We start from the raw sequence: 461373 nt of genomic DNA, 5'->3' as shown, positions 1-461373 counted from the left end.
TACTCTGTTTTTTGATAAATTTGACACAGTAACCACCACATCATCCTTGGTAGTTTTGATTTTATCATATTCAGCTTTGGTAAAATGTTTTTTTATATGGCGCCTTAACGCTTTACTTTCTCCAAAAGTGCGCTTCATTCTTATAAATTGCCATATGGTATTTAGAAAATCTATAGATACAAACTCTCTTTTTCCTTTCTTTCTTATGGTAAAAGGGTTCACACTAAAAATATCCCGTTGGGTAACATTGGTGTAAACATGGTAAATTTTATCTATTTCTCCCGCTGCAAGATGTGGCACAAGCAAACTCCCTGTAGACGTCCCTAAAAACATATCATAATCTTTACCCTCAACTTCCATTAAGTATTGGGCAACACCACCTGCATAGGCACCTTTGCTTCCTCCTCCTGATATCACTAGGGCTTTCATAAATATTATTTACGTATAAATATAACGAATAAGAGTTCATATGGAAATCAATGTAAAATAAATATTAATTCACATACCCAATACTTGGTATTTTATAGAAAAAAAACACTTTATCACGAGATTTTCAGCTCAAGCTAAAAAAGAATCTATATTTTAGGCAGTAGCTATTAACCTAACTTTTACTATGCTAAAGAAAACTTTTCTTGTTGCATTATTTCCAATAGTAATAATTGCATCTTTATTTGCTCTAAAAGAAACTCATCCTACAATTCAATTTACAACTAGTGGTATTTCAATTTTGCCACCTGATGCCACAATTTCTGGAACAACTGAAGTATGTTTAAATAGTAGTCCAGATCCTGAAATCACCTTTACAGGTTCTGGAGGCAATGCTCCTTATACCTTCACCTACACAATAAATGGAGGAGGGAATTTAACTATTTCAACAGCAGGGTCTAACAACTCGGTGGATTTATCGGTAAATACAGGAACTGCTGGCACATTTATCTACAGGCTAGTTTCTGTTGAAGATAATACAGGAGATACGGAATCTGCTACTGGAACAGCTACGATTACTGTTAATGAGCTTCCAACAGTAGATTTTACGTTTGATAATAATTCGGCTTGTTCAGGTGCGCCAGTAAACTTTACACCTTCTGCAATTGGCAATGGTCCTTTTACATACAGCTGGAGTTTTGGCGATGGCGATACATCCTCAAACGATAGTCCGTCGCATGAGTTTGAAGCACTTGGTTGTGGCAATCAAATTTTTAATGTGACGCTTACTGTAACTGATGACAACGGTTGTACCGCTTCAGTTACCAAACCCATTACAGTTCAACAAAAACCATTGTTAGAATTTAGAGATGTCGATAGTCCTTTTGACCCTTTTAATAATTGTGGTAACAACACAACCGACCCCTCATATACTATAAATGTTGGTGTGGATAATGTTTCGCCATGTATTAGTTCTTATAATGTGGATTGGGGAGATGGTAGTCCTGTAGAAACTGGTGTTACATTTCCTGCTACGCATACTTATACACAACTTGGGTCGTTCAATATGGAAATTACTGGTATTGGCACTAATTGTGATAATACGGTAACATACTTAATTAAAAATTCAAGTAATCCAACAGGAGCAATTGTTAACCCTGGAAATACAGTAAATTTATGTACACCTGTAGACCCTATTGAATTTGCAATAGGATCATGGGCTTCAAACCCACCTGACACCAATTATCAAGTTGATTTTGGAGATGGCACTGTTGAAAACTACACCCAGGCACAATTGGAAGCGTCTCCATTTTTTAATGCTGCCGATCCTATAAACTCTCAAGATTTCCCAATCCCCCATACATATACCGAAACAAGCTGTCCTCTTACTTATACTGTATTTTTATTTATTACAACATCTTGTGGACAAACCAATTTAACCGCTGGCCCTATAATTATTTTGAGAAGACCAGAAGTGGATTTTGAAGACCCTCCAACAAGTTGTGTCAACACCCCTGTTCTATTCGAAAATACCTCATTGGATGGTTATAGTAATAATTGTAGTATCAACGACGGGTATTTCTGGGATTTTGGAGATGGCACAATGTCAACTGACCGGAACCCATCACATATTTATACTACTCCTGGTACTTACACGGTTTCATTATATGCTGAAAACTCCTGTGGTGTAACGGACACCGTTACCAAAGATATTTGTATTGAGTCTGATTTAACTGCGGCTTTTACTTTAGACAATAATAATGGATGTTCTCCATTAGATGTACAAACCACCAATACTACAGATTTAAGTGAAAGTTGCGGTGGAGATTCGTTTTTATGGGAAGTATCTTATGCCTCTGGTTTTTGCAGTACTGGAGTTGCACAATGGAACTTTACAAATGGAACAGATGAAAATTCTGCATCTCCTTCTTTTGAATTTATAAGCTCAGGCACATACACATTAACTCTTACTGCTACAAATACTTGTGGAAGCGATATGGTTTCACAAACCATTGAAGTAAAACGTCCGCCAACAGTTGGTGTTGATGCCATAGCAGACTTTTGCGGGAATGCATCTATTACGCCGTCGGCAATAGTAAACAATTGTGCGCCTATTTCTGAAACCGTTACATATAGTTGGAGTTTTCCAGGAGGAACACCAACTACTGCTACAACCTTAGACCCAGGGACTATAGTTTATACTACTCCCGGGAATTATCAAGTAACTTTTAGTGTAACGTCTAGTTGTGGTACTACTACCGATACTGAAGATTTTGTTATAAATGAAATACCAACTATTACTAATACTGATTTAACCCAAACGATATGCTCTGGGACAGAAACTACCGAAGTCGTTTTAACATCTGATATTTCTGGAACAACATATACCTGGTCCGCTACTGCACCTGCCGGAGTAACAGGTTTTATTGCCAATGGAACGACAAATACTATTCCAATTCAAACGATTTTCAACTCTAATACTACTTCAGAAGATGTTACCTATACTATAACGCCATCCAACGGTAGTTGTGATGGTGCACCTGTAAACCTTGTGATTACCGTTGATCCTGCACCAGAGTTTACAAGTCAACCTCAAGATGAAACCATTTGTTTAAACGGGCCTGTGTCACCGCTCACAGTAAATGTTAACGGTCCAGGCACACCAACGTATCAATGGTATAGCAATACGGTTGATAATACTACAACAGGAACTGCCATCGCTGGAGAAACGAATGCTTCCTACACACCGCCAAATAGCCCCATAGGCATTACATATTATTATGTTATTGCTTCTTTTACATCTGGTGCCGGGTGTAATGAAATTATATCAAATACTGCAAGAATTGAAATTGTGCCTAATGTTCAGATTGATACAAATCCTATCACAACACAAAGTCTGTGTGTAGATGGCGTGGTAAACACCGATTTATCTGTAACGCATTCTGGTGGAACAGGAACTATCACTTACCAATGGTATAGCAATACCGTAAATGCTAATACTGGAGGCACCGCAATTGTTGGCGCTACAAATGCAACTTACACGCCACCAGCATTTACAATTGCGGGCAACTATTATTTTTATGTAGAGATTTCTTCTAGTGGTAGCGGTTGTTCTCCTATAACCAGTGAAGTTTCTGAAGTTGTTGTTGCAGATGATCCCACTATTACTACACAACCTCTGTCAACCCAAACCCTTTGTCAAAGTACTATTCCACAAGATTTAGAAGTAGTTGCTTCTGGAGGTATCGGTTCTGGTTATACATACCAATGGTACAGCAACACTGTAAACACCAATACTGTTGGTACCGTAATTACAGGAGCAACAAATTCAACGTTTACACCGCCTACAGGAACAGTTGGTACCTTGTACTACTATGCCATCATTACAGAAAATGAACCAGGTTGTAGTGTTACCAGCGCAATTTCAGAAGTAAATATAAACCCTGCACCAAGTTTTACCAATCAGCCATTGTCTCAAACCATTTGTTTTGGTGAAACTTTTTTTACACTTTCGGTTACTTTTGCCAATGGTGTTGGCACACCAACATACCAATGGTACAGCAATACAATTAATGATACGTCAACAGGAACAGCAATAGCAGGAGAAACTTCAAATAGTTATACCCCGCCCTCGGGAACAGTTGGCACAGTGTATTACTATGCAATCATTACGTTTTCATCGGGTGGCTGTACAGAAATTATCTCTCAAGTTTCAGAGCAAACCGTGAATGAAACTCCCGATATTAGCAATAAAACGGCTATAATATGTAGCGGTACTGCTTTTTCAATAGCACCAGATAATTCTGGTGGGGACATTGCTCCTATTGGAACCACTTATACTTGGACTAATCCAGTAATTAATCCCGCAGGAACTATTACTGGCGCATCACAGGAAACCACTCCACAAAATGCTATTAGTCAGACCTTAACCAACACAACTACAAATCCGTCAACCGTAACTTATACGGTTACACCTAGTTTGGGGGCATGTGTTGGAAATGATTTTGAAATAGAAGTTACAGTAAATCCATCCATAAGCATAACAACGATACAAAATAATAGTTTGTGTTATTTAGATAATGGCGGATCATTAGAAATAGACATTTCAGGCGGTGTCCCATTTTCAACTGGTGTACCTTATCAAATAAATTGGACAGGACCAAACGGCTACACAAGTACCGATGAAGATATTTTCAATTTAGCTCCTGGCGATTATACCGTTTCTATTTTAGACGATGGCGGTTGTCCCTTTACAGAAACTTTTACCATCACAGAACCAGATGAGTTAATTTTTAGTGCCATTGATTTTGATCCTGAGACCATTTCATGTTTTCAAGAAGATGATGGCACCATAGGGATTGATGTTGCAGGCGGTACCGCCCCTTACACATACAACTGGACTAGAAACGGTGCGCCTTTCAGCAATGATGAAGATTTAATCAATTTGGCACCAGGCGTCTATGAAATCACTGTAACAGACGCCAATAATTGTGCGCCTATTGTTCAAAGTTTTGATGTGGTTGAACCACCTGAACTCATTGCAAGTTTAGTAAACCAAGTGGATGTTGTCTGTTTTGGGGAAGCTACAGGCGAAATAAATGTAAACATCGCTGGCGGAAGACCTTTTGAAACTTCCCCGGGCGTTTTTGATTACACCTATAGTTGGACGGGACCAAATGGGTTCGCAAGTACGAGTCAAAATTTGACAGGTTTATTGGCAGGAGCATATAACTTAATAGTTACAGACAGATCGGGTTGTACCGATGATTTGGAAGTCATCATCAATCAAACAGATGAAATTATTATCGATTACACAGCTACTGAAATTGAGTGCTATGGTGATAATGACGCCTCCATCACAATAAATAATATTTCTGGTGGAAATGCACCATACAACATAACTTGGAGCAATTTAGGTTCAGGACTTGTGCAAAGCAATTTATCTCCAGGGACTTATGTCATTACTGTTACGGATGATACCAACTGCATTAAGGAAGCTACGGTAATTATTGCAGAACCTCCAATTTTTAGAATTACACCGCAGGTTACTAATGTCTCCTGTTTTGGCGCAAACGATGCCAGAATCATTCTCAATTTAGAGGGTGGCATAGATCCGGTGAGTTTGAGTTGGGATGACGATCCAACAGCAGGTGTAGAACGTAACAATATTGGACCAGGAACCTATACCGTTACCATCACTGATGGAAAACCTTGTGATATTACCGAAACATTTGTGATTACAGAACCAGATGCTTTAACCATTTCGGGCACAAAAACCGATGCTTTGGATTGTGATGATGCCAATAGCGGCGCCATAAATGCAATTGTTACGGGCGGAACCTTACCCCTTACCTATCAATGGTCTAATGGTGCGACTACAGAAGATTTAGATAATATACCTCCAGGCGAATATACGATTACTGTTACAGATGCTAATAATTGTGAAATCTCAGATACATTCGTAATCAATAGATTTGATCCTTTAGAGGTTGATGTTGAAACGGCCACTAATTTTGATTGTGATGCTAAAACTGTAGACCAATCCTTTATAGCAGTGCCTAAGGGCGGTGTGCCTCCTTATCAAATTTCATGGTCTAGCGGAACAGTAAGTGGTACAAATAACGAAATTATGCAGACCGATGTTAATGGTTTAGTCATTATTGATGTCACCGATAGCGTTGGATGTTCCATTTCGTTCTCATACAATGTTGAAATTCCCGAATTGGGAGATCCAAATTTCACCATAAGTTCAGAGGCATTTAACAATTTTGGTTTTTATTCCATAGAAGATCCTATTCAATTTACAAATACATCAACAGGAGATTATGTAGGTATGTCTTGGGATTTTGGTGATGGTAATTTTTCAACTGAAGAAAATCCAACACACACATACAGCACCGTTGGTACTTATGTGGTAACTCAAACCGTAGTATATCCTTTTGATTGCACTTATGTAAGAACCATTACGTTAAACATTCAAAAAGGCTATACTTTAATTGTTCCTAATGCCTTTACACCAAACAATGATGCACTCAATGATAATTTCCTACCGTCTCAAATTGCGCTATCCAATATGAAACTGAATATTTATGATACTTGGGGCAGCATGATTTATTCTGAAGAAAATAATGAAAGTATAGAAGGATGGGACGGCACTATAAAAGGTGATGCCGCCGAAAATGGTAACTATTATTATACATTTTCTGGGGAAACATTTTATGGCAAGAAAATAGAACGTAAAGGTGTTGTGGTTTTAATAAAATAAGAAATGAAGACAAAATTATATATAACGCTAGTGATGGTTTGTCTTTGTTTTAAGGCAAACGCACAGGACCCAATTTTTTCACAATATATGATGGTGCCAGAAAGTTTAAATCCTGCATTTTCTGGTTTTGAACAGGCCACTTATTTTGGTGTGATTCACCGTACGCAATGGCCTTATCTGGATTTACAGGTAGATACAGATTATGCCTTTTTAAATACTTGGGTTGAAAATGCTAAAGACGGCATTGGAGTGGGATTTAGCTTTTTAAATCAGCGAGAAAACAGCACAAATTATAACCATTTTCAATTCAATGGGAACTTCGCCTATATAATCGGTTTAAGTAATGACTGGTATTTTAGACCTGCAGTAGAAGTTGGTTACGGCATGAAATCGTTTAACTTTAGAAACCTGTTACTTTCAGACCAAATCAATATTAATGCGGGAACCGTAAATCCTTCGAGCTCAGATCCGTTTGCTATGAATGCCAATAACCGTATTGGTTTCGTAGATTTTACTGCAGGCTTCGTATTTGACAAAAAGAATAGGCGTAATGATACAGACTTATGGTTAGGTGCCGCCATTAAACACCTAAACCAACCAAATATTTCATTTTTTGACGAGGGAAATGTGCCTTTAGATATTTTTTATACCGTGCACGGTAGTTACCGATTTCCGTATTATGACCATAACGATATGATACTATCTGCAAATTATATGCAACAAGGGCGCTATAACCGTTTGGATTTGTCGGGAACTATTAAATTGAACAAATTATTTCTTGGAGCCATGGCAGTAACCAATCCTGCAAAAAATAGTGGCAATAGCCATTTGTTAACTTCAGTGAATGCTTTGGTTGGTGTAGAATTGGAGCGTTTTAGATTTGGCTTTTCATATGATTTCAACACCTCAAATATTGGCAGAACCGATGGTGTGTATGAACTTTCCATCACATATCTAGCTGATTGCTTGATTTGTAGAAGCCCTGTTAACAACGAACGTAGAAAATAATCTTGTCATTCAGAGGGATGAACGACCCAAGAATCTACATAATTTTTATGAAACAAAATTCATGGCTTACTTCGACAGGCTAAGCACTGGTCGCTCTGAATGACAAGACAAATACTATTTCTTATCCAAAAGCGAATTCGCAAATTTCTTGAACCTCCAATTATGATGCGTAGTAGCTTTCTTTAAATTTTCTTTGCAAGTATCATTGCAAGCCTGTATTTGATGCAAATACTGAAAAGCATTTTGACGTACTTCAAAACCAAAGGTATCACTTGTATAACCTGTTAACTCTTGAAAATATTCAGGTTTGTTCTGTGGCTCATAATCTTCTGTGATTAGCGCCAACGTTAGCCAAAGCATTCTCACATTTTTATCATTAAAGCCAATGATGTTTTTAGTTTTATTTAGGTATTTGCTTCTATCCTCTGGAAAGCTTTTCCATAGGTTGAATAAGGCCGTTTCAATGGTGATATAGGATTCATCGTTCAGAAGTGATTCGTAATCTTCTTTAAGTTCCAAAGGGGTATTTGAAAGGCTTTGTGCAATAGCTTGACGTAATTTCAAATCTTTTGAATTATCAAGAAGTTCTTTCGATACATTATCACCAAGTGTTTTAATGACTTCGGCTTGTAGAAAAGTGTTATCATTATTAGAAACATACTTGTAACAGTTTTCAAGATCATTTTTACAGTCTAACTGAAAATATCCTTTGTAATCAATAGAGGTTAAATAGAAGAATTCTTCCATTTCATCATAATTAAGTTCAGAAGATTTTAACCATGTATTTACAAACTCAGTCATATCTTGTTCACTACTCTTTTCAACCTCACTTATAAAATCAGAAGTCTCCACATTTTTAAACTGATATTTTTCCAAATAATTCTTAACCGCTTGTTTAAAAGCTGCACTACCAACTTTTTCGCGAAGCATATGCAACACCCAACATCCTTTTTTGTAAAACGTTGTGCTACTCGATTTTGGGTCTAGTAGCGATGTACTTTGTCCCGCTTTATCTTGTGCTAATAATTCCTCGGCATATTCATAAAGTCGCCAGTAATAGTAATCCTCACCAAAAACTTCCTTTTCTGCTAACAACGCATAATACGTTGCAAAACCTTCCTGTAACCAATGGTGCGTTCCAGAAGTAGCTGTCACCAAGTTACCAAACCATTGGTGAGCCAATTCATGCGCATTGATATTTACAAAATTCTTGTCCACAAAAGCAATGGAATCTACCACAAAACTATCCGAGTAAATATTCAAACTCGTATTCTCCATCCCAGCATACAAAAAGTCTTTTACTGGTACCATTTTGTAGTTTTGCCAAGGATATGGCACGCCTATTTCTTCTTCTAAATAATCGAATATTTCTTTGGTGTAACGATATGTAGGTTCAAACTTCAAAGAATCTTCAGGGTAATAATGCATTTCTAAAGGGACTCCACTTTTGGAGTGTTCCACTTTTTTGTTGTATTTGCCTATGGCTAAGGCTACTAGATAACTAGGCATTGGTTGTTTCATGTCGTAATGCCAAGTAATTGTGGAATCGTTGATTTGTTTATCTGTTAAATTTCCATTGGCTACAACTTCATAAGCTGCATCAAACGTTATGGATAAATCAAACTCAATCTTCTCATTCATGTTGTCAATGGAAGGCAACCAATTACTTGTGTATTTCCCTTGACCTTGGGTCCAAATTTGTGGCTTCTCGATACGATTCCGATTGCTATCAGAATCACTCGAAGTGACATCATGTTTTAAATTCCAATCGATGAAGTATAACGCTCTATTAGGATTAGAAAAATACCTAATCATTACTTTATATTCTTTATTCTTTTTGAATTTATGGTATAGCCATAGCTTTTTGCCATCATATTCGGTTTTTATTTTCCCAAAATGCTCACCGCTGCCTTTCATTCCTTTGTAAAAAAGACGCACACGTTCAGGCATAAATCGCATTGTGTTTGCGTCAACATAAATGGAGTCTACAGCCTTTAAAATTTTAATTGTATAAAGTACATTGCCTTGTACTTTTTTTTGTGAAATATCAAAATTAATATTAGCCTTACACTTTAGAAAATCAACATATTCTGTTTGTTGTCCATAACAGATATTGACTACCAAACACAATACAACGGTTTGCAATAATTTCATAAAGTGAATATAGCAAACTTTAGACCAACTTTGCTTAATAAAGAAAGGAAGTAATCCTGCTTCTCAGCGATCTTTACCTCCTTGTCTTTTCCCACGAATTGATTAATAGCGCATATAGCTTATTTTACATTATGTCTATCTACAATTAAAAGTACTGATATAGGATTCAAAAGCTTCGGTAGATTCGAAATCTTCTGGGCATGTTAAAATATAATCTACTCCAAATTGACACTCTATGCATTCTTCATCTTGCTTAGAACAACTTAATATAAAGATAGAAATCATAATTATTGAAATAGCTGACCTCATAGCTTTAGTCTTTAGTAAGGTTAAATCTTTGACTTGTATGTAAAGTTAAATTGCCACTCCCATCTTTAATCCAATATTTAGAAGTACCATTGATTTCATTACCTGTTCTATTTAGTACAATCTCATGCTTATTAGAACCGTTAAATGAAGCTATTATGCGGTTATTTCCGCAATTCCCCTCCCCATAGACACTTTCTTCCCCATCGCATACAAAATGTGCATAATCACTTGTTCTAACAACTACTTTATTACTTTCTGAATCATAAGTTATACTAACATTAACGGAAATTGAACAATTTTCCCCATTTAAATGACTAGTAATATCACTTATTCCATTCCACTTTCCCGTCCATGAAGTATAACATGTATTCTCAGCTCCAATTTCATTATTTATTTCATCCAAAGCTTCCTCTAACTCTTCACATGAGTTAAATGCCATAATTGAGCATAAAATTAAAACTAGATTCACTATAATATTTAGCGTTCTTTTCATTTTTTTAAATATTTGAGTTTGTTGTTATTAATACCAAAAATAATTCAAGTGGTAAACCATAATATGCTCATGAATAACCAATTAAACAGTCATTTTTGAGAGTTAAGACCAACCGCTAAAAAATCAAGCTAAAAGGAAAGATAAAATGCAACCTTTTTGGGGTGAAGTGAAAAAGCACTTCTCAGGGTTAGAAAAGCATTTTTTTGAATAGATAAATAGATTCTGAAACAAGTTCAGAATAGCAAATAAGAGATTGCACAATTCTTGTTACTTCACAATAACAGTTAAATCAAATTATTCCGCGTAGCATAACTAATCAACTCCGCAGAGTTTTTACAACTCGTTTTTTCTAAAATGGCACGCCTATAAGTATCTACTGTATGGCGGCTAATAAAAAGACGTTCTCCAATTGCCTTACTGTTTAAACCTTTGCCTATTAAACGAATAATTTCAAACTCGCGTTTACTTAAATTAGAGAGTAATTTGGTTTTATAACGTTCTAAAGTTGCTTTAAGCTCGTCAATATTAACAGGTTTTAATAAATAATCAAACGCATAAGTTTTAATTGCTTTTATGGCATAGTGGTCGTGCGCAGAAATGTAGACTATTTTAGTATCCAAGTTATTCTTATTAATATCATCTGCCAATTCTAAACCTGACCGCCCGGGCATTTCAATATCCATAAACACCATATTTGGTTCATGCCGCAAGATATAATCAAAAGCAGTGTCTGCTTGTTCAATAAAAGCCAAAACTTCAACTTCAATAAAGTTTTGTAATAACAATTTCATTCGGTTTAATGCGCGTTGTTCATCATCAATTACTATTACTTTTATTTTATCTACCATAATGAAATTATTTATTGGATATTTTTATTTCTACTTTTACACCTTGTTTATTTCCTTTGTCATCTTTTAACTCAATTAAGCGGTGGGTAATTTGCTTTTTATTCAATTTAGAATAGAGCTTAAAAATATCCTCCATAATCCGCAAACCGTTTCCTGTAGAATGTTTTTTTGAGATTTGAGATGTGCGAATACCTATTCCGTTATCTTCAATATACAATTGTAAAATACCTGAGCCATATAAAGCCGAAATACTTAGTAAACCATTATCCTTTAATGCCAGACCATGCTTAATAGCATTTTCCACATAAGTAAATAAAACGTGTTTTGGGATTTTTGCATCTAAGTTTACATTATTATCAACATCAATACTGTATTGAAACTTGTTATTAAATCGAATCTGTTGTAATTTAATGAAGTTCTCAGTATACTCCAATTCCGCTTTTAGAGTAGTGGTTATTTTATCTGAATGCTGTAAAGTATCACGCATAAAATGCGAAAACTGACCAATAAACTTATCAGCCTCTAATTTGTTATCCATCAGGGTCATTTCGCTAATAGTATTTATGGCATTAAATACAAAATGTGGATCTACCTGATTTTTTATAGTTTTAATTTGTAACTCAGATATTTGTTTTTCTATAGCACGTCTTTTATTATCTCTAATACGTTGCCCTTTAAGTACTAATAGTACCAAGCCCAAGACTCCAACATAAATTACCAAATAGATGCCGTATTGGAAATAGTATAAAGGATTTTTTGTAAAGGTTACATAATCCACATAAATACCTTTTTGGATAAAGATTTGTTTTCGATTATTACTTAACAATTTTAACCCAACATTTATACTTTCATCCTGAGCAGCATTACTTGAAGTTGAAAATGAGATAGGGTTCTCAAAATTGCTATCATAGATAAAGAATTTTGAAGTAGCTTGTGGTAAAATCACCCATTCTGGTGCTTCATCATTCAAAATATCAAATTGATAAACAACATTAGATAATGGGATTTTAAAATTCCTTATTTCATGTAATTCTGAATCAAAAAAAATCACGGAGTTCTCTGTTTTTCTAAAAAGGGCGAATCTATTATTGTCAACTTTTCTAAACTCTCCCTTTTCCATAAAGGGCAACTCCATTTCTTTTTCAATATGTCCATTGATATTTATGGACATTAATTTGGGTTTTAGCTTTTTTTTCTGATTAGATCTGAAATATGACATCAGCTTAGTTTCTCCATTTTTTTTATAAGCGTATATATATATACCTCCAATGGCATTAAATTCAATGGGTTCAAATAGAAACCTAAGATCATCATCTAAAACTTGTAACCAAGTGCTTTTATCCAATCTATGAGTATAGATACTATCTATATTATTGGCACTAGCATGATTTCGAAATAAAATTTCATTTCTACCATCATTATCAATATCAATCGCCTGTTCAAAACACCCAGAATTAACCAAATGTGGGGATTTTAAAACCTGCTTTTTATTAAAATCGTACTTATAGATATGTCTCGGGTTTCCCGCAAAACCGGTGTGAATATTAAATATAACTTCATTATTGTTAAGATTTGTTCCATGACGTTGTTGAGAGGGCGTTACATCAAAATTGTAAGTATCATTAAATTCACTTATAGAATCCACAAATATATCTCGAAGGACTATTCCATTTTTAGAAAAAGGATCTATAATATGCAAAAATGCTGAGTCCATACGTTGCGTAACCAAAAACAGTTCCTTTTTGCCATTATTATCTATATCGCTAAACCACAGGTCCATATTTTTATGAGGCCATTTGGAACTAAAATTAATTTGATCGCCATAATCACCATTGGAATGGTAATATAAGAAGCTAGCATTTCCTAGAGTATTAGTTTGGGCCTCTATACGTTCGCTTATCCCATCACCATCAAAATCATGATGATATAATTTACTATCCTCAAGCTTTGAATGGACCTGAGTTTCGACACTTACCTCGTATTTCGAAAAAGAGTCTGGAAGACATAAAAGTATCGCAAGCGTAATATAAAATGCGATAACATAAGGGTGTAAAATAAAAGAAACAAAACGTTGTTTCACTTAAACGAATTTGGTCAGGTTTATTTGTAGTAGAAAAATAGTGAATTTGATGATAAAAACTCACAAAAACCGACCTAATGTCCTATTTAATATTTATTTACACTAAAAATGAGTATTAGGAGTACTCATTTAAAAACTATGAAACTCAATCAAATTAGCTTCGTAATACTGATCTCCCAACTTGTTCAGTAAGTTTCTAATAACATTACTATCGCCATTTACGGCAATTGCTGAATACCCAACAGCGTTTAAATGCCCTAAACGTAAATCTTTGATATTTATATTTTTGGAAGCCAAAGCCGATAGCAAAATCAATAACACACCGGGCGCATTTTCGTGCTTTGTTAAAATCACTTTTTCACTCAGTGCTAAATTTAACTTTACACCATCCATTTCAAGTAAATACACGCCCTCGCTATAGTAATTTGGAAGAACTTCGTTTTCCTTATACGTTAAGCTTTTAAATAGGCCGCCATCAGTTCCCTCAATAAAATCTATAGCCGTAGCTACACTCCCATTAGCATCATCAACAGATAAAAAGGCAACAGCTGTACCATCGTTATTGGATTTTAAACGTGCTGTTTGCACATTAATACCCTCAGATGCCAACGTGTTAAACAAAGATGAAATAACTCCCGGTTCATCCAGATGTTCAGAAAACAGACCATTAACAATGCGTTTTGTGTTTTTCGGAATTTCATTGGTAACAGTTATAGATTTACCCCATTTTCTAATTCTAATGGCATTGTAATCCCCCATGCTGGTGGCACTTCTGTATAAATCTACAAATTCTGAAAACGAACCTCCAAAAGAAAAATCTGGAATAATACGGCGTTGGGCGTCATCCAATCTTTGGTTGAGCAATTCAATACCCTTATTCAGTACCGTGTACTTTACCTTTAAATCATGGTCGTCATAAATAGTTCTGTTTTCAGGAATTAATTTGGAATAGCTTACATAACTTTCATAGCCAGCCTTTTGAATGTACTCTAAACTCTCCTTATAATTTAATCCGTAATATTTCACATGATGCGTATCTGTACCTACGCAAACAGGGATTTGTAATTCATTGGCATACCGCAATATACTCTGGGTTGGGTACACACCAACACCTTTAAATTCACCTGCCATATTCACATCAAGCGACAAATTTCTATCGGCTATTAATTCTAAAAGCGTTCTGAATTTATTAGCTAAAGGATGCGCGCTTGTTTCAAAATTCACTAAAGCTTCTGGCATATCCACATTTAGTTTTGGCAAATCAATATGACCGATAATCTGTATCATATCACCAAAACTCTCAATCATCTGAACCATTTCATCAAAATAACCGCCCCAATACGCCTCTAAACTCCCCCTTAGCTTTAACAATTGTTCGGCTTCCTCTTTAGAGCCATCGTAAGGCAATCCTTCTGGTGCAAAATGTACCGATCCAATCACATAATCCGCATCCTCCGCTTGAAAGATTTTAGAACGGCTCCATTGTAATCCTAAATCCGGACCCATCCATTCTAGCTCTACACCATATTTTATATTAATTTGCCCCTCGTACTTTGCGCGTAAATTTGCGATGCGCTTTGGGTAATTTAAATACGATTGATTACCTCGAATAAACTTTACATTCGTTTCCCGCTCAGCGATATACCTAAAGCTTGTTAATCTAGGAGAGTGAATAATAAACGTAATACTTGGGTTGCCAGCTTCAATAGCCTTATCAATAATATCCTCCAATTTGTCAATCCCATGTTTTACGTGGTCTTGCTCCGTACCAGCGTGTATTCCATGTGTTTCCCAAATAAAATCGTTAAGCTTTCTCATCAAATAATTCCGTTTGCGCATTAAAGAAGGCCAAATTTAACCATTCTAAAGAAAAACAGATAATAAAGTTTAATTTTTTGGGCGTTCCCTCCGCTTAGGCTTCGGTCGGGCTTTACGTTCCAAGTCCTCGCTCCCACCTGCGGGGTCGCTGTGGGCTTTCCTCTGCAATCCCTAACGCGGGCTTATCCGCCAAAGCCAATTTTAAACTTCCAACTTACAGCACATTTGCTTAAATTCGCTCTATGTCTGTTAACCTGCAAACACCCCTAGATTATTTAAAAGGCGTTGGTCCCAATCGTGCCGATTTATTACGTAAGGAACTGAATATCCATACGTATCAGGACGTTCTAAATCTATTCCCTAATCGGTACATTGATAAAACACGATTTTATAAGATCAATCAACTTCAGGACAATAGTGCCGAAATTCAGGTTATTGGAAAAATCACAGGATTTAAAGAAGTAGCCCAAAAACGAGGCAAACGCTTAGTAGCCACATTTCAAGATGATACGGGTATAATGGAACTAGTTTGGTTTCGCGGACAAAAATGGATAAGGGAAAGCTTAAAACTCAATACACCGTATGTCATTTTTGGTAAGGCAAATAGGTTTGGCAGAACTTTTAGCATGCCCCACCCTGATATTGAAACCATTGCCGAACATAAAAAGAGCTTAAGTTCGGGCATTCAACCTATTTATCCTTCCACAGAAAAGTTGAGCAATAAAGGCATTAGCAATCGTGTGGTAAGCAAAATAGTGCAACAACTATTTTTAGAAACTAAAGGGCGATTTATCGAAACGTTATCAGAACCGATACGCTCAGAGTTAAAACTGATACCTAAAGCAGAGGCCTTATTAAACATACATTTTCCAAAATCACAAGAACTACTTGCTAAAGCGCAGTTTCGTTTAAAGTTTGAAGAGCTGTTTTATATTCAGCTGCAACTTATTTTGAAAAATTTAATTCATAAATCAAAAATCAAAGGCTTTCAGTTTGAAAAAGTGGGCGACTATTTTAATGCATTTTTTAAAAACCATTTACCATTCAATTTAACTAATGCCCAAAAACGCGTACTTAAGGAAATAAGAGCGGACTTAGGAAGCAATGCTCAAATGAACCGTTTGTTACAAGGCGATGTAGGTTCTGGTAAAACCATTGTGGCGTTTATGAGCATGCTCATCGCGCTAGATAATGGTTATCAAGCCTGTTTAATGGCACCAACAGAAATATTGGCAATACAACATTTTGTCGGACTTGAAGAATGGTGTAGATTATTGAATATAAGCATTAAACTATTAACAGGCTCAACTAAAACTTCAATACGAAAAGAGATTCATGCAAACCTTGAAAACGGACAATTACAGATTTTAGTGGGTACTCATGCCCTACTTGAAGATAAGGTGAAATTTGCCAATTTAGGGCTCGCCATAATTGATGAACAACACCGCTTCGGAGTAAAACAAAGAAGTAAGCTTTGGCAAAAAGGAGGCTCTCCTCAGTCCTCCCGAAGGGAGGAAGCCAAAGCAGTACGTAAAAAATATATGACGGCGCGTCCTTCTGCTTACAAGTTATTGAAAGAACTACAACAAGAGAATAAAAAGCATGCTACGGAAGCGGAGCGCGCATTATGGGAGTCTTTGCGAGGTAAAAAATTAGACCATAAGTTTCGCAGACAACATATTATTGATGAGTTTATTGTTGATTTCGTTTGCCTCGACAAAAATCTAGCTATCGAGGTAGACGGTGGCTATCACACTACTATAGAGCAAAAAGAAGCCGATGAACTGCGAACAAAAATTTTAAATGAAATAGGTTTTAAAGTTATAAGATTCACCAACGAACAAGTTTTAGGAGATATTGATAACGTTTTAAGTTATATAGAGCAAGAGTTGAAAAGCCTCCCCTCTGGGGAGGTTGGTGGGGCTGTTCCACCACATATACTTGTTATGACCGCAACCCCTATTCCTAGGACATTGGCTATGTCGGTTTATGGTGATTTAGATATTTCTGTAATTGACGAATTACCTCCGGGACGAAAATCGATTAAAACCGTACATCGTTATGACGCTAACCGCTTAAATGTGTTCAGGTTTATGCGCGATGAAATTGCAAAAGGCAGACAGGTTTATATTGTGTATCCACTAATCCAAGAAAGCGAAGCAATGGATTATAAAGATTTAATGGACGGTTATGCCAGTATAGAGCGTGATTTCCCAAAGCCAGAATACCAGATATCCATCGTGCATGGAAAAATGAAACCAGCGGACAAAGATTATGAAATGCAACGTTTTATAAAGGGTGAAACGCAGATTATGGTGGCTACCACCGTTATTGAAGTTGGTGTAAACGTACCCAACGCCTCCGTAATGATTATTGAAAGTGCGGAGCGTTTTGGCTTATCGCAATTACACCAATTACGCGGACGTGTGGGGCGCGGTGCAGAACAGAGTTACTGTATTTTAATGACGAGCCACAAATTAAGTAACGATAGCAAAACCCGTTTAGAAACCATGGTACGCACCAATGACGGTTTTGAAATTGCCGAAGTAGATTTAAAACTCCGTGGCCCTGGCGATATTATGGGCACACAACAAAGTGGTGTATTAAATTTACGTATTGCAGATATTGTAAAAGACAAAGCTATTTTGCAACAAGCACGGTATTTTGCTAAAAAAGTATTGCACGCAGACCCGTCTTTAAAAGCTTCTGAAAACCAAGTGATTTTGAATACTTACGTGCAATTGGCTAAGTATAAGAATATTTGGAATTATATTAGTTAAGACAAGTATTTTAAGATTTATCACCTTGACTTTGTCAGAAAAAAACCGAACTTCGTTTAACGTCAGATATAAGTCATTAAAACGACGCATATCTGGAAAAGTTAAACGAACCTCTCCAAAAAGTCTAAAATTTCGTATTAGCCATAAGCCAGCAAACACACCCGCGTTAGGGATTGAACGGCATGTTTGAAATCCCCGACGCAGGAGGGATTGAGTAGTGAAAGCCCGACCCCTTGTGGGTAACGCCCAAATATGAAAACATAAAAAAAGCGACCAAATTGGTCGCTTTTTAAATATCTAAATCAACAGAAAATTATTTTTTCCCGTCCATTTTATCTTTAAGAGCTTGTAAAGCATCGTTAGCATCACCTAAAGTTGGTTTTGCTTCGGCAGCAGCACTAGCAGCTTTTTTAGCAGCGGCTTTTATGTTTGCAGCTTCTTCAGCTTTGTGGATTGCAGCGTGAGACGCTACAACACGTTTAAACTCTTTGTTAAATTCAATAATCTTGAATTCTGCTTCTTCACCTTTCTTAAGCTTAGAACCATCTTCTTTCTCTAAGTGACGTTGCGGTACAAAAGCAACGATATCATCATTAAATGCTATTGTAGCACCTTTGTCAACTATTTCAGAAATTGCAGCGGTATGCGTAGTGTTTAAAGCAAATTCAGTTTCGTACTTATCCCAAGGGTTATCTGTAGTTTGTTTGTGTCCTAAACTTAGTTTACGACCTTCTACATCCAACTCCAGAACAATAACGTCCAACTTATCACCTACAGCACAAAACTCTGATGGGTGCTTGATTTTCTTAGTCCAAGATAAATCTGAGATGTAAATTAATCCGTCGATACCTTCTTCTAATTCAACAAATACACCAAAGTTTGTAAAGTTACGCACAATACCTGTATGCTTAGAGCCTAATGGATATTTCGCAGTAATGTCTGTCCATGGATCTGGCGTTAATTGCTTGATACCAAGAGACATTTTACGGTCTTCTCTATCCAAAGTTAAAATTTGAGCTTCAACCTCGTCTCCAACAGAAACAAAATCTTGAGCCGAACGTAAGTGTGTTGACCAAGACATTTCAGAAACGTGGATTAAACCTTCAACACCTTCGGCAACTTCGATAAACGCACCGTAATCTGCAATTACAACTACTTTACCTTTTACTTTGTCACCAACTTTCACTTCTTCTCCAAGTGCTTCCCATGGGTGCTTGCTCAATTGCTTAAGACCTAATTGGATTCTAGACTTGTCTTCATCAAAATCAAGGATTACCACATTTAATTTCTGATCTAACTCTACAATCTCATTTGGATGATTGATTCTAGACCAAGATAAATCTGTAATATGTACTAATCCGTCAACACCACCAAGATCAATAAATACACCGTAAGATGTGATGTTCTTCACAACACCTTCTAATACTTGACCTTTTTCTAATTGACCAATGATTTCTTTCTTTTGCTCTTCAATGTCAGCCTCAATAAGTGCTTTATGAGACACTACTACGTTTTTAAATTCATGGTTGATTTTTACAACTTTGAATTCCATAGTTTTATTTACGTACTGATCGTAATCTCTAATTGGTTTTACGTCAATTTGAGAACCTGGTAAGAATGCTTCAATTCCGAAAACATCTACAATCATACCACCTTTAGTTCTACACTTCACAAAACCGTTAACGATTTCACCAGTTTCGTGAGCTTTATTAACTCTGTCCCAAGCCTTAATTACACGAGCTTTACGGTGAGATAATACTAACTGTCCTGTGGCATCTTCGCGCACATCAATTAATACTTCTACCTTATCTCCTACTTTTAAATCTGGGTTGTAGCGGAATTCGTTTAAAGAAATAACACCTTCAGACTTTGCATTGATGTCGATAATTGCATCTCTGTCTGTAATGTGAATTACAGTACCTTCAACAACCTCGTCGTCTAAAGTATCAACAAAATTCTCTGCTACTAATTTTTCAAATTCTTCAAGTTGTTTGTCATCTACCTCATCAATACCTTCTTGGTAATTGTGCCAGTTGAACTCTTTTAAGAATTTTTCAGGATTTGCTTGCGCTTCTGATACTACAGGAGCTTCAGCGGTTTGTGCTTCAGTTGCTTCAACCTCAGCTTGTTTTGCTTTTTCAGCCATTTAATAAAATCTGCGAATCGTTGCTAAGATTTCCACTTTTGCGGAAACGCCATCTCATCGCGTTTGTATTCTGTATGTTTCGAAAAGTTAACCGCTTAACACACAGAAGTGTTATAAAATTGTTTTTCTAGTTCCCTTTTATCTTTTCGATACTGCGCTAAAAAGGAGTGCAAAAATATACATTTTCAGATAATTAGCCTAATTCAGACTAAAAAAAATAAATGTGACTTCTCAGTAGTTTTGGCGTCTTAAATTTAGATGGAGATATCGAAGTATAATTCGCGCATTAGAAAGAATTATTTATTATATTGTTCATCCGAAAAAATTAACTATTAAAACAAATAAATCATGGTAAAAGCTAAATATCAAGCGGTTTTAGACTTAGGAGAATCGCTCAACATCCAAAATGGAGATGTAAAAGAAGAAAACGGACAATTAAAAGTTTGGGGTACCGCAAATACGCCTTATGAAAAAGATTTAATTTGGGATAAAATTAAAGAAGTTGGTGGTGAAAATCCATCAGATATTATGGCCGACATAAAAGTGGCGGACTCTAGTGTGTATCATAGACATACTGTAAAAAGTGGTGAAACACTTGGTAAAATAGCCATCCAATATTATGGTAAGGCTTCTAAATATCAAGATATCTTTAAGGCGAATTCTGATATTTTAAAGAATCCAGATTTGATTCATCCAGACCAGGAATTGATTATTCCGAATTTGTAAGATTCTCAGCAATAAAATGTAAAAGGCACTTTTTAAAAAGTGCCTTTTTTTATTCCATCCCTTCTATTGTGATTTTAGCTAGTTGTAATACTTTTTCAAATTGCTCATCTAGCGATAAATCTGAATTATCAATTTCGATAGCGTCTTCAGCCTTTATCAAAGGGGAATCTTTTCGGTTGGTATCAATATGATCGCGTTCTGTAACATTTTTCAAAACGTCCTCATAGGTTATTTTATCACCACGTTCCAAAAGTTCTTTATATCTCCGTTTCGCTCGTTTTTCGGCAGAAGCAGTCATAAAAATTTTAAGCGCTGCATTAGGAAACACCACGGTTCCAATATCGCGTCCATCCATCACAACACCTTTGTCCTCCCCTAGCTTTTTTTGAATAGCCACTAGCTTTTGTCTTACTTCAGGGACTGCCGCTACATTACTTACAAAACCAGACACTTCCAGAGTGCGGATTTTAGATTCTACATTTTCTCCATTTAAATATACCTCAGCATACCCTAAGTCTTTATTAAACTGAAACGTCAATTCAATTTTATCTAATTGATAGATTAATGCTTCTTTATTAAAATCATCGTCCGAGATTAATCCATTTTGAATGGCATAAAGCGTAACTGCTCTATACATTGCTCCTGAGTCAACATAAACATAACCTAGTTCTTTTGCAATCTGTTTCGCCACAGTGCTCTTCCCCGTTGAGGAGTAACCGTCTATTGCAATGGTGATTTTATTCATTATACGTGTTTCAGGTGGCTAAAGTACTTAAAGTGCATTAAAGTTAAAAGCACTATAAGCTTAAATAGGTTAACATAAAATTTAAGACACCTATACTATTGTAAGTCAATTTGTAATCCGAAAAAATTAGAGTTGGCCGCACTGGTGTATTTTGCATGCGTATAACTAAAGCGCATTTTATTGAGTTTGATGGAAAATCCTGCCGAAAGCCCCGAAAAATTACGCTGATCGACTATGCGTAGTTCTTCTGAACGACGGAAATTATAGCCCAATCTGATATTAAAACCACCTTCGGGGAACAATTCAGCCCCAAGTATGGTATGCCTTATCAATTGCCCAACAAAACCTATTTTTTCTTGCGTTTGATTTCCTGATAAATCACTCGTAACTCTTGCAGGGTTTGGTCGTGCAATAGGCCAATCTTGAAGGTTTTCTAAAGTAACGTGCCATCTTATGGGAACGTGCTCCAGACGTTGGGATAACCCCAAGCCCACTTCAAAAGGTAATGGTTCGTTTAATCCTGCATAGGTTGTGATTTGGGAACCTAAATTTCTAACCACTAAAGCAGCATGAAAATCAAGATCTTCATCAATGTATAACAATCCTAAATCTACTGCAGCCCCAAAAGAGTTGTATTGTTCTAATTTTGATGTGATTAATTTTAAACTTGCTCCGAAATAAAAATCTGAATAACCGATTTGCAACGCATAACCCACTGATAAAGCGGTTTCACTCCCTGTAAATGTTCCTGTAGACACGCCGTTTTCATCATAACCATCAAACGAACCGTAATTAATATAGGTAATGCCGCCATGTATGGTTTGGGTTCGTCTATCTATGGTATATGCATATGATGCCGTACCATAACCTATATCTCCCAAATAGCTGGTATAATTTAACGCTAACTGGTTATCCATTTCAACATTTATGGTAGCAGGATTGAATAAGCCTTGGGTTACATCATAATCTACGTTAGTAAATACCTTTCCGCCCAAAGCAGCTTGTCGTGGAGATGATACTAAGTTTAAAAACTGATAAGTGCTTTCGCCTCCTACCTGGGAAAAACCAAGCGAAGCGCTCAACAAACAAAAAAAAGCGATAATTTTCCTTAGCATATTTACGGCACAAAGTAAAGGAATCTATCTTAAAACGATAGTATGTATCATTTATTTTTTAGGGGAAACTATTTCTACTTTAGGCGAAGTTTTTGTCCGATAGAAATAAGATTATTTTTTAAATTATTTAGCCGCTTAAGTGCTGTAACGGTGGTATTGTTTTTTTTCGCAATACTGTATAAGGTATCTCCTTTTGAAACGATCCAAGTATCAGCTATATCGCTTTGCTCATCTAGAGCATCTAAATTACTGACCCGGAGTTTTTGACCAACATGTATTAATGTAGTTTCTAGGTTGTTGGCTTTCTGCAATGCAACCAAAGACACATTGTATTTCTTAGACAAGCCAAAGAGCGTCTCCCCTGCTTTTACGGTATGAACTATTGACTTGTCTTTTGGAACCTCCAAACTATCACTAGCTTTCGGTTTTACGTCAGGTGATTTATCTGTATTTTCCTTGGTTTGTTCAAACGTTTTGTCATTTATCTCAAGTGGCTTAATAGTATCTATTTTATTACCATCTACAAGAATAAATTCACCAGTAGCTAAATTCAATTTTGCTGGTTTACCGTTTAGTAATACATCTTTATATGTAGGTTTACTTTGGGCAAACGCAATTGTAGCTCCCATAAAAAGCAGACCAACAAATAAAATGTACCTAAAGTTTTTTAGCATGTTTTACTTTTTGATTTGTTACGGCAATATCAATTACCTCGCTCATATCTGTAACATAATGAAAGGTTAAACCTTTTAGGTATTCAGGTTTTATTTCCTCAATGTCGCGTCTGTTTTCTTCACAAAGCAAAATTTCTTTTATTCTAGCACGCTTAGCCGCAAGGATTTTTTCTTTGATACCTCCTACTGGCAAAACTTTTCCACGTAGCGTAATTTCCCCAGTCATAGCTAAACTCTTTTTCACTTTCTTTTGGGTAAATAAAGATACTAACGATGTTAACATGGTAACCCCTGCACTTGGTCCGTCCTTTGGTGTAGCACCTTCTGGTACATGGATATGCACATTGTATTTATCAAACACTTCAGGATTTATTCCAAAACTATCAGCATTGGATTTTATGTACTCCATAGCTATAGTAGCCGATTCCTTCATCACTTTACCTAAATTCCCCGTAATGCTTAAGTTGCCTTTTCCTTTAGATAAAATAGATTCAATAAATAAAATATCACCACCAACACTTGTCCATGCTAAACCAGTAACGACACCCGCAACATTATTGTTTTCGTATTTATCACGCTCTAATTTAGGACCGCCCAATACTTCAATAATATCGGCATTGGTTACTTTAATGTTATAATCCTCCTCCATGGCAATATTTTTGGCAGCAAAACGCACCATTTTTGCAATTTGCTTTTCTAGACCGCGCACTCCAGATTCCCTTGTATAACCTTCAACAATCTTTTCTAACTGAGGTTTTCCTATCTTTAAATGTGATGCATCTAAACCATGCTCTTTTAATTGCTTTAGCAATAAATGACGCTTTGCAATCTCAACCTTTTCTTCAATGGTATATCCCGTTACATTTATGATTTCCATACGATCTCTTAGTGCAGGTTGAATAGTAGCTAAACTATTGGAAGTAGCTATAAACATCACTTTAGAAAGGTCGTATCCCATTTCTAAGAAATTATCATAAAAAGCATTATTTTGTTCAGGATCTAACACTTCCAGCATCGCAGAAGATGGATCACCTTGATGGGAGTTTGATAGTTTATCAATTTCATCCAAGACAAAAACAGGATTAGATGTTCCAGCTTTTTTCAAACTTTGAATGATACGCCCTGGCATAGCACCAATATACGTTTTACGATGTCCTCTTATTTCAGCCTCATCCCTTAAACCACCTAAAGACATACGCACATATTCTCTACCCAAAGCCTCAGCAATAGATTTTCCTAGCGACGTTTTACCAACTCCAGGAGGACCGTAAAAACAAAGAATAGGCGATTTCATATCATTGCGCAGCTTTAAAACTGCTAAATATTCAATAATTCTGCGCTTTACATCATCCAAACCATAATGGTCTCTATCTAGTATTTTTTTAGCTCTTTTTAAATCGAATTTATCTTTACTAAATTCGTTCCAAGGCAAATCTAAGAACAGTTCTAGGTAGTTGCGTTGTATCGAGTATTCAGAAACCTGAGGATTCATGCGTTGTAACTTCCCAACTTCCTTTTCAAAATGTTTGGCAACTTTTTCGTCCCACAGCTTTTCCTTGGCCTTGGCTTTCATTTCATCAATCTCTTCGTCATGGCTTACACCTCCCAATTCTTCCTGAATGGTCTTCATTTGCTGATGCAGAAAATACTCGCGCTGCTGCTGGCTCATATCCATTTGTACTTTAGACTGAATATCGTTTTTCAATGCCAGCTTTTGGAACTCCACATTCATATACTTTAAAGTAGCCAATGCGCGACTCTTCAAATCATTATTTTCTAAAAGTTCTTGTTTTTCGGAAACCGAAAGGTTCATGTTGGAAGACACGAAATTAACCAAGAACGAATTGCTCTCTATATTTTTAATTGCGAATGAAGCTTCCGTTGGGATATTGGGGCTTTCCTTAATAATTTCCAGAGCCAGATCTTTAATGGAATCAATTATGGCTGAAAACTCCTTGTTTTGTAGAGCAGGTTTGGCTTCAGGTAAATCTTTGATGGTTGCTGTGATGTATGGCTGCTCTGAAACCACGTGTTCTACTTGAAAACGCTTCTTACCCTGAATAATAACCGTAACATTCCCATCAGGCATTTTCAACACCCTTAAAATACGGGCGACCGTCCCCGTGTTATAAATATCTTTTCCTTTAGGATTTTCGACAGTTTCATCTTTTTGTGCCACAACCCCAATAACCTTACTGCCTTTATTGGCATCGTTAATTAGTTTAATAGATTTATCCCTGCCCGCTGTAATCGGTATAACAACACCAGGAAATAACACGGTATTTCTCAACGATAAAATGGGAAGAGATGCGGGGAGTTCTTCATTATTTATGGCCTCTTCATCTTCAGGCGTCATTAACGGAATTAATTCTGAGTTTTCATCAAATTCCTGTAATGACAAACTGTCAAAAGTTATAAAATTAGATTTCTTCATATAGTTATTTAGGTCATTCTGTCATTAATACAGATATACCTGTTTTTCAAATTCATTACACATCATTGAAAACAACTGTAAATCAAACACTTAATATGAAAACAATTGTTGCATCATACTACTAAATTCAATAGTTGTGCCAATTAAGACAGATGAGCAACTAGATTTTCCCCATTTTCTGTAAAACAAAAAGTACAACGATAGGAATTGCCAATAAGCCTACCATCAGTGGATTGCTCTGTAGTAGCGAGGGCATTAAAATTAAGGTAATAAAGTAGCCACCTATGGCACCACCAAAATGTGCATCGTGACCAATGTTTCCAATGCGCTTCTTCATGCCATAAATTGAATATAACAAATAAGCAATGCCTAAAACAAATCCAGGAATTCCCAAATCCACATCACCTATTCGCGAAGGCAGAAACAAAAAGTAATAATCACGCTCTGGTCTTAATAATATTGCAGAATACAAAACACCCGTAACTGCACCACTAGCGCCAACTGCACTGTAATGGTATTCATTTTTATGAAAGTATAGCGACAGGAGATTACCTGCAATTAGGCTGCCAATGTAAACTACAAAAAAGTAAAACTTACCAATATCAAAAATCACCAAATCAGAGAATAGATACAACGCAAACATGTTAAAGAACAAATGTGTGGTATCAGCATGCAAAAATCCTGAACTAAACATTCTAATCTGCTCACCACGGCGAATGGCACCAACGTTAAACTTGTACTTTTCAAAAAAACTAAAGTCATTAAACCCTTTATAGGATACTATAACATTTGCAGCAATAAGTGCTATTGTAATAACCTCTAAATTCCCCATGTGATAGAAACGTTTAAAATCAAATTAACATATCTTTGCGCCTACAAAGCTAAAACTTATAAATGCATTTTCTAGCCTATATTCTGGTTTATCCTCTTTTATATGTTATATCCATCCTTCCTTTTAGAATGTTATATGCGGTATCTGACGGTTTATACATCCTAATATATCGGGTGTTTGGATATCGCAAAAAAGTTGTGAAAAGTAATTTAAACTTGGTGTTTCCAGAAAAGTCGGACGCCGAAATAAAACGTATAACTAAGGTGTTTTATCATCATTTATGTGATATGATACTTGAATCCATCAAATCGTTAACTATCAGCGAAAACGAAATGCGAAAGAGATTTACTTTCACTAATGTTGAACTCATACAAAACATCGAGTCACAAGGTAAAAGTATCATTTTAATGTGTGCCCATTATGGAAGCTGGGAATGGATTTTCATACTTCAAACCTACATAAAATCCAGAGGGAATGCGGTTTACAAGCCATTGGCCAATAAATATTTTGACAGATTAGTTAAACGTATTAGAGCGAAGTATAACAGCTATTTAATTGCTACTAAAGAAATTATCCCAACACTAATTCAAGAAAAAAGAGAAGGAGTTATTTCAATTAATGGGTTTGTGTCAGACCAGTCGCCTAAGCTTAACAAAGCTTTCCATTGGAATGAATTTATGGGCGTAAACGTGCCCGTGCATACAGGCGCAGAAATGTTGGCAAAAAAACTAGATATGGCGGTTGTTTTCTTTGGTGTAAAGAAAGTAAAACGCGGGTATTATGAAACCACATTTAAAACGATAACACTAACCCCCAAAGACTACGAAGATTATCAAATAACAGATATTTTCCTGAAGTTGGTAGAAGAGCAAATTCGTGAGGCACCCGAATACTATTTATGGACGCATAAGCGTTGGAAGCATAAAGATAAAGCACCTAAACAAGATGTTTAGATGCTTTTCAAATTGTATAGACTTAAGGTTTAAGCGTTTGCTATCGCCTCAATCTCTTCAATAAATTTATCTGCTAAATCATCTGCTTCTTCCTGAGATTTTGCTTCAGTATAAATTCTAATAATTGGTTCGGTATTACTTTTTCGTAGATGCACCCAGCTCTCAGAAAAGTCAATTTTCACACCATCAATCGTGGTTAGTTGTTCGTTTTGATACCGCTCTTCCATAGCTTTCAAAATACCATCAACATCCAAATCTGGAGTTAACTGTATTTTCTTTTTACTCATAAAATAGTTCGGATAGGTTTTCCGTAATTCGCTCACTTTCATACCTTTTTCCGCTAGTAAACTTAAAAACAACGCAATGCCAACTAAAGCATCACGACCGTAATGTAATTCTGGATAAATAATACCTCCGTTACCTTCTCCGCCAATAACTACTTTATTCTTCTTCATTAATTTTACAACATTTACCTCACCAACAGCAGATGCCTCATAGGTGCCTCCGTGCTTTTCAGTAACATCACGTAAAGCGCGGGTAGAACTCATATTACTTACCGTATTCCCAGAATTATGACTTAGCACATAATCTGCACAAGCCACCAATGTATATTCCTCACCAAACATCTCTCCGTTTTCATCCATAAAAGCTAAACGGTCTACATCTGGATCTACCACAATACCAAAATCTGCCTTGTGTTTTTTAACAGCATCCGATAAATCGGTTAAATGCTCCTTTAAAGGTTCTGGGTTATGAGGAAAATGCCCATTTGGTTCACAATATAATTTCACTACATCAACACCTAAACGCTCAAGCAATAATGGGATTACAATACCACCAGTGGAGTTCACACCGTCTACAACAACTTTAAAACGTTCTGCCTCAATGGCTTTAACGTTTACCAATGGCAAATCCAAAACTTCAATAATATGTAAGTCAAAATAAGCCTTGTTCTTAGTTATTTTGCCCAAACTATCGACATCTGCAAACTCTATCGTATTTCCTTCTGCCAGTTCTAAAATTTTTTCGCCCTCAACGGCATCTAAAAACTCTCCTTTTTCGTTTAGAAGCTTCAAAGCGTTCCACTGTTTTGGATTATGGCTAGCGGTTAAAATAATACCACCATCAGCATGCTCCATAGGTACAGCAACTTCAACCGTGGGTGTAGTAGATAAACCCAAATCTACAACATGAATTCCCTGACCAACCAAAGTCTGCATCACCAAACTTTGAATCATTTTACCAGAAATCCTCGCATCCCGTCCTACCACAACCTTGTAGTTTTCCTTTTTACGGTTTTGTTTTAACCAAGCACCATAGGCAGCTGCAAATTTTACCGCATCAATGGGTGTAAGGTTTTCGCCAACTTTACCGCCAATGGTTCCGCGGATTCCTGAAATAGATTTTATTAGAGTCATATCGTTATTTTCAATTTTGGCACAAATATACAGTTTCAAAATCGTATTTGTAAAACTGGAATTTGTAAATTTCACGAATGAACTACTTAGCGCATATTTATTTGTCTGGAGAAAATGATTTAGTAACCATTGGAAATTTTATGGCCGATGGCATTAAAGGGAATCGCTATAAAACATATGATAGAGACATCCAAATAGGTATTTTGCTGCATCGTCATATTGACACATTTACCGATGCTCATGAAACTGTTAGAAAAAGCACAAAGCGATTACATGAAAAGTATAGCCACTACTCTGGAGTGATTGTGGATATTTTATACGATCATTTTTTGGCAAAAAACTGGAGCCAATATAGCAATGTTCCGTTAAAAGATTATGTAGAGCGTTTTTATGGGTCCTTAAAAGACAACTTTGAAATTTTACCGATGCGAATCCAAAAAATGATACCATACATGATTTCTGGTAATTGGCTTTTAAGCTATGCCAGTATTGAAGGTATAGCAAAGGTTTTAGCTGGTATGAACAAACGAACCAAACATAGATCTGGAATGAATGAGGCTGTAAACGAACTTGAGGAATTCTATAAGGAGTTTGAGGAAGAATTCACTAGTTTTTTTGAAGAGCTTATTGTATTCTCCAATGAGAAAATTATTGAATTGAACGAAGCCTTATGAGTTTTATTTAGTTTAAGTGAATGTAAAGCAGTCGATAGAATACCTGTTTCAAAGGATAACATGTTATGCGCTATTGCAGGTTATCGAAAGGATATTACAAGCGTCGTTTTTTAGATATTATATTTCTCTAACTAAATGATATTTGATACTTTAGGCACGTAGAGCCTCAATCTACACATCATAATGAAACTGAAAAAACCAATAAAACTCATCCTAGGAGTTGTTATCTTTTTAACACTTCCAAGTCTTCTTTTTTTCGGTTTTATCTATTTTAAAAATCATCAGGACTTACCTTATGGCACCGAGGGGAAACCTGCTGACGATTTGGCCACCAAAATGCTAGTGGCATTAAATTACGAAGCCTACACTAGTACGGATTATATTGAATGGACCTTTAAAAACAGGCGCCATTATGAATGGGAAAAAACCAAGGGGATTTGTGATGTGTTTTGGAAAGAGTATAAAATTAGGCTTGACTTAAAAGATCATTCTGAAAGTAAGGCCTACGTGCATGGATTTACCATTGAAGGTGAAATGGGAGAAGAATTGGTTGAAAAAGCACTTAACTATTTTAACAATGATGTTTTCTGGTTAATCGCCCCATTTCAGGTCTTTGACGAAGGTGTCACCAGAAAACTCGTTACACTTCCTGACAATAAAAATGGGCTTTTGGTTACTTATAACAGCAATGCCTCCTACTTATGGCACTTTGATACTTATGGAAAACCTAATAGTTTTAATATGTGGGACTCAAAAACACCTATTGATGGTCTTTTGGCTACATGGAGCGATTGGCAAATTGCGGAAACTGGTGTAAAACTCCCCACCTTTCATAAAATACTATATTTTGGCATGGAGATATCCGATATAAAAACGGACTAATTCAGCTAAATCAAATTGCACATCCTAAATCATAGTTTTAACGCTTTTATAACATCAACTCTCTTTTATTTTTAAACTCAAAAAACGTAACTTCGCAAATCTGTCTCATAAAAGGCAGAATTTAGTTGCTATGACTGAGTTTGAAGAAAAAATTGAGGTAAAAGGTGCACGTGTTCACAATCTGAAAAATATAGATGTTTCCATCCCTAGAGAAAAGCTAGTGGTGATTACTGGGTTATCAGGAAGTGGAAAATCATCATTGGCCTTTGACACCATTTATGCCGAAGGACAACGACGATACATTGAAACATTTTCTGCCTATGCAAGACAATTTTTAGGAGGTCTTGAACGCCCTGATGTTGATAAAATTGATGGCTTATCACCGGTAATTGCCATAGAACAAAAAACCACTAATAAATCACCACGCTCTACCGTAGGCACTATTACAGAGATTTACGATTTTATGCGCTTGTTGTTTGCTCGTGCCAGTGATGCATACAGCTACAACACTGGCGATAAAATGGTAAGTTATAGCGATGAGCAAATCAAAGCTCTTATTTTAAAAGATTTTGAAAATAAGCGCATCAATATTCTTGCGCCTGTGGTGCGTTCTAGAAAAGGGCATTACCGAGAGCTTTTCGAGCAAATTGCAAAACAAGGATTTGTTAAGGTAAGAACCGATGGTGAGATTAGAGACCTTGTAAAGGGCATGAAGCTAGACCGCTATAAAACCCATGATATTGAAATAGTAATTGACAGATTGGTTGTTAATAAAGACGTTGATAACGACAAAAGGCTCTCTGAAAGTATCAATACAGCCATGTACCATGGTGATGATGTTTTGGTGGTGATTGATCAAGACACAGATAAAGCACGCTATTTTAGTAGAAATTTAATGTGTCCGTCCTCAGGAATATCATACCCAAACCCTGAGCCTAACAACTTTTCATTCAATTCTCCAAAAGGTGCTTGCCCAAATTGCAATGGTATCGGAGAGTTATATCAGGTAAATGAGAAAAAGATTATTCCTGATGATTCTTTATCTATTAAAAATGGAGCATTAGCGCCACACGGGCCAGAAAAGAAAAGTTGGATTTTTAAACAGTTTGAAACTATTGCACGACGTTTCAATTTTAAGCTTACCGATGCATTCAAGGATATTCCTAAAGAGGCGAAACAAGTGATACTTTATGGTGGTAATGAAAAATTTTCTGTTGAAAGTAAAACTTTAGGAGTTACCCGTGATTATAAAATAGACTTTGAAGGTGTTGCCAACTTCATTGAAAATCAATACAAAACAGCAGATTCTACGTCTTTAAAACGTTGGGCAAAAGCTTACATGGACAAAATAAAGTGTCCTGTTTGTGAAGGTTCAAGATTAAAGAAGGAGTCCTTATACTTTAAAATAAATGGCAAAAACATAGCAGAACTTGCTAATACTGACATTATTGAGCTCACAGAATGGTTTAACGATTTACATAATCACCTGTCAAACACACAACTTAAAATAGCCGAAGAAGTCCTTAAGGAAATAAAAGCGCGCTTACAATTTTTACTGGATGTTGGTTTGGATTATTTGTCCTTAAACAGAAGTTCAAAATCACTCTCTGGTGGAGAGGCACAACGTATTAGGCTTGCCACACAAATAGGATCACAACTGGTTGGTGTACTCTATATCTTAGACGAGCCTAGTATTGGCCTGCATCAAAGGGATAATCAAAAACTTATTAATTCATTGGTGTCACTCAGAGATATAGGCAATTCAGTCATTGTTGTTGAACATGACAAAGACATGATTGAACGTGCAGATTATGTGGTTGATATCGGCCCTAAAGCTGGTAAGCACGGTGGCGAAATTATCAGTATTGGGAATCCAGCTGAATTAAAGTCTCATGATACAGTTACCGCTGATTATTTGAATGGCACTAAGGAAATTGAAGTACCAAAAACCAGACGTAAAGGCAATGGTAAATTTCTGGAGCTAAACGGGTGCTCTGGCAATAATTTAAAAAATGTATCGGTTAAATTTCCCCTAGCAAAAATGATTGGGGTAACTGGTGTTTCAGGCAGCGGAAAATCTACATTAATCAATGAAACCCTATACCCTATTTTAAATGCGCATTATTTTAATGGCGTAAAAAAGCCAATGTCCTATAAAAGCATTAAAGGCTTAAAACATATCGATAAGGTTATTGACATTAACCAATCGCCAATTGGCAGAACTCCAAGAAGTAATCCTGCTACCTATACCAAAACGTTTGATGAAATAAGAAGTCTATTCGCTAAAGTTCCAGAGGCAATGATAAGGGGCTACAAACCTGGTAGATTTAGTTTTAATGTTGCTGGTGGTCGTTGTGAAACCTGTAAAGGTGGAGGTTTAAGGGTTATAGAAATGAATTTTCTTCCCGATGTATATGTAGAATGCGAAACTTGCCAAGGTAAGCGCTTCAATAGAGAAACCTTAGAAATTCGTTACAAGGGCAAAAATATTAGTGATGTTTTAAATATGACCATTAATGAAGCGGTTTCGTTCTTTGAGCATGTTCCTAAAATATTCAAAAAACTAAAAACCATACAAGATGTTGGCTTGGGCTATATAACATTAGGCCAACAAAGTACCACGCTTTCTGGTGGTGAAGCTCAACGCATTAAACTTGCAACAGAATTGAGCAAAAGGGATACAGGAAACACATTCTATATTTTAGACGAACCTACTACCGGACTGCACTTTGAAGACATCAGAGTATTAATGGTCGTTTTAAATAAATTGGTCGATAAGGGCAATACCGTACTCATCATTGAACATAATCTCGATGTTATAAAAACAGTAGACCATATTATTGATATTGGATATGAGGGTGGTAAAGGCGGTGGACAAATAGTAGCTGAAGGTACTCCAGAGGAAATCATAAAAGACAAAAAAAGCTATACTGCCAAATTTTTAAAGAAAGAATTGAATTAAAAGATTTTAAAATAAAACACGATACTTTTTAAAGTATAAACTATCACAGTAATGAGAAAAGAACAGAGACACAAAAGCTGGAATGAAATAAAAACTAACGATTCTTGGGCCATTTTTAAAATTATGGGCGAATTTGTAAGTGGATTTGAGAAAATGAGTAAAATTGGGCCTTGTGTATCCATTTTTGGATCCGCAAGAACGAAACCAGAAGACGAATACTATCAATTAACCGTCAGAGTTGCTGAAAAAATAGTAGAATCTGGCTACGGTGTTATCACTGGTGGAGGTCCAGGCATTATGGAGGCTGGTAATAAAGGTGCGCATTTAGGAGGTGGAACTTCTGTTGGATTGAATATTGATTTACCATTTGAACAGCACGATAACCCATATATCGACTCCGATAAGGTATTAGATTTCGATTACTTTTTTGTGCGCAAAGTGATGTTTGTTAAGTATTCTCAAGGCTTTGTGGTTATGCCAGGTGGTTTTGGGACATTAGACGAATTGTTTGAAGCCATGACTTTGATTCAAACACATAAAAGTGAAAAATTTCCAATTATACTTGTAGGGAAAAGCTTTTGGCAAGGACTAATAGATTGGATTAAATCTACCCTTCTGGAGAAAAATGGCAACATTAGCCCAAAAGACATGGATTTAATTCATTTGGTTGACACTGAAGATGAGGTTATAGATATCTTGGATACATTCTATCAAAAATCAAGGTTAACACCTAACTTCTAAAATCAGCACCATATCTAAAAACTAAGGCTGGCAACGTATAATTTATTATATTACCGCGCCTTATCACAAATCTTGTAAACTATAATAACAATTTGAAGTTCAGTTTTTTAACTTACTTATTCCTGTTAACCTGCTGCATAATAGGTTATGGTCAAAATAGCATCGACATTGAAGCTGATTTCGATGTTGACGAAAGACTAATTACCATTTCGCAGGCTATTACCTATAAAAACACTTCAAAAGATACGCTTCATTCTATCTATCTACATGATTGGAATCACAGCTATTCCAGTAAAAAAACAGATTTGGCCATAAGGTTAGCAGATGAATACATCAATAGGTTTCATTTAGCTAATGACGAACAGCGTGGATATACAGAGATTATTGCTATTCTTCAAGACAATGATACGTTAGTTTATTCCAGATTGAAAAATCAGCTTGACATTATCAAAGTTAAGCTGCCTAAGCCTTTAGCTTCAAATGAATCCTACAACATTAATTTATACTATGTTTTAAAAATTCCAAGTGATGAATTTACCAGTTATGGTTACACCAAGGAAAATGATTTCAACTTAAGATACTGGTATATTACACCAGCAATATATAACTCTGAATGGCAGTACTATAGCAATAAAAATCTAAATGATTTATTTAAACCAAAATCTGATATAAAATTAGAACTTACCTATCCTAATAATTATAAGTTAACTTCAGAATTAAATGTTATTGAATCTTCCCAAAATTCAGAAAATACAACTACAGTATTACGCGGAAAAGATAGAATCAATAGCAAACTATACCTTGGTAAAAACTCAAAATTTAAATCCATAAAGAATAATGAAATTGAACTAGTTTCAGATTTATATGACAACGATTTGCAGGTAGTTGAAAAGGTGCTCGTAAACGATAAGATTATAAATTATATCACCGATAACCTCGGCCCTTATCCACACGAAAAACTATTGTTAACAGAAATTGATAATGCAAACGATCCCGTTTACGGGTTATCTGCCCTACCAAAATTTCTGCAGCCCTTCCCTGATACATTCGAGTATGAAATGCGGCTACTAAAGGTAGCATTACATAACTATTTGGAAAACACCTTAATGGTAAACCCCAGAAAAGATCATTGGCTCTTAGATGGTATTCAAATTTACTTCTTGATAAAATACGTTGAAGACCACTATCCCGATATGAAGTTTTTAGGAAAATTAGCTAGTGTTTGGGGGATTAGATCGTTTCATGCTGCAGATTTACACTACAATGACAAGTATACGCTTGGTTTTATGAGTATGGCAAGAACCAATAGAGACCAACCTTTAACCATGCAAAAGGATTCACTTTTAAAATTCAATAGTAATATTGCAAATAAGTATAAAGCAGGTATTGGATTAAAATATTTAGACGACTTTATCAATCATGATGTTTTTGAAGATGCTATAAAACCATTTTTAACCGAAAACAAACTCGAACCAACATCGTCGAAAGACTTTGAAATTTTCTTAAAATCAAGAACAGACAAAAATATTGATTGGTTTTTTGAGGACTATTTAAACACTAGAAAAAAGATTGACTTCAAAATAAAAAAGGTTGAGAAAACTGAAGACTCCATAACCCTGACCATAAAGAATAAGCGCAACAACAATATGCCAATAGCATTATACACTTTGAATAATGATAGCGTGATTTCAAAATACTGGGTTGAAGATATTCAAAAACAAAAAACAATTACCTTACCTAGAAATGATGCCAACAAACTAGTACTAAACTACAACAACGCCGCTCCAGAGTTTAATTTAAGAGACAATTGGAAATCATTAAAAGGCTTCTTTTTTAATAATAAACCATTACAATTTAGGCTATTTCAGGATGTAGAGGACCCCAACTATAATCAGGTGTTTTTTATGCCAATCGTTGAGTTCAATAACATTTATGATGGCTTGAATTTAGGTGCAAAAGTGTATAACGGTACCTTACTTCGCAGAAACTTTAAATACAAAATACAACCGCAATATTCATTAGGTTCGAAAACAATAACGGGAGGTGCATTTGCATCGATGACACATTATCTCGAAAATCGTAATTTATTTGCCATTACTTATGGCGCAAGTTACTCATACAGGTCTTATGCAGAAGATTTATTTGTAAGTCGCATTACCCCTTCCATTTCCTTTTCCTTTAGGGAAGATGACGATTTTAGATCTAATAAAAGACAATTACTACGTTTTAGGTTTTTAGATTTTAATCGTGATAAGGATCCTCTAAACCCAGATAGTAGTGACGAACCTAACTATTCCGTTTTCAATGCACGCTACATCCATTCCAATGACAATCTAATTAATTTTAGCAAGTGGTATGCTGATTTTCAACTGGCACGAACGTTTAGTAAAGTATCTTTTAATTATGAATTTAGAAAACTATTCGAAAGCAATAGGCAATTAAACCTAAGGTTTTTTACAGGTTTTTTCCTTGAAAACAATAACAATATTGATTCGGATTATTTTAGTTTTGCTTTGGACAGACCAACCGATTATCTTTTTGAATACAACTACCTAGGGCGCTCTGAGGCTTCGGGTATTTTTAGCCAGCAATTTATTGAAGCCGAAGGAGGTTTTAAATCTCAGTTAGACGAGTTAGATGTAGCCTTTGCCAACCAGTGGATAAGTACAGCAAATATAAGCACTAGTATTTGGCGCTATATTTTGGCCTATGGCGATTTTGGATTGGTAAAAAATAGATTTAGTACACCAAAGTTTGTTTATGATTCAGGTATTCGTATCAATTTGGTAACAGATTATTTCGAAGTTTACTTTCCCGTTTACTCCAACCTAGGTTGGGAAATTGCACAACCCAACTACGACCAGAAAATTCGTTTCAAATTTACAGTTGATCCAGAATCGCTTTTAGGTCTTTTCAGAAGACGGTGGTATTAACATATTGTTATTATTTATTCGTTTTTACTGAGAATAATAAAAAATAAAGTCTTTATTTTAAGTAAAACTGTATTTTTCACATAATTTTAAAAGATGTTTTAATTGCAAAACTCTTTGAAATTTCGTAATTTTGCATACGCTTATTAACCTAACTTACATGCAATCACTCACTGACTTGAAAAACAATATATCCTTTGATGATTTTAAAGCTGAAGTCTTAAAGGACTATAAAGTTGCGGTTACAAGTAGAGAATGTAGTTTACTTGGAAGGCGTGAAGTACTTACCGGTAAAGCGAAGTTTGGTATTTTTGGAGACGGCAAGGAAGTTCCGCAATTAGCCATGGCTAAAGCCTTTAAAAAAGGCGATTGGCGTTCTGGTTATTACAGAGACCAAACGTTTATGATGGCACTTGGAGAGTTAACGGTTGAGCAGTTTTTCGCTGGTTTATATGCAAACACAAATTTAGAGTTAGAGCCCATGTCTGCCGGACGCCAAATGGGAGGTCATTTTGTAACGCATAGTCTTGATGAAAATGGTAATTGGAAAGACCTCACTAAGCAATACAACTCTAGTGCCGATATCTCCCCTACTGCTGGACAAATGCCACGACTATTAGGTTTGGCGCAAGCATCAAAAGTCTTCAAGGAATTTAAAAGCTTGAATGCTTCTAGGTTTTCAGTTGATGGAAATGAAGTGGCATGGGGCACCATTGGAAACGCCAGCACAAGCGAAGGTCTGTTTTTTGAAACCATTAATGCTGCTGGAGTGCTACAAGTACCAATGGTTACTAGCATTTGGGATGACGAATATGGTATTTCCGTTCATGCCAAATATCAAACTACAAAGGAAAACATCTCTGAAATTCTTAAAGGGTTTCAAAGAGATAAAGACAATAAAGGATTTGAAATCTTAAGGGTTAAAGGATGGGACTATGCTAATTTAATTGAAACCTATCTTGAAGCTGGAACAATTGCCAGAGAAGAACATGTACCCGTTATGATTCATGTCACTGAACTCACGCAACCACAAGGACACTCTACTTCTGGCTCCCATGAACGTTACAAGAGTGGAGAACGTTTAAAATGGGAATCAGAGCATGATTGTAATAAAAAAATGCGCGAGTGGATCATTGAGAGCGGTATTGCAACCAATGAAACGCTTACAAATATCGAACGCACCATAAAACGTGAGGTGAAACAATTAAGAACAAAAGCGTGGAACACTTTTTTAGCACCAATAAAAAAGGAACGTAACGAACTTGTAGGGCTATTGCACGGGCTTTCGAAGTCAAGTAATAATGGTGTTTTTATTTCAAAACTTAAAGACACGTTAGAAGCGATAAACGAACCCACGAGAAAAGATATTTTATCACATGGCCGGAAAGCACTACGTTTTGCTATTGGTGAAACTACTGCGGAAAGTACAAGATTAAAGAATTGGATTAATGAGAGGTTTGAAGTTGTTCAACCAGAATTTAGTTCCCATTTATATTGTGAAACTGATAAGTCCGCATTGCACGTCACTGAGGTAAAACCAATTTACAACGATAATTCGGAGCTGGTAGACGGAAGAATCATCATCCGTGATAATTTTGATGCCATTTTTAGTAAATACCCTGAAACACTGATTTTTGGAGAGGATACTGGTAATATTGGGGATGTAAACCAAGGTTTGGAAGGTCTGCAAGCTAAATATGGTGAGCAAAGAATTGCCGATGCAGGTATTAGAGAAGCCACCATTATTGGACAAGGTATCGGATTAGCGCTAAGAGGTTTACGACCAATTGCCGAAATTCAATATTTAGACTATATCTTATATGCACTAAACGTAATAAGTGACGATTTGGCCACAACCCATTATCGCACTAAAGGAAGGCAAAAAGCGCCATTAATAATAAGAACTCGTGGACACCGACTGGAGGGTATTTGGCATTCTGGTTCTCAAATGGGTGGACTATTAAATCTTATAAGAGGCGTTTTAGTGTTAGTGCCAAGAAATATGACAAAAGCAGCTGGATTTTATAATACGCTTTTAGAAAGTGACGATCCCGCTTTGGTTGTAGAATGTTTGAATGGCTATAGGTTAAAAGAGCGCCAGCCAACAAATATGGGTAATTTTAAGACACCTGTTGGTGTAGTTGAAACCATTAGAGAGGGTACTGATATTACTTTAGTCTCTTATGGGTCAACACTCCGTTTAGTAGAAGAGGCTGCAAAACAACTGATGACCGTTGGTATTGATGCAGAGGTTATTGATATCCAATCCTTAATACCATTTGATATTCATCATGACATTGTTAAAAGTATAGCGAAAACGAATCGTATAATGGTGATTGATGAGGATGTTCCTGGTGGTGCTTCTGCTTACATTATGGATAAAATTCTTAATGAACAAAACGCTTTTCAATTTCTGGACAGCGCTCCCAAAACCCTGGCAGCAAAAGCACACAGACCAGCTTATGGTAATGATGGCGATTACTTCTCAAAACCATCAACAGAGGATATTTTTGAGGCCGTTTATGACGTTATGAACGAATTGAGTCCTACTGATTTTCCAAAACTCCGATAATAGTATTATTTTAGAATCCTAAAATTAGGGTTTTTTGTTTCCAGATTTCAATATTCGCAGCACACCGCTTTTAATCCTAGCACTTCAAGGTTTAATATTTGCTATTTTATTGCTTACAAAATATAAACGCAAAGGCAATATCTCTGATTTGTTCTTAGGATTAATTTTGTTGTTGACCTGCTATAGTCAAACCTGCTATACCGTTGGCTTCATGGGTTGGTATGACGAATATAGAACTACGAAAATCAATTACTTTCTCTATAATATCGCCATAGCATTAGGACCTTTAATCTATCTTTATGTAAAGTCAGTAACAACATCAAACTTTTCATTTAAAAAACAGTATTGGTGGCATTTTGCTCTGGCCTTTACCTTTATTGGGTATCGTATATTTATTTTTGTTTATGATGCTTCGCAACCCGGTTTTAATGCAACCCAAAATGGCATTCTAAAAATTAAAGTTGATGAAGCTATAGTTCAGCCAGCAATGGGATTTATTGAGTTTCCATTTATGCTACTTTATTTGGCTTTTACACTTCAACTGTTTTACAATTACCGCAAAAGAATAAAACAATATTTTTCGAACACATATAAGCTGGAGCTAAATTGGATACTAAGCTTTTTACTGCTCTTCACTGTAATGTTTTTTTATGATACCATACAAACTATTGTAGGTTCTTTTGTAACCGATTTAAGCTACGCTCAGCGCTGGTGGCTAAATTTACTGTCAGCTCTTGTTACACTGTACATTGGCATTAAAGGATATTTTACAGACACCACTAAACTGAACAAACTTAATTTTAGGTTTTCCCCAAGCTTAGAAGCCATTCCCCAAAACACGGATCAAGAGTCTTCAAAATCAATTTCAAAGAAGGATATTGCCACCGTTAAGGCCCTGATGGAAGATGACAAAGTCTATCTTAACCCAGAACTAAACTTGGCAGATATGGCACAACAAGCTAATATGTCCCGCGGTCAACTTTCAGAAATCATAAATTCTGGGTTCAATCAAAATTTTAACGATTTTGTTAATGGCTACCGTGTAAATGCTTTTAAAAAGATGATACAAAATGATAAACATAGACAGCTTTCGCTTCTGGGTATCGCACAAGATTGTGGTTTTAATAGTAAAGCTACATTTAACCGTGTTTTTAAAAAATTAACAAACACGTCTCCCACCGAATATGTAAAATCGGTAACAACTTAAGACGTCTCAAATCGTATTTTAAGTCTTCCAAGTACGGTTTAAGTCGTTCACTCCCCTGCAAAGTTTCAATTTTGTCTTGTCGAACAAAAAATTGAAACATTATGAAAATTGTTAAACTATTCATTACACCAACATTGCAAAAACATTGGTTTGCAGATTTAGTATTTGCCATCATCAGGTTTGTATGCGGGATGTTATTAGCTTTAGATTTTGGCGCTTCAAAATTTGGAATGCCATGGACTCCAGATGATAGAAATTTAAACCTCTTTGAAGTATCCGCTTGGTTTCCTGAAGATGTTGCATCATACGGCGGTATTTTCGCTATGGCCCCAACATTTTTTGCTTGGATGGGTGCGTTCAGTGAAGCGGTCGGCGGTCTTTTGTTGGCCTTTGGGCTAAAAACCAGAATCGCTTCATTCTTAATTATGTGCACGATGCTAGTTGCAATCTTCATGCAAAAATGGAATCAAGGTACATGGGGTATGCTTCCAGCTATGGGCTTTTTATGGGTGTCTACCTATAACTTTTACTTGGGCTCGGGACGTTTTGGGCTCGATCATTTGGTATCAAAGCTACTACTTAAAAATAAATAAACTTAAAATAAAAACACATGAAAACGTTAGTCACAATTTTATTAATGTTGGTTACCTCACAAACAAACAGCCAAGAAAAGAAAATAGCACTTTCAGATTTCGAATTAATTAATAACTCTTCTTGGGAAGGTACGTTAACATATATTGATTATCAAACGGGCAAACCAACCCAAGTTGAAACCACAATGCAAATTAAAATAGAAGAAGATGCTATCATTACAAATTTACAATACACTTACGAACCGAATAAGAATGTGGTTGATAAAATCCACATTAGAAAAAATGGGACTTTTTTTGGCAAACAAAAAGTAGTAAAAAAAACCATATTTCAAGATGGCTCCATGGAAATGGTAACGACTTATAAAGGTAAAGACGACGGTAAAAAAGCCACTATGTTTTTAACCTATAAAATAAGTAGGGAAAACTACACGGTTGTAAAAGAAGTACTTTATAACAATACCAAACAACGGATGATCCGCAACACATATGTTTATCAAAGAATTTAAGAATATGAAACTATTAAAGGCACTATTCGCACTATCAATATTAGCTAGCTGCGTACAAGACAAACATACCAAAACTATAACTTTTAAAGTTAATATGAGTAAAGAAAACAACATTGAAAAAGTTGGTATAAGAAGCGGATTAACCTCACCACCTTGGAGCAAAACAATTTATTTAACGGATGATGATAACGATAGTGTTTTTGAGGGTACTTTCATATATGAAAATGCGCAATCTACGTTTGGATTTAAATTTGTAAACCAAGATTCTATCTACGAACTAAAAGATCAAAATAATAGGTTATTAAAGTTTGAATACAAACCAGAAAGTATCTTGTATATGGCAGAATTTAATAATCCAAAAGGGGTTCAAACATTAAAAAATAATTAAAATGAAAAACATCATCATACTTCTTATTTGTATAATTTCATTCACCGTTCAGGCTCAAATTAAAGGAAATAAGCAAATTGAAACTAGAACATTTAATTTTGACGGTGTAACCGATATAAAAATTGACTTATATGCCAAAATAACGATAGATCTTTCTGCTAAAGCAGGGCTTTCGATAACTACAGATAGCAACCTATTTGATTACATTGATAAAGACATTAATAATGGCAAGATTCACTTCAATCAAATTAAATGGATACAGCCATCACAGGATATTATTATTACAATAGGAGCACCACGATTAAAAAAGGTCTTTCATGACACCCATGATATTACGAGAATAATAAACGTAAACAACGAGGCACTAAATGTAACCGCTCCCATAGGTGAAATTTCTATTGAAGGGAAAACTAAAGAATTGCGATTAGGAAGCGAGCAGTCTAAAATTGACGCCATTAAGATCGTGGCCGAAAAAGTGTTTGTAAACCTCTGGAGCCGAGGTACCGTAAAAGTATTCCCAACAAAATATCTATGGGCTAAAGTTTCTGAAAATGGCAACTTGGAGTATGTTAATGAACCTGATTCTAAAACGATAAAATCATATAAAAATCATACTGCACCTAGCGACTTTACCAATTTAGAAAACCCTAAATTCATTAACTTTAAGATTAAGAATAACTCCATGAACAAAAATCAATTTTTTGTTGTTGGTCCAAAACCAGATGGAACCAGCTTTAGTTACGGCTTCCCTATGATGCCACAGGCAACCAGAAAGGAATACTGGACAACTGGTACGAAAGTATATAAAGTTAATAAACTTGGTTTTAGAAAACTGTTAGTAACCATTACAGGTGATGATGAAAACAAAACTGTAAAGCTATTCTAGCCAATACCAAATATAAAAGTGTATAGCCATTTCGAATTTAAGCTAAGTTCAGAATGGCAATACTTTGTTGAATGGATTGGTCTGTTTATCTTTAGCACAAACCAAAAATTGACATGAAAGCCGTAAATCTTCCTGATATAAAAAAAGAACTCAACCTGCTTTCTAGTGCAGAATTGCAACATTTGTGTTTGCGATTGGCTCGCTTTAAAAAGGAAAACAAAGAGCTTCTAACCTATCTTCTATTTGAATCGCACAGCGAAACAGGTTATATACAGACGGTTAAGGGGTTTATGGATATTGAGTTTGAGTTAATAAATACCAATAATTTCTACTATATAAAAAAGAGTATTCGTAAGATACTACGAAACGTTAAAAAATTTATACGCTATTCCCAAAAGAAGGAAACAGAGGTTGAGCTTCTCATTTATTTTTGCGAAAAACTGAGAGATTTTAAACCCAGTATTAAAAGAAGTACACAATTACAAAACATGTATTATCGCCAAATACTTTTGGCTAAAAAAACAATATCCAAATTGCATGAAGATTTGCAGTATGATTATAATTTAATGCTGGAGGATTTAGAATAAAATTCGACTGTGAATTGTATAAAAATCACCATTAACTATCTATAACACTAAACATTTTGATAGTGTGTCCTCATAAATGGCCTCATACTGCGGTACGATAGCATGCAAATCAAATTTTTCTGCCTGGGTTCTCGCATTGGCTTTAAAGGTTTTTAGTCTTTGCTCATCATTTAAAATGTGTAATGCATTTTTAATCATGCTGTCAACATCCCCTACATCGCTTAAAAAACCAGAATAGCCATTTATATTAACTTCTGGAATACCACCAGTGTTACTTGAGATCACGGCAACTCCTGATGCCATAGCTTCCAGTGCTGCCAAACCAAAACTTTCAGTTTCAGAGGGTAACAAAAACAGATCGCTAAAACATAATATTTTGTCTATTTCATTACTTCTTCCAAAGAAAATCACTTTATCCAAAATACCTAAATCATTACATTGTTGCTCTACGTTTTCCTTCTCTGGACCTTCTCCAATAAACATCAATTTTGCGGGCATTTCTTTTTGTATACCATAAAACACCTTAATCACATCCTGAACGCGCTTTACGGGACGTAAATTACTAATATGTGTAATAATTTTTTCATTATCAGCAGCCATCATCCCACGTTGGCAATCCGTAAAACGGTGGTTGTACTTATCTAAATCAATAAAATTTGGCACCACATGAATATTGTTCTTAATATCAAATAAACGCATGGTGTCATCCTTCAAGCTTTTAGAAACCGCTGTAACTGCGTCAGATTTATTAATGCTAAACGTGACCGCCGGTTTGTAAAATGGGTGACTACCCACTAGGGTGATATCAGTCCCATGAAGTGTAGTTACAATTGGAACATGAATACCTTCTTCTTGCAACATTTTTTTTGCCATATAAGCTGCATAGGCATGTGGTATCGCGTAATGTACATGTAGTATTTCAATGTTATGCAGCTTTACCATATCTACCAATTTGCTGGACAGTGCCAGTTCATAGGGCTGATAATGGAATAAAGGGTATTCTGGAACATTAACCTCATGGTAATGTACATTATTGCTCACCAATTCCAAACGTACAGGTTGGTTATAAGTAATAAAATGAATCTCATGTCCGCGCTTAGATAATTCTAAACCTAACTCCGTAGCAACAACACCACTTCCACCAAATGTTGGATAACATACAATACCTATTGTCATATCTAAATTCTGTTAATCTAAAATCGCCTCGTATATGAAGCGTTGGATTTCTGTTCTTATATTTTCTTTCAGCAACCGATTTCTTCCCGCTCTCGGATACGTTCTGTTTGCCAAAAATATATACACTATTTCTTCCTCGGGATCTGCCCAAGCATAAGTTCCCGTAAAACCTGAGTGACCAAAACTTGTCATCGAAATACAACCACAAGTGGGCCCTTCTTCGTCTAACTGAGGTTTATCAAATCCAACCCCCCTCCTATTATCATCACCACAATAATAACACGTATTAAACTTATCTATTGTAGCAGGACTTAAATAGCGCTTACCACCATAAAATCCTTTTTGCAAATACATCTGCATAATTTTAGCCACGTCATTAGCATTACTGAATACACCTGCATGACCTCCAACGCCATTTTGCATTGCGGCTCCCATATCGTGCACATAACCTTGAATTTTTTGATGACGGTAATAATCGTCAACTTCAGTTGGAATAATATGTTGGTTACTTATTTTACGATAAGGATTATACATAGTGTAATTTGCTCCAAGTGATTGATAAAAATGAGTTTGCGCTATCTCATCTAATCCTTTGTCGTAATGCTTTTCAATAAATTTCTTTAAAATATAATATGGGAAGTCACTATACCTGTAACGCAACCGATCTAATAATTCTGATTCTTTTATTATTTTCTGAATAGAGTCTTGGTAATCGGTTCTTAAGTATAAATTTTTTGCGACTTCAATATTAAATTTTTTACTTTTTTCAGTACGATAGTATTTTCCACTAGGGCGTTTAGTAATAGAATCTAAAGTATGATAATAAAAAGGTTCCCAAGGACGTAATCTTGCATAATGGGATAACATTTGCTTTATGGTAATTCCTTCTTTATTTGACCCTTTATACTCTGGCAAAAGTTGAGATAACGAACTATTAAGTGATAAAATGCCCTTTTCCTCCAGTTCCATAACTATCGGTAAGGTTGCTAAAATTTTGGTTAAAGATGCTACATCATAAATATCTTCAAAAGTTACTTTTTCTTTACCTGAATACGTGTGTTTACCAAAATTTTTGTTGTAAATAACTTTTCCTTTTCTTGCTATCAATAATTGAATGCCAGGAGTCATCATAGAGTCTACGGCGACATTAGCAATTGAATCCACTTTCTTTAATTTTTCTGAGCTCATCCCCACCCGCTCTGGAACAGTGTAGCCTAATCGTTTTATAGGATTATTTACGATGCCTGCACCTGCTTTAAAAAATTGACCAATAGACACCGGTAATTTTCCTTTTGAAGGAATAGCCCCAAAAATTAATTGTGCTGATTTCTGCTGTGCAATCTCACTATTTTGATAGTTTACCATGACACTTTCAATATTCTCAAAAGTCTTTATGTCATCTAAAGCATAAGGTTTCACAAATACGCTCAATATCACATCATGTGTTCTTGAAATTTCGTATAGCCAAACTAGTTCCTCGTTGGTAAACTTATGACCTTTCCAAGGGTTTTCATCAGAGCGATGAAATCCTACCACCACAGTGTTGTATGACTGTAATTTGTTCATTAATTCGTCAAGCTTATCAGCCTCAATATTGTGAACTTTAGTATACTTTTTTAGCTCGTTAAAAAATGGCATGCCATCATCATCTCCCAGACCTACATAAGCTATAGTTTTTGTTTCCAATCGGGTTAATGGCACTAAGTCCATTTCATTTTTAACAAGTGTAATGGCGTTTTCATAAAGCTCTTCGGATAATATATCATCCTCTAAACGATTCAAATCTTTACCTAAACCATACAAGCCTACAGGTTCATAATTGTGAAGACCAGCCTTATATTTTGCCATTAATATCTTTTTTACCGAATGTGCTAAACGTTCTTCAGTAATTTCCCCATTGTCATAAGCTTCAATTATTTTGGATACACCAATACCCACATCTTCAGACATGAGCATTACATCATTACCCGCCTTAAAAGCAGCCAAATCAATATCTCCAGTATCATCAAAATCCGCAGCACCTTTCATTGTTAGTGCATCAGTAAAAATGAGTCCATTAAATCCCAAGGAGTCTTTTAAAATATCAGTAACAATATGCTTTGATAATGAAGATGGGTAGCCGTCCCTTGATTCTAAACTAGGTACATTCAAATGCGCTACCATAACGCTTGACAAACCTTCTTTAATCAATTTCTTGTAAGGATATAGCTCAACAGAATCAATGCGTTTTGCGTTAAAATTAATTGTTGGTAAGGTATGGTGAGAATCCGCTTCAGTATCTCCGTGTCCAGGAAAATGTTTTGCGTTTGCCAGAACTCCTGCACTTTGCATCCCTTTCATAAATGCAAGCGCCTTTTGGGTAACATTATCTCTATCCTCTCCAAAAGAGCGATTTCCTATAATTGGGTTTTTAGGGTTGGTATTGATGTCTACCACTGGGGCAAAATTAAAATGCACACCTAAACGCTTACAATGTTCACCTATTTGCCTGCCTGTTTGTTCAATAAGAGTATTGTTTTTAACAGCTCCCAGAGCCATATTGTATGGAAAGGCATACGTAGAATCCAAACGCATACTCAAACCCCATTCAGCATCCATACCTATTAGCATTGGAATCTTTGACGCAGCTTGCAATTCATTATTCAATTTGGCCTGTCTGTATGGACCACCATTAGAGTAAATAATACCACCGATATGATGTTTATGAATAAGGTTTACAATCTTGTTTTTAGTAGCTCCATTTTGATTAGACATGACTTGAACCATATAAAGCTGACCAACTTTCTCCTTAAGAGACATGGCGTTGTAAATACTATCTACCCATTTTTGTTGGGCTTCGGCATCAGGTGTTTTAAGTGGGTGAATAGTTTCTTGCGCATTTATGACGCATGAGAGACAAAATAGGATTAAAAAGATATGGCGCATAGGGGATTAATTAAGCACGATTGTTACATATGTGTAATTAATAATCATGCCAAAATACTACTTTTAAAAAAAAGAGGAAAATACTTTATGATAGTTTTATATAGAAAGCTATAACTACCTATCGATAATACTTGTTATATAAACACCTTAACTGACGAATCGTTTTTTGAGGTATTTTTTTTGATTGTTTAAAAATTGATCTACCAAAATAAGGCATACAAAACCGTAAGGATAAGCATCACTGCAAACGACCCTATATTGAACAATGGTGATGTTTTAAATAATTGTCTTGTAATAGGAATACCTTTTTCATCATCAGCACCTTTGTGCTGTACGTAACTACAGATGGCTATTACTGCCATTGTTAAAAGTAAAGTATAACCCATTTGATCCATAAATGGCACATCCACAAATATTGGTGAATCTGACCATCCTTTTGGTGCAACTTTAAAATACATAGCAATTGGGATAGATGCTAGTGCCCCTATTATAGCTGCTTTGTTTGTTGTTTTTTTCCAGAACAACCCTAAAAGAAATACCGCTAAAATTCCTGGACTCACAATACCTGTATATTCCTGAATGAATTGAAAAGCTTGATCAATGCCACCTAGAAGAGGCGCCATAATACATGCTATAATTAAGGCAGCAGCAGCAGATAATCTACCTATATTTACAGTCTTTTTGTCATTAGCATTTTTGTTTATGTATTGCTTATAAATATCCATTGTAAAAATGGTAGAAGTAGAGTTTAGCATAGAGGCTAAAGACGACACAATAGCAGCAGCAAGTGCTGCGAAAGCAACACCTTTCAATCCAGTTGGCAAAAACTGCAACAACCAAGGGTATGCATTATCTTTCTTTTCGAGTGGAGAATTTTGCAAAGCAATATCTCCTAAACTAGAAAGTAGTTCAGGATCATTAATAATAACATAAGCGGCAATACCAGGTATTACAACAATTAATGGAATCAACAATTTTAAAAATGCTGCAAACAAAATACCCTTCTGTGCTTCTTTTAAAGATTTTGCTGCAAGTGTTCTTTGGATAATATATTGGTTAAAACCCCAGTAATATAAGTTAGCAACCCACATACCACCAACAAGAACAGCTAAACCTGGCAAATTTTTATATTCTGGATTAGATTTATCTAAAATCATCTCAAAACGTTCTGGAACAGTATCATAGATGGTAGTTAAACCAGCAACAAAACCCTCACCACCTGAAACTGTATTTAGTGCAAGATATGTGGTAACTAAACCACCAAGTACCAAGAACACTACTTGTATTACGTCTGTCCATGCTACTGCAGACAATCCTCCATATAGTGAGTATGCTGCAGCAAACAGAGCCAAACCAGTAATACCATACATTAAAGGTATTCCCATGATAGTTTGCAATGCCAAAGCCCCTAAATACAAAACTGTGGTAAGATTAACGAAAACATATAGTGCAATCCAAAATACAGCAAGTATAGTTTTTAAATTAGTAGAATAACGTTTTTCCACAAACTCTGGAATTGTGTAAAGTCCTTTTTCTATAAAAATTGGTAAAAAGTACTTACCAACAATTATTAAAGTTAAAGCTGCCATCCATTCGTAAGAGGCGATAGCTAAACCAGAAGCAAAACCTGAACCAGACATTCCTATAAATTGTTCTGCTGATATATTAGCTGCAATAAGAGAAGCCCCTATAGCCCACCATGGCAATGATTTGCTAGCTAAGAAATAATCTTCAGCATTCTTTTGATGTCCTTTTTTATCCCTAGAGACCCATAAGCCTACACCCAAAATTAAAACGGCATAAGCAATAAAAACTACGTAATCCCAAGTATCGAATCCTGAATTCATAATTATTTAGTTTGGTTAATCAAAGCATCAAATATATATATTTAAAGTTAAACCTATTAAGGTTTAAATCTGACAAAAAATAAAAAAACCCAACTAGTAGGGTGTGGTAGGGTTTTATCAAAATTTATTCGTATTTTTACACCAACAATGATTAAAATCAATAATAAAATAAGCACTCCAAAGTATCAGCAGATAGTTTTTTCAATTGAAAGAGCTATTTCTCAAGGTGAATTAAAAAAAGGGGATCAAATACCTTCTATAAATAGCATAAAAGAAGCACAAAGTTTATCTCGAGATACGGTTTTAATGGCTTTTAACGACCTAAAAAGCAGAGGTGTAATTCAATCTGTAGTTGGAAAAGGATATTATGTATCGAGTGAAAATATCCGCGTAAAACAAAAAGTGTTTTTATTATTTGATGAATTAAATTCTTTTAAAGAAGACTTGTATAATGCCTTTATCAAGAATTTAAACGATAGTATTGAAGTAGATATTTATTTTCATCATTTTAATTATCGTGTGTTTAATAATATTATAGAAAATAACATAGGGAATTATAATCATTATATCATAATGCCAGCTAACCTTAAGGGTACTGAAAAAACGCTAAAGAGATTACCAAATGATAGGGTTTATATACTAGACCAAATGCCAGCAGCATTAAAGCATTACTCCGGTATTTATCAAAATTTTGAAAAAGACATATGTACAAATCTAGAGAAGGCAATTTCGTATATAAGAAAATATCAAAAGTTGCTATTAATTTTCTCGTCTGAAAAACAGCCTTTGGGAATGAGAGAAGGTTTTATTAAGTTTTGTGAAAAACATATCATACCATATGAAGTTTTAGATTCTATTAAAGATAAAACTATTGAAAAAGGCGATCTATATATTGTTCCGGATGATAAGCAACTACTTCAATTAATTAAGAAGATGAAGTCAATGAAATTTTTCTTAGCTGATGATATCGGGATAATTTCATATAATGACACCTTACTAAAGGAAATTGTAGAAGGAGGCATCACTACTATTTCTACTAATTTTACAGCTATGGGTAAACGTTTAGCCGAAATGATTCAAAACAACCAGCATACTAATATTGAAAATGAAAACCGACTTATAATTAGAAATTCACTTTAAAGTTTAAAATAGTGTACACAATCAAACTAGTAAATAAAGATAACATTCTAGAAGTAACGAACACTGACGCTTCTGTTTATGGTAAAATATATTTAGATAAAGGTGCAAGTCTTCAAGAATTGACTTTAAATAATCATAATATTATTCAAGATTTAAGTCCTTTGGATTACGCAACTACTTACGCCTCCTCTATTTTGTTTCCTTTTGCGAATAGAATAAAAGACGGCATCTATTCATTCAATGACAGTCAGTACGAATTTCCTATAAATGTAAGAGATGAGCAAAACGCACTTCACGGTCTAGTTTTTAATAAAACCTTTGAAGTTGTAGAAGAAAATACCACAGAAAAAAATGCCATGGTGGCTTTACAATATATTCAGACTGAACTTATAGATGGATTTCCTTACACCTTTAAAATCAAATTAGTCTACATCTTTAGCAAAACTGCTTTAGACTTAAAAATGTATGTAGAAAATACAGACACAAAACCCTTTCCATTTACTGTGGGTTGGCATCCTTATTTTACAAGCAACAACTTGTTTGAAAGCACTCTTAATATGAATTGCAAAGAAAAAATAATTTTAGGAGACCGTAATATAACTACTGGTACAACTCCAATACATGAGAATATTTCCATAAAAATTCGAGATGAGTTTTTTGATGATTGCTGGATGCTAAATTCTGATGAAGTGGTATTCAAAACGCCCAAATATAACCTGAAATTTAATGCAACTGGTAATAACAACTTTATCCAAGCGTACACACCGCCCCGAAAAAACACTATAGCCATAGAACCCACAACAGGTGTTTCCGATAGTTTTAATAATAAGATTGGTTTACAAACATTACCCCCAAATGAATCTTATGAAATTACCTGGAATGTAAAAATATCAAACAACTAAATTAAAACTGAACTGATTATGAATGCATCATTAGTTAAAGATGTTAAAAAGACTTTTATCGATAAATTCAACAGTCAACCATTGATGGTTTTCTCACCAGGAAGAATAAATATTATTGGTGAACATACGGATTATAACGACGGATTTGTGTTTCCAGCTGCTGTTGATAAAGGTATCGCTGCTGCTATAGGGAAAAGTGATTCTGGGCATTGCACTGCAATTGCTCTAGACTTGGACAGTACTATTGAATTTGAATTAGATAAACTCCAGCCTTCAAAAGAAGGGAGCTGGGAAAATTATGTTTTCGGTGTGGTTGCCGAAATTCAAAATAAAAACATAATTGTAGGTGATTTTAATATTGTCTTTAGAGGTGATATTCCAGGAGGCGCTGGCATGTCTTCTTCGGCTGCCCTAGAAAACAGTGTTGTTTTTGGTTTAAATGAATTATTTGACTTAGGGCTTTCAAAACATGAAATGATTTTGATTTCACAAAAGGCAGAGCATAATTATGTGGGCGTAAAATGCGGGATTATGGACCAATATGCAAGTATGTTTGGCATTGAAAACAACGCATTACACTTGGACTGTCGCACTATCGAATCCAAACCTTACGAAATCAACTTCAAGGATCATCAATTAATGCTCATCAACACAAATGTAAAGCACAGTTTATCGGACAGTGCTTATAATGACAGACGTTCAGCATGTGAAAGTATTTCAGAGTTGTTAGGTGTGAAAGCATTAAGAGACGCTACCGAAGCAGATTTGGAAACTGTAATGGGTAAAGTAACACCATCAAATTACCAAAAAGCGCTTTATGTAATTCAAGAAAATGAAAGAACGCTAAAAGCTGCAAAAGCTATAGAGGATGGTAATTTAGAAAAATTAGGAAAGCTAATTTACCAATCGCACGACGGTTTATCAAATCAGTTTAAAGTGAGCTGCGAAGAGCTAGATTTTCTTGTGGCGCAAGCCAGAAAAAACAAGCATGTATTAGGTGCGAGAATGATGGGTGGTGGTTTTGGTGGTTGTACTATAAACCTTGTAGCCAAGAGTGAAGCTAAGGCTTTTGCTGAAACAGCCTCAAAAGCATATAAGAAAAAATTTGACAAAGACTGTTCAGTATATTTCGTCCAACTTTCAGATGGAACGCACTTAGTAGAATAAAAAACCTAACGGAGTAAAACAAAAATGGAAAATACAGACTTACAAGACTATTCGCATAAACGCTTTAATATCCTAACGGGCGAATGGGTTTTGGTGTCGCCGCATCGCGCAAAGCGCCCTTGGCAAGGTCAAAATGAAGAAGTGAATAATGAAAAGCGACCAACATATGATAAAAGTTGTTATTTGTGCGCAGGAAATACACGTATTAATGGAGAGGTAAATCCTGACTATAAAGATGTGTTCATTTTTACCAACGACTTTGCAGCATTACAGAGCGATTCTCCAACATTTTCACTTAATGACGGATTACTTATTGCAGAGAGCGAAACAGGAATCTGTAAAGTGATATGTTTTAGTCCAGACCATTCTAAAAGTTTGGCAGATATGTCGCCAAACGAAATTCAAAAAGTGGTTTATGCATGGCAAGAACAGTATAAAGAATTGGGAGATAACCCTAAAATCAATTATGTTCAAATCTTTGAAAACAAAGGTGCTGTTATGGGTTGCAGTAATCCGCACCCACACGGGCAAATATGGAGTCAGTCTACACTACCAAACGAAGTTGATAAAAAAAACACACAACAATTAAACTACTTTAGTAAAAACAAAAGCAGTCTTTTGGGAGATTATCTAGCTCAAGAACTGGAAAAGCAAGAGCGAGTTATTTTTGAAAACGATAAGTTTGTAGTATTGGTGCCTTTTTGGGCAGTATGGCCTTTTGAGACAATGATTGCCCCCAAGAGACATATCTCCAGTATTTCTGACATGACAGATGAGGAAACTTTACAATATGCCGAAGCTATCGCAGTGTTAACAAAAGCATACGATAAACTATTCAATACATCGTTCCCATATTCCGCAGGAATACACCAGTGCCCTACTAATGGAAATGATAATAAGCATTGGCATTGGCACATGAGTTTTTACCCACCATTGTTGAGAAGCGCTACAGTTAAAAAATTCATGGTAGGCTATGAAATGTTTGGTACGCCACAACGCGATATTACAGCCGAAAGTGCAGTGAAAATGATTAAAGCATTATTGTAAAATAAACTCAGACAACACTCATGTAATTAAAGCCTAACAGAATAATAAATGTTAGGCTTTTTTTAATGGAAAAAGTTAAAGTTGGCTAAATATGGGTGTTAAAATATCTTAATTGCACAAAGTCAATACCTTAAAATACTTTAATTTGAAATGCATAAAATACAACCAAACTTTGCGTTATCTAATTTTGTTTTTATTTCCCTTAAGTCTTCTTTCTCAAAATATAAAGGGGATAGTTTACGATAATGCATCTACCGTTAAGGGAATAAAAGTGTATAACATTAGCAAAAAACTTAAAACCTATACAAGTAATGAAGGTGATTTTGAAATTTCAGCATCCATCAATGACACGCTCTTCTTCGAATCGCTTTTCCATCATCCTAAACACATAAAATTAAAGGAAATTCATTTTGAAGATATTGCAGTCTTTGAATTGAAAAAAGTAGTCAATGAGCTTGGAGAAGTCTTACTAGTGGATCAAAAGGCAAAGGAATTTAACGAAGTGGAATATACAGATGCAATAGGTTTTTCTATCGCTAACGATAGAAAAAATAATCCTCATTTATATGGTAGTGTATCAAAATATGGGGTTGACTTCATATATCTAGCTCGTAAAATTGCAAAACTTTTTAAAAGAAAAAATAAATCTTTGCCCATTACTTATATCTCCTATAAACATCTGGATTCTCTCTTTAAAAATGATGATTTGTTCGATTTAAAATTGCTAAAACAAGATTTGAATATCCCTGAAGAGTATGCGCATCTTTTTTTAGATTATTGCGAAACCAAAAACTTAAATAAAATCTTAATTACTGAGCAAAGGAAGGTAGTACTGCTAGATTCTTTCGTGAATTTCAGTAAAGAATTTTTGAAAATTATAGAAGATTTTGAGACATCAAAAGATACTTTGGGCTTAAAAAATTAAAGTCAGTACTAATTTCCCCATCTAAAAGCTATTACTATTCTAAATGTTAAATACTGCTAATTCTGATGATTTCATTTATTAAATCTTTTAATTTGAAGTAGATAATACTATTATATTGAAACATCTTCTTTTATTACTGTTTCCATTAACCTTGATATCTCAAAATATCAAAGGAAAAGTCTATGACAGCGAATCTACAGTTAAGGGCATAAAAGTTTATAATGTAAGTCAAAAAAGAATGACTTATACTAATAATGACGGTGATTTCTCAATTTCGGCAGTCGTAAACGATACTCTTTTATTTGAATCGCTCTTCCATCATAACAAAATGATACAACTAAAGCAATCTGATTTTGATGATGTTGTAGTTTTCGAATTAAGAAAGTCGGTTAATGCATTAGGTGAAGTTTTAATTAGTAATGATGACGAAGAGTTCAACCCCCTTGAATATACACAGGAAGCTGAAAGAGCATTTGAAAGAGATATGAAAAACAACTTACAATTGTACATGAACGAATCTGAATATGATAAAGGTGTAAATTTTAAAAAACTCTTTAAAAGTATACGTAAGTTGCTGAAAAAGAAGAATAAGCCTAAACCTATTGAGTTCGTCACTTATGACGATTTAGACTCCCTTTTAAAACATGACAACCTATTTAGTTTAAAACTATTGAATCAAGATTTAAATATCCCAGAAGAACATGCGCATTTATTCTTAGATTATTGTGAGGCTCAATATTGGAATAAAAATCTCAGTTCTGAAGCCAATAAGGTCATTCTATTGGATTCAATGGTTAATTTGAGCAAAGAGTTTTTAAAAATTACCGAAGAATTCAAGGCTTCCAAGGATACTTTGGACTTAAAAAACTAAAATCAATAATAATTGTTCCTTTCAAAAGTTATATTTTTAGCCATATTTATTTTTAGCTGAATGAAGAGATATATCTATGTTTTAGTTGCCGTTTGTTTTATTACACTTTGGAGTTCCTGTAGAAAAGATTTTGAGTTTTCTGCAAGTACTGGTAACCTAGAATTTTCGAGGGATACCGTGTACTTAGATACCGTTTTTACCAACATAAGTTCTAGTACCTATAATTTAAAGGTATATAACAGGAGCGACGAAGATATTTTAATCCCGACGGTTAAGTTAGGTTTAGCAGATGCATCGCAATACCGCTTGAGTGTGGATGGCCTTACAGGAAAAACATTTGAAAATATTGAGTTATTAGCAAAAGACAGTCTCTTTATTTTTGTTGAAACCACTGTAGATATTAACAACTTCCCAAATCCTAATGGGGAGTATTTATATACTGACCAAATTGAATTCGATTCTGGAGGAAATATGCAAAAAGTTGAATTGGTTACGCTAATTAAAGACGCTATTTTTATTTTTCCCGATAGAGACAATACCACAAAAATTGTTGAAACTTTAGCACTTAACATTGATGGTGAGCAAGTAGAAACTGATTTACAAGGGCGGGAACTTTTACCTGAAGAATTAATATTTACTAACGAAAAGCCCTATGTGATTTATGGTTTTGCAGCGGTTCCTACTGGAGAAACACTCACTGTTGAAGCTGGTGCACGTCTACACTTTCATGATAATTCTGGTATTATCGTACAATCTGGAGCATCTATAAATGTAAATGGTGCTTTTAGTCCAGACCAAGAAACGCTCGATAATGAAGTGATTTTTGAAGGCGACCGACTAGAACCAAGTTTTGCGAACAGACCTGGACAATGGGGCACTATTTGGCTATTGGACGGAAGTTTGGATAATACTTTTAATTACACAACCATCAAAAATGCATTGGTTGGTATTTTATGCGATGGCGATGCCACTGCAACAAACGATAAGCTCACCATTACCAATTCTCAAATATACAATTCTGGTAGTTTTGGTATTTTAGGAAGAGGCACGTCAATAGCTGGAGAAAACCTTGTGGTACATAATGCAGGACAAGCTGCCGTGGCTGCTACATTTGGAGGTAAATATAATTTTACGCATTGTACGCTAACCAATTATTGGGAAAATGGCCCTCGCCCACTACCATCAGTATTGTTAAACAATTTTCTAGTTGATGACGATAACAATGCCATAGTAACGGACTTAATTGAAGCCAATTTTAATAACTGTATTATTTATGGTAATGATAATCCAGAGTTTCTTTTAGATGAAATAGAAGATGATGCCGTGAGCTTTAATTTTAAATTGAGCAATTGCTTGGTGCGTTTTGATGACAGAAACGATAATTTTACAGGTCCAAATTTTGATTTTGACGATGCATCAAAATATGAAAATGTAATTTTTAATCAAGACCCAGATTTCAAAGACCCCAGTTTAAATATGCTCATTATAGGTGATGACTCTGCAGCAAACGGTCAGGGCAATTTGACATTTGCTTCTCAAGTGCCTACCGATATTTTAAATATTGATAGAACTTCTAGCCCAGATATAGGGGCTTATCAGCATATTACGTTTCCTGAGGACGACTAGACCCGAAAGAAAATTACAAACAAGTACCAGGTATTGGTTTTTCAACACAATTACCTTCACCAAAACAAACAGTTTCAAATTCACATCCCTCCTCATCCGCTTCACATGATAACATTATTAGAGATGAGAATAATACTAGAATACATGCTAATTTTTTAACTAACTTCATTCTTGTTGTTTTTTTAATCTATTCACTTTCCAATTGTGCCCTGTACAAATGTAAATTCGCCTTGGTATCTTCATCCAACTCAGGCTCCTTAATATCAGTATATTGGCTCAATACATCATACATGATTTTAGCTACTAGATAGCGTGCAGTTGGTTTATCGTCAGCAGGAATATTGTACCAAGGTGCATGATCTTTTGATGTTCTATTTATGGCATCCTCATAACACTCTTGGTATTCATCCCATAGTTTACGCTCTTTTAAATCACCTGCCGAAAACTTCCAGTTTTTCTCTTGTTTACGCAAGCGTCGCAACAAACGGTATTTCTGTTCGTCCTTTGATAAATTCAAAAAGAACTTAAAGATAATGGTACCATTTTCCGCGATATGCTTCTCAAAATTATTAATCTGCTCAAAACGCTTATCCCAAAAGGCATCATTTATATCTTCAACTGAGTTTACATCTGGCAAGCTTTCGCTCAAAATATAATTGGGATGCACTCTTGTGACCAAAACATTTTCATAGTGCGTACGGTTAAACACGCCAAACTTACCTCGCTGCGGTAAAGCGATGTAGTGTCTCCACAGATAATCATGACTCAACTCTAAATCCGTTGGCACCTTAAAACTATGTACTTCAACACCTCTTACGTTAAAGCTTTTAAATACCTCACGTATCATACTGTCTTTTCCAGCAGTATCCATGCCTTGTATGCCTATTAAAACTGCATATTTGTCGTGGGCATACATGGTGTTTTGAATTTCAGCCAGTTTTTTTCTGGTTTTCTTTAGTGCATCCTTTACCTCATCTTCAGTTGCACTTAAATCGAAAGAAGTGGGTAAGTTTTTAATATCAATTTTCGAAGTAACCTTAAAATCACTCTCAGTAATCTGTTTCATCCTTAATTATTTTGAAGCGAATAGTTTTACATCTTGTTCGCTAACTTCTGCGCCACCTAAGATAATCAATCGTTCTACAACGTTGCGCAATTCTCTAATATTTCCTGTCCAGTCATAATTCTGCAACAGCTTAATCGCCTTATCAGAAAAACTTTTTTGAGCAGTACCTTGTTCATCTGCGATTTTATTTGCAAAATGATTCACCAACAACGGAATATCGTCGCGTCTTTCATTTAGTGCTGGTACCTTAATCAAAATAACTGCTAAACGATGGTATAAATCCTCTCGGAACTTTCCCTCCTCAATCTCCTTCTTTAAGTTTTTGTTTGTTGCAGCGACTACGCGTACATCTACTTTTATGTCTTTATCGCTACCTACACGTTGTATTCTACTTTCTTGGAGCGCACGTAAAACTTTTGCCTGTGCAGAAAGACTCATATCCCCTATTTCGTCTAAGAAAATAGTACCACCATTGGCCGCTTCAAACTTACCGGCTCTATCCTTATTGGCACTTGTAAACGCACCTTTTACATGACCAAACAATTCACTTTCAATTAATTCACTAGGTATAGCGGCACAATTCACTTCAATCATCGGCCCTTTTACACGATCGCTTTTTTCATGTAACCAATGTGCCACCAGTTCTTTTCCCGTACCGTTAGGCCCAGTTATCAAAACCCTAGCGTCCGTTAGCGCTACTTTATCAATCATATCCTTGATTTGGGAAATCGAGTCGCTCTCCCCTATCATCTCATATTTCTTACTAACCTTTTTCTTCAGGATTTTGTTTTCAACAACAAGCTCCTTTCTATCTAAAGCATTTCTAACAGTATTTAATAATCTGTTTAAATCTGGTGGTTTTGAAATATAATCATAGGCCCCTAAACGCATTGTGTTTACTGCCGTATCCAGGTCACCATGACCAGAAATCATCACAATAGGCGTTTCGGGCTTTATCTTTTTTGTGGCCTCTAGCACTTCAACACCATCCATTTTTGGCATTTTAATATCGCAAAGCACTAAATCAAAATCGTCTTTCTTTAGTTTATCCATTCCAGCCAACCCATCCTCAGCTTCTTCAACTGTGTAAGTATCACTTTCTTCAGAAAGAATTTTAACTAATACGCGCCTTATGGCCGCTTCATCTTCAATAATTAATATTTTAGGCATATACTAAATTTTAAATTTTATTCCGGTTCTTAAATAAAACGCATTTATTTCGTCTAATTTAAAAACTTCATCTCTATTTTCATTACGTAAAACGTTATTTAATCTAAACGTATATCCAGTATACAAATATCCTACCAAATGTTTAGAAAATAAATATTCATACCCTAATCCTCCTACTACAACGGATAACGAAATATGGTCGATACTTTGTCCATTAATAACTGAAGGCTCTTGCAAATGTGCCAAATATCCATCTAAACCAATGAAGGCCTGTATATCATTTCTATCGTCAACGGCATACTTAATATTTGATTTTGGCACACCAGCGTTAAAACTCCATTTATCATTAATCTGCCTAAAATAACTCACAAAGGGTAATGGGAAAGGAATTCCTGTTGTAGCATTATAAGTAAGCCCTAATATTAGTCTATAAGGACGTTTAAGAGAGGTATCATCTCTTCTATCGTTAATAACAAATAATCCACCATTTAAAAAGATATCGTCTGACACAATACTTTTGGTAAGTGTAGAGGCAATTCGTGGGTTAAACTTCATACCTATTCTCAAATTCTCGTTCCACTTAAACGTATAACCCAAGTTTAAGTCTATTATATGAATCCGTCGTAAGCCAGCAGTATTAAAAGGATAGTTTTCTTCTAAATTTAGTATAACCCTATTATATTCAGCACCTACAACTAGATATGCATCTTTTTTTATTTCAATAGGGTAATTAATTAAAGCGCGTAGTCGGTTATAATCATCTTCAGATTTGCTTTGTGGAATGAATGAATATTCAAGTCTTGCCAGGTCAGTTAATTGGGTGTGACCTAGTTGGATTATACATAAGAAAACAAAAAAACACAATAACCTTGTTAAACGATATGACATAAATGTTTTCTTATGGATTTTCTGAGGGTTTTGAAATAATATGAATATCGCGTTGTGGAAATGGAATTTTAATGTTGTTATCTCTAAATAGACGGTTTATTTCAAATCTTATATCACTTTTGGGAATAACACCTATAAAACTATCATTAAGGGTAAAGATTAGCCTGAATTCTAAGGCGCTATCTCCAAAGTTTTCAAACAAAACCAATGGTGCCGGATGGCGCAACACCATTTCATGAGAGTTTGCTGCTTTAAGTAATAGTTTTTTTACCAACTGCACATCACTGCCATAGGCTACACCAACTGATACACTTTCCCTAGTGACCTTACCGTTTTGTGTCCAGTTATATAAACTATTTGTAAGGTACTGATGATTTGGGATAATGAGCACTTTGTTATCAATTGTAACTGCCCTTGTGGTTCGGAGTTTTATTTCTTCTACACGACCTACTTTTCCCTCCAACTCAACAATATCCCCGACCTGTACAGAGCGGTCAATCAAAATAAAAATTCCAGAAATGATATCTTGAAAAAGCGTTTGTAGAGCTAAACCAACACCTATTAATAATACAGCAGAAGCTGCAAAAATAGCGGTTACATTAAAACCGATGGCATCTAGCACCACCAATATAACGATAAGATATATTATCCATCTTGTAAAGGAAAACACGGTATTGAACTTCACTTTGTCCTCATCGGGCAATCTTTTGGTAACTAACTTTTTTATCCATCTTAATAAAAAAGTGGTTAAAATCATTACCAAAACTACAAGAAGTAAATACTTTACTCTTAGCACAATTTGATGAGCATCTGCTCCAGTACCATAGGTAAAATCTACGATTTTGAAATCAAGAAACTCCTGAATAGCCTGTCCAAAGGAAGTGCCTTGCAGAACCTCCTCGATTGGGCCAACCTCATTCTGTATGTTATCTTTTGATGTCTCCTGCATCTTAATATTTAATCCACTTTAAAAGTTCTTTGTATGTAGGCTTTTTACCATACATCAAAATTCCAACCCTGTAAATTTTAGCGGCAATCCAAACCGTAAACACAAAAGTTCCAATCAATAATGCTAAAGATAGCAATTGTTGCCAAATGGGTACTCCAAAAGGTATGCGCATAAGCATTACAACAGGAGAGGTAAATGGTATAAACGAAAATACGGTGGAAACTGTACCGTGAGGATCTTCAATTACCGTGAAAATTCCGATGTAAACGGCCAAAATTAAAGGCATAATGATGGGCAGCATAAACTGTTGTGTGTCTGTCTCATTATCAACAGCAGCACCAATAGCAGCATAGAGTGAACTATACAGCAAATAACCACTTATAAAAAAGAAGATAAAGGCAATAATCAAATTGGTTAGAGGCAAATTAAAAAATCCCTGCATAGCTTCTTGAATTTTGGTATTAACTTCTGGGTTTTCCATGGCTTGCTGAATAGCGGCTTGCTGCGGCGTTTGCATTTGTGCCATATCAATACCAAAAATAGCTGAAACCACAAATAGTAATATGCTACCTAAAATTAGCCAAATCGCAAATTGAGTTAATCCGGCTAAAGAAGTACCAATAATTTTACCCAACATTAATTGTACTGGCTTCACAGAAGACACAATAACTTCTATAATCCTGCTAGTTTTCTCTTCTATAACGCTTCGCATTATCATATTTCCATAGATAATGATGAACATGAATAATAAATATCCAGCAGCCCCACCAAAAATTAGCTTTATGATACTATCTGTTTTAGAGGAGGTTTCGCCAACAAAATTCTCCTGAAAAATATCTACGGTTACTTTTGAATCTTTAATCTTATCAATATCAATACCTACATTTTCGTAGTTGATTAGGGTTAAGTGCCTTTCTAGTTTATTTTCCAATTTAGAAATCACAGTTAATGAGGGTGATTCCTCTGAGTAGAACTTTATATTTTCTGAAAGTTCCTTAACATTTTCAATATCTTTTATATGAAGTAAACCATAGCCAGAGGTCTCCGTTACCAATGTTTTTGCATCTTCAAGGGACATCCCATCAAGTTTGTTATAAGTAGTATTATCTGTGCTTTCGAATATATCCTTAACCTTACCTGATTCATCCAAAATCGAAATGGTTCGCACCTTGTCATTATTTAATTGAGACAAATACGCCACAACACTTATAAGCGCTATCATGATGATAGGGCTTAAAATTGTCATTACAATAAATGACTTGTTTTTTACCTTAGATAGGTACTCGCGTTTTATAATAAGAGGAAGATGATTCATGCTACTATTGCAAATTATTTTCAGTTACCGTTTGAATAAAAATATCGTTTACACTTGGAATTAACTCTACAAAATGAGAGACCTCTCCTTTTGAGGTTAAATAGTTCAATAAATCATTAGAACTTTGATTTCCATTGAGTTGAATATTCAATTTTAACTCATTACTTAAAGTTTTAAAATTCGCTGGCTCAGTTTTAAACTTGTCTGAAAGTTCTTTTTCCAAGGCACTATTATTAGCTGTATTTACACCAATCTCAAATGTATTAGACTTGTAAGCACGCTTTACATCCAAAATCTTACCATCTAAGATTTTATTGGATTTATGAATCAATGCAATATCGTCGCAAAGCTCTTCAACGGATTCCATACGATGTGTCGAAAAAATAACTGTTGCACCATTTTCCCTTAGTCGTAAAATCTCATCCTTAATTAAATTGGCATTAATGGGGTCAAAACCAGAAAATGGCTCATCAAAAATTAGAAGTTTAGGTTCATGCAATACAGTAACCACAAACTGTATTTTTTGAGCCATTCCTTTTGATAGTTCTTGGATTTTCTTATTCCACCAATCCCCAATATCCAATCTATCAAACCAATATTTAAGGCGTTCTTTTGCAACCGATTTGCTTAAACCTTTTAATTGCGCCAAATACAACGCCTGCTCACCTACTTTCATAGATTTGTACAACCCGCGTTCTTCAGGGAGATAACCAATATCTTTTATATGAGATTCGTTTAGCGGCTCGCCGTCAAGAACCACGGTGCCCGAATCTGGTAAAGTAATTTGGTTTATAATTCGGATTAAAGTGGTTTTTCCTGCCCCATTAGGCCCTAAAAGTCCGTAAATACTACCTTTTGGCACTGAAATAGAAACATTGTTTAATGCTATAAAATCTCCAAATTTCTTACTAGCACCATTAACTTCCAATAGCTTATCCATTCACAATTTTTAATTAAAAGAAATGTAAAGATATTAAATGTATATGAGTCCGTTAAATTGAAAACAAGTAAATTATTTAGGGAAAAATTGACAAGCAATAGCATTTGTTTCGGTTTTTCTAATTTAAAATTTTGAACTGCAGAAAAACACTTAAAAGTACCATAATCACTAGCTTTTGTTACAAAAACAAAACCCACCCTTAATTAAAATTAAGGATGGGAAAAAAATTGCTATGAAAAAGAAAAATTATCACTAATGTTAATTAGCGATAATCAAAGATAGTTTTTTTTTCTTAACTAATAGCAAAACTATTAAGATAAGTTGCACCTTACATAAAAAAATTCCATTTTACTACAGAATTTTTTAATCCATTACATTATCTTCAATCTTCTTATTAATTTTCAATAAAAAACGAAGTTAATTGCCTTAATGTTTACATGTTCAAGCGCATGTGCTAAATCTAAAAAGTGCTTAGAACCTTTGTTTCGCAAAAGTTTTTTTAAGAAAACATATCCTTCACTTTTTCGAAGAACGATTTATCTGAACTTGCGGGCTTTGGGGAAAAATGGTCATCTTCAAGCATCTCCTCAAAAAACTCTTTTTGCTGTTTATTTAATGTTTTAGGTGTCCAAACATTTACATGCACTAACAAGTCACCCTTTCCATAACCATTCAAACTAGGAATGCCTTTTCCGCGCAAGCGTAAAATTTTACCAGATTGTACACCAGCTTCAACCTTTATACGCACTTTACCCGTTACGGTATCAATTTCTTTTGAAGTTCCTAAAACTGCTTCGGGAATACTTACGTACAAATCATAATGCAAATTATCACCTTCACGTTGCAAACTGGGATGGTCTGCTTCTTCTATTGCCACCAATAAATCTCCTGAAATACCATTTCCAGGAGCTTCATTACCTTTTCCTGAAACTTTTAGTTGCATACCATCAACCACGCCTGCAGGAATCTTTATTGAAACCGTTTCTTCTGCAACTTTTAAACCTTGCGCATCAGCATCCGATGGCCTATTGTTAATTGTTTGTCCAGCCCCACCACAAGTGTTACATGGTGCAGAGGTTTGCATTCTACCTAAAATAGTGTTAGTAATTCTAGTTACCTGCCCTGTACCTTGGCATGTAGAACATGTTTTGTAAGTTGTTCCAGGGGCTTGAACTTTTCTTTTTACTTTTATTTTCTTTTCAACACCATTGGCTATTTCTTCTAAAGTCAACTTTACACGGATACGAAGATTGCTCCCCTTTACACGACGTTGACCACCGCCGCCGCCAAAGCCAGAGAAACCGCCACCACCAAAAGCACCACCAAAAATATCTCCAAACTGACTGAAGATATCATCCATATTCATACCGCCGCCGCCAAAGCCACCGCCGCCCTCAAAGGCTTGGTGTCCGAACTGATCGTAACGCGCTTTTTTATCAGGATCGCTTAATACTTCATAAGCCTCAGCTGCTTCTTTAAATTTAGCCTCGGCCTCTTTATCGTCTGGGTTTTTATCAGGATGAAACTCAATTGCTTTTTTTCTGTAAGCCTTTTTTATTTCACTGGCACTTGCCCCTTTACTAACCCCTAAAACTTCGTAATAATCTCTCTTTGCCATAATTTTGTTTTATTGCCCAACTACCACCTTTGGAAAACGAATAATGGTATCTCCCAATTTATAGCCTTTCTCAACTACATCAATGATTTTTCCTTTTAAATCATCGCTTGGTGCAGGGATTTGGGTTATTGCTGTGTGCACTTCTGCGTCAAACGTATCCCCTTGTGATACTTCACAAACTGATAATCCTTTTTTCTCTAAGGTAGACAACAATTTTTGATAAATTAAGAGCACACCTTTGCGTAATTCTTCTGCCTCTTTATCTTCTTCTATATGTAAAAGTGCCCGTTCAAAATCATCAAGTACCGGTAATAACTCAAGCATTATTTCCTTCCCTGCGGTTTTAAATAGTTCTATACGCTCTCTTGAAGTTCGTTTCTTATAGTTTTCAAACTCAGCAAACAAACGCAAAAACTTATCCTTTTCACTTTGAAGCTCTTCTTTTAGCTTGTCTTCCGCAGATAATTCTTCACTTACATCTTGGTCTTGTTGTTCTTCAACTGCCACAGCTTCGTCCTTCAATCCGTTGGCTTGTTCTTCTTTTATATCTTTTGCTTTATTCTTTTTACTCATCGCGCATGTAATTAATACTACTCATTTTTGAGTTGGCAAAAGTACTGCCATTATTATTAAAATGCCATATTGTCATTAAAAAAAATAACAAATATTTTGTTTAACTTTTAATTTATAAAATAAAACAAATTTGCTATTTTTGTCGCTTAACACTAAAACTGATTATAAAATGAAAAAGAATTTTAAAACAATATTGTTTATGAGTGCTTTAGCCATCGCACTTGTAGGATGTAAGGATAAAGCTAAAGAAGCGGAAACCTCTGATGCTAAGGCAGCTGCAGAAGCTGAAGCAACTGCTACAAAATATGTTGCTGATGCTGAGGCCTCTACCATTGAATGGAAAGGATTCAAACCAACTGGTACCCACAACGGTACAATCAAATTAGATTCTGGTACTTTTAAAATCAGTAATGGTAAAGTGGAGAGCGGTTCTTTTCTAATTAACATGGGCTCTATTGCTGTTTTAGATATTCCAGCTGATGATGAAAAGAATGGGAAGCTGAAAGGACACTTAACTAGCGCTGACTTTTTTGATGTTGAAAAATTTCCAAACGCAGCTTTTGAAGTAACTGGTATAAGTGAGGCTGAAGGAAAGACGATGCTTTCTGGTAATTTAACTTTGAAAGGTGTAAAAAACAACATTACGTTTCCTGTTTCGGTTTCTGAAAACGAAAACGGCGTAGCGTTGACCAGTGAATCATTTACAATTGACCGCTCTAAGTGGAATGTACAATATGGTTCAAAGTCGTTTTTTGATGATTTAGGTGATAAGTTTATTAATGATGATATTGAATTAAAAATAAATCTCGTTGCAAAAAAAGCTTAAATACGAGTAGTGACTAACTCAAATTAATTGTAAAAACCATCTTGCGAAAACAGGATGGTTTTTTTAATTCTTATAAACAGTAATAGGTCTTTTTAATACATTGTTTTGATATTTCAACCCATTTGACGCAACTAATTACTTAATCCTGTATCTATCGTAAAAATATTTGTTATGAAAAAAATCTATTTTCTTGTAATTGGGCTTTTCTTTTTAAATGTAGCTATCGCACAAAAGCAAGCCATAAAAATCACCAACTTAAAAACCGCCAAAGAAAAAATAATCCAAGAAAATAAAAGAATAAAAGTAAAAACATTACACGGCAGTGAAATTAAAGGTCGATTCATGATAGAAGACGATACCATCATTTCTATAGATGGTGTTCGAGTGGATTTGATCGATATAGAGGAATTAAAACGAAACCCGCTTCTAACCTCTATTCTTACCTCTGGATTCCTTATTTATGGTGGTATATTAGTTGCTGGTAGTGCAACTATCGCTGGAATATTTGTTGACTCTACCGCTTTCTTATTAACATTGCCAGCCGCTGGAATGATCTATGCTGGAATAAAATCGCCAAATTTCAATAAAAATCATAAAAAAGATAAAGGCTGGAGATTTGAAATAGTCATAAAACCGGATTAAATCAAGCTAAAAAAGACCAGTACAATTATTGATATAAAAAAAGCGCCCTATATAGAGCGCTTTCTTTTTCATAGCAGTTTCTTCCCAATTACTTAGGCATCACTACGCTATTAATCACATGAATAACACCATTACTCCCCATCACATCTGTCATTATTATTTCACTGTAATTTCCGTTTTGGTCTTTCAACCATATTTTACCATCTTTTTGCTTTACTGTTAATTTTTGGCCATTTAGCGCCTCAAGGGTTACCATGCCTTTATTTTTATCCAATGCTGCAACTACTGCTTCTGCATCTAATTTTCCAGCCACAACGTGATATGTTAAGATGTTTGTTAACGCTTTTTTGTTTTCAGGCTTCAATAAAGAGTTTAAAGTGTTGGAATCAATTTTCCCAAAAGCGTCATTGTTTGGTGCAAATACTGTAATGGACCGTCGCCTTGCAACGCTCCAACCAAATCTGCCGCTTTTAATGCCGCCACTAAGGTTGAGAAATCTTCGTTTCCAACGGCAACATCCACAATTGTTTTTTGAGCTGAAGCAAATTGACTCACTGTTAACGCTACTACTGTTGTTAAAATAAAAACTAACTTTTTCATAATAATTATATTTTTTGGTTAAACTAAAATGCACTTTCTTTTTTTTTGAAGCGCTTTCAGTTATATTTACACAGGTTTATTTCCTCCGGATGAACCTTATCCTTTTTTTGGGAAATCTTTAACATTTATGCAGAACGATACCGCACTTATTTCTAATCTTAAAAACAAAGATGAAGCTGCGTTATCTCAACTTTATGATGCTTATGCGCCGGCTATATATGGTGTCATTATACGGATGTGCAAAGATGAGCAGCACGCCCAAAATATATTACAGGACACCTTCTTAACTATTTGGGAGAAATCGCACCAGTACAACCCTGATAAAGGAAAATTTTATACTTGGGCTTACCGAATTGCAAAAAATAAAACCTTAAATTTTTTACGAAAGGATAAAAAGCTCATCCAAACTGAGGATTTGAGTGTATATAAGGATAAAGAGGAATCAATTACAGATAATGGCGACTATTTACAACTTAAAGGCTGTTTAAAACAATTGGAACCACATCATCAAAGAGCTCTCGAGTTAGTTTACTTTAACGGTTTAACGCACCGAGAAGCGCATGAAGAAATGGATGTGCCACTAGGAAGCTTTAAGTCTTACATAAAACAAGCTTTAAAAAAGCTCAAGTTGAGTTATGACAAAGCGATTGTATGGTTCTTGATTTTAATTGAAGTGATACGATGATGGACAAAGCCTACATACTAGAAAACGGCATTATAGAGCAGTACCTATTGGGTGAGTTGTCTGCTGAAGATGAGTTGTCCTTAGAACGTCTATTAGCTGAAGATGAGGAGTTGATGGCAAGATTTAAAACCATTGAAGCGAGTTTTGAGTCCTTGGCTTTTGAAAATGCCGTTAATCCACCAAAACAAGTTAAGGAACGCTTGATGAACTCTGTAAAAGGTTCTGAAACCAAGGTTGTATCATTACCAAAGCAAAATCCATTTAAAAATTATTTAGCAATGGCTGCTAGTGTAGCTGCAGTTTTATTGATTGGAAGCATTTGGATGTACTCGCAATTAAATAAAACCAATAAGCAATTACAAATTGTTGAAGAACAAAACTCTCAACTTTTAGAAGACCTCAATGGTTTAAAAGGCAACTTAGAAACTACTACTGCATATTTGGATATATTAAACTCAGCTGAAACCAAACAGTATATATTAAAGGGTAACGCGCTTTCGCCTGAAGCTAAAGTGGTTAGTTATGTTAACCATAAACAAAAATCCGTTATTGTAAATACAGTAGACTTACCAAAACTAGATAATGCACATAATTACCAAATGTGGGCAGATGTTGATGGAGAAATGATAAACATGGGCGTTATTAAAAAAGACGGACCGCTTTTAGCTATGAATTATATTGAAGATGCAGCGTCTTTAAATATTACTATTGAGCCCGCTGGTGGAAGTGACCATCCAACTGTTTCTAGATTGATTACTAATGTTTATTTGTAATATTTTCTATCCTAGTAAATCTTTAAGAGCGCGCTGGAGTTGGTGAAACTCAAATTGAAACCCTTTGCTCTCAATTTTTTTAGAACTTACACGCTGACTTTCAAACAAGATAATGTGCATTTCTCCCAAAACTAATTTCATGAAAAACTTTGGGATATTTGGCAGAAACAAAGGTCTCCGTAATACCTTGGCCGCTGTTTTTGTAAGCTCGTTATTTGTTACTGGGTTTGGCGCAACACCGTTGTAAACACCCTCCAGTTGTTGCTCTAAAACGAATAAAAATATATGTGCTAAATCTTCAATATGAATCCAAGATTGCCACTGCTTGCCACTTCCAAAAGCAGCACCAACGCCAAACTTTATAGGCTTTACTATTTCCTTTAGCGCACCACCTTTATCGGATAGCACCAGACCAATTCTAACTTTAGATACTTTAATTCCTAATTCAGAAAAACCATCAACAGCTTTTTCCCAGGCCTTAACTACTTTACCCAAAAATGAATCGCTTAATTCTTTATGCGTTTGATCGTAATAATTGGTTAAAGAATCAGGATATACGCCAATAGCACTTGCAGAAACAATCTGTTTAATGCCATGAGTTTCTCCTTTTAAGGAATCTATCAATAGCTGGGTAGTTTCTACCCTACTATCAATCACCTCTTTTTTATAGCTATCTGTCCATCGCTTTGAAATGGAAGCACCAGCCAAATGGATGATAGCATCTACGTTTTTAAAACAACCTGAATCGATGTCACGAGTTTCAGGATTCCAATAAAAGCCTTGATAATTTTCGTCTTGAGAGATTTTAGATTTGCGAGTCGTCAAGTAATTAACCTGTATGCCTTTTGCATGACACAGCTTTACTATTTCCTGTCCAACCAATCCCGTTGCTCCTGTTATTAAAACACGCATTTCCTTTTTTTATAAAATTACAAAAAGGTAAAGCCTAAGTATTAAAGTTTAAGTTAGGTTTAACAGAAATATAGATGATAGGATATTGATGAAGGTTAATCTGTAACATAAACACCATGAATCAAGTTGGCCATTAAAACTATTTAGTTGCACGAAGCATCTCACGTTTCCCTGGCGGCCCTGGTAATCTTTCAACTGTAAACTCCACTGCTTCCATTGCACGACGCACACTTCCTTTTGCTGCGTAAGTTACTAATACACCGTTTTGTTTTAAGGCTGTATACATTATTTTAAAAATAGCTTCTGTCCACAACTCTGGTTGTACTCTCGCCCCAAATGCATCAAAATAGATAAGATTGAATGCGTTAACGTCATCAATTTTATCAAACATTTTTTGCTGTTTGGCTAATGTAAAGTGCCTACTGATGCGGTGCTTATCTTCCCATGAACAATTATGTAGCATTTTGAATATTTGATCTTTACCCTCTTGTTTTAATTCTGAAGTGTAATTGAGTAGTTCAATTTCCTTATTTGAAACAGGATAACCCTCCACACCAACATAATCGATTTTGATATTTGAATTCTCAGTTTCCAGATAGGTTATAAAGGCATTTAACCCTGTACCGAAGCCTATTTCTAGGATGGCAATTTCTTGAGATTCTTCGCTTCGCTCTGAATGACAAAAATGATGCAGGCCATGTTTTATAAATACGTGATACGCCTCTTGAATGGCACCGTGCTTGGAATGGTATTGTTCATTCCAATCTGGTAGATGAATGGTTGAAGATCCATCCGCAGTAGTAATGATTTCTCGTTTCATTTATTGGTTTGATTTTGAAGCCAATTAGTCTGCAAGTACTCTTGTAGTTATTGCTGGCCAATGCATTGGCAAATAGGTGCGCTAGAGATTGAATACTTCGATTGCGCTCAGCACAGGCTACATTTGGAGCTCCTCGCAGAGAGCGACTTGTGAAAGCCCGACCCCGCTTAAAGCGGAGTAGCGTCTAAAAAAATAAACCTTTATTGCGCTACTAAAACGCCATCGGCCTCAAAAGAGTATGTTTTTTTGGGCTCGGTAATGGCTGCAATTTCTTCGGCTGATTTTCCCGCATCCTCAGCATAGTGGCGTTGCTCGTCTACCGACACTTCTTTTACATAAGCTTTACCGTTGATAACTACTTCTTTTCCAGCGATATCCTTGGGTACAAAAAAGCCATAATCCTTAAATTTTACCATAACTTCTTTGTTGTTGCCTATGTCCAAGGTCATCCAACAGCCCTTAGCTTGACATACCTTGGTAACTTTTGCCTTCATTTTAGAGTCTATACTATCGCCTTGTTGCATGGTTTCGTAATGTGCCGCCATAGATTTTGCAATTACAGCATCATTTGCAACTATTTCTTTACCAAATGAAGCGTAGGCTATCTCTTCTTTTTGAATGGTTTCAGTATTTGTTTCCTTAGATTTATTCTTGCAAGAACTAAGTGTTAAAGTGCAGATTATCAATAGTATTACTAATCTCATGACGTGAAAATTTTAATTTTAAAGCATTTGTGTAAATATACCGCTTTTTTGAAAATGAATTTTATAAATTTGTAGGCTAAACTGATGCAATATGAGTACTATAATCAAGGATATTGAGATTATAAAAACAAAAGCTACCAAAATTAATGAAGTAGATTTTGACAATTTAAAGTTTGGAAGCGTGTTTTCTGACCATATGCTTGTATGTGATTATAAAGATGGTAAATGGCATGCACCTAAAATTATGCCTTATCAACCTTTAACTTTAGATCCTTCTTCAAAGATTTTCCACTATGGGCAATCGATTTTTGAAGGTATGAAGGCATACAAGGATGAGGATAGCAACGTTTGGTTGTTTAGACCTGAAGACAACTGCAAGCGTTTAAATATTTCGGCTAAACGTATGGCGATTCCAGAATTGCCAGAAGACTATTTTATGGATGGCTTGGTCGCTCTGTTGCAATTAGATAAGGCTTGGATTCCAACAAACGAGGGCAGCTCGCTATATATTCGCCCATTTATTTTTGCATCTGGAAATGGTTTTCATGCCTCACCTGCTGACGAATATAAATTTATTATATGTACGGCGCCTTCAGGCTCATATTTCTCTGGCGAAGTAAAGGTGTTAATTGAAGAAAAATATTCCCGTTCTGCAGATGGTGGAGTTGGTTTTGCAAAAGCTGGTGGTAATTATGCTGGTCAGTTCTACCCTACTCAATTAGCTAAAGCTAAAGGGTATCAGCAAGTTATTTGGACAGATGACCATAAGCATGAATATATTGAAGAGGCTGGAGCAATGAATATTTTTGTTCGTATTGGTGACACCTTAATTACTGGACCAACAAGTGATAGAATTTTGGACGGAATAACCCGTAAAAGTATCATTCAATTAGCGGAAAGCGAAAATATTCCTGTTGAAGTTAGAAAACTTACGGTTACCAAAGTTGTTGAAGCTGCTAAGAATGGCAACTTAAAAGAAATGTTTGGCGCAGGTACTGCTGCAGTAATATCACCAATAGCTGGCTTTGGCTATAAAGGTGTAGATTATGATTTACCGAAACTTGATAAGCCTTACGCTGATTATTTAAAGAAAAGAATAACGGATATTCAAACCAATAAATCTGAAGATCCTTTTGGTTGGCGATATAAGGTGTAGATCCTATACTATCTTTTCCAAAGGGAAAACGATACTCAAACATGTGAAAAAAGAGAAGCCAAAATTGCTTCTCTTTTTTTATCATCTTAATGCCTAATTCTGTAGGTTTTAGAATTTACTTCTCTAAAATAGCTTCTATATTGGGCTTAAAGTAATTTGGCCCTTTAAGGACTTTACCGTCTTCACGATAAATAGGTTGTCCGTTCTCACCTAGTTTACTCATATTACTCCGTTGTATTTCATCAAACACTTCTTCTATTTTATATTGAAGTCCGTGTTCTATAATTGTTCCGCATAAAATATATAGCATATCTCCTAATGCGTCTGCCACCTCGACCAAGTCGTTGTTGTTGGCCGCATCTAAATATTCCTCATTCTCCTCGCGCATTAATTTATAGCGCAACATATTTTTTGCTAATCCTAAATCTGCTTTAGGTGTTTCTCTATGTCCAATTTTAAATGCGGTGTGAAATGCTTTTACAGCTTCAATTTTATTTTTCATAAACTAGTTTTTGTCATTTCCACATTCGTGGAAATCTCGTCATTATTCTTAAATTTGCATAAAAATAGCCATATGTTTAGTAAAGGTCAAATCATTTTTGGAATTATCTTTTTTATCGTCTTTGCAATTATTATTGGCTACACCTATCGCAAGGATTTAAAGTTACATAAACGTTTTTATGCTGGTAGTATTTGGATACTTATCGCTTTTATAAGTTTTATACTTTTTATTAGTGCTATAAAGTTTTTGTTGTAGAGTAAACCTTTTATGCCGAAGTTAATCTTTACCCTTATTTATTCAGACAAAACTCATTAAAACAAAATATTACGTATAAAAAAAGAGGCCAATAGAGCCTCTTTTTTAATCAAATCCTAATTTTCTACTAATTACGAAATCTTAATAGTTCTTGCTGGCTTTTGTTTAGCCTCTTCTCTTTTTGGAAGTTGGATACTCAAAATACCATCTTCGTACTTCGCTTTAATTTTACTGTCCTCAATTGAATCTGGTAAAGTAAATGTTCTTCTAAAAGAAGCGTAACCGAATTCTTTTCGAGTAAAGCTATCCTCAGTATTTTCATTCTCTACTTTCTTTTCTGATGAAATTGATAGGACATCATTATCTAAATCAATATTGAAATCCTCTTTCTTCATTCCAGGAACTGCCATGTCTACAAAGTAATCATCTTTAGTTTCGCGAATATTTACTTTGGGTAAAGATATTCCAGTATTGAAATTATTGGATAACACCGTTGGGAAGGTGTCAACATTAAATAAATCGTCAATCCAATTTGACCAACCTCTGTGACTTAAACCAGTGTTTTTGTGATCTCCATTTTTAGAAACATTCATTAGTGAGCTCATAATATTATAATTTTTAAGTTAAACTTTAAATTTTCTTTTAATTATGAAGTTTTATACTTCAGCATCCAAGAAGCAAATGGAGTACCAAAAACAAATACTAACGGAAATGACAGTTTATAAAGGAAATTATTAATAAAAATATGCCATAATGACATTTAATATAGTTAAAATAATGACATATTGACATTAAAGTGAAAGTAAATGAAAATGAAATGTATCCAGTTATCTAAGACTGATCGTCTTTTGTTTTGGTAATAGGGCCGAAATTTCCCGTATATCTTATAAAAAATCGAGATGGACTTCTTAGGTAAATCTCACTGTTCAAATTAGGAAATAGGGTTATAATAACATTAAAGTTTTCAGCATTGCTTTTTGCCGAAAAGGAAATTATTTTTCTATTATTCTTTCCTTCTTCAACTTTAAAATCTTCCATTACCCCATTAAACTCTATAGCACTATCAGTACCGCCATAACCAACTTGCATTTGTCGTTCCCCAAAATAAGGTAAGTACGATGTTACACTATCTCCTTTAATAGTCAAAAAATTAGCATTACCAATTAAATTTATAGCGCCACCATTATTATTAGGCCACATTAACATAGAGTTTAAAACCTGTGTCATGGCATTGGTAAGCTGCGGATAAGCCCAATCCGATTCTACTGTGAATTCTTGTGAAGCAACCAAATCTCTAAATTGTTTTTCTTCTTCAGGAGATAATTGGACTTTCGAAGATTTGCAGGAAATAATCAACCCAACCAAAATAAATATAACTAAACCGTACCTTTTCATCTTTCTCAAATTACCGAAAATTACAAAAAAATAGAAATGAATACTTATAATAAATAGTTAAAACCTGCATTTACAATGAACTATACACTTACTGCGGATTCTTAACTTTAGCAGATGCCAAAATTAAGAATAGCAAAAAACCTCCTGTGAGATAACCAATGTTGGCATATGTGCCAAGTGTTGTATAACAGTAACTAAATAAACTTGGGGCAATAGCACTTGCGATAACCAAGAAGCTCATAGCCTTTCCTGTAATTGCACCTAAATGTTTTCTCCCAAAATATCTTGGCCATGTTACCGCATTAACCACCGCAAACAATCCACCATATACACCTAAACCTAGAATTAATGCATAAACACCAATAGTATAACTTAAAAAATATAGACCTACGGACGCCAGAACACCCGAAAAAAGCATAATATATAAATATACTTTATGTTGAATGTAATCACTTAAAACATTGCCTAAGGTTGATATAATCACAGCAATTACTGAAATTGGCAAAAACACAGCTATAGCTTGAGTTCTAGAATAATCTTGACTTTCAAAAATTGAAACAACATGAAACGTAAAACCTGTAACAAAAAAACTATTGAAAGCTAAAGCTAGAGCAATCATCCAAAAAGCACGGGTTTGTTTAGCTTCTTTTAAAGTGAAGTGTATTTCAACACTATTCGTTTTAGAAATTTTACGCTTTTTGGATGTTCCATCTGGGATAAAGCCAAAATCCTCTGGATTATTTCTATAAAATTGAATGACACAAACGCTAAAAATGATAAGGCAGAGTGCCAATATTTGCCACGACACTTCCCAACCATAACCATCAATAAGGTAGTTTATGAACAGTGGCGCACTTGAAAAACCTAATGACACCGTAATGCTGCTTATAGCATTTATCTTACCTCTATTTTTATCAAACCACATCATAATCATGTTACGGGATGACATGGTGAGTACGCCTTGACCAAAAAAGCGTATTAGAAAAAATAAAAAAGTGATGAGGACAAAAGGTATCATCCAAGAGTTACTGTTGCATATATTACTTATGCTTTCACTTATAATAACAGATTTTGAACATAACAATAACGAAACCCCTAAAAAGAATGCCGAAAAAAAAGCCACGTAGCGTGCCCCAAACCTATCAAATAGTACACCTGCCCTAGCCACAAAAAAAGCGCTTAATAGCGTGCCAAACATATAGGCATTACTAAACTGGTTTCTGGACAGACCCAAGGCATCTTTTACGGGGTCGGTGAATAGAGATACCCCTACTGTTTGCCCAGGAATACTAGCCAATACACCAATGCTTCCAAAAAACAGCACGACATAACCATAAAAAAACGGTACTTTTTTAGGGTTAATAAAAGAGAATCTATTTGGGTTTTTCACAGGACTTTATCTTTTATCTTGAAAGAATCTTGCTAATTTCCTCAATACAGTCCTCCTGAGACTTTACCCCTGTATGTAGCGCCACACTACCATTACCGTAAGGCCCATATATAGCCTGATTATCTCTTGAAAACAAACCTACTGTTGGCGTTAAAGCGGCGCTTGCCAAATGCATAACACCGTTATCAGCAGCTATAAAAATGGAAGTGTTAGCAATAATGCCACCCATTTCACGAATATCTTTGCTATAAAAATTGGGTGCTTTAAAATTTATTTTTGAAATGTTCTCAATAGGCAACATCTCTATAATATTATATGTTTCAGCAAAGTTTTCTTTTAATTTTGAATAAAACAATTCCCACCATTCTTCAGAATAGCATTTATTCCCAGTAGCATTGGTGTAAATACAAATGGTAGGTTTTCCATTCTTATTCAAATCATTCAAAATATGTTTACCACCCTGAATCTCTTCTTTTGAGAGTTTCAAGTTCAAAACTGGAAGTGAACTATTATTTCTGGGATACCCTAATTTTGAAAGATAGCGTCTCAGATTGTAAACTGGGTATTTAGAAATATGTAAATAGTCGTCATATGTGTTTTGAATTTCCTTATGCACGTCACCAAAAACCTTTAGAGGCGCTTTTGCTAAATTAGTCAGCAATCTGCCCGAAGAAGAGTCTTTATCACCATTAATCACCATATCGTATCGCTTGCGCTTGATAGAAATCCAACACATAGCATAACTAAACAGATTACTGAATGGTTTTCGTGGTAATTTGTATATTTTATCAATACTATCATATTTTTCAAAAACCGGAAAAGCCACACCTCCTTTGGCAAATAAGTCTATTCTGCAATCGGGAAAGGTGTTCTCAACCTCTTGAACCAATGGTGTAGTTAGTAACTGATTTCCCAAACGATGATTTGGCCTAATAATCAGCACTTTTTTAATATCAATAGTCTTCCCTAACTCTGCAGTAGGCTCCAAATACGAGCTCCCTACCCTTTTGGTAAGGGCATTCATTACCAGTCGTCGCTTTTGGTTAATCCAGCTTTTAAAGCTCATTACATGTTTTTAAGTTCACTGACTAATTCAGTTAGTGCAGCTTTGGCGTCACCAAACAACATTGAAGTTTTAGAATTAAAAAACAATTCGTTTTGAATACCTGCATAACCTGCATTCATACTACGTTTGTTAACCACAATATGCTTAGCGTTTTCAACATCTAAGATAGGCATTCCGTAAATAGGACTGGAAGGATCGTTATGCGCTGCGGGATTCACAACATCATTTGCACCTACTACCAACACAACGTCTGCATTTGTAAATTGCGGGTTAATATCTTCCATTTCCACCAACAAATCATAATCTACATTAGATTCGGCCAATAACACATTCATGTGCCCCGGCATTCTCCCCGCAACAGGATGTACGGCATATTTTACATTGACGCCTTTATCCGTTAAGATTTCCTCTAACTCATGAATCACATGTTGTGCTTGAGCCACAGCTAATCCATAACCCGGAACAATGATAACATTTGTTGCATAGTTCATCATTATTGCAGCATCACTAGCTGTTGTCTTTTTAATGGTGCCTTGAGTTTTACTTCCGCCTTCAACAGCATCTTCTCCTCCAAAAGCACCAAATATTACCGAAGCTAACGTTCTATTCATCGCTTTGCACATTGCCACTGTTAATATTATTCCGGCAGACCCTACCAAAATACCGCCAACAAGCATCACCATATTATCGTATAAAATTCCAGTAATAGCAGCAGCTATACCGGTGAGCGAGTTTAATAACGAAATCACAACGGGCATATCTGCACCTCCGATTGGCAGCACAAATAAGATACCGTAAACCAAACCTCCAGCTAAAACACCATAAGTGAATAGCTGACTATGATTTCCTGAAACTATCATAAATACAGCTAAAGCAATAATACCTAAAAAGAAAATATTGTTTACAAGATTGTACTGTGGAATTTTTACAACACTTTTTAGAGAACCATTAAGTTTTCCCCAAGCTATTAAACTCCCAGAAAACGTAATGGCACCAATAATGATACCCGAAACTATAGTTATGGCTTGAAGTGAATCTTCAACATTTTTACTAAACTCTACCAAACCAATTAGCGCAGCACTTGCACCACCAAAACCATTAAATAAGGATACAAGTTCTGGCATTTTCGTCATTTCAACTTTTATGGCAATTAAATAACCTATAATTGAACCTAAGGCTATGGCTACACCAATAAGAATATAAATGATTGGAGCTACCTTCAAATCATGAATAAATATGGTTCCTAAAATAGCCAATACCATTCCCACAGCAGCTATCATATTACCGCTTTTGGCTGTATCAGGATGTCCAAGTCGTTTTAAACCTACTACAAACGTTACCGTTGCTATCAAATAAATTACGCTTAATAAAACACTCATTACTTTCTCTTTTTAAACATTTGTAACATTCTATTGGTAACAGCAAAACCACCAACAACATTTATTATTCCAAGCACAACAGCTATAAAACCTAAGGTTAATGCCAAATAATTCTCCGGATCGGAGTGTAGCATCACTAAAATGGCCCCCACGATTACAACACCACTTAAGGCATTGGCTCCAGACATTAAAGGTGTATGCAACACCGCAGGAATACTTTTTATAACTTCAACACCAACAAAAATGGCTAAAATGAGTATGTAAACAATCTGTAGATTGTCACTAATAAATTGAATGAATGCGTTCATAATTTTATGTGTTTCGGATAACTCCGTCTTTTACAATTAAAGTATCATTTGTTATTTCTTCATCTACATCCCACTTGAATTTTGCATCTTCGGTTAGGTGCACAAGAAAATTGTAGATGTTTTTGGCATAGAGCTCACTAGCGTTTGTAGACACACTTTCTGGCGCGATAGTCGTCCCTATAATCTTAACACCATTTACTAGGACTTTTTCATTTAGCTTACTCAATTCGCAATTGCCTCCTTGAGCGGCAGCCAAATCAATAATTACTGCACCATTTTTCATCTGCTCTACCTGCTCTTTTGTAATTAATGTAGGTGCCTTTCTTCCTGGGATATTGGCGGTTGTAATTACCAAATCCGCCTGAAATAAAGATTTATTTACTGCTTCTTTTTGTTTATTCATATAATCCTCTGAGGCTTCCTTCGCATACCCGCCTTCGGAAGTTTCGCCCTCATTATCTACGGAAATAAATTTGGCCCCAAGAGACTCTGCTTGTTCCTTAGTTTCACTTCTTATATCAGTGGCCTCAACAACTGCTCCAAGTCGTTTCGCAGTGGCAATGGCTTGCAATCCAGCAACACCAACACCAAATATTAACACTTTTGATGGGGTAATGGTTCCTGCAGCCGTCATCATCAATGGAAAAATCTTGGTCATTTCATAGGCGCCTAAAATCACGGCCTTATAGCCTGCTAAGTTATTTTGCGAACTGAGGACATCCATATCTTGGGCTCTCGATATCCGCGGCATTGCATCCATAGAAAATGCTGTCGCCCCTTTTTTTTCTATAGATTCTATTAATTCTGGATTTGATTTGTGATACAACTGGCTAATTAGAATATGCCTTTCATCAACCAATTTTAAATCCTCTTCATCAAACGGATTAATCTTAATAAGTACATTAGCCTCTTTAAAAACGACGCCACGCTTCTCTATGGAAGCTCCTGCTTCTTTAAAATCTGAATCTTTGTATGATGAATTTGCTCCAGCAGATTCTTCAATAATGACTTCGAAACCTTTCTCAATTAATTGTTTAGCAATATTGGGAGATAGCGAAACCCGGTTCTCACCTTTTTGAGTTTCCTTTAGAATACCAATTTTCATTTTGGTGGTTAGTTTGTTTGTGGTTTTTTTAACAAAAAATTAAGAAACAAATATAGCCAAAAGTGATTAGTATTCATCTTGATGTGACTTGGAAAAAAAACTTTTTACGAAAAGTTTAATATTAGCTATTTTTAGTTGAAAAGCTTTTAACGATATATGAAAAGTAACGCATTTTAGCCATCTCAAAAAATAGAACTCAGATTGAAATATAGATAAAAACAACTCACCCTATTTATTCAAGTGTTTTTGATTTGTACGTTACATTAAGCACAAGCCCAGTAATTATCAAAGCTATCCCCAACAAACTCCAGAACGAGTATACTTCACTAAATAAAGTAACACCTAGCAACAATGTAAAGATTACCTCCAAATATTTAAAAGGTGCGATTTGATTTGTTTTTACAATTTGAAATGCTTTCGTCATATAAACTTGCCCAAAGTATCCAAAACAACCTAAACCAAATACCAAAAACCAATCCTCTCCTTGAGGCATTACCCAATCATTGATTGACAAAACGCCACCAACAATAGTTGCTATTACCATAAAATAATTAACAATAATAACGGGATGTTCACTCTTGCCTATTTTGCTAATAACAACATAAACTAAACCACTAAAAATCGCAGAAATAAAAATGAGCATCAAACCATAAGCACTTAGTGAGGTATCAAGTCCTTTTAAAACAATAACACCTGAAAACGCAATTGCAAAAAACAACCACTGTATAGGTTTAATACTTTCTTTTAATAAAAGAACAGCAAAAATACCTGCAAATATAGGAGCCATATAGCGTAAAGAAACTGCGGTGCCAATAGGCAAATACTTTGTAGACATAAAAAACAGCGCCATAGAAGTAACGCCAACGATGCCTCTTAGCACCAGTAACCCTCGTTTTTTCCCTAATAGCGGTATCTTATTTTTGAATAGAAATGTAAATGTAAAAAACAAGCAACTAAAGGCTCTAAAAAAAACAATTTGAAAGGCATTCATGTTTTCTAGGTGCTTTACTATCCCATTCATACACGCAAAAGATAGCGTGCTAATAATCATGAATGTTATCGCTTTTTTAAGCTCCAATAAATTATGATAAAATATTATTCTTTAGGTGCGTAACCATGAATTTCTTCAAACACCTCGTCAAAATTTACTCTTAGATAAGAATTTAGTTTTTTTCGGTAATCACCTCGAAGCCATTCCACAAAATTATGGGTACTCTTACTAATGCATTTAGTGTAGCGCTTAATCCTGAAATCAATGTCATCACCCAATTTTTTTGCTAATGCAATAGCATCGTACACATCCTCGCTATTTTCAATGCAAATCTTAGCGTGTTGTGCTATGGAACGTTCAAGTACCACTTTTGTAGATTCGCCAGATCTCACAGCATCCACATAAGTTTTTTGAATATCAAAATACACATCTTCAGAATTGCCAAATTCCGCCCGTAAGTCATCTGGCATTTCATACCTAAAATTACTTTCTAGCTCCTCATCACTTAATAAGGAATCCAAATAATAATTAGGAGACTTAAAAATACGTTGCCAATCAAGATTATCGCCCCAAGGGCCAAATCTGTGGAAGTTGTTACCTAAATCAATAACTTGAAAGGTGTCTTTATTTTCTAAAACACGAGAACCACGACCAATCATTTGATAGTATAACGTTAATGATTTTGTTGCTCTGTTTAGGATGATACTTTCTACTGTTGGTTCATCAAATCCCGTGGTTAGTATACTTACCGAAGTTAAGATAGCGTCAGGCGTTTTTTTAAACCACTTTAAAATCATAGCACGCTCTTTCTTCGTATTTGTATTATCCAAGTGCGCTATAGGATATCCTGCTCTTCTAAACGTATCGTATACATGCAATGATGTATTGATCCCATTATTAAAAATCAAGGTTTTTTTACCTTTTGAACGTTCTTCATACGCCCTTAATAATTTGGAAAGCATATTGTCGTCGGTATACAAATCCTCTGAAGATTTTACCGTGTAATCCCCATTTGCTCCAACGACCAAACTGGTTAAACCAACGTTGTAACTAAACATTTCTGCTCGAGCTAAAAACCCGCGCTTTATAAGAGATTCAATCGATTCTCCAACAATAAGTTCGTCATAGTTATCCGTCATCGGTAATTCCATACTAGAACTTAATGGCGTAGCTGTAACACCAAGAACAAAAGATTGACTGAAGAATTTAAATAATTTGGTAAACGAATTGTAGTGGGCTTCATCAATAATTACCAAACCAATATCAGAAATATCTAATTTATCATCATTTAAGCGGTTATTTAAGGTTTCAACCATAGCCACGAAACAACTATATTCTGCCTGATCGCTTAAATCTGCTTTACTATCTACCACTTTATTTACCACACCAAATTCGGTAAGCATATTAGAGGTTTGCTTACATAACTCAATACGGTGTGTCATCACCAACACCTTTTTCTTTTTGGTGTTTAAATATTGACGCACAATTTCAGAGAAAATAACTGTTTTCCCGCCTCCCGTGGGCAATTGATATAGTAAATGATAATCCGACGGAGATTCTTCAAATGCCGTAAAAATCTTGTCTATGGCACCTTTTTGATAGCTGTATAACTCTTTTCCGGTTTTCCTTTCTAGCAGTTCAGTTTTCGAAATTGACATACGTGTAGTTTGGTAAAATGCAAAAGTAACATCTTTATTGGGTTTATTAAAGCGGTTTTTTTTAAAGTTATTCAACCAATTGTTGATAATAATTTCAGTTTCAAATGTTAAAAAAAAATCAAAACTGAAAAAAAGTGTAACAAATGAACTTACTTTTATTCTAATGACGTATCACAAAGAATTATTGGTTAACTATTTAAAAACTTATCATTAATAATGAAAACTTCTATTTTAAAATTAAGTGGTGCTCTTTTTTTATTTTTGGGTATGACAATTCAAGCAAATGCCCAAGATATTGAAGGGTCTTGGAAAGGCACGCTATCTGTTCAAGGTATGGAGATGCCTTTAATTTTTGACATTAAAACTGAGGAAGGGAACCTCTCTTCAACTATGGATAGTCCGTCTCAAGGCGCAACGGGTATCCCAATGGATGTAACAACATTTGTAGACAATACCTTAACAATTAAATTTAATCAGGCAGGTATAAAATACGTTGCTACGCTTAAAGACAATTCCTTAAATGGCACATTCCATCAAGGCGGTATGGAATTTCCTTTAAATTTGGAAAAGACGGAAAAGACACTTCCAGGAAATACAGATTTACCAACTTCTGAAGCTGACTTAAAAAAATTGGCCAACTGGAATCCGACCAATTACAAATATTCTGTGGCGGACTATTTTGCGAGACCAAAGGCCAGATCTTTCCAGTTTTCACCAGATGGCACGTATCTATCCTACAGAGAAAAAGATGAGAATGCTAAAAACCATGTGTATGTAAAAAACACTGAAAATGATGAAATAACACGAGTTATAGAGGAAAAAGAAGAACTAATAAGAGGTTACGGTTGGGCAAACGACAACAGACTAATCTATGTAATGGATAAAGGTGGAAACGAAGATTACCACTTATTTGCTGTAGATATTGATGGCAATAATCAAAAGGAATTAACCCCATTTGATGGCGTAAAAGTGAATATTTTAAATGGCTTAAAAGAAGATAAAGACCATATGATTATTTCTATGAATAAAAATAATCCTCAAATATTTGAACCTTATAAAATTAATATTGTAACAGGGGAATTAATGCAACTGTATAAAAATGAAGATGCCGCAAACCCAATAAATAGTTATGATTTTGATAAAGATGGAAATTTGAGAGGTTTTGCTAAACTTCGTGATGGCGTTCATATTGATATGTATTATACAGAAGATGGCGAAAATTATGAATTGAAAAAAGAGTTAAGTTGGAAAGACACCTTTAGCATATCATCTTTTAACTATGCTACAGATTATCCTCATGATGCCTATGTAATTTCTAATCTAGAAAGTGATAAAGCACAAGTGTATTTATACGATTTGAAGGAAGATAAAGTCATTGAAAAGTTATTTTCAAATGATAATTATGATGTTTCTGGTTTAGGTTTGTCGAGAAAAAGAGGCTATGAATTAGATTATTTTTACTACGAAGGGGAAAAGCAAGTTATTGTGCCAGTTAGCAAATACTACAAGAAGCTACATAAAAAAATTACAGATAAGTTCCCTGGCTACAACTACTCTATTCCTGATGCAACGGATGATGAAAGTAAGTATCTTGTTTTTATTCAAAGCGATAAACTATACGGAACATATTATTCATATGATGCCAAAACTGAAGAATTCAAGTTACTTTATAATCTAATGCCAAATCTTGTTGAAAAGGACATGGCTGAAATGAGACCAATTACATTTAAAAGTAGAGATGGAAAAACTATCCATGGTTATATTACATTGCCCGAAGCTGCTTTAAAGGGCGAAAAAGTACCTGTTATTGTAAATGTACATGGTGGGCCACAAGGTATAAGGGATTCTTGGGGTTTTAATCCAGAAGCTCAATTGTTTGCTAGCCGTGGATATGCTACATTACAGGTAAACTTTAGCATATCTGGAGGGTACGGAAGAGAGTTTTTAGAATCTGGCTTTAAGCAAATTGGCAGAAAAGCCATGGATGATGTTGAAGATGGATTACAATATGCAATAGACCAAGGTTGGGTTGATAAAGACAACGCTGCTATTTATGGTGGAAGCCATGGTGGTTATGCTGTACTAAGAGGTCTAACCAAAACACCAGATTTATATGCTTGCGGTGTTGATTATGTTGGTGTATCAAACTTATTTACCTTTATGGATAGCATGCCAGAATACTGGAAACCATACTTAAAAATTGTAAAAGAAATTTGGTACGACCCGGATGTGCCTGAGGAAAAAGCTATTATGGAAGAGGTATCGCCTGTAAACCATATTGATAAGATTAAAAAACCATTATTTGTAGTACAAGGGGCAAATGATCCTAGAGTAAACATTGATGAGTCTGATCAGATTGTCTCTGGTTTAAGGGCCAAGGGGGTTGATGTGCCTTACATGGTAAAATACGATGAAGGTCATGGTTTTGCCAAAGAAGAAAACAGAATTGAATTATACGAAGCAATGATGGGCTTTTATGCGAAGCACCTAAAACCAAAAATTAAGCAACCTATTAAAGGGTAATTTTTATAACTAATAGATATAAAAGCCATTTGTAATTCAAATGGCTTTTTTTTATGCTATAATAAGTGCTAAATTTGAACTCTTCAAAAAATATTGAAATATGCAAATCAACGATAAATCTGGTGCTACAGAATATTTAGCTTCTGCCAACCGATATGATACAATGACCTATAAAAGAACTGGCGATAGCGGTGTGCTTTTACCAGCCATTTCACTGGGTTTATGGCATAATTTCGGTTTTGTGGACAACCTCCAAAACGCTAGAGAGGTATTGAGATGCGCATTCGATTTAGGCATTACACATTTTGATCTAGCAAATAATTATGGACCACCATACGGTTCTGCCGAAGAAAATTTTGGAACCATTCTTAAAAGGGATTTTAAATCTTACAGAGATGAACTGTTTATTGCTACCAAAGCTGGTTTTGATATGTGGCCAGGACCATACGGAAATTGGGGATCTAGAAAATATCTGATGGCTAGCTTAGACCAAAGTTTAAAACGTATGGGCTTGGATTATGTGGACGTGTTTTACCATCATAGGCCAGACCCAGATACGCCACTAGAGGAAACCATGGGAGCTTTAACTGATATTGTGCGTCAAGGAAAAGCCTTGTATGTGGCTATTTCAAATTACAATCCAGAAGACACACAAAAAGCAGCAGAACTTTTAAAGGCTTCTAACACCCCCTTTATTTTACATCAAGCACGGTATTCTATGTTCGACCGCTGGATTGAAGATGGCCTCTTAGAAACATTAGAACATCATGGCGTAGGTTGTATTACCTTTTCCCCGCTGGCACAAGGCATGCTAACCGATAAATATTTGAACGGTATTCCTAAAGATTCCCGTGCAGCAAAAAACATGACCTATTTGAATTCTGAAACTGTTCAGAGTAATTTGAAGAAGATTAAGAAATTAAATGAGATTGCACAAAATCGTGGACAAAAATTATCACAAATGGCAATTGCTTGGATTTTAAGACATAGACAGGTAGCTTCAGTCTTAATTGGGGCAAGTTCTACAAGTCAGTTAAAAGAAAATGTGAAAGCTTTAGATAATTTAAGTTTTAGTGATGCTGAATTAAAAGCGATTACTAATGCGCTTTAAATTTTTACAAACTTTTTAGTTATTACAGTAGTATTATCTGTAGTTATTTTTATGAAGTACATCCCTTTTTCTAGGGCGCTTACATTAATGGTATTTTCATTTAAGCCATTGTAAGATTTTATTATCTTACCACTAATATTTAAGATAGTACAGTGTGCATTTTCTATACTTACTTTTGAAGTAATAGTTATGTTGTCTTGTACTGGGTTTGGGTGAATTGAGAAAGAAGAAACAGATGTGTTGCCAGATAAAGACAATACGTCAATAAAATATGTAGCAGAATCGTTATTGCTATTAATTAGTACTAAAGTTTTTGGAGCATTCTCATTTTCTTCTAGTATCTGATACCTAAAACTTGTACCAGAGTTGTAAAAATTATAAAAGTCGTTATGCTTAGTCACTATTTCTTGAAGCAATTGCGATTTGTCTCCGCTTTCCTCATTGCAACCTCCTAATGTTGTTCCAATGATTAAAAAAGTAAATGTTGCGTTTTCTTTATCTAGAATGATTTCTCCACTAGATGTATCACAAGGACTAGTACTAAAAAAGTATTTGTCTGAATTAGTTTGAAAATTAGCCTTTATAGGTGTAGCAAAATCACTAATAAGAGATGCATGACTTTCAGAATTAATATTAAAATCGGATAAAATCCACGAACTGTTATCTATATCTTGACCGTTTAATAGGTTAAGCATAAAACACAAAAAAAAGAGATGTATGAATTTCATATTAACAAAAAAGTAATACCATACTACAAGATATATATAAAATTACTCTTTTACAATAACAACAGTAACCTTTATACCAGCTTCAAGCGCCCAAACTTTACTGGTAATTCTTTTATCATTCTCGTCCACAATGCGATATTCGGCAGTATTGGGTCCAGACGAACCTGTATTTATGGCTTGAAATACAACTTCATTAAAACCATCCTTTAAGTCTAATTTAAACCCACCAAAACCCTGAGTTAAATAAGCTCTAGGCTGTATAATGTCGCCATTTACATACACGCGAAGCAAATCGCCGTCAATAGCAGAATAATCCCTGTAAAGCACACGAATAGATTTTGAGGTAGTTTTATAATCGCCCCAATAGGCATCTTTTTTTAAGCCAGCTGTTTCGCCATGACCTTCAGGCAATAAGGTTTTTTCAATCTTATCAAGTTTTTTAGTGTATAATTCTCCAGGGTTACCGAATTCCTCTTGCGGAAACATTGAAAACTCTTTTTTAGGTAATTCTAGTTTTCCTACTATTTTTGGAGACTTCACACCACTAAACTGATCATTCTTATCCAACTTTTTAGGAGCAATTTTTTTGCTATCCGTTGAATCTTTAGGTGCTTCTATAGCAGGAATAATAGCTCCAGATTTTTTTCTAGAATCAATCTGGGCTTCTGCTGATGTAGCAAAAACAAAAACTAAAATACAAGTAACTAAAAATCTCATTTGGGCTCAATTAGCTTTAATACAATGTAATACAGCTTAGAAATATGCTTCAAAGATATTTAATATCTCATTACATTGCCATATTACTTCACATTTTATAACTATTTAACAATAACTATACCTAAATAGTCTTTACAAACCCTCTTCCCTTTCATTTAAGCTCAAAATCTGTTAAAATTTGTTAATTTATTACTTTGTTATACATAGTACTGTAACAAAAATAGTTCTGCGTCGTCTATTCAGTATAATCAATTAAAAAACAAAAACATGAGAACTTTAAATAGTAACCAATTAACAGAAACTTTAAACAGTACTAAGTCTAATGCATGGAATAGCAAAAGACGCTATAGATAGTTATATCTATAATTTCATCAATTCAATCATTAATCAAAAAACGAAAAACATGAGAACTTTAAACACAAACCAAGTATCAGAAACCTTAAGTGGCACAAAAACTAACACATGGAACAGCAAGAGACGTTATAGATAATAACGTCTCTGTTTTCTAACTATCAATCAAAAATCATGCGAACAGTAATCAACATATCAAAGCACATTAAAGGCATTACAGAAGAAAATTTGCATTCAAACAAGCGAATTTTAAGTTTTCCTTCTGAACAAATCTCTTGGAAACGCCTACACCACAACATGCGTTAAAAGCTTTTGAATTTTTATGGTATTGTTTTTGTGCTAAAAAGGCATTAACAATAATAGAAAAATCATGAGACGAACATCATCAAGACCAGAAGTAAATGCGGGATCTATGGCAGATATCGCATTTTTATTATTAATCTTTTTCCTAGTAACTGCGGTAATCCCGAAAGATCAAGGTATAAACAGAAAGTTACCTAGACCATGTCCACCAGGAGAAATTTGTAATGTCCCAATTCCGGAGAGAAATATTTTGAAAATCGCTATTAATTCAAAAAACGAAATAATGTTAGATGATGAAATCGTTACAATTTCTGAAGTTAAAGACCTTACTAAGAACTTTATTGACAATAACGGAGACGGAAGCTGTACCTATTGCAACGGTGATAAATCCGAGACATTATCAGACAATCCATCAAAAGCGGTAATTTCTTTGCAATCGGATAGAAATGCCAATTACAATCGGTTCATTGAAGTTCAAGACGAACTCACACAAGCATATTTCGAGCTAAGAAAAACTTATTGTGAAAGTGTTTTAAAACGTCCAATAGATAAATTATCCAAAGAAGAATTGCAACACGTTAAAGGAGCCTACCCTTTCATTCTTTCTGAAGCTGAGACGAGATAATTATTCATCAATCGGTATACCATAATCTATACAAACGCGCTTTCTGCCCCATTTTTTAGCGCGTTTTATATCTTCGCCCATGTAAACATCAATACGGTTTCTCCAGCGCGAATGCATTTTATCCTTTACCAAGTAAATCCCTTCCAAACCCTCAATAATTACAGGTGTATTGTGCTTTAAACCTAGTGCCAGCAAATCTCTAGACACCGCAATGTATTTTAATCCTGGTTGCAAGCTATCGCCAAAGGCTGTGATATTTGGATTGGCATCTGTTTGATTCGCCAGGGAGTTATATGCCGTAGCCGTTACCGTTCTAGAATGCCAGTTATAGCCATCAGGAACAGTCTCAACTGTATTTTTACAGCTAAATATCCATAAAATCATTAAAAAGTAAAAACGTTTCAAAGTAACCTGTTTTATTTTTGGGCGTTACCCCACCCTTCGAGAACCTCAGGGCAAGTGGGGTCGGGCTTTCACTAGTCGCTCCTCCTGCGTCGGGAGCTCCAACATACCGTTCAATCCCTAACGCAACCATCCGCCTAAACCTGTGCCACACTAAACTTATGGCTAGTATGCCAACAAAGCTATTAATTCACTTTCAAACCTTTCTTTGGGTAAATATTGCTCTTCTAAAGTTTTAGCAAACGGAATTGGTGTTTCCAAACTCGCCACACGCCTTACAGGAGCATCTAAAAACTCAAAACAATGTTCCATTATCAACGCCGAAATATCACTCGCAATACCACCAAATAAGGAATCTTCTTGGAGTATTATTGCTCTTCCAGTCTTCTTTACCGATGTAAAAATAGTATCCGTATCCAAAGGTTGAAGCGATCTTAAATCAATAACATCTGCCGAAATATCGGGGTGCTTATCAAGAGTTTCTATAGCCCAATGTACACCAGCACCATAACTAATAATTGTAATTTCATTACCCGATGTTATAAAGCTGGCTTTTCCAAATGGCAGTGTGTAATAGTCTGTTGGTACATCCTGTCGAATACTTCTGTATAAGCCCTTATGTTCAAAAAATAGGACTGGATTGGGGTCGTTAATTGCTGTATTCAATAAGCCCTTTGCATCATAAGGAAAAGCGGGATAAATCACTTTCAGTCCTGGCGTTTTAGTAAACCAAGCCTCGTTGGTTTGTGAATGAAACGGACCAGCACCTACGCCACCACCACAAGGCATTCTGATAACTACATCAGCAGCTTGTCCCCATCGATAATGCGATTTTGCTAGGTAATTCACAATCGGATTAAATCCAGAGGCTACAAAATCTGCAAACTGCATTTCCATAACGCTTTTCATTCCTGCAATGGATAAACCCATTGCAGCTTCTACAATAGCGGATTCACAAATAGGTGTATTTCTAACGCGGTTTTTGCCAAATTTTTCAACAAAACCTTCCGTGATTTTAAAAACACCACCATATTCTGCGATGTCCTGCCCCATAATGACGAGCTCTTCATGTCGATCCATACTTTGATAAAGGCCTTCTGAAATAGCATCAATTAACCGTATTTCTTTTTTATTAGATTTCGATTTAAACTCTTGATAATCAAAATTTTTAAAGACATCATCTAATTCGTCGGTTAAACTTGAATGTACAGCCTCCTCATTAAAAGCAACCTCCAAATGTTCATTGATTTCATGAACTATTTTTGTTTTAATTTCAACCTCTAAAGGCTCATCTATAATACCTTCTTCTTTTAAAAAATTCTGATAATTTTCAATAGGGTCTTTTTTTGCCCAAGCATCCATTAACTCTTGCGGAACATATTTGGTGCCACTAGCCTCTTCATGTCCGCGCATCCTAAAGGTTTTAAACTCTATCAACACAGGACGTGGATTTTCTCGTATACTCTTTACGATTTCAGTAACTTTCGTATAAACCTCTAAAACATTATTTCCTTCAACAATATGGGATTCTATGCCATAACCTAAGCCTCTATCAGCTAAATCCTTGCAATGATATTGTTCTGACGTTGGTGTAGACAACCCGTAACCATTGTTTTCAATACAAAATAAAATCGGCAATTGCCATACGGACGCTACGTTTAGGGCTTCATGAAAATCACCTTCGCTAGTACCGCCTTCGCCTGTAAAAACAGCAGTTACTTTTTTTTCTTGTCGCAATTTTGAAGCCAATGCAATACCATCTGCAACTCCCAGTTGAGGCCCTAAATGCGAAATCATACCAACGATATGGTACTGTTGTGTACCAAAATGAAACGAACGATCTCTACCCTTTGTAAATCCAGAAGCTTTTCCCTGCCACTGTGCAAAAAGTCTGTATAACGGAATTTTTCTTGTAGTAAACACGCCTAAATTGCGATGCATTGGCAAGATATATTCATCTAAATTAAGTGCTGAAGTAACCCCAACTGCGATAGCTTCTTGCCCTATTCCCGAAAACCATTTACTAATTTTCCCCTGTCTCAACAGCACCAGCATTTTTTCCTCAATAAGTCTGGGCTTGAGCATACTTTTATAAAGCTCCAGTAAAACTTCAGAGTCTAAGCCCTCAGTATTAAAGTCTATCTGAGGCTGCATTTTTGAGGTTTTCATAAAATAACTCTTAATCTACTATCAAATATACTGTAATTTCAATATATGAATAGATAAATTGCATATAATTCAATAGAATGTTTTTGTACATTTGTTGACATCACATTATTGTACTTAAGTCATGAATAGTATCCCAAGCGTAGATTTGAATGATTTTATTTCTGAAAATCCTGAAAGAAAACAGCATTTTGTAAAATCTATAGGAAAAGCTTACGAAGACATCGGGTTTGTAGCTTTAAAAGGTCATTTTTTAGATGACACCTTAGTGAATAACCTTTACAGCGAAGTAAAAAACTTTTTTGATTTACCTCTTGAAGTAAAACAGAAATACGAAATTCCTGAAATTGCAGGACAACGTGGTTATGTATCGTTCGGAAAGGAAAGTGCAAAAGGTAAAAAAGAAGGAGATTTAAAGGAATTTTGGCATTTTGGACAATACATTGATGAAAATGAAAAGGAAAAGTACGGATACCCTGATAATGTGATTGTTGACGAATTACCGGAATTCAATAAAATAGGAAAACAAACATATCAAATGCTTGAGAAAACTGCAAAGTATGTTTTACGAGCACTAGCATTGCATCTTGGTTTGGAAGAAACATATTTTGACGATTATATTAAAAATGGAAATTCTATTTTGCGTCCAATTCATTACCCACCTATAAAGGAAGAGCCTAAGGAAGCTGTTCGTGCCGCGGCACATGGCGATATCAATTTAATTACATTATTAATGGGTGCACAAGGCCGTGGTTTACAAGTTCAAAATCATAAAGGTGAATGGCTAGATGCCATCGCCCAACCAGATGAATTGATGGTTAATGTTGGAGATATGCTCTCAAGACATACCAACAACAAATTAAAATCAACCATACACCGCGTGGTAAACCCTCCTAAAGAACTTTGGGGGACTTCAAGATATTCTATTCCATTTTTTATGCATCCAGTAAGCGACATGAAACTTGATGTACTCGAGGATTGTATCGATGAAAATAACCCTAAACAATTTGAGGATATTACTGCAGGGGAATTTCTAACCGAACGTTTAATTGAATTAGGACTTATAAAAAAGTAAACAGTTAATAAGTCTTCAGTTAGCAGTATTTTATGCTACTGAACACTGCAAACGGCGAACTGAAAACATGGATTTACAAGATCAATTAAAAAACCTTTTTCCAGACCATAAACCAGAAGAAACTAAAACAGATGCTTCAGAAACCTCAGATATTTGGATGCAAGATGATCCGATAATCTGTAAATATGAAAAACGAAAAGGCAAGCCCATAACAATTTTGGAAGGCTATACAGGTGCCACTGAAGATTTTAAAATTCTAGCTAAAGAGTTAAAAAAGAAGTTAAGCGTAGGTGGTAGTTTTAAGGATGATAAAATTATAATTCAAGGCGACTACAGAGATAAAATCATGCAGCTATTAAAAGAAAAAGGGTTTAGTGTAAAACGTGTAGGTGGATAATTTATGGGCAAACAAATTTTACATATTACCAACGGTGGTAGCTTAACATCTTACCTAAACGAATTACAAATTGAAGGAGAAATTGTAACATGGCAAGAAATGCTGTGTGAAGGCCCAACGAAAATAATGGTGCATTCGGATGAATTGATTCAAGCAAGAAGAGATTTCCTTGGTGAATTTTATAACATCGACTTGGACATGGACAAAGTAGGCTTTGCACTTACACAACTAAACAACGCCAATGAACGCTACTCTGAGGTTGTGCTTTGGTTTGAGTACGACCTTTTCTGCCATATAAACATGCTCGCTGTAATTAATTTATTGCTGCAAAAAAAAATAGATCTTCCTACATATCTGGTTTGTAGCGGTAGAATTCCAGGGAGTAAAGAACTTAAAGGCTTATCAGAGCTCAGTGTTAGCCAACTAATGAAACATTATAAAGAAAAAGTCAAACTAACTGACAATGACTTAGAGTTGGCCAGTACGCTTTGGCAAATATATTGTGGCGTTGACCATAACCTGTTGAAACCGTACATCGTACAGTCCTCTTCATTTAAATATTTGAACAGTTGTTTAAAAGCGCATTTAAAACGTTTTCCAGATACCATAACAGGACTCAACACTTTGGAGACCAATATTTTAAAACTTATTAAAGAAAACAATATAAAATCGAAACACCATTTGTTGGGATATGCACTTAATTATCAAGGGTATTATGGTTATGGTGATTTACAACTGCAACGTATTATAGATTATTTACATCCATTTTATACAGTAGTAGATGATAAAGTCGAATTAAATAGGAAAGGGCATGAAACACTTTACGGTCAGTATAACGCTTCCAAGGAATTTAAAAACGATATGGTATTTGGTGGTGTAAAAAAACTAGATTTCCAATTTAGTATATCAGAAAACAAACTCGTTAAGTCCCCGTAAAATGCCTATTAAAAATTCCGAACTTATTCTAAATCCGGACGGTAGCATATACCATCTAAATTTAAAACCAGAACATATTGCGGACACCATCATTTTGGTTGGCGATCAAGATAGAGTTGCTTTGGTATCCAAGCATTTTGATAAGATAATCTTTGAAACTCAAAAACGCGAGTTTAAAACTCATACTGGAACAATCAACGGTAAAAAAATCTCTGTAATATCAACAGGTATCGGTCCAGATAACATTGATATTGTACTGAATGAATTGGATGCTTTAGCCAATATCGATTTTGAAACCAGAACTATTAAACAACACCTTAAAAGTTTAAACATAATAAGGATTGGCACTTCTGGAGGATTACAACCCGATATTCCAATTGATTCATTTGTAGTTAGCGAAAGTGGCTTAGATTTAACAGGAATGCTACACGCCTACCAAACAGAGCCTATTTCTAACCAAAAAATTGAAAAAGCCTTTATAAAGCATACCAACTGGAATGCTAATAAGGCCAGACCCATTATAGTTGATGGCTCCAAGACACTTTTATCTAAATTTGATAGTGTTTCTACAATAAAAGGGTTAACAGCGACAGCAAACGGATTTTATGGTCCACAAGGGCGTATATTACGATTACCACTAATGGATGCTGGCCTAAACAAAAAGATAGATAGTTTTAATTTTGAGGGCGTAAAAGTTACAAACTTTGAAATGGAAACCTCTGCCATTTACGGGCTTTCAAAACTTTTAGGACATCACGCAATGTCACTTAATGCCATAATTGCCAACAGAGCAAATGGCACGTTTAGTAATAATCCGCGGAAAACAGTAGAAAATTTAATCACTTATACTTTAGATAGAATTTAAAAATGAAGGAAGTAAAGATTGGCGGTGTACCAGAACATTTCAATTTAGCTTGGTATCTAACACTTAAAAATGGTGAATATAAAAATGAAGGTATAAATCTTCGCTGGCACGATTATCATGGTGGTACAGGAGCGATGTGTAAAGCGCTTCGTGAGGGCGACATAGATATTGCGGTAATTTTAACTGAAGGCATTATAAAAGATATAATCGCTGGAAATCCTAGTAAGATTGTTCAAACCTTTGTTGAAACGCCTCTTATTTGGGGCGTTCATGTAGCACATCATTCAAAATATAAATCTGTTGAGGATTTAAAGGGCACTAAAGCAGCGATAAGCAGATATGGTTCTGGTTCGCACTTGATGGCCTACATAAATGCACAAAATAATGATTGGGATTTAGATAAAGATTTAAATTTTGAAGTGATAAAAAATCTTAATGGTGCTGTTGAAGGCTTAACCAACAGAGCTGCCGATTACTTTTTATGGGAAAAATATACTACAAAACCAATAGTTGACGACGGTGTTTTTAGACGTATCGGTGAATGCCCTTCCCCTTGGCCTTGTTTTGTGATTGCGGTTCGCGAAGAGTTTATCGAAAACGACCAAAACGACCTGCGAACCATTTTAAATATAATCAATGCAACCACTTCAGAATTCAAACATATACCGAGTATTGATCGTATGATTGCAAACAGGTATGAACAACAACTTGAAGATGTACAAGATTGGTTGACAATTACTGAATGGTCTCAAGAAATTATTGATGAGCCTACTATTATGAATGTTCAGAAAGAACTTAGGGCTTTAGATATTATCCCTGAAATTGTTCCTTACGAAAGACTCATACACAAATTAAACCCCTAAACAATTGTTAAAGTTTTAGCTTTCTTTAGCGGTTTATTTATTTTCGAAACTTAACCAAATATTACAATTATGAAAAAGCTACTTAGTTTAATGGTGATACTTAGCATTTTTGGCTGTAAAACAGAACCAAAAGACTATGTTTCGTTATCTGGTAAAATAGCAAATAAAAATAGTGATTCCCTTACCATACGTTCCCGTTCTTATTCTAAAACAATCCCTCTCTCAGAAGATGGAAGTTTTAGCGATACTTTAAAAACAGAAACAGGAATGTATAATTTATATGACGGCAAAGAAATAACATCTGTTTTCTTAAAAAATGGATTTGATATCAATTTAACTTTTGATGCTGCTGAATTTGATGAAACCATTTCATATAGTGGCAATGGTGCCGAACATAGTAATTATTTAGCAAAGAGTAATTTGCTTCATGAAAAACTCTTAAACCCAAGTGCTTTCGACAATCTCGATATGGAAGGGTTAAAGACAAAGTTAAGTAGTATAGAAAATGAGCTTACAACATTTTATAATTCTAATCCTAAAATTGACACTTCGATAACTAACAGTTTCAAGAATCAATTAAAGCCTATGCTGAGGTCTTATGAAAGATATTTTAGCCAAAGTATTGGCTTGAAATCAGTACTTCCAAAAGGGTCGCCTTCTCCTTCATTTACAAATTATGAAAATTATAAAGGTGGAAAAACGTCTTTATCAGACCTAAAAGGAAAATATGTGTATATTGATATCTGGGCAACATGGTGCGGACCATGTAAAGCTGAAATACCATCCTTAAAAAAATTAGAGAAAGAATATCATGATAAGAATATTCAATTTGTAAGTCTTTCAGTAGATGATGGCAGAGGCTACAGAGGTAAGACAAAAGAGGAATCATCTAAATTAGCTAAAGAAGGGTGGAAAAATATGATTGCAGAAAAAGAGCTAGGAGGCATCCAAATCATAGCGCCAAAGGGATGGCAATCTCAATTTATTCAGGAATATAAAATCAACGGCATCCCAAGGTTTATTTTACTCGACCCAAATGGAAGCATAGTAAGCCCTGATGCTCCTAGGCCTTCAAACCCAAAGTTACGGGATGTTTTCAAATCGTTAAACATCTAAAAATTTTGATAAAAAAAAGCCGCAGATAGCGGCTTTTTTTTTACTGTTTTTCTTCCCTATGTTCTTCCTGGTCTTGCTGCGGTGGTTGCTCTGGCTGCTTAAATAGGTCTATAAAGGCCTCTCCTAAATAGTCAATTACATGACCAGCAATCAAACTTTGATAACCGAAGTCCTCCACCGCAATATCTGCTGATTTACCATGTAAATACACTCCAAAAATAGCAGCAACCGATGGATGGTAACCCTGTGCAAGTAATCCAGTTATAATCCCCGTTAAAACATCCCCACTGCCTGCTGTAGCCAATCCTGGATTGCCGGTAGTATTTACAAAAAGTTTATCGTTAAAAACGGTGATAGTATTTGCTCCTTTAATAACTACAATTACCTTGTGCTTTTTAGCAAATGCTTTCACTTTTGCAAGTTTATCAAAATCATCAGTCCATGCCCCCACAAGTCGCTCCAATTCTTTGGGGTGTGGTGTTAAAACTGTTAGTTCTGGCAATAGTTTTAATAGTGTCTTTTTCTTTGCAAGCATATTTAAACCATCTGCGTCGATTACTAGACGGCTTTTGTTTGTCTTCAAAAATGCTTCAAAAGCGGATATGGTTTTCGCATCAGTTCCTGCCCCTACGCCAAAACCTATAACAGTCGGTTCGATGTCAAAATTTATGGAAGTAATTTTATCGTTATCAGTATCAGTAATCACCATAGCTTCAGGAAAAGAGGATTGTATTGGCACATAACCACATTTTGGTATATACGTAGTTATCAAACCTGCTCCTGCTGATAAAGCTGCTCTACCGGCGAGAGTTACAGCGCCAATCTTGCCATAGCTTCCACCAATGATGAGGGCGTGTCCAAATTGTCCTTTATGGGAAAACTTGTCTCTGGGGATATAGTTGGGTAATACTTCATGTTTCCCTATAAGTTGAGCTTCGGTTTCTGTGGTATATAAATATTCAGGATCCAAACCAATATCTAAAATCTCCCATTGCACGGTGTATTTAGCAGTTTCGGGCAAGAAGAATACCAATTTAGGAGACGCAAAACTTAACGTAAACCCTGCATAAACTGCAGCATCCGTATCTTCCAATGCTTTATCCGGATATAACCCTGAAGGAATATCAATAGATAGTGTAAACGCTTTTGAAGCCCTAAAATGTTGAAATAATTGCTTTACCCAATCATCTACTGGCCGATTTAAACCAATACCAAAAACAGCATCAACAATAATATCATCTGGATGCATTTCTGGAAAATCCTCTGCACATTTTAAAAGCGTTGGCCATTTTTTAGTAACGTTTTTTATACGATCATAATTAACTAAAAAATCCTTGGAGCGCTTATCGCTATAGTTTACAACATAAGTATGCACGTTATAGCCGTGCGTTACCAAATGTCGTGCTAAAACCAGACCATCACCACCATTATTACCTATACCACAAAAAACATGTACAGGTACTTGAGCACCTTGCATACGCATATGCATCCAATTAAAAATTTGGGTACCAGCGCGCTCCATAAGCTCTGTGGATGTAATGTTTTGGCGTTCTGCAGTTAGTTTATCGCCAGCGTATATCTGTTCCTTAGAAAAAATCTTCATAAAACTATTTTATTGAATTTTCAATTCTAATCATAATTAGTCATTTTTTTTAAACGAAAAATTCATGATTATAAGAATATTGTAAAAAACTGTGTTTTGTTTTTTTATTAGGCTAAAAGTAATACTTTTGAGGTGTTTTATATAACGAAAATGATTCATTTAAGCCAAAATAATTATCCAACTGTGTTTTCAATATCTGCAAGCACTGTTTCTATTTTAGCTACAACTACAAATACAACAACCCTTTGGGGTTATTAGTTATATATTATTCCGGCTTTTCATGTAATTTTACAATTACATCCCTTTCAAATTTTACATTTAAATATCAATTCATTACATAATGAAGGTTTTAAAATTCGGTGGAACTTCAGTAGGTTCCTCAAAAAACATAAATAAAGTCATAAGTATTCTCGATACTTATTCAAAAGAAGGTAAAGTAGCATGCGTAGTTTCGGCTGTTGGTGGTATCACTGACAAACTGCTGCTTGCAGGAAGACAAGCACAGGCAAAAGATGCAAGTTTTAATGATACTTTTGAGACTATCAAGTCTACCCATTTTTCAATAATTAAAGAATTAAACCCCGAAAACAATGAGGGGATTTTAGCTTACGCTGAAGAAAAATTAGGTGCGCTTCATAGTTTATTGGAGGGTATCTTTCTTATAAACGAAGTATCCCCAAAAACATCAGATAAATTGGTGAGCTTTGGAGAGTTATTGTCATCTTACATTATTGCTGAAACAATGAAAAACAGAGGTTTGTCAGCAACTAGAAAGAATTCGCAAGAGCTAGTCGTTACCAATTCAAATTTCACAAAAGCCGAAGTAGATTATAAAGTAACCAATAGCAATATTAAGCGTTATTTTGAATCAGCTGAAGAAAGTATAACGATTCTTCCAGGATTCATTGCAAATTCTGCCCTTGGGGAGCAAACCACTTTAGGCAGAGGCGGTTCAGATTTTACTGCGGCAATTGTGGCTGCTGCTCTAAAGGTAGAACAGTTAGAGATTTGGACGGATGTTAGCGGTATGTTTACAACAAACCCAAAAATGGTAAAACAAGCATATCCAATCAAGACTATTTCGTATCAAGAAGCTATGGAACTGTCTCATTTTGGGGCTAAGGTATTATATCCTCCAACGGTACAACCTGTGTTGGATTTAGAGATTCCTATTCACATTAAAAATACTATGGCACCTGAAGCTGTGGGTACAATAATTTCCAAAGATGCAAACGGCACCAGTTCACCAGTGAAAGGCATTAGTAATATCTCAAATATAGCTTTACTGACGCTTGAAGGTAGCGGTATGGTTGGAATTCCTGGGTTTTCAAAACGTTTATTTGAAACACTTTCCAATGAAAAAATAAATGTGATTTTAATTACTCAAGCCTCTTCAGAACATTCCATTTGTTTGGGTATTGAAGAAAAAGATGTTGAAATTGCAAAAACCGCCATCGATATTACTTTTGAAAATGAAATCGCTTTGCACAAAATAGAACCTCTAACCGTTGAAACCGGTTTGTCCATTGTAGCACTTGTTGGCGATAATATGAAGAACCATCAAGGTATTAGTGGTAAAATGTTCTCTTCTTTAGGAAAAAATAATATCAATATTAGAGCTATTGCCCAAGGTGCTTCAGAGCGAAATATATCTATAGTTATTGAAGATAGCGACGTGAAAAAAGCATTAAACACCTTGCATGAAGTGTTTTTTGAAAGCATCACAAAGCAACTCAACGTCTTCATTACAGGTGTTGGAAATGTTGGAGAACGCTTGGTCGAACAAATAAGACAACAAAAAAAATACCTCAAGGAAAACCTTAAAATCAATCTCCGTGTTACGGGACTATCTAACTCTAGAACGATGGTTTTTGATGAAAGTGGTATTCCTTTAAAACATTGGAAATCTTTGTTGGCAGATGGAGAAAAAGCATCATTGCAAGGGTTTTTCGAAAAATCAAAAGCATTAAATCTGCGCAATAGTATTTTTGTAGATGTTACTGCAAACGCAGATGTGGCTAGTTTATATGCCAATTACTTAAGAGAAAGTATCGCTGTAGTGGCATGTAACAAAATTGCATGTTCTAGTGATTTTGCTAATTATAAAGAGTTGAAACGTTTGTCATTAAAATACAATGCGCCATTTTTATTTGAAACCAATGTTGGCGCAGGTTTACCTATTATTGACACATTGAATAATTTGGTGGCCTCAGGAGATAAAGTTACTTCAATTCAAGCCGTATTGTCTGGTAGTTTAAACTTTGTTTTCAATAATTTTAATGATTCCACTAAGTTTTACGACGTAGTAAAGCAAGCTGGTGCTGAAGGTTATACAGAACCAGACCCAAGAATTGATTTAAGTGGTGTTGATGTAGCACGTAAGATCCTAATTCTTGCCAGGGAAAGTGGGGTTGAAATGAATTTAGAGGACATAGAAAACACATCATTTTTATCGCCTTCTGGTCAAGAAAGTGGCACAGTTGAAGAGTTTTACAAAACACTCATTGCCGACGAAACCCATTACCAAGCGTTATATGCATCCGCAAAAACGAAAAATGCGCAGTTAAAATATGTAGCCAAATTTGATAATGGGAAAGCAAGTGTAGGTTTACAGGAAATTCCTGAAGGACATCCGTTTTATAATCTTGAAGGCAGTGATAACATTGTGATGTTCTATACAGAACGCTACTCACAACAACCCATGATTGTTAAAGGTGCTGGCGCTGGTGCTGATGTTACAGCCTCTGGACTATTTGCGGACATTATAAGATTGGGCAACGATTAATTGAAATGGAGTTACACAAAGAAAGTTCTATTTCCTGCTCTAGTGCAGCAGAAAACTATTTAATAGAAAAAATGAACGAAATAAAAATATTCTCTCCAGCCACTGTAGCCAATGTATCCTGTGGTTTCGACGTTATGGGATTTTGTTTGGATACAGTTGGCGATGAAATGGTAATAAGAAAAGTTGATAAGAAAGGGATTGTCATTACCAAAGTAGAAGGCTTTGATTTACCACTTGAAACCGAACTGAACGTTGCTGGAGTTTCTGCTATAGCCATGTACAATGCTATAGAAGTTGATTTTGGTTTTGAAATTGAAATCTACAAGAACATAAAACCTGGAAGCGGTATTGGCAGTAGCGCAGCTAGTGCAGTTGGTAGTGTTTTTGGTATGAATGAGCTATTGGGGAGACCTTTCAACAAAACACAATTGACCGAGTTTGCCATAAAAGGGGAAGCGTTAGCAAGTAAATGCGAACATGCAGATAACCTAGCTCCTGCCCTTTTTGGAGGATTCACTTTAGTGAAAAGTGTCTCACCCTTACAAGTGTTAGAAATCCCCACACCAGAGGACTTGTATGCGACAATTATTCATCCACAAATAGAAATTAAAACATCAGAATCTAGAGCAGTGCTTCCAAAAGAAGTTAAGCTAAGCAACGCCATTGAACAATGGGCAAACCTAGGCAGTCTAGTCCATGCGCTGCATACCAGTGATTACGATTTGATAAAAAGTGCTTTAAAAGATGTGATTATTGAACCACACAGAAGCAAACTGATACCGCTTTTTAATGAAGCCAAAAGTTCTGCTATTGATGCTGGTGCCTTGGGGTGCGGTATTTCAGGTTCTGGTCCTTCAATTTTTTCATTAAGCAAAGGTTTGGATGTAGCTAATAATGTAAAAGCAAATTTCGAAAATGTATATGCGGATCTTGTAATTGATTACGATATCCATATCTCAAAGATTAATACCAAAGGTGTAAAAATCATAGGTTAAAATGAATTACTACTCTCTAAATAAAAAAGCACCAAGTTCAACCTTCAAAAATGCCGTAATTAAAGGTTTAGCGCCCGACAAGGGTTTGTATTTTCCTGAAAACATTACGCCTTTACCTCAATCATTTTGGGATAGTTTTGATAGTTTGTCTTATCCCGAAATGGCGTACGAAGCTATAAAACAGTTTGTGCTTCCAGAAATTCCCGAGGAGATTTTAAAAAAAATAGTTAGCGACACTCTATCCTTTGATTTTCCTGTAGTCAAGTTAAACGATAGCATTTCCAGTTTAGAATTATTTCATGGTCCTACAATGGCATTTAAAGATGTTGGCGCACGGTTTATGGCAAGATGTTTGGGCCATTTCAACCGAGATAACGACAAAGAAGTGACCGTTTTAGTAGCGACTTCTGGAGATACTGGAGGTGCCGTAGCCAACGGGTTCTTAGGTGTAAAAGGTGTGAATGTGGTAATTTTATATCCTAGAGGAAAAGTAAGTGATATCCAAGAAAAACAGTTGACGACGCTTGGACAAAACATTAAGGCGCTTGAAGTTAATGGCACATTTGACGATTGTCAAGCCATGGTAAAAACTGCATTTCTTGATGAAGAATTGACAAGTAAAATGCAATTGACTTCTGCCAACTCCATAAATGTAGCACGTTGGCTACCACAATTATTTTATTTTCTGTTTGCCTACAAGCAGTTACATAAACAATATGATAATATTGTGTTTTCTGTTCCAAGCGGAAATTTTGGAAATATTTGTGCTGGTATGATGGCCCAACAATTAGGCCTGCCGATAAAGCACTTTATAGCATCTAACAACTTAAACAATGTAGTAACCCGTTATTTAATATCTCAGCTATACGAACCAAAACCATCCATACAAACCATAAGCAATGCTATGGATGTTGGTGCACCCAGTAATTTTATTCGTATTCAGGAGATTTATAAAAACCGGTTTGAGGATTTAAAGAACAACTTGTCTTCTTACAGTTTTACAGACGAAGAAACCAAAGAAGCCATGTTAGAAATATATAATAATTTCAATTATGTGGCAGATCCTCATGGTGCAGTGGGCTATTTAGGCTCCAAATCTTACTTAAAGGACAACCCTAATGCGCATTGTGTGTTTTTAGAAACTGCTCATCCAACGAAGTTCTTAGATGTAGTTGAAGATGTTATTAAAGAGAAACAACCTTTACCAAAACAAATTCAATCGGTAATGGGTAAAGCTAAAGAAGCTAGTAGTATTTCCATTTATGAGGATTTGAAAAGCTTTTTGTTATCAAAATAATAATTCCTTAGTAACAAAACTTTTTCTAAGTAAATGTAGAATACAATCAACAGGATAGTTCATGATGGTTTAATGTTTATTTTTTTAGAAATTGCAACTATAAAAAATAGCAATGATAAAAATTACTCTCAAAGCACTAGTAGCCATATCCTTATTTTCATTAGTTAATTTTCAATTATTTTCACAAACTTCAACTTGCGATGGTGTATTTGAAGAGCAAAATGGATTGCTGACCATTGAAATGGAATCAGGCATTTTGCCAGCTGGTTCCAATTGGAAAACCGGAAGTGAAGCAGACCCTAATTTATCTGGTGAAATGGTAGACTATATATATTGGGATGGTCCACAATCCTTCAATGCGCTCTCAAACGCTCAAATAACATATAATATAAAAATTAATAACCCTGGAACCTATCGCTTTGCTTGGAGAGGCAGAATTGGCACCGGTACCTCTAGAGGAGAGCACAATGACGCCTGGTTAAGAATTATTGCAGACGATTGGTTTATGACACAAAATGGCAATCCTAATAATGCTGCTATAGAGCCCATACCTAGCTGTAACTCAAATCCGGATAGGGGCTGTCCTGACGATGCCAAAGTTAACAATTGGATCAAAGCATTTATGAATAGGGACCCTACAGGCACAATTGAAAGTCGCTGGGGATTTGTTACCAATTCGAGGTTTAACCTTGTTTCACAAAGATTTATATGGGCTACTTTTAATACCTCTGGCAACTACTCTATAATCGTAGATGCAAGGTCGAGCTTCTTTTTTATGGATAAAATGGTACTTCGTAGAACAGATGTTAGCGATTCTGTAGCGTTCAATTTAAATAATAGCGAATCGTCTTGTGCTGTTTTGTCATTGAGCGAAGCAACAAAGAGAAATGATATACAACTGTATCCCAACCCTACCGCAGGTAATATCAAAATTAGCAACTTGCCAAACACTGGAACATTTTTATTAAAAAACATTCACGGTATCACTGTAAAGAAGGTTAATTATAAATCTACAAATAAGACGATTGACATAAGTGATTTGCAGGCTGGCGTTTATTTTATCTCTAATTCTGATACTAGCAACTACTTTGTGAAAAAGATTATTAAAATCTAAATTTTAGTTTGCGACACATCGATTTTAAAGGTTAAATAATCCCTAATTAACATTAATAATTTCTTGCTTTAATGACTGGTAATTATATTTGCTAGCCTCTAATTGTTATCATGAAATCAAAACCAAAAGAAAAAAGCGGTAAATCACGTATTCGACTTCTTCACCAGTATTACAGTTATACTGGTTTTTATACGTTTGTATGGCAAGCAGTAAAAAAGGCCCTACCTTATATTTTGGGTGCCATAGCTGTAATTTATGTCGCAAACCATTTTTTCAATATTAATGATGCCTTGATAAAATTAACCGAGATATTGCCATCTCATGGTGTACTAAGTTTCTTTTTTGTATCCGAAACACTTTTAGGGTTGATTCCTCCAGAAATATTTATTGCGTGGTCTGGTAAAATGCCAAATCCTTGGGGGTACTTAAGCATTTTAGCCATTTTGTCTTATTCGGCAGGGTTATTGGCGTATCACTTGGGCCGTATGATTACCAAAATTCCATCTGTCCACACCTATTTAGAGGTGAAAATGCAAAAACAGCTAAAAAACTCCAGAAAATGGGGAGGGTTTTTAATCATCGTAGGTGCTTTACTACCACTTCCATTTTCAATTTCATGTATAGCGGCCGGCATTATTAAATTTCCTTTCAAAATTGTTGTGCTATTCGGAGCATTACGTTTATTACGTTTTGTAATTTATGGCCTCGTTATTTTTAACGCGTTATAAAAAAAACTTAAATCGTAGTGCTATGTTGTTCTTCTGTTCTACTTTTGCAGAAAATTAACAACGATGGTTTCTTTTATTAATATTTTTAGAGTTGTAGCCTTTTTAGAAGGTGTGTCATATATACTTTTATTGTTTATTGCAACACCTATTAAATATCTAGCTAACGATCCACAATACGTAAAATTATTGGGCATGCCCCATGGCTTATTATTTGTAGCGTACATTGCTATGGCGTTTGTTATTAAAAACGACTTTAAGTGGAATAATAAGACATTTGCAACCGTGTTACTGGCAGCAATTATTCCTTTTGGAACATTTTATATCGATAGAAAATATTTAAAGACAGCTAAATGATTCAAACTGAAAACAATACTGAAGTTATAGTGAAAGGCACATCAACCTTAAAACACTGGGTTTTTGATAAGCTGATAGATTATGGTGTTTCAGAACAAGTAGCGCAATATCTAAATATGCTAATTCTTTTGGTTGGGTTACTGATTATAATCTTTATAGTTGACATTGTAATAAGAAAAGTACTCATTGGTGCATTTACCCAATTTGCCAAACGTTCTAAAACCAATTTTGACGACCTTTTAATTTCAAATAAAGTCCCTAGAAATATAGCTCACATCATTCCGCTTTTAATTGCGCTTGAATTTGTACCCGATGTATTTTCAGATTTCGGAAACTTTGAAATCATCATAGAAAAGGGTTTGAAAGTATTCGCTATTATTTTGACTTTGTGGATTGCGAGAAGCTTATTAAACACCGTTAGAGACTTCTTAAAAACGTTGCCTAGGTTAAAGGACAAGCCTATTGATAGCTATATTCAGGTATTTATGATTTTTGCTTGGTTGGCTGGAATTATGTCCGCCATTGCAATCATTACAAACATTCCATTTCTCCAATTCCTTACAGGATTAGGTGCTATATCTGCCGTAATTATTCTGGTGTTTAAGGATACAATTCTTGGTTTTGTAGCTAGTATACAAGTATCGATAAATGATATGGTGCGCATCGGAGATTGGATTACATTTGAAAAATACGGAGCCGATGGAGATGTTATTGAAATAACCTTAGCTACTGTAAAAGTGCAAAACTGGGATAAAACGATTACCACCATTCCTACTTATGCATTAATATCAGATTCTTTTAAAAACTGGCGAGGTATGATGACTGCTGGTGGCAGACGTATAAAACGGGCACTGAATATTAAGCAGGATAGTATTAAGTGTTTAACAACATCTGATATTGAAAAATTGAAGAAGATTCAACTTATAAAACCTTACTTAGAAGATAAACAAAAAGATGTTGAAGCCTACAATGTAGAAAACACTATAGATAAGGAGTTACTTTTAAATGGTAGAAATCTGACCAATATTGGTGTATTTAGAAAATATGTGCAAACGTATATTGAAAACCATTCAGCCATAAATAAGGACATGACCATTATGGTGCGTCAATTGGCTCCAACTGCTCAAGGGCTACCTATTGAAATTTATGCGTTCAGTAGCGATAAGCGTTGGGTAAACTACGAATACATCATGGCTGATATTTTTGACCATGTTTTGGCTGCGGTACCCTATTTTGATTTAGAGATTTTTGAATATCCTTCAAATCTTAGTTTGAAAGCATAAAAAAAACCTGTCAGGTTTTTAAAACCTGACAGGTCTATTATTATTATCTTATTAAAACTAGATATTAGCAGCTAACCAATCTCCAACTTCAGAAGTACCATAAGAAGCACCTCCATCTGCTAAGTCTTCAGTTACCATACCTTCATTTAAAGCTTTATTTACAACATCTCTTATTGCTTTTCCTTCGTCCTGTAAGCCAAAGTTTTCAAACATCATAGCTGCGGATAATACGGTAGCCATAGGATTAGCGATATTTTTACCTGCTGCTTGTGGATATGACCCATGAATAGGCTCAAATAAACCAATATCTGATCCTAAAGAAGCAGAAGGCATTAATCCCATAGACCCTGAAATTACAGAAGCCTCATCTGTTAAAATATCTCCAAACAGGTTTTCAGTGATTAGCACATCATAACTATTAGGCCATTGTACCAAACGCATCGCTACAGCATCCACAAACTCATAGGATACCTCAACTTCTGGATAATCCTTTTCCATAGCTTGTACAGTCTCTCTCCAAAGTCTAGACGTTTCTAAAACATTAGCTTTGTCTACACAGCATAATTTCTTACCGCGCGTCATAGCCAATTCAAAACCTTTTTTAGCTAATCGCTGCACTTCAGCTCTAGTGTATACACAATTATCATAAGCCGTCTCACCTTCTTCTCTTCTACCTTTTTCACCAAAGTAAATACCTCCGGTCAATTCTCTTAGAAATACCAAATCAGTACCTTCAATGCGTTCTTTCTTCAATGGTGATTTATCCAATAACGATGGAAACGTAAATGTAGGCCTAACATTAGCAAATAATCCTAAAGCCTTTCTCATTTTTAATAAGCCTTGCTCTGGTCTTACCTTCGCAGACGGATCATTGTCAAATTTTGGATGCCCAATAGCACCAAATAGTACGGCATCACTACTTTTACAAATATCATGTGTTTCATCTGGATATGGCTCCCCTACTGCATCAATGGCCGCAGCACCTGTTAATGCTGGTTTCCAATTAATCTCGTGTCCAAATTTTGCTGCAACCGCATCACTTACTTTTACAGCTTGGTCAATAACTTCAGGTCCAATACCATCTCCCGCTAAAAGGGCTATATTTAATTTCATTTGTTTCGTTTGTATTCTTAATTAACAATAATATTTAACATTTTTTCGGTGGCTTTAATTGCCGAAACCGTCTGGTCACTATCTAAACCCCGAGTTTTGAACTCCTTATCAGTACTCTTCCAAGTAATGATAGTTTCACACAAAGCATCAGAGTTACTTCCTGGAGGAATTCTCACAGCGTAATCAATTAAATTTGGTAGCTCTATTTTTTTTCTTTTAAAAATCGTTTTAACAGCATTCATAAACGCATCATACTGTCCGTCTCCTTGCGCATTTTCTTCAAACGTTTCATCTTCTATAGTAATAGATACCGTTGTAGAAGGTTTTAATCCTTTAGAGTGCGTTAAAACATAGGAGTTTACCTTTACCTTTTCTTCGTATGTTCTATCCAAAACATCCGAAATAATATATGGTAAATCTTCTCTGGTAACCACTTGTTTTTTATCGCCTAACTCAATAATGCGTTGGGTAACTTTTTTTAAATCTTCATCATCAAGTTGTAAACCTAATTGCTGTAAATTCTTTTGGATATTTGCTTTACCAGAAGCCTTACCCAGAGCATATTGTCGTTTTCTTCCAAAACGCTCAGGCATCAAATCACTGAAATAAAGATTCTTTTTATTATCACCATCTGCATGTATTCCAGCAGTCTGTGTAAAAACATTTGCACCAACAATTGGTTTGTTTGCTGGAATCATAACACCAGAAAAGTTCTCTACCAATTTGCTTACTGTGTACAATACTTTTTCATTCACACCCATTTCAATATCGGGCATAAAATCATTAATAACCGCAATGGTACTGCTCATTGGTGCATTACCAGCACGCTCACCCATACCATTTACCGTTAAGTGTAAACCATCAGCACCCGCTTTTAAACCTTCCATGGCATTTGAAACGCCCAAGTCATAGTCGTTATGTGCATGAAAATCTATATGTAAATCAGGATATTTATCTTTTATCTCTTTTACAAAACCGTAAGATTCTTCAGGAGTTAAAATACCTAAAGTGTCGGGAAGCATTATTCTCGCAACGTTTTGCGTGCTTAAAAACTCCAAAAAATCGTAAACGTAGTCTTTAGAACTGCGCATCCCATTACTCCAATCCTCAAGATATACATTAGTAATGATATCTTTTCCGTAAGCTAAATCAATAGCTTGCTTAACTTCTTCAAAATGCTGTTTTGGTGTCTTTTTCAGTTGGTGGGTAAGATGATTTAATGATCCTTTGGTGAGTAAATTTTGAACCTTAGCGCCAGCTTCAACCATCCAGTCAATGGATACACCCTTATCCACAAAAGTCAACACCTCAACTTTCTCTAAATACCCATTTTCTGAAGCCCAATCCGTTACATTTTTAACGGCTTCAAACTCGCCTTCTGAAACTCTTGCTGAGGCAATTTCAATGCGATCAACCTTTAATTCTTCTAGTAAAAGTTTTGCAATGGTTAATTTTTCCGAAGCAGAAAACGACACTGTGGAGGTTTGTTCACCATCTCTCAGGGTCGTATCCATTATTTCTATTCTTCTCTTAGGCATCGAGGGTTTTATATTCACAAAAAGCATTTCATTAAATTAATGGAATGCTTTCTAATTTTTAGTTTGATGATCTATAGTGCTAATATAATTAAAATGGTCTTGTTTCAGCAAACGCCTTTACTTCATCTTTCATGTTTTGAAGATAATCTATATCATCAAAACCGTTTAGCATATTTCCCTTTTTGTATCCATTGATATCAAAAGATTCTGATTCTCCAGTTGACAATAAAGTAACTGTTTGGTTTGGTAAATCTACTTTTATCTCTGTTTTTGGATCCGCTTCAATTGCATCAAATAGTTTTTGAGCAAAATCTGTAGACACTTGCACTGGCAATACTCCGATATTCAAACAGTTGTTTCTAAAAATATCTGCAAAGAACGAAGAAATTACACAACGTAACCCAAAATCGTAAACAGACCAAGCGGCATGTTCTCTAGAAGATCCAGAACCAAAGTTCTTACCTCCTACCAAAATTTTAGAACCTTCGTATTTCTTGTCATTTAGTGGGAAATCCGCAATAGGGTTTCCTTCAGAATCATATCTCCAATCACGGAAAAAATTATCTCCAAACCCTTTACGCTCCGTCGCTTTTAAGAAACGAGCTGGTATAATTTGATCTGTATCCACATTCTCGATTGGTAATGGATATGCTGAACTTGTTAATACTTCAAATTTATCGTAAGCCATAATATTTTTGCTTTTAGCCTCTAGCTTTTAGCTGTTGGCAAAATCTTTAATTTATTTTTATGCTGTTACTGTTTCTAGTAACGTTCTTGGGTCTGTAACTACACCTGTAACTGCTGTAGCCGCCGCCACAAGTGGAGACGCTAGTAAGGTTCTTGAACCTGGGCCTTGACGTCCTTCAAAGTTTCTATTAGATGTAGATACTGCCAATTTTCCTGCAGGTACTTTATCATCATTCATTGCCAAACATGCAGAACATCCTGGTTCCCTTAACACAAAACCAGCTTCATCTAATATTCTATCTAAACCTTCTTCTTTGATCTGATCTACAACTTTATGAGATCCTGGCACTAACCAAGCGGTGATATTATCCGCTTTTTTACGACCTTCAATTATAGAACAAAATGCTCTAAAATCTTCAATACGTCCATTTGTACAAGATCCTAGGAATACGTAATCCACTTGTTTTCCAATCATATCATCACCTTCATTAAACTTCATATAGCCTAATGATTTCTTATATGTTGCAACGCCACCCTGAACCTCTTCTGCTAGTGGAATAGATTGTGTTACTCCCATTCCCATTCCAGGATTGGTACCATAAGTAATCATAGGCTCAATATCTGCGGCATTGTAGTTAAATTCTATATCAAATTCTGCATCATCATCGGTTTTAAGCGTTTTCCAATAGTCCATCGCTTTATCCCAATCAGCTCCCTTTGGTGTATGTTTTCTGCCTTTGATATACTCGAATGTTTTTTCATCTGGAGCAATCATACCTCCACGAGCACCCATTTCAATAGAAAGGTTACAAACTGTCATACGGCCCTCCATAGACATGTTTTCAAACACATCACCTGCATACTCAACGAAATATCCAGTAGCACCAGAAGTAGTTTGTTGGGAAATAATATATAATGCTACATCTTTAGGCGTTACTCCAAAACCAAGTTCACCGTTCACATTAATACGCATTTTTTTTGGCTTAGGCTGCATAATACACTGTGTAGACAATACCATTTCTACCTCCGAAGTACCAATACCAAATGCAATAGCGCCAAAAGCACCGTGTGTAGATGTATGTGAGTCTCCACAAACGATAGTTGAACCTGGAAGTGTTATTCCGTTTTCCGGCCCTACAATGTGAACAATACCATTGTTTCTATGTCCTAAGCCCCAGTGCGAAATACCATATTCAGCAGCATTATTCGCCAAAGCCTCTAACTGATTTGCAGACAGAGGATCGGCAACCGGTAAATGTTGGTTCCACGTTGGCGTGTTGTGGTCGGCAGTAGCGAATGTTCGTTCTGGATACATCACACCAATTCCACGTTGTTTTAACCCAACAAAAGCCACAGGGCTTGTTACTTCGTGTATAAAATGACGGTCTATAAAAAACACGTCTGGTCCATCTTCTATTTTTCTAACAACATGTGAATCCCACACCTTGTCAAATAATGTCTTACTCATAAATAATAAAGGTTTATTTTGAAATAACTTCAATACTTAGCAAATTCCACATACTGAAATTATAACTGCATACAAAGTTATATTTAATTACATTTAATCGAAAGTTTAGACCCTATTGTTATTTTATTTTTACAAAAAACATAATGGAGCGTACTTTATTTGCATTTTATGCAACGAAAACAAAAAATTGGTTATAATTTTTAAAGTGATATTTTTTGCTTTTAGAAAAGCGATTGCTGTTCGTCATCCTCATTAGGCACTTTAAGTGAATACCCTAGTTCTAAGTTTAGCTTTTTGATAAAATAAGCTGACAATAAAGGTGATTCCTTTTCAATATTTTGATGAATAAAAAAATCTATTTCCTTAATACCTTGTGCTTTCCATAATTTTAAGCGCTCAACCCAATCATCTAAACGAGTATAATCGCTTTCATGATTGGCACCAACGTAACGCACAAAAGCTGTAGCATTGGTTAAGCGCATGTGCATTAAATCACGTCTTCCAGCAGTATCAACAATAACGTTTGATATATTATTAGCTTCCAAAAGCTGATATAAATCTGTTGCGATTGCTTTGTCGTTGTACCAATTGGTATGCCTAAATTCAATAGCTAACGGAATTTCCTTGGGCCATTCTTCAACAAAAGTTATTACCCTGTCAAAATCTTTTGGAGCAAAATTACTGTGCATTTGCAAAAAAATGGTGCCTAATTTTTCCTTTAAGTTTGATGCATTGTATAAATAACTGTCAACCACTTCCCTTGTGCCATTAAGTCGTTTCCAATGGCTAATTTCTTGATTCAGTTTTGGGAAAAACTTGAAGCCTTCTGGCGTTTTATCATACCACCTCGAGAATTGTTCAGCTGGAAAAATTCTGTAAAAGGTCGCATTTAACTCGATAGAGTTGAATTGAGAGGCGTAATATCCCAATTCATCTTTTGTGCCTCTAGGGTAGAACCCTTTAAGGTCTGCCCTATTCCATTTGGCACAACCCACGTAAATTTCGGGCATGTTATCATCCTTTACGGCGTTTAGAACACGCTTTGTATCAGGATGATCTTTTGGTAAAGTAAAATCTACATTTTGAGGGTTGTCAACACTTCCGAATTTCATAAGTTAATTTTTAATAAAGATAAAAAAAAGAGTGATGTTAATAAACTCGTTAACAACTATAAAACCGCATATTAAATTCAATTATCATATTTCAATATTTTTAGTCCAAATCTACTTCTCATGGACTCCAGACAATTCAACCTAAAAAGTATTAGACCTGAAATTACAACAGCTACAATTAATGATAGTATGAGTGCTGATGAGCGTTTTCAGAATTTAGTATTGCGCCCTATCATCAAATTTCAGAATGATTTACTGATTGCTGTTTTTAGAAATTACATAGCAAAACATAAATCGGTTTTTTATGATTTATCTGTAGAAAAACGCATTGATTACATTGAAAATGCTATTCAAAAGGATATGAAATTGCGCAACTCAATGAAAGGCATGCTAATAGGTTTGTTTACAGTTGAAGAATACGAGATATACATTCAAAATTCATCGGCTTTAAATAAACGCATGATGAATATTGTAAAGCAACGTTTAATTAGTAATATGCAGTTGTTTGAGAAGCCTGAGGTTTTGGTGGCGGTGTAATTCCCTAACTAAGGATTTAGTAATTTCTCATAAAACTCAATAAAGCTCTTAGAATACATATCTTCTATTGAATTATACTTGACCGGTTGAACAGTTAATATAAAATGTGCCGTCGATATCATTAGAGAAAAACTCCAAAAAACCTCTTGAAATATGAGGATTATCTTTATTCATCCAATGTAAACCATTGCATGGAATTAAGTCAGGAACTTCATAAATAGAGTATATTTCATCTCCAAATATCTCTGCATATCCAACTTCAAGTAAATACACCCTAAATTGATCAGGTATCTTAATATCTAAAACGGCTTCAAGTTGAAGAATCAAATTTTCATCAGTCCCTTGTCCTAAATTGTCTGCAGAATGTTGTTTTAGTTCATCAAACATATCTAATAAATTATAATATCAATCAATCAATCAAAGACACCCCATTCAAATCCGTGGTCAGCACATCGCTCATATAATCAAAAAATGGGCGGATGGCTTTAAAGGACCTATCTACTTCTTCTAAAAAGTTAGCGTCCAACACTTCTTTATCAGTATACTTTTTTGTAAAGATATATTGTTTCTTCTTTATTAAGTCTATGGCTTTATGCTCTTTACTAAACCCTTTTGGTGCCGTTTTTACTTCATCGCCTACAAAGGCATCTCCCCAAACCGAGTTGAATTTTTTATCCGCCAAAATCTCACGAATTTCAGAATCATCCATTTCAAATTCCTTTCTGATGCGCAATAAATCTGCTGGTGCTGGCTCCCAAAACCCTGTGGCGATAAAACTTTCATTATTGGGTTGAATATGCAAATAATACCCACCTCTTAATCGTGGTTTAGTTCTGTGAAATGAGCCACCAAAATGCGTTTTGTAAGGTAGCTTATTTTTAGAAAAACGCACATCCCGATAAATTCTAAAGATTTTTAATTTATCGATCTCGTCATGTTTGTTAAGGTTTTCAAAAATGGCGTTGTAAAACTGTTTTACTTGGGCTTCGATAGCTTTAAATTCTGGCTTTCGCTCATTAAACCAATCTCGATTGTTATTTTTTTCTAATTTTTTAAAAAATGTAAAAACGGATTTTGGTACAGTTACGCTCATGATTGCTATCTGAATTAATATTGTTCTAAAATACAAAAAGTAGGTTATTGTTTTAGTGATTTGTATTTGTAGATTTAAACCTAATTTAAAGTTTGAGCTATGACCTAAGCAAACTTGCCCGCGTGAGGGATTGCAGCGGCATCCTTTTTTGAGCCACGAGAAAAAGATATAGCGGAAAGCCCGACCCCGACCTAAGAAGGGGGCACGCCCAAAAAAACCTCTAATGAAATAAAATGCAAAAAGCCCCGAGTTGCCTCGAGACTTTTTAATTATCTTAACACGAAGAATTATAAATTATTCCGCGTATTAGTGTGTGGCGTCATCAACTTCATCTTTCACTTCTTCAACAGCATCTTTTGTTTCATCTTTCACCTCTTTTACTGCTTCTTCAATTTTGTCTTCGGTTTTCTTTTCCCTACAACTTGTAAATACTGTTGATACCGTAAATAACAAGGCTAAGGCTAATATGATTTTTTTCATGATTTTTAAATTTTATGGTTAATTATAATTTTTATTTCTTGAGTAATCCCTTTAATAACGATAATACAAAGAGTATAATGAATATATAGAAACATATTTTAGCTATTCCAGCTGATGCTCCTGCAATACCACCAAAACCTAGTACTCCAGCAATTAAAGCGATTATTACAAACGTTATTGTCCAACGTAGCATAATTTATTTTTTTAAAGATTCGACTAAATAATTTATCTGGCTAGATAAATCTACTCTAGTTATTAGAGAATTGATTTTCCATAACAGCATCATCAAACGCTAGTTTGTTGTTAAATTCCAAAGTGCGGATAGGGAACGGAATATTAATTCCTGCTTTGTCGTAGGCTTTCTTTATTTCAATAATAGCCTTAGTTTTAGCATTTAACTTTTCCAACATACTTTCGGCGTCAATCCAAAATCTACATAGATAGTTGATGGAACTATCGCCAAATTCGGTATAATAGAACTCAACATCATCTGAATCTTCTACTTGGTCAAAAGTATTAGCAATCACTTCTTTAGTAAGACGCTTTACTTCTTCTAGATCAGATTCGTACCCAACACCGCATTCTAAAAACACACGCATTCTGGTGGTCAGTGAATAATTTTTTAAAGGATTTTCAAGAATCATTTTATTTGGAATCACAACAATATTGTTGTCAGCTTCCTTCAAAACAAATTCTTTTAAATTCACGTCAATAACTTCACCTGAATACCCATTGGTTTCTACCCAATTTCCAAGCTGTATACGCTTTCTAAACGATATTACTACACCTGCAAACGTGTTTGACAATGTACCTTGAAGTGCCAAACCAACAGCTAAACCAGCAACACCGGCACCTGCTAGCAATGAGGTAAGCATTTTACTCAGGTTCATAATTCCTAATGCTAGAAATAATCCTGCGACTACCACTACAACTGCTGAAATTTTAGCAATAATAGTAGCAATAGATTTTTGAGGCACTCTGCTCTCAACAAGTTTTAATATTAGTTTTCTGGTATATCTGGCTACAAAATAAGAGGCTGTCATTACCAAAATGGCCAGAATTAAATTTGGTATGTTTTCTATTACGGCACTTACCCAGCCTTGAAGTTTATCTATTAAGTTATCAAATGCCGTAGACATTGTACTTTCCATAGTCTTTAAATTTTAAAGGTTACTATTGTTTCGAGTTCAGAATTAGCATAAATTGTTATGCCTCAACAACACTTTCCTTTAAATTCTCTGAAGTCTTTTTGGTCCATGCATTTAGCATCCAACTTGTTTTTTCAAGTTCTCTAATGTATGCCCCCATCAAGTCAATGGTTCCCTCATCAGAAATAGTTTCTGCTTTTTCGATTACTTTACTCATCTGAGCCAGTAATAATTTGTGGTCGTTCAAGGTATCTTCAACCATATCTTGATCTTCTTTTAACGGTGCTTCTTCTATAATAGCAGACGTTTTTAGGTAATCTTCCAATTTACTCATCGGATGAAAACGTAATGTTAAAATACGTTCTGCAATTTCATCAATTTTAACTTTTGCATCGTTGTACATCTCCTCAAACTTTTCGTGCAAATCGAAAAAATTCTTCCCGATTATATTCCAATGCTTACTTCTTAATTTTTGATAATACACGTGGTAGTCAGCTAATAAAACATTTAATTCAACCACCACTGGCATTAATTCATCATCATTCATGTTCAAATAGCTCATAATATTTTTTTGTGTTTTAAATTAAACTCATTAATAAACTATAGGAAAAACACGTTTTGTCAAGCGCTTTAACAGGGTTTAACAGCATTAAGATTTATTTAACTTAAATTATGTTAAATAAAATTATAGATGTTAAAGGATTTTAAGAGAATTAGGTGTTAATTAATTTGGGCGCTACCCACAAGGGGTCAGGCTATCCGCTAATAGTTTTGGCTCGATGCACGCCTCGCCAAAAGCTGCCGCTACTATCCCTAGCGCAACTCACTCAATTGGAGCCCCTACCTTTACTCCCAAAAGGGAAGGAACCTAACTCTAAATTATTTTTCAAGGAAAGTGTTTCTCCTTTTTTGGGGAGATTAAGAGGCGCTTTCAAACTCCACAGAATTCAATATCAACCCCGAAGCAGGCGCAATATAATCCATCTTAATTCTGCTCTCAGGAACCAAACTATCCTTAATATCTTGAAGCGTTAATTTCCCTTTCCCTAAATCAATCAAAGTTCCCATCATCAATCGAATCTGATTTCGCATAAAGCCCTTACCTTTAATACGCAGTAAATACGAGTGTTTCGGAAAATAATTGGCGGTATAAATATCATTTTCTACTAGTTCGCATTGCAAAATTTCCCTAGTGTAAACACCATTTTCGGTAGGCTTATAGCAATAGGACCATAAATAATGTTCACCTTCAAACAGTTTTGCTCCTTGCTTCATGATGTTAACATCCAAATCGTCCAAAATAGTTGTCATAATAGGTGCGCAAAACGGGTGACATTTTTCACCAAAAGTGAATAGATACAAATATTCTTTAATCTTGGAGTGCTGGATAATATTAAAATCAGCCGCTACCTCTCTGATGCTTAAAGCGCGAATATCCTGTGGTAAATTATAGTTAAACAAGGCTAAAAACGCTTTCTCATCCACTAGTGGTTCTTGCAGGAATAGCTCAAAAGCAGCTTGTTCTGCCGAAACCATAGCGTCTGTTCTTCCAGAAGTTAAGGTTTTAAAATATTTGCCTTCCAAGATGTAATTAAGGGTACGATCTATCATTAAATGCAGCGTTTTTAAATTTGGTTGCTTTTGCCAACCATGAAAACGATACCCTAAATACTGAATATTTATAACGTAAAAATATTTTTTCATTTAGTGTAAAAAGAAATTGGAAAGTAATCTATTTATCTATAGTGTCAAAAAATTTATAACTTGTATACCTATTTACTAACTAAATACTTTAAAATATGTCGAATTCTACATCAAACAAAGCCCCAATATGGTTTTGGATAGTGAGCGTTATTGCTTTAGTATGGAACGGTATAGGTGTTAACCAATATCTACAACAAGCATACGATACCGAAAGTTACCGCGCCATGTACAGTCCAGAGCAATTGGAAATTGCTGCGAATATGCCAGCTTGGGTCACCGCTGCATTTGCTATTGCCGTTTTTGCTGGTACACTAGCTGCCATTGGATTATTACTCAGAAAATCATGGTCGGTTAAACTATGGTTATTATCTCTATTAGCCGTAATTGTGCAAATGGGATACATTTTAATAAATGGTTACGCGTCTAGCATTGGTATGACTATCATGATTCTTGTTCTGGCCTTTTTCTTTGTGTGGTTTGCTAGAAAATCTGAGGCAAATGGCTGGTTATCGTAGATACAGTTAAACCCAATTAAAAAGGCTTTAGAAAATCCTAAAGCCTTTTTTGATTATTTGTGTCGTCCTTTAAGTTCTTTTTCAATATCCTTTAATGTAAAACCTTTAGCTTGTAGTAGCATTAAGTAGTGAAATAGTAAATCTGCCGACTCATACAAGAACAGCTCATCATTATTGTCCATAGCCTCAATAACTGTTTCAACTGCCTCCTCACCTACTTTTTGCGCAATTTTATTAATACCTTTTGAAAACAAACTTGCTACATATGATTTTGTAGTATCTTTATTGGCTACACGCTCTGCAATCACATCTTCTAAGGTTGAAAAGAATCCGTAAGACGAGTTATTTTCCTCCTTCCAACAAGTATCTGTACCAGTATGACAAGTGGGGCCAACTGGATTTACTTGAATTAACAATGAATCATTATCACAATCATTTTTAATATCTAATAGGTTTAAAAAATTACCGCTTTCTTCTCCCTTTGTCCACAAACGCTGCTTGCTTCTGCTAAAAAACGTTACTTTTTTGGTATCTAATGTTTTCTGATAGGCTTCTTCATTCATATAGCCCAACATCAATACATTTTTTGTTGTGGCATCTTGAATGATAGCTGGGACTAATCCGTTATCGTCGTATTTTATAGTCATCTTATTTTTTATTAAGATAGTTCATATAGTTATTTAAAAGCCCTTTTATTTGTTCAGCTGCTACTGGGTTTGCAGAATGTACTTTAAACTTAAGGTTAGTCAAATCCAGACCTGATTCATATACTAACCATTTCGCAGCGGCATATCCATCTGGGGCTAAATTATTAGCACGATCAAGACCTAAATCATTATCAAAACTTATAAAATCAGGCAAACCATTTTTTTTAATGTATTCAACAAAAGCCTCATAAGTTCTGACAATATCAAATTCACTCTCCATAGATTTATCGTAAACCATCTCTATTTCTCTGACATCATCTAGAAATAATTTTTTCATAGTCGTACCACTATATCTTGTTTCTTTAATTCTTTTTTCAACTCAGGTATTGGAATTTCACCAAAGTGAAAAACACTAGCCGCCAATGCTGCATCTGATTTACCTTCTTTAAAGGTATCTACAAAATGTTGCACATTTCCTGCGCCTCCAGATGCAATAATTGGAATATTTAATATGTCTGATAATTTAGCTAAAGCTTCATTAGCAAAACCATTTTTGGTACCGTCATGATTCATGGATGTGAATAATATTTCGCCAGCACCTCGTTTCTCAACTTCTTTAGCCCATTCAAACAGTTTAATATCTGTAGGGATTGTGCCTCCAGCAAGATGTACAAACCAATCATTATCTATTTTTTTTGCGTCAATAGCAACAACTACACATTGACTTCCAAATTTATCCGCCAATTCATTTACAAGTTCTGGCCTTTTTACCGCTGAAGAGTTAACAGATACTTTATCAGCGCCATTTTTTAGTAGAGCGTCTACGTGTTCTACCGAAGAAATACCACCGCCTACTGTAAAGGGTATGTTTACCTGTTCTGCCACATGCAATACCATTTCTAAAGTCGTGGCACGCGCTTCAAGAGTAGCAGTAATATCTAAGAACACTAATTCGTCAGCGCCTTGATCGGCATATTGTTTGGCTAATTCTACTGGATCTCCAGCGTCTCTTAAGTCAACAAAGTTAACCCCTTTTACGGTGCGTCCATTTTTGATATCTAAACAAGGTATAATTCGCTTAGTTAGCATCTACTATATAATTTTCAAGTTGTTTCAAACTAATTTTATTCTCATAAATGGCCTTCCCGATTATTGTTCCTTCGCAACCTAATTCAGCTAGCTTTGGAAGTTCACTAAATTGAGAAATTCCTCCAGAAGCTATGAGTTTTACGCCATCCAATTCCCCTAACATCTTCTTGTATAAGTCAAATGAAGGCCCCTCGAGCATACCGTCCTTTGCTATATCAGTACAAATCACATATTGCACACCTTCTTTCATATAATTCTGAACGAACGGAATCAATTCTTCATCAGATTCTTCCAACCAACCGCTTATCGCTATTTTTTCATTATTAGCATCTGCCCCCAGAATGATTTTGTCTGCTCCAAATTTTGACAACCAACTTTTAAATACTTCAGGCTTTTTGACAGCAATACTTCCTCCTGTAATTTGACCTGCACCAGATTCGAAAGCAATATGCAAATCTTCATCTGTTTTTAAACCACCGCCAAAATCAATCTTTAAATTGGTTTTAGTAGCTATGGTTTCCAAAACCTTATGATTCACGATATGACTCGCCTTTGCGCCATCCAAATCCACTAAATGTAAATACTCTATACCATGAGCTTCATATTGTTTTGCAATTTCCAGTGGATTCTCGTTGTATATTTTCTTTGTGCTATAATCGCCTTTCGACAATCTTACACATTTTCCATCTATGATATCTATTGCTGGTATTATTCTCATTTTATAACTTTTGGCTTTTAGCCTTTGGCCATTAGCTTAATGCTAAAGGCTTCATATTTATAAAGTTTCTTAATATTTTAGCCCCTTCGTTTCCACTTTTTTCTGGATGAAATTGGGTGCCGTAAAAATTATTATGTTGTAATGCCGAAGCGTAATTAATTTCATAATCCGTTGCTGCTATGGTTTCATTACAATGTTCAGCATAATAACTATGCACTAAATACATGTATTCGTTTTCTTTTATGCCTTTAAACAAATCAGATTTCAATTCCTTTATAATATTCCACCCCATTTGCGGCACTTTTACATCATTTGAAAAGCGTTTTACTTTGGTTTGAAATATTCCTAAACCTTCGGTATCGCCTTCTTCGGTATGTAAACACATGAGTTGCATCCCCAAACAAATACCTAATACTGGTTGTTTAAGTGTTGGAATTAACGTATCCAACCCACTTTCCTTAAGCATTTTCATTGCTGAACTTGCTTCGCCTACTCCAGGAAATATTACTTTATCGGCCGCTTTTATTTCCTCTGGATCATTTGATAAAATAGCCTCATATCCTAGACGATTAAAAGCAAACTGAATACTCTTTATGTTTCCAGCTCCGTAATTTATTATAACTAATTTCATTTTTAAAAGCTTTTAGCTTTTTGCCTTTAGCCTATAGCAAGCAGCGAAAGGCCAATAGCAATTTTATAGCATTCCTTTTGTTGATGGCAAAATCATTTTTTCAATATCTCGCTTCACAGCCATTTTAATCGCTTTTGCAAACACTTTAAAAATCGCTTCAATTTTATGATGTTCGTTTGTACCCTCAGCTTTTATGTTAAGATTACATTTTGCACCATCTGTAAAAGACTTAAAAAAGTGATAAAACATTTCTGTTGGCATTTTACCAATCATTTCACGTTTAAAATCAGCCTCCCACACTAACCAGTTTCTACCTCCAAAATCTATTGCAGCTTGCGCATAACAATCATCCATTGGCAAACAAAAACCGTAACGTTCTATTCCTAATTTATTTCCTAAAGTTTTATTGAATAATTCTCCTAGTGCAATAGCAGTGTCTTCTATAGTATGGTGTTCATCAACTTCTAAATCACCATCTACCTTAATAGTTAAATCTAATTGTCCGTGACGCGCAATTTGATCTAACATATGGTCAAAAAAAGCGAGTCCAGTATCAATATTACTTTTACCAGTACCATCAAGGTTTAATTGAATAGCAATTTTAGTTTCATTCGTGTTTCTAATTAGACCTCCTGAGCGTTCATCTGCTTTTAAAAATGCATATATCTCAGACCAATCCGTGCTTGTTAGAGCTATACAATCAAATATTTCTTGTTGTGAAGATTCAATCTCATCAGCTCCTAAATTTGGATCTTCAGATAAATAAATACCTTTAGCTCCTAGGTTTTTTGCTAATTCCATATCGGTAATTCTATCACCTAAAACAAATGAGTTTTGTAAATCGTAGTCTTCTGAAAAATACTGAGTCAAAAGCCCTGTTCTTGGTTTACGCGTATCTGCATTTTCATGCGGAAACGTTTTATCAATATGAATAGCCGAAAACTCAACACCTTCTTTTTTAAAAGCATCAATAATTTTGTTTTGAGCTGGCCAAAACGTGTCTTCAGGAAAACTATCTGTTCCTAAACCGTCTTGATTGGTTACCATTACCAACTCATAATCCAATTCGCTGGCTATTTTAGCCATGTATTGAAATACTTTTGGGTAGAACTCTAATTTTTCTAAACTATCTAATTGATAATCTACAGGTGGCTCTAGCACCAATGTTCCGTCTCTATCGATAAAAAGTACTTTCTTCATTTCTATAGCTTTTGGCTATTGGCTTTTAGCTACTAGCAAAGGGCTAACGGCTAATGGCTAACAGCTATAATGTTTTCATCACTTTAATTAATTTCTCATTTTCGTCTTTTGTTCCAACTGTAAATCGCAAGCAATTTTCACATCCTGGTTGCGTGGTTCTATTTCTTACTACTATACCTTTTTCTATCAATTGATTATAACGCTTTGTAGCATCATCAACCTTTACTAATATAAAATTAGCATCTGAAGGGTATATTTTTGAAACAAAATCAATAGCATCTAATTGTTTTACTAAAACATCACGCTCACTTAATATTGCTGCTACTTGCTGTTGTGTTAACTCGTTTTGTTCTAGTTGCGTAATTGCTTTTTGTTGCGTTAACTCGTTAACATTATACGGTGGTTTTATCCGATTTAAAACAGAAATAATTTCCTCTGAAGCATAACAAATACCTAAACGAATTCCAGCCATCCCATAAGCCTTTGAAAGCGTTTGGGTGACTATTAGGTTTGGGAATTCTTTTAATCTTCTCACCCAACTTTCTTCTTTTGAAAAATCAATGTAAGCTTCATCAATAACAACAACACCTTTAAATTCTTTTATTAAACGCTCAATTGATTTAGCTTCAAAACTATTCCCTGTTGGATTATTTGGTGAACATAAAAACAATAATTTTGAGTTAGCATCTGATATTTCTAGAATTTCATCAACTTTAGGCTGAAAGCTATTATTCAGCTGCACACTTTTTATTGTTATAGCGTTGATATTTGCTAGTACACTGTACATACCATAAGTTGGCGGTAAAGTGATGATGTTATCTTGATTAGGCTCACAAAATGCTCTGTAAATTAAATCTAAAACCTCATCACTACCATTTCCTAAAAGAATATTTTTTTGAGGAATAGATTTAATTTTAGATAATAATGATTTTACAGTGCGCTGTTGCGGGTCTGGATACCTATTCACGCCATTCTCAAAAGGATTTTCATTCGCATCCAAAAACACCATAGCATCACTATTACCTTGATATTCATCTCTTGCGGATGAATACGGTTTTAGTGCCTTAACGATTGGTCTTATCAAATCTTGAATGTTCATTACTTTAAATCCTTTAATCTAATACTTACTGCATTTTTGTGTGCTTGTAAGCCCTCTGCTTCCGCCATAAGCTCGATGGTTTCTCCAATATTTAAAAGTCCTTCTTTAGATATTTTTTGAAACGTCATTTGCTTCATAAAACTATCCAAATTCACACCAGAATAGGCTTTAGAAAATCCGTTAGTTGGTAAGGTATGATTAGTTCCAGAAGCGTAATCTCCTGCGCTTTCAGGCGTGTAATCGCCAATAAAAACTGAGCCTGCATTGTTGATGTTATCAACATATAGGTCTTCGTTTTTACAGCAAATAATATAATGCTCTGGCCCATATTCATCAATCATTTCTAACGCTGTAGCATCATCTTCAACATAAATTAATTTTGAATTCGCTATCGCCTTTTCTGCAATAGCTTTACGCGGTAACACTTCTAATTGTTTTTCTACTTCTTTATAAACGTCATAGATTAAACGTTTTGAGGTTGACACCAGAATTACCTGACTATCGGTACCATGTTCTGCTTGACTTAATAAATCTGAAGCCACATACGCAGCATTAGCAGTATCATCTGCCATAACCAATAGCTCGCTTGGGCCAGCAGGCATATCTATAGCGACGCCGTATTTAGTAGCAATTTGTTTTGCAACCGTTACATATTGATTTCCTGGACCGAAAATTTTATAGACTTTTGGGATGCTCTTTGTTCCAAAAGTTAATCCTGCAATAGCTTGTATCCCTCCTACTTTTATAATCTTAGTTACACCACACAACTGTGCTGCAAACAAAATCTCAGGTGCCAACTTTCCTTCCTTATTTGGTGGGGAACACAACACAATGTCGCTACAACCCGCGATTTGAGCTGGAACCGCTAACATCAGCACTGTTGAGAATAAAGGCGCTGTTCCTCCAGGAATGTATAGTCCAACCTTCTGTATTGGCCGTTTCTCTTGCCAGCAATCCACACCGCCAGTGGTTTCTACAGATACTTTTGATGTTTTTTGTGCTTTGTGAAACGCTTCAATATTAGCTTTTGCTTGTTTTATTGCATTTTTAAGTTTTTCCGGTACTAGTTGTAAAGATTCTTCAATCTCATTTATTGTCGCGATGTTTGACTCCAACGCAACGCCATCAAATTTATTGGTGTACTTAGCAATTGCAGCATCGCCATTTTGGGATACATCCTCAAAAATACCGTTCACCGTACCTTCAATATCATCCACAGTTTGTGTAGGACGCATTAAAATATCATTCCATTCACTTCTATTTGGATTTATTACAATTTGCATATTACAGTACCATTTTTTCGATTGGACAAACTAAAATACCTTGAGCACCATTAGCCTTTAATTCATCAATTACGCTCCAAAATTCATTTTTACTTATTACCGAATGTATCGAACTCCACCCTTTTTCTGCCAATGGCAATACTGTTGGGCTTTTCATCCCTGGTAAAATATCTATGATATCCTGTACCTTATCATTTGGTGCATTTAACAACACGTATTTTGACTGTCTCCCTTTTAAAACGGACTGAATTCTAAATTGGATGATTTCTAAAATAGCCTTCCTTTCTTCATTTAACTTTGGAGACACCGCCAAAACTGCTTCAGATTTTAAAATGGTATCCACCTCTTTTAAATTGTTTTTAAATAAGGTGCTTCCGCTGGAAACAATGTCGCAAATGGCATCTGCTAAACCTATGTTTGGCGCTATTTCAACTGAACCGTTTATTATATGCAAATTAGCATTCACCCCATTTTCATCTAAGTACGTTTTAACTGTATTTGGATAGGAAGTGGCAATACGCTTCCCTTCGAGATCCTTTATACTATTATAGTTATAAGCTTTTGGTACAGCAATACACACGCGGCAGGAAGAAAAGCCTAGTTTTTCAACAACACCAATACCCTCTCCTTTTTCGATTAATACATTCTCTCCGATAATGGCCGCATCCACAACGCCATCCTTTAAATATTGAGGAATATCTCCATTTCTCAGGTAGAACACTTCAACCGGAAAACCTTTAGCCGAAGCTTTTAGTTGGTCTTTTCCGTTATCAATAGAAATACCAATATCTTTTAACAACCGCATTGAATCTTCATTCAATCTGCCTGATTTCTGTACTGCAATTCTTAATTTACTCATGTTATCTTTTTTATGAGTTTGAAACTATTAAGCGTTTTTATTTCAATTAAAAAACCCGCTTGAAAGTCTCAAACGGGTTTAAATATATGTTGATTTTACTCAATACATCTTTACTTCGCTTGAGAGCAAATGTAAAAATGATGATGTGTTTGAGTAAAAGTCATGTCTTTTATTTGATACAAATATCAAAAAATTCTAATTAAAACTCCAAATTATCTGTTTAAATTTTGAAACAATTTAGGTTTCATCAATAATAGCAAGGTATTCTTGCTTAAAATTCAAGATTAGTCTTTAAATCCTAAAATTATTGGGTTACTGATTTCCTAAGATAATAGGTAAACCACTGTCTCCAGAACCAATTACGATTACTTTACTATTTGGAGATTCTGATAGTTTCATTGTAGCCTCAATACCTTTATCTTGTAATATTTTATCTGTTAGCGATGCACTTAAAATTTTATTGGACTTAGCCTTACCTTCAGCTTCAATAATTTGTTTTTGCGCTTCTTTTTCGGCAGTAACTAGTCTAAACTCATATTCCAAAGACTCTTGTTCTTGACGTAATTTACGTTCAATAGCTTCCTTAATTGTATTTGGTAAAGTTACATCACGTACTAAAACCTCATTTAGTTGCACATATTGCTTATCCAAAATCTTTTTTGTTTCGGCGAAAATCTCATCTTGAATCGCATCTCTCTTTGTAGAATACAATTGTTCTGGCGTATAACGACCAACCACACTCCTAGCTGCACTTCTAATTGCAGGTTGTATTACCCGTTGCAAATAATTCTCACCTAAAGTTTGGTGCAATTTCCCTAAGTCTTTATAAACAGGCTGGTACCATGCAGAACCATCAATTTGAATTTCCAAACCATTTGATGATAATACTCTCATCTTCTCAAATAATTCCTGCTGACGCACTTCGTAAATGTATACCTTATTCCAAGGTGCAACGATATGAAATCCCTCTCCCATTGGGGCTTCATCTGTAACAACACCGCCACCAAATGTTTTGTATAAAACACCTGCTTCACCAGAGCCAATCGTTACTGCAGATTTAGCAAGTAAAACAAATAATATAATTGCCACCACTATTATTGGGAATGCAATTTTTGGTAATCTTTCCATAGTTATGTATTTAAATTAATCCGTTATATTTTCTTAAAAACCACTCTGCTGAAAGTGATAAAAGTATGATCCCAAGCAGAAATTTCCAGTCTATCAAAGGTATGGTATTTTTATTGCTTTTTTGAATTGTTTTATAGCTTTCATTAGATAATAAATCTGAAATTAAAGCATCAACAGCATTTGAAAAGTAAGCCTTACCATTTGTATTAGTAGCCAGTTGTTGTAGTTTAGTTACATCCGCATTTAAAAATTGTTGCTCAATGTTGTATTCCAATACTTCAAAACTACCCGATTTTGAAATATTTTCTCCTTTTGAACGTACTGTGAAATTATATTTGGAAGGGTTTAATCCGCTCAAATCAACTTGATAGTTATTGTTTTTGAGTACAAAAGGAAGTACTTGTTTTTCTTTTGAAACTATATTTTCAAGAATAAGGTCTAAAGATTGACGTGCATCAAATTCGTAGTTTTTATCAAAAATTTGGGCTTTCAAAATAATATTAGAGCTACCTGTATAAAACGATTCATACTCAACCGTTAGCCTCGATTTTCTTTTATTTGAAGCTAAATACTGCACCAGTTTCCCCATGAAGTTATCAAAGTCTGAAAAAGATTTTTCGTTCATAAAACTCTGGGCACGCCATCTCCAAATATTCTCTCCAAATAAGACTGCTTCTCTTCTAGAATTATGTTCTAATGTTGCCAACAACGGCTCATTTTTATCAATCCCCAAAACTGTTTTTTCTAGCAAAGTTTCATAGGGCACAGAAAATTTAGAAGCACCAAATGGTCCTAACAAAGGCGGAAAAGTTTCAAAGCTAATGTCTTCCACTAAAAACGGTGAAAAGTTTAGATTGACCTTAGGTTGAAAATCTTCTGTTTGTCCTGTGGACTCTTGACTAAAAACTTCAACTGTATTATTTAAAAAACCTAATGCGGTTTTAGTTCCAATTATAGTAAATGTGTTTACCGATTCTTTTTCTAAATTTTGATATAACCTTTTAAATTTATTGTTAGGCTGATAAAGTATAATTAATTGAAAATCATTTATTTGATTTAAAATTTCATATGGGTTTAAAATTGAAACAGAACGCTGCTCATTACTTTCTATACTTTTTTTAAGGGCTCCAATATCTGGATGGATCATATCGCTTACCAAAGCAATTTTTGTTTTCTGATCAATCGCTTCAACAGCAAACTTCTTTGAATTATTTATGGTGTTTTTCTCTGTTTGAATCGGTTCTAATCTTGCAGTATAACTTCTAACACCGACCTTATTAGCTGGCAACGTAAACTGGATTATCTCAGAATTATTTTCCTTTGAAAAATTTATAGTTTTATTAAATACACTTTTACCATTTGCAATTACGGTTAACCTCGAAGTAACATCTACATTACCTTGATATAATAAAATAGCTTCAACGGGGAACCTGTTTTTTAAAAACGCGTATTTATTAACATTAAGTTGTTTTACTTGTAGATCGGTATATGTTATCGTATCTCCTAAAATTATGGGGTAAACAGGTTGAGAATATGTATTAGAAACCGCATAATCATTACCAAATGTTTGATTTCCATCTGAAATTAAAACAACTGGCGCAATATCATTTTTGTAAATATCAGAAATCTGATTTAACGCTTTATCGATATCTGTTCCCCTAGATTCAAAATCTAAAATTGTAGAGTTTTCAATATCCTCATTAAATCTGAAGTACTCAATATCAAATTTTTTAGTAAGCTCAACATTATTCTTAATTGACTCGAGAGTTTTATTGACATTTTCAACTTGACTTAAATGTTTAATTGAGTTGGAATTGTCAACAGCAACAATAAGATTTGGTTTTTCGGTAAAGACCTTGATTTGATCAAACTTGGGGTTCACCAATAGTAATAACATTGCAAAAACAGATAAAAACCTTAAAAAAGAAAATGCAATGGATAGTGTTCGTCGATGTTTCGTTTTATACTTGTACTGAAAAAGCGCTACAAGTAGCGCTATAATTCCAGATAGTATTATGTATAAAACAGTTTCTGTTTGCATTAAATAAAAACCCTAGGTAAGCATTCCTCCATCCACATTCAGCGTTTGTCCGGTAACGTATGCACTCATGTCGCTAGCTAAAAACACACATGCATTGGCAACATCTTCAGGCGTACCACCGCGTTTTAAAGGAATACCTGCCCTCCATCCTTTTACAACTTCTTCATCTAACTTTGCTGTCATTTCAGTTTCAATAAAACCAGGAGCTATCACGTTACTTCGTATGTTTCTAGAACCTAATTCTAGTGCGACAGATTTAGAAAAACCTATAATTCCAGCCTTTGAAGCTGCATAATTAGTCTGTCCAGCGTTACCCTTGACACCAACAACAGAACTCATATTGATAATTGAGCCTTTACGTTGTTTAAGCATTGTGCGTTGAACCGCTTTAGTCATATTGAAAACCGATTTAAGGTTTACTTCAATAACTTTATCAAAATCCTCCTCGCTAATTCTCATTAGCAGATTATCCTTTGTAATGCCCGCATTATTGATTAATACATCAATGCTTCCAAAATCGTTTACAACATCAGCAGCCAGTTTTTGAGCCTCCTCAAAACTTGCAGCATTACTTTGATATCCTTTTGCATTTACACCTGAAGCCTTCAATTCCTTTTCCAGCTCATTTGCAGCTTCAACAGAAGAACTGTAAGTGAACGCTACATTTGCACCATGTTCTGCGAAAACTTTTGCTATTCCTCTTCCTATTCCTCGACTGGCACCTGTAATTATGACTGTTTTTCCTTCTAATAATTTCATTAGTTATAGTTAGTTTATAATAATTGATTTTATGTAAACAAGTTATTCAAATATAATAAATAGAAGTTGCTTCAAATAAAAAAACCTCACAATATTTGTAAGGTTTTCAGCAGTTTTAATTTATACTTAAGCCAATACTTCGGCAACTTTTTTACCAATTTCAGCCGGAGAATCTACTACATGTATGCCGCATGCCCTCATAATTTTCTTTTTGGCTTGCGCAGTATCATCGCTTCCCCCAACAATTGCTCCTGCATGTCCCATGGTTCGTCCCGCAGGTGCCGTTTCACCAGCAATAAAACCGACAATAGGTTTCTTGCTACCACTTTCTTTGTACCAATTAGCAGCATCTGCTTCTAATTGACCACCAATTTCTCCAATCATCACTACAGCTTCAGTCTCTGGATCATTAATCAAAAGCTCAACAGCCTCTTTGGTTGTGGTTCCTATTATTGGATCTCCTCCAATCCCAATAGCTGTGGTAATTCCCAGACCTTGTTTTACAACCTGATCTGCAGCTTCGTAAGTTAACGTCCCTGATTTAGATACAATACCTACCTTTCCTTCTTTGAATACAAACCCTGGCATGATACCAACTTTTGCTTCCCCAGGAGTGATGACACCTGGACAATTAGGGCCAATTAATCTTGAGCCTTTATCTTTTATGTAATTTGAAGCAGTAATCATATCTGCAACAGGAATACCTTCTGTGATGGTAATAATAACCTTTATTCCTGCGTCAGCAGCTTCCATTATAGCATCAGCAGCAAATGCAGGAGGAACAAAAATAATGGTTGTATCAGCTCCTACTTGTTTCACAGCTTCTTCAACTGTGTTAAAAACAGGTTTATCCAAATGTGTTTGCCCTCCTTTACCAGGAGTAACTCCACCTACAACATTGGTACCGTACTCAATCATTTGACTTGCATGAAATGTACCTTCACTACCAGTAAAACCTTGAACTATTATTTTTGAATTTTTATTTACTAATACACTCATAAGTGATAATTTTTCGTATTTATTTTAAGTCAAGCAAAAGTACTTTATTTTCGACAAAAAGAAAACTACTTCTTCCCTTGTTTTTTTAAAGTCTCTAAGATTTCTGGAATTTTTCTAATAGAGGCAATTTCTTTGTATTTGGAGCGAAAATCATCGGCAGGAATTCCAAAATATCCTTTTCCTCCCTCTAAAGATTTACTTACTCCAGATTTAGCAGAAATAACAGCCTTTTTCCCAATGGTAATACCACTTGTGATGCCTACTTGCCCCCAAATGGTAACCTCATCTTCCACTACAACGCAACCAGCAACACCAACTTGTGATGCTATAAGACACTTCTCGCCTATAATGGTGTCATGACCAATTTGAACCAAATTATCAATTTTGGTTCCTTTTTTTATGGTAGTATCTCCTGTAACCCCTTTATCAATTGTGCATGAAGCACCAATATCAACATTATCCTCAATTACCACGCGCCCACATGACAATAATCTATCAAAACCTTCAGGTCTATTTTTATAGTAGAAGGCGTTTGCACCCAAAATTGTACCTGCGTGAATTGTGACATTATCACCAATTACGGTATCATCATAAATACTTACGTTTGAATGTATGATACAATTTTTACCAATTTTTACATTATGTCCGATAAATGTATTTGGTTGTACAATAGTGTCTTCTCCAATTTCCGCAGCATCTGAAATAGATGTATTTGCCTTTTGAAATGGCTTGAAATGATTAGAAAGCTTATTGAAGTCCCTAAACGGATCATCACTAATCAACAGTGCTTTACCTTCAGGACAATCAACTTTTTTATTGATTAAAATGATGGTTGCAGCAGATTGTAATGCTTTATCGTAGTATTTTGGATGATCTACAAAAACAATATCCCCAGGTTCAACAACATGGATTTCATTCATTCCCAGAACCGGAAAATCTGAGTCGCCAACAAATTCACAATTAATTAGTTGCGCTATATTTTTTAAGGATTCTTGTTTTGGAAATTTCAACTAAATTATTCTTTTACGCGTTCTTTGTAAGTGCCCTTTGCGGTTTCAACCTTAATCTTATCACCTTCATTAATAAATAAAGGAACGTTTACCTCTGCCCCAGTCTCTACCGTTGCGGGTTTAGTTGCATTTGTTGCGGTATTTCCTTTAACACCTGGTTCGGTGTGCGTAACTTCTAAAATAACACTTGCAGGTAAATCTACAGATAATGGCATATTATCCTCAGTGTTAATTAAAACGGTTACAACCTCTCCTTCCTTCATTAATCCAGGATTATCAAGTGCAGCCTCCAATAATTGAATTTGCGTGTAATCTTCTGTATTCATGAAGTGGTAATACTCGCCATCGTGATACAAGAACTGGAATTTATGCGTTTCAACACGAACATCATCTAATTTATGTCCCGCAGAGAACGTGTTGTCAATAACTTTGCCATTAGTGACACTCTTTAGTTTTGTTCTTACAAATGCAGGCCCTTTACCTGGTTTTACATGTAAAAATTCTACAATTTTATATATATCGTTGTTATATCTAATACATAATCCGTTTCTGATATCACTCGTCGTAACCATAAATGTTTTCTTTAATTTTTGATTTAATTTGATTTGAAGTATCCTTTCATGATACCTCTGTGTGAATTCTTGATAAACTGAAGAATCTCATCTCTTTCCGGGGTCGCTTGCATTTCAGCTTCAATAATATCTGCTGCCTGAGAGTTATTGTACGTTTTTTGATATAGAATTCGGTATATATCTTGAATTTCCCTAATTTTTTCTGTTGTAAAACCTCTTCGCCTTAACCCAACTGAATTGATACCTACATAAGATAGCGGCTCGCGCGCTGCTTTTACATAAGGCGGTACATCTTTTCTAACTAATGAACCTCCTGTAACAAAGGCATGATTTCCAACAGAAACAAATTGATGTACTGCCGTCATACCAGCTAAAACCACATAATCGCCTACTGTAATGTGTCCCGCAAGCGTGCTATTATTAGAAAAAATACAATTATTCCCAACAATACAATCATGAGCTACATGGCAATATGCCATAATTAAACAATTATCCCCAATAACTGTTTTCATTCTGTCTGCAGTACCTCTGTTAATCGTAACACATTCCCTTATGGTAACGTTATCACCAATTTCAACGGTGGTATCCTCGTCATTATATTTTAAATCTTGAGGTACCGCCGAAATAACCGAGCCTGGGAAAATATTACAATTTTTACCGATACGTGCACCTTCCATGATAGTAACATTACTACCTATCCAAGTACCTTCGCCAATTACCACGTTATTATTAATTGTAGTAAAGGGTTCAATTACAACATTTTTTGCAATTTTTGCACCAGGATGCACATATGCCAAGGGCTGATTCATGTTTTACGTTTTAATTATTTTACTTTAGAAATTTGTGCCATTAATTCTGCTTCGGCACATAACTTTCCATTTGCATAAGCGTAACCTTGCATATGACAAATTCCTCGTCTTATTGGCGTAATTAATGTACACTTAAAAATAAGCGTATCACCAGGACTTACTTTTCTTTTAAATTTAACGTTGTCCATTTTCATAAAAAACGTCAAATAATTTTCAGGATCTGGCACAGTACTTAATACCAAAATACCACCTGTTTGTGCCATAGCTTCTACTATTAAAACTCCTGGCATAACTGGTGCTCCTGGAAAGTGTCCTTTGAAGAACTCTTCGTTCATAGTGACGTTCTTCATCCCTACTACATGCTTATCAGTCAATTCAAACACCTTATCCAAAAGTAAAAATGGTTGACGATGTGGTAACATAGCCATGATTTGAGTCACGTCCATAAGAGGTTCCTGATTCAAATCAACATTTGGCACATTATTGCGTCTCTCATTCTTTATTATTTTGGACAGCTTTTTAGCAAATTGTGTATTAACGAAGTGCCCAGGTTTATTGGCAATAATTTTTCCACGAATTCGCGTTCCAACAAGTGCTAAGTCGCCAAGAACATCCAATAATTTATGTCTTGCCGCCTCATTAGGATGATGTAATGTTAGGTTATCAAGAATTCCGTTAGGCTTTACCGCAATATTATCTTTATTAAAAGCAACTCTCAATTTTTCCATAGTTTCGGGAGATAAGGGCTTATCCACATAAACAATGGCATTGTTTAAATCCCCTCCTTTTATCAAACCATGCTCTAAAAGCATTTCTATTTCATGCAAAAAGCTAAAGGTTCGAGAATTTGCTATTTCTTCTTTAAAATCTGAAATCTGATTCAGCGTAGCGTTTTGGGTGCCTAGAACTTTTGTACCAAAATCCACCATAGTGGTTATTTGGTAATCTTTAGCTGGCATCACTAAAATCTCACTTCCACTTTCTTCATCGGTATATGAAATCACATCAGAAACTACAAATTCTTCCCTAGTAGCATCCAACTCTACAATACCCGCTTCCTCAAGAGCTTCAATGAAAAATTTTGAAGAGCCATCCATAATTGGTGGTTCAGATGCATTAAGCTCTATTATTGCATTATCAATATCTAATCCTATCAAAGCAGCCAATACGTGTTCTGAAGTCTGAATCATAACTCCATTCTTTTCCAAACAAGTACCTCTTTGCGTATTTGTTACATAATTTGCATCGGCTTCAATTACAGGTGCACCCTCTAAATCCACTCTTTTGAAAGCTAAACCAGAATTAGCTGTTGACGGTTTAAAGGTTAAGGTGACATTTTTACCAGTATGTAAACCAACGCCGGTAAGTGACACCTCATTTTTTATAGTTTTTTGTTTAGTATCTGTATTAACTATTGCCATAGCTTTTTTCTATATCGTTAAATTTTTTGACAATTTTAGGTAAGTTTTTAAAATGTACGTAGGACTTATTATAATCTCCATAAGCTAATGCTGGCGAACCTTGCAGTACCTCATTATCTTTTACATTTCTGCCAATACCAGATTGGGCTTGAATCTTTACATTGTTACCAATAGTAATGTGTCCCACAATACCTACTTGACCGCCTATTTGACAATTTTCTCCAATCTTTGTGGAACCTGCTATACCTGTTTGAGCAGCAATTACTGTGTTTTTACCTATTTCAACATTATGTGCTATTTGAATTTGGTTGTCCAATTTCACTCCTTTTCGTATCACCGTTGAACCTAACGTAGCCCTGTCAATAGTCGTAGCGGCTCCAATGTCTACAAAATCTTCTAAAATCACATTACCAGTTTGTGGCACTTTTTGGTATTCTCCTCGTTCGTTAGGCGCAAAACCAAACCCGTCAGCTCCAATAATAGCTCCGGAATTAATAACACAGTTATTTCCTATAACACATTCTGAATATATTTTGGCTCCGGCAAAAATTATAGTATTATCTCCAATTTTTACATTATCACCAATATATGTGTTTGGAAAAATCTTTACATTTTCTCCGATTACCACATTTTCTCCAATATATGAGAACGCTCCTATATAAATATTTTCTCCGTGAGAAGAAGAGTCTGCAATAAATGACGGTTGCTCGACACCAAACTTATTCAACTTTACTTGATTGTAATATTCTAAAAGTTTTGAAAATGATTTATACGCATCATCAACCTTAATTAACGTGGTTGTAATGTTTTCTTCAGGTTCAAAATCCTTGCTCACAATAGTAATTGAAGCTTTTGTAGAATAAATGTAAGATGTATATTTAGGGTTAGCCAAAAAAGTTAGAGCACCTTTAACCCCTTCTTCAATTTTTGCAAGTTTTGATACTTCAACATTTGCATCTCCAACAACATCTCCTTCTAAAATATCTGCTATTTGTTGTGCTGTGAATTTCACACGGTTTAAGTTAGTTGAGTTTTAATAATTTGAGCAAAAATAGGAAAAATGTACTAAAGTTATAACGCCCTGTTTCTTAAGATATTCTATGGTTGTGAACAATTTGAAAATCTCAAATGTAGCAATCAAATTTTATTTAGGGTAGCAGATATAATATTTAGTTACCGGTTTTGACAGTGCTTGAAGATTTAAATGATCTGAAGCCTTTACAATATCTTGGATTTTTCCAGATTTATACAAGATGTTAATGTTCTGCTTTTTGGTTTGATATGCTTGATTGAAAATATCTCCTGTAAACACAAAGTATTCCGCCTCTTCAGTTGTCACATTATGCTCTTCAATAAGTCTACTGGTATGCTTTTTTAAATCCTTGTCCTTAATGGGTTTGTTCTTTATTTTTATCTTAAGCAGTTCTCTATTAATTATCATTTTGCATAGATTTCTAAGCACAAAATCATCACTGGTTTTCCACAACTTCATAGCGGATACAATATCATAATCATCCAATTCATAAAAAACGTCTAGGGTTTCGCTGGTAAAATTTTCAATTGAAATATCATTCTTCAAAAAATATTGAAGTGCTGCACTAGCTTCTAAATCCCAACCTTTCTTTGTTAAGTCCTTTGCTCTTGATAAAACCCGCATCAACAATTGTTCTGCAACCAAGCCTGTTTTGTGCAGATACACTTGCCAATACATAAAACGACGCGCAATAATAAACTTCTCAACACTGTAAATCCCTTTTTCTTCAACCACCAAATTATCATCAACTACGTTTAGCATCGTAATTAAACGCTCGCTATTTACGTTGCCCTCGGCAACACCCGTATAAAAACTGTCCCGTTTTAAATAGTCTGCCCGATCTATATCTAATTGACTAGAAATAAGCTGACACATAAACGAACGATGGTATTCTCCCTTAAATATTTTAATGGCAAGCGTTAAACTTCCGTTAAATTCTTCATTTAAACGCTCCATAAACAACAGCGAAATTTGCTCGTGGGATACACCATTTACTATACTATGCTCCATGGCATGTGAGAACGGACCATGACCTATATCATGCAATAAAATGGCAACGTTTAAGGCTTCTTCTTCTTCCTTAGAAATTGTAACTCCCTTATAACGAAGCACATTCACAGCTTTTTGCATGAGATAGATACAACCAATAGCATGATGAAATCTTGTATGATGTGCTCCGGGATACACCAAATACGACATGCCCATTTGCGTAATTCTTCTAAGCCGTTGAAAGTATTTATGCTGAATGATATCGAAAACCAAAGAATTTGGAATAGTAATAAATCCGTAAATTGGGTCGTTTAATATTTTGAGTTTATTCAAACTTTGAAGCTTTACTAGTTTTTACAAATATAATTATATGAAGTCCAATTTAGGGCTACATTGCATAAAATAGAAACAACATGATTAATATACTTTGGGTTGATGACGAAATTGATTTATTAAAACCGCACATTTTATTTCTTGAAAAGAAGAACTATAAAGTAACAACCTGCAATAGTGGTACAGAGGCTATTGATATTATTGATGAAAACAATTTTGATATTGTTTTTTTGGATGAAAATATGCCTGGACTCACCGGTTTGGAAACCTTAAACGAGATTAAGGAAAAGAAGGATAGTGTGCCTGTTGTTATGATTACCAAAAGTGAAGAAGAGTATATCATGGAAGAAGCTATTGGGAATAAGATAGCGGATTACTTAATAAAGCCCGTTAACCCAAATCAAATTCTACTTTCGTTAAAAAAGAATTTAGACCATTCAAGATTGGTATCTGAAAAAACCACTTCAAATTATCAACAGGAATTTCGAAAAATATCCATGGATTTAGCTATGGTAAATTCGTATGAAGATTGGGTGAATTTATATCAGAAATTAATCTATTGGGAAATTCAATTAGAGGATATTGAAGATGCAGGGATGTTTGAAATATTGGAGTCTCAAAAAACGGAAGCCAATATTCAATTTGGCAAGTTTATAGATAAAAATTATCCAAATTGGTTTGATAATCATGCGGACGCCCCAATAATGTCCCACACGTTGTTCAAGGAAAAAATTGTTCCAGAACTAAGTAAGGAACAGCCAACGCTGCTAGTGGTTGTGGACAACTTAAGATACGATCAATGGAAGGTTTTTGAACCTGTTATAAATAGTTATTACAAAAAAGAACAGGAAGAAGCTTTTTTCAGCATTCTGCCTACCGCAACACAATATGCAAGAAATGCCATTTTCTCAGGATTGATGCCCAGTGAAATGGAAAAATTATATCCGCAATATTGGAAAAATGATACTGATGAAGGTGGAAAGAATTTAAACGAAGCTGATTTTTTAGAAGCCCAAATGCAGCGCTTGGGATTAAACCATTTAAGTTACCAATACCACAAAATTACCAACTTAAAAAATGGGAAGAAATTGGTTGAGAACTTTAAGTCATTAAAAAATAATGACTTGACCGTTGTTGTTTACAACTTTGTGGATATGCTTTCGCACGCCAAAACAGAGATGGAAGTCGTTAAGGAATTGGCATCAAATGATAAAGCATATCGTTCCTTGACACTTAGCTGGTTTAAGAACTCACCACTTTTGGAAATGATTCAGCAGTCACAACAGCTTGGATTTAAGCTGATATTAACTACAGATCATGGCACCATTAATGTAAAAAATCCATCAAAGGTAATCGGGGATAGAGACACTAGCCTAAACTTACGCTATAAAACTGGACGAAGCTTAACTTTTGACAAGAAAGACGTGCTTTTAGCCGATGAGCCTAAGAACATTCACTTACCCACAATTAACATGAGTAGCTCTTTTATTTTCGCAAAAGGAGACTTGTTTTTCGCGTACCCAAATAACTACAATCACTATGTAAGCTACTACAGAAATACTTACCAGCATGGTGGTGTTTCACTTGAAGAAATGATAATTCCATTTACAGTTTTCAGCCCCAAATAATTCCTTGTAATACAAAAAACATCGACGAAATACACTTTTTGTTAGTTTTTTTGATTTTTTATACGTAATATTGCCTTAAATTGAATGATTGATTTGGAAATTACTTATCTCCTGGATGAAGCTGACGATGTTGCAGAACAATTAATTAAGAAGATAAACTCCAAGACCATCCTACTTCATGGTAAGATGGGAGTTGGCAAAACAACGTTGGTAAAAAGTATTGCCAAGGCTTTAGGAAGCAAAGATGAAGTAAGTAGTCCTACGTTTTCAATTATTAACGAGTACCAATTAGATGATGGCTTATTGTATCATTTTGATTTGTATAGAATAAGTGATATTGAAGAAGCTTATAATTTTGGTATTGAAGAATATTTATATTCCGACAATTGGATTATTATCGAGTGGCCGGATGTAATTAAACCTCTTTTAGGAGATAATTATTGCGATGTTTTTTTAGAAGAAAAACATCAAATGTTTAGAGAAATTAAGCTGAAAATGTAAAATATAAACTTAACCGAAACCCAAACGCAGCATGGAAAAACCAACATAACTCATATATTTTTTATAAGATTACGGGAAACCCACAGCAAGAATTTTAAAAATCAATGTTTTTAACATAATTTTAACATTTAACTAAAACCGTAACCTTAGTGTTTATATAACTTTGAGGTATTAATTAATTAATTAAATCCCTTAAAGAAATGAAAACAAAAAAGTATGTAATTGCAATCGCAATTTTCGGAGGTATGTTGTTTTTAGCTAATGCAGCTAATTCATTTGAGCAAAATGGAGAACAAACAGCCAAAATTGAAAAGAAACTTAGAAAAATTCCAACCAAAGGCTAGTAAAAAAAGCTTAGTACTTGGAAGCGTTATAGCAACCATTTTAGCCATAACGCCTTTTCTATTTACTTTATATGAAAGTGTTCCAAAACAAAGGGTTTGGGACACTTTTTTGTTTACGTATGACAGTGGTTTTTGGGAAGACGCTAATTACGGAATGTGGGTATTAAGCAGTAAGGCCATTCCTTTATTATTGTTATTCATCTGGTTTTTCACAAATAGACATTGGTGGTATCATGCGCTACTCGTTCCTATGTTCATGTACATATATCAGATATTTGGTTTCTTTAATGATGAACTAAAGTTTTTTGACGAACTCCAATTAATGTATATGATTCCAGTAATGGCAGTAGTTATTCCATCAATCTACTTGATCAGAGCTAGGATTTTCAATAAAATTAACGAAGCCACAAAATCTCTTGAAGAACTTGAAGAGGAGTTTAAAATGTCTCCAAAAAATTTCTGGGATAAAATAAGACAGTATTTTTAGAACATCATTCTTTTTCTAAACGATCTCGCTCATTAAGGTCTATACTCTTACTTTTTGTGTTTAGTCTATAGTTACCAAACTTGTAGTTAAAACCTAATACAAATAATCTGTTCTCTAAATTTGAATTTACAAACCAATCTTGGTTTAAATAACGGGTGGTATTGGTGAAATTTCTAGTATTAAATAAGTCTCTAATACCTATATTTAGAGACGCCCTATTATTCCAGAAGGTTTTATTTAAATTAATATCTACTCCCAATCTTTCACTTATATCACTTGGCCCAATAAAAATGGAACTAATATAATCAACACCAATATCAGCCGTTAAACTATTATCTTTTAAAAAACTAAAGTAGTTCACTACGTTAGCATATATTGACCATCTCTCATTGCTTTGAAGTTCGTTATTAGTTCCAACTGCGAAAAAATTGTTTTCATAAAAAAACAAAGAAGATAATACATATAAATTCCAGTCTTTTGTAATTCCAGTATATGTGGTAAAATCTAAACCATAAGATTCATTATGATCTATGTTAGTAAACACATATTTCAAGAGTCTATTATCATTATCCTGAATCGGCAATTCTAAAGTTGGATTCCTCTCGTAACGATAGTAAAATTCAAAAGTAAAAATATCGTTTATAGTGTAACCTAAAATAAAACTATCATCTATCTCTGGGAGTAACCTAGGGTCTCCTGTTATAAAAGTATTATCATTTAAAAAGTATCTAAATGGATTCAGCTCTCTGTATCTCGGTCTGTAAATACGTCTATTGTAACTAAAATATATCTCGTCTTCATTATCTAACCTATTTAATAAGTAAAAGGAGGGAAACAAATTTGTATAATCATTCGTATTAGTTGCATTGGTCGATAATGATTCGCCATCCGTCTCGGTAACTTCAACCCTTAATCCTGCCTTTAAACTCCAATGTTCCCAATCTTTCTCATAACTTACATAACCCGCAAAGTTTTTTTCGTCATATATAAAAACATCTGAATTGCCCAGATCTTGTTCACGAATACCATTTTCAAAATTAAATTGATCTAAAATATTATCAGAATTTATACTAACCGCTTTAATACCTGCTTCAAATGTTGAACCATCTTCAGAAGGTAGTTTATAATCTATTTGCCCTGTCATTAGTTTTATCTCTTGACTAGAGAACGTCTGAAATCTGTTATCTCTAAAAGATGAGGAGGCTCCAGGTAAAAAATATCCGGTATCTACATTTTGAAACTCTGAAAAATCGTAATCCGTATGGTGTAAATCTATAGATAGTTGCTCGCCATCTCTTTCAAATTTATGTATATATCCTAAGGAAAATGCCAGATTGAATTTTTCAGAAACTAAATTGTTGAAAGTTCTAAAAGTAGAGTCGAGCGCTTGAGTCGCACCAAATATCTCTGTTAAACTATTTACCCTAGTTCGAGAATTCTCTCTAGGAGCTATTAATGTATTAACAGTAAAGTTTATACTGTTTCGGTCATTAAAATCATAATTAAGAGTCCCAGTAATATTTTGATTATCTGATTCTCTTTCTCGTTTAAAATCGGTATTCCAACTAGATTCGATATTATTGTTTTCAATAAAATTGATGACCTCCAAATTATTTCTGAAATCTTTGCGTGGGCTAACATTATAGTTAATATATGCACTCAGCTTTTTAGATTTAAAAAAATGACTTGTACCTAAAGAAAACTTAGGGAATTGAAAACCTTGATTGTAATTGCCAAAAATACTGCCATGATAGCCTACAACAATATTTTTACTAGTTTCTATGTTTAAAATAGCTCCTCCCTCAGCATCGTATTTTGCTGGTGGATTGGTGATTACTTCAATTGATTTAATATTGTTTGCAGGTGTTGCCTCCAAAAGTTGTTGTACTTCATCAGTAGACAGGTGTACTCTCCTATCATTTATATACACCACTGGTGGCGTGTTTTTCACAGAAATAGATCCATCTCTTACTATAACTCCGGGAGTATGTCTCAAAACATCTAAAACATTGCTGTTAGATAACGTGGAGTTCTCAACATCAAAGACAATACGATCTACCAAACGCTTTACCGTGGGTCTTTTAGCAGTAACTACAACCTCATCAAGAGCTTCTTCAGTTTTTTTTAAAATAATTGTTTTAAAATCAACATTACCCGTGAGTTTTATTTTTGTTGAAAAACTATTAAACCCTAGAAAACTAATGGTGAGTTTATATACTTTAGGCTTTAAATCATCAAACTTAAAAAAACCCTTTTCATTAGTAGTGGTTCCTAATAACAACGTTGGGTTTTGTGCATCTTCCAGTACTATGTTTGCATATGCAATTCCTAAATCCTTCTCGTCTTTAACAACCCCTTCAATACTGTAATTTTGAGAGAATCCTAAAGAAGAAAATAGCACTATTAATAGGAATGTAATTCTGTTGAACATTAATGGAATTTACTATACAAAATTAGAATAATTAAATTAAAGTATAATGTGCAAATACCGTAAGTTGTTTAACTTATATTCCTACTTATTTTCAAACAATATGCGGGACAACCAAATTATTAGCATATAAAATATTCATAAAACCAAAAATATTTGTAATTTCAATTTTGATAAACACTACTAAGATGTCTCAATCCTTGTCGCCTTTTACAAAGCAACAATTACTTCCGCAAGAAGAAAAATTAGAAATTTTAAAGCATAAAAGGCAACTTTATATAGGAGTTCCCAAAGAAACAACTTATCAAGAAAATAGAATTTGCTTAACTCCAGATGCAGTGTCTGCTTTGATAAGCAATGGGCATAAGGTTTTAATAGAGTCTGGCGCGGGTAAAGGTGCTAGATTTAGTGACAAGGATTACAGCGAAGCTGGTGCAGAAATATCAAGTGACACCACAAAAGTGTATTCCTGCCCAATGATACTAAAGGTTGAGCCACCAAGTTTAGAGCAAATTAAATTAATGAATCCACAAGCCATCTTAATTTCTGCGCTTCAACTTAAAACACAAACCAAAAAATATTTTGAGGCTTTAGCAGCAAAACGTATTACAGCGCTAGCTTTTGAATTTATTAAAGATGAAGATGGCACATATCCTGCAGTTCGCTCCTTAAGTGAAATAGCTGGGACAGCATCGGTTTTAATTGCGTCTGAGCTACTATCAAATGGTAAAAACAGTTCCGGTTTAATGTTTGGTAACATTAGTGGAGTCCCACCTATTGAAGTTGTGATTTTAGGTGCTGGAACAGTTGGTGAATACGCGGCAAAAAGTGCTATTGGTTTAGGTGCTGGCATAAAAGTTTTTGATAATTCCATCACCAAACTCAGGCGTATTCAAACTAATTTAGGCAGATCATTATTTACCTCAACCATTCAGCCCAAAAACCTTTTAAAGGCTTTAAAACGATGTGATATTGTAATTGGTGCTGTGAGAGGTATTAACAGAGCACCTATTGTAGTTTCTGAAGCCATGGTGCAACACATGAAAAAAGGTGCTGTAATTATTGATGTAAGTATTGATATGGGAGGTTGTTTTGAAACTAGTGAAGTTACGTCACATATAGAGCCAACTTTTGTTAAGCATGGTGTTATACACTACTGCGTGCCTAATATTCCGGCAAGATATTCTAGAACTGCATCTATCTCAATCAGTAATATTTTTACACCTTACCTAATGAAAATTGCTGAAGATGGAGGTATAGAAAATTCTTTAAGATTTGATAAAGGTTTAAAAAATGGGTTGTACTTTTACCACGGTATTTTAACAAACAAATCTGTTGGTGAGTGGTTTGATTTAAAGCACAGCGACATTAACCTTTTGATTTTTTAGTTCACGCTACTACTTTAATTATTGCAAATGAAACTTATTCAACGCATAGGCTACTATCTCGGTGGTTTTTCAATTGGACTCATAATTTTGGCCTTTTTCTTAAGTGGAAAAAAAACATCTTGTGCTTATGGTCCTGAAGCACGGGTTTTAAAAAATATCAATTCTAAATCTAAAGAGTTCTCCAATGAGGTTCTGGAACAGTTTGATGCCAATACCATAAAAGAGCTATTGAAAACTGGTGATGTAAATTTTTCTAAAAGTACTCCAAGGCAAAAACCATGCGGCATCTATTTGATTGAAAGTAGTCTAAATGATAAAACTATTGAAATAACTGTTGAGAATTGTGATAGTCTGGTAAAGGTGAATAATTTGTCTTTTAGGAAATGATAAAACGTATATTCGACCTTGTTTTCTCTTTTTTGGGTTTGGTAATCCTATTTCCTGTCCTAGCTATAATCGCCATAATTATAAAACTTGATTCCAAAGGTCCCATTTTATTTATTCAAGAGCGCGTGGGGCAATATAACAAGGAATTCAACATCTACAAATTCAGAACTATGTACGTTAAATCCCAAAAAAAAGGATTATTAACTATTGGGGATAACGATAGCAGAGTTACGAAAATAGGATATTTTTTAAGAAAATATAAGATAGATGAATTTCCACAACTTTTCAATATCATAAAGGGGGATATGAGTTTTGTTGGTCCAAGACCAGAACTTAGATATTATGTAAATTTCTACGGTCAAGATGATATGGTTATTTTTAAATTGAAACCAGGTATAACTGGATTGGCATCCTTAGAATATCGAAATGAGGTAGAATTATTGAAAAAAGCCAAGGATCCCGAGAAATATTTCATTGAGACCATTATTCCCGATAAGTTAAGATACAATAAGCTTTATTTGAAAAAACAGAGTTTCATGTTTGACTTGAAATTAATTTTTAAGACAGTTTACAGGGTTGTTGCTAAGTAACCACTGTTGGAATATCCTTTAATTATTAATACTTTCACACCATAAGTACATTTAGTTTAAATGGATAATGCCGTTATTGAAAGGATTAAAAGTTTAATTAAGTCCTCTGGATTGATTTCAGAAGAGAAATCTTTAATTGGTAACTCTAGCACTTATGACTTCTCAGAAGAAGTAATTTTGGTTACTGGAGCTGCGGGCTCTATTGGAAGCGGACTTGCAAAACAATTGTTATATGCGAAATTCAAGAAAGTTATTTTTTTGGATAATGCAGAAACTCCCTTGTTTTACCTAAAAAAGAGTATTTCTAATAATTTTCAAAATAATGTAGAATTTGTTTTGGGAGACATAAGGGATAAAGTTCATATGTCCCATCTTTTTGAGATGTACAAGCCCACTTTGATTTTCCATACAGCAGCTTACAAGCATGTTTCGCTTGTAGAAGAAAACCCTTATGAAGCCATACAAACAAATATTTTTGCTACACAATTGCTCGCTCAACTAGCACTAGAGTATCGTTCAAAAAGATTTATTTTTATTTCTACTGACAAAGCAGTCTCCCCTGTTGGAGTTATGGGTATGGCAAAAGCTATAGCTGAAAGGTTTTTATCTAATCTAAATGTCTCCTCACAATCTACTAGGTTCATTTCTGCTAGATTTGGTAATATTTTTGGTTCTAATGGCTCAGTTGTTCCATTGTTTATTAAGCAAATAAAAAAGAGGGAAGCAATTACAATTACAAATAAGGAGGCAACACGACTTTTTATTGATATGGATGAGGCCTGTACCTTAATTCTGGAGCTGGCCAAACTAGACGTAAATGGTTATAACAAAGTGTCTTTTGATATGGGAAAACCGATAAAAATAATGGATTTGGCCGAAGTATTAATTTCTACATTCAAGGCAGAAAACAAAATAGCAATAAACATTACCAATCTTTCTTCTGGAGAAAAACTTCATGAAGCCATAACAACAACAGACGAAATACTCGTTACTTCAAAACACAAAAAAATATTCTACTTAGTCAAAAAGTCTAAGCGTAAAATGGAATTAGACTTGGAAAAACTTTATAAGGTGAATTACAAAACTACCCTGCAGGAGATGAAAAAGGTTTTAAAAGGTATGTGTTAAGCTATAGTAGTTTTCGTCTCTGTTTCTCCTTTTTTATCAGAGCCAATTCTCTTCCAGTCTGTCCTGCAACTGAGGTGTTTTCTTCTGCTCTCCTAATCAAATAAGGCATCACATCTTTTACAGGCCCAAATGGCATGTACTTGGCAACATTATATCCTAAATGCGCTAAATTGTAGCTTATATGATCGCTCATGCCATATAATTGTCCAAACCAAATACGGGGGTCGTTATTTAGTATCTGCTTTTCATTCATTAATTGCATTAACAAATAGCAACTTTCTTCATTATGTGTTCCTGCGAAAATCGACATACAATCCAAGTAGTCTGTCATGTACCGTAGAGCATTATTAAAATTTTCATCAGTAGCCTGTTTACTTTTGCAAATTGGTGATTCGTAATTTTTCCTTACAGCCCTATCATTTTCTTTCTCCATATATGCTCCTCGCACTATTTTATAACCAAGATAATAGCCCTCATTTTTTGCCTTAGCATGTTCACTCTCCAAGAAAGTCATTCTATCATGCCGGTACATCTGCAAAGTATTGTATACAATTGGCTTTTCGGTATTATAAATCTTCATCATTTTGGTTATCAAAGCATCTGCAGCATTTTGAATCCAACTTTCCTCTGCATCAATCAATACAGCAACATCATATGCTTTTGCTTTCTTGCATACAGCATGAAACCTAGCCTCTATCCTTTTCCATTCCTCGTTCTCTTCCGCATTCAACGCTAAATTGTCGTTTTTCTTTTTATAAAGTCTAAAACGTCCAAAACCAGAAGGTTTAAAAACAGCAATAGGAATGGCATCTAAAGCCTTAGCAAATTCAATAATGTTTAAAACTGTTTTTAATGCATTATCAAATTCTTGCTCGCTTTCCTTACCTTCAACTGAATAGTCTAAAACAGAGCTAACCCCTTTTTCAAACATTCTATCTATTACTGGCAAACAATCTTCCTCATTTACTCCACCGCAAAAATGATCAAATACAGTAGAGCGGATTAAACCCTCTATTGGCAAATTAGCCTTTAATGCAAAGTTAGTTGCGGCGGTACCAATTCTAACCAAAGGTTCTACTGAAATCATTTTAAACAGAAAATATGCGCGCTCTAATTCAGAATCTGTTTTTAACGAAAAGGCGATTTCTGTGTTATCAAAAATCATATCTGGATTCATCAAAAAGTTTTTTTGGTAAAGATAATTATAGCTAAGTTATCATTTTATATAAAATCTCCTTAATTTGAGGCCCTCTAAAAAACAACATTTTTTAATGGACTCTATTAAGGCAAATGATAGTTTAATTCACTTTAATGATAAGAGCTACAACTCTTTGAACCAATACGTTAAGGAGAATAATTTTTCTAAAATTTTCATTTTGGTTGACGAAAATACACATGAATACTGTCTACCTAAATTCTTGGAAAAACTAGATACAGATAAAATTATTGAGATTATTGAGATTGAGTCTGGTGAAGTTAATAAGACTATAGATACCTGTGTAGGTGTTTGGAATGCACTTTCTGAACTTGATGCTGATAGAAAAAGTTTAATGATTAATATTGGTGGTGGTGTAATTACCGATTTAGGGGGGTTTGTGGCCTGTACCTTTAAAAGAGGGATAGCTTTTGTAAACGTGCCCACCACTCTATTATCCATGGTAGATGCTTCAGTTGGCGGAAAAACTGGTGTAGACTTAGGACATATAAAAAATCAAGTTGGCGTTATTAAAGATCCTAATTTGGTTTTGATTGATTCTCAATATCTAAATACGCTACCAAAAGAACAGATACGCTCTGGCTTAGCCGAAATGCTGAAACACGGGTTGATAACAGGTGAAAGTTATTGGAATAAGTTTCAAGACTTGTCTCAACTCCATCTAAATGATTTAGATGAATTGATTCATGAATCTGTCATCATAAAAAGGGATGTTATTATACAAGATCCTTATGAAGACGGCTTGCGAAAAACATTAAATTTTGGTCATACCCTGGGTCATGCTATAGAATCTTATTTTTTAAGTAATGAAGACAAAACAACTCTATTACATGGAGAAGCAATAGCAATAGGAATGATTTTGGAAAGTTATATTTCTACCGAACTATTACAGTTTTCTAAAGAAAGAGCGGAAAGCATCAAAACACTATTCATTAATTATTATGGCAAAGTAGAATTTAAAGACGAAGATTTATCGAAAATTGTTGAATTATTAAAATATGATAAGAAAAACAATCATGGGAATATAAATTTTGTGCTTTTGGAATCCATAGGTAAATGTAAGATTGATTGTTTGGTGAATAATGATCTAATACTAAATGCATTTGAATTCTATTCGAATTAGAAACATTAAACTTATTGACAAAAAAAAAAGCACCTTAAAAAGGTGCTTTTTTTTGTAATATGATTTTAGGCCTTTTTAAACTTCTTAAAAAAACCCTTTTTCTCAGGGGCACCATAGTATCCGTACTTGGCTCCATACCCAAAATTGGACTGTTTTACATCGTTAACGACGAGCATCATGCCGTTTAGCTTATTATCTGCATGAATTTCTTTTGCAAAATTTAAGACTTCTTTTTCTGTATAGTCCGCTCTAGTTAGGTACATAGTGTGTCCAGCATATTGGCTAATTAAAAGAGTATCTGTCACCAACATAGCTGGTGCTGTGTCAACAATAACGTAATCATACTCATTAGATACAATATCAAATAATTCCTTGATACGATCAGACATCAACAATTCTGCAGGGTTAGGTGGTACTTTACCAGATAATAAAACGTCTATTTCTATTTCGTTAATTTTATAGCTATTTATTACTTGATTAGTAGTTATAGAACTATCTACTAAAAACTCAGTAAGACCATTTTTTTGATTTTTATTTTTAGTCACGTCTTTTATAGCCGGAAATATTTGTGGATTCCGTATATCTGCACCCACTAATAACACCTTTTTACCAGTATTTGCAATGGTTAATGCTGTATTCATACTGCAAAAGGATTTTCCCTCACCGTTAATTGTTGACGTCACAAAAATTACGTTATCATAATCCTTAACATTTCTACCTTTTCTAATATAATCCGCATTGGTCCTAATTATCCTGAAAGATTCGGAAAGAATTGAACGATCGTTTTTTTTAATTAACCCCCTATCACCTCTATTTAATTTTGGTATTTCACCTAATATACTTATATTATTAAATTCTCTTTGTAAATCTTCTTTATTATGAATTTTGTTATCTAATAAATCCCTTAAATATACAATACCAAAAGGCACACCTAAACCTAAGATAAAAAAGGTGAAATAAGTAATAGTCGGGTTGGGAGATACGGCTAAATATGTTGAATGAGCAGAGTCAACTATTTTGGCGTTGGGTGAAGTAGATATAAGTGAAATAGTTGCTTCTTCACGTTTTTGCAAAAGATAAAGGTATAATGATTCTTTTATACCTTGCTCTCGCTCAATATCTCTTGATTTTCTAACTTGACCTGGTACTGCATATATTTTTGAATTTAGCTTAGAAGACTGGTTTTCAAGGCTTTTAATTTGAAGAGCAACAGTTTCAGCTGAATTATTCAATCCATTTTGTAGACTGCTTTTTAATGCAATTAGTTGCTGATCTAGATTAACGATTATGGGGTTTTTTTCATTTGAACTTTTTAAAAGTCTATTACGATTATCCAAAAGTTCATTATATTTTGAAGCTATAGTGTTAAGAGATCCATTTGCTAGACCAATATTACCTGGAATTCTTTCAAAAGAGTCTACATCAAGTTGATTCTTCATGAAATTGATTTTGCTATATTCCGTACGTGCTACGGCCAAACTTTGTTCTGTTTGAGCATTAGATTGTAAGTAAAGACTAGCTTCTGACGAAATATCGGTTAGCTTATTGCCTGTTTTAAATTGTTCTATTTCATCATCAACTTCACCCAAATCAGAAGCTATCAAATTAATCCTTTTATTGATAAACTCGGCTGTATTATTAGATTTCGCACTTTTCTCCTCAATTGAAGTTAAGTTGTACTCATCTACCAACGTATCTAAGACTGCTTTGGCCTTTTCAACTACCCTGTCATTAAGGGATAAATTTAAAACCATTGAAAATTCAGAAGCTTGCTTTATCTCTACAGAGTTTCTATAGGCTTCTGCAACACTATTAACAGGCCTTAAACGAAAATAGAAAATTTGATTAATTAAACTAGTTAAATTATTTGCATTTGGAGTTATCAAAATTTCTCCTATCGGTGAACTCACATTTTTTCCAAAATACCCTTTCTTATTTATCTCCTGTTGATCTACTAAATAAATAATATCAAATTCTGTTTCAGAAATAACATTAAGGCTAAAATCTAAACTAGATGAATTAACTAATGTGTCAGATTCAAGAAAACTAATTTTTAGTGGAGCTTTATATATAGGGAAATATTCAGTATTATGTATACGTCCTTGTGCAAAGAATGCTTTGTTTAAACCTAAACGCTTTACAACACCCTCCATTATTTTTCTTGACTTCAGTACCTCAATCTCATCTTCAACTTTTTTACTGTCTTTATTTGGTATCTTACCTAAATCTTGGAGAACTTCTTCAGCGGGATTAGATACACCGTTATCATCTACAAGCATAATTTTCGCATAAGCATTGTATTCTGGAGCAGTATACCTTAATTTAAAAAAGGCAAGTGCAATGAACATTATGCCGCTTAAAACAAACCATTTCCAATGCTTTAAATATGTATTTATGATTTTTTTAAGGTCAAAATTTTTCTTCATCTATTAAGATTTATATTATGTATGCTAAGGAAGGAACTATAATTATCGTCTACTAGTTAGGATAAGCACAGTAGAAGTAATTATAATAGATGCTATAGATATTGCAGCTCCAACCCTACCATCAAAATATGCCTGAGTTATTGCTGATTTATTAGGCTGAACATAAACAACGTCATTTTGAGTCAAAAAATATACAGGAGAATTAAATAATTCCTTATTTGTCAAATCTACTCTAGTATAGGTTTTTGTACCGTTAAAATCTCTTACTACTAGTACATTTTCCCTTTTGGCCTTAATTCTTAGGTCCCCCGCTAGAGCAATAGCCTCTAGTAACGTAATTCGCTCTCCTGATACTTCATACATCCCAGGATTGTTAACCTCGCCTAAAACAGCAATTCGAAAATTTAATATTCTAATGTTGACTATTGGATCTTTAAGATAATCCGAGAGCTTATCCTTAAGTAATTCTTTGGCTTGCTCAACACTTAAACCTAGCAATTTAATTTTTCCAAGTACAGGATAGTCAATATTACCATCTATATCAATTAAATAATCAATATACTGTAAACCACCCGAGTTGGTCTGTCCTTTTTTTAAGTTAAAAGGCTCAACTGCCTCTAAATCAAAAGTAGAGACATAGACACTAATGATATCATTTACTTTAAGCTTGGGTGTAAAGGTACTTGTATCAACAATAGTTTCGAAATCTTTGGCCGTCTGGAAATAAACAACATTTTTTTTTGAAGCACACGAAAAAAAAGATAGTAGTAGTACAAAATTAACTACGGATAATCGTGCCTTAATGGAATTAAAAAACATTATATTAAGATTTGGGGGTTAAAATACAAGATTTATATTAAATTCTATTGAACAGATTTAAAAACTTTGGAATCTTTTGAGTTATTCTCAATTATGCCTTTAGCTTTTTTATAAACCTTAACTCTTGTATCAAATTTCTCGTATTCTGAATTATTGGATTTGTACTCGGGTATTAAACTTTTCATTTTCATTACAATGTTATTGTTTTGAAAACGATTTGTAATACAAAGCTCTTCAATCTCAGCTTTTACTTTAGTGTAATCTAACTCTCTAGTTTTACTTATCAATATTTTTTTATGATATGTAGAAAGCGTGTTTTCACCATTTGCTAATAACTCTTCATATAATTTCTCTCCTGGTCTTAAACCAGTAATTTTAATATCAATGTCTTCCGGATATCTTAAGCCAGAAAGCTTAATCATATTCTTAGCTAAATCGTAAATCTTTACGGATTCACCCATATCAAATATAAATATCTCACCACCTTTACCCATTGTACCGGCCTCGAGAACCAGCTGGGAAGCTTCAGGAATGGTCATAAAATACCTTGTAATATCTTTATGGGTCAATGTTAAATTTGAACCATTTTCTATCTGTTTTTTAAACAAAGGAATAACCGACCCATTTGAACCCAATACATTTCCAAAACGTGTGGTAATAAATTTTGTTTTACTTTCTTTTTGCAAACAACTGATATACATTTCGGCCATTCTCTTAGTCGCTCCCATTACGCTCGTTGGGTTTACAGCTTTATCAGTAGAAACAAAAACAAATTTTTTCACATTATATCGCGAGGCTGTATCAGCCAATAATTTGGTTCCATTTACATTAATTTTTATAGCTTCGTAAGGAGATTTCTCCATTAAAGGCACATGTTTGTAAGCAGCTGCATGAAAAACCATAGTAGGTTTATGGATTTGAAAAATTGTATCGATTCTCAAGCCATCTCTAATATCAGCAACAATTGCTGCATAATTATATTTACCGCTTCTTTTTAAATCTTGTTGCACATCATATAATGCTGATTCTGCTTGATCAACAAGGATTAACTTCTTAAGGTTGAAGTTAGACAATTGCTTTACCAATTCACTTCCTATTGAACCAGCAGCACCAGTAACTAAGACAGTTTCTCCATTAAATTCGTTGAGTAAATTAGGATTATCAATACTAATTGGGGGTCTCCCTAATAAATCCTCTATCTGGAACTGCTTTATTTGGTTGCTGTTGAATTCGCCATTAATCCAATCTTCAATTGGGGGGACTTTTTTAATCTTTACATTAAAATCGATTAAATTATCAACTAGACTTATAATGTTGTTTGTATCAATACTCTGGGAAGCAACTATAATTTCATCAATGCTATTGTTTTTTACGAATGACTCATCGATATCATTCAAAGGTAAAATTTTAATACCATTAATCAATTTACCGCGTTTTTTAATATCATCATCAATGAAGAACTGTGTAACATAATTTGTTTTTGTATTGTTCATTAGTGCATTATAAGTAATGATACCAGAATCACCAGCTCCATATATCATAACATTTCTACTATCCGTTAGTTTAGATTTCAAATTGTTGTAACCAATTTTGAATAGCAGTCTACAGCCACTAAGTGCTACAAAACTAAACAGCGCGTGAACTACAATAATAGATTTAGGTATGGTAAAGTTTGGTATAGTATTCGTTATGGTATTTGCCAAAACAACCAATGTAGTTAAAAAAGTCATTAATATTACCGCTTTAAAAACATTAACAACATCGGTAAAGCCAGTATGGCGAATTACACTTTTAAATGAACCAACAATTAAAAAGCTGATAGATGTAATACATAATAACAATGGTACTTGTACCAATAGTCGCTCGATCTCAAAATCAAGAGTAAAGTTAAACCTAATGAAATAGGCTAGAAAGAAAGTAGCCAGTACTATGGCTAGATCAATACCAAAAACCAGCCACTTCGAGGCGAATTTTTGGGAATAATAAGTAAAGTAGTTTTTTATCATGATTGAGGGGTTTGAGAGATTTTTTCAAGTATTCTATTTAAGTCATTATTAGTCAAATTTGAACCGCTTGGTAAGCATAAACCTTTTTTAAATAAATCTTCGGAAACACCATTGGTAAAGTGTAAATAATCCTTAAATACTGGCTGCATATGCATTGGTTTCCATAGTGGCCTAGATTCTATATCATCCTCAAGAAGAGCTAATCTCATTTGTTCTCTTTGTTCATACGAACTTGTTTTTATACAGGTTAACCATCTGTTGGAGAAAAAACCGTCAGGTTCTTCTAAAAATTCAAAAGATTCTATATGCTTTAGGTTTTCTTTGTAAAATTGAAAGTTTTTCCTTCTTGCTGCTACTCTTTTATCTAATACTTCCATCTGCCCTCTCCCTATTCCTGCTACCACATTACTCATCCTGTAGTTGTAACCAACCTTAGAGTGCTCATAATGAGGGGTATTATCCCTTGCTTGAGTAGATAGATGAACCGCTTGGTTCTTGTATTGTAGTGAGCTACATATTAATGCTCCTCCACCTGATGTAGTTATAATTTTATTTCCATTAAAGGATAAAACGCTGAATTCAGCCAAAGTACCACAAGGTTTATTCTTATAATAACTCCCTAATGCCTCAGCACTATCCTCAATAACTGGAATATCATACTTTTTAGCTATCAAATTAATTTCCGCAGCTTTGTATGGCATTCCATATAGATGAACTGCAATGATTGCTTTAGGCTTTTTATATTTTTCTATTCTATCTTTTATAGCTATCTCCAACAACTCAGGAGACATATTCCAAGTTTCCGGCTCACTATCAACAAAAACTGGAGTGGCTGCTTGATACATTATCGGATTTGCTGACGCAGAAAAGGTAAAGCTTTGGCATATAACTTCGTCACCCTTGGATACACCCAGAAGCACGAGTGCCATATGAATGGACGCCGTACCAGAACTGAGCACAGCTACATGTTTATGATTCCCCAAATAAGTTTCAATATCTTTTTCGAAGCCATTAACATTTGGCCCAAGAGGAGCTATCCAATTAGTATTGAAAGCTTCATTAACAAAGCCTTGTTCTGCGCCTCCCATGTGTGGGGATGATAAATATATTTTAGTTTTAGTCAACATTTATGTTTAGCATGCTCTTTAACGAGCAATCTTAAATATGTAAGTATCAAAAGTGTAATCCCCTTTCTTTGAAGAAAACAAAATCAAATACTAATTAGTCAAATTTTAAATTGATTTAATATGGTCTAGATGTATGCTTTTACCATTGAGAGGGATTGTGGTAATTCAAAATTAATGCAACAAATACAACTTATTAAATCAAAGAACTTTGCTATTAATCAATTTAATCTTGTATTGTGGTTGTAAATTTAGTAATTGTTTTAAAGCAACAAACACTGATTGGGGTTAATTCGCTAAAAGCATTATTAAAATCGGTTAACTACGTTTATGAGTTTTTTCATGGATAATGTTTGCATGTTATCGAAGACCAATTTCCTAAATAAATATTACCATAACGGATTGAAAGCATCCGGTTTTTTCCTTATTATTTATTGGTATCACAGTATATTTGTCGGTACTTTTCACTTTAAAAACTTTTAAAGATTAATAAAGTTGGTTTTAACAAATACCCCCCAACTATTTATTTAGACAGTGAAATGGTCCCACTTTAAGTATACACTAATAAAAAATTAGTTTTGTTTTAGTCTACTACTTAATTCTTTGGAAAATAAATCTGCCCCTTTTCCAGATAGATGAGTAAAATCTTTCCAGTTATTGATATCTGAAATATCTATAAAACTGGAAAAATCAAAATACTGTATTTCATTATATTTGAAATATTCTTTTGTCTTTAGAAGGAGGTTTTTTTCATTTTTAATAAGGGAAGGAGATGTAAAGAAAACTAATTTCGAATTATTTTTGTCGCACTTCTCTTTTATTTCATTTATAAATTTATCAATAAGAGGATTAGGGAGTTTAGAAATACCGTCATATTTAAAAGCTGAAAAATCTGTTTTATCAATTAAGTTTTTAAAAATCTGTTTTTGCCCTCGACTTGGAATTATGGGATCATAACCAATATATCCTTCGTAGTTATATTTCGGCGTTAAAAAATTCTTAATTAAACTAAGAACTTTTCCATTATAAACATAACATTTAAATATTTTAGATAAATAAATTTCTTTTGGGAAATTTTCAAAAATAAAATCATCTATATCATTATTCCGTTTTGTTACATTTAAAAGTCCCAAAATATCTTCTCCCTTATATTCTGAATTATATATGGACTTTGGATCTATATGCACCAAAATAATTTGTTCATTCTTATTAAGACTAGAAATTAACGCAGCACTATAGCCCAAACGCTTTCCATCTGCTCCCATGTTATAAGAATTATCATCCAAAACTTTGGGGTTAACGTGGTGAAGTGCTCTAGAACTACCAAAAACTAACAAATTCACTGAGTCCTTTAAGGATAAGAAGTGGTTTACTTTACCAACACCCTGTCCTGTGAGAACTTTTTCATCGATTCGTTTTAAACAATTAAAAACTACCAAGTCTGTTGCAAAAAACAAGACTATAAGCACTATTGATGTTTTTAAAGATTTTTTCATTTAAAATTGAAAGTATATAAAGTTAGAGGAGCTAGAATAAAATAAAACAATATTTATCAAAATAAATACTGAAATTATTGAAAAGCTTAAGGTATTCAATTTAGATCCAAAACTCTCCAAATGGATATTTCTCCTAAAAAGAATAACATCGAAAAATATTGCTAAAAACAACCCATACAAGACAGTCATCAAGCTGTTTATATTACCAACATATGGCAATAAATAATCTTCAGAGAATAATTTATTGAAAATGAAAATTGAATCGTGAAAGCTTAAAGACCTGAAGAAAACCCAAATTAAACTAACAATAAAGAAAATTATAATATTTTTAAAAAAATTATAATTTTTGGGCAATAAATTAAATTTTTTTTCTAGACCTAAAAGTATGCCATGAATCGCACCCCAAACAACAAAATTCCAGGAGCTGCCATGCCATAACCCCCCTAGAAGCATTGTGATAAAAAGATTCCTATATTGCAACACTATCCCTTTTCTATTTCCACCCAAGGGAATATATAAGTAGTCCCTAAGCCAAGTAGATAACGAAATATGCCAGCGTCTCCAAAATTCGGTAATAGAAACTGAAAAATATGGGAGGTTAAAATTTCTTTTAAAATCAAAACCTAATAATTTTGCTGTACCAATTGCAATATCTGAGTAACCACTAAAATCAAAGTATATTTGAAAGGAATATAAAACAACTGCCATGAGAATACTAGAAGCATTGTGGATATCAGGTTCATTATATATGCCATCTATAACTGCGCCAATTCCATCAGCTACAACTACTTTTCTAAAAAACCCAATTAAAATTTGAAAAAAACCATCTTTAAAACGATTGTGGATCCATTTCCTTTGCTCCTCTATTTGTGGAATTAAATTTGATGCCCTTTCAATAGGTCCCGCAACAAGCTGTGGAAAAAAACTAACAAATGTTGCAAAGTTAATAAAGCTTCTGGTTGGTTTTAATTCCCCCCTATATATATCAATTGAATATGACATCGTTTGAAAAGTGTAAAACGAAATACCTACTGGTAAAATAATGTTCAAAGTAGACAAAGAAACCTCATACCCAAAAATTGAACAAAAATCTACCCAAGATTCAATAAAGAAATTAAAATATTTAAATGTAGCTAATAGACCTAAATTAGTCATTATGCTTAAAACCAGAAAAAACTTTTTTTTATTTTCTGATTTATCAATTTTCAACCCCAATACATAATCCACAATTGTTGAAAATGCAATTAGTGATAAAAATCTCCAATCCCACCAACCGTAAAAAACATAACTTGCAACTAGCAATAATATGTTTTGAATTCTAACTTGTTTCCTTGGAAGAAACCAATAGCAAAAAAATACTATCGGAAAGAAAATCAAAAATGCTAAAGAATTAAAAATCATTTTTTTTGTGTATATGGGTATGTAGTTGATTACTAATATTATCCTGCAAATATGTTGTACAAATTAATATTATCAAAGAAAATCTATTAAAATCTTATTTATTATATATCTGGCAATAACTTGTATTTTTGAGCAAAAGAACGTAGAAAATCAATAACGCTAAAAAACTATTAGTAATCCATATTACAATAAATAGATAAATCATCATAAATTTGAAGCATTCGCATTAATATGCTTCCAAAATAGTCATCTAAATTATTTAAACATGTTTGGCTGATTTATCTGCAGTAATACATTTTAGAGAGCATCATGAAGCTTGTCTGGAGAGATTAACAGTATAATTCAATAAATAATCTCTTATTTATAATGGCAAAACGATAAACTAACGACTCTTTTTAAAGGCCTTCAACTAAATAAGAAAAAGATTGGAAAATTATTTTTTTATTTGGCTCTATGAGCTTGAAACTTAAATCTATATTGTGATTTAAAGTTTGCATATAGACATAGATTCCATATAAAATAATGAACACTATTTAGAGTTAGCCTTTTATGATCTATCTACAGAATTTAAAAATTCTTCTAAATCTGTATAACCATCTCCATCTAAATCACCTGTGCCATCCCTAGATAAATCTCCAAAGTTTGCAGCTTCCCAAGTATCTGGCATTCCATCATTATCAGTGTCATATCCAGCTGGTCTAGTATTTGTTGGCATTGTAGGCAATCCGCTTGCGGCTGTATTCCAATTGGTAGAATAGCTATAAGATACTTCGTTTTCAAAATTATAAATAGCGGTGGTATCAACAGGGTCTCTATAAACGCCTACCGTACCATCCGCATTAAGGTATTTGTTCGCTCCCGCTATTGGAAGCAAAGTACTTAAAACTTGTGAACTTGATAAAATGTTTGGTGTTGCTCCTTTTAATGGTAACCTTGAATTAACAAACCATTCAGGTTTTACAGTAGCGGTTGAGCCAGTAAAATTTTTCCATGCTAATGATTTATCTGATGGATAACCTGCTGGTGCAGGATTAAAATTATGACCACTTTGAGTATAGATAGTCCACTCAGTATCTTCATCCCATATCTTTGGAGACATATTTGCGTTTGTTCTTACCCTCCATAGTGTATGATTCTCCCAAGATATATGCTGGTTTCTTGTTTGGTTTCCTGTTTGGTAATAATTACCTATAAGATTTATTTCCCAATTACCAGCATCGCATCTAATAGGCTTTGCCCACCAGTTATGTATAGCGTTATTTATTAAATCTGCTTTTAAGTTTCCTCCTATTTTTGCAGGAGTTCTCCATCCAACGTTTGAGAACACATTGTTTAGAATACTAAAATCACCTAAATTCACACCAGCTTCATTGGATTCACCTATTAGTATTGCATCTTTACATTCAGAAAACAGATTATTTTGAAAAGTAATTTTATCTGTAAAATCAGTATGAGTACCAGCACCTAGTGCATATTCTTCTGAATAAGCAAATGAACAATGGTCTACAATTACGTTTGAGGTGGCTCTTAAATTTAAGCACCAATCATAAAAAGAAGTATCTCCAGGTTTTCTAAACTTAACAAATCTTATTATTACATTATCTTCTTGGTCCCATCCTATCTGATCTCCATAAAGTGTTATACCACCTTCAGGAGCTGTTTGTCCCGCAATTGTAACATTGCCTCTTGCACCCCAATGCAACTGTTCAGTAACGTTAATTACTCCACTAACATCAAAAACTATAATTCTGGGATAATTTTGTTCCAAAGCCCACTTTAAAGAACCTGGAGAACTATTCCATTGTAAATTGGTAACATGCAAGACTACACCTCCACGACCTCCTGTAGTGTATGCCCCTGCACCGTATGCTGACGGGAATGCTTTAAGCTCTGTGGCAATATCGTCCTCTCTTGGATCAACATTTATTGTAACTGCTGCTGTACTACAATTATCTGCATTAGCAGCATCACAAATTGTATACTCAAAAGTATCAGTTCCTGAAAAACCAGTATTTGGCGTATAGACTATTGAGTCGTCTAAGGGATTGTTTGGTGTACCATTATCATTTACTGTTAAAACACCATTAGATGGATCTGTATTTGAGACGGTAAATGTAGAAGGCAAATTTTCATCATTCAAATAGGGCTCAATAGTAACTGGCAAATCTTCAGAAGTTGAAAAAGTATCATCAATAGCCTCGACGGGTACTACCGGTGTCACGGCACCTGTATCTGGCTCTTCTTCTACATCAGGTTCCTCTTCTACCAATGCAGACTCTTCTAATACATATAACTCTTCATTATTACATGAAGGCAAAAGCATTAAAAAAAGTAAAAACGATAACAAAAATTTTAAAGTTGTAGGTAGGTTAGAGCTCAAATGTAGGTATTTCATTGTTATGATAAAAATTAGACTAGGGGATTCAAATATAAGTTCTTTAAACGGATTTTATATGCATTTCGTCGAAAAAATATTTTTTATTGTAATATTAATTCCACAAATGGTATTTCATCGTACTCAAATAGCATTTTATCGATTTTTTGTATTTGTGTCATATACGAATCCATTCCAGTTCTGGACTATATATTATTAAAAATAAATATTTTAACCGCAAAACTAAGTAGTTCATCGATTATTTAAAAGCATTGTTAATAATATGATAATAACTAATTTTAACGTGTGTACTTCTTGAAATGATAGGGCGAAATAGCATCTAAAATTAATTTTATCGAGTATATTTTCATTTTAACTCAAACTGAAAAGCCATTAAATTCTTTTTTCCATATTTGTATCATTAAACAAATTTTAACACCTCAAATCAAAAACAATGAAAATACTTGTAACTGGAGCCGCAGGCTTTATTGGTTTCTTCACTTCAAAAATTCTACTGGATAAAGGGCACATTGTTGTTGGACTCGATAATATTAATGACTATTATGATACCAAACTCAAGTTTGACAGGTTGAGAGAATTAGGCATTGACAATGATCAAGCCTCTGCATTCAACAGTTTATGTAAAAGCAAAAACATTAACAACTTTTCATTTATAAGAATGAATTTAGAAAATCGCGAAGAACTTCCTAAACTTTTTGAAAACGAAAAATTTGATGTAGTATGTAATCTTGCTGCCCAAGCGGGAGTAAGGTACAGTTTAGAAAACCCTGAATCTTATGTAGATTCTAATCTTGTTGGTTTTTTAAATATTCTTGAATGTTGTAGAAACTTCAAAATAAAGCACCTTGTTTACGCAAGTAGTTCCAGTGTTTATGGCTTAAATGAAAAAATTCCGTTTTCTACCGAAGACAATGTAGATAACCCTATAAGTTTGTACGCGGCTACGAAAAAGAGTAATGAATTAATGGCACACACATACAGTCATCTATTCAAATTCCCAACCACAGGGCTGCGTTTCTTTACTGTATATGGACCATGGGGAAGGCCAGATATGGCTATGTTTTTATTTACTGATGCTATTGTGAATAATAGGCCCATTAAAGTTTTTAACTATGGGAAAATGGAACGTGACTTTACTTATGTTGATGATATCGTGGAGGGTGTTGTTAGAATTCTTGAACATCCAAATGAAGAAAGAATAGAAAACAACGTCCTATATAAAGTATATAATATAGGCAACAACAATTCTGTAAAGCTATTAGATTTTATAAAAGAGATTGAATTTAATCTTAACACCGAAGCTGAAAAAAACATGTTGCCAATACAACCTGGTGATGTTGAGCGTACCTGGGCTAATGTAGATGACTTAATAAAAGACTACGATTATAGACCAAATACATCGATAAAACATGGTGTAAAAGCCTTTGTTGATTGGTACAAATCTTATTACAAATAACTTGTAACTAGTTGTATACCCAATTTTTACCGATTAAATCTCCTTAAAATTTAATGCAGTGATTTTTATCGTTAAAAACATCAACTTAGTATAATAATAATCTGTGTTTGAATAATTTTTTACATATTTGCTGCTGCTATTAACAAGTAACCCAAATTTAAATGCTACAGAATCTACAAAATAAGACCGTTTTGGTAACCGGTGGAGCTGGATTTATTGGTTCCAACTTATGTGAAACATTGCTTTCCAATAACATAAAAACAGTTTGCCTTGATAATTTTTCTACTGGTAAACGTGATAATATAAAGCCTTTTTTAGATAGTACTAATTTTAAACTTATTGAAGGAGACATAAGAAACCTTGAGGATTGTCGTAAAGCTTGCGAAAATGCAGATTATGTATTGCATCAAGCGGCTCTTGGGTCTGTCCCAAGATCAATAAATGACCCTATAACCTCTAATGAGGTAAACATATCCGGGTTTTTAAATATGCTTGTCGCTTCTAAGGACGCCAACATAAAACGCTTTGTTTATGCAGCCAGCTCTTCTACCTATGGAGATCATGAAGCACTACCCAAAGTGGAAGATACAATTGGCAAACCTTTATCACCTTATGCTATTACTAAATATGTAAATGAACTTTATGCTGATATTTTCCAAAAAGCTTATGGATTAGATACCATTGGCTTACGCTATTTTAATGTATTTGGCAAGCGGCAAGACCCCAACGGCGCTTATGCGGCAGTAATCCCTTTATTTGTAAAACAATTTATAAACCATGAATCTCCTATGATTAATGGTGACGGAAGTTACTCAAGAGATTTTACATATATAGATAATGTAGTACAAATGAATATGCTTTGTATAACCACCGATAACCAAGAGGCATTAAATACGGTATATAATGTTGCCTATGGTGACAGAACAACTCTATTGGAGCTAACAACATTATTAAAAAAGCATTTGTCTGAGTTTGACGATTCTATAAAAAATGTTGAAATAAAACATCGAGAAAATAGAGCAGGAGATATCCCGCACTCTTTAGCTTCTGTAGATAAAGCAAAAAAACTATTAAACTATAAACCCAAATACAATATTAATGACGGTTTAAAAGAAGCTGTTAATTGGTATTGGAAAAACTTATAATCAATAAAAATGAAAGTAACAAAAATTTGTTGTATAGGTGCTGGTTATGTTGGAGGACCAACTATGGCAGTTATTGCAAAGAAAAATCCAAACATTAAGGTAACCATAGTAGACATAAATCAATCTCGGATTGATGCCTGGAATGATTCCAATGTTTCTAAGCTACCTATTTACGAACCTGGTTTAGCAGAAATTGTCGAGGAAACACGAGGCAAAAACCTGTTTTTTTCCACTGAGATTGATAAAGCTATAGATGAATCTGAAATGATTTTTATATCTGTAAACACGCCAACCAAAACCTATGGTAAAGGAAAAGGGATGGCAGCAGATTTAAAATATGTTGAGCTTTGTGCCAGAAACATTGCCAACGTGGCTAAAACAGATAAAATAGTAGTTGAAAAATCTACACTACCAGTAAGAACGGCGCAAGCCATAAAAAGTATATTAGATAATACTGGAAGCGACGTGAATTTTGATATTTTATCAAATCCAGAATTTCTAGCTGAAGGAACTGCTATTCAAGATTTATTAAACCCCGACAGAGTTTTAATTGGGGGAGAATCTGAAGAAGCCATAGAAAGTTTAGCAAATATATATGGAAGCTGGGTGCCTCAAGAACAAATTTTAAGAACCAACGTTTGGTCTTCAGAATTATCAAAACTTACAGCAAATGCATTTTTAGCACAACGAATTTCTTCAATAAATGCTATTTCAGAACTATGCGAAAGAACAGAAGCAAATGTTGACGAAGTGGCAAAAGCCATTGGTATGGATTCGAGAATAGGCCCTAAGTTCCTTAAATCTTCCGTAGGTTTTGGCGGATCATGCTTTCAAAAGGATATACTAAACCTTGTTTACATAGCAAGAAGTTATAATCTAAATGCCGTTGCTGATTATTGGGAGCAGGTTATCGTTCTTAACGATCATCAAAAAAGACGATTTGCAGATAACTTAATTAGTACACTATACAATACGGTTTCAGGAAAGAAAATAGGTTTCTTGGGTTGGGCATTTAAAAAAGATACTAATGACACTAGGGAGTCTGCAGCAATTTATGTCGCGGATCACTTATTAAACGAGCAAGCAAGAATTGCTGTTTATGACCCTAAAGTTTCAAATGTTAAAATACAATCAGATTTAAATTATTTAAACACTAGATCTGAAAAGGAAAATAATGAGCTTGTAACAGCAACCGAAACCCCATATGAAGCATTAAAAGATGCACATGCGGTTGCCATCATGACAGAATGGGACGAATTCAAAACCTATGATTGGAAAAAAATATACAATGAAATGAAAAAACCTGCTTTTATTTTTGATGGAAGAAATATACTTGATAAAGCAGAAATGGAAGAAATAGGGTTTGAATATTCTTCAATAGGACAATAATATTTATGAACATGGATAAAATAGCAATTATAGGATTAGGATATGTAGGGTTACCTCTAGCCCGGTTATTTGCAACAAAATATTCAGTGGTTGGCTTTGATATTAATGAAAAGCGAATTGCTGAACTCCAACAGGGAAAAGATGCTACTTTAGAGATTGATGATAATATTTTAAAAGCGGTTCTAAAAGATAGCGATGATTCATCTAACGGGCTATACTGTTCGTCTAAAATAGATGACATAAAAGATTGTAACTATTATATTGTAACGGTACCTACGCCAATAGACAAAAATAAAAGACCAGATTTAACACCTTTATATAAATCTAGTGAAACTGTTGGGAAAGTGCTTAAAAAAGGAGATATAGTTATTTATGAATCCACGGTATACCCTGGAGTTACCGAAGATGAATGTGTTCCTATTTTAGAAAAAGTAAGTGGCCTTAAATTCAACTCTGATTTTTTTGCTGGTTATTCCCCTGAACGCATAAATCCAGGTGATAAAGAACATACAGTTGATAAGATTTTAAAGGTAACTGCGGGTTCTACTCCAGAGATTGGAAAAAAAGTAAATGATTTATACGCAAGTATAATCACAGCTGGTACACACCTTGCTCCTACCATAAAAGTTGCCGAAGCTGCTAAGGTTATCGAAAACTCACAACGAGATATCAATATTGCTTTTGTTAACGAGTTGGCAAAAATATTTAATTTAATGGATATTGACACCCATTCTGTATTGGAAGCCGCTGGTACCAAATGGAATTTTTTACCATTTAAACCTGGGTTAGTTGGTGGTCATTGTATTGGTGTAGACCCATACTATTTAGCGCAAAAAGCCCAAGAAGTTGGCTATCATCCTGAGATTATTTTAGCCGGTAGACGCGTAAATGATAGCATGGGACAATATGTTGCTAGCGAAGTAGTAAAAATGATGCTTAAAAATGATATCAAGGTTAACGGTGGTAAAGTCTTAATGCTTGGAATTACGTTTAAAGAAAATTGTCCAGACGTTAGGAACACCAAAATAGTAGATGTAATAAAGCATTTAAAAGAGTATGGCCTTGACGTAACTATTCATGATCCCTGGGTTAATTCTGAAGAGGTAATGCATGAATACAACCTAGAAGCTACTAACTCAATACCAAATGATACTTTTGACACTGTTATACTAGGTGTATCCCATGCAGAGTTCTTGGATATAAATTTTGATGATTTATTAGTCGAAAATGGACTTGTCTATGATGTTAAAGGCATTATTAAAGATAAAGTTTCAGGTAGATTATAAACTATCCAATAAAGAGATAAGGTATGCTTTTCAATTCCTTCGAGTTTGTCGTTTTCTTTGTTATTGTATTTTCCCTATACTATAAATCGTATAATAACTTAAAATTTCAAAATACACTCTTATTAATTTCCAGCTATGTGTTTTATGGCTGGTGGGATTGGAGATTTCTTTCTTTAATCTTGATTAGTTCAGTAAGTGACTATATAATTGGAAAAGCTATTGATGAAAATAGTAATAAAATTCAGAGAAAAAGACTTCTTATTTTAAGTTTATTTATCAATCTAGGAATACTAGGCTTCTTTAAGTATTATAATTTTTTCACTGAATCTTTTACAGATTTCATAGCCCTATTTGGATTTGAATCTAATCCATTATTATTGAAGATAGTTTTACCTGTAGGAATAAGTTTCTATACCTTTCAGACTATGAGCTACACCATTGATATCTATAGAGGGAAAATGAACTCTAATAAGAACTTACTTCAGTTTATGACGTTTGTTTCTTTCTTTCCGCAATTAGTTGCTGGACCAATAGAGAGAGCCTCTCACCTATTACCACAATTTAATAAGAAAAGAAAGTTTGATGTTTTTGAATTTAAAGAGGGTGCTAAACAAGCACTATGGGGCCTTTTCAAAAAAATAGTCATTGCAGATAATTGTGCGTTTTATGCCAATCAAATATTCGAAAACTCTGATAGCTATCCAGGAAGTGTATTAGTAATTGGTGTTATATTCTTTGCATTTCAGATTTATGGAGACTTTTCAGGTTATTCAGATATAGCCATTGGTATTTCTAGGATGATGGGAATTGATTTAATGCAAAACTTTAAATCGCCATATTTAGCAGAAAACATTCAAGATTTCTGGAGACGGTGGCATATATCCTTATCAACTTGGTTTAGAGATTATGTATATATCCCATTAGGTGGCAGTAAAGTAGATTCTAGCTTAAGAAGATCATTAAATATTATAATTACTTTTACTGTTAGTGGCTTTTGGCATGGTGCAAATTGGACATTTATTATTTGGGGAGCTCTACACTCACTCTTTTATTTCATTCAAACTGCATATAGTAAAAACTTAAATACTGTAAAAATTTTACCAGCAAGTTTAGTCAAAGTATTCAATATTACAATAACCTTTATTGCTGTTACTTTTGCCTGGATATTTTTTAGAGCAGAATCATTTACCCATGCAATAAGTTATATTTCTGAAATCGCGTCTAGTACTATATTAGTAAACCCGCTTAGCTATTTTAAAGAGATGGGATCATCAATACAACCTATCATAATAGTTATTAGTTTAATATATTTAAGTGTATTTGAGATAGCTAATAGAAATGCATCTTATTCTTTTCAAGTTGGACATTACAGAACTCCTGTTAAGACCCTAATTTATTGTTCTTTATTATTATTACTAATATTCTTTAGAGCAACTAATGGTGCTCAAGAATTTATCTATTTTCAATTTTAAAACATACAATTATGAAAAGTATCTTAATAAAGGCAACACCATTTTTAATTGTATTTTTTACTATTAATTTTTTTGTTTACAAAACAAGCCCTTTTTATAAGCAAGAAAGTAAATATTCAAATCGGATAGACTCTATTATAAATTCTAAACCCAAGGTAGTATTCTTAGGCGATTCACATTCTGAATCAATAAAACTTTTAAATTTATCTGAAAACATTGGAAACCTAGCCTTTGGTGCGGATGGAATTAAAGAAATGTATATAAAAACTTTAATACTAAAGAAATATAATCCAGAATTAAAATATGTATTTATTTCAACTGAGCCACAAATGTTTAACAATAGCATCTCTTCAAATAGCACATTCTTAAATAAATATTTATTAAAATTAAATAATTCAAAGGAAATTTATAATAAATCAAAACTTAACCTGATAACAGAAAAAATACCGCTTTTAAACGACAATTACTTAAGATATTTTCTTAATAACATATATTCTATCATCAGAAATGGTGGTAATAAAAGTGATAATAACACCTCCATTAAATGGACTGATATTTCTAGTTCTGAAAAAGAAAAAATTGCTTCTAGTACTGGAATAACAGACCACAATGGAATAATGACTAGGGATGAAGATTTAGAAATCTATAAAAAATTAGTAAATAATTTAAAATTAAGAAATGTAAAGGTAATAGGTGTTAGATTTCCAGTCAATGAGCATTATTTGAAACAATGTAATAAAGAAGATTTAGATAAGGTAAACCTTTTTATAAATGAGTTAAATCTTGACCAAAATTTAGATTATTCGCTAAGTTTGAATAGCGCTACATATTTTGAAAATGAAGACCATTTAAACAAAACAGGAATGGAAGAATTATCAAAATTAATATACAAAGACACTGGCATTGATCTTAATAAATAAATTTCAGTGAAATTCGGATTTGAAACACAAAAAAAACAAACTAAATCACTAAAATACAGGGGTTTATCGTAAATATTAGAACTTAACAGAATTGTTTATAAAAACACCTTGAAAAAAATTATTTTAGTTCTCTAGAAATTAATTACCATAACCAATGAATAATAAAAACGAACCTTTCATCATACATAGATATAAAAGCATTGGATATGCAATTAAGGGTATGTTTTTATTGCTAAAAACAGAGTCTAGTATTCAAGTTCAATTTTCAATAGCTATTTTATTAACAATCGCAGGTTTTTATTTTGAAATCACATCTTTAGAATGGATTATTCAAATTTTTGCAATTGTATTAGTAATGAGTATTGAAGCTTTAAACACTGGCCTAGAAAAGATATGCGATTTTGTACATGATGATTTTGAAGTTCGTATAGGTTTTATTAAAGATATTGCAGCAGGTGCAGTGGCTATATCATCATTAGGAGCTCTTTTAATCACCTTAATAATATATATCCCAAAACTTATATAATCATTTATGAAACTACCTATTAAAAATATCTTGATTTTGGCTTATTTTGTTAAGGATTTTGATGTTTATTTAGATCGTCTTAACTATTTTGGCTTATCAGCTTCTGTAGCTATATACTGTTTCTTTTTCCTTTTATTAGTTTTAAGTGTTCTTATAATAGCCCACATTAAAAATAGTTTTGTGCGCATTATTATTGGTGTTATTTTCTTCATTTGTGTAGTTTCTTTCGATTCATATCAGAGAATTATGTTGGAGCCTTTTGATTATAACGCATACATCAACATGATTGATGCAGCTGGTTCTGCTGGAGAAGCATTACAACAGTATGCTAAGTCTTATTTAATATCAGCTGGATATGCATTATTATTACTCATAGGAATAATTTTAAAGCCAAAAAAGTGGATTGTAAATAGCTTATATTTAAAAGCAATTCCTGTATTTTCATTTTTATTATTCACTTTTTTAATTTTTTACAAAGGTGGTAGTGGAGCTTTAGGTCTCCCCTCTTTTTATACGCCTCTATCCTATTCATCACTTGTGCTATATGAACTATCTCAAGATGATTTCGGAACAAGAGAAGACATTAGTATTGAAAGAATAAATACTGAGATTGGGCATGATATTATTTTTATATTGGATGAAAGTGTTGTTGCCAATTATTTAGATATAAATAACACTAAAGGAGTCAATACATCCTTGAAAGAAACTTATCCAAATATAGATATCGTTAACTATGGTTATGCTGTTTCTATAGCTAATTGTAGTTACTCATCCAATATTACACTTCGATATGGAGGTACAAGAGGAGGCTATAAAAAAATAATATATTCCAAACCCTCCATATGGCAATATGCTCAAAATGCAGGTTTAAAAACAGTTTATATTGATGCACAACGAACAGAGGGCGAATTACAAAATGGCATGACTGATCGTGAATTAAAAAATATTGACAAATTTATTCAATTTGACAATGTTAGTGTCCAAAATAGAGATCAAGAAGCTGCGAATGTATTGATAGACTTGATAAATAATAATACTGATGAATTCGTTTTTGTTAATAAAATGGGCTTACATTTTCCTATTCATGATAAATATCCCGATGAATTTCTTAAGTATAAACCTGCGTTACCAAGAGGTAATTGGTTAGATGTTAGCGATACTGGGTTAAGAACAGGCTTTAATGGAACTCCTGAAGAATGGATTCGATATCGAAATTCTTACAGGAATACTGTAGAGTGGAATGTTGGAGAATTTTTTTCGAAAATTATAAAAAATGCTAACCTAAATAATTCTGTAGTTATTTATACTTCAGATCATGGGCAGGATCTTCATGAAAGAAAAAACCCTGGTGTAAATACCCATTGCAGCGCAAACCCTACAATTGAGGAGGGGTTAGTACCGCTTGTAGTAATTCAGGGTAATAACTTAAACACTTTGAATTGGAAAAAAACATTAAATGATAATAAAAACAAATCCAGTCATTATAACATTTTTCCGACATTACTAAAAATAATGAAATATGATAGTGTTGAAGTTGCTAAAGTGTATGGGAATTCTCTAGATGTTAAAACAAATGATGATTTTTCATTTAATAAATATTGGAATGCCAGACTAGGTCAAAAACCAAAATGGGAGAAAATTAATCTAGATAAAATAGTCAGTCCACCTGAAGAAGATTTTTTAAGAAAATAGACTTTCTTAATTTACAATTTGAGATGAAGAAAAAGTTAAATTAAAGAAGTAATAATAAACATCTCTATTTTTTTGATTCAAAAAATCTACCCATTAAATTTTTATTTCAATCATTAAATTATGAATAAAAAGAAAATTTCTTTTATTATAGGAGCTTTAAAAGCTGGTGGTTCAGAGCGTGTTATCACAAATCTTTCTAATCAACTTGTGGTAAAATATGAAGTACATATTATATGCTTAGCAAAAAACGAACCCTTCTATAAACTTAATGGTAATGTAAAGTTATTTTACTGTAGAGAGCAACATCAAGCAAGTAACAGCATTTTGCAAGGAATAAAATTAAATTATGCTCTTTATAAAACAATATCCAACTATTTAAAAAAAGAAAAAATTAATTTATTTATAGGCTTTATTACTAGTGCAAACATTTTGGCTATTTTGGCTTCTAGAAAAAATAATATTCCATGCATAATTAGTGAACGTAATTATACAAACAAATCAAACACTCCACTTCAATGGCGCGTTTTAAGAAAATTATTATACAAAAAAGCCGAATTTTTAGTTGTTCAAACTGATGAAATGAAAAAACAATTTGAACCCATCATTAATAAAAACAAAATAGTCATTTTAAAAAACCCTATAGCTCCGGAACTAACTAATGAACGAGATATCAATTATAAAAAAGAAAATATCATTTTAAATGTTGGTAGCTTAACCAACCAGAAAGCTCAAGGTGTATTAATTAAAGCTTTTGCTAACATAGATAGCGCCAATTGGAAATTAATAATAATTGGAAAAGGTGAAAATCAAAAAACTTATGAAGAGCTAATAAAATCATTAAATTTAGATAATAAAATTACTTTATTAGGTCAAACCAAAGATATCGCTCAATTTTATAATAAATCTAAGATTTTTGCATTTACATCCCTATTTGAAGGTTCTCCTAATGCTTTAATAGAAGCCATGCACTTTGGGCTTCCATGTGTATCTACTGATTGTCCTACTGGTCCTTCGGAATTAATAACGGATAATCACAGCGGATATTTAATACCTATTAATGATCAAAAAAAATTAGAAGCGCGTTTAACGAAACTAATGAATGACGAAAAGTTAAGAGAAAAATTTAGCCGCAATGCTATTAAAAGTGTTGCATCATTAGAAGCAAAACCTGTAACATTAGAATGGACTCATTTATTTGAGAAAGTATTGAATTAAAAAGAATAGCCCCAAAAAAATGAAATTTTTAGATTTAAAAAATCTTGTGTCAACCTATTCAAAAAACACTGTACTAAGAAATATTCTTTTAGTTGGTGTTATTACTTTAATTATTAAAGTTTTTAGTTTTTACAAAGAAACATTAGTAGCATCAACATTTGGTTTATCGGTTTTACTCGACACTTTTCTAATTGCAATATTAATACCATCTTTCATTCAAAATGTATTTATAAATGCACTGAAAAATATATTTATACCCAACTACATAATTGAGCAAAATAATGGCGGAAATACTAGCCAATTTCAATCTGTTATTTATATAATAACCCTATCGATATCTTTTTTTTTCTTTATTATAATTTATTTGTCGAGTGATTTTATTTTAATCAAATTATTCCCTGGTCATACACCCGAATATTATGATTTAATAACAAATCAATTATTTTATCTTTTACCATGTTTATTTCTATGGGGCATAAATTCTATTTTAAGCGGCTTACTGGAAATTGAAAACAAGTATTTTTTATCGACAATCTCCGGTATTTTTAGCCCAATTTGCGTGATTTTGTGTTTGTTTTTTTTTAGAGATGCTTTAGGTGATATGGTACTTGCCATAAGCATGCTAATTGGGGCAATAGTGGCATTGATATATACGATTATTATTTCATTAAAAAACAATTTGATTTGTTTAAAAAAACCTAAACTTAATGCTAATTCTTTAATGATGCTTAAGCAATTACCTCCAAAGGTGTCATCAGGTTTGCTTAGCTCTATGAATGATTTTGTAGATCAATTTTTTGCTGCTCAATTAGCAATTGGCTCTATTGCTGCTATAAATTATGGCATAAAGGTACCATCTCTTATTGTTTCAATTGTCATTATGGCTATGGGCAATGTATTACTACCCTATTTTTCTCGATTAATAAGTACTAACTTACTTGATGCATATAATCAATTATTTAAAATATTGAAACTTGTGTTTTTTACTTCCTTTATTATCTCAATAATTATAATCATTTTTTCAAATGATATTATTTCAATCCTATTCGAAAGAAATCAATTTGATTCTGATGACGTTTTAATTGTTTCCGACTTACAAAAATTATCGTTCATCTATATTCCTTTTCTACTTTGTACATTAATACTAGTAAGGTTTTTGACAAGTATTAACAAAAACAAGTTTATGGCTTGGGTATCATTTTTTAGTTTATTGGCTAATATTATACTTAACTCTATTTTAATAGAAAAATTTGAAATTTATGGTTTGTTGATCGCCACTATAATCATCCATCTATTTAGTTTTATTTTCTATGTTTATTTCACACATAAACAGTATCGTTTTGCTAAATTATGTACAAATTAAATTATCATGAAAAATACTTTGAATGTAAATGAATACTATAATAATGCATGTATATTTGTATTTACGTCTAAACCTAAAGGATTCCCTTATGCCTTAGCAAAAAAAAAGCATTATATTTCGGAACACCTCGTGTTTTAATAAATTCTCCTCATGGCCTGTCAGATTTAATTGAACATAATACAAATGGGAGTCTCAATAGATGTTAATGATCAAATTATGTTAGATAACCAGTTAGTAAAATTTATTGTTAACAAAGAAATAAAAAATAATTTTTAACAAAAACCCCATTAAACTAAGCGAAAAGTTAAACATTGAAAAAGTAAAAATTAATAGATCAAATTTTTCAATAAACTTCTAATAATTAGAGAAAAAAATATTTGAATTGAAAATATTAAAATATACAATATTAGCTTTAATAATACTAAATTTACCAACAGTCTCGTTGTTTTGGGTAAGTGAAGGCCTAGGAGGTGCTGCAAGTTATTTAGTTTATGCACTTTTAGCATTATATCCTATTTTGAGAAAAGAAGGTGGTAGTACAAATAAAATAATGCTGTTGTTGGGAATAAGTTACTACATTATTTCTGGTATAAATTATGAGTATGGACCAGTTGAAATAAAATATTATTTTTTTGATCTTATTAAATACATTATTTTCATAATAGGTGGCTCTAGGCTTGTTGAAGATACAAACAAATTTGAACTACTTATTTTTTTATTATTAGGAACAATAAGCATTATAATACACGCACTGTTTTTCCCAGATAATTATGGAAGATATAGTGGGTTTTATATGAATCCCAATGCAGCTGGATTTATAGCAATAATTGGATATGCTTTTACTTACAGTCTTAATAACAAATTTTTTAAAACTCTAACACAAATTATTTTTACAATTGGAGGCATAATAACATTCTCAAGAACCTTTATAATTATCTGGATTCTAGTAAATATTTTATCTCTAAGAATAAGTATTAAAAATGTTAAAATTTTAGCTGCGGGTGCAGTAGTATTTGTTGCCTTAATAACATTTGGAGAACTTTTTAGTTTAAACACCATTCGCCTAAAACAATTTAGTTCCATTTTAAATAATGAAGAAGGGGCGGTTACTGAAGCCAATGATGACTCCAGAAGTGATACATGGGCACTTTTTTATGAAGACATTCTTGAAAAACCTTTTTTAGGAAACGGTTATTTAGCTTTATCTGGCCACGGGCTTCATAATCAAGGGGCTCATAATTCTTTTCTTATGATACTTGGAGAAGCTGGAATTGTCCCTTTTATGCTTTTTACTGGAATATATTTATATTTTTTATTTAGTGGATTAAAGTTATTTGATTCCGCTCCTCACATACTAATGCAAGCTATAGCAGTTTTTCTTTTTCTTTTAACTTTTCATAATTACTTTGTTACATTCTATGTACTAATATTTACATTATGGATGTTTCATGAAATAAATATCAAAAAAAATATATATGAAAAATATAATTAGTAGAATAAAGACATTATACATAATGAAATTTAAACCTAATATAGATTTTCTTAGACACATAGGTGTTAAAGTAGGTGAGAATTGCAGAATATACACTAGAGACTTTGGAAAAGAACCGTGGCTTGTAACTATTGGCAATAAAGTAACGATAACATCTGGTTGCAAATTTATTACTCATGATGGGTCTACATGGTTAATTAATGACGAAAAAGGTAGAAGGTATTTATATAAACGAGTTAAAATAGGTAATAATGTATTTATTGGAGTAAATTCAATTATTTTACCCGGTGTTAATGTTGAAGATAATGTTGTAATTGCTGCTGGGAGTGTGGTAACCAAATCTATACCTTCTGGGAAAATTGTAGGTGGCAATCCAGCAAAAATTATTGGAAACTTTAAAGATTATGAATCTAAAGTTTTGCGGGATTATATTTCTCATGAAGACATGAATTTTGATTTATCATATAAAGAAAGAATTAATAAGGTCTTAGATAAGACTTATAAGAAAAAACTCGACTAATGTGCGGTATTTATTTAACAAACATTCCAACTATAAGCGATTCTGAAGTTTCAGAAAAACTAAAATCTATAAACTATAGAGGTCCTGATAATTTAGGTGTCTTAAAAAAGGATAGCTTAAAATTAGGACATTTACGATTGTCAATTTTAGATTTGGATTCCAGGTCAAATCAACCCATGAAATATGATGATCTTTATATTACTTATAACGGAGAGATTTATAATTATAAAAAAATAAAAGAGGAGCTTCAAGAACTAGGTTATAAATTTAATACAACTAGTGATACAGAAGTATTATTGATTGGTTATAAACATTGGGGAACAGAACTACTTGATAAAATTAATGGCATGTTTGCCTTTTGTATTTATAACTTTAATACTCAAAAAATATTTTGTGTTCGTGATAGACTTGGTGTAAAACCTTTCTATTATTATTGGGAAAATGGGAATTTAGAAATATGTAGTCAAATGAGACCTTTGGCAACAGGTAAGAAGATAAACAAAGAGGCCATTTCAATATTTTTAGATACAGGATATATTCCTAGCCCTTATTCTGCTTTAAAAAATGTAATGAAATTACCTCCTGGTAATTTTATGGAAATCGATCTAAATTTAAAAACACTTCATGTTAAAGAATATTGGAATTTAAAGAAAGTAAAAAAAACCAATAAGTCCTATGAAGATGCTAAAAATGAAGTTCATGAATTAATAAAGGATGCTGTTAAGATAAGATTACAATCAGACGTACCTCTTGGTTCTTTTTTATCCGGAGGAATAGACTCAGCTATAGTTTCAAGTATCGCTTCTGAAGCTTTAGATGAACCTTTAAACACGTTTTCAATTGGATTCGAAGATCCTGAATATGATGAAAGCAAAGTTGCAGAACAATATGCCGAAATCATTAAATCAAATCATAAAACAACCATTTGTAGTCCTGATGACATTTTAAAATTACTTCCTAAATTAATAGAAGTTTATGATGAGCCGTTTGCAGATAACTCAGCATTACCCTCCTTACTAATTAGTTCTATCGCAAAAGAACATGTAACCGTAGTTTTATCTGGCGATGGTGGAGATGAAAGTTTTATTGGTTATAATTATTTTGTCTGGTTGAAAAATTTTGTTTGGATATTTAATTTTCCTAAATGGATAAGAAAGCTTGCTTCACAACCTACACTACTAAAAATTGCAGGTAAAAACTCTTCAGCATCACTTGATGCCTTAAATACAGATTCAAAAAATGATCTTTTAATTAAAATGTTTACTGGTTTTAACTCCATACAACTAGAAAGAAATTTTAATTGGATGAAACATTATCAAGGATTCAAAACTTGGTCTAAAGATTTAATTCAAAAAGCAGCCGATTTAAACATTAAACTTTGGCTAGAAAATGATAGTAATGCCAAGGTAGATAGAGCAAGCATGGCATATTCTTTGGAAATAAGAAGTCCTTTTTTGGACTACAGAATTATTGAACTTGCTAGAACATTACCAATTAACTATAGGTATCGCAAAGGGATTCGTAAAAAAATCCTAAGAGATATTTTATCGGAATATATACCAGAATCAGTTTTTGATCAACCAAAAAGAGGTTTCTCTATTCCTTTGCATGATTGGATAAGAACTGATTTAAAAGATGAAATTATTGAAACTCTAAATGATGAATTTTTAAATAAAGTCCCGAATCTAAACATTGTTAAATTTAAAGAACAATTAAATTACCATTTAGAAAATAAACAAGACCATACCGCTAATATCTGGAAATTATTTATTCTTGGAAAATGGTATAAAGAATTTAATTTTTGATTAAAAAATAAAAAATCAAACTTGCGACAGAAAAAAGTAACATTTGTTCTATTATCAATAGCTGGCAGTCCAAACTCCAAATAGTTTGAATTTAGATATGATCTTTTAACTTAACAATATACAAGCAACTAAATATATAACAAATAGCCTAACGTCCAAAACTTAACTATAATGATCCTATCCAAAGCCACATATAAAGAGTATTTGAAATCTGATGCTATTGCACTTGGACTAGATATTAACAGTTTTAAGTTTAAGTTAAAAAACACCTTTTTTCCTGATTTTATTTGGTCTTTTCAAAAAACATTAAGGCAACTAGAGTATTATAACAACTGTAAAAACAAAGGTTTGAATAAGTTATATTTTTATTATTTGAAATATAAGTTTAGAAACATTTCATTAAAACTTGGGTTTTCTATCCCTATTAATGTATTTGGGCCAGGATTATCTATTGTACATTACGGTACAATTGTTATCAATAGTGCTTCTAAAATTGGAAAAAACTGCAGAATTCATGCTTGTGTAAATATTGGAGCTTCTGGTGGAGAAAAAGAAGCGCCACAATTAGGGGATAATGTATACATAGGCCCTGGAGCAAAAATATATGGCAATATTAAAATAGCAAATAACACAGCTATTGGTGCAAATGCGGTTGTTAATAAATCTTTTCATGAAGAAAATACTGCAATAGCTGGTGTTCCTGCAAAAGTTATTGGAAAAGTCAATATAAAAAAAATAATAAAACATATTTAATAATTATTTAAAGTGACAAAAAAAATTGACATCGTATTTGTATTACCGTCATTAGTTGCAGGAGGATCTGAAAGAATCACTTCATTTGTGGCTGAAAACATTGACTTAAATAAGTTCAATTCAAAACTATTAATTGCTGGTTTCGAGCATGATGCAGCATTTGACATTAAAAATATAGAGGTGATTTATTTGAATAAGAAGCGAGTGTTATTTGCTGTGCCCTTATTCTTTATCTTTTTGCTTAAAAATAGACCAAACATCGTTCTGAGTTCAATGGGACACGTTAATGCTTCAATGGGCTTAATGTCTTACTTCTTTCGGAAGATTAAATTTATAGGCAGAGAAGCAACAATTTTGAGTCAAGATAAGAAAGTCAGAAAGAGAAGACTGAACTTATTGCATTTATTTAATAATAAGTTTTACAAGAAGCTAGATATAATTGTTTGTCAATCTGAAGATATGGCGAAAGACATGATATACAATTATGGCATATCAAAGTTTAAAATAAAAATAATCAATAACCCTATTTCAAATATAGAACCTCTTGCTATTGAACCTAAAGATAAAACTCAAATTAGGTTTGTTACTGTAGGGCGACTCTCAAAAGAGAAAGGGCATTTGAGAATTATAAAATTACTTTCAAAACTTGAATTTAATTTTACTTATACAATCGTTGGAGATGGAGATCAGAAAGAAGCCGTTTTAAATGAAGCAAAGAAATTAGGTGTCTTAGAAAAACTAGTACATATCCCATTTACAAAACAGGTTAATCAAATTTTATCAAAAAATGATATGTTTTTGCAAGGATCATTTGTAGAGGGATTTCCTAATGCCCTATTGGAAAGTTGTGTGGCAGGAATTCCTGTAATTGCATTTGATGTTCCTGGAGGTACCAAAGAAATTGTGGAACATGGAATAAATGGTTTTCTAGTAAAAAACGAAAAAGAATACATAGAGTATCTAAATAAAAAACATGAATGGAATCCTGAGTTAATCAGAAAATCAGTTTATAAAAAATTTAACAAAGAAAAAATACTTCAAGAATACGAAGACATGTTCTTACAAATTCTTAAATAGAAAAAACAAAAAAATATGTGTGGTATATATGGGACAACTATTCGTTATGAATTAAATCAAATAAAAGATAAGTTAAAAAGGACTTCATTTAGAGGCCCAGATAAAATGGGCTTCGAATCTTACAATTACAATGACTCTAATATAATTTTTGGACATAATAGATTATCTATTATCGATTTAGATCCTAGATCAAATCAACCCCTCAGCTACCAAGAACATATAAAAATAGTGTTTAATGGCGAGATTTATAATTTTAGAGAACTAAAAACTGATTTAGTACAAAAAGGATACACATTTAACACTACGAGTGACACTGAAGTAATTTGTGCTGCTTATTTGGAATATGGAGAAAAATGCGTAAATAAACTTAATGGTATGTTTGCATTTGTTATTTACGATATGAAAAAACAAATTTTTTTTGGAGCCCGTGACAGATTAGGTCAAAAGCCATTTTACTATTTTCATGATGAAAAAAGATTTGAATTTGCAAGTCAAGTTTCATCAATTCAATTATATCATAAAGAACTATCGGTTTCAAGTAAAGCGATACACAAGTATTTATCTTGGGATTACGTACCAGATACAGATTCTATATTCAATGAAGTTAAGAAATTAAAAGCCGGTCATTATTTTACATTCAATTTAAAATCAGGAAGTTTTGTTAGTAATCAATATTGGGACATCGATTACAAAAACGTAAATAAGTTTCAAGGCTCTTACAATCAAGCTATTGAAGAGCTTGAAGAATTAGCCACTAAAGCTGTAAAAAGAAGATTGTTTGCTGATGTACCCGTTGGAGTCTTTTTATCGGGAGGGATAGATTCATCACTGATAGCAGCATTGGCAACTAAAACTACTAATGAAAAAATAAATACGTTTTCAGTAAAATTTAACGAAAAAGGATTTGATGAAAGCATATATGCAAAACAAGTTGCGGATCATATTAAAACTAATCATCACGTTATTGAATGCAATTATAATGAAGGTATAGATTTAATAGAGAACTTTAGTCATTATTACGATGAACCATTTGCAGACCCATCAGCAATCCCTTCAATGTTATTATCTAAATATACTAAACAACATGTAACTGTTGCTTTATCAGGAGACGGAGGAGATGAAAGCTTTATAGGCTATCATAGGTACAACTGGGTAAAATATATCAATAACATATACAAAGCACCTAAGGCTCTAAGACTGTTTGGTGCAACTTTTTTAAATAGTTTGCCTTATTATAAATTTAAAATGATTGCTGATGTAATTAAAAATAAAAGTGCATCTGATGCATATTTAAGTATATTATATCACCCTGATTCTAATTTATATGAAAATTCTTTTGATGATAATTATGCTTTTGATGAGTTAAAATACCTTTTTCATAATAATAAAAATATTTATGAGCGGGTATCAGATTTTGACATCAAAACCTATTTAAACATGGATATAAACACAAAAGTTGATAGAGCGACTATGGCTTATTCATTAGAAGCGAGAGCACCTTTAATGGACTACACCATTGTAGATTTTGCTAGGTCGTTGCCCACGAACTTTAAATTTCAAAAAAATAATCAAAAAAGAATTTTAAAAGACGTGCTTTATAAACATGTCCCCAAAGAAATTTTTGATAGACCTAAAGCTGGTTTCACCATGCCTTTTAAGGAATGGTTTAAAAATGACTTAAAAGAATTTATTCTAGATGAATTGAACGAAAAAAGTCTGAAATTAATTCCAGGCATTAATGCCGGAGAAGTTACAAAAACAATTAACAATCATATGGACGGAACTTCTAACAATTATACCATAATTTGGAAAATTTTAGTTCTAAAACAGTGGATAAATAAAAATGGTTCAGGTTTTTCTATAAAATAAACTACTAAACTCATTTATAAAAAAATAAATACCCCTACTTATAAAATGCAAAAACCAAACCTTAGCATAATTAATACTAGCCTTACCAGTGGTGGAGCTGAAAAAGTAATAAGTCTTTTGCTTAAGAAATTGGTAAAAGATTTTAACGTTACTTTAATCTTATTTTACAACGAAATACATTTTCCTGTACCTCAAGAAGTTGATATTGTTATTCTAAGTGAAAAGAATCACAATATTCCCTTTTATGAAAAGGTTTTTAATGTTTTTAGGTTTATAAGAAGTTATAACAAAACCATTAAAAGAAAGAAGATAGATTATGCTGTATCGTTTCTAGCGTTTCCAAATTTATTAACCGGCATCATTTCGATAATAAACAAAAAACCAAAAACTTTTATAAGTGAAAGAGGTTTTCCGTCAGACAATACAAGTAGTAAAATCTCACATTATATCTCTAAAGTGTTCTACCCTCTTTTATACAACAGGTGTGACAAGTTGTTTTCTAACTCTGTTCACATCAACAATGATCTAAAAGAAAATTTTGGTGTTAAAATACCCATGGAAATTATTTATAATCCAATAGAACAGCCAAAAAAAATTATAAAATCCAATGAATTGAATACTGAATCTCCTATAAACATCATTACTGCTGGAACTTTAAATAAAAGAAAAAACCAAATTATGATAGTTAGAGCGGTTGAAAATTTAAAATTTGACTTTAATGTGACTATTTTAGGTGGCGGAGAGCTTGAAGATTATTTAAACTACGAAATAAATTCAAAAAATTTAAATGATAAAGTTCAATTAAAAGGTAAGGTTAAGGATGTAAATGACTATTTGATAAAAAGCAATTGTTTTATTCTATCATCATTTACCGAAGGGTTTCCTAATGCTTTGTTAGAAGCTATGGCTATAGGACTACCCTCCATCTCTAGTAACTGTTTATCAGGGCCTCTAGAATTATTAAACGATAATAAACCTGTGCATATTAATAAAGAAGAGTTTTATAAAGCTAAATATGGAATTTTAGTAAATAACGATGATCATGTTGCGTTGGAAAAAGCCTTAATTTATTTGCAAAACAATCCTAATGAACGAGAAAGGTATAGTAAACTAAGCTTAGAAAGATCAAACGATTATTTGCTAACCAATATTTACTCACAGTTTAAAAACTTCATATTAAACTAAAAGCCAAAAATCAATATGTGTGGAATTAATGGAATAATACGTAAAACAAGTTGTAGCGAAACTGAAATAACTGCAACATTAACCAAAATGAATAATTTAATTATTCATAGAGGACCAGACGAAGACGGTTTTACGGCAAATACAGAAAAGGATTATGGTGTGGGAATGGCAATGAGAAGACTTTCCATCATAGATTTATCCTCTGGTAAGCAGCCAATTTATTCAAACGACAAAAAAATTGTTATTGTTTTTAATGGTGAAATTTATAATTATAGGAGCCTTAAAGCAGACCTTGAGGCAGCTGGGGTAAAATTCAAAACTACCAGCGATACAGAAGTGATTTTAAAGCTCTATGAAAAATATGGCGTAGAATCCTTTAAATGGCTCGACGGTATGTATGGCTTTAGTATTTTTGATAAGAACATCAATAAGGTGTTTATTGCGAGAGACTTTTTTGGAGAAAAACCACTCTACTACACAAATAATAACAAGCAATTTATTTGGGCATCAGAGTTAAAATCCATTATTAATGTATTACCTGTTAAACCAGAAATTTCGAAAAAAGGACTTAATTTATTTTTAAGACTCACTTATGTGCCAGCTCCTTATAGTATTTATGACAATATCTTGAAACTTGAAGCAAATCATTATATTGAATATAATTTAGCAAACCATGAAATAAGTATAAAGCAGATAGCCCAAGAAATAAAACCTAAAGAGCAATCGGTGCCTTTTGATGAAGCTAAGAAAAAAATCAAGGATTTAGTGTACGAAAGCGTAGAAAGTAGGTCTATTGCCGATGTCCCTTTGGGAACATTTTTATCTGGTGGTGTAGACTCTTCAGTAGTGTCACTGTGTTTATCACAATCCACTGGCAAAAAAATTGAAACATTCTCCATAGGCTTTTCTGAAGCCAAGAAAGATGAGACCGATAAATCCCAGTTGGTGGCTAAAATGATCAATAGTAATCACCATGAGTTTAAAATTGGAGAGAATGATTTAAAAGACAACATACATGAAATACTTTTAAATTTTGACGAGCCTTTTTCTGATACCGCTGCCCTTCCCACCTATTTTGTATCTAAAAAAACAAAAGATTATGTTAAGGTTGCTTTAACTGGAGACGGCGGCGACGAGGTTTTTGGGGGGTATAACAAATACTATGTTGGTAAGATGAATAGCAGATATACCAATTTTGTACCTAAACCCATTCATAATGTATTATTGAAGTCTTCAAAATTTCTTCTTGCTACCAAAGATGACAACAGAGGTAGAAGATTCAAGATAAGAAAAATGCTAAGAGCAGTTGATTATAAGGGTAATTCCTATTGGGATATTATTTCTTTGGCGAATACGGAAGACGAGTTGGCCGAAATATTAAATCCTAATGTTTATGAAGACCACTTGTTCGGAGACTACAAAGAAAAACTGTACAATAGTAAAGTTGAATCGCTCACGGATTTTAGGCATGTGGATAAAATTTTAAGTTTAGAAGGCGGAATGCTTGCTAAAGTAGACAGAACAAGTATGCAAAACTCTTTGGAGTGTAGAGCACCGTTCTTGAATAAGAAAATTTGGGATTATACAAATACCCTTCCTGAAAAGTACCTGATGAATGGGTGGAACAAAAAGTACATCTTAAAAGAGGCCTTCAAAGATCAATTTCCGGAGGAATTTCTAGAGAAAAGTAAAATGGGGTTTGGCTCTCCAGTAGGTAACTGGCTTAAATCCAGTTTGAGAAAAGAGCTGGAATTCTATATTGAACCTCAATATTTAACAGCTCAAGGTATCTTTAACCTAAATAAGATAATACCTTTAGTAAAAAATCATTTAGACAGTAAACGCGATAATACGTTTAGAGTATGGGCTTTTTATTGTTTTCAAAAATGGTATAGCAACATTTATTTAAAATAAAATTAATGAGCAATAAAAAAAGAATATTGATTGTTTCATCCTTGGCGAATTCACTAACGAATTTTAGAGGGGACTTTATAAAAAGTCTTATTTCCAATGGATACGAAGTTTATGCTGGTGCACCCGGATTTACGCCTGAAAATCATAAGGAAATTGAGGGTCTAGGCGCTATTCCTGTAGCATTTAATCTACAAAGAACTGGCTTAAATCCATTTGTAGATTTCAAAACCATTTTAGAATTAAAAAGAATAATTCGAAATAAAAAAATAGACTTGGTATTTCCATATACCATAAAACCTGTAATATATAGTTCAGTAGCAGCAAACATGTGTAAAGTTCCTGTGGTTTCGCTAATTACTGGTTTAGGTTTTACGTTTACGGGATTGAGTCTTAAATCAAAAGCACTGCAAAAGCTTAACGAATTTTTATACAAGCGCTCTATCAGAAAAAATAAGGTTGTTGTTTTTCAAAATGTCGATGACAAAAATCTATTTATGGATAGGAAAATTTTAACCAAACAAAATAAAACGGAGGTTGTAAGTGGCTCTGGAGTAAATCTGGAAAAATTCAAGTTTAGGAAAAATCTAAAATCCGATGAATCCGCAAGTTTTATAATCGTTACCAGACTAATTCGCGAAAAGGGAACATCACTTTTTATAGAAGCAGCTAAAATTTTAAAACCGAAATATCCTAATTCTGAGTTTCATATTATTGGAGCTCCTGGAAATTCACCATCAGCGGTGAAAATAGAGGAATTGGATGTACTACATAACAACGGCACTTTGGTATATCATGGAGCACAGTCAAACATTGCCGAACATTTGTCACAAAGAGATGTTTTCGTGTTACCAACATATTATAGAGAAGGGGTGCCCAGATCTATTCTTGAAGCTTTATCCGTGGGTATGCCAATTATTACTACTGATACGCCAGGATGCAGAGAAACGGTAATTCATAAAGAGAACGGCTTCTTAATACCAATTCAAAATTTAGAAGCACTAGTGGATGCCATGGAATTTTTTATTCTAAACCCCAAACGTCTTACTGAAATGGGACTAAGCAGTAGGGCCTATGCAGAAAGAAGGTTTGACGTAAATATTATAAATAAAGATCTTTTAAGGATAATCAATAATGCTATTTAAAATATTGGTTTTGTTTTTTATCTAAACTAATTGGATGAATTAATGGCACTTTTAAAACATTTCTCTCAACATAAAGCCACGAGTTTGCTAAACTCATGGCTTTATGTTTTTTACTTACTACGTTGTACACGACTAATACAAGCAAGCCATATTTTTAAGATTGTTTATTTAGGGTTATCTATCTGCCCAAATATCCACCATCAACAGGAATTATTGTCCCAGTAATGTAGTCACTTGCCGATGAAGCTAAAAGTACAGTTAATCCTTTCAGATCTTCACCACTACCCCATCGTTTCATGGGAACTCTCATAAACACCTCATCAGTTCTTTTTTTGTCATTTATCAAAGCAGTATTTAATTGCGTATCCATATACCCAGGTGCAATGGCATTAACACAAATTCCCTTAGATGACCAATCGTTTGAAAGTGCTTTTGTTAATTGCCCTACCCCACCTTTGGAAGCCGCATATGCCGGAATTGTAATTCCTCCTAAAACACTCATTATGGAAGCAATATTTATAATTTTACCGCCACCATTTTTCAACATGGTATTACCGGCACATTTACAATAATAAAAAGTAGCATCTAAATTTATAGAAATAACCTTGTTCCATTCTTCATCTGGAAAGTCTTCACTAGGATATCTTCTCTGGATGCCTGCAGAGTTCACCAAAATATCAATAGTCCCCCCCAATATTTCCAAGGCGGCAGTATATGAATCTTTTATTTCTTCTTTCTTACTCACATCAGCCTTTATAGCGCTTACGTCTAATCCATCAGCTTTAAAATCTTCGCAAATCTTGAAAACGCGATCATCCAGATCAATAACTACGGTTTGGGCTCCTGCCTGTGCTAATCCCTCTACCATTGCTTTACCAAGGTCTCCAGCACCTCCTACTACAATTGCCTTTTTTCCTTTTAAACTGAACGCATCTAAAATATTTCTTGTCATACCTTTAGGTTTTATTATCTAAACTAAATTTTCTAATCAATAATATAATCTTTTTCTTTCCAAGGTTGTAACCATTCTAATATCATGTTTTCCCCATTGGAATCATAAACCTTCAATGTGTTTTTAAAGTTTTCAATTATTTCATTGATTTCAATAATAGAATCTGCATTAACATAGATCCTATAAATAATCTGCCTTTCAGTTCCCAAAAACGCATTCTCAACCGTATCTCCAACTTTAAATCGTTCTACAACAAAAACTACATTTTTATGAGATTTTATTTCATCTACACCTTCAATTTTATCGATTTCACCACCTTTTAATAGAATCCAAATTGAACTAGCAGATTTACCTCTGAACTTATAATCGTTCTTTTGTGGAAAATCGTCATCTCCGAAAACACCTGTAAAAGCATAATTAATAAGCATTTTACGATGGTCAAAACCATTTATAGCATTCAAATGAATATGGGGTGCTTCCCCTTGTAATCTAAATCCTGGATCATAAATATAGAACTCATCGTTTTCTACAAAAAACTGAATACAAAGTACACCGGCCTTTACATTTAAACCTTCAAACATTTTACATAATTTGGGATGCACCTCTTTTACAAAACTTTCGGTGTACTTAGAAGGATATACGGTACCTAGTGCTATAGGACTGGAATCTCCTTGTAATCTTGTAAGTTGCCTGTCAAAAGTTGCCGAAAGGTAAGGAATGCCATTTCTAAAAGTATAATACACTGCCATATCATCACAGTTTGTATCCATATATTTTTCAACTAAGACTACTCCTTTTTTTGAATATTTTAAAACATTTTCTACTGTAGCAATATAGTCTTCATCATCTCTACAAATCTTAACTCCAACTCCTCCTCCACTGTCCACTGGCTTTACCATCAAAGGATAGTTAATATTTTGGGGTTTTTTAATTTCAGAATCGTTTGTTAAGTAAATGCCTGGAATATCTTGAATACCATACTTTTCGCAATAGCGCTTAAATCCGTCTTTACTGCAAAAAGCCTCTACCGCCTTCTCGGTAGCATAACAAGGAAAATTAAGTTTCTCACAAATTTCTCTATAAGGTTTTACCAAAATATCAGCAACTCCAACTAAAACTGCATCTACTTTTCTTTCCTTGGCAACACTTACAATTTTATCAACATCAAAACCATCTATGTCGTGGGTTTCTGAAGCTTTCTTTTTTGCAGGAGCATTGGGATTTGGGTCTATTACAATGGTATAAATACCCATGGATTCCGCAATATCTACTAAAACTCCCGTTTCAGGGTTTCCACCAAGTATTATTAGTTTCTTTTGCATATGTAATGATTTGTTAGCACAATACTACAAAAACTATTCGAAAACAAAGACTACAAATATGCTTGAGAATCTTGTTTTTAGATTTTCGGATTTAAAATACGTTTAACAGCACTCTTCTAAGAGATGAAATGGCCATTTAGGGTAGACATTAGGCTAACTATGGATAGTTCACCTTTGTAAAAAAAACTCTATCGAAAGCATTTCCCTAAAAAATCTAATTAGATAATTCTCAAGTAAAATAATCTTTTTTGATTTATTTATTTTACTCTTGAACATCAAATATCGATACAATATGTAACAGGAAGATTATTTAGAATCAATATCGAATAAACCTTGTGCCACATAGTGTTTTTATTGATTTTATCGAAAAAATTACATGAAGGGATAAACTTTTATAAAAAGTAGTTAGATTTGTCTCAGTCATACAATACTTAAACCTCGTTGTAAGTATTATATTTAGCTAACATTAACATTAATATAATTTCTACGAAATGAAAGTTTTATTATTAGCAGGTGGACTTGGAACACGGATTTCTGAAGAAACACATCTGAAGCCAAAGCCCATGATTGAAATTGGAGGCAAACCAATTTTATGGCATATTATGAAAATGTACTCCCACTATGGCTTTAATGAATTCACGGTACTGTTAGGGTACAAGGGATATGTGGTAAAAGAGTTTTTCGCCAATTACTTTTTACACCAATCTGACGTTACTGTGGATTTGGCCGAAAACAATATAACCTTTCATAACAATAAATCAGAACCTTGGAAGATTACACTTCTAGATACCGGAATGCATAGCATGACCGGTGGGCGAGTGCTTAGAGCCCGCGATTATGTTGGAGAAGAACCCTTTATGCTTACCTATGGTGATGGTGTGTCTGATGTAAATATTAAGGCCTTGGTAGAATACCATAACAGTCATTCTGGTTGTATTACTATGACTTCTGTGCAGCCTGATGGAAGATTTGGATCTCTCATAATGGACGGAGATCGTATAAGTCAGTTTATGGAAAAACCGAAAGGAGATGGTGGTTGGATAAATGGTGGTTTCTTTGTTTGTGACCCAAAAGTTTTTGAATATTTAGAAGGAGATTCTACCATTTTCGAGAGAGCACCTTTGGAAAAAATGGCAGAAGATAAAGAGCTCTTTGCGTTTAAACACTCAGGTTTTTGGAAGCCAATGGATACACTTAGAGATAAAAATCAACTAGAGGAAATGTGGGCTAACAAAACAGCAAAATGGAAAACATGGTAGCATATGATGGCTTTTATAAAGGAAAAAGCGTTTTTTTGACCGGACATACTGGTTTTAAAGGCTCTTGGATGACACTTTTACTGCAAGCCCTTGGGGCCGAAGTAACGGGTTATGCTCTTGCTCCCGATCAAGAACAAAACTTATTCGATTATGCTGGGTTAGACGAAAAGATGAATTCTTATATAGGAGACATACAAGATTTTTCTAAGTTACAGAATGCCATTGAAAGTGCCAATCCAGATATAGTAATCCATATGGCCGCTCAGCCACTAGTAATTGAGTCATATAAGAATCCCGTTTACACTTACGGAACAAATGTAATGGGTACGGTGAATTTGCTCGAAACAGTTCGCAAAATGCCTAATATAGATGTTTGCCTTAACATTACTACTGATAAAGTGTATAAGAATAATGAATGGCTTTGGGGCTATCGTGAAACAGACACTTTGGGAGGTCATGACCCCTACTCCAATAGTAAAGCTTGTTCTGAATTGGCTACACAATCGTATCGCGATTCTTTTTTTGCTGATTCTAATACTGTCGTGGCTACGGGAAGAGCAGGAAATGTTATAGGAGGAGGCGATTGGGCAGAAAACAGATTGGTTCCCGATTTTATTAGGGCCATTCAGTCTGGAGAGGAAGTGGTGATAAGAAGCCCAAAAGCCGTTAGACCGTGGCAACACGTCCTAGATTGTTTAGGTGGATACCTACATCTTATTTGGAAATTATCAACAAGCAACACATTGGCATCAAGTTATAATTTCGGTCCAGAGGATGACAATATCAGGACAGTTGAATCGCTAATCGATAAAGTTTGTAAGGCTTGGGGTGAATCTGCATCATACAGAGTTGAAGGTAGTGACACTTTTCATGAAGCCGGTTTATTACGCTTAGATATTTCTACTGCAAGACAAGAACTGGGGTGGCAGCCCAAATGGGGCATGGACAAAACCGTGTCGCAAATTGTGGCATGGTATAAATCGTTTTCTGAGGGAAAAAATGCCTTAGAACTTTGCCAAAAACAAATAGAAGAATTCTTTCTGCATTAATCTAATATGATGAAGCAATCCCTTTTTATAACCGGAGCCGATGGGTTTTTGGGACATCACTTAGTTCTACAATTGGCCAAAACCTATAATGTTATTGGTTTGGTGCGATCTCCTAAAAACCTAAAACGCTTAAAAGTTGGGGAGATAACACTCTGTAGTACTAACGAGCCTTTAGACGAAGTTTTTGAACAATACCAGCCTATTGGAATTGTTCATACGGCAACCAAATATGGAAGAACCGGTGAATCTGTACCAAGTTTACTTGACGTAAATGTTGATTTACCAATTCACTTACTGGAACTGTCCCAAAAATATAACGCCAAGATATTTATCAATATTGGCAGTTTTATTACCCAAGGTAAAGGCTATAATTATTTGCAAGATTATGCACTGTCAAAAAAACAATGTTCTCAATGGCTTAAACTTATAGCCAACAAAGCCGATACTTGTAAAGTAATCGATTTTACATTGTACCACCCATATGGACCTAGGGATGCCGAATCTAAATTTGTTAGTAGTATGGTAAAAGCCATAAAAGGAAAAACCCCTTTTATAGACTTGACACCTGGAGAGCAAAAGAGAGACTTTATATATGTGGGCGATGTCGTGACTGCTATTGAATTGGCTTTAAAAAAATATGCCGATTTAAAAGCACCTTATACCCAAACAGATTTGGGTACGGGCTCATCCTGTAGCTTACGTTATTTTGTGGAAACCCTTAAGGCTGTATCGGGAAATGAAGAAACCGACCTTAGATTTGGGAATTTGCCCTATCGGGAAAACGAAATTATGGAAGCAAAAGCTAATCCTGACTTACTTAACATTTGGGGATGGAAACCTATTTACACTCTTGATGAGGGCCTTTTACTTACCTTAGAGCAAACAGTAGTATAGTCTGGTAGTTGTGCGCACACGTTTAACTTCTGTTGTTTATGAATGGATCATGAACTTTCTATGTGAAAAAATTATGCTTTTTTAAGTACCCCCGATTGCCCTTGTTGAGTTTACACTTCTTTAAATATTCAAATACAGACCTGTTACCTATTGCCTTAAGTTTTTATCAAAGCCCAATTGTGAAAACAGTTGCCTTATTTCTTTTTCATCCGTATTAATTTGCACTACCTTTTTGCTGTCTATTCCCATAAGCACCAATTCTTCCTTTATCGATTTAAATGCAGAAGGATTGATTGTGGCAATTATAAAAAAGTCAAATTCTGTATTTACAATAGAACTAAAGGGATTAACAAAATTGTCGCCTATACTCATTTCATGGAAATCAATATCTATCCATTTAACAATTTGGAAAAAATTGCTTTTGTAATTCGATGATAAAAGGTGCTGACCAAAAGAACCCGAACTATATACTATAACTTTTGAGTTTTTTGTTGCCTTTAAAAAAGGATTGAAAATAATATTTCCCGAGGCATCGTGGATTAACCCTCCAGACCTAACCAAAATCAGGGAGTAAAGGTAATAAAGTATCTGGGTATCTAAGTTTTCTTTATCGAGATAAGGACTCAACTTTTTCTCTAAAAAATTCTTTAAGAGCCCCAATCTGTAAAACTCAATGGTCGTGTTTTTAATAGATTTTAAGATGGAATCGTGCCGTTGCCTGTAGTAGTAAAGTGGAATTCTACTTATTGTAAGCTTTTTTGAAATTGACAAATAGGTATAGGTAATAGCAGCATCTTCTCCCATTACAATGTCATCTGGAACTTCAAACAATATTTGGTTTAGCAATTCTCTTTTAAAAAGCTTGCTCCACACATAGGTAGATATTTCGTGTTCACAAAAGGCACCATTGTACATGGCTTTCGGAAGTATAGAGTTTTTAATGTCGTTTTCATCAAAAACACCTGTGTAAGGCGGTCGTATTGTTTCAATTTTTCCATCAAACTCCCTAAAATGTCCTGTTACTACGAGATCAGAATTGTTAACTTCGGCAAGTTTGAATAAAATGTCGAGATAAAACTTATCTACCCAATCATCACCATCAATATAAGCAACATACTTTCCTTTAGCATTCCTAAGCCCTTCTTTCCTACCACTTAAAAGTTCCCCATGCGCTTTGTGAACTGCTTTAATCCGGTCATCTTTTTTAGCATATTCATCACAAATCTCAGGGCAATTGTCTGGGCTACCATTATCAACCAAAATCAATTCAAAGTTAGTGAATGATTGGTCTAAAATACTTTCTATACACTTGGGAAGATAGGCTTCTATCTTATATACTGGAACAATAACACTGATACTAACTTCACTCATAATTACTGTTAATTTAATTCAACATAAAAAAGTCCACCTCCGTAAACATCATCTTTATCACAAGACTTTGCAGTTGTTATATATAAGTTTAAATTATTATCTAAACAACAAGAGGTTACGTTTGGGCATGGCAATTTTCGTTCATCTATTTTCTTGCCGCTTTTAGGGTTCCATTGAGATACACGACCTCCTCCCCATTCTGCAATCCATAGCATGCCCTCGTTATCCATACACATACCATCGGGACTCCCTTCTCCTTTAAATTCGATCACGTAAGACTCAAATAAAACACAACCGGTTTTCATATCATAAGCATATTTGGCCACTTTCTTGGTGGGGGTATCAATAAAGTAAAGATTTAGGCCATCTTGTGAAAATGCCAATCCATTGGAAATAGTTGTGTTCTCGATTATAACCTTGTATTCTCCGTTTGAATATGAAAAGACTTTCCCTACATTATTCTTAACCTCTGGGTATCCCATCGTTCCTATGATAAATCTTCCTTCTGGATCTTTAATACCATCATTATATCTAACAGAATCTCCTATCTCGATTTGAAAGGAAAAGTGTTTTTCCAATGTAGTAAAGTCTATTTCAAAAAAACCATTTTTAGAGGCTACCATAATTCTTTTCTTCCTATCCAACAAAAAGACACAGCTCACAGGAGAATCCAATTTTACACTCAAAATCTCTCCAGTTGAAGGGTTGTAGCAAAAAACCAAGCCATTTAAAATAGATACAAAATATAATAGATTCTCATTGTGGTCAAATACAGGGCCTTCTAACAATTCTGAATTGGTATGACATATAAGTGACGGATTCATAAGTGCAGTTTGGTTAAATATAATGTCCTCCAGTTATTCGTATCAATGAGCCAGTTGTCATAGCGGATTCATCAGAAACTAAATGCATGATTGCTGGTAATGGATCTAATTTGTTTAACAAACGCCCCATGGGAATAATATCTCCTGCAATTTTGTTTAACTCCTCTCCACTAATGCCTTCTTCGGCTCTTAGCTTGAGCTCCCCTTCTGTGTCGGTCCAGCCCATTACCAAGTAATTTGATCTAATACCATGTTTAGCATAATGATGTGCAATATGATTTGATAGTGCGTAAAGTGCATTTTTCGTAATTGCATATGGTGCCCTGTCAATATCTCCATAATCCATATGTGGAGATCCAAAGAAAATGATGGAACCAGTTTTAGATGCCATCATAGATTTTAGTACGTGCTTTAACATAAAAAACGCAGCTTTGAGGTTAATATTAAAAACACTGTCGTAAACATCCTCTTCCGTATCAATGATGGATGAAATGGGTGTTATGCCCGCATACAAAATTAATGCATCAATTTTCCCAAATTTTTCTATGGTTTGAAGGTAATAAGCTTCGATGTCCTGAACGTCATTCAAGTCAATCTTATGAAAATATAGCCGATTTGCGGATTCCGACGTTTGTATGATTTTAGTACCCTCATCCAGGTTTCTGCCACAGAAGGACACATTGTAACCCTTTTTTAAGCAGGATTTTAGCACCTCGTTCCCAACACCTTTGGTTCCTCCTAAAATCATAACTGTCTTCATAACTGTGTAGTTTCTTGGTTCTAAATTGTGCTACCGCCCAAATCTAATTATTTATTATTAGGTTCAAAATTTTTTTCTTGTATAATTAAAAAAATATCGTTCTATCTTTAAGACAGGTAAAACTTAATCATTTTTTACTGTTGGGTTATGAATTTTACGGAAAGGAGAGCTATTGAGAGTTTCCTTCCCACAGTCCAAAAGAAGCGTTCTCTATAGAGGCCATTGCATTTCTATTAAATACTTTTCTAATAGTTTTTAACAAGATATCTAAATCGGTTTTAAAGTTCAGATTGTCAACATACCATATGTCATGAGCAAATTTTTCATCCCATGATAGTGCTGTGCGGCCATTAACCTGTGCCCATCCAGTAACACCGGGTTTTACCAAATGCCTCCTTGCTTGTTCTTGATTATATAAGGGAAGATATTCAATTAATAGTGGCCTAGGGCCGATGAGTGACATATCCCCTTTTAGAACATTAACAAGTTGTAACAGTTCATCTAAGGAGGTCTTTCTAATAAATGCACCAACTTTTGTTATGCGCTGCTCTTGATTGCTCAATTCACTTTCATTTTTTCTTGGATCTCTCATAGTTTTAAACTTTATAATAGTGAATATCTTTGCATCCTTACCAGGTCTCTTTTGAAAAAAAAATGGTCTACCCTTATTGGCAAACATCAATACAATAATTAAGGCAATAATAAACGGAGATAATATAATCAACGCCACAAATGATATAGAAAAGTCTAAAAATCTTTTAAAAAACTTCTTATACATAATGCATTATTTGTTTGTGCAATCTCTCTGCATAAATTTATAACTTAAAAATATCAACGGGTTAAATTGTATCAAAGCAACATTAATCAGTGTAAGTTATAAACCCACTTTACAGAGTTCAATCATCTCATAAGCTTATTGAGTTATATAAATGATTTAAGGGAATTGTTGGAATTTCTTATATCTATCAGGAACAGGAAATTCTGGTGAAACACCATGCCAAAACATGTTTATAATACACCACCTACCTTGGTAGTAAGCCAATTGTATACTTTTTATATCTTGTTTATAAGGCTTGTTGTTTACCATATCTTCCTTACTGTGGAAAGCTTCACAATGGCTAAATGCATGCCCCATGTTTCCATAAGTCTCTACCACCCTTCCAATTTCTCTTTCGTAAAAAGCAGTTTTTCGAGTATTATCAAACCAATACCCAATACGTTCAACATAATCGTTAGGAGACATAAACTGCGGCCTTAGATTGCCATTTATATCTTTTTCGTAACCAATTTTATTTGCTTGGGGATGAAACAAGAATCTAAAGAACTCCCAATCTCTTGGTTCTCCAGGTTCACCACCTAGACAAGCGTAAAATGATGTTATTAAATCGTCTACAGATTGTACTTTTTTTAAATATTCTTCTTTCATTTAAACTTGTTCTTATTAAATATAGTTCTTTTAATGTTCAATAAAATTTTGTTCTTTAACATTGAGCAAAACGATTTAAAACTAGGAATATTATTTTAAAAGTTCTGAACCTAATGGTTTATATTCGACGTAAAGTCTATTTATAGGGGTTACTACGTTCCTGTTTTTCGTGTAAAATCTTACGATTTCTAAAAAATTTAATTTTCAAACTAGAATCTAGTTTCATGAAAGTGTAAATAGTCAATACACTTATACAGGATTAGCAAAGAAGTATTATCTTCGTTTTTTAAAACTAACAATCTAATAAAACATTTCAGCTTTATTATTAATTAAATATAGTATGCTTTACTCTAAATGTAGGTTTATAAAATTGAAAAAATAATTATGAAGCATCAAATTTCTGATTTGTCCGGTACTTTCACTTTAAATAATGGTGTAGAAATGCCCTATCTGGGTCTGGGCGTATACATGTCTCATAATGGCGAAGAAGTAATTAATGCAGTACGCTGGGCCCTTGAGGCGGGATATAGACATGTAGATACGGCGCCAATTTACAGAAATGAAAGCGGAGTTGGCCAAGGCATTAAGGATAGTAATTTACCGAGAGAAGATGTTTTTGTGGTTAGCAAAGTATGGAATAGTGACCATGGCTATGACAAGACCATAAAAGCTTTTGACAAGAGCTTAGAGCAATTACAATTGGACTATCTAGACCTCTACTTGGTACATTGGCCGGTAGTTGGTAAATATACTGATACATGGCTTGCTTTAGAGGAACTATATAAGCAGAAAAAAGTTCGTGCTATTGGAGTTAGTAATTTTTTAAGACATCAACTAGAAGATGTAATGGAAATCGCAGAGATAACCCCAATGGTGAACCAAATGGAATTTCATCCTTTTCTGGTTCAACAAGACCTAATTGATTTCTGTCAACAACACAAAATACAATATGAAGCTTGGTCTCCTTTAATGCAAGGCAAAGTTTTTGACTTGCCAGAATTTAAACAATTGGCGGATAAATATAACAAGAGCATTGCTCAAATCGTATTGAGATACGATCTACAGAAAGGAGTGATAACTATTCCTAAATCATCTAAAAAACAACGTATCATTTCCAATGCTAATATATTTGATTTTGAACTATCACAATCGGATATGAAATTTATTGATGATATGGATAGAAACCATCGTTATGGGCCAGACCCAGACAACTTTGAATGGTCTGTAGTTATATAAGAAAAAAGTCGACTTTTTGACTACAGGATGCGCATAGGTAGTATTTCCGTTATTGTAGGTAGATTCGTGTTATTTACTTTACAAGACGATTATTCACTTTACATAAACCTGAAAAGATCAGCTGTAAGTTAATAGTTGTGACATGTCCTACGAATTGGTTTTTTGTCGGCTAAATTGGTAATAGCTAAATTATTTATTTTTATTTGCATATATAACTAAGGCTAATTTATTGCCAAATCGATTACCCTATGTCTAAAAACATATACGCTACTTATTTAAAACGTCCTTGTGACCTTACCGTTTCAATTCTGGGCTTTTTAGTATTCTCTCCACTTTTTATCCTTTTGATAATAATCTTATCGATTGATTTCAAAGGTTCCCCATTCTTCTTGCAAGAGCGTCCTGGAAAGGATGAAACAATTTTTAAGATCATCAAATTTAAAACTATGAAAGATCCGAACAAGAATGAAAGTGAACTTAAGAATCAAGCAAATCGAATTACAAAACTTGGAACATTTATTCGAAAAACCTCTTTAGATGAAATCCCGCAATTGCTCAACGTAATAAAAGGAGATATGAGCTTAGTAGGACCAAGGCCACTTGTAGTTCTTTATCTTCCTTATTACAATAAAACTGAAAAAAAAAGACACTTAGTCAGACCTGGAGTTACAGGGTTGGCACAAGTAAAAGGCCGCAATAGCCTAGCATGGGAAGAGCGGTTTTTATTAGATGTAGAATATGTAGAAAACGTTAGCTTAGCACTCGATATGAAAATATTATATTGGACTGTGCTGAAAATACTGGCAAAATCCGATGTTGTAATCAATCAGGACGAGCACATGGATACCTTCGATGTTTACCGAAAGAAACAGTGGAAAACTTATAAAGCCTCATAAAGTCCAAAAATGTGCGGGAACTATACGAAAGCTAGCTCTTCGAAAAATATAAATAATCTCATGCTTTAGATTTTTGACTTTGACATAAACTTTATCTGATTTCTGACGTAAAACAAAAATGACATGTTGTTTAAACTTTTAAATTCTAACTCATAAAAGATAAAATTGATTTAAAATATTTCTTATTATCTCAGAAAAAAGCCATCTAATAAGAAGAAAATATAAGTTTTTTTTCAACTATATGACATAACTCCTTCTAGAATTAAAGTTAGATTTAATTAAACTAGAGTCTTAGCCTAGGACATCCATACTAATTGTGTTTTTTAACTCTAAAAAACATAATACAAATACAACAAACGCATACTAAACTACTTGTAAAAGTGAATGATTTTTTCAAATTATAACAGAATTATGGAATTAAACTTTTATCATGAATAACTTAAAAAATGGACGTTAATCTAGTAATTAGTTTTCATTTAAAAATATATATTTACTTTTATTAAAAAAATATTATTAGCTCCAAACACAATACTCCCTAAGAAATTGAAAATTGAAGTTATAAAAAATCGAAAAGATTGGAATGCTTTCCTATCTTTAGTAGGAGTTTATGACACCTATCATACTTATGAATATCACATCATTTCCAAATCTGATAATGAGACTCCTATTTTATTAAAATATGAGGACTCAAATGTATTAATTGGTATTCCGTTTTTAATTAGAAATATTAAAGGTACTCAATACAAAGACCTTACTTCAGTTTATGGGTATGCAGGCCCTATAAGTAAGGGAGTCACCGCTGATTTTGACAATTCTACTTTTATAAGGAAGATAGCAAAATTTTTAAAATCAAATAATTTTGTATCTGCATTTTCAAGATTAAATCCTTTTATACCAAATCAATCGAGAATATTAAATGATTTAGGGCAGATAGTAACTCGAGGACAAGTAGTAAATATAGACATCACAAAAAACATTGAAGCACAACGATCTCACTATCAAAGAAGATTAAGGACATACATAAATAAATCCCGTAGAAATTGTGAGGTAAAAAGCGGAACTACGAAAAAAGATTTAAAAGAATTTATAAGCATTTATTATGAAAACATGAAAAAGGTTGATGCGGATGGCTTTTACTTCTTTGATGAATTATATTTTGAAAAACTATTCAGTTCCAAAGATTTTACTACAGAAATTCTTTTGGCTATTGACAAAGATACTAACAAGACCATTGCTGGATGTTTGTTCATGATTTCAAATGGAATTGTTCAATACCACTTATCTGGAACTAGAAACGCTTTTTTGGACAAAGCACCAACAAAACTCCTTATTGATGAAATGAGAATAATGGCTACAAACAACGGATACTCATTTTTTAATCTAGGAGGTGGCATAGGTGGAAATTTTGACGATTCACTATTCCGTTTCAAATCAACATTTTCAAAAGATTTTAAAGACTTTAACCTTTGGAAGGTTATTATAAACCTAGACGTTTACAGCGCATTGGTTTTTAAAGCTAAAACAATAGAAAACTTTGAGTACTTCCCAATGTACAGATCAAACAAATAGTAATTGTTTTGTAAAGTAAAACTCATATAAAATAGCTAAAGCTACCTATTTAAAGCTATTTTTTCCTAAGAATTGAATGCAAATTTTTACTACGGAATTCTTTCTACATATAGCTAGATTACCAATGTTAAGCACTTGCCTATTTTCGCGACCTAAATTAAATACACCAACTACTTCTTAATTAGCAAAATTTTGTCGAATTTTGAACTACCCGAAAACCTAAAATTTACTCTAAATACATGTTATGAGTTTCAATTCCAATAAAGATTTATATTCAAGCAGATTATTCAAGATTTGGTCAGAAAAGCAGTCTTTAACATCTATTGAGGTACATTTTTTAGATAAATATCCTATCAACACATTTGGTATGGCAATTGAAGCGGGTATTGGTGGTGGTAGCATAATCTTTTAAATTGAAAAATGTGGGTTTAAAGAAGAACATATTATAAAAATTATTGAGAAAAATGGATTTGCCCATCATTAAATGCAAAGCAAAGCTAAGTAGTAGTGCTAGAACAAGCCATATACACATAGAAGCAAAAAAAGCCTGATAGCAATTTCGTATATAATGGAACTAAAAAACGACCCTTTCTCTAACACTATTTTCCAACAACTATGGATTAAGCATTTTAGTTCTTCAAAAGACATTGAAAAGTTTAAATTCATCGATGGAATAAATTTCTATAGAGGTTTTTTAAACTCGCTCTATTTTAATGTTGGAAGGAACCTAACAAAAGGTAATACCTATAAACTCATAGATTCAGATGGATATAAAAAGAAAGCTCTTGTTATTTATGACGTTTTACCACATTTGCAGAAAAACAATAATGAAATACCAAAAAATTTAGAGATATTAAAATCTGTTCAATATCCAGGATTCCTAATTAACCTAAAAAAATTTAAAAACATAGATGATTACCTATTACATACTTTTAGCAAGAATACTCGAGCAAAAATGAGGAGGTTTTCAAGGCGCTTAGATGAATGTTTTGATCTAACTACTAAAATGTATTTCGGAGATATTGATAAAACTGAATATGAGTTTATTTTTAAAAAATTCCTGCTTCTTTTGCAAAAACGATTCGCCGATAAAGGCATATACAACAACAACATACAACAATCTGAATGGAATTTTTACAAAGAGGTTGCATACCCTTTAATTCAAGATAAAAAAGCATCCTTATTTGTAATCTATAACAAGAATGAACCTATTGCCATAAAATTTATTTACCACAGCACAAATATAGCTATAGATGCTATTACTGTATTTGACATCGACTATTCAAAATTCAATCTTGGCTATGTAAACAATTTAAAATTCGTTAGCTGGTGCTTTGATAACGACATCTCAATCCTGGACTTTTCCAAAGGTTATTTTGATTACAAAAAAAGGATGTGCACTTTACAGTATGATTTTGAATATCATATATTATTCGACAAAAAATCAATTCGGGCTAAAAGTATAGCATATGCTTACTATTACATGTTTGAAGTCAAAGCCTATTTAAGGCGAAAAAAAATTAACACCATATTTCATAAGATTTTTTATCAATTAAAAAAAAACAATGTGCCTGAAATAAAAATTAACTTTGAAATATTGAAGTTAGACACTCTGCCTGACAATAACGATATTGTTCAAATAGATATACATAAAAACGAGAAGTTTACTTTAATGAAGAAACATGTTTACGATTTTCAATACCTTGCAGTTAAACCTTATCAGCAAATTAAAGTTTATAAGCATTTAAAAAAAGAGTATACCTATATCCTATGGGCTGATTCATTGATTCAGCAAATAGTTTTAAAGTAAAACTTATGAAAAAGTTAATCTTAAAAAGTATAATATACGTGTTCCTTATAATAGTTACTTTAGAATTTATAGTAAGGGCATTTCATCTTCACACTGAAGCTCCTGAAAGATATATAGATAAATTTGAGGTTGAAAAATATCTACCAAACCAAACAGGTTATGCTGTTACAGGTAATAGAAGACAAAACTTTTCAGAATACAAGACCAATAATTTTGGCTTTAATTCTTTTCGAGAATTTAATCCTTCTGAAAATAAAATAGAAATTGCTTTAATAGGAGATTCCTTTATCGAAGGTTTCCATCAGGATTATGATGTTTCAACTGGAAAAAAAATTGAAACCAAATTGAATAATAAGGTAGAAGTTTATGAATATGGCTATGGCGGCTATGATTTGGCAAACCAACTATTTTTGATCCATGCTTACAAAGATCATTTTAAAAAAATTGATCATATTATTTTCTACCTAAAGTATGAAAACGATTTGGAGAGAAGTGTTTTTACTCCAAATTATGATAGGATAGCAATGTTAAAATCCCCATTATTTCGAATTAGAGATAATTTTAAACTTTTATCTTACGCATCGTCTATTGGGATAATTGACCCCATAAAGAATATGGCAATCGATATAATGCATGGAAAAAAAGAACAGCAATCCATTAGTGATGACGAAAAACTGAATGAAGACTTAAAAAATTTAGAAAACTTTAAAACGTTAATAAACACTTTTGGCTTTGAGAAGGATAGAATGTCATTTTTACTGGATTCCTCAGCTACCAGTGAAGTATTTTTAAATTATTTCAATGACAATGGATATCATATCATTGATTTTTCTAATACCTTTAATTCCTCAACAGAACCTCCCACCCTTATTTATGATATGCATTGGAATGACCATGGTAGAGACTTAATTGCAAGCGAGATTTCAACTTTCATAAATAATAAGTTAAACTTGTAACATAAATATTAAAAAGCTTTTTTATCCTAAACAAGCATAATCGTCAATGGAAAACAAAACAGTGGATTTTTTAGAATCTGTGTACATCTTAAATAATCTTCCAGACTTTTACAGAGAGTTAAGTTGTACTTATACACCCCATTTTGATTATAAAAATGTAGACAATGATAGCTTTTCACACATTAAAAACAACATTGTAGTTGTTAAGGACATCCCTTCCTATTTAAACGTAAAAGAGCAAAGTTTACCAAAAAACGTTAAGCAAGTAAAAATACCTTACTACAGCGGATATGCCATTAATTTTGAGGGAGTTGAAAGCACCCAAGGGTATTTAAAATCTAGGTTTGGCAATTCAAGCAGGTATAAATTGAGAAGGTCTGTTAAGAGATTGGAAAACGCTTTCAATATTAGTTACAAGATGTACTATGGCGAGATTTCACAAAAGGAATACGATACAATTCTTGAGGTATTTTTCAAATTACTTGAAATAAGGTCTGTTGAAAAAGGCATTATAAAAAATAGAAATGTAAAAAGAAAAGATTTTTATTATGCTAATATGAAGTCTTTAATTTTAAATAAAAGAGCTTCTCTATTTGTGATTTACAATGGAGATACGCCTATTGATATTTGCTTGAATCTTCACGTTGACAATGTGGTTTGTCAACTTATTAGAACATATGACATAAATTACTCTAAGTATAATACCGGTTATATTGATTTGATAAAACAAATAGATTGGTGTTTAGCCAATAATATTCATCTTCTCACCTTTATGTATGGTGCATTTTATTGGAAAAAGCGATGGTGCAACCATACATACCCTTATAGATATGATATTTTCTACAACAAAAAATCTATTAAATCAATATCGAAAAGCTTAATACAAATAACTAATCATAAACTTAGGCACTATTTAAGAGAGCGCGGTTACATAGATAGGTTTCATAACATAAAAAACAGTATTAAAGAAAAACTACATCCTAAAGAATCTCTAGTAGTTACAACAGAAAATATAGATTACGACAAGGAATTAGAGCTGAAGGAATTGGTTGATATTTATAGTGATAAGTATAGTTTTTTAAGACGCTACGCATTTGATTTTCTTTTCAACTATAATGAAAAGGAAAAGGATATTTCACTTTATTCAATGAAAAACAATTCCAATAAATATTTAATTAAGGGAATAAAAAGTAAAGCTATATTAAATATCCAATAGTATAGAGGTTTACTGTAGTTTTAAAACTCTATGCTAAAACTGAAAATAAATAAACGACCTATCAAAACCACTATCATAAAATAATAGCATAGCTAGAATAACAACCGTATAAACAAAAAATCTAACATACCTTGATTTAAACTTAAACGGAGAGCGTTCATCTTTTCTAATACGATATTCATACAACACAAATATTGCCAATAAAATATAGTAATCAATCATTCTATATCCCATGGGATGCATGTACTGTTCATAAGAAAAATTGTTAAAAATTCCCTTGATGAAATTAAAAGCATCAGTAATTGATTCTGATCTGAAAAATATTCTGGAAAAAGTAATAATAGCAAACGTTAATAATACTTGTCCTATCTCAATAAAAGAGGGAAAAACAGAGTTTTCGCCAACAACAGAATGCTTATAAATGGTATTCCTACCCATCAAGAAAACTGGAATAAATGCCAATGCATGAAAGGCGCCCCAAAAAATAAACGTCCAATTTGCACCATGCCAAAACCCACTAACCAAGAAAATGATAATAATATTTCTAACGGACTTTAATTTGCTCACCCTTGATCCACCAAGAGGTATATATACATAATGCCTAAACCAAGTAGAAAGCGATATATGCCAACGCTGCCAATATTCTGCGACGTTTCTTGAGAAATTAGGAAATTTGAAATTAGACATTAACTCTATTCCAAACAGTTTTGCGGTACCGATAGCTATATCTGAATACCCACTGAAATCGCCATACACCTGAAAACTAAATAAAGTAACCCCTAAAATCAGTGAAGAAGCTGGATAAGTGGAGTAATTGGCAAATATGTCATCTACAATTGGTGCCAAAGAATCTGCTATTACCATTTTTTTAAAAAGTCCCCATAATATCAACTTCAAACCTTGTACACATTGGTCATAGCTAAAGCTCCTACGATTTAATATCTGAGATAACAAATTTGAGGCTCTTTCTATGGGTCCTGCAACCAGCTGCGGAAAGAAACTAACAAAAGCAGCAAAACCTAAAAAGTCTTTTGTAGGCTCTAATCGTTTATAATAAATATCAAAGGAATAAGACATTGTTTGAAATGTATAAAACGAAATACCGACAGGAAGTAAGATGCGCAATGTAAAAGTACTTTGGATATTATAACCAAGTAACTGACAAGCTTCAATCCAAGAATCAACAAAAAAATTGAAATATTTAAAAAACCCTAATAAACCTACATTGAAAATAACACTACCCCAAAGCCAAAGTTTCCTACTACTGTTTTTATCGCTGTGGAATATGCGTAAACCAATAAAATAATCAACTACGGTACTTAAGAATATGAGCGATAGAAATCTCCAATCCCACCATCCATAAAAAAAATAACTCGCAAGAATGAGAAATATATTTTGCCCCTTTGTAGTTTTTTTTAAAAAAAACCAATAGACTATAAATACTACTGAAAGAAAAATAAAAAACTCTAACGAATTAAATACCATAATACATTAATTAGTAGGCCCAGGAGGTTTGAAGTTTTATGCTAAATATCTTTTAACAAATAAAGCCTATCAAAAATTTTCTATGAATTACTTAATAATTACCGTGATAAACACTCTTGCATCATAAATATTAATAGAAAAGCCCCATAAAATGGAGCTTAAATTTATAATCATAACGAAATGTGCCTCTACATCTCATTAAATATAGAATGCATCAATCGTTTCTTGTCATTAATACTTTCTTCAAGAGAAATCATCGTTTCTGTACGATACACGCCTTCTATTTCATCTAGCTTAAAGATGACCTCTTTTGCATGTTCCGTATTTCTGGCTCTAATCTTACAAAAGATGTTAAATTTCCCTGTAGTGATATGAGCTACAGTAACAAAAGGGATTTCATTTATGCGCTCTAAAACAAATTGGGTTTGCGAGGTATTATTCAGGTACACTCCAACGTAAGCAATAAATGAATATCCAAGTTTCTTATAATCCAGCGTTAAAGAGGAGCCTCTAATAATGCCTGATTCTTCCATTTTTTTTACTCTTACATGTACCGTTCCCGCAGAAATTAAAAGCTTTTTAGCAATATCTGTAAAAGGTATTCTTGTATTGTCTATCAACATGTCAAGAATTTGGTGATCGATTTCGTCTAATTTAATTTTCCCCATAATTCGATTTTCTTAAATAAAAATCAAAATTAATACATTTTCACTAAAGATTACGCATATTTAATGCATTTTATTTTGAAAATAATGCGATTTTCTCATTATTCAATTTTACGAAAACGTTTTCGTAACCTACTTCCAACATTTTATTGTCTATACTCGAGACTACGGCTCCTTTCGCATCAATCTCTTTATGGGCAAAATTGTTTGATAATATCTCAATATTTTTCAGAATTGGAACAAATATTATTCTATCATCCTGTAAGCGCTCCTCAAATTGAAAAGCCAAATCAATTGTTTCCCGATCACTTTCATCCAGACGTGCATTTCTAATGATAACATCAAAAAACAACTTCTTATTTTCGGGAATATCAAAATACGCTCCGTAATTACTACCGTCAACATCCGTATTTGCAATGTATAACAAAGAAGTGATATATGATATAAAAATGAGTTCACGTGTTTTGTCCCTAGCATAATCTTTATGAAAATGGCCTGCCTCAAATAAAATTGTTGGGATATTTTCAGACTGAAAGGTGTCCCCCACACAATTAATATTGAACGCATCGTCATATACTCCTACCTGTTCTGGGATTATCTTTTGTAAAAAGCTATTCATCTCCGCGATAATCTCCATAGCAATCTTTCTTGTGGGAGTGACAGTGCACGCTTCGTCTTGGGCAGGAGCTAGAAATGATACCGTAGCTGATTTATTAGTATTTCCAGCACTAAAAATTGTACGCTGTCCGTGTAAATTATGGCAAAAGTGGGGTTTAAACTCATTAAATACCTTTCGTAAAATATCACTTTCTGGCTGCGTTCTTTGTTGAGCATCCCTATTTAAATCTACATCATTAGCATTTACACGCGTATAAGCCTCGGCTCCATCAGGATTTAAAATGGGAATAATACAAAGCGTACAATTATCTAAAATGTCATTGGTGATAGAATTATTTGATATACATACATTCAAAAAATCAAAAATCGCTTTAGTTGTGGTAGATTCATTTCCATGCATTTGAGACCACATTAAAATGCGCTTTGAGCCAGTGCCAATTTTTATCGTATAAATATCATTTTCCAAAACTGATTTACCGACTATTTTCACCTTAGCATATGTTTCCAATTTAGAAAGCAGATGTGTAATTTTTTCATTAGTAATATACCTATGAAAAAGTGAAGATTCTTTATATTTTTTAAACAACAATTGTAAGTCAGTAATTTCCATAAACTCTATTTGGTCTACAAAAGTAAACATTTCGATTTTTACAATTGTAAACACAAAATTTGTAAGGTTTTGTATAGTTTAGTAAACAAAACAAGTTGCTCTAAAGTAAGTAATATTTCAAATTGTTACCCATTCTTATAATTTATTTTTAACTAATTATTATTCAGGTAAATAATATTGTTTATTTAAATAAAAAGATTAAATTAAAACAAAGATAAATAACTTGTGTAGAGTATTATTTGAAGCTTTTTGTTACATTTGTAACAACAAATGTACTGTGAAACTAATTTACAATGATAAACAGCGAGCAATTCACAAAAAGACTTCAAAAAGTCATCGAATATTATGGTGAATCGGCCTCCTCTTTTGCTGAAAAAATTGGAGTACAACGCTCTAGTATTTCACATATTTTGAGTGGTAGAAATAAGCCAAGTTTAGAGTTCGTTTTAAAAGTGTTATCTACATTTCCCGAAGTAGAATTATATTGGTTATTAAATGGTAAAGGCACTTTTCCAAATCCATTAGAAACTAAAAAGTCAGCACCTACTCCATCCGTCCAAAAAATTCCAGAGGAATTAATAGTGCCTAAAAATAAGTTGCAAAAGAAAATTGAACGAATTGTGATTTTTTATTCTGATGGAAGTTTTGAAAATTTCGAAAAATAAACTTCTAGTTTGTAGCTTTGCATCAAATTAGTTACAAATGAAAAAGATTCTGCTTTTCTGCACTTTATCCTTAATCGTTTCTTGTTATCAAACAGAGCGTAATTGTAACGATTTTAGAACCGGAAAGTTCTACAGCGAATCAGTTGTTAATGATGTAGTTTACAAATCAAGATTTATAAGGACAGAACAACTGCAGATTGAAACCTACGACAACCATACAGACTCTTCTGAAATACGATGGATTAATGATTGTGAGGTGATTTTTAGAACAATCAACCCAAAAAACATGGCTGAACAAAAAGATATTCACCTAAAAATCCTGCAAACCACCGACTCTTCATATACTTTTGAATATTCTTATGTTGGTGAGGTGAAAAAAGCCAAAGGAACCGTTTACAAAGTGGAGTAAAGCCTAATCAAACGGATACAGGAAGGATTCAGCTAATTCGAAATCAACTGTTTTATCTTCGTTTACATAATAATTCACCATCACTTCTCCCCAATACACTCCATCTGAAAAATCGGCGATGAACCATTTGTGGTTCAATAACTTTACGGTGTTTATCAGCATTTTTCTGCCTTCAGTAGATGCATAAGGCACAATGGGATGCTGGCCTTTCACTTCATTAGTGCTATAAATTTCATCCTTAATGAGAGGAATTAACGAACTGACATCATAACCGTCCTGTTCAAAATAACTTAGTGCATCCTCGTTTCGCTCCAAATTAAAATGTGACAGATTAAGTATTTCATCCTGAAGAACATTCAGTGAATCTGTTAACCTTTCGGCTTTTTCTTTGTAATTCTCCAACTTTCTATTTTGGTCTTCAAAAATACGCTTAGCGTTTGCATATTGAAATATCACCAACAATAGGGCGAACACAAATAGATACATAAAAATCTTCTGCTTCATCTTTTATATTGTAATTTTTAAATTGTCATAGGCCAAAAACACATTTTCAGGTAATTGGGCTTCTACCTCAGCATGAAAGCCCAATAAATGACTTATATGTGTCAAATAAGCACGTTCTGGCTGTATTTCTTCTATAAACCTTAAGGCTTCTTCTAAATTAAAATGAGAATAATGGGGCTCAATCCTTAGGGCATTTACAACAAGTATCTTCACACCTTTTAACTTGTCTTTTTCCTTTTGCTTCATAGACTTTATATCTGTAGTGTAGCAAAAATCATTAAATCGAAACCCAAAAACCTTAAGCTTAAAATGCAAGCCCTTAACTGGTAAAACTTTAACATCTCCTAGTTTAAATGGTTTATTCTTGAGTTTATGAATATTTACCGAAGGTGCTCCGGGATATCTATTCTCAGTCGTAAAAATATAGTCAAATCGCTTTTTTAAGGCTTTTAATACACGTTTGTGTGCGTAAATTGAAATATTGCCCTGTTTGAAAAAAAATGGGCGAATGTCATCCAATCCAAGAACGTGATCGGAGTGTTCGTGGGTAAATAAAATACCATCAATTTTTTCGCATCCACAACGCAACATTTGCTGCCTAAAATCTGGCCCGCAATCAATAACATAACTGCAATCATTCCATTCAATTAAAACGGAAGTTCTCAGTCGTTTATCTCTTTCATCTTCACTTAAACAAACTGGGTGTTTACTCCCAATTACAGGAATACCTTGTGACGTGCCAGTGCCTAAAAAAGTTACCTCCAAAACGTATGATTTTTCTAAACAAAAATAGGGTTATTTTTTTGTAAACTATGGTTATTTGGTATCTTTACATAAAAATTGCGATAACCTATAGCTTATGGAAATTAGCATACATGGTGATAGAGAATTTGATGATATCCCTTCATTAAAATCTAAGGCTCTCAGAATAAATCTAAACGAAAATATTTACGGAACATTTGCTGAAATTGGCGCTGGTCAAGAAACTGCGAGGCATTTTTTTAGAGCTGGTGGAGCTTCTGGTACAATAGCAAAGGCTATGTCGGCCTATGATAAGGATTTTAGTGATGCCATCTATGGAATTGAAGATGATAGACGCTATGTAACCGAATCAAGGTTACGAAAAATGCTCGTCCACGAAATGGCATTAATGGAGGAGCGCATAACTAGGGACAAAAATCCTGATAAAATTTTCTTTACTTATGCCAATACCGTAGCTACTATTGATTTTGCGAAACAATTTAAAGGCCACGGATGGGTCGGAATTAAATATCAGGTTGAAGCTGGTGCAGACTATAATGAGATAATCCTACATATAAGATTTAAAGAGACTGATGCCCGTTTACAACAAGAAACCTTGGGCGTTTTAGGAACTAACCTTATTTACGGCGCCTTTTATAAATACAACGAACCAAAAAAGCTACTTAGATACTTATATGACCATTTGGACAAAGATCAACTGGAAATTGACACGATAAACTTTTCAGGACCGGTATTTAAAAATGTAGATAACCGATTGATGAGTTTGCAGCTTGTAAAAAATGGCATGACAGACGCCGTAATGTTTGGCCCTGACGGAAATAATGTTCTACCAGCGAGAGTTTTTTACAAGAAGAACATTCTGGCGTTACGCGGAAGTTTTAGACCAGTAACTAAGGTTAATATGGCTATGTATAAAAAGTCATATGAAATGTTTGTACAGGAGAACAAGGTTGACCCTGATAAAACAGTTGTGGTTTTTGAAATCACATTATCCAACCTGCGCGCTGAAGGAGAAATAAATGAACAGGATTTTATTGATAGAGCTGATTTGCTCTGTGCACTTGGGCAATCTGTGATGATTTCTAATTTCCAAGAATATTATAAGGTGGTTGAGTATTTCTCTAATTATACTAAAGCACGAATGGGGTTAGCAATGGGCGTAAGCAACCTCATTGATATTTTTGACGAGAAATATTATCGTCATATCAGTGGAGGGATTTTAGAAGCCTTCGGAAAATTATTCTTCAAGGACTTAAAGGTGTACCTCTACCCTATGTTTGACCCAAAAACAGGAGAATTAATAAATAGTGAAAACCTTAAAGTGTATCCTCGAATGAAGGAGCTTTACAAGTTCTTTAAGTACAACGGAAAAGTTATTGACATTGAGGACTATGATGAAAGTATCATGAATATCTTCTCACGAGAAGCATTACAAATGATTGAAACAGGAGAACCTGGTTGGGAAGACATGCTACCTGAAGGCACAGCTGATTTGATAAAGGATTTTAGGTTGTTTGGCTATACCAGAAGACCTCTGAAACCTTTAACCTTAAAACATCGTACAGCAAGGAAGAAAAAATAAAAAAAGAGCCGAATGGCTCTTTTTTTTTATGCCTCCAATATTTGGGCGGTATGCTCTTTAGTTTTTACTTTGGTAATGATATTTTCAATAACACCATTTTCATCAATTATAAATGTAGTGCGGTGGATACCATCATATTCCCTTCCCATAAACTTTTTTGGCCCCCAAACGCCAAAGGCCTCAATTACAGATTTATCTTCATCTGCAAGCAAGGGATATTTAAAACCATATTTATTTTTAAAATTGGATTGTCTTTTAGCGCTATCTGCACTTACACCTAAAATTTCATAGCCTTGTGCTTGAAAGCGATCAAAATTATCGTTTAGATTACAAGCCTCGGCAGTACACCCAGGTGTGCTGGCTTTTGGATAAAAGAAAACCACTAATTTTTTTCCATTGTAATCACTCAACTGAATCGTATTTCCCTGCTCGTCTAAAGCTTTAAAATCTGGAGCTTTATCTCCTACTTTTAATGTCGTCATAACCAATTTTTTTGTTTAATTCTTTTTTAACTTTGTTTTGCAAAAATACGACCAAATGACTAAACAAGAAAGTGTAGACTTTGTTATAAAAACGTTAAACAATATCTATCCTCATATACCAATTCCTCTAGACCATAAAGACCCCTACACATTATTGATTGCAGTTTTAATGTCTGCCCAAAGCACAGATGTGCGCGTAAACCAAATAACACCGCTATTATTTGAAGTTGCTGATAACCCTTATGATATGATAAAGCTTTCTGTGGAAGAAATAAGGGACATTATAAAACCAGTAGGCTTATCTCCAATGAAAAGCAAAGGCATCCATGGATTATCAAAGATATTAATTGAAAAACATGATGGTAAAGTACCCCAAAGTTTTGAGGCTTTAGAAGAGCTTCCCGCAGTGGGACATAAAACCGCTAGCGTAGTGATGTCTCAAGCTTTTGGTGTACCAGCATTTCCTGTAGATACACATATCCACAGACTGATGTATCGTTGGAATTTAAGCTCTGGCAAGAATGTTGTACAGACCGAAAAGGATGCAAAACGTTTATTTCCAAAGGAATTATGGAACGATCTGCACCTTCAAATAATTTGGTACGGACGCGAATATTCTCCTGCTAGGGGTTGGGATTTGGAAAAAGATATTATCACCAAGACTATTGGGAGGAAATCCGTGATTAAAGAATATTACAAAAAGAAAAAATCCTGATTCTCAACAAATCAGGATTTTTAATATTAATTAAGAAGCATTTCGTACTTCTTTCGTTTTCCGTTCAAAACCTTTAAAGTCTTTGAGTAACTCAAAAGAAACTGTATGGTTTCATCTTTAGGCTCAAGACATTCGATGTTTTTGATAGAATTTTCAGAGTAAATTTTTGCCATTTTATCATTTTAAGGGTTAATTCAAAATAATAACGTGACTAACTTTACTTTATTGTATCAATTGGTTAAAACAATATTGTGTTTATCAATAATCTTTCTAAGGTTAATAAGTGCATAACGCATTCTTCCCAATGCTGTATTGATACTTACACCTGTACGATCTGAAATTTCTTTAAAACTCATATCGTTATAAATACGCATGAGTAGCACTTCTTTTTGGTCTTGCGGTAACTCTTCAACCAATCGTCTTACATCACTCTCTACTTGCTCTTTAATGATGCTTTTTTCAGCATTTAGCGCATTGTCACTAAGCACAGAAAAAATACTAAACTCGCCAGTATTATCAAACTTTGGCATCCTGTTGCTCTTTCTAAAATGATCAATTACAAGATTATGCGCAATACGCATAGTCCAAGGCAAAAACTTACCTTCCTCATTGTAAGCTCCTCTTTTTAAGGTGCGTATCACCTTTATAAACGTATCTTGGAAAATGTCTTCTGCAATATCTTTATCGTAGACTTTTGAATAAATAAAACTGTAAATCTTGTGTTTGTGCCTTTTAATAAGAATTTCTAGTGCACTTTCTTGTCCTTTAATGTAGTTACTAACTAAAGTAGCATCAGTAATAAGTTCTTTTTGCATAATTTTTACTTTTAATGCACGAAGTTGAGTACTTCGAGGCTTGGGGTTATTAGTTTTAAAAGTAATTATATGCTATAGACAAGTGTTTTTAATAAGTTATTAACAATCCAAATATAACAACAATCATTCCTAAAAAGCAAAAATTAACATCTTTTTTTAACATTTTTGGTAACTACACTTCATTTTTTAAGCTCATATAGTTGTAGTATCTTTGCAAAATTATTCCCTTAAAAGCCTATGAATACTGCCATTTCTGAAGTAAACCCAAAAGAAAACATCATTATAAAAGGTGCTAAACTGCATAATCTAAAAAATATTGATGTTGTTATTCCCAGAAATGAATTGGTAGTGATTACTGGTCTGTCTGGTTCTGGAAAGTCTAGTTTGGCATTCGACACACTTTACGCAGAAGGACAAAGGCGGTATGTAGAAAGCTTGTCTAGTTATGCTAGACAGTTTTTGGGTAGATTAAATAAGCCAAAGGTGGACTATATAAAGGGCATTGCTCCAGCTATTGCTATTGAACAGAAGGTAAACTCTACCAATCCGCGGTCCACAGTTGGTACAACCACAGAGGTTTATGACTATTTAAAGTTACTATTTGCTAGAATCGGTAAGACCTTCTCTCCTATTTCTGGAAATGAGGTGAAAAAACATAGGGTTACAGATGTTTTAAAACATATAATGTCTTTTCCTGAGCGTGAAAAACTATTGCTACTTGCTCCAATTCACCTAGAAGAAGGACGTACAATGGACAACAAGTTGAAAACATTACAACAGCAAGGATATGCAAGAGTAAAAGTTAATGAGGATGTTTTAAGAATTGACGAAATCGAAACCATAGCTGAAAATGAAACGGTTTTATTGGTTGTAGACAGGGTAATAGTAAAACACGAAGAAGATTTTAAAAACCGATTGGCTGATGCCATTCAAACAGCGTTTTTTGAAGGTAAAGGCGAATGTGTAGTCGAGACCTTGTCTGATAAAAACACAAAAGAATTTAGCAATAAATTTGAACTGGATGGTATGTCGTTTTTAGAGCCAAATGTACACCTATTCAGTTTCAATAACCCGTATGGTGCTTGCCCAAAATGCGAAGGCTATGGAGATATTATTGGTATTGACGAAGATTTGGTTATACCCAATACTGGACTTTCAGTATATGAAAGCGCTATTTTTCCCTGGAGGGGTGAAAGTATGAGCTGGTACAAGGATCAGTTGGTAAACAATTCACACAAATTCGATTTCCCTGTACATAAACCCTATTTTGAACTTACGAAGGAACAAAAACAACTTGTTTGGGACGGTAACCAATATTTTGAGGGCTTAAATTCCTTTTTTGCTGAATTAGAATCAAAGGCCTATAAAATTCAAAACCGTGTGATGTTGTCCCGCTATCGCGGAAAAACCAAATGTAAAACATGTAACGGTAAACGTTTACGCCCTGAAGCTAATTATGTGAGAATACAAGGAGTTTCTATTACTGATTTGGTAGAAATGCCCATTAAAAAGCTAGTTCAGTTTTTTAAAGAACTGGAATTGAATGATTATGATACCAAAATTGCGAATCGTTTATTGAAGGAAATAAACAATAGATTATCATTTTTAGCGAATGTTGGCTTAGACTATTTAACACTCAATAGAAAATCCAATACGCTCTCTGGTGGAGAAAGCCAACGTATTAATCTTGCCACGTCTTTAGGCAGTAGTTTAGTGGGCTCAATGTATATATTAGATGAACCTAGTATAGGTCTGCATCCAAAAGACACAGAGCGATTAATATCTGTATTGCAATCATTACGCGATTTAGGAAATACGGTAATTGTGGTTGAACATGATGAAGATATCATGAAAGCCGCCGACAGCATTATCGATATTGGCCCAGAAGCAGGAACATTTGGAGGCGAAGTAGTAGCAAAAGGCACTTACGATGATATTTTAGCTTCTCAATCCTTAACAGCTAAATATCTAAATGAAAGCTTTAAAATAGAAGTTCCTAAAAATAGAAGAACTTCAAAATATCATATAGATATTAAAGGAGCGCGTGAAAATAACCTGAAAAATATAGATGTTACATTCCCTTTAGAAATGCTAACCATAGTTACCGGTGTTTCTGGCAGTGGAAAAAGCACATTGGTAAAAAAGATTTTATATCCCGCACTACAAAAAAAGCTTACCGATTTTGGAGAGAAGGCTGGTCAGTTTTCTGGAATTAGCGGTAATTTTAGTAATATCAAACAAATTGAGTTTGTAGACCAAAACCCAATTGGCAGGTCATCACGCTCCAATCCTGTTACCTATATAAAAGCATACGACGATATTCGCGCTTTGTTTTCTAAACAGAAATTGAGCAAAATTAGAAACTATCAAGCGAAACACTTCTCGTTTAATGTTGACGGAGGACGTTGTGAAACCTGTAAAGGTGAAGGTGAAGTAACTATTGAAATGCAGTTTATGGCAGACGTGCATTTAGAGTGCGAAACCTGTAACGGCAAACGCTTTAAAAAAGAAGTATTGGAAGTTACTTTTGCGGACAAAACCATTGATGATATTTTAAATCTTACCATTGATGATGCCATTTCATTTTTTGAAACTAACAATCAAGATAAAATCAAAAATAAATTGCAACCATTGCAAGATGTGGGCTTAGGCTATGTAACGTTAGGACAAAGTTCGTCCACCCTTTCCGGTGGTGAGGCTCAACGCATAAAGCTTGCTACGTTTTTAGGAAAAGGCAACTCTAAGGATAAAACACTTTTTATTTTTGACGAACCTACAACTGGACTTCATTTTCATGATATTCAAAAACTTTTAAAATCGTTTAATGCTTTAATTGAAAAAGGGCATTCTATAATTGTGGTTGAACATAATTTAGAATTGATAAAGTGCGCGGATTATATTATCGATTTGGGAGTTGAAGGTGGTGAAGATGGCGGAAATTTAGTGGCTTCTGGTACTCCTGAAGAAATCGTAAAGATTAGAACCTCTGAAACCGGAAAATATCTAAAGGAAAAAATATAAAAGGGGAAAGTAAATAATTGTATCTTTCCCCTAAAAAGCTTATGATATCTATATATTATAGCTTGTACCCTACCCCAATGAGCAAATTGCTCAATTTAACTGTGCTGGCTGAGTTTTCAGATAGATCGGATAAACCAAAATCATATCTTGCGTTAAGAAAAAACTTGTCGGTCAAATCATAAGACCCACCAATATTTATTCCAAAATTAGTTGACTTAAGTCCAGTTGGCGCATCTAAGAGATAACCTAAGCTTGGACCCGCGTAGGCATTGATTTTATCTACCACATTATACTTAACCAATAAGGGTATATTGATTTGGTTCAAATCTTCTACTATTATGAATCGAGCTTCTGGTTGAAACTTAAAACTGTCAGATAACTCAATATCTGCTGCTGCCACACCTACGTAAAAACCAGATTTGGTTGTAGTTGATGTGTTGCTCAACAATGAACTTGAATTTACAGAAGCTTTGCTTTCATAATTAGATTTTTGTGAAGTAGCTGATGAATTAGGTACCGTATTACCGCTTTCAACACTAAACCTGTCGGCCGCATTAGAATAACCTGCATCGATATGTATTCTGCAGGATGTGAAACTTAGAGCAATTGATAAAATTGCTAACAAGAAAATTGATTTTTTCATGATTAAAATTATTGATTAGTTACTCTAAACTTAGTAAATAATACACTAACGACCAATTAGTTACATAAAAAAGACACAATCTAATAAAACAAAAACGCAAAAATAGAAATAAGCACAAAAGCTATTGGGGTAACAACAGACAAGAAAACAAAAGATGTTATAACTCCTTTAAAAAAGCTTTTAAACCAGCCCTGGACGTAAAAGCACCTTAAAGCAATTACCAAATAAAGAAACGTAGAAAGCATTATCAAAAAGTCTAACCAATCCGGCAGATCAACAATAAAATTAATGGCTAGTATCAAACTAAAAACAGTAAACAAAAAAGAAAAATAATAGAAGCTAAACACCAAATGATGTGCATAACGCCCCTTTTTAAAGTGAAAAGCCTTAAGAATTAAAGCAAAAATCGGTAATAGAAAGAACATTGCTAGAGGTATAGTATCATAAAATGTTTGAATAATATTCCCACCCCGTTTAGATTCGTAGAACTTAAGGGCTTGCCGATACATACGTTTTTTAATTGCTCCTGCATCATCTTCCATTCCCATAGCCTTGTAAATAATATCCTTTGGAGTCCCTAAAGCCAAGAGTGAATCTATAGTTTTTGTATTAAACCCAAAATCGCGTGATGCGTTCTTTCCGAAATCATCAGTATTGACTAGTGAATCAATTTTAGCATCAGACATTCCTGTAAAAATCTGCTTATCTTCCAACAGTTTCTTTACCTCTACCTTGTTTAAAGAGTCTTTAATAGCCTGTTGGATCAATTCAATACTTTTAATGGAGTCCAGTTGGATTTTATTAAATTTTAAATTTATATTTTTTTCTTTTTCAAATGCAGCAGCTAAACTATCGTCAATTGCCCGCACCTGTTCACGTTGTATAAATGAGAACAAGAAAAAAAAGACCACGGCCACAAATAGGTACATCTGGGCTGGATGTAAATACTGTAAACGCTTGCCTTCAACAAACTTTCTGGCAATAAACCCTGGCTTTAGTAATAACGGAAAGAAACTCTTAAAAAATCGGGCATCAAAAGAAAAGTAGTTACTTATGGTGTTGTAGAAGAGCACTTTTACGGTTAAATCGTCTTTAGCCTGTTGACCACAATGCGGGCAGAAATTAAACGCATCGCTAAATTGTTGCTCACAGTTTTTACAAGTTTCTAGATGTTTTCCCATACTTATTTTATTCAATCCTAAATTTAAGAAAAGAATTGATATTTCTACATGTTTTTATTAATCTGTAAATCAGTGATTTAATTTTTTTGGCACGCTGTTTGCTTTTACCTAAGCGAACCCATAAAATTTCACAATTATGAAAAAGTTTATTTTATTTTTTGCAGCAATAATCCTAGGAGGATTTTCTGCTACCGCTACAACCAATTTAGAAAACAATACTGTATCAACATTTTACAGAGGTTATGGCAACTCTTTCATATTTGTTGAAAATGGTATTGAGTTTTCTATATTTCCAGATGGACAGTTTGATTTCAATATCTTGAGATATCAGCCAGATTTGGCTATATCAATAGGAAGACGAAATGCAAACATCACATTTAATTCTGGTTTTAATTATAATGCCTATGTGCAGTATGACGAATTTGGTGCTGTAATTCAAATTGAAAACACCCCTATATTCTACGACTTCTACGGTCGTGTAGCACAAGTTGGTAATGTAAATATATTTTATAACAATTTTGGTCGGATAAACCGTATTGGCGGACTATTTGTTCACTACAACAGATTTAACAGGTTTACGCACTATACAGGCTTTATCAACAGATTTAATCGCGCCTATGTAGTTAGACCATGGCATCGTTTTTACAGTGTACCGGTATTTGATCACTGTGTTGTTTTCAATAGGCCTTACAGACAGTTTTATAACCCTGTAAGATACGTATACAACAGACCGTTCCGTAATAACTTTAGGCCTAGAACAGCCATTGCGAACAGAAGAGGCAATACTATTGTAAGAAATAGAAAATATGCCACTGTTAACAGAAGTACTAGAAATAGAACTAAGGTAAATAACATAGCGAATACGAGAAGAAGTATTTCGAGAGATAATGCTGTTAGAAAAAATAACTCTAGAAGAATTGCGAACACTAATGATAGAAGTGCTACAAATAGAAAGGTTGACAGAACCAATTCTAGAACTCAAAACAGAGGGAACAGTACCATGAGACGTGAAAACTCTACGAACAATAGAAATGTTGATAGAACAAACTCTAGAGTGCAAAATAGAGGTAATAGTACTATAAAACGCGAGCGTTCTACGAATAATAGAAACTCACAATATAGAACTAGGGAAAACGCAAATCAGAATGTTAGAAAGCAGTCTAACACAACTGTAAGACAAGCACCAAGAAGGAATTCGTCTCAACAGGTAACGAGAAATAGAAGTACAACGGTTGTAAAAAAACCAAAGGCAAATAACACTCGTATATATAACAAAAAAAGCACAAATAGAAGTTCTGGACAAACAGTAAACAGATCTTCAAGAAGCACTAAACCTGCTTCAAGAGTGACAAGAAGTACAAGAGCATCAAATTCTAGAGCAACGCAAAGTAGAAGCTCCTCTAGAAATAACAATACATCATCTAATTCTACACGTAGAAGAAGATAAATAAATTTTGGTTGGTTAGTTAAGAAAGCCCTGCGATATGTATGCCTCAAAGCAATATCGTGGGGTTTTCTGTTTGTACTTACTTCCCTCTTAAATTGGCAAGTAGTTTGTTTACAAAACTATTAATATCTGAAGAAAAATTCATCTTGTAAATTACAATAGAAAACATGACAACAGTAATTACCGATTTTAATAAAATGTTCAAAATTGCGTGAAAATTAAAATCCCAGAAGTAACCCAAAAGCCCCATAAGAATTATTAACGCGCACACCTTAAACGTTTTACTAGAAAAAGGAGTAATACCAAATACCCTGTAAACCACCGCTAGCTTTGATGTATTGTATAAAAATACAGCAATAAAAGTTGCCAAAGCAGCGCCGTTTAATCCATAAATAGGAATCAAAACTATATTTAATAAAATCATTACCACCACCAAAACAACGCCTAGTATTAGAACTATTCTATAATAATCACTATTAAATAAAATGGCGTTGTTACTGCCTAATACTGCATCATAAAGCTTAGTGAAACTAATAAGAAGCACAACATACAATCCAACACTGTATTCAATATCTATCAATGTGTATAGCTGATTTATATTGAGAACAATCAACAAAAAAATCATTCCAGCCACAATTAGGAGATTTAAAGAGCTACGCCTATACAAATCAGCTAGACTATCCATATCCCTTTCATTTAAATATTTAGCTGAAAGCGGAAGTAGTATTTGATGCATTGCACGTTGTGGTACAGCTATTACAGCTGCTATAAAAATAGCAACGTTGTAATAAGCCACGTTTTTAATATGAATATATTTACCCAACATTACCTTATCTACATCTAATAGTATTGTAGCAACGGATCCCGCTACAATTATGAGAAGCGAATACTTTAAAATAGCTTTAATACCATTAACTTTTTTAAATACCAATACAGGGAGTTTTATACTAAAGGCATAGAACATCATTATCAACATTCGCAACACATAGACTAACACAATGCCTATCATAAACTGTTCTATACTAAGAACTTCAAAATATAGCAGAAAGAGTAATACCATTACTCCTGTTCTATGAAAAACCTCTTTCATAAAGTTGCCAAAAACAGTTTGCAATTGCACTTTTACCCAAGCAAAAAACACCTCAAAATACGCCAAAGCTATTGCTATTACAATTGTATGCCACAGATAATCCTTTATAAGAGCATTTTCAGTAGACAAAAAATCAGCAATAGTTTCATAAGCTAAATAACCTATTATGCTCAATGGAATAATTACGGCTAGCGGCAGAAACAACATAAGCGTTAAAAAACTATTTAAGGATAATCGGGTTTTAAACGATGAATAAAACTTTACTAGTGTATTGTTAACGCCAAATGCCATAAGAGGCATCAGTACAAAAGCCGCAGACAGCATGAAACCGACCATACCGTAATATGTGTCACTCATAAAGTTTACATACAAAAACAGGGTATTAATTGCTCCAATTAAAAAGCCTATGTACGTAGAAACTATATTTTTAAATGATTGAGAAGCTACAATGCCCATTATAATAAATTTGACAATGATTGCGTAAGTGCCTTTCTATGGTATTTCTGTAATCCGATAGGACTAGTTTTTAAATTACCACTTTTATAAGCCATATAATGGTCTAATATAGTTTTTTTTAATGATTCCAAATCTTGGTAGCTAAAGAATGTTCCAGTATTTGTGTTCTTAATAATTTGTTCAATATCTGATCCCTTAGGTCCAATGGCAAGGATAGGTCTGTTTGAAACCAAATACTCAAAAAGCTTACCTGGTATGATACTTCTTGTGTCTTTAGAATCGACCTCTATAAGTAATAATAATTGAGATTTTTTTTGATATTTAATTGATTCTAAATGTGAAACATAACCTACCTTATTTATATATTTACTTAAATTATAACTAGCAATTGTTTTTAATATATTTTCACTAATAAATCCAACAAAATTTAATTGAATATCATTTTTAAAATCGTCATATTTAGAAATTAATTCAGAAACTGCTCTCCATAGAATTTCAGGGTTTCTTTTGGATAATAAAGAGCCAATATGTGATATTGTAAATTTAGAATCCATTTCGACAGATCCTCCGACTTCATCATCATACCCATTGGTAATCACTTCAATTGGTTGTTTTGTTATGCGTTGAAATTCTTGCTTAGTAACCGAAGATGTTACAATGATTTTATCAGCATTTGAAAGTACTCGTCTTTCTAAAGCTTTATGTTTTCCTTGGGATGACTTTGTAAGCTTCAATTGTTTATGATATCCAATAGTCGTCCATGGATCCCTAAAGTCTGCCAACCACTTCACTCCTAGATTTTGCTTTAGATTGAGCCCTATTAAATGCATACTGTGTGGCGGCCCTGTGGTTATAACGGTTTCAATATCATTATTTGGAATAAAATCTAACAGAAAAGATGAAGCAGGTTTCACCCACCCAATTCTGGCATCAGGAATAAAAAAATTACCTCTAACAAAAAGCATTAACCTTTCAATGAGCGACTGCTTTTTATTTTCACTAATTATACCTTTACTAATAGTACCTGTTTTCGCTTTTGAAAAAAGTTTTGCGAATTTATAAGGCTCGGAAATAGGTAGTTTTACTACTTCAATATCATTTGAAACTTCATCTTGAAGGCTTTTATCAATTACAGGATAATTGGCGTTTTCAGGCACAAATACAACCGGCTCCACACCAAAACTAGGCAAGTATTTTACAAATTTAAGCCAACGCTGCACTCCAGGACCACCAGCAGGAGGCCAATAATAAGCTATTATGAGCACTTTTTTTTTACGCACTCTTTTTGGTCTTAAACTCAAAAAATAAACCTACAAGTAGCAGTAACCCCAATATAGCAGAACTTGCTAATGAAATAGAGCTTCCTGTTTTAACAACATCAGGATCAAACCTAAATTCTATAGTATGCGCTCCAGCAGGCACTTTCATGCCTCTTAAAATATAGTTTACACGCGTAAACTCAGCTTCTTCTCCATCAACAGTGACTTTCCACCCCTTTGGATAATATATTTCAGAGAATACTGCAAATCCTTCATTTTTATTTTTAGTATTATACTTTATGTAATTAGGCTGATATTTAACAACTTCAATACTAGCAATAGAATCTACATCAAAACTACTTTTAAAATCTGAATCATAATATTTTGAATCAATTACCGCTACTCGCTTATTATTCAAACTATCCAAAAGCTTAATTTCCTCATTAGCAGATGACACCTCCATCAATTTCTCCACAAACCACGCATTTCCATTGGCCTTCTCGTTCATATAAGGAAAAACGTTGCCTTCCTCGTCTTGTGCTATAATATATTTTGTGTTCAACATATTAAGCACATTGATATTGTTACGAGATACGTACCAATCAAACACTTCTCTATAACGCTTTAATTCAGCTGCATTATAACCATTTAATGAATTATGAAAGTAAGATGGCTTTGAAGGGCCAGAAACCAAATCAAACACCCTGAAATGAGATGTATCGTTCATAATTTGCTTATCCACTTGGTTTGCTGTAAATGGCTTTGACATTTGTATTGATGACACAAAATCATCACCATTTACATAACGGCGATTTACACCAACTAAATCAAATAAAATTAAAGCCGTAAATCCTAGAATAACCCAATGTTCCCTTAATTTGTTTTTCAGATAACCAAAAATCAATACTGCCGAAATCAGCACTAAAACCAATGACCTGATGGTGTCTGCAGTAAAAATTGATTTCCTATCCTCTTTAACTGCCCTAATAAAATCTTGACCTAGAGCCTGAATATAACTCCCGTCATTCGCACCAACAAAATCGAACATCGAACGTCCAAAAAGCAAAAACACCAAAGCCAATCCTCCGGTAATCACGGTACTATATTTTAAAGCCTTAAGTTTTTCCTCTTCTTTATTAAAATCGTTAAAAAGTCTTACCAAACCAAAAATTGCAAGCACAGGCACGCATAGCTCTAAAATTACTTGAATGGAAGTTACCGCCCTAAATTTATTATACAACGGCACGTAATCAATAAAAAAGTCAGTCAAAAAATTTAAATTCTTACCATAAGACAGCAAGAGTGCTAGTACTGTTCCGCCCACAAGCCACCATTTTAAACGGCCTTTCACTAAAAATAACGCAAACACAAACAGAAATAAAACAACTGCTCCAATATAGGCCGGAGCCTCAACAATGGGTTGATTTCCCCAATACATTGGCGCATGTTCAGCTTGATCTAAAGCCTGTGCTGGAGATGCACCCAGTTTTCTAACAGCATCATATATTTTGGAGTCCTTACCTAAGTTTTCAGCATTACCACCTCCCATAAACCTAGGAATAAACAAATTGAACGTTTCCCAGCCGCCGTAGCTAAATTGTGTGATATAATCTTTATCAAGACCCGATGTCACTTCTTTTGGAGAACCGTCAGGATTTACAGTTAATTCACTTTTACCACGTGTGCTATGTTTTACATATTCTTGAGTAGCCAAGACGTTTGTTGCGTTTAATCCTACGGCTAGAACCACTGCAGCAAACAAAATAGCTACAGACTTAAAAAAATGAGGCAGCATCTGCTTTCTGTAGGCATCAATCAAATAGGCAACACCTAAAACAATAACAAGAATGAGCAAATAGTACGTCATTTGAAAATGGTTCGCCACCAATTCTAATCCCATCGCTATTGCTGTTAACAAAAACCCAAGAACATATCGTTTCTGAAACACCAGTATAATACCGCTTAAAACCAAAGGCATGTATGCAATAGCATGGGCTTTACTGTTGTGCCCTACTCCTAGGATAATGATTAAATACGTGGAGAAACCAAAAGCTAAAGCTCCTAAAGCTGCCAGTTTAAAGTCCACCTTTAGCACTACCAACAAAATATAAAAACTTAGCAGATAGAGAAACAAATAATCTGCTGGTCTTGGTAAAAAACGTAATGTTAAGTCTAATTTTTTAATGTAGTTATGTGGGTATCTTGCCCCCAATTGATATGTGGGCATACCTCCAAAAGCGCTGTTTGTCCAATACGTTTCTTCTCCCGTTTTTGCCTTAAAATCTTTTTGCTGCTTAGACATGCCAATGTATTGTACAATATCACTTTGATATATTTGTTTCCCTTGTAAAACAGGATTAAAATAAGCAAGCGAAACAACAACAAATCCGACTAAAATAAGTAAATGTGAAAGTGATTTCCTAAATAAGAGCTGCATGAAAAAATATTAAAACACTAAGGGATGAAATTAGTCAATTTCCTCGAAATCGACATAATCTCCAACATCTTTATTTGACTGTTTTTGTCTGGGCATCTTATCAATACTAATTTCGCCTTCCTTTTTAGGGGGGTCTTGGCGCTGGTTATTAAACTGACCACCAAACTTTTCCTCCGCCTTTTTAGTAGCGTATTTAAACAAAAAAGGTGCAAATATTCTTGAAAGGACTTTAATTCCGTAGTAAACTAAAACTATTATAAGTATGGTTCTTAATAAACCCATATTAGCTTTTATTAATAATTAAATACAAAAATACAATTCTAGAGGTTTAAAAAACGTTGAAAAAACATAAAAAAAAGATAAAATATCTATATTTGAAATAATGGAAAACCAGCCTAATCCCGACATCTTAATATTTTTTACCCTAAATCATTCGTATGAAAATCTTTAAACATCTGCTTATTGCTTCGGTATTAATTGGCAGCAATTGCCTTTTTGCACAGTATACAGAAGTTATAAACTCCAACAGACCTGGCATGTCCAGAAGCGCCTTTTCAGTAGGGACAAACGTGCTGCAATTTGAAGTTGGTCCACTATACATTAAAGAAGAAAGAACACCCTTGCCCAGATATGAGATATCCGGTTTTGGAGTTGACTTTTCTGCTAGATATGGCTTGCTATTTGAGCAACTTGAAATAAATATTGAGGGGAATTACCAGAATGACACTAGAACAAATATCTCAACTTTTACAACTAAAGATCCACGTTCCAACTTTAGATATCTCACGCTTGGAGCTAAGTATCTTATTTTTGACCCTTACAAAAACACCGAAAGTGAAAAACCAAACCTTTACAGCTGGAAAGCTAATCACAGCTTTAGATGGAAATCATTAATTCCAGCTGTAGCGGTATACGTTGGCGCAAATTATGATACCGAAAATAATCCCTACACCGCTCCCGGTATCGAAGGTTTTAGTCCAAAAGTAATGATTGCTACGCAAAATAATTTTAATGGCGGCTGGGTGTTTGTAATGAATTTGATTAAGGATAGAATTGGCACAAACCAATCCGATTTCTCATACATATTAACGCTCACCCATTCATTTAGTCCACAATGGGTAGTTTTTGGTGAAACTCAAGGTATTAAAAGTGATTTTTATGCAGATAATTTATTACGATTTGGAGGTGCATATTTATGGGATAAAAACTTCCAGCTAGATACTGCTGTAACATTTAACACAAAAGATACGCCTTCGGTTTTAAATCTAACACTAGGTGCCTCTTACAGGTTTGATTTTCACAAGGACAAAGAAATTGACAATGGGAATTCAGCCGAGGATGAATTAGAAAGAAAGAATAGAAGAGGAAAAAAGAAGAGAAAAAAGAAAAAAAGCAAAAAAGATATCGCAACGGATGAAAATAAAGTTAAAAAACGCAAAAGAAAGGATGAAGATTTCGACAAATAATCCATCTAAGATCGGGACTTATGATTAGAATAGAAGAAGTGACTTCCAAACGCGATTTAAAAGCATTCGTTAAGTTTCCTTTTAAATTGTATGAAGGCTCAAAATACTGGACACCGCCAATTATAAGTCAAGAGTTAAAAACTTTTGATAAGAATGAAAATCCAGTTTTCAATGATGCAGATGCGCGACTGTTTTTGGCCTATAAAAATAATGAAATAGTTGGGCGTGTGGCGGCTATTATTAACTGGTTGGAAGTGAAAAACCAGAGTCAAAAGAAAATGCGTTTTGGTTGGTTTGATTTTATTGATGATCTGGATGTTTCAAAAGCATTATTGGAAAAAGTAGAGGCTATAGGAATAGAAAACAACCTTGAATTCGCCGAAGGACCCGTAGGATTTTCAAATCTTGATAAAGTTGGGGTAATAGATGAAGGTTTTGATGCCATTACACCCATGGTTACTTGGTACAACCACGAATATTACATTAAGCACTATGAGGCAGCAGGGTACACCATTGAAAAAGGCTATATAGAAAGTAGATTTCCTTTTTCTAATGTAGACCCCGATACTTTTATGAAAGCTCAAGCGCTTATAAAGCGCAGATATCAACTAAAAGCACTAACCTTTAATAAAACCGAAGAGGTTATGCCATATGCTGATAAAATGTTTGATTTGTTTAATGAAACCTACGCTTCACTATCTAGTTTTGTTGCCATTACTGATATTCAAAAAGAATATTTTAAGAAGAAATTCTTGAATTTTATCAATCCAGAATACATAAAGTTCGTAGTAGATAAAGATGATAAACTTATTGGCTTTGCTATTGTAATGCCGTCTTATGCCGAAGCATTACAAAAAGCTAAAGGGAAATTGTTTCCGTTTGGTTTTTCCCATATCCTAAAAGCTAAAAAACACAGTAAGGATGTAAACTTCTATTTAATTGGCATTCACCCAGAATATCAAAACAAAGGCGTTCATGCTGTTATTTTCAATGAATATTACAATACATTTACCGAAAAAGGGATTAAAATGTGTTATCGTACTCCTGAATTAGAGGATAACCATGCCATTCATAATATTTGGAAACATTTCAATCCAGAAGTCTATAGGAAAAGGAAAACTTTCAGAAAAGATTTATAAAAAGAAAAAGGTTCGATAATTTATACCGAACCTTTTTTTATAACATTTTATAACGTTCTTATTCGCCCATAGCAGACATTACAGCCGCAGATAAGCGCTTGTAAGTTCCGTTTTGTAATCTGTCTCGAATAGCATCAAAAGCATCCAACGTTTCTCTTACATCTTCTAAAGTATGTGTAGCAGTTGGAATCATTCTTAGTAAAATTAATCCTTTAGGTATTACAGGGTAAACCACTATAGAACAGAATATTCCGTAATTTTCACGCAAGTCTTTAACTAGCGCCATTGCTTCAGGAATACTACCTTTTAAATATACAGGAGTCACGCAACTTTGAGTGGTACCAATATCAAAACCTCTGTCTTTTAAACCAGATTGAAGTGCATTAACAATCTTCCATAGGTTTTCTTTTAGCTCTGGCATTGTTCTCAACATATCCAAACGCTTTAGGGCACCTTTCACCAATTGCATTTGCAATGATTTTGCAAACATTTGAGAACGCAAGTTGTATTTTAAATAGTCAATAATTTCCTGATCGCCAGCTATAAAAGCACCTGTACTTGCCATAGATTTGGCAAATGTTGCAAAATATACATCAATGTCATCCTGAACACCTTGCTCCTCACCCGCTCCGGCTCCCGTTGCCCCTAGAGTTCCAAATCCGTGAGCATCATCAACAAATAGCCTGAATTTAAACTTCTTTTTAAGCGCAACAATTTCTTTTAAACGTCCTTGCTCACCACGCATACCAAAAACTCCTTCAGAAATCACTAAAATACCTCCTCCTGTTTGTTCTGCCATTTTAGTGGCGCGTTCTAAGTTTTTCTCTAAACTATCTACGTCATTGTGCTTGTAGGTAAAACGTTTACCCATATGCAAACGCACACCATCTATGATACAAGCATGTGCATCAACGTCATAAACAATAATATCATCTTTAGCAACAAGTGCATCAATAGTAGATACCATTCCTTGATATCCAAAATTCAAAAGATATGCTGCTTCTTTTTTAACAAATGCAGCCAATTCATTTTGTAATTGCTCATGAAGGTTAGTATGACCAGACATCATACGAGCCCCCATTGGATAAGCGGAACCATATTCTGCCGCAGCTTCGGCATCAACCTTTCTAACCTCTGGATGATTTGCCAAACCTAAATAATCATTTATACTCCAAGTAATAACGTCTTTGCCTTGAAATTTCATTCTGTTTGAAATCTCTCCTTCAAGTTTAGGAAACACAAAATATCCTTCTGCATGAGCCGCCCATTTTCCTAAAGGTCCTTTATCCTTGTAAATCTTATCAAATAAATCTTTCATCTACTATTAAATATAACTCTAAAATTAAACATGTGTTTTTGAACGTTTTGAATCGTTCGTTTATGTTTAGACACGAAGTTTTTAGTTCCTAGTTAGTTGCTGCAAAATTAAATATTTATCTGGTTTATGCACAATTTTTGCCCTTCAATTATTGACAAAATAAAAAAAGAAATGGTTTTTTGCGATAAAACAAAAAACCATTTCTATTAAAAGTATGTATTTACTTATTATTTTATGTATTGAATTGATTGTGAAGCCTCTTCGTGAATACTATCAAAAAATCCTTGATCGTTCATCCATTTATCAGAATACACTTTGCTCATATATCTTGAACCGTGATCAGGAAAGATCACAACAACTAAATCGTCTTTTTTGAATCGTTTCTCCTCTCCTAATTGCTTTATGGCCTGAATAGCAGCTCCGGATGTATACCCCACGAACATGCCTTCTGTTTTGGCAATTTCTCTTGCAGTGTGCGCACTGTCTTCATCATTTACTTTAACAAACTCGTCAATTGTATCAAAATCTGTAGCTGTTGGTATCAAGTTTTTACCTAAACCTTCAATACGATATGGATAAATCTCTTTCTCGTCAAACTCACGAGTTTCATGATATTTTTTAATCACAGAACCAAAAGCATCAACACCAATGACTTGAATGTTGGGGTTTTGTTCCTTTAAATACTTCGCCGTACCTGATATAGTACCACCTGTACCACTACAAGCTACCAAATGCGTGATTTTACCCTCTGTCTGTTCCCAGATTTCTGGACCAGTAGATGCATAATGGGCATCAATGTTTAACTGGTTAAAATACTGATTTATATATACAGAACCCTTCATTTCATCATGTAATCGCTTAGCTACTTGATAATAAGAACGAGGATCATCAGCGCTTACGTGAGCAGGACAAACATATACTTTTGCCCCCATGGTTTTCAGCATATCAATTTTATCTGCTGAAGACTTAGAGCTTACTGCAAGAATACAATCATAACCCTTGATGATACTTACCATAGCTAAACTAAAACCTGTGTTTCCAGATGTGGTTTCTATTATGGTATCTCCTGGTTTTAAAATACCTTGCTTTTCAGCTTGTTCTATAATATAAAGTGCTATTCTATCTTTTGAAGATTGCCCTGGATTGAAAGATTCTACTTTGGCGTAAAACTTCCCTTTTAGCTTTGAAGTGATTCGATTAAGTTTAACAAGCGGTGTGTTGCCTACTAAATCTAATACATTGTCAAAAACTTTATTTTGTTGTTTCATAAATGTAATTTATCAGCAATTTGATGTGGAATCAAAATGATGACTTAAACTTGGCAAAAATAAGCATTTTTTTTGTTAGTGCCTAATCTCTTCTAAATCTAGTAAAAATGCATATTCCAGAGCCACTTCCTTTAAACTCTCAAACCTACCTGAAGCACCGCCGTGACCTGAATCCATATCAATATGCAAAAGTAATTTATTGTCATCGGTCTTTAAATCACGTAATTTTGCCACCCATTTTGCAGGTTCCCAATATTGTACTTGAGAATCATGTAAACCTGTAGTAACAAGTATATTGGGGTAATTTTGACTTACAACATTATCGTACGGAGAATACGATTTCATATAGTTATAAAACTCAATATTATTAGGGTTTCCCCATTCATCATATTCCCCAGTAGTTAATGGAATACTATCATCAAGCATTGTAGTAACAACATCCACAAATGGAACAGCTGCTAAAACACCTTTGTATAGCTCTGGATTCATATTAATTATTGCGCCAATCAATAAACCTCCTGCCGAACCACCATAAGCATAAAGATGTTTTTCTGAAGTGTAACCTTTGGCAATTAAATGTTTTGAGCAATCTATAAAATCGGTAAAAGTATTTTTCTTTAAGAGCAACTTTCCATTTTCGTACCAATCTCTACCCAAATACTCACCTCCCCTAACATGACTAATGGCGTAAATAAAACCTCTATCCAGCAAACTTAATCTTATACTTGAAAACGTGGGGTCTATAGTGGAGCCATAAGAGCCATAAGCATATTGTAATACTGGATTAGAACCATCCAACTTAAGACCTTTTTTGTATACTATGGACATTGGAATCTTTACACCATCCCTTGCAGTAGGCCAAATACGTTGAGACTCATAATTCTCTTTTTTGAATTTACATCCCAACACCTCTTGTTCTTTCTTTATATCCTTTGTTTTTGTTTTGAAGTTATAATCGATAATAGAACTGGGCGTTGTTAAGGAATTATAACCATAACGAAGTGTTTCACTTTCAAAGTCTGGATTATTGCCTATATAAGCGTTATAAGTTTCATTATCAAAAGGCAAATAGTAATCCTCTTTACCATTCCAATGAATAATTCGGATGTTATTCAAGCCGTTTTCGCGTTCATTAACCACTAAATAATCTTTGAAAATCTCAATATCTTCAATCAAAACATTGTTTCGGTGTGGAATGATATCTATCCAATTGTCTTTGGAAGTCTTATCTTCAGGAGTTTTACATACTTTAAAATTTGTAGATGCGTCAGCATTTGTAACGATATAAAAATTACCCTTGAAGTGTGCGATGGAATATTCTAAATCCCTTATTCGCTCTTGAAATACTTCAAACTTACCGTCTGGTGTATCGGCATCTAGAATGCGATATTCAGTTGATAGTGTACTGGATGAACCTATTACCAGATATTTTTTGGATTTTGTCTTATATATATAAGTATTGAATGTTTCATCCGCTTCATGATATACTTCAACATCCTCAGTAATATATGTTCCCAAAACATGTTTAAATATTTTATAAGATCTAAGTGTTACCTCGTCCTTTTTGGTGTAAAACAACGTTTTATTGTCGTTTGCCCATGTTATACTGCCTGTAGTGTTTTTAATTTCGTCCTTGTAAACCTCGCCTGTTTTTAAATTTTTTATTCTGATAGTATATTGCCTTCTACTAACAATATCTGTTGAGAATGCCGCCATGGTGTTATCAGGACTAATGGCAATACCGCCTAACTTGAAATACGAATGTTGTTTTGCCATTACATTACAATCAAACATTATTTCTTCTTCAACCTCTAAGCTTTCCTTTTTCCGGGCATAAACGGGATAATCCTTTCCTATCTCAAATCTTGTAATGTACCAATAGCCATTGAGTTTATATGGTACAGACGTATCATTCTCTTTAATCCTTGCCTTCATTTCTTCAAATAATGATTTCTGTAAACCCTCTGTGTGCTTCATCATCGCTTTGGTATAAGCGTTTTCGGCATTCAAATAGTCTAAAACCTCGGTATCTTCTCTCCGATTCAACCAGTGGTAGTTATCTATTCTAGTATCGTTATGTATGGTAAGCTTTTTTGGTTTTTTGTTTGCAACAGGTGGTGTTACAATACCTGAGGTGTTTTTCATCGGTCTGTCATCTTTACAAGAAGAAGCAAAAATAAGGCTTAAGATGACAATTAGAAGTTGTTTTTTTACTTTAACAATTTTTAAATCAAAAATACCATGTATTTTAATAGTTTTGCTCTATAAATGTTTATTAAAAAAGAAGACTATGTTTGGAGATATGATGAATATGATGGGAAAGCTAAAAGAAACCCAGAAAAAAGTAGAAGAAACAAAAAAGCGTTTAGATACGGTATTGGTAGATGAGCAAAGTAATGATGGCAAGGTGAAAGTTACATTGACTGCCAACAGAACTATAAAATCTATTGAAATTGATGATACTCTTTTAGAAGATAAAGAGCAATTGGAAGATTATTTAATAATTACTTTAAACAAAGCTATAGAAAAAGCTACTAACGTAAATGAAACTGAACTTGCAGCTGTTGCAAAAGAGGGTATGCCGAATATCCCCGGAATGGATATGTTTAAATAAAAGGAGGCCGAGATTAAAAAGTTTTGATGAAATCCAATACCTTTTCATGCATTGCATCGGTATAGTCTAAGTGTGTTACCATACGAAGTTTACCTCCTCCCATTCCAATTATTAAAATATTGTTCTCTTTCAGTTTTTGAGTAAACTGTTCTTCATCGACATCTGGACTTAATTCGAAAATGACAATATTGGTTTCAATCGGCTCCACGTGCTTCACAACTGAAAGTGTACTTAACATCTCTCCTATTTCTTTTGCTTTTTGATGATCTTCGGTTAATCTGCCAATATTATTTTCCAATGCGTAAAGCGCAGCGGCAGCCAAATAGCCTGCTTGCCGCATATTACCTCCAAATACTTTTCGTGTCCTGATAGCATCCTTCATTATTTCGTGATCCCCAATCAATACTGAACCTACAGGACAACCCAAGCCCTTACTAAAACAAACCGAAATAGTATCAAATACCTGCCCATATTGTTGAGCCGTTTCGTTTTTTACAACAAGAGCATTCCACAAGCGTGCACCGTCTAAATGGATTCCTAAATTGTTTTCGTTACATACCTGCTTAATTTTTAAGATTTCATTGAAATCCCAACAAGCACCACCACCCTTGTTCGTAGTATTCTCAATTTCAACTAAACTTGTTTTGCTGTAGTAGTATGCGTTTGGATTTATGGCCTGTTTGATCTGTTCTGCAGTAAACATCCCCCGTTCTCCATCAATTAAATTGCACGAAACACCACTATTAAATGCCACACCACCAGATTCATAATTATAAATGTGTGCATACTTATCGCAAATTACTTGATCTCCAGGTTGCGTGTGCAACTTTATGGCAGTTTGGTTCGCCATAGTTCCGCTAGGAAAAAACAATGCAGTTTCTTTACCAAACATTTTTGCAACTACAGTTTCTAATTCATTTACCGTTGTATCTTCTCTAAAGACATCGTCGCCTACCTCTGCTGATAACATTACTTTTAGCATTCCTTTAGAAGGTTTTGTAACAGTGTCACTCCTTAAGTCTATGGTCATGATTTGAAATTAAAGGATTAAAAGTAAACTAATTAATTACTAAAGAAAAGATATTAAAAAACTCCATACAACTATCACTTACTATTTGTCTATAAAAAAGACATTTAATCTATTGAACGTCAAAATTTTGGGTTTTATCTATTAATCGAAAAAATATTTCATTTAACAAAAATTTAATAGGTGAGGTTGCACTTTTTATAAATTTACCCACAGTTAACTATTAATCTGATAAACACAAATTTAAATTATGAAGAAAAATCTATTATTGCTACTTGGTGCAGCCGTTATGTTCTTCTCTTGTCAAAACGAAAGTACTGAAGCAGAAGAACAAGCACAAACTCGTACAGAAGCCGAAATTGCTGCTGAAGAGGAAATTCTATCCTCTGAAATTGAAATTGCTGGCATTGATGAGGGAGATGATGCCATTCAAATGAATGCTGAAAGCGAAATTTTAGCACAAAGAGAAACTAAAAATCAAGGACTTACTTTTAGTACAGCTAGTAAATCTACATCTGCAGAATGTGAAGCTGATATTGAGGGGTTTGCTGCTAGTTTGCCAGAGACCGTATCAGTTTTTACAAAACTACCAGAGTGTATTGAAGGCGGGGGCTCGTTTGCGGCCTTAGATATTGATGATGGTTATTTAGCAGGTTTAGATATTCCAGCATGGTGTGCCGATTTAGAAGGGCAATTAACAGGCGGCACTTTTTCATATGACGTTTATTCTAGCTATGAAGACGTAAGTGGCTTGGAGCAAAGCCCAGGTGTGCCACTATTTGAAAATCCAAATGATTTTGATAGAATTAACTGGTTATTGAACCAGAATATAATTGGTACTGAAAGCAAAAGCGAAGAAGGTGGTATTTATACTTTTGGTCACTTACAATGGGCTATATGGGAAATTATTGAAGGAACAGGGAATAATTGTACCGATGATTGTGACTTTCTTTCCTGTGACCCTATTGATCAATGGGATAATGATAAAGATAATAATGAAAGACTAGGTTTAGAACTAGTTGCCGCAGCTGAAGCATCTGGAGAAGGGTTTGTACCACAATGTGGACAAAAAATAGCCGTTATTCTAGCCTCTACAACATCTCAATCTCTTATTATTACTAAAGAAGTTCCTGAAAAGGAAAAAGAATGTGATGATTGTGAAGGTGATGTTGACAAATTAACCATGGAATTCGATTGGCATTATGCAAAAAGAGTGAGAATATATCAAAAATATGAAAACACTTGTTGGGGTAAAAAAGTATTCGACAAAGTTTTACAACCAGGTGAAGAATTCACAATTGAAGGCGTAAATCATGATGGTTCATTTGGCAAATACATCTACATTTATATAGGTGATTGCTACTACACTAAAATCAAAACTAACTGTTACCTAAATATAGGTCCTGGTTATGAAAAAGGTGTATTTAACGTAATAAGCGGTACCAGTACGCATGGTGGGGAACTTTGTGAATATGTTAAACCTGAGCCTACAAAATGTTATAGACACTGGACATGTTACTACTATTACAAATATTGTATATACGGGTATTAATAATCGTTCTATAAATAATACAGAAAAGAGGCATTTTATAATAAATGCCTCTTTTTTTATTTATGATTTAGATAGTAAAGTTTTTGTAAAAGATTAATCAATTCATAAAGATTATACTCTGTACAGCCTAAATTGTGTAACAATTTTTGGTTCCTGTATCTATTTTATTACTATAATGAACATCTTTTATGAGATAAGTCTTTAGTAGCCCTTTATTTTTAAGGAAAGACTATTTTTTGAAAATTATTATTCCCTCTTATTATAAATATATTACTTACAGAATTATTTTGGAATACCTCTATGACATTGTAGTGTTCGAAATTATAATATAAAAAATCACATATACTTTTTATTAAAAATTTATATTCTAAAGATTTCCAATTTATTGATGAAAATTTTTTAAGCTCATACTCAAAATTTTCTATTTCAATAATTTCATAATATTTTTCTATATCATCAACGTCCTTAGCTTTTTTGGAAAAATAATCTTTAAGTCTTTTTAATGAAACAATTACTTTTTTCTTCCTTAAAAATCCTTTTGTTATTACTTTAAGGGTCTCAATATATACTCTTAAACTTGATATTAAGTCATTCTTAGAATATAAGATATGATGCTCAAAATCATAAATAACATTACTCCATCTACGCTTATAGTCTAAGTCTCCATGCGCTTGATCAAAAAAAGTATAATCATTGTTAATACACCATTCTATCTGTTTATATATCGCAGTATTCCCCAATCCAAAAATTTGATAATCAATATTATAAGATGCAACAGAACTGACTAAAATACCTTTAAAGTGGTATTGAATATTTATTTGAATCGGTTCATCTGCATTGTATATTACAAATAGTGAAGCCTTCTTTAATTTAATAAGGTTGAAGATATTGTTGTATAACTTGTCCCAAGAGCTAATATGATAATTAGAATCATTCCTTTGTTTAAACCTTTTTAAAAGCATATTACGAAGGCTGTCCATAAGAAAATCGTACTGAGCTCTTTCTATGTGTCCATGATACAAAACGTATTTAACGTCAAAACAAGTCTCTAAGCGCTTAACTCTTTTAAAAACGGACTTAGCATTCTTTCCATATTGACTTTTCACATAGCTTCTTACATCTTTAAATTCATTTAATTTAGACGCATATCCTAAACGGAATTCTTTTATGACTTTTTTACTTAAAAAAGAATCATACGTAATCGTGAAGTAATCTGGTATAACTTGAATTGAATATATTTTTTTTTCATCTAGCTCATTATTAGATAAATTTTCAGATTTATATAGTACGTTATCAGTGTTTGCAAAACTAATTCTCGAAATGCATTTTGGTATGTTTTGCCTTTCATAAAGGTCATGATAAAAATTCTTTCTATTTATCTTTAGGTATGTCATAAAATCTAACTTAAAATGAACTTTTTTTTGTTCTTCTTACCTTGGATAAAAAATGTTTCTAATTGCTTATCAACTCTAAATAATTTAACATCATTGACATTTTCTCGGTACTTGTATAAAAAATCAAATACAATCCTTTTAATGAATATAAACTCACCTGACTTCCAATCGATTTCAGTACAAATTAAATTTTCATCAGTTTCTGACAGGTTATTAAAGCTGACTTCAGATACGTTATTATTTTGATAACTTTTATTTTTATATTTTTTATTTTGTTTTAACATATTTAAATATGTATCTAGCCCTTTTCGTTTTAGAAACTCTTTAATAAAGATTTTACAATATTCAATTTTGCCCCATATGACACCATTAACAGAGTTCCTCTCATACAAAATATGGTGCTCAAAATTATAAATTTTATTACACCATTTTCTTTTATAATCATGATCTCCATAACCCAACTCCATAACTTCATAATCATTTTCAAAACACCACTCAACTTGCTTAAAAGTAATTATATGCCCTAGACCAAACCTTACATAATCAATATCAAATGAAAATATATAGCAAAAAACAACTTTATTTACTAAATAATAGAGAGAAATTCCTATGGGTTCATTTGAATCATAAATAACGAAAATAGTAGACTTTTTTTTATTAAAACAATTATAAAAATGTTCCTTTATTTTTTTCCATTCTGCTGATTTTTCATTTTCTAGTTTTTTTTGTTTCATTCTTTTATCTAGCATCACTTCTAAAGCATTAAGAAGCTTATCATATTCTTTTTCAGGTATATAACCATTGTATGTTCTGTAAGAAATATCAAAGCTATTCTCTAAACGCTGTCTTGCCCTTCTTACGGTTCTCCTTGAATTTTGGCTAAGGTGAAAATTCATGTATTCCTGTACACTGGAAACTCCAGACAGGTCAATTACAAACCCCTCGTTGGTTTGCTTGATTTTACTAAACTTATATGCTTTAGTATCAATAGAATAATTTAAATAACTAGGAGTTAAATTATGCGAATACACCAAGTATTTTTTATCATCTGATGTTTTAAAACTGTTAAATATACTCCGATTTTTATAAGTTAAGTCTGAATAACAATTTGGTAGCTGCGAGTTTTTATATAGTTCTAAAAATAAATTTAAATTGTTACAACGATTTTTCATAAAACAATTTTAATACTAGCAAACTTCTGTTTTAATTTAACCGATATCAAAAATAGTCTTTAAATGGTTCTTAATTTCTTTTATCTGTTGAAAAAAAATTAGTTGAAAAAAAATTAAAACCCTGAATAAAGATATTCTTATTTTAAGAATTCGCTTCACTAATCGAATATATTATTCTGTTATTCTCTATTTTTGCTAAAAAAATAAACATGATAACATCCGATCAAATTAAAGATCTAAACACCCGCCTTGACAAACTTAGGCACTATCTTTGACATAGATGCCAAACTTATAGAAATACAGAACGAAGAAGAACAAACCTTCGATCCTGATTTTTGGAACGATTCCAAAGCTGCAGAAATTATTATGAAATCCATTCGCGTAAAGAAAAAGTGGATTGAAGATTTCAATACCGCAAAAACTTTAGTTGAAGATTTAGAAGTTATTTACGAGTTTTTTAAAGAAGAGGAAGCTACCCAAGAAGATGTAGAAAACCGTTATGCCAAAGCAGCTAACTTACTAGAGGACATCGAGTTTAGAAACATGCTTTCTGAAGAAGGCGATAGCCTTAGTGCAGTATTACAAATTACGGCAGGTGCTGGTGGTACTGAGAGTTGCGATTGGGCCAGCATGCTGATGCGCATGTATTTAATGTATGCGGAAAAAAGTGGTTTTAAAGTAAAAGAACTAAACTTTCAAGAAGGCGATGTTGCAGGTATAAAAACGGTTACTCTTGAAATTGAAGGCGATTTTGCATTTGGTTGGTTAAAGGGAGAAAACGGCGTACATCGTTTAGTTCGCATCTCTCCTTTTGATAGTAACGCGAAACGCCATACTAGTTTTGCTTCAGTATATGTCTATCCGCTGGTAGATGATACTATTGAGATTGAAATTAACCCTGCCGATATTGAAATTACGACCGCGCGTTCAAGTGGCGCTGGCGGACAAAATGTAAATAAAGTGGAAACCAAGGTGCAATTAACCCATAAACCAACTGGGATTCAAATTTCATGTTCAGAAACACGTTCTCAGCATGATAACAGAGCAAGAGCTATGCAAATGCTAAAATCTCAGTTATATGAAATTGAACTTCAAAAGCAATTATCCCAACGAGACGACATTGAGGCGAGTAAAATGAAGATTGAATGGGGAAGCCAAATTAGAAACTACGTAATGCACCCGTATAAGCTGGTAAAAGATGTTAGAACATCTCACGAAACCGGTAATGTTGATGCTGTTATGAACGGTGATATTGATGCCTTTTTAAAGGCATACCTAATGATGATGGGGCAACAAGTTGAGGATGGTAATCAATTATGACATACTACTATGTTTAAAGACTTGCAGTAAATCAAAACTAGTAACATCTGATTTTCTAATACTCTTATATTCATTAAGTTAAATTAATAACATAAAATTTACTTATTATCGATTTTTTACAATAGCTAATCTATTTTAATATTATTAATGGATATTTTACTATACTTTACCATCGCTATTAATTAATTTACAAAAAAACTAAAATCATGAAAAAAATTATTTTGAGTATGCTGGTAATAAGTTTATTATTGCTGTCATGCAATAATGAATTAATTGAATTTCAAGAAGAAAACCTAATCGAATCTCAAGAAAACAGCTCTGTTTCTTTTTCGAAAAGTACATCCAAAACATTAGTGAATTGTGAACCTGATCTGGATGCTCTAGAATTAAACTTACCTCAAACCGTATCAGTCTTTGCAAAACAGGCAGAATGTATTGAAGGTGGTGGCTCTTTTGCGGCTTTAGATATTGATAATGGCTATTTAGCAGGTTCAAATATTCCAGCATGGTGTGCTGATTTGGAAGGGCTATTGACAAGCGACACTTTTTCATATGACGTGTACTCAAGCTATGAAGACGTTAGTGGTTTAGAGCAAAGTCCAGGTGTGCCATTGTTTGAAAACCCAAATGATTTTGATAGAATCAATTGGCTATTGAACCAAGATATAATTGGTACGGAAAGCCCTAATGGTGGTATTTATACTTTTGGTCACTTACAATGGGCTATATGGGAAATTATTGAAGGAACAGGGAATAATTGTACTGACGATTGTGATTTTCTTTCTTGTGACCCTATTGACCAATGGGATAACAATAAATCAGATAATGAAAGATTAGGTTTAGAATTAGTTGTTGCAGCTGCAGAATATGGGGAAGGTTTTATACCACAGTGTGGTCAAAAAATTGCTGTTATTCTTGCTTCTACTACCCAACAATCTTTAATTATCACTATAGATGTTCCGGAAAAAGAGGTGCGTATAAGTGGTTGTGAAACGGCATTTGCCAAAGGAAACAGTAATGATGATTCAATTTGTTTTATTGATGATGACGCTTATAAGTTTAAAAGATGGGGATGGAATATCGGTCCACTTTCAGAAGGTGAGTATACCTATAATGTATATGCCGGTGCAGGACAATGTGATGTAAGTAAAGGGAGTTTAGTAGGTACAGTAACCGTAAATTATTCTGATGGAAATGTTGATGTAACTTACAATATTGATGATGGTTATGTGTTGAAAGAAACACATGTATATGCTGGAAATGATAAATACCCGGCTAATAAGAAAGGTAAGCCAACTGTAGCTCCAGGTAAATATACTATTCAGGATAATTTGACCGGCAATATCTACGTTATCGCTCATGCTGTGGTATGTAAATAATTAAGACTATTAAAATATATACGACTTAAAAAACCTAAGAATGTTCTTAGGTTTTTTATTTACTTTGGTTAAAAAATTAAGATTTGTATCGATAGAATATAAATTAAAGGTTTGTAATATATGACAAGAGGCATAAATATCGTTTTTTATAAATATAAACCTTTAAAGAAATATTATGATAGAGTTATATGACCAGCAAAGTAAATACAATAATCTTTGATTTAGGCGGGGTTCTTATCGATTGGAATCCTGAATATGTATTTTTAAAAGCTTTCCAAGGAGATAAAGAGAAAACCAAGTGGTTTTTGAATAATATCTGCACCATGGACTGGAATGAAAACCAAGATGAAGGTTACCCGATATCCTTGGGTACTGAAGACTTGATTGAGAAGTTCCCTCAATATGAAAACTATATAAAAATGTACTATGGTGAATGGGAAAACATGATTGGAGGTGCCATAGAAGGTACAGTTGAAATTTTAAAAACCCTTATAAAAACCGAAAAATATAAAGTAGTGGCATTGACCAACTGGAGCAGTGAAACCTTTCCTATTGCGCAAAAACGATTTGAGTTTTTAGGTTGGTTTGAGGGTATTGTGGTTTCAGGAGAAGAAAAAACAAGGAAACCCAATAGAGATATTTTTGAAATTACGCTTAAAAGGTTCAATATTCAACCTGAAAATTCCATTTTTATAGATGATAATGTTCGGAATATTGAAACTGCAAAAAGTATAGGGATACATGGCATACACTTTAAAACACCTGAACTATTAGTTTCAGAATTAAAAAAATATAATATTAAACTACCATGATAAAAATATACCACAACAATAGATGCAGAAAATCGCGTGAAGGTTTACAGATACTAGAAGATTCTGGAAAAGACTTTCAGATTATCAAATACCTAGAGGATATACCTTCAAAAGAAGAGTTAAAAAAAATTATTAATCTTTTGGGTATCAAACCTATTGAATTGGTCAGAAAAAACGAAGCCATCTGGAAATCAGATTACAAGGGAAAAGAACTATCAGAAGACGATATTATTTCTGCAATGATTCAAAATCCCAAATTAATTGAAAGACCTATCGTCATCAATAACGATAAAGCAGTCATTGGTAGACCTCCTGAAAGTATTAATGAAATTCTATGATATTTCGAACGGTATTCTAACAAAAAAGGAAGCATTTTGCTTCCTTTTATATTTAATATTATCTTTTTCTAAATTAGTCTAACTCTGCAGACGCTTCGCTTTTTTCTCTTCTCTAATTTCTTTTAATCTTTCAATTAACGATCCTCCTATCCAATAAGGAATCACAAAGGTCAACAAAAAAATCATTAACCAAAATCCAATGGTCAAAATTGTTAAGAAAGCTAAAAATCCTAAATACTGGTCAAATTCGAATAACATTTTAAACGTCTTAATTAATATTTAGCAAAGTTACTACAAAGCCTTTTGTTTTACAATATTAAACCAAAAATTATTAACAGTTTTTTTAACTAGTCTAAATTTGGTTGTGGTGTTGTGCGTAAATACGGTTTTACAACCTTATGCCCTTTAGGAAACATACTCGGTATGTCTTCAGTTGCTATAGCAGGAGATACTACCACATCTTCCCCGTTATTCCAGTTTGCTGGTGTAGCTACTTTATGGTATGCAGTAAGCTGTAGAGAATCTATTACCCTTAGCAATTCGTCAAAATTTCTTCCCGTTGAAGCGGGATATGTAATGATTAATTTCACTTTTTTATCATCACCAATCACAAAAACTGAACGTACCGTTAGCTTACTGTCTGCATTTGGATGAATCATATCATAAAGTTCAGATACTTTTCTATCTTCATCCGCAATTATCGGGAAGTTTACAGTTGTACCCTGGGTTTCGTTAATATCCCCAATCCAACCTTTATGAGAATCTAATCCGTCAACGCTCAGTGCCACAACTTTCACATTACGCTTATCAAACTCTTCTTTATATTTAGCTACAGTTCCTAATTCTGTAGTACAAACCGGTGTATAATCTGCTGGATGGGAAAATAAAATACCCCAACTGTCTCCTAACCAGTCATGGAAATTAATGTCGCCTTCAGTAGTTTTCGCATTAAAATTTGGAGCTTCATCTCCTAGTCTAATTGTTGCCATAATTTTATTTTTAGTGTGTATATGTTAATTTTACTTTATTCCTACTAAATTAATAGATTTTAGATTCTTAGTAACATTAAATTAGTTATTTAAATGTTAAAAAACAGACGTAAAAACTAACAAAAATCATAATTATAAACGTTAGAAAAGACCTAACTTTGTAGCTTACTTATAATATCCATCGAAATGAGTTTTAGAATAGAAAAAGATACTATGGGCGAGGTAAAAGTGCCCGCTGATAAACTTTGGGGCGCGCAAACTGAACGCTCTAGAAATAATTTTAAAATTGGCCCCAGTGGTTCAATGCCATTAGAAATTGTTTATGGTTTTGCATACTTAAAGAAGGCTGCAGCATACACCAATTGTGAATTAGGAGTTTTAGATATAGAAAAACGTGATTTAATTGCCAAGGTTTGTGACGAGATTTTGGAAGGTAAACATGACGACCAATTCCCTTTAGTAATTTGGCAAACAGGTTCTGGTACACAAAGTAACATGAATGTTAATGAAGTAGTAGCTAACAGAGCACATCAAATAGCTGGAAAAGTTATAGGTGAGGGTGAAAAAACAATTCAACCTAATGATGACGTAAATAAATCGCAATCCTCGAATGACACCTTCCCTACTGGAATGCATATTGCAGCTTACAAAAAAATTGTAGAAACTACAATACCAGGTGTAAAACAACTACGGGATACCTTAAATAAAAAATCACAGGAATTTAAGGATGTTGTAAAAATCGGTAGGACACACCTAATGGATGCAACTCCATTGACTTTAGGACAAGAACTTTCTGGCTATGTGGCTCAATTAGATCATGGATTAAAAGCCTTGGAAAATACATTGTCTCATTTAAGCGAGTTAGCCTTAGGAGGAACAGCCGTAGGAACTGGATTAAACACGCCTAAAGGCTATAGTAAGCGCGTTGCTGAATATATAGCAGAATTTACAGGGTTACCTTTTGTAACCGCACCAAATAAATTTGAAGCTTTAGCTGCACATGATGCTTTAGTAGAAACTCATGGCGCCCTAAAACAATTAGCTGTTTCTTTAAATAAGATTGCAAACGACATTAGAATGATGGCATCCGGACCTCGTTCAGGAATTGGTGAGATCATCATTCCTGCAAATGAACCAGGAAGTTCTATCATGCCAGGGAAAGTAAATCCTACTCAGTGTGAAGCCCTAACCATGGTTTGTGCACAAGTAATTGGTAATGACGTTACCGTCTCTGTTGGCGGTACACAAGGACATTACGAACTTAATGTTTTTAAACCTGTAATGGCTGCTAATGTATTGCAATCTGCACGACTTCTAGGAGATGCCTGCGTTAGTTTTGATGTAAATTGCGCCGTTGGTATTGAACCCAATCATGCTGTAATTAAAGAATTACTAAATAATTCTTTAATGCTTGTCACAGCATTAAATACCAAAATTGGATATTATAAGGCAGCAGAAATTGCAAATACCGCCCATAAAAATGGAACTACACTTAAAGAAGAAGCTATAAACCTTGGATATGTCACTGCAGAGGAATATGACGAATGGGTAAAACCTGAGGACATGGTGGGTTCCTTAAAATAAGGCGTACCATAAAAAAATCGACATAAAAAAAGCAGGTTTATTACCTGCTTTTTTTGGTCGGTTAGCTATTAATCCTCCTATAATTTAATATCTGGAAGATATCACTACAAATATATAGCAATCAAAAGTTATAGAGGTTAACATTTGTTAATCCTGAGATTCTTTCATTTTTTTTCTTATTCTGCTCATCTGAACAGGTGTTACACTCAAGTAAGATGCTATATGATATTGAGGTACTAACTTATCAATATTTGGTATATCCTCTTTTAGTTTGAGATAGCGTTGTGAAGCATTCATGGAAATAAGCTCTAACTGTCGTTTTTCGTACCGCATAAAAACTTTTTCAAGAATAACTGTGTACAAATTGCTAATTACTATATCAGTAGCGCACATCTGCTTTAGCTCTTTATAATCAATTTCGTAGAGGCTACATTCTGTAATAGTTTCATACACAACTTCGGATGGTGCATTCTTTATCAAAGCCGTAAGTGATCCTGCAAAGTTCATAGGAAAAAAGAAACGCTTGTTAAATTCTTTTCCTGATTCTGAAGTAATGTAACATCGCATTACTCCTGATATTAGCAAATACAATTTTGAGGGTACTTTTCCGAGTTCATCCAATTGAACGTGAGGATCAAATTTTTTGAACTCCGAAATCCCCTTGATTTTTAAAAAAGTCTCTTCGGGTATATGACCAAAAGAGTCTGAGAATTCATCATTGTTAAACATTGGGTTATGTGGGTTGGTTGGTATGCACAATATAGAACTTGTTTCCAAAACACAGAAAAAAATTCTACATAAGGCTATAATTTCCCATGTAAAAAATAAAAAAGCCCAAAAGTCAATACTTTTGGGCTTTTTTCTATTAAAAGATTATCTGTCTTACTTCAATGTAAACTCTGAAGTTGATACGAGGTCTTTCTTATTAAATACGTTTACAACGTAGCGTCCTTTTTCAAAATCACTATCTCCATTAGAAGTTACAAACTCACAAACATTTAAGTTAGCACTTTCATAGTTAAACTTGCTTACAACACTATAGTTTAAAGTTTTCTCATCAAAAACCACTTGTTCATTAGCTCCCAAAATATTGTTATTCGGGTCAATCACTTGAACATATAATTCTTGATCTCCAGCTTGTACCAATGGGTTCTTAGCAACTGTAAAGCATACTCTAATTTTATCAGCTCTTCTGGCTCTTTCCGTTGGAATTAATTTTCCTGAAGTTCTTTCAATAACACCAAATCCTTTTAAATCAACAGTATTTAAAATCGATGCGTTTTCAACAACTTCAGCAAGTGCTGTGTTCTGCACTAATAATGAATCTGTAAACATAGTGCGTTCTTCAAGCCTAACGCGTGTGCTGTCCAATGAAGTTGCTAGATATGAATTTTCAATTTTAAGTGAATCATTTAAAGCCAATAAAACATCCATTTCCTTTTGAAGGTTTCTGTATTTTGTTTTGTAGCGCCATAGACTCTTTACATTGGTTTCTGAAATCCTTAAAGAATCTATTAAACCTTGAATACGGTCTCTTGCTTCAATTAAATCCTTGTTGGCGATGTCATTTTCAGCGATGGCCTCATCGTATTGCTTTGCCATAGCGTTCAAATCATTCATTACCAATTCTTTTTCAGCGCTTAATTCATTTTTGGTATCCTTACTTTCTTTATACAAATTCATTGTGTAAAATCCAGTAGCTAAAAATAAAACCAAAGCTATACCTAATGCCACTTTTAAACCTGTGTTGCTTTTATTTTCCATAATTATTGTCTTTTTAGTGTTAATACTAAGACTTTTAGCAAAAAAGTCCTTTTTAATTTTTTAGAATAGATCTATTAGCGTTTTGCTTACATGAACATATACGCAATAGCGTATCTTTTAGATGTTTAGAAATAAAATTTAGTTCAAACAAAAAACCATAACACATTGAAATAAAACAAATTAACCTTCAATATTAGGTTATAAAAATTTTATTAGAAAAGGATTAATATCTCACATAATCCGTTCAGTTGATAACAACATTGCTAATTAGTGATTGATTTCAATGAATCAATTTGTCTTTGAAGTTTGTCAAGCAGTTTGTTTTTATCGCTATCGATGGGAATTGCTTTATTCAGTGAATCTTTAACCGATTCAGCTATGTCAATTTCTCTTTTTTCCTCTGCAAAATAATAACCAATACCTTCACTGGCTCTCCAAGCTTCATTTAACTGATCGTAAACTGTTTTATCCCATTGGCTAGGATGTTTTACATCTATCCATACCACATCACGATACTCACTATCAATCAATACCAAATCTGGAGTAGCCGAACCATCAAACTGTTGCGCATTCTTATCACTTATTGAAGATACCGTTCCCATGAAAAACATACGTTTCTTACCAGCAATATTTTTTATGTAAGGCCTGAATTCCACAGGGGTATTTGCTGTCCAATCATATTCTTTTCGCGATTCCTGTACTTTTAGAGGCATCGCCGAAACCCCAGCATAACCCTGCTTTTTAGCGGCATGGTTGTAATAATATAATTTATCTGTACCATCAGCGGGTACAAAAACACTAAAACTTAAACTTGTGCGCTCTTCCCCTACTGGCTCTAAACCAAACCAATGGTACAAACCACTGTAAGCTCCTGTTTCAGTTTCAGAAAAATCAAAATCGGTTACATAGGGCTGCTGGTTTTGGTCCTTAGGCATTTCAGGAATTTTTACCGCCGTTTCCATATTCCAAGGCAACGGATCGCTAAAGCCTCCTAAAAACTTCAAGGATTCAGCTTGGAGTCGTGATACTTTTTCTGCCAATGTATTTTGTCGTGTTAAATAAATATGATTCTTCATTTCTTCAGGACTTATGTAAGTTCCCTTTCCAATCAAAATCCTCTCAACATAATCACCAAAATCATGTTCGCCATTATCAATCACCATTACGCCACCAAAGGTAGGATAAGGAAATAAAAAACCTTTCCATTTAATAAGACTGACCACTTGCACCCACTTTCCAAAATCGTCTTTCATATAATAGGTATCACTTGGCTCTAAAGTAAATAACTGAAAGAAATTAAAACGTTGCACTACGGCATTGTATGTATTTCTACTAAATTTTAAGGATTCACCAATTGAAAAGGTAACAGGAATCCTGTTTTCACTTGAAAATCTGGGAAATGGTGTTGTACTTGATACCGCAAACACCTCTTCTGTATTATCAGTAATCCCTTGCCAAACATATTTTTCGGTAGGTTGAATGGCCATCGTCCACTTGTTTTCATCGTCTATTCTTACCAAATGCGGTAACGAAACATCCTTAGTTTCTCCTACACTTTCATTCGCCATTGAGAAGATGTTCCGTAAAGGTTGAATGCGTTCATTTTGCGTTAACGGCAGTTCGTTGATTTCCACTTTGTTTAAATGATTAAATACATTGTACGTTTTCATATAATCGTACATTTTAAAGTGCCAACCCACCACATATAAAAGGCCAAAAAACAATGCTAAAACTGCAAGAATTCCCAACCTGCCGCCAGTACTAGCAGATCTTCTGAATTTCCGAAGTCCAAAAAACAAGATAATTCCACTAAGTAAAATGACGAAAATAAACTTGCGCACAAACAACAACGCTGGTTGATAGTCATCACGTAAAACAAATAATGAGATGAGCACTATTAAACCAACAATAATTGTAATCGTTTTTTGCTTTTTCCCTTTATTCCAGTAGTTTTTTATCATCTTAAATAATGTTAGTTTTCGCCATGTTTATTTACATGCTTGATACTCAAAATCATGGCAATTATCATCAATATGGGTGTAGCTAACCTCAATGTGTTTTTCCAGTCAAAATTGCTACCGTAGTCGTAAATACAAAGTTCCGTGATCAATAAAATTGCAAACAATGCAATCATTATATACCTAGTTCTGTTAGAAATCATTTTAAATAGCCTTTGTCTTTAAGCCTGTCTCTAGCACTTTTTTTCTCTGGTTTTGGCTCGTTTTCTATTTCTTTTTTAGCCTCCTCAATTACGGGCGGTTTCTTAGTTTTTATATCTTCCATGATATCTTTGCCTTTTTCTATGGTGTCATGCACCAAATCTTCAATAGACTCGCTTTTTTCGTCAATTACTTCGCTCGATTTAAAAATAAAACCCGCCAAATACGTACCCAAAAGCGTACCTACAATCATTGATGCAAATATTGAAATTGTAGCAATATCAATAGGTATTAAAAATCGAGTAACCACAATTCCAATTAGAAACAAAAACCCGATAAATACTAGTCGGACAATGAGCTTCTGCTGATATAAAAAACCTGTTTTATCCGTTGGCTTCATTTGTAACTCTTTGGAATACATCAATTTGTTAAAAAATCGATATAATTTATTTCCATGGGATTCTCTCCAATACAGCAATGCACCAAATAATATAGCACCGACGAATATTATAAGTTCTAAGGTCATATTTATCTTTTTAGTTAATCAAGTGTCTATAAAATTAGTCTATATTTTTTAAATATTGTTACTAATCGTTTCCACAACCCAATCTTTAAATGAATCGTCCCAGGTTGAAAAACTATCATAAAAATCAGGTTTGTCGTACCAATACCAATACAGTACATCTTTAGGTGCAATATTTATCAATAGTTTCCAAATTAAATCTTGATGTTTTGGTTCTAAAGACGAATGTGGCTGATGTAATGACTGAAATAACTTTGGATCAACAATATCAGCTATTTTAAACTCGTTACTGGTTTCTATTTTCTCCAAATAACGTTCTACACTCATTATCTTTTTTCGAGATTTTATATCTAACTTATTTAAATAGCTTTTGAATAAAATAGGATTATCGAGTATTTCCTGAATAGGATGTTTCGGTTTTTTTAGATGCAAAAACATCTCGAATTTCTTGATTCTGTCGTAACGTTTTGTTTTTACAGAAGCTTCTAAATCATAACTTATGATAGAGTGGCTGCTTAATTTATCCATTAGCTCGGGTTGTTGAATATGGTAAATCAAAACATCATGAGTGGTGTCTTTAATAGCCTCTTTGTGCCATTCTTCATCTTCAAATATGACTATAGGCACTATAAAATCGCGCAGTATGTAAACACCACCAAATGCTCTAGTATAAAAGGAATCTGTTGTGTATTGTACCTCTTGTAGTTCTAAATCTCTATCTCTTAAATCGCCATAGGTTTTAGCCGAATCCAATAACTTTTGGTGCATGGTTTCACTGATAAAGTTGTTATCTCTATTGAATTCCTCAACAAGTTGTAACTGCTCCTCCTTTATCTTATCAAGATTATCAATTAAATGAAATTTGATAGTGATTTCGTTATACTTTAAAACATCTAGCGGTTCGTAAAACGCATCAATGCCTTGGTCGAAATCTAAACATATTGCACTGTCTCTAGTGATATCTTTAATCTTAACACCATGAATTTTAAAGATATACTTCATCATATCCCTATCAAATGTATGAAAGGGTAAGTATACAGGCTTTCCTTTTTGAAGCGGCGAAATAATAATGCCATGTGGATTAGCCTCTCCATTATTCAAATAGCTGGCATCTTCTTTTTCTTCAGCAACTTCCGGACTCCAACCAATACCATCAATATGGAAGGTTTTGAGTTTGGTTTTTGTAAATCCAAGTTTTACCAAGCATTTATTATAACGCTCTACCAATTTCCCGCTTACGGGAATAAGTTCGCTTCTATATAGATTTGCTAGTTTTAGTTTTTCCATTTAATCCAACAACTTATGAATGATGGCATACTGCAACAACACAATAGTCCTCGTATCCACAATCTCCCCATTATGAAGCATATTTACGGCCTTTTCAAAAGGAAGTTCCATTACCTCAATATCTTCTGCCTCACTATCCAAACCACCGCCTTCACTTACTTTCATATCATCGGTATATTCGCCAACAAAAAAGTGCATTTTTTCGGTCATCACACCAGGAGAGGAATAGCCTTCATAAACTTTTCTTACTTCTTTTAAACGATAACCAACTTCTTCTTCCGTTTCTCTTATGATGCAGGCTTCGGGATTATCTTTATCCAACATACCAGCAGCGATTTCAACCAACATACCGTCATCATTATCATTTAAACAGGTGGGCATCCTGAATTGTTTTGTAAGGATAACTGTTTTTTTAGTGGTATTATAGAGCAAAATTCCTGCACCGTCTCCTCTATCGTATACCTCTCGCATTTGGTTGACCCATTTGCCACTTTTCATCATATAGTCAAAAGTGACTTTGTTCAGAATATAATAGTTATCTGAAAGTAGCGTGTGCTTTATGTTTTTGACGTTTTTGTTATTCATTCTATGAATTCACTTTAACTATTTATCACATTTTGTAAGTCTCGACTGCGCTCGACCTGACATTCGTTTAATTTTTATCAAACTGCTGTCTTGCCTCCATTTCAATATTTAATTGATTTACTCGTGCATCTACTTTTCGTTTAAAATCTGTATCTGCAATGGTCGCTACATTATCTAAATAACGCACCACTTCTTGACGTCGAATCTCAGAAAAATCAAGTCCTTTCATATTGGCTCGCATCAACTCCTGCAACATATTATACTTAGTATCGTATTCTTGTTTGAAATAGATTTCTGGATTTTCAAACCAATCCTCTTCCAAATCAAAATCTGTTAATCGTAAAGAAATAGCAGATTGAATATTCCGAACATCACGTGAAGAGAAAAATGGAAATATCGCCTGAATTTCTTTGTACAAATTTGCATAAAATAAATGCTGATTGGTTTTAAAGTGTTTCTCTACTTTATCATAAACATCATGCACACGTTCTTCGGTTGGCTTTTCCACACTTTTTAAAATATCTCCCATGTTTTTTGCCAATCCTTGGTCTTGCAAATAACTATAGTTTTCAGGCCCTTGCATATTCACAAAATCTGGCATGGTATCGTCAATTTTTCGCCACCATAGATGATCTTGATCTAAAAAGTCATGCTCTGTTCTCGCTCCATCTATATTAAAACGCCCTTGTACACGGGAAATCACTGCCTTATCCAGCATTTCAGGTAAATTAGTAAACAACCCTATAGAACTATTCCCATAATTCACTGCATAAGCACCTTCGGTATATCTCAAAAACACACCAATAACCTCCTTAACTCCAGCCGAAACCCCTTGAGCTGTGCGCTCTTGCAAATTATTTTCGGCATCATCAATAGGTGCAAAAATTAGTTTTGAAGGATCTTGCAAAGGCTTCATCCACTCTACCATTTTTTCTGCTGAACCTCCTTGAAAGGTCGATATCAAAGTATCAGGCATAGGATGAAACAAAAACGGAATATCCAAAGTATCACAGTGTTCTTTTAATCGTGTAGCAATAGCTGCTATCAACATACTTTTTCCTGTTCCAGGGATACCATATCCCATGAACACAGGCATAAATCCGCCTAATTCTTGAAAAGGATTTTTCTTTGCCGTAAAATCGTAGCTTAACAAACGTTCAGTCAAACGACGCGCAAAATGTTTGGCGTCTCTGTTACCAACAATTTGTTCAAACTGGATTTTATTAAACTCTACGCTTTTAGCTGTACCTTGAAATACATTGTTCCAACCCGAAACTGCAAACTCAGAGTTTTCTAATTTATACGTTCTGTCCTCGATAGTTTCAGTGTACTCCAACGAGCTTTTACGTAATTGAATTTCATCAATAAGGGCTTCAAAATACACCACCGTAAAATCTATAACGTCTTTATCAGACTTAATAATTTCTGGATGTCCTAAGTACTTATCATAATAAAACAAACTACATGAAATTCCTTTCATGGGCGACATTAAAGACACCTCAGGAATACCTGCGAATTTCTGTTTCATAACACTTAAATCGTCTGAAGCATGTGGCTTTAAATCATGCAAAATCTTGTAGGCTTTTGAAAATAACATAAACGCCGTTGCGGTGTGCATTTTACTTTCAAACTCTCGTTTGCCATTTCTATCCAGAGCCGATTTATTTTCATTTAGACTCGATAATCCAGAAGCGTCGTAATAGCTATCCTTAATCCAAATCCCCAGAGTAATCCCTTCCTGAACTGCGTATAATGTCTGATTCAGATATATAGGAATCGCCACGGAATCAGGTAGTAATCGTTTTTTTAATGCTAAAATCGTTTTAGATACCGAAGTAATTTCCGTTGCACTTGAACCGTTATTGGCACGCGACAAATACAATAAAATAGATTCGTCTTTAGCATCCTTATCTCTATGCTTTGCACGAGCACCTTGCTCCCACTGTACACTTTTTAAGTATGAGGAGGCCTCGTCTCGAAGCATATCAAGTTCAGACAGTTTTATTGGGAATGTTGAGTTGTGTTCCATGTTTCGTTTAGTTTACAGTCGCAGTCACAGTTAACAGAACTGCCTACTGCGACTAAGACTGTTTACTTTAAATTTTTATTTCCACCCCAGAAATCTCAACAGGTGGTTTTGCCAACCCATTCATAATTTCTGGTGTTTTATTGTATAATAATTGAATAACACGATGTGGCGCCAAAACATACTTTTGTTGAAATACATCACCCCAATTTTGCAATATTTGCTTATTGAAAAAACTGCCTTCCTTAAATTCACTTTTTGAAGCTACTTCGGTTACTTTTAGAGATACCGCATAGGATTCCAGCGGAATAGTTTTTTTACTAATCGCTTCTAAAATAGTATGGGTTAGCGTATTTTCATCCTTTGCGAACATGTTGTGAATTGGTCCTAAATCTATACGTTTTATAAGCTTTGGTGATACTTTTGGCAACTTATTGTCAATGCCATATGCCATGGTATCTAAGGCCATATCTCTGTCTCCAACATGTTTTAATATCTGGTAAATTTCATTTTTATAATCGTTTATATTATTGCCATCATAATTAAAATACATAAAGCAAATAAAAGGTCTGTTTTTTACCACATCATAAAAACTCCAACTTGTCAAAAACTCTGCTTCAGAATCCTTTGGGGCACTTATTATTTTACCCTGTACAAAGCGATTGAAAATATATTTCTTATTAACCGAGGCATAATATACTATAGATGCTGCTTGAAACAGCCTACTTTTCTTTACAGGTTGCTTTTTTCGCATTAGCGTATCCAAAAACTCTTCCTTTAAAGTATCCACAGGTGTCAAACGCCCTAAATAATCATCACGAAGCTCTAAATCATTAAATAAGTATCTAAATTCCAAATAATTAGGGAAACCAGATTCCGTCAAGTCCACCTTCATATTATCTTCTTCATCATACATGTATTTAATACGCATTGCCTCTATGGAATACAGCAACAAGTCGCAATATTGCTTAAACATAGCCACTTCGGCGTCGTTGCATATATTTTCGCGTTGTACCGCCACAATCAACTCCTTAAACACAAAATCTATCATTTTATGATAAAATGTATAGTGTGCTTTGGAATCTAAAATAGCGGAATCTAAAGGTGTAACTATTTGGTTAATTGACATGCATTGCGTTTTCAGTCACAGTCGCTGTTAGCAGACCATTATATTGAATTTTAAATTTTTGGGCGTTACCGCAAGGGTCGGGCTTTCACTACTCAATCCCTCCTGCGTCGTGGATTTCAAACATGCCGTTCAATCCCTAACGCAATTGGATAAAACCTGAAAATTTATAGCTTTTTGTTGAATAATTAAGATAACAAATCATCATCGTTTGCCTCTGGTTTTGGTTCTCCTGCAGGTTCACCATCGCCCGAAGGTGCTTTGGCATCAGCCTTATAATACTCTTCAAAAATCTCTTTCATATCGATACCATAACGCTCTGCAAAATTCTTTTGAATATCCACATCCTTCTCCCGAATTTCCTGTAACGCCTCAGCATAACTGCTATAAACACCTTGCATCACTTTTTCATGCACAGGAATGTTATCCATCATATCCTGACGCGCCTTGGCACTCGCCGTATGCATCGCAGCTAGAGTTTCTCCAATATGCTCATCGGTTTTTACACCTAAATGTTCTAAAATAGCGGCAAACTCCTGATCTGTTCTGGCTTTTAGGGCCACTACATAACCGTCGTAGTATTTTAAACGTTCTTCTGTATCACTCTTAAGTTTAGCACGGTGCGTTTGTAAATTACTTCTAAGTGAGGTTAATACCTTTATAGTTAAGTTATGTTTGTGTACAAAGCTATCCTTACTGGCTGCAAGTGTGGTATAAGCATTTTTTAGACCTTCAAGCTCCTCAACTTTTTGTTCAAGTTGAGTTACCTTACCAACGGCTTGAGCATATTCTGCAGATTGTTTATCCGCTATATCTTCCAGCTCTTGTCTAGCTTGCTTTAATAGCGCATACTGTTCTTCTAGTTTGGCTTCAACTTCTTTCTTTTTCTCTAAAGCTTTAGTATGATTTTTTGTAGCTTCTACTATAGCATCTTGCAGTTTATCCTCAACTTCCTTAATTTCTATCTCTCGATTCTTTAAGCGCGTAACTGCCGCCTGAGATTTATAAGATAATTCTTTTAAAAGTGTTTGTACATCAGCATTTTCAATACGCTCTTGAAACATAGCCTTGGCCCTGTTATCAGCCGACGCCCTAACTTTTTCGGCATCTTTTAGTGCTTGTTCAGCTTTGGCAATCTTACTTTTACGGCCCCAAAGATTGTTCCACCATGTATCCGGCTTCGCTTTTGCATCTTCTAGTTCAACTTTTGCACGTTCTAAAGCTTTTTGAGCATCGTCAATAACTTTTTGCTCCGTAGCATTGAGTGATGAAAATTTTTCAAACAAAATACCAACTTCGTCTTGATAATCAGTTAAATCCTTAATAGCATCTAAAAGCGTAGTTCTGTCTTTCTCAGCCATATGAACCACATCATCCAATGTTGCGTTTAAGATTTTCTGACGCACCTCAGGGTCATCCTCTTGCGATAGCTTAGATTTCATAGTATCAATGGCTTTTCCCCAATTGACATCTACTTTTTCGGTTTTTTCGTTGGAATTGGTTTCTAATAAATCAAAATCATCAGACATGGTATGTGTAGTGTTTTAAGTTGAACATTTTTAAGGACAAGCAATTTCGTTAAAAAAGATGACTTTTGAAATTTAATTGACCTTAAATTATTGGTATATTTTTATTCAAAAATGTTACAAATTACTATAAAATGTTATTATTTATAATAAAATTCCGTCAGATAATTCACTAAACAAAGTACTTGAAAACCATTAATTTACGCGGTTTTTGGCTATAAAACATTAACATGGTGTTAATAAAATTCACATATTTACTTCATTTTAAACGTTTTAGTATATAAAAAAGTTTATATTTGTATAGCTATTAACCCAAATCGATTAGTTCATGTTTCTCTTAACCATAAGCCCAAAGACAATCCCAATACTAATTAGTCAAAGTCAAATTGTTACTATTTTATCGGTAGTAGTGGTTTTCTTTTTGATACTTCTTATCTTAGGTGTAAGAAAATCTTATATCCTTAAAAAAGAAAATGACCAGTTAGCACAATCAGGTTCCTTACAAAGCGATGACGACAATAAAACCTATAAGGATTTTAGGGATGGTCACTTATACGATAATAACTAAAATCTAAAATGATTTTAATAATCCTCTTATTTACTCCTATTTTCGTACTTCTTTTTCTAATTTCTAGAAATATAAAAAAACAGAGTACGTTATTACGTCAGTTTGATGCTACAAAGAAGAGTTTTGAAAACATCAAAACTTCTGATTATAAATTTGGAGACGGTCATATTTACGAATAGAAAACAAACGTTTATAAAATTAAAAAGCCCGCTTTCTAAAAAGTGGGCTTTTTAGTTACACTAAATATCTTATTTACCTAACTAACTTTTTATATTTAATCCGCTTAGGCATTAAATCACCACCTAATCGTTTCTTTTTATTTTCCTCATAATCGGAAAAGCTTCCTTCGAAGAAATACACTTGAGAATCGCCTTCAAAAGCTAAAATATGCGTACAAATTCTATCTAAAAACCAACGGTCGTGACTAATAACTACAGCACACCCTGCAAAGTTCTCCAAACCTTCTTCTAAAGCTCGTAAGGTGTTCACATCAAGATCGTTAGTAGGCTCATCTAAAAGTAATACATTACCTTCCTCTTTTAGAGTCATAGCCAAATGTAAACGGTTACGCTCCCCTCCAGAAAGTAATTTTACTTTTTTGTTTTGCTCGCTTCCAGAGAAATTAAAACGACTTAAATAAGCTCTAGAATTTACCTGCTTTCCTCCCATCGTTACCAATTCTTGTTCATCACTAAAATTTTGCCAAATGGTTTTCTCTGGGTCTATATTAGAATGTTTTTGGTCTACATAAGCCAATTTAGCTGTATCACCAACGATAAACTCACCTTTATCAGGTGTTTCTTCTCCCATTATCATTCTAAAAATAGTTGTTTTACCAGCACCATTGGGACCAATAATACCAACGATACCTGCTTGTGGTAGGTTAAAATTTAAATCGTCATACAACAACTTATCGTCATAACCTTTGGCAACACCCTTGGCTTCAATTACATTGGTTCCTAAACGCGGCCCATTTGGAATGTATATTTCTAATTTTTCGTCAAGTTGTTTTTGGTCTTGACTCATCAACTTATCGTAATTCTTTAAACGTGCTTTTTGTTTGGTTTGACGCCCTTTAACACCTTGACGTACCCATTCTAACTCACGTTCTAAGGTTTTTTGACGTTTAGAAGCTGCTTTACCTTCCTGAGCCATGCGCTTAGATTTTTGGTCTAACCAAGACGAGTAATTTCCTTTCCAAGGAATGCCTTCTCCTCTATCCAACTCTAAAATCCAACCCGCCACATTGTCTAAGAAATATCTATCGTGCGTTACCGCTATTACAGTACCTTTATATTGCGCTAAATGATGCTCTAACCAATGCACAGATTCTGCATCCAAATGGTTGGTAGGCTCATCTAATAATAAGACATCTGGTTCTTTTAATAATAAACGACATAACGCTACACGTCTGCGTTCACCACCAGACAATACGCCTATTTTTTTATCACCATCAGGAGTTCTTAAGGCATCCATGGCAATTTCTAACTTAGTGTCTAATTCCCAAGCGCTTGCAGCATCAATTTGATCTTGCAATTCAGCTTGACGGTTCATGAGCTTTTCCATCTTATCAGGATCACTGTATACTTCTTCTAGCCCAAACTGATCGTTTATTTTATTGTATTCATCAAGAATAGCAACCGTTTCAGCAGCGCCTTCTCTTACAACTTCTATTACGGTTTTCTCTTCATCAAGTTTTGGTTCCTGTTCTAAATACCCAACTGAATAATCCTGAGAAAACACCACATCTCCTTGGTAGTTTTTATCAACACCAGCGATAATTTTTAATAAGGTAGATTTACCAGAACCATTAAGTCCTAAAATTCCAATTTTAGCACCGTAGAAAAAACTTAAATAAATATTTTTTAAAACCGGTGTATTTGCACTTTGAAATGTCTTGGTAACACCGGACATGGAGAAGATTATCTTTTTATCGTCGCTCATATTATTTGTTTATATGTTGAAGCGTTTAGTTGTTTATTTGGAAAATCCTAAATCGTTAATCGTTATTCTAAAATCAAAAACCCTTAAACCCTTCCTTTTAAAGCGTTAAACACCCATGCTATCGCAAAAAAACCAATACCTACTGTAGCAAAGCCCCAGCCTGCAACATCATCATATCTATATGCTCCCATTAAAATTAGCACAACCCCCATAATAATCATTAAAATGGTTGCCCATGCTAAAACTGTATTTTTATTCATCGCCATAATCTCTTCTTTTTATTAGTTAGTTGAAAAGCAAATATCGTAGTTTTAAATAAAAAAAACACCCATTTCTAGGTGCTTTTTCGCTATTAATCAATACTAATCATTAGTTCATAGGAACTTCTATTATAATTACTTCCGAATTTTCATTAGCCAAAATCTCAATCTTATTGACATCCCAAACACCAATGGCGTCGCGCTTATCCAAAGTATTTCCAGATACTTTCACTCGTCCTTCAGCAACAAAAACATAAACCCCATTATCAACATTTTTCGGACTTAAACTCACCGAGTTTCCAGCATCTATATTAGTTCTATAAATATAAGCTTGCTGACTAATAGGTAGCGCATCGCCTTCTAATTTATCCTTTGGTGCCACAACGGTTTGTAATGTGTTTTTTCGCTTATAAGCATCAAATTTACGCTGCTCATAATTTGGGGCAACACCCATTGCTTCTGGAATAATCCATAGCTGTAAAAAGTTAACTTCGTCTGTTTTACTATCGTTAAATTCAGAATGTGTTAATCCCGTACCAGCACTCATTACCTGTACTTCACCAACCTCAATAGCGCGTTTATTTCCCATACTGTCCTTATGTGATAAGGCGCCTTTTAAGGGAATAGATTAATCTCCATGTTTTGATGTGGATGCGTTCCAAATCCCATTTTTGGTTGTACCACATCATCGTTCAACACACGTAGCATTCCGAAATTCATACGTTCTGGGTTCTGGTAGCCCGCAAAACTAAATGTGTGGTGTGATTTTAACCAACCATGATTGGCGAAACCTCTAGTATCTGCTTTGTGAATTACTGTTTTCATAATATTTACTTTTTAAAATTATTTTCGATATATCCCGAATAAAAAATCGGGATACCCGAACTGACATTTATTAATTTGCAGGTAAAAAACCCATTTTTCCCATTTGGTAATCACGCATCGCTTCCATAATCTCGGTTTGCGTATTCATCACATAAGGGCCATACGTTGTTACCGGTTCATTAAATGGTTCTCCTGAAAGAAATAATAGCTTACTATTTTCATTTCCAGCAATAGAAAACCCTTCACCATCTTGATTAAACTGAATTAATTGATTCTCATTCAATTTCAAAGTTTCGGTGTCATTAACCGTTACATCACCTTTCAACAAATACACTGTAGATTGATGTGATTTTGGAACTTCAATCTCATAACGTCCACCTGCTTCAACAGCAATCATAAAAGCATTTACAGGACTTTGCGTTTTAACACGTCCATAAACACCTTCCAATTCACCAGCAATTATTTGAATGCTCACTTTCTTATCTTCTGAAGTAACCGTTCTAAAATCTTCATGAGCAACATGCTGATAATTAGCCTCAATCATTTTTTTTTCAGCAGGCAAATTCAACCATAACTGAATACCTTCAAGTGCACCTCCTTTTTGTACAAATGCTTTCGTAGGCGCTTCAGCATGAATAATACCTCTGCCTGCCGTTGTCCACTGTACATCACCTGCTTTTACTACGCTTTCATTTCCAAGCGAATCCCTATGCAACTGTTCTCCTTGGATTAAAAAGGTGATTGGTTCAAATCCGCGATGCGGATGTGGCCCTAAATCAAACGGATTATTTCGTTCTGAAATATCATAAGGTCCGTAATGGTGCAATAATATAAACGGATCTATATTATCAATCGTTCTTGTTGGAATGGGTTGCCGTAACTGTATTGGTCCCATGTTGACGAAATCACTTCGCCCTACTGTTTTTATTGTATTTGCTTTCATAATAATTACTTTTAAAATATTTTCCATGGAAACTATTTGTGTAAAAAAACGCGACTATCGCATTTTATCAAGCAGATTACTTAACTGTTCTGCTTCTTCTTCACTCAAATTCTTCAATAAATCTCGATTGAAATCATTTGGTATAGATTCTAAAAACGCTTTACCTTCTTCAGTTATGGCGATTTTTACAACACGCCTATCGTGATCTGAAGGGCAACGTTCTATATATTCTTTGGCACATAATTTATCCATTAAACGCGTTGCGTTAGGTGAACGCTCTATCATTCTGTCTTTAATTGTTTGAACGTTTAATGGTTCATCTGCACCTCTTAAAATTCTTAAAATATTGTACTGTTGGGGCGAAATTCCATAGGTTTTAAAAAACTCATTTTGGTGGCTCATTATCCAATTGGATGTATAGATAATATTCAATAAAGCTTTCACTCTATTATTCGCAAATGTCGAATTTATATCTTTTGACAAGTCTCCCATTATTACACTTCTTTTTGCATTCTTTTAAATGTTTTTGAAACCAGTTTTTCTAAAACTAAAATATCTACATCAGCCAGTTTTTTTAAATACAAACACCCCTTACCTATTTTGTGCTTTCCCAATTTCTCTAATAAATCTGTTTCCTCAGTTAAGCCAAACATTAGGTGTAATGATACATTTGTCTTTGTTGGGGAAAACCCTGTTAAAAACCACTCTCCTTCTTTTCCAGCCTTTGTTTTATAAAGATAATTACCAAAACCAATAATTCTATTCCCCCACATTTTAGCTTTAAAGCCAGTTATGCGCTCCATAAGCTCCAAAAGAATCAAAGCATCTTCTTTTTTTGCATCATCTTCAATAGCATTAATATATGCTATCACATCAGAATCGTTTTCTTTGGTTTTTAAATAGGTCATATCAACTATAAACTATTTTGAAATTTCTCCACTCTAGTTTTTAAATCAGCATTCAATTCCTCATTAATAATCTTTCCTTCAGAAAAATTATTCCCAAATGATGGGAAACTAAAATCTGAAATTATATTTCCTCCCATGTATTGAAAACGTCCTTTAGCAATCTCTAAAACAGTAGCTCCTCCTCTAGCTCCAGGAGATGTTGCCATCAACAACATGGGTTTTTCACTCCAAAGTTTTCCGTCAATTCTTGACATCCAATCAAATAAATTTTTAAACACTGTCGCATAAGCGCCATTATGCTCTGCTAAAGATAAAACAATCCCATCTGATGATTTTATCAACTTTAAAAATCGATGTGCATCATCTGGAATGCCTTTTTCATTTTCTAAATCAATACCGTAAAGCGGTAACTCAAAATCATTTAAATCAAGAATTTCTACTTCTACATCTTTAACTAAACTTGAAGCATAAACGGCTAATTGCTTATTGATAGATGTTTTACTGTTACTCCCTGCAAATGCTATTATATTTTTCATTCAATTATTATTTATTCATTTCCTCTTTCGATGAAATCTGTTTCTATTATTCTAATTACTTATTTATTCTTTTGTAAAATATATACGAAACAGCCAATGCTATTAACGCTACTACCGCTGTACCTTGTTGCCCATCGCCTATCATGTAATGTGCAAAAAACGCTAGTATAAATGCATAAAAGAATCCTGCATAAGCCCATTCCTTTAATGTTTTATATCCTGGTAACCATATTGCTACTAGTCCCAATAATTTAGCAATAGCATACGGATAAATAATATACGTTGGATAACCAAAACTTTCAAAAGCACCTTTTATCATATCATGTTGAAAAAAGTACATGCTGACTGAAAATAGCATTACAGCTGTTAATAACGCTGTTACTATATAATAGATGATTTTATTTGTTTTCATGGTGATGTTTTTAACTACAGGACAAAATTACGTAAAATAAATTTATATTCCAAGGAATATATTTCCATGTAATACATTTTGTGATTTTATTAAGATTTTTTTGCTTTTGAAACTACCTTGCAGAAGGTAACTGTGTTAGGTTTGGGCTGATAGATTACGGATTTGCCCGCGTTAGGGATTGAGGGATTTGTTGAAGCTCCCAACGTAGGAGGAGCGACTCCCGAAAGCCCGACCCGACCAAAGGAGGGTAACGCCCAAATTAATATTATACTTTTTACAAATTATTCGCTTTTGGGAGCAAAAATGGTTTTGTAACTTCGTGTACAAATTAATAGACCTATGGACATTAACTTCAATAAGAATGAAGATCATAATAAATTACTGGTTTCTGAACTGAATAAACGACTTGCTAAAGTGAGTTTAGGCGGTGGGAAGAAACGTATTGAAAAGCTTCACAGTAAGGGCAAACTTACTGCGAGAGAGCGGATTGATTATTTGTTGGATGCCAAGGCTAAGTCTATTGAAATTGCTGCTTTTGCGGGCGAAGATATGTATCTGGAGCATGGTGGTTGTCCTTCGGGTGGTGTGGTTGTAAAGATTGGGTATATTAAAGGGAAACAGTGTATTGTGGTGGCAAACGATGCTACGGTTAAGGCTGGGGCGTGGTTTCCTATTACTGGGAAAAAGAATTTGCGTGCGCAAGAAATTGCTATTGAAAACCGATTGCCTATTATTTATTTAGTGGATTCGGCTGGGGTGTATTTGCCTATGCAGGATGAAATTTTTCCTGATAAGGAGCATTTTGGGCGGATTTTTAGAAATAATGCTAAAATGAGCAGTATGGGTATTACGCAAATTGCGGCTGTTATGGGTAGTTGTGTTGCTGGTGGTGCCTACCTCCCTATTATGAGTGATGAGGCGTTGATTGTGGATAAAACGGGAAGTATATTTCTTGCGGGTAGCTATTTAGTGAAGGCTGCTATTGGGGAAAGTATTGATAATGAAACTCTAGGTGGCGCGACGACACACTGCGAAATTTCTGGGGTTACGGATTATAAAGCGAAAGATGACAAGGATGCTTTAGATAAAATAAAAAACATTGTTGATAAAATTGGCGACTACGATAAAGCTGGGTTTAACCGTATTGATGCTAAAAAGCCTTCTGAAAATCCTGAAGATATTTTTGGAATTATGCCTAAAAGTCGTGCGGACCAATATGATATGTTTGAAATCATTCAGCGTTTGGTTGATAATTCGGAATATGAGGAATATAAAGCGGGTTATGGCCAAACCATTATTACATGCTATGCGCGTATTGATGGTTGGGCAGTTGGTATTGTGGCTAATCAAAGGCAAATAGTAAAAACTACTGGCTCTAAAACCAAACCTACCGAAATGCAATTTGGTGGTGTGATTTATAATGATAGCGCCGATAAGGCTACGCGATTTATTGCGAATTGTAACCAGAAGAAAATTCCGTTGGTATTTCTACAGGATGTTACTGGTTTTATGGTGGGTAGTAAAAGTGAGCATTCTGGCATTATAAAGGATGGGGCTAAAATGGTAAATGCGGTTAGTAATTCGGTTGTGCCTAAATTCACGGTAATTATAGGGAATAGTTATGGTGCTGGTAATTATGCCATGTGTGGTAAGGCTTATGACCCACGTTTGATTTTTGCATGGCCTAGTGCAGAACTTGCCGTAATGAGTGGGAACTCTGCTGCTAAAGTGTTACTACAGATTGAAAAGGCTTCTCTTGAAAAACAAGGTGAAAAAATTACTCCTGAAAAGGAAGCGGAATTGTTTAATAAAATTAAAGACCGTTACGATAACCAAGTTTCGCCCTATTACGCTGCAGCTAGAATTTGGACGGATGCTATTATTAATCCTCTAGATACTAGAACTTGGATTAGTATGGGTATTGAGGCTGCAAATCATGCGCCTATTGAAAAACCGTTTAATTTGGGGGTTTTGCAGGTTTAGAATTTACAATTGTTATTGGTTACTCACTATTATAAAATCTATATGAAATTGCGGAGATCTCATTTATAAAACTCCTAGCAGACTCTGTTTTATAAAAAAGATAAAAAAATCTTGTTTTTTTTAAGTTCATGATAATTGTCATATATATCAGGTAAAAAAGTTACCAAATTTGCTCAGCAATTCTAAACAAACTTGATGATGAGCAAAAACCGACTACCATTCGTTAAATTAATTCTATTTTTTTTATTATTTCTTTTTATTCAAAATTCTAATGCACAATTAGAAATTGGTGCAGATATTAGACCGCGATTTGAATATCGTCATGGATTTAATAACTTATTTCCTAATAATACAGAGCCAGCCGCTTTTGTTGTGCAACGTTCCAGACTAAATGTAAGTTACATTATGGAAAACTTAGATATTATGATAAGCGTTCAAGATGTGAGTGTTTGGGGAGATACTAGACAAATAGATGCTACTGATAGCAATAATTCGTTTTCATTATTTAGAGCTTGGTTTGAATATCATATAAATGAAAACTGGTCTACTAAGCTTGGGCGTCAAGTACTTTCATATGATGACCAGAGAATTTTGGGTGGCTTAGATTGGGCAATGCAAGGACGTTTCCATGATGCAGGCTTAATCAAATATAAAAAGGATAACTTTATGGCTCATTTTGGTTTTGCCTTCAGTCAGCAATCACAAATGCGAGAAGGCAATGTTTTTACCATTCAAGGTGCATCGACATATAAAGCACTTCAGTTTGCTTATTTAAAGAAAACTTGGGAAAATAGTTCAGCTAGCCTTTTAGTATTGAATACAGGTTTTCAAAGCTTAACAGGTGTTGATAATGATATAGCAGATAGTGTGTTCTACAAACATACGGTTGGGTCTTACTTTACATTTCCTATAGACAATGTAAAAATGGTAGGGTCTGCCTATTATCAATTTGGTAAATCTAATAAAACAACAGATTTAAGCGCTTATCAAGTATCCTTAGAGGCAAATTACAAACCTAACAATACATTATTTGCATTAGGATTAGAACTTTTAAGCGGAACCGACCAAAGTGGTGATTCTAAAAATAAATCTTTCTTACCTTTATATGGAACCAATCATAAATTTAATGGTTTTATGGATTATTTTTATGTAGGTAACCATGCCAATAATGTAGGATTAGATGATTTTTATGGAAAAGTTGTATTTAAAACTGGAGAAAAGTCTACCTTGTTAGCTAAAGCACATTATTTTTTGGCTAATGCCAATTTAAATAATGATGCTGATAAATATTTAGGAACGGAACTAGACTTTGTTTACACAAACAAGATCGCAAAAAACGTAAAATTGAATATTGGTTATTCTCACATGTTTGCATCTGATAGTATGAGCCTGATTAAAGGTGGAAGACCAAATGACAATACTAATAACTGGGGTTGGGCACAATTAATTATTAATCCCACACTTTTTAAAAGTAACTAGCACTAACTAATTGGATACTAAAGGAAAAATATTACCACCAAAAACAACACGATGGCGTATTACTGCTGTATTCTTTATTGCAGTCGTTATTGGTTTAGGTTTGTTTATGGCGAAAGAATCTCGTGTATTGTCATACATGTCTGATGATCCACAAGCCTGCGTTAACTGTCATGTTATGACACCAGTATACAATAGTTGGATGCACAGTTCTCATAGAGAATGGGCAAATTGTAATGATTGCCATGTACCTCATAATAACGTTGTGAATAAATACTATTTTAAAGCGAAAGATGGTTTGTACCATGCTTCGGTTTTTACAGCTCGCTTAGAACCTGATGTTATTGAAATGAAAGAAGCGTCACAAGAAGTAGTGCAAAATAATTGTATCCGTTGCCATGTTCAACAAGTTACCCAAGCAAAATATGATGGCTACATTGAAGACCATAGAGAAAATAGAACACAACGACAATGTTGGAGTTGTCATAAACAAGTACCTCATGGTAAAGTCCATGGGTTATCCACTGTAAAATTTAATGTAGCACCATTACCAACAGACCAGCAGGAACTAGTGATTCCTGAATGGATGGAAGAACAATTAAACACTAAAGATTAAACCCATACCAAATGAAAAACAAAGTATTATTTATTGTAACCATTATCGTGGTTTTTTTACTAGGGCTGCTAGCATCTAGTATTGTCAATAGAAAATCTGAAGCAAAATACAAATATACCCCTAGTGTAAATATTGCTGAAAACGAACCTAGAAATGCCGTATGGGGAGAAAATTTTCCTTTAGAATACCAATCTTCATTGCAAACGCTAGACACCACATTTGCCTCTATGCAGGGTGGTTCTGCGATGCGAGATGTTTTGGAGGAAGATCCAAATCTTGTAATTCTTTTTGCAGGCTATGGGTTTTCTAAAGATTATAACCAAGGAAGAGGGCATGCTTATGCGGTTGAAGATATTCATAATTCATTGAGAACGGGTGGTCCAAAAGGAAAAGGTGATGGTCCAATGCCTGCTACATGCTGGACATGTAAAAGTCCTGATGTACCAAGATTGATGAATGAAATTGGAATTACTGAATTTTATAGTGGAAAGTGGGCTGATAAAGGTGCCGAAGTGGTAAATCCAATAGGTTGCGCCGATTGTCATGACAATAAAACCATGAAACTGAAAATTACCAGACCAGCACTTGTTGAAGCTTTTGATGCTATGGGTAAAGATATCAACAATGCGACTCATAACGAAATGCGTTCTTTGGTATGTGCACAGTGCCACGTAGAGTATTATTTCAATAAGAATTTACCAGGAAAAGAAGGTACGCCATATTTAGTATTTCCTTGGAAAGACGGTATGACGGTTGAAGATATGGAAAACTACTATGATAATTTAGAATTTAAAGACTGGACACATAAAATAAGTAAAGCACCTATGCTGAAGGCGCAACATCCAGGTTATGAAACATTTACTACCGGTGTTCATGCAGACAGAGGTGTATCTTGTGCAGATTGCCATATGCCTTACAAAAGTGAAGGCGGGCAAAAGTTTACAGATCACCATATTCAATCACCTTTAAACAATACATCCAATGCCTGTCAAGTTTGTCATAGAGAAGAATCTAACAAGCTTATTGCGAATGTATATGAAAGACAGCGTAAGGCCACTGAAAATCGTTTAAAACTTGAAAAACTTCTAGTTGCTGCACATTTAGAAGCTAAAAAATGTTGGGATTTAGGTGCTACAGAAGCCCAAATGAAACCCATATTAACTGATATTCGTCATGGGCAATGGCGTTGGGATTACTCTGCTGCTGCGCATGGTGCTTCATTCCACTCCCCTGTTGAAACAGCTCGCGTTATAGGCAGTGGTCTTGTTATTGCACAGGAAGCTCGTGTAAAACTAGCTAGACTGTTAGCAGATTTAGGACATAACAAGCCACTTGAAATGCCTGATATTTCTACTAAAGAAAAAGCGCAAGAATACATAGGTTTAGATATTGAAAAACTTGAGGCAGAGAAAAAAGCGTTTAAGGAAAACCTATTACCTAAATGGCTTGAAGAAGCTAAAGCTAGAGAAGATGCAATGCCAATAAACACAATATCTTCAGCAGTAAAATAAAAGAATATAATTCTCCCAAAAGACACCTTATGTCTCATAAATATAAGGTGTCTTTTATTTTAATCATTCCAACTACACGATGAATAAATTTGCACGTCTTTTTGCTTCGCCTATACTTGCGGTTTTATGCCTATTTACTTTTGCAATAGCCATGGCTGTAGCCACGTTTATTGAAAATGATTATGGTACTGCAACAGCATGGAAACTTATATACGATGCATGGTGGTTTGAGCTTGTTATGATAGGTTTAGGCCTGTGTTTTGTAATGAGCATTTTTAAATACAAGCTTTGGCGAAAAGAAAAATGGGCACTATTGATGTTTCATCTGGCATTTATCGTTATTCTATTAGGAGCTGGAATTACTCGTTATGCCTCTTACGGCGGCATTATGAGGGTTCGTGAAGGTGCTTCGTCTAACACAGTAATATCAGACAATAATTATTTACACGCTCATATTTCAAACGGAAAACAAACCAAAACATTAAGAAAACAGGTTGATTTTTCGCCTTTAAGTAACAATAACTTCTCTATTGAAACAGATTTTGAAAATACCCCAATTTCAATTTCATACAAAGCATTTATTGCAGATGCCATTCCGCAAATAATAAATGATGACACTGATGGAAAACCGATGCTAGAAATGATAATTTCTGCGGGTAATGGACGAGAATCTATATTTCTTGAAAAGGGAGAAATTGAAGCTATTGGGGCACATAAACACAAAATTGGGTTTGATGTTCAACAAGAAGATGTTATAAATATTACTAAAGTCAATGGTAGTTTTAAAATTCTGTCACCAAGAAATTTAAGCAGTTTTGTTATGGCTACCGAAACTGCTGGAACTATTAAAAAAGATAGTCTTCATAGCATACAATTAAGAACATTATACAGAGATGGAGATGCTTCATTTGTGCCTCTAGCCTATCATCCAAAAGGTAAAATTGAAATTGTTAGTGCATCTGAAAAACCTAAAGATAATGATGCTCAAAAAGACGATGCGCTTATTGTAAATGTTAGTGCTTATAACATAGAAAAAGAGGTTAACCTATTATATCGTGAAGGTTTTTTACCGATTTCAAGTGAAGTGAATTTTAAAAACATCAACGTGTCGCTTTCCTACGGCGCACAACCTATTACAATACCATTTTCTATTCATTTAGATGATTTTCAACTTGAACGTTACCCTGGTTCTACAAGCCCATCTTCGTATGCTAGTGAAGTAAAGGTTATTGATAACGAACAAGAAATACCACATCGTATTTTTATGAATAACGTATTGGATTATAAGGGATACAGGTTTTTTCAAGCGAGTTATGATACCGACGAGCTGGGAACAGTATTAGCCGTTAACCATGATGCGCTGGGAACAAACGTAACTTATATAGGTTACTTTTTGATGATGATAGGTATGTTTTTTACCCTTTTTGGGAAATCATCGCGTTTTAACCTCATCAATAAAAAACTAAAAAAATTAAAATTGAAAAGTGCCAGTTTACTTCTCTTATTATTTGCTATTACTAGTTTAAGTTTTGGTCAAGAGAAAAAACCTACCATAGATTTAAAACTAGTTGAACAACTTGAAATAGACAATCAGCATGCAGAGCTTTTTGGACGTTTAATGGTTCAAGATTTAGACGGACGTATAAAACCAATGAATACGCTTGCTTCAGAGTTTTTAAGGAAACTATCCCGCAAGCCCTATTTTAAATTTACCGAAAACGGAAAAAGCATTCGCTATAGTGCGAATCAAACGTTTTTGGCAATGCAATCTGCATCTAACATTTGGCAATATGTACCTCTTATTAAAGTAGATGTAAAAAAAGGAGGCGAATTGTTTAGTGATTTAAATATCAGTGAAGATGGATTAGTGTCATTTGTAGAACTTTTAGGTGATGAAGGCAGTTATATTTTAGCTGAAGCTGCTGAAATTGCAAATAAAAAGAAACCTGCAGAACGGAGTGAGTTTGATAAGGAAATATTAAAAGTTGATGAACGTTTTAATATTCTTTACAATGTGTTTTCCGGCAATTATTTAAAGGTATTTCCAAACAGTAATGACGAGAATAACAAATGGCACAGTCAAACACATCATTTTAACGATTTCCCTGTTGATGATGGGAAATTCGCCAAACAAATTATTCCAGCGTATTTTGAAGACGTTAATCAAAAAAACTGGATAGATGCTAGTGAAAAACTAGGTTATATTAAGACGTTTCAAGACGAATTAGGTAAAGAAATTATACCAAGCAGAAAACGTATTGAAGCGGAGCTTTGGTATAATGAGCTTAATTTAAATTTTTGGTTATTTCAAGTGTTTTTTACTCTAGGTGCAATACTCTTAGTGTTAGCTATTGCTAAAATATTTACTAAGAAAAAACTTGTGGAATTCCTTTGGAATGCGCTCATATTATTAACTTTAATAAGTTTCTTATTATTTACTGGTAATATTATTCTTCGCTGGTACGTCTCGCAACATGCTCCTTGGAGTAATGGTTATGAAATGCTAGTATTTGTATCGTGGGTTTTAGTACTATGCGGTTTATTCACGTTTAGAAAATCTGATTTTGCACTACCACTAGCCACATTGTTTTCTGGTGCTTTATTATTTGTGAGTTATCTAGATTGGTTAAGTCCTGAAATAACTAATTTAATGCCTGTATTAAAATCCTTTTGGCTAAAAGTACATGTGGCTACTATAGTAAGTAGTTATGCGCCATTAGCACTTTCTGCTATCTTAGGTTTTATGGCTTTATTACTTACCATTTTCAAAACAAAGAAGACCAAAAAAGTCATGGATATTAAAATAAAAGAGCTTACCTATATTAATGAAATATCTATGACGATTGGGTTATTTGTGTTGGCTATAGGTACGTTTCTAGGCGGTATTTGGGCCAATGAATCTTGGGGGCGTTATTGGGCTTGGGATCCTAAGGAAACTTGGGCTCTTATAAGTATCATTATGTATGCTATTGTATTACACTTAAGATTGATACCAAAGTTAAAAAGTAACTACGTGTTAAATACCGCAAGTGTTTTTGCTTTTGGCTCTATAATAATGACATCCTTTGGTGTAAACTATTATCTGTCAGGATTACATAGTTATGCAGCTGGCGACCCTTTACCTATTCCAAAGTTTATTTATGTATTGATTGTTGTTGTTATTTTGGTTACTGTTGTAGCTTATTTTAGAAAACGATCATTTGTAAAAAACTAGGTGTTAAAACTATTTTATTGATTAATTTTAAAAAGAGACTTTCAAAATGAAAATCTCTTTTTTCTTTATACTGTTTTATTAAACTTTTTACATTTTTATCATATTTATAAATTCTGATATAATGCTACTAATCTTTTAAATTCAGATCGATAGCCATTTTCATCATCTCCCCTACCTTCACTAGCCAAAATTAGCACATCTTCAAGTGTTGACTTATTATCGTACTTTGATTGTCTTAATTGCATTCCGAATAACGCCACTGCAGATGCAAACTTTAAATCTTCTGAAGCTTCTTTCACTTCATCCTTCTGAACGTGTACCATTTCAATACTTTTATCGCCATCGGGCCTTTTATACCTAAACTTGACAGTAAATAGTTCATCTGAAAAATCTTGAGTCGCTTGACTTTTGGTATATTTCAAATCGTCAACTTCTTTTAAATATTCACTAGTAACTCCAACGGGAATAACTTCATAAAGCGCAGTAACTGTATGTCCGCTCCCTAGCTCACCCGCATCTTTAGTGTCATCAATAAAATCTTCATCTTCTAGCATTCTGTTTTCATATCCTATCAATCTATAGGCTTGAACCTTACTTGGGTTAAACTCAACTTGAATTTTCACATCTTTTGCTATGGTAAACAATGTACCACCAAATTCTTTACCAAAAACTTTTTGCGCTTCCTGCATGTTATCAATATAAGCATGATTACCATTTCCCTTATCTGCAAGGGCTTCTAACTTAGAATCTTTATAATTTCCGTATCCGAAACCTAAAACAGACAAAAACACACCTGATTTACGTTTTTCTTCAATTAGTGCCGTCATATCCTTATCACTAGATGCTCCAACGTTAAAATCCCCATCGGTCGCCAAAATAACACGATTGTTTCCATTCTTTTTGAAATGTCTTTCCGCAAGTTTATAAGCTAAATTTATTCCTGCGCCTCCAGCGGTAGAACCTCCGGCATTTAAGTTATTTAAAGCTTGTAAAATCTTTTCTTTGTTTTTTCCTGAAGTTGGCTCAAGTACGGTACCAGCGGCCCCTGCATAAACAACGATTGACACTTTATCTTTTTCTCTCAATTGATTAACCAACAACCTGAAGGCTGATTTCAATAACGGTAACTTGTTTTGTGCTGACATTGAACCAGATACATCAATTAAAAATGTAAGATTTGATGGTGGAAGCTCATCATTATCATAAGTCTTTCCTTGAAGTCCTATTTTAACAATTTTAGTCTCATTATACCACGGCGTTTTGGCAACTTCAGTATTTATTGAAAAAGGATGCTGTCCTACCGGTTGTGGATATTTATAATCAAAATAATTTATCATTTCTTCAATCTTTACTGCATCTGGAGCAACAGTAACACCATTGTTAATCATTCTTCTAATATTACTGTAAGATGCTTTATCTACGTCAATAGAAAACGTAGAAAGTGGAGATAATGAAGTTCTTTCAAAACTATTCTCTTCAATAACTGCATAGCTTTCGTTGTTATCTATTCTGAAATTACCTTGATGTGTTGTAATCACAATACACCCATGTTTAGCTATTTTTCCGAATTTATCTTTGGCATCTCCTTTTCCATATTTAATTTTTGTATCTATATCAGATTCTGCTAAACTTTCGATTATATAGTTATTTTCTTTTTTGATTGGCTTGCCGTCAACTATATACAAAGGCGCTTTTTCTATACTTTTTGTATTATTTTTTGTTGAAATAAGAATAACTCCATTACTACCTCTACTTCCATAGATAGCTGTTGACGCTGCATCTTTCAAAACATCAATTGCTTTAATGTTTTTAGGATCCATTTGTGATAATTTACTATATGAGGTAGGCACACCATTAATCACCACTAGGGGCTCTCTGTTTTTAGAAATTGAAGATATTCCTCTAATTAAAATTTGAGAAGATACTCCAGGAGCACCAGAACTATTACCTACATTAACACCAGCAACCTGTCCTTGTAATGATTTTTGGGTTGAATTCGATTGGATTTGATTAGCCAATTTGTTATGATATGCCTTTTTCTTTTGTCTTCTAATATCTGCAGCCGTAGGCCTATAACTTGATACTGCTCCTGTGTAATCTGATCTTGTTTGCGAACCGTAGCCCATCACAACTACCTCTTCTAGAGCTTGATGATCTGCTTCCAATGCAACAGAAATAGTATTTTGCTTTTTTACTAAAACTTGTCTTGTGACATACCCAACATAGGAAAATACTAAAACGTCGTTAGTCTTTACTTTAATTTGATAATTACCATCAAAATCAGTTGTTGTGCCTTTAGTCTGTCCTTTCACAACAATTGAGACTCCAGGAAGCGGAAGATAATCATCTGCTGCAGTTACTTTTCCAGTTACGAGGTGTTCTTGGGCTATTAATTGCGTTGAAATTACCAAAGTAAAAATGAATGTAAATAGCGTTTTCATAATAGTCGATTTTAAAGTTTAGCATAAAACTATAATCAACCTACGCAACCTGAAACGTAAAATGAGTGAACCACACTTTTGATTGAGTGAAGACATAAAAAAAGAGGCTTCGATAAAAAAGCCTCTGATATTTATTTATAGATTCCTGCTTTTGCAGGAGTTAGTTATTTTATCTCGGTACTAAAAGGAAACAGTAACTGAACGCCCTTTTTCTGTGACAAACGTTTTACTTCTTTTATGAGTTTGTAATTTTCTTCTCCAAGTTCTTCTGCTAAAATTTGTTCTTTGGCTTTCGCTAAACCAAAGGTTTCTAACATTTCATCAAGGTTCTTTTCAAACACTGGATATTCTCTGATTCTATATTGTTCAATGTCCGCAGCTTCCGCAGCATATTTTAGCGCCAAATCTAAACCGCCTAATTCGTCCACTAAACCTCTTTCTAAGGCATCATTTCCAGTCCAAACTCTTCCTTGAGCTATTTCCTCAACTTGTTCAGGGGTAAGATTACGTCCTTCAGCTACTCGCCTTGTAAACAGACTATACACATCAATAACGCCTTCTTTTATGTATTTATGTTGATTTTCATTTAAAGGCTCAAAAATACTATAGGTTACTGCATTAGTATTGGTTACCACTTGTTCTGCATTAATGCCCATATTATCTGCTAAGTTTTTAAAGTTTGGCAAAGTTCCAAACACACCTATACTTCCAGTGATGGTTGTAGCTTCGGCGATAACTTTATCAGCGTTGGTTGCAATATAATAACCGCCAGATGCTGCCAAGTCTCCCATAGACACAATAACAGGCTTCACTTTTTTAGTCAACTCTATTTCTCTCCAAATCAATTCACTCGCCAACGCACTTCCTCCTGGAGAATTCACTCGTAATACTATTGCTTTCACCCTTTCATCATCTCTAGCTTTCTTAATAGATTTGTTCATCGTGATGTGTCCAACAACTCCGTTTTCACCTTCTCCATACATAATATCCCCTTCCGCATAAATGACTGCGATTTTATTTTTACTAGAATTTGATTTTACTTTAGGCGCTGCATATTGCGCATAATCTTCAACGGAAACGTAATTCAGTTTTTTATTTGAAGTAATCCCAACAGCAGCCTTTAAACCATTTACATATTCATCATGATATGCAATTTTATCAACTAAATTTGACTTAACAGCCAAAGTTGGAGTTCGTGCCAATAAACTATCAGCAATAACACCTAATTGCTCCACCGGAATATTTCTGGCTTCTGAAACTTCTTTTTTAATTTCAGACCAAAGTCCGTTTAGGTATACTGAAATCTGCTCTCGATTGTTATCACTCATTTCATTTTCTAAAAACGGTTCTACTGCACTTTTGTATTTTCCGTGACGTACCACCTCCATTTTTATTCCAGATTTCTCTTGAAAATCTTTAAAGTATAATCTTTCGGTGTACAAACCTTTAAATTCCATCATCCCAACGGGGTTGATATAAACCGTATCAGCAACAGAACTTAAGTAATAATCTTTTTGTGTGTAAATATCTGCGTACGCAACAATAAACTTACCAGAATCTTTAAAATCTAGTAAAGCATCACGCAACGTTTTGGTTTGTGTTATACCCGCCATGATAAAATTATTTTCTATTGAAATACCTTTTATTTTATCATCGGTTTTGGCATATTTTATAGCATCAACTAAGTTGAATAATCCATTTTTATCATCTTCATTTAAAAAAGGATATTCTTTGTAAATTGTTTTACCTGCATAATCTTGTATTGGGAAATCTAGTTTTAAATTTAGAACAGAATTTGGCTTTACTTGTACGACCTCTTCTGATGACCCACCGAACAAAGCTCCAATAATTATCAGTCCGAAGAAACATAATCCTAAAAACACAAAAATTCCAACTACAGTTGATAATACTCTCTTTAAAAAACTCATATATTTAATTTTATTCGTTAGTCTGAAAAAAGTAAAATTGTTACAGCACATTTACTTTTTAACTATCCTTTAGCAATTTTTGCAAAAATAGGGAAAGTTGCGTTTATTTTTGAAAGAACTATAGTAAGAAGATTTATAAGATAGGTATGCCTATGTTTTTAGCAGATAAACCCGCGTTAGGGATTGTAGCGGTAGCTTTTGGCGAGGCGTGCATCGAGCCAAAACTTTTAGCGAAAAGCCCGACCCCAATGGGGTAACGCCCAAGAAAACACAAAAGCCCAACCTTTGAAGTTGAGCCTTTGCTAGTTTAGATATTTAAAGTCTGGTTTAAATCACGCCTAGTTCTTTGAGATGTTTCTCAGAATTCGCTTTAACATTAGCCGGAGGGTTTAAGGATAGAGATTTCTTAAAATTCTTTATAGCCTTTGCCTTGTCTCCCATTGCCTTATAGCATTCGGCTAAACTGTCGTAACTATTAGCATCTTTGGGGTTATTTGCCACATTGGTTTTAAAATACTTCAATGCTCTGTCGTAATCTTTTGCTCCCATCATTTGGTAACCTAAGGCATTTAGCTGATTTTTATTCGCCATTGCCGCAGCCTCGTCCATGAGTTTAGCATACTGATCGGTTTTACCCATTTTATTCAAAATCTGCGCTTTCAATGCCACATTATTAAAGGTTTTTTGGCTAAAAAACTGTCCGCTAATTGCTGCATCAATCCAATTTAAGGCTGTGTTTAAATCGCCTCCGTTATTTAAGGTATAATTTGCGGCAGTTTCCCAGTTTTGTCTACCAAAACCTGCTTGCCCTTTAAGTTGTTCTGTAAAATTTGCCATTACAATATCGGTAGTGTTGACTTCAATTTTAAAAGGAAACTGTTTCTTTTCCCAACTTAAAGCCGCTGTTGTAGAATTAGCATCAACTGCTATGAAGCTATACGTTAACAGTTCTGTATGAGGTGCCTCAGTTGTTTTTATATCTACTTTTAAAGCATCCTCATCAGGATTATAGAAGTAGCTTCCCCAGGCTTTTGTACTTTTTGAAAAAATAAGTGTAGCCATATTATCAGGTTTCACAACGATATGGAAACCATATTTTCCAGCTTTTAAAGATTGTCCTTCAATTTTTACGTCATCAGAAAATTTGATAATCGTGTTTTCGTTGGCACCAGCGCGCCAAGGAGATTCCTTAGCGGTGCCAAATCCTAAATTGTTCATACCATATGGCACCAATTTACCCCATATTTCCCTTCCGTTTACACTGGGTCTGGAATATACTATTGTAATGTCTGTGAGTCCTACACGCTGAGATACTTTTGCCATTTGGCTACCTCTTGGTGTGTTTAATTGAGCGAAGGTGCTTGTACTAATTGAAAAAAGTACAAACACAAGAATTGTGGATACTGTTCGTAATTTCATTTTGATGAATGGTTTGGTTTGTGTTTTCAAGTTAGACACTTATCAAACGTCGTCCTGTTATTAATTTGTTAAACAATAATGGCAAAATGTTAATTAACTCTTTCTTAAGAATACCTTAACACACTAATGTCTCCGCGAGATTCTTTAACTTTGCATGCTTTAAAAAAAGAATTGCGGCAAACAAGAATGATACACATTCACGATAAAACATTACAAGATTTAGAATTTCCAACTGTATTGCAACAAGTAAGTGAGTTGTGCATTACACCCTTGGGACATCAGGCTGCTCTAAAAATTTCTCCTTACAAATCCAGAGAAGATCTACAGTTTGCATTGCATCTTACTAATGAATATATATCATCCTTCGACAATGATAACCGCATTCCAAATCATGGGTTTGACACCATCTCAAAAGAAATTCAGCTTTTAAATATTGAAAACACTTATTTAGAAGTGCACGGATTGAAAAAAATTGTATCCATCTCGCTTACGGTAAACACCATTGTTACCTTTCTTAAAAAGTTTGAAGAGTACTATCCAACCTTAAATCAGTTTGCATCACACATTGAAGTCACTAAAATTTTGATTGAAAAAGTAGATGCCATCATTGATCGATTTGGAGATATTAAGGATAATGCTTCTGACACCTTATATGAATTGCGAAAGTCTATAAACAAAGTAAAAGGTAAAATAAATCAGAGTTTTGCATCTGCATTAAACACCTATCACAATCTCGAATATTTGGATGACATCCGAGAATCTGTAGTTGATAACCGACGTGTTTTAGCCGTAAAAGCCATGTACCGAAGAAAAGTGAAAGGTGCCATTATGGGTGGCAGCAAAACAGGAAGCATTGTTTATATTGAACCTGAAACTACACTACAATATACACGAGAGCTAAATAATTTAGAGTACGAAGAAAAGGAAGAGGTGATTCGTATTTTAAAAGAAGTAACTGATTTCATGCGTCCGTTCTTACCTCTTTTAAAAGATTACCAGTCTTTTTTGATTGATCTTGATGTGATTTCCGCAAAAGCGAAATATGCGAAATCTATGAACGGTATTCTTCCCGAACTTTCTGAAGACAAGAGCATGTATTTACGTGATGCATACCACCCGCTACTCTATTTAAATAATTTAGAAAAGAAGGAAAAAACATTTCCGCAAACACTATCATTAAAAGAAGGTAGCAGAATTATTGTAATTTCTGGACCAAACGCAGGTGGAAAAAGTATCACCTTAAAAACAGTTGGTTTGCTGCAAGTGATGTTGCAAAGTGGCATGTTAATTCCTGTACACGAGCGCAGTAAGGTATGCTTATTCGATAGAATTTTAAGTGATATTGGTGATAATCAATCTATAGAAAACCATTTAAGTACCTATAGTTATCGTTTAAAACAGATGAACTATTTTCTGCGAAAGTGTAACAAAAACACCCTTTTTCTTATAGATGAATTCGGTACTGGTTCTGATCCTGAATTAGGTGGGGCTTTAGCCGAAACGTTTTTGGAGGAATTTTATCATCGCGAAGCCTTTGGCATTATTACAACCCACTATTCCAACCTGAAAATTTTAGCTACAGAACTACCGCACATGATTAACGCCAACATGTTGTTTAACGAACGTACGCTAGAGCCTATGTTTAAACTCGTAGTAGGGCAAGCCGGTAGCAGTTTTACCTTTGAAGTGGCACAGAAAAACGGCATTCCCTACTCATTAATTAATCGTGCTAAAAAGAAGATAGAGCGCAGTAAAGTGCGTTTTGATGCTACTATTGCCAAACTTCAAAAAGAGCGTTCAAGGCTTGAAAAAACAGGTCAATCCTTAAAGCTTAATGAGAAAAAGAAAAGTGAAGAAGCAGATAAGCTAGAGGCAATAAACGCTAAAGTCCAAAAGAAACTGGAAAGCTACCAAGAATTGTACGATAGCAATCAGCGTTTAATTTACTTAGGTCAAAAAGTAAATGATATTGCCGAAAAATACTTCGAAAACAAGAAGAAACGTGAGTTGATGGCAGAATTGTTCAAATTAGTACAGGTTGAAAATTCTAAGCGTAAAAAAGTATCAGCGAAACAAAAACGTGCGCAAAAGGCTAAAGAAGAACAGGTAAAACAGGAAGCTGAAAAGAAGGTAAACATTATTAGAAAAAAGAAGAAAGCTGCAAAGAAAAAAGCAGATGAAGCGCCACCAAAACCAAAACCTGTGTTAAAAGTGGGCGACCGCGTACGCATGCATGATGGTAGAGCAATTGGAAGTATAGATAGTATTGAAAAAAATAAGGCCAATGTTAACTACGGTATGTTTACTACTAATGTGGCTTTGGATTTATTGGAGCTAGTTGAAGCGGGAAAAAAGTAGAAAATTACTGTTTTAGTCTATTTATAATCATATTCTTAGAAGCTTACTTCGCTATTTTACTTCCGTTTTTAGTGGACAAAAGGGGGACATTCCATTTAATTTCTAATTGGACACTAGCTAGATGTGTTTATTAATTTAATTTTCAATTATTTGATTTTCAGTAAATTAAATTCCGTATGACTTAAAAATAGAATGGACAAACTCCAGACAAACGGGTTTTTAGTAAAATGCAACCTTGTAAAACGAACCGCTATTATCTATAACTTAGCAATAGCTAACAATCGTCAAAAATGAAAAATCCAACCCTAGCTTTCGTGTTCTTTCTATTTTTTTTATCGGCATTAGGCTATTCCCAAAACACAAAACTTATCGATAGTTTAAAAACCGAACTCGCCAATAGAAAAGAAGACGATTCTGTTAAAGTGATGATTTTAACACGTCTCCATGAAAAACTAATGTTCTCAAAACCAGAGGAAGCCAAAGCTTATGCAGAAAAAGGACTTGAAATCTCTAAAATTATAAATTACACTAAAGGTATTGCTGTTGGGTATATGCATCGCGCTGATTATTTCGCTAATAAATCTGAAAATGATTCTGCACTCTACTACTACCAAAAAGCCAAAACATTTTTTGAAGAAGCCAATATTACCCGTGGATTAATCTTCGTTAACCATTCCCTCTCCTCTATCGAAAGCTCAAATGGCAATTTGGACAATGCCATTACTATTTCAAAAGAAAATATTGAACTTATAAAAACCCATGAAAAAGAAGGTGATGCCAAAACAAAATTCATTGGCGCACAATATGTTTCATTAGCCAATATTTACATTGAGAAAGCCAATTTTAAGACAGCTCTAATTTATGCACTCCAAGGACTAGAATGTTTTGAAAAAATAAACCATGAAACCCGTAAGGCTGATGCTTTAAAACAAATAGGTGATATTGAAAGTGGTTTAGAAAATCATGAATCATCCATAAAATATTTTAAAGAAGCTTTAGAAATTTATGAGCACTACGAAGAAATATTTTATGTGGCATATACCCAAAATTCCCTAGGGATATCCTACCAAAATTTAAATGATTATGCTTCCGCTGAAAACTATTTCAATTTGGCAGTTGAAAACGCTAAAAAAGTTGAGGATAATCTCGCGCTTAGTAACGCCTTGCATAATCTGGGAGATATTAAACGACTTCAAAATAAGAATACAGAGGCCAAAAACATATTACTAGAAGCAAAGGCTATAGCTCAAAAAGAAAATTTGAAGTTAGGCTTAGCAAATACGCTTCACAGCTTTTCTAAACTTGATTATCAATCTAAAAATTATGGTTCAGCTTTAAAAAATAATGCTGAGGCTATTGATTTGGCAAAATCTTTAGGTGCAATGTCGCATCTTGCAGATTTGTACAAACATAGGTCTACTATTTTGGAAGGACTCAATAAGAATAATGATGCATTAGAGTTTTTAAAGTTGTATCAATCTATAAACGACAGCCTTTTCTCTACTAAAAAATTGCAACAAATTGAAGAACTGAAAGCTATTTACGAATCTGAACAAAAAGAAACTGAGATTGCATTTCAGAAAAAGGAAATTGAAACTTTAAATGAGCAATCTAAAAATGATAAGCTTACAAAAACCCTATACGGTATTGGTATGTTTTCGTTTCTGGCGATTGCGGGACTCATCTACTTTAGTTTTAAGCAACGCATGAAAAAGAATAAAATAGAGCGCGAAAAACAAGAAGAAATTTACAAACAGGAAATTGAATTTAAAAAGAAGGAATTGGCCACACAAACCTTGCATTTGGTTCAGAAAAACACTTTCATTCAAGAACTTAAAGATAATCTAGAGAAAATAAAACGATCACCCGAACTATTTAAAGTCGAGTTTAGACGTATTGTGATGCTCCTTAAAAAAGAAAGTGCAGAGGATAAGGATTGGGAAGTTTTTAAATCCTATTTCACGGAAGTTCATAACAACTTTGATCATAAGATAAAAGAGGTTTACCCTGAAGCCACGGAAAAAGAGATGCGTCTCGCATCCTTCCTTAGAATGAATTTATCCACCAAGGAAATCGCTTCAATGCTTAACGTTTTGCCTGAAAGCGTTTTAAAGAGCAAATATCGCTTAAAGAAAAAGCTAAATCTAGACAAAGAAACCGATCTCAACCAATTTTTAAGTGATTTGTAAAGGGCGTATCTTTGCACCATGGATTTTGGTGTAACTAAGGATAAACAATTGATTCTCTTTGATGGGATTTGTAATCTCTGTAATTCCTCCGTACAATATGTTATCAAACGTGATAAGAAAAACCAATTTATGTTTGCCGCCCTACAAAGCGACGTTGGAAAAAATATCATCAATCACTTTAATATTGACACTTCTAAAGTAGATTCAATTGTATTATACACGCCAGAAAAAGGCATTACTACCAAAAGTACCGCGGCATTAAAAGTAGCTTCTAAACTAGGTTTTCCAACAAATATTTTGAGTGTATTTCTTATTATTCCTCCATTTATTAGCAATTGGGTGTACGATTTTGTTGCTAAAAATCGCTATAAGTGGTATGGTAAAAAAGATGCTTGCATGATTCCTACTCCTGAATTAAGAAATAGGTTTTTGGATTGAATTAGTTCCACACTAATTCAAAATAAGCATTCACTTATCAAACAATACAAGTAACTCATTTCGGGTTTTAAAAACGGTTTTCGCAGCTTAGTTTTATTTAAAACTTTTTAAATAACTAATCATGAAACGTCTATTATTCCTATTTCTGCTAAGCTCTTCATTTGTTTTTGCAAACTCTACCAACCCAACAAAATCATCCGTAAAAGCCGTAACTGTTTTTGTTGATGGCGCACAGGTTACCAGACACGCAAAAATCATCTTGCCCCAAGGCACAACAGAGTTTTCGTTTATAAAACTTTCACCATTTGTGCAGGAAAACAGTATTCAAATTTCAGGGCTCAATGGCGCTTCCATTCTTTCCATAAACTACGCCATCAATCACATAACAAAGTTTGATAAAACAGAAACTGTAGAACTACTTCAAACCAACATGGAAAACATTAATGATGCCATTCAAATGGAACAAAATTTAATGGAAGGCTATGAACAAGAGATAAAAATCATTGAGGACAATCGCAAACTTGGGAATAATAATCAAACAGTGAACCTTGATAAATTAAAACAATTTGCAGCATATTATCGTGAGCGTATCACAGAGTTAAATACTTTGATACATCAATCCCTAAAAAAGAATAGAGCATACAAAAAACAGATTGCTGATATTAAAAAACAATTAGCTGAATTGAATGTAGAGGATAAAATACAAACAGGTGAAATAAAAGTAAAGTTAACGTCTAGCATAAATAAGCAACTAGATTTAATAATAAAATACAATGTAACCAATGCAGGTTGGTTTCCTATGTACGATTTGAAAGCCAAAGATATTAATAAACCTCTGGAGCTGAACTATAAAGCGCATGTATACCAAACCACTGGCGTGAGCTGGGAAAATGTAAAACTTACGCTTTCCACAAACGACCCAAATACGAATAATTTAAAACCTAACGTAGATACGAAATACTTAAATTTTGTTAGCAGATATAGTAATTATAAAAATGAAACTGCCACTAAAAAATATCAATATAAATTTAATCCATTTATTAAAAACATAAGCGGTATTGTAACCGATTCAAGCGGTATGCCAATTCCAGGAGTTAATGTATTGGTGAAAGGCACATCAAATGGAACAGCCACGGATTTTGATGGTAATTATAGCCTCAATGTGAGTAATGGAGAAGCATTGGTGTTTTCGTATTTGGGGTATGATACTGAAACCGTTCCCATTCACTCAAGCGTAATAAACTTAAGTTTGGAGGAGGATGTTGCAATGTTAGATGAAGTTGTAGTTGTTGGTTATGGAACCTCAACTAGTTCTGCTCTATCAGGAAGCGTAGCTGGTGTTTCTTCCACGTCAAATATAAAGATAAGAGGTGTTGGCTCTTTCAAAACTAAAGGTACACCATTATATGTTATTGATGGCGTAATAAGTAGTGCAAACGATTTCAAGAGATTAGATGAAAGCATGATTGCATCTGCAGATATTTTAAAAGACAATGCTGCAACTAGCATATATGGAAGTAGAGCATCAAACGGTGTAATCGTAGTTACAACGAAACAAGGAAACTACACATCAAATGGGGATATTATTTCTGAGAGTTTAACCAATACAAACTTTGAAATTCAGAAACTATCAACTATTGTTTCAGACGGAGATATTACTGTTATCGAAATAGATAACTTTGAGTTGCCCGCTACATTCTCATACTTTTCAGCACCCGTAATAAATGAAAACGTGTTCCTTACCGCAAAAATCGGTAATTGGCAAAAATTAAACTTATTACCTGGAGAAGCTAATATATATTTTGAAGATAGTTATTCTGGTGTAACCAATATAAACCCTTATGCCACGACTGATAGCTTAACGGTCTCTTTAGGTGTTGACCCTAATGTGGTCATTACCAGAAAATCTAATAATAACTTTAAGAAAACCAATTTTATTGGCAGTAACAGAATAGTTGAAAAAGGATATGATATTGAAATAAAAAACAACAAAACTTCCCCAATCGAAATAATGATTGTTGATAGAATTCCAATAAGTCAGAATAAGGATATCAAAGTAGATGATATTGATTCTGAAAATGCTGATTATGATACTAAAAAAGGTATTTTAACTTGGAAAACAACGATTGAATCTAGTGCTATAAAAAAATATAAATTCTCTTATATGGTGAAGTATCCGAGATATCGGAAGATTAATCTTTAAATTGTACCAAAACAAAAAAAGCCTTTCAATCTCTTGAAAGGCTTTTGCTTTTGGGTGGAAGACCGGATTCGAACCGGCGACCCTTGGTACCACAAACCAATGCTCTAACCAACTGAGCTACAACCACCATATTGCAGCATATTAAATGCGTGTGCAAATGTAAATTTTTCAGAGAAATCTACAAAGACTTTTTTAATATTTAAATTGGATGATACTATTACTTCAGATCAAAAAGGCTATCAACCGCTGGATAACGTTCTACATTGAATCCCTCTCCTGCTTCTACACCTATTAATCTTCCTAAATCCCTTGCTCTATACATCACGCTGTCTGTAAAGTTTTTACTGGATATTGGTGTTTCTGGTTCATTACTATCCTTGCTATAAAACTGCGTCTCATAAGCCAATACAGCCTTCATTTTCGTATCTACAAAACCTGAAACATCAACTACAATATCGGGTTCTAAATTTTTCCATTGCATATAATGGTACACAAATTTAGGGCGCCACGGTTGCTGCTGCTTGTTTTCACCATCTTTCGTTTCAATTTTAATTAATCCACTTAAAAAACATGCATCACTTACCAATTTGCTACCTTTACCATGGTCTATATGCCTGTCATCAACAGCATTACACAAAACAATTTCAGGCTGGTATTTCCTAAGCACTTTAATCAATTGCAGTTGATGTGATTTATCATTTATAAAAAACCCATCAGCAAACCCCATATTCTCTCTAAATTCCACACCAAGAATTTTTGCAGCATTTTCAGCTTCAATCTTTCGTGTTTCTGCCGTACCCCTTGTACCCAGCTCACCTTTAGTCAAATCAATAATTCCAACTTTTTTACCATTTGCAACTTCCTTGGCTATTGTTGCGCCGCAACCTAATTCTACATCATCAGGATGTGCTCCTATGGCGAGTATGTGTAACTTCATATAGTCATGTTTTTGTACATTCAAGAAACTAATTCGTCGTAAAAAAAATAAATTTTGAAACCTTTTTATTGATTTTTTCAACTTTTACTACTAGTCAATCTTAATTTTTAGATAAAATTACAATTTTATTTAGCAACCTCTCAGTACGAAAGCGTTTTCGTACTTTCTTTTTTCATCCTAAAAGCAAAAAAAGCGACAATACTATAAAACTTAATATCCCATTAAAAGCATGACAATAGTCATATTAAATAAAGCAATACTAGCATAATTTTACAGTACTTAAGAATAAAAAACAAGACACTCAATAACTAGAAACTATGATCTACTTAATGCTTACCATATTAGTTATTACTATAGCATTATTTGTTTGGGGGAAATTTACTCCTGATATCGTTGCACTACTTTCAATGGTTACCCTCTTTTTAACCGGAATTTTAGACGCGACAGAAACGTTAAGCGGCTTCAGTAATCCCACTGTTATTATGATTGCCGCCCTCTTTATTATTGGTGAAGGATTATCACAAACGGGATGGACGGCTTTAGCTGGTAAAAAGTTTGTGGAATGGGCTGGAAAAAGTGTTCCCAAGTTGTTGGTGATAGTTTCATTAGGATCTGGTGTGCTTTCAGGTTTTGTAAGCAATACGGGTACCGTTGCCACTTTAATGCCATTAACAATTTCTTCTGCTTGGAGTATAGGCACACTGCCTTCTAAAATGTTAATGCCCGTTGCATTTGGATCTAACACCGGAGGTTTATTAACCTTAACCGGGACACCTCCAAACATCATTGCCAGTAACGCATTAGTTGAAGGTGGATATGAAGGGTTTTCATTTTTTGAATTTGCTTTGATTGGTTTACCATTATTGATAATTGCATTAATTTACTTTAGATATATTGGCTTTAGATTATTACCAAAAAACAAAACCAATAACAAGCCTGTTGATATTGAAACCACGTTTCACAACTGGATTGGAGCCTATAAAATAGATGGAGGTTATTATAGGTTGCGTGTGCGTTCTGTCTCTCCATTATTAAATACTAAAATAGGTATTTGGAATTTTGAAAAAGATTATGGAGTTACCATACTTAGACTAAAAAGAAGGCACCCAAATCCATTAAAAGGTATCCCTCAATTTGTGGAATTTCCGGATAACAAAACATTCTTCAAATATCATGACATCATTACAGTAAAAGGGGAAACTGAAGATATAAACAGGTTGATGATTAAATTTAGACTTGGTCTTCTACCTTTAGAGCCCGTTACAGATGAGTTAAAAAACAACCTTATCAACCAAGAGGTTGGTATGACCGAAGTAATTGTAAACCCAAATTCCATTTTAGTTGGTAGAAAATATAAACTGGGTGATTACTTTAAGCGTTATGGCATTCAATTACTGGCGGCATCTAGAAACAATAAACCCCTTTTAGAGAAAGAGATAAAAGTAAGAGTTGGGGATTCTTTCCTACTACGTGGCTCCTGGGAAAACATTGAAGACTTAAAAAAACAACATGAAAATCTTGTGATTTGTGGTAGCCCAGAGGGAATGGCTAAAAACATTGATAGCTTAAATTCAAAATCCTTCATCGCATTGGGTGCCCTAATCCTTATGATTATATTATTGGTTTTTAAACTGGTACCAGGATCTATAGCCGCTTTAATCTGTGCCGGTATAGTATTGCTTACCGGATGTGTACCAATCTCTAAAGCTTACAAAGGCATCAGTTGGACCAGTGTTGTGATGATTGCAGCAATGATTCCAATGGGTATAGCACTACAAAAGACAGGAACCGCTCAAATGATAGCAAATGCTTTGGTAATGTACTTAGGATCTGTTTCGCCAGTAATGCTGTTAGGTGGTATATTTTTATTAACCACTACGTTTAGCCAAGTTATCAATAACTCTGCAACTGCAGTGCTGATGGCGCCAATAGCGATGCTTGCTGCAAGTTCGTTAAATATATCTCCCGAACCATTTATGATTGCGGTAGCCATTAGTGCCTCAACAGCATTTTTAACGCCGGTGGGTACCACAACAAATGCCATGGTAATGTCTGCTGGAGGGTACAAGTTTATGGATTACCTTAAAGTAGGAGCCCCCTTACTACTTATGTTTTTTATTATATCATTGATCCTAGTGCCAATTATTTGGCCATTTTAGATTATCTAAAATAAGAGCCCAAAACTAAACTAAAAATATTAACAATTATGAACCCAACACACGATTTAGAACTATACGGTTTAAAAGATGTAACCGTACATTGGAATTTATCTCCTGAGGAATTGCAGAAAATTACAATTGAGAAAGGAATGGGTAAGGAGACGTTAAACGGAACCCTAGCTATTAATACGGGAAAGTTCACTGGACGTTCACCCCAAGATAGATTTTTAGTAAAAGATGATTATACCGCTGATAAAGTATGGTGGGGAAAAACCAACAAACCTATCAGTACAGAAAACTTTAACAGATTAAAGAGTGAAGTATTAAACTACCTCTCTGGTAAAGAAATTTTCGCGAGAGATGGATATGTATGTGCGGACCCAGAATTTAGAACCAATATTAGAACAGTGACTGAATATCCCTGGTCTAACATGTTTGTTTACAATATGTTCTTAAGACCAAGCGAAAAAGAGTTGGAAAACTTCAAAGAGGATTGGTTAATTCTTTGTGCACCAGGTTATGAATGCCCCGATCCTAAGGGGTATGGCATCCGTCAAGGTAATTTTTCAATTTTAAACTTTACCGACAAAATTGCATTGGTAGGTGGTTCTGCCTATACAGGAGAAATGAAAAAAGGTATTTTCTCTGCACTAAACTTAATTTTACCAACTGAAAGAGATGTATTACCAATGCACTGTTCTGCAAATGTTGGCAAAAAAGGAGATACTGCTATCTTCTTTGGTTTGTCAGGAACTGGTAAAACCACCCTTTCCGCAGATCCAGACAGAAAATTAATTGGTGATGACGAACATGGATGGACTAAGGATAATACCATCTTTAATTTTGAAGGTGGATGTTACGCCAAAGTTATTGATCTTACTGAAGAAAAAGAGCCAGACATCTATAGAGCGATTAAACCAGGAGCAATTCTTGAAAATGTAGTATTTAAAGATAACGGAGAAGTTGATTTTGAGGATAGTAGCATTACACAAAATACGCGTGTAAGTTATCCAATATATCATATTGAGAATATTCAGGAAACACTTTACGCTAATAATCCAAAAAACATTTTCTTTTTAACTTGTGATGCCTTTGGTGTTTTACCTCCAGTATCTAAGTTAACTCCAGGACAGGCTGCCTACCACTTTATTTCTGGTTACACTGCAAAAGTAGCTGGAACAGAAGCTGGAATTACCGAGCCCGTACCATCATTCTCCGCTTGTTTTGGTGAACCATTCATGCCTTTACATCCAACAGTTTATGGTGAAATGCTAAGCAAAAAAATGCAAGAAGCTGGCGTAAATGTATGGTTGATTAACACTGGATGGAGTGCTGGCCCTTACGGCGTAGGCTCTCGTATAAAATTGAAGTACACAAGGGCAATGATTACCGCTATTCTTAATGGTGATTTAGATGATGTAGACTACGAGCAAAACTTTATTTTTGGCTTATATATGCCTAAATACTGCCCTGGTGTCCCATCAGAATTGCTAGATCCGATGAATACTTGGCTACAAAAAGGAGCTTATGTTGGAAAAGCTATTCAGTTAGCACACTCTTTCCATTTAAACTTTGAGAAGTTTGCAAGGGAAGCATCGCAACAAATTATTGAAGGTGGACCACTAATTGATGAGCATCATCACTTACACGAACACTTTTAATAATGTTCTTATTAAAACCGTAAAAGGGGCACTTCATTGTGCTCCTTTTATCTTTTATAAACTTTTGATACTAGTAATTTATATTTAAAAACAGTCATTTAGTTCCACTGCCATTTGCTGCTGCAGGTCTTGGGCTTTATGCGCAGCAGCCGTTGCAAAATCCTCTTTATTGGAAGCATAAATAATTCCTCGGGAAGAATTGATTAACAATCCAACAGTATCATTCATACCATATTTGCAAACATCTTGAAGATTTCCTCCTTGTGCTCCAACCCCAGGAACCAATAAAAAACTATCTGGAACAATCTGTCTTATTTCAGCTAGAAATTCGGCTTTTGTGGCACCAACAACGTACATCAAATTTTCAGAATTTGTCCATGTTTTGGATACCTCAAGCACTTCTTTATACAATTCTTGATTGTTCACAGATAATGTTTGAAAATCAAAAGCACCTATGTTAGAGGTTAAAGCCAACATAATAGTATGCTTATCTTCAAATGCCAAAAAAGGCTCTACTGAGTCTTTACCCATATATGGTGCAACAGTAACGGAATCAAACTGTAAATCCTCAAAAAAAGCTTTAGCATACATAGTACTTGTGTTGCCAATGTCTCCGCGTTTAGCATCAGCTATAGTAAAAATGTTTGGGTGGTTTTCATTTAAGTAATTAATGGTTTTCTCTAATGCCCTCCATCCTTTTAAACCATAAGCCTCATAAAATGCAGTATTCGGTTTATAAGCCACACATAAATGATGTGTTGCATCAATAATTTCTTTATTAAATTCAAAAATCGGATCTTCTTTCTGCAATAGATGCTGTGGAATTTTATCTAAATCTACATCTAATCCAATACATAGAAAGGATTGCTTTTTTTTAATTTCTGAAATGAGATGGTTTGTTGTCATTTAAATCACGTCGTCACTAGCCTTCAATTTCTCTGTATTTTCAGCCAATTGTAATTCATCAATTATTTTTTGAATATCGCCATTCACAATATTCTGAAGGTCGTAAAGGGTTAACCCGATACGATGGTCGGTTACACGTCCCTGAGGATAATTATACGTTCTAATTTTAGCACTTCTATCTCCTGATGACACCATACTTCCACGTTTTGCTGCATCTTCTTCTTGTTTCTTAGCCAACTCTAAATCGTATAAACGAGAACGTAATACTTTAAAAGCCTTCTCTTTATTTTTATGTTGCGATTTTTGATCCTGACATTGCGCTACCAAACCTGTTGGCTCATGGGTTAAACGCACCGCGGAATATGTGGTATTAACCGATTGTCCGCCAGGTCCTGAAGAACAGAAATAATCAATACGTACATCTTTTGGATCTATCTCTACATCAAACTCCTCTGCTTCAGGAAACACCATAACAGTTGCCGCACTTGTATGTACACGTCCTTGTGTTTCGGTTTGCGGTACACGCTGTACCCGATGTACACCAGCTTCAAACTTTAAAGTACCGTAAACATCATCACCTGTTACTTCAAACTGTATTTCCTTAAAGCCTCCATTGGTACCTTCACTAAAATCTACAGTACTTACATTCCAGCCTTTACCTTCGCAATATTTGGTATACATTCTAAATAAATCTCCAGCAAAAATACTTGCCTCGTCTCCCCCAGTGCCTGCGCGTAACTCAACCACTGCGTTTTTGGCATCTTCAGGGTCTTTCGGAATGAGCAATACTTTTATTTCTTCTTCAAGTTTTGGAATACCCTCCTTAGCTTCATCATATTGCATTTTTGCCATTTCTACCATTTCTGGGTCGCTTCCATCTGCTATTATTTCCTCGGCTTCATTTAAATTGTTTGTCAATTCAATATAAGCCTCGCGCTTATCCATTAAAAGTTTTAAATCCTTATATTCTCTAGTTAGTTGCACATAACGTTTCTGGTCAGAAATAATATCTGGTTGAATGATTAAATCATTCACTTCATCAAAACGCTGCTTTACTATCTGTAACTTATCTAACATCTGCTCTATTCAAATTAGTCATCAAAAATACGATAATTTATGAATTATAATCTATTGAAACCTCACCATGTCACTACCAAATAAAAATAATCTAAAAGTTTATACGTTAGTACTGTTACTATGCAGCAGTTTTCATCAATCTTTCTGTTTTACAGACCTTTTTTCATATGGTCATATGGGATAAATTTCGTGTTGATGCTTTTGGGATTTCAAATAGTCGCATTGTTCTTAGTGAAAATTTTTCTTGTTCTTTTTTTATGGTATTTCATCACTGAAACAAGTGCAAAACGCAAGTTGGTTTTTTACAAAAACTTAGGAATTTCTACTTTCAAATTATTTGCTTTATTTTTTGTTATGGATGTATTGTTAAGTCTACCTTTTCTTCTAATCCTCAAGGCTTTTGTATAAAAAAAGGAAGCCCGAAAGCCTCCTTTTTAAATCAGGTTTAAATATTTATATTATCCACATTTTGAAGAACCACAATCACTGCATGTTAAGCACCCTTCTTGATAAATTAAGTTTGTAGATTTACAGTTGGTGCATGATTGTCCCTTAGCCTTTGTACCATCTTCGATATAACGCTTTAATGCTCTAGCAACACCATTTTTCCAAGTGTTTATAGACTCGCTATCTAACTGTAAACTATTGATTAAATCTACAATTTTATCAATTGGCATACCATGTCTTAGCGTACTGGAAATTAGTTTTGCATAGTTCCAGAACTCTGGATCAAACTTATGGGATAAGCCCTCTATAGTGGTTTTATAACCTCTGGTATTCTTATATTGAAAATCATAACGTGATGTACCGTCTTCATTTCTGTTTTTGATAATTAATCCGTTATTTACCCAACGCGGAATCAAAATACCATCTTCATCATCGGCTAAACCTGTAAAAATTTCATAGGGTTTTTCATCCACCAAACCTATAAAGGCAATCCATTTTTCTTTATTATTTTGAAAACGAACCACATCAGCTTCCAATGTTTGCGGACGCTTATTTGGAAAAACTGTCAAAGTATTTTGAGACTCATCCTCTTTCTTTTCGTCAGTTGAAATTAAAACCCCTGAACGCGAACCATCACGATACACTGTAACACCTTTACAGCCTACTTCCCAGGCTTTGATGTACAAATCACCTACCAAATCTTCGCTAACATCGTTTGGCAAGTTAATAGTTACACTAATAGAATGGTCCACCCATTTTTGAATAGCTCCCTGCATGCTCACCTTACTCAACCAATCTACGTCATTAGAGGTAGCACCGTAATATGGCGATTGTTTTACCAGATCGTCCAATTCTTCCTGCGAGAAGTTTTTAGAAACATCTATACCGTTCACCTCCATCCATTGCTTGAATTTATGGTGAAATACCACATATTCCTCCCAAGAGTCTCCTACTTCATCAACAAAATCTACACGTACATCTTTATCGTTCGGATTTACTTTTCGTCTTCTTTTATACACTGGTAAAAACACAGGTTCAATTCCAGAAGTGGTTTGCGTCATTAAACTGGTAGTTCCTGTTGGTGCAATGGTTAACAGTGCAATATTTCTTCTACCATATTCCATCATTTCGTAATACAGCTGACTATCAGCTTCCTTAATACGTAAAACGAAAGGATTATCCTTTTCCCTATCAGAATCATAAATTGAAAAAGCGCCACGCTCTTTCGCTAGGTTTACAGAACCTCTGTATGCCTCAAGCGCAATAGTTTTATGCAACTCTACTGAAAATGCATTACCTTCCTCACTACCATAGCGCAATCCAAGCGCTGCCAACATATCTCCTTCCGCAGTAATACCTATTCCTGTTCTGCGTCCTTCGTGAGCTTTCTTTCTAATATTTAACCACAAATTACGCTCTACAGATTTTACCTCATCACTTTCTGGATCTTCATCAATTTTTTTTAGAATCACATCAATTTTCTCCAATTCTAAATCGATAATATCATCCATAATACGCTGTGCGTACCTCACATGCTCCTTAAATAAATCAAAATTGAATTTTGCATGCTCCGTAAATGGTTGATCAACATACGAAAACAAATTGATTGCCAATAAACGGCAAGAATCATAAGGACATAGTGGAATTTCACCACAAGGGTTGGTAGACACTGTTTTATAGCCTAAATCTGCATAACAATCTGGTACAGATTCGTTTGCAATAGTATCCCAAAACAAAATTCCAGGTTCGGCAGATTTCCATGCGTTATGTACTATTTTTTTCCAAAGTCCATTAGCTTCAATCGTCTTTGAAAATTTAGGAGCCTCACTAAATACAGGATATTTTTGTACATATTCTGAGCCGGCTTTTACAGCGCTCATAAAATTGTCATCGATTCTAACGGAAACATTAGCTCCGGTAACCTTACCAGCTTCTAACTTGGCATCAATAAAATCTTCTGCATCTGGATGATTGATAGAAATAGATAACATTAAAGCCCCTCTTCTACCATCTTGCGCCACCTCTCGTGTAGAGTTTGAATAGCGTTCCATAAAAGGCACAATGCCTGTTGATGTTAAGGCTGAATTTTTAACCATAGAGCCTTTTGGACGCACATGGGATAAATCGTGACCAACACCGCCACGACGTTTCATCAATTGCACTTGTTCTTGGTCTATTTTCATGATTCCCCCATAAGAATCGGACTCACCACTGTTACCGATAACGAAACAATTTGAAAGCGATGCGATTTGATAAGGATTACCAATTCCTGCCATGGGACTCCCCTGAGGCACTATATATTTAAAACCTTTAATTAAGTCGTAAACTTGTTTTTCGTTAAGAGGATTGGCATATTTTTTTTCAACACGAGCAATTTCTTTTGCGATACGCTTATGCATATCATCAGGAGATAATTCAAATAAATTGCCTTCTGAATCCTTTAGGGCATATTTATTAATCCAAACGCGTGCAGCTAAATCGTCGTTTTTAAAGTACTTTAATGAAGCTTCAAAAGCTTCGTCTTGGGTGTAAGATTTTTGATGAGGGGTGGTTTTCACATTCATTGTAGTTCTATGGTTTTAATAAAATTGATGGATCAACTAAGAAACCGTAAAACAACAAAAATTATTTCATTTTAGACATGACAAAAATCATAAAGTTTACAATGAAAAACACTTAAATAATTGATTATCAAATATTTAATTATTTATCAACATAAAAAAGTTAACAAATTTTTAAATCTATAAGTTTTTAAATTTTAGAAATCAACTGCGAAGCCAATACCTAAAAACTGTTTCCATTGCACCCTTGCTCCTGCTTCATCAAACTCTCCTTCCACAGTTGTAGATGGCTCTAAAGTTTTTACATCATCGTCGTATCTTAAATGTGATTCTAAGGTTGCTCTTACGAAGTTATTTACTTTGAAATCAAAATTTACCCTCCAGTCTACATCCACATTACCAAAGTTATTGATGTAATCCGTATATACGCTTAACAAGTTGGTCGCCTTTATGTTTTTAGCAAGCTCCAAAGCATAGCTATTAGTCATTAAAATACCAACTTCCCTTCTGATATTACTGCCTTCCCTAATAAGGTTTCCATTCTCGTCAAAAACTGCGGGGTCCACCCCAAAAGACCCAGCATTTGCTAAATCTTGATCTAATACAAACGTTGCTTTAAGTGTTAAGGGAGAAGCATAAAACGATAATTCTTCAATGTTTTTACCATATTCCATACCGCCACCAAAAAACAAGTATCCTGGTGCCATTAATCTAGAAATTGGGTTATCCGTATCAGGGTATTTATACCCATTGGTAATTTGTGTTTTAAAATTGAAGCGTGCTGAATAGAACCACTTAGAGTCTTGAGTAGGCTGATACCCTAAATTTGAAGTTATTTCAAAAATATCATCAGTCTTTCGCAGCTCCCGGCTTTCTTGTTTATTTACACCATATCCTAAACGAACGCCATTGTTCCAAAAGAAAAATTTGTCTTTATAGTTTGCTGTATATTGATAGCCCAATAAGGCAGAAATAGAATTAGTACCACCTGCATTCCAATTGGTAAAACTCACCTGACTTATATCTACACTGGCCTTTTGTTTCTGCTTCCATTGCGGGCCATCATAAACTTTTTTTTCTTTAATGTAAAGCGAATCGGGTTGGGAAAAAGATAATTGGATAACAAAAACAGTGAGGGCTGTTAAGAATCTTTTCATGGTTTGTTAGTTTTGATTGAAACTCATTTAATCAAAAATCATTCCAGAGCATTGGTTTGGAAGATTTTTATGAGTATATAAACTTACCATACTCGCTTTTTATTGTGAGCGATTTTTTTTCTGAAGCCTCCACTCTACCAATTATTTGGGCATTTACATTGAAAGTTTTAGAAATCTCAATAATGTCATTTGCTATTTCTGACGATACATATAATTCCATTCTGTGTCCACAATTAAACACTTGGTACATTTCCTTCCAATCAGTTTTAGATTGCTCCTGAATAAGTTTGAATAAAGGAGGAATAGGAAACATATTGTCCTTTACAATATGCAAATCATCAATAAAATGAAGGATCTTTGTTTGTGCGCCTCCTGAACAGTGTACCATACCATGGACCGTATCACTTTTGTATTTTGATAGTATTTCTTTAATAATTGGTGCATAAGTGCGTGTTGGGGACAATACGAGCTTACCAGCATCAATTGGGGCGTTTTCAACGTCATCAGTTAATTTAATTTGTCCTGAATACACTAAGTCCTCTGGAACCGCAGCATCAAAACTTTCAGGATATTTTTCGACTAAATATTTATGAAATACATCATGGCGGGCAGAAGTTAAACCATTACTACCCATGCCACCGTTATATGCCGTTTCGTAACTAGCTTGCCCAAAAGATGCCAAACCAACAATAACATCGCCTACTTTAATATTAGCATTATCGATCACATCGCTGCGTTTCATTCTTGCTGTTACGGTTGAGTCCACGATTATAGTACGCACCAAATCACCAACATCTGCAGTTTCACCACCGGTTGAATGAATGGTAACACCAAAAGACTTTAAATCTTCTATTAGCTCTTCTGTACCATTAATAATTGCAGAAATTACTTCTCCTGGGATTATATTTTTATTCCGCCCAATAGTTGAAGATAGCATGATATTATCAGTTGCACCCACACATAATAAATCATCAATATTCATAATTAAGGCATCTTGAGCAATACCTTTCCAAACGGAAACATCTCCCGTTTCTTTCCAATACATATAGGCTAAAGATGATTTTGTACCCGCGCCGTCAGCATGCATAATTAGGCAATAGTCTTCATCACCAGTTAAATAATCAGGTACAATTTTACAAAATGCCTTCGGAAACAGGCCTTTGTCTATATTTTTAATGGCGTTGTGCACATCTTCCTTTGAAGCTGAAACTCCTCGTTGTGCATAGCGTTTTGATACTTCTTGGCTCATATAACTTTAGTATGCTACAAAGAAAAGGAATATTTTAAAGATTTATGGTTTTTAAGGTAATTATGAAAAGGGATTTATTAACGCGTTTTTAACCGAAGAAGCGAGTGTTGTGATTGCTCAACATCACTTGACTTTGTAAAAATTTTCACCTATCTTCGTTTAACATCCGATATAGTTCATTAAAACGGAACCATATCTCCACATTAGCAATAATATTAAAATTGTATTTTGGTGTTCTAATCCAAACTTAATTATGAAAAAATATCTTGTTATTATTCTTGTGTTAATTATAACTTCATGTAAGTCAAGTTCAAATCCTCCATCAATTGAAATCATTGCTGAAGACTATGTAAAATTGGTTTTAGAAATTGGACAATATGATAATGCCTTTGTTGATGCTTATTTTGGTCCAGAAGAATGGAAACCAATAGAACCAAAATCTGAAACATTACCTCTAGATAGTTTTGTACAACGTGCCAATACATTGATAAGTCAATGTGATGAATTACTTGTTTCAGATAACCCAAATTTGGAAATTGCCCGCATTAACATGCTTAAAAAACAACTAATTGCTGTTAGAACGAAAACCGAAATGATAGGTGGTAAGACATTTCCATTTGATGAAGAGGCTAAATTACTTTTTGACGCAGTACCTCCACATTTCTCGTTATCTCATTTCGATGAACTATTAGGTGAATTAGATAGTCTTCTACCTGGCGATGGAGATTTGCCTACCAGATACAATAATTTTATGGCTGAATTTATTATTCCAAAAGATAAGCTCGATACGGTTTTTAGAGTTGCTATAAACGAATCTAGAAAAATTACAAAACACTATTTTGAATTACCAGAAAACGAAAATTTTGTTCTGGAATATGTAACTGATAAGGTTTGGGGTGGCTATAATTATTATCAAGGTAATGCTCAAAGTCTGATACAAATAAATACTGATTTTCCTATTTATATAAGCAGAGCTATAGATTTAGGCAGTCATGAAGGTTATCCTGGGCACCATATTTATATGATGCTTACAGAGCAAAATCTAGTAAATACAAAAGGTTGGATGGAATATTCAGTCTATCCTTTATTTTCGCCATTCTCACTTATTTCAGAAGGCAGTGCGAATTATGGCATTGATGTTGTTTTCCCTGGTGATAAAAGGATAGATTTCGAAAAGGAATATCTGTTCCCACTTGCTAGAATAGATACAAGTAAAGCCGAAATATTTTACGCAGTACAAGATGTAATGAGTAAATTAAATTATGCAAGAAATGAGACAGCAAGAGCCTACCTTAATGGAGATCTCTCACGTGAGAATGCCATAAAGCAAATTGAAAAATATAGTCTTTTTACACCAAAAAAAGCAGAGCAAAGCGTGCGTTTTATTGAAGCAAACCGCAGTTATGTAATTAATTATAATTTAGGAAAAGATTTAGTTGCCAAGCACGTTGATATGCTAGGTGGTTCTTACAATAATCCTGAAAAACGTTGGGATATTTTTAAAGAACTATTAAGCAATCCTTATACTGCAAGTACCTTAAAGAAAGAATAAGCTAACCTATTAGGATAGTCTTTTCATAAATCGATTCTCTTGATAAATTATAGAATAATAAGTAAGATAAACTATTGCTAACACCGTATAAAATTAATTGCTAGTGCCAGCCTACTTACGAAAATCCTCGCGGATTTTCTATTCGGTTCGTATTTGCTAAATTAGGTGCTTTAACACGCAACTAATCTTATACAAATACGTTAAACGAACTTATGACCCGTCCTGAATAAAGGCTACATAATTTTAAACATCATGCTGATTTTCAAATAAAACATCAGGGATCAAAAGCATATCCAATTAATTAACCAATATGCAACAAAACTTAAAATCAAATAAAAAAGCATCTAAACCCCGTATAGCTTTAGATGCTTTTTAATCCAGTTTGAATAAGCAACATGACCTGACGTACTATTACATCTCATGGTACATGCTGCCTATCGAACCATAACTATTTAGCCTTTTTTTTCCAGGGCTTATAATTTTTGTATGCTGGTCCTTTTAATTTTTGTCTTTCACTTTTGCCTATTTCAACTACAGCCAACTCCTTTTTTGAGTCGTCTCTCCAAGGTTTATAATTTTTATAAGCGGGTCCTGTAACCTTTTCGGCTCTCTCAACGGTGTAAACAACCGTAGGTATGGTTTTGTGCTTCCAAGGTTTGTAGTTTTTGTAAGCAGGCCCTTTTAAATCACTTCTTTTAACAATTTTATCTTCTTGTGCAAATGCTCCGAGAGATATAAATAAACTTCCTAAAATTAATGCAATTTTTTTCATGATTAATTATTTTATGGTTCATGACAAAATTACGCACCAATACAGGCATTTCGAGCTATAAGAATGTACCGAATCTGTATCCGTATTTATACGGATATTGAAGATTATATGATGTTAAATCAAGTTGATTTTAGCAGCTTTCTTTATGAGTTCTGCAGTGTTTTTTACTTCTAGTTTTTTTAAGATGTTGGCTCTATGAGTTTCTATAGTTCTAGTACTCACAAATAGTTTAGCTGCTATTTCTTTGGTAGTTAACCCCTCTGATATTAACCCCAAAACTTCGGTCTCCTTATTTGATAAAAGATTTGCACTAACATTTTGGGTTGACATGAAATTTATCATTTTCTCTGAAATCTCAGCACTGAAATATTTTTTCCCTTTTTTTACCCTTCTTATGGCCAAAGTTAATTCATCTTCATCTGTATTTTTTAACAAGTAACCATAAGCACCACTTTTAGCACATTTAGCAATATAGTTACCATCACTGTGCATAGATATCACAATAGGCTTGATGTCTGAATTTAAAGCCTTCATCTTTTTCAAGACTTGAAATCCATCCATATTAGGCATAGTAATATCTAAAAGCACTATATCCACTGCCGCATCACTAGCTATAAAATCTAAAAACTCTTTGCCATCTGCTACACTTTTTACTATTTTTATATCGTCATGCTTCCCAAGTAATTCAGCTAATCCACTTCGGAAAAGCTCATGATCGTCTGCTATTACTAATTTAATCTCGCTCATAATTCTACGGGTAGTTCTATTTCGAAGGTTGTATTCTTTGGTTTAGAATTAATTTCAATTTTACCATTGCAAATCTCTACACGTTCTCTTACATTAATAATTCCAGAACCCAATTTTACGGTATCGATATCAAAACCGATACCATCATCGAAGTAAAAAAGAGATATAAAATCATCAAACTCTGAAAGCGTGATTCTAATATTTTGTGCTTGAGAATGTTTCAATGAATTATTAATCAATTCTTGACTTATTCTAAAAAGATTAATGCCTTGGTGGTTTGTTATTTTTGTTTCATCATGTTTAGTTAAATCTTCGTATTCTATATTAACTGTTGTTGATTTTTTTAAACTTTCAACAAAATTTGTTAGTGTATCGCCTATACCAAAATCATCTATTGAGGACGGCATCAGCGCATTAGACATTAGCCTTATTTCAGAAATAGTATCGTCAACTATTCGTTTCATCTCTGTTTTCTTATCCTCATTTTCAACCCTATTCTCTATATAATGTTTCAAAGACGTTAAGTATGGACCAATACCGTCATGAAGCTCTCTTGATAAGCGTCGTCTTTCATTTTCAAGCCCATCCACTAACATTCGTTTTGCCTGTATTCTGTTGTTTTCTTCATTGTTTCGAAACTCTATTAGCTTATCTCTCATGGCAATCAGACTTTTTCCCAACAGGTCATTGGAACTATTGGGCTGATAATCGGTATTTAAATTCATATTCCCAAGCGCATTGGAAAATTTTACCGCTCCCTGTAATGATGCTTTCAAATTAGCCAAAGCATCAAACATTTCCTTAATTTCATTAGAGTTTTTTGTAAACTCGTTGCTCTGGTTATAATCCCCATCTGCCATAACCTTTAAACTTTGCTGCATGTTGCGTATGGGATCGGTAATTATTTTTGTAAGAAATAGGGAGAGTACAACGGCAACCAATAGAATAACCAATGTTAATATAATAAGCCTTGATCTTAATTCTCCTAAGGGCTCCACAACCTCACTTACATCAATCTCAGAAAGAATAACTAGTTTAAGGTTAGAAATATTGATAATACTATATACGCTATATACATCTATACCACGATAATCCTCAAAAGCCCCCCTGCCATCTGCTCCATTTAGCGCATTAATTACACCCTCTGTTTTCACCAATATAGTATAAGGTGTTTTGTCCGGAAAAAAGCGAGATTGAGAACGCATCCTAAAATCTTCACCCACAATGTAGGATTCCCCACTCTTACCCATTCCAGTACGTTCTAATAAAATCTTTTTGATTTTATCGTATTCTAAAATCTTAATTATGGAGCCTTCCTTAGTATTCGACACAAAACCTATTGATGTTTCTTTGTTGATGTGATATGAAGTAAAATCATAAACGCCTTCGATATTCTGGATGCTATCTAAGGATATAAATGACGTCTTATCAAAATCTTTATCATCTATTTCAGAGGTTAGAAACTTATTCCATTCAGACTTTATTAAATTTTGAAGCTGAATTTGCTTGAGTGTCTTAATAGAGTTTAGCTGAAGTAAAATACGATCATTTAAAACTTTTGAAAACTGATTGTAGAATGAAAAAGACAATACTGCAACAACTAAGGCAATTAAGCTATTAATCAGAATTAGTATTAATGTTTTGATGTTCATTAAGAATCAGGATAAGATTTGACTTAGATTGCCACTAGTAATACTTCTATTAATTCTAGCGCGTAAAGAGCAATTCCCTATATTTTGTTAGTGGCCAAAGTTCGTCATCAACCAGTAATTCGAGCTTGTCACAATGGTAGCGTATTTCGGTTAAAAACGGTTTTACATTATCACAATAGGCTTCAGCTTTTTTAGTTGCATCCTCCAATATATTTGCCTTTTTACGGGCATTAATCATATTGGTAACATTCTTATTGATACCATCTATATGACCAGAAATAGCTTTGATAAGATTCATTTGCTCCTTGGCTAAATTGTCATAATCCTTATCAAAAATCTCTTTTAGGCCCTTAACATTGTCTATCAAAATGTTTTGGTACTTTACAGCGGTTGGCACTATATGATTTCTTGCAATATCCCCAAGTACCCTACTCTCAATTTGGATATGATTGATGTAAGCTTCGATTTCCACTTCATAACGCGCTTCGGCTTCAATTTTACTCATTACTCCCATTTCTTCAAATAGGCTTACGGTGCTTTTGTGTAGCTTTACCTTTAAAGCTTCAGGTGTGGTTTTATTATTACTCAACCCTCTCTTTTTAGCTTCTTTTTCCCATGCTTCGCCGTAGCCATTACCTTCAAACAAAATATCCCGGGAAGCCTTGATGTGCTCTCTCAAAACATTAAAAACTGCCTCGTCCTTTTTAAAGTTCTTTTTATCTATCAAAGCGTCTGCCTCTTCTTTAAATTCCTTTAGCTGTTTAGCTACAATAGTGTTTAAAACCATCATAGGGTTACCACAATTTTCCATCGAACCAACCGCCCTAAACTCAAATTTATTTCCTGTAAAAGCGAACGGAGACGTTCTGTTTCTATCAGTATTATCCAGTAATACATCAGGAATTTTACCAACAACATTTAGTTTTAAATCGGTTTTTTCTTGAGGTGATAATTTCCCTTTTGTTACACCTTCCAACTCCTGTAAAACCTTTGTTAATTGCTCTCCAATAAATACTGATATAATTGCAGGCGGTGCTTCATTTGCCCCCAACCTATGATCGTTACTTGCAGAGGCGATTGATGCTCTTAGCAATTCTTCATTTTCATACACCGCTTTTATGGTATTGATAAAAAAGGTTAAAAACTGAAGGTTGCCCATAGGAGTTTTTCCTGGTTTCAACAAATTAACGCCAGTATCAGTTGACAGCGACCAATTATTATGCTTACCCGAACCATTGATATTGGCAAAGGGTTTTTCGTGTAATAGTACTTTAAAATTATGGCGAGACGCAACACGCCCCATAACATCCATTAGTAAGGAATTGTGGTCTACTGCCAAATTCGCTTCTTCATGAATTGGTGCAATTTCAAATTGATTTGGAGCTACTTCGTTATGTCTTGTTTTGGCCGGTATCCCTAAAAGCATACATTGATTTTCTAAATCGCGCATAAAGTTTAATGCCCTATTGGGAATAGATCCAAAATAATGGTCATCCAATTGCTGTCCCTTAGCTGAAGAATGCCCTAGTAAAGTTCTGCCAGTTTGAGTAATATCTGGTCGGCACGCTGCAAGATTTTTATCAACCAAAAAATACTCTTGCTCCCAACCCATTGAACATGTCACCTTCTTTACATTTTTATCAAAATACTTACATACCTCAGTGGCCGCATCATCTACGGCGTGAAGTGCACGCAACAACGGCGTTTTATAATCTAAAGCTTCTCCAGTGTAGGCTACAAAAATAGTGGGTATACAAAGTGTGGTTTCATAAATAAAAGCAGGTGATGATGGATCCCAAGCGGTATACCCTCTTGCTTCAAACGTATTACGGATACCACCACTAGGAAAACTAGAGGCATCAGGTTCTTGCTGCACTAATTGACTGCCCCCAAATTTTTCAATGGCACCTCCATTTTCTAAAGTTTCAAAAAAAGCATCGTGCTTTTCTGCAGTTGTCCCTGTTAATGGCTGAAACCAATGGGTGTAATGTGTTACTCCTTTTGATAACGCCCAATCTTTCATAGAAGAGGCTACCTGGTCTGCTACATTTCTACTTATTTTTTTTCCGTCTTCTATGGCACTAATTACGCCGTTAAAAGCATCCCTCGTTAAATATTGACGCATTTTGTCTTCATTAAAAACATTAGCTCCAAATAACTCAGATCGCTTACCTTCTTCAACAAAAATTATGGGTTTATAGCTTATAGATTCTTTAAGTGCATGAAATCGTAAAATGGCCATTATTAAAGTCTGTTTAGTTTGTAAAAATTAAAATACAAAAATAATTGATTAGAAGGAACAAATAAATACAAACGCACTTTTTTACGGTTATCAATATTTCAATATTTATATAAAAAACTATAGTTTTTTTAAAATAAACCTTAAAAAAATGGGGTATAAATAAAAATAACATTAGCTTTTATGAAAACCACCCCTAATAATTTAAAGTAACTCAATAAAAAATTATATTTGTTCAAATTAATAAAAATATACATCAATAAATCAATAATTATGGCTAAAATTAAATTAGAATACCTTTGGTTAGATGGTTACAAGCCAACTCAAAATTTGAGAAGCAAAACCAAGGTAGAGGAGCACGAAAACTTTAAAGGTACATTAGAAGAGATAGGAAACTGGTCTTTTGACGGATCTTCAACGAGACAAGCTGAAGGTGGTTCTTCAGACTGTATTTTGAAGCCAGTAGCTATCTATCCAGACCCAGACAGAATTAACGGTTATTTAGTAATGACCGAAGTTTTGAATGCAGATGGAACTCCACACGAATCTAATGGTAGAGCTACAATTGATGATGATGATAACGATTTCTGGTTTGGTTTTGAGCAAGAGTATTTCATCATGGATACTGCAACTCAATTGCCTCTAGGATTCCCAGTAGGTGGTTATCCTGCACCTCAAGGTATGTATTACTGTTCTGTAGGTGGAAAAAACACGCATGGTAGAGATTTAGTTGAAGAGCATGCAGATTTATGTATTGAAGCGGGACTAAACTTTGAAGGTATCAACCAAGAAGTTGCTTGTGGACAGTGGGAATTCCAATTGTTTGCAAAAGGCGCCAAAAAAGCTGGTGACGAAATTTGGATTGCTAGATATTTATTAGACCGTTTAACTGAAAAGTATGGTTACTATATCGATTACCATCCAAAACCATTAGGAAAAGATATGGACTGGAATGGTTCTGGTATGCACGCAAACTTCTCAAACACAACATTGAGAACAGCTGGTAAAAAAGAAACTTACGAAGCTATTTGTGAAGCTTTCCGCCCAGTGGTAAAAGAGCATATTGAAGTTTATGGAGAGTTTAATGATCAACGTTTAACCGGTGAGCACGAAACTGCTGCAATTACTGATTTCTCTTACGGTGTTTCAGATAGAGGCGCTTCCATCCGTATCCCTGTTGCAACTGTAGAAAGCGGTTGGAAAGGTTGGTTAGAAGATAGAAGACCAGCTTCAAACGGTGATCCATACAAAATTGCAGGAAGAATTATTAAAACAGTTAAATCTGCTAAAATTTAATTCTTAATAAATTAGTTAAATCTTAAAAAACGCTTCAATCACTTGAAGCGTTTTTTGTTTTATGGCGCCTGCCTGCCGGTAGGCAGGTTACCCTGCGGGTCGGGCTTTCCACTAATAGTTTTGGCTCGATGCACGCCTCGCCAAAAGCTACCATTACAATCCCTAATGCACCATTCTGCAAATGCACTTACCTGCCCTATGGCACTTCTTTACCTGTTAAACTTATGCCAATTTTAATAATAGAAACATCATTTTAATCGTTATTTTTGCCACAAACCCATATTATCTTGAAGGCTTTCTTTAGTATATTCTTAGTATTGCTATTTTGTTCTATCGCAACAAATAACATCAATGCGCAGCAAAAAATAGAAATTAAATATTCTGGATTTTTAACCTATGATGAAGACCAATATCCTGGAGCAAGAATATTAACTAGGGACGACTCAGAGCAAGTTCATATTTTTCATAGCGGTACAGACATGTGGTGTGATAAAGCATACTATTATGGCAACGAAAACTTTATCGAAGCCTATGGTAATGTAAAAATGATTCAGGGAGACACTATAAATATGGTGTCTAAGTATGTAGAATATAATGGTGCTACGCAACTAGCATTTGCCAGTGGAGACGTGGTTTTAACCGACCCTAGTTCTACAATCACAACAGATACACTTTACTTTGACAGAGAACGCCAGCAGGCTTTTTACAGAAGTCACGGTACGGTTGTAAAAGATTCCTCTGGAACCATTACTAGTAAAATAGGGCGTTATTACATGCAGGATAAAAAATATCGTTTTGTTGAAGATGTCGTACTTACAAATCCTGAAGCTGAAATTGTAACTGACTATTTTGATTTTTATTCAGATACTGGTCATGCCTATTTATTTGGCCCTTCAACCATAACCACCGAAGAAAGTGTGACGTATTGCGAAAAAGGATTTTACGACACTAAGGCAAAAACCGGTTATGCCTTAAAAAACGCTAAAATAGATTATGATGCAAAAGAAGTCGTTGGCGACAGTTTATATTTTGATCAAAATATAAATTTTTCTTCGGCGACAAACAATATAAAAATTACAGATACCTTAAATAATAGTGTTGTAAAAGGCCACTATGCCGAAGTGTTCAAATCGCCTGAAAAAGATTCTATATTCATAACAAAACGCGCCTATGCCATAACCGTTCAGGATCAAGATTCGATTTACATTCATGGTGATACTCTTATGGTTACAGGCAAGCCAGAAAAGCGCATTACTCGAATTTTCAGAAATGTAAAACTATATAAATCTGATATGAGTGGAAAAGCCGATTCTATTCATGTGAATCACGAAAGTGGGCTTACTCAACTAATAAATATAAATGCTCCTGGTGCCAATACCGCATTCTCAACAGCTAGAAAACCTATACTATGGAATTTAGGTAATCAAATGACTGGTGACACCATCCATCTACAATCTGATACGGAGAGAGATAAAATGGACTCGTTGATTGTTTTTAATCATGCATTTTTAATCAGTAAGGACACTTTAGGAGACGGTTTCAATCAAATAAATGGTAAAAAATTAGTGGGATTGTTCAACGATGATAACCAATTGTATCATGTGGATATCATTAAAAATGCCCAGTCAATCTATTACTTCAGAAATGAAAATGGAGAATTGGTAGGTATTGATAAATCAAAGTCTGGCTTAATCAATATACTAATCAACAACAATGAAATTGAGGAAGTACGTAAGATAAACCAAATTGACGGTAACATTTATCCAGAATCTCAATTTCCCAAAAATGAAAAAATACTAAAAGGCTTTGATTGGCGTGAGGAAGAACGCCCCAAAAGTGTTGAAGATTTATTTAAAGACGATCCGCCTTTGGAATTACCAATAATTAAAGGTTTGGATGACTACATTGCAGAAGAAGACTTTTTTGATGAGGAAGCCCTTAAAAATGCTGATACTAAATTGAACTACAAAGGGTTAAAAGAAAAGAAAAAAAAGCCCCAAAATGATAAAAAAAGAAGTTGATTTGGAACAAGACTTCTTTAAATACCAAGCGCAAACCACACCACACCCGCTGTCCATGGAAATTTCGCATGCAGAGGGTTGCTACATATATGACACTAACCAAAAAGCCTATTTAGATTTTGTTGCGGGAGTGTCAGCTTGTCCTTTAGGACATAATCATCCCAAAATAAAAGACGCCATAAAAAAACAATTGGATAAGTACCTGCATGTAATGGTGTACGGGGAATATATACAAAAACCAGCAGTAGAACTTACAAAACTTTTAGCGCAACATTTACCCAAACCATTAGAAAAAACCTATCTAACCAATTCGGGTACCGAAGCTATAGAAGGCGCTATAAAGCTCGTAAAAAGAGCAACAGGACGAAGCGAGATTATTGCTGCTAAACACGCGTATCATGGCAATACCATAGGAGCTTTAAGCGTCATGGGATATGAAGAACGTAAAAAAGCGTTTAGGCCATTAATGCCTGATGTACGTTTCATTACATTTAATAAGGAAGAAGATTTAGAATGTATTACATCTAAAACCGCTGGGGTTATCCTTGAGACTATACAAGGTGGTGCAGGTTTTATTGAACCTACAAACAACTATCTTAAAAAGGTTCGCGAAAATTGCAATAGTACGGGAACACTTCTAATTCTAGATGAGATTCAACCTGGCATAGGTAGAACAGGAAAACTCTTTGGGTTTGAACATTACGACTGTATTCCTGACATTTTGGTAACAGGTAAAGGTCTTGGCGGTGGTTTGCCCATTGGAGCTTTCACGGCTTCATCAAAACACATGGATTTACTTATGGATAACCCAAAATTAGGACACATTACTACTTTTGGAGGGCATCCATTAATTGCCGCATCTGCATTAGCGACTTTAAAAGAAATTACTGAAACCCGTCTAATATCTCAAACATTAGAAAAGGAAAAATTGTTTCGTAAACTGCTTAAACATCAACTAATTAAAGAGATTAGAGGCAAGGGATTAATGTTGGCAGTGATACTACCCTCTGCTGAAATAGCAAACACTTTGGTTTTAGAAAGTCAAAGCCATGGATTGATACTTTTTTGGTTATTATTTGAGCCAAAAGCCGTTAGAATTACCCCGCCACTTACCATTTCAGAGGAAGAAATCATAAAAGGATGTAGTATTATTTGTTCTCTTTTAGATAAAATAACGGAACAATAAAACTTTTAAACATCTGATTTTTAGATATTCAAACCTATGCCCTTTTAAAATCAAAGAAACTTGTTCATTACTTTGTTAAAAACATTTACAACAAGCTTTTAAAACTCCTATACGAGAACGTTATTTTTATCTCAGTTGAACAGTACACTCAAACGTGTTTATGGAGTTTAGTCAAAGCGACAACAACAATTTGCCTCTTACTAAGTTTGAATCGATGTTAAAAACAAACCATGTTTTGTTTTTTGATTCTGAAGAATTTGAAAACATCATTCATTACTACCTCAACCAAGGAAAGATAGCTTTAGCAAAAAAAGCGATAAAACTTGGTTTGGAACAGCACCCCTCCTCCATTAATCTCAAACTTTTTAATGTAGAGATTCACGTATTTGAAAATAATCTTGATGCTGCCGACAGTCTGTTAAATGAGCTTTACCGATTAGAGCCACATAATGAAGAAATCTTTATTCAGAAGGCTAATATTCTTTCGAAACAAGACAACCATAAAAAGGCTATCGCAGTACTTAAACATGCACTTGATTTAACCGAAGATGTGGTAGACATATATTCGCTTATTGGAATGGAGTATTTGTTCTTAGACGCGTTTGATGATGCTAAAACATACTTTATGAAATGCCTAGAGCAAGATATTGATGATTATTCTGCTTTATATAATGTTATTTATTGTTTTGATTATTTAGAACAGCACCAAGAAGCTATTGATTACTTAAATATCTTTTTAGACAAGAATCCGTACTGCGAAGTAGCATGGCTCCAATTAGGAAAACAATATGTATCTATAAAAAAATACAAAAAGGCACTTGCCGCTTTTGATTTTGCTATAATTTCAGATGACACCTTTGTTGGCGCTTATTTAGAACGTGGAAAAGTTTTAGAAAAACAAGGGGAATTCGTTGAGGCTATTGAAAGCTATCAAATAACTCTTGAATTAGATGATCCAACTTCTTTTGCATTGCTACGAATTGGAGGTTGCTACGAAAAATTAGGAAACAGCGATTTGGCACTTCAATATTATTATAAAACGGTGCACGAAGACCCTTTATTGGATAAAGGCTGGATAGCAATTACCAAATTTTATAAGAAAAAGAAAAACTTACAAAAAGCTTTATATTATATTAATAAAGCCATTAATATAGATGCTGAAAATGTAAATTATTGGAAGCTATATGCTCAAATAAATCAAAGTTTAAATTTCTTTGAAGAAGCTGAACGTGGTTACAAAAAAGCGCTTGAATTGGGCAATTTTGAGTTGGACACATGGATTACCAGAGGCGATTTATTATTGAAACTAGGAGAGCCGCAAGCCGCTATCTTTAATTTTGAGCAAGCACTAGAGTTTTATCCCGATAATGCTGAAATACAGTATCGTTTAGGTGGTTTGTTTTTTACTATCCAAGAAAGAGATAAAGGTGTTTATTATATAAAAAATGGCTTGAAAAATAACGAGGAATTCAGTTTTATTATAGATGAATTATTTCCTAAGCTTCTTGCAAATGAACAAGTAACCTCATTAATTAATTCCAAGTCGTAAATTACTTCAAATTATCTACCTTTGGTTTTTCAAAAAATCAAGGCATGCAACGACGATTATCTGATTATCTAATTATTTCCTTAAAAGGTGTAGCAATGGGAGCAGCTGATGCGGTTCCAGGTGTTTCAGGTGGAACAATCGCATTTATTTCTGGTATTTACGAAGAACTTATATCTACGATAAGTAACATTAATCTTGCATTGTTTAAAACCCTATTTAAAAATGGAATTAAACAATTTTGGAAGGATTTAAATGGAAACTTCATAGTTGCGCTTCTTACAGGTATAGTCGTAAGTTTTGTATCATTTATGAGGCTAGCCAAATATCTACTAGAGCATCATCCTATACTCATTTGGTCATTCTTTTTCGGTCTTATTATTGCTAGTATCTATTTTGTTGGCAAACAAATTACTAAGTGGAATTTGGCAACAATAGTAGCTTTTGTTTTAGGTACAATTATAGCTTATTATATTTCTACCATACCTTCAATGGAAAATAGCGATAATCCGTATTTTTTGTTTGTTGCTGGAGCTATAGCCATTTGTGCTATGATATTACCAGGGATATCAGGTTCTTTCATATTAATTATTTTAGGGGCTTATAAAACTTTAAGCGATGCCATCCATGACATTGACATCAAAAAAATAGTGCTATTTGCACTTGGAGCTATTTTCGGCTTATTAAGTTTTAGCCACGTTTTAAAATGGTTATTTAAAAACTACCATAACATAACTCTGGCTTTACTAACCGGTTTTATTTTGGGTTCGCTTAATAAAGTATGGCCATGGAAAGAAACACTATCTTGGTACACCAATTCAAAGGGCATAGAACTACCGCTTTTGCAAAAAAGTGTATCTCCTTTAAATTATAATGGAAACAATCAATTAGCAATAGCTATAATTTTAATGATTTTAGGTTTTTTAACTATTTTTATTCTTGAAAAAGTTGGCAGTAAAAAACAATAATGAATAGTACCAGAACTTTTAATGATAAACTTTTTCTAGTATTAAAAGGACTAGGTATGGGCGCTGCTAACAAAGTACCTGGAGTTTCTGGTGGTGTGGTTGCATTTGTTGCTGGGTTTTATCAAGAGTTTATCTATTCTCTAAAAAAAGTAAATGGAAAAGCGTTTAAACTTTTAATTAATGGAAGGTTTAAGAGTTTCTTCAATTATATCAATGGCCGATTTCTAGGATTGCTTTTCCTAGGGATGATTATAAGTTATTTTAGTGTTTCAAAAATTCTGGACTATCTTATTTTACATTACGAACTCTTCGTATGGAGCGTATTTTTCGGAATGATTATAGGCTCTATATATTACATCAACAAAGATTTTAATGACTGGAACAATAAAACCGTTTTATCTCTGTGCTTAGGCATAGCGATAGGTTTGGGCATAAGTTTTTTAAATCCAGCTAAAGAAAACGATAATTTGTTTTTTGTGTTCTTTTGTGGTATCATCAGTGTTTCGGGAATGACACTTCCTGGTTTTTCTGGATCGTTTATTTTGATTTTATTGGGAAACTATGTGCTTCTTTTAGTTGATTCAGTGAATGCACTTTACGATACAATATCAGATGTTTTCAGTGGGAATTTCGATTTTATTTATAATGAATTTCGTATCAGGATGTTAAAGGTTTTAGCGGTTTTTACATTAGGCTCAGTTACTGGTCTTGTTACCTTTTCTCATGTATTAAGCTATATTTTAGAACATTATAAAAGTATTACCACAGCATCAATTATAGGTTTCATTATCGGTTCTTTGGGTGTGGTTTGGCCATGGAAAAGAACCATTTATAAACATTTGGAAAATGGCGAATTCATGCTAGATTCAAGAGGAGAAAAAATTGTAGAAAATTATAAACGCTACTTGCCAGAACTGTCTGCAGAAACCTATTATGCCATTGGTTTTATACTTTTGGGTTTGGTGATTGTAGTTGCTCTCGAAATCTATGGTCAAAAACAGAAAAAGCATGCATAAATTAGGTCTTTTAGGTAAAAATATCTCATATTCATTTTCTAGAAACTATTTTAAAAATAAATTCGAAAAAGAAAATATAACTGGTGTAAGCTATGAGAATTTTGACATTGAAAGCATCTCGTCGTTTCCTGAAATTATAAATAATACCGAGGGCTTAAAAGGTCTAAATGTAACTATTCCCTATAAAGAAGCAGTTATCCCTTATTTGGACAAATTAAATAAAAAAGCAAAAGCTATTGGTGCCGTAAACACCATAAAGGTTACGAAAAAAGGAAAGCTAGTTGGGTATAACACTGATTGCTATGGTTTTATTAACTCGCTTAAACCTTTTTTGAAAAAATATCATAAAAAAGCTTTAATCCTTGGAACTGGAGGTGCAAGTAAAGCTGTGGTTTACACTTTGCGGGAAAGAGGCATTACATGTCATTATGTATCAAGAACGACCAAAAACAATGTAAAATTCACATACCATGATCTGGATGATGGGATTATTTCTAAATATCAAATCATAATAAACTGTTCCCCTGTGGGCACATTTCCCGATATAGAAAACTGCCCAAAGATTCCTTATGAAGCCATTACAAAAAAGCATATTTTATTCGATTTAATCTATAATCCTGAAGAAACAACTTTTTTACGTTTGGGCAAACAAAAAGGTGCCACTGTCATCAACGGACTCAATATGCTTAAACTACAAGCTGAAAAAGCGTGGTCCATCTGGAACCTTAATAAATAAGCATTTAACAGATTAAAACAGCTTTCCTTTTTTTGTAAATACTTTAGTTGTTAGTATCTTTAAACAAAAAGAGTACGAACCCTAAACATTTATTAAAAATGTCTGAGCCAGATAACCTGCAAGAAGCAGATGGAAAAAAAGAGAATGCTGAAGTTACCGAAGCTGTTAAAAGTAATGAAGAGCACACAGATTCCAGTGATAATGATGTTGAAAACAAAATAGCTGAAAACACTCCGGAAGAAGCATCAAAAGAAACGGAAGAAAACGGCATTGACGAAATTGAAGAGTCCAATGCAGAGGATGCCGAAGATGAAGGCAACAAAGAGCGTCATACTATAGAATTCAAGGAGTATGATAAGATGTCCTTGGAAGCACTTGCCATCGAATTAGAAAAGCTTTTAAAAAGGGAAAAGGTTCAGGCTATAAAACGTCATGTTGATGCCATAAAGCATGAATTTAATTCAAAATTTAATGCACTTATTGACGAGAAAAAAGCCGATTTTTTAAATGACGGCGGAAATGAAATAGACTTCTACTACTCTAGTCCAGTTCAAAAACGTTTCAAATCAGCTTACAGAGACTATCGCAATAAACTAAATGAACACTACAAAAATATTGAGCAGAACCTTAAAGGAAATCTTCAAAAAAAGCTAGAAATCATTGAGGAGTTAAAAGGGCTTATAAACGTTGAAGAAAATATCAATACAACGTATAAACACTTTAAGGAATTACAGGAACGTTGGAGAAATACGGGGCCTATTCCGAGGGATAAATACAATAATGCTTGGAATAGTTACCATCACCATGTTGAAATATTTTATGATTTTTTACACTTAAATAGGGATTTACGTGACTTAGATTTTAAGCATAATTTAGAAAAGAAACTAAAAATTATAGAGCGTGCTGAGGAACTGGCCACTTATGATGACCCCATGCGTGCTTTTAGGGAGCTACAAGAGTTGCACAAAATGTGGAAAGAAGAGCTAGGACCAGTAGGAAAGGAACACCGCGAAGAGATTTGGGAGCGATTTAAGGCGGCTACCAAGGTTATTAACGAGAAAAAGCAGCTTTTCTTCAAAGAAAAAGATAAAATTTACGAAAAGAACCTTGAGAGAAAGGAGGAAATCATTTCTGCGATTACTACAATTGCTGAAGAACCCACAAACTCTCACGGAGGCTGGCAAAAGAAAATAAGAGAAATAGAAACCTTAAGAGAGGAGTTCTTCAACGCTGGGAAAGTACCAATTAAAGTAAATGAAGCTACTTGGGCTAAGTTTAAAGAGGCCGTTAGAAGTTTTAATAGAAAAAAGAATGCCTTTTATAAAGAACTTAAAAAAGAACAGTACGCCAACCTACAAAAGAAGAGGGAACTTGTTAAAATTGCAGAGGACAACAAAGACAGTGAAGATTTTGATGCCACTACCCCTTTGATGAAAAAAATTCAGAGCGATTGGAAAAAAATTGGGCATGTGCCCAGAAAAGACAGTGACAAAATCTGGAAGCAATTTAAAGCTGCTTGCAATTATTATTTTGACAGAATACATTCTAAGAGAAACGAAGCTAATAAGGTATTTATTGAAGCCTTCAATAAAAAACAAGAACTTCTTGATACCATTAAAAGCTTAGAGTTATCAAAGGATAAAGACAAAGATTTAGCAACAATTAAAGAACATGTAAATACTTGGAAAAGTATTGGTAGAGTACCAAATGACAAGCGCTTTATTGAAGGTAAATTTAACAAAGCGGTGGACGAGTTGTTTTCTAAGCTTAAGATAGATAAAAATGAAGCTGAAATTATAAAGTTTGAAACAAAACTTGAAACATTACATAATAATGATGATGATAATAGGAGTTTAGATAATGAGCGCTCATTTATTAGAAAGAAAATTGATGAAGTAAAAAGTCAAATCAATCAATTAGAGAATAATTTACAGTTTTTTACAAATGTTGATGACGACAATCCAGTAGTAAAAGATGTAAATACCAATATAAATAAACACAAAAAAGAGCTAGAACTTTGGAAAACTAAATTGAAAAAAATTAAGAAGATGTATTAAATTAAAATACTTTTGTATAATAAAAACAAAAGGCATGATTTTAAAATCATGCCTTTTTTAATTAATTATTTCCCTTTTCATTTATCGCGTAGCAGTACCCGAAACACTCACTACCGGCCCTGTTCCCATAGTAATTGCAGAATGATCTGCAGCATTATTTGGCACCATATGGGCTAATGGTTTTAAAGCAAATGGTGCAGAACTGTTATCTGGCCATGGCTCAACAGAAATCACAACCGTTCTTCCTTTTAAATCAGTAGGAAATGTTACTCCAGCTGCAGAACCTATCAAATAATCCTCACCTGGATATCCTGGACCATTTCCAGCGGTCCCTTTGTAAGGAGATGTAGCGGCGTTATTGTCAGCCATTGCTGGATCTATAAATGTTCCTGTGGAAACCGGAGTACCGTCAAAAACCACCCATCCTTCATATTGCCATCCTGCAGAAAGTGTAGGTAAATTTAATCCAGTAGCAGGACTTCCGCTTGAATTATCTAAAAACCATACACCACTGGCTTCATTGGTATCATCCATATCTGTCGGAGTTGCTAAAATATAAGTTCCTGAAGCTGATGAAAAATCGGCCACTATTCCATCTGAATTTAATGTAGCGCTACTTCCTGAGAAATCACCAACCAAGACTTTTGTATCTGCTGGTGCAGGATCTGGATCTACTGCTGGCTCGATAGAAAGCACAAATCTAGTAGCATTATTTAGTTGATCTGAATCTACTAAAAAAACCTGTGCAGAAGATACATCAGAAAACGTACCTGTTGAAACTGGAGCGCCATTAACGATTATCCAACCTTCATAAACATAATCATCACCCAAAGCTTCTAAGCCTTGTAAATTTAATGTAAGATTTGAAGTAGAAGGTCCGGTATTGTCATCGTCATTACTACAAGAGGTAGTAAAACATCCTATTGCCAATAAGGCTAAAATCATTTTTTTAATCATCGCTATAATTTTTTATTTGTTATTTAAATCAAAATTATAGTACCGGGATATGATAAAATGTTAGCCAGCTAACATTAAGCCGTTTTTTTATAGATTCTTATCTCTTTTCTTGAAAATTCAATAACATTCTCCTCTTTAAGTTCGTTCAAAAGAATGTTTAGTGTAGGCCTAGAAGTGCCAATTAATGAAGCAATATCTTTTTGTGTGTATGGATGATGAATGATTTTATCTCCTGTTTTTTCACAATCATATCCATAATCCGTACATAGCTCATGCAAAAATTCCAAGAGTCGTGTTTTCGTGTCTTTGAACAAAAGTAGTTGAAGTCTGCGCTCTAATTTTTTAAGCTTAAACCCTATGAATTTATAAACCTTGAAACTGAAGGTTTGGTTATCACGCATGAGGTTATGCATGGTTTCGACACCAATGGGGCAAATACTTGTGGTATTGTCAATAGACATTGCGAATTCTTCGCGCTTAGATTCTCCAAGAATTGCCGTTTCACCAAACAACTCACCTCGAGTCAATATAGCTTTTACCACTTCTTCCCCATCTTCGTTATAATATCCTAGCTTAACTTTTCCTTTTTCAATCAAGTAAACTTTAGTGGCTGAATCTTCCTCAAAGTAGATATAATCTTGTTTTTTGTAGGAATCAAAATCATGATTGACTTTATAGGCCTTAAATTTATGTGGACATAAAATTTTGAAAAGATTAGTATCTTCAAAAAACCAAAGGGACTTCATTGTTTACGCTTTTGTTCTTAAAAGGTCGCAAACAGGCATCGTTACTTACAGTTAAGTCATAAAAAAACCTCCAGTTTTGGAGGTCAAAATTTTATTCTTCTTCATCGCTTGATGTGTCTTCTTCATCAAGCAAGTTTAACATATCGTGTTTCTGCAACAAATTATACCATTGTATTACCTTTTTTATATCGCTGGCATAAACTCTGTCCTCGTCATAATCAGGCAAGACATCAAAAAAGTATTCTTCAAGTTTGTCTTTACCATCTTTTGGTCTAACGCTAGATGGCTGGCTGTTTTCCTTTTCTCTAATTTTACCTAGTACCTTATACAATGGTACTTCTTCAGTAAGGGTATATATTGCTATTTCACTTAATACACTTACGTTATTTTGTAAACCGATAGATAATCGTTTACCATCTATTAAAGATTCTGCCACAAAACCACCTCGGGTTTGTGTTACTAATTTATAAAGTCCGGGTTTCCCCGAAATGGCCAAAACTTTTTCTAAGCCCATAAATAATTTTGTTTTTAGAGAGGCGCAAATATCATATTTTTAAAATCCAATGCAAAAATTATCGCTTCTTTTTTTGATTGGGAAAACGCATTTTGTAGTCCACATTTATCTTCCCTTTTGATATATTGGAAAGCTTGCCTTTTATCAATCTCTTTTTAAAACTGGATAACTTATCGGTGAATAAAACACCTTCAATATGATCGTATTCGTGTTGGATTACACGAGCTATTAATCCATCAAATGTTTCGGTATGCTTTTTAAAATTCTCATCATAATACTCGATAGTAATTTTAGGTTGCCTAAATACGTCTTCTCGAACATCTGGAATACTTAAACACCCTTCATTAAACGCCCAATCATCTCCTTTTTCCTCTAAAATAGTGGCATTTATAAACACACGCTTAAAATCCTTAAGGGTGGTTCTCTCTTCTTCTGGCAGATCTTCATCTTCAGCAAAAGGCGAAGTATCAACCAAAAACAAACGAATAGGCAGTCCTATTTGCGGTGCTGCCAGCCCTACTCCCAAAGCGTTATACATGGTTTCAAACATATTATCCAATAGTTCGTTTAAATTTGGATAATCTTTAGATATTTCTGTTCCCTTTTTCTTTAAAACAGGGTCGCCATAAGCTACAATTGGTAAAATCATTGTCAGGATTAAATTATTTTCGCAAAAATACGACACTTACATCGTAAAATAGTCTATCGAGCAAAAAATCTATTTGGAGTATAAATAACTTTGAAGAATTAAAGTAGCACTAATTTCATCAACCAGAGCTTTATTTTTTCTTTGGTTCTTTTTAAGTCCGCTATCAATCATGGTTTGAAAAGCCATTTTTGATGTAAAACGTTCATCTACTCTTTTAATAGGAATTTTTGGAAAGGTTTTTTCAAGTTTTTCTAAAAAAGGCAAAATAAGTGCCTCACTTTCAGAAGGTGTATTATCAAGTTGTTTTGGTTCTCCTACCAAAAACAATTCAACATTTTCATTTAGTAGATAATCTTTCAAAAAAACAATAACATCCTTAGTGGATACAGTAGTTAAACCTGAAGCAATTATCTGTAACTCATCGGTAACAGCAATTCCTGTCCTTACTTTTCCATAATCAATCGCTAAAATTCTGCCCATGCTCTACTTTTATGCAAAAGTAATTCTTTAAAATAAAAAAGACTGCCTTTTCAGACAGCCTTCTTCGTGTTTAACCTTATTATTAAATTTGAATACTTAATCGTTTTTTAAGATAATTTTCTTTTGTTGATTTTAGGAAATACTAATTTGATGTTATCAACTTTTCTTTCTCTATTTAAGAAAATTCTAATATCGCTACTACTCTTTGCGATCGTTTCTTTAATTTTTACAGTATCAATAATTACTGTAGCTTCGTTAGCTTCAGAAACAGTAATCTCGGTGTCTACTTTATCAGTCTTAACATCATTCTGAGCACTTAACGCTGAGAAAGAAACTAATAAGATAAATAAGATATAAAAATTTGTTTTCATGATTTGAGGGTTTGTTTTATTTCAACGATTCAAATATATACCCATACCAACGCTCAGCTACAATAAATTAGTTGTACCTCACTGAATTTTCGATTATTAGAAAATCGGAGGAGTTCTATCGATGAATAGTGGAAATGCTTTTTTTGACGATGAAATACATGAAAAATGCATTTCATCTGCAAAAAATAATTGTTCAAAGGGAAAAAGCGCGATGAAACACTAAAAAATATTCAAAAATTGTGGTTAATTTTTCAAAATAATTAAAGGATGAAAATACATCCGTTTTAGGCATTAGATAGTATATTTGCCCAAAATATTGATACTAATGACAGAATTACAACAAACTATAGAAAATGCTTGGGATAACCGAGAGCTTTTAAAGGAAAACAAAACAACTGATGCTATTAGAAATGTAGTCTCTCTTTTAGATAAGGGGGAATTAAGAGTAGCAGAGCCTATCGAAGGTGGGTGGCAGGTAAACGAATGGGTAAAAAAAGCTGTTGTTTTATATTTTCCTATTCAAAAAATGGAAACCTTAGAAGCTGGTATTTTTGAGTATCATGATAAAATCCCCTTAAAGAAAAATTTTGCCGAAAGAGGCATTCGTGTTGTACCTAATGCTGTTGCAAGACATGGTGCTTATATTTCCGCTGGCACTATCTTAATGCCAAGTTATGTAAATATTGGAGCCTATGTTGATGAAGGTACTATGGTAGATACCTGGGCTACTGTAGGTAGTTGTGCGCAAATTGGTAAAAATGTGCATTTATCTGGAGGTGTGGGTATTGGCGGTGTACTTGAGCCATTACAAGCTGCTCCTGTCATTATTGAAGATAATGCTTTTATTGGATCGCGTTGTATAGTAGTTGAAGGTGTAAGAGTAGAAACTGAAGCTGTTTTAGGCGCAGGTGTAGTTTTAACCATGAGTACAAAAATTATTGATGTTACAGGAGACGAGCCAAAAGAATATAGAGGTGTTGTACCTGCGCGTTCAGTAGTAATTCCTGGTAGTTATAGTAAAGAATTCCCGTCTGGTAGTTATAATGTACCATGTGCCCTGATTATTGGGAAACGTAAGGAGAGTACCAATAAAAAAACATCGCTAAACGATGCTCTAAGAGAGCATGATGTGGCGGTATAAGCTATAAATTTGAAAAGCAAACTAAATTCCAAATTCCAAAAGTTAAAAATGGAATTTGGAATTTTTTATTTGTAATTTCATCGGCGGTATGAAGATTTTGGTTATACAACAAAAAATGATTGGGGATGTACTCACCAGTAGTATTCTTTTTTCTTTATTGCGCGAGTCTTTTCCTAATGCCACGTTGCACTATTTAATTAACTCGCACACACTTCCTGTTGTAGAAAACCATCCTGATATTGATAATTTTCAAATCATCACACCTAATATAGAAAAAAGTAGTGCATTGTTTTTTTCCTTTCTAAAGAATATACAAAAGGAAAATTACAATGTTGTAATAGATGTATACTCTACCTTTTCTAGTAACTTGATAACGCTATTTAGTGGTGCGAAAACTAAAATCTCTAAGCACAAATGGTATACCTCATTTTTATACACACATACGTTTAAGGAAAGTAAAGTTCCTGTTTCAAATGCTGGTCTAGCTATAGAGAATAGGATTAAACTTTTACAACCTTTGGGCATAAAAGAAATCTTAAAGTATCCACAGCCAAAAATACATCTAAAAAAGGATGAGATAGAGACGGCAAAAAAGATGCTTTTGGAGTTCAAGATTAATTTGTCATCACCATTATTTATGATAAGTATTTTAGGGAGTGATAAAACAAAAACATATCCACTGCAATATATGGCAGAATTGATTGATTTTATAGTGGCTGAAACGAAAGGAGCACTGTTATTTAATTATATTCCTAATCAAATTGAAGATGTAAAAAAAATAATAAGCTTTTGTAAACCCGAGACCAAAAAGCATATTCATTTACATGTTTTCGGAAAAAATCTTAGGGAATTTATAGCTTTAACCAGTCATTGTAATGCTCTCATAGGAAATGAAGGCGGTGCTATAAATATGGCAAAGGCTATTGATAAACCCACTTTTTCAATTTTTTCACCATGGATTTTAAAAGAAGCATGGAACATCTTTGAAGATGGAACAAGAAATGATTCTATTCATTTAAAAGACGTGAAACCAGAACTATTTACAGACACAAGCCCAAAACAGATTAAAAAACAACACCAAAAATTATACGTTGCATTTACTCCGGAATTGATTAAACCTAAACTAAAAGCATTTTTAAGTTCTATTTAGTAATACCGTATTCTGTTCGTTTTATTTTTTTCTTTTTTGTTTCAGCTCTAATCTGTTTGTTTTTTGCAATCATTTCTGGTTTAACATAACCTCTCTCATGGTCAAGATGCAAACAAATTGCAGAATATCTAATTTGTTTTGCTTTTATACCTGCATTAAATAATCTTTCTCCAAGCTCTCTATCCTCTCCTCCATATTGCATTCGCTCGTCATATCCATTGGCCTCAATAATGTCTTTTTTCCAGCCTGAAGCATTATGCCCATTCCATGTTGCAGTTGTTGGTGTAAAATTATTAAGCATGGCTTCTTTTATGCCACTGGAAGTAATTTTATTATTTTTAAAAGAAGATTTAAGTCCATTCTTTTTTAACCACTGGATATCAAAACAGGTTTGTTGCTCAATATCCTCTTTAGTTATCATTTCGCTAATACTCATAGGTAACTTAAAATACCCTCCTGATAAAAAATAACCTTTCTGTCTTTTATTAAAATGAACCTCCAAAAAGTCATTTCTGGCGATACAATCACCATCCGTATACACTAAATAATCTCCTTTAGCAGCTACTGTAGCTTTATTTAAAATGATGGTTTTTTGAAATCCGTTATCAGGATGCCATACATGATTTATGGGATAATCTACTTTAGACGCGATATTTGTGATTAATGATTTGGTATCATCGGTAGAACCGTCATCGGCAATTACTACTTCAAAATTTTTATAGGTTTGAAACTGGTAACTCCATAATACTTTTTCCAGCCACTCGGGCATATTATAGGTACTTATAATTACTGAAATATCAATTGCGCTCATTGCTTCAAAAATAACTATTTTTATCAAAATTTTAAGGGCAATAATGATTAAACTATCTGGCGTTATAATTACATTCAATGAAGAACGAAATATTGAGAGATGCCTGCAATCTTTAGTGAATGTAGTAGATGAGATTGTTGTTATAGATTCGTTTTCGACAGATAAAACCAAAGCGATTTGCGAAAAATTTCATGTCAGGTTCATTGAGCAAAAATTTTTAGGATATATTGAACAGAAGAATTTTGCGCTTTCTAAAGCATCTTACGATTATGTTGTGTCTTTAGATGGAGATGAAGCACTTTCTGAAGCACTTCAAAAATCTATCATTTCAATAAAATCGAATTGGGAACTTGATGGCTATTACTGCAACAGGTTCAATAATTTTTGTGGACAATGGATAAAATATTCCGATTGGTATCCTAATAAAAAACTAAGGGTTTTTGATAGAAGAAAAGGCGAATGGCAAGGAATAAACCCACACGATAATGTGCGTTTATTAAATAAAAATGTTAAAGCAGGATTTTTAAAAGGTGATATATTGCACTGGACTTACCAGAACTACTCTGAATTTAATAATAAAACAGAATATTTCTCAACAATTGCGGCAAAAGCATATTTTGATAAAGGAAAAAAATCAAACTATTTTAAAATGACCTTTAACCCTACTTGGGCATTTTTTAAAGCTTATTTTTTACGCCTTGGCATTCTGGATGGCATAAATGGATTGGTGATTTGTGCACAAACCGCAAATATTACTTTCTTGAAATACACAAAACTCTGGGAGCTACAGAGAAGAAAAGAATCATCTTAAAAAATAACCGTCAATAGTTTTGGAGCAATTCTCCCATGTGTATGGTATTACATATTGACGAATATCTTCTGTAATATTAAAGGCCTTTTCAATTAAAGGTACTACATCTTCGTACGTAGCATCCAAATCAAACAAATAGCCGTTTTTACCATGTTTAATTAAATCAGGCGCAAATCCCGTTTTTGATGCAACTGGCACACAATTGGACATCATTGCTTCTAAAATAGGCACTGGCCCGCCTTCTAATAAAGAGGGAGAAACAAACACATCTAATTTATTGTATAAATCGGGATAGCTTTCATAAGCCACATTATTATGATACACAAAATTTGGTAGGTCTTTCAGCTCATCGTACCTATTATAATCTTCCCAATTTCTGCCTATCATATGGAAAGTTCTTTTGGGCATATTTTTAATAATATCAAATATCAAATCGGGATTCTTTCTTTCCCCAAAGTTTGAGCAAAATCCAATATCACCGTTTCCTCTTTCATGTGAATAAAATAGTTTTGAAGACGTACCAATGTGCAATACTTCAAGCAGCTCTGCTTTTACACCGCACGTGATTAAATATGCCTTAACATCAGAATTTAAACAAATAATAATATCGGCTTTGTTTAAACACCAAACTACATGTGTTTTTGAGTATTTTTTTGACCAATTAGGATGGGTAAACATCACTACATTTCGTTTCTTAAGGATACTAGGCGTGCTCCTAATACAACGACAAAAATAGTTTTGATAAATGTAAAAATAGCCATCTGCATTTGGCAAATCTCTTAGTTTATTATGATAATGCGTTACAGCATTTAGTGAAGAATATCTTGAAAGTCGCCTAACCTTAGCTCCAAAAATCCAGTCTTTATCCTTCTCCCGTGCTACATAAACTACTTTATCCATTCCGTCCGAAGTGCTGTGGAATTTTGACTTAAACATAGCTATCAAATATTTCCACTTGTGGACAATCGCAAAATAAAGTTGTTCTCCCATTACCGTTTCTTCACTATTTTATTGGCGATTCAGACACTCTGTTCTTATATTTCTTTTTCCAGAAAAACACGCGCTTCTTAATTCTAATTTTTCTATAAAATCTATCTTGAAATGCTTTTGTATGGTTCCACATCGCATTAAAAATTTTGGCTTCATCTTCTCCCGTACACTTTGCATATTCATTAGCCATTACTTCTATCATAGGTTTATGAATGGTAAGTTTAGAAAAGTTTTTCAATCTTGTATCAAGATCTAAGGTTCCAAATTCCATACGGTTTAAATCAACCAGATAAAAATTATAACCTTCTTTTGTTCTTTCGATTAGTGTATTTCCTGGTGAATGATCTAAAAAATGTACACCTTTTTTGTGAAGTTGATAAGTAAACCTTGTAAATGCCCTGAGAATAGCCTCGTGATCTTTAATACTAAAATCTGTGGTTAGCTCCCTGTATGTTAAATCAGCATTTACAAACTCACTGATGTAGTAACTTCTTTTGAATAAAAACCGAGTAAATTCTATTTGGTAAGCTACAGGAAGCGGCGTTTTGACACCTAAGTCTATCAATTTCATAGCATACCTATAAGAACGTTCTGCTTTAGATTTTCTAAAAAAACGATAGGCAATTTGATTGACTACATTGGGAATTTTAAATGATTTAATCGTTAATACCCTATCATTTAAAGTTACATTTTTGATAATATTTCTTTCTGCATCCCCAAGAATATCGTTATAGTCTTCAAAATTAGAAATTACGGCAGCAATCTCTTTTTTTAAATTAGAATTGTCGGGATGTACAACTAGGGTTTTATGCATCAAAAAAACAAGAATCTTAGCTTACCAGTTCTGCAAATATATCTAAATAAATTAGAGTAAAAACTCTAGAAGATGCTTTAGTTAATCTATTATAACATTTGTGTAATCAACATGCAACCTTTACTTTTGGTTAAAGTTTTAAAACTGCCAAATAACAGGGTTTATGCATATTTTACACGTATCTGGAGTAACAAATTGGGGAGGTGGCGAATATCATATAGAAAATTTGTGCAATGAGTTGGCCATTACAAATCCTGAAATAAAAAACACAGTGCTATGTGTTAAAGATACGCCATTCCATAAGCGCCTGTCAAAATCTGAAATTGCCTTTAAAACCGCGCCTCTTAGAATTAAAATAGACTTAAGATATGTTTTTAAACTTGGTAAAAATTGTAAAAAACTAGATATAGACTTAATCCATATTCACGACCCAGGCGCTTTACAACTTTCAATAATTGCTGATAAAATTTATAACCTACCACCGTTTATATTTAGTAAAAAAACATCGTTCCCCATAAAACAGCGCAAAAAGACTTTGTTTAAATACAACTACCCAAGAATTAAAAAAATCCTCTGTGTATCGGAAGAAACCAAAAGAGTTTCAGAAAAAGCCATAAAGGACAAAAATAAATTGGTAACGGTTTATCACGGTACAAACCTAAGAACAAAAAGCACTGAAACACCTTTCAAAATCCGGGATAAATTTAATATTTCAAAAGATAAAATTATTGTTGGAAATATTGGTAACCACATTAGAGCTAAGCATCTTGAAACCTTTATCAAGGTTGTGCATAATATTATTAATATTGAAAAAAGAAAGGAATTTGTATTTGTTCAAATTGGAACATTTAGCGAAAGAACCGATGCGCTTTTGAAAGAAGTAGAAACTCATGATTTAAACAACCACATCATTTTTATGGATTATACCCCTAATGCGTCAAACTTTATTCCTCAGTTTGATATATCGCTAATGACATCCCAAAGCGAAGGTTTACCACAATTTATTTATGAATCCATGTACCATAAAACGCCAATAATTAGCACTGATGTTGGTGGTATTCCTGAAGTTATTGAACACGGTGTTAATGGATTTTTAGCCAAAATGCATGATGATAAAACTCTAAGCAATTATATATTAAAACTGGCTGTTTCTCCAGAGTTACAATCACAATTCTTAGAAAAAAGTTATAACAAATTATTAAAGAAATTCACTACTTCTAATATGGCTCAAGAAACTATCAAAATTTATAAAGATGTTTTAAAAGATGCCTAACTTTAATTTAGAAATTAAGAGTGCTGTTGAAGCCATAAAAGCTGGAAAACTCATTTTGTTTCCAACAGACACTTGTTGGTCTATAGGCTGTGATGCTAATAATGCATCTAGTGTTGAAAAACTTTTAATGCTAAAACAAAACGACAATCCAAAAAACATTACATGTCTGGTGGCAGACGACCGTATGCTAGGTAAATATGTAAAACAAATACCTGATGCAGCACAAAGTATTATTGAGATTGCCGATACACCAACTACGATAGTTTATGATATGCCACAAAATTTAGCAACAAATTTATACTGGAAAAACAACACAATAGCTATCAGAATTCCAGACGATGAGTTTTGTTATCAACTACTTAGGAGAACAAACTGTGCCATAGCGACTTCCTTGGCATGTATTGAGGGAGAAGCCAGTCCAAAATATTATGAAGAAATAGCGCCTACCATTTTAAAAGGTGTGGACTATGTCGTAAATTTGCAAATGCAAAAAAATTGCACAAAACCTGCGTCTATTATTCAAATTGATAATAGCAGTATTGTAAAGATTTTACGCAAATAATTAGCTCGCTAAGTGCTATTATTGGCGCTCTGGAATTTTGTTCATGAACTACAAAGAAGCACTACAAAACGATATATTTAAGGCTATTTCAAGCGCTGCAAAACAACTAAATCTAGAAAGCTACGTTATTGGCGGTTTTGTTCGCGACTTGCTACTACAACGCGGAGATGCAAAGGACATAGATATCGTTGCAATAGGTAGCGGTATTGAATTAGCTAAAAAGGTTGCCGAAAATTTACCAACACAACCTAAGGTGCAAATCTTTAAAACTTACGGAACAGCAATGTTGCGCTATAAAGATATTGAGGTGGAATTTGTTGGTGCAAGAAAGGAATCTTATGCTGAGGATAGTAGAAATCCGGTGGTCGAAAATGGAACACTAGAAGACGATCAAAATCGAAGAGATTTTACCATTAACGCATTGGCGCTTAATTTGTCTGAAGCGTCATACGGAGAGCTACTAGACCCATTTAATGGAATAAATGATTTGAAGAATGGCATCATTAGAACACCTCTAAACCCTGATATTACCTATAGTGACGACCCTTTAAGAATGATGCGCGCCATAAGGTTTGCAACTCAGCTTAGTTTTAAAATTGAAGCCAAAAGTTTGAGTGCCATTTCAAAAAATTCTAGTCGCATTAAAATAATTACCAATGAAAGAATTGTTGTTGAGCTTCATAAAATATTAGAAAGCGAAACACCATCAATCGGTTTCTTATTATTAGAAAAAACGGGATTATTAAAGCATATTCTACCTGAATTAACTGCGCTAAAGGGCATTGATGAAAAAGAAGGGCAGCGGCACAAAGATAATTTCTACCATACCCTTGAAGTTGTAGATAACATCGCTAAACACACCGATAACCTTTGGTTGCGTTGGGCCGCCCTACTGCACGATATTGGTAAAGCACCAACCAAACGCTTTAGCAAAAAGGTGGGCTGGACATTCCATGGGCATGAATTTGAAGGCTCCAAAATGGTATATCATTTGTTTAAACGTTTAAAAATGCCATTGAATGATAAAATGAAATTTGTACAAAAAATGGTATTAATGAGTTCAAGACCGATTGTGCTTGCTCAAGATATTGTTACAGACTCAGCAGTAAGACGCTTAATTTTTGATGCTGGAGATTATGTTGATGATTTGATGACACTTTGTGAAGCAGACATCACTACAAAAAACCCAAAAAAGTTTAATAAATATCATAATAATTTTAAGCTGGTAAGAGAAAAAATTGTTGAGGTAGAAGAACGCGATCATGTTCGCAATTTTCAACCTCCAGTCACTGGCGAAGAAATAATGGAGACCTTCAACTTAAAACCGTCACGAGAAATTGGCATGATAAAAGAAGCCATAAAAGAAGCTATTTTAGAAGGTGATATACCAAATGAACATGATGCCGCTTATGCATTAATGTTGCAAAAAGGAAAAGAACTAGGACTTAAAGCAAAAGATTGATGCTGAAATTAGTACGTACAAATTCTAAACATTCAGGTTTTGTAAACTTGGTAACTCAACTCAACAACTATCTCAAAACCGTTGATGGGGAGGAGCATGAATTTTACATGCAGTACAACGGTATAGACGTTTTAAAACAGGTTGTTGTAGCATATCTAGAAAATACGCCTGTGGCTTGTGGCGCTTTTAAACCTTTTGATGATAGAAAAGTTGAAATTAAGAGAATGTATACCGTTCCAAATTACAGAGGCGAACAACTTGCAACAAAAGTTTTAACCGAGCTAGAAACTTGGGCAAAAGAATTGAAATTTGAAAGTTGTATCCTAGAAACAGGAAAACGACAAGTTGAGGCTGTTGGCTTTTACAAAAAGAATAATTATCAAATTATAGAAAATTTTGGTCCATATATAGGTGTGGATAATAGTATTTGTTTTGAAAAAGAATTAGGTTATGAAAAAGGATAACAAACGCGTTGTTTATTGGTTACTCACTGGATGTATATTGATTTTTATCATGGTAATTGTTGGTGGAATTACGCGGTTAACTCATTCTGGTTTATCAATTTCTAACTATAAATTGATATCTGGAACAATACCGCCAATGAATGAGGTTGAATGGCAAGAAGCTTTTGATTTATACAAGCAATACCCCGAATATCAAAAACTAAACAATCATTTTGATTTAGAAGATTTTAAGGATATTTACTTCTGGGAATGGTTACATCGGGTTCTGGGTCGTTTGATAGGAATAGTTTTTATCATACCATTTTTATATTTCTTAGTCACAAAACAACTCACAAAAAGGACTACAAAAAAGGCAATTATATTGCTATTTATGGGCGGTTTTCAGGGGTTCTTGGGCTGGTATATGGTAAAAAGCGGGCTGGTAGACAGGCCAGACGTAAGCCATTACAGGCTAGCTGCACATTTAACAACTGCATTCCTCACATTTGCCTACACCTTCTGGGTAGCTTTAGATTTAATTTTTCCGCATAGAAAAGAGATCAACACCTCTTTTAGAAACCTAGTGCGTTTTGGATTGGTGATTTTAATTATCCAAATAATATACGGTGCTTTTGTAGCAGGTTTAGATGCAGGCTGGATACACAACCATTGGCCGATGATGAGTGAAGGTAAGTTTATGCACGAAACAGTTTATATTGAACAAAACCCATTGTACAAAAACTTCATTGAAGGCAAAAGTGGTGTACAGTTTGTGCATCGCATTTTGGCCTATATTGTGGTGATTATGATTGTTTTAATATGGCGAAAAAGTAAACAATTAATCCTTTCAAAATATCAAGTTATTGGTGTTGCTGCCTTATTAATAATGGTATCTATTCAATTCTTGCTTGGGGTATTTACTATCTTACTTCAAGTACCTGTATGGTTGGGTGTAGCACATCAAGTTGGAGCATTTCTGTTACTATCTGCCATGGTATTTACACTACATAGGTTTAGCAAATAAAACTATATCTTTGTGGCAACACATTTCAATTATGATTTATAGATTTAGAGTCATTTTAGATAACGATACTGAAGAGGATATTTTTCGCGATTTAGAGATTCGCGAAACCGATTCTTTAGAAGATTTGCACAACATCATTACCCAATCTTTTGGATTTGACGGTACCGAAATGGCATCATTTTACATTAGCAATGACCAATGGGACCAAGGGGAAGAAATTTCATTATTTGATTTAAGTGATGATGGTTCTGCACGTTTAATGAATGAAACTGAAATTTCCGATGTAGTACATGAGGCACAAACCAAGTTGATTTATGTATACGACTTTTTAAGCATGTGGACCTTTTATGTTGAACTTGCTGAAATTGTTGATGTGGTGGAAGGATTTGATTACCCCAACCTTATGTTTGTACAAGGACAGGTGCCAGATGCAGCTCCAGATCGTGTTTTTGAAGCTGACGACAGCGATGACCTTAATGAGTTTGATGACGGTATTGATGTCGAAGATTACGACAATTTAGATTTCGATGAAAACTGGAACTAAACGCGTTTTTTCCTTATATGCAACGGATTAACGTTTTCATAGTTGTTCACTAAAAACTCCAAGGCCTTTTCTAGAATATCGCCCATGGTTTTACATTTCTTAAAACTTACATCATGGGTATACTCAAAAATTTTAAGCTTTAATAAATCAATATGTTCTTTTGTTGAAATGCGGTCCTCAACCATACATTCTAAAAGTTCATTAATTCGGGAATTATAACTTTTTAATCGCTTTACAAGGATAGAGCGCTCTTCAATTTTATATTGTTCTATAGATAGCTTTTGAAAAGAATCTGATACTATTTTTACCATCTCCAAATTCTCCTTAAAAAACTGTGGGCGGTATATATTAAACTTACCTTCGTAGGATTGCTGATCAAAATCTATAGCTCTAATTTTATATACTACCTTATCAAAATCATGCGTAGGCACAATTACATAATTATAAGAGCGCATATCGCCCAATAGACGAATCATACAACGTTCATTAAACTTCACAAACTCCTTTGCTATTTGGGCTTTTTCACTTTTGGTACATTGCAGCAACATATCTTTGATAAAAACATCTCCTGGAATCCCTGCTATATGCTCCTCAATAAGTGTATTATTGCTAACCAAAAAATTCAAGTTATACGGCGATAACATATGTTCTAACTCTAACCCGTAAATCCTAGAAGCATCTGCCGTTTTTACATAGAAGTAAGTGTAGTTATCGTTCAAAACATTCCTAACTTTTATTCTAAAAGGCTTAGAATTACCAAACGTACAATAGTCTATGGCATCTACACTTAAAAAGGGGAAAATATCTTCGTTACCATCTGAATGTAATATGGTATAGACTTTTTTTAATGAGGCATCTATCTCTTGCCTATCAAATTCACTATAATACACCCGTACCCAGAGCGTATCCTCATCATCTTTATCAAGTACTTCAATAGCACCTTGAAACCTCAGCAAATCATCATAAAAGATTGGAAGTTTCAGGTTTCTACTGTAATCTGAAAGATAATCATTCAGTTTTTCAGAAATTGGGAACGAGGGTTTTTTCTTTGAAATTTTTAAATCTTCCATAAGATTGTCATTATCCAAATTTAAGCTTTTCTTAGCATTAATGTAACAAAATTAGACAACCTTCGTCTTAACAATATAACTAATCAACTACTGAATTCTTCTCAGTATAAAATTTTTACGTTTGGAACCAATTTTAACAATTAACAATCTTACCAAAAAATTTGGCTATCTCACTGCTGTAAAAGACCTCTCGTTCACCATTAATAAAGGAAACGTTTATGGTATTTTAGGGCCTAATGGTAGCGGAAAATCAACAACTTTAGGCATTGTGCTTAACGTAGTTAATAGAACATCGGGCAATTTTAAATGGTTTGATGGCAGTATAACAACCCATGATGCACTAAAAAAAGTGGGTGCTATCATTGAAAGGCCTAACTTCTATCCTTACATGACCGCTGCAGAGAACTTAAAATTGGTATGTAAAATAAAAGGAGTTGACGTTACTAAAATTGACGAAAAACTTGAAATTGTAGGGCTTCTTGAACGTAAAAACAGCAAATTTAGAACCTATTCCTTGGGTATGAAACAACGTTTAGCAATTGCCTCTGCCCTATTGAACGATCCTGAAATTTTAATTTTGGACGAACCTACCAATGGTTTGGACCCTCAAGGCATTCATCAAATACGCCAAATAATTAAGGAAATTGCAAACCAAGGTACTACTATTTTGTTGGCATCGCACCTCTTGGATGAAGTAGAAAAAGTATGTTCTCATGTGGTTGTGCTACGAAAAGGTGTAAAATTATATTCTGGCCGTGTGGATGAAATGATTTCAAGCCACGGATTTTTTGAGTTGAAATGCAACAACCAAAAAGGTCTGCTTGATGTTATTGAAAAAGATCCTGTTTTTGGTAAAGTGAAAGTTGAAGATGATTTAATTACAGCATTTTTAAACCAGCCGTTAAGCTCTGAAGATTTTAACAAGCAACTTTTTAAAGAAGGCATTGTGCTGACACATTTGGTACAGCGAAAAGAAAGCCTTGAAGAACAATTTTTACAACTAACTGATAACAACTAACCCACCGCTAATGTTACGTCTTTTACAATTAGAATTACAAAAACTATTGCTAAATAAAACGAGTAAAGTACTAATTTTTATCTCGTTTGTTTTGCCGTTTTTAGTCATATTATTATCCTCAATAAAAATCAATGTTTTTGGTTTTTTTACCTTAGAACTTGGTGAGTTGGGTGTGTTTAACTTTCCTATTATCTGGCATTTAACAACGTTTTTTGCATCGCAATTCAAATTTTTCTTTGCCATTGTAGTAGTAAGCATGATAGGTAATGAATACAGCAACAAAACCCTAAAACAAAACCTTATAGATGGGTTGAGCAAGAAAGAATTTATTCTATCAAAGTTTTACACAATTATATTCTTTTCTTTAGTTTCTACAATTTTAATTGGACTAATTTCTTTATGTATTGGTTTATTTTATTCAAGCTATAATGAGTTTGGTATAATCATTCAGGAAATGAACTTTTTACTAGGCTATTTTGTAAAACTAGTAGGTTTCTTTAGTCTTTGTTTATTTCTAGGAATGTTGGTAAAACGTTCAGCGTTCGCCTTAGCCTTTCTATTTGTGCTTTACATTTTTGAATGGTTGGTATTTTGGGGAGCTTACGAGGCATTTGGAAGTACGGATAGTGCTTTCAAATTAAAGAACTTTTTGCCTTTAGAATCTATGTACAAGCTTATTGATCAGCCTTTTCAACGTATTGCCATGACAAAATTTCCCGACAAAGCAGAATTGGCATACGATTATGCAGTACACTGGCATGAAATAGTGATAGTACTGGGTTGGACAGCCCTATTCATCTTTTTATCGTATAGATTATTAAAAAAGCGGGATTTGTAATATCTTTGGTAGCATTTGCTATGTAAAAGATGAAAAAAACTGCGCTATTCGTATTGCTATGGATGTTTGCCCTAAACCTATTTGCTCAAAGGCAGGCTGCAAATTGGTACTTCGGTGAAAATGCTGGCTTAAAATTTAATTTGGATAATAATTCAATTAGCGTCGTTCGGGATGGACAATTGAACACACGCGAAGGCTGCTCAAGCATTTCAGATGAACAAGGCAATTTATTGTTTTACACCGATGGCGTTACCATTTGGGACAAAAATCATGATGTAATGTCTAATGGTTTTGGGCTCTTTGGAGATTCTTCTAGTGCCCAGTCTGGGATAATTGTACCAAAACCAAATGATTCAGATACCTTCTTCGTATTTACAGTTGACAATCTACTTGATGGTGTAGATCAAGGCTTAAACTACTCTATAGTCGACATGTCTTTAAATGGGGGCTTAGGAGCAGTAACTAATAAAAACATTAATTTATTACAAAGTTGCTCTGAAAAGATTACTGCGGTTTTAAAGGACTGTTTTAATGGCTCTATTTGGCTTCTTACGTTTGCTTCATCTGATGGAACAGAACGCATTTTTAATACATTTCATGCTTTTGAAATTTCAGATATTGGAGTTAACCCCAATTCGGTAACATCCTCATTTCCTGTCGCTATTGATGATGCAAGAGGATACCTAAAACTATCTCCTGATGGAGAAAAAGTTGCATGCGCCAATACCAGCGGTGGAATGTTTATATATGATTTTGATGCAGATACTGGTACAGTATCAAACCAAAGAGAGCTAATATTAAACGGCGCAAATGAAGCTATCTATGCTTATGGTGTAGAGTTTTCACCTGATAGTAACTTATTATACATTAACGCCACTAATGATTTCTTCGACAGGGAAAATCCTATTAACAACAACAATCCAGCAAATCATTATGCTGCTTTATATCAATTTAATTATAGCGCAGCCAATTTTCAAGACTCTCAAGTGATTTTGGATGAGCGTCAGCTTTACCGGGGAGCACTTCAATTAGGGCCAGATGGAAGAATATATAGAGCACTAAGTGAAACCTATGCCAGTGGTTCAAATGGTTTGGGTATTATTGGAAATCCTAATGCAGTAGGAGCAGCATCTAATTATAACCATAACTCTATAAATCTTTTTCCTGCGCAGTCTTCACAAGGATTGCCTCCTTTTGTAGCATCTTTTTTTAATACTCAAATTGATATTATAAAAAATGGTGAAAGCCAAATAAATCTTGCACTTTGTGAAAATGATTCATATACTTTGACATCTGAAGTCATACCTGGAGCAACTTATGATTGGACAAAGGATGGCATTCCCTTACCTGATACAGATTTTGATTTGGACGTTACAGAGTCTGGTCACTATGAAGTATTTATCAACCCAAACAATGGTGAATGTGCCATTGAAGGACAGGCTTTTGTAATATTTAACGAAAATCCTGTTGCATACAACCATACCATCCTTCAATGCGATGAAGACGGTACTAAAGATGGAATTACTCGTTTTAATCTAGAAGAAGCAATTGTGGATTTGACTGGTGGAGATGCAGACTTGTCTGCGAGGTTTTTTTTAGATGCCTCTCGAACAATCCCAGTTGAGAAACCAGAAGACTTTTTAAATACAAGTGGTATTCAAGTTATTTATATTGAAGTATTTAATGGGAAAACCCTGTGCAAAACAGATGCAGAATTAACCTTAGAAGTTAGTGTCACAGACTCTTTTGATACAGAAATTACTGTATGTGATGACGACGGTACAGAAGATGGACAATATAGTTTTAATCTCATGAATGCAAATGTAGAAGTCACTGATGGTTTACCTTTTGATTTAGACATAACTTATTTTGAAACCTATGAAGACGCGCTTTTGGAACTGAACAATCTAGAAGAAACTTACACTAATACTACTCCTTATTCTCAGACGATATATGCAAGGGTAGAAAATGACAATAATTGTTATGGTATTAGTGAGGTATTACTAACAGTGAATAGACTTCCCGAAATTATTACAGAGGATACAGATCTTTATTGTACAAACTTTTTCCCTCAAACCATTTCTATTGATGCCGGACTTGTAGATTTAAATTATTCTGATTATAGCTATAACTGGTCTACAGGTGATCAAACTTATGAAATAGACATAAATGAGATAGGAACTTACTCGGTTACAGTTACCAATATCTCTACTGGATGTTCTAAACAGCGTAGTGTTACAATTCAACCCTCCAATCCAGCAACTATTAATTCAATAGAGGTAATTGATGTAACACAAAATAATAAAGTAACTGTTAACGTTTCTGGAGATGGGAGCTATCAATTCAGTCTTATAAAACAAAATAACGAAGTGGTTATACCTTACCAAGAAAGTAATGTATTTGAAAATATTAGTCCTGGTATTTACAATGTTCTAGTAAAGGATATTGAAAACGATTGCGGTGTCGTTCAAGATGCTGTATCAGTTATTGGATTCCCTAAATTTTTTACTCCAAATAACGATGGTCAAAATGACACTTGGCAAGTATACGGCGTATCTGAAATGTTTCAACCAGATAGTAAAATCCTAATCTTTAATAGATACGGCAAACTTATGAAGGAAATATCACCTACAGGCGAAGGTTGGGACGGCTTGGTAAATGGACAGATGCTTCCCTCTGATGACTATTGGTTTTCTGTAAAACTACAAGATGGTAGGGTTTTTAAAGACCACTTCACGCTTAAATATTAATATATAAAACTCATATAATTAATCTAGGGTAAATAAAATGCTTATGAAAGTTAACCACAACCTATTTACCAAGAATGTTTTATATGTGAAAATGATTTAAAAAACGTATCTTTATTACTTAACTTAAAATTAAAAAAAATGAAAAAGATACTTTTTATTGTTAGCCTATTCGCTCTTACACTGTCATTTAGTTCTTACACTGTCATTTAGTTCTTACACTTTAAACAACAACTCTAACACCTCAATGATATGTGCTCACATTGCATATCCAAACTCCTCAGTGCATAAAGAATCTGTTGATATGAATTGTGGTGTTGAACATGATGAATTCACCTTTAAAATTGATGCAAATACAAACAAAGTTACCATGCTAATCGATTCAAATTTACTCCATGGAACTGCGATTTATGATAGTGCTTCAGACACATATCAAAAAACATTTTCTTATGGTGGTTATAATTTTCGTTTCCAGTACAAAGTAATATCTAATAATATAATGCAATGGATAGCTGTATATAAAACTAATTAAATACTCAATTATATGCAGTTAGATTAAATCTTACTTATTTTATTTTATAATCAATCAGAAATTGTTTATTTAATAACCAACCTAAAACCTTGATAAAAATAATTCAATCAATTAAAATAAGAAGTTTTAAATTAAAAAGATTGACTGAAAAAAAGAAATTTCTTTATTATAAATAAATAAATTTCATGATATATTCATAGAAAAAAGTTAAAGTGAAGCAAGAAATATAAATGATTTCATAACGCTTATGCTTTAAAGTTTGTGATGGCTTTCGGATAATTTTAATGAAAAATTGAAAATTGAAACTATTCTCTAAAACCTCAATATTACTTGTTTTAGTATTACTGTATAACCATGCATTATCCCAAGTGCCTACTGATTGTATAGACGCAATTATTGCCTGCGGTAATTCTCAAATGAATCTAGATGTCAACGGGATTGGAACCCAGGAATTAGGATTTGGAGTTAATTGCGAAAGTCAAGAGAACAATAGTGTTTGGCTAAAGGTTACTACAATTAATACTGGCACACTAGGTTTTATCGTTAAGCCATCTGTAGCTGATATTAATGAAGATTATGATTTTTTTGTATTTGGTCCCAATGTATCTTGCAATAATATTGGTACAGCGATCCGTTGCTCTACAACAAATCCTATACAAGCTGGTCTAACAAGTAATTTTACAGGCATGAATGGCACCGAAACCGATACAAGCGAAGGTCGTGGACCAGATGGTAATAGTTTTGTAAAGTGGCTTGATGTACAGGCAGGAGAAACTTATTATATTGTAATAGATAGACCTGAAGGCAGAAGTGCTTTCTGGTTGGAATGGACAGGTACCGCTAGGTTTGCAGAACCACCAATAAATAATGCCAATATTTCTGGTACTCCCCTTAACTTGGAAAGCTGTGATATTAACGCTCCTTTTGATGACGGATTTACTGCATTTGATTTAGAAAGTAATACAAGTGCCATTTTAGGCACGCAAACTGATGTTACAATTACCTATCACGAAACAGAGAGTGATGCAAATATTGGCATCAACCCTATTACTAGTCCGTATACCAACATTGCAAATCCACAAATAATACATACCCGAATGACCAATAATATCACGGAATGTTTTGATCTTGCTCAATTCAATTTAAGAGTAAATCTTGGCCCAGATTTTGCTGAACCGTCAGATTATGTGATTTGTGATGATTTAAATGATGGTGACGATGCTAACGGAAGAGCGGAGTTCACACTTTCCAGCAAAAACGAGGAAATTTTAAATGGACAAAACCCATCAGATATAAACATTACGTATCATAGTTCCTTAACCGGTGCTGAACTTGGTACCGCAGCTACCATATTACCTGACACCTATTATAACAGTATTGCATTTAGCGAGGAAATTTATGTGCGTATACAAGATGCATCAAATTTAAATTGTGTGAGCACCTCTCCCATATTACTTGTTGTTAATCCTGCCTCTACAAGAATTGATCATAGCATTCTGCAATGCGATGAAGATGGAATTATTGATGGCATTACTATATTTAATCTAAACGAAGCAAATTCAATATTAACTAATGGTGTAGATAATCTATCCACTAAGTTTTATAGTGATGCCGGAAGAACAAATGAGATAACAACATCCAATAGTTATACCAATACTTCAAATCCACAAACCGTCTATGTAGAGGTAATAAATGATAATACCTCCTGCGTCACAGAGGCTGAGTTAACCATTAGCGTTAGTGTCACAGATGCTTTTGATACGAGTATGATAGCTTGTGATGATGATGGTGTTGAAGATGGATTTTACGGTTTTAATCTAAATGATGCTGATTCTGATATTATTAGTGGACTACCGTCAGGACTTGATATTTCGTATTTCGAAAGTTATGAGGACGCATTGACCGAACAGAACAGTTTAAGTACCGCATACACCAATACCACTCCAAATTTGCAAACTATTTATGCCCGTGTAGAAAATAACAACAACTGTTATGGTATAAGCGAGGTCCAACTCATTGTTAACGAACTACCAGATATAGAAAATGAAACACTTGTAAACTATTGTCTTAACTTTTTTCCTCAACCTATGCTGATAGATGCAGGTTTAAATAGTGGCAACACTGCAGACTTTTTATATAGTTGGTCAACTGGGGAAGATGATTATACGATAGAGTCCAATACCATAGGAAACATAACAGTTACAGTAACTAATAGAACGACAAATTGTAGCAAGGAAAAGCTTATAACTATAGAAGCTTCAAATACTGCAACTATTGAATCCATAGAAGTTACTGATGCCTCCGAAAATAATAGTGTTGTTGTAAATGCAACCGGCGAAGGTGAATATGAATATAGTTTAGTGAATAATGAAGGCGTAAACTACGACTTCCAAAAAATTAACACTTTTGAAGATGTAGCACCTGGATTTTACACAGTTTTAATTAGGGATATTGAAAATAATTGTGGTACAACGCAGCAAGATATATCTGTAATAGGTTTTCCTAAGTTTTTTACGCCCAATAGCGACGGAGAAAATGATACTTGGCAAGTTTACGGTATTTCGGATACGTTTCAGTCGCAAACCAAAATTTTAATCTATAATAGATATGGTAAACTATTAAAGGAATTATCACCTTCAGAAGAAGGATGGAATGGTTTTTTTAATGGACAAGTTTTGCCAACTGATGATTACTGGTTTTCAGTATTACTGGAGGATGGGAGGATTTTTAAAGATCATTTCACATTAAAACATTAAACATATAACTTAGAATTATTGTTTTTTATCGGATTTTTTTGCGTTTCATCTAAAATATATTTACTTTCGACCTCGCATTACATCTTGTAAAAGTTGTAGTTTTACCCAAATTAAAGACATTGAAAAAGCCCCTACATTTCAATCTTATCTTAATTGTGCTTTTATTAAGCACATATTCCCTTGTGGCACAACAAATTAACGTTAATGGAAATGTTACCATAAATCAACTTATCGAAGATAATTTAGTTGACGGATGCGTTGAGGTTTCAAATGTTACATCAAACATTAATGGTGATGCTAATGGTTTTAGAAGTTTTGCAGAGTTTAGTCGTGGTTCTTCCAACTTTCCTTTTGAAAGTGGAATAATGCTTTCCACTGGTAATGCAGAATCTGGTGGTAATACTTTAATCACTACAGATTTAAGCGAAGGCGCAACCACTTGGGGAACAGATACCGATTTAGAAAATGCCCTTGGTAATAATAATTTTTTGAATGCTACCTCAATAGAATTTGACTTTGTGTCGATTTCTAATCAGGTTCAATTTAACTATCTTTTAGCATCTGAGGAATACTCTGGTATTAACCCTTGTCAGTTCTCTGATGGTTTTGCTTTTTTGATAAGAGAAGCTAGCAGCGTGGGGCCCTATCAAAATATTGCAGTTGTTCCCGGTACCTCAACCCCTGTTAGCACTAATACGGTACATGACGAAATTGTTGGTGTTTGTGCCGCACAAAATGAGCAATATTTTGATGGTTACAACATAGGAGACACAAATTATAATGGTAGAACAGAAGTACTCACCGCCACTGCAACCATAACGCCTTATGTACAATATCATATTAAGTTAGTCATTGCTGACCAAGCCGATCAAAGATTTGATTCTGCAGTTTTTATTGAGGGTGATAGTTTTAGAATACTCGATTTAGGAGAAGACATCACAACTTGTGCAAGCTCAGTGCCCCTTGATGCAGATATCCAGAACCCTTCATCAACTTATGAATGGTTTTTAAACGGTAGCACAACACCTATTCCGGGACAGACCAATCCTATGCTAAATGTCTCTCAAAGCGGTACATATAGAGTAGAGATTACAACGCCTCTTGGTTCTTCCAGTTGTATTGAAGAAGATGAAATTGTAGTTACCATTCAAAATGAAATCACTTTAAATCCGCTGACAGATTATCAGCTTTGTGATGACTTAAGTGGAGATGAGGTTGAAACGTTTGAATTATCCACAAAAGATGCAGAACTGACAGGTATCATCACTTTTACAAACTACACGTTTAGTTATCATCTATCTGAACCTGAGGCAAGATCAGGGGCGAACCCAATAACTAATCCCATTCAAAATACATCACTCACACAACCCATTTTTGTGAGGATAGATGATTTAGATTCTGGTTGTGTTGCGTATACAACATTCAACATAGTAGTAAACCCTATTCCTAATATCACAAACCCAACGAACTTGGCAATTTGTGATAGTGATAATGACCCAAGTGATGGTTTTACTACCATAGACCTTAGCGTGAAAAATGATGAAATAACGTCTGGAGACACCAACTTGGTAGTGACTTACCATTACAATAATTTAGATGCGAACAGCGGTAGTAATCCCGTTCCGATTCCATATATAAATACAAATACACCCACTGAATCTTTATTTGTAAGAGTTGTAAATGCCACCACAGGATGTTATACAACTAGTACCCTAACTGTAGATATTACCAATAGCCCAATAGTTAATAGAGAACCTGTTCCTTTAGATGGTTGTGATGCAGATTATGACGGCACTGATAATTTCGATTTAACTCAAGCTATCAGCGATATTTTGCAGGGATTAACAGGTGTTACCACTACATTTCACGAAAGTTTAGATGATGCAAATAATGGTATTAACGCTATTGCAAATGAAACCAATTATCAGAATATAACTCCAGACGTACAAACGGTTTTTGTTCGCGTTGAAGATAATGCCACGGGGTGTGCCTCTGTTGTGCCTCTTGAAATCCATACAAATCTTTTATTAACAGGAACTGATACTGGAGAATTTGCATTGTGTGATGATGGTTCTAATGATGGTGTGGAAGATTTTAATTTATTTGTTGTTGAAACTTATATTGCTAATGAACTTCCAGGCATTACAGTGACGTTTTACGAAACACAAACAGATTTTGACAATAATAACCCACTAGATAAAAATCAAGTATACAATGCTTCAAATCCAACAAACTTAATAGTAAGCATAGGAAATGGAAATTGTACCGAAGTTACGGATATTAACTTAGTAGTAAACCCTATACTAGTCTTTAATCCTATTGCTCCCATCCCCTATTGTGATGATGATGATGACGGCGTAGTAAGTATTGATTTATCAAGTTTTGATAGTATCATTACCGGTGGAAACACAGATTTTCTAGTATATTACTTTGGAAGTCAAACAGATGCTGAAAACAACTTTAATCAGCTACCACCATTTTACACTAATTCTTCACCAACAGAAACCATATTTGTTAGAATTGAAAATATTGCTACCGAATGTTTTACGGTAGAGTCTTTCGATATAGAAGTGCGAGCTGCTCCACCTATAACTCAACCAACGCCGTGGTTATTTTGTGATCTTGATAATGACGCATTAACAATTTTAAATCTTGAAGATAAAATTCCTGAAATTGTACCTAGTACTACTGGGTTGAATATACAGTTTTTTACTTCTATGACTGATGCCAATGATAATTTAAACCCTATACTTGACCCTACGAGTTTTGAAACTGGTACACAAACTATATTTGTGAGAGTTGAGAGTTCTGCTTCAGGATGTTATGCTATTGCCAACCTAGAAATTATTGTCAATACCATTCCTGTAATGTCATCAATAAGTAATTTTCAGTTATGTGAGGATGATAATGATGAACGCACAGAATTTTTATTTACAGATTGGGATGTCGAAATTTTAAATGGTCAAACAGGTAAAGAGGTATTCTATTTTGAAGACGCTGCTTTTACATCACCGATAGATAAAACTAGCCCATACACCAATAACTCTAGCCCACAAACTATATATGTTCGCGTAGAAAATATAACCGATGCTAGTTGTAATGCCACTTCTTCTTTCATGATTGAAGTTGGAGCCAATCCTAATTACAATACTCCAAGTTCATTTTTAATATGTGATGACGAGAGCAATGACGGTTTTGGCGTTTTTGATTTGAATGAAAAAATAGAGGAGATTTCCCAAGGATCAACTACAAATCTAGAAATCAACTTCTTCACAAGCGAACAAAATGCTATTGATAATATTAACGCAGTGCCATTAGACTTTACTAATACCTTAAACCCACAACAGCTTTACGTTAGAATAGACAATCAAGATTCTGATTGTTTTGTTATTGAAGATTTTGGTATCAACGTTGTTGCAGCCCCAGATCTTTCTGAAGCAGAAATATTTGAACTCTGTGATGATGATTACGATGGCTTTACCATATTTGACTTGGACAATGCACAATATGAAAATTTTGACAGAATACAAACAGGTACTGTAGTAAGTTATTTTGAAAATATTGATGATGTTGAGAATGACGCACTTGCCATCCCTAATCCAAATAATTACAATTCAAATTCGAAGACTGTTTATATCAAGGTTTTAAACACGCTAACTACTTGTTACACAGTACTGCCATTACAGCTTGAAGTAACACCGCTACCTCTAATACAATTTAGTGGCACCCAACAAATTTGTGATAATGAAACAAACACTTTTGATTTATCCCAAATGGACGATGTGATTGTAGAGGATTTAAGTACAGTATCTATTAGTTATTTTATAAGTGCTACAGATGCTCAAAATAACAATAATGCCTTAGCCAGCTTGTTCAATTACACATCAAATAGTCATGTGATATATACTAGAATGGAAGATTTGAACACTGGTTGTATAGGCTATGGAAGCTTCACACTTCAAATAAATCAAAATCCTGTGGCTAACACACCTCAAAATCTAGTGTACTGTGATGATGATTATGATGGTATTTTAAGATTTACCCTTTCGGAAACTGCAAGTGATATTTTGGGTACGCAAATAGCTGCAGACCATGAAATTACATTTCACACCTCCCTTGATGATGCTGAAAACGACGTTAATGCTATAGATACATCTCGTGAGGTAAACCTCACCGAAACGTTCTATGCTAGGCTCGAAAACAGAACTACAGGGTGTTACGGTACCACTCAGTTTAGCACTACCGTATTACCCTTGCCTGTTGTTCCAATTGATGATGTTGTTGCTTTTTGTACTGATGACTTACCACTTGTAATTAGTGCAGATACTGGCATTAGTGGAGATACTTATTTATGGTCTAATGGTGCCACCACATCAGAAATTACTTTGAGTAATGTTAACCAAATTGGAGATTATTGGGTAACAGTAACTAAACCTACAGGTTGCGATTTCACTCAGAATTTTTCTGTAATAGAATCTCAACAAGCACCATTAAACCCAAGTACCACTGTTAATTTTGCTGATCCAAACAGTATCACCGTAAATATAGATGCTAATGCAACTGGTAATTATCAATTTATTTTAGATGATGAAGAACCACAAACTTCAAATGTTTTTGATAATGTATCTATAGGACGCCATGAGATTACAGTAATAGATATTAACGGTTGTGCACCAGCTTATGATACGGTGTTTATATATGATATCCCAAAATTTGTAACACCAAACAACGATGGCTTTTTTGATACTTGGCACATTACTGGGGTAAATGAGTTGCCTGGTACCTTAGTATACATTTACAACAGGCACGGTAAGCTTTTAAAAATGCTACCACATACGTCTCCTGGTTGGGATGGCACGTTTAACGGACAACATATGCCTGCAGATGACTATTGGTTTTCCGCTGATATAGTTCATGATGGTGAAAGTTTCAACATCCGAGGCCATTTTGCATTGAAACGATAGCTCTACATCTAAATTTTTTAACAGTTCGTCTTTTTTATTCAATATACCCCGCATTAGGTATAGTTTTTCTGTATTTTAAATTCTAAATTTACGTTGCTATTAATAATAAAGTTGGTTTGCCCCTTGCTAACTGGATAAATCAACCGTATGAAGAATTTTTACTTTCTCTCTCTTTTTATTATTCTATGCTTTTGCCCTAAACTCTTCAGCCAACAGATAACTACAGATAGTTCAATTCCTTTAGAACAGTTGATTTTAAACAATTTAGCACAAGGTTGTGTAGAAATCAGTAATATATCTTCAAATACAAATGGGAATGTAAATAATATAGAAAGCTATGGGTATTTTGAAAAGGGTAATTCAAATTTTCCTTTTGAAAATGGTATCGTTCTTTCTACGGGTAGCGTAAATTCTGCTGGAAACACTGTAAACACTTCAAATCTAAATGAAGGCGAAACATCATGGGGAACAGATGCTGATCTAGAAAATGCCTTAGGTATTATCAATACGCTAAACGCCACAACTATTGAATTTGATTTTGTATCCTTTTCAAATCAAATTCAATTTAATTATTTATTGGCTTCAGAAGAATATTATTTAACAAATCCATGCAATTACAGTGATGGGTTCGCCTTTCTTATTAAAGAAGCTGGAACTATGGATCCCTACGAAAATATTGCGCTTATACCTGGAACCAATACACCAGTAAATACAACTACGATAAGAGAGGAAGTGGTTGGTTTTTGTCCCGCACAAAACGAAGCTTATTTTCAAGGAAACAATCAAGGTGATACCAATTTTAATGGAAGAACCACGGTTTTAACTGCAAACGCTACAATAACCCCTAACGTAAAATATAATATCAAACTCATAATTGCAGATCAAGACGACCAAAATTTTGATTCTGCAGTATTTATAGAGGGTAACAGCTTTAACGCTTCAGTTAATCTTGGTGAAGATATTTCAACATGTGCAAACACCGTTGACTTAAATGCTAATATCAACAACAGTTTGGCTTCTTACAATTGGTATTTAGATGGTGCTTTAATTCCTGGAGTAGATACACCTGAATATACAGCTTTAACCTCTGGAACTTATAAAGTGGAAGTAACTATCGAATTGAATAATTCAAGCTGTGTCATAGAAGATGAGATAGACATTACTCTAAATGGTGAGCAAATATCCGGTGATATTACCGATTATATATTGTGCGATGATAATAGTAATGATGGTATAGAAACCTTTGACTTGAATGCAAAATATAATGAAATTCTATTCTCTGTACCTTCAGGAAGCTATAATATCTCATACCATATTTCAGAGGACGATGCAAGAAACAGCAATGCGCCAATTACGGCATCATATCAAAATATAAGTAATCCACAAACGATATATGTGAGAATTGAAGATATAAATAATGGGTGCATAGCCTACCCTACTTTTAATTTGATTGTAAACGAAGCACCTACTATTACAAAACCAGACCCCATTTTAGTGTGTGATGATTTAGATAACGATGGCTTTAAGGAAATAGATTTATCCCAAGCAAATAACGAGATTACAGAAGGAGATAATACATTAATTGTTACCTACCATTATTCGCAACAAGATGCGGACAGTGGGTTTTTCCCAATCTATTCCTTTTACACAAATACTAATCCAACCGATAACTTATTCGTTAGGGTTTATGATTCGTTTTCTGGCTGTCATGCTACTACCACTATAGATGTAACCGTACAACCTAATCCAGATATTAATATTACAGACAGGCATTGGATTAATGCCTGCGAAGTAAATTCTGATGGTTTTGCTGAATTTGACTTAACTGTAGCTCTAAACAGTATTTTAAATGGTGTAACTGATGCAACAACAACTTTTCACCTTAACGAAGCAGATGCATTAACAGGTGAAAACCCAATAACCAATGAGACAGCTTTTAACAATACAACAGAATTTTATCAATTGCTCTATGTTAGAGTTTATGACGATACTACTGGATGTTTCTCCATGACCACTTTAGAGCTACAAACCAATCTGGTTGAATTTGGTATTGACTATAATAGTTACGCTGTTTGTGATGATATTTCGAATGACGGGATAGCCGATTTTGATTTAAAAAGTATAGAAGAAGACATAAAAGGAGAGTATGGAGATATTGACGTGGTGTTCTATGAAAGTCAGGACGACTTAGATAACCAAACCAATCCGTTGAATGAAAATATTCCCATAACTGTAACATCAAGCCCTAAAACACTTTACACCACAGTGATTGATGATATCTGTAAGGTAAACGTTCTGGTAGATCTTATTATAAGTCCTGCCTTAGAGTTACCAGATATTGACAGTGTTGATTATTGTGATACAGATACTGATGGCTATACCTCTGTTATTCTGGATACGTTTAATGCGGATTTAACCGAAGGTATCTCTCCTGTTTCCATAGAATATTATCTTACAGAAATAGATGCTCTAAATGACGAGAACAGACTCCCACCAACATTCTATAATTCTTATAATCCACAGACCATTTACACCAGAATTTCAAATCCACAAAGTGGATGTATTGCCGTAAAACCTTTGGAAATAAATATCATTACAGCTCCAACTGTAAACTATCCGCAGCCTATAATCGTTTGTGATGATGATCAAGATTATTTTTCTACAGTAGATTTAACAGCCGTTGCTCCAGATGTGGTAACTGACATGTCTGACATAGAAATTTCATATTACGATGACTATTGGAAAGCCTTTAATGGAGAAGCACCTCTAGAAGATCCAGAAAATTTTAATGCCACTAACCAATATGCCTATTTTAGGGTAAAAAGTAAAACAACATCTTGTTTCAATATTTCATATGTTTATATCAATATAAACACACTTCCTGTATTTCCTGAAATTACAATTTTTGAGAATTGTGAATCTGGAACTAACGACATTGCCGACTTTTATTTTTATGAAAAGGATAATGAAATTTTAAATGGCCAATGGGGTAAACAGGTACTATATTTTGAGACAGAACAAAACGCCATAGACAGGACCAACGAAATAGATAAATACAATATTTATCAGAACGTCTCAAATCCTCAAACTATTTACACAAGAGTTGAAAGTGTTACAGATTCTGAATGTTTTGGCACCTCATCATTTACTTTAGAAGTGGGCTCTATCCCTCTTTTTAATGAACCAGATAATATTATAGTATGTGATGATATCTCTAATGACGGTGTTGAAGGTTTTGATTTGAATGACACCATAGATCAAATAAAAGAAGGTATTAATGATGATTTGACCGTTACACTACACACAACATCCTATGATGCTGGATTTGGGTATAACCCCATAGATCCGTTATTTACAAATTATGTGAATCCTCAACCTATTTATGTGCGAATTTCAAATGGCACCTACTGTCATGGACTTACAGACTTTTTAATCAGTATTGTACAAGTTCCTGAAACTACAGAACCATCTCCACTAACTAAATGCGATGTAGATTACGATGGTGTTGTAACGTTTGACATTACAGAGTCTGAGCTACAAATTCTAGATGTAAGACAAAATAATCTAGTGATTACCTATCACAAAACCCAAGATGGTGTAGATAACCATACTGAAATAATTACAAATCCTGAAAACTACAGTAATACAAGCAATCCAGAAACGGTCTACATTAAAATAAATAACACTATTTCAAATTGTTCTGTTAGTTTACCAATAGAACTTCAAGTAGATTTACCTCCCGCACTTGTAGATTTCAAAACCTTCGAAATTTGTGAAAATCCATCAAAATATTTCGATTTAAATGAAATTAATGAAGTTGTAGCTCCTAATGATAATGACGCTATAATTACATATTACGTAAATACTTCCGATGCCGAAGCTGGAATTAATTCTATTAGCACTGATTATGTTTATAATACAAATAGTGATACTATTTATGCAAGATTAGAATCTGCATCCAGAGGTTGCCATTACGTATATCCCTTCCAGCTTGTTGTACATCCACTACCAATAGCTTATAAACCTAATGACATGGAAGCTTGTGATGATGTTAGCGCTGATGGTTTTGAGGTATTCGACTTTTCTTTGCAAACTTCTTCAATATTAGATAGTCAAAATTTTGATGATTATAACATTACGTTTCATGAAACTAATGAAGATGCCTTAACCGGCGAAAACCCTTTGGAAGAAAATTATAATGCCCAAGATGGGCAGGCTATTTTTGTGCGTTTAGAACACAAAACAACGGGGTGTTTTAGCAATACTGAATTTTCAACTATTGTATATGATTATCCTAATGAAGTTCCTACAATTACTTTATGTGATTCGGATTATGACGAAACTATAGTTTTTGATATTTCAGCTAATGAAAATGAATTATTTCCAATCGCTTCCAATAATATTATAGTGTCTTATTATGATGATGAAAGCCTGCTTAATGATGATGCGGCGGCAATTGCAAACCCTGAGCATTATACCAATATTTCAAACCCACAAACCATTTACATTAAAGTGTTCAATAGTTCAGCCAATTGCTATAATGTGATACACAAAGAACTGGTTGTAACTTCACCACCAGCTATTGAAGATTTTAAGACCTACAGTATATGCGATAACGCATCAAGATACTTCAACTTAAATACTATAGACCAAATTATAGTACCTAACGATCCTGATGCAATAATTTCGTATTACAGTAATGAAGATGATGCTGAAATCGCTAACAATCAAATAGATAAAGATTACACTTATCATTCGATGAACGATACAATTTATATTAGAATTGAATCGTCCTCCAGAGGTTGCCACTATGTATATCCGTTTCAGCTCATAGTCAATCCACTTCCTGTTGCCAATAAACCCGATGATATTGAGACTTGTGATGATGACTATGATAACATGTATACATTTAATCTTTCCGAAAATGATGCTCAAATCTTAGCTTCTCAAAATCCATTAGAATTTACTGTAAGTTACTATGCTTCAGAAGAACAGGCGATGTCAAAAACCAACCCGCACGACAATTTCCATACTATAAACATAGAGGAAAAACTATTTGCGAGAATTGAGAACAATAGTACTGGTTGCTACAGTATAACAGATTTCATGGCATACGTAAGACGTAAACCCGTAAATGATATTGGAGATCAAGTAATTTGTTTAGAGAATTTTCCATTAATGGTTTCGGTTGATACCGGATTTGAAAGTGACACTTATTTGTGGTCACCTAATGGACAAACATCCGCCGACATAGATATTGAAGCAATAGGAGAGTATAGTGTTACCGTAACTACTAAATACGGCTGTTCTACTACAAAAACTTTTAACGTCATAGAATCAGAGCAGGCTAATATTGAATTTACCGAGACTGTAGATTTTTCAGACCCCAATAATATCACTATCACGGTGAGTGGTATTGGCGACTATTTATACCAAATGGATGATGGTGAACCACAAACTTCAAACTTTTTCCAAAATGTCCCCATTGGGCCAAGATTAATAACCGTTATCGATATCAATGGCTGCTCATCCATATCAAAAGAAGTGGTAGTCATAGATACCCCAAAATTCCTAACCCCAAATAATGATGGGTATTTTGATACATGGCACATAACGGGAGTAGAACAGTTAGAAGGCACCATCATACACATTTATGACCAATACGGTAAGCTAATTAAAAGCTTAGGGCATAACTCTCCTGGTTGGGACGGTACATACAACGGACAACATATGCCATCAAATGATTATTGGTTTGCAGCCCATGTATACTATAAAGGAGATGAGTTTGATATAAAAGGCCATTTTACATTAAAACGATAAAAACTTAAATTTTTCATTTTTTTATAAAAAACTACTAATACGATTAGGTTTTAATCACTAAAAATTAAACCTTGAGCGTTTATTTAAGTCTAAAAAACTTAAATACTCTATATTTAGCATCAGTTAAAAAAAATTGGCCCTATTTAAAATGATTAATAGTTCTGTCTTAAAACAACTGCTTGTTTGCCTAATGGTTTGTTTTAGTTATAAAGGCTTTTCTCAGTTAAGTAAAAAGCATTATATACCACCATTAACCTATGCAGATGCCAATAGTTCCCTTCCTCAGGATCAATATTTATATCTGTCAACACCATCTGCAAATCCTGTAAACTATACCATTACATTAGTAGGTCAACCCCCTACTTCTAATATCTCTGGTACCGTTTCAAATGCATTACCTAGCGAAATTGCGATAGGTAACGGAGGTAACACACAGTTGTTCATCCCTCCTGGACAAACAAGCACTGTTGCAAATAACAGAGGCTATATAATTGAATCTGAAGCACCCATTTACGTTTCAGTAAGGATGATTGGTGCTACTAGTGGTGCTCAAGCTGGAGCATTGGTAAGTAAAGGAGCATCTGCCCTCGGCAATATTTTTAGAATAGGTACTTATCCAAACGCCAATCCACAAGATAATTATCTCAATTTTGTGTCGGTTATGGCTACGGAAGATAATACACAAGTAAATTTTAGTAACCTTGCGAATAACCTTATAATACAAAATTATACTGGTGCTGTTCCTGTAACTGTTACTTTAAATGAAGGCGAGAGCTACACTATAGCCTTAAACAGTTTTGATGCCCTTGTGAATAGAGATGGTTTGATAGGCTGCTTAGTAAATTCGGATAAACCCATTGTGGTAAATTGTGGATCAGCAAATGGAAGCTTTGGCACTGGTGGGGCTAGAGACTATGGTATAGATCAAATTGTTGGATTAAGTAAAGTGGGAAATGAGTATATATTTGTTAGAGGTGACGGACCGAACGATTGGGAAAATATCTTAATTGTAGCACACACTGATAACACAAGCGTAAGCGTTAATGGAAATGCCACTGGAACCACTTTAAATGCTGGACAGTTTTTAATAATTGAAGGTAACGCTTATAACGTTAGCGGTAACATGTACGTCGAAACGTCTCAGCCTGTTTTTGCCTATCAAGGTGTGGGAGGAAGTAATTCAGAGGCAAATCAAGGCATGTTCTTTGTACCCCCACTTAGCTGTGAAACAAGAGGCAATATTAATAACATAGCCAATATAGATAGAATTGGAGGCACAGTATTTAGCGGAGGACTTACAATCGTTACCAGAACTGGCGCTACAGTAACCATTAATAACTTGCCGTTAACCAATTTTGCTAGTAATGGGCCAAATGCGGTAACTGGAAATAACGACTATGTAACCTATCGGGTTACTGGTTTAACAGGAAACATATCTGTTCAAGGCAGTGATGAGCTTTACGTAGCATATTTTAATGTAAATGGAGCCGCCACATCAGGTAGTTTTTATTCTGGTTTTCCTACTGCACCAGAAATTAATTTTGATACACAATTTGTTGCACTTGGTAATTGTATCCCAAATATAACTCTAGAAGCTGCAAACGCTCAAAATTTTGATAGTTTTGAATGGCAATTTGACGATGGTTCTGGAGCAGGTTTTGTAGACTTAGGAATAACAGCTACTAGCATAACGCCTACCGTACCTGGTAGATATAAATTAATTGGTATTATTACGTGTACATTAGAACGTTTGGAATCCACCGAAGTGCCCGTTAGTATTTGTCCCGATGACAGGGATAACGATGGTATAATAGATAATATTGATGTAGACAACGATAATGACGGTATTTTGAATTGTACCGAATCTAGGGGGGATGTAGTTATGAATTTGTCAAATATCAATCTACCACAATTGGAGTTTCAAGATGGAACGGTGAACACAAGCATACCTAGCAGTTCTTATGCGCAAACAAATAGCTCTGGAAGCACCAATACCTTCACTGCTACTAGTACTGGTAATTATACAAGTACGTTGCTTCCTTCTTCAAATTCTGAAAATATTTATACCTTAAATTTTAATGAGCCAGTAAATGTAAAGTTATCTGAGAATATTTCAGCTACACACAATATTGTTAATGAAGAATTTTTTATTGCTCAAATTCTACCATCCAATAAAAACATCACGCTCGTAGATCCTGACGATAGATTACTTGTAGACTCAAATTTTGATGGCATTTTTGAAACAGGAGTTACGCAAATATCAGGATCGGAAATTCACTTTAAAATTAATCCAACACCAAACGGCACAACGCCCTATAACTTATTCGCAAATCAAGTTGACGGATTTATTTTCACCCATAGATCTACGAGTGTAGCCCAATCTTCGGTATTTGACGGCAACCTTTCCCTTACATGCTTCAAAAAAGATAACGATAATGACGGTGTTAAAGATGAATTTGATTTGGATAGTGACAATGATGGTATTCCAGATTTTGTGGAGAACCAAGGCGCATTAGTGCCCCTTTCTGCAACAGATGCAGATTTAAATGGTTTAGATGATATTTATGATATATCTCTTAGTCCAATAGATACCGACGGGGATGGTATTTTGGATTTTTACGATTTAGATAGTGATAATGATGGGATTTCAGATTTGATTGAAACAGGTGAACTAGGACTGCTCTCTGACACCAATTTGGATGGTATTGAAGACGGGCCAAATTATGGCATTAATGGTTGGGCGGATGCCGCTGAAACTACACCTGACAGCAATGTAATTGGTTATACCTTAAACGATTTAGACGCCGATTCTACGTTCAGCTATATTGATGCAGATAGTGATGGTGATGGCTGTAGCGATGTTATTGAAGCTGGATTTTCAGATGCTAATAACGATGATTATTTAGGCGATAATAGTGTTACCGTAGACACAAATGGTTTAGTGAATAATGCGTCGGATGGCTATACCATTCCAAATGCAGATTATTTGGATGCAGCTCCAATTCTTATTACCACGCAACCTATGAATTTAGAAGTTTGTGAAAGCTCAGACAATAATATTTCATTAGTATCAACAACTTTTGATACCATTCAATGGGAAGTTTCAAATGACGGTATAAACTGGAACGCCATTGTAGACGATGCTATTTATAGTGATTCGCAAACCTCTAGCCTTCTTATTGCTAATACACCACTAGCATTTAACGCTAATTTTTACAGAGCTTTTCTAAATAGAAATGGCAATAGTTGCGGATTATATTCTGATGAAATACAACTAACCGTAATAGAATTACCAATAGCCAATATTGCACCAACGTTACAGCTATGTGATGACGATAACAACGGTAGCATGCCGTTTGATTTGTTGAGTCAAAATATTAATATCAGCACACAATCTAACGTTACAATTACATACCATACCTCACAAGCTGATGCCGATAACAATACAAATGCGATAGCAAGTCCATTAGAAACTACAAATACCACTATTTTTGCTCGTGTTGAAAATAATGCGAATACAACCTGCTTCGCTACATCTAGTTTTGATGTGGAGGTATACCAATCTTCATTTCCTGCTGATGCTGCAAATATTGCAAGGATTCAGGACTGTGATAATACATCGGTTGGAACAGATACTGATGGATTTATAACTTTTGATTTAACACTTAGGGAAACAGATATTTTAAACGGACAATCTGCTACAGATTTTACGGTTACCTATTACACTGATGCCGCTTATACAAATCAAATCATCACACCAACCGCTTTTGATAACACCGTAGTAAACCTTCAAACCATATATGCTAGAGTAACCAATAACCTTTTAACTGATTGTTTTTCAGACACATCTTTTGAAATTGAAGTTTTTAGTTTACCACAAGTAAATACACCAAATACATATGTACAATGCGATGATGACTCAAACGATGGTCAAGCATTATTTAATCTCACACTAGATAATATAAGGGCTGAGATAAACCCAAACTTTATATCTGAAAACCTTACTTTTACCTATTATGAAACTCAGGTTGATGCCGAAAATTCAGCTAATGCGATTGTTACTCCTGACGCATATCAAGACGGATTAGGCTTTACTCCAGAAACTAAATATATACGTGTTGAAAACCCAAATGGTTGTTTCAGAGTTACACCTATAACACTTCAGGTAAGTCCAAGTAGTGCAGCATTAGCATCTTACAGTCCAAATCCAATTTTTCAATGTGATGATGGTGCTGATAACCGAGATGGAACGGCTATATTTGATTTAACGTCAATTAGAGACGAAATTTCTACAACCGTGTTTAGTACTATAAATGTTACGGTACATTTTTTTGAAAGCCTTACCGATGCTGAGTTAGAGACAAATGAGATAATGAATATTGCGAATCATGAAAATATAAATTCACCAAACGCTCAAAGTATTTGGGTTAGGGTGAAAAGCGATTTAGGCAATGACTGTTTAGGGCTTGAAGAGTTTACCGATTTATTAAATGTAGAAGCTTTGCCTATTGCGAATCCTGTAACTTTAGAAAGAGAATGCGATTCTGATATTACAGATAATATATTAAGTTACCCTTTTGATGTCTCTCAACTTGAAAACGAAATACTAAACGGACAAAATCCATCAGATGTTACAATAACATATTTTGACAATAATGGAAGCCCATTGTTATATAATGATGGCACGCCAGTAACAAGTCCTATTCAGCCTGTATTCTTAACAGAAAACCAAACCATAACGGTAAGAGTTACTAATAACAACACTCAAGATCCCGATGGTGCCTGTTTTGATGAAACTTTTGTAGACTTTATAGTAGATATTCAACCTATAGCAAATCCAATCCCGCAACAAATTGTTTGCGATGGTGATTCAGGAGATATTGATGACGATGGTATCTATCCTTTTGATACATCAACATTTACCAATACAATTTTAGGCGGTCAAACAGGAATGGAAATCAATTATGATTATATTGATGAAAATGGTAATTTTTTAATCGATCAGAGTAGTTTGCCTAATCCCTTGATTTCTTCATCACAAACTATATTTGTTGAAGTGTTTAACCCAACGAACACATTTTGCTCAGATAACACTATTATCAATTTGGTTGTGAACCCACTACCCGAGTTTTCTGTTATCACACCTCAACTTGTATGTACTTCAGATCCTACTTTTGAAATTAATTTAGAACCCTTTGAAGATAGCCCGTCTGAAGTATTTGTTTATGAATGGCTGTGGACGAGCTTAGATGGTACCGCAACCAATCAATTTATTTCAAATGATAGGGATATTGATGTTTCAAACCCAGGCACGTATACGATAACTTTAACCAAAACCGATGGTACAGGCTGTTCTAGATCTAGGGAAATAGTGGTTGACGCCTCCGAACAAGCAACAATTACATTGGATGATGTTAGCATAGTTGATATTTCTGAAAACAACTCGGTTACAATAGATCCAACAAATCTAGGTAGCGGCAATTATGAATATGCGCTTGTAGAAGAAGATTCAAACCTCATCAATTATCAAAGTGATCCATTTTTTGATAGGGTAAAACCAGGGTTTTATACTATCTACGTGCGTGATCCCATTTGTGGTATCTCTACTTTAAACATATCGGTAGTTGGATATTTCAGGTTTTTTACTCCTAATGGCGATGGCTTCAATGACACGTGGAATATTAAAGGTGTAGATGAAAGTACACAAGCCAATAGTACCATTTATATCTACGACCGCTATGGTAAACTCATAAAACAATTACTAACCTCTTCCAACGGTTGGGATGGCACGTATAATGGGCAGCTCATGCCAACGGACGATTATTGGTTTAAAGTGAATCTTGAAGATGGCAGAACATTTATGGGACATTTTACCTTAAAAAGGTAAGCAGTATTTCCGTAATTTTGCTGAATGAATTTCAAAATAGAATCAGAGTTTAATCCCACGGGAGATCAACCAGAAGCCATTACTCAACTTTCAGATGGCATTACTTCAGGTGAAAAATACCAAACACTTTTAGGGGTCACCGGTTCTGGTAAAACTTTTACTGTAGCCAACGTAATTCAAGAGGTACAACGCCCAACATTGGTTTTGGCGCATAATAAAACACTTGCTGCTCAATTATACTCTGAGTTTAAGCAGTTTTTTCCAAACAATGCTGTAGAGTATTTTGTATCCTATTATGATTACTATCAACCAGAGGCTTATATTCCAGTTTCTGGTGTTTACATTGAAAAAGATTTATCAATCAATGAAGAGATAGAAAAAATGCGGTTAAGCACTACCTCTTCCCTACTTTCAGGAAGACGTGATGTTTTGGTAGTAGCTTCAGTCTCTTGTCTATATGGTATTGGCAACCCTATTGAGTTTCAAAAAAATGTCATCACGCTCAAACGAGATCAAGTGATTTCTAGAACTCAGTTATTACACCAATTGGTTCAGAGTCTATATTCTAGAACCGAGGCAGATTTTCGTCATGGTAATTTTAGAATAAAAGGAGACACGGTAGATATATTTCCCAGTTATGCAGATGACGCTTTCCGTATTCATTTTTTTGGAGATGAAATTGAAGATATTGAGTCCTTCAATATTCAAACTAATGCCGTAATTGAAAAGTACGATCGTTTGAATATTTATCCTGCAAATATGTTTGTGACCTCGCCAGAAATTCTTCAAGGGGCGATAAAAGAAATTCAGGACGACTTAGTGAAGCAACATGACTATTTTAAAGACATTGGTAAGCATTTAGAAGCAAAACGTTTGAAAGAACGCACTGAGTTTGATTTAGAAATGATAAGAGAATTGGGGTATTGCTCTGGGATTGAGAATTATTCTAGATATCTGGATGGTAGAGCTCCAGGTACACGTCCATTTTGCTTGTTAGATTATTTTCCAGATGATTATTTGATGGTTGTAGATGAAAGCCATGTTACCATTTCGCAAGTACACGCCATGTATGGAGGTGACAGAAGCAGAAAGGAAAATCTCGTAGAATATGGGTTCAGACTGCCAGCTGCAATGGACAACAGGCCTTTAAAGTTTGAAGAGTTTGAGGCACTTCAAAATCAGGTTATATATGTAAGTGCTACTCCTGCTGACTATGAGCTGCAAAAAACAGATGGTATTTATGTAGAACAAGTAATTCGCCCAACTGGATTGTTAGATCCAATTATTGAAGTGCGTCCAAGTTTGAATCAAATTGATGATTTAATTGAAGAAATTCAAGTTCGTGTTGAAAAAGACGAACGTACTTTGGTTACTACGCTAACCAAAAGAATGGCAGAGGAATTAACCAAATACTTAGATCGTATTCAAATTCGATGTCGCTACATACATAGTGATGTAGATACTTTAGAGCGCGTAGAAATTATGCAAGATTTAAGAAAAGGCTTGTTTGACGTACTAGTTGGTGTTAACCTGCTCCGTGAAGGTTTAGATCTGCCCGAGGTATCTCTTGTTGCAATTCTGGATGCAGATAAAGAAGGGTTTTTACGTTCTAACCGTTCGCTAACACAAACCGTTGGTAGAGCAGCAAGAAACTTAAATGGTAAAGCCATTATGTATGCGGATAAAATAACCAATAGTATGCAAAAAACTATAGACGAAACGAATTACCGTCGTGAAAAACAAATTGCATACAATACCGAGCACAATATTAAACCAAAGGCATTAAATAAAAGTTTGGATAATGCGTTGGCTAAAAATTCTGTAAGTACCTATAGTTATGAATTGGAAGCCGCTAGAGCAGCCGAACCAGAAAGCGAATATTTAACCAAACCAGAGTTGGAAAAGAAAATTCGAGAAAAGCGCAAACTCATGGAAGAGGCAGCTAAAGCTCTAGATTTTATAGTTGCAGCGCAATTAAGAGATGATATAAAAAACTATCAGGATAAATTAGAAAAGCTAAAGGTTTAAACCTTTAGCTTTTCATAAAACAGCCGATTAACGACCTACCTTCGTCAACATTAATTAGTTATACTGTGTTTTAAAAATATCTATCAAAACATCAGGTGGTACTATTTTATTTGGGAAACTCTCCATCAAATACAATACTTTCGAAATTGATTCATGGCTTAGTCCCATACGTAGCCCAAAATTGTAAAGCTTTATTACGCCGGCAGATGCCGTATTTCTGCCGTGTTCCTGTTCAATGTTCATCAATAAAACCAATCTGTGAAATTGAACAATGCGTTCGCTATGAGATTTTAAATGTGTGTAATTTACTGGGTGATTGATTAAATAGTCAAAATCTTCACGAGAAATATCTAATTGTTTAGCTACTCCTAGTAAAAAGTTATATTCAATATCTTGAATGTCCTTATCATACTGCGCGAAGGCAATCATTTCTGATAAGAGACTCAATTTTTCCATTCTATTAATCATTCTATGAGGGTCATTTTTATTACAGTATAAATTTACACAGAAAGGTTTTGTACTAATCGTAGATATGACACCTCTTATCGAAAAACTAAGCGTTATTTATCGGCTATTTTGTCGATTTTATCAATCCATAATTTTTTTAGTCTAAAAAAAACGTATGTTATCATTTTAAATATTCGTGATATTTTGCAATTAAAATAATCATAAATAATTGATAATTAGATATTTAAAAAGCTGTTACCAAATAAAAAACGAACCTCAAAAAGAAGAAATAATGAAGTATCTTTGGAATTATTGAAAAAACGCTAGAAATGCATTAGCCTCATTGCAAAATCGATGAAATGCATTTTTGAAACATAAGTATAATTAACATATGACAAACAATGATGTTTTAAAGAAGTTGAGGGTAGCATTAAAACTTCGTGATGATGAAATTGTAGAGATTCTTGGTTTAGTAGATTTTAGAATTTCAAAAAGTGAATTGGGTGCTTTCTTTAGACGAGAGGATCATCCAAAATATATGGAGTGTGGAGATCAAATCCTAAGAAATTTTTTGAACGGTTTGATAATTCATTTAAGAGGTCCTATGCCGCCAAAACAAAAATCAACACCGAAGGGAGAGCATAGAAAACAAAAAAAGGGCGATACATAAAGTATCGCCCTTTAAACTTTTTTATCAAGTAATGTTTATGCTAAAACCGCTTGAACCTTATCCGCAGCTTCCTGAAATTCAGTAGCACTTAACACATCCAGCCCAGAATTGTCAATTAATTCCTTTGCAATATCGGCATTAGTGCCTTGCAGTCTAACGATAATAGGAACGGCAATATTACCCATATTTTTATAAGCATCAATCACGCCTTGTGCTACACGGTCACAACGTACAATTCCGCCAAAAATATTTATCAAAATAGCTTTTACGGCTGGATCTTTCAAGATAATTTTAAAGGCTGCCTCTACTCTAGCTGCATCGGCAGTACCTCCTACATCTAAAAAGTTTGCCGGCTCGCCACCTGCTTGCTTAATCAAGTCCATAGTCGCCATGGCTAAACCAGCCCCATTTACCATACAGCCAACATTCCCGTCTAAATCCACATAGTTTAAACCAACTTCTTTAGCTTCAACTTCTATAGGGTTTTCTTCTCTTAAATCTCTTAAATCAATGTAATCTTTATGTCTGTATAGCGCGTTATCATCTATTGTAACTTTAGCATCAACCGCCATTATTTTATTATCACTAGTTTTTAAAACTGGATTTATTTCAAACAATGAAGAATCAGACTTTACATATGCGGTATATAACGCAGTAACAAATTTTGTCATTTCCTTAAAAGCCGTACCTGATAAGCCTAAATTAAAAGCTACGCGTCTTGCTTGAAAAGGCAATAAGCCAACTGCTGGATCAATTTCCTCGGTAAATATCAAATGAGGCGTTTCTTCTGCTACAGTTTCAATATCCATACCGCCTTCTGTTGAGTACATAATCATGTTGCGCCCAGTTCCTCTATTTAAAAGCACTGACATATAGAACTCGTCTGTTTCAGTTTCACCCGGATAATACACGTCTTCAGCAACTAGTACTTGATGTACTTTCTTTCCTTCAGCAGAAGTTTGAGGAGTTACCAAATTCATTCCAATAATTTGTCCTGCAATTTCCTCAACTTCATTCAAATTTTTAGCAAGCTTTACACCACCACCTTTACCACGTCCACCTGCGTGAACCTGCGCTTTAATAACATGCCAACTTGTACCTGTTTCAGACGTTAGTTGTTTTGCAGCTGCTACTGCTTCATGTTTATTTTGGGCGACAATACCACGTTGAATGCGCACACCAAAATTGCTTAATATCTCTTTTCCTTGATACTCGTGTAAGTTCATAATTTGCTCATTGTTTTAGAAAAGCAAAAGTAAATAATCACTTGTAATTATTCTAATATTTAACGCAGTATTGACTTTTTTTAGAAATCAGCAACAGAAATCATTTGTTAAATAATTAACACATTGTTTAATTTGTATAATATTTGGTTATTTGTTTGTTTTTGAAACTAAAAAAATATCTTTGTCTGAAATTATAATTGTACTGATGAAAAATACCGATTTAGTAAAGATTGCGAACGAGTTTGGAAGCCCTGTATATGTTTATGATGGAGAGAAAATTGAATCACAATATAAAAGATTAACTAATGCTTTTAAAGGTGTTAAACACTTAAAGATAAATTATGCCGTAAAAGCATTATCAAATATATCTATCCTGAAGTTACTGAAAACTTTAGGGTCTGGTATAGATACGGTTTCAATTCAGGAAGTACAACTTGGTTTGGAAGCTGGCTTTTCACCAAATCAAATTATCTACACACCAAATGGCGTATCTCTAGATGAGATTGAAGAAGCAGCAAAACTTGGGGTTAAAATTAATATTGACAATCTTTCCATACTTGAGCAGTTTGGAACCAAGCATCCTAAAACCCCAGTTTGTATTCGTATAAACCCACATGTAATGGCTGGTGGAAATGCTAATATTTCAGTAGGACATATCGATTCTAAGTTTGGTATTTCCATTCACCAGATACCTCATTTGTTACGTATTGTTGAAAATACCAAAATGAACATTAATGGTATTCATATGCACACTGGAAGTGATATTCTAGATATAGATGTATTCTTGTACGCTAGCGAAATATTGTTTGAAACTGCTAAACAATTCAAAAATTTAGAATTTATAGACTTCGGATCAGGTTTTAAAGTGCCTTATAAAACTGGTGATATTGAAACTAATATTGAAGAACTAGGTAAAAAATTATCCAGTAAATTCAACGCGTTTTGTGAAGACTACGGTAAAGATTTAACCTTAGCTTTTGAGCCTGGTAAATTTCTCGTGAGTGAATCAGGGCATTTTTTAACTAAAGTAAATGCCGTAAAACAAACCACATCGACGGTTTTTGCTCAAGTGGATTCTGGTTTCAATCATTTAATAAGACCAATGTTCTACGGGTCTCATCATGAAATTGACAACATTTCCAATCCTAATGGTCGTGAACGTTTTTATTCTGTAGTGGGATATATCTGTGAAACGGATACTTTTGGAAACAATAGACGTATCAACGAAATTAAAGAAGGCGATATTTTGCGCTTTAAAAATGCGGGGGCTTATTGTTTCTCTATGGCAAGTAACTATAATTCCAGATACAGACCAGCAGAGGTTTTATGGTATAGAGATAAAGCCCATTTGATTAGAAAGCGCGAAACTTTTGATGATATCATACATAATCAAATTGCGGTAGATTTTTCTCCGCAAAAGAAAAAAGCTGCAACGGTATAAAACGAAAAGTGTTACTAAAATAGTAGCACTTTTTTTTATATCTTTAAAATCCCCTAAGTTTCTTAATCCCAACCAAAAAAAACGTATGATAAAAACTATCATTACAAGTCTAGTTGCGTGTTTTTTGATATGCACTGGATTCTCTCAGAACACAACTCTAAATCTCGAAAACGCAAAAACAGTACCTATAGATTCCTGCATGTCATGGATGCGAACACATGCCTACACAGGAAAAGATTTAGACCACTTTCACAGCATAGCCCTTCAAACCCTCCAACGTAGTTTAAAAACTAAGAATGCAAAACTTATCGCAGAAGTTCATGAAGAAATAGCAAATTGGCATGGGTATAATGGTACATTTTCGCCAGATTCCATAGTGCATCATTCGGAAAAAGCCTTAGAAAATTATATTAAAATTGATGATAAAAAGAAAATTGCCGATACCTATAGGACATTATCCATAGATTATTTGAACGTGCGGGAATTGGATAAAGCCCAAGATGCCCTATTTAAAGCAATTCATCTATATGAAGCTATGGATGATGAAGCGGGGTTGGGCACTTCGTACAGGTCACTTGGTGTATTGTATGAAGTTATGGAAGAACCCGAAAAATCCATCGAATACATAAACAAAGCGATCCCAATTCTAGAAAAAACAAAAAACTATGCTTCCGTAGCCATTGCACAATTTAGTCTCATTAAAGGGTATGGTGAGTTAGGGGAATTTGAAAAAGCTTACAAGGCTGCTGATTATTGCTTAGAAATTATAAGGTCTAAAGCATCAGAAGAAATTTTTATTCCAGTTAGAGCGCATTCGTACCGCGGTGAAGTTTATGTAAAAGCTAAGGATTATGATAATGCCCTAAAAGATTTTATAAAAGCCTGGGAATTATGTTCTGCCAATATTGGTGAGGAGCGCTGTGCTACATATGAAACCGAAATTGGGCAAGTTTATTTACTGCAAAATGAGTATGAAAAGGCTTTAAAACATCTTTACGCTGGTGTAATGGCCTATGAAAAAAAGGGCTCAAATACTATGATAACCCAATACCAAGATTTAGCAGAATGTTATGAAAAGTTAGGAGATTTTAAAAATGCACTTCATTATCGAAACATAGCTTACAACAACAAAATAGATAATCTAGAAGCTAAGATTGAAAATATCGAAGCAGAAACCATTGTAAAATACGAAACCGATAAAAAGGATGAAGCAATAGCTTCTCAAGCGGCATTGATAGAACAAAAAACCAAAACGCAAAATTTATTTATCGCCGTTGCCATTTTGTTAGGTTTATTATTGCTTTCACTGTTTTATTTTTTCAATAAAAACAAAAAAGCCACAAAAATTATTCGTGCAAAAAATGCTGAAAACGAACTACTTCTTAAAGAAATACACCATCGCGTTAAAAATAATTTAGAGATGGTCAAGAGTCTAATCGCTTTACAGTCTGCACAAATTGAGGAAGGTGCTACAAGGGACGCAATGATTGCAAGCCAAAATAGGGTGCAATCTATGGGAATTATTCATCAAAAACTTTATCAAGGTGAAAACTTAGGAAGTATCGAAATGAAGGATTACTTCATCAATTTAAGCGAAGGTATTTTAGATACATTTGATGCAGACGACAAGGTAAGCATTAAGTGTGCCATGGATAATCTTAATTTAGATGTTGATACGGCTGTACCTATTGGTTTAATTGTAAATGAACTGCTCACAAATGCCTTAAAATATGCTTTTCCTGAAAAAGATAATGGCGAGATTAGTATTAGCCTGAAGAAAACTGACAATAATTTATTAAAGCTAATAGTTGCGGATAATGGTGTTGGAAAAACAAAAGGTTTGGCTCCAAAAGGTACAGGATTTGGTTCTCAGTTGGTAAGCCTTCTTACCCAACAACTGAATGGTAAAATGGTTGAAAAATCAGAAAGTGGTACACTTGTAGAATTTGTATTTTCACTTGACACTGCGGCATAATGGAAGATAAAACCAAAATACTTATAGTTGAAGATGAAATGATTATTGCTGCCAATATCTCACTTCAACTTACAGAATTGGGCTATGAAGTTACTGGAATTGTTCCCAGAGGAGAAGACGCTTTAAAGCAAATAGAGGCGAACAAACCAGATATCTTACTCTTAGACATAAATTTAAAAGGTGCTTTAGATGGTATTGAAACCGCAAAAGCAATGCAAAAAAATAATAACATCCCTATTATTTATTTAACAGCTAATGTGGATGATGCACATTTTAATAGAGCAAAAACAACACATCCTTATGGTTTTATTACGAAGCCATTTAAAAAACTAGACCTACAACGTACTATAGAATTAACCATTAGTCAAATAGCTTCTGAAACTAAAGAACCAGATCATGCAGAACAACAAAATTCAGAATCGTTTATTTTAAGCGATAGTGTATTTGTCCGTCATAATAATTCTATGGTTAAGGTTGATATCAATGATATCCTGTATATTGAAGCAGAACGTAATTACTGTCGTATTTATTCAAAAACTAAGGAGCATTTGTTGGTAATGACACTAAAGGACATGGACGAAAAACTGCCTTCAAAACATTTTCTGCGTGTGCACCGTTCATATATCATCAACATTTCTAAAATTAACGAAGTTGCCAATAGTCATATCGTTATCGGAAAAAAAGCCATTCCTATTAGTAAATCATTAAAGGAGGAATTGTTAAAACGCCTCCAAACCCTGTAAAAGTGCGTACTTCTCTTTCCAAATACACTTCAATAAAGAAATATAAACTTTCGGACAATAAAATAGCACTTTCGTCCTAAATCGATATAATTTCAAATTGATAGTTAGTTACTTGGTAAAGAATTCAACGAATGAATTCAATTATCATTAACCATTTAAATACTATTAATTATGAAATCTTTTAAAACAATCTTAGTGTTGGCATGTTTTTTATTAATGCTACCAATTACAACACAAGCTCAAGACGATGAGAACTTTATCTTAAACTTAACAGAATTCACTGTAAAATTTGGGCATAACTCAAACTTCACTGATGGCGTAAAAAAATGGAATAAATGCTATAAAGAAAATGACGGAAAAGAAAAATGGAATGTGTGGCACCGTTTACAGGGAAAAGGTAATGTTTATGTTATGGCTTCTAGTGTTAAAAACTGGGCTGAAATGGATGAAAGTGATCCTGCTGGAAAAGCATGTAGAGCAATTGCCATAAGCTCTATTGTACCTTATATCAAAAGTGCAGAATTTAATACTGCTAGACCAATGCTAGAAATAAGCAAAAAAGACCCTTTAGGTGATAATACCATTGTTTGGGTGAATAGCTTTACAGTTAAAAGCAGTATGGCTTTTAATGAAATTATAGAAGATGTGAGTTCAACAGTTAAGGCTGAAGAAGGTAAATTTCGCGCATACTGGTACCGCAATATGGCAGGAGAAGGTATGAGTTACTTTGTATCGACTCCATTTAAGGATTTTGCAGATTTAGATAAGGAAAGAGCTGGCGTATGGGAAATCTATGAGAAAGCGCACGGCAAAGCAAAAACAAAGGAGATTCGTGAAAAATTTTATGCTGTACTTAAAAACTCATCTAGCTATACATACACATTAGAAAAAGATTTAAGTATGCAATAAACTAAACTTAATTAACCAACCTAATTTTAGAAAACACTGTGCTATTGGCGTCATTTTTAATATTTGAGTTACTAGTACGGTGTTTTTGAAATTTTGACCATTCACTTCTTTATTTCAAAGAGTTTAGTTTCTGTATTACTTTAATCATTATTCATTCCTATACCGTGTTACAACTAAGATTAAATCGAAAATTTAGCAGAAACCTAACTGCCAGTGCTATTTCCCGCTATTTTTCGTTTTCTACACTTTATATAGCTCAAGGTATTCCTGAAGGTATTACGTTTTTTGCAATTCCAGCTTGGTTAGCCATGAATAACAAAACTCCTTTAGAAATAGCAACGTTTGTTGGAATTATTGGTATACCATGGAGCTTTAAAATTATAGTAGCACCGCTAATGGACCGTTTTACTTTTTTAGCCATGGGCAGAAAACGCCCGTGGGTTATATTCGGTCAGTTAGGGTTAATTCTCAGTTTTTTAAGTATTGCTTTTATTGCAGACCCACTGAATAATTTAACTGCCCTAGCTACAGTTGGATTTTTAATTAGTTTTTTTGGAGCCTTTCAAGATGTAGCAACTGATGGAATGGCTGTTGACGTGATCCCTCCAGATGAACAAGCCAGAGCCAATGGCTTAATGTGGGGATCAAAAATCATTGGCACTTCGTTATCACTAGTAATTGGAACAGCACTAATTAACTCTATCGGGTTTAAATCCGCCATCGCATCGTTGTCCATAGCTGTGGCTCTCATAATGATTGTGCCAATATATTTTACCGAACGCCCTGGCGAAAAAACCATGCCTTGGAGCAAAGGAAAAGCTAATGCTAAATCAAAAAAAACACAACTCAGGAGTTGGTCTCAAATCTTAAAAAGTCTGTATCGTGTAATACGATTGAAAGGAAGTATTATTTTTGGGATAGCCTCATTCGTCATAGGTACAATGTACGGTTTAATGGATACACTATTTCCTATTTTCTCTGTGCAAGAATTGGGCTGGACAAACACTTCATTCTCTCAAGTGTTTTCAATAGCTTCAATTATTGGTGGTGTTTTAGGGATGTTTGTTGGTGGATATTTAGTGGATTACTTTGGAAAAATAAAGATGCTAATGTTTTACTTAACAGTCATAGCCACAATAATTGCCATATTTGCATTGACCAGTAATTTTTGGAGCAACAACATAGTTATCTACATGTTTATTGTTGGTTATTATACACTATATACGTTTTTGTGTATAGCAGTTTTTGCTTCCGCCATGCAATTATGTTGGAAAACAGTAGCCGCTACACAATTTACACTTTATATGGCATTGTCCAACATGGGAAGAGCTTCAGGATCTGCTCTGTTGGGTGTGCTTAAAACGTATTTCACTTGGGATTATGTATTTCTATTTGTAGCAATACTGCCTTTAATCATGGCATTGTTGATGAAGTTTGTATGCTTTGATAAACACAGGAAAAAAATAGATAGCTTTAGTATTTTGGATAAAGTTTTGGTAACACCACAGGTTATTAAGGATTAAAATAGAAAACAGGCTGAAGATGAAGAAAACATCAGTAATAGCAAAAAATACTTCTACGATGTTGAAATGTTTGAAGTTTTGCAATTAGTTAATGATAAGCTATTACTGATGCGCCTGTTTAAAGAAGTTTTTAAAAACTATCTCACTTGCTTTACATATCATTAATTCGTATCATATAACTTATAATACAATTTATGCCATCAATCAAATCGTCAAGAATCGAATCCATAGATATCCTAAGAGGACTCGTAATGGTACTTATGGCGTTAGACCACACAAGGGATTATTTTCATTATGGTTCTTTTTTTTCTGATCCAACAGACTTAGAAACTACAACGCCTTTTTTGTTTTTTACAAGGTTTGTTACACATTTTTGTGCACCCGTATTTGTTTTTTTAGCAGGAACTTCGGCATTTTTATATGGTCGTAAAAAAAGTACATCCGCATTATTTAAGTTTCTAATCACTAGAGGGTTTTGGTTGGTTTTTTTAGAGATTGTAGTCAATAATTTCTTCTGGTGGTTTGATGTTACCTACAGTTTTATTGTGCTTCAAGTAATTTGGGCTATTGGTGTTAGTATGATAGCGTTATCATTTTTAATACTTATTCCAAGAAAATTACTTTTGGGAATTGGTTTATTAATTGTTTTTGGGCATAATTTGTTAGATAGCATCCAATTTCAAGGCAATAGTTTTCAAGCTATTCTTTGGTATGTGTTGCATCAAGGCGGGGAATTAACTACAAGTTCAAATTCCATGATTGGAGCCTACTATCCTGTCTTACCTTGGATTGGCATCATAGTACTCGGCTACTGCTTTGGCTATTTATACCAAAAAGATGTTAATGATACTTTAAGAAAAAAATGGCTACTATATTTGGGTTTTGGTACAACATTATTATTCTTTGTTGTTAGAGGGTTTAATATATATGGCGACCCTGTGCCATGGACCAACTATGATTTAAACATTAAAACCGTAATGTCGTTTTTTAATGTCACAAAATACCCGCCCTCTTTGGCCTATGCCTCAATTACCTTAGGACCTTCATTTTTATTTCTTCTCGTTGTAGAATCAATAAAAAACAAAGTATCCCTCTTTCTTTTAGCCTTCGGAAGAGTACCGCTGTTTTTTTATTTTATACACATTTTAGTCATTCATCTTTTAGCGATTATAGGCATATTAATTTTTGGAGGCAATTGGAAAGATATGATATTGACTTATGACGTTTTTATGAATGCAAAACTCCTAGATTATGGCTACTCACTATTTATTGTATATTTAGTCTGGATATTTGTAGTTACTCTGCTCTACTTTCCAAGCAAAACTTATATGGCATACAAAGCAAACAATAAAGATAAATGGTGGTTAAGCTACCTTTAACGCTATACAATTATGAATAAATATTTTGTTTTAGGTTTATACCTGCTTCTTACCTATAGTAGTAATTCCCAAAACTTCTCAGAGCGTGTAAAATCGTTCATTACTGTTGATACTACAATAGTTGCAATTGAAAACGTAACTCTTATTGATGGCACAGGAAACGCTCTAAAAAACAACCAAACCGTAATTATTAAGGAAAGTAAAATTTATAGCATAGGTAATTCAGCATCAATTGAAGTGCCTAAAAATGCTCAGATTATCAATGGTAAAGGCAAAACATTAATTCCCGGTCTAGTAATGATGCACGAACATCTGTTTTACACCAAATTTTTTGAAAATTGGTTTAGCGTAGGGCAAATGACCTTTACGTTTCCAAGATTATATTTAGCAGGGGGCGTAACTACAATGAGAACCGCTGGCAGTATCCAACCGCAGTCCGATTTAAACGTAAAACGTTGGGTTATTGAAGGCAAAATGACAGGACCTAAAATGGATGTTACCAGTCCGTTTATTGAACGTGAAGGTCCACCAATAGCAGAATTAGGATTTATAAAAGACACTAAAGAGGTATCAGAAATCGTCAATTTTTGGGCAGACAGAGGGGTTACCTCTTTTAAACTTTACAATAATATCACGAAAGAAGATATGAAAGTATGTCTTGAAGAGGCCCATAAACGTGGTTTTAAAGTTACAGGACATTTATGTTCGGTTACCTACGAGGAAGCTTCTAATCTTGGTATTGATAATTTGGAACATGGTTTCATGGCGTCTACGGATTTTGATGTAGATAAAGATGAAGATATTTGCGATCCGTTTAATGCGAGAACTTCGTTAACTACAGAACCTGTTGATAGTGAAAAAGTAAACAGGCTTATCGACATTTTAATTAAAAACGGCACCACCATTACCACTACACCTAATGTTTTTGAACCCTATACCAATAGAGAACTAATTCCCGGTGGAGGCGAAGATACAGTTACACCAGCAGTTTTAAAAGATGTAAAAGGTATTTATGAAAGAAGTGTAGGAAGGGACTCCCTTACTCTAGCAAGATTTGAGAAAAACTTAATATGGTTAAAACGTTTTTATGATAAAGGCGGAAAACTAATGGCGGGTACCGACCCAACTGGTGCGGGTAGAACGGTTGCTGGTTATGCGAATCAACGCACCATCGAAATATTAGTTGAGGCTGGTTTTCCTCTAGAAGATGTTATTAAAATCTGTACGCTAAATGGTGCAACATATCTTGAACAAAACAAGACTATTGGCACTATTGAAAAAGGTAAAATAGCCGATATGGTTTTAATTGATGGCGATTTACGCACCGACATTAAAAACATTAGAAACATGGAAATTGTTTTTAAAGACGGCGTGGGTTATGACTCTAAAAAGCTTTTTGAATCTGTAAAAGGAAAAGTGGGTTTAAACTAATCCCTCAGCTTTCCTGAAAACACACTAACTTTTGAATTGAACGGATTACCGGAAGCACGTCTTAGTATTACCACTTGTCCGCAATGCCATAACGCATCCGCAATTGGGCCGTTTATAATATTCCAAAATGGGAATCTGTTATTATCAAACTTTGAAATATCGTCCGTTTTCCTTACAATATCAGAAGCTGTTTTAAAATTTAATAAGGTTTGCTTGCGCTTTTCATCAAAGGTCATTTTTTCGCCATCAACAGCTTTAAAATCTTTTATTATAGCACTTAAAATAAAATTAGACAATCCATATAGATGTTCGATAGTTTCCTCTGAAGTTCTCCCAGATTCACTGGGTTTGTATGTTAAATCTTCAGGTCTTAAGCCTTCGGTAGCCCAATAATAGCGAAAGCCTAAACCATCTATCATTCTAGAAATAGAAGTGCCTGCAGTATAGGTTTCTGCGGGTTCTGGAATTTCATAATATGGTAACTTTTCTTTGTTTTGAGACATAATACTTGAGGAAATAAGGACTGCAATTAAAAAAATATAAATTCTCATAGGTTTTTATTTTGGTCCTAAGGACATCACATAATCGTAGCTTTCATTAAAAAGTTGTACCATTTTTTCTGAATCTTTAAGTATATTATCAGGGATAAGCACGTAACCTTTCATAACAGCACCATACGACTTGTACAATGTCGTATTAAATTCTTTAATATATTTTTCTTGGGTTTCTTTTGAAAAACGAACCCCAATTTCACCTGCTTTATTTAGTAAGGTAAACATGTAACCGTTAGCCGAAGTATAAATCATAGATTTGCCTTTGCGTTCAAACCGCGGACATCCATCTACTATGGCATCATAAATTTTTAGTTGGGCTTCCCAATTCATTGTCAAAATAATTCAATCCTTTAGCTTAGTGGGGCTCGCAATAGGGTTTACACCATAAGTATCGTAAAGATAAACTAATGCTGTCATCGTTGCGGCACCGAGCTCTAACTCGCGCTTATTAACCGCATCAAACGTATCGTTACTGGCGTGGTGATGGTCAAAATAGCGTTGGGAATCTGGTCGTAATCCTGCTAGAACATTGGTGTTGCTTTTTAACGGACCAACATCTGCACCACTGCCACCTTTTTCAAAATAGTGAATTAAATAGGGTTTAAAAAGCGGTTTCCAAGCTAAAACCTGATTAAAATTTGCATCATTACAATCAAAAGAAAATCCTCTTGGTGTAAATCCGCCAGCATCACTTTCTAAAGCAAAAATGTGGTTCTCGCCTTTTGCTTTTGCCTCTGCTGCATATTTCTTCCCACCACGTAATCCGTTTTCTTCATTCATAAACAACACAACTCTAATGGTACGTTTTGGTTTCATATTTAAAACTTTCATCAATCTTAGAACTTCCATGGATTGTACTACCCCTGCCCCATCATCATGAGAACCATCACCTAAATCCCATGAATCTAAATGTCCACCAACGGTAATAATTTCATCTGGAAATTCATTGCCTTTTATTTCACCAATCACATTATAAGACTGCACATCTTTTAGTTGTTTACAGTGCTGACGAAAGTAAAACTTGGTATCGGTATCCAGTTTAAGCATACTGCTTAATAATTCGGCATCGTTAGTACTTATGGCTGCTGATGGAATGCGTTTGTCGTTTGGTAAATCGTCATACGTCATGCTTCCCGTATGGGGTAAATCGTCTAAACGCAGATTCATGGAGCGCACAATCACACCTACTGCCCCATATTTTGCAGCTTCCACGGCACCTTTATAACGTTGGTTTACACAACCGCCGTAGGCCTGAAAGGTTTGTATCAAATCGGCTTGCATCGGGCGATTGTAAAACACAATTTTTCCTTTCACGTTTTCAGTTCCTAATGCTGCCAATTCCTCAAAATTTTGAACTTCAATAACTGATGCTTTTACGCCTAAACTAGGCGTAGCGATTGAGCCTCCCAAAGCACAAATATTTACGGTGGTTGTTGTGCCTTCAGCAGTTTCAATATAGGCATATTCCTTTGCTCCGCGCACCCATTTTGGTACCATCACAGGTTGCAGCCATACTTTTGTTAGTCCTAGTTTTTCAAGCTCTTCCTTAGTGTACTTTACAGCGCGTTCCGCATTATAAGATCCAGACAGTCTTCCTCCTATTTGATTTGACAAATAATCTAACCATTCATAACTATTGCCATTGGTTAATGAAGCTGTGTAGATGTTTCTTATGGTGGCTTCGTCTGTTTGTGCTTTAGCCTGAAGTGAAACTAGTAAAAGCACTAAAAATATTTGGGCTCGTATCAATCTCATGTGTGGATTTTTGATGTTAAATATAGGGCTTATGAAACGTTTCGGCTCTAAAAGGAATCTTAAAATTTAAGTCTATACCGCAGCTTAGTTTTGTTTGATTTTGTCAGAAAAAAATGATAACTTCGTTTAACATACGATATAGTTCATTAAAACGGAACGATATCTCCACATTAGGCAACATTAAAACCAAATCAACAAATGAAAAGAACAATATTTTTATTATTAGTAATTCTGCCTATTTTGACTTTCGGACAAAGCGAATTTTGCGACAAAAGTTTCGGAGAAAGCTATTTTCCACTTGAAATCGGATTTGAAAAATATATCTCTTGGGGAAGTGCTCTTTATGTTGAGAGAGTAACCGAAAAGATTGACGTTGATGGAAAGGAATATTATAAATATGAACAGGATTTTGGAAATGGAACTATTTATGACTTATTACTTCGCAATCAAAATGACACTATTTTTATGTATAATGAGGTTAAGAAGACAGAAAGTATACTTCTAATCGCAAGACCACAAAAGGGAATTAATTGGAATACTGGAAAAGTTGCCGAAATAGATGGCGCTTTTGAGACACCATACTGTAATTATGAAAACCTAATCGTTGTTGAAAATAAATATTCTAATGGCGAAAAAGAAAAGCGATATTATAAAAAAGGATTAGGACTTGTTGCTATAACAAACAAAAAAGGAATTAAAGGAATTTGTCTACCGAATAAAGAAGAAACAGAATCTTTATTTGTTCCAATGTCTTTTATTGGCTGTGAAAATGAACCAAATAAAGAAGAAATCACTGAGTGTACAATGAAAGCGATTCATTCATATGTAATTGAAAAGCTAAAAACAAAAAACATTAAACCACCTAAAGAAGATGGAATATTAAAATACAAAGTGAAAATTGCAAAAACTGGATATGTCTCAGATGTAGAAACTTTAAATTCAATAGCTGGTGGAAATCAAACAAGAAAAACCATTAAAAGTATTATAGAATCGTTACCGAAATTTAACCCAGCTAAAACAGCTGATAAAAAAGCTGTTGGAACGAATATTGAATTATCGATTCCGGTTAAAACAAAATAACGTTGCCTAACAAAGTATATAAAAAATTGCTAGTTTTAGCTTAACCAATGTGAGTTGCTCGTTTGCTAGCTTCTGATTTTCCTTCGGAAAATCCTCGCATACAAACACGTTAAACGAACCTCCCCAAAAAGAAACAAATTTCAAATTTAAAACCAAAGCTAGCTAATAGCTGCGTTAAGGATTGAGGCATTTGTTGAAGCTCCCCGACGCAGGAGGGAGCGACTGCCGAAAGCCTGACCCGCAGGGGAACGCCAAAATAAAAAATCCCGCCAAAAAGACGAGATTTTAAATTATATAATATGCTGAAACCTGTACAGCATGACTACTGGCTTTACACAAACAAAGGTCTGTCCTTCATCATACCGTTTACTCTTGCTTTTACAGCGCGTAGTACAGCTTCGTTGTCATAATTAGTGATAACCTCATCGATTAGCTCTACAATGGCTTTCATATCATCCTCCTTACAACCGCGTGTTGTAATGGCGGCTGTACCTAAACGAATTCCTGAGGTTACAAATGGAGATTTATCATCAAAAGGTACCATGTTTTTATTTGCGGTGATGTCTGCCTTTACCAAGGCTTGTTCCGCATCCTTACCTGAAACATTTTTGTTTCTCAAATCGATAAGCATCATGTGGTTATCTGTTCCTCCAGAAATAATATGGTAATCTTTTGCCACTAATGCAGCAGCCATAGCAGCAGCATTTTTCTTTACCTGTAATTGGTATTGTAAAAAGTCATCGGTTAACGCCTCACCAAAAGCAATGGCTTTTGCTGCGATAATATGCTCTAACGGGCCGCCTTGGTTTCCTGGAAAAACGGCAGAATCTAATAACGACGACATTTTTCTGAGCTTACCACTTTTTAAGGTAATTCCGAAAGGATTATCAAAGTCTTTCCCCATCATAATCATACCACCTCTTGGACCTCTCAGGGTTTTATGTGTAGTGGTAGTTACTACATGACAGTGTGGTAGCGGATCATTCAAAATACCCTTGGCAATTAGTCCTGCAGGATGCGAAATGTCGGCTAATAAAATAGCACCAACGCTATCAGCTATCTCTCTAAAACGCTTAAAATCTATATCTCTTGAATATGCAGACGCACCTGCTATGATAAGTTTTGGTTGCTCTTTGGTAGCTATCTCCTGAATTTTATCATAATTCAATACCCCTGTTTCTTTTTCAACACCGTAAAATACAGGATTGTACAAACGCCCAGAAAAGTTAACTGGCGAACCATGAGTTAAATGCCCTCCATGGGATAAATCGAAACCTAAAATAGTATCGCCTGGTTTTATGCAAGCATGATACACAGCTGTATTGGCCTGACTTCCAGAGTGTGGTTGCACATTTACATACTCCGCATTAAATAAAGTTTTTGCCCTATCTATTGCGATTTGCTCAACCTCATCCACAACTTCACAACCGCCGTAATAACGCTTTCCTGGATATCCTTCGGCATATTTGTTAGTTAATACAGAGCCTCCGGCTTCCATGACTTGTTCACTTACAAAGTTCTCGGATGCTATAAGTTCTATACCATGTAATTGGCGCTCTTTTTCGGCTTGAATCAATTCAAAAATTTGTTCGTCGCGTTGCATAAAATTAAATTGTCGTTAAATAATTGCGCAAAAATAACAAATAGAACACTTAAAAACATCAAAATACATATATTTACTAAGTAAGTTATACACCGATTTATTAACCCTATAGCAAAACCTATATTTTCTTGTTTTTTTTCTATTAAAATGAAAAAAATATGTAGGTTTGATAAGCAAATAAAAAAAGAAGAACATGCCATTGTCAGCAAATAATCCCAACCGAAGTTCTTGGTTGTACGTCAATAAAAATTCAGATTTTCCTATTCAGAACATACCATTTGGTGTATTCTTGACTAAGGATGATATTATCACCATAGGAACGCGCATTGGTGACACCGCGATTGATCTAGGTGCTTTACATCAATTGGGGTATTTTGATGGGATACCATTAACTGATGATATATTCCTTCAAGACACCTTAAACGACTTTATTGCTGATGGTCGTAAAACATGGCGCTTAGTACGAAATAGAATTGCGGAAATTTTTGATGCTGAGAACCCAGTGCTAAAAAATAATACGGTACATAAAGAGCGTATCCTATTTCGTTTAGATGAGATTGAGATGAAAATGCCAGTGTACGTTGGCGATTACACCGATTTTTATGCGAGTAAAGAACATGCCACCAACGTGGGAACTATGTTTAGAGGAGCCGATAATGCTTTAATGCCTAATTGGTTGCATTTGCCTGTGGGCTATCATGGCAGAAGTTCATCTATTATTCCCACACATATTCCTATTCATAGACCACAAGGGCAAACCATGCCAGAAGGCGCTAAAAAACCTGTTTTTGGCCCTAGTAATATGGTAGATTTTGAATTGGAAATGGCGTTTATTACCACAGATGCGAATGATTTAGGTGAGCCTATTCCCGTTGAAGAGGCCGAAGAATACATTTTTGGTTTAGTGGTATTTAACGATTGGTCTGCTCGCGATATTCAAAAATGGGAATATGTACCTTTAGGGCCGTTCCTTGGAAAAAACTTTGCATCGTCAATGTCGCCTTGGATTGTAACCTTAGATGCCTTAGAACCATTTAGAGTAGAAAGTCCTAAACAAAATCCTAAGCCGCTATCCTATCTTCAAACAAAAGGTAAGCACAGTTTTGATATAAAATTAGAAGCTGGTATTATTCCAAAAGGCGGTAAAGAAACCACAGTTTGCGAAACCAACTTTAAATACATGTACTGGAATATAGCGCAACAGCTGGCACATCATACGGTTAATGGCTGTCCTGTAAATTCTGGTGACATGATGGGAAGCGGTACTATTTCTGGACCTACCGAAGATTCTTATGGTTCCCTATTAGAGTTGACTTGGAAAGGCACCAAACCTATAACGCTTAAAGACGGTACCACCCGTAAGTTTATTAATGATTATGATACTGTTGTCATGCGCGGTTATTGTGAAAATGATGATGTTCGTATTGGTTTTGGGCAGGTTAAAACACAATTACTTCCAGTATTTAACCCTAAGAAAAAGAAATAAAATTTAGGGCGTTACCCCTTTGTTCGCCGAGGCTCTCGAAGCCGGGTCGGGCTTTCACTAGTCGCTCCTCCTGCGTAGGGAGCTCCAACATGCCGTTCAATCCCTAACGCGGGCTAATCTGCTGGTGCCATGTCGTAACCTTAGTCTTTTCTTACCTGTCGGGCTATTGACTCCTGACTCCTGACTGCGAACTGTTGACTTTTAACCGCTGGCTGTTGGCTGTTGGCTGTTGGTAAAATTGAAAAAATACGTTACACAATAAAACCACTTCACAAATAAGAATAGTCTATCAAGAAAAAAATGAACAAAGTATTCTTATGTAGAACATTCATTTAAAAGTAAATATTACCGTTTCTGTATTCAGTTTAAAAGAGCTTACACCTCAAACAACACAACCTTACCCACTTTACTTCGACTAGGCTCAGCACAGGCCTTTTTAGATGAGAAACTCTAGACCAACGATGTGTTTATGATTTAGAAGCGCATATTCAAAAGCCAAAAAATAATCAAAAAAGAAAGAAATAACCTTCAAATTAATATAAAATTAAGCATTTCAACCTGTTTTATTAGCATTTCATAGTATATATTACTATTTTGGCACAACTATTGGAAAGTACCTCAAATAACCAAAACATTTTAACCTATGAAAAAAATATTACTTTCAGTATTAGTATTGGTGTTCCTAATGTCTTGCAGCACGCGAAGACAAATGGAAAAAACCATTAGTTATGGCAACTACGATCGTGCTATAAACGATGCCATAGGCAAACTAAAAATCAACAAGGACAGAAGGGGAAAAGCAGATATTATAATGCTTTTGGAAGAAGCCTATTATAAAGCTACTGCGCGAGATTTAGAAAACATACGTTTTTTAAAGAAAGACAATAATCCAGAAAGCTACCTGCGTATTTTTGACGCCTATGCAAGTTTGGATAACCGTCAAGAAGCTATAAAACCTTTGTTGCCATTGTACGTAAAAGGCAATGAAGTACGGTTTGATTTTAACGATTACAGCAACGAGATTATTACCTACAGAAATAGTGCATCGTTGCAATTGTATAACAATGCACAAGCCTTATTAAACTCTAGTAATAAGTTTGATATTAGGGCTGCATACAATCAACTTCGCGAGATAGAAGATATTAACCCTAATTACAAAGACACACGTGAGTTAATGAACGTGGCGCACCAAAAAGGGACTGATTTTGTACTTGTGGACATGATTAACGATTCTGGAAAAATCATTCCTGCACGTTTGGAAAACGACTTACTTAACTTTAGTAGCTATGGTATTAACACCTTTTGGTTACAGTTTCATAGCGTTGCCGAGGAAAAGGTGAACTATGATTTTAATATGAAAGTTAACTTTAGAGACATCAATATTTCTCCAGAGCAAATCAAAGAGCGTCAAATTATTAAGGAAAAGCAAATTGCTGATGGTAAGCAAGATTTAATTGAAAATGGCAAAGTTGTAAAAGACAGTTTAGGCAATGCCATTAAGGTAGACCGTATGAAAACCGTTCGTTGTGAATATTACGAGTTTACACAATTTAAAGCCTCTCAAATCACAGGAAATATAGAGTACTATGATTTGCGCAATAACCAATTGGTTGACGCCTTTCCGATAAGTAGCGAATTTGTCTTTGAACATATTTACGCTACCTCAAGAGGTGATAGAAGAGCATTAGATACTAGTTTGATTCCATTTTTAGAGCTTCGCGCGGTGCCCTTCCCTACCGAAGAGCAAATGATTTTTGATACAGGAGAAGACTTAAAACTACAATTGAAACAAATTATCAACTCCTACTCCTCTAATATTGCAGGTATATAGAATAAAAAAACTCCCAAGCTAGCTTGGGAGTTTTTTTATAGATATAATTCAAATACTTTTCGATCAATCAATATTTTTACTAGCTGTTCATTATCTGGCATATTAAAGTGCAGAGCCTTCTTGATTGATTTGCTTTAATTTTTATCGTTTTCTTCCTTGAAGGTTTACTAACTGGGTAGTACTCATTGTTACGATCTAACGCATATACATCTTTCAAGCTTAAGATAAACACCTTCTTCCCTTTGTTTTTAAACCTTAGCTTTAATATTGTAGAGGCATTGAGTGGTGAATCGAATGGTACACCAGAATTCCGAGAATATGGTTCTATTATATCTAAAAATTCAACCTCTAAATATTTTAAATCTGGATTTTGACTGAAAGTATTTAAGAAGCATAATAAAGATAAGATTAGGCAAAAATTTTTCATTTGAAATATAATAATGGCTGGTCTTATTTTTTTTATTATCAGAATCACTCGTCAAAGATGAGCGCCAGTTTTGGGAGTTTTGGTTTGCATAATTATGGTTGCGCTTATCCTGTTTGTGTATGATTTCGTTGCGTGTTTAAGCACTAAAGTTAGCAAATAAATCACAGATAGTAAGTCCGCAAAAACTTTCGTAAGTAAGTCTTTAGTAGCAATGAATTATACACTTTGTTGCCAAACGTTATTCTTAATCTTGTCGCAACTTTTTAAGTTGTTCAATTGCTTGTTCGTTCTTTGGATTGAATTCCAAACTCTTTTTATAGTTTTTGATCGCTTCTTCTTTTTTCCCTGCTTGTAACTGAAAATCAGCTAAAAAACTGTAAGGATACCATTGGTCGGGGTATGCTTGCACTATTAATTTTAAAATATCAATAGCTTTACCTAATTGTCTCTGACCCATGTATTGTTGTGCGAAACGAAAAGTGTTTTTATCAGAAATGTTATTGTCCAATTTAGAAAGCAATTTACTCGCTTCTTTCAGTCCTTCTTTCTGATACATGTGAACTACTTTTTCGGTATTTAAAAATTCTTGAATCTCAGGGGTCATACCAAAAAATTCTTTTCTAATATTGGTTCTTACTTGTGCCCAACCATCCATAGCACTTCTATTAGACATAGTGATAATGATTAACGGTTCACCTATTACAAGGTCTAACTCTCCAGATACACCTGGCGCTCCTCCATTATGACCATATATCCTTTTCCCATTCAAATCTCTTAAACTCATACCATAACCATAACCATTACTAAAATGGTTAGTAGTCATTGCTATAAAAGAAGACGCATTAATCAACGTATTATTATTTAAGGAAACAGCAAACTTATGTAAATCATATACTGTAGAAGTGCCACCTCCAGCAGTGCTAGTTAAAGGTCCTGTTGAAGACATCTTTGCTGGTTGAAAAATATGTTTAGAAATATAGGTGTTAAAATTTGAATTTGAGAGCTTTTCAATAATTAAGCCTAACACAATAAAACCGGCATTACTATAGCGCATTTGCGCTCCAGGTTCAAACTCTAATGGATCATTCACAAAAAAAGGTAAATAGTCCTTCAGTGTTTTAATGGTTTCTTTTTTACGATCAAATTCTGGGCTAAAAAAATCACCTAGACCAGAGGTATGAGATAATAGCTGTTGAACGGTAATACGCTTTGCATCTTGGTTTGGGTAATCTTTTAAAACGTCTCCAATAGTTTGTTGTAAGTTAAGCTTTCCATTTTCAATCAATTGCATTACTGCTATAGACGTAAACATTTTACCCATTGAAGCAATTTCATATCTAGTTTCAATTTGGTTGGGTTCTTTTGATGTACTAAACCCATATGATGCTTTAAATAAGATGTTTTCTCCATCAGCAATTAAGATTGAGCCATTGTAATTTTTACCCAAATCTGTTTGGTTAATCTGTCTTTTAATCTCATTTACCTTTTTTAGGTATTTTGATTGAGCAATTGTTGTGGTTTTGCAGGAAATTAAAAATGCTAAACACATCATTGATATATATAATTTCTTCATTGGATATTTTTTTTAAGTGAATATATTTTATTAAAAATTAGTAAGTAAAGTGGAACAGCACAGATAATACATCCTATCGAAATTGCATTGGCATCTATTTTTGATTCTTGTTGTAAGTAAAAAAACAGAACGAATCCAGAAACGACTAAAAACCAATTTATTATAGAGGTTTCGTTAAATAAATTAGGACGCTGTTTTTTTTGTTCCAGATTCAATTGTTGAATAATTTGATAGTTAAAATTCTCATTTCCAGTCGTTTTAAGATGTTTCTTTAATACCTGTTTTATCGTATTGTCTTCCATTTTAATTATATTATGTATTGTAAATTTCTTTTAACTTGGTTCGCGCTCTGTGCAAAATAACTTTGATATTTGCTTTGCTAAAAGATGTTATTTCGCCGATCTCCTTTATGCTTTTTTCTTTTAAATAAAAAAGTGTGATCACCGTATATTCATTAGGTTTTAAGTGACTTAAAAGTTCGTCAATCTTATGATCTACTTTTTTTGTTTCATCTTTTACTTCAGCTGCTTCTATCTGTGTAAATTCAGGGATGTATTCTATCATTAGATTTCTACTTTTTAACACTTTAAGACATTCGTGATAAATTATCTTATACAGCCAAGTTGAAAATTTAGACTCATTCCTAAATTTTTTGATAGATCTTAAAACTATGATGAAAGCATTTTGTGTAATGTCTTCAGCATCTTCTTTGTTTTTCAGGTATTTAAAAGCAATAGAAAAAGCAACAGATTTATATTTTTCTATTAATTCATTTAAGGCGTCAGTGTTACCTTTTTTTGCCCTTTGAATTAATTCTTTAGACATTAGTTATTTTATTGGTTTTTTATCAAACCATAAAATACTAAAGCACCAATACCAAAGAAAAGTAAGAGCATTGTAGAATAGGCAACCCATGAATTCAGTGATGTGTAACCTTCTAGAAAATATCCTGAAAGAATTCCCAGAGATAAAGTAATAGCAATAATACCTTTGCTTAGGTGGTTGGTTTTCATTTGTTCTAAAGAGTCAATTTTTATTAAACTTTCGCCCTTTTTTATCAATTCCATTTTTTGGCGATATTGAGTCCATAGATAAAACATAACAACTATTCCAACTATTATAAATATTGGACCTATAGGATAGTCAAATGACGACATTGTTAAAGCAACCATAATTTAATTTTTATTATTTACTCTTTAGAGAGGGAAAAATTAAAAAGGTTACAATTTTTAGAAAATAAATGATTTATGATGTTAAGTAGAGGATTTGTCTTAATGTTTGGCAACGATTAGATATGGCTTCGTTTTAATGAACTATATCGATTGATAATCGAAGTTCGGGTTCTTAACCCAGAAAGTCAATATACTTGTACATAATTATAAACAATAAAGATACTATTATAAACACAATGCAATCATCTAGAATAGTCTCAAAAGACCCTGAATCAAATTCAGGATAAAAGATCATCTTAAAACGGCACCTCACAAACCACGTCCATAGTCTCCTGCGTTACAGGGTGTGTAAATGCAATACGTTCTGCATGCAAACACAAACGCGCACCTTTTACACCATACAAATCATCCCCAAGAATTGGCGTATTTAAACCATCCACATGTGCTGCATGCACACGGAGTTGGTGCGTTCTTCCTGTTATAGGATAAAAATTGATTCTGGTTTTACCGTTTTGTACAGATACAACTTCAAACTTAGTTTGTGCAGGTTTACCATGCTCGTAACATACCAATTGCTGCGGGCGATTATCTAAATCTACACGCAGTGGTAAATCTATAACACCTTTAGCAGATGTAATTTCTCCATCTAAAATAGCCACGTAGCGTTTTTTAATGGTTCGGTTTATAAATTGTTTTTGAAGATTTTTATGGGTCTTTTCGTTTTTAGCAACTAAAAGCAATCCAGAGGTAGACATGTCTAATCGATGTACCAATAACGGCCCTTTGGCTTTTGGCAAATAGCGTTTCATTCTGGTTAAAACCGACTCTTGAATGTGTTTCCCCGGCACAGATAAAAACTCATGGGGCTTATTAACGAGTAATAAATAATCGTCTTCATACACAATATCTAATGGCGCATTGTAGTCTGCTACTGCACCAATAGGGCTCTCTTCAACATCTAAACCCTGCATCATGTGTCCTAAAATAGGTTCGCACTTGCTGCGGCACGATGGGTAAAATTGTTTGTGTTTCCGAACTTCTGATTTTGGTGAAGCACCCCACCAAAACTCTGCCATAGCAATGGGCTTTAACGCATTTTCATAAGCATATTGAAACAACTTTGGCGCAGCACATTCGCCCGAGCCAGCTGGTGGAGGCACCATCGCATCCTTAAAAATATCCAGCAAATCCTTAGTATCGCCTTCAGCATTTAAAAATCGATATTGTTCATGCAAGCGTTTTTGTAAAGTAGCAGATAAATTGGTTCGTTTTTCTTTTAAAGCTTCAATCGGAGCTATAAACTTATCTAATTTACCTTTTGCCTTTTCAATTTTGGCACCCCAATCGGTTTTTAAATCTTTTAACCGAAAATGATAGTAAATACTTTGGTTTTTTAAATCTTCAATTAGATTCTCGTATGCTTCCGTAGGCATTTCTTTTAAGGCAGTTTCTCGCTGTAGCTTTCGTGCCTTTTTTGCTACTTTAAGTTTTGTTTTAAACGCTTTAAGTTCGGTATCATAATCTAATTCGCATTGCTTTAAAAAACGTTGCGCCTCACCAAAATCTGGTGCAGTTTCTAAAGCTTCAATTTCTGCATTTAACCTATTTAATTCAGCTTCACCTTTTTTATAAAATCCGTTTTCATCAAGTGTATCGTACACTGTAGGCACAAAACCGCTATGGTAATTACTTTCGGCCAACTTTCCAGAAAACGCAGCTAAATAGCCTAAGTTTCCATTTTTATCTCGTACTACCATAACCCCAAACATCTTCCCTATTTGTAAGCCTTTCACTGTAGCGTCTAATCCAAAATTATGCACAAAATCAGTTTGTGTTTCCAAATAGGCTTGCAAATCTTGGGCAGCCAAAACACTTAACGCATGGGGCTTATAATAAAACGGAAATGTGAATTGTTTGGGCAACAAAACATCATTGTCAAGATTAAGCTCGTGAAAAAATGTATCTGTAAAATTTAGCTTATGCATCTTTCAAAAAATCTCTGGAAAAAATCCGTTTTTTATCATCAACATTTTGGTTGTAAAGATACACCCAAGCATTGATAATATTTCCATTTTCCAAAAAAACTGTTGTTGTTTCCCTAAAGAATAAACTTGTTTTAGGGTTATTAGCGTCGCAACCTTCATAGTTATCCAAAACCTTAAAGGTATTTTCTATAGTTTTTAATTTAAAAATTGAACCATACACCTTTTCAGAAGGCGTTTTACTTAAAACAGCACCTGGAAACCACGATATTTTGTAGAGTTTGCCATGGATAAAGCCTTTTCCAAATATTTCAGAATTTGTAGAAAGAAACCTGGACATTTCATTATCTAAAATGTCTTGTAAAGTACCGTAAACAAATAAATACTCCATAGGTTTTAAATATAAAATAACTACATGAAATATGTAGGCAATAGAATATTTTTCTTTTTGTATTTTGTGTTATTGAAAAATATCTGCTTCATATTACTGTCTCTATTAACTTTTGCCGTTTTTGGGCAACAAAAAATATTACACTACACCACAAATAACGGATTACCACATGATGTTGCGTATGGCGTATTTCAAGATAGTCGTGGTTTTATTTGGATAGGAACGGATAATGGCCTTGTAAAGTTTGATGGTACAGATTTTAAAATCTACACCTCTAACGATGGTTTGTCTTCGAATTATATTATCGATATTGATGAGCTATCTAACAAAAATATAGCCATAGCCACTTGGAGAGGGGGATTGAATATATTAAACCCTTTCACAGAAGAAATTAGTTATTATCTCGAAAGCCCAAAGAAGCTTTCCAACATAGAAATATTTAGTGACACGATATACAACTATCACGATTATAGAAATAATATATTTTGGCAGGATAGTAATTCTACAATTCACCATAAAAGAAGAGTTTATAAACCAGTTGCTAACCATGAATTAGAAGAGTTTTCAGTAAATCATGTAAATCTTCATTCTATAGAATTTAAAGTAATTGAAGATTGTCTTTACATGTTTTCTTCCCGCAAATTCAGAGAACCTCTTAAAGGGATTTATGTACAGCAAAAAGACAAAAAAAAGTTAAAATTTCCTTTTCTAAGCGAAAAGGTTATTACCGCATTGACCAAGTATAACGAAACTGTATTTGTGGCTGGAAATGAAAACAAAATAATTCTATTTGACACAAATAAAATTATTGACAGCATAGCGTTAAATATTGGGAATACAAGAATTATAAAACTCAATGTTAAAGAGAATTGGGTTTATCTAATGAGTGCCGATAATAAAGGTTTCATGCAATTTTTCTCCTATAATTTAAAAACCAGAGTTTTAAGAAATTTAAGTAAAGTTTACAACATAAAATCAACCATTTCAGATTTTATATTTGATAATGAATCAAATCTTTGGATTTCAACTTTTGGTGATGGACTCTACTGTATTTTTCCTAAGAATGAAGGCATTAAAAACATACCTCTGGATAAGAATATTATTGATGTGGAGTTTATAGATGACCAAGTCATTTTATTATCTAATAGAAAGGTATTCACTTTAGTAAATAACAAAATCCAAGATGTTCATGCGTTAAATGGTTTTGGCAAGCACCTTATCAATATAGAGGATACCGTTATTGTAAGTTCTCTTGATTTTAACTCAACGCATTTTTTTAATGAAACCATAAGCGAAGCGTATGGATACCGCAGGTTTAAACTAGAAAAACACGGGCTGGTAGTTATTAGTAACAAAATTGAGTTTAGGGACGTGTCAATACATTGTCCCTACAACAAATTACAATTCAATATTTTTGACGCTTTTGAGTGTGGTGAAAGGCTTTATTTTACCACAAATGAAGGGCTTTATTTTTATAATGCAACAAAAAATATTCTTGAAAAACATTTTACAGGTATTGAACTTTTAGACAACAGCATTATTAATGCTGCAGTTAAAAAAGAAGATTCTATATTTCTGGGTACTAATATGGGGCTCTGGTCTTTTTTAGATAAGGAAAGTTTTATTGTAAATAACAAGTATGACCTTGTAAGCCCACAAATTAATTCCCTTTTTTTAGACCATGATAATAATATTTGGATTGGTACCCAAAACGGAGTTTCAATCTATAAAAATGGAGGTTTCAGGAATATAACTAGTGAAAGCGGATTACTATCCTCATACGTTAGCAAGATTAAAGAAGATTACAATAAAAATATATGGATTGCTGGAAACAAAGGTGTTGCAATACTTATGAACAACAAACTTCCTGAAAAAACAATACCTCCAATTTTAAATATTCAACAAAAGCATAAGCAATTTTCTTATAATACAATTTCGTTCAACAGAAATAAAATTATCAATCAGTACAAGCTTAACAACAAAAACTGGATTACTGTAGAAACCCCAAAAGGAATGTTAAACTTTAGCAACTATAAAAAGGGAAAATACACCTTAAAGTTTAGAGCAAAAACAGTTGATAGTAATTGGACATATTCAAAAAATTATACGTTTGCCATTTCCATACCTTGGTATAAAGAAACTTGGCTACTCCTACTTATTAGCTTTTTAATTGCTTTATCAATTATTATGCTCATACTTAAAAGGTTAAAACAATCAAAACTTAAAACTAGACATCTACAAATCGCCATAAAAAAGCGTGATGAACTGGAGAATGAATTGGCTTCTGTGCGGCAAAACATCGCTCAAGATTTCCATGACGATTTAGGAAACAAATTGGCTCGCATATCTATTTTATCAAACCTATTGGAAGATGATTCTACCAATTTGAACGCAGAGCATCAGGAACTGTTATCGCAAATTTCCTCAGATGCAGATTACCTGTACAAGGGTACAAAGGATTTTATATTTTCATTAAAAACGGAGAGCGATTATTTAGAAGAGGTTATTACCTATATTTCTGATTTTGGTGAAGATTACCTAAAACAATTCAACATTGTTTTTGAAGTTGAAAAAAATATCAGCAAAAATATAAAGCTCCCTTATTATTGGAGCAAACAACTTATATACATCTTTAAGGAGGCTATTACCAATGTAGCCAAACACGCAAAGTGCACAAAGGCTTGCATATCCTTTAACTATAATGATAACCTTTTAAGTATTAGCTGTAAAGATGATGGCGTAGGCTTTAATTTAGAGAAAATATCAGTAAGTAATGGTTTGAAGCATCTTCAATACAGAGCCGAAGTTATTGGGGGTCAACTAAAAATTAATTCTGTTAGTGGTACGACTATTACATTTATTGGAAAACCACATGATTAATGTAGTTATGAATTTAAAAAACAACTTTATCTTTAGATAATAATACAAGCTAATGTCACAAAATATTGTAATAATTGAAGATAATGCACCCTTAGCGAAAGGCTATAAAAAAATTATTGATAAAACCTATGATTTTAAGGTAGTTGCCTTGTATGATAATTGTGAAGATGCCATTGAAAATCTAAAGCATGATATGCCGAGGGTTGTTTTAATGGATATTGAGTTACCAAAAATGAATGGTGTAGAGGGCACAAAGAAAATAAAACAACTAAACCCAAAAACTGATGTTATTATAGTTACGGTTTACGAAAACTCTAAAACAGTTTTTGAGGCATTATGTGCTGGTGCTTCAGGCTACATTACCAAAAACACTTCACAGCAACAGCTGACTTCTGCACTTAATGAGGTAATTAGAGGTGGGGCACCAATGAGCATTAATATTGCAAAAATGGTTGTGCAATCCTTCAGGAAATCCACCAACTCCATTTTGTCCGAAAGGGAAACGGAAGTATTAACGCTTTTAGCATCAGGTAAAAGTTACAATAGTGTTGCCGAAACCCTATTTATTAGTATAAACACCATTCGTTTTCATATTAAAAACATTTATGAAAAGCTTCAAGTTTGCACCCGAGAAGAGGCCATAGAAAAGGCGAATAGAGAGCGCTTAATATAAAATCTACATGTTTTATGTAGTCCAAGCTAAGGGCTATACTGGTAGTTTTGACTCATAATTTTAAACCAAATTTATTATGAAACAAACTTACCTATTAACTCTATGTGTTTTCTTGTGCAGTTTTCTCAATGCACAAACAACAGCAATACCCGATGCAACATTTGAAAATTTTTTGATTTCTGAAGGTATTGACACTAATGGCGCAAATGGTAATATTTTAAATGCCGACGCCCAGAGCGTAACTACATTACTAATTTCAGAAGTACCTGTAAGCAACTGGAGTGGTATCGAAGCCTTTACTAATCTTACGGAGTTAAGAATCACTGCATCAGGACCAACGTCCATCAATCAAGCTACTGCAACTTCTATCAATTTAAGTGCCTTGACCAATCTGGAATATTTAATGTATCGTAGAAACGCACACTTAACCTCCTTAGATGTATCAGCAAATACGGCTTTAAAGACATTGATAGCTAGTCAAAATACAGCACAAACGCAATTAACACTTAATTCTGGATTAACAGATTTGAACATTTTTGGTATTGGTCCCGCTGGTGGTCTTACTATTAACTTTTCAAACAGTACAGCGTTGCAAAACCTTATTGCCTATGGCAGCAAATTAACAGCTCTTGATGTGTCCAACTGTCTCAATTTAATTGATGTAGAAATCTATTCCTCAACAATATTAAGCAGTTTAACATTGCCGACAAATTCTTCACTAGAGCGACTTAGAGCAGATGGTATGAGCGCCTTGTCTAGCATAGATTTATCAAAACAGGCCAACTTAAAAACCCTAAATTTGGGTGGAAATTCTGGACTGGCAACCGTAGATTTATCAAGTAATACAAACTTAGAAACCATCAACGTAAAAGATGCTCCAATAACGAGTATCGATTTTAGTAACACTAGTGCGTTAAGGTCTATAAATGCTGAAAACACTGTGTTTAGCACAGTAGATTTATCCGATTGTACTGCCTTGGAAGTAGTACTATTTAGAAACTCAGGGCTAACCAGTTTAGATTTAAGCAATCAATCCAATATTATAGATGTTAATTGCAATAATAGTAGCAACCTATCCAGTATCACTTTAACCCCGACCAGTACACTTACCGATTTTAGGTCTGAAAATACGATTATTGGCACTTTAGATTTATCAAATCAAACGGTATTAACAACACTATTTATTTCGCCAAATAATAGTTTGACAACCTTGAACCTGTCTGAATGTTCAGGCCTTACAAATTTAAACATTGGTAACGGAAATACAGGGAATGTGAGCAACATAAACGTCTCTAACTGCACCATGTTAGAAACTTTAGATTTTAGAAATAATAAAGTGAATGTACTCACCCTAGGAACTTCGTTACCAAGCCTAATGTACATTTACGGAATGAACAATCAACTTTCTTCGGTAAATTTAAGTGCGTTCCCTGCTTTACAGCATATCGACTTGAGCAACAATTTCCTTAACACATTTACTTTAGGCACTCATAATAGTTTATCAGAAGTAAATGCGTCAGGTAACGATATTTCAACGTTGGATATTACAGGTGTGCCTAATTTGCAAACACTTAATATGGCCACTAATAGCTTGTCTGCTTTAGACTTTTCTAGCTCTACTAATCTGCAGATTTTAAATCTAAACAATAATAATTTTAATACCATTAATGTATCTCCAGCCACAAGTTTATCTTCCTTTAGCATCAATGACAATCTAGGTTTAACGGCAATTACAGTTGGGGCAAACAGTCCAATAATTGCGCTAATGGCCAATAATTGTAATCTATCCACGCTCGATTTATTAAACCTTAATAATCTAAACACATTGGAAGTGAATAATAACAATCTGTCCGCTCTAGATTTCTCTAACATAAGTAGCATAATTGTAGTAGATATTTCAGATAATTTATTCACTACTTTTCCAAATATACCTAGTTCTACAAATTTGATTAGGTGTAGTAATAATGCAATCCCCACACTAGATTTTTCAAGCTTTATTAATTTGGCAGACCTCGTTTGTGGCAGTACAAGTTTAACAAGTCTAAATGTAAAAAACGGTACAAATCAAAGTAATAACTTAATTGTAAACACTGTTGGTAGTCCAAATTTAGGTTGCATTGAGGTAGATAATGAGGCCGATGCCAATGGTGGGAACGTGCCATATTTTATGTGGCAAAAAGATGCTGGTACAGCATATTCAGAAAACTGTGCATCACTCTCCATAGAAGATTTCACTTCAAATAATATCAAAATTCATCCAAACCCAATACAAACTGAATTGCTATTAGAATATAATAACCAAAACATCAAAAGCCTTAAACTATACAACCTACAGGGGCAATTTATAAAAGAACTCAATCCTGCATTAAAACATTTTGATGTTTCAGATTTAATTAATGGGATTTACTTGCTTCAAGTCAAAGCAGATAACTCAAGTTCAACTATAAAACTCGTAAAAAAATAAGTGTTGGATAACCTTAAAAAGTACAAATTAGAAATTTTTCTGTTTGCATTTTATTCACTCTTAACCCTAATACTTTATTTAACCCTAAATCATTTAAAATGAAAACAACATTTTTTAAACCCTTAGCCTTTATGTTATTACTTGTATTTTCGTGTAGTAATAACGACGATAGTAATACTCAAGAAGTTGTAGACGATAGTCCATTTCCTTCAGAAGGATTATTAGCCTACTATCTATTTAATAACAGTGCAGACGATAGTTCTAGTAACGAATATCATGCAGATGACAGTAATGTTATTTATGAAGAAGATAGAAATGGAGTCCAAAATAGCGCCGCTGCATTCAACGGTTTTAATGCTGTCATTGCATTTCCTAACGAAGTGCGTTTTAAGCCAATGCAATCCTCAACCTTATCGTTTTGGATACGAACCGGGATGCAATCACGTTACGATTTATTCGATCAGAGAGTAGGCTCATCTTCTAGCGATAATCACAACCATGGTATTATTATGAATGCATCAGAGTATGGCAATATGCAGTACGTGTATCCAAACTACAATCCAAACAATGGTACAGGAATAAATGAAACCATTCCAGTTCGCGATGCTTGGACACACTTTGTTTACGTAAAAGATACAGATACTAACACTATCAAAATTTATGTAAACAGTGTTGAAGTGTATAGTGGTGCTTTTACTGATCAGGATTTTGAAGTTAACGGTACGCTCTTACTCGGTGTAAATTATAATGAAAGTTATCGTTTTGAAGGTTATATAGACGATATTTTCATATATAACAGAGCATTAAATACTGCTGATATAAACAAGCTTTTCAAATATATTTACGAATAATTAGATTGGTTATATAGCAAGTCGGTTAATCATAAATTGGCTTTAAGTCCCCAAAAACAAGGTCTCTGGTAAAATCTAGAGGCCTTGTTTATTATTAAATAAACCTATTCAAATCCACCTGATTAATTTGTCCGTGAGAGGCATGGGCTACCAATTCGCCATTTTTAATAACCAGCAATTGTGGCGATTCATGTATCAATTGAAACTTATATCCAACCTCATCAGATAGTTGTCGGTAACTCAAAATATCCAAATAGTATAAATCCAATTCTTTCTCGCTAAAATTGTAATCGTCAATAAATTGACGTTGCACCATGCTACTAATGCCACAGCGCGTAGAATGTTTAAAAATAACCTGTGTTTTTATACCGGATTTCTTCTTAATGTAGTCTATTTGTTTGAGATCATTCAAGGGAATCCAAGGCAATATTTTTTCCTCCTTAACCACTTTCTCACCTCCAAAAATTTTTTTTAATAATCCCATAAATTGCTATTAATTTTAATTAAAACGACACATCTTACATTAAATTGTATAAAGATTATGGCGTTACCCATTCCCGATAGCTATCGGGAGGGTCGGGCTTTCGGGAGTCGCTCCCTCCTGCGTCGGGGAGCTTCAACAAATCCCTCAACCCCTAACGCGCCACTCTTATGTGCTTACTCAATACTTTAGGTCGGTTATTATTTTAAAGCTTACACCTGACTAAAAGTCACCTGTTTTATTGTTGTTCAAGACATTTTGTCTTAAAACTTGGTGCTTTTAGAAATGGTAAGATTATTGACCTTTAAAGAGCGTAAAGTTAACGAAAAAGAAAACAACACAATACAACTATGAATTTTAATAATTATACTATAAAATCTCAAGAAGCCATCCAACAGGCGCAACAAATTGCGCAAGGATATGGGCATCAACAAATAGAGAATGAGCATATTTTTAAGGGCATATTCGAGGTAGATGAAAATGTACTACCATTCATTTTAAAAAAATTGAATGTAAATGTTTCAATACTCAAACAAGCCCTAGATAAGCAACTGGAAAGTTTCTCAAAAGTTTCAGGAACGGACCTTATGCTATCCCGCGAAGCTGGAAAAACCTTAAATGAAGCCTCTATCATTGCAAAAAAGATGAAGGATGATTTCGTATCTATCGAGCATTTACTAATTGCAGTTTTTAAATCAAACAGTAAAATTGCACAGATGCTTAAAGATCAAGGTGTAACCGAAAAAGGGTTAAAAGCAGCCATTGAAGAATTGCGCAAAGGCGAAAATGTAACATCTCAAAGTCAAGAAGAAACTTATAATTCGCTCAGCAAATATGCAAAAAACTTAAATCAACTGGCAAAGGACGGAAAGCTAGACCCTGTAATTGGTAGGGACGAGGAAATACGAAGAATTCTTCAAATTCTATCCCGAAGAACAAAAAACAACCCTATTTTGGTTGGAGAACCCGGAACAGGTAAAACAGCGATTGCCGAAGGTTTGGCACATAGAATTATCGATGGGGATATTCCAGAAAATTTAAAGGAAAAACAAATATTCGCTTTAGATATGGGCGCACTTATTGCTGGTGCAAAATACAAAGGTGAGTTTGAAGAGCGCCTAAAAGCAGTGATTAAAGAAGTAACAACTAGCGATGGCGACATTGTACTTTTTATTGATGAAATACACACTTTAGTTGGAGCAGGTGGCGGACAAGGCGCTATGGATGCGGCAAATATATTGAAGCCTGCCTTAGCACGTGGCGAATTAAGAGCCATAGGTGCAACCACTTTAGATGAATATCAAAAGTATTTTGAAAAAGACAAAGCTTTAGAACGTCGTTTCCAAAAAGTAATGGTGGACGAGCCAGATACTGAAAGTGCCATTTCCATATTAAGAGGTATTAAGGAAAAGTATGAAACACACCACAAGGTGCGTATAAAAGACGATGCCATTATTGGTGCTGTAGAATTATCGCAACGTTATATTACAAACCGTTTTTTACCTGATAAGGCCATCGATTTAATGGACGAAGCTGCCTCTAAAATGCGTATGGAAATCAATTCTAAACCAGAAGAATTAGATGTTTTGGATAGAAAGATTATGCAGTTAGAAATTGAAATTGAGGCCATTAAACGTGAAAAAGATGAAACGAAGTTAAAATCTTTGAGAGCAGATTTAGCAAATTTGAAAGAACAGCGCAACGAGCTAAACGCCAAATGGAAGAGTGAAAAAGAGGTGGTGGACAATATCCAGAACACAAAACAGGATATTGAAAACTTCAAGCTTGAGGCTGAAAAGGCAGAACGAGAAGGTGATTACGGCAAAGTGGCAGAATTGCGTTATGGCAAGATCAAGCAAGCTCAAGAGCAATTGGAAGTATATCAAAAGCAACTCCAAGAGCAATCTGAAAATTCTTTGATAAAAGAAGAGGTAACCTATGATGATATTGCTGAAGTAGTTGCAAAGTGGACGGGAATTCCAGTAACTAAAATGCTACAAAGTGAGCGTGAGAAACTCTTGAAACTAGAAGATGAATTGCACAAACGTGTGGTAGGGCAAGAAGAAGCCATCGAGGCCGTAAGCGATGCTGTAAGACGTAGTCGCGCAGGGTTACAAAACCCACAAAAACCGATTGGAACGTTTCTTTTCCTTGGAACAACAGGCGTTGGTAAAACAGAGTTAGCAAAGGCTCTGGCAGAATACTTGTTTGATGATGAAAGTGCAATGACAAGAATTGACATGAGCGAGTATCAAGAACGTCATGCAGTAAGCAGATTGGTTGGTGCACCTCCAGGATATGTAGGTTATGATGAAGGCGGTCAGTTAACTGAAGCTGTGAGACGCAAACCATATTCTGTAGTGCTACTGGATGAAATTGAAAAGGCACACCCAGACACATTTAATATACTATTACAAGTATTGGATGAAGGGCATTTAACGGATAACAAAGGACGTGTAGCCGATTTTAAAAATACAATTATCATCATGACGTCAAATATGGGAAGCACTATCATACAAGAGCGTTTTGAAGCGACAAAAGATATTGAGTCTGCCATTGAAGCTGCCAAGGTTGATGTGCTGGCATTGCTAAAACAAAGTGTACGTCCTGAATTTTTAAACAGGATTGACGATACGGTAATGTTCACGCCATTAAGTAAGGAAAACATCGTCGATATTGTTGGCTTACAGTTAAAAAACGTCACTAAAATGTTAGGGCAACAAAACATCACTTTTGATGCTACAAAAGAAGCCGTAAGTTATCTAGCACAAAAAGGCTATAATCCTGAATATGGTGCGCGACCAGTAAAACGCGTGATACAAAAAGAGGTACTGAATGCTTTGAGTAAAGAGATTCTAGCAGGCAAAGTAACGACAGATAGTATTATTCTGTTGGATGCCTTTGACGACATGTTAGTTTTTAGAAATCAAAGCGACCTAGTAGAAGAAATATAAAGATAAGTTTAGTTTGGTTGGTTAGTTTGAAAAGCAACGGGAGTCAAAGTTTTTGACGAACGTTGCTTTTTTTTTAATAGTTCATTATAAATGTTGGATATAAACCCAAATAATAATTCCTTTCATCGAATAATACCCTAAAAAACATTCATACTATATAATATTGCTTAATTTTAAATGTTTATTAATCTGTTGATAAAAATATAAAACGGCACCTCTCCGTTTAGACTTAAATTTTTAATTTCACAGCAGTCTTATCGCCCCAATAAGAACATATGAAAGAGTATTAATGTTTAAAGGAAACCTACTTTTATTTTATGAATTTATCTAATTATATAGATTACACATTTTTAAAACCGACTGCTACAGAAAGAGATATCATTAATGTGTGTAAGATAGCTAAAGCCAATACATATTTTTCAGTTTGCGTTAATGGAACTTACGTGAAGTTAGCCAAAGAACTTCTAAAAGATACCGATGTAAAAGTATGTACGGTAGTAGGGTTTCCTTTGGGGGCAATGTCTACAAAAAGTAAAATATCTGAAGCGTTAAATGCCATAGAGGACGGTGCAGATGAAATAGATATGGTAATTAACCTAGGGTACCTAAAAAGTAGAAATTATGTTTCAGTCTTAAGGGACATATCTGATGTGAAACGTGCAGTTGGCGACACGACCTTAAAAGTAATTATAGAAATTTCTGAGCTAAACAAGAACGAAATTGTTAAGGCCTGCGAAATAGCGGTAGATGCCAATGCTGATTTCGTTAAAACATCCACTGGATTTGCCTCTGGTGGTGCTACATTTACTGCGGTGAAAATCATGAAAAAGACCGTAAAAGACAGAGCAAAAGTTAAAGCATCCGGAGGTGTTTCAGATTTTGAAACAGCAGTAAAATACTTAGAGTCTGGTGCAGATAGAATAGGAACGTCAACTGTTCTACGACCTGAAAAAGACACACTTCAAAAGCGAAATTCTAAGATTTATAGACGCTATATGGAAACCTCGCAAAAAAGTGAAGTATCACTTGAGGTACTTAAAGATATTAAGGTTAAGCTTTAAGCCTAAAATTAATAGTTTTTCCAGTATACTTCTGAGCTAAAGTATTTATTCCAGAATCGGTTAGTTGCAAAACCCTCGGGTATCCACCTGTGGTTTGACAATCCCGCATTAAAATTATTAATTTCCCTGACGGCGTAAGTTGAACCGTTCCCGGAATTACGGGTGATGTTAGAATTTGCTTTAAATCATTTGCTACGGTTTCGTTAAGCTGATATCCCATTCTATTATTCTCTTTAGAAATGGTAAATTTCGAAGTGAATAACTTTTCTTTTTGAACTTCTGACAAAAATGTAAATTCTGGCCCGGGCAATACTTCAATATCCGAAGACTCGAAATAAGTATCATCTACCCTTAATCCTGAAAATCGTTGCTCATTAACACGAATACCAAAATTAATTTTTAAAACACCTTGTTTTTCTATACTTTGAAATGGTGTAATAGTTTTATACATGCTTCTACTTCCCAAAACTTCTTGTGTTTGAAAACCTCCTGAAACTGCTAGGTAACATCGAAAGCCTGATTCTAACCTACCAAAACTTAATACATCGCCTTGTTTAATAGACAAACATTTGTTGTTAGTGATTGGTTTTCCATTTACAGATGGATTCATTATTGCGCCAGTAATAGCGATTGTAGTATTGTTTTCAAATTTTAATTTTGGTCCACTCATGGTAATTTCCATCACAGCAGCCCTTTTCTCGTTTCCTACCAAAGCGTTTGCTACACTTGCTGCCCTTTTATCCATAACCCCAGAAACAGGCACACCATAGTGCTGATATCCTATTCGCCCAAAATCTTGTATACAGGAATAGAATCCTGCATTTAAAACCTTAATCATATAGCACCTCACTTTCTATTTGATACACCCCAGCATCAACCAAAACCTTAATATCTTCATATTCCTGGATTGAAACTGGATAAAATTTTAGGCTATCACCTGCATTAGCAAAACAGGGTTCAGATTTTGAACTATCAAAAAAATTAATCGGACAATTACCAATGATATGCCAACCACCAGGGCTTTCCATAGGATAAATGCCCGTTTGCTCTCCTCCAATGGCCACACTGCCTTTCTTGATTTTTAATCTTGGTGTAGCTCTTCTAGGAGTAAACAATGCGCTATCTAAACCGCCCAAGTATAAAAACCCAGGTAAAAAGCCTATAAAGAATACCGTATAGATAGAAGCACAGTGTTTAGTGATTATGTCATCAATCTGTAACTGTTTTTCCCTAGAAAGTATTTCCAAATCTATACCGAAATGGGTATCATAACACACTGGAATTTTCCATGATTGTCTTTTATATATTTTTCTAGCTTTTGATGACTTATAGATTTCTTTTAACAATTTAACTTCAGACGAAAAATCAAAATTTTCATTCTTATATGAGATTGAAAGTGAAGCGTAACCATGGTTTAAACTTTGAAGATTTCCAAGTTCACTATGTATCACTTTCGATTTAAAAGCAACAATGTCATTCAAAATAAGGATATCAATCCTTTGGGGCCATTCCACAAGAATTGCCTGTTCTCCATAGGGTATATATTTCAATTCGTATGTCATTTTTATTGAATTGAAACTCCTTTAGACTTTAAATTACTTACTAATTTATTCACCAATCCAATGGCCTTTGGGTTATCACCATGAATACAAAATGTATGAGCTTTAATCTCGATTTCTTTCCCAGTAATTGTCTTTACTTTTCCTTTAGAAACCATTCTAAATACGTGCTGAAATACATCGTCCTCATTATGCAAAAGTGCATTTTCTTTCTGTCGGGAAACTAAAGTCAAATCATCATTGTAATTCCTATCTGCAAAGGCTTCATAAATTATGGGAATCTTTTGTTGAGTGGCAATTTTAGCAATAACCGATTTATAGGGCACATAAAGAAATACAGGTAAATGCATACTCTTCATCACCTCAACTATTACTTTTGCCGTTTTCTCGTCTTTCATCGCCATATTATACAGTGCTCCGTGTGGTTTTACATGATGCAAACTGGCATTTTCTTCTTCTAGTACTTTAAGTAGTGCGTTTATTTGATCTAAAACAGATTTAAATAGGGCTGCGCAGGGCATTTCCATTGCAACTCTACCAAAATTTTCAACGTCTGGAAATGAGGGATGCGCACCAATCTTAACTTGATGCTTCTTGGCAAGCTTCACTACCATTTTCATAGTTTTAACATCGCCTGCATGACCACCGCAGGCAATATTGCAAGAAGAAATAAAAGGCATTAGTTGTGCTTCATTTCCAATACTTTCACCTAAATCAGCATTTATGTCTATGGAACGGTTTTGCATTACAACAGGTTTAAATCAAATACCTTATTAAGTGCCGTTAAGGCCAACAATAGGCTAATCACAAAAATAACTCCACCAAAAACATTATTCAAAATAGTGTTTCTATGTTTTCCTAATAATTGTGCTCTATTCATTGCCCACAACAAAAATCCCGTAATTATTGGAAGTAAGAAACCATTAGCCACCTGCGCAAATTTAATAATTTCGATAGGTTTTAAGCCCGATGAAGAAATCACAACGCCCATTACCAAAATCAATATCCAAACACTTCTAAACTTAAGCGATTTCAAATTAGAATTCCACCCAAAACAACCAGCAGCAACATAGGCCGCTGCCAAAGGTGCAGTAATAGCACTTGTTATACCAGCCGCGAATAAACCCATAGCCAAGAAGTATTTTGAAAAACTACCGAACAAGGGCTCTAAACCTAAAGCCAAATCTGCAGCATTACGAATGGTATCAATTTGTATAGAAGTTGCCGCAACTATAATGCTCATGGATACCAAACCACCAAGAATTACGGCTAAAAAGGTATCTGCTCTAGCATGTTTTAAATCTTTTACATCTTGCCATTTTTCTTTTACCAAAGACGCATGTAAGAACAAATTATAAGGTACTACAGTTGTACCAATTAGCGCTATAATTAACAAGGTGCTACCGCTAGGAAATTGTGGGACAAATGCGCCTTTGAACAACTCAGAAAGGTTTGGCTTGGTTAAGGCTGCAGTAGTTAAAAACGCTAAACTCATTAAAATGACCAACATGACTAAAGCGCGCTCCAAAACTTTATAATTTCCAATGTATAGCAAGATAAACGCTGAAATTCCAATTAAGAAACTATAACCATTTAGTTGAAAACTACCAAATGGAATAGTTGATGCACCAAATAGCGTTTCTAAACCTAAAACACCACCACTTATATTCCCCCCTTCATAAGCTGCATTACCAATAACTATGGCAGAAATCACCAAAATTATTGCTGAAAATTTAAGGAAAGGAGATTTGATTTCTTGCCTGATGACATTAGAAAGTCCACGTTGTGTTACAAGCCCCAATCGCGCAGTCATTTCTTGTAATACTATTGTAGCGAAAATAGACAACACCATTGCCCAAAGCAATGCATACCCAAATTGCACACCTGATAACGTACAGACCGTAACTGTTCCTGGGCCAATGAAAGCTGCTGCTACCAATGGCCCAGGTCCAATATTTTTAAAAAATTTTTTCAATTCAAATAGATCTTCTAACTAAGATACTATTTTAATTGCGTTAATAATTCGTCAACGGCTTTTTTTAGCTGTGTATCTCTGTTTTTCGCTTTGTCATCAGGATTGTTGTACACCACAATATCTGGTACTGCAGGTCCTAGTTCCATATTTTCTTTTGTTGCCTTAACATACCACCCTCTAAACGGCATTCTTACATAAGAACCATCAATCAATCCTGTACCACCAGTAGAAATTACAGCACCAAATGTTGGCACACCTACTAAAGTACCAATATCTAATGTTTTGTAAGCATGAGAAAAGATCTCAGCGTTTGAATAACTATTTTGATTACAAAGTGCAATGGAAGGTTTGGTCCATGATGCCAAAGGCAAACGCTCGCTGTAAGGATAGTGATTGATAAATTTAGTTTGCTCCGTTTCTAAATTTTTTGCTGCGCCTCTTGGTACTGTATAGGCATGTTGTTTCACGTTTAGTACAGCCATCAAATAATCGGTTGTCCAACCGCCACCATTAAACCTTACATCTATTACGATACCTTCTTTACCTAAACCAGCAGCTGTCAATTCTCTTTCAAAACGCTCAAAACTCGTCCAATTCATCCCTTGAATATGTATATATCCTAACTTTCCGTTGGAATATTTATCGGTTAAGCGCTTGCGCTCTTTCACCCAAGCATTGTAGTTTTCGGCGCGATTGCTACTTTTCGGCCGTATTACTATTTCTTTAGAAGTGCCGCCTCTATTAATTTCAAGATAGATTTTTTCGTTAGCCGTACCTTCTAAAAACTCATAAACATTAGTAGATTTATTTAAAGCATTGCCATTTACTGAAGTAATCACATCTCCTAAAAGGATTTGACTAGAACTTCTATCTCCAGGCATTGTAGGTACCACTGAAACTACCTTTAAATTCCCATTAGATGTTGGCTCTACCTCTACACCCAATAAACCTGTGCGCTCCCGTTGTAGGTCTTCTCTAGTTTCAACACGATAAAGCCCCATATGGCTCGCATTGATTTGCCCTAACATCCAATTGAACATTCGTTGAAAATCTGTTCTTGTTGAGGCATTTAAAGCCAAAGGCTCGTATTTTTTTCTCAAGCTTTCCCAATTCTGTCCATGGAAATTAGGGTCGTAAAACCCATCATTAATCGCTTTCCAAGCTTCGTTAAAAATCTGTTGGGATTCTATGTTATAATCAATATCCATCTTCGCAGAAAATGATAACGATTCGCTTTTATCGTTAGATAGATTAATACTGCTTAGACTCCCTCTTTTTGTTAAATAAAGTTTTGATCGTTTTTTATCAACAGTAATGTTTGATGGGCGCGTACTCTTGGTAGTTAACGCTTTCCTGTCTTTTCCATCCCATTTGATTTTGAATAGGTCCGACTCGGTTTCTGCATCACCTCTACTGCCATTGCCTGTAGTGTAATAGATGGTTTTGGAGTCTTTTGAAAATAATTGTCCAAACTCTCCGCCAACATAAGACGTTACCTGAACCTGACGCTCGTGAATATCATCAAAATCGATAACCGTAGGCTTTACTTTTGGTTTTTTATCCTTTTTAGTCTTGTCATCCTTCTTATCCCCTTTTTTGTCTTTTTCTTTAGAGTCGTCTGTATCTTCTTCCCAATCCTCTGCTGTTTTTTCCCAATCGGCTTTAGTTAACCAAGTGAACCACACATCGTAATCACTATTATTTCTATTTGAAGAAAACATCAACTTTTTACCATCAGGACTCCAAACCGGACCTCTATCCTGCTTGGGATGCATTGAAATATTTATGGGCGTACTACTATTATCAGCTTTATGAATGTATATTTCAGAATTAAAATCTAAGTTGCTTAAGCTATATGCCAACCATTTAGAATCTGGAGACCACGAGGCACCACTAGGAGTTGCCCATCCGTCCAACAGTGTTTTTTTGTTAGACATTTTACCTTTGCTGTCAATATTAGCAACTACCAATTTCCCTCTGCCAAGGTTGTATACAATTGATTTGCCATCTGGAGACAGCACCAAGTTATTTTCATCATCGGTAGTTTTAGTAATGCGCTCTATTTTATGTTTCAATGTTTTGAAGATGTCTGATTCATTGTCGTTATCAGACTTCACCAAATAGACATCTTTCTGTCCATCTCTATCTGAGATAAATAGCAACGTACTGTCATTTAACCATGTAGCATCAGTATCTCTAAACGAGGATTTTGTTAGATTAACCGTACGCTTTTTATCTTTCGCAGTTTCACGAACAAATATTTCACCTCTAATGTTTATTGCTGCATATTTTCCGTTTGGAGATATAGCGATGTCCGAAACGTTACTACTGAATGTTTTATGCACCACAGGGTCAAATCTATAATCTGAGGCAATATCTATATTTACGTTTTTTTGAGCTTTTGTTTTTGCATTAACCACATAAATAGTATTACCCTTTGTCATTATCAAATCGGTGCCATTCTTACTGATTTGATATGAAAAAATCCCCATATCTATAAAATCTGTTATTTGGGAAACTGCACCTGTTTTTGCTCCTGAATCATTTATTTTAAGTTGATGTACATTGTATTTACCACTTCTTGAGGATTGAAAATAAATCGTGTTATTATCACCCCATTGCGGATAAAAGTCGTTTCCGTCGTAATCGGTTAGCTTTGTATAGTTATCATTCTTAATATCGTACAACCAAATATCCCTATTTGCAGGACCTCTGTATGCCTCTCTTTCCAATCTACAACTACCTTTAACAAATACCACAAATTTCCCATTAGGAGACAGTGCAGCATCAAAACCAGTGGCATCTAAATAACGCTTTGGCGTTCCGCCATCTTCACTAATAATATGCGTTTCACCTTCACGTTCTACCTGAACAAAATTTCTTCTTGTAGAAAATAATATGTATCCATCGGCTGTGTAATCTGTAATAACGTCACTTGCGGAATGATACGTAAGTCGTTTTGGCATCCCGCCAGTAACGGGCATCACATATACATCATTATTGCCAAAACGCTCGCTAATAAACGCAATATGTTTTCCATCAGGACTCCAAACGGGTTTAGTATCATAGGCTTCATGAACCGTTAAACGTCTTGGGTTTTCACCATTAACACTTGCTGTCCAAATATCACCTTGATAGTTAAACGCAATGGTTTGTCCATCTGGACTAATTGCTGGGAAATTAATTAAGGGATTTTGAGCCATCCCTATACCTGCAAATACTAGAGCTATAATTGTAAATAGCTTTGAAGTAAATTTCATTTTCATGGGTTATTTTAGTTATTCCCGTAAAAATAAAACTTACCCCTCTTAAATCTGGATAAATTAAAATATGTTTAACAAAAAACAATTACAATTTAGAAGAATTCAATGCATATATAGCAAAACTACCTAACCAATGCCCGCCCATGTAATCGTCACCAAAAATACTGGGAAGTGAATAATGAATGTGTTGATTTGCAACAGCTTTAAGATGGTGGTATTCTGGCATATCTTCAGCAATTTTGTATAAATTCCATGTACGGGAAAAATTAACACCATCTAAATGCACCAAATGCCCATCGGTTCTATCAGAAACCAAACCGACTTCCATATTAAACCCTTTATCCTTTAATTGTGGCAGGAAGTTTTCTAACCATACTTTGTAATCTTCTAATGGTAATAAACGTTTCATTAAAGCAGCCTCTTCCAAACATGGCGATAAAAAATCACTCCCACTAGGTTCCCAAGATATCGGGCAATGTTCATCATTTTTAAAGAAAAACAAGGCTCTATCTTGTATTGCGCTTTTCAAGTCTTCATGCCTAACAGTTTTGGCATAATCATACGCAAATGATAATCCAAAGGCTGTATTCGTGTGCGTTCCTACCCGTAGCGCGTAATTCAACTTTGGTAAGTACTCAATGTATTTTTCAGCAATCAAATCGGTAAGCGGTTGCAAGTTGGCTTCTAGCTGTCTTGCTGTGTCGTCATCCCAAGTGTGCAATTCTTCCGCAAGTTTTAAAAGCCACGCCCAACCATAGGTGCGCTCATAAGATTTATTATGCTTACCATGAAAATAAGCCACTTCTGCCTCAATGTTTTCTTTAGATATATTATTGAGCAATCTCGCTTTTATAGATTCAGCATCATCCAAATTGGGAAAGGATTTTAGCAAACGCACCAAACTCCAATGCCCATGAACTGATGAATGCCAATCAAAACAACCGTAAAACGCAGGATGTAAGGTTGTGGGAGATTTTAAATCTTCATCACCGCCCAAGGTCTGCGATAAACGATTTGGGTATTCTATGTTGATACAGTGCAAGGGCAACTCTGCAAGTTTATTGGCTTGTTCCAAATCTAGCTTTGGTACTTCCTTGCTAATGCCTGCATTTATTTCAGAAGTATCGTCAGCGGTTTCATTAGCACTTGTTTTCTTTTTTGAAGCATCACAACTAAATAAAACTATCGTTAAAATGATGGGAAGGTACTGTTTCATATATCTATTTTAAGAATAGGCTAAATTTACCTTACCTCGTGTGATTTCCCAAATAAATAACAACTTACATTTTCAATAGCCCATTTTTGCGCTGTCAATGTCCAAATATTCTTCTATTATGAAATGAGGTTACAACAAGAATAAATACCTTTGTAAAACAGGAAAATCTTATCTATGAAATCTTTAAACCGCTATATAGACCATACGCTTTTAAAGGCCGATGCCACAAAACAGCAGATTTTAAACTTATGTGAAGAGGCCAAAACTCATAATTTTTTCTCAGTTTGCGTAAATAGCAGTTATGTAGCACTTGCCAAAGCCCAACTAAATGAAACCAATGTTAAAGTATGCACCGTAGTAGGCTTTCCTTTAGGAGCAGCGAGTACCCAAGCTAAAGTAGCCGAAGCCAAAACAGCGCTAGAAGCAGGAGCAGATGAAATTGATATGGTTATCAACATCGGACTTTTAAAAAGCAAGGATTTCGATGCCGTTTGGAAAGATATTGAAGCCGTAAAACGTCAATTACCCCATAATATTTTAAAAGTAATTTTAGAAACATGTTATCTAGAAGACATCGAAATTATTAAAGCCAGTGAGCTGGCGGTACAAAGTGGCGCCGACTTTATTAAAACCTCCACAGGGTTTGGCACCAGAGGCGCATCGGTAAATGATATTAAACTCATGAAAAGCGTATGTGGTGATTGCATGAAAATAAAAGCCTCAGGAGGGATTAGGGACACCAAAACCGCTTTGGAATATATCAATCTTGGTGTAGAACGCTTAGGCACATCATCAGGTGTAGCCATAGTAAATGGAGAAACGTCAAATTCAACCTATTAATTTAAAGTTATGAGCATTCATATAGAAGCCAAACATGGAGACATTGCAGAAACTATTTTACTTCCTGGAGATCCACTAAGAGCCAAATGGATAGCCGAAACCTTTTTCGAAAACCCGTTTTGTTTTAATAAGGTAAGAAGCATGTTGGGGTATACCGGCACGTATAATGGGAAACGTATTTCCGTTATGGGTACAGGCATGGGCGTACCCTCTATATCCATTTATGCACATGAACTTATTACAGAATATGATGTAAAAAACCTAATACGTGTTGGCACTTCTGGATCCTATCAAGAGTACATAAAAATCAGAGATATTGTTTTGGCAATGGCGGCATCCTCAAATTCTGGCGTTAACGAATTGCGCTTTAGCGGTGCAGACTATGCCCCTACTGCCAATTTCGATTTGTTCCAAAAAGCAGTAGAAACCGCAAAAGAAAAACAAATTCCCATAAAAGCGGGCAATGTATTTACCTCGGATGAATTTTATGCAGACGATTTCGAATCCTATAAAAAATGGTCAAAATTCGGGGTACTATGTGTAGATATGGAAACTGCAGGCTTATACACCATTGCTGCAAAGCACAACGTTAAGGCCTTAACCATTTTAACCATTTCCGATTCCTTAGTTACTGGCGAACGCACTACAGCCAGAGAACGCGAAACCACCTTTAAGGATATGGTAGAAATTGCTATTGAATTAGCTTAACTGCTATGTTTTTCTTGGGCGTTACCCACAAGGGTTGGGCTTTCACTAGTCGCTCTCTGCGAGGAGCTCCAACATGCCGTTCAATCCCTAACGCGCTTGTTTGCTGGCTATGGTTTTAAACCAAATAACATCGTTGATTTGCTAACTTTTAGTTAAATGTGTTTTGAATTTAACTAATTGAAAAGATTTCATTTTAGTGTTAATTACTCTTACCGCCACTAGTCACAGACTAGCGGTAGCGGGGAAAAGCTGGTCAGACCAAATAGCATCGTTGATTTGCTAGCTCCTAGTTTTAATATATTTTGTAATTAACTGGTTGTTTGGCTTTTGATAAGTTCTTTTTAGCCTCCCTATCAATCACTAAATATTAACAGAATTACAATTGTAAGAATTATTTTACAATAATATAAAAATCCTAAAATTTGTTAACTATTTTATGTTGACAAATAAATAAAACACTGTTTATCAGATTATTATGATTTCTATTTAAGAAAATTTAGAAAATCTATTTTCAAAAACACAATTATAAATTCTATCTTTGTTTGACACAAAAACAAAAAGGAATGCACGTCTTAAATACATTCCTTTTTTCTATGTTTTTTTGGTAAAAAGTAAATCAAAACTTCTTTTGTGTTGAAGTTATGTTTGAAAATTTTAAAAGGCTACTTCAGTTGTATTGAAGTGGTCTTTTTTTATTTATACAACTTTGTTTGTTGTATGGTACAAATATAATACTTATGTATATACTTTTATATACATTGATAGATATTAACAATCGTTATAATAGAATAAATTAAATTCCTATTATTTATGAATACCAATGTATTTAGGTATTAATGATTCTTTTTTTAATTTAATTGATATATCTATTGTTAATAAAAAATGTTTCAATGGTAGTAATATTATTAGTAAAACGATTGAAGAATTATTCATTACCAGTCCACCTTGTCAATAAATTGTTTCAATAGATTTATTTTCTGGTAGTGGTGGATTTATTATTGAAGTATTTATATTCCCTCGGCAATGTGTAAAATGCTGGGATTTTCCCCCGCTACCGCTAGTTTGTAACTAGTGGCATTCTGAGTAAGAATGAAAAGATTCCTGCCTCCGCAGGAATGAATCAACCCAACCATCCCTCACGATCCAAACTTCGATACTGTATAGCCTCACTAATATGAGAACCATTCACTTGTTCTGAACCTTCTAAATCGGCAATTGTTCTAGAAACTTTCAAAATCCTATCATAGGCTCTCGCAGACAAATTCAAACGCTCCATAGCTGTTTTCAACAATTCTTTTGAAGCATCATCCAAAACACAATGTTTTCTTATTTGTTTTACATTCATTTGTGCATTATAATGCACACTATCAGATTCTTCAAAACGTTTGGTTTGTAGTTCTCTGGCTTGGGAAACACGTTTTCTAATATCCACGGAAGATTCTCCTTTTCTATCATCACTTAATTTATCAAACGGTACTGGCGTCACTTCAATATGAATATCAATTCTATCTAATAACGGACCAGAAATTTTACCCAAATACCGTTGCATTTCAGCAGGACTAGAGGTTACGGGAGCATCAGGATCGTTAAAATACCCTCCCGGACTCGGGTTCATACTGGCTACTAACATAAAAGATGATGGATAAGTTACGGTAAACTTCGCTCTAGAAATCGTGACTTCTCTGTCTTCCAACGGTTGACGCATAACTTCTAAAACTTCACGTTTAAATTCTGGTAATTCATCTAAAAATAACACACCATTATGTGATAATGAAATTTCTCCGGGTTGTGGGTAACTACCGCCACCAACTAGGGCTACATTTGTAATATTATATAATATAGAGGTTTGAATACAGAAAATTAAATAATTGATATTCAATCAAATTCTGAACATGGAAAAGTATATTTTTTTAGATAATCTAGAGGTGGAAAACATTTTATCAGCTTATAAAAAGCATCTTCCTCTTCCCCATTATCATAGTGCTTCTTAATAATTACAATATTATTATATAATTCTGAAAATTGATTATCCATTTTAAATAGTTTGAAATTATATACTTCTGGAGTAGTTAAGAAAGTGAACAAAAGATCACCTAAATCTTTTTTTCCATTAAAAAAATTAGACTTTTCCAAACCATCAAAAACATCAGATTCAAGAAGAAAGGAAGTAATATTTGATTGAAAAACGTATTTCCAGTATTTTAAAAGAACAATTAAATAGAAATAGGAATTATTTTCTTTGGTTTTTACTCTATCATTGTACACATAGGGTAATATTGTTTCTATTTTAGAAACTGGTTTTCCATTCTTAAAATCATCATCTTTATTACCCGAAGTTGATCGCACATGTGTTTGCTTTGGCAATGGCAAAAGATGTCTATGGTTATATTCCCATTCCCTATAAGGTAGCGAAAGGGTCAACATATCTCTTCCCTTTTCTCCGCGAGCTGGAGTCAATTCAAATATAATTCCTTTAAATGATAGATGCACAGAAGGATAGTCGAGTTTTATATCTTTAAAATCCTCATTATTCAAGTTAACCAAACCTTTATAAATAATATCTGTTGTCAAGACATTAGAATCAATACCCTTGTTGTACTCTATCAAAGTCTTCCAACTTCCGAAATCATATTGACAAAAAACATCTACATCAGTTTTTCTAGATATAGAAGGAGATAATGAAGTTCCACGTGTAATTGAGCCATAAACTCTAAATCCATGGAAAAATGTTAAATGAATTTTTAAGATTATAAATAATTCATCACTTATAGCCTTTATTTGTCTAATCTCGTTTTCTTGAATTGCAACTTGATTCACTAATTGAACCAGATATTTTGAAACCATATTTTTTTGATAAGTTCTCTAAAACTAAATTTCTAATTCATTCTCATTATAAGACTCTTCTCCTGAATTAATACCAATTTTTGCTTTTATATAATCTGATTGACTTGTAGGAAACGATTCTGCCTCCTTATTTATATCTTCTATTGCTAAAGTTACATTTTCTATGGTTTCTATCAAAGAATTTTGTGTAATGACATCATCCGCAATGTAAGCTAATATAATATCACATTTTTTATAAACTCCTAAATACCTATTTCCCACTCTCCTATGTCCCTCAACCTTTTTTTGAAGGTTGAGAAAAGTTTGAAAACCAGTCAATAATGCAGTAATTAATCCTAAAACAAGTGGTACATACTTTAACCAATCTACTGCATCTTCAGTAATAATATAAAATAGAATCGAACTCGAAAGAATATTTACAATAATCAACGGAATTCCTATGCTATAATGCCACTTTTCTTTTTTATCGGCAGCATTGAAATGTTTTTTCTTGCCATATAAAGCATCAGTTTTTATTTTTTTAATCTTTAGAGTAATATTATCCATTTTTAAATCCTATTAATATATAACCTTTCGTCACGAGTTAAATCATTCAATTCTTTAATATCATTAGCCAATCATTTTAAATACAAGCACCCCTATGATAGCAACTAATGTAATCAGAACAATCCATATCCTATTCAAAGTTCTTTTCTGAGTTAATATCTGATTTGATAATAGCTCTTTTTTATTCTCTGATTGCTTCTTAAACCTCTCCAATCCTTCATCTTTAACTTTTAAAGCATTTATTCTCCCCTGCTCTACGAAGTTTGCAACTGCGTAGCTGACTAAGATATAAATTTATCACCCCAACCACCCCTCACGATCCAAACTGCGATATTGAATCGCTTCACTGATATGAGAACCATTCACTTGTTCTGAACCTTCTAAATCCGCAATCGTCCTAGACACTTTTAAAATCCTATCATAAGCCCTAGCAGAAAGATTTAAACGTTCCATGGCGGTTTTCAACAATTCTTTTGAGGCATCATCCAACACACAATGTTTCCTAATTTGTTTGGTATTCATTTGGGCATTATAATGCACACTATCAGAATCTGAAAAACGCTGGGTCTGTATGGCTCTTGCTGCAGTAACACGTTTTCTAATGTCTACAGAAGATTCGCCTTTTCTATCATCCGATAGTTTTTCAAAAGGCACAGGCGTCACTTCTATATGAATATCAATCCGATCCAATAACGGACCAGAAATTTTACCCAAATAGCGTTGCATTTCAGCTGGACTCGATGTTACTGGTGCATCAGGATCGTTAAAATAACCTCCCGGACTTGGGTTCATACTGGCTACCAACATAAAAGACGATGGATAAGTTACAGTAAACTTAGCTCTGGAAATCGTTACTTCTCTGTCTTCCAATGGTTGACGCATTACCTCTAAAACTTCACGTTTAAATTCTGGTAATTCATCTAAAAACAATACGCCATTATGTGATAACGAAATTTCTCCGGGTTGTGGATAACTACCGCCACCAACTAAAGCCACGTTAGATATGGTGTGATGCGGACTACGAAACGGTCGTTGCGCCATCAACCCCGAATCTTTTACACGCCCCACCACAGAATGTATTTTTGTAGTTTCCAAAGCTTCATGCAAGGTCATTGGTGGTAAAATACTTGGAAGCCGTTTTGCTAACATAGTTTTACCTGCACCTGGTGGACCAATTAAAATAATATTATGTCCGCCAGCTGCTGCTATTTCCATACAGCGTTTTATCCCTTCTTGCCCTTTTACATCAGCAAAATCAAACTCTGGATAGTTCAAATTCTTTTCAAACTCCTTTCGAGTATCTATAACTGTTTGCTCTAGAGATTCACCTTTATCAAAGTAATTAATAACCTGCTTAATATTATCCACACCATAAACTTCCAAATCATTCACAATAGCAGCTTCCTTAGCATTTTGAGCTGGTAAAATAAAGCCTTTAAAACCCTCTTCTCGAGCTTTAACCGCAATTGGCAGTGCGCCTTTTATGGGCTGTAAACTGCCATCGAGAGAGAGTTCTCCCATGATTAAATATTGATCTAAATCCTCAGCTTTAATCTGACTTGAGGATGCCAAAACCCCAATGGCCAAAGTTAAATCGTAAGCACTACCTTCTTTTCGCAAATCGGCAGGCGACATATTGATGATGATCTTCTTTCCAGGAATTCGGTAACCGTTGTTTTGTAATGCCGCAGCAATACGGAAATTACTTTCTTTTATGGCATTATCTGGCAACCCAACTAAATGATAACCAATACCTTTATCTGTATTTACTTCAACCGTAACTGTGGTAGCTTCAACACCAAAAACAGCACTACCAAAAACTTTTTTAAGCATAGTATGACTTTACTGGCTAAATGTAAGAAATGTTATTGGATTTGAAAATAAATTAAGAGTGTTGAAGATTGACAGTTTTAGGTTTTTCCACTTTAATGGTATAAGACACAACAATATCTTTTCCTACTTTAGCATGTATATCGTATTGTCCTGTTTTAGTAAACCTATGCCTTAGTTCTAAAACACCTTTCTTTAAATTTACCGCTTTTGCCTTTATGCTCTTGAACTTGAAACCGCTGCTCATTACCAAGGTAATATCTTTCAGATAAGTTTCATCTAAAACATCAAACTGAAAAACAACTGTATCTCCAGCATGAATCGTAGTTTCTAAAGTTTCAGGCGCTTTTGGAATAATGCCATATTTGTAGGTACTACCATAAATTATTGGTGCTCTTACAAAATCTTTTAATGTCAGTGATTTATCATCCAAAAGCAACCATGATGTATCTATGGGATAATGATTTTTTGCAAATAAGTCTGGTTCAGCTAAAAAATAACCATCATTATAGTCCTTGATGAATTCATGGTCATCCAAATTGTAAAAACCACTTGCTTGGGTTGCATCGGCGAAATACCATTTGCCATTTAGCTTTACAACATTCCATGAGTGGTTTGGGAAATCGACAGTGTTTACATTGGTTCTAACTGTACGCGCGTAGCCATCAACAATTTCACATTCAATATCAGCAATATTTGTAAGTGCCTTAACAATGTAAGCGTAGCCAGAACAAATTGTTTTTTTGTCTCTCACCAGCCTTTTAAACACTTTGGATTGCGCCCTAGTATTCCATTCAGAAAAAGCAATGCTATTATGATGTAGTTGTTTGCGTTTTTTGAGCGTGGTCTCACTAAAATAATGGTCACTTTCAATATTTAAACACACCCAAGTATGAATAGCCCTAAACTGCTCTACTTGGGTGTTTAAGTCATTTGTTAGCTCATGTACTAACAATGGCATGTTTTTCAACGACATTTTACTGCATGATTTTGCAATATTATCGGCTTTATCAAAATTGATATGCTTAAAATCAGATTTTTGCGCAGATAATGCTATACAAAAGAAGAGAAGAAAAATGGTGTATATACGAATCATAAAACTTGCTAGAAAGGAGCTATTTTGCTTTTCGGTTTGAGATATACACCTGGTTTACCTGAACTTCACCTAATAAATCAATGTCATCCCCAGTTAATTGTACATTTAAAAACTTCTGATCCTTTTCAATAATAAATTTTTGGGTTTCATAACCAATATAACTTATTAGAAGAATATCGCCTTCATTTAACGCTTTAGGAAATACAAACTTACCGTCAAAATCGGCAGTAACTCCTATTTTTGTGCCTTTAAGCAATATACTTGCACCCGCTAATGGCCCTGATTCATCTTTGACTACGCCTTTTAAAAGCTTGTCTTGAGCTTTATCAGATTTTAGGTTTTGAACCGTTTCAGTCACACTATTTTTATCTTGTGCTTCAACATTTTGAAATGTATTGAAGGCCAAAACCGCAATAGCAGCAGCTTTTATAAATTTTAGCATTGATCTGCGTCGTGTTTCCATAGCTGTACTTTTTTTATGTAATTGTCCTTTTCGAAAGTAACCACAGGTATTATCGGCTTTTTGTTTTAAAACCTGTTTTACTTGCATGTCTGTCATATTTCTAAAATCAATGACTTCCTTTTCGCAGGATTTACAAAATCCTCCTGATGCTGTTTTTTCAAACCCGCTAAATCGCTCTGAACAGGGGTTTTGGATTGAGATACTAAAATTTGCTTTCATAATGTTATATTTTTTGATACCTCGAAACTAAAAATAAGAAATATTCCAGACTATTCAGTTTTATTGAATACTGATTTTCAATGCGTAAAGCTGCCATTTCAGTTAGGGAACTATTTTTAGACAATCCTAGTTTTCGAATCTAGGTTTCGTTATATTTGTACGGATATAACGATATTTTCATGATTTCAATTCGCGAAGCTATTTCAATCGTAAAAGAAAACGGCAAACCTTTATTAAAACCTACGGTAAAACCTGTTGAAAAAGCTGGAGGCTATGAGTTATACAAGGATATCATCTCCCCTATCAATATGCCTCCGTTTCGCCAATCAGCGATGGATGGCTATGCATTGAACTTGCACGATAGTTTATCCTATAAACTAATTGGAGAGATAAAAGCTGGGGATGGACATGAGCCAAAACTGCAAGAGGGAGAGGCAGTTAGAATATTTACAGGCGCAGCTGTACCAGATTCAGCCAATGCAGTCATGATGCAGGAAAAGGTTGAAACGGATGGTGGTGACAAGATAATTATTGCACACCAAATTCAACCAGAGCTTAATATTCGTCCCTTAGGGGAGCAAGTTAAGTGTGGTGACATAGCTTTAAAAAAAGGCACTAAACTTACACCTGCTGCAATAGGCTATTTACTCTCTTTAGGCATTACTGAAGTTTCAGTCTACAAAAAACCAAATATTGCTATAGTTACTACGGGAAACGAGCTCATAGCACCGGGACAAGAGCTTTCCCATGGAAAAATTTATGAAAGTAACTCCAAGATGTTACTGAGCGCTTTGTACAATCTAAAGTTCTACGATGTAACGCTTTATAAAGTTGAAGACCATTATGATAAAACTGTTGAAACACTCAACACTGCTTTAAACAACAATGATTTAGTATTAATTACTGGAGGTATATCAGTTGGTGATTACGATTTTGTAGGGAAATCGCTTAAAGAATTAAACGTTGAAGAACTATTCTACAAAGTGAAGCAAAAACCAGGAAAACCTTTATTCTACGGGAAAAAGAAGGATACTCAAGTTTTTGCGTTACCTGGAAATCCTGCTGCTGCGCTATCTTGCTTTTATGTGTATGTGTATATCGCTTTGCAACAAATGATGCATCGTAATACTTTAGAATTACCACGAATCAAAGCAAAATCAGCTAATTCTTTTATTAAGAAAGGTGATAGACCTCAATTTTTAAAAGGGATTTATAGTAACGGAGGGGTTGAAATTTTAGACGGACAAAACTCTTCAATGCTGCAAACTTTTGCTCTAGCCAATGTGCTAGTGTTTGCTCCTGAGGCTATAACTAATATTAAAACTGGTGATGCAATCGAAGTGATTTTATTGCCTAATTAAAAAACTATGGGTTACAAAATAAAAAGCAGAATATGGATTGAATCTGATAACAATGTGCTTTTAGGCGAAGGCAGAGTGCATTTATTGAAAGCTATTGATAATACAGGCTCATTATCAAAAGCAGCAAAGTCTTTGAACATATCTTATAAAAAAGCATGGCAACTCTTAGACTCCGTAAACAAATCAGCCAAAAAACCTGTTACTATAAATAGTATTGGTGGTAAAGGAGGCGGAGGCGCTGAACTTACAGATTATGGAAAATCTTTAGTTAAAGCCTTTGATGAGATTAATAGAAATTGTTGGTCTTTTTTGGATAAGGAATTAGCTAAAATTGAAAATATATAAAATTTGAAGCTAAAATTAAATATTGGTAGTTGTCATTTCGACGAAAGGAGTAATCACATTATTACAAACCATTATGTGATGTCTCAATCGTACCTCATTTCGACATAACAACAGATAAAACAAATGAACTAAGTGCTACAAACCGAAAACATATACATCTTTTTACTCATTCTTCCCATAGTTTCCTTTCTCTATGCTAGTGTGGGGCATGGTGGAGCTAGTGGCTATTTAGCATTAATGGCTTTATTTTCTTTTGCACCAGAAACAATGAAACCTACTGCTCTACTTCTTAATATTTTTGTAGCTGGCATATCGTTTTATTACTATTATCGAGAAGGTTTCTTTAATAAAAAATTATTCTTAGGCTTTGCTATGGCCTCTATTCCGTTAGCCTACATTGGTGGTACGTTAGAAGTTGACGCATCCATTTACAAAAAAATACTAGCGGTATTATTAATCTTCGCCATACTAAAAATGCTCAATGTATTTGGTAAAGAAAGTGATAGCATTAAACCCATAAAACTTTGGCAAGGATTAATTGTTGGTGGCATTATAGGCTTCTTTTCTGGATTAATTGGTATTGGCGGAGGAATTATCCTAACGCCTGTAATTTTGTTATTGCATTGGGGTAAGATGAAAGAGGCTGCTGCCGTTTCTGCACTATTTATTTGGGTAAATTCTGCTGCTGGCTTGGTAGGACAATTGCAAAGCGGTATAAGTATTGAAAATGGCTCATTTATTTTGGTTGGCATTGCTTTAATTGGAGGAGTTTTGGGTGGTTATTATGGCAGTAAAAAAATAAATAACCAAAGTTTGCGCTACCTATTAGCTTTTGTTTTAATCATAGCCTGCGCTAAATTATTTTTCACCTAAAATGATAGAAAAGAAACACATTACAGGCATTATTTTAGCAGGTGGTAAAAGCTCTAGAATGGGCACAGATAAAGGGTTTTTAAAGCTGAATAATAAATCGTTTGTACAGTACAGTACAGACGCTTTGAAACCTTTAGTTTCTGATATTATTATTGTTTCGGATAATTCTAATTATGATGTTTTTGGTCATCAACGCATTACTGACGACATAAAAGATGCTGGACCTGTTTCAGGAATTTATTCAGGATTACAGGCTTCGAAAACCGAATATAATTTGATTTTAAGTTGTGATATTCCTTTGATTAATTCTGTTGTTTTGCAAAAATTGATTGATGCTATTGATGACACTTCAGAAATTATTCAAGCTGAAAGTCGTGGTAAAACCATGCCTTTAGTAGCGCTTTACAAAAAAAGTATGAAGGATACATTTAAGCACTTTTTAAACCAAGATGAACGCCGCTTGCGTGTAGCCATAAAAGCATGCAACTATAAAAATGTTGTGTTGGATGAAACGCATCAAAACGCCACATTAAACGTAAATACAAAAGAAGAATTTAAACAGATAGAAGATGCTTATAACCATTAAATATTTCGGACAAATTGCGGAGGTTACTCAAAAAGATGAAGAGCAGCTAGAAGTTTCTGAAGGATTGGTTTCAGGACTTTTAAGTGTGCTAAATAGTAAATATTCTGATTTAAAGAACAAAGATTTTCAAATCGCACAACATCAAGAATTAGTGGCTTTAGATACAGAATTAACTGGAGCTGAAATCGCATTATTACCACCATTTTCAGGAGGATGATTTATGTTTAACCGTTTAAACAATTCAACGATTCAACAATTAATGAATAGATACAACAGACATATTATTTTATCAGAAATCGGACAAGCAGGTCAGGATAAAATTTCTAGCGCAAAAGTGTTAGTCATTGGTGCTGGCGGATTAGGTTGTCCAGTTTTACAATATCTAACCGCTGCTGGTGTTGGCACTATTGGTGTTATTGATTTTGATGTGGTCGAATTATCCAATTTACAGCGTCAAGTACTTTTCGGCTCATCTTCCATAGGAAAAAATAAAGCCATTGCAGTCAAAGAGCGTTTACAGGATTTAAATAATGCTATTATCATAAATGCATATTCTGAACCACTCAACTATAAAAATGCTTTAGAATTATTTCAGAAATACGATATCATTGTTGATGGTTCTGATAATTTTGAAACACGTTATTTGGTAAATGACGCCTGCATCATCACAAATAAACCACTAGTTTTTGGCGCCATTTATAAGTTTGAAGGTCAGGTGTCGGTTTTTAATTATCAAGATGGTCCAAGTTACCGATGCCTCTTCCCTAACCCGCCTCAAAAAGACGCAGTACCAAATTGCTCAGACATCGGTGTTTTAGGAGTGCTTCCTGGAATAATTGGTAGTATGCAAGCCAACGAAGTTTTAAAAATTATTTTAGGTTTAGGCGATGTGCTTTCAGGGAAATTACTTTGCTATAATGCTTTGACATCCCAAACGTCAACTTTAAAAATAAACAGAAACGAAACCAGTATTCAATCTGTATTAAATGATCAAGATAGTTTTGAGAATAAGCAAATGAATATTGGCTGTGACATCGAAGTCAAAGAGGTTTCAATATCCGAGGTAATTTCAGAAAAAAACGTTCAGTTTATTGATGTTAGAGAGCTACACGAAAAACCTAAAGTAGACCATTTAAACGTTACCTATATTCCATTAAGTGAATTAGAAACTAGTTTACATAAAATTGATTTATCAAAAAAGAAAGCTCTTTTTTGTAAATCGGGAATGCGCAGCAAACACGCCGTAAAAGTATTGCAAGGATTAAATATTAATGACTGTTTTAGTATACCTCAAGGTGCAAACGAAATAAACAATTATTTAAAAGAAAAACATAAAATACTATCTAATGAAAGATAAAAAACCAATGAAAAGTGTTTTTAAAGAAGGAGCGATACCTTCAGAGTTTATAGGAAACTCAATTTATAAACACCAAACCAAAACTAACATAGGTGCCCATAATATTTTCTTAGGACAAGTACGTGCCGATGAGATTGATGGAAAAACAGTTGCTGCAATCGAATATACAGCTTATGAAGACATGGCAAACCAAAAATTTCATGAGATAAGAGAATCAGCTTTTGAAAAGTTTGATTTAACCTGTATGCACATTTACCATAGCTTAGGTACCGTAAAATCAGGAGAAATATGCTTATTTGTATTCGTATCATCTCCTAGGCGAAAAGTAGTTTTTAAGGCTTTAGAATACATCGTTGAAGCGATAAAAGCTGACGTTCCTGTATTTGGAAAGGAAATTTTTGAGGATGAAAGTCATCAATGGAAAGTAAATAGCTAGAATCATGGTAGACATTACAAATAAGAATACATCACTACGAACTGCCATAGCCCAAGCAGTTGTAAAAGTGAGTAAACAAGAAACGATTACAGCCATTGAAAATGATACGGTTCCTAAAGGCAACGTATTTGCTATGAGTAAAGCGGCTGGACTTTTAGGCGTTAAACGTACACCCGATATTTTACCAGATTGTCACCCCTTACCTATTGAATTTACTGAAATTGAATACAAAATTGATGGGCTTGAAATTACTGTATTATTCACGGTAAAAACCATTTACAAAACAGGCGTTGAAGTTGAAGCGATGCATGGAGCAAGCGTTGTGGCTCTAAACATGTATGACATGCTTAAACCTATTGATAAAGGCATAGAAATACATGCGATAAAGTTATTAGAAAAGAAAGGTGGAAAATCTGATTTTAGAGATAAATTCAGAAAAGATTTGACCGCTGCAGTAGTGGTCTGTAGCGATACTATTTCAGCAGGTCATAAAGAAGATAAAGCTGGTAAGGCCATCATTGAAAAGCTTGAAAAATGTGAGGTTAAAGTCAATGAATACGTGATTATTCCTGATGAAAAAGATATCATTCAACAAAAAGTAAAATCCTATAAAGAACAAGGTGTCGACATGGTAATATATACTGGTGGCACAGGATTATCTGGACGTGATGTTACTCCTGAAGCGCTATTACCAATACTCGACAGACGCATTCCTGGAATTGAAGAAGCCATTAGAAGTTACGGACAAGGGAGAATGCCGTTTGCCATGTTATCACGAAGTGTTGCAGGCACTATTGGAGATACTTTGGTTTTAGCTTTACCGGGTTCAACAAATGGTGCTAAAGAATCTATGGATGCTATTTTTCCAGCGATATTACATAGTTTTAGAATTTTGAAAGGTGCTAGACACGATTAAAAAAACGTTTATTCGTTGAATTGTTAATTTGTTTAAACGGTTACACAATTCAACGATTCAACAAATAAACAAAGCGAAGCAATGAGCGAAGAAAAAAACATATTACAAGATTCACATGGTAGAGACCATGCTTACCTTCGTATCTCTTTAACAGAGCGTTGTAATTTACGTTGTACCTATTGCATGCCAGCTGATGGTGTGCCACTCTCTCCTAAAAGTCATTTAATGACTTATGAAGAAATATATGATATCGCTAAAACCTTTGTAGATCATGGTGTTACTAAAATTCGATTAACAGGTGGAGAACCTCTAGTTAGAAAAGATATCTCGGTAATTTTAGAAAAACTGGCTACGCTTCCTGTGGAGCTATCAATCACATCCAACGCGGTAATTATTGATAAGTTTATTCCTGTTTTAAAGGCTAACGGCGTTAATAAAATTAATGTGAGTTTAGATTCTTTGGATGAAAACAAGTTTAAACATATTACCAGGCGCCATGAATTTAGACGGGTTTATGATAATATTTTATTACTAGTAAAAGAAGGTTTTACAGTAAAAGTGAATGCTGTTTTAATGAAAGGTTTTAATGATAATGAAATTATAGATTTCATCCACTTTACTAGAGATTTACCTGTGTCTGTTCGGTTTATAGAGTTTATGCCTTTTGATGGTAATAAATGGGATATGAGTAAAATGGTATCGTATGCTGAAGTAATGAATTATGTAAATGACACATTTAATAAAGATGAAATTTTACGCTTGCAAGACGCACCTAATGATACATCAAAAAACTATAAAATAAAAGGTTACAAAGGTAGTTTTGCCATTATAAGTTCAGTAACAAATCCGTTTTGCGATTCATGTAATAGATTGCGCTTAACAGCTAATGGGCAATTAAAAAACTGCTTATTCTCTTCTGGAGAATCTGATTTATTGACAACGTTAAGAGCAGGAAACTCCATTGAGCCTATCATTCAAAAAGCAGTACAAGCCAAATTTAAAGTTCGTGGTGGTATGGATACTTTGGAAAAACTACAAAAACCTGATTTACATTCTAAAAACAGAAGTATGATTACTATTGGAGGGTAAAAACTTTAAATAATAAATTGATTAAATTTGTTATATGACTCTCAATGTTTTCGAATATTTTAAAAATAGTCCGCAATACAACAGGCTTGTAGGGAATGATTATATGTTTGTTGAGTATAAATGTCCTATTGATGTTGAGAAGTTTAAATTATGGACAGACACTCCTCTACTTACCTACGTTATAAGTGGAAAAAAAGATTGGACATCAATTAATAAGACATATAGTTTAAAATCTGGAGAAGCATTATTCATTAGAAAAGGTATTTATAACACCAAACAATATTTTGAAGAAGATTATTGTACGATACTCTTTTTTATAACTGAAGACTTTATAAGACGATTTATAAAAAACAATCAAGATTTATTACAAAAACAAATAGCAGATTACCAAGATAGCCTTATCTATCCTATCGATGTAACCAACTCTTTAAAATCTCTTTTTCTTTCTGTGTTTAATTATTTTAATATGGGAGGAAAAATCCCAAAAGAACTAGTAGAGATTAAATTTAATGAACTCTTGTTTAATATAGCCCTTAACCCATCAAACAAAGATTTATTAGGCTTTTTTAATTCACTCAAACAAATTGAAAAAACCAATATAAACGAAGTTATGATGAAAAACTTTCATTATGATTTACAACTTGAAGAATTTGCTCGTTTGTCTGGAAGAAGCCTATCTACATTTAAAAGAGATTTCAAAACCCACTTTAATGAAACTCCCGGAAAATGGTTAAACAACCAAAGGTTAGAATATGCAAAAACTCTACTTGAAAATTCTGAATTGAACATAAGTGAGATCTGTTATGAAAGTGGATTTAAAAACACATCCCACTTTAATAGTAGTTTTAAGCAAAAATTTAACTATCCACCAAACCAATTTCGCAAACAAATTTTAAATCAATAAATTACTTTTTTTGTAGTGAACTTTTTAGAAAACTTTTTGAACTTTTAGGAAAATCACAAACCCTCGTTTGAGAATACTTTTGGCATATCATTTAAAATCAATATGTCATGAAAAAAGTATTAATGTTTTCTTATTCAATTATAGCATACCTTATCGGTTTTGCTTCTTTGCTCTTATGGATTATTTCTGTTAGCAATTTAGTGCCAGAAACATCTATTGATCAACCTCCAACTATACCGTTTCATCTTGCATTGCTTAAGAATTTTGGGTTGGTCTCACTTTTTGGCTTGCAACACAGTATTATGGCAAGACAGTCGTTTAAAAACACCTTTGCCAAATTTTTTCCAAAACCCATCGAAAGAAGCACTTTTGTGCTAATATCAGGATTACTGTTAGTTCTTTTAGTATTAGAGTGGGAACCCATTGGTGGAGAAATTTGGCAAGTACATTCCGGAACCATCTTTTATTATATAATTTACGCTTTATTTTTTTTAGGTTGGATAATTCTATTTATAAGCACCTTTTTAATCAATCATTTTGATTTATTTGGCCTTAGACAAACCTATCTTGAACTTCAGAATAAACCATACACACTCTTAAATTTCAAAGTGGTTTCATTCTACAAACATGTAAGACACCCTCTATATTTTGGAGGTATTTTAGGGCTATGGGCAACGCCCAACATGACGGCCACACACTTTGTATTTGCGATTGGTTTAACGGCATATTTCATTATAGGAACTCTATTTGAAGAACGAGATTTAAAAAAGGAATTTGGTAAAACTTACGTTGATTATCAATCTAAAACACGCATGCTAATCCCTTTTCCAAAAAGAGTAAAACGATGAAACCCCAAGTAAAGCAAAAAAGATTGAAACCTAACTCAATAATAGGATTTGGATGGTACATAGAGCAAAAACCTTCTACAATTGAATCCAAAATATATTTAAAAAATCATAAAAATTTAAAAACATGAAAAATTTAATTTCAGCACTGTTAAGCATCATATTTATATATACCATTGACGCCCAAGAAAGGCATATAGCATATTTAAAGACCTCAAAAATAGAATCCATTAAAAAAATTAGAGGCTCAAACATACATGAAAGCTTACACAAAAAGGTATACCAAAATGCTATTACATCCATAAATTCAGGAAAAATTATAAGAGAATTGCAAAAAGATATTATGACCTTCAATATCAAAACAAGCTCAATTTTTGATGATTCTGAAGTATCAACTTATAATGTATCATTCAAACGAAAGCAATCGAAAGCATCTGTTGTTTATAATAATAGTGGAGAAATTTTAAGTAGCAAAGAGGTCTACTACGATGTAAATCTTCCTTTAGAACTTAGAACTAAAATTTTGAGTAAATATCCAAACAACACCCTTTTAAGTAACAAAGTAAAATATTTGTACAATAAAAATCATGGTTTAAATATCATCTATAAAGTTTGGATAAAAAATGAAAAACGTAAAGTTCCTCTGATTTTCGATGCTAATTTTGAAACCATTTTATAGACTTTAATCTTAGATTCTAGTGTCAATGAGTGGTTTAGTTTTTAATTAGAAAGTATGCTAGATAGAATACTTAATGTACAGGCTCCACAGTTATTCGAACACTCTTTGACGCTGGAGTTTTCGCTGTATGTGCAAAACTATCTAATGGCACTAGTACATTGGTTTCAGGGAAATATGTAGCACAACAGTTTTTTGGAATATCGTAACCCACCACTTTGAAGTTGTTGGCTTCACGGATAACGCCATTGTATTCAGACTTTAGATTCACAATATCCTGTTCTTGCAAACCGCGTTGTTTCATGTCCTCGCGGTTCATAAAAACAATACGCCGCTCGTTAAAAACACCTCTGTACCTATCATCTAAACCGTATATGGTGGTATTGAATTGATCATGACTTCTTATAGTCATCATCACCAACTCATCGTCTTTTAATTGCCAATTTGGAAGCTTATTTTTTGTAAAGTTCGCTTTTCCTGTTTTAGTATTAAACTTGCGTATTCTCGCGCCATTTGGCAAATAAAATCCTGACGGTTGCTGAATTTTGGTATTATAATTTTCGAAACCACTAACTACCTCTGCAATATCATCTCTAACTAAATTATAATCATCTTTGTAGGCCAACCAGTCTATTTTTGACTTGTGTTTTAAGGTAGCATGAGCTATTCCACAAACTACAGCGACCTCACTCATCAAACTCTCAGAGCAAGGTTCTAAAACACCTCTAGTAGAAGACACAATACCCATAGAATTCTCAACACTCTGTGTTTGTACGCCTGTTTTTTGATAATCCTTTTCTGCGCGACCCAAACATGGTAAAATAAGGGCTTCTTGTCCAGTAACTAAATGCGAGCGATTCAACTTCGTACTCACATGTACCGTTAAATTACAATGCGCCAAAGCTTGTGCGGAATATGCTGTATCAGGCACTGCGGAAATAAAATTTCCGCCTAATCCAAAAAATACCCTAGCTTTCTTTTCATACATGGCTTTAATAGATTCAATAACGCTATACCCATGTTTTGGAGACGGCTTAAATCCATACTTCGCTTCAATTTTATCTAAAAACGCCTGTGGTGCGGATTCCCAAATACCTACAGTTCTATCGCCCTGTACGTTAGAATGTCCACGAACAGGACAAGTGCCAGCTCCTTCCTTACCTATACTACCTTTTAGCAATAATAGATTAACTAACTCTCGAATATTATCTACCGCATTTTCATGCTGCGTTAAGCCCATAGCCCAACAAATGATAATCTTTTTCTTCTTTAAAACAAGATCTAAAACGGCATCGAATATATCTTTTGAAACTCCTGAAGCCTTCAAACATGTCTCAAAATCATAGGTTTTTAAATCTGATATAAAATCATCTAAACCGCTGGTGTATTCTTCAATAAACGTTTTATCAAAAACACCTCCTGTTTCTTCTTCCTTTTCCAGTAGCTTTAATAACAACGCTTTGAAAAACGCCACATCGCCATTTATGGTAATCGGTACAAATACATCGGAAAGCTTTGTGCCTCCTGTTAGCATTTTGATGGGGTTCTGAGGATCGGTAAATTTCATTAAGCCCACTTCAGGTAAGGGATTAATGGCAATAATCTTACCTCCATTTTTCTTTGTTTTTTCTAAGGCAGATAACATTCGTGGATGATTAGTTGCAGGGTTTTGCCCTACTACCATAACCAATTCCGCTTTATATAAATCGTCAAGTGTTACAGAACCTTTACCAATACCTAGGGTTTCAGAAAGTGCGCTTCCACTGGCTTCATGACACATATTGGAGCAATCTGGCAAATTTGACGTACCGTATTCACGAACAAACAATTGGTATAAAAATGCTGCTTCATTTGTTGTTCTTCCTGAAGTGTAAAACACCGCTTCATCTGGATGATCCAATGCATTGAGATGCTCCCCCACTTTGTTAAAAGCGTCTTCCCAAGAGATAGGTTGATAATGTGTTGCACCCTCCGGCAAGTACATAGGTTCAGCCAAACGTCCAGATTTGCCAATTTCAAAATCTGATAACTCAGCCAACTCATCCACCGAGTGTGATGCAAAAAAATCACGATTGATGAGTTTATTTTGCATTTCCTCTGCCATGGCTTTTAAACCATTTTCGCAATACTCGCCCAAAGACGAGCGGTCATCGTCTGGATCTGGCCATGCGCAACCAGGACAGTCAAATCCGCCTTTTTGATTTAAGTTTTGGGTGATTTTTAGAATATTAGAGGGCTTGATATATTTTACAGCATGCGAAGTAGCTGCTTTTACCCCTCCAATTCCAGCGGAATTTGTTGGTGGCTTTTTTATTTTTAAGGCCTCAAATTTTTCAGGTGTTAAAGCTTTATCTATTGGCGATTTACTCATACTTCTAAGATATAACAAATATTAAAAATATAGATGTTAACTATTGTGAAGGTTTAATGATATGCTGATAATCTTCCTTTGTGTCAATATCTGTATTTTCAAAATCCGGTGCTATCACTTGAACTGATGTAATGTGTTTTTCTAGTATCGATTTTGCCCCGTCATCTCCTGATAAATCAGATAATTCTTTAAAATAGGCTTTATCAAATAGCACTGGAACACCACATTTACTAGAGTTGTACGATGTTGCAATGATGTCTTTTGAATTGGGATTAAACTGATTCATCATTTCATCTAAAAATGATGTTGTTACGAAAGGTTGATCCGCAAGAACTATCAAAATACCTTCAAATATTTTATTTGAATTCAACAAAAATTTTGATGCACTGGCTATTGACTTTCCCAACCCCTGTTCCCATTCCTTGTTAAAAACTAAAGGTAATGATTCATCTTCTATCCCTGATGCAATAACCTCATGATTTGCTCCCAAAACCGTAAAAACCTCCTTCGCTACAGTGTTTTTGCATGTTTTAATGCTATGCTGTAAAAGAGTTGTTTCTCCCCATTTTAAAAGTTGCTTAGGGCTTCCCATGCGTTTTGAAGCACCTGCAGCTAAAATTGCTATGGCAATATTTGAAGTTGAAGCCACTGCCCTATTGTTTCTGATGTATGCTTCCTGTCTTTTGATTCAATGACTTTGGATCACGCTTTCTAGTTACAGCCAAAATCTCTGAAACAATAGAAATTGAAATTTCTTGTGGCGTTTCTGAACCAATATCTAAACCTGCCGGTCCATGGATGGACTCTAAAAAATCATTTGATATATCTGGGCAATATTCAATTAATTGAGAAAGCAAATCTTCACGTCGTTTTGTAGGCCCTAAAAGCCCTATATAATTTGGTTTTGTTTTTGATAACGCCACGAGGTAGCGCAAATCGTAAGCGAAATTGTGTGTCATCAATACAATGGCCGTTTGCGCATCGATAGTTGATATATCGATGTTTTCTGGAGTAGTAGTGATTAAATCTTGAGCACCTTCAAAATAGTTTACACTTTTAGCTTCTGAAACGCCAGCAACTACAGTTACTTCCCACCCAGTTAGAGCAGCATATTTGCACAATTGCACCGCATCATGTTCTGCGCCTATAATTATCAATTTAAAGCATGGTGGCATATTTTGATGAAACACTAAGCCATCCGAGGACTCAACTGATTTGTTTGATATGGTAAATCTGGTAGTCCCAATAATGACGTCAGAACCTATTCCCTCAAAAATACCTTCGGCTCTTTTGTATTTAGAAATTACCTCAAAAGATTTCCTATCTCTTAAGCATTTAAAAAAAGTGTCTTCAAAAGAGGATTCCACATTAACTTCTTCTAATAAAATATATAAAACACCTTCGCATCCCAAACGATATCTGCCGTCATAAGTCATCATTTTGGATTGTCCTGTTTCAAAAACAGATTGTGCCTGCAAGACCACTTCCTTCTCCACGCAACCACCACTTACGGCGCCTACCATATTTCCATTTTCTAAAATGAGCATTCTTACTCCTGGGCGTCTGTATGAAGACCCATCTAAATCTACCACGGATGCCAAAACAGATTTTAACCCTTTTGATTTCGCTTGAATAGCTTCCTGTATAATATGTTTAAACTCGTGTGTCATTAAAAATTTTATCCAGCGATACTTGATTCAGTATTCATATTATTGATATATGGGAATTTAGTTAAACGTATTCCCATTGCCTTATAAATAGCATTAGCAACTGCCGCCCCTACTGGCGGAAGGGTAGGCTCTCCAAGTCCAGTTGGTGCAATATCGCTTTCAATAAAATGCACATCTACTTTTGGCGTTTGAGCCATTCGAATCAATTGGTAGCTGTTAAAATTATTGGCAGATGGCACACCATCCTTAAAACTAAAATCAGCATACATGGCATGTCCTATTCCATCCAAAACACCTCCTTTTGCCTGATTCATGGCGCCTAAAGGATTTACTACAATACCACAATCGATGGCACAGGTTACCTTTTTAACAACAGGCACACCGTTTTCTATCATTACATCTGCAACCTCAGCAACATGCGTATTATGGCAATAATACACTGATAAACCTTGGTAAACGCCATCAGCAACTTTACCCCAATTGGATTTTTCAACCACCATTTTTAAAACACCCTGTAAGCGTTCTGGGCTATACTCTATTTTCGGATCGGGATTATTTTTTACGTTTTCCAACAAATCCATATGCAACTTCACACGATCCACGCCTAATTCTTCAGCTAGTTCATCAAAAAAGCATTGTTCAGCACTTGCCAAAAAATTGGTATATGGCGCTCTCCATGCTCCAACAGTGATATTGCTGTTTAGTCTTGTACTATCTACTTGATAATTTTCAATAGCGCCAGCAGGAAAGAAGTTTGGAATTAACCCATACATATTGCCATTAACACAAGCTTCTTTTAAATAATAGCCTGTCAATTTTCCATCCTTTATAGAAGCCGCAATTTTATATTTACTTGCGGGACGATAAACGCCTGTAGTCATGTCATCTTCTCTAGTAGAAATCATTTTGACAGGCTTTTTTATGGCATCTGAAATTTCGGCTGCCTCCATAACATAGTCGTTATACAATCGCCTACCAAAACCGCCACCCATTCTTGTAAGATCAACATGAATATCATCCACAGATCTCCCCAATAAACTTGCAACTGCATTTTCAGCAGCCTCCGGCGTTTGCGTTGGCCCCACTAAATGTACTTTTTCGGGGGTAACATTTGCGAAAAAATTCATAGGTTCCATCGTGTTATGTGGAAGAAAAGTAGATTCGTAAACACGTTCTAAAACCTTATCGGCATTTGCAAAAGCTTTCTTTACATTACCATCTTTACGTCTTGTTCTAAATTTTTTACCATTTAATAAATCCAACAGTTTTTCATCATGATTTTCGGTACTTTCTAAATCCGAGTCCGTTTTCCATGTCGCCGTTATCGCTTTTTTACCTTTTATTACATCCCAAGTTGTTTTCCCGATAACTACTACTTTATCTGTGGTGCTTAGTTTTACACTCCAGTTAGGTTTGCCTTCACTTAGTAAAGTTCTGGCTTTTTCGCCAATGGTAATTACATCAATAACGCCTGGTAACTCTTTAGCTTTTGAGGCATCATAAGATTCTAATATTTGTCCGAATGCCGGTGGTCGCAACACTGAGGCATACACCATACCTTCCTCTTTATAATCTAGTCCGAAAAGTGGTTTCCCTGTGATGATTTTATCAATATCCACATTGCCTTTACCTTTTCCTATAATTGTAAAGTCTTTTGGATTTTTTAAAGTGACATCCTCTGGAACATCTAAAGCAGCAGCAGCTTCAACAACATCACCATATCCCAAAGTATCACCATTAGCATTAGTAATAACACCCGCCTTAGCGCTGCACGTATTAGCATCAACACCCCACTGTGCCGCTGCGGCATTAATCAACATCTGTTTTGCTGTCGCACCTGTTTCACGCAATGGCTGCCAACTTCTTCTAATAGACTGACTACCACCAGCCACTTGACCACTATAATTTTCCGTATCTAATGGTGCCTGTACAACATAAACATCATCCCAAGCCACATCCAGCTCTTCTGCAATTATCATGGGCATTGATGTTTTCACGCCTTGTCCAATTTCTGGGTTTACGGAATAGATAGTAACTTTCCCTTCAGGAGAAATTTTTATGTAGGCATTAAAATCCTTGTAATTAAGTTTGCTCAAATCTACAGGAGGTTCCACATCTGATTTACAAGAGTTAAAGAGATTGAACCCAATTAACATACCGCCACTAGCTAGTGCCGATGTTTTTAAGAATGACCTTCTACTGAATGTATGTTTCATATTCTTTGTTATAATGGGTTAACTCATTTTTTCTGAAGCCACTTTCACAGCTTCTTCAATACTATTGTAGGATGCGCATCTGCAAATATTACCGTGCATCGCATTTCGAATATCATCATCTGACGGGTTAGGACTTTCATTCAAGAATGCCGATGCCGTCATTATTTGGCCTGCTTGACAATAACCACATTGTGGTACGTCAATTTCTTTCCAAGCCTCTTGCACAGGATGATCGCCATGTTCTGACAGCCCTTCAATAGTCGTGATTTCAGAGTATGCAACTTGAGACAAACGAACTAAACAACTTCTGGTGGCACTTCCATCAACATGAATTGTACATGCCCCACATTGCCCGATGCCACAACCAAATTTTGTCCCAACAAGGTTAATATGGTCGCGAAGCACCCACAATAGCGGCGTGTCTGCATCAGCTTCGACCGTATGTTTTTTATTGTTGATTTTTAATGTAAACGTTGGCATAATATATATTTTGGTATTAAGGTATTAAAAATTACAGATATTTAGGCGCTAACTTATCATTTTAACAGCCCTTTCACGTCATCAAAATTAGCTTACCGCAGAACTATTTTACCTAAAATCAAAGCTCTGCTATTTGGTATTTTGGGCGTTACCCACAAGGGGTCGGGCTTTCCGTTAATAGTTTTGGCTCGATGCTCGCCTCGCCAAAAGCTGCCACTGCAATCCCTAACGCGAGAAAATCCGCCAATGCATGGTAGTGACCAAAGTCCAAGCTAATTTGTTTTGTCACTTTCAGCAAGCTTTATAAAATTAAACTATTTTTAATGGCATATTTAAATACCATAGATGAAAAATTCAAAACGAATTGGGTTAATTCTTGGACCACTACTTTTCATTCTCATCCGATTATTTTTTACTCCCGAGGGATTATCCGATGATGCCAACGGTGTTTTGGCATCCACCGTTTGGATAGCTACGTGGTGGATTACCGAGGCCATACCTATTGCTGCCACGGCTTTATTGCCTATAGTTTTGTTTCCGCTGTCGGGAAGTTTAGATATTGGTACCACTACAGCATCCTTCGGTCATAAATTTGTGTTTTTATACTTAGGTGGCTTTATTATCGCCATTGCCATTGAGAAATGGAACCTACACAAACGTATCGCCCTCAACATTATTAATATTATCGGTTCAAATGTACAACGTATTATTTTAGGGTTTATGGTTGCCACGGCTTTTTTATCTATGTGGATTTCTAATACTGCCACCTCGGTTATGATGCTTCCCATTGGAATCGCCATAATCAAACAGTTAAAAGACAATCCAAAAACAGATAAAAATGAAAACTTGATTTTCGGTAAAGCATTAATGCTAGCCATAGCCTATAGTGCCTCTATTGGTGGTATTGCCACTTTAATTGGCACACCACCAAATTTAGTTTTGGCAGGGGTTGTTTCAGCAACGTACGGCTATGAAATTGCATTCTCGCAATGGTTCATTTTTGGATTTCCAATATCTATAATTCTTTTAATCATATGCTGGAAATATTTAACAACATTCGCTTTTAAATTCAATCAAAAAGAGTTCCCTGGCGGAAAACAGGAAATTAAGCGCTTATTAAATTCATTGGGAAAAATGAGTTATGAGGAAAAAACCATAGCTGTCGTTTTTGCCATTACTGCATTTTGCTGGATTACACGTTCATTTTTACTCAAAAAAGTATTACCGCAAATTGACGATACCATCATCGCCATTGTATTTGCTTTAGTACTATTTTTAATTCCGTCTAAAACAAAGAAGAAGAATATTATGTCATGGAGCGATACCAGAGATTTACCATGGGGCATTATCCTTTTGTTTGGTGGCGGTATGGCATTGGCAAAAGGTTTTGAAACTAGCGGGTTAGCATTATGGATAGGAAACCAAATGACCACCTTAGCGGGAATAAGTACTTTTGTTTTGATTTTACTTCTTATTGCTGCCGTTAATTTTTTAACTGAAATCACATCTAACCTAGCCACAACAGCAATGCTTTTACCCGTACTAGCTCCAATGGCACTTACCATTGACATCCACCCATTTGTTTTGATGGTTGGTGCTGCCGTAGCGGCGTCTTGTGCGTTTATGCTTCCGGTGGCAACACCGCCTAACGCTGTGGTATTTGGATCTGGCTATTTGAGAATTCCAGATATGGTGAGTAAAGGCATAATCATGAACCTCATTTCCATACTAATACTAACGCTTTTTGTAGTTTTTGTACTTCCAGAATTGTGGAATATCGTTATTGAAGGCTTTCCCGAAAGTCTAAAAAACTAACGTAGCTCATTTACAAACTCTAAAGCACGTCTTTCGTTATAGTAGATATTCATCTTATCGATAAACCCAGCATGCCCACCATGATTTGGCATCTCTAAGTACAATTTCTGGTTATTCTTAGCATCTTTAACTGGAAAGCATTCCGGTGATAAAAATGAATCGTTTAAAGCATTGATGATCAACGTAGGTATCTCAATATTTGGTAAAAATTGTAAACTACTGCATTTCTCATAATAGTCCAAGGCATCTTTAAAACCATGGGCTTTAGAGGTGTAAACATCATCAAACTCCATTAAGGTCTTAATGTTATTTACCTCTTCAAGACTTAACTTATCAGGAAAACGCTGTTGTTTTTCCCTAAGGTGCTTTACCAAATCCTTTAAAAACCTGTCGTGAAATGGTTTATTTTTTAGCTTATGGAGTTCTTTGCAAGATCCATGTAAATTTACTGGTACAGAAACAGCCACCGCTGCTTGAACTGCTAAAGGAATATAGGAATGCTCGCCTAAATACTTCAAAATAATATTAGCCCCCAAACTAATTCCTTTCAAATAAATTTTTGAATACCCCTTGGCAGTAACGGCATGCTGAATTACGGCATGTAAATCGGCGGTAAACCCAGAATGATAACTATGGTAATACAAGTTGTTTTCACCACTGCACCCTCTAAAATTTACACATATTGCATCGACACCGTTGTTATTAAAGTGTTTCGCAGCTCCTGTCATGTAAGGGCGTTGTCCATGACCCTCTAGCCCATGCAGTAGGATGATAACTGCATTAGATTTTTCTTTTGAATAGCTCCAATCCAAGTCTAAAAAATCACCATCACTTAATGTAATGCGCTCTCGGGTTTGTTCTATGGAAACGCGTCTTAACAGACCAGAGTAAACAGTAGCTAAAAATCCGTTCTTAAAATAGAAAGGTGGTTTGTACGTTGATTCAACTACTGGCATACGTTACTTAACTTCAAGATTTGCAAATTGAAATTTAGAACCATCAAACAGTCCTTTATCACTTAATTTCAAGGAGGGAATTACCAACAATGCCATAAACGACAATGTCATGTAAGGTGCATTTAAGGTGCAACCCAAGGCTTTCGCCATAGTGTCCAATTCGGCATATTGACGCCCAATAGTCTCAGCATCCTTATCACTCATTATTCCTGCTACTGGAAGCGGTATTATTTTTTCTTTTGAACCAGAAACTGCACAAATACCACCTTTATTTTCAATAATCAAATTTACTGCTTTACAGATGGCTTCATCTGAAACACCAACCGCAATTATATTATGGGAATCATGACCAACGGAAGAAGCGATGGCACCTTCTTTTAATCCGAAATTTTTAATAAATGCTAAGGCTGGTTTTTGGTTTTGATAGCGGTTTACTACCGTCATTTTTAAAATATCATTTTCTGTGTTCGATACTAAATTGCCGTTTTCAACCGTGGCTTCAGCAATTAACTCATTGGTTACCAACTGCCCTTCCAAAGCTTCAATAACCCGGATTTGTTTTGAAGATGATTCAAATTTAAAATCTGATACGTCTTTCTTTTTACAATTAAAATTATTTAGATTTTTAAATATAATTGGTTGTATTAATGAAACGCCTTCATCAAAAACCAATGCGCCGTTAATATAGGTTTTAAGCGTTTTAAAATGGTTTAAATCTTCTACCACTATAATATCTGCATCGTCTCCAATTTGCAAAAGCCCAACATCTAAATTGTAGTGTTTTACGGGATTAATACATGCTGCTTGCAACACTTTAAACACATCGATACCTTTTGAAATTGCTCTAGCACACAATTGATTGATATGTCCTAGAATTAAATCGTCTGGATGTTTATCGTCACTACAAAACATCATGCGTTCAAAATACTCTGGCAATAAATCGATTAGAGCGTCAAAATTTTTTGCAGCACTCCCCTCACGGATTAAAATTTTCATGCCTTTTTGAAGTTTCTCTAAAGCTTCGTCATAAGTGAAACATTCATGGTCGGTAGAAATTCCAGCACTTATATATTTTGAAATATCTTCGCCTTTAACACCTGGTGCATGTCCATCAACAGGTTTATTAAAGTGTTTTGCCCATTCTAGTTTTTTTAACACCTCGGCATCATCAAAGATTACACCTGGGTAATTCATCATTTCTGCGAGATACTTAATGTCTGAGTTTTCCAGTAGGCTTTTAATACCTTCAGAATCTATAATTGCTCCTGCAGATTCAAAATTGGTAGCAGGTACACAAGATGGTGCGCCAAAATTGAATTTAAACGGTACTTGTTTTCCGTTTTCAATCATAAACTTTACACCTGCAACACCTAATACATTAGCAATTTCATGTGGATCTGACACTGTAGCTACTGTACCATGTTTAACTGCAATTCGTGCGAACTCTGATGGTACTAGCATCGAGCTTTCTATGTGAATATGGGCATCAATAAAACCAGGCAAAATGTAATGGTCTACATCATGCTGTTTTTCTTCAATAGCTATTATCTTCCCACCTTTAATGGTTATTTCTCCTTTGAAAATGCGTTTGTTCGCTATGTCTACTATATTGCCTTGTAGTTTCATATGGTTTTTTTACTAATACATGGACTCCTCATAAAGTATGGAATAACGCATTAGTCTAACAGAATTTTCAAGATTTTCTTAGTGTCATTAGTTACTTTAAAGCGCTCATCTGCTCTTCTTCCAACAACCCAAACAATAACATTTCCTGAACATAATAGCCATGCGTTTTCCTTATCTAAAAGGGATAATTTTTCGTCTTTAAAATATTTGCTGAGCTTCTTTTTACCTTTCATACCTAAAGGATAAAAGATATCGCCTTCTTGTCGTTTTCTAAGTTTTAATGGAAACTTCAATTTATCCTTGTCGACGTAAATTATATGTTGTTCAGATTTTGAAATAGCATCCGCTTCATCAAAACATAATGTACCAAATGGAGTTTCTTTTTTTGTTTCGTGTTCTGAAATACTAATTTCATTTACTACATCTTTAGTTTTAAACGGACTTAACAATAACTGATCTCTGTTTTTAATAAGCCGATGTGTGCTAGATAGTACTTGCTTACCTGTTTCTGCATCCAATAAATTTACCATATCGTTCCATTCGGTAAATCCAAAACTTTTAAAGACTTCAAACATGTAGGCCTTTGGATTATTTACCTTTTTGAATTCTGAAATTTTAAACGTGATAAAATGCTCGTTCATGGTTTCGATAGCACGCTTTAATACAGCGTTTGTGCTTTCCTCAACAATATCTGCGGTATCGTTTAAATTTTCTAATGTCGTTTGAAAACTTTGTAATAAACTGGGATTAATTTCTTTGAGAATGGGTACTACCTCGTGCCTTAATTTATTGCGTAGATATTTAACTGATGCATTGCTACTATCATCTCGCCACTTGATATTATTTTTTGTAGCATAAGCTTGAATCTCATTACTTGAAAATGGCAATAATGGGCGTACAAATTTGCCATTAATTTCTGGTATTCCGGTTAAACCTTCCAGCCCTGTACCACGCGTAAAGTTGATTAAAAACGTTTCTAGATTATCATCGGCGTGGTGTGCTGTTAAGATGTAATCAAATTTTAATTGTTCTGCTAGTTCTTCAAACCAATTATAGCGCAACTCGCGTGCTGCCATTTGGATAGACCGTTTGTTATCTTTAGCGTAAGCTTCAGTATCAAAACGTTGCGCAAATACTTCTAAATTTAAATCTTCGGCTAGCTCTACAACAAAATTTTCATCGGTATCACTTTCATCCCCACGTAAATTAAAATTGCAATGTGCTAGGGCGATATTTAAGCTTAACTTATGACATAAATGTGTTAATACCACACTATCTAGACCTCCTGAAATGGCAATTACAACTTTACTTCTTTTAAGAAAAGTGAGTTTTTTTTCAATATGATTTTGGAACATTTCTAGCACGCTCAAAGTTAAGTTTTATTTTATTCTTGTAAAGGTGCTAAAGTGCAAAGTTTTTTATGTTTTTAGTTTATAGAGATTTCGTCTGCGCTCAACCTAGCATAAGTAATAAATGACTTTATAAAATTTGGAATAATATGAGTTTTTAAAAACCATGTTAGCAGATAGGTGCGTAAGGGATTGAATACTTCGACTGCGCTCAGCACAGGCTCCATGTTGGAGCTCCCAACCTTAGGAGGAGCGACTAGTGAAATACTTTTATTCACGAATTCGTTAAATTCGAATAGTAACCTATGAGTAAAGCCCGACCCTCTAGCCCTGAGGTACTCGAAGGGTGGGTTGCGCCCAAAATTCGATTAATGTATATAAGCATCTTTAATGGATTTTAGCATGACAAAAATCATAAGCTCGTTTTGCGGTTTTTGTAACTTTAAACTATGAATTTTAAATAATTGAGCCATGTGTACGATAGATAAATTAAACGACAAAACCACGCGAACTGCATTTGATAAAAAGGTAATTTCGGCTACGCAACACTTGCAAGCTTATGTGAAACATCGGTTGTATATTGCCGAATCCACAAAGATTATCCCGAAAAACATGTACAAATCTAACGATATTATTGACGAGGGGATAGCAAAGTTTTATGAGCAGGGATATAATGTGGATGCAAATGCAGCTAAAATTAAAATTGAGCTTTTTAAGATAGTAGATTCAGATTTGGATGATTTGTTTAAAAATGAGGCGTTTCATCAAAATACGATGAGTACGGACGAGATTTTAAAAGACGAATTGGATGGTTTGGATGAGGCATTTACTGCTGATGAGGGTTTTGAATTTATAATGCATGACGAACTAAGCGATATCTCATATCACCAAGATCAAGAAGACAAGCATGTTTTTGTTTATGATGATAATAATGCTTTAATACAGAATGCTTTTGAAATATCAGACATTTCAACGAAACGGAACAAACACTTGTTAGGTAAATATTATACGTGGTTGCCACTTAGGGTATCTGACATCGTGGATTTATTTGTTTTCGGAAAGTTAAGTTTTGAAGATATAGCGACAGTAAAAAATATTGAAGTAAAACGTGTGGAACGCATTTTAGAATTGGCGATTGAAGATTTTAAGGAACACTTGATTTAATTCTCCAAAACCTCGCGCATTGCTTTTGCCTTTACTAAACATTCCTCATACTCTTTTAGCGGGTCGCTTTTTGCGGTAATAGCGCCACCAACGGAATACGAGATGTACTGTTTTGAGGCATTGTACAAAATGCTACGGATGACGACATTGAAATCGAAATCGCCATTTGGTGTAAAATACCCAATAGCTCCAGAATACACACCACGTTTTGTTTCCTCTAAATCCTCGATGATATGCATTGCCGAAATTTTTGGAGCCCCAGTCATACTGCCCATTGGGAACGTGGTTTTGATAATGTCTACAGGATGCGTTTCAGGACTTACCTTTGAAGTGACTGTGGAAATCATTTGATGCACTTGGTCAAAAGTATAAATCTTACATAATTCCTCAACCTTCACACTGCCTTTTAATGCGGTTTTTGATAAATCGTTGCGCACCAAATCTACTATCATTATGTTTTCGCTACGTTCCTTCTCATCGCTTGCTAGAGCCATTTTTAGTTGTGCATCTTCCTCTGGATTATTTGATCTCTTGGAAGTACCTTTAATAGGCTGGGAAATAATCGTTTCAGCTTCCTTTTTTAAGTAACGTTCTGGTGATGCACACAGCACATATTTATCATAAAGTTTGACAAACGATGCAAAAGGTGGATTTGAAATGTTATTTAAATTTTGATAAGTTTCTAATGGGTGAATACAAGTGTTTTCGGCATAAAACTCTTGGCAAAAATTAACTTCGTAAATATCACCACGATGGATGTGCTCCAGTATTTTATTGACTTTGCCGAAGTATTCGTCTTTATGGATTCTGAGTTTTATTTTTACGTCTCCGCAAGTGCTTTGTTTATGGTCAGTGCAACATTCTTTATTTTCTAGAAGACAGCGTACATCCTCCTCTAGCTCATCATCAACACAATTTAAATAGTGTATTTCAACCGTGTCATCTTTTAAAAGAAATATTTTTTTTGGTTGGAAGAAATACAGATCTGGAAAGTCTAAACCGTCATGATTTTTTGATTTTAAAGCTTCTGTGTCATTCTTCAAGTCGTAAGTAAGATAACCAAAAACCCAATCTTTTACACTGGTCTGAAATTCTTTTAGCTTTTCAAAACCATCTACAAAATCGGTTTGAATACCGGTAAAAGCATCTACCGCTAAAACAGCATCGTAATTTGTAAATTTCTGTTCGTAATTATTAGAATCTAACCAAACTACATCATCATATTGCTGTGCCCAAATCAGAAGCTGATTTTTAAATTTGGCAATATCTTTTAGTATATGAATTTGTGTTGATCTCAATAGAAAAAAGATTGGGTGCAAATTACCGAAATTTAAATGTGTAAAAAAAGTCTATAATGCGCATTCGGTAACTATTCCCAACGCAAACAATTCAAAAGTTATATGGTGATAAGAACGTTTAATACTATACCTTTGCCATATATTACAAGATTTCATGACGTTTCAAGACCTCAACTTAAACACGCCATTATACAACGCTTTAGATGATTTAGGTTTTACCACGCCTACGCCTATTCAGGCCGAGGCTTTTAGTGTTGTAGCCTCGGGTAGAGATGTTGTGGGCATTGCGCAAACAGGAACAGGTAAAACTTTTGCTTATATGTTGCCTATTCTTCGGAATTTAAAATTTTCGAAGCAGGATAATCCGCGAGTTTTGGTTTTAGTGCCCACACGGGAATTGGTGGTACAGGTGGTTGAAGAAATTGAAAAGCTATCAAAATATATCAATAATCGTGTATTAGGCGTTTATGGTGGCACTAATATCAATACTCAAAAACAGGCAGTAGCTCAAGGTTTAGATATTATTGTGGCAACTCCCGGGCGTTTGTATGATTTGGCCGTGAGTCGCGCATTACAATTAAAATCCATTCAAAAATTAGTGATAGATGAAGTAGATGTGATGCTGGATTTAGGATTTAGACACCAACTTATAAATATTTTTGATATTCTTCCTGAACGCAGACAGAACATCATGTTTTCGGCTACTATGACACAAGATGTTGATCATCTTATTACTGATTTCTTTAGAAACCCAGAGCGCATTTCCATTGCTGTTTCTGGAACACCCCTAGATAATATTTCTCAGCATCGGTATAGTGTCCCTAATTTTTACACAAAAGTGAATCTATTAGTGCATCTGTTACAAGACGAAGAACGCTTTAATAAAGTATTGGTTTTTGTAGCTTATAAACGAATGGCAGACCGATTATTTGAAAAGTTGGATGAGCACTTTAAAGAAGAACTCTGCGTCATTCATTCCAATAAAACCCAGAATTACCGATTACGAAGTATTGAACAGTTTAGAGAAGGTTACAATCGTATTTTGATTGCCACAGATGTGATGGCACGTGGATTGGATATTGATAATGTAAGTCATGTCATTAATTTTGACACGCCACAATATCCTGAAAATTACATGCATCGTATTGGTAGAACGGGACGAGCAGAACGCAAAGGGGAAGCTCTCGTGTTTTCAACCGAAAAAGAACAAGACGCTATTGAAAATATTGAACGTTTAATGTCCATGGAAATTCCTGTTTTGGAACTACCAGATGTTGTTGAAGTTTCTACAGAATTAATACCTGAAGAGCGTCCGCAAATTAAGGAACGTAACAATCCTGCAAAACGAAGAGATGATGATATTCCCGGACCTGCTTTCCATGAAAAGAAAGCTAAAAATCAGAAGGAAAATTTAGGTGGTTCTTATCGCAGAGAAATTGCTAAAAAGTATAAGAAACCTAAAACGCGGGGAGATAAAAATTATAACAAGAGGAATAAGAGGAATAAGAGGAAGTAGTTATTGGTTGTGGATTCCTGCCTACACAGGAATGACAGTTTTGAAATTATTTCCCTAAAGAATCATACAAATACCTAAAATGACTATCATCTCGTCCACCCCTAATAATTAATGATGGTGGTAACTCACCTAAACTACCCGTTTTAGCATACATTTCTTTGATAAGTGTTCTGGCTAGCCCCTTATTTGTTTCATATAAATTATTAGTTTCGCCTGGATCGTTTTTTATATTAAACAATAAGGTATCGTGCTTCGCAACGGCTTTTTTTCCTCTGCTTCCTTTATACCCTTTATAAGGCAATTTAACTTTCCAATCGCCTCGCCTGTAAGCTTCTAATTTAGCATTATCAAAAAACAAATAATCATCAGATTTTCGTTTGCCCGTGTTAAATAAAACCTTGGAAATGTCTTCGCCATCTATTGCTGTCTCCTGTGGTATTTCCGCGCCAGTGATTTTTGCAAATGTGGGAAACCAATCCATCTGACTAGCCATTTCTGTAGCCACAGTATTTGGTTTTATCTTGCCTTTCCACATGGCTACCGTTGGTACGCGCATACCACCTTCAAAAGTATATTGCTTACCTTCTCTTAAATGTCCTGCGGAACCACCATGGTCCCTCATTGCCAACCAAGGTCCATTATCACTTGAAAACACAATTAAGGTATTATCAAGCAATCCAGAGGTTTCAAGTTTGTTGACAATCTGTCCAACACTCCAATCAATTTCTTCAATCACATCCCCATATAACCCTCGTTTTGACTTGCCCTCAAATTCTGGCGAGGCATAAATAGGTACATGCGGCATATTATGAGCAACATATAGAAAAAAAGGTTGTTCTTTGTTGTTCTCAATAAAACCTAAGGCTTCCTTAGTATAAGTTTGCGTTGTATAACGTTGATCAACTTTATAGCTTTCCACTTCATTGTCTCGCATATACACCACGCTGGTCATGTCATTACTGTACGGAATACCAAAATAACTATCAAAACCTTGTTGTAATGGTAAATATTTTTCCCGATGTCCCAAATGCCATTTACCTACTATACCCGTTTTGTAGCCTTTGGTTTTTAAAAGTTCTGCAATAGTGATTTCAGAGGGAGACATTCCTGTGTAACTGTCAGGAAAAAACACACCATTGATGCCCATGCGTTGTGGCATTCTGCCCGTCATTAATCCTGCTCTAGAAGGACTACAAATTGGTGATGCTGAATAAAAATCGGTAAATTTTATACCTGCTTTAGCAATACCATCAATATTTGGTGTGGCAATATCTTCAGCTCCAAAGCAACCTAAATCGCCATAACCCAAATCGTCTGTGAATATAAAAACGATGTTAGGGGTATTTTTTGCGGTTTTAATCTTTTTATCAGAAACACAACTAAATAAAACTGCCGTTAAAGTAATAACTCCAAAAAACTTATTCATTTTCATCTTTAGTATTAATTTGTAGTTATTTAAGCTTCGATATTACCTTTTGAATCATTTGGGATATCCCATAACATAATACCCTAGCTTTTTACCATTCTCCTTTTTTGCATCACTAATTTCCCAATCATAATAATGAGATTCTAATTCTTCAATTAAAGTTTCAATATCTTCAAAAGTATAAGTACGCATTAAGGATGCTTGTCCGTCCCAAGCATAAGCTATTGGAATGATCGGAATAATATAGGTAAAAATAATTTGGGATAATGATAATTGCTTAACAAATAGTGTCATCAATAGAGACATAACAATTAGAATACTTAATGAAATAGGAAGCAGCAGTATCCATACTAAAAACGGGATATTGTTTTTCGCTATTTCGAAAATTAAAATTGGGACTTTGTTTTCTGAGGCTGATTGTAAAATATTTTTTGCCACTATAGGATTCATATGATGAAAACTGGCAATCATGGTTTTTAGGCCTTTTGGTGCTTTGGCTAAATTTGTGGCGTTTACGGGTGTTTCATGGTAACGGATGGATGTATTGGAATTTGAGTTAATGGTTTTTACCAATTTTGAATTTGGATGCAAGTCGGTTAAAATTAATCGTAATTTATCATTTGGTGTGATGGTGTTGACATGTTTAACCACATCGGGCATAGGGCCTCCAGAGCCTGATCCCAAATCTACAACAGTATCAAAATGAGCTTTCTGTCGTAAATCGATAATGAGTTTTGATAACACTTCGGTTGTTCCCATCATTTTATGCAACACCAAAATAAGGTTGGTCATCCCTGTTCTAATAGTTGACGGAAACCAATTAAAATCCTCAAACTCAAATAATTCTTTACGTTTCATTACTAATTGAAAATACCACTTTTCTTCTCAATAAGCTTTGGAGCCCAAACTTTAATATCATCAAACTTACCGGTATCATCAAATGAGCCAAACCCTAAATATCCAGATGTAAAATGTGTGTCTGTGGCTTTCATTATGGGTTTACTCATATCATCAAAATAAATTTCAATAAGTCCTTCTTCAACCTTTCTAACAACTCTTACGGTATGCCAGTCATCTTTTGTGCCCCAATTAGTGCCTTCGGTCCTTTCTGAAGCTATACTTTTACGTGGTTTATCATTCACAATGAAAATAGAATTGGCGTATTGATCCGCTTTTGTTGCGATATGGGTATAATAAAAGTTGGAAGCGTTATTAATCCCAAACATCAGGCATAAATCCCGATGTCCGTACTCTCTCCCATTTTGATTCAGCCTGATTTCAAAAATAAAATCTCCAACTAATACTGCTTTAATTAGCGCAATGTTGAATGGGGATCTTACTTCTGGCTTATAATTGCTTTGCTCAAAAAGTTCCATGCACTTACCGCTATCTCCTTGTGATATTCTCCACACATTACCATCTGTCATTTCAAAATCATTAATCGCTTCTGCAGATTCAAAATCTTGAGAATAGACTAATTTATAGCCATCAGGAACAACAGCTTGAGCACAAAGCCTAATACTAGCAGCAATGCATAGAATAAAGATAAAAGCGGTTTTCATATAGCTAATATTTAATGCTCTCTAAATTATCACTTTAGATTTTAATAATAAAAAAATCCCTTTCCAAATTAATGAAAAGGGATTGTAACATGTAGAGAGCACTTCGGCATACAGAAAAGTAACCAACCAAATTTTAACCCTAACTTAAAGTTAATCCTGTATACTTACTTGACTCTCTACAATATCTTTAATAGGCACTATGATTTTACCTGTTTTTGTTTTCAAGGTTATGGAAATACTATTGATGGCCTCTACCTCACCTCTAATATCATTAAACTCAATTATCTGTCCTACTTCGTATAGTTTTCTAGCATAAAATGTATTGAGTACTTTCTCTATGGCATTGCGAGCTCCTAATCCAAAAGCCAATGCAAAAGCTAAAAGAAATGCGCCAAGTATCATCGTGATATTACCCGTGATAATCTCTGTGTTCACTCCAGCTTGGTTTAATGCTGTGATTGAAACAAATACCAAAATGATAAAAAATACAACCTGACTAATAATTTTGGCACCAGACAAATCCATAGACTCAAAGAACGACTTTAGTCCCTTTTTTATGAGGTTTGCCAATAATAATCCAACAGTAAAGATGATTAGAGCTGTGAACAGTTGAGGCAAATATCCTAATAGTTCACTTATTTTTTGAGAAATCATGGTAAGATTCATAATATCCAATGCCATAATGATTAGCATGATATACATGACCCATTTCACAAAATTTGATACAATTTTAATGGTATCAAACTTTAACTTTTTTCCTTCTACTATTTCAATATCGTTTAAAGCATCATCCAGTCTATTAGCTTTAGCCAGCTTTAATGCCTTTTTTATAATCTTGACTACTATTTTAGTTAAAAGCCAACCAAAAAGTAATACTAAAATTGTTCCGATGATATTAGGAAATATTGCCGATATTTCAGACCATATTGCAGTTAACGATTCCATGGCCATATTTTTCCATTCTGCTGCTTTTTCCATGATTAATAAAATATTTATGTTAGGGTTATTTGGTTTATTTCTTTTCTCGTTTACTAATTACCGTTTCAATAACATGCCCCATGTTATATGAAAACAACGCAGCTAAATCCATAATAAGCTTCGCCATGGCGATATCGCTCATCACCTTTGACTTCAACTCTGGCGGAACTTCCTTAAGCGGCGTATTTATTTGTTTAAACGGATTTTCCATTGGTTATTAGTTATCTGAATAAACTTGTATAAGTTTATCCTTTGCTCTTTTAATTCTCATTTTTACTGCACTCTCCCCTATTCCTAAAACCGACTCTATTTCTTTTATGGTTAAAAAGTCTTGATATTTTAGTAATAGTATCATTTTCTCATCGGGCGATATCAACTCCATTGATTTCTTTAACTTATCTACCCGCATATTGAGAAACTCTTTATCTTCTATCTCATGATCGGATACGTTTTCAATATCCTTGTAATCGACAGATTGCTTTTCAATTTTTTTTGCTGTGTTTCTAGTTACATAATTTACACAATGGTTATATGTAAACGCATATAACCATGTTGAAAATTTAGATTTCCCTTTAAAGCTAGCTAATTTTACAAAAAGCTTCAAAAACACATCTTGTGTTAAATCTTTTGCTTCATCTTCGTCCCTAGCAAAACCATAGCATTTGTTGTATACTAAAGTTGCATACCGATCATAAAGCACCTCAAAAAGCAATGTATCATTATTCTGTACAATTGCCTTTACCAGATCCTCGTCTGATTTGCTGTTAATGTCTTCTAGGGTTTTCAAATGTAGCTTCTCGCTAAATTACAATAGTTGATGTATTTAAGACACATGTTTGTTTAGTAAGTCACATGTATGACAAAAGAAAGTAAAAAAAATGTAATATTGTAAAAAAAGCCTTCCAAATCGATACGCATTTGGTACGCATACAATCGTTTAAGATTTACCAAGCTTTTTAGCTAAAATTTATGGAAAGTTGAATGATTTTTAGTTAAATCCAATTATAACCTGCTATTGAAACACATAAGTGGCTTTATTCACTTGTGTTAACCTAAAATAACCAAATGCATAGTTTTCAGGATTTGAAGGGTTTACAACATTACCTTTTAAAGTTGCAGGCACAGTACCGAAAGGGTTATCAGCATTTTCGTATTGATCTATTAAAAGATCTATATAATTAAAATATTGCTTTGATATCCCATAAAACTCAATGTGCGCGATATCACCGGGCTCAAATTCTTCCTGACCAATATCCTCGTCTTCTTCCTTCTCAAAAAATACTTTCATTCTGTTACCATCGGTAAACTCATCTGGAATTGCCAACAATTCGGGTAGCAAATCACCTTCTTCTTCAAATCTAAATAAATAGAAATTTTCCTCATTAGGCGGGTCGTTAAAATAGATATCCACTTCTAAGGCGTCATCATTAAAACCTCCTACTCTTGCTTGACTTAATTCATCAATATCTACTACGGGAGTCATGGATTCCTCCGCGATGTAAGTTTCGCCTTGATAATTTATTTCTAGAGTATATTCTTGATTTAAAACAGGAACAAAACTTGAAGTACTATAAATACCATCACCTTGATGCACGAACACAAATTCTTCGTTTGAGGCGTTGTTAGTGATTTTCACTGAGGCGTCAGTAACACTGGTATTGCTAAGGTTATCAAAATATGGCGTAGATGTGCTTAGTTTTATGGATTGCTCGTTACCTTGGGCACTTTTTTCCCAATCAATAGAAGCTTCAACTACCAGTCTAGGTGCTGCCTCTGGAACATCAACGTCTACCACATCCGTACACGAGGTTGTACTAATAAAAATGATAACTAATATTTTAAATATTGACCGTTTCATGATTTAAAATTTAAAATTATAGGATACTGAAGGCACAATACCAAAAATTGCCGTCCTAGTAGCCTCATTAGCACCTGTTTCCCTATTTTGACCAAAGGAAATTGAGGCTGCATTTCTACGGTTATAGATATTATAAATACCAAATACCCATTCTCCTTTCCAGCGTTTTTCAGGTTTTCTATTTGGAACATAGGTCGCAGAAATATCTAAGCGATGATAATCTGTTAATCTACTCGCATTTCTATCTGAAAAATTAGCAATATTTAGGTCTTCATAAGTGTATTGACCATCTGGATACGTCACTGGACGTCCAGTTTGAAAAATCAAATTAGCACCAAAATTCCATTTTTCATTGAGTTTGTAGGCTCCAGTTAAGGACACATCATGCGTTCTATCATGAGGCGCATAATACCAGTTCCCATTATTGATACCCGGACCTCCAGCAGCACCTCCTGGAGTTCTCTGTTCTGCCTTGGAAATGGTGTAAGCCAACCATCCTGTAAAGTCACCCTTGGTTTTTCTCACTAAAAACTCTAGACCATAAGCTCTTAATTCTCCATTTAAGATTTCTGTCTCTATCGTATTTTGGCCAATTAAATCTGAGCCATCTACATAATCAATTCTATTATCCACGGTTTTATAGTAGGCTTCCACCTCTAAAGAGTATTCCTTATCCTTAAAGTTTCTAAAATACCCAATGGCATATTGGTCCGACAACTGGGGTTTAATAAATTCTCCACTTGGTGTCCATACATCTAATGGCGTTACCGATAAAGTATTAGACAATAAATGAATGTACTGCGCCGTATGGCTGTAACCAGCTTTTATAGATGAATCATCATTTAGTTGATAGGCTAAAGCTAAACGCGGCTCTAGATTACCGTAGGTTTTGATAGTTTCGTTTTTTGCATATATCGTTTCGCCAATGGCGTTACCTTCTTGGTAAACTCCCAAAGTTTCATTGTACACTATGGGCAGGCCATTTTCATATTCTGTTATGGGCTGACCGCCACGTCGTATAAAATAGCTGTAGCGCATACCAATATTAGCGGTTAGTTTATCTGAGACCTTATATTCCGCACTGGCATATATACCGTTTTCAAAAGCCCGCTTTTGATCTAAAAGCAATGGATTAATGGACGATGTTTCTGAAGTTGGATTAATCTCACCAGGGTTAAAGTCATAATAAATAGCATTCAAACCAAAATCTAATTGCAGCTTATTACTTTGGTAATACGTTACATCATATTTTATATTATAATTTGTGATTTCCGAAATCCAATCAAAATCAAAAGATTTGAAATCCAAAATATAGTCGTAATCACTATAAACGAAGGATAAATTTGAAAACACACGATCACTAAAGATATGATTCCATCTTAGATTTCCAGAGGCATTACCATAACCACTATTAAAATTAGCTCCAAAATTAAACTCGTCCCTCCCGAAATATCCTGACAAATATAATTTGTTGTTCTTATCAATATTGTAATTGGTTTTTAAGTTCAGATCGTAAAAATAGGCGCTATTCTCTTCACCAGATGCTTGTAAAAATAAATGTGCATAAGACCCACGTCCAGCAACTAAAAACGAACCTTTTTCATTAAACATGGGGCCTTCAGCTGAAAGTCTACTCGAGATTAAACCGATACCACCGTTAACTTCGAATTTTTTGCTGTTCCCGTCTTTTTGACGTACATCCAATACTGATGATACACGCCCACCAAAACGCGCTGGGATTCCTCCCTTGTAAAGCTTTACATCTTTAATCGCATCAGCATTAAATACAGAAAAGAAACCGAATAAATGGGATGTATTATAAATCATTGCTTCATCCAGTAGTACCAAGTTTTGATCCGCAGCTCCTCCACGCACATTAAAACCTGCAGAACCTTCAGCACCACTTGTTACTCCAGGTAGTAATTGAATAGATTTTAAAACATCTACCTCTCCAAGAACTACTGGCATTTGTTTAATGGTCTCTAATTTTAGCTTTGACACACTCATTTGGGGACTTTTGATATTAAGGCGCTCCGATGATTCAGAAACCACCAAAACCTCTTCAAGTTGGGTAGATTCCTCCGAAATTTCGAAATCCTTCTTTAAGTTTCCGTCGAGGGTGATTTTTGTTTTTAATGACGCAAAACCAACATAGGATATTACTAGTTTGTAGTCCCCTTCTTCTGCAGTTATGGAGTAGAAACCATACTCATTAGTAATCGCCCCTATCGTGGTGCCCTCAAAAAAAACAGAGGCTCCAAACACGGTTTCTCCATTTGAAGCGTCTGTAACGGTACCGCTGATGGTGTACTTACCTTGAGCTGAAACTAATGTGGAAAGCATTAGGAACAGGGATAGACATAATAGTTTTGGGTTGATCATACAAGCAATTTATGAAGGACAAAATTAAGCAATTTGATTTATTTTGTTTAAATAAAATGTTAAATTGTTAAACATAAAAAGCGAACTTTATTAAGTTCGCTTTTCCTTTATCAAAATTATACGTGTTTAAATATGTAACGCTCTATCTTCAGTAGCTGCCAATGCTGCTTCTTTGATAGCTTCTGTAAACGTAGGGTGTGCATGAGACATTCTCGATACATCCTCAGCCGATGCGCGATATTCCATAGCCACTACAGCCTCGGCAATCATATCTGCTGCTCTTGCTCCAATCATGTGCACGCCTAAAATCTCATCTGTAGTTTTATCTGCTAGAATCTTCACAAACCCGTCTAAATCCATACTAGCTCTGCTCCTACCCAGAGCTCGCATTGGGAAAGACCCCACTTTATAATCGATTCCAGCTTCTTTTAGTTGCTCTTCGGTTTTTCCTACCGCTGCCACTTCTGGCCACGTATAAACCACGCCAGGGATTAAGTTATAATCAATATGCGGTTTTTGTCCCGCTATAGTTTCGGCAACAAATACACCTTCCTCTTCAGCTTTATGCGCCAACATTGCACCTTTCACAACATCTCCAATAGCATAAATATTGGATGCTGATGTTTGCAAATGCTCGTTTACTTCCACTCTGCCTCTATCATCCAAATTTACGCCTGCTGCTTCAGCATTTAAGCCATCGGTATATGGGCGACGCCCAACAGATACCAAACAGTAGTCACCTTTAAATTCAACTTCTTCTCCTTTTTTATTATCGGCTTTAACAATGATATCATCTCCTTTGCGCTCCACAGATTTTACTTTATGGGATACTTGCACCTTGAATTTAGCCTTCTTGAATACTTTATTTAGTTCTTTAGAAAGACCCGCATCCATTGTTGGGATAATTCTGTCCACGTACTCAATTACCGTAACTTCAGCACCAAGACGTCGATACACTTGTCCCAGTTCTAGACCTATAACACCTCCACCAATTATGATAAGGTGTTTTGGTATTTCTTTTAGTTTTAACGCTTCGGTTGACGTGATAATACGCTCTTTATCAATATCGATAAACGGTAAAGTTGATGGTTTACTTCCAGTAGCTATTATGGTTTTTTTAGCTTCAATTTCGGTAGATTCTTCTCCATCAATTTTAATATGGGTAGCATCCTTAAAACTTCCTAAACCATGATATACATCAATCTCGTTTTTCTTCATCAAGAAATCAATACCTCCAGTAGTTTGATCTACAACAGCTTGTTTTCTTGCAATCATTTTTTCTAAATTCACTTTTACGTCTCCAGGGATTTCAATGCCATGTTCCTCAAAATGTTTTACAGCATCATCGTAATGGTGTGATGAATCTAAAAGCGCTTTACTCGGTATACAGCCCACATTTAAACAGGTACCACCAAGGGTACTATATTTTTCTATTATTGCTGTTTTCATGCCTAATTGTGCGCAACGTATTGCGGCAACATATCCTCCAGGACCAGAACCGATAACGGCTACATCGTATGATTTCATAGTGTAATTTTGAATTTAAAAAAATGAAAGTCAAAAATACGAATGTTTTATTGGAAGACCATAAAAAAATACACCATAAAATTGGATGGAAATAGCTTTGGCAAACTTGCCCACGTTAGGGATTGAATACTTCGTCTGCGCTCAGTACAGGTGTTTGAAATCCCGACGCAGGAGGGATTGAGTAGTGAAAGCCTGCTGGCCGACAGGCAGGCCCGAACCCACTAACCCTGAGATTCTCCAAGGGTGGGGTAACACCATAATGATTAAAAACCAGTGTTGCTTTATCATCAATCGTTAGTCTAAAATCGTAAATCTAAAATATAAGTGTATCTTTGCCGCTTAAATTCCTCAGCGTGAGGATGTGTTGCTAGAAGTTTAGGTTACGTATGTCGATGCGCTTCTTATGCAACACCGCATAACAAAATCGCATACATAACACACATGAGCACATTCCAAGATTTAGGTCTTAACAAGGACCTATTACAAGCTATTACTGATTTAGGTTTTGAAAAACCTAGTGAAGTCCAAGAAAAAGCAGTTCCCATTTTATTAAATTCTGAAACCGATTTGGTGGCGTTGGCGCAAACCGGTACAGGTAAAACTGCGGCGTTTGGCTTCCCTATGCTTCAGAAAATTGACGTGGATAGCCGCACGACCCAAGGTTTAATTCTATCGCCGACTAGAGAACTCTGTTTACAGATTACCAACGAAATGAAATTATATGGTAAATACTGTAAAGGATTGAACGTGGTTGCCGTTTACGGTGGCGCAAGCATTACAGAACAGGCCCGAGAGATAAAACGAGGCGCACAAATTATTGTGGCTACCCCTGGCCGTATGAAAGACATGATAAGCAGACGCTTGGTGGATATTACCAAAATTGAATATGCGGTTTTAGATGAGGCCGATGAAATGCTGAACATGGGCTTTAAAGAGGATATTACTTCTATTTTGTCCCACACACCAGATGATAAAAGTACCTGGTTATTTTCGGCCACTATGCCTCGTGAAGTTGCTGCAATTGCTAAAAACTTCATGTACAATCCGCAGGAAATTACTGTGGGTCGCAAAAACGAAAGTACGAGCCAAGTCTCGCATGAATATTATTTGGTAAATGCCAGAGACCGTTACCAAGCGTTGAAACGTTTAGCAGATGCAAATCCCGATATTTTTTCGGTTATTTTCTGTAGAACCAAGCGTGATACTCAAAAAGTTGCTGAGCGTTTAATTGAAGATGGGTATAGTGCAGGTGCATTGCATGGCGATTTGAGCCAGAACCAACGCGACTTGGTGATGAAATCGTTTAGAAACAAGCAAATACAAATGTTAGTGGCTACAGATGTTGCTGCTCGTGGTATAGATGTGGATGATATTACACATGTGATTAATTACCAATTGCCTGACGAGATTGAAACCTATACACACCGTTCTGGGCGCACAGGTCGTGCAGGAAAAACTGGAGTTTCAATGGTAATTGTTTCTAAGAGTGAGGTACGCAAGATTAAAAGTATTGAGCGTATCATCAAGAAACAGTTTGAAAAGAAAGATATCCCAAATGGCATGGAAATTTGTGAAGTGCAATTGATGTCGCTTGCAAAAAAAGTACACCATACGGATGTAAATCATGATATTGACGCCTATTTAGGAGATATTAATGCTCTGTTTGAAGACACCAGTAAAGATGAATTGATTAAAAAATTCTTCTCTGTGGAGTTTTCTCGTTTTTACAATTATTATCAGAAAGCGTTGGATTTAAATATTTCAACTTCTAATGACGACCATAAAGATTCTGGGAATTCTGTTCGCTACTTCATTAATGTAGGAAAGAAAGATGGTTTTGACTGGATGAGCTTAAAGGACTTTTTAAAAGAAGTTTTAGAACTTGGGCAGGACGATGTGTTTAAGGTTGAAGCTAAGGACACATTCTCATTCTTTAATACTGAAAAAGGATTACAAGAGAAAGTACTTGGCTTTTTTAACGACTTTAAATACAATGGGCGTTTTGTAAATGTTGAAATCTCTGAAAATCGTGGACGTGGAAGAAAACGTGACAGAAATCGAGGAAAGCGTCGTGATGATAGAAAAGGCAGTTTTAATTCTGGTAAAAAAGGAGGACGCAGAAGTGAAGGCGCATCAAAATCAAGACGTTCTAAGTCTGGAGATATTGCGAGTTCAAGACCAAGACGTTCTAGACGATAACTTGAATTAGCAATTCACTTGTTGCGATTCAATTTACTGGTTTTCAGTCGCTAAATATTATTCTAATAAAACAACATAAACTTCTGAAACAAGTTCAGAATAGCATTATAGTTGTTATTTAGGTATGCTTTTTGTTAATTTTAAGTCAAATTAAAACCCTAATTGCGGTGCATTAGTGTTTTGTTTAGTATTTTTATAAACTCATATCTGTTACAGTTATACCATGAAACGCTTTTTAAGCATCTTTACTTTTCTTTTAGTCTCTGCTTTTGCAATGGGACAAGACGACGCTAAAAAAGCAATTGGTGTAGTTGTAAATTCAGCAGACAGCAAGCCCTTAGAAAGTGTTAATATTGTCAACCTAAATCAGGTTAAGGGTACTACAACCAACAGCAAAGGTGAATTTGCAATAACTGCAGAAGTAAATGACACACTTCACTTCTCATATATAGGATTTAAATCTATAAAGGTTAGAGTAACTAATGACTGGTTGAAATTTGGAAGCTCTACCATTGAATTAACCGAATTGGCTTTAGCACTGGAAGAGGTTGTTGTAAATCAGCTAAAACTTACTGGATATTTAGAAGTGGATATAAAACAAGTACCGCAGATAAATGACAATTACCGATATCAGATAGCTGGTTTATCTAAAGGCTATGAAGCTGGAAAAAAATCGGGTTTAACCAAAGTTATAGGTTCAATTTTTAATCCTGCAGACTTTTTGCATCGCATGTTTGGCAAAAAACCAAACGAGCTTAGAAAGTTAAAGCAGATGAAAAAAGATGACGAAATACGTAATTTATTAGCTTCCCGATTTGACCGCGAAATGCTCACTGCACTATTAAAGGTAGACCGTGTAGATTTGGATGAAATAGTAAGCCAGTGCAATTACTCCAAAGGATTCATTCAATCAGCTAATGACCTACAAATATTGGATGCCATTAGCGAATGCTACGAAGAATACAAGCTACTTAGCAACAGACGTAAAGATCGTATTTAGCACCCTATTTTTGGGAGTGTAATGCTACTCGATTACCTTCCGTATCAATAAAAACACCCATATAACCATGTTCTGGTGATATCTGGGTTTTAGGTTGATATATTTTACCACCTGCAGCTTCCACCCTATCCAATTCGTTTTTTACATCATCACTCATAAAGTACACCAATGTTCCTTCTTGACTTGGGATGTATGATTCTTGTTTTATTAAAGTTCCTGCTGCGCCTTCCTTTCCCTCGGCAAACGGAAACCAGCCCATAAGAATACCGCCAAAATTTTGAACATCAATTTTAATTTGAAAAACTGCTTCGTAAAATGCTTTAGACCTGTCCATATCTGCCACTGGAATTTCAAACCAACCTACCATATTTCGCTTCATAATCTTATTTTTCTAGAATTAATTTTAAACTAGCTAATCCCTCATCAAAATCTTTTCCCACTGCTTTATCCATACTAAAAAATAGAAAAAACACATTTATTGGGATTTTATTTTCACCAGAAAAACCCCAAACTACTTTGGTTTTATTTGGTGTTACCTCCTCTAATCTCAAATATGCATTAGATTCTGATTTCCATGGTTTAAAAAAACGTAATTGAGATTCGATAGTCTCATTTTCCACAATCTTGGTAATTTCTTGTTCACCAATACCAACATCCCTATTGCCTTCCCATTTTGCAACAAACCCTACTTCGCCATCTATACCTTCAAACTCTTGCTTCATATTTGGATCTTTCTTTTTCCATGGCGACCATTCATCTTGATTTTTGATATGTTTTAAATACTGAAATACTTCGGGCAAAGTGTTATCAATAATAATACTTCTTTTTACATCAAACTTTTTTGGCGCTATTAAAATAAGCATCACAAATACTGCTACAACCCCTAAAATCAGATAGATAAGAATCACCATAACAATACAATTTTGGTTGGAGTTTAAATATACTTATTTTTTTGATTCATAAAATCGTTCCACAATCCTATCATAACTTTTTATGGTTTTCTTGCACCAATCCATCCGTTTTACAAGTTGTTCTTCTTCTGATAGTTGCCAATGTATATTAGATTGCTTTAACTTGTTGGTTACATGCTGCAAAATGATTGCCGCAGATACCGAAATATTTAAACTCTCGGTAAATCCAACCATAGGAATTTTTAAATAACAATCGGCTGCATTCAAAACCTCATCAGATAAACCCTCGGTCTCTCTTCCAAAGAAAAAACAGGACTTCTTACTAACATCAAAATCTTGTAAATTACAATCGTTTTTGTGTGGTGTTGTCGCTACGATTTGGTAACCGCTTTGTTTTAAATCGTTTATACACGTTGTCACCGAATGGTATCTATTTAAATCTACCCATTTTTGAGCACCCATAGCAATTTCTCTGTCTATACGTTTTGTGTTTTGCTCTTCGATAATATTCACATCTTGTATACCAAAAACATCACAACTTCGTATCACGGCACTTGTATTATGCAATTGGTAAACATCTTCAATAGCAACTGTAAAATATTTTGTGCGTTCAGAGAGTACTTTTATGAATTTTGTAAGCCGACGCTCAGTCAAATACCCTTCTAAATGGTGCAGTAAATCTTGGTCTGTCATTTAATTCAGTTATATTTATAACATAAAGATACAAATCACTGACTATGATTCGTTTTAAAAGATCTCTCATTACCCCAATTTTACTTTTAATTTTTAATACTGGAGTTTCCCAAGGCAAAGAGCGCACTAGAAAATCACAGCAGATTCCAAGCACAAGTTTTTACATTACTGAAAACGAAACTAACGACACCAAAGTAGCCAAACTTGGACAGCAGATACAAAACGTCATTCTTGAAGGTAATACAGATGCTTTCATGACACTTTTTGACACCAAAGGTTTTGGAAAATTAGTTACATACAGTACCAGAAAGGATAATTCCCTAAAATCTTACAGAGATAATTTTTTAAGCGGTTTTAAATCAAATATAAGCGTCTTTCCTAAAAAACTTATTGACGAAGTAGAATCTGGAAGCTATTATAATTTTGTAAACTACAGCTACAATGATGAAATGAATACCTATTATATGCTGTTCCGTATGTTTTCTGACGAAACAGGTATTAACTACCACCATTACAGGGTTTCAAAGCTAAATGGGAAGTTTACATTTAATGATGTTTATGTGTATTTAACGGGTGAGGAATTGAGTAAAACTTTGGAACGTTTTTACCTATATGCACTACCAAAGAAAAGCTTATTCGATTTTTTTGGAAAAAGTAATGCTGATGAATTCGTTAAAATGGCTCAAGGTGTTGATTTTTATAATGAAGGGGACTTTAAAAATGCCTACAAAAAATTAAATACCCTAAAAGGAGATTTAAAAAACGACAAGTTTGTTTTGGTAATAAAAGCCGTTTGCGCATCAAATATTAGCGATGAACTTTATAAGGATTCTATGAAAAACATCATGGAGCATCACCCTGATGACCCCACTCTATATCTGAGCCAGATAGACTATTTTCTTTTGAATGAGAATTATGATAGAGCACAAAATTTGTTCGATAAACTAAAAGAAGATACCGGGGACGATTTTTTAGATTTACTTAAGGGGAATGTAGAATTTGAAAGAATGAATTATGAAAAAGCCCTATCCTATTTTAAAAATATAGCAAGAGGTTATCCAGACCTATTCGAAGGGCATTCCTCTATGCTTAGCTGCTACTCATTATTAAAGAAATATGATAAGTGCATTGATATACTTAACTTTTTAGTTGAAGATGGTTATGCAAAAGATGATATTATTGGTTTTGTTGAGGAACTAGATGCAAACAACGAAAATATTTTAATAGGTTTAGCAAAATCTGAGGCATTTAAGTCTTGGAAAAAAGTGTAATAACCTTATGAAACATATTGTAGTACTTACCGGAGCTGGTATGAGTGCCGAAAGTGGTGTAAAAACCTTTAGGGATGAAAACGGCTTATGGGAAGGACATGACGTTATGGAAGTGGCAACGCCTGAGGGTTTTGCAAAAAATCCAGAATTAGTGTTGGATTTTTATAACCAAAGACGTCGGCAGTTGTTTGAGGTAGAACCCAATGCTGCACATATTAAAATTGCCAAATTGGAAGAGCAATACGACGTTTCAGTAATTACACAAAATGTAGATAATTTACATGAACGTGCAGGAAACACAAGGGTTTTGCATTTGCATGGCGAGCTATTAAAAGTAAGAAGCACTTTTGATGCAAATGATATACAAGAATGGACAACCGATTTGGTTTTGGGCGACCTTTGTAAAAATGGACATCAATTACGTCCACATATTGTTTGGTTTGGAGAAGATGTACCTCTTATTGAAAAGGCTGCTCAAATTTGTGAAACTGCTGATGTTTTATTAATTGTTGGCACATCTATGCAAGTATATCCTGCTGCGGGATTGATGAATTATGCACCAAGTAATGCTCCAATTTATTTTATAGACCCAAAACCTAATATCGAGAGTAATGCACGTGTTACCGTTATTGCAGAAACCGCTACTCTGGGTATGCAAAAGTTCTTTAAATTATTGAGTGAACAATCGTAAAATTCCAAGCAAAAGATAGAAAATGGTTTAATTGCAAAATCTGCGTTAGGGATTGAGGCATACTTCGATAAACTCAGCACAGGTTTGTTTAAGCTCCTCGCGGAAAGCCCTTCGTCTTCGATCATAATCAACTTTGCAGAAAGCCTGCTTACTGGCTGGTGGGCAGATGCCCAAAATAGGTTTATTGCTCAGGCACAAGTCTTATAAGTCTTCCTGGACCTTCAACTAGAACATAGATATAGCCATCATTAGCCATGTGAACATCTCTTACACGACCAATATCATTTAACAATTCTTCATGACCAGTAACTACATTGCCATCCATTTTTAAACGGTGTAAATACCTAAACTTTAAAGACCCTACAAAAAGATCATTTTGCCATTTACCATAAAAATTACCAGACAAGAAATCCATACCACAAGGGGCAATTGAGGGCACCCAATAATGAACCGGTTGTTCCATTCCTGCCATTGCAGTTTGATCTGTAATGGATGTACCGTTGTAATTAATACCGTAAGTAATTGTTGGCCAACCATAATTATTTCCAGAAGCTATAATATTAATTTCGTCGCCTCCTTGCGGACCATGCTCCCCCTCCCATATATCGCCAGTAATAGGGTGTTTTGTTAAACCTTGAGGATTTCTAACTCCATAACTAAAAACAGACCACTCATGATCTTGCATATTGTAAAATGGATTATCAGTTGGTATTGCACCATCATCCATAAGCCTATGCACTTTGCCTATACCATTATTTAAAGCTTGTGGATAAGTGTCTCTATTACCACGGTCTCCAACTGTAACATAAAGATAGCCTGCATTATCAAACACCAATCTTGATCCAAAATGGTTGCCACTACTTACATAGGGTAAGGCAGTAAAAATTTCTTCTGTTCCCTCTAAAGTGTTACCAGATAAACGTCCGCGTGCAACAGCTGTTGTTCTTTGATTTGAATTATTTGGATTTGGACTGGAATAAGATAAATAGACATACGTATTATTTTCAAATTCAGGATGTAATATTACATCCAGTAAACCACCTTGACCTTGCGCCACTACACTGGGAGTACCTCTAATTTCTGAAATTGCACCTTCGCTCGTTACCCTAAACAGTTTTCCTTCTCGTTGTGTAACTAAAAAATCTCCATTTGGCAGTTGTACCATTCCCCAAGGCACACCGGTAATTTGATTTGTTATGGTTTCTAACCTAAAAATAAGATCATCAGATTCTATGATTCCTGAAAGGTTAGGATTTTCAACTTCTATGTCGGCTTTAGTTTTCCCATCAATTTCTTGAAGAATATAATCTGCCAAATCCTTTATTTCTTGCGCAGTAAAGGTATTTTCGTAAGAAGGCATACCATTGGATTCATATCCAACAGTAATAGAGTTAGCTATATCTCCCGAGGAATTACCATATAGCCACTGCCTTTCTATAAAAGACTCGAACTTTTGTCCGTGACAACCACCACAATGGTTTGTATAATTTACGGCTGCTTTGGCAAAGTCAGCTACTACTTCTTCCTGCTCTTCTTCCATTTCCTCTTGACCTGTAGTTTCTGTTTGGTTGGAACAATTAAACAAAAAGATTATTAGGAGAGCACTTAAAAAAGCTAATTTTGAATGGTTAAGATTTTTCATAACAGATAGGTTTTGGGGTTGTTATTAGCTCTAAAATAAATCCTAAAACAAGGGGCTATTCGACTAACTGTCTATCAATTTTGCAACACTAATATAACGAATTTTATTGTTAAATTATTGCAAATCAAATTACTATAACCTTTATTCAATTTAAAAACAAACTACCACTCTCGCAGTTTATCTAGCTCTAGTTGGGCTTTCAGCTCTTTTTCTGGAATCACTTTTAAGAACGACGGATGCTGCTCTATAGCAAACTCAATTTTCTTTACAATCTCCTCGGTAGTTTCGTTATCATAATCTATTTCTAAAGGCTGCTTTATTTCCATAGATTGCAAGATGTTCTTCTTTTTGATACGCAATCCTTTTTTATCAAAGGAACGACGAAAACCATCAATAACGATTGGTATAACAATTGGTTTGTAGCGTTTAATAATATGTGCAGTACCTTTTCTGATAGGTTTAAAAGGTGTGGTTGTACCTTGCGGAAAGGTAATTACCCAACCATCATTTAAGGCCGTACCAATATTGGAAATATCGCTCATGCGTACCTGCCTGTTTACATCTTTTCCCTCAGATCGCCATGTGCGTTCGATACTAACGGAACCCACATAAGCCAGTATTTTTGGAAGTAAACCCGCTTTCATGGTTTCCTTTGCAGCTACATAATAAATATTCAGTTTCGGGTTCCAGAGATAGCCTATGTTTTTTATAGAATCGGTGCGCCCGCTTAAACTCGCATTAAACACGTGGAACATCGCCACTACATCGGCAAAATAGGTTTGATGGTTTGATATAAAAAGTACGTTCTTGTCTGGAAGATCTTTTATAATTTCTGAACCTTCTATATGCAATTCGTTAAACCCTCTAAAACGTCTATGCGTTAAGGCTCCCAAAATGCGAATGAGCCATCTTTTAACAAAAAGTATATGTCCGAAAGGATTTTTTTTAAACAATCCCATGTACTGTTATCATGTTATGGTTGGGCAACAAAGGTAATAAATCTATCATCTATGTCAATGTTGTGATGATATCTTTAACTTCACTTAGCATCATCGCTGTGGCTCCCCAAACTGTAAATCCGTTAAGGTTAAATGCAGGCACTTCAATATTAGCACTATATGAGGTTTTTATCGTTTTTGAAATAAGATTGGTGTCGTTCATTAAATCAGATAATTTCACTTCAATTATTTCTTCTACCTCACTTTCTTCTTTAATAAAAGTGGGCATTTTATCCATAAACCCTACGAAAGGCTTTACACAAAAATTACTTGGTGGAATAAAAACCTGAGATAACGGTCTTACTACTTTTATATCAGGAATTGGCACCCCAACTTCCTCAAAAGTTTCTCTTAGTGCAGTTTCTTCTAAGTTTTTATCCTGAGATTCTTTTTTTCCTCCCGGAAAGGACACTTGAGCAGAATGCACCCCTTTATACGTTTTGCGCAGCATAAGCACAAACTTTGTTTCATTTGAATTGTTGGGATAGAATAAAGCCAAAACCCCGGCGCGTTTTGCGTTTTTTAATTGCTCATCAGAATATTGCGCGAACGCCTTTCTGGTAGGAGGCACCATTTTAAAATGAGATGATTCGGCTGGAAGCTCTATATTTTTTATTTTTGACAGCAATGCTACGAATTCATCAAAATTCATTCTCTATGCGCGTTGTATTGTTTTTATGCTTTTTTTTATGTCTTTTGAATTGTGAAGATAAACAATCTAAGAACAAAGCAAAAGTTACTACTACAGTAAAAAAACAGCAAAAAAAAACAAAGGATACTACGGCTAATAAAGTGGAGGCGTTTCCTGTACTGGACAGTCCAAGTGCGATGGAGTTTTTTTTACAATACGATAAAGAAAACAAAGAGAATAAAGTTAGAATTACCACAGATTTTGGAGCTATTAATATTCTACTCTTTAATGAAACCAAATTCCACCGTTCAAATTTTATCTACCTTACTAAAAGGCAATATTTTGATGGCACTCAGTTTTTTAGAGTGATAGATAATTTTATGATACCAGGTGGTAATGGCGACGATATGACAACCGCAATTAAAAGACGAAAAATCGGGAAATATTTACTCCCCAAGGATACCAATCGGGGCTTTAAACACGATCGTGGCACAGTCTCAATGCCTAGTAGCGATATTGAAAACCCGCACAAATTAGCATCTCCCTATCAATTTTTTATCGTACAACAAAACGGTGGTGCACATCATTTAGATGGTAATTACACTGTTTTTGGTAAAGTAATAAAAGGCATGGATGTGGTAGATAAAATAGCCGCTGTAGACACCGATGAAGCCGATTGGCCTTTAAAAAATGTATATATCAGAAAAGTAGAGATTTTGGAATAGGCACTACTTTTCCTTTGCATAAATATTTGGTAAAGCTATTTTAAATTTCACGGCTAAAAGTCTAATTATAATCACTACTAAACCAGAAATCATAAATACAACATCTGTTTTTATCGGTAATTCATTCAAAAGAAAATAAGTAAACCCTCCCAAGATACAGGCTGTGGCGTAAATTTCCTTTCTGAAAATCACTGGAATTTCATTACATAAAATATCCCTAATAACACCACCAAAACTAGCAGTCATGGTACCTAAGGCAATACAAATAATAGGGTGCAAATTGGCATTCAATCCTTTTTCAATACCAACCACAGTGTACAACCCAATACCTATTGTATCAAATAAAAATAATGATGTGCGTAAGTAGTTTATCTTACTTCTAAAGATAATCGCCAAAATAGCCGCCCCTAAAATCACATAAGTATAATTCATGTCCAGCATCCAGCTTACAGGTGTATTTCCAATAAGCAAATCGCGCAAAGTCCCGCCGCCCACAGCAGTAACAAAGGCAATTATCAAAATCCCAAACAAATCCATTTTTTTGTTAAAAGCCACCAATACCCCCGAAATGGCAAATGCTATGGTTCCTAAAATATCTAAAGTGTAAAACATATTTTAATTTTTATTTGGGCGTTACCCCGCTCTAGCGAGGTCGGGCTTTCGGCAGTCGCTCTCTGCGAGGAGCTTCAACAAATGCCTCAATCCCTAACGCACCTATCTGCTAGTGCCTTTTTCTACCAAAAAACTATTCACTTTTGTTAAGTCAATCCTTTTTAGAGATCCCGCCAAAAGGCGGGGTAAGCGGTTAGCACACTATGATAGCCAATTGCCATTGGCTACCATAGTGGCTCTCTGAGACACTTCGACTCCGCTCAGCATAAGCGATTCGCACACTTTTACAGAAAAAAGAAAAAGTAGCTCTCTGCTTACATGTCCTGAGTGTAAAAATTATAATCTTTTAAAATCACATCAATAAATTCAATATCGTTACTTTGCTTCACCTCTTTAATTCCCACAACTTCAATAAGTTTATTTCTTAATTTTATCAATGTTGAATAATCTTTAGCAGCTCTTGCTCTTGTATAGGTATCCTTTATAATTCGGGCATCATTATCGGAGAGTTTAATCACATTAGGATAGGTTGGCTTATAATCCGTTTTTAATTGTTCTAGGATAGTGTGGTTAATATTTACCTTATCCTTCAAGCTAATAACACCCGTACCTGCTGCCATATCGCCAATGCGCTGTAACTTTTTACTAAAAATAATCACAAAAAAACCAATACCAAATATCCAGACATCTACAATTCTAAAAAACCAGCGTACCACATAATCAGAAAACGTAGCCTGAAAGCCATCTATCTTCACAACCCTGATTTTTAGAGCGCGTTTCCCAACAGTTTGACCATCTAAAAACGTTTCTAAAGCCAACGTGTAAAACATTACTGGAAAACTCAAAACTGTATTTATCCCTATTTGAGACCACTCATCCATTCCCTCAAACACTCCAAAGACTTTGTTCAGAATTAATAAATACCCGATTTTAATAGCAGTATCAATAATAAAAGCAACCAATCGCTCTCCTACGCCTGCTGCAGTGAACTTAATTTTTACATTTTGCGTCGTGTTAATTTGTAACTCTGACATTTTATATTTTAATTTATCTCGTATATGAGAGAAGTTGCATTTATTAAGCAAAATAAAGAAAAATGGTTGAGTTTTGAGAATGCTATTTTTAATAATGATTTCAAGGACCCCGATGAACTTGCCTCAAACTACATTCACTTAATAAATGATTTAGCATACGCCCAAACGTACTATCCTAAAAGTAAGGTGATTACCTATTTAAATCAGCTTGCTGCTAAGGCATTTCAAAAAATCTATAAAACAAAACGACAAGACACCAATAGAATCATCGGATTTTGGAAAACTGAGGTACCGCTAATTTGTTACCAATACCGTAAGTTTATTTATGTGACATTTATTGTGTTTACAGTATTCACTTTAATAGGTGTTATATCGGCTGCAAACAACGCGGAATTTTTAAGATCGGTTGTTGGAGATGCGTATGTAGACCAAACTATCGCGAATATCGAAGCTGGTGACCCCGTTGCGGTGTATAAAAGTGGAAGTAATTGGGGCAGTTTTATCGGTATTACTATAAACAACTTACGCGTTGGTATTATTGCTTTTGTATTTGGGGTGTTTTTGGGTATTGGTACGTTATACATTATGTTTAAAAACTGTATCATGCTAGGGTCTTTCCAATACTTCTTTTACGAAAAAAACGTGTTTTGGGAAAGTGTTCGTGGTATTTGGATACATGGTGCTATGGAAATTTTTGCCATTGTTATCGAATGTGCCGCTGGACTCATTCTGGGCGCCAGCATACTCTTTCCTGCAACACACTCACGATATACCTCTTTTAAACAAGGCGCTAAAACTGGTATTAAAATTTTGATAAGCACCTTCCCCTTTACATTTTCCGCTGGTTTTCTTGAAGGTTTCATTACTCGATATTCTAACATTATGCCTAATTGGCTCTCGGTAGGTATCATCTTAATCACACTAGCTATTATAAGTTATTACTATTTAGTTTATCCTTTTAAAGTTCAAAAACAAATCACCCAGATCTCCCTACCCGCTTAATGAAACAAAAGCCTTTACATATTTTTTTATTCTTAGCGTTTTTGCTTTTAGGCAATGCGGAGTCTCGTGCCATTACTCCGGTACAATCCACAGAAGTGTATCGTGTTTTTGATTCTGATTTTAAAGAGCGTTACGCTGGCGATAAATACAATTACGAAGGTACTAAGGTGGTTAATAGAACAGAATCTGGTTCAGGGGAATATGAAGACTATGATAAAGAAAAGATTAAAACGAAAGAACAGGATAATTCTGAAAACATTATTATTAATCTAGGTCCGTTTTGGTGGATATTCATAGTTATATTAATTGGCGCAGTTCTGTATTTAGCTTACGTTTTATTGAATGAAGGCGGCACTGGCATATTCGCTTCAAGCAAAAATAAATCGATCGAGCGCTATGATGATATTAATGCTGAAAACATAGAACACGCAGATATACATGCATTAATAAAAAATGCCGAAAACAGCAAGGATTACAGGTTGGCTATTCGTTATTATTACCTGTTGGTTCTAAAAACACTCAGTTTAAAAAATCATATAAAATTTGAAGATGATAAAACAAACGGCGAATATTTGAATGAACTAAACCAAAAGCCTTTCTTTAAAGGGTTTTCATATGTATCATACCTCTATACCTATATATGGTATGGAAAATTTGCCCTGGCTGAATCGCAATACTTCAAAGCGAAAGATAATTTCCAGTCACTTTTAAATCAGGTAAAATAATGAAGAAGATTTTACCTATCATACTAGTAATTGTAGCACTAATTGTAGTCGCTTCTTTAACGTTTGGGATAAAACGCACCAAAACGGTTGACTGGGAAGAATCTTTCAACGAAAAAAGCAATAAACCGTACGGTACTAGTGTGCTCTATAAAGAACTTCCTAATCTTTTTGAAGATTATAAACTCAGGACGGTGTACCATCAACCTTCAAGTTATCTCACAGCGAATTCAGAATTTGGATATGGTGATCATCATGCCAAAGGCAACTATATTATTATTGGAAATTCTGATTATCTCACAGATTTTTCAGTGGATAAACTTTTAGAGTTTGTCAACACTGGAAATACATTGTTTATTTCAGATTACTACTTTGCACAGCGCATTCATGACACTTTGAGTATTGATGTTGATTTTGAATACAACTCAAAAAAAGATAGTATTTCACATTTGTCCTTTCAGAATAAAAACTTAAACGCAATTACAATAGATAAGAACGAAGGTGACTATTTCTTTTCAAGTTTTGATAGTATTAATTACACCATATTAGGTCATGCGAAAACTGACAAAAAGCGTGTTAACTTTATAAGAGTGCCTTTCGGAAAAGGAAACATTCTATTACATACCGAACCCAAAGCGTTCACAAATTATCACATTTTAAAGGATGATAGATACCGCTATGTAGAAAGTGCGCTCTCTTATCTACCAGATGACAATGTGTATTATGATTCTTATGCGAAGCGACAAACGCCTTATGGCGATGCCGAACAAGAATCTAACTTAAGCTGGTTTTTAGACCAACTATCGTTTCGTTGGGCTTGGTATACTGCTTTAATTTTTATGTTACTCTTCATGATTTTTAACGCGAAACGCAGGCAACGTGTCATAAAAATTATCAAACCATTACAAAACACCTCCTTGGCGTTCGTAAAAACGATTTCAAATTTATACATAGAAACCCAGGATTATAAGAACCTTATTGATAAAAAAATAACGTACTTTTTAGAAAAAATTAGAACAGATTTTAATATGGATACATCCAAGCTCGACGACGATTTTATCAAAAAATTGGCTGGAAAAGCAGGTAGAAAAAAAGAAGATGTATCACAATTGATGAATTACATAAAATGGTTGCGAACCAAAGATGAGCTTTCAGAGCAAAGTCTCATTAAACTTAATAGATTTATAGAAGCCTTTTATTCACAATAATTATGGACGAAAACAAAGAAAAAGAGAACCACGAAGAATTTTTGCCAAAACCAGAGCAAGACGTTGTATCATCAATTGATGACAGCGCTTTAAATGATGAATCCAAAGATTTGGAATTTAAAAACAGACTGGATTTATCAGAATTACAACAAAGTGTAGCAAAAATTAAGGCTGAAGTTGGAAAAGTCATCGTAGGCCAAAAAGATATGGTAGATATGCTGATTGCTTCACTTTTGGCAAAAGGACATTCCTTAATCGAAGGTGTTCCTGGTGTTGCAAAAACAGTAACTGCAAAATTATTGGCAAAATCCTTGAGTGTTGATTTTAGCAGAATTCAGTTCACGCCAGACTTAATGCCTAGTGATATTTTAGGAACTTCGGTTTTTAATCTGAAGGATTCTGAATTTGAATTTAAAAAAGGTCCTATTTTCTCTAATATGGTATTGATAGATGAAATAAACCGTGCGCCTGCAAAAACACAAGCTGCCCTATTTGAAGTGATGGAAGAGCAGCAAATCACCATTGACGGACACAAGTATATTTTAGATGCTCCATTTATGGTATTAGCTACACAAAATCCTGTAGAGCAAGAAGGCACTTACCGTTTACCTGAAGCGCAATTAGATAGATTCTTATTTAAAATTGATGTGGATTACCCAAATTTAGACGAAGAAATTGAAATACTGTCGAGAGAACATGAATTAAAAGAACACAAAAAAACCGAACAAATCACGTCTTTTTTAACTGCAAAGCAAATTGCTAATTATCAAAGTTTGGTAAGTCAGGTAATTGTTGAAAAACATCTATTGAAGTATATCGCAGAATTGATTGTGGCCACAAGAAGTAATCGCTTTTTATACTTGGGCGCCTCTCCAAGGGCATCCATTTCTGTATTAAAAGCGAGTAAAGCCTTTGCTGCTATGAACGGACGGGATTTTGTAACGCCCGAGGACATCAAACGTGCAGTGGTTCCTGTGCTGCATCATAGAGTAATTGTTACACCAGAAAGAGAAATGGAAGGTGTGACGAGCAAACAAATTATAAATCAGATTATTGAAACGGTGGAAATACCGCGCTAAAAACTCACAGCATTTAAATGCGATTAATAGTACTCCTATAACATATAACGAATAACGAATAACGAATAACGAATAACGAATAACGAAAGTATTGAAGTTACTTAAGCCCTTTTACATACAACCACGATTTTTCTATGCTGGCATTGGTATTGTGGTGCTATTTGCATTAAGCTACTTTATACCATTGCTGTTTAATATTGCCCAACTCAGTATTCTGGTTTTAGCTGCTCTTTTTATATTGGATGTTTTATTGGTGTTTATTGGAAACAAAAAGATTGAAGCTAGCAGAATTGTTCCCGATAAGTTTTCAAATGGAGATGCAAACCAGATTGAGCTATCCATAAGAAACAAGTACCCGTTTGTAGTATATTTAGAAATTATAGATGAAGTGCCAGAGCAATTTCAAATTAGGGATTTTAAAATAAAGGATAAGATAAATCCCAGAAAAGAAAAACAGATATACTATAATTTAACTCCCAAAGAACGCGGAGAATACCATTTTGGATATCTAAATATTTACGCATCTTCTGCCATTAAATTAGTTGCAAAACGCTTTATGTTAGAACATAAGGCAATGGTGCCAACCTACCCTAGTTTTAAACAACTTAAAAAGTTTGAATTATTGAACATTAATAAAAATGCCATGGATTACGGACTTAAAAAAGTGCGCAGATTAGGTCATACCATGGAATTTGAACAAATAAAAGATTATGTTTTAGGAGACGACTTGCGCACCATTAACTGGAAAGCTACAGCTAAAAAGAACCAATTGATGGTCAATCAATTTCAAGATGAAAAATCGCAACCTGTATATTCCATAATTGATAAAGGACGTATTATGAAAATGCCTTTTGATGGTTTGAGCTTATTGGATTATGCGATTAATGCCACTTTGGTTATTAGCAATATAGTGTTAAAAAAACATGATAAAGCAGGTATGCTGTCGTTTTCTAAAAAGATTGAAAATGTGGTTGTAGCTGAACGTCGCAGCGGACAAATGCAACTTATTTTAGAAGCGCTATACAATGTAAAAACAGATTTTTTTGAAAGTGATTTTGGACGGCTTTATGCTAATATCAAGCGCCACGTTACCCATCGTAGCCTTCTTTTAATGTATACCAATTTTGAAACTCTGGATGGGCTTAACAGACAACTGCCCTATTTAAAGGCCATAGCTAAAAGCCATTTACTAGTTGTAATTTTCTTTAAGAATACTGAAATCGATACCCTTATAAACAATAAAGCTGAAACCATTCAACAGGTTTATGATAAAGTGATCGCAGAAAAGTTTGATTTTGAAAAGCGCTTAATTGTAAACGAACTCAAAAAGTTTGGCATTCACTCCATTCTTACTACACCGGAAAACTTAACGGTGGATACGATTAACAAATACCTAGAAATAAAAGCTAGAGGATTGCTTTAACATTTGTGTGGAAGCACTTAAGTTAGCTGGTTAACACGCGTATTCTATGATTCGACCAAAAAAAATTTGTTAAAATTTAAGCTACGAACCTTAATGTATCCACGTAAGGTGTTTGTCTTTGTGTAACCGCAAAGATGCGAGCAATCAATTTATTTCTAATAATGTTTAAGGTACTCATTTTGCTCTTCCCTTTTTCAACACGTTTTTGGTAGTATATTTTCATTTCGGAGTTAT

Annotated in this window: 390 protein-coding genes, 1 tRNA gene and 1 pseudogene (1 of these 392 only partly in view); 186 read left to right on the top strand and 206 right to left on the bottom strand. The window is 34.4% G+C overall.

The window, feature by feature from the left end; translation table 11 throughout:
* Positions 1-429, bottom strand: the 5' portion of a protein-coding gene (locus EYD45_RS01920; protein WP_130962652.1) for a patatin-like phospholipase family protein. It extends 486 nt beyond the left edge of the window; only the first 429 of its 915 coding nucleotides appear in the window; the start codon lies at positions 427-429; the stop codon falls past the left edge of the window.
* A 184-nt stretch (positions 430-613) separates the two neighbouring features.
* Between EYD45_RS01920 and EYD45_RS01915 the strand changes: the two genes are divergently transcribed.
* Positions 614-6691, top strand: a complete 6078-nt coding sequence (locus EYD45_RS01915) for a PKD domain-containing protein (RefSeq protein WP_130962651.1) — start codon at positions 614-616, stop codon at positions 6689-6691.
* Between the two features lie 3 nt (positions 6692-6694).
* Positions 6695-7699, top strand: a complete 1005-nt coding sequence (locus EYD45_RS01910) for a PorP/SprF family type IX secretion system membrane protein (protein ID WP_130962650.1) — start codon at positions 6695-6697, stop codon at positions 7697-7699.
* 114 nt (positions 7700-7813) lie between these two features.
* Here the strand turns inward: EYD45_RS01910 and EYD45_RS01905 are convergent, their stop codons facing one another.
* The 5 genes from EYD45_RS01905 to EYD45_RS01885 form a co-directional block, all read right to left on the bottom strand.
* Positions 7814-9853 (bottom strand): M1 family metallopeptidase, encoded by a 2040-nt coding sequence (locus EYD45_RS01905; protein WP_130962649.1) that lies wholly within the window; start codon positions 9851-9853, stop codon positions 7814-7816.
* 313 nt (positions 9854-10166) lie between these two features.
* A complete protein-coding gene (locus EYD45_RS01900) occupies positions 10167-10655 on the bottom strand; it encodes a hypothetical protein (protein ID WP_130962648.1) in 489 nt (162 codons plus the stop codon).
* A 284-nt stretch (positions 10656-10939) separates the two neighbouring features.
* Positions 10940-11503, bottom strand: coding sequence for a response regulator transcription factor (locus EYD45_RS01895; protein ID WP_130962647.1), 564 nt, complete (start codon positions 11501-11503; stop codon positions 10940-10942).
* 7 nt (positions 11504-11510) lie between these two features.
* On the bottom strand, positions 11511-13583 hold the full coding sequence (locus tag EYD45_RS01890; protein WP_130962646.1) for a histidine kinase: 2073 nt from the start codon (positions 13581-13583) through the stop codon (positions 11511-11513).
* 129 nt (positions 13584-13712) lie between these two features.
* A complete protein-coding gene (locus EYD45_RS01885; protein ID WP_165453866.1) occupies positions 13713-15401 on the bottom strand; it encodes a histidinol-phosphatase HisJ family protein in 1689 nt (562 codons plus the stop codon).
* A gap of 242 nt (positions 15402-15643) precedes the next feature.
* On the opposite strand from EYD45_RS01885, the gene EYD45_RS01880 reads away from it, so the two are divergent.
* Complete coding sequence (locus EYD45_RS01880; RefSeq protein WP_130962644.1) at positions 15644-18181, top strand: DUF559 domain-containing protein; 2538 nt, start codon at positions 15644-15646, stop codon at positions 18179-18181.
* 313 nt (positions 18182-18494) lie between these two features.
* Here the strand turns inward: EYD45_RS01880 and rpsA are convergent, their stop codons facing one another.
* Positions 18495-20327: a 30S ribosomal protein S1 gene (gene rpsA / locus EYD45_RS01875; protein WP_130962643.1), complete on the bottom strand. Its 1833-nt coding sequence runs from the start codon at positions 20325-20327 to the stop codon at positions 18495-18497.
* A gap of 348 nt (positions 20328-20675) precedes the next feature.
* On the opposite strand from rpsA, the gene EYD45_RS01870 reads away from it, so the two are divergent.
* The gene (locus tag EYD45_RS01870) at positions 20676-21053 is read left to right on the top strand and encodes a LysM peptidoglycan-binding domain-containing protein (RefSeq protein ID WP_130962642.1); all 378 of its coding nucleotides are present in this window, start codon (positions 20676-20678) and stop codon (positions 21051-21053) included.
* 49 nt (positions 21054-21102) lie between these two features.
* Here the strand turns inward: EYD45_RS01870 and cmk are convergent, their stop codons facing one another.
* From cmk to EYD45_RS01845, 5 genes are all read right to left on the bottom strand, one after another.
* Positions 21103-21798: a (d)CMP kinase gene (gene cmk, locus EYD45_RS01865; protein WP_130962641.1), complete on the bottom strand. Its 696-nt coding sequence runs from the start codon at positions 21796-21798 to the stop codon at positions 21103-21105.
* A gap of 95 nt (positions 21799-21893) precedes the next feature.
* Entirely contained in the window at positions 21894-22913 is a 1020-nt protein-coding gene (porQ, locus tag EYD45_RS01860; RefSeq protein ID WP_130962640.1) for a type IX secretion system protein PorQ, read from the bottom strand.
* A 74-nt stretch (positions 22914-22987) separates the two neighbouring features.
* Positions 22988-23587, bottom strand: a complete 600-nt coding sequence (locus EYD45_RS16910; RefSeq protein ID WP_130962639.1) for a LysM peptidoglycan-binding domain-containing protein — start codon at positions 23585-23587, stop codon at positions 22988-22990.
* A complete protein-coding gene (lon, locus tag EYD45_RS01850; protein WP_130962638.1) occupies positions 23571-26021 on the bottom strand; it encodes an endopeptidase La in 2451 nt (816 codons plus the stop codon). The genes EYD45_RS16910 and lon overlap by 17 nt, the downstream gene beginning before the upstream one ends.
* Before the next feature lie 160 nt (positions 26022-26181).
* A complete protein-coding gene (locus EYD45_RS01845) occupies positions 26182-26853 on the bottom strand; it encodes a rhomboid family intramembrane serine protease (protein WP_130962637.1) in 672 nt (223 codons plus the stop codon).
* 62 nt (positions 26854-26915) lie between these two features.
* Here EYD45_RS01845 and EYD45_RS01840 point away from each other — a divergent pair, with 62 nt between their 5' ends.
* On the top strand, positions 26916-27806 hold the full coding sequence (locus EYD45_RS01840) for a lysophospholipid acyltransferase family protein (RefSeq protein ID WP_130962636.1): 891 nt from the start codon (positions 26916-26918) through the stop codon (positions 27804-27806).
* Positions 27807-27835: 29 nt separating this feature from the next.
* Here the strand turns inward: EYD45_RS01840 and glmM are convergent, their stop codons facing one another.
* Entirely contained in the window at positions 27836-29224 is a 1389-nt protein-coding gene (gene glmM, locus EYD45_RS01835; RefSeq protein WP_130962635.1) for a phosphoglucosamine mutase, read from the bottom strand.
* A 77-nt stretch (positions 29225-29301) separates the two neighbouring features.
* Between glmM and EYD45_RS01830 the strand changes: the two genes are divergently transcribed.
* From EYD45_RS01830 to EYD45_RS01775, 12 genes are all read left to right on the top strand, one after another.
* Positions 29302-29898 carry an acyl carrier protein phosphodiesterase gene (locus EYD45_RS01830; protein WP_130962634.1) on the top strand — a complete coding sequence of 199 codons (597 nt, stop codon included), beginning with the start codon at positions 29302-29304 and terminating at the stop codon, positions 29896-29898.
* A gap of 183 nt (positions 29899-30081) precedes the next feature.
* Complete coding sequence (locus tag EYD45_RS01825) at positions 30082-30780, top strand: hypothetical protein (RefSeq protein WP_130962633.1); 699 nt, start codon at positions 30082-30084, stop codon at positions 30778-30780.
* Between the two features lie 130 nt (positions 30781-30910).
* Positions 30911-33742, top strand: coding sequence for an excinuclease ABC subunit UvrA (gene uvrA, locus EYD45_RS01820; protein ID WP_130962632.1), 2832 nt, complete (start codon positions 30911-30913; stop codon positions 33740-33742).
* Between the two features lie 51 nt (positions 33743-33793).
* Positions 33794-34483: an LOG family protein gene (locus EYD45_RS01815; protein ID WP_130962631.1), complete on the top strand. Its 690-nt coding sequence runs from the start codon at positions 33794-33796 to the stop codon at positions 34481-34483.
* A 92-nt stretch (positions 34484-34575) separates the two neighbouring features.
* Entirely contained in the window at positions 34576-37416 is a 2841-nt protein-coding gene (locus tag EYD45_RS16680; protein ID WP_233702486.1) for a gluzincin family metallopeptidase, read from the top strand.
* A gap of 157 nt (positions 37417-37573) precedes the next feature.
* Positions 37574-39985 (top strand): alpha-ketoacid dehydrogenase subunit alpha/beta, encoded by a 2412-nt coding sequence (locus tag EYD45_RS01805; protein ID WP_130962630.1) that lies wholly within the window; start codon positions 37574-37576, stop codon positions 39983-39985.
* A 34-nt stretch (positions 39986-40019) separates the two neighbouring features.
* Positions 40020-41192, top strand: coding sequence for a helix-turn-helix domain-containing protein (locus tag EYD45_RS01800; RefSeq protein ID WP_233702485.1), 1173 nt, complete (start codon positions 40020-40022; stop codon positions 41190-41192).
* Between the two features lie 101 nt (positions 41193-41293).
* The gene (locus EYD45_RS01795) at positions 41294-41785 is read left to right on the top strand and encodes a DoxX family protein (protein WP_130962629.1); all 492 of its coding nucleotides are present in this window, start codon (positions 41294-41296) and stop codon (positions 41783-41785) included.
* Positions 41786-41802: 17 nt separating this feature from the next.
* Positions 41803-42291 (top strand): hypothetical protein, encoded by a 489-nt coding sequence (locus EYD45_RS01790; protein WP_130962628.1) that lies wholly within the window; start codon positions 41803-41805, stop codon positions 42289-42291.
* A gap of 4 nt (positions 42292-42295) precedes the next feature.
* Positions 42296-42679, top strand: a complete 384-nt coding sequence (locus EYD45_RS01785; RefSeq protein WP_130962627.1) for a hypothetical protein — start codon at positions 42296-42298, stop codon at positions 42677-42679.
* 1 nt (position 42680) lies between these two features.
* Positions 42681-43565, top strand: coding sequence for a GIN domain-containing protein (locus EYD45_RS01780; RefSeq protein WP_130962626.1), 885 nt, complete (start codon positions 42681-42683; stop codon positions 43563-43565).
* A 113-nt stretch (positions 43566-43678) separates the two neighbouring features.
* Positions 43679-44152: a hypothetical protein gene (locus EYD45_RS01775; RefSeq protein WP_130962625.1), complete on the top strand. Its 474-nt coding sequence runs from the start codon at positions 43679-43681 to the stop codon at positions 44150-44152.
* 39 nt (positions 44153-44191) lie between these two features.
* On the opposite strand, the gene bshA is transcribed toward EYD45_RS01775, so the two are convergent.
* The 3 genes from bshA to EYD45_RS01760 form a co-directional block, all read right to left on the bottom strand.
* Entirely contained in the window at positions 44192-45328 is a 1137-nt protein-coding gene (gene bshA / locus EYD45_RS01770) for an N-acetyl-alpha-D-glucosaminyl L-malate synthase BshA (RefSeq protein WP_130962624.1), read from the bottom strand.
* A gap of 12 nt (positions 45329-45340) precedes the next feature.
* Complete coding sequence (locus EYD45_RS01765) at positions 45341-48253, bottom strand: glycoside hydrolase family 3 N-terminal domain-containing protein (RefSeq protein WP_130962623.1); 2913 nt, start codon at positions 48251-48253, stop codon at positions 45341-45343.
* A gap of 200 nt (positions 48254-48453) precedes the next feature.
* Entirely contained in the window at positions 48454-50100 is a 1647-nt protein-coding gene (locus EYD45_RS01760; RefSeq protein WP_130962622.1) for a sodium/sugar symporter, read from the bottom strand.
* Between the two features lie 147 nt (positions 50101-50247).
* On the opposite strand from EYD45_RS01760, the gene EYD45_RS01755 reads away from it, so the two are divergent.
* From EYD45_RS01755 to EYD45_RS01725, 7 genes are all read left to right on the top strand, one after another.
* The gene (locus EYD45_RS01755) at positions 50248-51240 is read left to right on the top strand and encodes a GntR family transcriptional regulator (RefSeq protein ID WP_130962621.1); all 993 of its coding nucleotides are present in this window, start codon (positions 50248-50250) and stop codon (positions 51238-51240) included.
* An 11-nt stretch (positions 51241-51251) separates the two neighbouring features.
* The gene (locus EYD45_RS01750; RefSeq protein WP_165453865.1) at positions 51252-52142 is read left to right on the top strand and encodes an aldose 1-epimerase; all 891 of its coding nucleotides are present in this window, start codon (positions 51252-51254) and stop codon (positions 52140-52142) included.
* Between the two features lie 18 nt (positions 52143-52160).
* The gene (gene galK / locus EYD45_RS01745; protein WP_130962619.1) at positions 52161-53309 is read left to right on the top strand and encodes a galactokinase; all 1149 of its coding nucleotides are present in this window, start codon (positions 52161-52163) and stop codon (positions 53307-53309) included.
* A gap of 24 nt (positions 53310-53333) precedes the next feature.
* Positions 53334-54356, top strand: coding sequence for a UDP-glucose--hexose-1-phosphate uridylyltransferase (locus tag EYD45_RS01740; RefSeq protein WP_130962618.1), 1023 nt, complete (start codon positions 53334-53336; stop codon positions 54354-54356).
* A 145-nt stretch (positions 54357-54501) separates the two neighbouring features.
* Positions 54502-55281, top strand: a complete 780-nt coding sequence (locus EYD45_RS01735) for a hypothetical protein (protein ID WP_130962617.1) — start codon at positions 54502-54504, stop codon at positions 55279-55281.
* A 115-nt stretch (positions 55282-55396) separates the two neighbouring features.
* Entirely contained in the window at positions 55397-56152 is a 756-nt protein-coding gene (locus EYD45_RS01730; protein ID WP_130962616.1) for a hypothetical protein, read from the top strand.
* Positions 56153-56212: 60 nt separating this feature from the next.
* On the top strand, positions 56213-57778 hold the full coding sequence (locus EYD45_RS01725) for a hypothetical protein (RefSeq protein ID WP_130962615.1): 1566 nt from the start codon (positions 56213-56215) through the stop codon (positions 57776-57778).
* 187 nt (positions 57779-57965) lie between these two features.
* Here EYD45_RS01725 and EYD45_RS01720 read toward each other — a convergent pair whose 3' ends face one another.
* From EYD45_RS01720 to EYD45_RS01685, 8 genes are all read right to left on the bottom strand, one after another.
* Entirely contained in the window at positions 57966-58844 is an 879-nt protein-coding gene (locus EYD45_RS01720) for a PPK2 family polyphosphate kinase (protein ID WP_130962614.1), read from the bottom strand.
* Between the two features lie 6 nt (positions 58845-58850).
* On the bottom strand, positions 58851-60014 hold the full coding sequence (locus tag EYD45_RS01715; RefSeq protein WP_130962613.1) for a sigma-54-dependent transcriptional regulator: 1164 nt from the start codon (positions 60012-60014) through the stop codon (positions 58851-58853).
* 3 nt (positions 60015-60017) lie between these two features.
* A complete protein-coding gene (locus EYD45_RS01710) occupies positions 60018-60902 on the bottom strand; it encodes a DUF6268 family outer membrane beta-barrel protein (protein WP_233702484.1) in 885 nt (294 codons plus the stop codon).
* A gap of 10 nt (positions 60903-60912) precedes the next feature.
* The gene (locus tag EYD45_RS01705) at positions 60913-61851 is read right to left on the bottom strand and encodes a mechanosensitive ion channel family protein (protein ID WP_130962612.1); all 939 of its coding nucleotides are present in this window, start codon (positions 61849-61851) and stop codon (positions 60913-60915) included.
* Between the two features lies 1 nt (position 61852).
* On the bottom strand, positions 61853-63166 hold the full coding sequence (locus EYD45_RS01700; RefSeq protein ID WP_130962611.1) for an ABC transporter permease: 1314 nt from the start codon (positions 63164-63166) through the stop codon (positions 61853-61855).
* Between the two features lie 4 nt (positions 63167-63170).
* A complete protein-coding gene (locus EYD45_RS01695) occupies positions 63171-64106 on the bottom strand; it encodes an ABC transporter ATP-binding protein (RefSeq protein ID WP_130962610.1) in 936 nt (311 codons plus the stop codon).
* A 499-nt stretch (positions 64107-64605) separates the two neighbouring features.
* Positions 64606-65724: a molecular chaperone DnaJ gene (dnaJ, locus tag EYD45_RS01690; protein WP_130962609.1), complete on the bottom strand. Its 1119-nt coding sequence runs from the start codon at positions 65722-65724 to the stop codon at positions 64606-64608.
* A 9-nt stretch (positions 65725-65733) separates the two neighbouring features.
* Positions 65734-66297 (bottom strand): nucleotide exchange factor GrpE, encoded by a 564-nt coding sequence (locus EYD45_RS01685; RefSeq protein WP_130962608.1) that lies wholly within the window; start codon positions 66295-66297, stop codon positions 65734-65736.
* A 169-nt stretch (positions 66298-66466) separates the two neighbouring features.
* On the opposite strand from EYD45_RS01685, the gene EYD45_RS01680 reads away from it, so the two are divergent.
* On the top strand, positions 66467-67123 hold the full coding sequence (locus tag EYD45_RS01680) for a YceI family protein (RefSeq protein WP_130962607.1): 657 nt from the start codon (positions 66467-66469) through the stop codon (positions 67121-67123).
* 171 nt (positions 67124-67294) lie between these two features.
* On the top strand, positions 67295-67765 hold the full coding sequence (locus EYD45_RS01675; protein WP_130962606.1) for a hypothetical protein: 471 nt from the start codon (positions 67295-67297) through the stop codon (positions 67763-67765).
* Positions 67766-67853: 88 nt separating this feature from the next.
* On the opposite strand, the gene EYD45_RS17060 is transcribed toward EYD45_RS01675, so the two are convergent.
* Both EYD45_RS17060 and EYD45_RS17055 read right to left on the bottom strand, forming a co-directional pair.
* Positions 67854-68156 (bottom strand): fasciclin domain-containing protein, encoded by a 303-nt coding sequence (locus EYD45_RS17060; RefSeq protein ID WP_317127923.1) that lies wholly within the window; start codon positions 68154-68156, stop codon positions 67854-67856.
* Positions 68138-68365, bottom strand: a complete 228-nt coding sequence (locus EYD45_RS17055; RefSeq protein WP_317127924.1) for a hypothetical protein — start codon at positions 68363-68365, stop codon at positions 68138-68140. The genes EYD45_RS17060 and EYD45_RS17055 overlap by 19 nt, the downstream gene beginning before the upstream one ends.
* Positions 68366-68492: 127 nt before the next feature.
* Between EYD45_RS17055 and EYD45_RS01665 the strand changes: the two genes are divergently transcribed.
* Both EYD45_RS01665 and EYD45_RS01660 read left to right on the top strand, forming a co-directional pair.
* A complete protein-coding gene (locus EYD45_RS01665; protein ID WP_130962605.1) occupies positions 68493-69050 on the top strand; it encodes an RNA polymerase sigma factor in 558 nt (185 codons plus the stop codon).
* Complete coding sequence (locus EYD45_RS01660) at positions 69047-69823, top strand: anti-sigma factor (protein ID WP_130962604.1); 777 nt, start codon at positions 69047-69049, stop codon at positions 69821-69823. The genes EYD45_RS01665 and EYD45_RS01660 overlap by 4 nt, the downstream gene beginning before the upstream one ends.
* A 6-nt stretch (positions 69824-69829) precedes the next feature.
* Here the strand turns inward: EYD45_RS01660 and EYD45_RS01655 are convergent, their stop codons facing one another.
* The 3 genes from EYD45_RS01655 to EYD45_RS01645 form a co-directional block, all read right to left on the bottom strand.
* Complete coding sequence (locus EYD45_RS01655; RefSeq protein WP_130962603.1) at positions 69830-70735, bottom strand: TIGR01777 family oxidoreductase; 906 nt, start codon at positions 70733-70735, stop codon at positions 69830-69832.
* 139 nt (positions 70736-70874) lie between these two features.
* Entirely contained in the window at positions 70875-71555 is a 681-nt protein-coding gene (gene mnmD, locus EYD45_RS01650) for a tRNA (5-methylaminomethyl-2-thiouridine)(34)-methyltransferase MnmD (protein WP_130962602.1), read from the bottom strand.
* A 200-nt stretch (positions 71556-71755) separates the two neighbouring features.
* A complete protein-coding gene (locus tag EYD45_RS01645) occupies positions 71756-72259 on the bottom strand; it encodes a DUF4920 domain-containing protein (RefSeq protein ID WP_130962601.1) in 504 nt (167 codons plus the stop codon).
* Between the two features lie 91 nt (positions 72260-72350).
* On the opposite strand from EYD45_RS01645, the gene EYD45_RS01640 reads away from it, so the two are divergent.
* Positions 72351-73415 (top strand): branched-chain amino acid aminotransferase, encoded by a 1065-nt coding sequence (locus EYD45_RS01640; RefSeq protein WP_207303279.1) that lies wholly within the window; start codon positions 72351-72353, stop codon positions 73413-73415.
* 115 nt (positions 73416-73530) lie between these two features.
* On the opposite strand, the gene EYD45_RS01635 is transcribed toward EYD45_RS01640, so the two are convergent.
* From EYD45_RS01635 to EYD45_RS01585, 10 genes are all read right to left on the bottom strand, one after another.
* Positions 73531-73917, bottom strand: a complete 387-nt coding sequence (locus EYD45_RS01635; protein WP_130962600.1) for a pyrophosphohydrolase domain-containing protein — start codon at positions 73915-73917, stop codon at positions 73531-73533.
* 386 nt (positions 73918-74303) lie between these two features.
* Complete coding sequence (locus EYD45_RS01625) at positions 74304-74777, bottom strand: Hsp20/alpha crystallin family protein (protein ID WP_130962598.1); 474 nt, start codon at positions 74775-74777, stop codon at positions 74304-74306.
* Between the two features lie 226 nt (positions 74778-75003).
* Positions 75004-75567: a DUF4251 domain-containing protein gene (locus tag EYD45_RS01620; protein WP_130962597.1), complete on the bottom strand. Its 564-nt coding sequence runs from the start codon at positions 75565-75567 to the stop codon at positions 75004-75006.
* An 88-nt stretch (positions 75568-75655) separates the two neighbouring features.
* Positions 75656-76957, bottom strand: a complete 1302-nt coding sequence (locus EYD45_RS01615) for an MFS transporter (protein ID WP_130962596.1) — start codon at positions 76955-76957, stop codon at positions 75656-75658.
* 13 nt (positions 76958-76970) lie between these two features.
* The gene (locus EYD45_RS01610) at positions 76971-78023 is read right to left on the bottom strand and encodes a glycosyltransferase family 9 protein (RefSeq protein ID WP_130962595.1); all 1053 of its coding nucleotides are present in this window, start codon (positions 78021-78023) and stop codon (positions 76971-76973) included.
* Positions 78023-79402 carry an NAD(P)(+) transhydrogenase (Re/Si-specific) subunit beta gene (locus EYD45_RS01605; RefSeq protein WP_130962594.1) on the bottom strand — a complete coding sequence of 460 codons (1380 nt, stop codon included), beginning with the start codon at positions 79400-79402 and terminating at the stop codon, positions 78023-78025. Before EYD45_RS01605 ends, EYD45_RS01610 begins: the two co-directional genes overlap by 1 nt.
* A complete protein-coding gene (locus tag EYD45_RS01600) occupies positions 79402-79710 on the bottom strand; it encodes an NAD(P) transhydrogenase subunit alpha (protein ID WP_130962593.1) in 309 nt (102 codons plus the stop codon). The genes EYD45_RS01605 and EYD45_RS01600 overlap by 1 nt, the downstream gene beginning before the upstream one ends.
* A gap of 4 nt (positions 79711-79714) precedes the next feature.
* Positions 79715-80815, bottom strand: coding sequence for a Re/Si-specific NAD(P)(+) transhydrogenase subunit alpha (locus EYD45_RS01595; protein WP_130962592.1), 1101 nt, complete (start codon positions 80813-80815; stop codon positions 79715-79717).
* A gap of 232 nt (positions 80816-81047) precedes the next feature.
* Positions 81048-81893, bottom strand: coding sequence for a DMT family transporter (locus EYD45_RS01590; protein WP_262708591.1), 846 nt, complete (start codon positions 81891-81893; stop codon positions 81048-81050).
* Between the two features lie 17 nt (positions 81894-81910).
* Positions 81911-83464 carry a DEAD/DEAH box helicase gene (locus EYD45_RS01585; RefSeq protein WP_130962590.1) on the bottom strand — a complete coding sequence of 518 codons (1554 nt, stop codon included), beginning with the start codon at positions 83462-83464 and terminating at the stop codon, positions 81911-81913.
* 216 nt (positions 83465-83680) lie between these two features.
* Between EYD45_RS01585 and EYD45_RS01580 the strand changes: the two genes are divergently transcribed.
* On the top strand, positions 83681-85987 hold the full coding sequence (locus EYD45_RS01580; RefSeq protein ID WP_130962589.1) for a S9 family peptidase: 2307 nt from the start codon (positions 83681-83683) through the stop codon (positions 85985-85987).
* A gap of 100 nt (positions 85988-86087) precedes the next feature.
* The gene (gene mgrA / locus EYD45_RS01575; protein WP_130962588.1) at positions 86088-87098 is read left to right on the top strand and encodes an L-glyceraldehyde 3-phosphate reductase; all 1011 of its coding nucleotides are present in this window, start codon (positions 86088-86090) and stop codon (positions 87096-87098) included.
* Here the strand turns inward: mgrA and EYD45_RS01570 are convergent.
* Positions 87095-87793, bottom strand: a complete 699-nt coding sequence (locus EYD45_RS01570; RefSeq protein ID WP_165453864.1) for a T9SS type A sorting domain-containing protein — start codon at positions 87791-87793, stop codon at positions 87095-87097. The genes mgrA and EYD45_RS01570 overlap by 4 nt on opposite strands.
* A 75-nt stretch (positions 87794-87868) precedes the next feature.
* Positions 87869-88543 (bottom strand): hypothetical protein, encoded by a 675-nt coding sequence (locus EYD45_RS01565; RefSeq protein ID WP_130962586.1) that lies wholly within the window; start codon positions 88541-88543, stop codon positions 87869-87871.
* A 322-nt stretch (positions 88544-88865) separates the two neighbouring features.
* Between EYD45_RS01565 and EYD45_RS16675 the strand changes: the two genes are divergently transcribed.
* From EYD45_RS16675 to EYD45_RS01560, 3 genes are all read left to right on the top strand, one after another.
* A complete protein-coding gene (locus tag EYD45_RS16675; protein ID WP_165453863.1) occupies positions 88866-89033 on the top strand; it encodes a hypothetical protein in 168 nt (55 codons plus the stop codon).
* Between the two features lie 35 nt (positions 89034-89068).
* Complete coding sequence (locus EYD45_RS17005) at positions 89069-89200, top strand: hypothetical protein (RefSeq protein WP_262708590.1); 132 nt, start codon at positions 89069-89071, stop codon at positions 89198-89200.
* A 64-nt stretch (positions 89201-89264) separates the two neighbouring features.
* The gene (locus EYD45_RS01560) at positions 89265-89822 is read left to right on the top strand and encodes an ExbD/TolR family protein (protein WP_130962585.1); all 558 of its coding nucleotides are present in this window, start codon (positions 89265-89267) and stop codon (positions 89820-89822) included.
* Here the strand turns inward: EYD45_RS01560 and EYD45_RS01555 are convergent, their stop codons facing one another.
* Together EYD45_RS01555 and EYD45_RS01550 are read right to left on the bottom strand one after the other, a co-directional pair.
* On the bottom strand, positions 89823-90227 hold the full coding sequence (locus EYD45_RS01555) for a 3D domain-containing protein (RefSeq protein ID WP_233702482.1): 405 nt from the start codon (positions 90225-90227) through the stop codon (positions 89823-89825).
* A gap of 162 nt (positions 90228-90389) precedes the next feature.
* Positions 90390-92393, bottom strand: a complete 2004-nt coding sequence (locus EYD45_RS01550) for an alpha-ketoacid dehydrogenase subunit alpha/beta (protein ID WP_130962584.1) — start codon at positions 92391-92393, stop codon at positions 90390-90392.
* Between the two features lie 121 nt (positions 92394-92514).
* Between EYD45_RS01550 and EYD45_RS01545 the strand changes: the two genes are divergently transcribed.
* The 6 genes from EYD45_RS01545 (at position 92515) to EYD45_RS01520 (ending at position 97642) form a co-directional block, all read left to right on the top strand.
* Positions 92515-93465 carry an isopenicillin N synthase family dioxygenase gene (locus tag EYD45_RS01545; protein ID WP_130962583.1) on the top strand — a complete coding sequence of 317 codons (951 nt, stop codon included), beginning with the start codon at positions 92515-92517 and terminating at the stop codon, positions 93463-93465.
* A gap of 67 nt (positions 93466-93532) precedes the next feature.
* Positions 93533-93862, top strand: a complete 330-nt coding sequence (locus EYD45_RS01540) for a translation initiation factor (RefSeq protein ID WP_130962582.1) — start codon at positions 93533-93535, stop codon at positions 93860-93862.
* A 3-nt stretch (positions 93863-93865) separates the two neighbouring features.
* Positions 93866-94798, top strand: coding sequence for a DUF1835 domain-containing protein (locus EYD45_RS01535; protein WP_130962581.1), 933 nt, complete (start codon positions 93866-93868; stop codon positions 94796-94798).
* A 1-nt stretch (position 94799) separates the two neighbouring features.
* Positions 94800-95663: a nucleoside phosphorylase gene (locus tag EYD45_RS01530; protein ID WP_130962580.1), complete on the top strand. Its 864-nt coding sequence runs from the start codon at positions 94800-94802 to the stop codon at positions 95661-95663.
* A gap of 2 nt (positions 95664-95665) precedes the next feature.
* A complete protein-coding gene (locus EYD45_RS01525) occupies positions 95666-96526 on the top strand; it encodes a substrate-binding domain-containing protein (protein WP_130962579.1) in 861 nt (286 codons plus the stop codon).
* A gap of 69 nt (positions 96527-96595) precedes the next feature.
* Complete coding sequence (locus EYD45_RS01520; protein ID WP_130962578.1) at positions 96596-97642, top strand: TlpA family protein disulfide reductase; 1047 nt, start codon at positions 96596-96598, stop codon at positions 97640-97642.
* Between the two features lie 40 nt (positions 97643-97682).
* On the opposite strand, the gene EYD45_RS01515 is transcribed toward EYD45_RS01520, so the two are convergent.
* Positions 97683-99245, bottom strand: coding sequence for an NAD(P)H-hydrate dehydratase (locus tag EYD45_RS01515; protein WP_130962577.1), 1563 nt, complete (start codon positions 99243-99245; stop codon positions 97683-97685).
* Between the two features lie 340 nt (positions 99246-99585).
* On the opposite strand from EYD45_RS01515, the gene thrA reads away from it, so the two are divergent.
* The 7 genes from thrA to EYD45_RS01480 all read left to right on the top strand — a co-directional run bounded on the left by thrA (position 99586) and on the right by EYD45_RS01480 (position 107801).
* Entirely contained in the window at positions 99586-102030 is a 2445-nt protein-coding gene (gene thrA, locus EYD45_RS01510) for a bifunctional aspartate kinase/homoserine dehydrogenase I (RefSeq protein ID WP_130962576.1), read from the top strand.
* Positions 102031-102101: 71 nt separating this feature from the next.
* A complete protein-coding gene (locus tag EYD45_RS01505) occupies positions 102102-103025 on the top strand; it encodes a homoserine kinase (protein WP_130962892.1) in 924 nt (307 codons plus the stop codon).
* Between the two features lies 1 nt (position 103026).
* Complete coding sequence (thrC, locus tag EYD45_RS01500; RefSeq protein ID WP_130962575.1) at positions 103027-104322, top strand: threonine synthase; 1296 nt, start codon at positions 103027-103029, stop codon at positions 104320-104322.
* 112 nt (positions 104323-104434) lie between these two features.
* Complete coding sequence (locus EYD45_RS01495) at positions 104435-105436, top strand: T9SS type A sorting domain-containing protein (protein WP_130962574.1); 1002 nt, start codon at positions 104435-104437, stop codon at positions 105434-105436.
* Positions 105437-105546: 110 nt separating this feature from the next.
* Entirely contained in the window at positions 105547-106164 is a 618-nt protein-coding gene (locus EYD45_RS01490; protein ID WP_130962573.1) for a YqaA family protein, read from the top strand.
* Between the two features lie 63 nt (positions 106165-106227).
* The gene (locus tag EYD45_RS01485; protein ID WP_130962572.1) at positions 106228-106518 is read left to right on the top strand and encodes a DUF3817 domain-containing protein; all 291 of its coding nucleotides are present in this window, start codon (positions 106228-106230) and stop codon (positions 106516-106518) included.
* Positions 106515-107801: a mechanosensitive ion channel domain-containing protein gene (locus EYD45_RS01480; RefSeq protein WP_130962571.1), complete on the top strand. Its 1287-nt coding sequence runs from the start codon at positions 106515-106517 to the stop codon at positions 107799-107801. Before EYD45_RS01485 ends, EYD45_RS01480 begins: the two co-directional genes overlap by 4 nt.
* A gap of 57 nt (positions 107802-107858) precedes the next feature.
* On the opposite strand, the gene leuB is transcribed toward EYD45_RS01480, so the two are convergent.
* From leuB to EYD45_RS01455, 5 genes are all read right to left on the bottom strand, one after another.
* The gene (gene leuB, locus EYD45_RS01475; protein WP_130962570.1) at positions 107859-108914 is read right to left on the bottom strand and encodes a 3-isopropylmalate dehydrogenase; all 1056 of its coding nucleotides are present in this window, start codon (positions 108912-108914) and stop codon (positions 107859-107861) included.
* 17 nt (positions 108915-108931) lie between these two features.
* The gene (locus EYD45_RS01470) at positions 108932-110452 is read right to left on the bottom strand and encodes an alpha-isopropylmalate synthase regulatory domain-containing protein (RefSeq protein ID WP_130962569.1); all 1521 of its coding nucleotides are present in this window, start codon (positions 110450-110452) and stop codon (positions 108932-108934) included.
* An 88-nt stretch (positions 110453-110540) separates the two neighbouring features.
* Positions 110541-111140 (bottom strand): 3-isopropylmalate dehydratase small subunit, encoded by a 600-nt coding sequence (gene leuD / locus EYD45_RS01465; protein ID WP_130962568.1) that lies wholly within the window; start codon positions 111138-111140, stop codon positions 110541-110543.
* Positions 111141-111197: 57 nt separating this feature from the next.
* Complete coding sequence (gene leuC, locus EYD45_RS01460) at positions 111198-112607, bottom strand: 3-isopropylmalate dehydratase large subunit (protein WP_130962567.1); 1410 nt, start codon at positions 112605-112607, stop codon at positions 111198-111200.
* Positions 112608-112828: 221 nt separating this feature from the next.
* On the bottom strand, positions 112829-113719 hold the full coding sequence (locus EYD45_RS01455; RefSeq protein ID WP_130962566.1) for a DUF72 domain-containing protein: 891 nt from the start codon (positions 113717-113719) through the stop codon (positions 112829-112831).
* A 120-nt stretch (positions 113720-113839) separates the two neighbouring features.
* Here EYD45_RS01455 and EYD45_RS01450 point away from each other — a divergent pair, with 120 nt between their 5' ends.
* Complete coding sequence (locus tag EYD45_RS01450) at positions 113840-114256, top strand: glyoxalase (protein ID WP_130962565.1); 417 nt, start codon at positions 113840-113842, stop codon at positions 114254-114256.
* A 72-nt stretch (positions 114257-114328) separates the two neighbouring features.
* On the opposite strand, the gene EYD45_RS01445 is transcribed toward EYD45_RS01450, so the two are convergent.
* The 7 genes from EYD45_RS01445 to EYD45_RS01420 form a co-directional block, all read right to left on the bottom strand.
* Positions 114329-114643: an SMI1/KNR4 family protein gene (locus tag EYD45_RS01445; RefSeq protein WP_130962564.1), complete on the bottom strand. Its 315-nt coding sequence runs from the start codon at positions 114641-114643 to the stop codon at positions 114329-114331.
* Between the two features lie 22 nt (positions 114644-114665).
* Positions 114666-115349 (bottom strand): DUF2461 domain-containing protein, encoded by a 684-nt coding sequence (locus EYD45_RS01440; RefSeq protein ID WP_130962563.1) that lies wholly within the window; start codon positions 115347-115349, stop codon positions 114666-114668.
* A gap of 306 nt (positions 115350-115655) precedes the next feature.
* A complete protein-coding gene (locus EYD45_RS16670) occupies positions 115656-115829 on the bottom strand; it encodes a hypothetical protein (protein WP_165453862.1) in 174 nt (57 codons plus the stop codon).
* 31 nt (positions 115830-115860) lie between these two features.
* Positions 115861-116022 carry a DUF1328 domain-containing protein gene (locus EYD45_RS01435; RefSeq protein ID WP_130962562.1) on the bottom strand — a complete coding sequence of 54 codons (162 nt, stop codon included), beginning with the start codon at positions 116020-116022 and terminating at the stop codon, positions 115861-115863.
* 55 nt (positions 116023-116077) lie between these two features.
* The gene (locus tag EYD45_RS01430) at positions 116078-116980 is read right to left on the bottom strand and encodes a mechanosensitive ion channel family protein (RefSeq protein ID WP_130962561.1); all 903 of its coding nucleotides are present in this window, start codon (positions 116978-116980) and stop codon (positions 116078-116080) included.
* Between the two features lie 55 nt (positions 116981-117035).
* Positions 117036-117539, bottom strand: a complete 504-nt coding sequence (locus tag EYD45_RS01425; protein WP_130962560.1) for a Dps family protein — start codon at positions 117537-117539, stop codon at positions 117036-117038.
* Between the two features lie 356 nt (positions 117540-117895).
* Positions 117896-118681: a tRNA pseudouridine synthase A gene (locus tag EYD45_RS01420; RefSeq protein WP_130962559.1), complete on the bottom strand. Its 786-nt coding sequence runs from the start codon at positions 118679-118681 to the stop codon at positions 117896-117898.
* A 95-nt stretch (positions 118682-118776) separates the two neighbouring features.
* On the opposite strand from EYD45_RS01420, the gene EYD45_RS01415 reads away from it, so the two are divergent.
* A complete protein-coding gene (locus tag EYD45_RS01415; RefSeq protein ID WP_130962558.1) occupies positions 118777-119196 on the top strand; it encodes a hypothetical protein in 420 nt (139 codons plus the stop codon).
* Positions 119197-119249: 53 nt separating this feature from the next.
* Here EYD45_RS01415 and hisIE read toward each other — a convergent pair whose 3' ends face one another.
* The 19 genes from hisIE to EYD45_RS01320 form a co-directional block, all read right to left on the bottom strand.
* Positions 119250-119843, bottom strand: a complete 594-nt coding sequence (gene hisIE, locus EYD45_RS01410) for a bifunctional phosphoribosyl-AMP cyclohydrolase/phosphoribosyl-ATP diphosphatase HisIE (RefSeq protein WP_130962557.1) — start codon at positions 119841-119843, stop codon at positions 119250-119252.
* Between the two features lies 1 nt (position 119844).
* Positions 119845-120180: a cyclic-phosphate processing receiver domain-containing protein gene (locus tag EYD45_RS01405; RefSeq protein ID WP_130962556.1), complete on the bottom strand. Its 336-nt coding sequence runs from the start codon at positions 120178-120180 to the stop codon at positions 119845-119847.
* Entirely contained in the window at positions 120177-120932 is a 756-nt protein-coding gene (gene hisF / locus EYD45_RS01400) for an imidazole glycerol phosphate synthase subunit HisF (RefSeq protein ID WP_130962555.1), read from the bottom strand. Before hisF ends, EYD45_RS01405 begins: the two co-directional genes overlap by 4 nt.
* Positions 120922-121650, bottom strand: a complete 729-nt coding sequence (gene hisA, locus EYD45_RS01395; protein WP_130962554.1) for a 1-(5-phosphoribosyl)-5-[(5-phosphoribosylamino)methylideneamino]imidazole-4-carboxamide isomerase — start codon at positions 121648-121650, stop codon at positions 120922-120924. Before hisA ends, hisF begins: the two co-directional genes overlap by 11 nt.
* A 31-nt stretch (positions 121651-121681) precedes the next feature.
* Positions 121682-122281 (bottom strand): imidazole glycerol phosphate synthase subunit HisH, encoded by a 600-nt coding sequence (gene hisH, locus EYD45_RS01390; RefSeq protein WP_130962553.1) that lies wholly within the window; start codon positions 122279-122281, stop codon positions 121682-121684.
* Between the two features lie 63 nt (positions 122282-122344).
* Positions 122345-123481: a bifunctional histidinol-phosphatase/imidazoleglycerol-phosphate dehydratase HisB gene (hisB, locus tag EYD45_RS01385; protein WP_130962552.1), complete on the bottom strand. Its 1137-nt coding sequence runs from the start codon at positions 123479-123481 to the stop codon at positions 122345-122347.
* 64 nt (positions 123482-123545) lie between these two features.
* Entirely contained in the window at positions 123546-124580 is a 1035-nt protein-coding gene (gene hisC / locus EYD45_RS01380; RefSeq protein ID WP_130962551.1) for a histidinol-phosphate transaminase, read from the bottom strand.
* A complete protein-coding gene (gene hisD / locus EYD45_RS01375; RefSeq protein ID WP_130962550.1) occupies positions 124580-125863 on the bottom strand; it encodes a histidinol dehydrogenase in 1284 nt (427 codons plus the stop codon). Before hisD ends, hisC begins: the two co-directional genes overlap by 1 nt.
* A gap of 1 nt (position 125864) precedes the next feature.
* Positions 125865-126722: an ATP phosphoribosyltransferase gene (hisG, locus tag EYD45_RS01370; protein WP_130962549.1), complete on the bottom strand. Its 858-nt coding sequence runs from the start codon at positions 126720-126722 to the stop codon at positions 125865-125867.
* A gap of 312 nt (positions 126723-127034) precedes the next feature.
* Positions 127035-127850: a prohibitin family protein gene (locus tag EYD45_RS01365; protein WP_130962548.1), complete on the bottom strand. Its 816-nt coding sequence runs from the start codon at positions 127848-127850 to the stop codon at positions 127035-127037.
* Between the two features lie 10 nt (positions 127851-127860).
* A complete protein-coding gene (locus EYD45_RS01360; protein ID WP_130962547.1) occupies positions 127861-129891 on the bottom strand; it encodes a VWA domain-containing protein in 2031 nt (676 codons plus the stop codon).
* A gap of 12 nt (positions 129892-129903) precedes the next feature.
* On the bottom strand, positions 129904-130650 hold the full coding sequence (gene fabG, locus EYD45_RS01355; RefSeq protein ID WP_130962546.1) for a 3-oxoacyl-[acyl-carrier-protein] reductase: 747 nt from the start codon (positions 130648-130650) through the stop codon (positions 129904-129906).
* A 126-nt stretch (positions 130651-130776) separates the two neighbouring features.
* Positions 130777-131649, bottom strand: coding sequence for a succinate--CoA ligase subunit alpha (sucD, locus tag EYD45_RS01350; protein ID WP_130962545.1), 873 nt, complete (start codon positions 131647-131649; stop codon positions 130777-130779).
* Positions 131650-131714: 65 nt separating this feature from the next.
* Positions 131715-132659, bottom strand: coding sequence for a UDP-3-O-(3-hydroxymyristoyl)glucosamine N-acyltransferase (locus EYD45_RS01345; RefSeq protein ID WP_130962544.1), 945 nt, complete (start codon positions 132657-132659; stop codon positions 131715-131717).
* A 5-nt stretch (positions 132660-132664) separates the two neighbouring features.
* Entirely contained in the window at positions 132665-133231 is a 567-nt protein-coding gene (efp, locus tag EYD45_RS01340) for an elongation factor P (RefSeq protein ID WP_130962543.1), read from the bottom strand.
* 23 nt (positions 133232-133254) lie between these two features.
* Complete coding sequence (gene lpxA / locus EYD45_RS01335) at positions 133255-134040, bottom strand: acyl-ACP--UDP-N-acetylglucosamine O-acyltransferase (RefSeq protein WP_130962542.1); 786 nt, start codon at positions 134038-134040, stop codon at positions 133255-133257.
* Positions 134041-134054: 14 nt separating this feature from the next.
* Positions 134055-135461, bottom strand: coding sequence for a bifunctional UDP-3-O-[3-hydroxymyristoyl] N-acetylglucosamine deacetylase/3-hydroxyacyl-ACP dehydratase (locus tag EYD45_RS01330; RefSeq protein WP_130962541.1), 1407 nt, complete (start codon positions 135459-135461; stop codon positions 134055-134057).
* Positions 135448-136473, bottom strand: a complete 1026-nt coding sequence (gene lpxD / locus EYD45_RS01325; protein WP_130962540.1) for a UDP-3-O-(3-hydroxymyristoyl)glucosamine N-acyltransferase — start codon at positions 136471-136473, stop codon at positions 135448-135450. Before lpxD ends, EYD45_RS01330 begins: the two co-directional genes overlap by 14 nt.
* Before the next feature lie 132 nt (positions 136474-136605).
* A complete protein-coding gene (locus tag EYD45_RS01320; RefSeq protein ID WP_130962539.1) occupies positions 136606-137817 on the bottom strand; it encodes an HD domain-containing protein in 1212 nt (403 codons plus the stop codon).
* An 80-nt stretch (positions 137818-137897) separates the two neighbouring features.
* Between EYD45_RS01320 and porX the strand changes: the two genes are divergently transcribed.
* From porX to EYD45_RS01305, 4 genes are all read left to right on the top strand, one after another.
* On the top strand, positions 137898-139445 hold the full coding sequence (porX, locus tag EYD45_RS01315; protein ID WP_130962538.1) for a T9SS response regulator signal transducer PorX: 1548 nt from the start codon (positions 137898-137900) through the stop codon (positions 139443-139445).
* A gap of 84 nt (positions 139446-139529) precedes the next feature.
* Positions 139530-139946 carry a tRNA (adenosine(37)-N6)-threonylcarbamoyltransferase complex ATPase subunit type 1 TsaE gene (tsaE, locus tag EYD45_RS01310; RefSeq protein ID WP_317127921.1) on the top strand — a complete coding sequence of 139 codons (417 nt, stop codon included), beginning with the start codon at positions 139530-139532 and terminating at the stop codon, positions 139944-139946.
* A 200-nt stretch (positions 139947-140146) separates the two neighbouring features.
* Positions 140147-140290: a hypothetical protein gene (locus EYD45_RS16665; RefSeq protein ID WP_165453861.1), complete on the top strand. Its 144-nt coding sequence runs from the start codon at positions 140147-140149 to the stop codon at positions 140288-140290.
* A complete protein-coding gene (locus tag EYD45_RS01305; protein ID WP_165453860.1) occupies positions 140253-140777 on the top strand; it encodes a hypothetical protein in 525 nt (174 codons plus the stop codon). Before EYD45_RS16665 ends, EYD45_RS01305 begins: the two co-directional genes overlap by 38 nt.
* 4 nt (positions 140778-140781) lie before the next feature.
* Here EYD45_RS01305 and EYD45_RS01300 read toward each other — a convergent pair whose 3' ends face one another.
* Entirely contained in the window at positions 140782-143208 is a 2427-nt protein-coding gene (locus EYD45_RS01300) for an outer membrane beta-barrel protein (protein WP_130962536.1), read from the bottom strand.
* Between the two features lie 185 nt (positions 143209-143393).
* On the opposite strand from EYD45_RS01300, the gene EYD45_RS01295 reads away from it, so the two are divergent.
* From EYD45_RS01295 to EYD45_RS01280, 4 genes are read left to right on the top strand one after another with little or no spacing between them, the layout of a single operon-like run.
* A complete protein-coding gene (locus EYD45_RS01295; RefSeq protein WP_130962535.1) occupies positions 143394-144593 on the top strand; it encodes an alanine dehydrogenase in 1200 nt (399 codons plus the stop codon).
* Between the two features lie 27 nt (positions 144594-144620).
* Entirely contained in the window at positions 144621-144980 is a 360-nt protein-coding gene (locus EYD45_RS01290) for a DUF4258 domain-containing protein (RefSeq protein ID WP_130962534.1), read from the top strand.
* Positions 144977-145570 (top strand): sugar transferase, encoded by a 594-nt coding sequence (locus EYD45_RS01285; protein ID WP_130962533.1) that lies wholly within the window; start codon positions 144977-144979, stop codon positions 145568-145570. Before EYD45_RS01290 ends, EYD45_RS01285 begins: the two co-directional genes overlap by 4 nt.
* A 60-nt stretch (positions 145571-145630) precedes the next feature.
* Complete coding sequence (locus tag EYD45_RS01280; RefSeq protein WP_130962532.1) at positions 145631-146698, top strand: UDP-N-acetylglucosamine 4,6-dehydratase; 1068 nt, start codon at positions 145631-145633, stop codon at positions 146696-146698.
* Between the two features lies 1 nt (position 146699).
* On the opposite strand, the gene EYD45_RS01275 is transcribed toward EYD45_RS01280, so the two are convergent.
* Entirely contained in the window at positions 146700-147875 is a 1176-nt protein-coding gene (locus EYD45_RS01275) for a proline dehydrogenase family protein (RefSeq protein WP_130962531.1), read from the bottom strand.
* 94 nt (positions 147876-147969) lie between these two features.
* Here EYD45_RS01275 and aroB point away from each other — a divergent pair, with 94 nt between their 5' ends.
* Complete coding sequence (aroB, locus tag EYD45_RS01270) at positions 147970-149037, top strand: 3-dehydroquinate synthase (protein WP_130962530.1); 1068 nt, start codon at positions 147970-147972, stop codon at positions 149035-149037.
* 65 nt (positions 149038-149102) lie between these two features.
* Here aroB and EYD45_RS01265 read toward each other — a convergent pair whose 3' ends face one another.
* The 7 genes from EYD45_RS01265 to EYD45_RS01235 form a co-directional block, all read right to left on the bottom strand.
* Positions 149103-151463 (bottom strand): GumC family protein, encoded by a 2361-nt coding sequence (locus EYD45_RS01265; protein WP_130962529.1) that lies wholly within the window; start codon positions 151461-151463, stop codon positions 149103-149105.
* Between the two features lie 42 nt (positions 151464-151505).
* Positions 151506-152282 (bottom strand): polysaccharide biosynthesis/export family protein, encoded by a 777-nt coding sequence (locus EYD45_RS01260; RefSeq protein ID WP_130962528.1) that lies wholly within the window; start codon positions 152280-152282, stop codon positions 151506-151508.
* A gap of 44 nt (positions 152283-152326) precedes the next feature.
* Positions 152327-154288, bottom strand: coding sequence for a polysaccharide biosynthesis protein (locus tag EYD45_RS01255; RefSeq protein WP_130962527.1), 1962 nt, complete (start codon positions 154286-154288; stop codon positions 152327-152329).
* Entirely contained in the window at positions 154285-155415 is a 1131-nt protein-coding gene (locus EYD45_RS01250) for a DegT/DnrJ/EryC1/StrS family aminotransferase (protein WP_130962526.1), read from the bottom strand. The genes EYD45_RS01255 and EYD45_RS01250 overlap by 4 nt, the downstream gene beginning before the upstream one ends.
* A gap of 569 nt (positions 155416-155984) precedes the next feature.
* Complete coding sequence (locus EYD45_RS01245) at positions 155985-156908, bottom strand: hypothetical protein (RefSeq protein WP_130962525.1); 924 nt, start codon at positions 156906-156908, stop codon at positions 155985-155987.
* The gene (locus EYD45_RS01240; protein WP_233702481.1) at positions 156909-158117 is read right to left on the bottom strand and encodes an MBOAT family O-acyltransferase; all 1209 of its coding nucleotides are present in this window, start codon (positions 158115-158117) and stop codon (positions 156909-156911) included.
* Positions 158118-158856: 739 nt separating this feature from the next.
* Complete coding sequence (locus tag EYD45_RS01235) at positions 158857-160704, bottom strand: Ig-like domain-containing protein (protein WP_130962523.1); 1848 nt, start codon at positions 160702-160704, stop codon at positions 158857-158859.
* A 433-nt stretch (positions 160705-161137) separates the two neighbouring features.
* Here EYD45_RS01235 and EYD45_RS01230 point away from each other — a divergent pair, with 433 nt between their 5' ends.
* From EYD45_RS01230 to EYD45_RS01140, 19 genes are all read left to right on the top strand, one after another.
* Positions 161138-162160 carry an NAD-dependent epimerase gene (locus EYD45_RS01230; RefSeq protein WP_130962522.1) on the top strand — a complete coding sequence of 341 codons (1023 nt, stop codon included), beginning with the start codon at positions 161138-161140 and terminating at the stop codon, positions 162158-162160.
* Positions 162161-162321: 161 nt separating this feature from the next.
* Positions 162322-163305: an SDR family oxidoreductase gene (locus EYD45_RS01225; protein ID WP_130962521.1), complete on the top strand. Its 984-nt coding sequence runs from the start codon at positions 162322-162324 to the stop codon at positions 163303-163305.
* Positions 163306-163314: 9 nt separating this feature from the next.
* Positions 163315-164694, top strand: coding sequence for a nucleotide sugar dehydrogenase (locus EYD45_RS01220; protein WP_130962520.1), 1380 nt, complete (start codon positions 163315-163317; stop codon positions 164692-164694).
* A gap of 5 nt (positions 164695-164699) precedes the next feature.
* Positions 164700-165980 (top strand): nucleotide sugar dehydrogenase, encoded by a 1281-nt coding sequence (locus EYD45_RS01215; RefSeq protein WP_130962519.1) that lies wholly within the window; start codon positions 164700-164702, stop codon positions 165978-165980.
* 23 nt (positions 165981-166003) lie between these two features.
* A complete protein-coding gene (locus EYD45_RS01210) occupies positions 166004-167452 on the top strand; it encodes an MBOAT family O-acyltransferase (protein ID WP_130962518.1) in 1449 nt (482 codons plus the stop codon).
* 11 nt (positions 167453-167463) lie between these two features.
* Complete coding sequence (locus EYD45_RS01205; protein WP_130962517.1) at positions 167464-168372, top strand: hypothetical protein; 909 nt, start codon at positions 167464-167466, stop codon at positions 168370-168372.
* Positions 168373-168526: 154 nt separating this feature from the next.
* The gene (locus EYD45_RS01200) at positions 168527-168898 is read left to right on the top strand and encodes a diacylglycerol kinase (RefSeq protein WP_130962516.1); all 372 of its coding nucleotides are present in this window, start codon (positions 168527-168529) and stop codon (positions 168896-168898) included.
* Positions 168899-168904: 6 nt separating this feature from the next.
* Positions 168905-170590: a sulfatase-like hydrolase/transferase gene (locus tag EYD45_RS01195; protein ID WP_130962515.1), complete on the top strand. Its 1686-nt coding sequence runs from the start codon at positions 168905-168907 to the stop codon at positions 170588-170590.
* Between the two features lie 120 nt (positions 170591-170710).
* Positions 170711-171805 (top strand): glycosyltransferase family 4 protein, encoded by a 1095-nt coding sequence (locus tag EYD45_RS01190; RefSeq protein ID WP_130962514.1) that lies wholly within the window; start codon positions 170711-170713, stop codon positions 171803-171805.
* A gap of 19 nt (positions 171806-171824) precedes the next feature.
* Positions 171825-173168: a murein biosynthesis integral membrane protein MurJ gene (gene murJ / locus EYD45_RS01185; RefSeq protein WP_130962513.1), complete on the top strand. Its 1344-nt coding sequence runs from the start codon at positions 171825-171827 to the stop codon at positions 173166-173168.
* Between the two features lie 382 nt (positions 173169-173550).
* Positions 173551-174660, top strand: a complete 1110-nt coding sequence (locus EYD45_RS01180; protein WP_130962512.1) for an O-antigen ligase family protein — start codon at positions 173551-173553, stop codon at positions 174658-174660.
* Positions 174644-175180 (top strand): acyltransferase, encoded by a 537-nt coding sequence (locus EYD45_RS17050; protein ID WP_317127920.1) that lies wholly within the window; start codon positions 174644-174646, stop codon positions 175178-175180. The genes EYD45_RS01180 and EYD45_RS17050 overlap by 17 nt, the downstream gene beginning before the upstream one ends.
* Positions 175180-176985, top strand: a complete 1806-nt coding sequence (gene asnB, locus EYD45_RS01170; RefSeq protein ID WP_130962511.1) for an asparagine synthase (glutamine-hydrolyzing) — start codon at positions 175180-175182, stop codon at positions 176983-176985. The genes EYD45_RS17050 and asnB (EYD45_RS01170) overlap by 1 nt, the downstream gene beginning before the upstream one ends.
* Before the next feature lie 171 nt (positions 176986-177156).
* A complete protein-coding gene (locus EYD45_RS01165) occupies positions 177157-177738 on the top strand; it encodes a serine O-acetyltransferase (RefSeq protein WP_130962510.1) in 582 nt (193 codons plus the stop codon).
* 12 nt (positions 177739-177750) lie between these two features.
* Positions 177751-178815, top strand: a complete 1065-nt coding sequence (locus EYD45_RS01160; RefSeq protein ID WP_130962509.1) for a glycosyltransferase — start codon at positions 177751-177753, stop codon at positions 178813-178815.
* Positions 178816-178830: 15 nt separating this feature from the next.
* Positions 178831-180684 (top strand): asparagine synthase (glutamine-hydrolyzing), encoded by a 1854-nt coding sequence (gene asnB / locus EYD45_RS01155; protein ID WP_130962508.1) that lies wholly within the window; start codon positions 178831-178833, stop codon positions 180682-180684.
* A gap of 45 nt (positions 180685-180729) precedes the next feature.
* Positions 180730-181869: a glycosyltransferase gene (locus EYD45_RS01150; protein ID WP_130962507.1), complete on the top strand. Its 1140-nt coding sequence runs from the start codon at positions 180730-180732 to the stop codon at positions 181867-181869.
* Positions 181870-181884: 15 nt separating this feature from the next.
* Positions 181885-183783, top strand: a complete 1899-nt coding sequence (gene asnB, locus EYD45_RS01145; RefSeq protein ID WP_130962506.1) for an asparagine synthase (glutamine-hydrolyzing) — start codon at positions 181885-181887, stop codon at positions 183781-183783.
* 5 nt (positions 183784-183788) lie between these two features.
* Positions 183789-184925: a glycosyltransferase family 4 protein gene (locus EYD45_RS01140; RefSeq protein WP_130962505.1), complete on the top strand. Its 1137-nt coding sequence runs from the start codon at positions 183789-183791 to the stop codon at positions 184923-184925.
* A gap of 178 nt (positions 184926-185103) precedes the next feature.
* On the opposite strand, the gene EYD45_RS01135 is transcribed toward EYD45_RS01140, so the two are convergent.
* Complete coding sequence (locus tag EYD45_RS01135) at positions 185104-185877, bottom strand: SDR family oxidoreductase (protein ID WP_130962504.1); 774 nt, start codon at positions 185875-185877, stop codon at positions 185104-185106.
* A gap of 32 nt (positions 185878-185909) precedes the next feature.
* Entirely contained in the window at positions 185910-187199 is a 1290-nt protein-coding gene (locus tag EYD45_RS01130; protein ID WP_130962503.1) for an ATP-binding protein, read from the bottom strand.
* Positions 187200-187690: 491 nt separating this feature from the next.
* Here EYD45_RS01130 and rfbF point away from each other — a divergent pair, with 491 nt between their 5' ends.
* From rfbF to EYD45_RS01115, 3 genes are read left to right on the top strand one after another with little or no spacing between them, the layout of a single operon-like run.
* Positions 187691-188458 carry a glucose-1-phosphate cytidylyltransferase gene (gene rfbF, locus EYD45_RS01125; RefSeq protein WP_130962502.1) on the top strand — a complete coding sequence of 256 codons (768 nt, stop codon included), beginning with the start codon at positions 187691-187693 and terminating at the stop codon, positions 188456-188458.
* On the top strand, positions 188443-189507 hold the full coding sequence (gene rfbG / locus EYD45_RS01120) for a CDP-glucose 4,6-dehydratase (protein WP_130962501.1): 1065 nt from the start codon (positions 188443-188445) through the stop codon (positions 189505-189507). The genes rfbF and rfbG overlap by 16 nt, the downstream gene beginning before the upstream one ends.
* A 6-nt stretch (positions 189508-189513) precedes the next feature.
* Positions 189514-190401 (top strand): NAD-dependent epimerase/dehydratase family protein, encoded by an 888-nt coding sequence (locus EYD45_RS01115; protein WP_130962500.1) that lies wholly within the window; start codon positions 189514-189516, stop codon positions 190399-190401.
* Positions 190402-190548: 147 nt separating this feature from the next.
* Here EYD45_RS01115 and EYD45_RS01110 read toward each other — a convergent pair whose 3' ends face one another.
* The 5 genes from EYD45_RS01110 to EYD45_RS01090 all read right to left on the bottom strand — a co-directional run bounded on the left by EYD45_RS01110 (position 190549) and on the right by EYD45_RS01090 (position 194782).
* The gene (locus tag EYD45_RS01110; protein ID WP_130962499.1) at positions 190549-191772 is read right to left on the bottom strand and encodes a glycosyltransferase family 2 protein; all 1224 of its coding nucleotides are present in this window, start codon (positions 191770-191772) and stop codon (positions 190549-190551) included.
* Between the two features lie 8 nt (positions 191773-191780).
* Entirely contained in the window at positions 191781-192596 is an 816-nt protein-coding gene (locus tag EYD45_RS01105) for an SMP-30/gluconolactonase/LRE family protein (RefSeq protein ID WP_130962498.1), read from the bottom strand.
* A gap of 13 nt (positions 192597-192609) precedes the next feature.
* A complete protein-coding gene (locus EYD45_RS01100) occupies positions 192610-193356 on the bottom strand; it encodes an SDR family NAD(P)-dependent oxidoreductase (RefSeq protein WP_130962497.1) in 747 nt (248 codons plus the stop codon).
* Positions 193357-193525: 169 nt separating this feature from the next.
* Entirely contained in the window at positions 193526-194134 is a 609-nt protein-coding gene (locus EYD45_RS01095) for a sugar transferase (protein ID WP_130962496.1), read from the bottom strand.
* 156 nt (positions 194135-194290) lie between these two features.
* Complete coding sequence (locus EYD45_RS01090; RefSeq protein WP_130962495.1) at positions 194291-194782, bottom strand: hypothetical protein; 492 nt, start codon at positions 194780-194782, stop codon at positions 194291-194293.
* Between the two features lie 384 nt (positions 194783-195166).
* Between EYD45_RS01090 and EYD45_RS01085 the strand changes: the two genes are divergently transcribed.
* The 7 genes from EYD45_RS01085 (at position 195167) to EYD45_RS01060 (ending at position 202465) form a co-directional block, all read left to right on the top strand.
* A complete protein-coding gene (locus EYD45_RS01085; protein ID WP_130962494.1) occupies positions 195167-196018 on the top strand; it encodes an aldo/keto reductase in 852 nt (283 codons plus the stop codon).
* 248 nt (positions 196019-196266) lie between these two features.
* On the top strand, positions 196267-196914 hold the full coding sequence (locus EYD45_RS01080; protein WP_130962493.1) for a sugar transferase: 648 nt from the start codon (positions 196267-196269) through the stop codon (positions 196912-196914).
* Between the two features lie 543 nt (positions 196915-197457).
* Positions 197458-198483 (top strand): peptidoglycan bridge formation glycyltransferase FemA/FemB family protein, encoded by a 1026-nt coding sequence (locus EYD45_RS01075; RefSeq protein WP_165453859.1) that lies wholly within the window; start codon positions 197458-197460, stop codon positions 198481-198483.
* A gap of 244 nt (positions 198484-198727) precedes the next feature.
* Positions 198728-198895 (top strand): hypothetical protein, encoded by a 168-nt coding sequence (locus tag EYD45_RS16660; protein WP_165453858.1) that lies wholly within the window; start codon positions 198728-198730, stop codon positions 198893-198895.
* Between the two features lie 156 nt (positions 198896-199051).
* The gene (locus tag EYD45_RS01070; RefSeq protein ID WP_130962491.1) at positions 199052-200293 is read left to right on the top strand and encodes a GNAT family N-acetyltransferase; all 1242 of its coding nucleotides are present in this window, start codon (positions 199052-199054) and stop codon (positions 200291-200293) included.
* A gap of 5 nt (positions 200294-200298) precedes the next feature.
* On the top strand, positions 200299-201249 hold the full coding sequence (locus EYD45_RS01065) for a hypothetical protein (RefSeq protein WP_130962490.1): 951 nt from the start codon (positions 200299-200301) through the stop codon (positions 201247-201249).
* A gap of 46 nt (positions 201250-201295) precedes the next feature.
* Positions 201296-202465 carry a GNAT family N-acetyltransferase gene (locus EYD45_RS01060; protein ID WP_130962489.1) on the top strand — a complete coding sequence of 390 codons (1170 nt, stop codon included), beginning with the start codon at positions 201296-201298 and terminating at the stop codon, positions 202463-202465.
* A gap of 33 nt (positions 202466-202498) precedes the next feature.
* Here EYD45_RS01060 and EYD45_RS01055 read toward each other — a convergent pair whose 3' ends face one another.
* From EYD45_RS01055 to EYD45_RS01045, 3 genes are all read right to left on the bottom strand, one after another.
* Positions 202499-203950 (bottom strand): MBOAT family O-acyltransferase, encoded by a 1452-nt coding sequence (locus EYD45_RS01055; RefSeq protein WP_130962488.1) that lies wholly within the window; start codon positions 203948-203950, stop codon positions 202499-202501.
* Between the two features lie 188 nt (positions 203951-204138).
* Entirely contained in the window at positions 204139-204618 is a 480-nt protein-coding gene (locus EYD45_RS01050; RefSeq protein WP_092578534.1) for an Lrp/AsnC family transcriptional regulator, read from the bottom strand.
* Positions 204619-204688: 70 nt separating this feature from the next.
* Entirely contained in the window at positions 204689-205873 is a 1185-nt protein-coding gene (locus EYD45_RS01045; RefSeq protein WP_233702480.1) for a M14 family zinc carboxypeptidase, read from the bottom strand.
* Between the two features lie 263 nt (positions 205874-206136).
* Here EYD45_RS01045 and EYD45_RS01040 point away from each other — a divergent pair, with 263 nt between their 5' ends.
* Together EYD45_RS01040 and EYD45_RS01035 are read left to right on the top strand one after the other, a co-directional pair.
* Positions 206137-206508, top strand: a complete 372-nt coding sequence (locus EYD45_RS01040) for a helix-turn-helix domain-containing protein (RefSeq protein WP_130962487.1) — start codon at positions 206137-206139, stop codon at positions 206506-206508.
* A 37-nt stretch (positions 206509-206545) separates the two neighbouring features.
* On the top strand, positions 206546-206917 hold the full coding sequence (locus EYD45_RS01035; protein ID WP_130962486.1) for a DNA topoisomerase IV: 372 nt from the start codon (positions 206546-206548) through the stop codon (positions 206915-206917).
* 3 nt (positions 206918-206920) lie between these two features.
* Here EYD45_RS01035 and EYD45_RS01030 read toward each other — a convergent pair whose 3' ends face one another.
* Both EYD45_RS01030 and EYD45_RS01025 read right to left on the bottom strand, forming a co-directional pair.
* A complete protein-coding gene (locus EYD45_RS01030) occupies positions 206921-207421 on the bottom strand; it encodes a hydrolase (RefSeq protein ID WP_130962485.1) in 501 nt (166 codons plus the stop codon).
* A gap of 3 nt (positions 207422-207424) precedes the next feature.
* Positions 207425-208186, bottom strand: coding sequence for an MBL fold metallo-hydrolase (locus EYD45_RS01025; protein ID WP_130962484.1), 762 nt, complete (start codon positions 208184-208186; stop codon positions 207425-207427).
* A 94-nt stretch (positions 208187-208280) separates the two neighbouring features.
* On the opposite strand from EYD45_RS01025, the gene EYD45_RS01020 reads away from it, so the two are divergent.
* On the top strand, positions 208281-209765 hold the full coding sequence (locus tag EYD45_RS01020) for a TonB-dependent receptor (RefSeq protein ID WP_130962483.1): 1485 nt from the start codon (positions 208281-208283) through the stop codon (positions 209763-209765).
* 26 nt (positions 209766-209791) lie between these two features.
* Here the strand turns inward: EYD45_RS01020 and bcp are convergent, their stop codons facing one another.
* Complete coding sequence (gene bcp, locus EYD45_RS01015; protein WP_130962482.1) at positions 209792-210247, bottom strand: thioredoxin-dependent thiol peroxidase; 456 nt, start codon at positions 210245-210247, stop codon at positions 209792-209794.
* 55 nt (positions 210248-210302) lie between these two features.
* Here bcp and EYD45_RS01010 point away from each other — a divergent pair, with 55 nt between their 5' ends.
* Positions 210303-210962, top strand: coding sequence for an endonuclease III domain-containing protein (locus EYD45_RS01010; RefSeq protein ID WP_130962481.1), 660 nt, complete (start codon positions 210303-210305; stop codon positions 210960-210962).
* 26 nt (positions 210963-210988) lie between these two features.
* On the opposite strand, the gene EYD45_RS16655 is transcribed toward EYD45_RS01010, so the two are convergent.
* Entirely contained in the window at positions 210989-211135 is a 147-nt protein-coding gene (locus EYD45_RS16655) for a hypothetical protein (RefSeq protein WP_165453857.1), read from the bottom strand.
* A gap of 57 nt (positions 211136-211192) precedes the next feature.
* A complete protein-coding gene (locus EYD45_RS01005) occupies positions 211193-211777 on the bottom strand; it encodes an RNA polymerase sigma factor (RefSeq protein ID WP_130962480.1) in 585 nt (194 codons plus the stop codon).
* Positions 211778-212014: 237 nt separating this feature from the next.
* On the opposite strand from EYD45_RS01005, the gene uvrA (EYD45_RS01000) reads away from it, so the two are divergent.
* Positions 212015-214798, top strand: coding sequence for an excinuclease ABC subunit UvrA (uvrA, locus tag EYD45_RS01000; protein WP_130962479.1), 2784 nt, complete (start codon positions 212015-212017; stop codon positions 214796-214798).
* A 55-nt stretch (positions 214799-214853) separates the two neighbouring features.
* Here the strand turns inward: uvrA (EYD45_RS01000) and EYD45_RS00995 are convergent, their stop codons facing one another.
* Entirely contained in the window at positions 214854-215441 is a 588-nt protein-coding gene (locus EYD45_RS00995) for an outer membrane beta-barrel protein (protein WP_130962478.1), read from the bottom strand.
* Positions 215442-215521: 80 nt separating this feature from the next.
* Positions 215522-216622 carry a DUF3667 domain-containing protein gene (locus tag EYD45_RS00990; protein WP_130962477.1) on the bottom strand — a complete coding sequence of 367 codons (1101 nt, stop codon included), beginning with the start codon at positions 216620-216622 and terminating at the stop codon, positions 215522-215524.
* A 136-nt stretch (positions 216623-216758) separates the two neighbouring features.
* Here EYD45_RS00990 and EYD45_RS00985 point away from each other — a divergent pair, with 136 nt between their 5' ends.
* Positions 216759-218069, top strand: a complete 1311-nt coding sequence (locus EYD45_RS00985; RefSeq protein ID WP_130962476.1) for a hypothetical protein — start codon at positions 216759-216761, stop codon at positions 218067-218069.
* Between the two features lie 79 nt (positions 218070-218148).
* Here the strand turns inward: EYD45_RS00985 and EYD45_RS00980 are convergent, their stop codons facing one another.
* The 4 genes from EYD45_RS00980 to EYD45_RS00965 are packed head-to-tail and all read right to left on the bottom strand — an operon-like array spanning position 218149 to position 223593.
* Complete coding sequence (locus EYD45_RS00980) at positions 218149-219615, bottom strand: oligosaccharide flippase family protein (protein ID WP_130962475.1); 1467 nt, start codon at positions 219613-219615, stop codon at positions 218149-218151.
* Entirely contained in the window at positions 219615-220895 is a 1281-nt protein-coding gene (locus EYD45_RS00975) for a glycosyltransferase family 4 protein (RefSeq protein WP_165453856.1), read from the bottom strand. The genes EYD45_RS00980 and EYD45_RS00975 overlap by 1 nt, the downstream gene beginning before the upstream one ends.
* Positions 220888-223311: a YfhO family protein gene (locus EYD45_RS00970; protein ID WP_130962473.1), complete on the bottom strand. Its 2424-nt coding sequence runs from the start codon at positions 223309-223311 to the stop codon at positions 220888-220890. Before EYD45_RS00970 ends, EYD45_RS00975 begins: the two co-directional genes overlap by 8 nt.
* 30 nt (positions 223312-223341) lie before the next feature.
* A complete protein-coding gene (locus tag EYD45_RS00965) occupies positions 223342-223593 on the bottom strand; it encodes a DUF4834 family protein (protein ID WP_130962472.1) in 252 nt (83 codons plus the stop codon).
* Positions 223594-223748: 155 nt separating this feature from the next.
* On the opposite strand from EYD45_RS00965, the gene EYD45_RS00960 reads away from it, so the two are divergent.
* Together EYD45_RS00960 and EYD45_RS00955 are read left to right on the top strand one after the other, a co-directional pair.
* On the top strand, positions 223749-224777 hold the full coding sequence (locus tag EYD45_RS00960) for a transporter (protein ID WP_130962471.1): 1029 nt from the start codon (positions 223749-223751) through the stop codon (positions 224775-224777).
* A 20-nt stretch (positions 224778-224797) separates the two neighbouring features.
* Positions 224798-225916 carry a GTP cyclohydrolase gene (locus EYD45_RS00955; RefSeq protein ID WP_130962470.1) on the top strand — a complete coding sequence of 373 codons (1119 nt, stop codon included), beginning with the start codon at positions 224798-224800 and terminating at the stop codon, positions 225914-225916.
* Positions 225917-225974: 58 nt separating this feature from the next.
* Here the strand turns inward: EYD45_RS00955 and EYD45_RS00950 are convergent, their stop codons facing one another.
* The 3 genes from EYD45_RS00950 to EYD45_RS00940 all read right to left on the bottom strand — a co-directional run bounded on the left by EYD45_RS00950 (position 225975) and on the right by EYD45_RS00940 (position 230647).
* The gene (locus EYD45_RS00950; protein WP_130962469.1) at positions 225975-227234 is read right to left on the bottom strand and encodes an aminotransferase class I/II-fold pyridoxal phosphate-dependent enzyme; all 1260 of its coding nucleotides are present in this window, start codon (positions 227232-227234) and stop codon (positions 225975-225977) included.
* Between the two features lie 227 nt (positions 227235-227461).
* Positions 227462-228502, bottom strand: a complete 1041-nt coding sequence (locus EYD45_RS00945; RefSeq protein ID WP_130962468.1) for a PLP-dependent cysteine synthase family protein — start codon at positions 228500-228502, stop codon at positions 227462-227464.
* Between the two features lie 75 nt (positions 228503-228577).
* A complete protein-coding gene (locus tag EYD45_RS00940) occupies positions 228578-230647 on the bottom strand; it encodes a S9 family peptidase (RefSeq protein ID WP_130962467.1) in 2070 nt (689 codons plus the stop codon).
* Between the two features lie 145 nt (positions 230648-230792).
* Here EYD45_RS00940 and EYD45_RS00935 point away from each other — a divergent pair, with 145 nt between their 5' ends.
* A complete protein-coding gene (locus EYD45_RS00935; RefSeq protein WP_130962466.1) occupies positions 230793-231116 on the top strand; it encodes a YbaB/EbfC family nucleoid-associated protein in 324 nt (107 codons plus the stop codon).
* 13 nt (positions 231117-231129) lie between these two features.
* Here EYD45_RS00935 and EYD45_RS00930 read toward each other — a convergent pair whose 3' ends face one another.
* Positions 231130-232146: a threonine aldolase family protein gene (locus EYD45_RS00930; protein WP_130962465.1), complete on the bottom strand. Its 1017-nt coding sequence runs from the start codon at positions 232144-232146 to the stop codon at positions 231130-231132.
* A gap of 247 nt (positions 232147-232393) precedes the next feature.
* Between EYD45_RS00930 and EYD45_RS00925 the strand changes: the two genes are divergently transcribed.
* Positions 232394-233695, top strand: coding sequence for a hypothetical protein (locus EYD45_RS00925; protein ID WP_130962464.1), 1302 nt, complete (start codon positions 232394-232396; stop codon positions 233693-233695).
* 218 nt (positions 233696-233913) lie between these two features.
* Here EYD45_RS00925 and EYD45_RS00920 read toward each other — a convergent pair whose 3' ends face one another.
* The gene (locus EYD45_RS00920; RefSeq protein ID WP_130962463.1) at positions 233914-235089 is read right to left on the bottom strand and encodes a GNAT family N-acetyltransferase; all 1176 of its coding nucleotides are present in this window, start codon (positions 235087-235089) and stop codon (positions 233914-233916) included.
* A gap of 5 nt (positions 235090-235094) precedes the next feature.
* Entirely contained in the window at positions 235095-236261 is a 1167-nt protein-coding gene (locus EYD45_RS00915; protein WP_130962462.1) for a GNAT family N-acetyltransferase, read from the bottom strand.
* A 209-nt stretch (positions 236262-236470) separates the two neighbouring features.
* Between EYD45_RS00915 and prfB the strand changes: the two genes are divergently transcribed.
* The 4 genes from prfB to arsC all read left to right on the top strand — a co-directional run bounded on the left by prfB (position 236471) and on the right by arsC (position 240110).
* Positions 236471-237581, top strand: a protein-coding gene (prfB, locus tag EYD45_RS00910) for a peptide chain release factor 2 (protein WP_130962461.1) whose coding sequence is annotated in 2 segments (ribosomal slippage) — positions 236471-236533 and positions 236535-237581 — 1110 coding nt in all. Because the reading frame shifts where the segments join, the coding sequence is not laid out codon by codon here.
* A gap of 206 nt (positions 237582-237787) precedes the next feature.
* Positions 237788-238960: a hypothetical protein gene (locus EYD45_RS00905; RefSeq protein ID WP_130962460.1), complete on the top strand. Its 1173-nt coding sequence runs from the start codon at positions 237788-237790 to the stop codon at positions 238958-238960.
* A 188-nt stretch (positions 238961-239148) separates the two neighbouring features.
* Positions 239149-239772 (top strand): HAD family hydrolase, encoded by a 624-nt coding sequence (locus EYD45_RS00900; protein ID WP_130962459.1) that lies wholly within the window; start codon positions 239149-239151, stop codon positions 239770-239772.
* Positions 239769-240110 carry an arsenate reductase (glutaredoxin) gene (gene arsC / locus EYD45_RS00895; RefSeq protein WP_130962458.1) on the top strand — a complete coding sequence of 114 codons (342 nt, stop codon included), beginning with the start codon at positions 239769-239771 and terminating at the stop codon, positions 240108-240110. The genes EYD45_RS00900 and arsC overlap by 4 nt, the downstream gene beginning before the upstream one ends.
* 78 nt (positions 240111-240188) lie before the next feature.
* On the opposite strand, the gene EYD45_RS16895 is transcribed toward arsC, so the two are convergent.
* A complete protein-coding gene (locus EYD45_RS16895; protein WP_092578595.1) occupies positions 240189-240368 on the bottom strand; it encodes a hypothetical protein in 180 nt (59 codons plus the stop codon).
* 89 nt (positions 240369-240457) lie between these two features.
* Complete coding sequence (locus tag EYD45_RS00885) at positions 240458-241099, bottom strand: peroxiredoxin (RefSeq protein ID WP_130962457.1); 642 nt, start codon at positions 241097-241099, stop codon at positions 240458-240460.
* Between the two features lie 186 nt (positions 241100-241285).
* On the opposite strand from EYD45_RS00885, the gene fumC reads away from it, so the two are divergent.
* On the top strand, positions 241286-242683 hold the full coding sequence (fumC, locus tag EYD45_RS00880; RefSeq protein WP_130962456.1) for a class II fumarate hydratase: 1398 nt from the start codon (positions 241286-241288) through the stop codon (positions 242681-242683).
* Positions 242684-242830: 147 nt separating this feature from the next.
* On the opposite strand, the gene EYD45_RS00875 is transcribed toward fumC, so the two are convergent.
* From EYD45_RS00875 to EYD45_RS00835, 9 genes are all read right to left on the bottom strand, one after another.
* Entirely contained in the window at positions 242831-243412 is a 582-nt protein-coding gene (locus tag EYD45_RS00875; RefSeq protein WP_130962455.1) for a Crp/Fnr family transcriptional regulator, read from the bottom strand.
* Positions 243413-243565: 153 nt separating this feature from the next.
* Positions 243566-244447 (bottom strand): chromosome partitioning protein ParA, encoded by an 882-nt coding sequence (locus tag EYD45_RS00870; RefSeq protein WP_130962454.1) that lies wholly within the window; start codon positions 244445-244447, stop codon positions 243566-243568.
* A 263-nt stretch (positions 244448-244710) separates the two neighbouring features.
* On the bottom strand, positions 244711-246408 hold the full coding sequence (locus tag EYD45_RS00865; RefSeq protein WP_130962453.1) for a DUF308 domain-containing protein: 1698 nt from the start codon (positions 246406-246408) through the stop codon (positions 244711-244713).
* 196 nt (positions 246409-246604) lie between these two features.
* Complete coding sequence (locus tag EYD45_RS00860; protein WP_130962452.1) at positions 246605-247132, bottom strand: hypothetical protein; 528 nt, start codon at positions 247130-247132, stop codon at positions 246605-246607.
* 48 nt (positions 247133-247180) lie between these two features.
* Positions 247181-248416: a DUF6638 family protein gene (locus EYD45_RS00855; protein ID WP_130962451.1), complete on the bottom strand. Its 1236-nt coding sequence runs from the start codon at positions 248414-248416 to the stop codon at positions 247181-247183.
* Positions 248417-249001, bottom strand: coding sequence for an NUDIX domain-containing protein (locus tag EYD45_RS00850; RefSeq protein ID WP_130962450.1), 585 nt, complete (start codon positions 248999-249001; stop codon positions 248417-248419).
* A gap of 67 nt (positions 249002-249068) precedes the next feature.
* Entirely contained in the window at positions 249069-251030 is a 1962-nt protein-coding gene (locus EYD45_RS00845; protein ID WP_130962449.1) for an AAA family ATPase, read from the bottom strand.
* A 67-nt stretch (positions 251031-251097) separates the two neighbouring features.
* Complete coding sequence (locus tag EYD45_RS00840; RefSeq protein ID WP_130962448.1) at positions 251098-252156, bottom strand: hypothetical protein; 1059 nt, start codon at positions 252154-252156, stop codon at positions 251098-251100.
* Positions 252157-252341: 185 nt separating this feature from the next.
* Positions 252342-253682: a coiled-coil domain-containing protein gene (locus EYD45_RS00835; RefSeq protein WP_130962447.1), complete on the bottom strand. Its 1341-nt coding sequence runs from the start codon at positions 253680-253682 to the stop codon at positions 252342-252344.
* A 325-nt stretch (positions 253683-254007) separates the two neighbouring features.
* Here EYD45_RS00835 and EYD45_RS00830 point away from each other — a divergent pair, with 325 nt between their 5' ends.
* The gene (locus tag EYD45_RS00830) at positions 254008-254247 is read left to right on the top strand and encodes a hypothetical protein (protein WP_130962446.1); all 240 of its coding nucleotides are present in this window, start codon (positions 254008-254010) and stop codon (positions 254245-254247) included.
* Positions 254248-254255: 8 nt separating this feature from the next.
* Positions 254256-254426 carry a hypothetical protein gene (locus EYD45_RS16650; protein ID WP_165453855.1) on the top strand — a complete coding sequence of 57 codons (171 nt, stop codon included), beginning with the start codon at positions 254256-254258 and terminating at the stop codon, positions 254424-254426.
* A 73-nt stretch (positions 254427-254499) separates the two neighbouring features.
* On the opposite strand, the gene ettA is transcribed toward EYD45_RS16650, so the two are convergent.
* The 9 genes from ettA to EYD45_RS00790 form a co-directional block, all read right to left on the bottom strand.
* Positions 254500-256191, bottom strand: a complete 1692-nt coding sequence (gene ettA, locus EYD45_RS00825; RefSeq protein ID WP_130962445.1) for an energy-dependent translational throttle protein EttA — start codon at positions 256189-256191, stop codon at positions 254500-254502.
* A gap of 83 nt (positions 256192-256274) precedes the next feature.
* Positions 256275-256457, bottom strand: coding sequence for a CAL67264 family membrane protein (locus EYD45_RS00820; RefSeq protein ID WP_042243884.1), 183 nt, complete (start codon positions 256455-256457; stop codon positions 256275-256277).
* 103 nt (positions 256458-256560) lie between these two features.
* Positions 256561-257040 carry a pirin family protein gene (locus EYD45_RS00815; protein ID WP_317127919.1) on the bottom strand — a complete coding sequence of 160 codons (480 nt, stop codon included), beginning with the start codon at positions 257038-257040 and terminating at the stop codon, positions 256561-256563.
* Positions 257041-257066: 26 nt separating this feature from the next.
* Complete coding sequence (locus EYD45_RS17045) at positions 257067-257276, bottom strand: pirin family protein (protein WP_317127918.1); 210 nt, start codon at positions 257274-257276, stop codon at positions 257067-257069.
* A gap of 70 nt (positions 257277-257346) precedes the next feature.
* A complete protein-coding gene (locus tag EYD45_RS00810) occupies positions 257347-258219 on the bottom strand; it encodes a pirin family protein (RefSeq protein WP_130962444.1) in 873 nt (290 codons plus the stop codon).
* 54 nt (positions 258220-258273) lie between these two features.
* Positions 258274-258711, bottom strand: a complete 438-nt coding sequence (locus EYD45_RS00805; protein ID WP_130962443.1) for a MarR family winged helix-turn-helix transcriptional regulator — start codon at positions 258709-258711, stop codon at positions 258274-258276.
* Between the two features lie 2 nt (positions 258712-258713).
* A complete protein-coding gene (locus tag EYD45_RS00800) occupies positions 258714-259127 on the bottom strand; it encodes a DUF1801 domain-containing protein (RefSeq protein WP_130962442.1) in 414 nt (137 codons plus the stop codon).
* 5 nt (positions 259128-259132) lie between these two features.
* Positions 259133-259663, bottom strand: coding sequence for an NADPH-dependent FMN reductase (locus EYD45_RS00795; RefSeq protein WP_130962441.1), 531 nt, complete (start codon positions 259661-259663; stop codon positions 259133-259135).
* 55 nt (positions 259664-259718) lie between these two features.
* Positions 259719-260075, bottom strand: coding sequence for a DoxX family protein (locus tag EYD45_RS00790; RefSeq protein WP_130962440.1), 357 nt, complete (start codon positions 260073-260075; stop codon positions 259719-259721).
* Positions 260076-260414: 339 nt separating this feature from the next.
* Here EYD45_RS00790 and EYD45_RS00785 point away from each other — a divergent pair, with 339 nt between their 5' ends.
* The 5 genes from EYD45_RS00785 to ccsA all read left to right on the top strand — a co-directional run bounded on the left by EYD45_RS00785 (position 260415) and on the right by ccsA (position 268875).
* Positions 260415-262058, top strand: a complete 1644-nt coding sequence (locus EYD45_RS00785; RefSeq protein WP_130962439.1) for an acyl-CoA carboxylase subunit beta — start codon at positions 260415-260417, stop codon at positions 262056-262058.
* A gap of 195 nt (positions 262059-262253) precedes the next feature.
* Positions 262254-263537 (top strand): alginate export family protein, encoded by a 1284-nt coding sequence (locus EYD45_RS00780; RefSeq protein WP_233702479.1) that lies wholly within the window; start codon positions 262254-262256, stop codon positions 263535-263537.
* Positions 263538-263547: 10 nt separating this feature from the next.
* The gene (gene nrfH / locus EYD45_RS00775) at positions 263548-264150 is read left to right on the top strand and encodes a cytochrome c nitrite reductase small subunit (protein ID WP_130962438.1); all 603 of its coding nucleotides are present in this window, start codon (positions 263548-263550) and stop codon (positions 264148-264150) included.
* A gap of 11 nt (positions 264151-264161) precedes the next feature.
* Positions 264162-265661: an ammonia-forming cytochrome c nitrite reductase gene (gene nrfA, locus EYD45_RS00770; RefSeq protein WP_130962437.1), complete on the top strand. Its 1500-nt coding sequence runs from the start codon at positions 264162-264164 to the stop codon at positions 265659-265661.
* A gap of 79 nt (positions 265662-265740) precedes the next feature.
* Positions 265741-268875 carry a cytochrome c biogenesis protein gene (ccsA, locus tag EYD45_RS00765; protein ID WP_233702478.1) on the top strand — a complete coding sequence of 1045 codons (3135 nt, stop codon included), beginning with the start codon at positions 265741-265743 and terminating at the stop codon, positions 268873-268875.
* Positions 268876-268979: 104 nt separating this feature from the next.
* Here the strand turns inward: ccsA and EYD45_RS00760 are convergent, their stop codons facing one another.
* From EYD45_RS00760 to EYD45_RS00750, 3 genes are all read right to left on the bottom strand, one after another.
* Positions 268980-271316: a VWA domain-containing protein gene (locus EYD45_RS00760; RefSeq protein ID WP_130962436.1), complete on the bottom strand. Its 2337-nt coding sequence runs from the start codon at positions 271314-271316 to the stop codon at positions 268980-268982.
* 164 nt (positions 271317-271480) lie between these two features.
* Positions 271481-273244 (bottom strand): signal peptide peptidase SppA, encoded by a 1764-nt coding sequence (gene sppA / locus EYD45_RS00755; RefSeq protein WP_130962435.1) that lies wholly within the window; start codon positions 273242-273244, stop codon positions 271481-271483.
* Positions 273245-273571: 327 nt separating this feature from the next.
* Complete coding sequence (locus tag EYD45_RS00750; protein WP_130962434.1) at positions 273572-274663, bottom strand: DUF2911 domain-containing protein; 1092 nt, start codon at positions 274661-274663, stop codon at positions 273572-273574.
* A 186-nt stretch (positions 274664-274849) separates the two neighbouring features.
* On the opposite strand from EYD45_RS00750, the gene EYD45_RS00745 reads away from it, so the two are divergent.
* From EYD45_RS00745 to EYD45_RS00730, 4 genes are all read left to right on the top strand, one after another.
* The gene (locus EYD45_RS00745) at positions 274850-277021 is read left to right on the top strand and encodes an endonuclease MutS2 (protein ID WP_130962433.1); all 2172 of its coding nucleotides are present in this window, start codon (positions 274850-274852) and stop codon (positions 277019-277021) included.
* A 290-nt stretch (positions 277022-277311) separates the two neighbouring features.
* Entirely contained in the window at positions 277312-279210 is a 1899-nt protein-coding gene (locus EYD45_RS00740) for a tetratricopeptide repeat protein (RefSeq protein WP_130962432.1), read from the top strand.
* An 18-nt stretch (positions 279211-279228) separates the two neighbouring features.
* Positions 279229-279648 carry a thiol-disulfide oxidoreductase DCC family protein gene (locus EYD45_RS00735; protein WP_130962431.1) on the top strand — a complete coding sequence of 140 codons (420 nt, stop codon included), beginning with the start codon at positions 279229-279231 and terminating at the stop codon, positions 279646-279648.
* A gap of 121 nt (positions 279649-279769) precedes the next feature.
* The gene (locus tag EYD45_RS00730; RefSeq protein WP_130962430.1) at positions 279770-281851 is read left to right on the top strand and encodes a mucoidy inhibitor MuiA family protein; all 2082 of its coding nucleotides are present in this window, start codon (positions 279770-279772) and stop codon (positions 281849-281851) included.
* Positions 281852-281903: 52 nt separating this feature from the next.
* Here EYD45_RS00730 and EYD45_RS00725 read toward each other — a convergent pair.
* Positions 281904-281979, bottom strand: a tRNA-His gene (locus EYD45_RS00725).
* An 89-nt stretch (positions 281980-282068) separates the two neighbouring features.
* The gene (gene bshB1, locus EYD45_RS00720) at positions 282069-282788 is read right to left on the bottom strand and encodes a bacillithiol biosynthesis deacetylase BshB1 (RefSeq protein WP_130962429.1); all 720 of its coding nucleotides are present in this window, start codon (positions 282786-282788) and stop codon (positions 282069-282071) included.
* A 329-nt stretch (positions 282789-283117) separates the two neighbouring features.
* On the opposite strand from bshB1, the gene EYD45_RS00715 reads away from it, so the two are divergent.
* Together EYD45_RS00715 and pckA are read left to right on the top strand one after the other, a co-directional pair.
* A complete protein-coding gene (locus EYD45_RS00715) occupies positions 283118-284947 on the top strand; it encodes an SLC13 family permease (protein WP_130962428.1) in 1830 nt (609 codons plus the stop codon).
* Between the two features lie 47 nt (positions 284948-284994).
* Entirely contained in the window at positions 284995-286608 is a 1614-nt protein-coding gene (gene pckA, locus EYD45_RS00710; protein ID WP_130962427.1) for a phosphoenolpyruvate carboxykinase (ATP), read from the top strand.
* Between the two features lie 84 nt (positions 286609-286692).
* On the opposite strand, the gene pyrF is transcribed toward pckA, so the two are convergent.
* From pyrF to EYD45_RS00685, 5 genes are all read right to left on the bottom strand, one after another.
* Positions 286693-287514, bottom strand: coding sequence for an orotidine-5'-phosphate decarboxylase (gene pyrF / locus EYD45_RS00705; protein WP_130962426.1), 822 nt, complete (start codon positions 287512-287514; stop codon positions 286693-286695).
* The gene (gene prfA / locus EYD45_RS00700) at positions 287515-288591 is read right to left on the bottom strand and encodes a peptide chain release factor 1 (RefSeq protein WP_130962425.1); all 1077 of its coding nucleotides are present in this window, start codon (positions 288589-288591) and stop codon (positions 287515-287517) included. It lies immediately after the preceding gene.
* 458 nt (positions 288592-289049) lie between these two features.
* Positions 289050-291602: an adenosylcobalamin-dependent ribonucleoside-diphosphate reductase gene (locus tag EYD45_RS00695; protein ID WP_130962424.1), complete on the bottom strand. Its 2553-nt coding sequence runs from the start codon at positions 291600-291602 to the stop codon at positions 289050-289052.
* A 194-nt stretch (positions 291603-291796) separates the two neighbouring features.
* On the bottom strand, positions 291797-292756 hold the full coding sequence (locus tag EYD45_RS00690) for a DUF3078 domain-containing protein (RefSeq protein ID WP_130962423.1): 960 nt from the start codon (positions 292754-292756) through the stop codon (positions 291797-291799).
* Positions 292757-292823: 67 nt separating this feature from the next.
* A complete protein-coding gene (locus tag EYD45_RS00685; protein ID WP_130962422.1) occupies positions 292824-294005 on the bottom strand; it encodes an AIR synthase related protein in 1182 nt (393 codons plus the stop codon).
* 253 nt (positions 294006-294258) lie between these two features.
* Here EYD45_RS00685 and EYD45_RS00680 point away from each other — a divergent pair, with 253 nt between their 5' ends.
* Positions 294259-295557, top strand: coding sequence for a hypothetical protein (locus EYD45_RS00680; RefSeq protein WP_207303278.1), 1299 nt, complete (start codon positions 294259-294261; stop codon positions 295555-295557).
* 448 nt (positions 295558-296005) lie between these two features.
* On the opposite strand, the gene EYD45_RS00675 is transcribed toward EYD45_RS00680, so the two are convergent.
* From EYD45_RS00675 to EYD45_RS00660, 4 genes are all read right to left on the bottom strand, one after another.
* Complete coding sequence (locus tag EYD45_RS00675; RefSeq protein WP_130962421.1) at positions 296006-296329, bottom strand: hypothetical protein; 324 nt, start codon at positions 296327-296329, stop codon at positions 296006-296008.
* 114 nt (positions 296330-296443) lie between these two features.
* Positions 296444-297076 (bottom strand): response regulator, encoded by a 633-nt coding sequence (locus EYD45_RS00670; RefSeq protein ID WP_130962420.1) that lies wholly within the window; start codon positions 297074-297076, stop codon positions 296444-296446.
* On the bottom strand, positions 297073-298728 hold the full coding sequence (locus EYD45_RS00665) for a sensor histidine kinase (protein WP_130962419.1): 1656 nt from the start codon (positions 298726-298728) through the stop codon (positions 297073-297075). The genes EYD45_RS00670 and EYD45_RS00665 overlap by 4 nt, the downstream gene beginning before the upstream one ends.
* A gap of 55 nt (positions 298729-298783) precedes the next feature.
* Positions 298784-300970 carry a glutamine synthetase III family protein gene (locus EYD45_RS00660; protein WP_130962418.1) on the bottom strand — a complete coding sequence of 729 codons (2187 nt, stop codon included), beginning with the start codon at positions 300968-300970 and terminating at the stop codon, positions 298784-298786.
* 270 nt (positions 300971-301240) lie between these two features.
* Between EYD45_RS00660 and EYD45_RS00655 the strand changes: the two genes are divergently transcribed.
* The 8 genes from EYD45_RS00655 (at position 301241) to EYD45_RS00620 (ending at position 311793) form a co-directional block, all read left to right on the top strand.
* Positions 301241-302263, top strand: a complete 1023-nt coding sequence (locus EYD45_RS00655) for a glutamine synthetase beta-grasp domain-containing protein (RefSeq protein ID WP_130962417.1) — start codon at positions 301241-301243, stop codon at positions 302261-302263.
* A 287-nt stretch (positions 302264-302550) separates the two neighbouring features.
* The gene (locus EYD45_RS00650) at positions 302551-304284 is read left to right on the top strand and encodes an OstA-like protein (RefSeq protein WP_233702477.1); all 1734 of its coding nucleotides are present in this window, start codon (positions 302551-302553) and stop codon (positions 304282-304284) included.
* A 1-nt stretch (position 304285) separates the two neighbouring features.
* Positions 304286-305470, top strand: a complete 1185-nt coding sequence (locus EYD45_RS00645; protein WP_130962884.1) for an aspartate aminotransferase family protein — start codon at positions 304286-304288, stop codon at positions 305468-305470.
* Positions 305471-305630: 160 nt separating this feature from the next.
* On the top strand, positions 305631-307019 hold the full coding sequence (locus EYD45_RS00640; protein WP_130962416.1) for a tetratricopeptide repeat protein: 1389 nt from the start codon (positions 305631-305633) through the stop codon (positions 307017-307019).
* Between the two features lie 44 nt (positions 307020-307063).
* Positions 307064-307984: a DUF368 domain-containing protein gene (locus EYD45_RS00635; RefSeq protein WP_130962415.1), complete on the top strand. Its 921-nt coding sequence runs from the start codon at positions 307064-307066 to the stop codon at positions 307982-307984.
* Positions 307984-309000: a DUF368 domain-containing protein gene (locus EYD45_RS00630; RefSeq protein WP_130962414.1), complete on the top strand. Its 1017-nt coding sequence runs from the start codon at positions 307984-307986 to the stop codon at positions 308998-309000. The genes EYD45_RS00635 and EYD45_RS00630 overlap by 1 nt, the downstream gene beginning before the upstream one ends.
* Complete coding sequence (locus EYD45_RS00625) at positions 308993-309736, top strand: shikimate dehydrogenase family protein (RefSeq protein ID WP_130962413.1); 744 nt, start codon at positions 308993-308995, stop codon at positions 309734-309736. Before EYD45_RS00630 ends, EYD45_RS00625 begins: the two co-directional genes overlap by 8 nt.
* A 98-nt stretch (positions 309737-309834) precedes the next feature.
* Positions 309835-311793 carry a DUF349 domain-containing protein gene (locus tag EYD45_RS00620; RefSeq protein ID WP_130962412.1) on the top strand — a complete coding sequence of 653 codons (1959 nt, stop codon included), beginning with the start codon at positions 309835-309837 and terminating at the stop codon, positions 311791-311793.
* An 81-nt stretch (positions 311794-311874) separates the two neighbouring features.
* Here the strand turns inward: EYD45_RS00620 and EYD45_RS00615 are convergent, their stop codons facing one another.
* The 6 genes from EYD45_RS00615 to EYD45_RS00590 all read right to left on the bottom strand — a co-directional run bounded on the left by EYD45_RS00615 (position 311875) and on the right by EYD45_RS00590 (position 315510).
* A complete protein-coding gene (locus EYD45_RS00615) occupies positions 311875-312750 on the bottom strand; it encodes an anti-sigma factor (RefSeq protein WP_130962411.1) in 876 nt (291 codons plus the stop codon).
* Positions 312751-312824: 74 nt separating this feature from the next.
* Entirely contained in the window at positions 312825-313496 is a 672-nt protein-coding gene (locus tag EYD45_RS00610) for a Crp/Fnr family transcriptional regulator (protein WP_130962410.1), read from the bottom strand.
* A 91-nt stretch (positions 313497-313587) separates the two neighbouring features.
* Complete coding sequence (locus EYD45_RS00605; RefSeq protein ID WP_130962409.1) at positions 313588-314010, bottom strand: DUF5606 family protein; 423 nt, start codon at positions 314008-314010, stop codon at positions 313588-313590.
* 58 nt (positions 314011-314068) lie between these two features.
* Positions 314069-314659, bottom strand: coding sequence for a peptide deformylase (gene def / locus EYD45_RS00600; RefSeq protein WP_130962408.1), 591 nt, complete (start codon positions 314657-314659; stop codon positions 314069-314071).
* A gap of 69 nt (positions 314660-314728) precedes the next feature.
* Positions 314729-315139: a Holliday junction resolvase RuvX gene (gene ruvX / locus EYD45_RS00595; protein WP_130962407.1), complete on the bottom strand. Its 411-nt coding sequence runs from the start codon at positions 315137-315139 to the stop codon at positions 314729-314731.
* Between the two features lie 107 nt (positions 315140-315246).
* Complete coding sequence (locus EYD45_RS00590) at positions 315247-315510, bottom strand: hypothetical protein (RefSeq protein ID WP_130962406.1); 264 nt, start codon at positions 315508-315510, stop codon at positions 315247-315249.
* Positions 315511-315835: 325 nt separating this feature from the next.
* Here EYD45_RS00590 and EYD45_RS00585 point away from each other — a divergent pair, with 325 nt between their 5' ends.
* On the top strand, positions 315836-316651 hold the full coding sequence (locus EYD45_RS00585) for a 2,3,4,5-tetrahydropyridine-2,6-dicarboxylate N-succinyltransferase (RefSeq protein ID WP_130962405.1): 816 nt from the start codon (positions 315836-315838) through the stop codon (positions 316649-316651).
* Positions 316652-316739: 88 nt separating this feature from the next.
* On the top strand, positions 316740-317801 hold the full coding sequence (locus EYD45_RS00580; RefSeq protein WP_130962404.1) for a glycosyltransferase family 9 protein: 1062 nt from the start codon (positions 316740-316742) through the stop codon (positions 317799-317801).
* On the opposite strand, the gene EYD45_RS00575 is transcribed toward EYD45_RS00580, so the two are convergent.
* On the bottom strand, positions 317794-318612 hold the full coding sequence (locus tag EYD45_RS00575; RefSeq protein WP_130962403.1) for a glycosyltransferase family 2 protein: 819 nt from the start codon (positions 318610-318612) through the stop codon (positions 317794-317796). The two genes, EYD45_RS00580 and EYD45_RS00575, sit on opposite strands and share 8 nt — an antisense overlap.
* A 43-nt stretch (positions 318613-318655) precedes the next feature.
* Between EYD45_RS00575 and EYD45_RS00570 the strand changes: the two genes are divergently transcribed.
* A complete protein-coding gene (locus tag EYD45_RS00570) occupies positions 318656-319423 on the top strand; it encodes a glycosyltransferase family 2 protein (RefSeq protein WP_130962402.1) in 768 nt (255 codons plus the stop codon).
* Here the strand turns inward: EYD45_RS00570 and EYD45_RS00565 are convergent.
* Together EYD45_RS00565 and EYD45_RS00560 are read right to left on the bottom strand one after the other, a co-directional pair.
* A complete protein-coding gene (locus EYD45_RS00565; RefSeq protein WP_165453854.1) occupies positions 319415-320359 on the bottom strand; it encodes a glycosyltransferase family 4 protein in 945 nt (314 codons plus the stop codon). The genes EYD45_RS00570 and EYD45_RS00565 overlap by 9 nt on opposite strands.
* A 67-nt stretch (positions 320360-320426) precedes the next feature.
* On the bottom strand, positions 320427-321227 hold the full coding sequence (locus tag EYD45_RS00560) for a lipopolysaccharide kinase InaA family protein (RefSeq protein ID WP_130962400.1): 801 nt from the start codon (positions 321225-321227) through the stop codon (positions 320427-320429).
* A gap of 163 nt (positions 321228-321390) precedes the next feature.
* On the opposite strand from EYD45_RS00560, the gene EYD45_RS00555 reads away from it, so the two are divergent.
* Genes EYD45_RS00555 through EYD45_RS00530 form a run of 6 tightly spaced genes read left to right on the top strand, consistent with a single transcriptional unit; the run spans position 321391 to position 326535 of the window.
* The gene (locus EYD45_RS00555; RefSeq protein ID WP_130962399.1) at positions 321391-322500 is read left to right on the top strand and encodes a glycosyltransferase family 4 protein; all 1110 of its coding nucleotides are present in this window, start codon (positions 321391-321393) and stop codon (positions 322498-322500) included.
* The gene (locus EYD45_RS00550) at positions 322493-323062 is read left to right on the top strand and encodes an L-threonylcarbamoyladenylate synthase (protein ID WP_130962398.1); all 570 of its coding nucleotides are present in this window, start codon (positions 322493-322495) and stop codon (positions 323060-323062) included. Before EYD45_RS00555 ends, EYD45_RS00550 begins: the two co-directional genes overlap by 8 nt.
* 43 nt (positions 323063-323105) lie before the next feature.
* A complete protein-coding gene (locus tag EYD45_RS00545; protein WP_130962397.1) occupies positions 323106-324524 on the top strand; it encodes a CCA tRNA nucleotidyltransferase in 1419 nt (472 codons plus the stop codon).
* A complete protein-coding gene (locus EYD45_RS00540; RefSeq protein ID WP_130962396.1) occupies positions 324524-324988 on the top strand; it encodes a GNAT family N-acetyltransferase in 465 nt (154 codons plus the stop codon). Before EYD45_RS00545 ends, EYD45_RS00540 begins: the two co-directional genes overlap by 1 nt.
* Positions 324975-325991, top strand: coding sequence for a COX15/CtaA family protein (locus EYD45_RS00535; RefSeq protein WP_130962395.1), 1017 nt, complete (start codon positions 324975-324977; stop codon positions 325989-325991). The genes EYD45_RS00540 and EYD45_RS00535 overlap by 14 nt, the downstream gene beginning before the upstream one ends.
* A gap of 31 nt (positions 325992-326022) precedes the next feature.
* Positions 326023-326535, top strand: a complete 513-nt coding sequence (locus EYD45_RS00530; RefSeq protein ID WP_130962394.1) for an IS1096 element passenger TnpR family protein — start codon at positions 326023-326025, stop codon at positions 326533-326535.
* Here EYD45_RS00530 and EYD45_RS00525 read toward each other — a convergent pair.
* Positions 326532-327605 carry a hypothetical protein gene (locus EYD45_RS00525; RefSeq protein WP_130962393.1) on the bottom strand — a complete coding sequence of 358 codons (1074 nt, stop codon included), beginning with the start codon at positions 327603-327605 and terminating at the stop codon, positions 326532-326534. The two genes, EYD45_RS00530 and EYD45_RS00525, sit on opposite strands and share 4 nt — an antisense overlap.
* A gap of 121 nt (positions 327606-327726) precedes the next feature.
* Between EYD45_RS00525 and EYD45_RS00520 the strand changes: the two genes are divergently transcribed.
* The 9 genes from EYD45_RS00520 (at position 327727) to uvrB (ending at position 354195) form a co-directional block, all read left to right on the top strand.
* The gene (locus EYD45_RS00520) at positions 327727-328623 is read left to right on the top strand and encodes an ABC transporter ATP-binding protein (RefSeq protein WP_130962392.1); all 897 of its coding nucleotides are present in this window, start codon (positions 327727-327729) and stop codon (positions 328621-328623) included.
* Between the two features lie 10 nt (positions 328624-328633).
* A complete protein-coding gene (locus tag EYD45_RS00515) occupies positions 328634-329461 on the top strand; it encodes an ABC transporter permease (RefSeq protein ID WP_130962391.1) in 828 nt (275 codons plus the stop codon).
* A 29-nt stretch (positions 329462-329490) separates the two neighbouring features.
* Positions 329491-332211, top strand: a complete 2721-nt coding sequence (locus tag EYD45_RS00510; protein WP_130962390.1) for a T9SS type B sorting domain-containing protein — start codon at positions 329491-329493, stop codon at positions 332209-332211.
* A 244-nt stretch (positions 332212-332455) separates the two neighbouring features.
* The gene (locus EYD45_RS00505) at positions 332456-332740 is read left to right on the top strand and encodes a hypothetical protein (RefSeq protein ID WP_130962389.1); all 285 of its coding nucleotides are present in this window, start codon (positions 332456-332458) and stop codon (positions 332738-332740) included.
* 299 nt (positions 332741-333039) lie between these two features.
* Complete coding sequence (locus EYD45_RS00500; RefSeq protein ID WP_233702476.1) at positions 333040-335496, top strand: T9SS type B sorting domain-containing protein; 2457 nt, start codon at positions 333040-333042, stop codon at positions 335494-335496.
* Between the two features lie 119 nt (positions 335497-335615).
* Complete coding sequence (locus EYD45_RS00495) at positions 335616-340460, top strand: T9SS type B sorting domain-containing protein (protein ID WP_233702475.1); 4845 nt, start codon at positions 335616-335618, stop codon at positions 340458-340460.
* A 147-nt stretch (positions 340461-340607) separates the two neighbouring features.
* Entirely contained in the window at positions 340608-346280 is a 5673-nt protein-coding gene (locus EYD45_RS00490; RefSeq protein ID WP_130962388.1) for a T9SS type B sorting domain-containing protein, read from the top strand.
* Positions 346281-346428: 148 nt separating this feature from the next.
* Positions 346429-352167, top strand: coding sequence for a T9SS type B sorting domain-containing protein (locus EYD45_RS00485; RefSeq protein ID WP_130962387.1), 5739 nt, complete (start codon positions 346429-346431; stop codon positions 352165-352167).
* Positions 352168-352191: 24 nt separating this feature from the next.
* Positions 352192-354195 (top strand): excinuclease ABC subunit UvrB, encoded by a 2004-nt coding sequence (uvrB, locus tag EYD45_RS00480; protein WP_130962386.1) that lies wholly within the window; start codon positions 352192-352194, stop codon positions 354193-354195.
* A gap of 54 nt (positions 354196-354249) precedes the next feature.
* Here the strand turns inward: uvrB and EYD45_RS00475 are convergent, their stop codons facing one another.
* Complete coding sequence (locus EYD45_RS00475) at positions 354250-354663, bottom strand: TerB family tellurite resistance protein (protein ID WP_130962385.1); 414 nt, start codon at positions 354661-354663, stop codon at positions 354250-354252.
* A 370-nt stretch (positions 354664-355033) separates the two neighbouring features.
* On the opposite strand from EYD45_RS00475, the gene EYD45_RS00470 reads away from it, so the two are divergent.
* On the top strand, positions 355034-355312 hold the full coding sequence (locus EYD45_RS00470) for a DUF1456 family protein (protein WP_130962384.1): 279 nt from the start codon (positions 355034-355036) through the stop codon (positions 355310-355312).
* A 35-nt stretch (positions 355313-355347) separates the two neighbouring features.
* Here EYD45_RS00470 and sucC read toward each other — a convergent pair whose 3' ends face one another.
* A complete protein-coding gene (sucC, locus tag EYD45_RS00465) occupies positions 355348-356538 on the bottom strand; it encodes an ADP-forming succinate--CoA ligase subunit beta (protein ID WP_130962383.1) in 1191 nt (396 codons plus the stop codon).
* Between the two features lie 205 nt (positions 356539-356743).
* On the opposite strand from sucC, the gene lysA reads away from it, so the two are divergent.
* The 7 genes from lysA to EYD45_RS00430 all read left to right on the top strand — a co-directional run bounded on the left by lysA (position 356744) and on the right by EYD45_RS00430 (position 365939).
* Positions 356744-357979 carry a diaminopimelate decarboxylase gene (lysA, locus tag EYD45_RS00460; protein ID WP_130962881.1) on the top strand — a complete coding sequence of 412 codons (1236 nt, stop codon included), beginning with the start codon at positions 356744-356746 and terminating at the stop codon, positions 357977-357979.
* 85 nt (positions 357980-358064) lie between these two features.
* Positions 358065-359954: a tetratricopeptide repeat-containing sensor histidine kinase gene (locus EYD45_RS00455; protein ID WP_130962382.1), complete on the top strand. Its 1890-nt coding sequence runs from the start codon at positions 358065-358067 to the stop codon at positions 359952-359954.
* Complete coding sequence (locus EYD45_RS00450) at positions 359954-360697, top strand: LytR/AlgR family response regulator transcription factor (protein ID WP_130962381.1); 744 nt, start codon at positions 359954-359956, stop codon at positions 360695-360697. The genes EYD45_RS00455 and EYD45_RS00450 overlap by 1 nt, the downstream gene beginning before the upstream one ends.
* A 171-nt stretch (positions 360698-360868) precedes the next feature.
* Positions 360869-361606: a hypothetical protein gene (locus EYD45_RS00445; protein WP_130962380.1), complete on the top strand. Its 738-nt coding sequence runs from the start codon at positions 360869-360871 to the stop codon at positions 361604-361606.
* Between the two features lie 164 nt (positions 361607-361770).
* Positions 361771-363129 (top strand): MFS transporter, encoded by a 1359-nt coding sequence (locus tag EYD45_RS00440; RefSeq protein WP_165453853.1) that lies wholly within the window; start codon positions 361771-361773, stop codon positions 363127-363129.
* A gap of 194 nt (positions 363130-363323) precedes the next feature.
* A complete protein-coding gene (locus EYD45_RS00435) occupies positions 363324-364508 on the top strand; it encodes a DUF1624 domain-containing protein (RefSeq protein WP_130962378.1) in 1185 nt (394 codons plus the stop codon).
* 12 nt (positions 364509-364520) lie between these two features.
* Positions 364521-365939 (top strand): amidohydrolase family protein, encoded by a 1419-nt coding sequence (locus EYD45_RS00430; RefSeq protein ID WP_130962377.1) that lies wholly within the window; start codon positions 364521-364523, stop codon positions 365937-365939.
* On the opposite strand, the gene EYD45_RS00425 is transcribed toward EYD45_RS00430, so the two are convergent.
* From EYD45_RS00425 to EYD45_RS00415, 3 genes are read right to left on the bottom strand one after another with little or no spacing between them, the layout of a single operon-like run.
* A complete protein-coding gene (locus EYD45_RS00425; RefSeq protein ID WP_130962376.1) occupies positions 365936-366490 on the bottom strand; it encodes a hypothetical protein in 555 nt (184 codons plus the stop codon). The two genes, EYD45_RS00430 and EYD45_RS00425, sit on opposite strands and share 4 nt — an antisense overlap.
* Positions 366491-366496: 6 nt before the next feature.
* The gene (locus EYD45_RS00420) at positions 366497-366823 is read right to left on the bottom strand and encodes a hypothetical protein (protein WP_130962375.1); all 327 of its coding nucleotides are present in this window, start codon (positions 366821-366823) and stop codon (positions 366497-366499) included.
* Positions 366824-366835: 12 nt separating this feature from the next.
* Complete coding sequence (locus EYD45_RS00415; protein WP_130962374.1) at positions 366836-368248, bottom strand: M20/M25/M40 family metallo-hydrolase; 1413 nt, start codon at positions 368246-368248, stop codon at positions 366836-366838.
* A 198-nt stretch (positions 368249-368446) separates the two neighbouring features.
* On the opposite strand from EYD45_RS00415, the gene EYD45_RS00410 reads away from it, so the two are divergent.
* Positions 368447-369328: a hypothetical protein gene (locus tag EYD45_RS00410; RefSeq protein ID WP_130962373.1), complete on the top strand. Its 882-nt coding sequence runs from the start codon at positions 368447-368449 to the stop codon at positions 369326-369328.
* A 331-nt stretch (positions 369329-369659) separates the two neighbouring features.
* Here the strand turns inward: EYD45_RS00410 and glyA are convergent, their stop codons facing one another.
* Positions 369660-370931: a serine hydroxymethyltransferase gene (gene glyA, locus EYD45_RS00405; protein WP_130962372.1), complete on the bottom strand. Its 1272-nt coding sequence runs from the start codon at positions 370929-370931 to the stop codon at positions 369660-369662.
* A gap of 193 nt (positions 370932-371124) precedes the next feature.
* Between glyA and fahA the strand changes: the two genes are divergently transcribed.
* Together fahA and EYD45_RS00395 are read left to right on the top strand one after the other, a co-directional pair.
* Positions 371125-372417, top strand: a complete 1293-nt coding sequence (gene fahA, locus EYD45_RS00400) for a fumarylacetoacetase (protein ID WP_130962371.1) — start codon at positions 371125-371127, stop codon at positions 372415-372417.
* A 643-nt stretch (positions 372418-373060) separates the two neighbouring features.
* Positions 373061-374248, top strand: a complete 1188-nt coding sequence (locus tag EYD45_RS00395) for a hypothetical protein (protein WP_130962370.1) — start codon at positions 373061-373063, stop codon at positions 374246-374248.
* Positions 374249-374919: 671 nt separating this feature from the next.
* Here EYD45_RS00395 and EYD45_RS00390 read toward each other — a convergent pair.
* From EYD45_RS00390 to EYD45_RS00365, 6 genes are all read right to left on the bottom strand, one after another.
* The gene (locus tag EYD45_RS00390) at positions 374920-376248 is read right to left on the bottom strand and encodes a serine hydrolase domain-containing protein (RefSeq protein ID WP_130962369.1); all 1329 of its coding nucleotides are present in this window, start codon (positions 376246-376248) and stop codon (positions 374920-374922) included.
* Positions 376245-376550, bottom strand: a complete 306-nt coding sequence (locus EYD45_RS00385) for a hypothetical protein (protein ID WP_130962368.1) — start codon at positions 376548-376550, stop codon at positions 376245-376247. Before EYD45_RS00385 ends, EYD45_RS00390 begins: the two co-directional genes overlap by 4 nt.
* A 10-nt stretch (positions 376551-376560) precedes the next feature.
* On the bottom strand, positions 376561-377073 hold the full coding sequence (locus EYD45_RS00380; RefSeq protein WP_130962367.1) for an RNA polymerase sigma factor: 513 nt from the start codon (positions 377071-377073) through the stop codon (positions 376561-376563).
* An 8-nt stretch (positions 377074-377081) separates the two neighbouring features.
* Positions 377082-377420, bottom strand: coding sequence for a DUF6249 domain-containing protein (locus tag EYD45_RS00375; RefSeq protein ID WP_130962366.1), 339 nt, complete (start codon positions 377418-377420; stop codon positions 377082-377084).
* A gap of 296 nt (positions 377421-377716) precedes the next feature.
* Entirely contained in the window at positions 377717-379405 is a 1689-nt protein-coding gene (locus EYD45_RS00370) for an RluA family pseudouridine synthase (protein WP_130962365.1), read from the bottom strand.
* A complete protein-coding gene (locus tag EYD45_RS00365; protein ID WP_130962364.1) occupies positions 379398-379793 on the bottom strand; it encodes a gamma-glutamylcyclotransferase family protein in 396 nt (131 codons plus the stop codon). Before EYD45_RS00365 ends, EYD45_RS00370 begins: the two co-directional genes overlap by 8 nt.
* Positions 379794-379817: 24 nt before the next feature.
* Between EYD45_RS00365 and EYD45_RS00360 the strand changes: the two genes are divergently transcribed.
* From EYD45_RS00360 to EYD45_RS00345, 4 genes are all read left to right on the top strand, one after another.
* Complete coding sequence (locus EYD45_RS00360; RefSeq protein ID WP_130962363.1) at positions 379818-382673, top strand: sensor histidine kinase; 2856 nt, start codon at positions 379818-379820, stop codon at positions 382671-382673.
* 52 nt (positions 382674-382725) lie between these two features.
* A complete protein-coding gene (locus EYD45_RS00355; RefSeq protein ID WP_130962362.1) occupies positions 382726-383346 on the top strand; it encodes a response regulator transcription factor in 621 nt (206 codons plus the stop codon).
* A gap of 76 nt (positions 383347-383422) precedes the next feature.
* The gene (locus tag EYD45_RS00350) at positions 383423-385810 is read left to right on the top strand and encodes a T9SS type A sorting domain-containing protein (protein WP_130962361.1); all 2388 of its coding nucleotides are present in this window, start codon (positions 383423-383425) and stop codon (positions 385808-385810) included.
* A 98-nt stretch (positions 385811-385908) separates the two neighbouring features.
* Positions 385909-386661, top strand: coding sequence for a LamG domain-containing protein (locus EYD45_RS00345; protein WP_130962360.1), 753 nt, complete (start codon positions 385909-385911; stop codon positions 386659-386661).
* Positions 386662-386755: 94 nt separating this feature from the next.
* Here EYD45_RS00345 and ytxJ read toward each other — a convergent pair whose 3' ends face one another.
* Entirely contained in the window at positions 386756-387145 is a 390-nt protein-coding gene (gene ytxJ / locus EYD45_RS00340) for a bacillithiol system redox-active protein YtxJ (protein ID WP_130962359.1), read from the bottom strand.
* Positions 387146-387492: 347 nt separating this feature from the next.
* Here ytxJ and clpB point away from each other — a divergent pair, with 347 nt between their 5' ends.
* Positions 387493-390096, top strand: a complete 2604-nt coding sequence (clpB, locus tag EYD45_RS00335) for an ATP-dependent chaperone ClpB (RefSeq protein ID WP_130962358.1) — start codon at positions 387493-387495, stop codon at positions 390094-390096.
* Positions 390097-390413: 317 nt separating this feature from the next.
* Positions 390414-391157, top strand: a complete 744-nt coding sequence (deoC, locus tag EYD45_RS00330; protein ID WP_130962357.1) for a deoxyribose-phosphate aldolase — start codon at positions 390414-390416, stop codon at positions 391155-391157.
* Here deoC (EYD45_RS00330) and EYD45_RS00325 read toward each other — a convergent pair.
* The 6 genes from EYD45_RS00325 to EYD45_RS00300 form a co-directional block, all read right to left on the bottom strand.
* A complete protein-coding gene (locus EYD45_RS00325; RefSeq protein ID WP_130962356.1) occupies positions 391147-391995 on the bottom strand; it encodes a 5-oxoprolinase subunit C family protein in 849 nt (282 codons plus the stop codon). The two genes, deoC (EYD45_RS00330) and EYD45_RS00325, sit on opposite strands and share 11 nt — an antisense overlap.
* Entirely contained in the window at positions 391988-392719 is a 732-nt protein-coding gene (gene pxpB, locus EYD45_RS00320) for a 5-oxoprolinase subunit PxpB (RefSeq protein ID WP_130962355.1), read from the bottom strand. The genes EYD45_RS00325 and pxpB overlap by 8 nt, the downstream gene beginning before the upstream one ends.
* Positions 392720-392721: 2 nt before the next feature.
* Entirely contained in the window at positions 392722-393462 is a 741-nt protein-coding gene (pxpA, locus tag EYD45_RS00315; RefSeq protein WP_130962354.1) for a 5-oxoprolinase subunit PxpA, read from the bottom strand.
* Positions 393462-394691, bottom strand: a complete 1230-nt coding sequence (locus EYD45_RS00310) for an Nramp family divalent metal transporter (protein WP_130962353.1) — start codon at positions 394689-394691, stop codon at positions 393462-393464. Before EYD45_RS00310 ends, pxpA begins: the two co-directional genes overlap by 1 nt.
* Positions 394692-394717: 26 nt before the next feature.
* Complete coding sequence (locus EYD45_RS00305) at positions 394718-397951, bottom strand: S41 family peptidase (RefSeq protein ID WP_130962352.1); 3234 nt, start codon at positions 397949-397951, stop codon at positions 394718-394720.
* An 88-nt stretch (positions 397952-398039) separates the two neighbouring features.
* Positions 398040-399170 (bottom strand): DUF2891 domain-containing protein, encoded by a 1131-nt coding sequence (locus EYD45_RS00300; RefSeq protein WP_130962351.1) that lies wholly within the window; start codon positions 399168-399170, stop codon positions 398040-398042.
* 174 nt (positions 399171-399344) lie between these two features.
* On the opposite strand from EYD45_RS00300, the gene deoC (EYD45_RS00295) reads away from it, so the two are divergent.
* A complete protein-coding gene (gene deoC / locus EYD45_RS00295) occupies positions 399345-400010 on the top strand; it encodes a deoxyribose-phosphate aldolase (protein ID WP_130962350.1) in 666 nt (221 codons plus the stop codon).
* 9 nt (positions 400011-400019) lie between these two features.
* Positions 400020-400718, top strand: a complete 699-nt coding sequence (gene deoD / locus EYD45_RS00290) for a purine-nucleoside phosphorylase (protein ID WP_130962349.1) — start codon at positions 400020-400022, stop codon at positions 400716-400718.
* Between the two features lie 1120 nt (positions 400719-401838).
* Here the strand turns inward: deoD and EYD45_RS00285 are convergent.
* From EYD45_RS00285 to EYD45_RS00260, 6 genes and pseudogenes are all read right to left on the bottom strand, one after another.
* Positions 401839-402552: pseudogene (locus EYD45_RS00285) on the bottom strand (YifB family Mg chelatase-like AAA ATPase); the annotation flags it as partial.
* A gap of 41 nt (positions 402553-402593) precedes the next feature.
* Positions 402594-403535 carry a hypothetical protein gene (locus tag EYD45_RS00280; RefSeq protein ID WP_130962348.1) on the bottom strand — a complete coding sequence of 314 codons (942 nt, stop codon included), beginning with the start codon at positions 403533-403535 and terminating at the stop codon, positions 402594-402596.
* A 51-nt stretch (positions 403536-403586) separates the two neighbouring features.
* Positions 403587-404108 carry an SLATT domain-containing protein gene (locus EYD45_RS00275; RefSeq protein WP_130962347.1) on the bottom strand — a complete coding sequence of 174 codons (522 nt, stop codon included), beginning with the start codon at positions 404106-404108 and terminating at the stop codon, positions 403587-403589.
* Between the two features lie 297 nt (positions 404109-404405).
* A complete protein-coding gene (locus EYD45_RS00270) occupies positions 404406-405941 on the bottom strand; it encodes a YifB family Mg chelatase-like AAA ATPase (protein WP_130962346.1) in 1536 nt (511 codons plus the stop codon).
* Positions 405942-405993: 52 nt separating this feature from the next.
* Positions 405994-407034 carry a transglutaminase domain-containing protein gene (locus EYD45_RS00265; protein ID WP_130962345.1) on the bottom strand — a complete coding sequence of 347 codons (1041 nt, stop codon included), beginning with the start codon at positions 407032-407034 and terminating at the stop codon, positions 405994-405996.
* A gap of 19 nt (positions 407035-407053) precedes the next feature.
* Positions 407054-407716: a carboxypeptidase-like regulatory domain-containing protein gene (locus tag EYD45_RS00260; RefSeq protein ID WP_130962344.1), complete on the bottom strand. Its 663-nt coding sequence runs from the start codon at positions 407714-407716 to the stop codon at positions 407054-407056.
* A 179-nt stretch (positions 407717-407895) separates the two neighbouring features.
* Between EYD45_RS00260 and EYD45_RS00255 the strand changes: the two genes are divergently transcribed.
* From EYD45_RS00255 to EYD45_RS00200, 12 genes are all read left to right on the top strand, one after another.
* Positions 407896-409077, top strand: a complete 1182-nt coding sequence (locus tag EYD45_RS00255; protein ID WP_130962343.1) for a molybdopterin molybdotransferase MoeA — start codon at positions 407896-407898, stop codon at positions 409075-409077.
* Between the two features lie 6 nt (positions 409078-409083).
* Positions 409084-409422, top strand: coding sequence for a winged helix-turn-helix domain-containing protein (locus EYD45_RS00250; RefSeq protein ID WP_130962342.1), 339 nt, complete (start codon positions 409084-409086; stop codon positions 409420-409422).
* Positions 409423-409554: 132 nt separating this feature from the next.
* The gene (locus tag EYD45_RS00245) at positions 409555-410295 is read left to right on the top strand and encodes a sulfite exporter TauE/SafE family protein (RefSeq protein WP_130962341.1); all 741 of its coding nucleotides are present in this window, start codon (positions 409555-409557) and stop codon (positions 410293-410295) included.
* Between the two features lies 1 nt (position 410296).
* Complete coding sequence (gene mobA / locus EYD45_RS00240) at positions 410297-410881, top strand: molybdenum cofactor guanylyltransferase (protein WP_130962340.1); 585 nt, start codon at positions 410297-410299, stop codon at positions 410879-410881.
* The gene (locus EYD45_RS00235; protein ID WP_130962339.1) at positions 410865-411098 is read left to right on the top strand and encodes a MoaD/ThiS family protein; all 234 of its coding nucleotides are present in this window, start codon (positions 410865-410867) and stop codon (positions 411096-411098) included. The genes mobA and EYD45_RS00235 overlap by 17 nt, the downstream gene beginning before the upstream one ends.
* Before the next feature lie 42 nt (positions 411099-411140).
* Entirely contained in the window at positions 411141-412238 is a 1098-nt protein-coding gene (gene moeB / locus EYD45_RS00230) for a HesA/MoeB/ThiF family protein (protein ID WP_130962338.1), read from the top strand.
* On the top strand, positions 412228-412674 hold the full coding sequence (locus EYD45_RS00225) for a molybdenum cofactor biosynthesis protein MoaE (protein ID WP_233702474.1): 447 nt from the start codon (positions 412228-412230) through the stop codon (positions 412672-412674). Before moeB ends, EYD45_RS00225 begins: the two co-directional genes overlap by 11 nt.
* A gap of 4 nt (positions 412675-412678) precedes the next feature.
* Positions 412679-413590 carry a bifunctional molybdenum cofactor biosynthesis protein MoaC/MoaB gene (moaCB, locus tag EYD45_RS00220; RefSeq protein WP_130962337.1) on the top strand — a complete coding sequence of 304 codons (912 nt, stop codon included), beginning with the start codon at positions 412679-412681 and terminating at the stop codon, positions 413588-413590.
* A gap of 81 nt (positions 413591-413671) precedes the next feature.
* A complete protein-coding gene (moaA, locus tag EYD45_RS00215) occupies positions 413672-414679 on the top strand; it encodes a GTP 3',8-cyclase MoaA (protein ID WP_130962336.1) in 1008 nt (335 codons plus the stop codon).
* Positions 414680-414713: 34 nt separating this feature from the next.
* A complete protein-coding gene (locus tag EYD45_RS00210) occupies positions 414714-415583 on the top strand; it encodes an AraC family transcriptional regulator (RefSeq protein WP_130962335.1) in 870 nt (289 codons plus the stop codon).
* A 107-nt stretch (positions 415584-415690) separates the two neighbouring features.
* Complete coding sequence (locus EYD45_RS00205) at positions 415691-416431, top strand: methyltransferase family protein (RefSeq protein WP_130962334.1); 741 nt, start codon at positions 415691-415693, stop codon at positions 416429-416431.
* A gap of 124 nt (positions 416432-416555) precedes the next feature.
* Positions 416556-417107, top strand: a complete 552-nt coding sequence (locus EYD45_RS00200; protein ID WP_130962333.1) for a hypothetical protein — start codon at positions 416556-416558, stop codon at positions 417105-417107.
* A 70-nt stretch (positions 417108-417177) separates the two neighbouring features.
* Here the strand turns inward: EYD45_RS00200 and EYD45_RS00195 are convergent, their stop codons facing one another.
* The 5 genes from EYD45_RS00195 to EYD45_RS00175 are packed head-to-tail and all read right to left on the bottom strand — an operon-like array spanning position 417178 to position 423841.
* Positions 417178-419475 (bottom strand): FdhF/YdeP family oxidoreductase, encoded by a 2298-nt coding sequence (locus tag EYD45_RS00195; RefSeq protein ID WP_130962332.1) that lies wholly within the window; start codon positions 419473-419475, stop codon positions 417178-417180.
* A 40-nt stretch (positions 419476-419515) separates the two neighbouring features.
* Positions 419516-420124 (bottom strand): nucleotidyltransferase family protein, encoded by a 609-nt coding sequence (locus EYD45_RS00190; protein ID WP_130962331.1) that lies wholly within the window; start codon positions 420122-420124, stop codon positions 419516-419518.
* 4 nt (positions 420125-420128) lie between these two features.
* Positions 420129-421145 (bottom strand): XdhC family protein, encoded by a 1017-nt coding sequence (locus EYD45_RS00185; protein ID WP_130962330.1) that lies wholly within the window; start codon positions 421143-421145, stop codon positions 420129-420131.
* An 8-nt stretch (positions 421146-421153) separates the two neighbouring features.
* Positions 421154-423361: a xanthine dehydrogenase family protein molybdopterin-binding subunit gene (locus EYD45_RS00180; RefSeq protein WP_130962329.1), complete on the bottom strand. Its 2208-nt coding sequence runs from the start codon at positions 423359-423361 to the stop codon at positions 421154-421156.
* An 18-nt stretch (positions 423362-423379) separates the two neighbouring features.
* Entirely contained in the window at positions 423380-423841 is a 462-nt protein-coding gene (locus EYD45_RS00175) for a (2Fe-2S)-binding protein (RefSeq protein ID WP_130962328.1), read from the bottom strand.
* Positions 423842-424186: 345 nt separating this feature from the next.
* Here EYD45_RS00175 and EYD45_RS00170 point away from each other — a divergent pair, with 345 nt between their 5' ends.
* On the top strand, positions 424187-425656 hold the full coding sequence (locus tag EYD45_RS00170) for an SLC13 family permease (RefSeq protein ID WP_130962327.1): 1470 nt from the start codon (positions 424187-424189) through the stop codon (positions 425654-425656).
* Here the strand turns inward: EYD45_RS00170 and EYD45_RS00165 are convergent.
* Genes EYD45_RS00165 through tilS form a run of 3 tightly spaced genes read right to left on the bottom strand, consistent with a single transcriptional unit; the run spans position 425653 to position 429602 of the window.
* On the bottom strand, positions 425653-426612 hold the full coding sequence (locus EYD45_RS00165) for a YheT family hydrolase (RefSeq protein WP_130962326.1): 960 nt from the start codon (positions 426610-426612) through the stop codon (positions 425653-425655). The genes EYD45_RS00170 and EYD45_RS00165 overlap by 4 nt on opposite strands.
* 3 nt (positions 426613-426615) lie before the next feature.
* Complete coding sequence (gene ade, locus EYD45_RS00160; protein ID WP_130962325.1) at positions 426616-428238, bottom strand: adenine deaminase; 1623 nt, start codon at positions 428236-428238, stop codon at positions 426616-426618.
* Between the two features lie 50 nt (positions 428239-428288).
* Entirely contained in the window at positions 428289-429602 is a 1314-nt protein-coding gene (tilS, locus tag EYD45_RS00155) for a tRNA lysidine(34) synthetase TilS (RefSeq protein ID WP_130962879.1), read from the bottom strand.
* 456 nt (positions 429603-430058) lie between these two features.
* Between tilS and EYD45_RS00150 the strand changes: the two genes are divergently transcribed.
* Complete coding sequence (locus EYD45_RS00150; RefSeq protein WP_130962324.1) at positions 430059-430751, top strand: hypothetical protein; 693 nt, start codon at positions 430059-430061, stop codon at positions 430749-430751.
* Here EYD45_RS00150 and pabB read toward each other — a convergent pair.
* Positions 430748-432049 carry an aminodeoxychorismate synthase component I gene (gene pabB / locus EYD45_RS00145; protein WP_130962323.1) on the bottom strand — a complete coding sequence of 434 codons (1302 nt, stop codon included), beginning with the start codon at positions 432047-432049 and terminating at the stop codon, positions 430748-430750. The genes EYD45_RS00150 and pabB overlap by 4 nt on opposite strands.
* A gap of 154 nt (positions 432050-432203) precedes the next feature.
* On the opposite strand from pabB, the gene EYD45_RS00140 reads away from it, so the two are divergent.
* Complete coding sequence (locus tag EYD45_RS00140; protein WP_130962322.1) at positions 432204-433565, top strand: DEAD/DEAH box helicase; 1362 nt, start codon at positions 432204-432206, stop codon at positions 433563-433565.
* Positions 433566-433611: 46 nt separating this feature from the next.
* On the opposite strand, the gene EYD45_RS00135 is transcribed toward EYD45_RS00140, so the two are convergent.
* The 9 genes from EYD45_RS00135 to lpdA all read right to left on the bottom strand — a co-directional run bounded on the left by EYD45_RS00135 (position 433612) and on the right by lpdA (position 443298).
* Complete coding sequence (locus EYD45_RS00135; RefSeq protein ID WP_130962321.1) at positions 433612-434991, bottom strand: sulfatase family protein; 1380 nt, start codon at positions 434989-434991, stop codon at positions 433612-433614.
* Positions 434992-435045: 54 nt separating this feature from the next.
* The gene (locus EYD45_RS00130; protein ID WP_130962320.1) at positions 435046-435849 is read right to left on the bottom strand and encodes a hypothetical protein; all 804 of its coding nucleotides are present in this window, start codon (positions 435847-435849) and stop codon (positions 435046-435048) included.
* A 2-nt stretch (positions 435850-435851) separates the two neighbouring features.
* Positions 435852-436553: a hypothetical protein gene (locus EYD45_RS00125; RefSeq protein WP_130962319.1), complete on the bottom strand. Its 702-nt coding sequence runs from the start codon at positions 436551-436553 to the stop codon at positions 435852-435854.
* A 150-nt stretch (positions 436554-436703) separates the two neighbouring features.
* On the bottom strand, positions 436704-437531 hold the full coding sequence (locus EYD45_RS00120) for a mechanosensitive ion channel family protein (protein WP_130962318.1): 828 nt from the start codon (positions 437529-437531) through the stop codon (positions 436704-436706).
* Between the two features lie 34 nt (positions 437532-437565).
* Entirely contained in the window at positions 437566-437742 is a 177-nt protein-coding gene (locus EYD45_RS16645; RefSeq protein WP_165453852.1) for a hypothetical protein, read from the bottom strand.
* Positions 437743-437748: 6 nt separating this feature from the next.
* Positions 437749-438318, bottom strand: coding sequence for an RNA polymerase sigma factor (locus EYD45_RS00115; RefSeq protein WP_130962317.1), 570 nt, complete (start codon positions 438316-438318; stop codon positions 437749-437751).
* A 225-nt stretch (positions 438319-438543) separates the two neighbouring features.
* Entirely contained in the window at positions 438544-439389 is an 846-nt protein-coding gene (locus EYD45_RS00110) for a DUF4249 domain-containing protein (RefSeq protein WP_130962316.1), read from the bottom strand.
* Positions 439390-439392: 3 nt separating this feature from the next.
* Positions 439393-441732: a TonB-dependent receptor gene (locus EYD45_RS00105; protein ID WP_130962315.1), complete on the bottom strand. Its 2340-nt coding sequence runs from the start codon at positions 441730-441732 to the stop codon at positions 439393-439395.
* 165 nt (positions 441733-441897) lie between these two features.
* The gene (gene lpdA, locus EYD45_RS00100; protein ID WP_130962314.1) at positions 441898-443298 is read right to left on the bottom strand and encodes a dihydrolipoyl dehydrogenase; all 1401 of its coding nucleotides are present in this window, start codon (positions 443296-443298) and stop codon (positions 441898-441900) included.
* 441 nt (positions 443299-443739) lie between these two features.
* Here lpdA and EYD45_RS00095 point away from each other — a divergent pair, with 441 nt between their 5' ends.
* Together EYD45_RS00095 and EYD45_RS00090 are read left to right on the top strand one after the other, a co-directional pair.
* Positions 443740-445497 (top strand): DEAD/DEAH box helicase, encoded by a 1758-nt coding sequence (locus EYD45_RS00095; RefSeq protein WP_130962313.1) that lies wholly within the window; start codon positions 443740-443742, stop codon positions 445495-445497.
* A gap of 223 nt (positions 445498-445720) precedes the next feature.
* Complete coding sequence (locus EYD45_RS00090; RefSeq protein ID WP_130962312.1) at positions 445721-446497, top strand: carboxypeptidase-like regulatory domain-containing protein; 777 nt, start codon at positions 445721-445723, stop codon at positions 446495-446497.
* 4 nt (positions 446498-446501) lie between these two features.
* Here EYD45_RS00090 and EYD45_RS00085 read toward each other — a convergent pair whose 3' ends face one another.
* Genes EYD45_RS00085 through EYD45_RS00075 form a run of 3 tightly spaced genes read right to left on the bottom strand, consistent with a single transcriptional unit; the run spans position 446502 to position 448101 of the window.
* Positions 446502-446876: a VOC family protein gene (locus EYD45_RS00085; RefSeq protein ID WP_130962311.1), complete on the bottom strand. Its 375-nt coding sequence runs from the start codon at positions 446874-446876 to the stop codon at positions 446502-446504.
* A gap of 4 nt (positions 446877-446880) precedes the next feature.
* The gene (locus EYD45_RS00080; RefSeq protein ID WP_130962310.1) at positions 446881-447408 is read right to left on the bottom strand and encodes an SRPBCC family protein; all 528 of its coding nucleotides are present in this window, start codon (positions 447406-447408) and stop codon (positions 446881-446883) included.
* A 33-nt stretch (positions 447409-447441) separates the two neighbouring features.
* Entirely contained in the window at positions 447442-448101 is a 660-nt protein-coding gene (locus tag EYD45_RS00075; RefSeq protein ID WP_130962309.1) for a TrmH family RNA methyltransferase, read from the bottom strand.
* A gap of 44 nt (positions 448102-448145) precedes the next feature.
* On the opposite strand from EYD45_RS00075, the gene EYD45_RS00070 reads away from it, so the two are divergent.
* Entirely contained in the window at positions 448146-449372 is a 1227-nt protein-coding gene (locus EYD45_RS00070) for a tetratricopeptide repeat protein (protein ID WP_130962308.1), read from the top strand.
* Between the two features lie 7 nt (positions 449373-449379).
* The gene (locus EYD45_RS00065) at positions 449380-450063 is read left to right on the top strand and encodes an SIR2 family NAD-dependent protein deacylase (protein WP_130962307.1); all 684 of its coding nucleotides are present in this window, start codon (positions 449380-449382) and stop codon (positions 450061-450063) included.
* A gap of 181 nt (positions 450064-450244) precedes the next feature.
* Here the strand turns inward: EYD45_RS00065 and EYD45_RS00060 are convergent, their stop codons facing one another.
* The 3 genes from EYD45_RS00060 to EYD45_RS00050 form a co-directional block, all read right to left on the bottom strand.
* A complete protein-coding gene (locus EYD45_RS00060) occupies positions 450245-451705 on the bottom strand; it encodes a PQQ-dependent sugar dehydrogenase (RefSeq protein ID WP_130962306.1) in 1461 nt (486 codons plus the stop codon).
* 161 nt (positions 451706-451866) lie between these two features.
* A complete protein-coding gene (locus tag EYD45_RS00055; RefSeq protein ID WP_130962305.1) occupies positions 451867-452664 on the bottom strand; it encodes a lysophospholipid acyltransferase family protein in 798 nt (265 codons plus the stop codon).
* Positions 452665-452713: 49 nt separating this feature from the next.
* Positions 452714-453355: an NUDIX hydrolase gene (locus EYD45_RS00050; protein WP_130962304.1), complete on the bottom strand. Its 642-nt coding sequence runs from the start codon at positions 453353-453355 to the stop codon at positions 452714-452716.
* Positions 453356-453360: 5 nt separating this feature from the next.
* On the opposite strand from EYD45_RS00050, the gene EYD45_RS00045 reads away from it, so the two are divergent.
* Positions 453361-454059: a peptidylprolyl isomerase gene (locus tag EYD45_RS00045; RefSeq protein ID WP_130962303.1), complete on the top strand. Its 699-nt coding sequence runs from the start codon at positions 453361-453363 to the stop codon at positions 454057-454059.
* Between the two features lie 3 nt (positions 454060-454062).
* Here EYD45_RS00045 and EYD45_RS00040 read toward each other — a convergent pair whose 3' ends face one another.
* Positions 454063-454671 (bottom strand): trimeric intracellular cation channel family protein, encoded by a 609-nt coding sequence (locus EYD45_RS00040; protein WP_130962302.1) that lies wholly within the window; start codon positions 454669-454671, stop codon positions 454063-454065.
* A 314-nt stretch (positions 454672-454985) separates the two neighbouring features.
* The gene (locus EYD45_RS00035) at positions 454986-455705 is read right to left on the bottom strand and encodes an RDD family protein (RefSeq protein ID WP_130962301.1); all 720 of its coding nucleotides are present in this window, start codon (positions 455703-455705) and stop codon (positions 454986-454988) included.
* A 24-nt stretch (positions 455706-455729) separates the two neighbouring features.
* On the opposite strand from EYD45_RS00035, the gene EYD45_RS00030 reads away from it, so the two are divergent.
* The 5 genes from EYD45_RS00030 to EYD45_RS00010 all read left to right on the top strand — a co-directional run bounded on the left by EYD45_RS00030 (position 455730) and on the right by EYD45_RS00010 (position 461139).
* Positions 455730-456707: a stage II sporulation protein M gene (locus EYD45_RS00030; RefSeq protein WP_130962300.1), complete on the top strand. Its 978-nt coding sequence runs from the start codon at positions 455730-455732 to the stop codon at positions 456705-456707.
* The gene (locus EYD45_RS00025; protein ID WP_130962299.1) at positions 456707-457432 is read left to right on the top strand and encodes a hypothetical protein; all 726 of its coding nucleotides are present in this window, start codon (positions 456707-456709) and stop codon (positions 457430-457432) included. Before EYD45_RS00030 ends, EYD45_RS00025 begins: the two co-directional genes overlap by 1 nt.
* Entirely contained in the window at positions 457432-458637 is a 1206-nt protein-coding gene (locus EYD45_RS00020) for a DUF4350 domain-containing protein (protein WP_130962298.1), read from the top strand. The genes EYD45_RS00025 and EYD45_RS00020 overlap by 1 nt, the downstream gene beginning before the upstream one ends.
* Before the next feature lie 2 nt (positions 458638-458639).
* Positions 458640-459716, top strand: a complete 1077-nt coding sequence (locus EYD45_RS00015) for an AAA family ATPase (RefSeq protein ID WP_130962297.1) — start codon at positions 458640-458642, stop codon at positions 459714-459716.
* A 91-nt stretch (positions 459717-459807) separates the two neighbouring features.
* Positions 459808-461139 (top strand): DUF58 domain-containing protein, encoded by a 1332-nt coding sequence (locus EYD45_RS00010; RefSeq protein WP_165453851.1) that lies wholly within the window; start codon positions 459808-459810, stop codon positions 461137-461139.
* The last annotated feature ends 234 nt before the right edge of the window (positions 461140-461373 follow it).

The organism is Hyunsoonleella flava, assembly GCF_004310325.1.
Lineage (GTDB): Bacteria > Bacteroidota > Bacteroidia > Flavobacteriales > Flavobacteriaceae > Jejuia > Jejuia flava.
The sequence above is the reverse complement of the archived record's forward strand: the minus strand, read 5'-3'. Positions and strand labels throughout refer to the sequence as shown.

Bases quoted from the DNA above. Each gene is read 5' to 3' on its own strand.
- EYD45_RS00990 (WP_130962477.1), bottom strand. From the start codon at position 216,622: ATGGGAAAACATCTAGAAACTTGTAAAAACTGTGAGCAACAATTTAGC.
- EYD45_RS00885 (WP_130962457.1), bottom strand. From the start codon at position 241,099: ATGGCAACAATTAGACTAGGAGATGAAGCTCCAAATTTTAATGCGAAA.
- EYD45_RS00960 (WP_130962471.1), top strand. From the start codon at position 223,749: ATGAAAATCTTTAAACATCTGCTTATTGCTTCGGTATTAATTGGCAGC.
- EYD45_RS01655 (WP_130962603.1), bottom strand. From the start codon at position 70,735: ATGCGTGTTTTAATAACAGGAGCAACGGGATTGGTTGGACAGGAAATA.
- EYD45_RS01885 (WP_165453866.1), bottom strand. From the start codon at position 15,401: ATGAGAAAGCTTAACGATTTTATTTGGGAAACACATGGAATACACGCT.
- EYD45_RS01695 (WP_130962610.1), bottom strand. From the start codon at position 64,106: ATGGATAAGCTATTGGAAGTTAATGGTGCTAGTAAGAAATTTGGAGAT.
- EYD45_RS00780 (WP_233702479.1), top strand. From the start codon at position 262,254: ATGATGAGCAAAAACCGACTACCATTCGTTAAATTAATTCTATTTTTT.
- EYD45_RS00955 (WP_130962470.1), top strand. From the start codon at position 224,798: ATGATTAGAATAGAAGAAGTGACTTCCAAACGCGATTTAAAAGCATTC.
- EYD45_RS00345 (WP_130962360.1), top strand. From the start codon at position 385,909: ATGAAAACAACATTTTTTAAACCCTTAGCCTTTATGTTATTACTTGTA.
- EYD45_RS01680 (WP_130962607.1), top strand. From the start codon at position 66,467: ATGAAAAAGAATTTTAAAACAATATTGTTTATGAGTGCTTTAGCCATC.
- EYD45_RS00275 (WP_130962347.1), bottom strand. From the start codon at position 404,108: ATGGATAATATTACTCTAAAGATTAAAAAAATAAAAACTGATGCTTTA.
- EYD45_RS00045 (WP_130962303.1), top strand. From the start codon at position 453,361: ATGCGCGTTGTATTGTTTTTATGCTTTTTTTTATGTCTTTTGAATTGT.
- EYD45_RS00590 (WP_130962406.1), bottom strand. From the start codon at position 315,510: ATGAAAACAAATTTTTATATCTTATTTATCTTATTAGTTTCTTTCTCA.
- EYD45_RS00740 (WP_130962432.1), top strand. From the start codon at position 277,312: ATGAAAAATCCAACCCTAGCTTTCGTGTTCTTTCTATTTTTTTTATCG.
- EYD45_RS00120 (WP_130962318.1), bottom strand. From the start codon at position 437,531: ATGGAAAAAGCAGCAGAATGGAAAAATATGGCCATGGAATCGTTAACT.
- EYD45_RS01540 (WP_130962582.1), top strand. From the start codon at position 93,533: ATGGATTTACAAGATCAATTAAAAAACCTTTTTCCAGACCATAAACCA.
- EYD45_RS01565 (WP_130962586.1), bottom strand. From the start codon at position 88,543: ATGAGATTTTTAGTTACTTGTATTTTAGTTTTTGTTTTTGCTACATCA.
- arsC (WP_130962458.1), top strand. From the start codon at position 239,769: ATGATAAAAATATACCACAACAATAGATGCAGAAAATCGCGTGAAGGT.
- EYD45_RS00485 (WP_130962387.1), top strand. From the start codon at position 346,429: ATGATTAATAGTTCTGTCTTAAAACAACTGCTTGTTTGCCTAATGGTT.
- EYD45_RS00090 (WP_130962312.1), top strand. From the start codon at position 445,721: ATGAAACGCTTTTTAAGCATCTTTACTTTTCTTTTAGTCTCTGCTTTT.
- EYD45_RS00350 (WP_130962361.1), top strand. From the start codon at position 383,423: ATGAAACAAACTTACCTATTAACTCTATGTGTTTTCTTGTGCAGTTTT.
- EYD45_RS00360 (WP_130962363.1), top strand. From the start codon at position 379,818: ATGAAATATGTAGGCAATAGAATATTTTTCTTTTTGTATTTTGTGTTA.
- EYD45_RS01505 (WP_130962892.1), top strand. From the start codon at position 102,102: ATGAACGAAATAAAAATATTCTCTCCAGCCACTGTAGCCAATGTATCC.
- EYD45_RS01250 (WP_130962526.1), bottom strand. From the start codon at position 155,415: ATGTTGACTAAAACTAAAATATATTTATCATCCCCACACATGGGAGGC.
- EYD45_RS00425 (WP_130962376.1), bottom strand. From the start codon at position 366,490: ATGAGAATTTATATTTTTTTAATTGCAGTCCTTATTTCCTCAAGTATT.
- EYD45_RS00055 (WP_130962305.1), bottom strand. From the start codon at position 452,664: ATGGGATTGTTTAAAAAAAATCCTTTCGGACATATACTTTTTGTTAAA.
- pckA (WP_130962427.1), top strand. From the start codon at position 284,995: ATGAACCCAACACACGATTTAGAACTATACGGTTTAAAAGATGTAACC.
- EYD45_RS01570 (WP_165453864.1), bottom strand. From the start codon at position 87,793: ATGCTTAACCTATTAAACGGTCAAGATATAGATAACAGTTCGTGGATT.
- EYD45_RS01095 (WP_130962496.1), bottom strand. From the start codon at position 194,134: ATGTATAAGAAGTTTTTTAAAAGATTTTTAGACTTTTCTATATCATTT.
- EYD45_RS00750 (WP_130962434.1), bottom strand. From the start codon at position 274,663: ATGAAATTACGAACAGTATCCACAATTCTTGTGTTTGTACTTTTTTCA.
- EYD45_RS01685 (WP_130962608.1), bottom strand. From the start codon at position 66,297: ATGAGTAAAAAGAATAAAGCAAAAGATATAAAAGAAGAACAAGCCAAC.
- asnB (WP_130962506.1), top strand. From the start codon at position 181,885: ATGTGTGGAATTAATGGAATAATACGTAAAACAAGTTGTAGCGAAACT.
- lpdA (WP_130962314.1), bottom strand. From the start codon at position 443,298: ATGAAATCATACGATGTAGCCGTTATCGGTTCTGGTCCTGGAGGATAT.
- EYD45_RS01880 (WP_130962644.1), top strand. From the start codon at position 15,644: ATGTCTGTTAACCTGCAAACACCCCTAGATTATTTAAAAGGCGTTGGT.
- EYD45_RS01755 (WP_130962621.1), top strand. From the start codon at position 50,248: ATGATTAAAATCAATAATAAAATAAGCACTCCAAAGTATCAGCAGATA.
- EYD45_RS01740 (WP_130962618.1), top strand. From the start codon at position 53,334: ATGGAAAATACAGACTTACAAGACTATTCGCATAAACGCTTTAATATC.
- EYD45_RS00130 (WP_130962320.1), bottom strand. From the start codon at position 435,849: ATGAAACGTAAAGAATTATTTGAGTTTGAGGATTTTAATTGGTTTCCG.
- ruvX (WP_130962407.1), bottom strand. From the start codon at position 315,139: ATGGGCAGAATTTTAGCGATTGATTATGGAAAAGTAAGGACAGGAATT.
- EYD45_RS01845 (WP_130962637.1), bottom strand. From the start codon at position 26,853: ATGGGGAATTTAGAGGTTATTACAATAGCACTTATTGCTGCAAATGTT.
- EYD45_RS00575 (WP_130962403.1), bottom strand. From the start codon at position 318,612: ATGAGCGCAATTGATATTTCAGTAATTATAAGTACCTATAATATGCCC.
- EYD45_RS01210 (WP_130962518.1), top strand. From the start codon at position 166,004: ATGCTTTTCAATTCCTTCGAGTTTGTCGTTTTCTTTGTTATTGTATTT.
- uvrA (WP_130962479.1), top strand. From the start codon at position 212,015: ATGAATACTGCCATTTCTGAAGTAAACCCAAAAGAAAACATCATTATA.
- EYD45_RS01235 (WP_130962523.1), bottom strand. From the start codon at position 160,704: ATGAAATACCTACATTTGAGCTCTAACCTACCTACAACTTTAAAATTT.
- EYD45_RS00070 (WP_130962308.1), top strand. From the start codon at position 448,146: ATGATTCGTTTTAAAAGATCTCTCATTACCCCAATTTTACTTTTAATT.
- EYD45_RS01545 (WP_130962583.1), top strand. From the start codon at position 92,515: ATGAATAGTATCCCAAGCGTAGATTTGAATGATTTTATTTCTGAAAAT.
- EYD45_RS00470 (WP_130962384.1), top strand. From the start codon at position 355,034: ATGACAAACAATGATGTTTTAAAGAAGTTGAGGGTAGCATTAAAACTT.
- hisC (WP_130962551.1), bottom strand. From the start codon at position 124,580: ATGAACATTCAAGATTTGATAAGACCAATCGTTAAGGCACTAAAACCG.
- EYD45_RS00140 (WP_130962322.1), top strand. From the start codon at position 432,204: ATGACGTTTCAAGACCTCAACTTAAACACGCCATTATACAACGCTTTA.
- EYD45_RS00535 (WP_130962395.1), top strand. From the start codon at position 324,975: ATGAAAAAGGATAACAAACGCGTTGTTTATTGGTTACTCACTGGATGT.
- EYD45_RS00075 (WP_130962309.1), bottom strand. From the start codon at position 448,101: ATGACAGACCAAGATTTACTGCACCATTTAGAAGGGTATTTGACTGAG.
- hisH (WP_130962553.1), bottom strand. From the start codon at position 122,281: ATGAAATTAGTTATAATAAATTACGGAGCTGGAAACATAAAGAGTATT.
- tsaE (WP_317127921.1), top strand. From the start codon at position 139,530: ATGATTGATTTGGAAATTACTTATCTCCTGGATGAAGCTGACGATGTT.
- EYD45_RS16670 (WP_165453862.1), bottom strand. From the start codon at position 115,829: ATGAAAAAAATCATATTAGCCTTAGCCTTGTTATTTACGGTATCAACA.
- EYD45_RS01050 (WP_092578534.1), bottom strand. From the start codon at position 204,618: ATGGGGAAAATTAAATTAGACGAAATCGATCACCAAATTCTTGACATG.
- mobA (WP_130962340.1), top strand. From the start codon at position 410,297: ATGATAGAAAAGAAACACATTACAGGCATTATTTTAGCAGGTGGTAAA.
- EYD45_RS16910 (WP_130962639.1), bottom strand. From the start codon at position 23,587: ATGCTAAAAAACTTTAGGTACATTTTATTTGTTGGTCTGCTTTTTATG.
- EYD45_RS01760 (WP_130962622.1), bottom strand. From the start codon at position 50,100: ATGAATTCAGGATTCGATACTTGGGATTACGTAGTTTTTATTGCTTAT.
- EYD45_RS01445 (WP_130962564.1), bottom strand. From the start codon at position 114,643: ATGTTTGATGAACTAAAACAACATTCTGCAGACAATTTAGGACAAGGG.
- EYD45_RS00625 (WP_130962413.1), top strand. From the start codon at position 308,993: ATGCATAAATTAGGTCTTTTAGGTAAAAATATCTCATATTCATTTTCT.
- EYD45_RS00875 (WP_130962455.1), bottom strand. From the start codon at position 243,412: ATGTTTAACAATGATGAATTCTCAGACTCTTTTGGTCATATACCCGAA.
- EYD45_RS01100 (WP_130962497.1), bottom strand. From the start codon at position 193,356: ATGAAGACAGTTATGATTTTAGGAGGAACCAAAGGTGTTGGGAACGAG.
- EYD45_RS00200 (WP_130962333.1), top strand. From the start codon at position 416,556: ATGAAAAATTTAATTTCAGCACTGTTAAGCATCATATTTATATATACC.
- EYD45_RS17005 (WP_262708590.1), top strand. From the start codon at position 89,069: ATGCGAACAGTAATCAACATATCAAAGCACATTAAAGGCATTACAGAA.
- EYD45_RS01705 (WP_130962612.1), bottom strand. From the start codon at position 61,851: ATGCAGGAGACATCAAAAGATAACATACAGAATGAGGTTGGCCCAATC.
- EYD45_RS01550 (WP_130962584.1), bottom strand. From the start codon at position 92,393: ATGAAAACCTCAAAAATGCAGCCTCAGATAGACTTTAATACTGAGGGC.
- EYD45_RS01010 (WP_130962481.1), top strand. From the start codon at position 210,303: ATGACTAAACAAGAAAGTGTAGACTTTGTTATAAAAACGTTAAACAAT.
- EYD45_RS01295 (WP_130962535.1), top strand. From the start codon at position 143,394: ATGTCTCAATCCTTGTCGCCTTTTACAAAGCAACAATTACTTCCGCAA.
- galK (WP_130962619.1), top strand. From the start codon at position 52,161: ATGAATGCATCATTAGTTAAAGATGTTAAAAAGACTTTTATCGATAAA.
- EYD45_RS00080 (WP_130962310.1), bottom strand. From the start codon at position 447,408: ATGGTGATTCTTATCTATCTGATTTTAGGGGTTGTAGCAGTATTTGTG.
- EYD45_RS00605 (WP_130962409.1), bottom strand. From the start codon at position 314,010: ATGGGCTTAGAAAAAGTTTTGGCCATTTCGGGGAAACCCGGACTTTAT.
- EYD45_RS01090 (WP_130962495.1), bottom strand. From the start codon at position 194,782: ATGAAAGAAGAATATTTAAAAAAAGTACAATCTGTAGACGATTTAATA.
- EYD45_RS01020 (WP_130962483.1), top strand. From the start codon at position 208,281: ATGGAAATTAGCATACATGGTGATAGAGAATTTGATGATATCCCTTCA.
- EYD45_RS00170 (WP_130962327.1), top strand. From the start codon at position 424,187: ATGAAAAATTCAAAACGAATTGGGTTAATTCTTGGACCACTACTTTTC.
- EYD45_RS01405 (WP_130962556.1), bottom strand. From the start codon at position 120,180: ATGAAAAAATTATTTCTAGATGATGTCAGAGAAATAGAGATGGTTTAC.
- EYD45_RS00250 (WP_130962342.1), top strand. From the start codon at position 409,084: ATGGGTTACAAAATAAAAAGCAGAATATGGATTGAATCTGATAACAAT.
- EYD45_RS01620 (WP_130962597.1), bottom strand. From the start codon at position 75,567: ATGAAAAGGTACGGTTTAGTTATATTTATTTTGGTTGGGTTGATTATT.
- leuD (WP_130962568.1), bottom strand. From the start codon at position 111,140: ATGGCTTACGATAAATTTGAAGTATTAACAAGTTCAGCATATCCATTA.
- EYD45_RS00870 (WP_130962454.1), bottom strand. From the start codon at position 244,447: ATGGAAAATAAAAGCAACACAGGTTTAAAAGTGGCATTAGGTATAGCT.
- EYD45_RS00800 (WP_130962442.1), bottom strand. From the start codon at position 259,127: ATGACCTATTTAAAAACCAAAGAAAACGATTCTGATGTGATAGCATAT.
- EYD45_RS00260 (WP_130962344.1), bottom strand. From the start codon at position 407,716: ATGAAAGCAAATTTTAGTATCTCAATCCAAAACCCCTGTTCAGAGCGA.
- EYD45_RS01485 (WP_130962572.1), top strand. From the start codon at position 106,228: ATGGTTTCTTTTATTAATATTTTTAGAGTTGTAGCCTTTTTAGAAGGT.
- EYD45_RS00585 (WP_130962405.1), top strand. From the start codon at position 315,836: ATGACAGAATTACAACAAACTATAGAAAATGCTTGGGATAACCGAGAG.
- bcp (WP_130962482.1), bottom strand. From the start codon at position 210,247: ATGACGACATTAAAAGTAGGAGATAAAGCTCCAGATTTTAAAGCTTTA.
- EYD45_RS00900 (WP_130962459.1), top strand. From the start codon at position 239,149: ATGACCAGCAAAGTAAATACAATAATCTTTGATTTAGGCGGGGTTCTT.
- thrA (WP_130962576.1), top strand. From the start codon at position 99,586: ATGAAGGTTTTAAAATTCGGTGGAACTTCAGTAGGTTCCTCAAAAAAC.
- EYD45_RS01425 (WP_130962560.1), bottom strand. From the start codon at position 117,539: ATGAGCTATTTGAACATGAATGATGATGAATTAATGCCAGTGGTGGTT.
- EYD45_RS01215 (WP_130962519.1), top strand. From the start codon at position 164,700: ATGAACATGGATAAAATAGCAATTATAGGATTAGGATATGTAGGGTTA.
- EYD45_RS16675 (WP_165453863.1), top strand. From the start codon at position 88,866: ATGCATGGAATAGCAAAAGACGCTATAGATAGTTATATCTATAATTTC.
- EYD45_RS01190 (WP_130962514.1), top strand. From the start codon at position 170,711: ATGAATAAAAAGAAAATTTCTTTTATTATAGGAGCTTTAAAAGCTGGT.
- EYD45_RS01450 (WP_130962565.1), top strand. From the start codon at position 113,840: ATGGACTCCAGACAATTCAACCTAAAAAGTATTAGACCTGAAATTACA.
- deoC (WP_130962357.1), top strand. From the start codon at position 390,414: ATGAATTTATCTAATTATATAGATTACACATTTTTAAAACCGACTGCT.
- pyrF (WP_130962426.1), bottom strand. From the start codon at position 287,514: ATGACAACAAACCATCTCATTTCAGAAATTAAAAAAAAGCAATCCTTT.
- EYD45_RS00675 (WP_130962421.1), bottom strand. From the start codon at position 296,329: ATGAAAAAAATTGCATTAATTTTAGGAAGTTTATTTATATCTCTCGGA.
- EYD45_RS00415 (WP_130962374.1), bottom strand. From the start codon at position 368,248: ATGAGATTGATACGAGCCCAAATATTTTTAGTGCTTTTACTAGTTTCA.
- EYD45_RS00365 (WP_130962364.1), bottom strand. From the start codon at position 379,793: ATGGAGTATTTATTTGTTTACGGTACTTTACAAGACATTTTAGATAAT.
- EYD45_RS00980 (WP_130962475.1), bottom strand. From the start codon at position 219,615: ATGGGCATTGTAGCTTCTCAATCATTTAAAAATATAGTTTCTACGTAC.
- EYD45_RS00690 (WP_130962423.1), bottom strand. From the start codon at position 292,756: ATGAAAAGATTCTTAACAGCCCTCACTGTTTTTGTTATCCAATTATCT.
- EYD45_RS00110 (WP_130962316.1), bottom strand. From the start codon at position 439,389: ATGAAACGGTCAATATTTAAAATATTAGTTATCATTTTTATTAGTACA.
- porQ (WP_130962640.1), bottom strand. From the start codon at position 22,913: ATGCTAAGGAAAATTATCGCTTTTTTTTGTTTGTTGAGCGCTTCGCTT.
- EYD45_RS00930 (WP_130962465.1), bottom strand. From the start codon at position 232,146: ATGACCATAGACTTAAGGAGTGACACTGTTACAAAACCTTCTAAAGGA.
- EYD45_RS00820 (WP_042243884.1), bottom strand. From the start codon at position 256,457: ATGGCGATGAATAAAAATACAGTTTTAGCATGGGCAACCATTTTAATG.
- EYD45_RS01195 (WP_130962515.1), top strand. From the start codon at position 168,905: ATGAAACTACCTATTAAAAATATCTTGATTTTGGCTTATTTTGTTAAG.
- EYD45_RS01230 (WP_130962522.1), top strand. From the start codon at position 161,138: ATGAAAATACTTGTAACTGGAGCCGCAGGCTTTATTGGTTTCTTCACT.
- EYD45_RS00375 (WP_130962366.1), bottom strand. From the start codon at position 377,420: ATGGTTGCTTTAACAATGTCGTCATTTGACTATCCTATAGGTCCAATA.
- bshA (WP_130962624.1), bottom strand. From the start codon at position 45,328: ATGACAATAGGTATTGTATGTTATCCAACATTTGGTGGAAGTGGTGTT.
- EYD45_RS01220 (WP_130962520.1), top strand. From the start codon at position 163,315: ATGAAAGTAACAAAAATTTGTTGTATAGGTGCTGGTTATGTTGGAGGA.
- EYD45_RS00850 (WP_130962450.1), bottom strand. From the start codon at position 249,001: ATGAATAACAAAAACGTCAAAAACATAAAGCACACGCTACTTTCAGAT.
- EYD45_RS01675 (WP_130962606.1), top strand. From the start codon at position 67,295: ATGAAAAAAATCTATTTTCTTGTAATTGGGCTTTTCTTTTTAAATGTA.
- EYD45_RS00210 (WP_130962335.1), top strand. From the start codon at position 414,714: ATGACTCTCAATGTTTTCGAATATTTTAAAAATAGTCCGCAATACAAC.
- EYD45_RS01430 (WP_130962561.1), bottom strand. From the start codon at position 116,980: ATGGAAAGTACAATGTCTACGGCATTTGATAACTTAATAGATAAACTT.
- EYD45_RS00510 (WP_130962390.1), top strand. From the start codon at position 329,491: ATGAAAAAAACTGCGCTATTCGTATTGCTATGGATGTTTGCCCTAAAC.
- EYD45_RS00270 (WP_130962346.1), bottom strand. From the start codon at position 405,941: ATGCTTAAAAAAGTTTTTGGTAGTGCTGTTTTTGGTGTTGAAGCTACC.
- EYD45_RS01660 (WP_130962604.1), top strand. From the start codon at position 69,047: ATGATGGACAAAGCCTACATACTAGAAAACGGCATTATAGAGCAGTAC.
- EYD45_RS00935 (WP_130962466.1), top strand. From the start codon at position 230,793: ATGTTTGGAGATATGATGAATATGATGGGAAAGCTAAAAGAAACCCAG.
- EYD45_RS00355 (WP_130962362.1), top strand. From the start codon at position 382,726: ATGTCACAAAATATTGTAATAATTGAAGATAATGCACCCTTAGCGAAA.
- EYD45_RS01715 (WP_130962613.1), bottom strand. From the start codon at position 60,014: ATGCCTAAAATATTAATTATTGAAGATGAAGCGGCCATAAGGCGCGTA.
- EYD45_RS00685 (WP_130962422.1), bottom strand. From the start codon at position 294,005: ATGAGCCAAGAAGTATCAAAACGCTATGCACAACGAGGAGTTTCAGCT.
- EYD45_RS00865 (WP_130962453.1), bottom strand. From the start codon at position 246,408: ATGATAAAAAACTACTGGAATAAAGGGAAAAAGCAAAAAACGATTACA.
- mgrA (WP_130962588.1), top strand. From the start codon at position 86,088: ATGCAAATCAACGATAAATCTGGTGCTACAGAATATTTAGCTTCTGCC.
- hisF (WP_130962555.1), bottom strand. From the start codon at position 120,932: ATGCTAACTAAGCGAATTATACCTTGTTTAGATATCAAAAATGGACGC.
- clpB (WP_130962358.1), top strand. From the start codon at position 387,493: ATGAATTTTAATAATTATACTATAAAATCTCAAGAAGCCATCCAACAG.
- EYD45_RS00745 (WP_130962433.1), top strand. From the start codon at position 274,850: ATGATACACATTCACGATAAAACATTACAAGATTTAGAATTTCCAACT.
- EYD45_RS16895 (WP_092578595.1), bottom strand. From the start codon at position 240,368: ATGTTATTCGAATTTGACCAGTATTTAGGATTTTTAGCTTTCTTAACA.
- EYD45_RS00040 (WP_130962302.1), bottom strand. From the start codon at position 454,671: ATGTTTTACACTTTAGATATTTTAGGAACCATAGCATTTGCCATTTCG.
- EYD45_RS00085 (WP_130962311.1), bottom strand. From the start codon at position 446,876: ATGAAGCGAAATATGGTAGGTTGGTTTGAAATTCCAGTGGCAGATATG.
- leuB (WP_130962570.1), bottom strand. From the start codon at position 108,914: ATGAAATTAAATATAGCCCTTTTAGCGGGAGATGGTATTGGACCTGAA.
- EYD45_RS01905 (WP_130962649.1), bottom strand. From the start codon at position 9,853: ATGAAATTATTGCAAACCGTTGTATTGTGTTTGGTAGTCAATATCTGT.
- EYD45_RS01245 (WP_130962525.1), bottom strand. From the start codon at position 156,908: ATGAAAAAATCTTTAAAAACATCAATAGTGCTTATAGTCTTGTTTTTT.
- asnB (WP_130962508.1), top strand. From the start codon at position 178,831: ATGTGTGGTATATATGGGACAACTATTCGTTATGAATTAAATCAAATA.
- EYD45_RS00410 (WP_130962373.1), top strand. From the start codon at position 368,447: ATGAAAAGAACAATATTTTTATTATTAGTAATTCTGCCTATTTTGACT.
- EYD45_RS00785 (WP_130962439.1), top strand. From the start codon at position 260,415: ATGGACATTAACTTCAATAAGAATGAAGATCATAATAAATTACTGGTT.
- fahA (WP_130962371.1), top strand. From the start codon at position 371,125: ATGCCATTGTCAGCAAATAATCCCAACCGAAGTTCTTGGTTGTACGTC.
- EYD45_RS00025 (WP_130962299.1), top strand. From the start codon at position 456,707: ATGAAACAAAAGCCTTTACATATTTTTTTATTCTTAGCGTTTTTGCTT.
- EYD45_RS01895 (WP_130962647.1), bottom strand. From the start codon at position 11,503: ATGGTAGATAAAATAAAAGTAATAGTAATTGATGATGAACAACGCGCA.
- glmM (WP_130962635.1), bottom strand. From the start codon at position 29,224: ATGACTCTAATAAAATCTATTTCAGGAATCCGCGGAACCATTGGCGGT.
- EYD45_RS01645 (WP_130962601.1), bottom strand. From the start codon at position 72,259: ATGAGATTAGTAATACTATTGATAATCTGCACTTTAACACTTAGTTCT.
- uvrA (WP_130962632.1), top strand. From the start codon at position 30,911: ATGACTGAGTTTGAAGAAAAAATTGAGGTAAAAGGTGCACGTGTTCAC.
- sucD (WP_130962545.1), bottom strand. From the start codon at position 131,649: ATGAGTGTATTAGTAAATAAAAATTCAAAAATAATAGTTCAAGGTTTT.
- EYD45_RS00380 (WP_130962367.1), bottom strand. From the start codon at position 377,073: ATGTCTAAAGAATTAATTCAAAGGGCAAAAAAAGGTAACACTGACGCC.
- EYD45_RS00135 (WP_130962321.1), bottom strand. From the start codon at position 434,991: ATGAATAAGTTTTTTGGAGTTATTACTTTAACGGCAGTTTTATTTAGT.
- pxpA (WP_130962354.1), bottom strand. From the start codon at position 393,462: ATGCAAAACCGTTCCATAGACATAAATGCTGATTTAGGTGAAAGTATT.
- moaA (WP_130962336.1), top strand. From the start codon at position 413,672: ATGAGCGAAGAAAAAAACATATTACAAGATTCACATGGTAGAGACCAT.
- EYD45_RS00950 (WP_130962469.1), bottom strand. From the start codon at position 227,234: ATGAAAGATTTATTTGATAAGATTTACAAGGATAAAGGACCTTTAGGA.
- EYD45_RS01265 (WP_130962529.1), bottom strand. From the start codon at position 151,463: ATGAAGAAAAATTTTGACCTTAAAAAAATCATAAATACATATTTAAAG.
- lysA (WP_130962881.1), top strand. From the start codon at position 356,744: ATGAAAAATACCGATTTAGTAAAGATTGCGAACGAGTTTGGAAGCCCT.
- EYD45_RS01005 (WP_130962480.1), bottom strand. From the start codon at position 211,777: ATGCAAAAAGAACTTATTACTGATGCTACTTTAGTTAGTAACTACATT.
- EYD45_RS00610 (WP_130962410.1), bottom strand. From the start codon at position 313,496: ATGAAGTCCCTTTGGTTTTTTGAAGATACTAATCTTTTCAAAATTTTA.
- EYD45_RS00630 (WP_130962414.1), top strand. From the start codon at position 307,984: ATGAATAGTACCAGAACTTTTAATGATAAACTTTTTCTAGTATTAAAA.
- EYD45_RS01435 (WP_130962562.1), bottom strand. From the start codon at position 116,022: ATGCTACGTTGGACAATAACGTTTGTAATAATCGCTTTAATTGCTGGA.
- EYD45_RS00545 (WP_130962397.1), top strand. From the start codon at position 323,106: ATGAACTACAAAGAAGCACTACAAAACGATATATTTAAGGCTATTTCA.
- EYD45_RS00370 (WP_130962365.1), bottom strand. From the start codon at position 379,405: ATGCATAAGCTAAATTTTACAGATACATTTTTTCACGAGCTTAATCTT.
- EYD45_RS01290 (WP_130962534.1), top strand. From the start codon at position 144,621: ATGAAACTTATTCAACGCATAGGCTACTATCTCGGTGGTTTTTCAATT.
- hisB (WP_130962552.1), bottom strand. From the start codon at position 123,481: ATGAAGAAAGTACTTTTTATCGATAGAGACGGAACATTGGTGCTAGAG.
- EYD45_RS01035 (WP_130962486.1), top strand. From the start codon at position 206,546: ATGAAAAAGATTCTGCTTTTCTGCACTTTATCCTTAATCGTTTCTTGT.
- EYD45_RS01205 (WP_130962517.1), top strand. From the start codon at position 167,464: ATGAAAAGTATCTTAATAAAGGCAACACCATTTTTAATTGTATTTTTT.
- EYD45_RS01805 (WP_130962630.1), top strand. From the start codon at position 37,574: ATGCAATCACTCACTGACTTGAAAAACAATATATCCTTTGATGATTTT.
- sucC (WP_130962383.1), bottom strand. From the start codon at position 356,538: ATGAACTTACACGAGTATCAAGGAAAAGAGATATTAAGCAATTTTGGT.
- nrfA (WP_130962437.1), top strand. From the start codon at position 264,162: ATGAAAAACAAAGTATTATTTATTGTAACCATTATCGTGGTTTTTTTA.
- EYD45_RS00640 (WP_130962416.1), top strand. From the start codon at position 305,631: ATGGAGTTTAGTCAAAGCGACAACAACAATTTGCCTCTTACTAAGTTT.
- EYD45_RS01105 (WP_130962498.1), bottom strand. From the start codon at position 192,596: ATGAATCCGTCACTTATATGTCATACCAATTCAGAATTGTTAGAAGGC.
- EYD45_RS01525 (WP_130962579.1), top strand. From the start codon at position 95,666: ATGAAGGAAGTAAAGATTGGCGGTGTACCAGAACATTTCAATTTAGCT.
- EYD45_RS00475 (WP_130962385.1), bottom strand. From the start codon at position 354,663: ATGATTAATAGAATGGAAAAATTGAGTCTCTTATCAGAAATGATTGCC.
- EYD45_RS01535 (WP_130962581.1), top strand. From the start codon at position 93,866: ATGGGCAAACAAATTTTACATATTACCAACGGTGGTAGCTTAACATCT.
- EYD45_RS01710 (WP_233702484.1), bottom strand. From the start codon at position 60,902: ATGTCATATCGTTTAACAAGGTTATTGTGTTTTTTTGTTTTCTTATGT.
- EYD45_RS01910 (WP_130962650.1), top strand. From the start codon at position 6,695: ATGAAGACAAAATTATATATAACGCTAGTGATGGTTTGTCTTTGTTTT.
- EYD45_RS01700 (WP_130962611.1), bottom strand. From the start codon at position 63,166: ATGAATCATCTTCCTCTTATTATAAAACGCGAGTACCTATCTAAGGTA.
- EYD45_RS00525 (WP_130962393.1), bottom strand. From the start codon at position 327,605: ATGGAAGATTTAAAAATTTCAAAGAAAAAACCCTCGTTCCCAATTTCT.
- EYD45_RS00660 (WP_130962418.1), bottom strand. From the start codon at position 300,970: ATGGCCATTTTACGATTTCATGCACTTAAAGAATCTATAAGCTATAAA.
- EYD45_RS00235 (WP_130962339.1), top strand. From the start codon at position 410,865: ATGCTTATAACCATTAAATATTTCGGACAAATTGCGGAGGTTACTCAA.
- deoD (WP_130962349.1), top strand. From the start codon at position 400,020: ATGAGCATTCATATAGAAGCCAAACATGGAGACATTGCAGAAACTATT.
- EYD45_RS01365 (WP_130962548.1), bottom strand. From the start codon at position 127,850: ATGGAAAGATTACCAAAAATTGCATTCCCAATAATAGTGGTGGCAATT.
- EYD45_RS01815 (WP_130962631.1), top strand. From the start codon at position 33,794: ATGAGAAAAGAACAGAGACACAAAAGCTGGAATGAAATAAAAACTAAC.
- EYD45_RS00665 (WP_130962419.1), bottom strand. From the start codon at position 298,728: ATGAACATCAAAACATTAATACTAATTCTGATTAATAGCTTAATTGCC.
- EYD45_RS00540 (WP_130962396.1), top strand. From the start codon at position 324,524: ATGCTGAAATTAGTACGTACAAATTCTAAACATTCAGGTTTTGTAAAC.
- aroB (WP_130962530.1), top strand. From the start codon at position 147,970: ATGGACTCTATTAAGGCAAATGATAGTTTAATTCACTTTAATGATAAG.
- moaCB (WP_130962337.1), top strand. From the start codon at position 412,679: ATGGTAGACATTACAAATAAGAATACATCACTACGAACTGCCATAGCC.
- EYD45_RS00715 (WP_130962428.1), top strand. From the start codon at position 283,118: ATGCTTACCATATTAGTTATTACTATAGCATTATTTGTTTGGGGGAAA.
- EYD45_RS01790 (WP_130962628.1), top strand. From the start codon at position 41,803: ATGAAAACGTTAGTCACAATTTTATTAATGTTGGTTACCTCACAAACA.
- porX (WP_130962538.1), top strand. From the start codon at position 137,898: ATGATTAATATACTTTGGGTTGATGACGAAATTGATTTATTAAAACCG.
- EYD45_RS00065 (WP_130962307.1), top strand. From the start codon at position 449,380: ATGAAACATATTGTAGTACTTACCGGAGCTGGTATGAGTGCCGAAAGT.
- thrC (WP_130962575.1), top strand. From the start codon at position 103,027: ATGAATTACTACTCTCTAAATAAAAAAGCACCAAGTTCAACCTTCAAA.
- EYD45_RS00635 (WP_130962415.1), top strand. From the start codon at position 307,064: ATGCAACGACGATTATCTGATTATCTAATTATTTCCTTAAAAGGTGTA.
- EYD45_RS00450 (WP_130962381.1), top strand. From the start codon at position 359,954: ATGGAAGATAAAACCAAAATACTTATAGTTGAAGATGAAATGATTATT.
- EYD45_RS17055 (WP_317127924.1), bottom strand. From the start codon at position 68,365: ATGAAAAAGTTAGTTTTTATTTTAACAACAGTAGTAGCGTTAACAGTG.
- cmk (WP_130962641.1), bottom strand. From the start codon at position 21,798: ATGAATAAAATCACCATTGCAATAGACGGTTACTCCTCAACGGGGAAG.
- EYD45_RS00395 (WP_130962370.1), top strand. From the start codon at position 373,061: ATGAAAAAAATATTACTTTCAGTATTAGTATTGGTGTTCCTAATGTCT.
- EYD45_RS00265 (WP_130962345.1), bottom strand. From the start codon at position 407,034: ATGATTCGTATATACACCATTTTTCTTCTCTTCTTTTGTATAGCATTA.
- EYD45_RS00435 (WP_130962378.1), top strand. From the start codon at position 363,324: ATGCCATCAATCAAATCGTCAAGAATCGAATCCATAGATATCCTAAGA.
- EYD45_RS01520 (WP_130962578.1), top strand. From the start codon at position 96,596: ATGAAAAAGCTACTTAGTTTAATGGTGATACTTAGCATTTTTGGCTGT.
- hisD (WP_130962550.1), bottom strand. From the start codon at position 125,863: ATGCAAATTGTAATAAATCCAAATAGAAGTGAATGGAATGATATTTTA.
- fabG (WP_130962546.1), bottom strand. From the start codon at position 130,650: ATGAAATTATTAGAAGGAAAAACAGTCATAATTACAGGTGCCAGTCGA.
- EYD45_RS01775 (WP_130962625.1), top strand. From the start codon at position 43,679: ATGAAAGCCGTAAATCTTCCTGATATAAAAAAAGAACTCAACCTGCTT.
- EYD45_RS00505 (WP_130962389.1), top strand. From the start codon at position 332,456: ATGATATGTGCTCACATTGCATATCCAAACTCCTCAGTGCATAAAGAA.
- EYD45_RS00855 (WP_130962451.1), bottom strand. From the start codon at position 248,416: ATGGAAAAACTAAAACTAGCAAATCTATATAGAAGCGAACTTATTCCC.
- EYD45_RS00445 (WP_130962380.1), top strand. From the start codon at position 360,869: ATGAAATCTTTTAAAACAATCTTAGTGTTGGCATGTTTTTTATTAATG.
- EYD45_RS01665 (WP_130962605.1), top strand. From the start codon at position 68,493: ATGCAGAACGATACCGCACTTATTTCTAATCTTAAAAACAAAGATGAA.
- EYD45_RS01070 (WP_130962491.1), top strand. From the start codon at position 199,052: ATGGAACTAAAAAACGACCCTTTCTCTAACACTATTTTCCAACAACTA.
- EYD45_RS01330 (WP_130962541.1), bottom strand. From the start codon at position 135,461: ATGGCAATAGTTAATACAGATACTAAACAAAAAACTATAAAAAATGAG.
- EYD45_RS01605 (WP_130962594.1), bottom strand. From the start codon at position 79,402: ATGAGTGTTTTATTAAGCGTAATTTATTTGATAGCAACGGTAACGTTT.
- EYD45_RS01900 (WP_130962648.1), bottom strand. From the start codon at position 10,655: ATGAAAAGAACGCTAAATATTATAGTGAATCTAGTTTTAATTTTATGC.
- EYD45_RS17045 (WP_317127918.1), bottom strand. From the start codon at position 257,276: ATGAAAACAGTAATTCACAAAGCAGATACTAGAGGTTTCGCCAATCAT.
- glyA (WP_130962372.1), bottom strand. From the start codon at position 370,931: ATGCAACGCGACGAACAAATTTTTGAATTGATTCAAGCCGAAAAAGAG.
- EYD45_RS01280 (WP_130962532.1), top strand. From the start codon at position 145,631: ATGGATAATGCCGTTATTGAAAGGATTAAAAGTTTAATTAAGTCCTCT.
- EYD45_RS00050 (WP_130962304.1), bottom strand. From the start codon at position 453,355: ATGAATTTTGATGAATTCGTAGCATTGCTGTCAAAAATAAAAAATATA.
- EYD45_RS00015 (WP_130962297.1), top strand. From the start codon at position 458,640: ATGGACGAAAACAAAGAAAAAGAGAACCACGAAGAATTTTTGCCAAAA.
- EYD45_RS00830 (WP_130962446.1), top strand. From the start codon at position 254,008: ATGTTTCTCTTAACCATAAGCCCAAAGACAATCCCAATACTAATTAGT.
- pxpB (WP_130962355.1), bottom strand. From the start codon at position 392,719: ATGACATACGAATTGAAATATATACCCTATGGAGAACAGGCAATTCTT.
- EYD45_RS01275 (WP_130962531.1), bottom strand. From the start codon at position 147,875: ATGAATCCAGATATGATTTTTGATAACACAGAAATCGCCTTTTCGTTA.
- EYD45_RS00815 (WP_317127919.1), bottom strand. From the start codon at position 257,040: ATGGGAAATAAACGCGCTATTGAGGTTGGTGAAGTACAGGTAATGAGT.
- EYD45_RS01115 (WP_130962500.1), top strand. From the start codon at position 189,514: ATGATGAAGCAATCCCTTTTTATAACCGGAGCCGATGGGTTTTTGGGA.
- EYD45_RS01785 (WP_130962627.1), top strand. From the start codon at position 42,296: ATGAAACTATTAAAGGCACTATTCGCACTATCAATATTAGCTAGCTGC.
- ettA (WP_130962445.1), bottom strand. From the start codon at position 256,191: ATGAGCGACGATAAAAAGATAATCTTCTCCATGTCCGGTGTTACCAAG.
- EYD45_RS00925 (WP_130962464.1), top strand. From the start codon at position 232,394: ATGAAGAAAAATCTATTATTGCTACTTGGTGCAGCCGTTATGTTCTTC.
- EYD45_RS01560 (WP_130962585.1), top strand. From the start codon at position 89,265: ATGAGACGAACATCATCAAGACCAGAAGTAAATGCGGGATCTATGGCA.
- EYD45_RS01140 (WP_130962505.1), top strand. From the start codon at position 183,789: ATGAGCAATAAAAAAAGAATATTGATTGTTTCATCCTTGGCGAATTCA.
- EYD45_RS00035 (WP_130962301.1), bottom strand. From the start codon at position 455,705: ATGTCAGAGTTACAAATTAACACGACGCAAAATGTAAAAATTAAGTTC.
- EYD45_RS00095 (WP_130962313.1), top strand. From the start codon at position 443,740: ATGAGCACATTCCAAGATTTAGGTCTTAACAAGGACCTATTACAAGCT.
- EYD45_RS00030 (WP_130962300.1), top strand. From the start codon at position 455,730: ATGAGAGAAGTTGCATTTATTAAGCAAAATAAAGAAAAATGGTTGAGT.
- EYD45_RS01300 (WP_130962536.1), bottom strand. From the start codon at position 143,208: ATGTTCAACAGAATTACATTCCTATTAATAGTGCTATTTTCTTCTTTA.
- mnmD (WP_130962602.1), bottom strand. From the start codon at position 71,555: ATGAAACGAGAAATCATTACTACTGCGGATGGATCTTCAACCATTCAT.
- ccsA (WP_233702478.1), top strand. From the start codon at position 265,741: ATGAATAAATTTGCACGTCTTTTTGCTTCGCCTATACTTGCGGTTTTA.
- deoC (WP_130962350.1), top strand. From the start codon at position 399,345: ATGAAATCTTTAAACCGCTATATAGACCATACGCTTTTAAAGGCCGAT.
- EYD45_RS01130 (WP_130962503.1), bottom strand. From the start codon at position 187,199: ATGCAAAAGAAACTAATAATACTTGGTGGAAACCCTGAAACGGGAGTT.
- EYD45_RS01225 (WP_130962521.1), top strand. From the start codon at position 162,322: ATGCTACAGAATCTACAAAATAAGACCGTTTTGGTAACCGGTGGAGCT.
- EYD45_RS01455 (WP_130962566.1), bottom strand. From the start codon at position 113,719: ATGAAATTCGGAAGTGTTGACAACCCTCAAAATGTAGATTTTACTTTA.
- EYD45_RS00985 (WP_130962476.1), top strand. From the start codon at position 216,759: ATGAAAAAGTTTATTTTATTTTTTGCAGCAATAATCCTAGGAGGATTT.
- EYD45_RS01625 (WP_130962598.1), bottom strand. From the start codon at position 74,777: ATGAGCTCACTAATGAATGTTTCTAAAAATGGAGATCACAAAAACACT.
- EYD45_RS00795 (WP_130962441.1), bottom strand. From the start codon at position 259,663: ATGAAAAATATAATAGCATTTGCAGGGAGTAACAGTAAAACATCTATC.
- EYD45_RS01200 (WP_130962516.1), top strand. From the start codon at position 168,527: ATGAATAATAAAAACGAACCTTTCATCATACATAGATATAAAAGCATT.
- EYD45_RS00835 (WP_130962447.1), bottom strand. From the start codon at position 253,682: ATGTCTGATGATTTTGATTTATTAGAAACCAATTCCAACGAAAAAACC.
- EYD45_RS16650 (WP_165453855.1), top strand. From the start codon at position 254,256: ATGATTTTAATAATCCTCTTATTTACTCCTATTTTCGTACTTCTTTTT.
- EYD45_RS01640 (WP_207303279.1), top strand. From the start codon at position 72,351: ATGAGTACTATAATCAAGGATATTGAGATTATAAAAACAAAAGCTACC.
- EYD45_RS00555 (WP_130962399.1), top strand. From the start codon at position 321,391: ATGCATATTTTACACGTATCTGGAGTAACAAATTGGGGAGGTGGCGAA.
- EYD45_RS00570 (WP_130962402.1), top strand. From the start codon at position 318,656: ATGATTAAACTATCTGGCGTTATAATTACATTCAATGAAGAACGAAAT.
- bshB1 (WP_130962429.1), bottom strand. From the start codon at position 282,788: ATGAAGTTACACATACTCGCCATAGGAGCACATCCTGATGATGTAGAA.
- EYD45_RS00195 (WP_130962332.1), bottom strand. From the start codon at position 419,475: ATGAGTAAATCGCCAATAGATAAAGCTTTAACACCTGAAAAATTTGAG.
- leuC (WP_130962567.1), bottom strand. From the start codon at position 112,607: ATGAGTAAGACATTATTTGACAAGGTGTGGGATTCACATGTTGTTAGA.
- EYD45_RS00420 (WP_130962375.1), bottom strand. From the start codon at position 366,823: ATGAATTGGGAAGCCCAACTAAAAATTTATGATGCCATAGTAGATGGA.
- EYD45_RS01530 (WP_130962580.1), top strand. From the start codon at position 94,800: ATGCCTATTAAAAATTCCGAACTTATTCTAAATCCGGACGGTAGCATA.
- EYD45_RS01725 (WP_130962615.1), top strand. From the start codon at position 56,213: ATGAAGAGATATATCTATGTTTTAGTTGCCGTTTGTTTTATTACACTT.
- EYD45_RS01635 (WP_130962600.1), bottom strand. From the start codon at position 73,917: ATGAAAAATAAAATTGAAGCTGTAAAAGCATTTCACACCGCATTTAAA.
- EYD45_RS01610 (WP_130962595.1), bottom strand. From the start codon at position 78,023: ATGAGCTTTAAAAGCTGGATTAACCAAAAGCGACGACTGGTAATGAAT.
- EYD45_RS01780 (WP_130962626.1), top strand. From the start codon at position 42,681: ATGAAAAACATCATCATACTTCTTATTTGTATAATTTCATTCACCGTT.
- EYD45_RS00860 (WP_130962452.1), bottom strand. From the start codon at position 247,132: ATGACCTTAGAACTTATAATATTCGTCGGTGCTATATTATTTGGTGCA.
- EYD45_RS00615 (WP_130962411.1), bottom strand. From the start codon at position 312,750: ATGATTAAAAAAATGATTTTAGCCTTATTGGCAATAGGATGTTTTACT.
- EYD45_RS01830 (WP_130962634.1), top strand. From the start codon at position 29,302: ATGAACTACTTAGCGCATATTTATTTGTCTGGAGAAAATGATTTAGTA.
- EYD45_RS01060 (WP_130962489.1), top strand. From the start codon at position 201,296: ATGGAAAACAAAACAGTGGATTTTTTAGAATCTGTGTACATCTTAAAT.
- EYD45_RS01260 (WP_130962528.1), bottom strand. From the start codon at position 152,282: ATGTTTTTTAATTCCATTAAGGCACGATTATCCGTAGTTAATTTTGTA.
- rpsA (WP_130962643.1), bottom strand. From the start codon at position 20,327: ATGGCTGAAAAAGCAAAACAAGCTGAGGTTGAAGCAACTGAAGCACAA.
- EYD45_RS00150 (WP_130962324.1), top strand. From the start codon at position 430,059: ATGTGTACGATAGATAAATTAAACGACAAAACCACGCGAACTGCATTT.
- EYD45_RS16660 (WP_165453858.1), top strand. From the start codon at position 198,728: ATGAGTTTCAATTCCAATAAAGATTTATATTCAAGCAGATTATTCAAG.
- EYD45_RS01870 (WP_130962642.1), top strand. From the start codon at position 20,676: ATGGTAAAAGCTAAATATCAAGCGGTTTTAGACTTAGGAGAATCGCTC.
- EYD45_RS00515 (WP_130962391.1), top strand. From the start codon at position 328,634: ATGTTACGTCTTTTACAATTAGAATTACAAAAACTATTGCTAAATAAA.
- EYD45_RS01595 (WP_130962592.1), bottom strand. From the start codon at position 80,815: ATGAAAATTGGTATTCTAAAGGAAACTCAAAAAGGTGAGAACCGGGTT.
- EYD45_RS16655 (WP_165453857.1), bottom strand. From the start codon at position 211,135: ATGGCAAAAATTTACTCTGAAAATTCTATCAAAAACATCGAATGTCTT.
- EYD45_RS00940 (WP_130962467.1), bottom strand. From the start codon at position 230,647: ATGAAAAACACCTCAGGTATTGTAACACCACCTGTTGCAAACAAAAAA.
- lon (WP_130962638.1), bottom strand. From the start codon at position 26,021: ATGAAGAAATCTAATTTTATAACTTTTGACAGTTTGTCATTACAGGAA.
- EYD45_RS01110 (WP_130962499.1), bottom strand. From the start codon at position 191,772: ATGAGTGAAGTTAGTATCAGTGTTATTGTTCCAGTATATAAGATAGAA.
- EYD45_RS01080 (WP_130962493.1), top strand. From the start codon at position 196,267: ATGTCTAAAAACATATACGCTACTTATTTAAAACGTCCTTGTGACCTT.
- EYD45_RS01580 (WP_130962589.1), top strand. From the start codon at position 83,681: ATGAAAACTTCTATTTTAAAATTAAGTGGTGCTCTTTTTTTATTTTTG.
- EYD45_RS00185 (WP_130962330.1), bottom strand. From the start codon at position 421,145: ATGACACACGAGTTTAAACATATTATACAGGAAGCTATTCAAGCGAAA.
- EYD45_RS00105 (WP_130962315.1), bottom strand. From the start codon at position 441,732: ATGCTTTCCACATTAGTTTCAGCTCAAGGTAAGTACACCATCAGCGGT.
- EYD45_RS00670 (WP_130962420.1), bottom strand. From the start codon at position 297,076: ATGAGCGAGATTAAATTAGTAATAGCAGACGATCATGAGCTTTTCCGA.
- EYD45_RS00175 (WP_130962328.1), bottom strand. From the start codon at position 423,841: ATGCCAACGTTTACATTAAAAATCAACAATAAAAAACATACGGTCGAA.
- asnB (WP_130962511.1), top strand. From the start codon at position 175,180: ATGTGCGGTATTTATTTAACAAACATTCCAACTATAAGCGATTCTGAA.
- EYD45_RS17050 (WP_317127920.1), top strand. From the start codon at position 174,644: ATGAAAAATATAATTAGTAGAATAAAGACATTATACATAATGAAATTT.
- rfbF (WP_130962502.1), top strand. From the start codon at position 187,691: ATGAAAGTTTTATTATTAGCAGGTGGACTTGGAACACGGATTTCTGAA.
- EYD45_RS00180 (WP_130962329.1), bottom strand. From the start codon at position 423,361: ATGAAACATACATTCAGTAGAAGGTCATTCTTAAAAACATCGGCACTA.
- EYD45_RS00580 (WP_130962404.1), top strand. From the start codon at position 316,740: ATGAAGATTTTGGTTATACAACAAAAAATGATTGGGGATGTACTCACC.
- EYD45_RS01285 (WP_130962533.1), top strand. From the start codon at position 144,977: ATGATAAAACGTATATTCGACCTTGTTTTCTCTTTTTTGGGTTTGGTA.
- EYD45_RS00965 (WP_130962472.1), bottom strand. From the start codon at position 223,593: ATGGGTTTATTAAGAACCATACTTATAATAGTTTTAGTTTACTACGGA.
- EYD45_RS01915 (WP_130962651.1), top strand. From the start codon at position 614: ATGCTAAAGAAAACTTTTCTTGTTGCATTATTTCCAATAGTAATAATT.
- EYD45_RS00655 (WP_130962417.1), top strand. From the start codon at position 301,241: ATGGCTAAAATTAAATTAGAATACCTTTGGTTAGATGGTTACAAGCCA.
- EYD45_RS00995 (WP_130962478.1), bottom strand. From the start codon at position 215,441: ATGAAAAAATCAATTTTCTTGTTAGCAATTTTATCAATTGCTCTAAGT.
- EYD45_RS16665 (WP_165453861.1), top strand. From the start codon at position 140,147: ATGAAAACAAAAAAGTATGTAATTGCAATCGCAATTTTCGGAGGTATG.
- EYD45_RS01165 (WP_130962510.1), top strand. From the start codon at position 177,157: ATGATCCTATCCAAAGCCACATATAAAGAGTATTTGAAATCTGATGCT.
- sppA (WP_130962435.1), bottom strand. From the start codon at position 273,244: ATGAGTTTTTTAAAGAGAGTATTATCAACTGTAGTTGGAATTTTTGTG.
- EYD45_RS00810 (WP_130962444.1), bottom strand. From the start codon at position 258,219: ATGAAAGCAAATACAATAAAAACAGTAGGGCGAAGTGATTTCGTCAAC.
- EYD45_RS00805 (WP_130962443.1), bottom strand. From the start codon at position 258,711: ATGGGAGACTTGTCAAAAGATATAAATTCGACATTTGCGAATAATAGA.
- hisIE (WP_130962557.1), bottom strand. From the start codon at position 119,843: ATGACTATAAAATACGACGATAACGGATTAGTCCCAGCTATCATTCAA.
- EYD45_RS00060 (WP_130962306.1), bottom strand. From the start codon at position 451,705: ATGAAAAATCTTAACCATTCAAAATTAGCTTTTTTAAGTGCTCTCCTA.
- EYD45_RS01065 (WP_130962490.1), top strand. From the start codon at position 200,299: ATGAAAAAGTTAATCTTAAAAAGTATAATATACGTGTTCCTTATAATA.
- EYD45_RS01585 (WP_130962590.1), bottom strand. From the start codon at position 83,464: ATGTCAATTTCGAAAACTGAACTGCTAGAAAGGAAAACCGGAAAAGAG.
- EYD45_RS00905 (WP_130962460.1), top strand. From the start codon at position 237,788: ATGAAAAAAATTATTTTGAGTATGCTGGTAATAAGTTTATTATTGCTG.
- EYD45_RS00305 (WP_130962352.1), bottom strand. From the start codon at position 397,951: ATGAAATTTACTTCAAAGCTATTTACAATTATAGCTCTAGTATTTGCA.
- EYD45_RS01085 (WP_130962494.1), top strand. From the start codon at position 195,167: ATGAAGCATCAAATTTCTGATTTGTCCGGTACTTTCACTTTAAATAAT.
- lpxA (WP_130962542.1), bottom strand. From the start codon at position 134,040: ATGAATCAGCCCTTGGCATATGTGCATCCTGGTGCAAAAATTGCAAAA.
- rfbG (WP_130962501.1), top strand. From the start codon at position 188,443: ATGGAAAACATGGTAGCATATGATGGCTTTTATAAAGGAAAAAGCGTT.
- EYD45_RS00730 (WP_130962430.1), top strand. From the start codon at position 279,770: ATGAAACGTCTATTATTCCTATTTCTGCTAAGCTCTTCATTTGTTTTT.
- EYD45_RS00845 (WP_130962449.1), bottom strand. From the start codon at position 251,030: ATGGAACACAACTCAACATTCCCAATAAAACTGTCTGAACTTGATATG.
- EYD45_RS01440 (WP_130962563.1), bottom strand. From the start codon at position 115,349: ATGAGCGTAACTGTACCAAAATCCGTTTTTACATTTTTTAAAAAATTA.
- EYD45_RS01470 (WP_130962569.1), bottom strand. From the start codon at position 110,452: ATGCCTAAGAGAAGAATAGAAATAATGGATACGACCCTGAGAGATGGT.
- EYD45_RS00300 (WP_130962351.1), bottom strand. From the start codon at position 399,170: ATGAAACAGTACCTTCCCATCATTTTAACGATAGTTTTATTTAGTTGT.
- EYD45_RS01055 (WP_130962488.1), bottom strand. From the start codon at position 203,950: ATGGTATTTAATTCGTTAGAGTTTTTTATTTTTCTTTCAGTAGTATTT.
- EYD45_RS00390 (WP_130962369.1), bottom strand. From the start codon at position 376,248: ATGAAGAAATTATATATATCAATGATGTGTTTAGCATTTTTAATTTCC.
- EYD45_RS00790 (WP_130962440.1), bottom strand. From the start codon at position 260,075: ATGAAAACAAATAAAATCATCTATTATATAGTAACAGCGTTATTAACA.
- EYD45_RS01415 (WP_130962558.1), top strand. From the start codon at position 118,777: ATGTCGAATTCTACATCAAACAAAGCCCCAATATGGTTTTGGATAGTG.
- EYD45_RS00920 (WP_130962463.1), bottom strand. From the start codon at position 235,089: ATGACATACCTAAAGATAAATAGAAAGAATTTTTATCATGACCTTTAT.
- EYD45_RS00205 (WP_130962334.1), top strand. From the start codon at position 415,691: ATGAAAAAAGTATTAATGTTTTCTTATTCAATTATAGCATACCTTATC.
- EYD45_RS01360 (WP_130962547.1), bottom strand. From the start codon at position 129,891: ATGCAAACAGAAACTGTTTTATACATAATACTATCTGGAATTATAGCG.
- EYD45_RS00680 (WP_207303278.1), top strand. From the start codon at position 294,259: ATGAAAAAATATCTTGTTATTATTCTTGTGTTAATTATAACTTCATGT.
- EYD45_RS00455 (WP_130962382.1), top strand. From the start codon at position 358,065: ATGATAAAAACTATCATTACAAGTCTAGTTGCGTGTTTTTTGATATGC.
- EYD45_RS00325 (WP_130962356.1), bottom strand. From the start codon at position 391,995: ATGATTAAGGTTTTAAATGCAGGATTCTATTCCTGTATACAAGATTTT.
- prfA (WP_130962425.1), bottom strand. From the start codon at position 288,591: ATGTTAGATAAGTTACAGATAGTAAAGCAGCGTTTTGATGAAGTGAAT.
- EYD45_RS01420 (WP_130962559.1), bottom strand. From the start codon at position 118,681: ATGAAAAAATATTTTTACGTTATAAATATTCAGTATTTAGGGTATCGT.
- EYD45_RS16645 (WP_165453852.1), bottom strand. From the start codon at position 437,742: ATGGAAAATCCGTTTAAACAAATAAATACGCCGCTTAAGGAAGTTCCG.
- EYD45_RS01480 (WP_130962571.1), top strand. From the start codon at position 106,515: ATGATTCAAACTGAAAACAATACTGAAGTTATAGTGAAAGGCACATCA.
- EYD45_RS00385 (WP_130962368.1), bottom strand. From the start codon at position 376,550: ATGGAAGACAATACGATAAAACAGGTATTAAAGAAACATCTTAAAACG.
- fumC (WP_130962456.1), top strand. From the start codon at position 241,286: ATGAGTTTTAGAATAGAAAAAGATACTATGGGCGAGGTAAAAGTGCCC.
- EYD45_RS01600 (WP_130962593.1), bottom strand. From the start codon at position 79,710: ATGAACGCATTCATTCAATTTATTAGTGACAATCTACAGATTGTTTAC.
- EYD45_RS00695 (WP_130962424.1), bottom strand. From the start codon at position 291,602: ATGAATGTGAAAACCACCCCTCATCAAAAATCTTACACCCAAGACGAA.
- EYD45_RS01030 (WP_130962485.1), bottom strand. From the start codon at position 207,421: ATGAAGCAGAAGATTTTTATGTATCTATTTGTGTTCGCCCTATTGTTG.
- EYD45_RS00945 (WP_130962468.1), bottom strand. From the start codon at position 228,502: ATGAAACAACAAAATAAAGTTTTTGACAATGTATTAGATTTAGTAGGC.
- hisA (WP_130962554.1), bottom strand. From the start codon at position 121,650: ATGAGAATAATACCAGCAATAGATATCATAGATGGAAAATGTGTAAGA.
- EYD45_RS00915 (WP_130962462.1), bottom strand. From the start codon at position 236,261: ATGAAAAATCGTTGTAACAATTTAAATTTATTTTTAGAACTATATAAA.
- EYD45_RS01040 (WP_130962487.1), top strand. From the start codon at position 206,137: ATGATAAACAGCGAGCAATTCACAAAAAGACTTCAAAAAGTCATCGAA.
- EYD45_RS01515 (WP_130962577.1), bottom strand. From the start codon at position 99,245: ATGAAGATTTTTTCTAAGGAACAGATATACGCTGGCGATAAACTAACT.
- EYD45_RS01840 (WP_130962636.1), top strand. From the start codon at position 26,916: ATGCATTTTCTAGCCTATATTCTGGTTTATCCTCTTTTATATGTTATA.
- EYD45_RS00565 (WP_165453854.1), bottom strand. From the start codon at position 320,359: ATGTTTAAGTCAAAATTCCACAGCACTTCGGACGGAATGGATAAAGTA.
- EYD45_RS01495 (WP_130962574.1), top strand. From the start codon at position 104,435: ATGATAAAAATTACTCTCAAAGCACTAGTAGCCATATCCTTATTTTCA.
- EYD45_RS00560 (WP_130962400.1), bottom strand. From the start codon at position 321,227: ATGCATAAAACCCTAGTTGTACATCCCGACAATTCTAATTTAAAAAAA.
- EYD45_RS01795 (WP_130962629.1), top strand. From the start codon at position 41,294: ATGAAAATTGTTAAACTATTCATTACACCAACATTGCAAAAACATTGG.
- EYD45_RS01045 (WP_233702480.1), bottom strand. From the start codon at position 205,873: ATGTTTACTTTTGTAGACCAAATAGAGTTTATGGAAATTACTGACTTA.
- moeB (WP_130962338.1), top strand. From the start codon at position 411,141: ATGAATAGATACAACAGACATATTATTTTATCAGAAATCGGACAAGCA.
- EYD45_RS01765 (WP_130962623.1), bottom strand. From the start codon at position 48,253: ATGCGCCATATCTTTTTAATCCTATTTTGTCTCTCATGCGTCATAAAT.
- EYD45_RS00125 (WP_130962319.1), bottom strand. From the start codon at position 436,553: ATGAAAACCGCTTTTATCTTTATTCTATGCATTGCTGCTAGTATTAGG.
- EYD45_RS01825 (WP_130962633.1), top strand. From the start codon at position 30,082: ATGAAACTGAAAAAACCAATAAAACTCATCCTAGGAGTTGTTATCTTT.
- EYD45_RS00430 (WP_130962377.1), top strand. From the start codon at position 364,521: ATGAATAAATATTTTGTTTTAGGTTTATACCTGCTTCTTACCTATAGT.
- EYD45_RS00760 (WP_130962436.1), bottom strand. From the start codon at position 271,316: ATGAAAACGCTATTTACATTCATTTTTACTTTGGTAATTTCAACGCAA.
- EYD45_RS01150 (WP_130962507.1), top strand. From the start codon at position 180,730: ATGCAAAAACCAAACCTTAGCATAATTAATACTAGCCTTACCAGTGGT.
- EYD45_RS01720 (WP_130962614.1), bottom strand. From the start codon at position 58,844: ATGAAACAGATTACTGAGAGTGATTTTAAGGTTACTTCGAAAATTGAT.
- ade (WP_130962325.1), bottom strand. From the start codon at position 428,238: ATGAAACTACAAGGCAATATAGTAGACATAGCGAACAAACGCATTTTC.
- EYD45_RS00530 (WP_130962394.1), top strand. From the start codon at position 326,023: ATGATTTATAGATTTAGAGTCATTTTAGATAACGATACTGAAGAGGAT.
- EYD45_RS00620 (WP_130962412.1), top strand. From the start codon at position 309,835: ATGTCTGAGCCAGATAACCTGCAAGAAGCAGATGGAAAAAAAGAGAAT.
- EYD45_RS01255 (WP_130962527.1), bottom strand. From the start codon at position 154,288: ATGATAAAAAACTACTTTACTTATTATTCCCAAAAATTCGCCTCGAAG.
- uvrB (WP_130962386.1), top strand. From the start codon at position 352,192: ATGAATTTCAAAATAGAATCAGAGTTTAATCCCACGGGAGATCAACCA.
- EYD45_RS00735 (WP_130962431.1), top strand. From the start codon at position 279,229: ATGGATTTTGGTGTAACTAAGGATAAACAATTGATTCTCTTTGATGGG.
- EYD45_RS00490 (WP_130962388.1), top strand. From the start codon at position 340,608: ATGAAGAATTTTTACTTTCTCTCTCTTTTTATTATTCTATGCTTTTGC.
- EYD45_RS01490 (WP_130962573.1), top strand. From the start codon at position 105,547: ATGAAATCAAAACCAAAAGAAAAAAGCGGTAAATCACGTATTCGACTT.
- ytxJ (WP_130962359.1), bottom strand. From the start codon at position 387,145: ATGGGATTATTAAAAAAAATTTTTGGAGGTGAGAAAGTGGTTAAGGAG.
- EYD45_RS00255 (WP_130962343.1), top strand. From the start codon at position 407,896: ATGATTTCAATTCGCGAAGCTATTTCAATCGTAAAAGAAAACGGCAAA.
- EYD45_RS01135 (WP_130962504.1), bottom strand. From the start codon at position 185,877: ATGACAAGAAATATTTTAGATGCGTTCAGTTTAAAAGGAAAAAAGGCA.
- EYD45_RS00550 (WP_130962398.1), top strand. From the start codon at position 322,493: ATGCCTAACTTTAATTTAGAAATTAAGAGTGCTGTTGAAGCCATAAAA.
- EYD45_RS00225 (WP_233702474.1), top strand. From the start codon at position 412,228: ATGAAAGATAAAAAACCAATGAAAAGTGTTTTTAAAGAAGGAGCGATA.
- dnaJ (WP_130962609.1), bottom strand. From the start codon at position 65,724: ATGGCAAAGAGAGATTATTACGAAGTTTTAGGGGTTAGTAAAGGGGCA.
- hisG (WP_130962549.1), bottom strand. From the start codon at position 126,722: ATGAGTAAATTAAGAATTGCAGTACAGAAATCAGGCAGATTGAATGAA.
- def (WP_130962408.1), bottom strand. From the start codon at position 314,659: ATGATTTTACCAATTGTAGCTTATGGCGACCCTGTTTTAAAGAAAAAG.
- EYD45_RS00970 (WP_130962473.1), bottom strand. From the start codon at position 223,311: ATGCAGCTCTTATTTAGGAAATCACTTTCACATTTACTTATTTTAGTC.
- EYD45_RS00840 (WP_130962448.1), bottom strand. From the start codon at position 252,156: ATGTCAATTAACCAAATAGTTACACCTTTAGATTCCGCTATTTTAGAT.
- murJ (WP_130962513.1), top strand. From the start codon at position 171,825: ATGAAATTTTTAGATTTAAAAAATCTTGTGTCAACCTATTCAAAAAAC.
- EYD45_RS00020 (WP_130962298.1), top strand. From the start codon at position 457,432: ATGAAGAAGATTTTACCTATCATACTAGTAATTGTAGCACTAATTGTA.
- EYD45_RS00165 (WP_130962326.1), bottom strand. From the start codon at position 426,612: ATGCCAGTAGTTGAATCAACGTACAAACCACCTTTCTATTTTAAGAAC.
- efp (WP_130962543.1), bottom strand. From the start codon at position 133,231: ATGGTTACGACGAGTGATATCAGAAACGGATTATGTATTAGATATAAC.